Here is a 461373-nt window from a genome sequence, read left to right as displayed (position 1 = left end):
TGATGCCTTGAACTTCGGATATATCTGCGAATAGGCTGCGTATCGGTAGGCTTCGTTGTCGTTGCGGATTGCCATAGGTGTACAATAGGAGAATGTATCAACGTATCTTCCCAATACTCTCTGAACGGCAACAATCGTCTTTCGTCCTTGTGCGTTCCACCAATACTGACCGATTTCAAGCACATAGTGTCCAGCCTTGCAACCTTTCTCCATTTCAGCCACGAGGAGGAACATCCGCAACACTTGGTATTCTCCGCAAGCGGTAAGTGTCGTGAAATAGTGCTTCTGCTGCAATTTCCTTTGGAATGTTTCCTTGACCTGCAACTTTGCCCTGCAATGAGGGCAAGTGCAAGTTTCTCTATGTTTGTTCATTACCCAACTATGCCCACAATCCATACAAGTGGTGCGACCTTTTGGCAAGCGGTAGGCGAAGTGGTCTATGCACTCACGGAATGCCCACTTACTTTGTGTCTTGGTTATCGGGCAAAGATACTTGCTTTGTTCCAAAACTGCCTTTTCAAATTTGTTTCTCGGTTTCATAGGCTTAAAAATCGAATAGTGATGGTTGTACATGGGTTGCTACATTCTCGGTCTTTTTAACTCGTGCGTTACGACTCTGTAACTTGGCAAGTTCCTCACGCTGATATTGCTTAATGGCTTCCTGCCTTGCTTCGACTTTTTCTTCCTCCGTTAGTTCCACAACGTGATTAACGGCAACTTGGCAAGAAACAGCCTTGCCGACCTCTATATCGTCCTCATCGTAGTAGTGAACAGCCATAGAGAAGATTTCATCATCATCAAAGCCGTTGCAACCGCTTTTCTGCACTTCATTAAGAATGTAGGTGATGCACTCCTCGATATTCTTGTTAGGTTTCATCAAGTTGGGGGCAAACAAGGGGTCTGTCATAGCACGCTGATTGAGATACTCGGCTATTGTCCGTGTGAAATGTTCTGTTCCTTTCATTGTCGTATATGTTTTGATGTTGTTAATACTTGGGAATTTCCACTATCTGATTGATACGTCCATATAGGTAGGCTCTTAGGCTTGTTCTGTCGGGTGCGTAATACTCTGTCCATTGTCCGTACTGATTGACAAGATATTTCTTCAGTACATCAAAGAAGTCAAAGCGATAGCCTTGCAGGGGAACGGCTGTGCGGAAATAGGTATTAGAGTTCACCGCTTCACATAGCCAATTCTTTTCTTCACGGCTCATACACTCGCCACGATTGAGTTTCATACGTAGGAGATATACTTTGCTGTTACAAAGGTTCTCCAAAGGGGGAACGTCCCATTGTACAAACTTAATTGCCAACACTTGCTCACTTTTTTCAGCCACAGGGTTAATGCGGTAATGAGAGGAGGAGCTATATCCTTTGCTGTTCATCGAAGATGTTGTATTTACCTTTTGCTTATCCATAGCGACATTTTTTTTTTGCGTCCAAAGATCGGAGTATGCTGATTCCTTTTTGTAGCAATAAAAAGGTAGGGGGCGTAGCTGGCACAAGGTTTTTCAGGAAAATACTACCCAGAGCGTAGCTGAGGTGTGGAGATTTTCCATGAAAACCGCAAGGCACTGGACCTTGTGCAAGCCGTAGTCCCTTACTACCTTTGCGGATAAAAAGGAAACCAGCACCGAGCCGTGGCACACGTATCGAAGTGGAATGGATGGACTTCAGAAGCGAAAGTGCAACAACATAAAAAGTTGTCTAACCCAAAATATCGTCATAGAATATCAGTTTGTCTTTAGACTTTATATATTAAAGTTTACAAATAACACACGTATGGTGCAGATAAAAGCCTCTAATTATCGTAATATAATACTATTAAAATAAATCTTTAGTTAAAAAACATACTAAGGTGAAAAAATTTATGCTATTATCATTTTTTTTTTTAACTTTGTATCAAACATCTATATTATTATAAAGATTTGTATTATGTACAAAGAACTTGTAAATGGAACTTTTATTCAGCAAGATATTAGTTATGTGTCACTTATGCGTAGACATATAAAGAAGCATCCTTCCTATTTACAACCTTTATTTGAAGCTATCAGTAATGCGCTTGAAGCGACAAATGGAGAAAATGATATTATCACAATAAGAATAAAAAGGTCTAAAACTCTATTAGAGAATAAGTTGACTTTTAATTCTATAGAAATTACTGACACAGGTGTTGGTTTTGATGATAAGAACTTCAAAAGATTAAGAAATATATATGATGAGTCAAAAAACTGTAATAATCTAGGTACAGGAAGGATACAATATTTGCATTTCTTTGGCAAAACAGATATCTATAGTTCCTACAATGATAATGGAGTTTTAAGAAATCGTAGGATTGTCCTTTCTACAGATTTTTACAGTAAAGAAAATTCTGTAATATGGATGAGTGATATGGCAGAGTCTGAATCTAACAACTTTTTAGGAACAAGTATTACTTTCTATTTTCCCAAATCTGATATAGATAGACAAAAATACGAAGAATTAACAACAGAAGAACTACGTAGAAAAATTCTACTACATTATTTAAGTCGCTTTTGCTTAAACAAAGATCATCTTCAAACTATAAAAATTGAAAATTATATCAATAATGTTCATGATTCTGAAAGTGATCAAGTTATATGTGGCAGCGACATTCCTGCCGCAGATTACCAAGAATCCTTTAAATTGGAATATTTACTATATAATAAGGATACTAAAAAATTTGAGAGACAACAAGAAAGAGAATCTTTCCAAATAAATTCGTACTTACTTCCAACAACTATACAAAGGAAAAATGAGATAAAGTTAACGAGTAAGGATGAAACTGTAGAGGTTAGTGGTTTAGATTTATCTTTTATTGATAAATCTTCTAAAATAAAAGGGAAATACATGTTGTGTCTTGTTTCAAGTACATTCTTAACAGAGCAAGATGGTGATCTACGAGGAAAACTACATTTAAAAACAAAAAAAGATTTTATTCGCCAAAATGACGCTTTTGAAATATCTGAACCTCATATTTTTATAGATGAGATAGAAGAACATATCGTTTCAAAAATCACAACGTTTTATCCTCAGATTAGAAAAATAAAAGAAGAATATGATAAGGAATTAGAAGAAATAATTGAATTATTTGCACTTGATAGGAATATTATAAAGGAAGTAGGTTATAAATATGGTGAGAATATCGCAGCTTTCTTAAAGCGTTATAAAGAATATAATGCAGAAGTCGCTGCTAAGAAAGAAGCTAGAATGAAGTCTGTTATTGATTCTCTTAAAACCCTTGACACTACTGCTAACAATTACAGGCAAAATTTCAACAAAAAGATTAAAGAGTTATCAAAATTAATACCTCAGAAGAATCGAGCAGATATTACAAATTATATTTCAAGCAGAAAAGCTGCGTTATCTATATTAAAGTTTATCCTTAAAAAACAGTTGGAGGTTCAGACCAATAATAAAATTAGCAAGCGTCAACAAAATGAAAAGTTAATTCATAATCTACTTTTCACACGGCATTCAACAGATCCTATAGAAAGTAATCTGTGGATACTTAATGAAGATTTTATCCATTATAATGGTATTTCAGAAGGTGAGCTGCGAAATGTAAAAATTCAAGGAGAATCTTTTTTAAGAGAAGATTTAACTGGAAGCGAACTTGCGAAACTAAAACGATACAATAGGGATCAATTAGGCAAACGTACAGACATTCTCCTTTTTCCACAGGAACATAAATGTATTATTATAGAACTGAAAAGTACAGAGGCTGATGTCACCAAATATCTTGACCAAGTAATAGATTATGCAGGACTAATACGCCAATACTCAAAGGATAAATTTGAAATTACAAATTTCTATGCTTATCTAATAGGTGAAGACTTTGACTTTGACGCCGTTATAAACAGGAATCCCTCATTTATTGAATCGGATTATCTGGATTATCTTTATATACCAGATCAGAAGATTAATGGTGGTAAACATCGAGAAAAAGGAACTATGTATTTTGAAGTTTTAAAGTATTCCTCTTTGTTAGAAAGAGCAGAATTACGAAATAGTGCATTTATATCCCCTTTATTCAAATAAGCCATAAAAGATATTTTAGAAATTTAAGTTACACATTATGGATCACAAATCTCCTAATAAAAACATTGCTGGCTATTCCTGGACTCTTGGATTGTCCTTGTTAGCTTCTGGTGTATTTGCCCTACTTGACAAAATGTGGCAGTTTGCGTTATATCTAATATTAGGATTTATTGCATTATCTATAGGTTTCTATTTTTGGTCGAAAAGGGACAAATAAAGACTGCTCATACTGTCAGTATACCGTTATTTTAAGAATATAATGCATACTCTCATAGCACACAGAGTAGAACTGCCGCAATGACAGCTGCCCAGAACAGGTAACTTAGCAGCGTAAAGGTTATTTGTAGAATAACTCTGACAATAAAGCGAAGAATAAGAAATCCGACAATGACTGAAGCTCCCGTTATGACTTGCGGTGTCAGAAGTCTAGATAGTAGGAGAACTGCACCGATGATGACGGAAAGCAGGGTGGCTAGTTCGATGAAGCGTGTCCAACCGAAGCGACGGACTTGCTTGGGAGAAGTCGGCTGCTGCTTGATATTTTCAGTTTTATTCGATGCGTCTGCCGTGATGAAAGCAGGAGTGTGAACGTCTTGATTCATGATGATTTTATTCATAATCGGAGCTTTTAATAGTTCAAGAGCAGTTACAAGATGCGCAGACTACACAAAGACAAGTGTTGGTGCAAACTCTTGGCGTGTGGAGCGGAGCGTTTATCTTGGCTCTTGACACTACAAAAGCTTCCGATGGTGCTGTATCAAGTCATATTCTCACCGCCTATCGTTGGCAGACCATTGACCTCAATGAGCAGAACGATTGTTCCTGTCAGTTCAGTGTAGAGTTTCTCATAATCTGGACTCGCCCCAAAGTCGTTCGTCAGTTCATACTTGTCAAAAACGCGTTGCACAGCCTTATTCTTCAGAAGCATTGGTGTTAGTCTTTCAGGAAGAGGAGAAGGGAGTTCTTTCTCGAACTCATTCTCTAAGACAGATACAAGCGTGTCATACTTGGAAAAGTGCAAACCTTGGTATAAGACTTCACTTGCCATTGTCTCAGCTTCGGGATGCGAGAAGCCTTGTGCCACAGCATCGCAGTAGGAGGTAAGTGCTTCGTCGGCTCTTGCCGTTATGAATGGTTTGTCACTCAGCATTTCGGAGAAATGCTCACTAAGATAATTCTCTAATTTCAATCGGAAGTAAGATAATTCTTTCTTTGTTTCCATAATCGTCTATCATTTTAGGGTTATACATTAATATATTATATGCCCATGGCTGTATTAAACTTACTGAGCTTTCCAGCCAGTTCTTCCATGTCACGTTCAACTTTCTTGTTTGTTATTCGTGCATAAATCTGAGTTATTCTGATATTTGTATGTCCAAGCATCTTTGATACAGACTCCATTGGTACCCCTTTGGATATAGACATAGTGGCGAAAGTATGCCTTGCCATGTGGAAGGTCAGATTCTTTTTTATGCCACAAAGGTCGGCAATTTCTTTCAAATATGAGTTGATACGCTGGTTGCTCAACATAGGAAAGACTTTCCCCCCTTTTCTATTGATGTCGTAGTACCTTCTTATAATGGCAAGTGGAATGTCCAGTAACATGACGTTTTCATCTACGCTTGTCTTATACCTCTTGGTGATAAGCCACTGTCTGTCTTCGACAGTAACAATCTTATCGTAGGTAAGATTATATACGTCAATGTAGGCTAATCCTGTGAAGCAGGAAAAAATAAAAATATTCTTTACTAACTCCAGTCTTTCTATGTCAAAGTGTTTCTTCATAATACGGAGAACCTCTTCTTCTGTGAGATAACCACGATCTACCAACTCGTAGTGTAGTTTGTGGTTTGCAAACGGATCATGCATAATAAGTCCTCTGTTCCTCGCATAGTTCACGACCGTCTTCAAGTTTCTCAATTTCTTGGTGGTAGTATTATGTGCCCCGCCTACAACTGAGGTCAGATACAATTCAAAGTCTTGGACAACAGCACTTGTTAGTTCTGACAACCCAATGTCCCTGCGGTGATATTTTGCCTGTAGGAAGCTTTGAAAGTTCTGCCTCACCACCTTGTACTTATAAAACGTTCCCTTTGTCAGCGTCTTGCCAACTTGTTGCGTGATGGAGTCAATATATTTATCAAAGACAGGGAGAAAAGTTGTAAATTCCTTATCTGTTCCAAGAAACACTGACCTGATAAGATCTAAGGACAAGCTTTCAGAGGTTTCATATTTCCTATAGATCTGCATCAAAGTTGTTGTCATTGCATCTATTGATGCATTGACGGAGAGAGCTTCAGCCGTTCTACCAATCATTCTGCTGGTTTTGTTGCTCCATTTAGATTTATCCACGAAAATTTTAGTGGATCCAAGATTAGCCATTTCGCCTCCGAGATACATTCGGAGCATTACAGGCGATTTTCCTTCTTTGTTCTCGTAGTTGGAACGTAGGTAGTAGGACACCTTGAAAGTCGTTTTCATAACGCATCATTTTTTAGTGTAGCTTTCTTGGCTACAAAGTTCAACATAAATTGTTGAAAACGAGATATTTGTATGCCGTCAATTAGGTAGTCATTTTCCATTCACTGCTACATTTTTTTGAGAGCCTGCTTTTGTGTAGCAGTTTCTGTAGCAGAAAATGACCGAATGATGACTATCAAAAGGTATGGTTTGGCTGTCAAACGGATATGGATAAAAACAAAAAAATCGCTGTAAAACCTCGATTTTACAGCGATTATCCTTGTTTTGAAGGCTAAAATGACGTGTTGTTTGACGTCCTCTTGAAACCTCTTTGTGGACCAGCCTGGGCTTGAACCAGGGACCTCCAGATTATGAGTCTGTTGCTCTAACCAACTGAGCTACAAGTCCTGATTTTTTAATTCGGGTGCAAAGATAATGAAATAAGTGGAAAATCGAGCAGTTATGAGGGATATTTTTTATCGTTTTAACACATTTTGCGGTGTTCAAGGGGAAAATGCGGGGGAATTGATGTATCTTTGCAAAGATTATGCGAGTAAGAATTCGGATTTTTAGTTTCGTGTTTATGGAATAAAATAATCCTTTGCAGCATTGTAACTTCCAAAATGAAGTGCAATTAAATATTCAATTGGAGTTGAATTCAGCGAAATTGTGATGATAGAAAGTGTTAAAAATATAATCTTCGACTTAGGAAATGTGTTGGTTGATTTAGATTTCCAACGCTGTATTCGTGCTTTTCAGGAAATAGGAGGTACGGATATTGCGGAAATTATAGCTGACGGAACTGCCGAAAGTTTATTTCTTGATACTGAATTAGGTCATGTAGATGTGGCTGAATTTTACAATCGAGTGCGTAAATTGGGTAAAAATGAGGCTACTGATGCGCAGATTTTATGGGCATGGAATGAGATGTTGGTGGGTGTTTCGGTGGAAAAGAAACAACGTTTGTTGGCATTGAATGCTTCTCACAATGTTTTTTTACTTTCTAATACGAACGATATGCATTGGCAAAAGTGTGCCAACGATTTCTTCCCTTATCTTCATTTTGGTGTCAAAGATTATTTCCAGCAAGTATTTTTATCGTACGAAATGCACTTAAAAAAGCCTTCATTAGAGATTTTTTCTGAAGTTTTAAGCGCAGCAAATATACGAGCTGAAGAGACTATTTTTATTGATGATTCAGCTGAAAATTGTCAATCTGCTGCTTCGTTGGGCATCAAAACTTTCCATAATGTAAATGTTAACGATTGGTTGGCGTTAGATTTTAAATCGTGAAAACCTGCAAAGAGATGAAAGTTAGATACTTAAAACATGGCGAAGACTTGGATATGAATCCTTCGATAGCAACGATAGGCTTTTTCGACGGAGTGCATCTTGGTCATCAATTTCTGCTCAATAAGCTTGCCGATATGGCTCAACAAAGCGATTTAGAAGCAACGGTTATCACTTTCGACCGTCACCCTCGTCAAGTTCTTCAAAGCGATTATCAGCCTAAAATGCTTTCTACGCTTGATGAAAAGTTGACAAAACTCCAACAAACTCGGGTGGATAATGTCGTAGTGATACATTTTGATAAGAATTTTGCACAACTTTCTGCTCGCATTTTCATGGAAACGGTGTTGAAAAACCAATTAAATGTGAAGAAATTGATAATGGGTTACGACAATCGTTTCGGTCATAATCGTTCTGAAACTTTCGAAGATTATGTTGCTTATGGTCAGGAAATCGGTATGGAGGTGATGCAAAGTTCAGCCTTAACGCTTGGCGATATGAATGTAAGTTCGTCGGTTGTGCGCAGATTGGTAGAGCGTGGCGACATGGAAGCAGCTCAAAAATGTTTGGGTACACCTTATATTATAAAAGGGAAGGTGGTAAATGGCTTTCAAAATGGGCGTAAATTGGGTTTTCCAACCGCTAATATTGAGGTTGATAGCAGTGAAAAATTGTTGCCGCCAACAGGCGTTTATGCTGTAAAAGTGGTGCTTGAAAATGACGAAACTACTTATGGCGGCATGCTGGATATTGGTACTCGCCCCACATTTAATGGTAAAAACCAAACTATAGAAGTGAATATTTTTGATTTCGAAGGCGACTTGTATGGCAGCATGCTGTCTGTTTCATTTGTGAAACGTTTGCGTGATGACGTAAAATTTGATAGTATCGAAGCCTTGATAGCCCAATTACATGAAGATAAAACTCAGGTAATCAGCATTTTGAACGCTATAAATAACAATTAAATTCAGCAATAATGGAACAAAAAAATATCCTTAAAAGCATTTTGCAAGCAGCCCTTTACGTTTCAACATTTATTGTTATTCAAACTACATTTCAGTTGCTTTCAATTCTTATTTACTCTTTTTTGAAAGGAATTTCCTTCTCTGTTATTGCGGCAGGATTGTCCAACGGAAAATTTTCAGAAGTGTTGATAATCAGTAATTTATTGTTTAGTATAGCTGCAATCTTACTCTTTGTAAAGCTAAAATGGACGCCCATATCGCGTACTTATTTACAATCGAAGCCTTGGGGTGTTTTCTTTTGGGCAGCAATGCTATCCATTGGTTTCATTTTACCAGCTGAATTTATCTACGAAAGGATACAACTTGAAATGTCAGACAATATGGTAGAGTTGTTTTCGGGCATCATGAGGCAGCCACTTGGCTATTTAATTCTCGGTATTTTAGCACCTATAACAGAAGAAATTGTATTCCGTGGTGCTTTGTTGCGTGTACTTTTGGAGACTTTTGGTCATCAAAAACGTTGGATAGCTATTGTGATTTCTGCTTTGATTTTTGCAGTTATTCATGGCAATGTTGCGCAAGGCACACATGCTTTCATTGGTGGAATTGCCTTGGGGTGGCTTTATATGCGTACTCGCAGCGTTCTTCCTGGCATTGTTTTGCATTGGGTAAACAATTCGATAGCCTACATTACGTTTAATTTGCTCCCCGATATGTCGGACGGAAAGCTCATTGATTTCTTCCACGGCGACGAGCGCATGATGTATGGCGGTTTATTTTTCTCACTCTGCATCTTTATCCCTGCTATTTTCCAACTTTCTATGAGAATGAAACGGGCAGACGGCAACCCATAAAATTGCACAGAACACCGCATGTTTTAGTGCAATAACAAGTCCTCCAATGGGGAAGATAATTTCAAATTCGGAGGCAGCGAGCGTACTTCATTTGGGGTACGCTCGTTTTTTATTTCTACTTTTAAATGCAAAAGAGCCTGTTTTGCATTCGAAAATAGGCTATTTGCAAAATCTGTTCTGTAAAATGAAAAATGAAAGTTGTAGGATTGGCTTTAACGTCCACCACAAAAAATGGTCATGATGCGGGGCGATAGTTTATCAAGAACGTAATGAATGGCTACGCTAACGATAAGCATTGTAAGCGGGGAAAGTAGATAAAGCACTGCGCCTTCCAAAGCGTTGTGAGGCGAAAGAATGCCCTGTTTGAACAAGAAGATGATACCTCCTTGCACAATTGTGTGGAAAGCAAAAACGAAGAATGTGGCATTCGTAAGAATTTCGGGAATAGGTTGTGTTATTTTTCCTTGACTTTGGCGATGGTTCAAGTAGCGTGTTGTAATGGAAACAACAAAGATGATGAGCCCAGCGTAGGCAATATTCATAAATTCTTGCTGCCATGCAAAAATAACAAAGAAGAGAGCAAACCATAGGAAGCGAGGCATTACTTCGGTAATCTTGATTTGTTTGATGCTAAAATAGGCACCAAACGAGAAAAATAGGAAACCTTGAAAACTCAATCCTGGCAAGTCATCGACCCACTTTGAGGCTAAAAGTAAACCTAAGAATAGGAGTACAGCAACTTGTATTTTGAATTTTGCAATTGCATCTATAAGTTTATAAATCAATGGTGTAGCAACACACAAAACCATTAAATCGCGTATGAACCAAAACGGAAGTACTACAGGAGCGGTAAGTCCACCTTGATTGTTTATTTTACTAATATCCCAAAAGGCTAAAAGCCAATCTTTGAAGCCAAATTGTTCTATAGGAGTATCAATAATAGCCGTCCAATTAGGAAGTAAACCTTCGCCTAAGGAAAGCAGAAAAAGGTAGGTTAAATTCCAAAATAAATAGGGAATAAGCAGCGAAAATACCCTTCGTTGCAACTTATGGATATACAATTCTTTCGTGAATAAGCCTTCCCGAAAGAACAATAAACCACTGATGAAAAAGAAAAAGGGGTTCGCCAGCAATGCCAACGAACCCGATAAAAAGTCGATAATAGCACCTAAGGTTGGGAGTTGTGGACCTATGTGGTTCGTACTTGATACCCATAGAGCGTCCCATGCCGTAGAGATGCCGTGAAAATTAGAATGAACAAACAAGACCAATACCACCAAAGGCAGTCGCAAAAAGCTGATGACCTGCGCTTGGCAGTCGGTTGTGTTCATTTGTATGCGCATGGTTTATGCTTTGTCAGCCAACAATTTTTTAGCCATTTCACGTCCCAATCGCCAGCATTCTTCCTTTACTTCAGGACTCAATGCTTGACGCATTTCAACAGGTTCGCCCACCTTTTCGAAATGACCACGGGTTTCGTTCCATTCGCCAATAGCGTGTACAGCTCTGCTTGCCCAACCATACGAACCAAACCAACCGATGTAGTGGTTCTTAATATCACGGTTGTCAATTTCAGAAAGCAACACTTCCATTTCGTGGTAAAGTCCATTATTGTAGGTAGGTGCGCCCACAATCAAGCCTTTATAGCGGAAAATATCACGGAGAATGTAGCTGTGGTGAGTCTTAGAAATGTTGTACATCACAATGTTTTTCACACCTTCAGCCGATGCAGCACGAGCAATTTGTTCGGCTACACGCTCGGTATTGCCATACATTGTTCCGTAACAAATCACCAAACCAGACTCTGTTTCGTACTTAGACATTTGGTCGTACAACGCAATCACGTCCTTAACGTATTGATTCCAAACAGGTCCGTGGGTAGAACAGATATAGTCTATCTTTTCATTCGCCAACTTTTTCAACGCATTTTGCACTGGTGTACCATATTTACCCACGATATTAGAGTAATAACGCACCATTTCCAACTTGTAAGGCATGGTGTCTATATCACGGTCGGTAACGCCTCCATTCAAAGCACCAAAGCAACCGAAGCCATCACCAGAGAATAATGCGTTTTCTTCTCCCTTGTAAATAGTCATCATTGTTTCTGGCCAGTGAATCATAGGAGTCATAAAGAACTGCAATTCATGCTCGCCCAACTTCATCACTTCACCGTTTTTCACTTCTACGGTATTCTCTTTAATACCATAAAAACCAGACATCAAGTCGAAAGTCTTTTTGTTTCCGATGATTTGAATATCAGGATAATACTGCTTTAACAAGGCTAAACCACCTGAATGGTCTGGTTCCATGTGGTGAATAACTAAGTAATCAATCTTACGGTCGCCAATTACTTCACGAATATTCTCAATGAATTGCACAAAAAAGTCTACTTCAACCGTATCAATCAGCACAACTTTCTCGTCGTCAATGAGGTAAGAATTGTAACTTACGCCATTTGGCAAAGGCCATAAACCTTCAAAAAGCGATTTGTTGCGGTCGTTTACACCGACATAGTAGAGTTTATTTGAAATTTCTATCATATTTATTTTATAGTATTTTTGTTCCTTATGATTGTTTCAACGATGCGCCAAAATCTTTGCTAACATAGTTGTAAATGTCTTTACAGCAATTGGCTGAAAAAGATTGGGCTAAGTTTATAAGCTCGTCCCATTGCGTTTCGCTAAGCCCTTGTGCTAAATCTTTGCGCTTGATGCCTAATTTTAAAAGCCCAAAGATAAATCCTGCATTGAAATTATCGCCTGCCCCCACTGTGCTAACCGTTTCGGTTGGAGCTACCTTGTATTGCTTTTTAAATCCATTTACACTTCTAACTTCCACAGGATTAGCCCCATCGGTGTAAATAAAGTGTTTGCAATAGAACGAAATTTCGGCATTATAAACCTTGTCAGCCTCCTCTTTGTTGAACAAATTGAGGAAGTCTTCACGACTGCCACGCACTATATCAGCGTAGTCAAGGTTCTCTAAAAGGTTGGGTCTTACCCTTATTACTTCGTTCTTATGCGATGAACGGAAGTTTACATCGTAGTAAATAATAGCACCTTTTGCCCTCGCCATTTCGAGAACACCCAATACTTGCTGACGAATAACGGGATTAACGGCATAATAAGAGCCGAAGATGACAATATCATCGGGCTGAATATCAGGACAAGAAAAGTCTAATTGGTCGTGTGGGTGGTCTTTATAAAAGATGTATTCTGCATCGTTTTGGTCGTTCAAAAATGCCAACGAAATGGGCGATTTAGACCCTGGGAACGCACTAACTCCGTCGGAATTGATACCATTTTCCTCTAAAAAACTTTTAATATAGTCGCCTACACGGTCGCTTCCAACCTCGCTTATAAAGGTAGTATCTACCCCTGAACGCCCTAACGATACTAAAGCGTTAAACGTTGAGCCTCCAGGATAAGCCCCAATAGGCTGTCCGTCTTTGAAAATAATGTCGAGAACCGTCTCGCCAATTCCTATAATCTTGCGCATGGAATTATCTTTTATATTACTTCCCTTCACCAATCTTTCTCTTTTGCCGAGGTTTCAAGGGTAATTTAATGTGCAAATATACCACAAATTGGGCAAATTTCAAAAAGAAAATCCGTAATTTTGCACACAGTATGGAATATAATACAACAAAGCTCAATAACGGTTTGCGCATCATACACCTGCCATCTGCTTCGCCAGTAGTCTATTGTGGCTATGAAATTAATACAGGAACGGCTGCGGAAGAGGCAAAAGAAGAGGGTATTGCACACTTTTGCGAACACGCAACTTTTAAAGGTACGACACGAAGAAATAGTATTGACATCATTACTTGCTTGGAAAATGTGGGTGGCGACCTGAATGCTTACACCACAAAGATTACGACTGTGTACCATTCAACCATACTAAAAGAACATTTTTCGTTGGCAGTTGATTTGCTTTCTGATATTGTTTTTCACAGTGTTTATCCACAAAGCGAAATTGATAAGGAAGTGGAAGTAATTTGCGATGAGATAGAATCGTATAACGATAGTCCTGCCGAATTGATTTACGACGAATTTGAAAATCTTATTTTTAAGGGACACCCATTGGGGCATAGCATATTGGGCGATGCCAAAACTGCTCGCTCCTTTACATCGGCTGATGCAAAACGTTTCACAGGAAAGTATTATCGCCCTAATAATTGTGTGTTTTTTATTTATGGAGATATTGATTTTGATGAAGCTGTAGCCTTGCTAACGAAGCATACAGAGGACGTTTCGTCAGCAGAAAAGGACGGAAAAAAGTACACAGAAGATGCTACGGCGACTTTGTTTCCTATCCATTCTGTCTATCAACCATCTAATATTACCATTCATAAGAAGACTCATCAAGCCCATGTTATGTTGGGTACGCGAGGATATTCTGTGCATGATGAACGTCGTATTGCCCTTTATTTGCTCAACAATATGTTAGGTGGACCAGGCATGAGTGCTCGTTTGAACCTTTCATTGCGTGAGAAAAACGGATTGGTTTACACGGTTGAAAGTACATTTGCAGCCTTTAGCACAACAGGTATGTGGAGTACTTATTTTGGTTGCGACCCTCAAGATGTAGAAAGGTGTATTTCCTTAGTACGAAAGGAGTTAAATCGATTCATAAACACGCCTTTAACCGATGAGGAAATAGCGGCTGCCAAACGCCAAATAAAGGGGCAAATAGGCATTGCTTGCGACAGTCGTGAGAGTTTTGCGCTCGATTTTGGAAAGAGTTTCTTGCACTATGGTTGGGAGAAGGATATTACAAATTTATTCGAACAAATTGATAAAATAACCGCAAGAGACATTCAGCAAGTGGCGAAAGATTTATTTGCGGAAGAAAAACTTACTACGCTCATTTATAAATAATATCCTTTCAACGTTTGGATATTAAATTATTTGTGTAAATTTGCACGAAATATCACATAAATATAAAGCATTATATTACGGCTGGTTCTATAAATTACCACCGCATATTGTCATTAAATTTTATGAAATACGTTTTGTTATCTTTTGGCTTCTTTTGGGTTCAAAATGTAAGTTCGTTCAGTCGTGTAGCTCGCTACACTCCTTCACTCTCTTGCATTTTGACCTCAAAAATAAGTTCAAAATCTAACAAAGCTAATTTATAGAACCAGCCTTAAAAGTTTCAGGATATGGAAGCAAATATAGCAGACAGCAATAAAGAGAGAATTGTTATCGTTGGCGGAGGATTAGGAGGCTTAGAGTTGGCATTTGATATGCTAAAGTCTGATTACCAAGTAGTTCTTATTGACAAAAACAATTACCACCAGTTTCCACCACTCATTTATCAAGTGGCTTCGGCAGGCTTAGAACCAAGTAGTATCGCCTTTCCTTTTCGTAGATTGTTTCAAGGTAAAAGCGATTTCTTTTTTAGAATGGCAACCGTAGAAGCGGTTAATCGTACTGAAAACACCTTACAAACATCTATTGGAGTGATACATTACGACTATCTCGTGTTGGCTGCTGGCGCAACAACCAACTTCTTTGGTAATCAAAACTTCGAGCAAAATACGCTCCCAATGAAGTCGGTTGCGGAAAGTATGTGCCTTCGCAATACGATATTGGAGAACTTGGAACGAGCTGAAACCGAAGAAGACGAACAAAAAAAGAACGCTTTATTAACTACGATTGTTGTGGGTGGCGGTGCATCAGGCGTTGAAATTGCGGGTGCTTTAGCTGAAATGAAGAAGAATATCATACCGCGCGACTATCCCGACTTAGATGCTAATAAGTTGAAAATATATCTTGTCAATGCTGGCGACCGTCTGTTGGGAGCTATGGACATCAAGTCTTCGCACCGAGCAGAGAAAGATTTGACGGAAATGGGGGTGATTTTATTGCAAAATAAGTTTGCCGTAGATTGTCAAAATGATGAATTATGGCTGAAAGACGGTACAAAAATTCCTTCAAAAACCATTATATGGGTGAGTGGTATCGTGGCAAACAAAATTGAAGGCATACCTGCTGAGAGCATAGGAAGAGCGGGTCGCCTGCTGACAGATAGATATTGCAAGGTAAAAGGCACTGAAAACATTTTTGCCATAGGCGACCAAAGTTTTGTAGAGGGCGACTCTGACTATCCAATGGGACACCCACAATTGGCGCAAGCGGCTATCCAACAAGCAAGATGTGTGGCAAAAAATTTCAAAGCAATGGCTAAAAAAGAACCATTAACGATGTTTAAATACAAGAACTTAGGTACGATGGCGACTATCGGACGTAAGTGCGCCGTGGCAGAAATTGGTGGACAGAAGTTTGGAGGACTCCCTGCGTGGATACTTTGGTTGGTTGTTCACATTCGTTCTATTCTTGGTGTGAAAAACAAAGTGGTGATTTTGCTGAATTGGATGTGGAACTATTTCAACTACAAACAGAGCCTTCGACTCATTTTGAAGGCTAAAAGTTCACAAAAATAAGCAGTTCTGTTGTTTTTAAGGTGGGCTCTAAAAATTAGCTTTGCTGTATTTTGAGGTTTTTATTGAGCAAAAATAGGCAGTGAATGAGGGAGTATAGTGAGTAGATTTCCTGCATTTTCTGCATCAAAATGTTTGCAAAACTCGTCTATTATACAAAATAATTCTGTAACTTTGTAATCGGCAGTCATATCAAATATTTTTGTAACTAATTGATTTTCACCTATAAAGATACAAAATATTTGTGAGACTACCAACTTTTTTATGAACTATTTCTTATCCCGAACTGGGGTATTTTAATAAAAAAATTGTATATTTGCAATCAATTAACAAAAAGTATTGTGCCTATGAACGAATAAAACTGATAACAGACATATTAGATAAAAAGCGTTAGCTTGCATTCTTGTTCTTGAAATTCGCCAAAATTAAAAGATCCACTAGAGTAAAAGTTAATGCTCACGTCAAACGGCGTGGGCTTTTACTCGTTTAAGTGGCAATGGTGTTTGGCGATACCTCAAGAACATAAGCGCAGTTATCAGTCCACGCTTTTTGTTTGTCTATCCCTTATTTTTTATGGGCTGACACGAATACTAATCATAAACACATAAAAATCAGATATAATGAAGAAAATTATAACAATGGCGTACCTTTCCGCAGCGGTATTGGGCGCAACGATGACATTTACATCATGTGGAAGTAACAATGATGAGCCAAAAGGTGAAGTAGTTGAGACTGGTACAAAGGTTAATCCTTTGAAGGTGTTCACAGGTGGACTTCCCAAGAGTATAGCTGGTATGACCATTCAGACAAATGAAAAAGGACAGGTTATAACCATTATGCGCCAAAATGGCAAGCCTATAACTTTCAAGTATAAAGATGCAGCTACACGCTCTACGGGACCGACTCCAGATGTAGTAATGACCAATGGAAATGGCGAAGAGTATTCCACCTATAACCTGTACCTCAACAAGGATGGTTTTGCCAAACATTGCGAGGAAGTAGTACACGATTTAGATGGAGAACATACTGTACCCTGGAATTTTACATACAACAGCAATGGGCAACTACTGACGATGCAACGCTCGGAGAGTGGAACCGAAGAGACTACTATCACATATCAAAATGGAAACATCGTAGAAACGAAAATAACGTATTCTGAGGAAGCGGAATTTAATCACTCCCACAAGATTTATTACACTTCAACGGATATAACCACACCTATAGAGAATAAAGGTAGCGTGATGCTCTTTGATGAGAATTTTGGGTTGGATAGTGACGATGTTCTATATGCCTATTATGCTGGCTTGCTCGGAAAGGCTACCAAGGATTTACCTGTAAAACTTGTTGATAACAAACACCATACTCAAAACTTCTCTTGGACACTAAACTCCGCAGGTTATCCAATCTCGTTCAAGGGTAACCACAAAACTTACTCTTTCTCTTGGTAAGTCGGAAATCTCCTAAGAGGTACCCACATAAAAGCAGTTAGGCTATATTTGAGGTGCTTCTAAGCATACTTTTCAAAGCTCCCAAGTATTCCCTCAAAAGCTCTTAAGCTTTCTTCAAAAATCTCCTAACCTTTTTCTAAAAAGCTTAGGAGCTTTTTCCTATCAGTCCTTGTACTTGTAAAATTTTATTACTACCTTTGCTGTTGGTTGTCCATGACAGCCGCCTTAGTGGGTCTTATGGTCTCGAACTCACGTATTAAATGGTTCTTTTGGGTTAACGAAATGGTCTCAATAATACAACAATCATAGTATTGCGATTTTAAAAGCAATCTGTATTGAAACCCAAAACAGCCTGTTTTGCACTTCAAAACAGGCTGTTTTGGGGTTCAAAAGTGCCTATTTCGTTTTTTAGCTCTATGTTTAGCGGAATGAATGTCGCCATCTTCCACCTTCTTTTAGCTTTTCTTGCGCCATGAAAGCAACTCAACCGAGTGCAAGGATTAGGCATTTATCTTCCCTTATAAGTTCTTTCCATGATGTATAAGATGTTTTGCTTTGTACAAGCGTGTATAATAGTTTGTACAAGTGTGTATAATGGATTATACAAACGTGTACAATGTTGCTGCCATGGAGTATCTTTGGAAGTGTTTTCTTAGTGCTTATAAGTGGTTTACCTATACAAAAAGGACTGACAAATCCACTTTGCCAGTCCTTTTTTCAATCTTTATTTTGCTATTATTTAGCGTTGATTTCCTTAATCAAGCGGTCAGCGTGTCCCCATTTGTCCATCATGTAAAGTACGAAACGAATATCAACACCGATGCAACGAGCAAGGTTACGGTCGAAATTAATATCAGAGCTGAGGCTGTCCCAGTTGCCATCGAAAGCCAAACCAATGAGTTCGCCCTTACCATTGAACATAGGTGAACCAGAGTTACCACCTGTAATGTCGTTGTTGGTCAAGAAACAAAGTTGCATTTTGCCCGAAGTTTTGTCAGCATACTTGCCATAATCGTTAGCAGTAAGCAAGTTCATCATGATAGGTTCTGCCTTGTAATCAGCAATCTTATCAGCCTTTTTGAACTTCTCAACAATGCTTTCCGAAGTGGTATAGTAGCCGCTATTGAAACCACCTATCATGTATCCGCCCACTTGACCATAGCTCAAGCGCATCGTAAAGTTGGCATCACTATAATGAGGCATATCCATTTCCATTTGAAGTTTAGCCTCTGTGAGTTTCTTTTCCTCTGCTTGGATAGCTTCCATAAGAGGGTTTGCCTTACCACCGAGTTCGTAATAAATAGCTAAAAGGTCTGTACCAACTTGTACAGCTGGGTCTTTCAAGAATTTTTTGCGGTTGTTAGGATAGAATTTAGCATCTTTATTGAGCACTTGACTCTTCTTGTAAAGCCATTCAGTGTACTTTTTAAAGTCGCCACCGAACTTTGTTTTTACAGTCTTGAAGAATGCTGGGTGATATTCAGCAGGCATCATTGTAGCATAATTGCGCATCATTTCAGCAGTCATTTCCTTGTCTAAAACATAATTCCACTTGTCGCTATTGTCTGCAAAAGTAATGTATTGTTTCTTGGGATTGTCCTTAGAACCTTGTTTAGGCATACCAGTATTGAGCTTCAAAGCACGAGTAAAAAACTCTGAAGTCTTCCAAAATGACTCTTCCCAGTAGCCTAAAGCTTGAACAATAGGGCGGCTTTGAGCATACAAATTCTCCAATTTGTTGAAATCAACATCTATTGCTGAGTTCTTATTTGGTTGCTGTGCCAACCATGATTTAATCTTTCCTTCGTATTCAGCCTTCTGGCGAATAAGCCCGATAGAATCAATACACTTGTTCATACCCATAGAGTTCTTCCAATAATTGGCAGAACTTGCATATTTATCTTCGTACTGAATGCGCACCTTTTGGTCAGCGTCCATGTGCTTTTTCATCAATGCAAGTTTGATGTCGCGGGTCTGTACACGAGTCGTATTCTCTATGTCGCGACGTTGTTGAATACCAAATGAAGAAAGATAACGGTTGGTGCTGCCAGGATAACCAATGGTCATGGCGAAATCTTTGTCCTTATATCCTTGCAAACTTACAGGTGCATAATGCTCAGGGTGGTAAGGAACATTGTCCTTAGAGTAAGCTGCTGGACCATTTGTCTTAGGGTCTGCATAGATACGGAACACAGAAAAGTCGCAAGTTTGGCGTGGCCACATCCAGTTATCGGTATCGCCACCAAACTTACCCATGCTCTTTGGTACAGTAAATACCAAACGAACGTCGGTAAAATCTTGATAAGTGGTAGCGTAATACTTATTGCCTTCATAGAAAGGAGCAATCTCAATGTGCAATGTTTTGTCTATCTTCTTGATAGAATCGTTCATTACTTTCTGAACAGAATCGATGATTTCGCCTTGCTCTCTCAATGATTTGTTGGCAATTAACGGAGCAATACGATTGGTAACGTCAGCTTGAGCGCACATGAAAGATACGAACATATCTTCGTTTGGCAACTCTTCGCTAAAACTTTTTGCTACAAAGCCATCACGCATGTAGTCGTGTTCAACTGTTGAATGGGCATTGATAGCACCGAAACCGCAGTGGTGATTGGTGAAAACCAAACCATCTGGCGATACGACAACACCTGAACAGAAACCTGAAAAATTAACAACATAGTTGCTAATAGCATTTGGGCTATTGTAAAGTCGGTCGCATGGCAATGCAAAACCATAATCAACCATTTGCGTATAAACCGCATCTGGTAAATTGTAGAGTGTCCACATACCTTCATCTGCCTTAGAAGCTGTGCTTAAAGCGAGCATTCCAGCGAGGACTAAAGTTGATTTTTTCATACTTATTTTGATTAATAGTGAATATAAATATTTTGTTTTTGACTCGTTCCGCAGGCTTTTACTTTTTAAAGCGTTTCCCTATGACTGGAATTTTGTCTAATGGAAAATCGCGTTTAACGATGATTGCAAGAAAAGCAAAGATAATTATTGTGTTCAAAGCTAATGCCAACGGCGTAGAGAGGTATTGATTGGAAGCACTGATAGCCACAAAGAAGACCAAAGCCACGACAACATAGAACGCAATTTCCTTTAAAGGATAAGCAATTGGATAATATTTTTGCCCAAAATAATAGCTGATTACCATGCTCACAGCATAGGAAACGAAGCCTGCCCAAGCACATGCCCAATAGCTATAATAAGGTATGAGCGCAATATTCATTACGATTAAAACCACAGCACCGATGCCTGAGAAGTAAGCACCCCATATTGTGCGGTCGGTAAGTTTATACCAAAAGCTAAGATTAAAGAAGATTCCAAACATAATTTCGGCTGCCATGACAATTGGAACAATCTCTAATCCGTCCCAATAGCTACGTCCTACCACATGGCGAAGTATGTCCATGTAGCCCATTACAGACAAGAAAGCCAAAAGCGTGAATATGATATAATATTTCATAGCCTTTGCGTAAGTATCTTTATTGTCTTTATCTTTCGATTTTCCAAACACAAATGGTTCGTAAGCATAGCGGAAAGCTTGCGTAATCATGACCATAATCATTGCTATTTTGATGCAAGCACCATAAATTCCCAACTGCGCTCGTGCTTCTTCTGTACTGCCATCGTAAGCATAAGGGAAGATAATTTGCGATGCACATTGGTTCAACTGACCTGCCAAACCCATGATTAACAATGGAAAAGTGTAGCTAAGCATTCGTTTTCCTGCTGCCCAATCGAAGCGATAGCGTAGTCCGCCAAGTTCTTTCCAGAGCATTAGCAGCGTAAGGAGCGTACAGAAAAGGTTGATATAGAATATCCAAACCACTTCAAGCGTGAAGTTTGCATCGTAAATGCCGAATGGATTGAGCTTGAAAGAAGGCAGTACAACCAAATAAAGCAAGTTCAAAGCAATGTTGAAAGTGATGTTCAATATCTTTAAAGTAGCAAACTTTATCGGTCTATGGGCATAACGTAAGTAGGCAAAAGGTATGGCTGCGAAAGCGTCAATGGCTACTGTAACGTACATGACGAGTATGTATTCAGGGTGGTCAGCATAGCCTAAAAGGTTAGCCAACGGCTGGTTGAACGCTAAAACCAATGCCATAAAGACGAGCGAAGTAGTACCAACGAGTTTTAAAGTGGTAGCATAAATGCGTTTAGGGTCTTCGCCCTCTTTGCTAATGAAGCGGAAAAAGGTGGTTTCCATGCCGTATGTGAGTATCACAATGAGCAATGCCACGTAAGAATAAACGTTGGTTATGATGCCATACTGCCCTCCAGCAGCGTTAAATTTGGCAGTTTGGATAGGTACCAATAGGTAGTTGATGAATCGTGCAGCAATACTACTTAGCCCGTAAATAGCTGTATCCTTTACCAATGATTTTAAATTTGCCATTTGTTTTGTCTTAAATTAAAAGAAAATATAGCATATTCCAATTGCTGCAATTACCCCCGCAAGGTCGGCAAGTAGTCCGCAAGCCACTGCGTGGCGTGTGTAACGAACGCTGACACTTCCGAAATAGACGGCAAGAATATAGAATGTTGTATCGGTAGAACCTTGGAAAATGCAGCTTAACCTTCCCACAAACGAGTCGGTACCATAGTTTTGCATGGCCTCAAGCATTAATCCGCGCGCTCCACTACCCGACAATGGTTTCATGAAAGCGGTTGGCAACGCACCCACAAAGTCAGTATTCAGATGGCATTGTTCTAACGTCCACTGTATGCCACCAATGCAAATATCCATTGCACCCGATGCTCTGAACACGCCAACACCCACGAGTATGGCTACCAAATAGGGAATAATGCGCACGGCAGTGGTGAAACCGTCCTTTGCCCCTTCGATAAACGCATCGTAAACATTGATTTTTTTGAACAATCCAGCACCTATAAACAGCACGATAATGGACATTAATATCATGTTAGATGCCACAGAAGTAACGGTGTTCATCGTACTTTGCTCCATTTGACCGAAGCCCCAAATCACGAAACCTACTGCTGCTATCATACCAAAGATAGTAGCCAACAAAATAGGTTGTAACAAATTGATGCGTTGCCATAACGAAGTAATGATAATTCCCGCAAGAGTTGCTACCATAGTAGCCAACAAAATAGGAATGAAAACATCGGTAGGCTGAGCGGCACCATTGGCAGCACGGAAAGCCAAAATGCTGGTTGGAATAATGGTTAAGCCACTTGTGTTTAGCACAAGGAACATAATCATCGGATTACTTGCTGTGTCTTTCTTCGTATTAAGTTCCTGCATTTGTGCCATTGCCTTCAGTCCCGTAGGTGTAGCCGCATTGTCTAACCCCAACATATTGGACGCAATGTTCATAAAAATAGACCCCATAACAGGGTGATTCTTAGGAATATCGGGAAATAACTTAGTGAAAATAGGACTCAACATGCGTGCCAATACATTGACAATGCCAGCCTTTTCTCCTATTTTCATGATACCTAACCAAAGCGCAAGTACGCCTGTTAAGCCGAGCGACACCTCGAAAGCCGATTTAGAAGAGTCGAATGTAGCATCGACCATCTTCTGAAATATAGTGGTATCGCCCATAAAAAGACCTACCACCCCAAAGGCAAAAGCGATGAGGAAGAACGCTATCCAAATATAATTTAATACCATGCTGTTATTAATCTCCTTGAATTGATATTCAAATGGCAAATGTACGAAATTTTAACGACACAGGCAAAATTCATATTATCTATTGATTGTCTTTTAAAAATATTTGTAATTTCAACGACAAAACTGCTCCATTTTTATGAAAAACACAACACTAAGAAATTGCAAACAGTAACCATTAAAAACAAAATAGGCTGTTTTGAAGCTCAAAAGAGCCTATTTTGCACTTCAAAACAGGCTCTTTTTTTTGATGTAGATAATATTTCAAGGTGAATGCGTTGGATTTGAAGAGTTGTGAAAAACTTAAATTCAGGAGTTAAAAAGATATAAACAAATAAATAATAAGAAGCGATTACAAAGAAATTATATACATTTGCAAGCAAGATAGATTTTGTCTAAATAATATTAGGCGAAATAAAATAGCCCTAATAGGACTACAAACTTGGTGGCTAATATTTTAGTAGCCATTAAAAAACAAGCGTAGAGTAAAAATGAAGCGTAAGAACCTTGCAAAACAATTGATAGCATGGGTGTTATTAATAACATTCATCGCTGCGTTGGGCATGAAAGGTTCGCATTATCATGATAACGATACCCTTAAACACGAGCATTCGACAACTACGCACGCAAGTCAAATAACGAGTAAATGTTTTATTTGCGAATGCTCAATGCACAAAGTAGGCGATGTAACGCCTTACAAGTATGTGTCAATGGTGGTTTGTACAATTATTCATAAACCACAACCACAAGAACCTGTCGTTATTTATCGCTCTGTTGAGTCGGTAAATGCGCATGCACCTCCTTATTTTTGCGCATAAGGTAGCTTCTTTTTGTTGGAAACAATAGGCTTTTAATGGTAAAAGCCACTATTCATCGTTTCACAAATGCTGGTTTTGCGATAGAATTTGTTGCGCTATATGGCGTAACATAGGCTCTATTCCAAAGGTTTTGGAATAGATAGACCGCAGCCTACCTTATGTTCACGCACTGAAGAAACACGAAATCATTTATTTTATTTTATAAAAAGCAAACTAATATGCAGAATTTTCGCTTATTAGCAATGGTGTTTGTTGTAGGCTTTCTACACCAAAACACTTTTGCACAAGCACCTAAAAATCGTGTAAAGGAACACACTTTGGACGAAGTTACTGTGGTTGGAGAAGGCAAAAAAGCAAGTATCAATGCCGTTTCTAATACACTTGGAAAGGAAAATATTGCGCAGGCTTCGGGTAAAACCTTAGCTGCTTTGTTGGAACAAGTAAGCGGTGTAAGTTCCATACAAACAGGTACAACCATAGCAAAACCCGTTATTCACGGCATGTATGGCAACCGTATCTTGATGGTTAATAATGGCGCACGCTTGACGGGGCAACAATGGGGTGCCGACCATGCCCCAGAAATTGATAAAAATAGTGCGCAACGCATTGAAGTTGTCAAGGGAGCAGAGAGCGTTCGCTATGGTTCTGAGGCTTTGGGTGGCATTATTCTTATGGAGCAAAAAGCCCTTCCATACGGTAGCGAATTGGTACATGGCAATTTAAATGGTATGTATGGCACAAATGGTCGTCGCTATTCGTTTAGCGGAATGGCAGAAGGAACAATGCCAAAACTATCCGATTTGGCTTGGCGTGTGCAATCAACTTATAGCAATAGTGGCGACCAAAGTACGGCAAACTATCTGCTGAACAACACGGGCTATCGTGAATTTAATTTCTCAACCACCCTTGGTTATCGTTGGAACAACCTCCGTTTAGAGGCATTTTATAGTTTGTTCGACCAAAAAATAGGCGTGATGCAGAGTGCACAAATGGGCAATGAAAAGCTATTGGCAGAGCGAATCATGATGGGGCGACCTGTGGAAATTTTGCCATTCAGTCGCTCTATTGGCTATCCACACCAGAAAATTACCCACCAAACCGCTATTCTTAAACTCTTTTATGATAACGAAAAGTGGGGAAACTTTGCGTGGCAAACGTCTTACCAATACGATAACCGCCGTGAAAATCGCATTCGTCGCATGAATAATTCGGATATTCCAACGGTTAGTCTACGCCTTAATTCGTTGCAAAACTCGTTGCAATGGTACAAAAACTATGGCGCATGGCGTACCGATGCTGGCGTTCAGTTGGTTAATGTAGAAAACCATAGTGAGCGAGGAACAGGCGTTGTACCTATTATTCCAAACTATACCGAAATGACTTTGGGAGCTTTTGCGCTGCAAAAATACATACAAGAGAAATGGGGAATGGAGGCTGGCGCACGCTTCGACTATCAACATACCGATGCTGACGGGTACGATTGGACAAGTAAACGCTATGGCGGCAAGCACAATTTCACTAACTTTACTTACAGTTTGGGTGGACACTATGCACCGATAAGTCGTTGGAAATTTACAACAAACTTTGGTGTTGCATGGCGTGCGCCACACGTTTACGAACTTTATAGCAATGGTAATGAGTTAGGTTCGGGTATGTATGTTAAAGGAAACGACCAACTAAAATCGGAGCAAAGCTATAAATGGATTGTTTCAATCGACTATTTAGGCAAGCTCATAAACTTTCGAATTGATGGCTATTTGCAGTGGATTAACAATTACATTTACGACCAACCAACGGGAGAAAATATAACGGTTATAGCTGGTGCATTCCCAATTTTTGCCTACAAACAGACTTCTGCGTTCTTCCGTGGGATAGACTTTGATGTACATTTTAATCCCATTTCATCGGTAGATTACCATTTTATTTCAGCACTTATATGGGCAAACGAACGCAAAACCAATCATTATTTGCCCTACATACCATCGGCACGATTTACACAAAGTTTGACTTGGAAACCGCAAGCCAAAAGAAACATAAAGCCATGGGTAAGCATTAGTCATAAATTTGTAGCCCATCAAAACCGCTTTGACCCTAAGACCGACTTGATAGAATTTGCTCCTGCGGCTTACAATCTTTATGGTTTTGAAGTGGGAATGAACTGCCGATTGGGCGATTATCAGTCGTTAAGACTATCAATTGTGGGCGATAATATTTTCAATAAGGAATACAAAGAATATACCAACCGCAGTAGATATTACGCTCACGACATGGGACGTGATATTCGATTCATGGCAATATGGAATTTTTAAGGCAGGTTCTATAAATTAGCTTTGTTAGATTTTGAACTTATTTTTGAGGTCAAAATGCAAGAGGGTGAAGGAGTGTAGCGAGCTACACGACTGAACGAACTTACATTTTTAACCAAAAAGAAGCCAAAAGATAACAAAACGTATTTCATAAAATTTAATGACAATATGCGGTGGTAATTTATAGAACCAGCCTTAATCGTAACAAAGAATAAAAAGAATAGAAAATGAAAACAAGAAATTATTTACATTCGGTGCTAAATATTATGGCACTTGCAGCCCTTTCCTTTATGGTTGCAGCTTGTAGTCCAGAAACTCCAGAGGACGAAAACCAACACAAATTGCACGAAGACCCTTTTAAAGCGGTGCTTACTTTGCAAGAAGGACGATTAGAAGGAGGCGTGTTTAATCAAAATCCAGAGATGAAACACTTTAAAGCCAACACAGCTTCGCCTGCTCAAACCATCGTGTGGGAAGTGAAAAGCGGAAAAGGGTGGGGCGTAACAAGTGCGACTAACTCGTTTAAAGTGAAAAACTTTGAGAAAAATCCCGATGTGGTTTACTATCTAAACTTTGAGTATTTCAATCAGAAAGGAGAATCAATGAACCACCAATTTTTTGACAATGGTCAGGACAAAATACACCAACATTTCTTTTGTGTGTACCGACAAATCGATGCTAACGGTGTGAAAAAAGAAGTAAGAGAGAAGAAAAAAGCCAATATTCCGTTCGATTATAATTATGCTGACGAATTGAATGGCACTTTCATAGGCAACACAAATCCAATGGGTTTCAAAGGTTTCTTCCGCTTTTTAAAGGCTGGCGAGAAGTTTACAATGAATATTGAACTTCTGCACGCTACGAAAACAAAGTTGGAAAAAGACGGAAAACCATCGCCTTTCTATATGCCTTCGGCTGAAAACAGAAGTACAGGCTTGTGGGATATACAAATTGCCGTGCCAATAGAAATCGAAAAATAATGATTTTGTTAAACCACACGAACTTATAAAATATTACAAGCGGAAACAAAGAATGTTCAAGCAAGTAATAATACCCTCTGTAGGGGCGTGATTTATCACGTTCCTCTCAGCAAAAATTTAGGGTGTTAGGAACGTGATGACGAGTTGATGAGTTTGCAAATAATCACGCTCCTACTGCTAACGCCCTTGTTCGCTGGTGGTTTTTATATTTTAAAATAGAGAACAAAAACAAATTTAATAATCATTTTTTTTAAAGTAACAATTATGAAAACAAAATGGTTTAAAACCGCACTATGCTTTGCCATGGGTGCAATCTTAATGATGGGTCTAGCATCATGTAACAAGGACGACGAAAATCCGATTCCTGTTCCAAATCAAAAGGAAACAAAGATGATTATGCCAGCATCAATTGAAATTAATATTTATGGCGGACATTTGCATGGGCCTAAAAAATTCCATCAAAATAGTTTTGCTAAAGAGGTAAAATACTTTGGTAAAAACTATAAATTGAAGTTTACACTCGAAAACGGCAAGTGGGTTGCTGACCCTGCAAACGAAATGGTAAACCTCATGGGCAATACATACGGAGAAGAAGTACATTGTGTAAATGCTTTCGATATTCACTATTACGACAAGGACGGAAAGGAAATAACAACACAATATACAACGCCTGAAAACAGAAAATTGTATCAACATTTCTTCATGGCAAAGAATATCATTTCTGGATATGCCGATACAGAAAAGATAGAAATGAAGAATGGACTCGACTTCATGCATTATACTTATTGTGATACCGACCCTGCCGACAAATCAAACCACTTTGACGGAGCAAAATTCTTAGAAAATGAAGAATGTGTAGGTATGAAAGGCTACTTTGAGTTTATGGCTTCATATAAGAAATTCAATTTGGAAATTCGTTTGATGCGTGCCAATGAAAGCAAATTAGTAGATGGAAAACCATCTCCATTTTATGAGCCTACTGGAAAACAATTAGAAAGCGAAGAGTGGTTGCCTGCAATTTCAATTCCTATCAATCTCTATATGTCGGCTGACGATCGTGAGTTAGAAACCAAGGATTTTGACGATTACGACAAAATGATGGGATATACTGAAGCTGATTTTACAGAAAAAGACCGTAGAATAATTCATGCTTTAATGGACGCTTTTGGTATTACTGATTTCAAAACAGCTGCAATGGAGTTTTATTGGAATATAGATGGCTCAGGAACTCATGAAATGAACAACTTCTGGTTTTAAGATAAGAAAGTGAGGATATAGCAAATTTGAAGTACACCCCCGAAAGTTGTTTTGTCCAACTTTCGGGGGGACTCAATAGGGTATGCCTCGCTTACTTTTAAAGAGAACTTGCTATGTGAACGAAACCTTTGGCAGTACGTTCCCCATTGTCTTGAAAATGATTGCCTTCGTTCCAATCAAATTTTACGTTCACACCTTGTGTTTGATAAATTTCGATTTGCTTTGCCATACATTCTTTCACGGTTGATATAATTTTAGTTTTGGTATGGTCTTCTTTGTCGCCCAAACTGAGATAGGCAAATTTCACTTTAGGCGTATTTTGCTCTGCATATTTCAACCAATCTTTATACCAAATAGAGGGGGAAGCCGAAACTATTCCATTAAAGAAATCTGTGTTGTAGGAAGTCCACAAGGTAAAAAGGCCAGCAAGTGAATATCCGCCTAAGATGATTTTCGGACGATAATTTTCGTAAAATCTTCGGAGTAAATAGGGGAGAAGTTGTTCTTTTATATATAATAAGGTGTTTGAAGCACCTTCGCCAAAGGGTGTTTTACCAAAAATAGGCGGTACGCCCCATGGGGTTAATTCCTCGTTCCATTTCGTAATTCTAATGGCAACGAAAATAAAATGAGAAGAAATATGTGCCTCAATATACGTTATTTCTTGTTCTAACTCTTCGACATCGTGGCTATCGACAGGCTGAAGGAAAAGAATTTCAGGCGGTTTATTGTCGGTAAGTATTTTTTTTGGAGAAAAAATGATGCACTCGTGGGTACCTATTTTTATATTTTCTTTCTCGTGTTTCATATCATTTTGTATTTTAGGATAGCACAAATATATATATTTTTTTTCGACTATTGAAAGTTGTTAGCAAAACTTTTTAAGTGAAACTATTGGCGATGCAATGTAAATTTAATATCTTTGTAATTCTAACCATTGAATTTAAAATATTAAAAACGTTTTCTATGTCTGCATTTCGTACCATTGACGAGCTTATACTTCGTTTAAATCGAGAAAAAGCATTGATAAAAGATTTATTTGAGAAGCGCAAAGATTTATCTATTCGTCGAAGTTATGCCGAAGAGATGTTAGATTATGATGCAGCGAGATTACGATTCCTTATAGAGTCGGGTATCATTCATGAAAGCGGAGAGTTTGTTGAATTGGAAGACGTTTATCTTCGCTTTTTTGAAGAGGTTTTAGAAGTAAATGAAGAGGTAAATGTTTCTTCGGTAAAAGACTATATTGACAATCTAAATGCACAAATAGGCTACTTTCTGAAAGAAAATAACGAGCGACAAAAGTATGGCTATCAAAAGGAAGTGCGAAAGATATTGAAGAAAATTTCGCTTACAACTTTGCGTAATATTATTGATTTGAAGCGTAATATTAATAATACTTATAAGAACGAACCCAATTATAAAATTAAGATTGACAAGCTGCGAGCGTTAGACGTGAAGCGTAACAATATAAAAATCTTGATTCATGAGTGCGAGCGAGTGTTAGACGAGCGACAGCCCACTTTCTTTTCTGTGGCAATGGATGTGCAAATGCGTGAAACGGTAAATGATGTGCGTGCAGAACTCATTGAGGCAGCCCATAGCTTGATTGAAATTCAAAAGCAAATAATTCAATATATTAATCTGATAGAGTTTCAAACTAAACGATTAAAAAAGCTGCGACGGTTAAAATACCTGCGCGACCAACTCATTATCAAGGAATATACAAACGTTGAGGCGGTAATGCTACGTTTAAATCCAGTGTGGCTTGAACCGCAAATGGGGTATCGATTAAAATTAAGTCTTGACTATCTGCGAACCTCAAACGAGGCTTTGGAGATATTGAAACTCTTAGAAAAGCGAAAAAATAATCGTATAACCCGACAAGGACAGGAGGCTGAGGCTTTAGACACTGCCTATTTGAAGGCTACCACTCATACGCAACAAAGTGTAAGTCAGCAAGAAGTGATAAATAGATTTAGGGCGCAGGCGCAAGATTTATTTACCTTTGTTCAGAACTATCGGTACAGAATTGAGGTTACGGAAGAAGAAAAGTTGGTGCTTTTCTGCCAATTGGCATCGCAATATGCCGACCAATTGCAATTTACCGATACCATAGCAACCCACAAACAATGGGAATATCCCCTCATTTATATAAAGTAAAAGGAAATGAAACGTTCAGAAGAAATATTCAACATATTAAGTAAAGGTGGCTTTATCGTGTCGAATAGCATAAAACCGCAAAACAATCAGTTGTACGACCTTATTGAAGAAGACGAGCAAGAGTATGCCGACTATTTTGCAGGCATAGGCTTTCAACTTGATAAAGGCGACGGATATTACTATTTTTCACGTAGAGAAGCAAAGGTTGATTTGCAAAGAAAATTAGAGGCAATGTGCAAATGGATTGACTATTTAGACTTTCTTACCACATTTAATTCCACCTTTGGCTCTGGTTTTGAATTTCATGTAGAAGATTTTCTAATTCAAATCAATTCCGATTTGGAACTGAAAGAAAAGGCGAAAAAACTATTTTTGGGAAAGAAAACCAATCAAGAGATAGTGGAAAAACTTATCAAGGAAATGGAAACAATGGGAGTTGTAGAACTTATTGATGAAACTGAAAGAGCCTATAAGGTTACGGCTGCTTTCCATTACTTAGAAGAACTTATCGATTGTTTAACCATTTCGGAGGAGATAGAAGATGAGATACCTCAATAAAATAATATTTATCAATAGTGCGCACGTTCCATATGGTGAAATAAAACTTGATGGTAATGTGCATTTTATAGGTACACAGGGAGTTGGGAAAAGTACTATATTGCGTGCATTGCTCTTCTTTTATAATGGCGATAAAAATAAATTAGGCATACCAAAGGAGAAAAAATCGTTCGATTCGTTCTATTTAGAATATGCCAATTCGTATATTGTCTATGAAGTAAAACGCGAAACGGGAACTTATTTTGTAGTGGCTTCTCGCATCAGAGGGCGTGTCATGTATCGATTTGTAGACACCGCCTACAAGCAATCGTATTTTATTTCGCCTTCAAATGAGGTGTCTTCAGAGTGGACAAATATTCGTGAACGACTGCCACAAGGGTGTTACGTTAGTCCTATTATTGAGCGTTACGAAGAATATAGAAACATTATTTTTGGTAATGTCAATGCTATTCGTCCAGAATATCGCAAGTTTGCTATTGCAGAAAGTGCAAAATATCAGAACATTCCACGCACCATTCAAAATGTTTTCCTCAATTCTAAACTCGATGCCAATTTCATTAAAGATACTATTATTGGTTCAATGAGTGATGAAGAAATAGCTATCGACTTGTCTTTTTTTAGAAATCAGGTTTACGATTTTGAACAAAAGTTTACCGATATAGCACGTTGGTATAAAAAAGACAAAAACGGTGTTGTAAAAATTCGCAAGGAAGCCGACATGGTTATTAATAGTTATCATGCCAATTTATATTTGCAACGTGAAATAAAAGTTGGGATTCAAAAGCTAAACTATGTTGAAGAGCGTGATAAGGCGTTACTCCCTGGTTTGGAACAAGAACGAATAGAACTGACAACACAGAAAGAACGCACGGAAAGACTGATTGACGAGGAAACAAAAACCTATCAAGCCAACCGTGATAAAGTGGTGAAAAGTCTGGCTATCTGCACTGATTCGCTCAAAAAGATAAAACTAAAAAGAGAAAAATATGAGCAGTTGCAGATAGAAAAAATTATTGAACGAGTTGAAAAAGAAGACCAAAGAAAGCAAGAAAAGAAGGCACAGGAACAAATTCTCAATACTTTAACAGCATCTTTTACCAACATTAAAGAAAAATACAATACGCTTGAAACAAAAATTAGACAAGCCTTTGAAAGTGCAAAGAATAGTAAAATGGAAAGCATAAATGCTCATAATGCAGAGTTGCAACAAGAAATATTGCGCTTGCACGATGATATTTTGCAACGGAAACAGGCTGTTTTGGACGACTTTTTAGTGCGTTTTAATGATAAAAACGACTTGATTGCGCAGATGAAAGGGCAGGTGGCTACCTACAAACAAGAGCTTGTAAGAGTGGAAAATCAAGTTCATTATAAAGAAGAAATAGAGCGCAAAGAGCAGGAAAGAACGCAGATTAAAGACCGAAAAGTTTGGCTGGAAAATCAAGTTGAGCTATTAACGCAGCAAATTAAAGGCTTGCAGCAGACGGCAGAAATAGAAATTTCAAATAAAAAGCAGGAAGCCAACGGACAAATTCAACCTATTGGGTTGAAAATAAACGAGTTGTTGAACAAGAAAATGCAACTCGACGAATTGATAGAACGCAGTAAAGGGTCGTTAGCTAATTGGATTTCGGTGAATAATCCGAAGTGGTTGGAAAGTTATGGAAAACTATTAGACGAGGAAAATGTACTTTATAATACATCGCTTGACCCGAAAATTACGGCAGAAAACGACACTATTTTTGGTTTGAAAATTAATGTTAATCGCATTAATAGGGTAGTGCGTACGCCAGAAATGGTAAAAAACGAAAAGGAAAGAATAGAAAAAGAAATAGCCGAAGCAACGAAAAAGCGAAACAATATTCAAACTTCGTTGGAAAAATCGATTGCTGAAAGTAATACGAAGTACACGAATTTGATAAAGAAAATAAGGGAGGAGAAATTTAATAATAGTGCAGAATTGAGCCAAATTCAAAATAAATTGAAGAAGGCTAATGCTGATTTTATGCAATTGGAAGCCAAAGAAAATGAGTGGAAAATTGCGGAAAAAGAACGTATAAATGCTGAAATAGGAAAAATATCGCTCCAGATTGTTCAGGCAGAGGAAGAGAAAAAACGATTGGAAGAGAAACGCATCAGCGATGAAAAGAATCTTGATAAGGTCTTGAAAAACAAAGAAACCGAAATAAGCACAAAGATTCAAGCAAAAATAGATGTGTTAATAACGGAAATTGCTGCCTATGAAACGAAAATGAAAGAACAAATAGCTGACAATGAACAGCAATTGTTGAAAGAATTGTCGGGGGCTGGTGTTGATAAAATTGCGATTGAAAGTACGCAAAATAAGATAAAAGCAATAGACTTCGAGTTGGCATTTATTGAGAAAAGTAAAGGGGATTATTACGGATATAAAAAGGATAAGGAGGAACTTTTTGATAAAGAGCCAACGTTAAAAGAGGAGAAACGAAAGGCAGAAGAAAAACGTAATTCGTTAGAAGAGCGTTTTGAACGGACACGCAAACAGCACAACGAAGGCTTAAATCGTATTAAAGGTAGTTTGAAAACTTGCTACGAACGAATTGACGATATACGCAAAGGGCTTGAGGCGGCTGCTCAATTTCGTGAGCAAGATAGTTATGCCGAATTTTTATCGTTTATTCTTGAGAAGCAAGAAACAACTGAACCAACCAAAGCTGTATTAGAAAATTTGCGAGTAAAGATACGTGACCAACAAGCAAAATTGCATAATTTTCACCAGAATGTAAATCAATTTAAGTCGAATTTTTCAAGTAAAAATACATTTAATTTTTCGACAGAACTTTCAACCGATAAGGATTACATAGTCTTTGCCGAAAAGTTGTATGAATTTATTGAGAATAATAAAATTGAAGAATACAAAAATCAGGTTAGCGAACATTATGTTTCTATTTTGCAGCGCATATCGAAAGAGGTAGGCGATATAAAGATGAAAAGTGGCGATATAAACAAAGTGATAAATAATGTCAATGCTGATTTTCGTGAACGCAACTTTGCAGGAGTTATAAAAAGCATTGAGTTAAGGTCGGAAAGGAGCGAAGATGCGTTGATGCGCCTATTGGAAAGTATAAAAGAGTTTAACGATGAACATCGATTTAGTTTTGGACAATTGAATCTTTTTTCGGAAACGGAAGATAAAACAGATGTGACCGAGAAAACAATCAATTATTTATTGCGATTGGTAAAGGTACTTTTGAATGATGAACATCGAGAGCTTCTGTCGCTTAAAGATACCTTTAAACTTGAATTTCGCATTGTTGAGAATGATAATGATACAGGTTGGATAGAAAAGATATCAAACGTTGGCTCTGACGGAACTGATATTTTAGTGAAGGCGATGGTCAATATTATGCTCATCAACGTGTTCAAGAAATCAATGTCAAGAAAGTTTCAAGACTTTAGTTTGCATTGCATGATGGACGAAATTGGAAAATTGCACCCTGAAAACGTAAAGGGAATACTCGATTTTGCCAATGCAAGAAATATTTTTTTGGTAAATGGTTCGCCAACATCGTATGATGTAGCTGATTACAAATATACTTATTTGTTGAAAAAGAATAATCGCTCAATGACAATGATAATTCCTTTGATGATACAAAAATGAAGAAAACTGCAATAACATTATCCCTATTGCGCAAACTTTTAATTTTAGAAGAAGGAAAAAGTTTGCCCGGAAGTCAGCTAAAAGGCGACTGGGTGGAGCAATTGCTTGGTGAAGCTACGCTTGTTTGCGATGTGCAAAAAAGTAGAAAACGATATTTTGTGGCAAATTTAGCAGCTTTTCGCCAGTTCGTAACATCATTTTTTGGTATTGAAAATATAGAAAATGCGATAAATGCACTGAGTGATGAACATTTGACAAGAGCTGAGGCGGTAAAAGCAACAGGTGGGTCAAAGCCGAAAAGCATACGTTCAATGACTGGATTTTTAGTTAATTCGTACCAGCCCATACAGGCTACGTTGAATAAAATGCCAATCGTTATTGCTCCGCCTAAAGGGAGTTTTTATTTCATTGCCGATTATGAAAATTTTGAAATACCTTCCTATATTACAATTGTTGGAGTTGAAAATGCGGAGAACTTTCGATACATTCGGCAGCAACAATACTTGTTTTCTGGAATAACTCCATTATTTGTATCACGCTATCCACAAAATGGGGATTTAATAAAATGGCTGCAACGTATTCCTAACTCATATTTGCACTTTGGCGATTTAGATTTGGCAGGAATAAATATCTTTCAAACTGAATTTAAACCTTATTTAAAAGAACGAGCATCGTTTTTTATTCCTAACGATAGTGCCTTACGTCTTTCTAAGGGAAATCGTGAGCGTTATGATATTCAATTGGAAAAATTTGGAAAAATTAAATCGACGGATAAGAATATTCAAAAACTTATCGATTTAATTAACCTTTATCATCGTGGATACGACCAAGAAGGCTTTATAGAATCAGAGAGATAGGGAAACAAAGGATTCTATATATATAAGGTGTTAACCTGACGATATTCTGTAAAAACAAAAAAAAGCACTTTTTTTTGAAAAAAGTTCTTGAAAAGTTTGGAGTGTATTGAAAAAAACTATACCTTTGCACTCGCTTTTCAGAAATACAATGGTTTTTGTAAAAACGAATAGCCGAGCGAAACTCGGACAAGAGTTTACCGCCGTAAAAGAAAGCGTTCTTTGAAAAGATTTACATAGACAGAGAAGTAGTACAAGAGTCATCTGCTGCGTTTTAATTAATGTGGTAGATGGGTAATAGAAACGAACCTATCAATTCTTAGGATTTTTATAAATCTTAAAGTGGTGTTTTAAACTTGATACTTTCAATATAAGGATATTTATCCCGAGCAGAGATACAAATTTATTTCTTAGCGATTATTTTAATTGTTTAGAAATACTTTCTATAAAGAGATTTTACAATGGAGAGTTTGATCCTGGCTCAGGATGAACGCTAGCTATAGGCTTAACACATGCAAGTCGAGGGGAAACGGCAAAGAGTGCTTGCACACTTTGGACGTCGACCGGCGCACGGGTGAGTAACGCGTATCCAACCTGCCCTTTACTTGGGGATAACCCGTTGAAAGACGGACTAATACCCAATGATATTCATTGATGACATCTGATTTGAATTAAAGATTTATCGGTATAGGATGGGGATGCGTCTGATTAGCTTGTTGGTGAGGTAACGGCTCACCAAGGCCACGATCAGTAGGGGTTCTGAGAGGAAGGTCCCCCACATTGGAACTGAGACACGGTCCAAACTCCTACGGGAGGCAGCAGTGAGGAATATTGGTCAATGGACGAGAGTCTGAACCAGCCAAGTAGCGTGCAGGATGACGGCCCTATGGGTTGTAAACTGCTTTTGTTTGGGAATAATCGACATTACGTGTAATGTTTTGCATGTACCATTCGAATAAGGACCGGCTAATTCCGTGCCAGCAGCCGCGGTAATACGGAAGGTCCAGGCGTTATCCGGATTTATTGGGTTTAAAGGGAGTGTAGGCGGTTGGTTAAGCGTGTTGTGAAATGTAGATGCTCAACATCTGACTTGCAGCGCGAACTGGCTGACTTGAGTACACACAACGTAGGCGGAATTCATGGTGTAGCGGTGAAATGCTTAGATATCATGAAGAACTCCGATTGCGAAGGCAGCTTACGGGAGTGTTACTGACGCTTAAGCTCGAAGGTGCGGGTATCGAACAGGATTAGATACCCTGGTAGTCCGCACAGTAAACGATGGATGCCCGCTGTTAGCATCTGGTGTTAGCGGCTAAGCGAAAGCATTAAGCATCCCACCTGGGGAGTACGCCGGCAACGGTGAAACTCAAAGGAATTGACGGGGGCCCGCACAAGCGGAGGAACATGTGGTTTAATTCGATGATACGCGAGGAACCTTACCCGGGCTTGAATTGTAGGAGCACGATACAGAGATGTTGAGGTCCTTCGGGACTCCTATGAAGGTGCTGCATGGTTGTCGTCAGCTCGTGCCGTGAGGTGTCGGCTTAAGTGCCATAACGAGCGCAACCCCTTTCCTTAGTTGCCATCAGGTAATGCTGGGCACTCTGAGGATACTGCCACCGTAAGGTGTGAGGAAGGTGGGGATGACGTCAAATCAGCACGGCCCTTACGTCCGGGGCTACACACGTGTTACAATGGCCGGTACAGAATGTTGGTTTCATGTAAATGTAATCTAATCTTTAAAGCCGGTCCCAGTTCGGACTGAGGTCTGCAACCCGACCTCACGAAGCTGGATTCGCTAGTAATCGCGCATCAGCCATGGCGCGGTGAATACGTTCCCGGGCCTTGTACACACCGCCCGTCAAGCCATGAAAGCCGGGGGTGCCTGAAGTTCGTAACCGCAAGGAGCGACCTAGGGCAAAACTGGTAATTGGGGCTAAGTCGTAACAAGGTAGCCGTACCGGAAGGTGCGGCTGGAACACCTCCTTTCTGGAGAGGATAGATACCTTGGAAGTTATGAGATAAGACATCATACTTTTGATAAGTTTTGTTTCTCTCTTTACTACCCACTCTGAATATGTTCTTTATATAATTAGAAGATAAGGTTTAAGGCCTACTTGAAAATGGTTCAAGTCCATCATCTTCCCTTTTGCAAAACATTTTATAATGTTTGCATAGAGTTCTTTGACATATTGACACAAGCAAGACTGTAAAGTAAACTAAAACAGTAATTACGATTTTTTGTAATTTAACTTTTACGATTTCAATATACAGCTAAAAGTATGAGCTATGCTTTGATGAGAATATTTATATTTTTGTTGAAGCAGCGAATAGAAAGTAATTAAGGGCGTATGGCGGATGCCTAGGCTCACGGAGGCGATGAAGGACGTGATAAGCTGCGATAAGCCTTGGGTAGGTGCAAATAACCTTTTATCCAAGGATTTCCGAATGGGACAACCCAGCACTTTGAAGGAGTGTTATCCTAGCATTTAGGTTAGGAGGCGAACGCAGGGAACTGAAACATCTTAGTACCTGTAGGAAGAGAAAATAATTTAATGATTCCCCTAGTAGTGGCGAGCGAACGGGGAACAGCCCAAACCTATGACGTAGCAATGCGCCATAGGGGTTGTAGGACCACGCTATCGTACTTATGCGGTGAGAAGAAATTTCTGGAAAGGATTTCCATAGAGGGTGATAGTCCCGTATTCGAAACCAATTAAGGCGTAGTGGTATCCTGAGTAGCGCGGAGCACGAGTAATTCTGCGTGAATCAGCCGGGACCATCCGGTAAGGCTAAATACTCCCGTGAGACCGATAGTGAACCAGTACCGTGAGGGAAAGGTGAAAAGCACTCCTATTAGGAGAGTGAAATAGTTCCTGAAACCATACGCCTACAAGCGGTCGGAGCATATTGTTTATGTGACGGCGTGCCTTTTGCATAATGAACCTACGAGTTACCATGTCCAGCAAGGTTAAGAGGTTAAGCCTTGTATCCGTAGTGAAAGCGAGCCTGAATAGGGCGTTTAGTTGGATGGGGTAGACGCGAAACCAAGTGATCTACACTTGACCAGGTTGAAGTTCCGGTAACACGGAATGGAGGACCGCACGGATAAGCGTTGAAAAGCTTCCCGATGAGTTGAGTGTAGGAGTGAAAGGCCAATCAAACTTGGAGATAGCTCGTACTCCCCGAAAGGCATTTAGGTGCCGCGTGCAATGTTTACCATTAGAGGTAGAGCGACCGATAGGTCAAGAGGGCTTCACCGCCTATCGAGACCTGACGAACTCCGAATGCTATTGGTTAGTAGTTGTGCAGTAAGGGGGCGGGTGCTAAGGTCCGTCCCCGAGAGGAGAAGAATCCTGACCGTCGTCTAAGGTCCCCAAATTCTGTCTAAGTTAGTCTAACGAAGTCTGGTCCCCGTGACAGCTAGGATGTTGGCTTGGAAGCAGCCATTCATTCAAAGAGTGCGTAACAGCTCACTAGTCGAGGGTCCGGGCATGGATAATAATCGGGTATGAAGTCAGATACCGAAGGCGCGGGATAGTATTAAAAAAAGTATCGGTAGGGGAGCATTCTATATGCGTTGAATGGTGATGGTGATTGATCCTGGAGCGTATAGAAACGCAAATGTAGGTATAAGTAACGATAAAGGGGGTAAGATTCCCCCTCGCCGTAAGACTAAGGTTTCCCGGGCTATGCCAATCAGCCCGGGGTTAGTCGGGTCCTAAGTTTCAGCCGAATGGCGATAGCGATGGCAGACACGGTTAATATTCCGTGACTTGCATATTCATCTACGTGGAGACGGAGTAGTGACACTGTCGCGCCCTGACGGAAATGGGCGTTAACGATTTTAGGCATTGATAGGTGCAGGCAAATCCACACCTTGAGCTGAAGATTTATAGTACAATAGTTTCTTCGGAAACTGTTGATAGTACAGGTAATCATACTTCCTAGAAAATCCGCTACGATTATGTTTATGCAACCCGTACCGCAAACGGACACACGTAGTCGGGTAGAACATACTAAGGCGTTGAGAGATTCATGGTTAAGGAACTAGGCAAATTGACCCCGTAACTTCGGGATAAGGGGTCCTCCTTATTAGTTTAAGGAGGCGCAGAGAATCGGTCCAGGCAACTGTTTAACAAAAACACAGGGCTGTGCTAACTCGAGAGATGATGTATACAGCCTGACACCTGCCCGGTGCTGGAAGGTTAAGAGGAGAGCTTAGGGTTATCCCGAAGGTTTGAATTGAAGCCCCAGTAAACGGCGGCCGTAACTATAACGGTCCTAAGGTAGCGAAATTCCTTGTCGGGTAAGTTCCGACCTGCACGAATGGTGTAATGATCTGGACGCTGTCTCAACCATGAGCTCAGTGAAATTGTAGTATCGGTGAAGATGCCGATTACCCGCGATGGGACGAAAAGACCCCGTGAACCTTTACTACAGCTTAGCATTGACCTTGGTCATCCGATGTGTAGGATAGGCCGGAGGCTTTGAAGCGGGTACGCCAGTATCTGTGGAGCCATCCTTGAAATACGGCCCTTTGGCTGTCTGAGGTCTAACTCGCTTTAAGTGAGGACATTGTTTGGTGGGTAGTTTGACTGGGGTGGTCGCCTCCAAAAGCGTAACGGAGGCTTCCAAAGGTACCCTCAGGTCGATTGGTAACCGACCTTATAGAGTGCAATGGCATAAGGGTGCTTGACTGGGAGGCAGACATGCCGAGCAGGCAGGAAACTGGGGCATAGTGATCCGGTGCAAGTGTATGGAAACTGCATCGCTCAAAGGATAAAAGGTACTCCGGGGATAACAGGCTGATCCCCCCAAGAGCTCATATCGACGGGGTGGTTTGGCACCTCGATGTCGGCTCGTCACATCCTGGGGCTGGAGAAGGTCCCAAGGGTTGGGCTGTTCGCCCATTAAAGTGGCACGCGAGCTGGGTTCAGAACGTCGTGAGACAGTTCGGTCTCTATCTATCGTGGGCGTTGGAGTTTTGCGTGGTGCCGCCACTAGTACGAGAGGACCGTGGTGGACAGACCTCCGGTTTACCGGTTGTGCCGCCAGGTGCACCGCCGGGTATCTGAGTCTGGTATGGATAAGCGCTGAAAGCATCTAAGTGCGAAGCCTTCCGCAAGATTAGAACTCCTTATAAGGGTCGTCATAGACTATGACGTTGATAGGGTGTAGGTGTAAAGACAGCGATGTCAAAGCCGAGCACTACTAATTGCCCAAAACTTTCATTCGTTGGATTATACTTTTAGTTGTATCGAATTAGGAATCTGATTCATATAGTAAAGAATTTGTAAATCATAAAAGCTAAAGATTTAGATTTACTGATAAAGTTATTGCTTGTGGAAATTGTCACCTATACGAGATAGATTTGATAATTATAATTTATTAGATTTATTCTTGCCGATTTAATCAGGTGGTTATTGCGTTGGGGTTCCACCTCTTCCCATTTCGAACAGAGAAGTTAAGCCCAATTGCGCCGATGGTACTGCAATGCAATGTGGGAGAGTAGGTAGCTGCCTTTTTTCATTAAAGCCTCGATTACAATAAGTAGTCGGGGCTTTTTTTGTTGGTATAGTTCAAAGTTTTACTATGCATCCTTTTTTTCTTAACCCAAGTTTAACACCTATCATCGTAGAAACTTGCTATTATTATACTTTTTCAGTTTTGGCTATGGACTCTGTGTCCTACAAATTTTTATTTTTCTGAATGGTGCATATTTCAGTTTTAATTTATCATATATAGCAGTTGCCTGCTTTGAGGGATTGCTGTATTGTCGCATCTGTACGATGTCTCCTAACGGGTTCCTACCTTCCGTGGTTACAAGTTTCTGGGTGCTCATCCTCCGCACGATTTCGGTCCAATAGCAGGATTCGCCTTCTCGCTTCAACTGGCAGCGGATGGTATTTACCACCCAGTAGGCAAGCAGACCGAAGAAAAGATGCGCATCGCTCCGGTCATCGGTCTGATGGTATATAGGACGGAGGTTCAGGTCGGTCTTCAACTGCCTGTTGGTACATTCGATTTCCCGTATGAGGTTGTAATAGTCCCATGTGGTACGCTCATCGAGTGTTTCTACATTGGTCCGTAGGAAGTATACGCCGTGTCCGGACTCGATGGCTGAGAGGTCTTTGAGCTTCCAGTCTACACGTAGCATTTCCTTTGGTTTTTCTTCGTTTCTAATGTAGTTTATCGCATAGTATCTTGCGATAGAAGGATATTTCTATATGGCTCGTCCCGTACGCTCTACAACCTTCTCGTAGAGTTTCGTTCCACCTTTCTTTGCAATACCATCATTTATCTTCTTCAGTTCTGTCTCAAACCTTTCACGCCAAAGTTTGTTCATTGACGATTCGGTCATAGCCTTAGATGGAGAGGTTATCTCAAGATAGTAGTCCTCACCTTCGGTGTGTACCTTGTTGAGCGTTATTGTTTGCTTTCGGGCGTCTTTTACCATCACGCTCTTGTGGTCCTCACTGAGCGTGTAATCTTTCAGCTTGGTGCGGGATACGCAGAGATAGTTGTAACCCTTTGCCTTAATAAGATTTAGATTCTCTCCGGTTGCAATACCTGCATCCATCACAATAAGCGATTTTTCTTTTTGTACAGGATTCCTGTCTGCCAGCGTATCTATCATATCAGGCAGTGATTTAGGGTCAGCCGTATTGCCTTCCAGGATAGAAGAATAGCGTATGAAGCCCTCCTTATTGATACACAGAGCCAGGACGAGAAGTTTACAATCTGATCGCTTCTCTTTTGACCTACCAAACTGTGCCTTCTTGTTTTCACGCTTACTACCCTCAAAGTAGAAGTTTGTCAAGTCAAAGAGCATCAGCTTGTTATCTATATTAAAAAGGTTATCTGTTACATTGCACAAGTGACGTTCTATCTTCTCTTTGAGTTCATAGAGTTTGTCCGTTACCTTGTACAGGGCATTGATACCCGGAGTCCAGTCTTGCAAACCAGTGTAAAGTTCGGCGGCAGCCGAATTATCCCTGAGATAATAATACGAGGAACGTTCAGATACGGCATACACAGTTCGGATGATGAGCGCAGAGAGTGCGGTGTGGATAGAATGGTTGCTCCATCCTTGGTCACGCAGGAACTCTTCTAGCCCCAGCTTATCAATGGTCTGCTTACAGAGCCATTCTGCACCAACATTCCTTGCGTCAGTATGTTCTGCCGTAGCAAGATCGATATAACGTTCAGACTCCTTTCTTGCCTTCTGTTCCTTCTTATCGAATCTATCAATTCCACCTTCCTCTTTCATCCGTTGCCACCACTCATCCGCCTTAGCCTGTTCCAGTTCAGTAAGCCCCTCCAAATGCTTGCCAAATAAAGAATTAGTTCCTCTGTTCTTAAAACGCTCTGTAAGTGCAAAAGCAATCCTTCTCACCTGCAAGGCTGTGAGAGAAGGTTCAAAACCAATATTGAGCAAGATGAGCGAATGTACGTGTCCAGCCACGTCACGATACGACTCTTTTAGTCTATAATAAAGAGCCTTTTCACCAGTTGCCGGATTAAAACGTGTCTGTACATTTGCGTGCATAGGTGCAAAGTAACAAAAAAAAATTGATATGCTGGTGTCCTACAAATCAGATTTAGTCCGTATTCAGAAAACGCTACGGCTGATTATTAAGTACTTAGCAAACCTGAAACCCTCAAAACACACTGAAAATTTATGAAAAATAATTATGCCCGTTAAACTTGGGTTAAGGCAGGTGCTGAAATAACCTTTGTAGGCTTTTCAGCACCTGCCTTAAATGTTTTCTTAAAAATAATATGAAAAGTAAACAATACAGAAAAGTAAAATAGGGGCATAAGCCCCTAATGGTTGGCGAAGGAGTCGAACCTTGCAATATTGCCGCTATTAACGCCACTCGCTACCGATGCGACCATCAACCATTTGCAAAGATAAAAAGAAAAGTTGAATATTCAAAATATAAAGCGTTAGAAATATGGAATTGTCAAAATATATGACAAGTCAGTCGGTAGAACTTAAACGTTCCGCCCTGCACTTGGGTGAATATAATCCCCGAACAATCACTGACGAGGAAAAGAAAACTCTCAAACGTGGTATTAAGAAATTCGGTCTTGTTGGTGGTATCGTGGTTAATAAACAAACAGGGCTAACCATAGTAAGCGGACACCAACGTATTTCAGTTATGGACGAACTACAAAAATACAACCCCGACACAAATGAAAATGATTATAAACTATATTTATGCCGTATTCGTCAAAATATTCCAGAAAATAATTGGTGATAACAAATGAATTGCTTACTTTTGTAAGCATATTATTATTAACGTCTTAAATATTTAAAACTATGGAATGTGTATCATTCGAACACTCAGCTAATAAACTCGAGGCTTTATTAGGCAAAGATGCCAGAGAGTTTACCAAGGAAGACATTGTTCAAGTTGTTGATAAGCTTGGCATTGAAATGTTAAACTTCATGTATCCTGCTGGAGACGGAAGATTGAAGACTCTTAATTTCATGTTGCATTCACGTGAGTATTTGGAAACAATTCTTACCAGTGGTGAACGTGTAGATGGTTCTTCTCTCTTTAGCTTTATTGCAGCTTCAAGCAGTGACTTATATGTCTTGCCACGTTTTGCAACAGCTTTTATTAATCCTTTTGAGGAGATTCCTACACTTTGTATGCTTTGTTCATTCTTTGACAGAGATGGTAATCCATTAGAATCATCACCAGAGCATACATTGACTAAAGCTATGAAGGCTTTCAATGATGTTACAGGTATGGAATATCATGCAATGGGTGAATTGGAATACTATGTTATCCAACCAGACGAGGAAGTATTCCCAGCTGAAGACCAACATGGTTATCACGAAAGTTCACCATACGCTAAGGTAAATGACTTCCGTATGCGTTGTATGAAGCTTATTGCGTCTTGTGGTGGTAAAATCAAGTATGGTCACTCTGAAGTTGGTAACTTCGTTGAAGATGGTAATTGCTATGAGCAAAACGAAATCGAATTTTTGCCAGTACCTGCTAACGAATGTGCAGACCAAATCATGGTTGCTAAATGGATTATTCGTAGCTTGGGCTATGAAGAAGGTTTCGATATAACATTTGCTCCTAAGATTACTGTTGGAAAAGCAGGTTCTGGTATGCATATCCACATGCGTATGATGAAAGACGGTCGTAACATGATGTTGCACGAAGGCAAGATTTCTGATGAAGCACGCCACATGATAGCTGGTATGATGGATTTGGCACCAAGTATCACTGCCTTTGGCAACAAGAATCCTACATCATATTTCCGTTTGGTTCCTCATCAAGAGGCTCCTACCAACGTATGTTGGGGTATGAGCAACCGCTCTGTATTGGTACGTGTACCATTGGGTTGGACTTCAGGCGAAGATATGTGCCACAAGGCAAATCCTTTGCAACCACATGAAGACCGCGATTATACATTGAAGCAAACTGTTGAAATGCGTTCACCAGACGGTTCTGCAGACATTTATCAGTTATTGTCAGGACTTTGTGTTGCTTGTCGTCATGGTTTCCAAATGGAAAATGCTTTGGAAGTAGCCGACGCAACATTTGCTGATGGCGATATTCACGATTCAAAGAATGCAGAACGTTACGCTAAATTGGCTCAATTGCCAGATTCATGCGTTGCATCTGCTGATTGTCTTGAGAAGCAACGTGGTGTTTATGAAGAATTCGGTGTGTTCTCACCAGCAATGATTGATGGTATCATCGCTCAACTTCGTGGCTTCAACGATAAGAATACTCGCAAGGAAGTAACTGGAAACGATGATGCTATTGCAGAATTGGTAAAGAAATATTTCCACTGCGGCTAATTGAATAGTAACAATAGGGAATTATCTTGAAAGATATTTGCCCTATATGCTTTCGAAAATAATGAAAAATTAAAGCTGATTCCATTCTTTGGAGTCAGCTTTTTTTGTCTTATAACCTTCAATTTCATAGATGAATTTTTTAATTCAATGGTATTTTTCTGTATCTTTGTAACGAGTTAAAACAAGCAACGTATGAAAAAACTATTTACGATATTAGCGGTAATTTGTTCAATTAATGGATTTGCGCAAACTAACACGGCTACATGGCATGGCGTTTTGAAGATTGCTGCGCAAGAGCTTACCTTACAATTGCATGTAGATGAAGCGAAAAAAGAGGTTTTGCTTGATGTGCTTGAGCAAGGTGCAGAAGGACAAGCTATGGAGGTAGTTCATTTAACTTCTGACTCTATCCATGTAACAATTCCTAATTTGATGTTGAACTATCAAGGTAAAGTTGTTGGTGATAGTATTTTGGGGACATTCAGACAAGGAATGTTCAAAACTTCGCTGAATATGGCACGGGGTGAGGTGAAATATAATCGTCCGCAAGAGCCAACAAAGCCTTATCCATACCAAACTATGGAGGTGATGTTCAGCAATAAAGAGGCTGGTATTACTTTGTTTGGAACATTAACTCTCCCTGTGGATTATAAAGGTAAGCGTGTTCCTGTCGTGTTGATGGTAACGGGAAGTGGTCCGCAAAATCGTGATGAGGAATTGTTTGGGCATAAACCTTTCTTAGTAATTGCCGACCGTTTAGCTCGAAATGGTATCGCATCGTTGCGCTATGACGACCGTGGAGTGGGGGTTTCCGATGGAACTTTTGAAAATGCTACAACAGACGATTTTAAAGCAGACGCCCAAGCAGGGGTAGCCTATCTCCGAAATTTGAAAATGTTTTCCAAGGTTGGCATTTTAGGTCATAGCGAAGGTGGGACAATTGCTTATATGTTAGCCAGCGAGCGCAAAACAGATTTCATAGTTAGCTTAGCAGGACCAGCTTGCCGTATTGATACCATGATGGTCGAGCAAATTAACGGCTTAGCGTCTTCGCAAGGTGCAACAACAAAAGTAGTGCAGTCGGTGGCAGATGCAAAACGAGTTCTCAAAGTGGATAATAACGTGTGGTTGCGCCATTTCTTCGAGTTAGATATTACACCTTATATAAGCAAAATCAGTTGTCCTGTATTGTCAGTTTATGGCGATGTCGATAGGAATGTGCCTGCGAGCATGAATGTACCTATTCTCAGACAGAATTTATCTCCCAAAAAGCATAATATCACAAAGGTATATCCAGGTTTGAGCCACATGTTTCAGCACAATGCTACGGGCAACCCAATGAAGACGATGAAGATAGAAGAAACTTTCTCGGAAGAAGTTTTAAAAGATATTTACACGTGGATAAATAGCTTATAAAACTGCTTGTGAATGGCCATTAGGTGGCTTGCAAAAGAAATTATTCCCGTATCATTTAATAGATATGGAAGGAGCCGATTTTTTTCGATATATCTTGCAGAGCTTTATTAAATATTTCTTTTTGCTCGTTATTGAGCGTGTACACCTGTCCTCTCACTTTTGTACCATTTATTCTCTGTGAAAGCCATGCGTGGCTTTTTCCAAAGTAGTGTTTGGCTATATAGGCTAATGGTAGAAGTTTGTAATCTTCATCATCAAATTGTCGTCTGATGTCTTCTATCTCTATTTCTATCTCTGTCAAGCCCTCGTTCATGAACGCACGAAAAGCCTTTTCCACTTCCTCTGTTTTGTTTTCCCTTATCCACAAAGCTATTTCCATTCTTCGTGCTTCGCTTTGTTCATCTTCTTTGCTCATGAGCTCTTTCAACTCTTTGAGCTTTACATCTACCTCATTCATACTATTCTTTTTTAAGCCCTCCCACAAAGGGGAGGGCGATGATTGCTTTTCTCTTTGCTTGTAAAGTTTGTCAAGCTCCTTAAGAAATCTGTCAATTGTTTCTTCTTGGCTTCTAAAACTGATGTTTGAATTGTCAGAAATTTCAGTATACCCTTAATAAGGTTTCAAGGATTCAGATTCTCATCTCTAAGTTCGTCCATAAATCCTTTTTATTAATACTCTTATTAATTATCACACTACAAAGATACATAAATTTTTCGTTATGTATAAATGTTTCCCTTATTATTTTCAGTTCTTTTCTTCATCAAGTATAGTGTTTTAGCAAGAAAGTAAAAAAATAAAAAACTTGCACGTTTCAAACTTATTTTTTATCTTTGCTTCCGTAATAAAAACAATGCTTATGTGGGAATTTCTTTCATTAATAGTAACACTTATAACCATGCCCCTCTTTATTAAAGCCGACGATTGGTGCTGGCTGTCTTGTCTTATTTATATCGGTTTATGTATGGTTTTTACACCCATTGTAGGCATAATTATTTATCTTTTAATAAGTCGCCGTTAGTCCTTAAAGACTTTGTCCTTTCGCATACGGCTGTCTATGATTATCTTTGCTCAACGATATCAACGATATTTTTTTGATGGACTGAGCCTTTTGTTTTTTTATTACTAATATTAAAACCCATTGTTTTGGAGCGCAAAACAATGGGTTTTGAACTTCAAAACAGCTACTTTCAAAAATAAAATAATTATGTCGTGAAAATTTATCTAAGAACAATGATAAACATTTGCGTTAATTAGAATTATTATAGGTCAAGTTAAGGCTTTTCTTTATGCTATAAACTGGCATTGCTACATGTGTTGGCATGGTTAAATGGCAGACTCCGCTTTGTTTTGTGCAACATTTAGCCCTGAAAGCTTTTGACTTTCAGGGCTATTTCTTTTATATTCTGCTTTTAAAAAGCTTACGTTTATTTTCTTATTTCTTTTTTAATGCTTTCTGAACCATCAGAATATTTATTTTTTATGATGTTTATTCCCTTAAATGGCTCATTGCTTTCTACTCCATATTGGTTGTAATATTTTGTAGAAACGATAGTCTTTTCGTTTTGAATGTCTTGTATGTCATTAACAGCGTCAGACCCTTCGTATAATTTCATATCTTGTGGATTGCCATTGAGGTTATACACTTGCCAATTCTTGCTATGTGCTAAAGCTACTTGTGCTTTTTTGCAATCATTCTTTTCACTTCCCAATGTTGTATCAACGATGATAAGCATTCCTGTTGCACGACCTTTTCTGTCAGGCAAGCTATTGAGCATGTTTGTCATGTTTTCGCCACTAATATTATTGCCGTAACAATTTAAATATTCCAAGTCTTTACATGCTGAAAAGTCGATACTTTCCAATTGATTCATTTCCCCACTGAAGGTTTTTAAGGCTCCGTTTTTGCTTAAATCAATCTCTTTTATTTGATTTAGTCCGCATAATAATTCCACTAAATTTGGCTCATGCGTAATGTCAATATGCGAAAGTTGTGCATAAAGTGCTTGTAACTTTGTTATTTCGGTGTATATTGTCGTTGTTTCTGCAGTTAAATTGAGTGTAAGGCTTTGTCCATTCCAGCCAGACAATGTTCCACCTTCAATAAATGGGGTGGTTGCAGGAGTTGTTGATGCTATATTCAGCATTACATATCCCTTTTCTGGACGTGAAATCTTGAAGTAAGTATCACCTTTCTTTACTTGTTCAAATTTTGCAGTTATAGTAGTATTCTCTTTAATTACAATTGCTTTTGTTGAAGTGATGTCTATGCCATTTGCTTTCAATTCAGTAAGTTCATAACCATTATCAGGAATTGTGTTGAATAATAATTCTGTTCCATATATCACTTTCGTTAAATCAATATTTTCGCCAACAGTTACTTTCCCATTTGCTGTTGATTCTATAGTTACAGAAAGGTAAGTTGGGTCTGAACCGTCGTAAGTTTTTCCCATACCGTACATTTCCCCATTAATATAATCTTTTATTGCCCAAGATTTTGCTTTTGCAATTTCAATATCGCTCTTCAATGCAATGTTATTTTCTGTTCCAGCAGGTGCCTTCGTGTCAATAATATAAATGTATGGGCCATTTGCTTTTCCGTCATATAGAGAATTTACCATTGCGGTCATCTTGCTTCCAATCAGTGCATTTCTGTAACAATTCACTCTAAACAAACCATCGGTACCCGTTAAATCAAGGGTTTCCAATTTGTTTTGTTGACAATGTAATTGTGATAAAGCTTTATGATTTTTCAAGATAAGTGCTTTGATTTCATTATTTGAGCAATCTAAATAAGTGATAGGGTTACCTTCATTAGAATTTAGTTCTGTAATTTGGTTTCCACTACATGTCAATTCGCCTACATCACCTTTTATAGTAACTGTTTGCTTGGTAAGTGTCAAGGTTTGTTTGCCTGAGAAAGGACCACTTTCGGCTACTCCTTCAATTAAAAACTCTGCATTATTAATCGCTTTAATATCTAAAGTTATTTTTTCACCAATTTGTTTATTGGTTGTAAAGGTAATGTTGTGCTTGCTTACTTGAGGAACATAATCCAATCCGTTATAAGTGTTACCAATCATACTGCCATTATCAGTTCCGTCAAGCCAATCGCATACTATCCAACCTTTTCCCTTTGCAGCTTCTACATCTTTAACATAACATTTATTGCCTTCATTGTTGTCTCTTGTATTTATGATGTACAACATTGGAGGTGCTTGGGCTGGATTAGGTAATTTGCTGATAAAATTATCCATACCTTGTCCTTCTATTTTGTTGCTGTGAATTTTAATCCACCATAATGAAGTATTTTTGCTTAAATCCAATGTCGTGAGTTGATTTTGTTCTGCGTATAAATCAACTAAAGCAGTACAAGTGCTAACATCAAGGCTTGCAAGTTGATTATTTCCACATTCTAAACGTGTTAGCGCAGTATTAGCTGTACCTGTTGTAAGCGTTGTTAGTTTATTTTTATTTGCAACAAGTTTTTCTAATTTTCCATTTAAGCTGACGTCTAATGATATTAAAAGATTATCGTGGCAATCTAATGTGTTCAATTCAGTACATTTTTTAATGTCCAAATTGGTTAGTTTATTCTCGTAACATTTTAGGATTTGGAGTTGTGGCGCATCAGCTATCAGTTCGTTTAACTGGCATTTATAGCATTCTAATTGCGTTAATTCTCCCGTGATGATGATTTCCTTTGTAGGGTCAATAACTTCATATTCCCCATAAAAGTCAGTCTTTTGTACGCCTCCAGAAACTGTAGCCCCATTAAAAGGCTGCGTATAAAGTCTTAATTTTGTTCCAACAGGAGCTTCTGTTTTCATTTTAATTGTTGCATTAGTTTGTGCTTGAGTTTTGTTCGGCACAATGGCGCATACAGCAATCATTACCAGTAGCATCATCATTTTTAATTTGCTACAATTTTCTCTCTGTTCTTTGCAGATTTTGTTTAAGAAAGCCTGTTTCATACTTTGTAGTTTAAAATGTTTATATATATGAAAAATAAGTTTTTCAACATAGATTGCCTTGTTGCTTTTCTAAGAATAGTTATTTACTTCTGCTTGCAGAAACTATTTTAATAACCTTACAAATATATTAAATAAATAAAATAATTGAGAGAAAAATTTTAGTTTTATTTTATTTATGATTTTAATATAACAAAAAATGTATTAGAATGTATTATATATTCATTCCTTTTAGTTTTATAATAATACATCTTTCATCAACAATTTAACCATAAATCATCAAATTTTATTAGGAAATATTTTCTTTTCTTGGATTATTTCACGATGCAAATGCCCTTTATTGTTGAATATCATCTATTATTTGCAATAAATTGTAAGGTTCTGCGTTATATTCAAAATGAAAAGATTTAAGATATTCGTATATATAATGCTTTTGGCAGTCGTTGGATTGCTGACGGCATGCAACGATGATGATAGTTTTACAACATCGTTAAATAATCAATTGACTTTCTCTTCCGACACAATTCGGTTGGATACTACTTTCTCGAAAGTACCTACTTCAACCAAAACGTTTTGGGTTTACAATCATTCTGGAGATGGTATAAAACTTGCAAACGTTCGTTTAGAACAAGGCAATCAGACGGGTTTCAGAGTAAATGTAGATGGTATTTACTTGGGACAAGCTATGGGCTATCAAGTAAACGATTTGGAAGTGAGAGATAAGGACAGTATTCGTGTTTTTGTTGAGCTTACTTCGCCTCTGAATGGAGGCACCGAACCCAAATTTATCGAAGACAATTTGATATTTACTTTAGAGAGTGGGGCGGTTCAAAAGGTTAATTTGAATGCTTATAGTTGGGACGCCGAAATGATAAAGAATTTGGACGTAACCCAAAATACTGTGCTTCAGTCAGAAAAACCCCTTGTTATTCAGGGTGGAATAAAGGTAGCTGAAGGTGCAACACTTACCATTGCAGCAGGCACAACGCTCTATTTTTCTAATAAAGCAGGTATCGATGTGAGTGGAAAATTGAAGATTGAAGGCACTGCTGACAAGGTCGTTACGCTGCGTGGCGACCGCTTAGACAAGATGTTTGACTATCTTCCTTACGACCATGTGAGCGGTCAGTGGCAAGGTGTTCACTTTCAAAAGTCAAGCTATGATAACGAAATAGCTTACGCTGATATTCATTCTGCTTACAATGGTATCGTTTGCGACTCTTCAGACATTAATCGTTCAACGTTGAAAATGCAACGAAGTACGATACATAACTGTCAAGGTTTTGGTATTTTGGCTACCAATTGCAACGTTGATTTGAGTAACTGCCAAATTACAAATACCCTCAACGATTGTGCCGCATTCATTGGTGGAAAAGTTGTTTTAAGCCATTGCACGTTGGCACAGTTCTATCCTTTTGACGGAAACCGAGGGGCAGCGTTGAAATTTGGCAATACTATCACAGGCAAAGATTACGCTCTCGTGCAATTCGATGTGCTTAATTCCCTTGTTACAGGCTATGCCGATGATGTTGTAATGGGCAGTTTTAACGATAAGACAGAGCAGCATTACAAGTTCGAGCATAGTATTTTGCGCACCATGGAGCCGAAAGAATTAGATGCAAACAAGTTTGTTTCTATCCAATGGGAAGACCCAAAAGACACTATTCAATCGGGCGAAAAGCATTTTATAAAGATTGATGCCGACAAGCAAAACTATGATTTCCATTTGTCAGAGAAGTCAAAAGCTCGTGATATAGGCTATACTTTGCCCAATGGAACCAGTAAAACCGACCACGATGGTGTTGCTCGCGACGACAAACCCGATGTAGGTTGTTACGAATTTAAGGAGAAATAATTATTTTAAAAAGATAGTTTATTAAGATGAAGACAATTGATATAAATATTAAAATTGGCGTTTGTCAGCCTGACGAATTGCCACTTGAAGAGCAAAAACTCATAGAACAAGCGATTGAAGCAACTAAAAACAGCTATTCACCTTACAGCCATTTCAGTGTAGGTGCCGCTCTTTTGTTGAACAATGGCGAGGTGGTCATGGGCGCAAATCAAGAAAATGCAGCTTTCCCTTCTGGACTTTGCGCTGAGCGTTCGGCTATTTTTGCTGCCCAAAGTACACGTCCCGACCAACCAATCCAAACACTTGCTATTGCAGCACGCAATGGTGGAGGACTTACCCCTCAGCCTATCGTACCTTGTGGGGCATGCCGTCAAGTTATTTTAGAGATAGAAGACCGCTATAAACAGCCTGTGCGCATTCTTCTTTATGGTACAGAAGCCGTTTATGTCGTTCGTTCAGTTAAAGATTTGTTGCCGTTACAATTTGTTAGCGACTCTATGAAATAAATAAATCCGCCTCCTTTGAGAGGCTTTTTCGTTATGGAACATTTACCCAAAGACCCTGCTATTCTCGTTAGTGCAGTCAATATGCTTTTGCGTGATGAGGAGTTTGACACCCTACATTCGCTTTGTGTCTATTTTAATGAAACGGAAGAACATCTTTGCGCCATGCTTTACAAAGAAGGTTACGTTTATAGTGAAGCGCAAAAGCAATTCCGCCCAATTGGTTTTGATTCAAATTAAATAAAGTAGAAATGGAAAATCAGATTTGCTTTTCAAATATATTTCGTATATTTGCACCATAAACATAAAAGCAAATATGAAAAAGACACTCTTATTTTTAGTGATGTTATGGGCTGCTGTTGCCAATAGTTATGGTTGTACAGCCGCTGTGATAACGGGTAAAGTAACTGCCGATGGTCGCCCTATGTTGTGGAAAGTCCGCGATACGGACAATCTTCAAAACTGCATGAAGTATTTTAAAGGTACGAAATACAATTTCTTTGGCATTGCCGATTGCCGTGCGCGTAGCAACAAAGAGATATGGATGGGTACAAATACCGCAGGCTTTTCAATCATGAATACCCAGTCTTTCAATTTGGAAAAGACGGTCAATGGTGTTGAACCTGGCGACAAAAATGGTGAATTTATGTTCAAGGTTTTGAATGTATGTGCCACAGTTACCGACTTGAAACAATACTTAGACACTGCAAAATTAGACGGTCTTTGTGCCAATTTTGGTGTCATTGATGCACAAGGAGGAGCAGGTTGGTTCGAGGTTAGTACTCGCAATTTTAAATATTTTGATGCTAACGACCCAGCGGTAGCCCCTAATGGCTTCATTGCACGAACCAATTTCAGCTGTACAGGTCCTGCCCACGAAGGCTTAGGATTTGTACGTTATCAAAACGATGAGGAAACTTTGACAGAAGGAGTGAAGAATAAATCAATTACTCCAGAGTGGATTTTCTCAACTTTGGCACGTTCTTTCAAAAATCCACAGTTAGGAATCGACCTTCGCGACGGCAATCATAACAAGCCGATTACGTCGGGGTGGTTTACCGATAACGACCTTATTTCTCGTAGCGGAACTGCTTGCTCTGGCATTATCAAAGGTGTGAAACCAACAGAAAATCCAGAATTGACCACCATGTGGACGGTTATCGGTTATCCACCAGTAAGTGTGGCATTTCCATTCTGGCTAAAAGACGCTGAAAAGCTTTTGCCAGTGATTTATACGGCGAATAATAATGAGCCAGTAACCATTTTTGGCAAGAAAGTTGATACGCTGAAAGAGCGTGTTTATGCTTTCCATGAAGGCATTGGGTCAGACCGTTATTTCAATTGGGAGGCACTTTGGAACAAGCAAGGTAATGGTATTATGCAAAAATTAGAGCCTGTTGAAACCGAAATTTTCACTCGTACCAACGCTGTAACAACCAATTGGTACAAGAAAGGCAAGGTGAATAGCAAGGAAATGGAAAAACTTTACGGCAACCTTTCCGACTATGTAACCGAGCAATACAAGACTTTGTTTGATTTGTAAAACCCTATAAACCAGCCTAAAAAGAAAGGCAATCCACGCAAAATGGATTGCCTTTTTTCTTTGTTCATTGCTTTGACTTTCAAAACAGGCTATTTTGAAGAACAAAACAGCCTATTTTCAACGGCAAAACATACGCTTTCGTTTTTTGAACATAAAAAACGGATAAAACACACGAGTTACTCGTTGCTACTTTTAGCAATATATTTTTGCAATATTTCGTTAATAAAGGCTTTAAATTCGTTGTTTTCTACGATTTCTATATCAGAATACAAGCCCAGTACAAACCGTCCGAGTCCACGAAAATCGCATACTTCAATATCCAATAACCATTCTTTTGAGTTCAGCGGTTGAATATATTTTGCTCCTTGCGAATATTCTTCCATAAAAATATTGTAGGATAATTGACCTAATTTCAGCTTTACTCGGTGGTGTTCCTCTCCACTGAACATAAAAATATCGGTGAAAATCTGTCGGTGTTTTTCCTCGTAAATCCACGGCGTATCCACTTTCTCAATGGTTTTTATGCGATTGATTCGAAATGTTTTATTCATACCAGTTTTGATTTCGTGGCATCTAACATCTTGATTATCATTCATCAGAAGGAAAGGCTCTACAATTCGGTCGGAAACAGTATGGCTATGTGGACTGGAATAGCCCACAAACTTCACCATTTTCTTTGTGTGTATAGCTTCTGAAATCAGTTTTAAGTTATTGTTTAGTAGCGTACTGCGCTTGTCTAAAACCCGTTCAGAGAAATTATAGGCACGGTCTAATTTTGCTCGTAACTGATTAACAGTTTCCGACCCATCGCCCGCCATGAGCAAAATGTTATAAATGGTGCGAATTTCAGCATCAGAAAACTGCAAGGTTTCTGTCAATTCGGTAAAAAATGGAGAACGGCGGTCAAGATGATACTTGTTGTTTCTTTTGAAAAGAATAAATCCTGCCGATTCTATAAATTCCAAAAGATAGTAAATATGTCGGCGTGACACCTCCATTTTCTCGCTCAACTCGGTGGCTGTATAACCCATATTATCGGCGAGGAGAAGGATAAGTTTCAGCTCATTTTGTAATTTAGAATGCCTCATTTGTCTATTCTTTAAATTCGATTGTCAATTCTTCGGGTGGCAAAAGCGTAAACGATTTGCGATGATAGGGCGTAATGCCGTGTTGGCGAATGGCTTCACGGTGTTTCTTTGTAGGGTATCCCTTGTTCGATTTCCAGTCGTATTGTGGATATTCTTCGGCAAGCCCTTTCATGTAATCATCACGATAAGTTTTCGCAAGAATTGAGGCTGCTGCAATAGACAGATATTTCCCATCACCTTTCACTATCGTAGAGTAGGGCAAATCCTTATAAGGTTTAAAGCGATTGCCGTCCACTATCACCGCTTCGGGGCGTGTTTTCAATCCGTCTAATGCTCGGTGCATGGCAAGAATACTGGCATTGAGAATATTGATTTCATCAATTTCTTCTGCCGTAACCACCCCTACTGCCCACGCTATGGCATCTTTTTCAATGATAGAACGCAGCTGATAACGCTTCTTTTCCGATAATTGTTTCGAGTCGTTGAGCAGTTCATTTTCGTAATTGGGAGGGAGAATAACGGCTGCTGCATAGACACTACCAGCCAAACAACCACGTCCAGCCTCGTCACAACCTGCTTCTATTTTACCAATATAATACGTATTCTTTAACATTTTACGATAATATAACAATAAAAAATTATTGATTGAACATATATTGCACAAAGGTAGTCTAATTTTGCCAACAGAAAAAGAAAATAATAAGAAAATTAATAATGAAAAGAGAAATTAATTTGTTGGCTACACAAAGCCGTAAAAGTGAATATTCTGATATGGTTCGTAACCTTTGGGCATGGGCAAAAGCCCCTAACGAGTGGTTGCGCAAATATTATAGTGCGGTATTGGAGAAGGAAATCAGTCTTTCGCAAGCCAATATCATTTCGCGTGCGCAAATCGCTTTCATCTTGTCGGTGTTCACAACCAACGACAATTTGCTTGTGAAAGCCATATTCGTCGCATGGTTTATTGTTGCCGTTTTGCGTGCAAAGAAAGCGTTTGGCGAGTGAATGGAAAGATAAGTTGGACGATTCGGACAAGTTATACAGGTAAGCGAAGAAATACATCACCTTTGTAATTACCTTTGCACGAGAAAAACAACTAAAAACCCCACCAAAATGGGTGTAAACAACCAAATTGGTGGGGTCTTTATGCTATTGATTTGCTTGACTGGTCAAGCTAAAAGTTTATCATTTAAAACATCTTTACAACACGATTGATGCCTGCTACCAACGCATCGACCTCTTCTTTTGTGTTATAGAGCGCAAAAGAAGCACGAACCGTACCGAGAATATCGAAACGTTCCATGAGTGGTTGGGCGCAATGATGACCTGTTCGAACGGCAATGCCGAGTTGGTCGAGTAGTGTTCCCAAATCCATAGGGTGAATATCGCCAATGAGGAAACTGATTGCCGCATCGTGGTTGGCTACTGCACCTTTAGTATCATTAGGAATACCAAAGAAACGAATATTTGGAATGTTGCGCATTTGTTCAATGGCGTAGTCAGTAAGCATTTGTTCGTGCTGATGAATATTCTCCATTCCGAGCGAAGTAACATAATCTAACGCTGTGGCAAGTCCGTGTGTAGCAACATAATCGGGCGTTCCTGCCTCAAATTTCAAAGGAGGACGTTCAAAAGTTGTGCCACTGAAGCTAACACGTTCTATCATTTCGCCTCCGCCTTGATAAGGTGGAAGTTTGTCGAGCCACTCTTCTTTGCCATAAAGCACACCGATACCCGTAGGACCATAGACTTTATGACCACTGAAAGCTAAGAACTCGCAATCTAATTCTTGCACATCAACAGAAAAATGAGGAACACTTTGTGCGCCGTCGAGCATGACTGGAATATTGTTTTCGTGGGCAATACGGATTATTTCTCTGACAGGGTTGATAGTTCCCATTACGTTACTAACGTGGGCAACGCTGACCAGTTTAGTGCGTTTGGTAATGAGTTTCTCGAAAGCATTCATATCGAACATGCCGTCTTCATTGATTGGAATTACTTTCAAGACGATTCCACGCCGTTGGGCAAGGATTTGCCAAGGCACAATGTTGGAATGGTGCTCTACATTAGAAACGATTACCTCGTCGCCTTCTTGCATAAAGCCGTCGCAGAATGAAGAAGCTACAAGATTAAGGCTTTCGGTTGTGCCACGTGTAAAAACGATTTCAGCGGTAGAACGTGCGTTGATAAACTTTCTAACCGTCTCACGAGCAGCCTCGTGCAAGTCGGTAGCTTGTTGAGAAAGCCAATGAATGCCACGATGCACATTGGCATTGACATTCAAATATTCATCGCGCATGGCATCTAACACGCAGAGCGGTTTCTGCGTGGTAGCTGCATTGTCGAGATAGACCAATGGTTTTCCGTAAATTGTGCGTGAAAGGATTGGGAAATCGGCACGCACTTTTGCTATATCGTACATATTCTTTTCTTTTATCGGCAAAGTTTACAACTTCCACACTTCTCAAGTTCGCCACGGAAACGTTTTTCTACTAAGTGATGGAGGCGGTCGCGAAGTGGAATAAGTTCCATTTTATCGATTACCTCATTGATAAATGCGAACTCAAGGAGGAGTTTTGCTTCCCGTTTATCGATACCACGCTGCTGCATATAGAAAAGAGCAGCATCGTTAAGTTGTCCTATCGTAGAACCATGATTACACTGCACATCATCGGCATAGATTTCAAGCATTGGCTGGGTGTACATGTGAGCAGTAGAGGCAGCACAAATATTTTGGTTTACCTCGTGAGAAAGCGTCTTTTGAGCATCTTTTGCCACATAAATAAGTCCTGCGAAAGCTCCCACGGCATGGTCGTCAAGCACGTATTTGTATAATTGATTGCTGGAGCAGTTGCTTACAGCGTGGTTGATGACCGTATTGTTATCAACATGCTGATGTTTATCAGCAATAACGCAGCCGTTCAAGAAACATTCGCTTCCTTCGCCACGGAAAGTTAAATCAAGTTTGTTGCGAGTTACACCATTATGGAGTGTTATAATATTGTGTGAAACACGACTATTTTTCTGCTGTTCGATGTAAACATTTGATACTCGAACGTTCTTCAAATGGGTTTCTTCCAAACAATTTAACTCCAATTTCGCATTGTCAGCAACGTAGGCTTCAATGACTTGCGTTGTTAAGAAGTTTCGGTCGTCTGTTGAATCATCACAAAAAAGCATTGAAGCTTCAGCCCCTTCTTCAATAATAATGAGTACACGACGATTAACCATGAGATTTACATTGGAACGCAAAATGTTGATAACTTGAATCGTGCGGTCTGCTTTAATGCCTTTCGGTACATAGATAAACAATCCATCTTGCGCTAACATCGTATTAAAAGCCGTTAGAGCGTCTTTGCTTGTATCGGCAATTCGAGCATAGTGTTGTTCTAAGAGTTCAGGATAGATTTTTGCAGCGTTGCAAATGCTATCAATAACGATTCCTTCGTTGAGCTGTGCTTTTGGCAGTTGCTTGTTATAAAATTGGTCGTTTACAACAAAGTAAAGTGAGGTACTAAGATTGGGGACATCGCATTTAAATGAGTCATAGGGATTGATTGGAGTTTCCAAACGCTGCAAATTGAGTCCGTAATCGGGCGCAAAGAGCTTTGGAATATCAGTATATTTGTAGCGTTCCACCTTTTTTGTGGGGAAGCCTTGGGCCTTGAAGTCTTCAAATGCTTTGTCGCGCACTTTATTCAAGACAGCACAGGAATGCTGTTTTATCATTTCTTGCGCCTCGTTGTACAAGTCTATGTATTGTTTTTCGCTTTGCATTTTTAGCCTTTCTATTTATCTACTTCCTCTTTAATCCAATCGTAGCCTCGTTTTTCTATTTCTCGAGCGAGTTCTGCCGTACCTGTTTTCACGATACGTCCTTTGTAAAGAATGTGTACTACGTCAGGTTTTATCATATCCAAAAGTCGGTCGTAGTGGGTAATAACGATGGTTGAAGTTTCCGAAGTGTGCATTTTGTTCACACCATCGGCAACGATACGCATAGCATCAACATCAAGCCCAGAGTCTGTTTCGTCCAAAATGCTGAGTTTTGGTTGTAACATTGCCATTTGGAAAATCTCATTACGTTTCTTCTCTCCACCCGAAAAACCTTCATTTACAGAACGATGTGAGAGTTTAGAATCTAAGCCAACGAGGTCGCGCTTCTCACGCATGAGCTTCATAAAGTCGGCAGCTTTCAAAGGTTCTAAGCCTTGATATTTGCGCTTTGCATTTATGGCAGCCTTCATGAAGTTCGTCATGCTTACACCAGGAATTTCTACTGGATACTGGAACGACAGAAAAATGCCTTCATTGGCACGTTCGTCTGCGCCCATTTCCAAAAGGTCTTTACCATTGAATACAGCCGAACCATCGGTTACAGTGTACAAAGGGTTGCCTGTAAGAACGGCACTAAGTGTTGATTTTCCAGAACCATTTGGTCCCATGATAGCATGTATTTCGCCATCTTTGATAGTAAGGTCAATGCCTTTTAATATTTCTTTATCTGCAATAGTAGCATGCAGATTTTTAACTTCTAACATATTGTTTTTGTATTATAATCGTTTTTATCTAAAAAATATTCCATTGAGGATTTCTACAAATGCGCTTCCAATGAAGTCAGCAATGATGTTGCGTGATTCATATTCGCCTCTTCGTATTCTTTCCAAATCTTCTGCCTCTTCCATTTCTTGGAGTATGCCTTTTGGTTCGGGTGCATAGAATGTTCCAAAATTCAAAACAGCAGGGTCTAATTTCTTCGACTTTATAGGGTGTTTTGCCATTATGGAGTAACATTTATTGAGCGTATCGGCTTTCACTTGTTGCTCTATGAGATATTTTTGCCATGCTTTTGGCTCCCAACTTTGGGCATTTGCACAAGAAATTGCCGCAAAGAATCCAAGTATTGATACCACCTGTTTCATATTCTCTAAAAAATAGTCGATTGTTTTTCCTTATCCTACCGTTCCTTCCAACGTAACCGAAAGAAGTTTTTGCGCTTCAACAGCAAATTCCATAGGAAGTTTGTTCAATACATCTTTTGCATATCCATTGACAATCAAGCCAATAGCATCTTCCATAGGAATGCCTCGTTGGTTGCAATAGAAGAGTTGGTCTTCGCTGATTTTCGATGTAGTAGCTTCATGTTCAACGATAGCCGAGTCGTTATGCACATCCATATAAGGGAAAGTGTGCGCTCCGCAGGTAGAACCCAAGAGCAACGAGTCGCAAGAACTATAATTGCGCGCATTATCGGCATTAGGTGTAACACGCACCAAGCCGCGATAAGAGTTCTGACTTTTGCCAGCAGAGATACCTTTTGATATAATTGTACTCTTTGTATTCTTGCCCATGTGAATCATTTTCGTACCCGTGTCAGCTTCTTGATGATTATTTGTAACTGCTACGGAATAGAATTCAGCCTGTGAATTGTCGCCACGCAAGATACAAGAAGGATACTTCCACGTGATAGCCGACCCCGTTTCTACTTGCGTCCACGAAAGTTTGGAGTTTTTACCACGAAGGTCGCCACGCTTGGTTACAAGATTCAACACACCACCTTTTCCATTCTCATCACCTGGATACCAGTTTTGTACAGTTGAATATTTCACTTCTGCATTTGCCAACACCACGATTTCAACAATAGCAGCATGGAGTTGGTTTTCATCACGCATTGGCGCAGTACACCCTTCAAGGTAACTTACATACGAATCATCGTCAGCAATAATCAAAGTGCGCTCAAATTGTCCTGTATTCATTGCATTTATACGGAAATAAGAACTCAATTCCATTGGACAACGTACACCCTTTGGAATATACACAAACGAGCCATCACTAAAGACAGCTGAATTGAGTGCCGCCGTGAAATTATCCTTATAAGGAACAACCGTTCCCAAATATTGACGTACCAATTCGGGGTGTTCTTTCACCGCTTCGCCAATTGAGCAAAAGATAATTCCTTTCTCAGCCAACTGCTTCTTGAACGTAGTCTTTACCGATACCGAGTCCATAATCGCATCAACAGCAACACCACTCAATGCCAATCGCTCTTCAAGCGGAATACCTAACTTGTCAAAAGTCTTTTCCAACTCAGGGTCTATCTCCTTATTCTTAGGCTTCTTCGCCAAAGGGTCAGCGTAATAAGAAATTGCCTGATAATCTATTTCTGGCAAGTTCAAATGTGGCCACTTAGGCATCTCCATTGTTTCCCAATGACGAAACGCCTTTAAACGAAAATCGAGGAGCCATTCTGGTTCCCCTTTCTTCTCCGAAATAAGCCTAACAACATCTTCGTTTAAGCCCTTCGGAATAATATCTGTATGCACATCGGTAGTAAAACCAAACTCGTATTTCTGTTCGGCAACTTTCCTTACATACTCATTGTTATTATTTTCTGACATTTACTTTTTACCTTTTTAGTGGTTCAATCCTCAAAAAGAATGATAACACTCTCTCTTTGTATTGTCCCACCTTCTATTTTATTTCGATAAAGATAGTGCCGCTATCATCAATAACCTTCTGTTACCATAAAGTAACAAACCGCCTCGCTTTTCCTTGGGAAATGAGAGGCGGCTTGGCACATATCTTAGAGTTTTTGTTCTACCTCTATTTCGGTGAATGTTTCAATCATATCACCCGTTTGCAAGTCGTTGTAGTTCACAAGTGAAATACCACATTCCAAACCTGTTACAACTTCCTTAACATCGTCCTTATAACGCTTCAAAGCACTAATAGGAGCAGTATGGATTACGATACCATCGCGAATGACACGTCCCTTGTCCTTGCTGTGTACCTTTCCTTCTGTAACAATACAACCAGCAACGGTTCCAACCTTAGAAATCTTAAAGACTTGTTGTACTTCAACCTGACCTGTGATGATTTCTTTCTTCACCTTGTCGAGCATACCAACCATTGTCGAAGTTACATCGTCAATCGCATCGTAAATTACCGAGTAAGTATTGATTTCTACGCCATCACGGTCAGCCAACTTTCGAGCATCAGCAGAAGGACGTACTTGGAAGCCCACAATCACAGCATCGGAAGCAGCAGCAAGCATTACGTCATTTTCTGAAATCTGACCAACCGCCTTGCTGATAACATTTACCTTTACCTTTTCAGTAGAAAGTTTGATGAACGAATCAGACAAAGCCTCAATAGAACCGTCAGTATCACCCTTCACAATGATATTCATTTCGTGGAACTCGCCACGAGCAATACGGTGAGAAATATCCGATAAGGTCAAACGTGTTTGAGTACGCAAGCCTTGTTCACGTTGCAATTGTTCACGCTTATTCGCAATGTCGCGTGCCTCTTGTTCAGTTTCCATGACATGGAAAGTATCACCTGCTGTTGGTGCGCCATTCAAACCAAGTATAATTACTGGTTCTGCTGGACCAGCTTGTTCAACACGTTGGTTACGTTCATTGAACATAGCCTTAATACGTCCCCATGAAGTCCCTGCAATCATGTTGTCTCCAATCTTCAATGTACCATTAGAAACGAGAACTGTACTTACATATCCACGTCCCTTATCCAATGATGATTCAATGACAGTACCTGTTGCGTTACGATTAGGGTTAGCCTTCAAATCGAGCATATCGGCTTCGAGCAATACCTTATCTAATAAGTCGGCAACGCCCAAACCTTTCTTTGCGCTGATTTCTTGGCATTGATATTTGCCGCCCCACTCTTCAACGAGTAAGTTCATTTGCGACAAGTCTTCGCGTATTTTGTCAGGATTTGCTCCTGGTTTATCAATCTTATTGATGGCAAACACCATTGGTACACCAGCTGCTTGAGCATGAGCAATAGCTTCTTTGGTAGTAGGCATTACCGAGTCGTCGGCAGCAATGATGATGATTGCGATATCGGTTACCTGTGTACCACGAGCGCGCATCGCTGTAAACGCTTCGTGTCCAGGGGTATCAAGGAAAGTAACCTTACGTCCGCTCTTCAGCGTTACACTATAAGCACCGATGTGCTGAGTAATACCACCAGCTTCACCAGCAATCACATTGGTATTGCGGATATGGTCGAGCAAAGAAGTTTTACCATGGTCGACGTGTCCCATGACTGTTACAATAGGTGCACGAGAAACTAAATCCATTTCATCGTCTACTTCTTCGCTAATGGCCTCTTGTACTTCGGCACTGACATATTCGGTCTTGAAATCAAATTCGTCAGCAACCATATTGATTGTTTCAGCGTCAAGACGTTGGTTGATAGAAACCATAATTCCAACAGACATCAAAGTTGAAATAACGTTTGTAACTGGTATATTCATCATTGTTGCCAATTCTGAAACCGTAACAAACTCGGTCAATTTTAAAACCTTGCTTTCCTTGCGTTCTGCCTTAGCCTCTGCATTTAAACGTTCGTGAACCGCTTCACGCTTTTCCTTACGATATTTGGCAGCCTTTTTATTTTGGCTCTTGCTGGTAAGGCGTGCAAGTGTTTCTTTTACCTGACGTGCTACTGCTTCATCATCAACTTCCAATGGTTTTTGGTTGCGGTTTTTCTTATTATTCTTTCCGCTACCATTGTTATTATTGTTGTTTTTCTTTGCGTTATTTTTCTTTCCGCCTTGTTGTTGGTTAGCAGCAGCATTGATATCAACACGTTCTTTTCCGATGCGAACGCGTTTTTTCTTTCCTTGTCCGTTTTGTGCAGACTTATCTTCACGTTCTTTACGGCGTTCTTCCTTTGTTTTTTTCTTAGGGCGTGTGCTTTGATTGATAGAACTCAAATCAATTTTACCCAAAATGTTTACCTTTGGCTGATTAAGCATCTTCTTCTCATTAGAAGTCTGGTAGATGCCATTGTTTTCGGATTCCATTCCTTGTTTGATTTCCTTTTCTTCCTTTTCTTTTTCAACCACAGATTCCTTCTTGAGAGATTCCGTATGAGAACTCTTGGCTTTTTGTATAACCTCCGCTTTGTGAGGCTTTGGTTGTATATCTTTTGTAGGTTTTTCCTGCTTTTGAGCTTTTTGTTCTACTGGCTTTTCCGCTTTTGCAGCAGTTTCTACCTTCTTTTCGTTACTATTTTTTACGGCAGTTTCTGTTTCTTTTTTCTCTTTTTTATCAGCATCTGGCTTCGCAGCAGGCTTGTTAAACTGGTCAAGGTCAATCTTTCCTACAGGTTTAAATTTTGGTTTATTATCCTGTTGTAAAAGATTTTCAGCCTTGTGGTTGACAGTTTTCTTGGTATGCACTTTGTCTTTTTGCTTCTTAGGGAATATTTTTGCAGCATTATCTTTTATTTGCTGGTCTTTTTTAAATTCCTTTTCAAGTGCTTTAAATTGGTCATCACTGAGTTTAAAATTAGGGTCTTCTTTAATTTCTCCTAATTCTTTTCTTGTATCTAAGTACTCCACTGCCGTTTGGAGTCCGATATTCAGTTCTCGAATTGCTTTGTTTAATCTGATGCTCATTAATATATTTTTCTTTTTGAATGTTGGTGTTATGTTAATTTCTCGAACTTATCATGATAGGTGTTAGTTCTTTTTTCTTTTTTCGATGTTGTCCCCAACACCTATCTGTCTAACACCTAACTTTCAAATTCTGCTCTTAATATGTTCAATACGTTATCAACGGTTTCTTCTTCAAGGTCAGCTTTTTCTATCAACATTTCGCGAGGAGCGTTTAACACTTGGCGTGCTGTGTCAAGACCAATTGATTTGATAGCGTCAATAACCCATTTATCAATTTCGTCAGAGAATTCATCTAAGTAGATGTCTTCTTCTGATGTTTGTTCGTCAAGTTCACGGAAGACGTCAATGGTATAGCCAGTTAGCATACTTGCCAGCTTAATATTCATACCGCCACGACCGATTGCTAGACTGACTTCCTCTGGTTGCAAGAATACTTCTGCCTTCTTGTTTTCTTCGTCAATAGTAAGGCTGCTCACCTTAGCTGGCGACAAAGCGCGTTGGATAAACAATTTTGTATTGGCTGTCCAATTGATGACGTCAATATTTTCATTGCAAAGTTCACGAACGATGCCATGAACACGACTACCACGCACACCGACACAAGCACCAACAGGGTCGATGCGATCGTCATAGCTTTCCACTGCGATTTTTGCACGTTCACCAGGCATGCGAGCGATGCCCTTAATGCTGATAAGTCCGTCTTCTATTTCAGGAACTTCAGCTTCGAGCAGACGTTCCAAGAAAGTTGGTGCAGTGCGTGAAAGGATAATCTTAGGATTATTATTTTCATTGTCTACACGCAAAATCACAGCACGTATAGTTTCGCCCTTGCGGTATTGGTCTCTTGGAATTTGCTCTCCCTTTGGAAGAATCAACTCGTTGTTATCTTCGTCTACGAGCAGCACTTCACGTTTCCACACTTGGTAAACCTCGCCAGAAATAATTTGACCCACACGGTCTTTATACTTATTATATAAAGAGTCGTGTTCCAATTCCAAAACCTTTGAAGCCAATGTTTGGCGAAGGTTCAAAATAGCACGGCGACCAAACTTTGCAAAATCTACAGGTTCAGAAACATCTTCCCCCACCTCATAGTCGGGCACAATTTTTTGTGCGTCAGTCAAACTTATTTCTTTATTTTCGTCTTGTACCTCACCGTCTGCAACAACGACACGGTTACGATATATTTCAAAATCGCCCTTATCAGGGTTTACAATTACGTCAAAGTTTTCGTCCGAGCCATATATTTTGGCAATAACGTTACGGAAACTCTCTTCCAAAACGCTTACCAATGTAGTACGGTCGATACTCTTGGTGTCTTTAAACTCCTTGAAGGTTTCGACCATATTTGGACGTTCTTCTTCTTTTCTTGCTGCCATAGTTTTACTTGAAACTAATTATATATTTTGTATATTTTACTTCATTCATGTTGTACGCATGGTCTACGTCCATCTTTACAGGGCGTTTCTTTCCTTCCACTTGTACTTTTTCATTGACTGAAACCACAAAGTCATCGCCTTCAACACTTTTCAAAATGCCTTTCACTTTGCGACCTTCTTTATCCAACACCTCAACTTCTTTTCCTATAAAGTTGATGTATTGCTGTGGAACTTTAAAAGGTTGTCCTAATCCAGCCGAGCCAACTTCTAATTCGTAATCTTCTTCATCGCGTGAGAGATGTTCTTCAATAAACTTACTCAATTCTACGCAATCTTCAATCCACACTCCGTCAGCATGGTCGATTTCGATTACAATTCTACTATCAGGACTCAACTGAATATCAACGAGGAAGTATTCTTTGTCTTCCAACCATTCTTCAACAAGTTTTTTTACAACGTTTTTATCTATCATATAAGTTTAAATATGAAAAATGAGGAACTTTTGAGAAGCTCCTCATTCCACTGAACGATGCAAAGTTACGAAATAAACTTCGCTTTTCCAAATATTTTCCACCTTTTCTATTAATTTTCAAGGGAAAACAATAGAATGTGGTGTTTCATCGCCTTAATTGTTTTAATGCTCCGCTTTTAAATTTTCGTAATAAGGCATCGCTATTTCATGTCCATTATCCAAATATATTCTCAGATGATAAGTTTCAACTGACCTTTATTGGTAACCTTGAAAATATCCCTTTTGGTAATAAAATATTTTATCTGTAATTTACAAAAATCATAATAGCCGCTTTTGAAGTGCAAAATAGGCTGTTTGGAGGCTCAAAACAACCTGTTTTGCGATTTCAAAGCGTTTTTTTACTTTTTAAAATTATTTGCATGGCGTTTTGGTTGAGCGTATTAATATAAATAGGTGAAATGTTGAAATGCGTTGTTTTTGCCTGTTCTTGTTTGGTTTTTAATAGAAATATTTGATTTATTCGAAAATTATGTCATTTGTTTTTGTTTGTTTGTGATATTTTGTATAACTTTGTAGAACTACTATCAAGTTTGAAAAATAAACCTAAATTACAAATAATAATGCAAATTAAAACATTAAAAAACAAATTCTTATGGATTTTTTTACTCGTTCTGTTGTGTGGAATAACTAATTTGCGAGCCCAAGGGCTTGATTTTAGTGTCCTGAACGACGATAATCCTGCATCGTCATTATCTCAGACGTCTGGCTATAGAGCTGCTCTGATTGTAGACAAAACGTGGAAAAGTATCAACTCTAATAAGAAGTATTGCTATTGGTCGGTTTCTTATGCTGACGAGTCGTTTAAGTTTAACCCAATGACTTTTGCTTTGTCAAAGACAACTGACACCTTTAAGAGTTATCTTGTTTCTCCTGCTTTAACGTTTAAAGACCTTGAAGGTAAATATTTGAGTTATGGTTGGAAGTTAGCTTCACCGAAAGGCAATTGCAAAGTATCTGTCATTTTGATAGATAAGCAAGGAAATGAACTTGGTAAGATTGATGAATTTTCTGTTTCTGAACGTACTTCTACCTTTACAAAGCGCACAGCGGCAATTCCAAAAGTAGCTGCTGAAAAGGGTTTTATCGCTTTCGTTTGCGAAGGTGATAAGGACAATCGTGGATATTTTGAATTTCAAAACATCGTAACAGGCGATGCGGCAGTTGCCCCAACGCTGAAAGTAGACCCTACTGCGCTCGAATTTAATCAAATCAACGTAGGAAAAGAATCAGACCCACAAGTCATCAATGTAACCATTGAAAACTATGACGGCGACATGATTAAGCCTCTTCTTGAAGGCGATGCCGTGGATTTCTCAGTCGTAACAGGCAATACTGAAGGTTTGGCGAATACTGGTGGCAAGATAACCGTAACATTTAAACCTACCACAAAGGGAGAAAAGAATGCAACCCTTACCATTATAGTGGGCGACCAAACACAGAAAATTACCCTACATGGTGAAGCTACAGAAGAAGGAGCAGCCGAAAAACCAAAACAAGAACTTTTGAACGATGGCTTCTTCTGGCATTTTAAGGCAGACGGAAAACCTGAATTTTGGGAAGCAGTAGGTGCTGAAGTAAAGAAACTTGAAGGAATAGATTCTTATCGCAGCGACGGCGGCTTCGCTGTTGGAATTAAAACAAAGGGAGAAAAGGGTTATTTGCGCCAAACTATCGACCTTGCTGCTGTCGATAAGGAAGTAACTGCGGGCGATGAAGTGCAATGCTCAATGAAGTATAAGACTGTTGCAAGCCCAGAAGGAAAGGCTCCTTTGCGCCTTGCTATGCGTTGGACAGACAATGCGGGCAATCTTATTCAATGTGCTGAAAAAGATTTCGTAGACAATCCTAATATTTTCTTCGGTAAGATGAAGACTTGGGGCAGCTTAACATTCCGTACAACTTGTCCTGCTGGTGCTACAAAACTTGAATATAAAGTTGAAGTAAACGAAAATAGCGAAGTTGCTTTCGACGAATTTACTGCTGAACGCATACCACAAAGCTATGCAAAGGGACACCCATTGGTAGCAATCCTTCCTCAATCTGCTACCATTAAGGGTAGAGTTTCTGTCCCTGCTGAATACGATATTGCTATTCAAGCAAGAAATTTGGCACCAGCACAACCTAAATTTAATGGCGGAGAGCGTCCAAACGAAGTTTTGAAACTTGGTATTGCAGAAATTAAGGGTACTACTTCTATTGCAACCAAACTCAATGTAACTCCTGTAAAGAAGGGTGCTTACACAGAAGGAAAGGCTTACAAAGTTTCATTCCTTGGCGGTGATACAGATTTGTCAAGTGGTTTAACCTTGTTTGGTTATTTCATGGATAAGGATAAAGACCCTACTTTGAAGTTGGCTGATGGTCAAAAACCACGCAAAATGAACGCAGGTAAAGGTAAAACGGATAAACAAACCATTAAGTTTACCGTTGAAAATGAAATCACTCATGTAAAGGTTGAGATAGTACAAGACCCTAAACACGCTTATTTCAAGAATGCAAAATCTGGATTCTTCTATTATAGTAATAAAAATGAAAAAATTATTGGCAACCCTGTAATGGAGATTACATTTACTCCATTGGAAGTTGGTACATTTGAAGCAAAGGCTTTGGTAACAACTATCTGTGGTGATACCTTGAAAATTCCGCTCATTGGTGTTTGCGATGAAGTTAATTCAGGTGTCAGAACAGAAAAATTCTTAGAAGCTCCAAAAGGCGATAAACGCTTTGACGGACGTCCTGAATGGAAAGGCTTCGGTATTTACGACCTTGGTTGGTGGCACATTGATGGCACATGGAATGCTGCAAGCGATGTAACAGTAAACAAGTCAGGCGAACTTTACTATGATGAATTGCTCGAAAATGGTATAACTACCATGAAGATGACACCAGTAGAGTCGGCTTCAAAATGTAATGCAGAATACTCTTTAGATGGTGGTGGACACTGGAAACCATTGCCAGCAGCTAACGCAGCAGGTGAATTTACAGTGAATACAATCCGTCCAACACTCGTTCGTTTCAAGAATAATAGCGATAGCGAAGTTAAAGTGAACACGATAGAGTTTATGCTGAACCCTGTGGACAAGCGTCAAGTATTAGATAATGTAGAAACTGCGATGTTTACAAATGCAGATAAAGAACCTTTGGCTAAGTTAGACCAAAACTTTGATGGTCGTCGCCATACCAGAATTTTAAGTATTGACGGCTGGCAAAACTTTGCAATAGCTGGTGATACTCCTTTCAAGATTTGGCACCAAAAGGCTGATATGGATCCTAACTCACCTGTAGAAAGCGAAGGCGCATATATTACATTCTTCAAATGGGGTGTATCTGACCCACGTCCACACGAAGCATGGTTGATTTCACCAACACTTTCTTATCAAAAGGCAGCAAGTAAGATTCTTACTTTCCGTGTAAGATTTGCAGGATTGAGCATGGAACAACGCAACCAAAGTTTTGTTGCTTACATCATTACAGAGAAAGATGGACAAGCAACAAGTCATTTCTTTGACTTGCGCAAGTATGCTCCACTCGGTGTAGTCATCGAAGAAAATGAAAAAGAATGGATTGACTATCGTGTAGACCTTGAAAAGTTGCAAAAAGACTTCGCTATTGAAGATAAATTCCACGTTGCATTTACTCAATGGGCTGACGAAGGTGGTAACTATTCTAATCTAAACTGGATGGTTGATAATGTAACATTCGGTCGTACCGATTTGCCAAAGATTAAAGTTGATAAAGAAATGTTCCATTTCCCATTCCGCAAAGATGTTCAAACGGAAGAAATGTCGTTCAATATTACAACCGAAAATGCTACTTACCCTGTAAGTGTAACATTGATTCCAAGTAGAATGAAAAGCTACTTCACGCTAAAGACTCCTAAAACATTGCCAGCAGCAGGTGGTACAGCAACATTTACTTACAAGAGCACTGACGATAAGGAGCATGCAGCAGCTTACTTGATTCAAACTCCAGGTGCTGACCCTGTAATGGTTAAATTGCTTGCTACTATCATCGATGGTGTTGATGGCGTAAATGCAGAAAATGGTAGCTTACAACCTATTGTAACCGAAAATGGCATTGCTATTGGCGGTCAATACAAGAACTATCGCATCTATTCGGCTGCTGGTCAATTGCTGAAACAAGGTGGTTACGAACCAAATATCAATTTGTCAGGTTTACAAAAGGGTATCGTTATCCTTAAACTTGCTACCGATACAATGGTTAAGACATTTACACTCAGTGTGAAATAAAAAGAAAATAAAACTTGGTTGGTTCTCTTTTAACCGAAAATAGAGAACATCTATCACAAAAAACTCCGATGAGGATTGCCTCATCGGAGTTTTTATTGTGCGTTATCTCAAACTATCCTATTTCCTACCTCCCTCAGTTTGCTTACCGAGTTGATATTTATGACTTTGTCCAATCATTTCTTTAGGGCTGAAAACAAAAAAAGAGAACTACCGAAGTAATTCTCTTTTTGCGCTCCAGGATGGGCTTGAACCAACGACCCCCTGATTAACAGTCAGGTGCTCTAACCAACTGAGCTACTGAAGCAGTGTTGCTATTTCTTTTTAGCGAGTGCAAAGATACTGCGTTTTTTTTATTCCACCAAATATTTTGCAAAAAAAATGGCATTTTTTTGTAAAAAAACTCTTTTATAGCTTTTGAAGGAGTATTTAAAGGCTTGTGTCGGATATTTTGTTTACTTTTGTATTTCATTCATACGCTTTAAGTTTGGCAACAAAAAGCAACAAAAGAAAATTGATATGAAAGTTATTAAGCAAACAGATTATAAAGTTAATCAATGGGCGGGGGGCATTACTCGCGAGTTGATGATATATCCCGAAGGCAGTTCGTTGGGTGAACGCAATTTCGATTTCCGTATTTCTTCTGCCATTATTGACCTTACAGAGAGTGATTTCTCGGACTTTTCTGGTTATAAACGCTATATTTTGCCTGTCGAAGGAGATGTTACGCTGTTTTGTGCTGACGAAAAGATAATACTATCGCCTGATGTTCCTTTCCTTTTTGATGGCAGTGAGGCAATACATTCAGAGAATAGCAAGGGAGCAATCGACTTTAATGTCATCTTCCGCGAGGGTTATCCGCTCGAAGTGGAGGTTGTTAATGATGTAGAGCGCAAGCAAACACGAGCAATTCTCTTTGCTTTGGAGGATATAGAAGTGAACAATCGTGTCATTGTACGCCACGATGCCGTTCTCATGAATGAAGATTATAGCATAAAAGGAAAAGCCATTGAAGTGCGTTTTTAACGACAAGGACACTAAATAGTGTTATATTTTTCAGTTTTTCCATTATAAAGATGTACTTTTGCAGTACTGAAGGTGCAATCTTCTTATCGGTTTGAGATGATTGACTGCCATTATTTTGATAAGAATATAATTATGAAGAAAATCTTTTTAGCAGTATTTGGCTTTTTCTTATTGACACTTAGCAACCCTGTAATCGCCCAAGAAAAGGCGCATAACTTTAAGGTTGCGAAGAATTTAGAAACTTTTTCAGCCATTTATAAGTACTTAGATATGATGTATGTCGATACGCTCAATGCAGATGAAGTCATAGGGACGGGTATTAATGCCATGTTGCAGTCGCTCGACCCCTATACGGTTTATTATCCTGAAGATAAAATGAAGGAGTTGAACATGATGATTTCGGGCAAATATGCAGGTATTGGCGCACTTATTCGTTACAATATGGCGCTTGACAATGTTGTCATTGATGAACCTTATGAGAATATGCCTGCTGCTGAAGTAGGTTTGAAGAAAGGTGATATAATATTGTCTATCAATGATTCGACTATGCTCAAAAAGCCTACAACCTACGTTAGTAACCATTTGAGGGGAGATGTTGGAACAAGTTTTCTTCTTAAAATAAAACGTCCTTCAACAGGAAAGACGATGAAATTTAAGCTCACTCGCAAGTCAATCCAAATGCCTGCTGTACCTTATTATGGTTTGCAGGGGAACGGGATAGGTTACTTAAATCTTAATTCCTTTACGACCGATTGTGCTAAAGATGTGCGCCGTGCGTTTTTGGAAATGAAAAAACAAGGTATGACATCATTGGTTTTCGACCTTAGAAACAATGGTGGTGGCTCGTTGCAAGAAGCCATTGATATTGTAAATATGTTTGTTCCAAAAGGACTAACGTTGGTTAAAACAAAAGGAAAGTTGGAACGTGCCAACCGAGAATACAAGACAACAGTTGAGCCAATTGATACGTTGATGCCGATTGTTGTATTGGTGAATGGCGAAACTGCTAGTGCAAGCGAAATTACCAGTGGTAGTTTGCAAGATTTAGACCGTGCCGTAGTACTCGGTAGTCGCACTTACGGCAAAGGATTGGTACAAGCTCCAATGGATTTACCCTACAATGGAAATCTAAAATTAACAACGAGTAAATACTATATTCCAAGCGGACGCTGCATTCAAGCCATTAATTACAAGCATAGTAAGGGTGGATATGTAGAGCATGTGCCTGACTCTTTAACCAAAGAATTTACCACTGCCAATGGTCGTATCGTTCGTGATGGTGGCGGAATAAAGCCTGATTTAGAGGTCTTACCCGATTCGCTGCCAAATATAGCGTTCTATTTAGTTAGCTCTGGAATCGATTCTACCGAAGTGATGCTCAATTGGGAGTTGGAATACATCAAGAAACACCCAACCATAGTGGCTGCCAAAGGCTTTGTAATATCAGATGCCGACTATGAAGACTTCAAAGCTGCCGTTTTAAAGAGTGGTTTTAAATATGACCGACAGAGCGAAAAAGCAATGAAAAACTTAATGGAAATTGCCAAATTTGAAGGTTATTATGACGATGCAAAACCTGAATTTGAATCTTTGGAGAGAAAACTAAAGCACAATTTAGCCAAAGATTTGGAGTATAATAAGCAAACAATCAGACAATTACTCACTGCTGATATTGTCGCAGCTTACTATTATCAGCGTGGAGCAATAGAGAATAGCCTCCAATTTGATAAACAATGGAAAGAAGCTGTAAAACTTTTGCAGAATAACGAAGAATATCGTAAACTCTTGCAACCGAAAAAGCCGACCGAAAAGGCTGCAAAATAGCCCATTTCTCCTTATAGAAACCAAACTCTTGCAGCGTTCAACAAGGAGAAACAACATTTCCCCAAAGGAGGGAACATTATTCGTTTCGCAAATTGGTACACCCCTATCCAATGGAGAAATTTGTAGAGAATTTATTTCCTTTTATGGAATTTAGACCAATACTCATTTTATTCAATTTAAAAAGAGCCTGTTTTGGAATGCAAAACAGGCTCTTTTGCGTTCCAAAACCTATTGTTTTGTGCGACAAAGCAATAGGTAAAAAAAAGGCTTTTATAATACGCTGGTTTTTAGTGGAATACAAATTGGTCAAAATTCCTATTACTTTTTACACTTATTAAAGCTTTCTGAGGGTTGTTTTATAGACGTTGGAACTTTGAAAAAAACGATTTTGTTAAACCCAAACAACTTCTTAAAAGTGTCAATACAACAAAGAATAAACTGCGCAAGTTAAAGTATTTTAACAAATAGGGGGTAAATGCTTTAATGTCAAAATAAAGTATTACATTTGCAACATCTTATAACTATAAAACCAATCTGAACAATAAATAAGTTGCATATATGATACAAAAGAAATGTTTATTTAGCCTTATACTTGCCCTATTGGCAAGCATACCCTCATTGGTAAGTGCAGACATTGTTACGGGTAAAGCCGTAGACGACAAGACGGGCGAACCGTTGGCAATGGCGTCGGTAAAGATTGAATGCAAAATGGGTGGAGCTACTTACTGGAGTTCTACCACTACCGACTCGTTGGGCTATTTCAGCAATCAGTGCTACTCCGAGGGGCGAATGACGGTAACTGTGAGCCTTTTAGGCTACCACGATGCCAAGAAGAGAGGGTACTGCGGAAGCAGTTCGACTGCCGACACCATTAAGTTGGGAGAGTTCAGACTGAAGCCGTCGGACGTTGTACTCGACGAAGTACTGGTGTCTGCAAAGGCAAAACGTTTCACCATACAGGGCGATACAATTGTGTTTAACCCCGCTGCATTCAAGCTAACCGAAGGTGCACGACTGAAAGAACTCATAGAAAAGCTGCCTGGAGTAACGAAAAAAGACGGCAAACTGTATTGGAACGACAAACCTTTGCGCCTCCAAATGAACGGACACGATATATTCGGGGGAAGCGGAATCGTTGCCAACCTGCCTGCAGAAGCCGTTCAGAACATTAAAAGCTACAACAAAGCAAGCGAATTTGCCAAACATTCGGGCAAAGACGACGGCAAGGAAGACCAAGTTTTGGATATTAAAATAAAGGCGGGCTTCATGGATAAATGGTATGGCGACATAAAGGCAAAGCTACAATCGCCCAAGAACTACCAAGCCTCCATAAGCTCTTCAAAGCTCAGCGATAAAAATCCGATAATGTTCCACCTCGATGCCAACAACGTAAACCGATATCAGAAAGTAGGTACAAACTGGTGGGAAAGTGGCGACTTCGACTATTTCGGCAAGGCGCAGAATGCAGCTTTGGGCTATCAGCACAACTGGAACAAAGGGAAAAATAACGAGAACTACATTGCTTTTGCTTCCAACTTCAACCACAAAGACGGTTGGGGAACCGACTATGAAGCAGCGCAATACTTCTCGCCAAACAACATTACGACGTGGAGCCTCAACCGAAAGAAACACTATAACCACGAAATAGCACCCGAAGTGCGCGCCGATTTGGTTTCGTACACCGACAAAAAGAACTTCTTGGGAATAAATCTTATGTTCAACTACACATTGGAACGAAACACCACCGAGACTGGTAGCGCACGCTTCGACACCGATACAAAGCCTTACGGCGACTTTCCTTTAGACTTGGCTTTGAGCGTAGGGCACGGCGACGCTATCTATCGGCACATCATAAACAGGGAAAGGTCGTACCAGCAACGCATAAACGAAGGTGGAGAGATGCAACTCTATGCCCTTTGGAAACACTTCATTGGCAAGAAAGCACAGTTAGAAATCAACACCACTCTTTCGTATGGAAATGGCAATAACCGCTTCGACGCCCACCGCGAATTGGAGTATATAAACAAAGGAACAGCCTCGCCACTCTACCAATATAGCCGTGCGCCTTTCCATAAAATAGAGGCAACCGGAAAAGTTGCATTAGGATACCACATCAACGACGCACTCTTGCTGAATGCCTCACAGCAGTTTAAAGCTGGAAACAATACCATTCGGCAGAGCTTCTACAGTTCTCCTATCGCTTCAAAGATAGAAGACGACCCCGAAAGCGTACTCGATGCGGCAAACAGCTACCGCAGCAAGCGACACGAAACCGCAACCACAAGCAGCGTAGGACTAACCTGCAAGGTGGGCAAATGGCAGTTTATTCCTAAGTTAGACTTCAGCTTAAACAGTGAAGAACTGAACTACCAACGTGGGCGGTTGGACACCGTGGCACACCGCAACAGCAATATGTGGACGCCCGAAATGCTCGTAAAGTGGAAGATAAATAAGAGCCACCGCTTCGATTTCGCTTTCAACTACACCACAAAGCTACCCGACCTGCTGTCTACATTGGGCTATCGCGACGATACCGACCCATTCTGGATAGTGGAAGGCAACCCCCTCCTGCGCCGCAGCCATCAGCACACAACCTCGCTAAACTATGTCGCAACGTTAGGAAAGCAGCAAGCAATGCTTCTCTTCAAAGCGGGCTACACACACATTATCAACCCGATAGCCACCGTCTACAACTTCAATCCGCAAACGGGTGTGTACCGCAGCCACAACAAAAACGTGCGCAGTGGCAACGATTGGTTCGTGAATCTGACCTTCGACAAGAGCTTTGGCGACTACATACACTTCTCCAACAAATTAGAAATGCATTTCAAGAAGTCGTATGGCTATCTTGCCACCCTCAACGAACACACTGCACAAGAAGAAAACGAGATGAAAATGTTCACTTTCATATCAAATCCCGAACTGTCGTACGAAAGCGATTGGCTGCAAGCAGGCATCTTCGGAGAAATTGATTTGCAACGAAACAGATACTCGTTGGCAAGCCAATACAACAACACACCTATCCGATACGCCTACGGTTTGCGCGCAACAGTGAAGTGGAAAGGCTGGGAAATAAGCAGCGAAATAAAAGACAGAGCCGCAACAGGCTATCTCGCACAGGAACTGAACCGCCACCGCATACTCTGGGAGGGCTACATTCGCTACGTCTGGAAGAAGAGCAAGAACTGGATTGGATTAAGTTTCGACGACATTCTAAACCAAAACCGCGAATACTCTCTCTATGTAAACTCATCGAGTCGCACCGAAAAGTGGAACGAAATACAGCACCACTATGTTTACTTAACCTTCAACTACCACTTCGATGCAAAGGGAAAGAAGAAGTAAAAAGTATGGTTGCACTCTGCAAAAGAACCGTTATAAAGAGATTTTTGCTGGTGGATTTTAAATTATCTAAAGTCTGATAAATATTTATTTAAGCTTAGATAAGAAATTATCAAAGCTTAGATAATTTAAAAATATCCTTTAAAAATCGCATTATATACTATTGTATTGAGAGCGGAACAGCACAAAAGAGAAAACGAAAGGCGATAAAGCTAAAAACCATAGAGGAGTTTTCAGAACCTGACTGATAAACAAAGCCCCCTTTTGAGCGTGTGCTCAAAAGGGGGCTTGCATATATGCTACGTGTCGGTGGCGGATTAGTCGAGCCACTTAACGTAAGAGAAGTCTTGACGATGTGGCAAGAGGTCGTTCTTTGGGTACATACGAACGGCACACTTGAAGGCTCCAGCGTCAGCAGAGTCGAATTCGAGTTGGAAAGTATAAAGGTTACCGTTATTCTTCACCATTTTGAACGGAAGAACCTTGTGGATAGTAACGTCATCGGTAGGGTTGTTATCGAGCATAACAAACTCTAAACCAACCGCATCTTGCAAGCCTTGTTCGTCAATGGTGTAAGTTAGCGTGGTAACTTCGCCTGTTACAGCATCTTGCAACGAGTCCATATTATTTTCAACAACATTGATAGCGTCCCAACGTTCTGCCACAGCTTCCTTCCAAGCTGCTATTTCCTTTGCAAGTTGGTTGTCGTTAGCGTGCAATTTTGCATAACGTTCAGCCTGTTTGTTGTAGAATTTTGAATAGTAATCGTCCAATTGGCGTTTCATTGTGTAATGAGGCGCAATAGTAGCGATTGAGTTTTTCACCACTTTTACCCAATCTTCCGAATAAGTTTTGCCCTTTGTTTTGTTGAAGAACAAAGGTGTAATCTCGTTTTCCAACAAACTATAAATGGTAGCAGCGTCCAATTGGTCTTGATATTCCTGATTTTGGTAAGTGCGTTTCTGTGGTAATGCCCAACCAGCACCCTCACGATAGCCTTCAACCCACCAACCATCGAGTACAGAAAGGTTTACAACACCGTTCATTTCAGCCTTTTCGCCCGATGTCCCACTGGCTTCCAATGGTCGAGTAGGGGTGTTCATCCAAATATCAACACCCGAAACAAGGCGGCGAGCAAGCTCCATGTCGTAATCTTCGAGGAAGATAATCTTACCAAGGAACTGTGGCATACGTGAAATTTCAAATATCTTCTTAATCAAGCCCTGTCCTGCACCGTCGGCAGGGTGAGCCTTACCAGAGAAGAAGAAGAGTACGGGGCGTTCTGGATTGTTTACGATTTTCTCCAAACGGTCTAAGTCTGTAAACAGCAAATGGGCACGTTTGTAGGTTGCAAAACGGCGGCAAAAGCCAATCATCAATGCGTTAGGATTAATCTTTTCAAGGATAGAAACCACCTTTGCAGGGTCGCCTTGATTGCGCAACCATTGTTGAGTAAACTTATCACGGATATATTTGATAAGTTTGTTCTTCAATGCCATGCGAGTTTCCCAAATTTCTTCGTCTGCAACATCGTAGATGGCGTGCCAAATTTTCTCGTTACTTTGGTCAGCCATGAAGTTTTTATCGAAATATTTGTTGTAAACCTTGCGCCATTCGGTAGCTGCCCAAGTAGGGAAGTGGACACCATTGGTAACGTAGCCCACACTATTTTCTTCAGGGAAATAGCCCTTCCAAAGTGGAGCAAACATCTTTTGACTTACCCAACCATGCAAACGAGAAACACCATTGATTTCTTGCGATGTGTTGCAAGCAAAGGTACTCATACAGAAACGCTCGCTATGGTCATCAGGATTGGTACGTCCCATGCCGATAAATTCGTCCCATGTGATGCCCAATTTTGCAGGATAACCCGACATATACTTGTTAAAGAGCGCTTCATCGAAGTAATCGTGTCCTGCTGGAACAGGAGTGTGAACAGTGTAAAGTGCAGATGCACGCACGAGTTCCATAGCCTGATTGAACGATAAGCCCTGTTCTACATAGTCGCAAAGGCGTTGCAGGTTGCAAAGTGCAGCGTGTCCTTCGTTGCAATGGTATATATCTTTCTTTATTCCGAGTTTTTTCAATGTGAGCATACCACCGATACCGAGCAAAATTTCTTGCTTAATACGGTTTTCCCAATCCCCTCCATAGAGCGCATGGGTAATAGATTTGTCAAATTCAGAGTTCATTTCGTTGTCAGTATCCAACAAATAAAGTTTGATACGTCCTACGTTTACTTGCCAAATCAAAGCATGCACCGTATAATTGTTGTAAGGAACTTCCACCATTACTTGATTTCCGTTCTCGTCAAGTACACGTTCAATTGGCAAAGAGTTGAAACTTTGAGCATCATATTTAGCAATTTGCTGACCGTCCATTGATAAACTTTGGCGGAAATAGCCGTAACGATAAAGGAAACCCACGGCGCAAAGGTCTACGTTTGAGTCGGAAGCCTCTTTAAGATAGTCGCCAGCAAGCATTCCTAAGCCACCTGAATAAATCTTTAGAACCTGATTTAAACCAAATTCCATGCAGAAATAAGCTACGGAAGGACGTTTGCTATTAGGCTTAACATTCATGTAATCTTTGAACATCTTGTAAACGTTCTTCACTTGCTTCATTAATTCCTTATCCTTTACAATCGCTTCTTTGCGGTCATAACTTAGTTGCTCAAGCAATAAAACAGGATTGTGTCCTACTGTTTCGTAGAGTTCTTTATCCAAGTTTGTGAACAAACTGCGTGCCTCGTGTGTCCAACCATACCAAAGGTTGTGGGCAATTTCGTCAAGGCAAGCCAACTCTTTAGGAAGACTCGACTTGATATTTACCTCTTTCCATTGAGGCTCGTTAGAATAATCAGACTTAATTTTCATAATTTTTTCTATTGTATTTTTTTACCTTTTTTACTTTTTAATAGTCGCCACGTTACTCATTCGCTCGTCCCTACGGCTCAATGCCTTAGCGTAAGCGGTTTCGTAAGCCTTGAAAAACTCGCTCCATAGAGCCTTTTTCGATAACTTTTGCGCATTGGTACGACATTTATTGGCAGTGGTTTTGTTCATTTTGGCATAACTTAAAATAGTTTCCTTAATGCTTTCTGCCACCTCCGAATAATTATCGTCAGTGCGATGTATCACTTTTACACCGTCTTCAATTTCACACGCTTTGCCTTTTGCACCATTCGCCCATAAGCCAAAGCCTGCAAGGTCGGTCGTAATGCAAGGCACTTTGAAAGCAATTGACTCCAAAGGGGTGTAACCCCAAGGCTCATAATAAGACGGATAGACACAAAGATCGTTGCCTAAAATTACGTCATAGTAGGACTTGTTCACGATACCATCGGCTCCGTCCAAATAGCAAGGCACAAAAATGAGCTTCACACGATTCTCTTTTTCATTGTTCAAGCCTAAGTATTGCGCCATTCCTAAGACGCTATCCGTGTCCTCATTGTGTAAACGATGGGTGAGCAGTGGCTGCTCCAATGCCGTTTCATATTTCTTTCCCGATAGTAAACGCTCTTGAAGGTCGGCACGAGGATTGGCTACCCACCCTGGTACTTCAATGAAAGCCACTACCTTTCGTTGCATATTTTCGTCATGGTTCAATCGATTTATAGCCTCAATGAACACATCAATGCCCTTATTTCTAAATTCGTAACGCCCTGAAGTAGACACGATAAGCGTGTCATCGTCGAGCGTGTCGCCTGTCAAAGCCTCCGCTATGTGCAGCAAATGCTTGCGTGCAGCCCTGCGCTTATTGGTAAAAGCAACACCTTTCGGCACGAAATCGTCTTCGAATCCATTGGGCAAAACAACATCAACAGGCTTATCCAATAGCTCTTTACACTCCAAAGCGGTTATTTCGCTTACGGTAGTGAAGCAATCAACATGGAGTGCTGTCTGTTTTTCAATCGAATGTTTACTTTCCATATTTAACTCGCCTGCCATTTGGTCGCCATTATAAGCTGGCAAATAACCATAAAGTGGCTTGTTATTGCCTGCAATACTGCGCCCAATGCCCGTTGCGTGAGTTGTAAAAAGGGTCGCGATTTCGGGTACACGATATTGCAATACCAATGCGGCGAAGCCCGTTTGCCATTCATTTGCGTGGAAAATAACATTTTTGTGGTTAAGCAAATAATGACGATAATAGCTTTCCACTACCTTTGCAGCGGCGTAAGAAAACATGGCAGAATCATCGTAGTCGCCATAAGCATGGAGACTATCTACCTTGTATTGTTGCCAAAGATTGCCATAAAATTCGTTTTTTTGAGCAAAAAAGGAAGTGTAATCTATGAGAATTGCAATGGGTAAACCTGGAATATCCCAGTGTCCTACCTTTATGCTTAGTCCTTCATCATTTGTAACTTGCACCCATTCAGCAAAAAGACTTTTGTCTTCCTTAAAATAGATATTTTCTGCGTCCTTTGTGCAGTCTGGACCAATAAAAATGATTTGGTCTTTTAATCTTTCTTGCATTGTCTTTGCGCGCATTGAAAGTACGGTGTAAATACCGCCAACTTTGTTGCATACTTCCCAACTTGCCTCAAAAATAAAATCCGGAAACATCTTTTTTATATTATAGTGTATGTTGCAAAGGTAAAATAAAAAACGAATATCCAAAAAAAAAAGTTATTATTTTAGATAAGGTAGGCTTAAAATATGATATAAATCACGTTTTAAGAGTGAAAAGGCTTAAATATTGAAAAAGAAAAGCATCTTTTCATGCGCCGAATAAGAAAAAAAAGTAACTTTGCAACAATAAAATAAAGAAGAAAGGTGAAGAGTATGAAATCAAAAATATTGATTATAGCATGGCTGTTTTTTATTCCATTGGTAACTTTTGCAACACCAATGAACAAATTAACGCCTGATGATAGGACTTTCAATAACGATACGACAACCTTTAAAGGACATATCGAGAATGCCGAATTTCAAGTTTGGTTAGACATTGACTTTTATAAACAAAACATCATTGTGCCGCGTCAAGAAGTGTTCGGAGAAGTTGCAGGCTATCTTGGAGCAAAGCGTGATACCCGTAAATGGATAATCTCTGACGTGGAAATTCGAGGCGAAGTGGCTACACTGACAATTATTAATGATTATGGTAGCGAAGATTTAATCGCAACACTGACACACAACATTGACGGAACATTTACATTTCGCCAAGTACAAGGCAGTATTATCAAGATTGTCGTAAATAGTAAATGGGTGAAATTACCCAAAACGATGGTCTTTAAACCTTAAATGCTTCCCAAACAAAAGAGAATTTTCTTATACCTTATTATATAAAGGAGACGGACATCTCCTTTTTTATACTTCGTTCACTGAGTTTCAATGCTCTATTCCTAATTCAAAAATTTGCTGTTTGCTCCTTTCAAAGAATATGTTTCGTTATTTAAACAAACAGTGATAAAATCTTTTTAAAAATTTCAATGAACTTGAATTCCTTTTTTTTGCTGCCTCGAAAACAATGTTTAATGAAATAATAATCGTTTACTTTCTTTTCTAAACTTTTTATCACAATCTTATTTTTATTTATAAAGGACAGTACAAACGCAAGGAACTACGCACAAAACAGCTGCAAGACTTTTCCATTTGCGCTACTTTTCTGTTTGGTTTAATTACTTTCGTGTTAATAAATGCAAAAAACATACTCATTTCATTAATTTTATTTGTTTCGTTAATTCTTATATACTATCTTTGCATTTACGTTAAAAGATGAAAACGCTTTCATTCTTTAACAAAAGCTATGAGAAATTGGGACGAGCTCCCATGCGAAAAAGAATTATAACTGTTAATAATTAAATTTTAAAGAGAGAGATTTTATGAAAAGAAGACTAACAATGTTTCTCGCCTGCATGTTCCTAAGTTTAGGAATGGCAATGGCACAGACACATGTTACGGGTGTTGTTATCTCGGACGAGGATCAACAACCTGTAATCGGAGCTTTCGTTAAAGTTTTAGGTACTCAAAATGGTACCCAAACTGACCTCGATGGTAAATTTGAGTTAGACGTACAAGCTGGTGCGATGCTCGAATTTTCTTATGTAGGTATGACGTCTAAAAAGGTAAAGGCTACCCCTAATATGCGCGTAGTACTTGAGTCAAACAGCAAAACTATGGAAGAGGTGATTGTTGTTGCTTATGGTACACAGAAGAAATCTGCATTTACAGGTTCTGCTGCTGTCGTAAAGGCTGATGACATCACTAAAGTACAGGTTACAAATGCTGTTGATGCTTTGAAGAATAAGGTTTCAGGTGTACAAATGGTACAAAGTTCTGGAGATCCAGGCTCTTCATCAAGTGTTAAAATTCGTGGTATCGGTTCTATCACCGCAGGTGGTTCTCCTTTGTATGTAGTAGATGGTATACCATTCGATGGTGATATTAAGTCTATCAACCCACAAGATATTGAAAGTTTGACCGTTCTTAAAGATGCTGCTTCTGCTGCACTTTATGGTGCTCGTGGTGCCAACGGTGTAATTATTATTACAACAAAGGCTGGACGTGCTGACCGTGGTACTATTACGGTAGATGCTAAATGGGGTGTTAAATCTCGTGCTATCCCTGATTACGAATACGTAACAGACCCTGCTGCTTATTACGAATTGTATTATAAGGGTCTTTATAATTATGCTGCTGACCCTGTAGATGGTAAAGGTATGACTCCTGAACAAGCATACGCTTGGGCTAATGCTAACCTAACAGCTTCTAACAGCTTTGGTTTGGGATATAATGTTTACACATATCCAGCAGGACAAACTCTCATCGGTCGTAACGGTAAGTTGAATCCTAACGCAACTCTTGGTCGTATGGTTGAAGGTAAGGACGGACAACAATACTGGTTGCAACCTGACAACTGGATTGACGCTATTTATAGCAACGCGCTTCGCCAAGAATATTCTGCATCTGCAGTGGGTAATACTGACAAGTCTACATTCTATGGCTCTATTAACTATTTGAAAGACGACGGTATTACTGTTGCCTCTGATTACCAACGTTTCACAAGCCGTTTGAAAGCTGACTACCAAATCAACGATTGGTTGCGCATTGGTGGTAACATGAACTACTCTCACTATTCTACACACTTTGCAAATGGTGGTGAAGGTACTTCAACTGACTCTGGTAATATGTTCGCATTAACTCGTATAGCTCCTATCTATCCTTTGTATCTCCGTGATAAGGATAAGAACATCATGCGCCACGAAGAGTCTGGTCTTCAGGCTTACGACTATGGTGATGACACTATGGCGCTCGGTTTGATGCGTCCATTCTTGGGTAAATCTAATGCATTGTCTGACAACCGCCTTAACCTTGACTTTACTGATGGTAACACTTTCAATGGTGTAGGTACTGTAGATATTCGTTTCTTGAAAGACTTCACATTCAAAAGCGTAAACAGTGTTTACTTGAAAGAATATCGTGGTAAGGGAACAACTAACCCTTGGTTTGGTCAATATGCAAAAGATAATGGTCATATCTCTGTTGCCCATAAACGTAACTGGTCTTATAACTATCAACAAATTTTGAACTGGAAACATCAATATGGCTTGCACGAATTTGACGTAATGGCTGGTCATGAATACTACAGATTGATTGGTACATCATTGAGCGGAACAAAGCACAACATGTTCGATTTGAACTATGCTGAACTTTCAGGGGCAGTTGTAACAAAGAGTACAGGTTCAAGCAATTCTCTCTACAATACTGAAGGTTGGTTCGGTCGTATCAACTATAGCTACGATAACAAATACTTTGGTGAAATGTCTTATCGTCGTGATGCTTCTTCAATATTCCACCCAGATCACCGTTGGGGTAACTTCTGGTCTTTAGGTGGCGCATGGCTCATCTCTAAAGAATCTTGGTTCAATGCTCCTTGGGTAGATGAATTGAAGTTTAAGGCTTCTTATGGTGCACAAGGTAATGATAATATAGGTAATTTCCTTTACACAAATACATATAGCATCGTTTCTTCTAACAATGAAGTTTCTATAGTTACAGGCTCACGTGGTAATGAAAAGATTTCTTGGGAAAAGCAAGGTATGTTTAACGTAGGTTTCGACTTCTCATTCTTCCGTCAACGCTTAAGCGGTAGCATCGTTTACTTCGACCGTTCTACAAAGGATATGCTCGCATTCTTCTCTTTGCCAGTATCATACGGTTGGAGCGGATACTATGCTAACGTAGGTGATATGAGCAACCGAGGTCTTGAAATCGAGTTGTTTGGTGACATTATTCGTACACGCGACTTCAAGTGGAGTGCAAACTTGAACTTTACAACTTATAAGAATAAGATTACTCGCATTGCTGATGCTAACAAAACAGCATGGCTCGATGGCGTTCCTGGATACAATAGCGGTAGCTACTTCTATGGTGAAGGTCAATCTATGTACACATTCCGTTTGAAGAAATATGCTGGTGTAGACCCAAAAACAGGTAAGTCTCTCTTCTACCAAGATATTTACAAGAAGGACGCAGCTGGAAAAGACATTGTTGAAAATGGTCAAAAGATAGTAGAAAAGACTATCACTGTTGAAAATGCAGAAGATGCTTCTTATCACCTCTGCGGTACAGCATTGCTAGACGCATACGGTGGTTTCGGTACAAGCCTCGCTTGGAAGGGCTTTGACTTCTCTATTGACTTCGGTTACCAACTCGGTGGTCAGGTTTACGATAGCAACTATGCAGCAGCTATGGACCACAACCGTGGTGGGGCTATGCACGTTGACTTGCTTAAGGCATGGACTCCTGAAAACACAGGTTCTAATATTCCACGTATACAAAGCCAAGACCAATACACAACAGCAAGTTCTGACCGTTGGTTGACATCTGCTTCTTACCTTAGCCTTCAAAACATTAACCTCGGTTACACCATACCAGCTAAGTACACACGCAAGTTAGGTCTCGCTAAGGTTCGTGTTTATGCAGTAGGCGATAATATTTGGGTATGGTCAAAGCGTCAAGGTCTTGACCCACGTCAGTCTATCTCTGGTAGCGTTTCTAACGTTCTCTACTCTAATGTTAGAACAATCTCTGGTGGTATTACAGTAACATTCTAAAATAATAGAAACAGACCAATATGAAAAAAATAAATAAATCAATTTATAGTGTTCTTTTTGCAGGTCTTACATTGTCTGCTATGACAAGTTGTATAGACGAAGCAATGCCACAAAATGGTACGGTTACACAAAAACAATTAGAAGGATCGTCAACAGCAATTGCTGCGGTTGTAAAAGGTTTGCCAGCTTATGGTAAAAGTATTTGGCGTGGTCAACATTGGGCTTATGGTACTTCTGCTATCATGCGTATTCGCGATGTCATGGCTGACGATTATGTAGTCGTAGACCACGACTATAACCAATTTAGCCCATGGGCAGCGACAAGATTCTTAGGTCCTTCATACCTCATTACACAGTTTGTATACACATACTATTATCGTTACATTTTAGCAACAAACTCTGTAATTTCTGCAGTTTCACCTGAAAAGGCAACAAAAGAACAATTGGGCTATCTCGGTTTAGGTTATGCTTATCGTGCAGATAACTACCTCCAAATGGCACAAATGTACGAGTTCTTGCCAAACGATAAGTTCCCTGATTCAAAAAATGCACAAGGTCATGATGTAAAAGGACTTACATGTCCTATCGTAACTGATACTTTGGCTGAATTAAAGTCTCGTAATAACCCACGTGCTACTCACGAGCAAATGTTTAAGTTTATTGAAAGCGACTTGAATAATGCTGAAAAGTATATTGTAAATATTGCTTCTAACAAGGGTAATACTTTACCTAACCTTGCTGTTGTTTATGGTTTAAAGGCTCGCCTTTATATGTGGAACAACGATTATGCAAAGGCTAAGGAATATGCTGAAAAGGCTATCAGTGCTTATGGTGGAGATCCTATGAAGGAAAAGGAAGCTACAGATACAAAGACTGGTTTCAATAATATTACAAAGTGGATGTGGGGCGCTCAATACACTGCTGAAGACGCCGCAGTTAAGTCAGGTATTCTCAACTTTACCTCTTTCGCTTCAAACGAAACTGTATTCGGCTATGCTGGTAATGGTCCTATGAACATGATTGGAAAATCATTCTATGACAAAATCAGTGATACTGACTGGCGTAAAACGATGTGGAAGGCTCCTGCTGGCTCACCATTGGAGGCAAAGAATAAGTATATAGATGGTTCGGCGGATAAGATTGATTTTAAGGAGCGTATTCCTGTATATGGTTCATTGAAGTTCCGTCCAGCAGAAGGAAACTATGTGAATTCTTCAATTGGTCCTATCACAGCTTATCCTTTGATGCGTGTTGAAGAAATGTACTTCATTCAATTTGAAGCTGCTGAGCGTTTAGCTGCTGGTTCAGGTATTCAACTTCTTACAAACTTCATGAAGAAATATCGTGACCCAGAATACAAATTTGATACAACTAAGGATTATGGTTTCACAGGCAACAAGGCTATCGACGAAATCCTCTTCCAAAAGCGTATCGAACTTTGGGGTGAAGGTCTATCATTCTTCGATATCAAACGTGCTAATGTTTCTGTAACTCGTGGTTATCCTGGCACAAACTTCTTCGAGCAATGGAGATTCAATACAAAGGGTCGTCCTGCTTGGATGAACTTCTGTATTGTGGACTTGGAAACAAATGATAACCCTGCTATTGCTGGTTACAATAACCCTGACCCATCAATGGCTTATAAGCCTTGGCAAGAATAAGAGTTGAAAATATTAATTTATTGTAAATAAAAAACTACACAAATATGAATAATATTTTTAAAAGTGCATTTTTCCTCATGGTAGGTGTGTTAGGCTTGAGCCTAACCGCCTGCACAGATAAGTATGAATATGATGGTCCTGGAGAAAATGCTGATGGAAAAGTATATTTCGAACAGACTTCACAGAAAATTCAGTTGAACAAAGAAGGAAACTCTTTCCAGATTCCAGTAAAGCGTTTAAAGGCAGAAGGTGCCCTTGAGGTTCCTGTTACTTTCACTGCTGGTAAGGGTAATATCTATAAAGTGGCTGAGAAAGCAATTTTTGAAGATGGCAAAACTGAAGGTTATATTAACGTTACTTATACTGTTGATGATGTAAAAAAAGGAAGTTATGTAGGTGGTAAAATTACTCTTGATCCTGCTTTTGTTTCTCCTTATGGTTCTGGTACATTGATTTTTGTTGCTGGTACAACAGAATTTGGAATTTCTGCTTGGAAGCAGATAGGTGTAGGTAGTTTGACTATTGCTGCTCCTGAAAATGACCTTGGTCATTTCTTGAATAATAGCGGAGAGCAATGGTTACTTTTTGACAAACCTGCGAAGTTAGGTAATAGAATTCTTTATCAAAATGAAAGTGCTCCTAATCAATATAAGATAGAGCCTTATATGATGGAAGAAGGTTTCCCTATGACATTTACTGTTGATCCTAAAACAAACCGCGTTACGTTCCAAAACGTTGATACAGGTTTGAGAACCAAGAAAAAGGAAGTTGTTTATGCTCATACTCTTAATGCTTTCCCTCAATTCAAGGGTAAAGATGCTGAAGCTCAAATTAAAAAGCCTTCATCTTTCGATAAAGAAAACAAGACGATTACTTTCTCTACTATTTACACAGGAGCAGAATTTAAGGGTATTTTTGCAGCTGAAGTTGAAGTATTTGTTTATGAATAATCGTTTTAGATTATAGTATAAATATTTTAATAGTTACGCTTTTATAGAAAGCGGTATAATAAAAAAGAGGTTTTGATAAATATCAAAACCTCTTTTTTTATTGATAGTTTTTTATTTTTGTAGCGTTATTTTGCTACTTCCATTGTTGTATTTGATGATATTAATACCACGCTTTAGATTACTTATTTGTTTGCCTTCTATGGTATAGATGGCTTTAATTTCGTTGTTATTTTTCTTTTCTGTGGTTGAAACTCCATTTGTTGTTGGAGTGATTTTAACGTATTTGTTTTTGATGATACTCTTGTATTTGTCGCATGCTGCGTGCATATCGTCCTTCCATGTTGCGCCTGTTGGTTCTATAATTTTACCATTGGTCAGCGTAAACGAAGCGAATGCAGAGAGCGAGGCCCAACTTCCAAATGCAGAAACGGTGGCGTTATCAATGATTAGCTTTTCGTTTTTCATGCCCGTAATGCCACTGATGCCCCAATAGCCATAGGTGTCAATGTTGGTTTTTGTTATGGTAAGTTCAGAGTTTTCGCTTGAAAAGATACCTGCTTGTTCCTGTACTTTTATTTTTGCGGTACCTCCCGTAATGGTCATTTTCCCATTTACGTCGTTGTAGATACCAGCACCCCAAGCAGAATTAAGTGTATTTGTGCCTTCAAAAACGATGTTTAATGTACCCATTTCGTTGCGTATGCAGTTGTCACTTTCGGTTGCTTCGAGGGTAGCATTGGTCAAAGTTAATGTTTTTGTAGCATCGTTGTAGGTTATTTTTCCTGCTTTTTTCCATGCACCTGTAATATCAGCGGCATTATCCGATGTTACTTCTGTTCCACAAACTTTCAGTTTGTAAATTGTTTGTGCTTGTGTTGTTGCAAATATGCTTGCAAAGAATAGCGTGAATCCACCAATAACATACCTGTGTTTTAATTTTTTTGCCATAAATATAAGTCTTAAAGTTAATGATTTTATTGCCTTTTTATGTTGCAATGTGTGATAAATGTGTTTTTTTTATAGTGCAATTTCTCGCTGCAACCATATTTAAATTTTGCTTTGCTTCATTTGCACCTTGCAAATATACTATTTTCTTTCATTTTTGGGGAATATTCCCATTTTTATTTGCCGTGTATGCATAAAAAAAGGAGCAAAACTAATGGTGCTTTGCTCCTATGGTGGGGTATGAGTTTTATTTCAAGATTTCAAAACTTGTTGCTTTTACGAAGTAGAGCGGATAGTAATCTTTTTTGTTTTTTGCCATCCATTCTTGCATTTTTTTATAGTTACTCATTACACTATTGCAGCGTTCTACGTTCATACAGTTTTCTTTTTCAAGTTCGGCTGCCATTTGTGCTTCTTGTTTGTCAATGGTTGCTTTACTAATGCGATGTTCTGCAACGCTTCCTTTTGCCCTGATTTGCTTTCCTGCAAGGTCTGTGCTAAACTTATCGATATTGCCACCTGCAAAAATCTGAATACTTTTGTTTTCATCGTTGGTAGCTATAAATACTTTTTTACCAGAGTTATGACAAACATGGGTTACTACTCCTTTTACATAAACCTCTTTGTTTACAAATTTTTCAGCTTGCTCTAACAGTTCATCAGAGGTAAGTATAGGACATTGTGCTGCTGTTGTTTTGTTTGTTTGTGCGTTCGCTGACATCAATGTTGCTATCATTGCGAACAAGAATAATATTTTTCTCATTGTGTAATATTTGTAATTTTCAGTTTGCAAAGTTAGGTGCTGAGCAGAAGAGTTGCAATACCTAAATTTAGTGATTTTTTTCAGCAAATAATGTTTGTTTACTGCAAATATAGTTTATTTATTTATGTTTTATTGTACGATAGAAAAATTATTATCTTTTTAGTCCTTTTATTCTAAAAAAATATGCTAATTTTACGACCGATTTAAATTTAATATCATATTACCTAAACGAAAATGGAAGAAAACCAACAAAATCAACAAACTAAAAGTAAAAAAATGATGTTTAGTGGTATCATTTGTCTTACTATTATTATTGCCCTTTTTGGCGGAATTGGCTGTGTTATGGGTGTTGCACCAATGTTAAATACTATCATGCACACGGCTCATGACCTTTTGCTCAACACTTGTTTTTATCTTATGGCAATCTGTGTTCTCACGGGTGCTTTAGGAAAACTTATGGTAGAGTTTGGGGTTGTCGACTTAATCGAAAAATTGGTACGTCCTTTGATGCGTCCTTTGTTCCATTTGCCCGGAGTTGCAGCTTTAGGAGCAGTCCTTACTTTTTTGTCAGATAATCCAGCTATCATAACTTTGGCACAAGATAAGCATTTTAGCAGCTATTTCAAGAAGTTTCAATATATTTCGCTTACCAATTTCGGAACCGCTTTTGGCATGGGACTCATTGTTATAGTTTTCATGTTGGGTCATGGTTATTTTGTAGAACCACTTATTGGTTTCTTTGGTGCATGTGTGGGGTGTATTGTTTCAACTCGCTGCATGCAACGTTTTGTGCTAAAAGCCTATCCACAATATCTTACAGAAGATGCGTTACAAGGTGAAAAGTTTGAGAAACAAGTAGAACGCCCAGAACACAAAGAAGAAAAATCAGTCTTTTTGCGCACTCTTAACTCTTTGTTAGATGGTGGAAAATCGGGAGTAGAAGTAGGTGTAGCTATTATTCCGGGTGTGTTAATCATTTCAACACTTGTCATGATTCTTACTTTCGGACCGAGCAAGAGTGGCGAATTTACAGGTGCTGCCTACGAAGGTATCGCTATTTTACCCGAAGCTGCCAACTATCTTAATTGGCTGTTAGAGCCGCTGTTTGGCTTTTCAGACCCTCACCAAATAGCTTTCCCTATTACTGCTCTTGGTGCGGTAGGTGCAGCACTTAGTTTGGTGCCTAATTTTGTTACTCAAGGTTGGATAGATGGCAACGCTATTGCTGTGTTTACAGGTATGGGTATGTGTTGGAGCGGTTTTTTGAGTACACACACAGCTATGCTCGATACCATTGGCTACCGTGAGCTTACTTCAAAGGCTATCATTTCCCACACTATTGGTGGTTTGTGTGCAGCTTTGGTGGCTCATTGGGGATATTTATTGTACACGCTTTTTTAGGGTAAAAAAATAAAACCCACTATTTTGTGCTTCAAAAGAGCCTATTTTGCACTCCAAAATAGGCTCTTTTGAATTTTGAAACGATTGTTGCTTTATGCAAATACCTCACGAAGAATATCGAAACTTTGCAAATCGGGCATATTCGGAACATGCAAACGATAGTAATGCAAAATATAATCAGTGATGCGGTTGCGCTCGTTGTGCGACAATTTAAATACTTTCATTGTGTCAAAAGTCATTCGCATGAGCGTGTACATTTGTTCCGACTCTTTTTGGGGGAGATAGTCAGCATGAAAAGGCAGCGAAGAAGTGAAGCAGCCATTGCGCAAATCGAAATAAGCCCCTTGCGTGTATTCCTCTAAATAAGGCTGAAAACCTAAGAATTTACCCAATCGAATCATGAAAACAAGGTGGAAATTAGCATAATCCTTTTCGCTATTGTCCAGCCATTCCAAACTATTGTATATATAATTAAATAAAGTGGCGTTCTGTTGCTCGTCCCGAGTTACATAATAAAGGAACTCGGCTAAAAACAAAAGCATGGTTGATTTTACAGGTTCGAAAGGTATCGACGTGTAAGGCAATGCAATTCTTACATCTTTCATGTTCTGAAGCGTATTCCTTTCCCTCCATTCATACTCCATATCTAACAAGGTCATCGGTTGGAAATACTGTCTTTTTAGTTTGCCTTTCGCCGTCTTAGGAACACGCACTGCGAAAGAAATGCGCCCCGAGAGTTCGGTCAGCACATCAATAATCAACTTCGCATCACCATAACGGACACTGCGAAGCACAATTCCACGCGTTTTTGTGTTCATAAGCCTTTTTACTGATACAAAAATACAAAAAAATGCACGATTGATGAAAATTTCTTTGAGAAAATTTGGTTGATTAAAAATAAACCACTACCTTTGCACCCGCAAAACAAATGATGGTCTCTTCGTCTATCGGCTAGGACACAAGATTTTCATTCTTGTAAGAGGGGTTCGATTCCCCTAGAGACTACTAATAAAAATAATAGAAGTAAAGATGGCAAATCATAAATCATCACTTAAAAGAATCCGTCAAGACAAAGTGAAGACTTTGCATAATAAGTACTACGCAAAGACAATGCGTAATGCTGTTCGCAAATTCCGCAATATCGCTGATAAGGAAGAAGCTATTAAGCTTTATCCATCAATACAAAAGATGCTTGATAAGCTTGCAAAAACAAACATTATTCATAAGAATAAGGCTGCAAACTTAAAATCAGGTCTCTGTCAGCACGTTGCAAGCCTTGGATAATAAGGTTTAGTAAGTCATAGCTAATAAAGAATAATTAAGGTCGTACTCGAAAACGAGTGCGGCCTTTTTGCATTTTAAAGATAAAAGAAAAACAATCAAAGGTTAAACATTTTTGGCAATAAATATTGCGAAAAACAAGGGATTTTTTGTATCTTTGCAAATAGATAGATGGGAAAGGTAGTTATTAAAAATATAAAACCAAAACTCAAAAACAACTATCAAAAAAAGAATAAGTACAATCTAAATAAAATGGCAGATAACTTAGAAAACGAGAACAATTACTCGGCCAGTAACATTCAGGTACTCGAAGGACTCGAAGCAGTAAGAAAAAGACCTGCAATGTATATTGGCGACATCAGCGAAAAGGGACTTCATCACCTCATCAACGAAACCGTTGATAACTCTATCGACGAGGCGATGGCTGGATATTGTAGCCATATTGAAGTAACCATCAACGAAGATAACTCCATAACAGTTGAAGATGATGGGCGCGGTATTCCCGTAGACGAACACGAAAAACTACATAAAAGTGCGCTCGAAGTCGTTATGACAGTGCTTCACGCAGGTGGTAAGTTCGACAAAGGGTCGTATAAAGTCAGTGGAGGTTTGCACGGAGTGGGGGTTAGTTGTGTCAATGCACTATCATCACACATGATGTCGCAAGTGTTCAGAAACGGAAAAATCTACCAACAAGAATACGAAAAAGGTAAACCATTATACCCTGTAAAAATAGTAGGCGATACAGATAAGACTGGAACAAGACAACAATTTTGGCCAGACGCCTCTATCTTCACAACAACAATATATCAATGGGATATTGTAGCAAGGCGAATGAGAGAACTTGCATTCCTCAATGCAGGTATTAAAATCACACTTACCGACCTTCGACCAAACGAAGAAGGAAAGACAAAGCAAGAAGTTTTCCATGCACAAGAGGGTTTGAAAGAATTTGTTAGATATGTAGACCGCCATAGAACACACTTGTTTGACGATGTTATCTACCTCAAAACAGAAAAGCAAGGCATACCTATTGAGGTAGCTATCATGTACAACAACGATTACAATGAAAATATTCACTCTTATGTGAACAATATCAATACAATCGAAGGAGGTACACACCTTACTGGTTTCCGCACCGCTTTAACGCGTACACTCAAGGCTTACGCCGACAATGATACGCAAATTGCAAAGCAAATCGAAAAAGCAAAAATTGAAATTACGGGTGAAGACTTCCGTGAAGGCTTAACTGCGGTAATATCAATCAAGGTAGCAGAACCACAATTTGAAGGTCAAACAAAGACAAAACTCGGTAATAGCGAAGTATCTGGTGCCGTTCAACAAGCTGTGGGAGAAGCACTTTCATACTATTTAGAAGAAAATCCAGCAGAAGCAAAGCTTATCTGCGATAAAGTGATTCTTGCTGCTACAGCACGTATCGCAGCCCGCAAAGCTCGTGAAAGTGTACAGCGTAAAAACGTAATGACAGGCGGTGGACTTCCAGGAAAGTTGGCTGACTGCTCTAACAAAGACCCAAAAGAATGCGAAATATTCCTCGTCGAGGGTGATTCGGCAGGTGGCTCGGCTAAACAAGGTCGCGACCGCTATACGCAAGCCATTCTTCCATTGCGTGGTAAAATCCTTAACGTAGAAAAAGTACAACGCCATAGAGTGTTTGAAGCAGAATCTGTAATGAACATTATTCAGTCTATTGGAGTAAGATTTGGCGTAGATGGCGAGTCAGACTTTGAAGCAAATACCGATAAATTGCGCTACGATAAGATTATAATTATGACCGATGCCGATGTCGATGGTTCTCACATTGACACGCTTATCATGACACTTTTCTATCGTTACATGCCTCGTGTTATCGAAGAAGGACACCTTTATATCGCAACACCACCACTTTACAAATGTACATTCAAGAAAGTAAGCGAATATTGCTACACTGAGCAACAACGTTTACAATTCTTAGAAAAATATGTGGGTGGCGATGAAGAAAATAAAGCACTCCATACGCAGCGTTACAAAGGTTTGGGTGAAATGAATCCTGAACAACTTTGGGATACAACAATGAATCCAAAAACACGATTGCTCAAGCAAGTAACCATCGAAAACGCTACAACAGCCGATGAAATGTTCTCAATGTTAATGGGAGATGATGTTGAACCACGTAGAGAATTTATTGAGCAGAACGCAACTTATGCCAATATTGATGCTTAAAGCATTGATTTCGTCTGTGTAAGGAGAAGAAGTTAAAAATAAAATCCCCTTTCAGAAAGAATAAAACAAATTGTGATACATATTGTAGCACATTGTTAAAATTCTTACTGAAAGGGGATTATACATTTGAAGCGAGAAGTTCATTTGTTTTTCTACGATAAATATTCTTTTATGTGAATGGGAATTAATCTCAAATCAATGCCAAGTAGTCGCTAAAAAAGTAATAAATTAGCCAATAATTAAGTAATTTGTGGAAATATTGAAAAACTTTATTGTTTTTTGAATTATTATTTGACCAATTTTTCCCAATATTTTTGCTAAATCTACAATATATTCATTAATTTTGCAAGCATAATAGTTTGAGAGAACCGAAATTTATTGATATGAGGGAACTTAACATAGACTTAATAAAGGCAAAGCACCCGTATGGATTTAACATAGAGAGCGACCTTGTTCTTTATGATCAAACAACAGGACTGCCTGTTTTAAGTGAAACGTCAAAGATGAAATGCCTATTATTGGCAATTTGTACGGACGGACAAATTGAATATACTGTGGATACAGAAGTTCATAAAGTTGTTGCGAACGATATTCTTATTGTGAGCGAAGGGCAAGTTATGGGCGATTATAAAATAGCACCAGGGAGCAAAGGAGTTTGTCTTTTCCTTTCTTATGACTTCTTTCAAGAAATCGTAAGCAACGTAAAAGAGCTTTCAACATTGTTCTTATTTGCACGCCGTCACCCAGTTTTTCATGCTGAAAATAGATTGGTTAAAGAATTAATTACCTATATTCAGGCTGTAAAACTCAAGATGCTTGACCTTGACCATGAGTTCAGACGTGAGTTAGTAGCGACCATGTTGAAGGTGCTAATATACGATATGTGCAACGTAATTTATCGTGTTCAGCAAGTAGAAAAGACGGGTAAAACGCGTGGCGAAACTATTTTTGCCGATTTTATCCACATGGTTGAAAAAGAATATAAATCGGAACGCCGTGTAAGTTGGTATGCTGAACAGCTTTATATCTCTCCAAAATACTTGTCAGAAACGATTAAGCATGTCAGCAAACGCACGCCAAGCGAATGGATTGATTACTATGTGATGATGGAAATCCGTGTTCTTTTGAAGAATAGCAAGATGAGTATCAAGCAAATAGCAGAAGAAATGAACTTCCCTAATCAAAGTTTCTTAGGAAAATACTTCAAAGACCGTTACGGAAAGAGTCCTTCACAATTCAGAAGAAGTTAAGCAAAAGCAAAAATAAACACCTAATGAAAGGAAAAAGGAGTTGAAAGCATATAGTTTTCAGCTCCTTTTGTTTTTAGCATATAGTTCTAAAATAAAGCTAAAGCATTGCGCAAAGATTAGAAAATAAGTGGAAATTTTGACTAATTTGTATGTCGTTGAAAATCAAAACCTTACAAAGCCTATTTTTTTATCCATTATTATTCAATTCAAAACAATAGGTTTTGAAGCTCAAAATAGCCTGTTTTGAACGACAAAACAGGCTATTTTATTTTTTTTAAAATCGGCATTGTTTTATATTCCATAAAATAATAGGGGAGAAGTCTATGAAAAAGAGTATATATCTCCCTGCCTATTGATGCTAATTGCTTAGCAGTTGAGCTGCAACAGCTTCCAATTCAGCATACCATTCAGCCCCAAAACGACGAATTAAAGGACCTTTTAAGAACTTATAAATAGGCAAATTGAGTTCTTTTCCCTTTGCCACTGCATCTTTACAAACGTCCCAACGATGATAATTCAAGCCTACAAGATTGTTGCCAAACTCCTTTACTCGAATAGGATACAAGGCACATGAAATAGGTTTTACGAAGGTTGTTTTCCCCTCACGATACAATTTTTCTAACGCACAAAGGCAGCAATCTTTCTGGTGAAAGGTGAAAACGCAATCTTTTCCGTTCACAATACTTGTTACTAAGTCGCCCTCTCGGTCGGTATAAGCGACGCCTTGTTTGTCAATAACGGCTTGAGCCGAAGCACTAAGCGTTTGCCATGCGTCATCAACAACATCTTCTATTGCCGAAATTTCGTCTAAAGAAATAGGCGCACCTGCATCTCCTTCCACGCAACAAATGCCCTTACACGCATCAAGGTCGCAACAAAACTTTTCGGTTATAATATCAGGCGAAACCAAAACATCGCCAATTTGCAAAATTGGCATCATCTTCTTTTCATTCATAATGTTTCTTTTATGTTTGAGGAAGTAGCCTACCAATCTATTTCGTCCAATCCCTGCGCCTTTAGGTAGGCATTGCAACGCGAAAATTGATGTTGGTCGAACCACCCTCCTCTATTGGCTGAAAGCGGAGAAGGGTGTACTGATTCGATAATACAATGACGATTGGTATCAATTAGTCGCTTTTTTGAACGTGCAAACCCACCCCAAAGCATGAAAACAATGTGTTCACGGTGAGCATTTAGTGCCATGATAGCCGCATCAGTAAAGTTAGCCCACCCCAACATTTGATGACTGTTGGCAGCGTGCGCACGCACCGTTAGCGTAGCATTGAGCAATAAAATGCCTTGTTTCGCCCAACGAGTTAAATCGCCCGATGCGGGTATTGGTTTTCCAAGGTCTTTGTTTATCTCCTTATAAATGTTTTGCAATGATGGTGGAAGCATTACTCCTTGCGGCACAGAGAAACTCAATCCCATAGCTTGCCCTACTTCGTGGTAAGGGTCTTGTCCAAGAATGACTACTTTAACTTTATCGAAAGGACAAAGATTGAAGGCATTAAAAATTAATTTTCCTGGTGGAAAACATTGATATTGACCATATTCTTGCCGCACACTTTCGGTTAGTTTTGCAAAATAAGGCTTACTAAATTCAGCTTCTAAATACTGTTTCCACGATGCTTCTATATCAACCATAATGCTCTTAAAAACAATTCAGCCCCAATGGAGTTTGCGTTCCAATGGGGCTAAACCTATCTTTTGTTTATTTATCTTCTATCAAGCACTCGCCTGTCATTTCCTTTGGTTGCTCCAATCCCATGATGTGGAGAATAGAAGGAGCCACGTCAGCCAAACGACCAGGTTTTACATGTGCCGAATTGTTGTCAGTAACGTAAATAAAAGGTACTGGATTCAACGAGTGAGCGGTATTTGGTGTTCCGTCTTCGTTCAATGCGTTATCAGCATTTCCATGGTCTGCAATGATGATTGCTTCATAATCGTTGGCTTTTGCAGCCTCAATCACGTCTTTCACGCAGTTATCTACCGCATAAACTGCCTTCGCAATCGCATTCATAACACCTGTATGACCGACCATATCGCCGTTTGCAAAGTTCACAACGATAAAGTCATACTTGTTTGTATTGATTGCTTCCACCAATTTATCCTTTACTTCGTAAGCACTCATTTCTGGTTTCAAGTCGTAAGTAGCCACCTTTGGCGAAGCTACCAAGATGCGGTCTTCATCTTTATAAGGCTCTTCACGACCACCATTGAAGAAGAATGTAACGTGAGCATACTTCTCGGTTTCAGCCGTATGCAATTGTTTTTTGCCTTGAGCACTCAAATATTCGCCCAAAGTCATGGTTACATTTTCTTTTGGGAAGAGGATATGAACGCCCTTAAAACTTGCATCGTATGGAGTCATACAATAGTATTGCAAACCTTTGATAGTGTGCATACCTTGTTCAGCCATATCCTCTTGTGTCAAAACATAAGTCAATTCCTTTGCACGGTCGTTGCGGAAATTGAAGAAAATAACCACATCGCCTTCAGCAATAGTACCATTTACACTTTCGTTGGTAATTGGTTTGATAAATTCATCGGTTACTCCGTCGGCATAGCTTTCCTCAACTGCTTTTACCATATCGGCTGCTTTCTTTCCCTTACCTTCTACAATAAGGTCGTAAGCCTCCTTAACTCGCTCCCAACGCTTATCTCTATCCATTGCGTAGAAGCGTCCAATGATAGATGCAATATGCGCATCGTTCTTGTCGCACACGCTCTGAATGTCCTTGATAAAACCTGCACCGCTCTTTGGGTCGGTATCTCGTCCGTCCATAAAGCAATGAACATAAACGTCTTTCAAGCCATATTCCTTACCAATTTCAATAAGTTTATGAAGATGTTCCAATGAAGAGTGAACGCCACCATTAGACGTTAAACCCATTAAATGAAGCTTTTTGCCTTCTTTTTGAGCGTAACTATAAGCGTTGATAATTTCTTGATTCTTCAGAATATCACCACTTTGGCACGCTTTATTAATCTTAACTAAATCCTGATAAACAATTCGTCCAGCACCAATGTTAAGGTGTCCAACTTCCGAGTTGCCCATTTGTCCGTCTGGCAGACCCACGTTTTCGCCCGAAGCCTCTAAGTATGAATGTGCTGAAACTGCATTTAAATAATCTAAGTAAGGAGTTGGTGTATTAAAAATCACGTCTTCCTTACCATGTTTCCCGAGACCCCAACCATCGAGAATCATCAGAAGTGCTTTCTTTGCCATAATTATTTTATTCTTTTTTTACCTATTTTGTGAGCCACAAAGGTACTGAAAAATCTCCTAAAATACGAATAAACCAACCATTTAAGTCTCTTTCGTTCTGCATTATTTATCTGTGTCAAGGCTTTGCAATATGGAGTTGGCAAGTAAAGCATTGAGATGATATTATTTTATAAGTCCTTGTCTACTTAAAACTACTGTAAAATATAGTAGGGAAAATTCAACTATCGCAAATTTTGAGACAGTTGAAATAGAGAAGAACTAACCACACGAGCAAAATAAACCGAAAGGTTTTACTCTAAATAGATGCACGCAGGGAACAAAAACTTTATAGTTCTGCGTTTTTTTGAATACCAAATCCATTTTGGCATTGTTTTCATTACTCGGATAATTTCCTTGTCTATCAATGGGTCTAAACCTCGAATTATCTTAAAACTGGACGTTTTTCCACTGCGATGTATCTTAAATGAAACAATAATTCTTCCTGCAATATTAGCATCAGCATACTCTGGTGGATATTGAATGTGCGCCTTTATATATTCTTGCAGATTGCCAGGAAACTTCACACAATATTCATCTTGCCAAATTGTTAGCGTGTCGCCTGGCTCCAAGCTAATATTGGTTGTGTTATTTGCTGCTATTGAACTGCAACAAAGTAGCATTCCGAAGATAAGATTTAGTATTTTTCTCATATTAATATAACAGTTTTATGAGCCGTTTATTGTCTTTTGAAACCTCTATATATTGTTTTAAAAAGCGTGAAACATTCAGTTTTGTAAAGTATTGAAAACAAGAAGATTATGAAAACCTATTGTTTTGAACAATAAAAAAGCCTATTTTGAACTTCAAAACAGGCTCTTTTGTATGAGATACTATTTATTTGCGTGTTTCACGCAAACATGAATTGCGTTTAGAATACTTAGGTCGCATACATTTTATTCTGCAATAATTTGTACGTTCTTAAAGTTTTGAGCTAATCCTTTTACATAAGTTTCTTCGTCCCCCTTATCAACACGGATAGTTTTTAAGTTCGTGTTTCCATAGAACAGCGCATACTCGTGGTTGTCCATGAAAGCACCATTTTTCAAATCGATACTTTCCAATGTAGGTATGTAAGTTAAATCAATATCACCGATGATATTATTTTGGGTAAAGTCGATTTTTGTAAGTTTGTTTTTGCTGATGTAGCAGCGGAACAACATAGGCATTTTGCTGAAATTGGCTTCGCTTATTTCATTGTCGTTAATGGTTAAGAACATCAATTTAGGAAGTTCGAAGTCAATTTTTGTAATTTTATTTTCGTAAGCTACCAAGTGTTGCAACTCCGGTAAGTTGCTTAATTTCAAACTATTAATTTGATTTTGTTCGATATACAACTTTTCGAGTTTTGGCAAATTGCTTACTTCAAGACTTGTAAGTGTGCTTCCTTTCAAGTCAATACCTGTCAGTAGCGGAAGGTCTACAAACTTTATATTTTTAAGTTGCGTATGGCTTGCAACGAAAGTATTGAGTTCCTTGAGTGGGGTAGGGTCTAACTCGCTGATAAGTGTGTTATGAATATCAACAATTTCCAACTTTGTGTTGTTTGTAAGATTAAGTGTAGCGAGTTCAGCGTTCTTGAAAACACGAATATCTTTTAGCTCCTTGAAGTTTGAAAGGTCTATTGTCTTGATGTTATTAGCACCGATGTGAAGAACTTTCAAATTCGTTAATTTATAGATAGGTGAAGCGTCAGCAATGTGATGGTAGTTTACAGCCAATGTTTCCAAATTAGTGAAGTACTGCAAACCCTCTAAACTCTTAATAGTTTTGCCCTCTTCAACTGCATCGTCTACCGAATAATCGAAGTCAAGTATTTTAACTTCTTTGGCTTCTGCGATAGAAATTTGACCATCTTTGTTTGTATCTGCACCAACTTTCTCTAAGAGCAGCTGCTTTAAATAAGGGTCAGTGAATGCAATTGCCTTGTTTTCATCTTCCACAACGGTAACTTCGCATACAGCTTCTGAAGAAATGTCGCCTTTTTTAGCAATTACCATGATTTTCGTAGTGCCAATTTCGAGTCCTTGCACTTTCCCATTTTCAACTTTTGCAACTTTTTCGTTGGCAGATTTCCAAGTCAATTGAGCATTTTGGGGGGCATCATTAACAGTTAAAACAGCAGTTTCGCCCACTTTTAGAGTTAATGTTTTAGGAGAAACTGAGATTGTAAATGATTCGTTTGCGTCGTTTTTGTCAGAGCAAGCTGAAAAGAAAATAATGCTGAGGAGCATTATTAGCATTGATAATTTTTCTTTCTTCATAATTGTTTTAATAATTCAGATTTTTAATAAAAATATAATATTCTTGTATAAAAGGTAGCTTATAAGTTACAAAAATATGAAAAAAGTATGAGTAAGCAAAATAAAGCTGATGTTTTGTATGTTTGTTATCCTCTTTTTTTAGTAGGTATGAATAAGCGATTTATTTCTATTCGGAATGAAAGTGTTCGTTTGCTTTGAAATATTACAAAAATAAAAGGTGCTTTCCGAGGAAAACACCTTTTATTTGTATCATTAAATATGTGAAAAACCCCCTTTATACAAAGCTGATAACACCTTGAATTTCTTCGGTTGGTGTGTCCTCTTTGTGTTCAGCAGTAGTCTTTAAATCTTTTATCATTTGCTTTGTACGCTTGTAAGTAGGCGTATTTTCAATGGCAAGGATAATGTCTTCGTTGTCCAAATCTTCCTGTGAGAACAAGAAAATGTGTGGACGACGCTTTGTTTTTCTAGCCTTGTTGCCACCATAGATACGCTCTCTGCGCTCTCTTCTTTCTGCTTCGCGTTCTTCTTCCTCTGCCAATCGGGCTGCTTCTTCCTGCGAGTGTTTCTTGATATGGTTGCCCATTCCGTCTACGTCCTTAATGCCAAAGCCTGTAGCAAGTATGGTTACTTTCACCTTCTTGTCAAGTTCAGGGTCAATTGCCAAGCCCCATTTCAGTTCAAAGTCGCTTCCAAAGCGGCTCATAAATTCATTTACATCGTTCATTTCCTCCATTGCTAAACCAGGATTCTCCTTGTTGTTGCTATTGAAGTTGATGGAAAGAAGTATTTTTTTAGAATTGTAAATGTCGTTATCATTGAGCAATGGAGAGTTCAAAGCGTCTTCAATGGCTTGTTTTACACGTCCTTCCCCTTCGCCATAGCCTGTACTCATGATAGCTACGCCGCCATCTTTCAATACCGTCTTAACATCGTTAAAGTCAAGATTTATCACTCCGTAAACGGTAATAATTTCGGCAATACTCTTGGCCGCAACGCTCAATGTGTCGTCAGCCTTGCCAAACGCATTGAGCAAGCTCATCTCTGGATAAATTTCTCTGAGGCGTTCGTTGTTGATAACCAACAGCGCATCAACGTGTTTTGCCATCTCTTCAACACCATCTAAGGCTTGGTCAATCTTTCTATCGCCCTCGAAGCGGAATGGAATGGTAACGATACCTACGGTGAGAATGCCCATATCCTTGCTTACTTGAGCAATGACAGGAGCGGCACCTGTACCAGTACCACCGCCCATACCAGCTGTGATGAATGCCATTTTTGTGCCGTCACTGAGCATAGCCTTAATATCATCGAGTGTTTCTTCGGCTGCTTCTCTTGCTTTTGCAGGTTTGTTTCCAGCACCAAGTCCCTCCTTACCGAGTTGTAAATGAACAGGAATAGGTGAGTCGTTTAATGCTTGTGCGTCTGTATTGCACAATACGAAGTTCACATCATGGATACCTTCTTTGTACATGTGGTTTACAGCATTTCCGCCACCGCCACCAACACCAATTACTTTGATGATTCTGTTGCTTGGTTCTTCTATGCCAAAATCGAGTATATCGCTTTTTATCGTGTTGTCTGCCATAATCTTAATTTCTTAGTTTTCTTAAATTTGTTATAAATCTTACCAATCAATTAGTCTTCTGGTTCTAACATCTGACCGCCAAACTCTTTGATTTTACGAGTGAATTTGCCCCAAAAACTATTTCGACGCTTTTCTTCCTCTTCTTTCTTTCGTCTTTCTTCTTCCTCTTCTCTGCGTTTGCGCTCTTCTTCCTCTCTACGTTTGCGTTCTTCTTCTGCCTTTTCTTTTTCTGCAGCAGTGAGAACTACGCCTTGTCCTATCTCGGTAGGTTTGCGAGGAGTAGTGTGAATATCGGTCGTAGTGGCTGTTGTAGCCTTTGTTGTTTCATCAAATAGCTTTTGGTCTGGATTGATAGCCGCTCCCGCACAGTTAATATCGCCTTTTGCTAAGAGTCCAAGAATGGTACACATCATCGCATTTTTTGCATTGATGTCGGCATTTGTAGAATTGATAGTTTGGGTTACAAATTTTGCAGTTCTTATTTTTTCAACATGGGAATGGTTTCGGAAAGCACGTTCCATGTGTTTCATGTTTGAGCCACCACCCGTTAAAACAAATCCGCCAAGGAGTTTATCTGCAAATTCTGATGGAATTTGGTAGATTACATTCTCAATGATTTCTTCTACGCGTGCTTCAATGACTTCAATAACTTTACGACTTTCAACTGAATAGTCTGCTGTAACAGGGTAAGAAAGATTGTTATCAATGTCGTTATCTTCGGTGTAAGCGCTTCCATGTGTGAGTTTTAGCTTTTCAGCGTCCTTCTCTTCCATTTGCAAACTTGCTATATCCTTTGTGATATTAGCACTTCCCAAAGGTAAAACTGCCAAATGTCGGAGTATGTTTTTGTAATAAACCGATACGGTAGTAGTTTCTGCACCAAGGTCAACGAGTACACAACCGCCTCTCTTTTCGTTTTCAGTCAATATGCTATCAGCCAATGCCAAAGGTGCTAAATACATCTCTGCAATGGCAATACCTGCTTTTTCAAAGCAACTATTAAGATTGTCGTAGAATGATTTGCGCCATAAAATATTTAAGAAGTTGCCTTCAAGGTGTGATGCTTTGATACCAACTGGGTCGATAGGGTCTTGGTTATCAACCTTATACTCTTGTGTGGCAGCGTCAAGAATTTCCTGTTCAGGGTAAGTCATATCACGATTTGCGTCCATCAATTCGTTTATCATATCGCTAGAAATGATGGTTTCGTTAGGAAGTTCTTTCACGATAACATTCTTCACACTACGAATGGACTGTCCTCCAACGCCAACATAGACGTGCGTAATTTCATGTTTGAGTTGCTTTTTCAACTTGTTTATGATGCTGGTTAAGCACTGTCCAGTCTTGTCGATGTTATAGACTACGCCCTTGCGGATACATTGTGAGGCGTCTTCCTTAACAACGGCATTCACAGAGATACTTCCGTCAAGGTTTTTCTTGCCAGCAATACCTGTAATCTTTGATGAGCCCAGTTCAATGGCTACTATGAATTCTGCCATACTATAAATTATTTTCTTTATTTTGTTCTTATTCAGTTACTTCCGTTGTACTTACTTCCTCTTCCATTTTTTGTTGTTTGAGGAGTTCAGCCTGTCGGTCTTTGTTCGTTTTTTTCTTGCAAATGATTTGATTATCAAATTCTACATTGATGTAAGAATACTTGTTCCACCCTGCTTGCGATAGTCCGTAGCGGTAGAACTTCTCTATACGAGCCAACTTTTTCTCTACAAATTCTGCAATACTCTTTTCGTTTGCGGCTTTGTTTTTCTTCATTGGCAGGTAGCCAATAAATATAATGTGGTCGCCAATGCGTGGTACGAGTTCAATTCCGTGGTCGTTACAAACGTGGATTTGCTCGATTTGGTTCAACCAAAATTCTGATTTATTAATTGCTTTCGCCAATGGCGCAACGCCATATTGTGCAAACCAATTGCTAATATTCCCTGATGCAATAATTAAATCGCTTGTATATTTCGAATTAGGCAGTATTCCGCCATTATCGTCCAAGTAGTAATCGCCACCACGGTTGCTTTTAATTCTGATGATAGGCATTCGTTGTGAGATTAAAATATTGACGTGTCCATTTTCAGTGATGTAGCATTGTGCTGTATCAACAAAGGGACCAACTTTCAAAGCTTCTTCTATTTTCCTTGGTTCAATGGTATTTAATTTTTTGTTGAGTGGATAAAGTTTTACTTTTTCAAGTATATGCTTTATTTCTGCGGCACTTAGGAATCCCGCATTGTTGGAATCGGAAATATTAATATCTACTTTTGAGCAGACACGTGTGGATTTATCAGGTGTATTCCACGATGTTACTGCCATGACAAGGTAGAATGCCAGTATGACATCCAATGCACAGAAGATTATTTTTTTCCAATTTGTGTACATTTCTTTACTTTATTCCTTGTCTTTTATCACCTTTTCAAGTTCGCTCATATAGTTGTCCAAGTTGCCAGCACCCAACACTACGAGTACATCGAAGTTTCTTTCTTTGGCAAAGGCTACTACATTGTCCTTTTCTATCATTTGTTTTTCGACACCTTCATCGAGGTTATCGTAAATAAGAGCTGATGTTACGCCTGGGATAGGCTCCTCTCTTGCAGGATAAATCTCCGTTAAAACAACTTCATCGAAATGGCTTAACGCTTTGGCAAAGTCCATGTAAAAGTCGTTAGTACGAGAATAAAGATGAGGTTGAAAAATCACTGTTATCTTTCTATCGGGATAGATTTCCTTTAAACTTTTCGCACTTTGGAGAATTTCTTTTGGGTGGTGAGCATAGTCAGACAATAAAACATGTTGGTCGTTCATTATCTTAAAGTCGAATCGGCGGTCTACTCCCGCGTATGATTTCATACCTTTGCGGAGTTCATCTGACGTACAACCACTCAATTGTGCCAATGCCATGGCAGCAATTCCATTTTCAATATTGATTGGAATAGGTTGTCCCAATTCTATATCGTTTATATTTTCGATAGGCGAAACCATGTCAAAAACGATAGTTCCGTTCTTTATTCTAATATTTTCAGCATGGAAATCGCCTTTCTCACGGCTATATTCATAAACCTTTACACCCCCTTGAACATTTGGTTTCATCTCCAAATCGGTGTGAATAACTAATGTTCCTCCCTTTTGAATCAGCTCTGTATAATGGCGAAAGCTTTCCAAATAAGCCTCCTTTGTGCCATAAATATCCAAGTGGTCAGGGTCGGTCGAAGTGATAACGCTCATGTATGGGCGCAACCAATGGAACGAACGGTCAAATTCATCAGCCTCAATGACAACGTAATCGCTACTATCTGAGAGGATATAATTCGTTCCATAATTCTTTGAAATGCCTCCCAAGAACGCATTACAGTCCAAATGGCTTTGGTGCATGATATGGGCGCACATCGTGGAAGTACTTGTTTTGCCATGTGTTCCTGCAAAACAAAGTCCTTTATGTGTTGTTGTTAAGCGTCCTAATACTTGCGCACGCTTTTCAATTTCAAAACCATTTTCACGGAAGAAAGCCAATTCTTTGTGCGAATTTGGTATGGCTGGCGTGAAAACCACCAAGGTTTCGTTTGCATTTTTACATGCTGTTGGAATTAAATCAACATTTTCTTCGTAATGTACACTGATGCCTTCCTTTTCCAATTGGCGTGTTAAAGCCGATGGAGTTTTGTCGTAACCAGCTACAATAAGTCCTTTTTGACGGAAATAACGAGCAATGGCACTCATACCGATCCCTCCAACTCCAACAAAATAAACTGCTTTAATGTCTTTAAATTCCATTCTTTTCTTATATCATAGAGGCGTTTTCGCCCGATTTTATTTTTTATTTATGAGTTTCATTACCTCGTCTGCTATTACTTCAGCCGAGTTTTGCAAGCCCATTTTCTTAACATTTTCGCTCAGTTCGTTCAACTTTTCGTTGTCAGAAACGGTTCTTATCGCCATTTCCAAAAGCGTATCGGGAGCTTCAATATCTTTCACAAAGAGTGCAGCATTCTTGTTTACCAATGCCATAGCATTCTTTGTTTGGTGGTCTTCTGCCACATTTGGACTTGGCACTAAGATAACAGGCTTCCCAATGAGTTGGAACTCGCTGATAGAACTTGCTCCCGCACGACTGATAACCAAATTGGCTGCCTTGTAAGCTGCTCCCATATCACTGATAAAATCCATTATTTTGAGGTTAGGAATATTCTTTCCTTTCATTTCATCGAGAATGGATTGGTGGTAATATTTACCAGTCTGCCAAATAAATTGAACATTGCTGCCTTCTACCAAGTTAAGATGTTCCAACACAGCACGATTGATAGTGCGTGCGCCAAGACTACCTCCTACGAGCAAGATTGTTTTCTTGGTAGGATTTAAGCCAAACGATTTACGAGCTTCTTCCTCTGTTAGCGGTGTGTCCAATACGTTTTGTCGCACAGGGTTTCCTGTCATGATGATTCTATCGGCAGGGAAAAATCTCTCCATACCTTCGTAGGCGACACAAATCTTCTTTGCTCTTTTTGAAAGCAATTTGTTTGTAACACCAGCGTATGAGTTTTGCTCTTGTATCAAGCAAGGAATGCCCATTCGAGAGCATTCGTATAGGGTTGCACCACTGGCATAGCCACCAACACCGACGGCTACTTGTGGTTTGAAATCTTTAATTATCGTGCGTGCCATGCGTAAACTTTTCCAAAGTTTCATCAAGACACTAACGTTTTTCAATAGATTGGCACGATTGAAACCTTTGATAGGAAGACCTTTAATGTCGTACCCAGCAGCTGGAATGCGTTGCATTTCCATTCTGCCTTCTGCCCCTACGAATAATATTTTTGCTTCTGGGTGTTTTGCTTTTATTGCGTTTGCAATGGATACAGCAGGAAAGATGTGTCCACCTGTTCCGCCTCCGCTTATTATGATTCTTAACTCTTCGTTCATAATATCTTATTATTAACTTACAAAGTTAATCATTTTTTTTGGTTTGCTATAAAATCGGCGTATTAAAAATGTGAAAATAATACCACCCTTGCAATCTTTCGCAAAAGAAATACTTCTACCTTTCAATCGGAGGAATTTGGGTATTCGTTTTTCCCTTGCGGAGTTCAAAATAAAAAACCTATTGTTTTGAACGTTAAAACCTATTGTTTTGAGTCTTAAAATAGGCTGTTTTGTTTTTTTAAGCGTATTCTTTTATACTTCTTCAACCACTGCCTGTTTTTCTTTCTTGCGTTTTTGAGCAAATCGACTAATACTCAAAAGCATACCAACGTACATGCAGTTGATGATGGTGGAGGTTCCTCCCTTACTGATAAATGGAAGCGGCTGCCCCGTAACAGGGGCTAACCCCACGGCTACTGCCATGTTGAACAAGGCTTGTGTAACCAATAAAAAGGCTATACCCATTGCGAGAAAGGCAGGGAACGAGTTTTCGCACCTATTGACAATCTTGCCAGTTCGGAAAAGCAATACGATGTAAAGTAAAGCCACGAATGCTGCGCCTTCAATTCCCATTTCCTCTATGATAATGGCATAGATGAAATCGGAGAATGCTTGTGAAAGGAAATCGCGTTCGTTAGAGTTGCCAGGTCCTTTTCCAACTACATTGGAAGTAGCAATAGCAATGCGTGCGTGTCCGATTTGAGCATCTTTGTCAAGGTCGAAATCCTTTGGTGCTATGTATTTATCGTCTGTAAAACGATTGATACGTGCTTTCCATGTGTCGGCACGGTGGAATACTTTTCCAATCAGTGAGTTGTCTTCTTGGGTTTCTTCGGCTGCTTGTTCTGTAAGATTTTGTTTGTTACTCTCAGGTGTTTTGTCTTTACCAACAGCCATGACAAGGACAATCACAAACACAACAGCTATGGTTATCACACCCAATAGTTTTCCAATTTGTTTCATCGGAACGCGCCCGACAATCATCATTAAAAGCACTGTCAAGAAAGCCAACATTGCCGTAGAAAGGTTTTCCAATCCCATAGGTACTATCATGAAAAAGGATAAAATGATGATGTATTTGAACGCTTTTTTGTCAGCCCCATATTCTGTTTGCATGGCGCTAAGTATTTGAGCAACAGCTAAAATAACAGCTGCTTTCGCAAATTCGGAAGGTTGAAATTGTAGCCCCATAAAAGAAACCCAACGGCTTGCGCCATTTGTTTCAGAACCTAAGAAAGGCAGTAATAAGAGCATACAGAAAGACAAAAACAATGCAAAAGGTGTCATTAATTTGAAGTAACGACACTTAATGTTCATGATAAAAATTAAAACCACAAAGCCAATGAAAATAGTTACGCCGTGTTTTATCAGAGGAGCCCAATAGTTTCCTCCCGTATATGATAAGGAACTTGAAGCCGAATAAACCTCAATTATGCTTATCATGCAAAGCAAAAAGAATATCATCCAAATTACTTTGTCGCCTTTGAATATATTGTTAAAGGACTTTAGCGTCATCTTTTTTCCTCTCGTCTTTTATGTTTTGGGTTGCTTTTCTCTTTATTTTATATTACTTTTTATAATGCGCGTGCCAATGTTTTGAACTGTTCGCCACGGTCTTCCATGTTTTTGAACAAATCGAAACTTGCACAACAAGGACTAAGCAAGACGGTATCGCCCGACTTTGCCATTTCGTAGCAGGCGTCCATGCACTCTTTCATCGAATGAGTATCGCGTACAGGTATGCCCAATTCATCAAAGTTTTCGTGTAATTTTTTGTTATCAGCACCAAGGTAAACCAAGCCTACGCACTTCTCTTTGACAAGTTCCTTGATAGGAGTGTAATCGTTTCCTTTATCTTTTCCGCCAATAATGAGGATTGTTGGGGTGCGCATACTTTCCAAAGCATACCAACAAGCGTCTACATTGGTAGCCTTTGAATCGTTGATATATTGCACACCAGCAACCTTGCAAACCTTTTCCAATCGGTGTTCTACGCCAGGAAAATCGCTCAAACTCTTACGGATATTTTCTTTTGTAATACCACTGATATTCGAAGCCAAACCTGCTGCCAATGAATTGTATATATTGTGTTTGCCCGTTAGCGATAAATCCTCCTGTTCCATATTGAATGGGGTAGGTGTTTCCAAGATGTATTGACCTTCTTCAATGTAGCCAATACTGCCTTTTTCTTTTAGTTCTGAGAAAGGATATTGCACAGCTTTTACATCAAACTTCTCTAATTCCTTTTTGATAACAGGGTCGTCGTTCCAATAAATGAAGCTATCTTCTTTGGTTTGATTCTGGATAATACGCATTTTTGCATCAGCATATTTCTCAAATTGGAAGTCGTAACGGTCCAAATGGTCGGGTGTAATATTGAGAAGAATGGCAATGTTGGCACGGAAATCGTACATGTCGTCCAATTGGAAACTGCTCAATTCTATCACATAATATTCGTGTGGCTCTTCGGCAATCTGCAAAGCTAAACTCTTACCAATATTGCCTGCCAAACCAACATCATAGCCTGCATTTTTGAAAATATGGTAGATGAGACTTGTGGTCGTCGTTTTGCCATTACTTCCCGTGATACAAACCATTTTAGAATTAGTGTATCGACCAGCAAATTCTATTTCGCTAATGATGTGAATGCCCTTTTCAATAAGCTTTTTCACCATCGGTGCTTCCTTAGGAATACCAGGACTCTTGATGATTTCGTCAGCATTGAGAATTTTTTCCTCTGTATGCTGTCCTTCCTCCCATTCTATAGCATGGTCGTTCAGCAGTTTTTTGTATTTGTCTTTGATAGATGACATATCTGAAACAAAAACTTCAAAGCCTTTTGTTTTAGCTAAAACGGCAGCTCCAGCACCGCTTTCACCTGCTCCTAATACTACTATTCTTTTCATTTTCGTCGTTCTTTTTTCGTCGTCGTGCAAGGTTTCACCTCGCTATATGTTGCCGAACTTTTCAGTTCTTACTTTATCTTATCTTTAATGTAATGATAGTTAATGCTGCCAAAATGATGGTTACAATCCAGAAACGAATCGTAATTTTGCTCTCATGCACTGCGGAATGAGGCTTAGTAATGAGATATTTACATTCAGGGTCGAGCTGTGAATCCTGCGTTCTGAAGTTATCGTGAATTGGAGTACGCTTGAAAATGCGCTGTTTCACTCCTCTTCGCTTGCCTAACTTGAAGTAATAAACTTGTAAAATAACACTTAAACTTTCGACAAAGAATATTCCACAGAGTATAGGCAATAGCAATTCTTTGTGAATAATGATAGCACCAACGCCAATAATACCTCCGATGGTTAAACTTCCAGTATCGCCCATGAACACTTGGGCAGGGAAAGCGTTGTACCAAAGGAAACCTATCAACGCACCAATGAATGCCATAAAGAAGACAACCAACTCCTCAGAACCTGGAATATACATGATATTCAGGTAGGCGGCATATTCAAAGTGGCTACTGACATAGGCTAAAATGCCTAATGCCACACCAATTATGGCGGAATTTCCAGCACACATTCCGTCCATTCCGTCATTTAAATTTGCTCCATTCGATACGGCTGTAACCACAAAAATAGTCATGATGACAAATAAAATCCAGCCTGCTGCGGTTTTATATTCGCCCATAAAGGACATTATTTCCGAATAATCTAAGTTGTGATTTTTAATGAAAGGAATGGTGGTTTTGAGGGTTTTTTCAGCCTCTTCACCATGTTTTACAACAATTTCCTTACCATTCTCGCTCTTCATTTGTAGGTTAATATTTGATTTTACATCGGGTGAAGCCCACAAAACCAAACCTACTATCAAGCCAATGGTGAACTGTCCAATAATTTTATACTTGCCTTTCAGTCCTTCTTTGTTGTGTTTGAAGATTTTAATGAAGTCGTCCATACCCCCTAAAAAGCCCAACCAAATCGTGGTAATAATCATGAGAATGAGGTAAATATTACGCAAACGCCCCAGCAGAATAACAGGAATGAGTAAGGCAACAATAATAATGATACCGCCCATCGAAGGTACTCCAATCTTATTAACCCCAAATGGGTCTATACTTGCATCGCGCTGAACCTCTGTTATCTGCTTCTTCTTGAGGTATTTGATGAATTTTTCTCCGAACCAAGCAGAGATTATCAGTGCTAAAATCATTGCCATGATGGCACGGAAACTAATGTAACCCCACAAATGTGAGCCACTAATACCAAATTGGTCGAGCCATCGGAAAATGTAATATAACATAATGTTTTCTTATTTTGATGGGTTCTTATTCGTTCAAACCAAATATTTCGCGCACCACTTCATGGTCATCAAAGTGATGTTTTACTCCATTTATTTCTTGATAAGTTTCATGTCCTTTGCCTGCAATCAATACCACATCGCCTTTATGTGCCATCATGCAAGCTGCACGAATCGCCTCTTTGCGATTAACGATGGTCAAAACTTTCTTCTTTTGGGTATTGTCCAAACCTTCTAACATATCGTTAATGATAGCTTGAGGGTCTTCATTGCGTGGGTTATCGCTTGTAAGAATGACGTTATCGCTTTTCTTTACTGCCTCAAGAGCCATTAAAGGACGCTTGCCTTTATCACGATTTCCACCTGCACCGCATACAGTAATGATATGACCACCTTTGCCTTCCAACACTTCATGGATAGCTAATAGTACATTTTCGAGTGCATCTGGTGTGTGAGCATAATCGATAATCGCTGTAATACCATCTAAAGAAGTGATTGGTTCTAATCGTCCATTCACGTTCTTCAAAGCACTCAATGCCACTAAAATATCTTCTGGCTTTTTGCCAAGCATAACTGCTGCACCATAAACTGCTAACAAATTGCTGACGTTAAACTTACCAATGAATTGTACACCCACCTCTTTTCCATCAACTTCCAAGTACATTCCTTCGAAATGGCATTCTAAAAGATGCGCTTTAAAGTCGGCTGGACGTTTCGTTGAATATGTTTTCACAGTGGCTTTGCAATTCTGAACCATTATCATACCGTTCTTATCGTCGGCATTAGTAATTGCAAATGCGTCTTTACCTAAGTCGTCAAAGAACATTTTTTTGGCATTTCTGTAGTTTTCAAATGTCTTATGATAGTCTAAATGGTCGCGTGTCAAGTTGGTAAACAAACCACCTGCAAACTTTAAACCACCAATACGGTGTTGATGAATAGCATGGCTTGAACATTCCATGAAAGCATATTCGCAACCTTCTTCCACCATTTTAGCCAATAAAATGTTCAATTCTATTGGGTCTGGGGTAGTGTGGCTTGCTGGAACTGCTTTGTCGTCAATGTAATTACAAACGGTTGAAAGGAGTCCAACCTTATGTCCAAACTTGCGAAACATATTGTACAGCAATGTAGCGACAGTCGTTTTGCCGTTTGTTCCTGTAACTCCGACAAGTTTTAATTTGTGTGATGGGTCGCCATAAAATGTTGTTGCCACCTTGCCAACAGCCTCTTCGGTCGATTTCACTTGTATGTAGGTAATGTTTTCGCTAAGCTTTTCTGGCATATCTTCTACCAAAATAGCGCAAGCACCCAATTCTATTGCCTTGTCAATGTATTTATGACCATCGGTTTGAGTGCCTTTTATAGCAACAAAAAGATGGTCTTTTTCTATTTTTCGGCTATCAATATTGATACCAATAATGTTTTTTTCTGTATCGCCAACAATCTGTATTGGCTTTACATTTTTAAGCAATTCGTTTAATTTCATATCTTGCTTCTCTCTATATATTTCCCTTTTTGAACTCTAAAACGATCGAAAATTATGCAAATCGGATTTTGCAAATCATGCCTTTCTTTATTCTATCGCCTGGTGCTAACGACTGTTCAACGGCTTTACCACGCCCTGATAGAATTACTTTTATACCTCTGCTTTCCATGAGAAATACGGCATCGCGCGCTCCCATACCATGAATATCGGGTACAACCGATTTGTTTATTTTTTCTTTCTTATTAAATGTTATCTTATTATTCTCTACTTCGACAGCTCCCCAAATATGGTTGCCGAATGGGTAATCCCCATTGAAACCATTTTGAACATTGAAACCGAGGAATGAAAGTACATAATCGGCTGCTAAAAGGTTACCTCGCTTGGGAATAGGTAGCAATGAAGCGGTGGAATCTTTGGCATCTGTAACCGATAGTTTTAGGTTTTGCGCCATAATCCCTTCTGCTATATGGTGGAAAACAACACCACTCATGCCACCACCAGAGGCTGGAAGACCAGATTTTTGGATACAAACGATACAACTATAACGTGGTTTGTCGGCTGGGAAGAATCCCGCAAAACTCAAAAGATAGTCTGTTACACCATTTTTATAGCCCACTGCACCTTTCGACATCTGTGCTGTACCCGTCTTTCCTGCAACCAAAAATTTGTCAGAACCTGCTTTTTTGCCCAATCCTTCCGATACAACTTCAGTAAGAATGCGCTGCATTTGAGCAATGGTACTTTCCTTTGCAATTTGCTCACGCTGTACAATTGGAGGATATTCTGCCAATACAACACCATCTTTTATCACCTTTTTTACAAAGCGAGGACGCATCATTTTTCCACCATTTGCTATTGCATTGTAGAACGAAAGAGTTGAAATTGGTGGCACTTGCGACTCATATCCAATACTCATCCATGGCAATGCTGTTGCACTCCAATTGGTATATTGTCCTCGGCTATTCTTTTTTGGCATACGAATTTTGGCTGGCGAATAACCAGTGATAGGAATTTGAAAATCATCAGCCAAGCCTAAATTATAAATTCCTTGTACAAATTTCTCTGGATTTTTGTGGTAAAAATTGTCCACAATCCTACTAACACCGATGTTAGAACTATATTTCAAGCACCAAGGCAATGTTAATGTGCCATAACCTCCGCGGCGCCAGTTGTGGTCTTTCATATCTCGCCCATACATATTCCATACGCCACCGCCTGTTTCAATGGTGTACATGGTATCAACGACACCTTCATCTAACGCTACCATCATGGAAGCAGTCTTGAAAACAGACCCTGGTTCAAGCAAATCGCTTACAGCATGGTTCTTAATTTCTCGGTATTGACCGTCTTCACACTTATCTAAATTGACAATTGCTTTAACATCTCCAGTCGCAACTTCCATTACAATGGCTACTCCAACGTTACCATTGATTTCTTGTAATTCCTCTAACAAAGCTCTTTCGGCTAAGTCTTGCATGCTGACATCAATAGTTGTAACAATATCCGAGCCGTCAATAGGAGGCGTTTCGGTAATGCTGAGGAACTTATTTCTAACCTTTCTGCGGTTTTCCACACCATTTGTACCACGCAAAATGGAATCGAACGACATTTCTAATCCGCAGCGTGCTATATCTTTAGCACCATAAAGGTCGCCCACAGTGCGTTGTGCTAACGAGCCAAATGGGCGTCGACGTGCATTAAATTCTTCAACATGGAAACCACCTTTATTCTTGTTTAACTTGAAAATAGGTAATTTTTTAACGTCTTTATATGTATTATAATCAATGCGATATTTCCAAATTGGATAGTGGCGGCGTTGTTCTTTCAAGCCTTTTAAGAGGTATTCTTTAAATTCTCCAACTGTTTTTTCTGGAAAAATCTCTCCCAATCCTTTGCAGATGTAGTCAATACTATCCACAAAAGCCGTATCTTTACCAGTTTCTTTGAGTGTAACAAAGTCCATGTAAATCTTAAATTCGGGTAATGAACTTGCCATTAATTCGCCGTTAGCACTCAGAATATTACCACGAGTAGGTCGGATAGGAAGGCTATCGTTCTTTTGTTTTGAAGCTACTTCCAACCAATAGTCTTTTTGTACCAACATGATATAGGCAGATTTGCCAAGTACAGCAAGGGCTACGAGAGTCATAAAGCTTGCTATTATGACATAACGTGGGAGTACTTTTTTGTTATTAAATTTGCTCATATTATTATTTTGTTGGTACGTTAATAATAAATGGTGGACGTGATGACATTTTTAACACACTGTCTTTTTTTGTTTTTAACAATTCTAAGACGTGGCTTTCTCTCGATTTTTCAGTCAGTTGGCTACTACTTGAGAGCGCTCTATATTTCGTGTCCGAAAGTTTATTTTCTAATTTATCAATTTCAATAAGGTCTTTTTGAACGCTGTATCGATTTGATATATATATAATGGTGAAAAACACCACGATAAGTATCAGCCAAATATTGTTTCTGAAAAGTTGTGCAGAGAAGATGTCTCCACCGATAATCTTCTTTAAAGTAAAGTTGTTCGACTGTGGTTGCTCGTCTTCTCGGGCTTGTTCTTCTATTGCATTCTTCAGTGCTTTCTCTTCCGCAGTTATTTTTTCAAAATTCTCTTGGGCTGCATTGTTATCGTTGCTTTCTTCTTTTGCAACAGATTTTGTGCCGTTTTGCGATTTTACATTGACTTTTTCTTCAATTTCAAGGTCTATTTCGTTGCCATCGTTTGCCACAGAATCAATGGATTGCCCAACAATTACATCTGTCTTGGCAACCTCTTCTTGTCGTTCTTTTATTCTGAAAATGGGCTTTGCAACCACTTCCTGAGTTTCATTGTTATCTGTAAGCTTATCGTTCATTTATATTTTTTCGGCTATTCTGAGTTTTGCACTTCTGCTGCGTGGGTTTTCTTCCTGTTCACTTTGGCTTGGCACAATCACTTTATTATTGATGAGCTTGAAAGGCGAGTTGATTTTTCCAAAGAAATCCTGTTCAACTTTTCCCTCAATATTGCCAGTTTTCATTATGTTCTTAACGATTCTGTCCTCCAATGAGTGGTAGGTTATCACAGAAAGTCGTCCGTTTGGCTTTAATACTTCACTTGCTCCGATGAGCATTTCCTTGAGAGCTGCCATTTCTTGATTTACCTCTATGCGCAATGCTTGGAAGAGTTTAGCCATTTCTTTTTTCTCTCTTTCGCGCTTAAACAAGGGTTCTACAACAGATTGAAAATCTTTTGTTGTTAAGATGGGCTTTGTTTTTCTACTATTTCCAATTGCCGCAGCTATTTTTCGTGAGTTTTTAAGTTCGCCATAGAGGTAGAACATATTTGCCAAATCTTCTTCCTCGTATTGCAAAAGAATATCAGCCGCAGTTTTGCCCGCTCGTTTGTTCATGCGCATATCCAGCGGAGCATCGAAGCGGAAGGAAAATCCACGCTCTTCATCGTCGAAATGGTGGCTGCTAACACCGAGGTCGCCTAAAAGTCCGTCTATTTGTTCAACGCCATAATAGCGCAACCAATTTTTCAAATATCTGAAGTTGGAACGTACAAACGTGAAGTTTTCTAATTTTTCAATGTTGTTTATCCCTTTTATGTTTTGCTCCGCATCAGCATCTTGGTCAAAACTATAAAGATGACCTTTCTTGCTCAAATGTGAAAGAATCTCTTTGCTATGACCACCCCCGCCAAAAGTAACATCAACATAGACGCCATCGGGATTTATGTTCAGCCCGTCAATACTCTCTTTTAGTAAAACGGGTACATGATATGTTTCTGCTGTTTTTATCATATTATCGGATAGCGTCAGTCGAAGTGCTCGATTCAAACGATGCGCCCATTATTTCTTCCAACGATTGGCTAAAATCTTCTGGTTCAAGGAAGACACTTTCGTTGTCATTATTCCATATTTCAATGCAATCGTCCATACCAATAAATTTTATTTGTTGGTTGATATTTGCCATTTTGAGGTACCGTTTTGGAATAAGAAATCGTCCGTTTCCGTCTAACGTAACGAACTCAACATCAGACACAAATTGGCGATAAATCATTTGGTCGCGGCTGTTCCAACGATTCAAACGGCTGCGAAGATTATCGAGCATTGTGTTCCAAACCGATTCAGGGTATATCACCAAACAAGGTTGGAAAACGTCTTTCTTCATAATCAACGATTCTTCGCCAGAGGTGTTCAACACCTTGCGGAAAATCGATGGCAAGAAAGCGCGTCCTTTTGCATCTGTTTTGGCTTCTATACTACCTAAAAATCTCATGTGTACTTCTTTATATTGGAATTTCGGTTCAAAGTTAAACAAAATTCCCCACATTTCACCCCTTTACTCCACATTATTTGTTTGAACTTCGTTTTTTTAAGTTATTTAACGTTAAAGTATTACTTAAATCAATCCTTACTTGATAGATAGAATCAGAAGGATAATCTTTGTAATCATTTGTTTATCAGTAAATGTGGTCAGGATAAAGCTGAAAATTTATGAAACCTTATGCGCAACGCTTTATTTTCGTGAAATTTGGTGCAATTGTGGCGTTAAAATTCTCCTTCTTTTTCGCTAAAATTTTCGAGAGAAAGTATCGCCCAAAAAGTAAACCTATTGTTTTAGAATGAAAAATAGGCACTTTTGGAGCTCAAAACAATAGGTTTTAAGTTTCAAATGAGTAAGGCTTGATTTTTAGCAGATTTGTCGTGAGCAAATAAAACGTGTTTGCTGAGCATAAAAATCAATGAAAATTGAGCGTGCGCAGCGAATAAAAAATCAAAAACCTTTGTTTCTTGCATTGTTCTATATTTCCTGCAATATTCTTCGAAGATTTTGTATATGAAAATCGTGTAAAATCACATCTTTTTTTGTAAAATTTTTGAATAATTCAAAAGGTTTTGTTATATTTGCATGCGTTTAAGAGCTCAAAGCGAATAAAAAGCACATAGCACCAATGGAGAAAACAATCGACATCGAGAAAATATTGCAAGATAAAATGGGTTCAAAAGCAAAATATGTTCCTAATTTTGTGGTGAATTGGGTAAAGAAAATTATCCATGAAGATGAGGTTAATAGATTCCTTTGGGAAAGCCGTGATAAGACGGGGACAGAATGGCTTACAGAATGTGTGAAATATCTTCAAATGACGATTGAGATAGAGGGATTAGAAAACCTTCCTGACAAAAACGATGGGAAACTTTACACCTTTGTATCCAACCACCCCTTAGGGGGGCAAGATGGCGTTGCGCTTGGCTCAATCATAGGTAAACATTATGATGGTAGATTTCGTTATTTGGTGAACGATTTACTTTTAAATTTGCCAGGGCTGAAACCTGTAAGCATTGGTATTAATAAAACAGGAAAACAAAGTCGTGATTTCCCACGAATGGTTGAGGCTGGATTTAGCAGCGATAATCACATGCTCATGTTTCCAGCAGGTTTGAATAGTAGAAAAATAAATGGTGTCATTCGCGACTTGCCTTGGACAAAGACTTTTATAACTAAAAGTGTTGAGTATAAGCGTGATGTTGTGCCGATACATTTTAGTGGACAGAACTCGGAACGATTCTATAAAATTGCACATTTTAGCGACAAATACATCAAAAAAGTGAACATAGCCATGTTCTTTTTGGTTGATGAAATGTATAAAAATGTTGGGAAAAAGTTTAAAATAAGTTTTGGAAAACCTATTCCTTGGCAAACTTTTGATAAAAGCAAAACACCAATAGAGTGGGCGAATTTTGTGCAAAATAAAGTGTATGAGCTTTAAAAAGTAAATGGAAAGCGTGCGATATAAAGCAAGAATATGAAGGAAGAAGAAATTATCCAACCCATAAGTAAGGAACTTTTAAAGAGTGAGCTTACTCCCAACAGATTGTTGAGAGTAACCAACAAGAGTCATAATGAAATTTATGTATTCTCGGCTGACGAAGCTCCGCACCTTATGGACGAAGTTGGACGATTGCGTGAAGAAGCTTTTCGAACAGCTGGTGGCGGAACAGGCAAGGCAAAAGATATTGATGAGTTTGACCTTATGCACAATTGCTGCAAACAATTGATAGTTTGGAATCCTGATAACGAAGAGGTTATAGGCGGCTATCGATATATCTTTGGTGGAGATTGGCAGTTCGGAAAGGACGGGCAACCTATCCTTGCAACCAGTCATATGTTTCATTTCTCTGACAAATTTCTCAAAGAATATGCACCTTACACGGTAGAATTAGGTCGTTCTTTTGTGTCATTAGCTTACCAAAATGCTCGTGCCAACTCTAAAAGTATTTTTGCTTTGGATAATCTTTGGGACGGATTGGGCGCACTTACTGTGCTAAACCCTAATTGTAAATACTTCTTTGGCAAGGTAACAATGTATCCATCTTATATTCGTCGAGGCAGAGATATGATTCTTTATTTCTTGAAGAAATTCTTTAACGATAATGAAGACCTCATTCTACCAATTAAACCATTAAAGATAGATACTCCTTCAACAGAGTTTGAACCGCTATTTAATGCCCCAAATTTCAAAGAAAACTATAAAATATTGAACCGAGAAATACGAAAATTAGGTTACAATATTCCTCCATTGGTCAATGCTTATATGAATCTTTCGCCTACAATGAAACTCTTTGGAACAGGTATTAATTGTGGATTTGGCGAAGTTGAGGAAACTGGAATCCTTATTGCAGTAGATGAAATTTTTGAAGAGAAGCGTCTTCGCCACATAGAAAGCTTTGTTATGCAACACCCAGAAGCGCTTCATCTCACCAGTGGAGCTAATAATTTGATTTATAAAGAAAAATAAATCAAACGGAAAAGATAATTCATGCAAAATGGAAATACCATAAAAAGCAGGACGAAACACCTATTTCGCCCTGCTTTTTATAGATTTTAGACCTTTTTACAACTCTATCTGATGAACAAAAGATTGACCTCTATGCCAAAAGCTTATTGTCTGATGAAAAAAAATAAACTATCTGACGAACAAGCGTTTGTTATCTGATGAACAAGAGTTCACGATATTTAGGCAATGTCCACATATCATCGCTCACAATCAACTCAAGTTTATCAATCTCATAACGTATTTCTTCCATTTTTACAGCAATGTTGTCGTGATAAGCAATGGCTTTCTCTCGCTGATTTTCTATCTTATTGGCAATTTTTCGAGCCTCAATCAACTCGTCAACTCCCATTTCTATCGCTTGCATACGTTCGGCTATTTCTTTCACAATCTTTACATTGCGTGCTGTAAGTTTCTTGGCTTCTTCTTGTCCGAATATCTTTATCATCGAATTAATGTTCTTTGCCAACCTACTTTGATAATGTGTTACAACGGGAATGATATGGTTCATCGCCAAATCACCCATAACTCTTGCTTCAATTTGGATTTTCTTTGTGTAGGTTTCCCACTTCACTTCGTTGCGTGCTTCTAACTCTTTGCGGTGCATTACATTCATGTTTTCGAACATTTTTACAGAGTCTTCACGCAGATAAGCATCGAAACAAATAGGGCAGACTGCCTCGCAATCAAGCCCACGCTTAGCGGCTTCTTGCTTCCATTCGTCGCTGTAGCCATTGCCATCAAAGTGTATTGGCTTTGAAATCTTAATGTCTTCACGCAAAATTTCTATCAATGCATTGTCTAATGGAGTTCCTTTCGCTGTCAAAGAATCTACCCTTTGTTTGAAATTTGTGAGTGCTTCAGCCACCGCAGTGTTAAGAACGATAAGTGCAGATGCACAGTTTGCTTCTGAACCAACGGCACGAAATTCAAATCTATTGCCTGTAAATGCAAATGGAGAGGTTCTGTTTCTATCCGTATTATCAATGAAAAGTTCTGGAATTTCAGTAATATCCAGCTCCACACCTTGCTTGTCTTTTATCGTGAAAATATCTTTTAAATCAGCCTTTTCAATGTGTTCTAAGATGTTAGATAATTGCTTTCCCAAGAACGAAGATATGATTGCGGGTGGTGCTTCGTTCGCTCCTAAGCGATGATCGTTCGTCGCACTCATTACAGAAGCCTTTAAAAGTGCGTTGTGTTTGTAAACTCCCATTAAAGTTTCCACCACGAAAACAATGAATCGAAGATTATCTTTTGCGGTCTTTCCACTCTTGTGTAGCAATACGCCAGTATCTGTTGCGAGGCTCCAATTATTGTGTTTGCCCGAGCCATTGATACCTGCAAAAGGCTTTTCATGTAGCAAAACGCGGAATCCATGCCGTGATGCTACCCTCTTCATCAGTGCCATTAATACCATGTTATGGTCTACTGCCAAGTTGCATTCCTCAAAGATTGGAGCCAATTCGAATTGTCCTGGTGCTACTTCATTGTGGCGAGTTTTGACAGGAATGCCGAGTTCTAAAGCATGAATCTCTAAGTCTTTCATGAACGTTTGTACTCTTTCGGGGATTGTTCCGAAGTAGTGGTCGTCCATTTGTTGGTTCTTTGCAGAGTCGTGTCCCATTAAAGTACGCCCTGTAAGCATGAGGTCTGGTCGTGCAAAGAAAAGGTCTTGGTCAACAAGGAAATACTCTTGCTCCCAACCTAAGTTGGTATGAACCTTTTTAACATCAGGATAAAAGTATTGACACACCTCCTTTGCAGCATTATTTACGGCTCTAAGCGAGCGCAAAAGCGGTGCTTTGTAGTCGAGCGCCTCCCCAGTATATGAAATAAAAATGGTTGGAATACAAAGCGTATCGTCTATAATGAACACTGGACTTGTTGGGTCCCATGCTGAATAGCCTCGCGCTTCGAATGTATTACGGATACCTCCTGAGGGAAAAGAACTTGCGTCAGGTTCTTGTTGTGCCAATAATTTTCCAGAAAACTCCTCCATCATGCCGCCTTTCCCATTCGGTTCGATAAAGGCATCGTGCTTTTCAGCTGTTCCTTCCGTTAGTGGCTGAAACCAATGGGTATAGTGTGTAACACCATTTTCCATTGCCCATTGCTTCATTCCTTTCGCAACTTCGTCGGCAATAGAGCGGTCTAAGCGTTCGCCACCGTCCATTACTTCCATCATCTTTTCATAAACATTCGACGGAAGATATTTGTACATTTTCTCACGGTTAAAGACTAACCTTCCAAAAAGTTCAGATGGTCGCACGTTAGCAGGGGTAATTTCTACAGGACGTTTTCTGAAAGCATCTTTTACAACTTCAAATCTTAAGTTATCCATATTCTTTTTCTTTCCTATTTTAGTTTCTGTGATGTGCAAATATAACTTTTTGATAACAAAATATTGTGTTTTTATTGGTTTTTAATATTTTATTTTTTAAAATATTTGACATAAGTCATTTCTGTGAAGTATTTGTAAATAATTTGCTAAGTGATTAATTTTATATTTTTCTTTATTCATTAATGACTGCTTTGCTTTAATTTTTGCAATAAAAAAGAGCCTATGTTTGCTCACGCAGACATAGGCTTTGCCACTTAACTAAATAACTCAAAAAATTACTTGACTCAATTCTCATTAGTAAATCTTCATCACGAGGAACTACCAATTACATTTGTTTGACTATTAACTTACTAATAACTATTTTGTCTTGTTTGTAATCAAAACTTTTCGAATTGATTTTACAAAGGTATGGATAAAAATGTAGAATACAAATTATTTCTATCTTTTTTTTACTGAATTATGAAAATTTATGTGTAACACCGCTCAATTTATTAATAATATGTTCTCTATTTCCTCTTTGATTTTATATTTTTTCTCTTATAATAAAGGGCTTTGAAAACTTTATTGCACGATTTGCATTTCATTTTGAAATTGGTTAAAATTACATTTTTCCTTTCTTTATGCAAAAATGCTTATTGTTTCGCCTTATTGATGTCTATCAATACCAGTTTTATTTCCTCGTAGGTGTAATCGCTTGGGCATAAGTCTTTGATTGCTTTTAATCCACTTTCGCTCCCAACTCCTTTTGCAATACGTTTGATGCGGTCTATTTTCTTTTCATCAACCAATTCTGTGATGCTTAAATCTCCACTTTTTACATATTTAGATAGATGACCATTAATGGTGCTGATAGCAAGTTTTCGTTCTTGTGCAATTTGTTCTACGCTTTTTCCGCTTCTGAATAAAGTGTATGAAACAACATGAGTTGGTATTTTTTCTTCCTTTATGGGCTTTTCTTTTTTTCTCTTTTTCCGTTTAGTTTCTATGTTTCCATCGCCTATTGCTATCAATGTTGCTTCTTGTTTGCTTCTTAAATAGGCTTGTGTCGTAAAGGTTTCGTCCATCATGTCTTCTAATAGTAAGCGTTTGGCAATGTAAGTTTGTTTTGTTTCTGCAATGTTTTCTTGCAATTTTTGCATACCCATTTGGTTGTTTCCCTCCACTTCCTTTGCTTTTTCCAATTGCATTGACACCAATTCTGTTAGGTTGCTATGGAAATAACGGGCGCCATTTTTCACTCTTTCCAAGAACTTCTCATCGTGCAAAGCACTTGCAGGCATGTTCTTTACAAGGGTTTCCCATTTCTCAGAAACTGCTATTATTTGTTTTTTCATGTCGTCCATTGTGGTTCGATGTAACGCAATGGTCTTTTGATACTTGTGGAAATATTCAACTAAGGTTCTGAATGTAGCTGACACGTTGTTGAAAATATCTGCAAAATTAAACATTTCTAAAAGCAAAAATCTGAAATATTCTTCTTTCAAAGCAGGTAAATTCTCAATACTTTGCCGTGCATTTACGTTTTGTTGTTCAATATATTGATTCACACGTTGGTCGTTGATGACTGCATTTTGGTTTAGAGTTGTTGCCAATACCAACCCTTCCAATGTGCGGCAACGGCTCAATGCCACATACGTTTGTCCTGATGCAAAAGCCAATTGTGCATCAATGATAGCGTGTTCGAAGGTTAATCCTTGACTTTTATGAATGGTTATTGCCCACGCTAAGCGCAAAGGATATTGCCGAAATGCACCAACAACCTCATCTTCAATCTGTTTTGTCTTCTCGTTGAGCGTGTATTTCGTGTTTTCCCAAACGTTCTGTTCCACCTCAATAGCTTCAGTTTCGTTTGGACAAAGCACTAATATTTGGTTTTCATCAATATAGGTTATGCGCCCAATCTTACCATTATAATATCGTCCGTGACTATCGTTGTGAATGAACATCACCTGTGCGCCCACTTTTAGCGTTAGCTTATAGTCGGCAGGATAGTTTGTTTCGGGAAATATCCCTTGCGTTTCAGCTGTGAATGTATAGGCTTTATTTTTTATTTGTGCTAATTTTTGGTTGTTATAGTTGTCAGCTATTCTGTTGTGCGTGGTGAGTTTGATGTAGTTACTGTTCTCATCTTCTTTAAAATTAGGAAGATAGCGTGAGTTTAATAGCTTGAAATCCTCATTCGTAACCTTTCCTTCTCTGAAATGATTGAGAATATCTATGAACTTTTGGTCTTGCTGTCGGAACACTTTTGTGAGTTCTATGGTAACGTACTGTATGCGCTGTAAAGCCCTTGAACCAAAGAAATAAGGTGTTTCATAGTATTTTTTTAGCAATTCTTCCTCGTCTGCTGTAACCACAGGCGTAAGCTGTTGCAAGTCGCCAATCATTAAAAGTTGCACGCCTCCAAATGGTTTGTTGTGTTCACGAAATCGTCTTAACACAGAATCTATGGCATCGAGAATATCGGCACGCACCATACTGATTTCGTCAATGATGAGAAGGTCGAGTGTGCGAAATATTTTGCGCTTCTCTTTACCGTAATCAAATTTAGATTTTACTCTACTTTCGGGTATGAAAGGCGATAGTGGGAGTTGGAAAAACGAATGAATCGTAACACCGCCTGCATTGATAGCCGCTACGCCCGTAGGTGCTACCACAACAATACGCTTTGTGCTATGCTCCTTAACTGCTTTAAGAAATGTGGTTTTACCTGTTCCAGCCTTTCCCGTAAGGAAGATACTGATACCAGTATGTTCCACAAAATCCCATGCGTTTCTGAGTTCTTCGTTCTTTTCCATGATTGTTCTTTTATGATTTCCGAACAAATTTAGTAAAAAATAGTGAGTTGGACAAATATGGTGGGTTCTAAAAATTAGCTTTGTTTTAATTTGCTTTTCCTTTTGTGAGCAAATTGTCAATGAGTAAGGGCGCATAGCGAGCTATGCAACTGCACGAATTGGCGATTTGAACCAAAAATAAACCAAAGAAAAACAAAACGAAATCCATATCCTAAGTATATTTCTTGCGGTGGTAATTTTTAGAATCTACCATATGTAATTGATAAAAATCAAATGAATTGACACATGGCAATAAATCGGCAATTTGTGGAGTTTCATTTCTTTTCTGTGCCTTCAAATATTGTAATTGTTGTAACTTTGCACACACAAACAGGATAATGAATGACGGAGAACAAAGGGTTCTCTATTTAAATTTAGGAGAAAATAGAAATGATGACATTAATTTTAGTGGTAGCTGTAGTTGCTACAAGTATTTTTCAGGTAATAAAAATTAATAAGAACTTAGTTTCATAGTTTTATAGATATAGTGGATTGAGAAAGCAAAACCCCATTTTCGTTTTTCGAAGATGGGGTTGTTTTTTTAGGGTATAAACCCTTTTGAAATGCGAAAGAGCCTGTTTTGAGCTTCAAAATAGGCTCTTTTGTGCTTCAAAACAGGCTATATTGAAAAATAAAGTCGTTGGTTTATCTTTGTGAAAAAAAAATTATTTTATTATCCTTTGGCTTGTTAGTTCGGAAAATATCCTTATTTTTGCATCGTATATTAATGTGTACACTATTCGAAACAAAATGGCTTAAAGTCATATATTACGGAGGTAATTTTTAGAAACCACCTTTTATAAATACAAACCCATAAATTGAATAATGAAAGAAGTTAGGTGCTTACGAAAACTACTATTAATTATAGCTTTGGTGTTGGTACCATTGATAGAAATACATGCAGATGAATTAAACCAAAGCGAATTTCCACCGAAAAGTTCACCTATTGTTTGCGATACTTTGAAGCAAGCGAACGATACCATTCCCACTGAAATAAAAGATACTCTTAAAATAGATAAGATTTCAGATAGTCGCTTTGGTCGGATAGTGAGCTATACTGCTCCGCTTTTTGTAGCTGGTATGGTGGCTGGTGGGCAAGATGCTCATTTCCGAAGTCTACGCAATACCTATCTGCCACAGTTTCATGACCATTTAGACGACTACCTTCAATATTCTCCCGCAGCCGTCTTGGTTGGTATGAAAGCGTTGGGTGTAAAGGGCAGAAGCAGTTGGACACGAATGTTTTTGTCAGATGCTTTTTCGGTAGCTATTATGGCTGGATTAGTCAATTCGTTGAAAATGTCAGCCCAAGTAGAACGCCCCGATGGCTCAAATAAACGCTCTTTTCCTTCAGGGCACACTGCTACGGCATTCATGACCGCCACCATGCTCACCAAAGAATATGGGCATCGCAGTCCGTGGATAGGCATTGGTGCTTATAGTGTAGCCATAGCAACGGGCGCAATGCGTATGGCGAACAACAAACATTGGTTGAGTGATGTCATTACAGGTGCTGGAATAGGCATCTTATCAACAGAATTGGGCTATTATATTGGTGATTTGATATTCAAAAATCGTGGCTTATATTACAAAAGAACGGCAGAAACATTCGAGAAAATGAGCAAACCTTCATTTCTTAGTTTAAGTCTTGCGGTGGGCATTCCATTAAGTAGCTATGATATTGAAGGAGTAAAATTGAAAACCTCGTCAGACTGCATGGTTGGAATTGAGGGCGCTTACTTCCTAAATCCTTATTTTGGAGTTGGGGGTAGGACTTCGCTTAGTCGCATGCGTATTATTGTCAATGATGTTAAAACTGAAGATAATTCAGTTGATGCCTTGAAATTGGGCATAGGAGCCTATTTCTCTTACCCACTTTCTAATCGTTGGTTAGTGGGAAGTCGCTTGTTACCAGAATTTGTACATTATCGCCCCAACCTAAAATCCATAGAAACAAGTACTCATTCAAGAATAGGAATAGGCACAGGTCTTTCGCTTACTTATAAAGCCAGTAAAAGTTATGCCGTTCGTGTCCTATTTGATTACGACCTCCTGCCTCCAAATAGCAAAAAGAGTGGTGAATACATGCATTTTTTAGCCATTGGAACATCATATCTTATTAGCTTTTAATGAATAAAATCTTATTATTACGGAAAAACAAACCATTTTTATATCTGTAATAAATATGTAATAATTTTGTAGGATTTTGATAAAATCATAGTAACGATTCTGTAATATTGCTCTCGTACCTTTGCATCGTCAATAAAAATTCGATAAATAAGGAATGAAAAGCAAAAAAAAATTAGTAGCAATCGCTACGCTACTTTTGGTAAATTTAAATGCTATGGCACAAGAGATTTGTGGCATGGTGAAGGATTCTAAAACAAAAGAACCATTGATTGGGGCTACTATAGAAATGGAAGGGGGTAAACTTTTAGGAGTAACCGATATTGATGGAAAGTTTTTGCTCACCAATTTGAACGAGCAAAGCTATGTATTAGTAATTAAATATGTGTCGTATAAACCCAAAAAAGTAAGTGGCATACGAGCAGAAAAAGAAGGTAAACAAGTTCTTAATATAGAGTTAGACCAAGACGAACAAATGTTAGTCGGGGTTACGGTAACAGCTAATGGACGACAAACAACCCAAGCATCGGTTGTACAAATGGCAAAGAATAGTCCATTTATGATGAGTAACATTTCGGCACAAGAAATAACAAAAACACAAGATTCCAATGCTGGTGAAGTTATCAGACGTGTTCCAGGAATCAGTTTGATAGAAGATAAGTTCGTAATGGTGCGTGGCTTATCGCAAAGATACAATAACGTATGGATAAATGGGGGAGCTGTGCCAAGTTCGGAAGCAGACTCACGCGCTTTCTCGTTCGATATTATTCCAAGTTCACAAATTGATAATTTATTAGTGGTAAAAACTCCCTCAGCTGAGTATCCTGCTGATTACAGTGGCGGCTTTATCATCGTTAATACAAAGGAAATACCATCAGAAAACTCGTTTTCGTTGAGCCTTGGTGGTAATTGGAATACAAAATCGGCCTTTCAAGATTTTAAAAGTAACAAAGGTTCGAGTACAGATTTTTTAGGATTTGATGGTGGTTTACGTAGTTTAAAAGGTGGAATCAATGGGGAATTAAAGAAGTTATCAGGCGATTTGACCGACCTTTTGAATAACGGTTTTAATAATAATTGGTTAGTTAGGACTAAAAAGCCATTAGGCGACTTTAAGTTTTCTGCCAATTGGAACCATCAGTGGCATATTGGTGACAACAAGTTGGGTATGATTGCAGTGGTAAGTTATAACAACGAGTACCGAAGTTACCGAAACATGGAAAATAATCTTTTTGGAATTTACGATGCTCAAAACGATAAGGAAAATTATCTAAGGCATTCGAAAGACGAACAATTTAATCACAACGTGAGATTAGGTGGTATGTTGAATTTAACCTATCTATCTGCCAATGGAAATCACAAATTTCATTTAAAAAACATCTTTAATCAGCTCGGCAATCAGCGTTATACTTGGCGAGAGGGCGTGAATGCACAGTCGAATAAGGAAAATGCTGCTGAAGAGTACTATCGTAGTAGAAGTATTTTTAATACGCAATTGACAGGAAAACACTTGTTGAATGAAGACAAATTAGATTGGAGTGTAGGATATGCTTTTGCAAATAGAAGCATACCAGACCGTCGTCGTTACTTGATGGACGATGCTATTGAAACTGATAAAATGGGACTTTCTACTGGAAACGATATTTCTCGCGAATGGACGAAGCTAAATGAGCATATCGTTTCAACAGGAGTAAACTACAAACACCAATTTAATTTTAATGGTTGGGAACCATTTTTGAAAGTGGGAGGCTATGGAGAATATCGCACAAGAAAGTATAAAACGCGCGAATTTATTTACAATTGGAATGTAGCATACAATGAAATGCCCGCTGGATTCAGATATATGGATTTACCAACCTTGCTGAGCGATGAGGCTAACTTTGGTGAGAATAAGCTCCATTTGTTAGAACAAATGCATTTCCGCAATGATTATGACGGACACAACACCTTGGGAGCAGGCTACATTACGGTATCTTTGCCTTTTGGAAAGTTAGGCGTTTATGCTGGTCTTCGCTTCGAACACAACAATATGGAGTTGGTTTCGAACACAAAAGACACGGAAATAAGTCATGTAAGTACTTACTATAAAACCAATGATTTCTTCCCTTCTATCAACGCAACGTATAAGTTTAACGACAAACATCAGTTGAGATTGTCTTACGGAAGAAGTATTAACCGACCAGAATTTAGAGAAGTTTCTTCATCAGTATTCTATGATTTCGACCTCGCTTCCAATGTTCAAGGTAATCCAAATCTTACCAATGCTTATATCAACAACGTTGATTTACGTTACGAATATTACCCAAGCAGAGGTGAACAAATTTCTTTTGCAGCATTTTATAAGAATTTCGAATCTCCTATTGAGTGGACTTATACGGTTGCAGGTGGTACTGATTTGATATATTCTTACAAGAATGCGCTTTCAGCCAATAACTTTGGAGTTGAACTTGATATTAAAAAGACACTTGATTTCATCGGACTTTCTAACTTTAGTTGGTCGTTTAATGGAGCATTGATAAAGAGTAAAGTGAACTTTGAGAAAGGTGCTAAAGAAGAAAACCGTCCAATGCAAGGTCAATCTCCTTACTTAATTAACACGGGAATATTTTATAATGATACAAAAAATCAGCTTAGTATTGCTTTGCTTTATAACAGAATCGGAAAAAGAATCATTGGTGTGGGACGCAGCGAAGGCACTTCTTCAGGTAACGATGTAAATTCTCGTGTTCCTGATAGCTACGAAATGCCTCGCAACATGATAGACCTTACTGCATCAAAGAAATTTGGTGAACACTTTGAAGTGAAGTTAAGCATTCGTGATTTGTTGGCAGAGAAGGTTTATTACAAACAATTTGCGAACGTTACTTATCCAAATGGTGACCATAAAGAGATAACAGAAGTTTCACGTTCATACCAACCTGGACAAAACATAGGTATCTCTGCAATCTATAATTTCTAAGATAAAACTTAAAAAAGGAAATAAAATTCATAAATAAAATCTCTTATTTAAAAGCAAATATTATGATGAAAAATTTGAAAACTTTAGGATTCATGGCAATCCTTGCCGTAGCAACAGGATTAACCGCATGTAGTAGCGATGACGAAACTGTTGTAACACCAACCCAGCCAACCGCTTATCAATGGGGTACAGAGGGCTCTATCAAAACATGTAGCAACGTTCTGTTTACCAATGGCAAAGAAGATGCTAATGGAAAAGAAATCGGTAATGGCGACCAAGAATTCATTTTCAAAGGAAAACAAACCTTGAAGCGTGGTACCTATTTATTGAAAGGTTGGGTCTATATTGCTGAAGGATCTGAACTTACCATTGAGCCAGGAACGATTATAAAGGGTGATAAAACTACAAAGGCTGCTTTGATTGCTGAACGAGGCGGAAAGTTGATAGCCATAGGAAATCAAAAAGCACCAATTATATTTACATCTGCGCAAGCAAAAGGTAGCAGAAAACCTGGCGATTGGGGCGGAATTATTCTTTGTGGACGTGCTGTGAACAACCAAACGGAAATGCAAATTGAAGGTGGGCCTCGCACAAAACATGGTGGAAATGACAATCAAGATAATTCAGGAGCGTTGAGTTATGTACGCATCGAGTTTGCTGGCTTCCCATTCGAGAAAGATAAGGAAATCAATGGCTTGACACTTGGCTCAGTAGGTAGCAAAACTCAACTTGACCATATTCAAGTTTCTTACTCAAATGATGACTCTTACGAATGGTTTGGTGGTACAGCTAATGCAAAATATCTTATAGCTTACAGAGGTTGGGACGATGATTTTGATACAGACAATGGATTTAGTGGTAACGTACAGTTTGGTTTAGTAATTCGCGATTCTAAAATTGCTGATACTTCACAGAGTAACGGCTTCGAAAGCGATAATAATGCTTCTGGTTCAGACGTAAAACCTTACACAACAGCAAAATTCTCTAATATAACATTCGTTGGTCCAAAGATGGACAAAAGTTTTGTAAATTCTGTCGATTATATTAATGGTGGTACAATGAATCCAAACAATGGTTCAGCACTCGGAAAATTCCAAGCAGCCATGCACATTCGTAGAAATTCTCGCTTGAGTTGTTACAACTCTTTGGCAGTTGGTTATCCTATTGGTGTCATCTTAGATAATGAAAAGGGTGCAACCCAACAAGCAGCAACAGCTGGTGCATTGAAATTGAACAACATTTGGCTTGCAGGTATGGATATTGTTGGTTCAGATTACAACAAAATCTACAAAGATGAGTTGGTAACTGATTACAAAAACAAGGTAACCGACCCAACAAAGCCTTCATTCACATCAACTTTCTTTAAGGCTCAAAGTGGTAATAATATCTTGCCAACATGGGAAACACTTGTAGGAATGAACGGTTACACACCACTTGCAACAAGTCCTATCCTCAATGCAGCTTCATTCCAAAATCTTACAGGTTTCATCTCTGTTCCTTACGTTGGAGCTTTCTCTGCAAACGACGATTGGACAGCAGGTTGGGCTGAGTTCGACCCACAGAATGCAGACTATTAATGGGCAAGAATAATTTTTAACTGACATAATTCAATTTGTTAGGCAAGCAAGTGAGGTTTTAAAACCAAGTTTGCTTGCTTTTTCTAATATATTGTTTGAAAGACAAAACAGCCTGTTTTGAAGTTCAAAATAGGCTGTTTTGAAGTGAAAAACAGCCTATATTGATAGAATTTGCCGGATTCAGATTTGGGCAATACTATCATCTTATGATAGAGTCGAAACTGAAACCCAACGAAAAATTATAACGTTTGACAAAATGCACCAGTTATTCTAATTTCATTAATATCAGATAGTAAATGAATATTTGCATTTCTAAACTTTATTCTATTTGCAATTGGTAACTGTTACGATAAAGTTCACAAAAGCGAAAAATGCCCAACAAAATGTTGAATTTGTGTATTTTAAATTATCTGTTAAAGTTTGCTAACTTATAAATGTTTGATAGCAAATTTTCCCTAACCAACTAATAATTTGCTACTTTTGCATCGTTAATCAAAGATGAAAGCAAAAAGTCGTAACAACAAATTGTTGGCACGCTCAAAGTAATGAAAAAGGCAATGCCAATATTTTGAAAACGCAATTGATAATACTATAAAAAGCAAATATTAAAATGGTGTCTACAACCAAGGCTTTGAGGTATTTTTCAATAATTTTTCACCAAGAAGAAACAAAACATACAACTAATTAATAAATTTGCAACTAACATGGCAAACGAAACAAACAACAAAGAGTTCCGTATTGAGAGCGACCTTTTGGGCGACCTTCAAGTACCAGCTAATGCATACTATGGTGTGCAAACACAACGTGCAGTGAATAACTACCACATTTCTAACACAAGAATGTGCGACTACCCAGACTACGTTATCGCAATGGCTTACGTTAAGTTAGCAGCAGTTGAAACTAACCGTGAATTAGGCGAAATTGATGGCGCTATTTGCGACGCTATGGCACAGGCTTGCCGCGAAATTATTGATGGTAAATTCCATGAAGATTTCGTTACCGACATGGTACAAGGTGGCGCAGGTACTTCAGTAAACATGAATGCTAACGAAGTTATCGCAAACCGTGCTTGTGAAATTCTCGGACACCAAAAAGGTGAACACAAATATTGCGCTCCTAACGACCACGCTAACTGCGGTCAATCTACAAACGACGCATATCCAACAGCTATCCACTTGGCTTTGATTCGCATGAACAAGACATTGGTAGAAAAACTTCAACTCCTCGTTGCTTCTTTCCGCAAGAAGGCTGAAGAGTTTAAGAAGGATATTAAGATGGGTCGTACACAACTCCAAGACGCTGTTCCTATGACAAGCGGTCAGGAATTCAATGCTTTTGCCAACTTGCTCGAAGCTGAAATTAGCAACTTGAACCAAGCTGCCGACATGTTCTTAGAAATCAATATGGGTGGTACAGCTATCGGTACAGGTTTGAATGCTGCTCCTGGTTTCCCACAAATCTGCGCTCGCAAGATGAGTGAGTTTACAGGTTACGCCTTCAAAGCAAGTGAAGACCTCGTTGCAGCAACTCCTGATACAACCGATTTAGTAAACTACAGCAGCGCAATGAAGCGTTTGGCAGTTAAACTTTCTAAGATTTGCAACGACCTTCGTCTTATGGCATCTGGTCCTCGTTGTGGTCTTCACGAAATCAACTTGCCTCCAATGGCTCCAGGTTCAAGTATCATGCCAGGTAAGGTAAACCCTGTTATTCCTGAAATTACTAACCAAACATGCTTCAAGGTAATTGGTAACGACACAACTGTAATGATGGCTGCAGAAGCTGGTCAATTGCAATTGAACGTAATGGAACCAGTTATCATGCAATGCTTGGTAGAAGATATTACATGGATGGGCAACGCTATGGATACTCTCCGTGAGAAGTGCATCGATGGTATCACTGTAAACCGTGAACATAACGCTGAAACTGTAAAGAATTCTATCGGTATCGTAACTGCTCTTAACCCATACATCGGCTATAAGAACAGCACAAAGATTGCTAAGGAAGCACTCGAAACAGGTGGTTCTGTTTACGACCTTGTACTCGCAAAGGGTGTTCTTGCAAAAGAACAACTCGACCAAATTCTTTCACCAGAACACATGTTGGATTCAGAAGAAAGAGTAAAGTAAGCTGAAAATAATAATTATATTATTATAAACAAAAAAGTTCCATGCAAACCAGCATGGAACTTTTTTTATTTATCTTATTGCTACTGAGCCATATACTTTTAAAATATCGCTCCAAATTTAATTAAAAATAGGGCATAAAAAATGCCCCGTTAAAGGTCGAGGCAAACCTAATGTTTTCACAACGGAATAATCCTTATTGTGAATGCTTTAAAATTAGTATTGCAAAAATACGCTTTTTTATGACATTTGCAAACTTTTTTATGTTAAATGTTGCTATTTAAAATGTTTTTCGTAATTTTACACAAAACATTAATACGTTAATCATGAAGAAAATCTTAGGTTTAGATTTGGGAACCACAAGCATTGGTTGGGCTTTAGTGAATGAAGCAGAAACCGAAAGTGAAAAATCGTCTATTATCCGTCTTGGAGTAAGAGTAAATCCATTGACAATAGATGAGAAAGGTAATTTTGAAAAGGGAAAAGCAATTACTACCAATTCTGATAGACAACAGCGACATAGTGCGAGAATAAATCTTCAACGCTATAAATTGCGTAGACAAAATCTTTGTGATTGTTTACAAATAGGAGGTTTACTCGGTTCAGAATCTATGTATGAAGAAGGAAAAGAATCGACTTTTGAAACTTATAAACTTCGTGCTAAAGCTGCAACAGAAAAAGTAGCTTTACACGAATTTGCCCGCATTCTGTTTATGCTCAATAAGAAGCGTGGCTATAAAAGCAATAGAAAAGCTAATAGTAAGGAAGATGGACAGGCTTTCGACGGAATGACTATTGCTAAGAAATTGTATGAAGAAAATTTAACTCCTGCTGAGTATTCGTTGCAATTGCTAAATAAAGGCAAAAAGTTTTCGCCAAGTTATTATCGTTCTGACTTGGAAAGTGAATTAAATAGAATATGGGAGGAGCAAAAGAAGTATTACCCTGAAATACTGACCGATGATTTTTACCAACAATTAGAAGGCAAAACTAAAGTCAATACAACTAAAATTTTCCTTGCTAAGTATGGCATTTATACTGCTGATTTAAAAGGATTGGATAAGAAAATGCAACCTTTAAAGTGGCGTATTGAAGCGTTGAATAAACAAGTTGATAAAGAAGTTTTGACTTTTGTCGTTAGTGATTTGAAAGGACAAATTGAAAAAACAAGTGGACTTCTTGGAGAAATTAGCGACAGAAGTAAGGAACTTTATTTCAATAAACAAACAGTGGGACAGTATGTTTGGGCTTCATTGAAAGAAAATCCACATGTAAGCATTAAGAATAAACCTTTCTATCGTCAAGATTATTTAGATGAGTTTGAAAAGATTTGGGAAACTCAAGCTGCTTTTCATAAAGAGCTAACACCCGAATTGAAAAAAGAAATTAGAGATATTATTATTTTCTATCAACGCCCATTGAAGAGTAAAAAAGGTCTTATTTCAATTTGTGAGCTTGAACAGAAAAAAGAAAAAGTTATAATTGAAGGCAAAGAAAAAGAAATACTTATTGGGTCGAAAGTTGCTCCTAAATCTTCTCCAATGTATCAAGAGTTTAGAATTTGGCAGAATTTAAATAATGTTTTACTTATTGATACAGAAATAAATGAAAGTCGTCCACTCGACGAAGAGGAAAAAGCATTGCTCTACAATGAATTAAGCGTTAGAGCAAAGTTGAGTGAAACAGAAGCTTTAAAGACGATAAATAAGAAAGGTAAGCATTGGGATTTAAATTTTAAAGAGTTAGAAGGTAATCGTACACAAGCTGTTCTCTTTGAATGTTATAATCGTATTATTACACAAACAGGACACGAAGAATGCAATTTTAAGAAAATTTCTGCTGAAGATATTCGTCATTATGTTGCAACAATTTTCAAGAATTTAGGTTTCAATACAGATATTCTTGATTTTAATCCATCGTTAGAGAAGCATGAGTTAGAAAAGCAACCAATGTATCAACTTTGGCATTTGCTGTATTCGTATGAAAGCGACAAGTCAAGAACGGGTAATGAATCGTTATTAAATAAACTGGAAGCAAACTTTGGATTCCCTCAAGAATATGCTTCTGTGCTTGCCGATGCTACGTTTGAAGATGATTATGGTAACATTAGTGTGAAAGCCATTCGTAAAATTTTACCTCATCTTCATGATGGATATGATTATAGTGAAGCTTGTGAAAGAGCTGGCTATAATCATTCGGTTCGTTCGCTTACAAAAGAAGAATTAGCACAAAAGGTTTATAAAGATAGATTGGACTTGTTGCCAAAGAATAGTTTGCGAAATCCTGTTGTTGAGAAGATTCTTAACCAAATGATTAATGTAATCAACGCTATTATTGTCGAATATGGAAAGCCTGATGAAATAAGAATCGAAATGGCACGTGAGTTAAAAAGTAGTGCTGCTAAACGTGAAGAAAGAACCAAATCAATTAATCAAAATGCTGCTGAAAATAAGCGTATTACTGAAATTTTGCAAACAGAATTTGGCTTATCTTATATTAGTCGCAATGATATTGTAAAATATAAATTGTATCAAGAACTTGAGGCTAACGGATTTAAAACCCTCTATTCGAATACTTATATTCCTAAAGAAAAACTTTTTTCTAAGGATTTTGATATTGAACATATTGTTCCAAAAGCACGTTTGTTTGATGATTCTTTCGGAAATAAAACTATTGAAGCACGAGATGTAAATCTTGCTAAGAGTAATAAGACAGCTTTTGATTTTGTTAAAGAAAAATACGGCGAACAAGGAATAGAAGAATATAAAAAGAAACTTGATACGCTCTTAAAAGAGAATGCAATAAGTTCAGGGAAATACAAAAAACTGATGATGTCGGAAGCTGATATTCCTTCTGATTTTATCAATCGCGACCTTCGTAATACGCAATATATAGCTAGAAAAGCCTATGAAATTTTGGGTGAATTGGTTAAAACAATAACCCCTACAACGGGAAAAATAACTGACCGATTGCGTGAAGATTGGCAATTGATTGATGTAATGAAGGAATTGAATTTCGAGAAATATGATAGATTAGGTCTAACCGAAGTCATAGAAGATAGAGATGGAAGAAAAATAAAGCGAATAAAAGACTGGACGAAGCGTAACGACCATCGCCACCATGCAATGGACGCTCTGACCATTGCCTTTACAAAACCTTCTTACATTCAGTATCTGAACAATCTTAATGCACGAAGTGATAAGAGTGGAAGCATTTATGCAATTGAAACAAAAGAGCTACATCGTGAAAATAATACTCTTCGCTTCAATGCTCCTATGCCTTTAAACGAATTCCGCAAAGAAGCTAAACGTCATCTTAGTGCCATTCTTGTTTCAATAAAGGCTAAGAACAAAGTAATGACGCAAAATGTAAATAAGATAAAAACAAAGAATGGTATCATTAAAAAAGTGCAACTTACACCACGTGGAGCGTTACACAATGAAACTATTTATGGTACAAAGATGCGTCCAATAATAAAAATGGTGAAGATTGGAGCTGCATTAGATGAGGCTACTATAAATAAAGTAAGTAGTCCTACTATTCGTGAAGCCTTGCTTAAACGTCTTAACGAATATTCTGGTGATGCGAAAAAGGCTTTTGCAGGTAAGAATGCAATTACTAAAAATCCTATTTATCTCAATGCAGAACACACAAAGACTGCTCCTGCAATGGTGAAAATAGTAGAATGGGAAATGTATTACCCTATCCGTAAACTTATCACACCAGACCTTAAAATAGAAAAAGTTATTGACAACGGCATTAAAGAAATTCTGAAAAAACGATTAAAAGAATTTGGCGGAGATGCAAAGAAAGCTTTTAGTAATTTAGATGAATGCCCTATTTATCTTGACGAAGAAAAGAATATTACCTTAAAACGTGTCAGCATAGAAGGCGTTTTAAGTGCTATTCCTGTGCATACGCTGAAAAATCATGCAGGCAAGGAAATTAAGGATGAAGATGGAAAAGCTGTATTAGGTGATTACGTTCAAACAAGCAACAATCATCATGTGGCAATTTATCAAGATGCAAAAGGTAATTTGCAAGACAATGTAATATCTTTCTTTGAAGCTGCTGAACGTAAATCGCAGAATGTGCCAATTGTTGATAAAAACTTAAATCGTGATAAAGGGTGGCATTTCCTTTATACAATGAAGCAAAACGAATATTTCGTATTCCCTAATGAAGAAACTGGATTCGTACCTTCTGAAATTGATTTGATGGACGAAAATAATTATGAAATGATTAGCCCTAATTTATTCAGAGTTCAAACGATGTCAAGAGTTGATTACGGAAAAACCATAATTCGAGAATATGTATTTCGGAATCATTTAGAAACGATTCTTAATGATAATTTGAAACTTAAAGGCTTAGTATTTAAGAAAATAAAATCCTTAAAGGCTTTAGAAGGAATAGTTAAGGTTCGTGTCAATGCCATTGGTAAAATAGTAGCAGTAGGTGAGTATGATTAAAATCATGGCTTATGATAAAGAAAACTTTATGCTTCAGCAATCCTGCTTATTTGAGTTTACATAACGAGCAGCTTCTTATTCGTTTACCAGAAGTTGAAACATGTAAAGGATTGCCAGATTGTTTAAAAAAAGAAACAGAGCGTACAATTCCAATCGAAGATATTGGAGTTGTATTGCTTGACAATAAGCGTATAACAATCACATCATCGGCTTTAGAAGCTTTAATAGAAAATAATTGTGCTGTCATTACTTGTGATAGTAAAAATATGCCTATTGGTCTTCTTTTACCTTTATGTGGAAATACTACGCAAAATGAACGTTTCAGAACTCAAATAGACGCATCATTGCCAATAAAAAAACAATTGTGGCAGCAAACGATAAAACAAAAGATAATCAATCAAGCTAAGATTTTAAGTATTTACACCAATACTGACGTGGCATGTATGTACGTTTGGGCGAATAAAGTTAGAAGTGGAGACCCTGATAATTTTGAAGCTCGGGCAGCAGCCTATTATTGGAAAAATATTTTTACTGATATTCCTAATTTTGTAAGAGGACGTGATGGTGAACCTCCAAACAATCTTCTTAATTATGGGTATGCTATATTGCGTGCAGTAGTAGCACGCTCTTTAGTAGGAAGTGGGCTACTTCCTACATTAGGAATTCATCACCATAACAAATATAATGCTTATTGCCTTGCTGATGATATTATGGAGCCTTATCGCCCATATGTTGATGGATTAGTTTTAGATGTCATGGAGTCAATTAAGGATTACAGCGAGCTTACAAAAGAGATAAAAATGAAACTCCTTTCTATTCCTGTACTTGATACAACGATAGGAAATAAGAAGAGTCCATTAATGATAGCTACCCAACAAACCACTGCATCGCTTTACAAATGCTTTAGTGGTGAACAAAAGAAAATTGCTTATCCTGAATTATAAACACAAATTGTGGAAACTTATAGATTTAGTCAATACCGAAGTATGTGGTTAATAGTATTTTTTGATTTGCCCACCGACACAAAGAAAGAACGAAAGGCAGCTGCTGTTTTTCGTCAAAATCTTTTGAAAGATGGATTTACTATGTTTCAGTTCTCCATCTATATACGCCATTGTGGCAGTAAGGAGAATATGGAAGTTCATACAAAGCGCATATCTACTTTTATTCCAACGTATGGTAAAGTTGGAATAATGGGGATAACCGACAAACAGTTTGAGGAAATAAAATTATTTTATGGAAAAAAGCCACAAAAACCAAATGCACCAGGAGCGCAATTAGAATTGTTTTAGCAAAAATAAAGTTCCACCTTTAACAAGTGAAACTTTATTTTGCTTGCATTTTTCTTTTCCTTGAATCTTTCGTAATACATCTATTCGTCAGTGTATTATACGATTTAGGATGGTTTTGCTAATGCAAAGATACTAATTTTAAAGCAAATCACAACCGTCGCTTTGTACTAACTCCATTGATTGGAGATGGTTTTGCTAATGCAAAGATACTAATTTTAAAGCAAATCACAACCTTTTAAACCTACCCCCGATGACCATTCTGGATGGTTTTGCTAATGCAAAGATACTAATTTTAAAGCAAATCACAACAGACATCACAAACGAATTTAAGTGATTTAGGATGGTTTTGCTAATGCAAAGATACTAATTTTAAAGCAAATCACAACATAATTAACTAGGGTCTGCTGAATTATTATCTCTTCACAGACAGAGGGTAGCAGACGTAGCCCCTCATAGTGACGATAATGATGAAAAACCACCAGATTTCGGTCAGGGCAAGACAAAGTTCCCTGAGGAACTTCATCACGTTTTTAACGAAGTAGCACATTCCTGTCCAGCATCGTGCTGTATCTGGAAGCTTGGCTCTTATGTCATTGGCTCGATAGATTCTCTTGCCAGTACCGAATGAGCATTCGATTTCATTGCGCTCCCCGATGGCTTTGGCCATTCTGGATTTCATCTCATCTGAAGGAGGATCCTTCGGTGGTCGCCCTAACGGTTTGCAGTATGAATGGATTTCAAAATCCTCAAGTATATCTCGGTTTGACCTGTTTAGGTAAATCTTATCCGCAAGGATGGTGGCCGGAAGATAGCCGAAGCGTTCTTTGAAAAGTTGAATCTGTAGCAAGAGATCCTGGCTCTCGTTGTAGGCATCCCAGCTGTGGTGGTCGATGAACGTATAGCCCTCGACTATGCTTGCACCTATCTTGGCCCCGAACTCAGTCCTTGCCTTAGCCTTTCCACGGACAATGGCACGGACGTGTGGCTGAAAGATGCTCAGTATGCGGTCTGCACAAGTATGAGTCTTTGACCTGTACATCTCCTCCTGCTGATGGTACATCGTGAGGATTGCAGTCAAGGTGCGTTTCTCATATAGGAATAGGCTCTCGTAGTACGTCTTGTTCTTTGCAAGCAAGTCCATTAAGATGCGGATGTCCTTGCGCAAGTAGTTGAGCATCACCCCGATAGTATCACGCACCATCTTGCCTTTCTTCTTGGCTTTCTTGACAAGCTGAAGGTATGCCTGACGTGCATGCTTGTAGTTCGTGCGTGGCTTGTGCAGCTCAAACATCTCGCACACCTTTATAATATAGTCGGTAACCTTGCGGCAACCATCATGTATTATATCAACGTCAACAGGATAACGCATCTCTGCATCGGCACAGGTAGCATCAATCTTCAGCACTCCCTTGTGCTCGCGACCTTTTGAGTCGGTGAAGGAAGCGGCATTCGGATCCTCTGGTTTCGGAGCCGGCGGGTCCTCATCATTCCTCTTCGCCTCTTCTTCTTCACGCTTGCGTTTCTCTTCAAGAAGACGCCTCTGCTTGTCGAGAAGCTTGACTGTCATCTTGTTGAGTTCTTCCTCTGAGATTCGCTTGCGTATCGTGACGAATAGGCTCGGGTCGAATATAGGCTTGTCGGTGAACTCATGCAATCCACAAAAGTACTGCATGTAGGGACTCTCTCTGATAATCTCGATGGTCTCGGCATCACTCAGGTTTAGTTTGTGCTTGATAATCATTGCGCCGAGAATCATGCGTGCCGGCTTGTTCCCTGCACCTTTCTTCTGATTGTCCAACCTTGAGTTGTATTCCTTCTCAAGTTCTGTCCATGGAAGAAGGTCACCGAGAGCCACCCATCGGTTTGTCTTGTCCAACTCATCAAGGGATGAGCGGAGCAAACCGAGGTCAAGTTGCTTGTATTTTGGAGCGTAAAACTTCATCTTGCTATGGATTTAACTATATAAAGGTACGATTTTCTAGTTAAACAAACAAAGAAATAAAGTTATATAAACTTAAATATCAGAGAGTTATAAATTATTCAGTAAACACTAACTAAATATTAAAGGGTTAGATAGATGGTTTTGCTAATGCAAAGATACTAATTTTAAAGCAAATCACAACATGATGAAGCAACAACAGAATTTGATGCGGATGGTTTTGCTAATGCAAAGATACTAATTTTAAAGCAAATCACAACTTTATGTTAAGTGTCGTAAATGTAAGTCAGATGGTTTTGCTAATGCAAAGATACTAATTTTAAAGCAAATCACAACTTAATCATTGTAAGTCCTTGAAATGGTAAAGATGGTTTTGCTAATGCAAAGATACTAATTTTAAAGCAAATCACAACTTAGCTGGCATTGGTTTTCAGAACGCAGCAGATGGTTTTGCTAATGCAAAGATACTAATTTTAAAGCAAATCACAACATATAAGTTATTCGCTTGCATCGCTCGCCCGATGGTTTTGCTAATGCAAAGATACTAATTTTAAAGCAAATCACAACGAGTTTTTTGCATTATAATTTATAAAAATAGATGGTTTTGCTAATGCAAAGATACTAATTTTAAAGCAAATCACAACTAGCTCCTTATACATAAGCTGTACCTTTCTGATGGTTTTGCTAATGCAAAGATACTAATTTTAAAGCAAATCACAACTTACTTGTGCGTTTCAAGGATATTGCTTATGATGGTTTTGCTAATGCAAAGATACTAATTTTAAAGCAAATCACAACTGCTGGTCGTCGGGTATATATGCCCAAAATGATGGTTTTGCTAATGCAAAGATACTAATTTTAAAGCAAATCACAACCGGGAAACCTTCACAGCGACTAGCACCTCTGATGGTTTTGCTAATGCAAAGATACTAATTTTAAAGCAAATCACAACTGGGAAGCCTTGACACAAAAACAATTCATGATGGTTTTGCTAATGCAAAGATACTAATTTTAAAGCAAATCACAACAAATGGACTGGAAGTATCCAGCCGAAGTTAGATGGTTTTGCTAATGCAAAGATACTAATTTTAAAGCAAATCACAACTCAAGCTGGAGTTCCACTCGATGCGATGAGGATGGTTTTGCTAATGCAAAGATACTAATTTTAAAGCAAATCACAACGCCTCCGACAAAACACTGACAATCCTCGCAGATGGTTTTGCTAATGCAAAGATACTAATTTTAAAGCAAATCACAACGGAAAGAGTGTGGTTATTACCCCCGCTTAAGATGGTTTTGCTAATGCAAAGATACTAATTTTAAAGCAAATCACAACACCCTGACGATAAACCTATAAATGCCTTTAGATGGTTTTGCTAATGCAAAGATACTAATTTTAAAGCAAATCACAACTGCAGTCGGTAAGGTTAGCTGCGAATTTCTGATGGTTTTGCTAATGCAAAGATACTAATTTTAAAGCAAATCACAACCCACTCTATATCCACTGTGATTTACTTTTAGATGGTTTTGCTAATGCAAAGATACTAATTTTAAAGCAAATCACAACAATTAAAAGCGTTGAAAGAGCAACAAGACAGATGGTTTTGCTAATGCAAAGATACTAATTTTAAAGCAAATCACAACTTGAAACGCGCCAAACCAATAGCCGGAATAAGATGGTTTTGCTAATGCAAAGATACTAATTTTAAAGCAAATCACAACTTAGACCTCCTTTTGCCGTTGCGGATATAGGATGGTTTTGCTAATGCAAAGATACTAATTTTAAAGCAAATCACAACACATACACGCAGAACTCGAACGTGGCAAGCGATGGTTTTGCTAATGCAAAGATACTAATTTTAAAGCAAATCACAACCAAAGCAAATTGGAATAAAAACTAAACGCAGATGGTTTTGCTAATGCAAAGATACTAATTTTAAAGCAAATCACAACTGGGTAGGCAGGTTATATAATGAGTGTAAGGATGGTTTTGTGTCTGCAAAGTTACTACAAAAAAGTGAAATGCGGAAAGATATAGTGATAGAATTGAGTTACAAGGGTTTTGGTTGAAGTGGCGATAATCCGTGAAGCCATTACAATCCCTGCCGAAGCCAAATCCTGACGCCGCTACGTTACTTGTTCGTAACCATGCCCGAAAATGCGACAAACGGGTACGAATAGCGAAACAAGGCTCTAAGGAATAGTGAGTTATCCATAACTCATGCGAAAAATCAGGTTACGGAAAAAGATTGCGCCGTTCCTCCCCGTTTTGCGTACCAACACCGGACTCTTCACCAACTAATTTTGAAACCCAAAAATTAAGGACAATGAAGAGTACATTTTCAGTAATCTACTACCTCAAGCGTCAGGTAGTGAAAAAGGACGGGACAGTTCCCGTCATGGGACGCATCACGGTGGACGGCAGCCAGACGCAGTTCAGCTGCAAACTGACTGTCGATCCGAAACTGTGGGACACCAAAGGTGGACGTGTCACGGGCAGAAGCACGGCGGCACTCGAAACGAACCGTATGCTTGACAAGATGCGGGTACGCATCAACAGGCATTATCAGGAAATCATGGAGCGTGACAACTTCGTCACGGCGGAGAAGGTGAAGAACGCCTTTCTCGGACTGGAACACCGCTACCACACGCTGATGCAGGTGTTCCGCCAGCACAACGAGGACTACGAGAAGCAGGTGGAGGCAGGCATGAAAGCCAAAGGCACGCTGCTGAAGTACCGCACCGTTTACAAGCACATGCAAGAGTTCCTCGACATCCGCTACCATGTGAAGGACATCGCCCTAAAAGAGCTTACCCCGGCTTTCATCTCCGACTTCGAGATGTTCCTGCGCACGGACAAGCACTGCTGCACCAATACCGTGTGGCTGTACGTCTGCCCGTTACGGACGATGGTATTCATCGCCATCAACAACGAGTGGCTGACGCGCGACCCGTTCCGCGAGTATGAAATCAAGAAGGAGGAAACAACACGCAGTTTCCTGACCAAAGATGAGATCCGCCTGCTGATGGAGGGGAAACTGAAAAACGCCAAACAGGAATTGTACCGCGACCTCTACCTGTTCTGCGCCTTCACGGGGCTGTCGTTCGCGGATATGCGCAACCTTACGGAAGAGAATATCCGCACCTACTTCGACGAACACGAGTGGATAAACATCAACCGCCAGAAAACGGGCGTGGTGTCCAACATCCGCCTGCTCGACATCGCCAACCGCATAATCGGCAAATACCGGGGACTGTGCGGGGACGGCAGGATATTTCCCGTTCCGCATTATAACACGTGCCTTGCCGGTATCCGTGCCGTCGCCAAGCGTTGCGGCATCACCAAGCATATCACGTGGCATCAGAGCCGCCACACGGCAGCCACGACGATATTCCTCTCCAACGGTGTTCCCATCGAAACGGTCAGCTCCATGCTCGGACACAAGAGCATAAAGACGACGCAGATTTACGCAAGTGCGCCCAGATTGGTCGCTTGATAAATACTTCTGTAGTAAGAAGTTAGGATTGGGTTCAATATAATCCTATCGTCAATCAGCTTATCCGACGGGGAAACCTAACGGGGAGTGTAGCATGCTGATTAAAGCCCTGAGTCTACTAATAGCCAAGTAGCGACTGAAGGGCAAGACGAAACGACATATATAAGGATGAAGCCTTGATTGGTTGAACGATAGTTCGGTGGTACCACATCTTGCAATAGCGGAAGGCTTTTATATACGCTATTTCATAGTACTCTGGCTATTTTGTGCGTTAGTGCAGAGCATTAAGAACCGACTATGACACAGCCGCAATAAGCGGACAAGAACGAAAGTCGCATCCGACAATATGTCACGCTAATAGTTATCAAGTGAAACTAACTGGGGATTGCCTAAGTCAGAACGCCTCAAAGGCTATGAGAGCTGGTCTCTGAATATCTGATATGGCAACGGAGTTCCCATAGTAGTCCGAGCAAGTTAACGGCTTGTACATGGCGAAGGGGAACAGTCCATAACTTTAGTACAAACAAAGGAAAACGTGAGAGACGTATGAGAAATCCCGAGCAAGTATTAAACATTTTAGCTGAACACAGCAACGAGTCAGGTTACAAATACGAACGACTCTATCGTATTCTGTTCAATGAGCAGATGTTCTTAGTCGCATATCAGCGCATTCATGCAAAACCAGGCAATATGACACCCGGTACTGATGGACAGACGGAGGACGGCATGAGCATTGACAAGATACACGCATTAATAGACAGTCTCAAAAGCGAAGTCTATAGGCCTAAACCGGCAAAGAGGGTTTACATACCGAAGAAGAGCGGAAAGTTACGTCCGCTCGGTATCCCTACGTTTGCAGATAAATTAGTGCAAGAGGTAGTGAGAATGGTTCTCGAAGCCATATACGAAGGATATTTTGAACGGACTTCACATGGTTTCAGACCACACAAAAGCTGCCACACGGTACTTAAGAGTCTACAGAATAATTTCAACGGAACAAAGTGGTTCATTGAGGGAGACATAAAAGGTTTCTTTGACAATATCAACCATGGCGTGATGATAGAAATTCTGAGGGAACGCATATCTGACGAGCGTTTCCTTCGGTTAATACGTAAATTTCTCAACGCTGGATATTTGGAAGAATGGCACTTCAATAGAACTTATTCGGGTACGCCTCAAGGTGGAATTATCAGTCCAATACTGGCTAATATCTACTTGGACAAGTTCGATAAGTATATGAAGAAGTATGCACAAGATTTCCATAAGGGTAAAGTTAGACACCGCAACAAGGATATCGGCAGACTGAACAATCGAGTTCACTATCTAAAGAAGAGAATGAAGGAGGTGACGAACGTTGATAAATTGGAAGCAATGCGAGAGGAAGTTCGTAATAAGCAACAGCAAATACTGACTATGCCGAGCGGTAACGATATGGATGAGAATTTCCGTAGATTGAATTATGTACGCTACGCTGATGATTTCCTTATAGGGGTCATTGGAAATAAAGCAGAGTGCGAGAAAATCAAGGCGGATGTTACACAATTTATGCAAGAAAAGCTAAAGTTGGAGATGTCGCAAGAAAAGACCTTGATAACCAACGCACAAGACAGTGCAAAATTTCTCGGCTATGAAATATCAGTCCGTAAAGATTACACAACGCAGAAAAATGCAAGAGGAGAAACTCGTAGACATCGTAATGGTAATGTGATACTACACGTATCACGAGAAGTAATAAAGAAGAAGCTACTGAGTCTTGAAGCCATGAATGTGAAAACACGAAATGGCAAAGAAGTGTGGAGTTCTAAAGGTAGAACATACCTGATAGACAATGAGCCACAAGATATAGTAGCACGTTTCAACACAGAAATCAGAGGATTCTACAACTACTACTCCATTGCAAACAATGCATCGGCACTTGGACGTTCATTTGGATGTATCATGAGGTTCAGTATGCTAAAGACATTTGCGCAAAAACTTAACAGTTCCGTCAGAACCATAACAAACAAGTATCGTGAAGATGATAAATTTGTGGTGTGGTATACGGACAAGAAAGGCGAACGCAAACCAAGGGTGTTTTACAATGAGGGCTTTAAGCGTATTACCGACTTGGGAACTCAAAAATGTGATAACTTGCCCTACCTGTTCAACACTCCATCTATGAGTCTGGTCGAAAGACTGACTGCAAATAAGTGTGAGTTGTGCGGAAAAGAAGGAAATGTTGTGTCACACCACGTCAGGAAACTCTCAGAATTAAGAGGCAAAACCGAATGGGAACGTAAAATGCTCAAAATGCATAGAAAATCTTTAATCGTCTGTGCAGAATGTCATAACATGATTCATGCGGAGAATAGCTAAAATGCCGTTATGGGCGGAGAGCCGTATACATGGAGACGTGTACGTACGGTTCGGAGGCAGGCTGTCGGAAACCTACCACCGTAAGGTGGCATGGCGCCGACAGCCGAGCCTACAGATAACCAAAGAGAAGCTCAATCAGGACATGGAGAACCTTGCCGCAAGATTGAACGGCGTCGAGGAATTTGCAGGTTGCACCATCTAAAAAGAAAAGCCATGAAACGTGACACAATCATCATCGAGGACAAGGCAGTCAGCGTAACCGGTAACGACGTGTGGATGACCGCCACCGAAATAGCCGGATTGTTCCATACGACCGTCCCGGCAGTGAACGCCGCCATCAGAGCCGTCCGCAAGTCGGACGTGCTGAACGACTACGAGGTGTGCCGCTACATGCAGCTTGAAAACGGGCTGCACGCGGACGTGTACGCCCTTGAAATCATCATCCCGGTCGCTTTCAGGGTGAATACCTACAACACCCACCTGTTCCGCACATGGCTGGTGGGAAAGGCACTCTCACAAGAGAAACGGCAGACATACGTGATGTTCATACAGAACGGAAAAGCCGGGTATTGCTGATTGCACATACCCCATAAGACAAGTAAACGGGTAGCACCACAAAAGGTGTCACCCGTTTACTTTTTCATGAAACCGCCTCACTCCAGCGGCTTGCGGTAGTTCGCTTCCAGTACCCCGCGCAGCCCCGTTTCCGGGTAAAGCACCTTCCCTCCCAAAAGTATGAAGGGCAACACGCGGTTGTTGCGGTATTCCTGCAAGGTGCGCCGGCTCACACGGAGCAGTTCCGACACCTCGCCGTCCGTCAGGTAACGTTCCCCGTCCAGCGGAGGACGGTAGCTTTCCAGAAATGCGGACAGCCATTTCGAGCCTTTGCGCATATCCTGCACCACAGAGGCTATCGGCTCGTCTTCCATCGTAAAAACATCGTTGTTCTCGTTCATCATAACTTCGGATTCAGTGGGTGAATAAATCAAATCATCTGCCGTGCGGATAGAGCGTGCCGACAAGCGGTATCAGCCGCTTCACCTCCTCTGGCTTGTAATAGAACCTGCGGTTTATCTGCGAGTAGCCGATAAGCCGCCTGTCACGCAGCGTCTGCAACGTGCGCGGGCTTATTCTCAACTGCCCGCAGACCTCCTCGCCCGTGAGCCATCTTTCCATGCGCCCCGTGTCGCTTTTGCGCCTCAGGGCGGCGACCTTCTCCGAGAGTGCGCCGAATGCCGCCACCATCATCTCGAAAGTCTTTTTCTCGATAGATACTATTTCCATATTCATGTCATTTAGAGTTTGCCGCAAAGGTAACGAAACGGCATACAAGACGTATCGTTTTCCGCTGAAAGGCTGCCTGTTGCGCCGTTTGACCGGGTTACGGAGCCATCTTCCGCAAAAATCTTACGTGAGTCACGTAGTGAGTTGTTAAAGCCCCTTTTGTTTATTGCCGAATTTTGTCGCAGAAACAAAAAGAAAGGACTGAACATGAAAGTGATAACAATGGAAAGTTCCGCCTACAAGGAGATGATGGCGCAGATTGCGAACATCGCAGGGTACATCCGCGAGGCAAGGGACGAGAAGAAACGGAAGCGGGAAACCGAAGACAAGCTGCTTGACACGGCACAGGCGGCGAAGATGCTCAACGTGAGCAAGCGCACCATGCAGCGTATGCGCACCGACCACCGTATCGAGTATGTGGTGGTACGCGGAAGCTGCCGCTACCGCCTTTCCGAGATACTGCGGCTATTGGAGGACAACACAGTAAGGAACGAGGAAGGGACAATAGACACCCTGTTCCACAACCACACGCTGCGCACGGGCGGCAAACCAAAAGGAAGGAGGACATAGGTCATGGAACTGCTCACACGAAACAACTTCGAGGGCTGGATGCAGAAGCTGATGGAACGGCTCGACCGTCAGGACGAACTGCTGCTGGCGATGAAGGCTGAGGGGAAACAGCCCACTATCACGGAAAGCATCCGCCTTTTCGACAATCAGGATTTGTGCATGTTGCTCCAGATAAGCAAACGCACCCTCCAACGCTACCGCAGCGTAGGCGCATTGCCCTACAAGACGCTGGGCAAGAAGACCTATTACAGCGAGGAGGACGTGCTGACATTCCTTTCCAACCATATCAAGGACTTCAAAAAGGAAGATATAGCCTTCTACAAGGCTCGTATCCATAATTTCTTTCATAAATAACCCATTAAAACATTTTTCAGATGGCAAAGAAAAAAGACGAAAAGGACGTGCTGGTAGTCCGTGACGAGAAGACAGGCGAGATCAGCGTGGTAGCCGGGCTGAACGCGGACGGCACACCCAAGCGCACCCCCGCAAAAGCGGAGAACGCGCAGAGTTTCCTGCAATTCGACCGACATGGCGACGTGCTGGACAACTTCTTCAAGAACTTCTTCCGGCAGTGCAAGGAACCCAGCCGCTTCGGTTTCTACCGCATTGCGGCAGACCAAGCTGAAAATCTCTTAGAGGTGATGAAGCAACTGCTGAAAGACCCCGAAGCGAACAAGGAGCTGCTCGCCCCTCACAAGGTGGACACCTCCGACTATGAGAAGAAGGTGCAGGAAGAGATGGCAGCACAACAGACAGAGAAACAAGAACCTCAAAAACAGGAGAACATGGAACAACGGAAAGAACAGCAACAGGACAAATCCGAACAGATGCAGGGCAAACGTGGCTACCAGCCCATCGACGAGAGTAAAATCAACTGGCAGGAGCTGGAGGACAGATGGGGCGTAAAGCGGGACAACCTTGAAAAGTCCGGCGACCTTACGAAGATGCTCAACTATGGCAAGTCCGACTTGGTAAAGGTCAAACCGACCTTCGGCGGCGAATCATTCGAGCTGGACGCCCGCCTCTCCTTCAAGAAGGACGGTGAGGGAAACATCAGCCTCGTGCCGCACTTCATCCGCAAGGAGCAGAAGCTGGATGAGTACAAGGAACACAAATTCTCCGACAATGACCGGAAGAACCTCCGCGAAACGGGCAATCTCGGTAGGGTCGTGGACATTGTGGACAGGGAAACGGGCGAGATCATCCCCTCCTACATCAGCATCGACCGCAAGACGAATGAAATCACGGACATTCCGGCAAGCAGGGTGCGCATCCCGGAGCGCATCGGCAAGACGGAAATCACCACGCAGGAGCGGGACATGCTCCGCGCCGGACTGCCCGTGCGCGACAAGCTCATCGAGCGCAACGACGGCAGAAAGTTCGTCACCACCCTGCAAGTGAACGTGGAGCAGCGCGGCGTGGAGTTCGTGCCGGGAACCGGCAAGTCGCCCCGTACCGCACAGACACAGGAAACCAAAGGCGACACATCGAAAAGTCAGGCGCAGGGCGGGGAAAATGCCGCACAGACCAAGAAGGAGCAACGCCGCAACACGTGGACGAACGAGGACGGCAGCATCCGCCCCATCAGCAAATGGAGCGGCGTGAGCTTCACCGACCAGCAGAAAGCCGACTATGTGGCGGGTAAAGCCGTGAAGCTGGAGAACGTGACCGACAAGCAGGGCTTCCATGCCACGATGTATATCAAGTTCAACCCGGAGAAGGGACGCCCGTACCGCTACGACACGAACCCTGACAATGCACAGCAGGTTGCTCCGTCCAACGAGAGCCGCACGCAGGTGGCGGTGAACAACGATGGCAAGACCAACGAGGCTACAAAGAATCTGAGAGAGCCGTTGCAGAAAGGTCAGACCAACCCGAAGGACGCCCGCCAGCAACAGCAGCAGGAGAAGCCGCAGAAGAAAACGGGCAAGGGCATGAAAATGTAATCCCGTGTCCGCCACTGAATCCAAAATAAAATCCAAAGTATCAACAAAAAAGAAGAAGACATGAAGACAATCATTGCAGAAAAGCCCTCCGTGGCACGTGAAATCGCCCGCATCGTGGGCGCGACAAAGAGAGAGGAAGGATATTTCGAGGGAGGCGGTTATGCCGTGACATGGGCATTCGGACACCTCGTTCAGCTTGCCATGCCCGACGGCTACGGCGTGCGCGGATTTGTCCGTGACAACCTCCCGATTATTCCCGACACATTCACGCTTGTCCCCCGTCAGGTCAGGACGGAGAAAGGTTACAAGCCCGACAGCGGCGTGGTGTCGCAGATAAAAGTCATCAAAAGACTGTTCGACACAAGCGAACATATCATCGTGGCGACCGATGCCGGACGCGAGGGAGAGCTTATCTTCCGCTACCTCTACCACTATACGGGTTGCACCACTCCTTTCGTGCGCCTGTGGATCAGCTCTCTCACCGACAAAGCTATCCGCGAGGGACTGCGGAAACTCGAAGACGGCAGCAAATACGACAACCTCTACCTCGCCGCCAAAGCGCGGAGCGAATCCGACTGGCTCGTGGGCATCAACGGCACACAGGCGTTATCCATCGCCGCCGGACACGGCACGTATTCCGTGGGGCGGGTGCAGACACCAACGTTGGCTATGGTATGTGAACGCTACTGGGAGAACCGCCGCTTTACGTCCGAAGCATTCTGGCAGCTCCATATCGCAACGGACGGTTGCGACGGCGAAGTCGTGAAATTCTCATCCTCCGAGAAATGGAAAGAGAAAGAACCGGCGATGGAACTATATAATAAGGTAAAGGCGGCAGGTTGCGCCACTGTCACGAAAGCCGAGCGCAAGGAGAAGACGGAGGAAACTCCCTTGCTCTACGACCTGACCACGCTCCAGAAAGAAGCCAACGCCAAGCACGGCTTCACGGCGGAACAGACGCTTGAAATCGCGCAGAAACTCTACGAAAAGAAGTTGATAACCTATCCGAGAACGGGAAGCCGCTACATCCCCGAAGACGTGTTTGCCGAAATTCCCAAACTGCTCGCTTTCATCGGCACACAGCCCGAATGGAAAGACAAGGTGCGGGCAAAAGCCGCCCCGACACGCCGCAGCGTGGACGACGGCAAGGTGACAGACCACCATGCCCTGCTCGTCACGGGTGAGAAACCGCTCTTCCTCTCCAAAGAGGACAATACCATCTATCAGATGATTGCCGGGCGCATGGTCGAGGCATTCTCTGAGAAATGCGTCAAGGATGTGACCACTGTCACGGCGGAATGTGCCGGAGTGGAGTTTACCGTAAAAGGCAGCGTCGTGAAGCAAACCGGATGGCGTGCCGTCTATGGCGAGGAAAAAGAGGAAATTACCATCCCCGGCTGGCAGGAAGGCGACACGCTGACACCGAAAGGCTCGTCCATTACCGAAGGAAAGACCAAACCCAAGCCGCTGCATACCGAAGCCACCCTGCTCTCGGCAATGGAAACGGCGGGCAAGGAAATTGAGGACGACGCACTGCGGCAGGCGATGAAGGACTGTGGCATCGGTACTCCCGCCACACGCGCCTCCATCATCGAAACGCTTTTCAAGCGCGGTTACATGGAACGCTGCAAGAAGTCGCTTGTTCCCACCGAAAAAGGACTTGCCCTCAATTCCGTCGTCAAGACGATGCGCATCGCCGATGTTGCCATGACGGGCGAATGGGAAAAGGAGCTGGCGCGTATCGAGCGCGGGGAACTGTCCGACGACACCTTCCGCAAGGAGATAGAGGCGTACACACGTGAGATAACCTCCGAACTGATCTCGTGCGACAAGCTCTTCGGCAGCCGTGACTCCGGCTGCGCGTGTCCCAAGTGTGGCACGGGCAGGATGCGGTTCTACGGCAAGGTGGTACGCTGCGACAACACGGAGTGCGGACTGCCCGTGTTCCGGCTGAAAGCGGGACGCACCCTGTCCGACGATGAAATCAAAGACCTGCTCACCGAAGGGCATACCAAGCTGCTCAAAGGGTTCAAGAGCAAACAGGGCAAGAGTTTCGATGCTGTTGTCGCCTTTGACGGGGAATATAACACGACTTTTGTGTTCCCGGAGGCTAAAAAGGACAAGAAATTTTCAGGACGGAAGAAATAGTATTAACTTTGCCACTTGTTCAGAGTAATGAATTGTTCTTCGATACCGGATTACACTCATACTTTGGATTTAGTGGTGGCACTCGGAGGGATACCGAGTGCCTTTTTCTTCCTTTTTCCAACCGATTATCCCGTTAATTATCAATCCGCTAAATCCAAAGTAATGAACAACAAGAAGAAAAACGAGGGTCAGACCGACTTTTCCTATTACGGTCTGTACCTGCTGGACTATCTCCGCACGAACAAGTTTGAACAGGCTGACGACACCGCTTTCATACGGGAACGGGCCGACCGTGCCGCCGAAACGTATGAGAGGGCACGGCTTGAAGGCTATCCCGCCGATGGTGCGCAGGAACTGGCGATGGACACGCTGCTGCGCGGGCTGCATTATTCCCGTTACGCCATCCTCCGCGAAGTCGTGGAAAACGAGTTTGCCGATGAAGTGCCGGAAGAGAAGCGTGAAGCCTTTGTCCTGAAACTGCTGCCGCTTGTCGGCAACGTGTTCTCCGTCTATGACCTCTCGGATGACAATTTCGCCCTGTCTTCCGATTACGACCTGCTCTACACGGAGCTGACGGGAGCAACCGTCCTTTACTTAGACGAATATGGCGTTTAACCGCAAACAGAAACTGCGGGACAACATCGAGGCGATACGGACGGCATTCATCCTTGACAGGGAAAATAGGACAGCGACAACCGAAGAGCGTGCCATACTTCAAAGGTACTGCGGTTTCGGCGGTCTGAAATGTATCCTCAACCCTGCAAAGGAACTGACGGATGCCGTCCGGTGGGCGAAATCCGACCTCGAACTGTTCGCCCCGACGGTGGAGCTGCACAGGCTTATCCGTGAGAACAGCAAGGACGAAACAGAGTACAAGCGGTTTGTGGATTCGCTGAAAGCGTCCGTGCTGACCGCTTTCTACACCCCCAAAGAGATAACCGACACCATCGCGGACGTGCTGGCAGATTACAGCGTCCGCCCCGCCCGTATGCTCGAACCGTCGGCAGGTGTCGGCGTGTTCGTGGATTCCATGCTGCGGCACAGCCCCAATGCGGATGTGATGGCTTTCGAGAAGGATCTGCTCACGGGTACAATCTTGAGGCATCTCTATCCCGACCAGAAAATGCGCACCTGCGGTTTTGAGAAAATCGAAAGACCGTTCAACAATTATTTCGACTTGGCGGTGTCCAACATTCCGTTCGGTGACATTGCCGTGTTCGACGCGGAGTTTCAGCGGAGCGACTCTTTCGGCAGACGCTCCGCCCAGAAAACCATCCACAACTATTTCTTTCTCAAAGGACTGGATGCCGTGCGTGACGGCGGTATCGTGGCGTTCATCACCTCGCAAGGGGTATTGAATAGCACCAAGACCTCCGTGCGTAACGAGCTGTTCAGTCAGGCCAATCTGGTATCCGCGATACGCCTGCCCAACAACCTGTTCACGGACAACGCGGGCACGGAGGTGGGCAGTGACCTGATTGTCCTGCAAAAGAACCTCAGCAAGAAGGAAATGTCGCAGGACGAGCGGCTGATGACCGTGATACAGACGGACACGAAAACCGCCCTGACCGACAACGCCTATTTCATCCACCACCCGGAACGCATCGTGCATACGATGGCGAAACTTGACACAGACCCCTACGGGAAGCCCGCTATGGTTTATCTGCACGAGGGCAAGGCAGCAGGCATCGCCGGGGATTTGCGCCGTATGCTCGACGAGGATTTCCATTACAGGCTTGCCATGCGCTTGTATTCGGGTTCAATCCGGCAGGCAGGAACGGAAGAAAAAGTTGCCGTTCAAAATAAAGTAGAGCGTCCTGCCATAAAATTGGAAACAGTATCCTCGGCGCAGACGGTGGAAACTCCGACAGAAAAGCCGCAACCCGCAGATGAAAAGCCGGAGATAGAACCGCGCCCGCAATATTCCGCAGGCGTGCAGCTCACCCTGCTTGACCTCTGGGGGATGACGGAAGAGGTCAGCCAACCGAAAACCTCCAAAAAGAAAAAGACGGTGAAAAAGGCAGTTACGGCAAAGTCCACTCCGCCCAAACCGAAAGTCACGGTTACACCGACAGCTCCAACTGCAAAACCCGCTATGGAGAATAAGGAGGTGAAAGCGGAGAACACCGCCAAGCCTGCCGACCCGGACGACATCTATGCCACACTGGACTGGGATACCAATCCTCCCATCAACGGTTTCTATGAAATGATGATGGGTTTGACGCCGGAGCGTAGGAAAGAACTTCGGGAACTGGCAAGGCAGCATAACGAGAAACAAGTGGCGGAAAAGACGGAAGTGAAAGCCGTGCCGGAAACTTCCCGTGAGCAGCCACGACAGGAGGAAACACAGCCGGAGGCAGTCGCCGCACCTGCCGTTACAGATACCCCATCGGAAGCGGTGGGGACTTTCCTTTTCCCCGACATCGAAGCGGAAAAGCCGAAGGAGGAAGTCGTGGACCTTTCTCCGCGTGCCTACCACCGCACGCCGGAGATGCACCTGCGCGAAGGGTCGCTGGTGGCTGACCGGGGGCGTCATAACATCGGCTACCTGAAAGACATCACGCCATACGGGGCGACATTCCAGCCGCTCGACCTGAAAGGATACCAGAAGGAAAAGGCGTTGTTGTATGTGTCGCTGCGTGACGCCTACGAGCGTCTGTACCGTTATGAATCGCTCCGGCGCGAGGCAAATGTTCCGTGGCGAGAGCATCTGAATACCTGTTACGATGAGTTTGTCATGCGCTACGGCAACCTCAACGCCAAGCAGAACGTGAAGTTAGTGATGATGGATGCGGGCGGGCGCGACATCCTTTCGCTGGAACGGATGGAAAACGGAAAGTTCGTCAAGGCGGACATCTTCGAGCATCCTGTTTCCTTCGCGGTGGAGAGCCATGCCAACGTAGGCTCTCCCGAAGAAGCCCTGTCTGCGTCGCTCAACAAATATGGTACGGTCAATCTCGACTATATGCGGGAGATAACCGACAGCACGGCGGAGGATTTGCTCACTGCCCTGCAAGGGCGCATCTACTACAATCCGCTCGTGACCGGTTACGAAATCAAAGACCGTTTCATCGCCGGAAATGTCATAGAGAAAGCGGAACGCATAGAGGCATGGATGGGTGACAATCCCGAAAATGAGCGTATGCCGGAGGTGAAGCAGGCGTTGGAGGCTCTGAAAGATGCCGAGCCGCAGCGCATCGCCTTCGAGGATCTGGACTTCAATTTCGGGGAACGCTGGATTCCGACGGGTGTCTATGCCGCCTACATGAGCCGGCTGTTCGACACGGAGGTGAAAATCGCCTATTCCGCAAGCATGGACGAGTTTTCGGTGGCGTGCGGCTACCGCACCATGAAAATCACGGACGAGTTTCTGGTGAAGGGGTATTACCGGAACTATGACGGTATGCACCTCCTAAAACACGCCCTGCACAACACCTGCCCTGACATGATGAAGTCCATCGGCAAGGACGAGCATGGCAACGACATCAAGATGCGCGACAGCGAGGGAATACAACTCGCCAACGCCAAGATTGACGAGATACGAAACGGCTTCTCCGAATGGCTCGAAGAGCAGTCGCCGCAGTTCAAGGAGCGGCTTGTGACGATGTATAACCGCAAGTTCAACTGTTTCGTGCGCCCGCGCTACGACGGCTCCCATCAGACCTTTCCCGACCTCAACCTGAAAGGGCTGGCAAGCCGGGGTATCAAGAGCGTCTATCCCTCACAGATGGATTGCGTCTGGATGTTGAAACAGAACGGCGGCGGAATTTGCGACCACGAGGTGGGAACCGGTAAGACGCTGATAATGTGCATCGCCGCGCATGAGATGAAGCGTCTGAATTTGGCACACAAGCCGATGATTATCGGGCTGAAAGCCAACGTTGCGGAGATTGCAGCCACCTATCAGGCGGCATATCCCAACGCACGTATTCTGTACGCTTCGGAGAAGGACTTTTCGACCGCCAACCGTGTGCGCTTCTTCAATAATATAAAGAACAACGACTACGATTGCGTCATCATGTCGCACGACCAGTTCGGCAAGATACCGCAGTCGCCGGAATTGCAGCAGCGCATCCTGCAAGCAGAGCTTGACACGGTGGAGGAAAACCTCGAAGTGCTACGGCAGCAGGGAAAGAACGTGTCGCGGGCGATGCTGAAAGGATTGGAGAAGCGCAAGCACAACCTTGAAGCGAAGCTGGAGAAGGTGGAACACGCCATAAAGTCACGCACGGACGACGTGGTGGATTTCAAGCAGATGGGCATCGACCACATCTTCATAGATGAGAGCCACCAGTTCAAGAATCTGACTTTCAACACGCGCCACGACCGTGTGGCGGGATTGGGAAACAGCGAGGGAAGCCAGAAGGCACTTAACATGCTCTTTGCCATACGCACCATACAGGAGCGCACAGGAAAAGACTTGGGTGCGACCTTCCTCTCCGGCACGACTATCAGCAACTCACTGACTGAATTGTACCTGCTGTTCAAGTACCTGCGCCCGAAGGAGCTGGAACGGCAGGACATAAGGTGTTTCGACGCTTGGGCGGCGATATTTGCCAAGAAGACGACGGATTTTGAATTTAACGTGACGAACAATGTGGTCCAGAAGGAGCGTTTCCGCTACTTCATCAAAGTGCCGGAGCTTGCCGCCTTCTATAATGAAATCACGGACTACCGCACGGCGGAGGATGTGGGCGTTGACCGTCCTGCCAAGAACGAGATACTGCACCATATACCGCCCACGCCGGAACAGGAGGACTTCATACAGAAACTGATGCAGTTCGCCAAGACGGGCGATGCCACCTTGTTGGGCAGGCTGCCGCTTTCGGAAACGGAAGAAAAGGCGAAGATGCTCATCGCCACGGACTATGCCCGGAAAATGGCACTCGACATGCGCATGATAGACCCGAATTACGAAGATCATCCCGACAACAAAGCGAGTCACTGTGCCAAGATGATCGCGGAGTATTATCAAAAATACGACGCCCAGAAAGGCACGCAGTTCGTTTTCTCTGATTTGGGGACATACCAGCCGGGCGACGGGTGGAACGTCTATTCGGAAATCAAGCGCAAACTGACGGAGGACTACGGTATACCGCCAAGCGAGGTGCGCTTCATTCAGGAGTGCAAGACCGACAAGGCGCGGAAGGCGGTGATAGACGCCATGAACGCCGGGACGGTGCGTGTGCTGTTCGGCTCTACCTCTATGCTCGGAACGGGTGTGAACGCCCAGAAACGGTGTGTGGCTATCCATCATCTCGATACGCCGTGGCGACCGTCCGACTTGCAACAGCGTGACGGACGCGGAGTTAGGGCAGGTAATGAGATTGCCAAACATTTCGCCGGGAACAACGTGGATGTAATCATCTACGCGGTGGAGAAGTCACTGGACAGCTACAAGTTCAACCTCCTGCACTGCAAGCAGACTTTCATAAGCCAGCTCAAAAGCGGTGCGATGGGTGCGCGTACCATCGACGAGGGGGCAATGGACGAAAAATCGGGCATGAATTTCTCGGAATACATGGCGTTGCTCTCCGGCAATACCGACCTGTTGGACAAGGCGAAACTGGAAAAGCGGATCGCATCGCTCGAAGGGGAACGCAAGTCGTTCAACAAGGGCAAGCGTGATTCGGAGTTCAAGCTGGAGTCAAAGACCGGCGAGTTGCGCAACAACACGGCTTTCATAGATGCCATGACGGAGGACTGGAACCGCTTCCTGTCGGTGGTGCAGACCGACAAGGAGGGCAACCGCCTTAATATAATAAAGGTGGACGGAGTGGATTCCGCCGATGAGAAGGTCATCGGAAAGCGTTTGCAGGAGATAGCCAAGAATGCCACGACCGGAGGGTTGTACACGCAGGTCGGTGAACTTTACGGTTTTCCGATAAAGGTGGTGAGCGAAAGGATACTCAAAGAGGGATTGGAGTTCACCGACAACCGCTTCGTGGTCGAGGGGAACTACAAGTACACCTACAACAACGGGCATCTGGCGATGGCTGACCCGTTGGCCGCCGCCCGCAACTTCCTCAACGCGATGGAGAGGATACCCTCCATCATCGACCAGTACAAGGCGAAGAACGAGGTGCTGGAGATGGAGATACCGCAGTTACAGGAGATAGCGGGTAAGGTGTGGAAGAAGGAGGACGAGCTGAAGCAGTTGAAGTCCGAACTTGCCGCCCTTGACCGAAAAATTCAGCTGGAGCTTGCGCCACCCACGCCCGAAGTCGCAGAAAAGGAGAATGAAGGGCAACAGCTCAAGCCGGAAGCGGAAGATGTGAGGAACAGGCAGGCGCAATATCCCGAAAATGCACCGCCGCAGATACGCAGTCCGGCGGATAGTATCGTTGCCAACCATGTCATAATCGGGCGTCCGGGACTGTATGCCAAGGAGGAAACCCGGTCCAAAGGATTGAAAATATAACCTAAGGAATTTTATCTGAAGTATTAATAAGGGCTATCCCAAAAGGTCTAAAAGTAAATTTTATCCTTTCTGCAAGTATCTATAGGATGGCAACTGCATTTTTTTCTTTTTGGGCAGCCCTTATTAAAATTTATTCTTATTTTAGGTTATATACATTCATGTCCATTTATGTAAAAAATTCCTGCTGACCTTGTTTATGTCTTGTCAGTCACCATTTGCAAAACCATATTTGACCCTCAAAGAGGCTGAATTTGATAAGTAACTTGCTACATACTCATAATAAGGAGCTAAATAGAACACGAATGGGAAATACACAAATGCTAAACTAAAGAAGATATTGGCCAAAATAAACGCTATACCGAGAGAGAAACTTGATTTTTCAACTTCCTAAAACGGTGTTGTTCAAACATTTCTACTTATTTGTACTTGCCAGTTGAACCTACGCTTCCCTAATAAAATGTCTATGGTAAAAAGTTAAAAAATCCTCCCACTTTTGTTAGATATATTTTTTTGTGTAATTTTGTAATCGTTATGCGGCAGTAATAATATACATATTAATACGAGTTAGTAATCCTGTAGTTCTCATATGCTACGAGGAGGTATTAAAAGGTGCGTTTCGACAATGCATCTACTGTAGTATATTATTGCTTAATCCAAATGAATATTATAAATTTAGGAATTCTTGCTCACATTGATGCAGGAAAAACTTCCGTAACCGAGAATCTGCTGTTTGCCAGTGGAGCAACGGAAAAGTGCGGCCGTGTGGATAATGGTGACACCATAACGGACTCTATGGATATAGAGAAACGTAGAGGAATTACTGTCCGGGCTTCTACGACATCTATTATCTGGAATGGAGTGAAATGCAATATCATTGACACTCCGGGACACATGGATTTTATTGCGGAAGTGGAGCGGACATTCAAAATGCTTGATGGAGCAGTCCTCATCTTATCCGCAAAGGAAGGCATACAAGCGCAGACAAAGTTGCTGTTCAGTACTTTACAAAAGCTGCAAATCCCGACAATTATATTTATCAATAAGATTGACCGTGCCGGTGTGAATTTGGAGCGTTTGTATATGGATATAAAAACAAATCTGTCGCAAGATGTCCTGTTTATGCAAACTGTTGTCGATGGATCGGTTTATCCGGTTTGCTCCCAAACATATATAAAGGAAGAATACAAAGAATTTGTATGCAACCATGACGACGATATATTAGAACGATATTTGGCGGATAGCGAAATTTCACCGGCTGATTATTGGAATACGATAATCGCTCTTGTGGCAAAAGCCAAAGTCTATCCGGTGCTACATGGATCAGCAATGTTCAATATCGGTATCAATGAGTTGTTGGACGCCATTTCTTCTTTTATACTTCCTCCGGCATCAGTCTCAAACAGACTTTCAGCTTATCTCTATAAGATAGAGCATGACCCCAAAGGGCATAAAAGAAGTTTTCTTAAAATAATTGACGGAAGTCTGAGACTTCGAGACGTTGTAAGAATCAACGATTCGGAAAAATTCATCAAGATTAAAAATCTAAAGACTATTTATCAGGGCAGAGAGATAAATGTTGATGAAGTGGGTGCCAATGATATCGCGATTGTAGAAGATATAGAAGATTTTCGAATCGGAGATTATTTAGGTGCTAAACCTTGTTTGATTCAAGGATTATCTCATCAGCATCCCGCTCTCAAATCCTCCGTCCGGCCAAATAAGCCCGAAGAGAGAAGCAAGGTGATATCCGCTCTGAATACATTGTGGATTGAAGACCCGTCTTTGTCCTTTTCCATAAACTCATATAGTGATGAATTGGAAATCTCGTTATATGGTTTGACCCAAAAGGAAATCATACAGACATTGCTGGAAGAACGATTTTCCGTAAAGGTCCATTTTGATGAGATCAAGACTATCTACAAAGAACGACCTATAAAAAAGGTCAATAAGATTATTCAGATCGAAGTACCACCCAACCCTTACTGGGCCACAATAGGGCTGACTCTTGAACCCTTACCGTTAGGGGCAGGGTTGCAAATCGAAAGTGACATCTCCTATGGTTATCTGAACCATTCTTTTCAAAATGCCGTTTTTGAAGGGATTCGTATGTCTTGCCAATCTGGTTTACATGGATGGGAAGTGACAGATCTGAAAGTAACTTTTACTCAAGCCGAGTATTATAGCCCGGTAAGTACACCTGCTGATTTCAGACAGCTGACCCCTTATGTCTTCAGGCTGGCTTTGCAACAGTCAGGTGTGGACATTCTCGAACCGATGCTCTGTTTTGAGTTGCAGATACCCCAAGTAGCGAGTTCCAAAGCTATTACAGATTTGCAAAAACTGATGTCTGAGATTGAAGACATCAGTTGTAATAATGAGTGGTGTCATATTAAAGGGAAAGTTCCATTAAATACAAGTAAAGACTATGCCTCAGAAGTAAGTTCGTACACTAAGGGCTTAGGCATTTTTATGGTTAAGCCATGTGGGTATCAAATAACAAAAGACGGTTATTCTGATAATATCCGCATGAACGAAAAAGATAAACTTTTATTCATGTTCCAAAAATCAATGTCATTAAAATAATGGAGCGGTCAGGAAATTTCTATAAGGCAATACGGTTGGGATATATACTTATCTCCATTCTTATCGGATGTATGGCATATAATAGCCTCTATGAATGGCAGGAGATAGAAGCATTAGAACTTGGCAATAAAAAAATAGACGAGCTCCGAAAAGAAATAAACAATATCAATATTCAAATGATAAAATTTTCTCTATTGGGTGAAACAATACTGGAATGGAACGATAAAGATATCGAGCATTACCATGCACGGCGTATGGCAATGGACAGTATGCTCTGCCGTTTCAAGGCCACCTATCCAGCAGAGCGCATCGATAGTGTGCGCAGTCTTTTAGAGGATAAGGAACGACAGATGTTCCAGATAGTCCGGTTAATGGATGAACAACAATCTATTAACAAGAAGATAGCCAATCAAATTCCGGTTATTGTACAGAAAAGTGTGCAGGAACAGTCCAAAAAGCCAAAACGAAAAGGTTTCTTAGGCATATTCGGCAAAAAAAAGGAAGTAACTCCAGCAGTATCAACCACTATCCTTCATTCGGTCAATAGAAACGTAATCAGCGAACAGAAAGTGCAGGATCGCCAATTGTCGGAACAAGCCGACAGCCTTGCAGCTCGTAATGCAGAACTTAACAGACAACTGCAAGAATTGATTTGCCAAATAGAAGAAAAGGTACAAACCGAACTGCAAAGCCGGGAAAACGAAATAGTTGCCATGCGTGAAAAGTCATTTATGCAAGTAGGCGGTTTAATGGGATTCGTTCTTCTATTGTTGTTAATTTCCTACATCATCATACATCGTGATGCAAAAAGCATTAAACAATACAAGCACAAGACAACTGATTTGATAAGGCAACTGGAACAATCCGTACAACGGAACGAGGCACTGATAACGTCAAGGAAGAAGGCGGTACATACTATCACCCATGAACTGCGCACACCGCTGACAGCAATAACAGGCTATGCCGGACTGATACGGAAAGAACAGTGTGAGGATAAGTCCGGGCAGTATATCCAAAACATACTGCAATCCTCCGACCGTATGCGGGATATGCTTAACACTTTGCTTGACTTCTTCCGCCTGGACAACGGCAAGGAACAGCCCCGTCTGTCACCCTGCCGGATTTCAGCAATCACGCACACACTTGAAACGGAGTTCATGCCTGTTGCCGTGAACAAAGGGCTGTCCTTGTCCGTGAAGACTGGACACGATGCCATTGTATTGACCGACAAAGAGCGAATAATACAAATCGGGAATAACCTGCTGTCAAACGCTGTCAAGTTCACAGAAGAAGGCGGTGTTTCTTTGATTACTGAATATGATAATGGAGTTCTGACACTGGTCGTTGAAGATACAGGTACAGGCATGACAGAAGAGGAACAGAAACAAGCGTTCGGTGCGTTTGAACGTCTATCAAATGCCGCCGCAAAGGAGGGTTTCGGGCTTGGGCTTGCCATAATGCGTAATATTGTGTCGATGCTTGGCGGAACAATCCGTTTAGACAGCAAGAAAGGGAAAGGCAGTCGTTTCACAGTTGAAATTTCTATGCAGGAAGCTGAAGAACAGCTTGGATATACAAGCAATACACCTGTTTATCATAACAATAAATTCCATGATGTTGTCGCCATTGACAATGATGAGGTATTACTTCTGATGCTGAAAGAGATGTATTCCCAAGAAGGAATACACTGCGACACTTGCACCGATGCTGCGGCACTGATGGAAATGATACGCCAGAAAGAATACAGCCTGTTGCTGACAGACTTGAATATGCCCGATATAAACGGTTTCGAATTGCTGGAACTGTTGCGTTCGTCCAACGTGGGCAATTCACCAACAATCCCGGTGGTTGTGGCAACCGCTTCGGGCAGTTGTAACAAAGGGGAACTATTGGCAAAAGGCTTTGCCGGATGCCTGTTCAAACCGTTCTCCATATCGGAACTGATGGAGGTTTCCGACAGGTGTGCCATAAAAGCGACACCGGACGGGAAACCGGACTTTTCCGCCTTATTGTCCTATGGCAATGAAGCCGTCATGCTGGAAAAGTTGATAACTGAAACAGAAAAGGAAATGCAGGCGGTACGGGATGCAGCAAAAGAAAAAGACCTGCAAAAGCTGGATTCCCTGATCCACCACCTGCGCAGTTCGTGGGAGGTGCTCCGTGCCGACCAACCGCTGAATGTACTTTACGGATTGCTTCGTGGCGATGCTCTCCCGGATGGTGAAGCGTTAAGCCATGCCGTGACTGCCGTGCTGGATAAGGGAGTGGAAATAATACGGTTGGCAGAAGAGGAAAGGAGAAAATACGAAGATGAATAAGACAAAAATAATTGTGGTGGAAGACAACATCGTGTATTGCGAATATGTCTGCAATATGCTGTCACGGGAGGGCTACCGCAATATGAAGGCTTACCACCTCTCAACCGCGAAGAAACATCTGCAACAGGCAACAGATAATGATATCGTGGTTGCCGACCTGCGTCTGCCTGACGGCAGTGGCATAGACCTTTTGTGCTGGATGCGAAAGGAGGGAAAGATGCAGCCCTTCATCATTATGACCGACTACGCCGAAGTTAATACCGCCGTGGAAAGCATGAAACTCGGCTCGATAGACTATATTCCCAAACAGCTTGTGGAGGATAAACTTGTCCCCCTGATCCGTTCCATACTGAAAGAACGTCAGGCAGGACAACGCCGTATGCCTATATTCGCCCGTGAAGGTTCCGCCTTTCAGAAAATCATGCACCGCATAAGGCTGGTAGCCGCCACCGATATGAGCGTGATGATATTTGGTGAGAACGGCACGGGCAAGGAGCATATTGCCCACCTGTTGCATGACAAGAGCAAACGTGCAGGCAAGCCATTTGTGGCGGTGGACTGCGGTTCACTCTCCAAAGAGCTTGCACCGTCGGCTTTCTTCGGACACGTCAAAGGTGCATTTACAGGTGCGGACAATGCCAAGAAAGGATATTTCCATGAGGCGGAAGGCGGCACGTTGTTTCTGGACGAGGTAGGAAACCTCGCGTTGGAAACCCAACAGATGTTGCTCCGTGCCATACAGGAGAGGCGGTATCGCCCGGTCGGAGACAAGGCAGACCGGAATTTCAATGTCCGCATCATCGCTGCTACCAATGAAGATTTGGAGGTATCGGTGAATGAAAAGCGTTTTCGGCAGGATCTTCTGTACCGCCTGCACGACTTCGGGATAACCGTTCCTCCGTTGCGTGACTGTCAAGAAGACATTATGCCGCTGGCAGAGTTCTTCCGTGATATGGCAAACAGAGAGCTGGAGTGTAGCGTGAGCGGGTTCAGTTCCGAAGCACGTAAAGCGTTGCTGACACACGCATGGCCGGGCAACGTGCGGGAACTTCGGCAGAAAGTTATGGGTGCTGTATTGCAGGCGCAGGAAGGTGTTGTCATGAAAGAGCATCTGGAACTTGCCGTGACGAAACCGACCTCTACTGTCAGCTTCGCCTTGCGCAATGACGCGGAGGATAAGGAGCGGATATTGCGTGCGTTGAAACAGGCAAACGGCAACCGGAGTGTCGCCGCAGAACTGCTCGGCATAGGCAGGACAACACTATACAGCAAACTTGAAGAGTATGGACTTAAATATAAATTCAAGCAATCATAGCCCGTAATTCACTGAATTTGGCTATCTTTGCATAACATTTGAGAAAAACGGCGATTGGCAGGAGCTTTTCGCCGCCAACATATAGGATAAGACCGCAAGGCGTTTCAAGCGAAAATCTGGTAAATTGGAACTACGGAGACGATTGCGTGATGCTTATGCTATGCTTACGCATAGCGTGCATTCACGTACTCTCCGTAAAGGCTTTACCAGAGCCATCGCTTGAAGGTAGTGTGAATTGCACGCTACTTTTTTACCCTTGCCTAACGAAAGGAAACGATTATGGGTAAAGTTCAGATTCTCGCCGTACTGACGATGGACGGATGTCTTTCTTCAGAGTTATATGATAAAGCACATCAGGATTTGTGCCTTGACCGTTGCGGTCTTGATGAAATCAGGAAGAAAGCCTTTTACCGTGTGACACCGGACTATTCCATTTCAATGCTGCACGAATGGAGAAAAGACTGCACAAACATCCGTTACCTCGCGGAAGCCACACCGGACACGGCAGACTATATAAACGGACTGCTGCGGATGCACGCTGTGGATGAAATCATACTATACACCGTTCCTTTCATATCCGGAAGCGGACGACATTTTTTTAAGTCGGCTCTGCCAGAGCAACACTGGACGCTTTCCTCTTTGAAAAGCTATCCCAACGGTGTATGTCGCATTATCTATATCCTTGATAAAAAAGCAAGATAGCCAAAATGTGCGGCAAGCATACATTTCTATTTTCAGGAATAGAATAAATGTTCCGATTACAAACAATTTAAGTCGGAGATAATTTGTCCTTGTGAAAAAATACTGAATTTTATACCTCTGAAATCCAGCACTTTGTAAAATTGAGTGTTGGATTTTTTATTTTCTGCCGCGTTTTTTGCCAATTATATTCATGTGCGCACGCAGAAAACAAAGTGTAATTTTCAAAATTGACAGAACCATGAATTATTTCTTGCTGGCGGAAACCGACTTTTTCCGCCTGATAAACGAAGCCGGCGACTGCAATATGGAAACGGCATACACGGCTTTCGCCACCCAAGTGATCGAACTGTGCAACGGCGGCATGGACATGAACCTTACCGTCATCGCGCTTGCCTACATCGAAATCGAGTTGCAGCACCATCCCGTACGTAATCTGTCAGAAGAAAAAAGAGAGATTGCCGCCTACGTCAGCAAGGCTCTGTCTTTCGTAAGAAAGATGCAGAAATTCCTTGCCACGCCCCAAGTGCCACCACTAATATCCGCCAACAACGCAACAGAAACCACCGCCAGCCTTCTTCAATGGACGGGCAATGCCATCGACCTCGTGGAACTTATCTACGGCATAGACGTGATGGGCTGCATCAACAACGGCAATATGCCGCTCAAACAGCTCGCCCCACTTCTCTATAAGATATTCGGGGTTGATTCTAAAGACTGCTACCGCTTCTACACTGATATCAAACGCCGGAAGAACGAAAGCCGCACCTATTTCATTGACAGGATGCAGGAAAAACTGAACGAGAGAATGTTGCGTGATGAGGAGTTGGAGCGGATGAGAAAATAAAAAATATCCATTACATATGAGAAGACAGGAATACTCGTATCCTGTCTTTTTATTTTCATTTAATTATATATTAATTAGCACAATATATGTGAGTTTTTCATTCCTATAAGGACAAATTTCAGAAACGTATGTCTGGTAAATTATTGAGTCATCATAGTATGAACATATATCATTACTAAAAACAATGAAACAACTTCCATAAGATTGTGGTTGTAAAAATCGCCATTTAATAGCCCGTTTTTTTTGTAAAATTCGCCAATTAAAAAAATATGATTATCTTTGCATTATATTTTATAAGGTATGGAAACAGTAAATAGAATACTTCAAGAGAAGATTACAGCACGAATCGCGCCCAATAAAGCAGTACTGATTTTTGGTGCTCGCCGTGTTGGTAAAACGGTAATGATGCGTAAAATTGTGGACAACTATTCAGGTAGGACGATGATGCTCAACGGCGAAGACTACGACACATTAGCACTATTGGAGAATCGCTCAATAGCCAATTATCGGCATTTATTGGATGGTATTGATTTGCTGGCTATTGATGAGGCACAGAACATACCACAAATCGGTAGTATTCTGAAGTTGATAGTTGATGAAATACCGGGAATAAGTGTCTTGGCAAGTGGTTCTTCGTCATTCGATTTGCTGAATAAGACTGGTGAACCGTTGGTCGGCCGCAGTACGCAATTTCTCCTTACACCATTCTCGCAACGGGAAATCGCACAGACGGAAACGGCACTTGAAACCCGCCAGAACCTCGAAGCGCGCTTGATTTACGGTTCCTATCCCGAAGTAGTAATGATGGAGAACTATGAACGTAAAACAGACTACCTACGTGATATTGTCGGTGCATACCTGCTTAAAGATATCTTAGCAATTGACGGCTTAAAAAATTCGAGCAAGATGCGCGATCTACTGCGATTGATAGCTTTTCAGTTGGGCAGCGAAGTTTCTTACGAAGAGTTAGGTAAACAACTCGGCATGAGCAAGACGACCGTTGAAAAATACCTCGACCTATTGGAAAAGGTCTTCGTTATCTATCGTCTGGGGGCTTATTCGCGTAACCTACGCAAGGAGGTTACAAAAGCTGGCAAGTGGTACTTCTACGACAACGGCATTCGCAATGCCATTATCGGGGCTTTCTCACCGCTGGCCATTCGGCAGGATGTCGGTGCGCTGTGGGAGAACTACATCATCGGAGAGCGGCGCAAAGCGAACTTCAATGAGGGACTGCACAGGGAGTTCTATTTCTGGCGCACCTACGACAAACAGGAAATCGACCTGATTGAGGAGAGTGCCGACAGTCTTACCGCCTTGGAGTTCAAGTGGGGAAATAAAATGCCGGCCGCACCGAAAGCCTTCCAAGAAGCCTATCCCTATGCCGAGTTTCATGTGGTAAATCGGGAGAATTATTTGGAGTTCGTATAATCAATAAATTACGTATATGGAAACAAAACTACAATCCAAACAGCAATATCCGCGGTTTATCCAAAATAAACCGTGTGGTATTGACAAATTCGATGGAGGTTCGCAAGAAAGGTTGGCAAAAACTATTGCTCGCCATTTTTGTCAGAATGATTCATTGGATGAGGAATGTACTTTACCTCGAATTATCGGCATCGAAGGTATTTGGGGATCTGGAAAATCCAACGTGGTTAAAATGTTGGAACGTGAATTATCAGACGACTATTACTTTTTTGAGTATGACGCATGGGGACATCAAGAGGACTTGCAACGCCGCTCTATATTGGAATTGCTTACAAGCAAACTTATTGATGATGGTATCCTATCTGGAAATGCAACAATAAAAGTCAAAGGTGGAGGTACGAAAACCGTATCATGGTCTGAAAAGCTGAAATATTTATTAGCCCGTAAAACGGAGACCGTAACCGAAAAATATCCCCTTATCAGTAATGGTATGGTTGCGGCATTTTTGGTTGCAGTTTTAACTCCGATATTTACATTTATTGCGTATGCAGTAAAACCTACACCCACAACATGGTGGTTTTCTTTATTGTCTATTATCATAGCTGCACTGCCAGTTCTTATTGCATTGTGCGTTTGGAAATGGGCATATAGCAAAGATCATAAATATGGATGGAGTTATATGTTAGCTATTTATCAAGATAAAGTCGAAAAGGACGTTTGCTATGAGACTTTGAGCGAAGACGAACCAACGGTTTACGAGTTCAAAACATGGATGCAAGACATTTCTGATTTTATCAAGGAAAAAGGACAACGTAAATTAGTCCTTGTTTTTGACAACATGGATCGTCTCCCCGCTGAAAAAGTAAAAGAATTATGGTCTTCTATCCATACGTTCTTCGCCGATAGCGGTTTTGAAAATGTTTGGGCTGTTATTCCTTTCGATGAAACACATTTAGCTTGTGCATTCGGAGATGAGACCGACGAACAAACGAAACAACTGACCAAGTATTTTATCAATAAAACTTTCCCTATTGTTTATCGTGTCGCTCCTCCTGTTATTACCGACTATCGAAGTATATTCAACAAACTGTTTGTTGAAGCATTTGGAGAAACAGAAAATGAAGCGAAAGAAACTATAAATCGGATATTCAGATTGGTAAATCCTAATGCCAATGTTAGGGAAATTATATCATATATCAATGAGATGGTCGCTCTTAAACAAGAGTGGTGTAACGAAATTTTGATGATAAACATAGCATTGTTCTGTTTGAAGAAGACGGATATTCTGGCAAATCCAGTAGAACAAATATTGTCCGGCGACTATCTGAATGGCATTCAAACAATAATTAACAATGATCTGCAAACACAACGCGAAATTGCAGCTTTGGTATATGGTGTCGATGTTGAAGATGCTCGACAAATTCCATTGAAAAAATATATTGAAGGCTGCATCAACGGAGAAGAAGACCACGACATAAATCAATATGCAGAGACTAATAAACAATTTGACACTGTATTAGAAGAAGTTATACAATGTATGGACAATGCGCTTATCGATAAGATTATACATTGTTTGCATAAATTAACTCGAAAGAGCGATGTTATTCTGCGTGTATGGCAAAGAATAGCACAATTGAAATTAAAAGAATCCATAGAGAAGCAGGTGTTCCCTGTCGAATACCAAGAACTGCTGTTGCATTTAGACACGGAAAGCCAAAACCATGTGATTGCTCAATTATATAAGAAGATAGTTCGGTTCAATGACTTCAATGGCGGCGACTATTTCAAAACGTTAGATGCAATAGACAGGTTTATTGCGCAAAATAAGTTGGCGTGCGATTTTACGTCATTGATTGAAGCAAAAACAGTCAAGCCAAATACATTTATCGATTATATTCAAGCTGCAAATGCAACAGATGCTGCCTATCGGGATAACGCGACAACTAAAGCATATAAATATTATCAAGTAGCAACAAATTCGGAGGCGCTCGATAATTATTTGGCAAACTTACTACCCGATAATTTCGACCATGCAGATATTGTAAAAACGTTAAAAGATAATTCTACCTATACGTTTCCAACGCTTTTGCAAGCGATCACGAATTGCATTGATGAACAGAATGTAAATAAAGATAATATAGGGGCTATATTTACAACCTATCGTTTATTGGCATCTGACGAAGAAAGACCTTTACCTGTAACGTTAGATTCAACCTACATAAATCAGTTGCATTCTGAATTAGAAACTGATGGCCGAAACATTAAAGAGTCTGGATATTACGATTTAGTCGCCATGCAATTGGCACATGGTCATTCCGTTTCCTTAATAGAGGGTGGAGATATAAAATATGTTGCAGAACTCATGGACTATTATGTGGATCATGGAGACTTATTAGTAAATAGTGTGGGATGGAATATACCGCTATTAAATGAAACACTACAATACATGGTAAATCATAAACTTGGCTATAAATTATTGCTCTCAGACATATTGCCCCAATTTGAAGATATTAAGAACAGAATAGGTGTAACGGATGAGGTATTTATCGAGCATTTAGCAGAGTGGAATACCGATTTGGATAAGTATATCACTAAGAACAATATTAAAGATGTAATTCCTGACGCATCTTTTTACGATTTGACCACTAAAATAAGCAATGTCCTGACCGATCATATCAATAAAATAGCGTTCGAAGCGTTGTCTGAAATAAGTGTTGATACATTATACGCCCAAAGAACAGCACATACATCATATTATTGGTTTGTCGCAATAAAACATTTACTGGCTAAAATCAAATCCTTGCCAGATAACTTGACTGAATTTGGCAAAAAGATTCTGATGGATATTGCTTCTGGAACTCAAAGTTTGAATCCTTTCCCTAATTGTTTCAAGAATATAGTTGAAAGATTGGATAAACGAAAAATTAAATCGACAGTTACCGATATAAGAAATGATTTCTGCATCGGTAAAAAGACTATCAATGCAATAAAGTTTCAATTTTTCGAAACATGGCTTAGATCGCATGGTAATTTGAAAAGTCAAGCTGGAGACGTTATTGATAAAATAGTGAAACCTGTAATTTCCGATGGGGCATGCCGTTCATTGATTCTGCAAAACAAAGATTTTTATATGGATTTAATAAATACAGCAGGGGATGATGCTTATGAATTGAAAAAGAGTCTCCGAAACCTCATACAAAAAGATTCAGATCCGCAATTGGTTAAATTTGTCAATTCGATAGATTCAGTACCTGAGGTTGAAACCGCGTAAGTATTTGTCTAACAAGTCCGAATTTTACGATTTTACCCGTCAGAACTGAAGTGCCCCCCAAAAAAATTGTATCCAACTTTTGGGGGTCACTTCAAACTTCGATAGGGATAATTTTCAATTTTGGGGACTTGTTAGACAGTCTCATTATCTGGTAGCAGTTTACACAGCACCGGATCGTTTTTGATACGCTCCAGTTCCTCCTGCACAATCTGCTTCACCTCTTCCTTGATGCGCCGGTAGTTCGCCTGCACCGTTTCCTTCATGCGGTCGTTGCCGTCCTCGTCCGTGAAGTTTGTAATGACGGGAATTTTCTTGTAGGCACTTTCTTCCCGTTTCACCTTTTCGGCATCCACCACAATCTCGCAATGAAAAATCTTCTGCTCGATACGCTCGTTGAAGTTGTCGGATACAGAACCGACAAACATTCCCTGCGTAAGCCCGGAAATCTTACTCGGTGGAATGAGCGCGTCCATCTGCGTGTTGATGGAGGTGGAAACATCCTGCCGGTTGATGGAGATGGACTGCCGTTTCTGCAACACCTTACCGAACCGCTCGGAGAGCGTCTTGGCTGTTTCCCCCACCACCTGACCGGAGAAAATATTGCCGACAGTGTTCATCACCACTTTCGCCTCTTTGTCCCCGTAGTCACGCACTAACTGGCTGAAATCCTGAAAGCCCAGACACACGGCAACCTTGTTGCTTCGGGCGGTAGCTATAAGATTGTCCAACCCTTTGAAGTATATTGTGGGCAACTCGTCGATGATGACCGATGACTTCAGCATCCCCTTCTTGTTGATGAGCTTCACGATACGGGAATTATACAGACCGAGTGCCGCACCGTAGATATTCTGACGGTCGGGATTGTTACCCACGCAGAGGATTTTCGGCTCTTCGGGATTGTTGATGTCCAGCGTAAACTCGCTGTCTGACATCACCCAGTAGAGCTGCGGTGAAATCATCCTCGAAAGCGGGATTTTTGCCGACGCTATCTGACCCATGAGCTGCTCCGCAGCCCCTCCAAGCCACGCATCCATGAACGGCGAAAGGTAGTTCTCCAGCTCCGGATAAGAGGTCAGTATCGGAAATATATCCTCGTAACGGCGGTTCAGAAACTCGATAGCATGGGGAAACGTGCAAAACTTCCCGTTCTGATAGATTTTGAGATACCAGATAATACTGGCAAACAGAATGATAGGTGACTCCACGAAGAAGTCGCCCTGCTTTTGCACCCACGTTTTATTGAGGTTGAGCATTATTGTGTAGGCACTCTCATAGGCATCCGTAATATCTTCCATAAAATCCGGGTGAATGGGATTGCACCGATGAGAGCGTCGCGGGTCGTCGAAGTTGATCACATAGAACTTCGGCTTTACCTTGTAGCCGTCCGGGTGGTTCAGCAAATGGTTGTAGGCAATAGTAGATAGGTCGGGATACTTGAAATCGTAGATGTATTGACTAAAGCCCTTTTCAATCTGTTGCTTGATAAAATTGTTTACCACGGCATAGGACTTGCCGCTGCCCGGCGTACCCAACACGATGGACGCACGGAAGGGATTAACTACATTGATCCAACCGTTGTTCCAGCGTTTCCTGTAATAGAAACGTGTCGGCAGATTGACCGAATACTCGCTTTCGATAAGCCTCGTTTCCTGCATGAAACTCTCGTTCTCGTTGTTGAAAACATCCTCCATCAAATTGTGTTTCAACAGGCGGCTCATCCACAGACCACCCATCAACAGGCAGACATAGCCCGTTCCAATGGTAAGGACATACAGTCCCGTCACCGCTTCAAGCGGCAGCGGCAGGGGCAGCAACCACCAGTTCAGGAAAAACAGCACGAACCCGACGGCAAATGCTGTCCAGATTCTCCCCCAAGTGATTTTCTCACCCTTGACACCCTTCGTACCCAGACAGGACAAGGCAAGCAAAAGGACGGAAAACAGCTTCGTGTAGAGAATGGAATGGAACAGCCCCGCCGTGCGGTCGAAGTTCAGAAGGATTTTGTCCACCACGCCGATGTTCACGCCCCACAGCCGGATGGCTTCGTAGCAGAACCAGTACACGTTCATGACCACTAAAATGATACTCACGGCACGCAGAAAATCCATGATTTTCGCCAATGCCCTCAAATCGTCTTCTTGTTGTGACATATATTGATTTTTTAATTGTTGATACTCTGATTACATACCCAAGCCCTTGCGTTTTTTCTTCTTTTTGCGCTTCATCGCCCGGATGAAAGCCTCTTCCTCGGCATCTACCGCCGGACCTTCGGGAGTGAGCAAGCCCATACCGCCCGATATATCTTCACTGTCGTAGGCGGTCTGCCCGTGTGCCTTGTCCGCAGCATCCACAGGGATGGATAGCGGTATCGGCGGTTGTCCGGCGTATGGCAGGGTGAAGTGTTCCTGCAAGGCATTCGCCGAAAGCTCCTTACCCATGCGCGAACCGTTCAGCACGCATCCCGTGCGGTGGTCGATGAAGGTAGCCCCATAGATGCGCCCTTCCTCTGTGTAGCGCAGTACGGTGTCGATGCCCTTCTCTTTGAGTTGGGATACAAATTTGTCCTTGTCATAAGTGCCTTGCAGCACGGAAAGGACGGTGCGTTTCGTCATGTCTGCCAGTTTCCTATCCTTGATTTCCGATTTGGAACGGACAAACTTCTTCTGTACGGCTTCATAGCCTGCGGACTTCCCGAAAAGCGAGGATTTGAACGGGTTGCCCACCTTGTTACCCTTGTCGTCCGTGACGGAATAGACCAGCCCGTGATACTCCCGTCCGCGCACGTTGCCCCTCGCTTCCTCCACCGTCATATTATATAAGGAAAGGAGCGCACGGTATTCGCCCATCGTCTGGAAACGGTACTGCCCATTCAGAGCCTTCACGGTGTTGCCTACCTGCTTCTTCACATCACCTGCCGATGCGGCCACCTTGCGCAACGGATTATCCAATCTCTGATTTTTACGTTCTGCCGGATGCAATCCGTACTTCTGTTCCAGTTCCCTGCGGATACGGTCGCTGCGGCGGTAGAGAAAATCCCGGTTGAGCCTTTTCCCGTTCTCGTCCACGTTGACCGTCACGATGTGCAGGTGGTGGCGGTCGATGTCCTCGTGCTTGAATACAAGATAAGGCTGGTTTCCGAAACCGAGTTTTTCCAGATACTCGCGGGCGATATTCTGCAACTCAATATCGGTCAGCACATCCTCCGGGTGCGGGTTGAGAGAGATATGCACCACCGGCTTCTCGATCTTCATCTGCGGTGGCAGGAAGGTGAGAAAACCCTCCATCGCCTTGCCTATGTCCACCGTTCCCGAACCGTCATTGTAGATGCGGTTGGTGGTGAGAAGCCGCCCCTGCGCCTCGTTAATCTTCTCCCCGTTGTAGGCAATCGCGCCGTACAACGAACTTCCTACACTGATTTTTGCGACCATTTTGCCTCCATTTCCCTTGAAAGTTCCACAATCCGGCGGCTCAGTTTCACGAGTTCGACGGTGTGTTGCTCTAATTTGTAGAGCAACGCCATCGCCTTTTTCTCTGAAAAATGCAGCCTCAGTTCCTTCACGACTTGGTTGTAATTCGTACCCACGGCACGGAATTGTGCATGAAAATCCGACAGTTTGGTGTAATAGTCCACCAACGTCTTGTCCACCTTCAGCACCTTGAACGGTTGCCCGAAGAAGTGCGCTTTGAGGAAAACAGACCGTGCATAGACACCCGATTTTCCGAACATGGCGAGGAAACGGTTGTGTTCCTCCTCGTTGAAACGGACGGTGTACCGGTACACCGCCGGATCAAGTTTGGGATTTCTCCCTGATTTGCTTTTCCTTTTCTCTTTCATATTACTTTGGATTTAGCGGATTGACGGCATAAGCCGCCGCTTCGGATTACAGCACCGCAGTTCTGAAAGGCTTCCCGACTTCGGAGGGAAAGCCCGCCCCCTGCAAGGGCAAGTGCTTTTCGTGGCTGCTCAAAATATTTTGAGCGGCTGAAAAGACATCTTGCTATGTTCAGGTGAACATAAAAATCCGTCAGGGGACGGATTGGGAAGATACCTTTCAGGACTCCGGCTGCGCCACCATCGGCGAACCCTGCTGTCCGGGGGCAAAGTTACGCCCTTAAAGCGGTATCGGACAGATGCTTGACCCGGTCAATGACTGCCAACCGGCGCAACGTGCTGCCACTTGCTTGGGAAGTGATACAAGTTTCAAAATATCATTGTTTATTTGCAGCATGATTCGGATGAAGGACTGAAAGCACACCCCTTCAATCGGATGTTCGGACAGCAATCCGGGCATCTGTCCAAACGGTCGGAAGCGGGTGTGAACGGACAACCGGATTTCCATTCCCGTATTCATGCGTATGAACCAAGGCTTGGACGGGTGGATATGCAATCGGATGTCCGCAGGCTTGGACGGATTGGTGAACAGGTAAATGAACGGACGGTAAAGCGTGCGTGCGTATGAATGGCAATACGCTGCCGTGACCGGACAGATGTGTAACTTAATAAATTATCAAACAAATGAAAGAGACAACTTATGTGGCAATCTCCACGCAGAAAGGAGGGGCCGGAAAGACAACCCTGACAGTGCTTGTGGCAAGCTACCTGCACTATGTGAAAGGCTACAACGTGGCCGTGGTGGACTGCGACTTTCCGCAGTACAGTATTCATGACATGCGCAAGCGTGACCTGAAAGCCGTCATGGAGGACGGGCATTACAAAGTGATGGCGTATGAGCAGCTCAAGCGGCTGAAGAAAAACCCGTACACAATCAGATGCAGCCGCGCGGAGGATGCGATAAGAACCGCCGAAAATCTGACGGAGGCACAGCCCGACCTTGATTTCGTGTTCTTCGACCTGCCGGGTACTATCAACAATGCCGATGTGGTACAGACTATCGCCAAGATGGACTACATCTTCACACCCATCATCGCAGACAGGGTGGTGATGGAAAGTTCCATCAAGTTCGCCACAGTCATTAACGAACAGATGATAAGCACGGGAAAATCCGGCATCAAAGGAATCTACCTTGTGTGGAACATGGTGGACGGACGCGAGAAGACGGAACTATACAAGGCATACGACAAGGTATGCGCCGAGTTCGCCCTGCCTATCCTCGAAACATTCCTGCCGGACAGCAAGCGTTTCCGCAAGGAAACAGCGGCGGAGCGCAAGGCGGTGTTCCGTTCCACGGCGTTCCCTGCGGACAAGACACTGGTACGCGGCAGCAACCTTGACCGCCTTGTGGATGAAATTCTCGGTATCATCAAAAATTGAGTGTCATGGCAAAGAAAGCAAGAATCGAGGACATCGACAGTGATGCCATAATCAACTCGTTCCGTATGGACGATGCAAGCATACCGCCGGAAGCAAGAAGCACGGACGGCAATGTATCGGATCTACCACCGAAGGAAGAACCGCAGTCGGCCGGACCCCAACCTGCATCACGTCCCAAAGAAGAAACGGAACGCAGGCGCAGGAACGGCAAGCCGGAGAAGACGGATTACGATTCCATGTTCGTGCGGGAGTCCAATGTCACGGCAAGGCTCGGAAAACAGGTGTACATCCGAAAGGAGTACCACGACCGCATACTGAAAATGCTACATATCATCGGAGGTAACGAGGTGACTATCGCCGGTTTTCTTGACAACGTGCTGACCTACCATTTCACACAGTTTCAAGACGAGATAGCGGAATCCTTCAAGCGACACATGGAGTCATACAATTTATAAACATTTTAATCAATAACAACATGAGAAGAAAGATGAATGACAGTCAGGCGGACAGCCTGCAAACAAGAAAGAGTGAGAGAAACGTTGCCCGTGCAGCGAAGTGTGCAACCGACAAAGGTCTGGGAAAGACCTGTGATGTTCCCGGAAAGGGAAAGGGCAGCAAGCCTATTGCGGCTTTCCTGCAATCGTCGGAAATCAAAACACGACAGTGCATATACATCTCCCGTGAAGTCCATGAGAAAGTCGCTATTGTCGCCAACCGATTGGGAAACGGATTGAGCATCGGCAAGTTCGTGGACAATGTTCTCCGTGACCATTTCAGACAATACGGTGAGAAGTACATGGAACAGATTGAAAACGCCAAAAAAGTGAGATTATGACAAAAGTATTCTTGATTGTATCGGTTGCCTGCAACGTCTGGTTCCTGCTCATGTTATTGTCTGACAGAATAACGGAAACAAAATTCGTCCGGTTCCTCAAAGGGGCTGTCGGATTATGGCGGTCGTTGGGAACGAAGAGTGAAAAGCAAGATACCTTGCATAGTGAAGCCTCGGATGAAGATGCGGACATCATCGGTAAGAGCCGTTTCAGGATGGCTCCAACTCGGACAACCGCTGCCATATCGACGCAAGAAGCAGCCATTTCGGAAAAAGGCATTGAGCTGTCGGAAGAAGAGGCTACTTTTGACGACGGAAACACGGAAACCGCATCGCGCCCGACACAAGTCCCGGAGGATAAACTCGATGAAACCTTCACGAGCATATCGCCGGAGGAACTGGAATACGGAGAGGATGAGCCGGAGGATGATGAACCGGGCAAGGGACAGGCTTCGGGAAGTGCATTCGAGGACATCGACATGGCAGTACGAACAATAAAGAAGGACTCACCGTCCGAAGCGGAGATGCGACACGCTGGAAAAGTCATGACGGAGCTTGACGGGACGGAGCTTTATTCCAGAATAACGGAACGCTTGACCGACGAAGCAATGAGCGAGAGGCTTGCCAAAGCAATGGCAGTCTTTGTGGACACGGTAAACACTACCGTGGCACAAGCAAAAAGCAAAGTGTTCGTCGTGCCTGACAACATCGAGGAGTTCGACATCCGCAACTATGTATGACAACTGAAAAAGGAAAGAACATGAAGGAATGACAATCAACCCACGCGGCGAGGAAGCGCAAGGCGCATCCGGTACGCAACGGACACACCCAAGTCCGTGGAAACAAAAGGGCGACCACTAAACCAAAGTAAAGTAAAAAAGTATCAACCGCCCGACAAAGGACCATCCACCCTTTCGACGGCAAAAAACAAGGACAGTTTATGAACAAGAACATCGTAAGAAACAGAAAAACAATCCTCTCTGCGGCACTCATCATCGCCGCAACCGCCTCCGCCTTCGCGCAGGGAAACGGCATCGCGGGCATCAACGAAGCCACCTCTATGGTGAGTTCCTATTTCGACCCCGGCACGAAACTGATATACGCCATCGGCGCGGTCGTCGGGCTTATCGGGGGCGTGAAAGTGTACGGGAAATTTTCATCGGGCGACCCCGACACCTCAAAAACAGCCGCAAGCTGGTTCGGCGCGTGCATCTTCCTGATTGTAGCCGCCACCATCCTGCGCTCATTCTTCCTCTAATATAATAATGTATGGCTGAATACCCGGTAAACAAGGGTATCGGTCGTCCGGTAGAGTTCAAGGGCTTGAAGGCTCAGTACCTCTTCATCTTCTGCGGAGGTCTGCTGGCTCTCTTCGTCCTGTTCGTCATCCTCTACATGGTCGGCATCGACCAGTGGATATGTATCGGCTTCGGCGCGGCATCGTCCTCCCTCCTTGTATGGCAGACCTTCGCGCTGAACGCCCGGTACGGCGAACACGGGCTGATGAAAATGGGAGCGGCACGGAGCCACCCCCGATACCTGATTAACCGGCGGCGGATACCCCGTCTGTTCAAACGACAACGAAAGGAAGAAAGACAATGAGGAATACATCGAAAATGACAACACTGGAAAACAAGTTCCCGCTTTTAGCGGTGGAGCATGGCTGCATCATCTCAAAGGACGCCGACATCACGGTGGCTTTCGAGGTGGAGCTGCCGGAACTTTACACCGTGACGGGCGCGGAGTACGAGGCGATACACGGCTGCTGGTGCAAGGCAATCAAGGTGCTGCCGGACTACTCCGTCGTCCACAAACAGGACTGGTTCATCAAGGAACGCTACAAGCCGGAACTTCAGAAGGACGACATGAGTTTCCTCTCACGCAGCTTCGAGCGACACTTCAACGAGCGTCCGTACCTGAAACACACCTGCTATCTCTACCTGACCAAGACGACAAAGGAGCGTAACCGGATGCAGAGCAACTTCAGCACGCTGTGCCGGGGACATATCATCCCGAAGGAGCTGGACAAGGAAACCACGACCAAGTTCTTGGAAGCCTGCGAACAGTTCGAGCGCATCATGAACGACAGCGGGCTTGTCAGGCTGCGCCGCCTATCCACCGATGAGATTGTGGGTACTGAGGGAAAAACGGGATTGATTGAACGCTACTTCTCGCTCATGCCGGAGGGGAATACCACCTTACAAGATATTGAGCTTTCGGCAAGGGAGATGCGCATCGGCGACAACCGACTGTGCCTGCACACCCTCTCCGACGCGGAAGACCTGCCGGGCAAGGTGGCAACCGACACCCGTTACGAGAAGCTCTCCACCGACCGGAGCGACTGCCGCCTCTCCTTCGCCTCCCCCGTGGGGTTGCTGCTCTCCTGCAACCATATCTACAACCAGTATGTGCTGATAGACAACAGCGAGGAAGCCTTGCAGAAGTTCGAGAAATCCGCCCGCAATATGCAGTCGCTCTCACGGTATAGCCGGAGCAACAGTATCAACCGCGAGTGGATAGACCAATACCTGAACGAAGCCCATTCCTACGGGCTGACCTCGGTACGGGCGCATTTCAACGTCATGGTGTGGAGCGACGACGCGGAGGAGCTGAAGCATATAAGGAACGATGTGGGCAGCCAGCTGGCAAGCATGGAGTGCGTGCCGCGCCACAACACCATCGACTGCCCGACGCTCTACTGGGCGGCGATACCCGGCAACGCGGCGGACTTTCCGGCGGAAGAGAGTTTCCATACCTTCATCGAGCAGGCGGTGTGCCTGTTCACGGAGGAAACCAATTACCGCTCTTCGCTCTCGCCCTTCGGCATCAAGATGGTGGACAGGCTCACGGGAAAACCGCTGCACCTCGACATCAGCGACCTGCCCATGAAGCGGGGCATCACCACGAACCGCAACAAGTTCGTGCTGGGTCCTTCGGGCAGCGGCAAGTCGTTCTTCATGAACCACCTCGTGAGGCAATACTACGAACAAGGTACGCACGTCGTGCTGGTGGACACGGGAAACTCTTATCAGGGCTTGTGCGGCATGATCCGGCGCAAGACAGGCGGAGCGGACGGCGTGTACTTCACCTACACGGAGGAAAAGCCCATATCGTTCAACCCGTTCTACACCGATGATTATGTCTTCGACGTGGAGAAGAAGGACAGCATCAAGACCCTGCTGCTGACGCTCTGGAAGTCGGAGGACGACAAGGTGACGAAGACGGAGAGCGGCGAACTGGGCAGTGCCGTGAGTGCCTACATCGAGCGCATCAAGGCAGACCGGAGCATCGTGCCGTCTTTCAACACCTTCTACGAGTATATGCGCGACGACTACCGCAAGGAGCTGGCTGAACGTGACATCAAGGTGGAGAAGTCCGACTTCAACATCGACAACATGCTCACCACCATGCGGCAGTATTACCGGGGCGGGCGTTACGACTTCCTGCTCAACTCCACGGAGAACATCGACCTGCTCAACAAGCGGTTCATTGTCTTCGAAATTGACAGCATAAAGGAAAACCGCGAGCTTTTTCCGGTCGTGACGATCATCATCATGGAAGCCTTCATCAACAAGATGCGACGGCTGAAAGGGGTGCGGAAACAGCTTATCGTGGAAGAGGCTTGGAAGGCTCTTTCTTCGGCGAACATGGCTGAATACCTGCGCTATATGTACAAGACGGTCAGAAAATATTACGGCGAGGCAATCGTGGTAACGCAGGAGGTGGACGACATCATTTCCTCTCCCGTGGTCAAGGAGAGCATCATCAACAACTCCGACTGCAAGATACTTCTCGACCAGCGCAAGTATATGAACAAGTTTGACCAGATACAGGCGTTGCTCGGACTGACGGAAAAGGAGAAGGGGCAGATACTCTCCATCAACATGGCGAACAACCCTTCACGGCTCTACAAGGAGGTGTGGATAGGCTTGGGCGGCACGCAGTCGGCGGTCTATGCTACGGAGGTCAGTGCCGAAGAGTATCTGGCGTACACCACCGAGGAAACGGAGAAAGTGGAGGTTTACCGTCTGGCGGAGAAGCTGGGCGGCGACATCGAAGCCGCCATCCGGCAACTTGCCGAAAAGCGGAGAAACAAGGAAACAACCAACAATTAAAAATGAATTTATCAACGAAAAAAGAAAAATGCGTATGAATTTACCAAAAGTGAAAATGCTGCAAGTCAGCAAGTGCCTGATCGGATTGGCGGTCATGATGCTGCAATCCTGCGACGTGGCCGACAACCGCCGTGACATGCTGTGCGGGAACTGGGAGAGCGTGGAGGGGAAGCCCGACGTGCTTATCTACAAGGAGGGCGAAGCCTACAAGGTGACGGTGTTCCGCCGGAGCGGTCTGCGCCGCAAACTCAAGCCGGAAACCTATCTCTTGCAGGAGGAGAACGGCAACCTGTTCATGAACACCGGCTTCCGCATCGACGTGTCCTACAACGAGGCAACGGACGTGCTGACCTTCTCGCCAAACGGTGACTATGTGCGGGTGAAGCCGCAGCCGGAGAACCAGACAGAAGAATAACAACCGCTAAAATCCAAAGTAAACATGAGAACAAGAATAACAATGATTGTCTGCCTGTGCCTGCTTCTCGCGGGCCGGGCAAGCGCACAGTGGGCGGTGATAGACCCGTCCAACATCGCCCAGAGCATCGTGAACACCTCCAAGAACGTGGTGCATACCTCGACCACCGCCCAGAACATGGTGAAGAATTTTCAGGAAACCGTGAAAATCTACGAGCAGGGAAAGAAGTATTACGACGCGCTGAAATCAGTGAACAACCTTGTCCGGGATGCCCGCAAGGTGCAACAGACCATCCTGATGGTGGGCGACATCACCGACATCTATGTGACCAACTTCCAGCGGATGATGCGTGACGACAACTTCACCGTGGAGGAACTGGGAGCCATCGCCTTCGGCTACACGAAGCTGCTGGAAGAGAGCAATGATGTACTGACCGAACTGAAAAACGTGGTGAACATCACCACGCTCTCCATGACCGACAAGGAGCGCATGGACGTGGTGGAACGCTGCCATTCCAAAATGAAGCGTTACCGCAACCTCGTGAGCTACTACACCAACAAGAACATATCGGTGTCCTATCTCCGCGCTAAAAAGAAGAACGACCTCGACCGCATCATGGGGCTGTACGGGAACATGAACGAAAGATACTGGTAAGACTATGGAGTTCGACAACCTTCACCAGATTCTGCGCTCGCTCTACGAGCAGATGATGCCGCTGTGCGAGGACATGGCGGGCGTGGCGAAAGGCATCGCCGGGCTGGGCGCGCTGTTCTACGTCGCCTACCGGGTATGGCAGTCGCTGGCGAGAGCCGAACCGATAGACGTGTTCCCGATGCTCCGCCCCTTCGCCATCGGTCTTTGCATCATGTTCTTCCCCACGGTTGTGCTGGGTACGATAAACAGCATCCTTTCGCCCGTCGTGCAAGGCACGGCGAAGATGCTGGAGGCGGAAACGCTCGACATGAACACCTACCGCCAGCAGAAGGACAAGTTGGAATACGAGGCGATGATGCGCAACCCCGAAACCGCCTACCTCGTGTCCAACGAGGAGTTTGACAAACAGCTGGAGGAACTCGGCTGGTCGCCCTCCGACATGGTGACGATGGCGGGGATGTATATCGACCGGGGAATGTACAACATGAAAAAGAGCATCCGCGACTTCTTCCGCGAGATACTGGAACTGCTGTTCCAAGCCGCCGCCCTCGTGATAGACACCGTCCGCACCTTCTTCCTCGTGGTGCTGGCGATACTCGGTCCGATAGCCTTCGCCATATCGGTGTGGGACGGTTTCCAAAGCACGCTCACGCAGTGGATATGCCGCTACATACAGGTCTATCTGTGGCTGCCGGTGTCGGACATGTTCAGCACCATACTGGCTAAGATACAGGTGCTGATGCTGCAAAGCGACATCGAGCGGATGCAGGCAGACCCGAACTTCTCGCTGGATTCGAGCGACGGGGTGTACATCGTGTTCCTCTGCATCGGCATCATCGGTTACTTCACCATCCCCACCGTGGCGGGCTGGATCATCCAAGCCGGGGGCATGGGCGGCTACAACCGTAACATGAACCAGATGGCTGGACGTGCCGGAGGCATGGCGGGCGGAGTTGCGGGAGCTACCGCAGGGAACGCCGTCGGACGCATCGGCAAGCTGCTGAAATAATCAATGTGCAATTACTACTGGTGCGATAAAATCGCATAGGTTTTAAATATCATCAAATAACGAGAGTTCTTTGACATTTTGGTTTGAAATGATTGACGAGTCCTGCTTGGTTATCAACGACCGTAGGTCTGTTCTTTCCATTGCAGATATTCTAATCAGGGTAGCCACTTCGGTAATTGAATAGGGACTATTGTAGTCGGCCTTTATTCTTGCCACTGTTAAATACGATATAATGGCAGTCCAAAGATGGACTTTGACAGCATTTTCCGAATACCCCCATAGGGTCTTTACGGAAATGTTCTGTTTAATCCATTTAAAGAACACCTCTATATCCCAACGATGACGGTACAAGTTGGATATTTCCAATGCGCTGACTTCAAAGTTATTGGATATAAAATCCACAATAGTATCATTTTCAGGGTCATAAACACGGACGAATCTCATGTCTTCGGGATATAGCTTACTTGAGTTATATCCTGTTACTCTGATACGGGAGTCTTCCAGTATACCGGAGTTGACGCTGGGAATGGTCATCTGCTCGACAGTATCGAATTTCATGTTTTCTTTGGGGCGTGATACCCAAAATGCCTGAGCCTGATGAAATCTAAAGAGTGCTTTAAAGTCAACATAGGCCTTATCCATCACGTAGAAGGCATAAGGTTCAGGTGTCAGCACATCAAGTTCGTTGCTGTCATGCCATTTGCCATCCGTGATATGGATATTGGCAGGTATGCTACCTCTCAAATCTAACAGTGTATGCATCTTGACAGCTCCTTTGCTGTATTTTCCAAAAGCCCACGTTGCAAGTTTTATACTGGTCGATATGGTTGTGGAATCAAGAGCATATATCACGTTATCAATGGTAACTTGAGTCAATTGGATATTTGAGTACATCGGTCTGACCGTGTCAATCAAATAAAGTCCCAATCCTTCAAAGATGCGATAATCCCTACTTTCGTTTGCACGAGACAAAGAGGTATGGTTCACTGTCTTGCGAAAGCCGAGATGATAAAGTATCCTGTTATGGGCTTCAAGGCATAGACAAATATCCCTCAGAGAATCACATCCCGTCAACTGTCCGAAAACAAGATGGAGGAGGTGATTGTAACTGCTGAGATTTTTGGAATGCCAGTCTCCTTTATATTGCTTGACAAGTTTGTCAAACTGGTAACGCGGTATAAACTCGACTACTTGAGAGAACACAAACTTACCTTGATTCATAATCCTGATATAATGTAACGTCAGGACTAATAAACCATTTTCAAATCAAAAAATCAAAGAACGCTTATATTTGACTAAATATTAATTGTTTAACTATGGTGGCGTGATTTTTATCGCACCACTAATAATGTGCAATTATAAACGGAAAAAGTAAAAATGGAATTCAAGTCACTCAGAAACATCGAATCGTCGTTCAGGCAGATACGCCTGTTCGGTATCGTCTTCCTCTCGCTGTGCGCCGTGGTGACGGTGTGGAGCGTGTGGAACTCCTACCGCTTCGCCGAGAAGCAACGGGAGAAGATCTATGTGCTGGACAACGGCAAGAGCCTGATGCTCGCCTTGTCACAGGACCTGTCGCAGAACCGCCCGGCGGAGGCACGGGAGCATGTGCGCCGCTTCCACGAGCTGTTCTTCACGCTCTCACCTGAAAAAAGCGCGATTGAACACAACGTGAAACGTGCCTTGCTGCTGGCGGACAAGAGCGTGTACCACTATTATTCGGACTTCGCCGAGAAGGGGTACTACAACCGCATCATCGCCGGGAACATCAACCAAGTGCTGAAGGTGGACAGCGTGGTGTGCGACTTCAACGCCTATCCCTACCGCGCCGTGACCTACGCCACGCAGAAAATCATCCGGCAGAGCAACGTCACCGAGCGCAGCCTCGTGACCACCTGCCGCCTGCTGAACGCATCACGGTCGGACGATAACCCAAACGGTTTCACCATCGAGGGTTTCACCATCATCGAGAACAAGGATTTACAGACAATCAAACGGTAACGGATTATGAAACGGAAAGTAAAAAGTATCAGAAAAACAATGTGGGGCGTGTACTGGAAGCTCCACGACAAACGGAAACGGCTGGTGGAAAGGCTCAAAGGGTATCTGGACGGCTTGCCGCCGGAAACATGCCGCCGCATCGTGCTGGGGATGCTCGCCGCCTTCGCGGTGCTTGCCCTATACACCTTCGGCAGAGCCGTCTATGACATCGGCAGGAATGATGGCTCACGCATGGAAACGGGACACGCCGGACGGGTGGAGCTGCCGACCCCGGCGGAAACAGACAATCACTTAACACCTTATTTATATGGAACAGAAGAAGAATGAACCAAAGAATGAACCGACGAAAGAGAACAAAGCCGCTCCCGACACGGGAAAGCCGAAGAAGGAGCGCGAACCGCTGACCGAGGCGCAGCGGCTGAAACGGCAGAAGATGATAGTCCTGCCCGCTATGGTGCTGGTGTTCATAGGGGCGATGTGGCTGATATTCGCCCCGTCCTCCGGCAAGGAGCAACAGCCGGGAACGGACGGCTACAACACCGAGATGCCCGACGCGGACAAGGCGAACCGGCAGATTATCGGCGACAAGCTGAAAGCCTACGAGCATGGGGAGATGGAGGAGCGTCAGGAGAGCCGCAACCGTGCCATCGGGCAGTTGGGCGACATGTTCGACCGAGAGATTGTGGGAACGGAGGACGGAACGGCCTTCGACCTCGCCAATCCGGGCGGCAAGGAGGAAAAGGCACAGCCCGCCACGCCGCAGACCATCCAATCCTCCGCTGCCGCCTACCGTGACCTGAACGCTACGCTCGGCAACTTCTACGAACAGCCGAAGAATGACAATGCCGAGATGGAGGAATTGTTGGAGCGCATCGCATCGCTGGAGTCGGAACTGGAAAGCGAGAAGGGCAAGGCTTCCGCCGTGGACGACCAAGTGGCTCTTATGGAGAAATCCTACGAGCTGGCGGCAAAGTACATGGGCGGTCAGAACGGTGGGAAGCCGGAACAGGCGGCAGAGCCTGCCACCGTGCAGAAAGGAAAGAAGAACACGGCGACACCCGTAAGGCAGGTGACCCGCCAAGTTGTTTCCTCGCTTGCACAGCCCATGAGCAACGCGGAGTTTGTCGCCACTTTCTCGCAGGAGCGCAACAGAAGTTTTAATACGGCTGTCGGCACGGCGGAGGTATCGGACAGGAACACCATACCGGCATGTGTGCATGGGGCGCAGAGCGTGACGGACGGGCAGACGGTAAGGCTGCGCCTGCTGGAGCCTATGGCGGTGGCGGGCAGGACAATCCCCCGCAATGCGGTGGTGGTCGGCACGGGCAAGATACAGGGTGAGCGGCTCGACATCGGGATCACCTCGCTGGAATACGACGGCACGATTATCCCCGTGGAACTTGCGGTCTATGACACGGACGGACAGTCCGGCATCTTCATCCCGAACTCGATGGAGATGAACGCCGTCAGGGAGGTCGCCGCCAACATGGGCGGCTCGTTGGGGAGCAGCATCAACATCTCCACCAATGCCGGGGCGCAGCTCGCCTCCGACTTGGGCAAGGGGCTGATACAAGGCACGAGCCAGTACATCGCCAAGAAGATGCGCACCGTCAAGGTGCATCTGAAAGCCGGGTACAGGGTCATGCTTTACCAAGAAAAAGATTGAGAACAATAAAAAAATTACCACTAAAAATCCAAAAGTAATGAGAAAAGTAATCATCATGTTTGCCCTCGCTATGGGCATCGCAACTGCCAACGCGCAGGAGAATGTAACCGTTGAAACGACCAACGGAAGTAATGAACAGCCGACCTTGACAAAGGAGGTCTATCCGCAGAAGGAGGCGGACGGTGACCTGTATCACGGGCTGTCGCGCAAGCTGACCTTCGACCGCATGATACCGCCGCACGGACTGGAAGTGACCTACGACAAGACCGTCCACGTCATCTTTCCGGCGGAGGTGCGCTACGTCGATTTAGGCTCGCCCGACCTGATTGCCGGGAAAGCCGACGGAGCGGAGAACGTCATCCGTGTGAAGGCTACCGTGAGAAATTTTCCCAACGAAACCAACATGTCCGTCATCACGGAGGACGGCAGTTTCTACACCTTCAACGTGAAGTACGCCGCCGAACCGCTGTTGCTCAACGTGGAGATGTGCGACTTCATCCATGACGGCAGCACGGTGAACCGCCCGAACAACGCGCAGGAAATCTACTTGAAAGAGCTGGGCAGCGAAAGCCCGATGCTGGTACGCCTTATCATGAAGTCCATCCACAAGCAGAACAAACGGGAGGTGAAGCATATCGGCTGCAAGCGTTTCGGCATCCAATATCTTCTGAAAGGCATCTACACGCATAACGGCTTGCTCTACTTCCACACGGAGATAAAGAACCAGAGCAACGTGCCTTTCGATGTGGACTACATCACTTGGAAAATCGTGGACAAGAAGGTGGCGAAGCGTACCGCCGTGCAGGAGCAGATTATCCTGCCGCTCCGTGCGCAGAACTACGCCACCCTCGTGCCGGGCAAAAGGAGCGAGCGCACGGTCTTCACGATGGCGAAGTTCACCATCCCCGACGACAAGTGCCTCGTGGTGGAACTGAACGAGAAGAACGGCGGCCGTCACCAGTCCTTCGTGATTGAGAACGAGGATTTGGTACGCGCCAGTACCATCAATGAACTTCAAGTGCGCTGACCATGAGAAAGTACATCGCAATAATCATCGCGTCGCTTGCCCTTTTCACGGGGCAGGCGCACGCCCAGCGGTGTCTGCCGAAGATGCAGGGCATCGAGGTGAGGGCGGACATGGCGGACGGCTTCAATCCCGAAGGCAAGGACGGCGGGTACAGCTTCGGGGCGGCACTCTCCACCTACACGAAGAGGGGAAACAAGTGGGTGTTCGGTGGCGAATACCTCCTGAAGAACAACCCCTACAAGGACGCCAAGATACCCGTGGCGCAGTTCACGGCGGAGGGCGGCTATTACTTCAAGATACTGTCGGACGCTCGAAAAATCGTGTTCGTCTATGCCGGGGCTTCGGCTCTCGCCGGATATGAGTCGGTGAACTGGGGGAGGAAGATGCTGCATGACGGCTCCACGCTGCACGACCGGGACGCTTTCATCTACGGCGGTGCGCTGACGCTCGATGTGGAGTGCTACGTGGCAGACTGTATCGCCTTGCTTGCCAATCTGCGTGAGCGTTGCCTGTGGGGTGGCGACACACGGAAGTTTCACACGCAGTTCGGGATCGGCATCAAGTTCATCATCAACTGACACGGGCATGGAACGGGCGGAAATAGAAGCTGTCAGACGGATACCGCTTGCGGATTTTCTCGCACGGTTGGGGCATGAGCCTGTAAGAAGGAGCGGTAACGAGCTGTGGTATATCGCCCCGTACAGAGGCGAGCGCACACCCTCTTTCCGTGTGAACGTGGCGAAACAGCTCTGGTACGACTTCGGTTTGGGCAAAGGCGGCGACATCTTCACGCTTGCCGGGGAGTTTCTGCAAAGCGGTGACTTCATGGCGCAGGCGAAGTTCATAGCGGAAGCCGCCAACATGACGGTGACCGGATGGGAAAAGCCCGTCTATCTCCCGAAACCGACCGAACCCGTCTTTGAGGATGTGGAGGTCGCTCCGCTGCTCCGCTCACCGCTGACGGAGTATCTGTCAGAACGGGGCATTCCTTACGCTATCGCATCCCGCCACTGTTATCGTCTGAACTACGGCGTTCGTGGAAAACGGTATTTTGCCGTCGGTTTCCCGAACATGGCGGGTGGCTATGAAGTCAGAAGCCGCTATTTCAAGGGGTGCATACCGCCCAAAGATGTGTCTTTGGTGAAGGCAACGGACATCCCGGCTGGCGAGTGCCTCGTGTTCGAGGGCTTCATGGACTTCCTTTCTGCGGTGACGCTTGGTGTAACCGGTAATGCTGACTGCCTTGTGTTGAACTCCGTCGCCAACGCAGAGAAGGCGACGGGATTACTGGACGGATACGGGCGCATCGGCTGCTTCCTCGACCGTGACGAAGCCGGACGGCGGACGCTTGCCGCACTTACTAAACGGTATGGGGCGCGTGTCACCGACCGTTCCTCACTCTATGACAGTTGCAAGGACTTGAACGAGTACCTGCAACAGACAACGAAAAAACAGAAAAACAACCATCTAAAAATCGAAGAACAATGAACATACTGAATAACAGAAACAAGAGAACATCCATCTTCAAGGCGGTGGCGTTATGCCTGATAGCCGCTGTGTCATTCACACTCGTGTCGTGCGACGACGACATGGACATTCAACAGTCCTATCCCTTCACGGTGGAGGTCATGCCCGTGCCGAACAAGGTGACAAAGGGGCAGACGGTGGAAATCCGCTGTGAACTGAAAAAGGAGGGCGACTTCGCTAACACGCTTTACACTATCCGCTATTTTCAGTTTGAGGGGGAAGGCACACTGAAAATGGACAACGGCATCACCTTCCTGCCCAACGACCGCTACCTGCTGGAGAACGGGAAGTTCCGCCTGTACTACACGGCGGAGGGTGACGAGGCACATAATTTCATCGTGGTGGTGGAGGACAATTTCAAAAATTCCTACGAATTGGAATTTGACTTCAACAACCGGAACGTGAAAGATGACGGCTTTACCGCCATTCCCATCGGAGGTTTCAAACGTGTATGAAGATGATGCGTGTATTCATGGCAATGCTCTGTTCGCTTCTGGCGGTCTGTTCCGTGTCCGCACGGATCAGCCGCCAAGAGGGAACGGACGGGCAGGCGGCAATCTACCGTCTGCCACTTTTCGAGAGGGCGGTGCGCTGCACGAAATATTTTGAAGGCTGGCACTCGGAGAAACACCACCCATACGTGGGTTGGGGGCACAAAATTTTGCCGGGCGAAAGGTATTCGGCACGAACCATGACGAAACGGCAGGCGGATGAACTTTTGAGGAAAGACCTGCGCAAATTTGTCGCCATGTTCCGTAAATTCGGAGTTGATTCGACTTTGCTTGGCACGTTAGCTTACAATGTGGGACCGGCGAAGCTCTTAGGCAGCAAGACAATCCCCAAAAGCACCTTAATCAAGAAGCTGGAAACTGGCGACAGGAACATCTACCGTGAGTATATAGCCTTCTGCAACTACAAAGGGAAACGCCACGCCATGCTGCTCAAACGGAGAAAGGCGGAGTTTGCGCTACTGTATATTCCATAAAAGGACTGACAAAACTGACAAAAGACGTGCCATATTCAACTTGGCACGTCCTTTGCTTATGTTAAGAAAAAACATTTATAACTCAACTTATGTCATATTCAAACGTAACAAAAGATTTTCAAGGCTTCGTTGATTCGATTGATATGAATTATCATGAGATATACGAATTTTACCAAGCATCTGTTGGTAATACAGAATCAAGTTCTTTATTCAGAGTTGAACCAGCAAATGGTAGTGAAGATACCATGATTGTGTATGAACCAACGAATAATGCTTTAAGGCTAACCCCAGATGCGGCAAAATTTTTACCTGAATGGATTGAAAGCAATCTAATGGAAGAAATGGATGCGGAGTCGTTTTATGGAATGAAGTATGCGCAAGAAAGAGATGAAGAACGGGAGGCAAAAGGTTTAGATTAGAGCCTGCCATACATAAACGAAAATCCGATGAAGTTGGGGCTTCATCGGATTTTCTGCTTTTACATTTCATACATTCGGGATTGTTCCCGTGTCTATCACGCCACCGTCCCTGCAATGCTCGATGCTGCCGGACGTAAATCCCATGCTGTTGATTGCGATGTGGCGAATATAGTCCGCATACTCCTTACCTTGAAAATTCTTTCCCGTAAGGTTTCTGAAAATCATCTTTATGCTTATGCCGTCGTTGCCGTGCAAGATGATTTTTCCGTTCTGTCTGATTGTTTCCATGATTAAAACTTGTTTTTTGTGAATGGTATCGCAGATTGGACAAAGGTTTCTTTGCTACTTTCTTTGTCCGCCATCATGCTCACTGAAAGAAAGTAGGGCGGCTTTCGCCGCCCCGCCACTCAAAAGCGTGTGTAAAGTCCTGTCACCATCGTGAATATTTCTTCCAGCATATCAAAATAAACTCCCTCGTGTACGGCAATGTCTTTCGTCCTGCACTCGAATGTCTTTTTGCTGAATGTCTTGCGGTAGAAGCGCATATTGTAGAGGTCTGCCCCTGCATCATAGATGATGTCAAGGCGGTTTGCGCTTGTCTTGTTCCTTGCAAGGCTCATCCGTAAGCCGTTGCCCATATCTATGAAGTCACGGCTTCCCGTCATGGCGGTAAAGCGTTTTCCGCCTATCTGCTGTAATATCGTCTTTGCTATCATATCCTTTGTTTTTAGAGTTTTTAAGTGTTGGCGGTGCGGACACCGCCAACTTGTTCAAAATTCTCGCATCTCGGCAATGGGTGTCTGCCGTTGCAGCCACTCTTTCACACATTCCATGTTGTACTCGCTCGTGATAACTGCCGTATGGCTGTCGGTGGCGGTGAAGCGTGTGCTTTCGTAATCATCTATCCACCCTTTGAGGGTGTTCGTTCCCCACGCTCCGGCATCGTCAAAGATGCCGTCCAATGCCGTGATAGATTCGCTGAACTTGACTATCAGCGTCTGATAGGTCGTGTTCATCGGTTGTCCTCCTTTCCCTGCTTTGCGTTCAGCCACTTGTTCCTTGCGGTTCGGCACTCGTCCAATGTGGGTTTGACACAAGCGAACAATTCTCCGTCCGTGTGGCGGTAGTCATACTGCACAAGTGTCCGCTTGCGTCTGCCTATACCCGATTGGAAACGCTCGTATTTCTCCGTACCTGCTTCCGTGCAGGTGCTTACTCCGTTGATGGTCATTCGTGTTGCCATAATGTTGCTTTTTAGATGGTTAAAAATGTACTGACAGAACTCTGTTCTTCATCACCATTTCGGGATTGCTCGTGTAGCGTTGATGCAGATAGAAATGGTGTGAGCCGAAGCCGTAAAGGAAGAACTTGTCAAGTTCGTGCTTCTCGGCAAACGCCTTTACGCTCTTTCTCAATTCCCCCTCACTCGTTGTGAGAGTGAGGAGGTTTACAAATTCAAGGAACAATGCAGGGATTTTATCGTCCCACACACAAATCATGCTTTCAATTCTTACTTCCATATCAATGTTGTTTTAGGGTTGATGCTATGCCGCTTTCAGCCGCTCACGGATAAGATTGGCGTTCTTGTTCACAAGGTCTATGATGCGCTCGTGGTATTCTGTGTTCTCGTTGCATAAGCCACGACACTGCACCACCTCAAAGGTTTTCAAGGACACTTCCACCGTTTCTATGCGTCTGCCGTCAATGGTCGCTGAAAGGATAAGGGAATTTTCCCGATTGTGGTAGCCGCCCACGCAATGGTGCATCATCCGTCCTTCCTCTATCATTTCCTCCACGCTCTCTATGACTTTAACGCAGATAAGGCTGTCGGAAAAGACAAGTCCGAAGAATATGCCTTTGGCTTTCAGATATTGTTTCTCGTCCTCAACCGCTTTCTGCCGTTGCCGTTCAGTCCGTTCACGTTCCCTTTGGCGGTTGCGTCTTGCCACCAACCTGTCGTGTTCGGCTTTGAGGTCTTGGGGGCAGACGTACTTCGGGCTGTTCGTATCCTTGCCGAAGTGTCGCAGGAGGTCTATCGTGTCACGCCACACAGAGCCGTCTGTGATGGTGTAGCCGTTGCGGATACATATCTTGATTGACGCCCAATACTCCCCGATATTGAAAGAGTGGTGCAGGTAGTAGCGCAACATCTGATATTGCCCAGCCTTCAACAGCGTTTCCGCACGGCTGTCGGAAAGAATGCCTTTGAAAAGGTCGTAAGGCAGGATATTGTGGTATTCGCCCTTGAAGCCGTTTCGCTTCACTTCGGGTATGAAACGCTGTCGGGGGTAGGTGCATCTCGGAGTGATGTCGTATGCCCGAATTTCTTGGTTCTTGCGTACCTCCATATCGCTGTATTCCGACCACTGGTCATAATATAACATCGACATTCCACGCAGTCGGGCAACGGTCGTTGTCCTGCCGTCGGGGGCAATCCACCTCTGCACTACCTCAAAGATGGAATACTCGGCAGGCTGTCCTGCCTTGTATCGGGAATTGACGGAAAAGAAGCGTATCACTTGGTACTGCTTGCAGGTGGTGACGATGGAGAAATACTCCATATCGCTGAAAACGCTCTTTCGGGTGCGCAACGCTTCCAACTCCATACCGCAACGGGGGCAGGTGCATCCGCAAACGGTGTCGGCAAGGTCGTGGTCGCTTTTCCACGAATGTCCGCACTCGGTGCAGATGTTCGTGCCGTTTGCCCTCTTGACCGCGTAATGCTTGAAGCAATGACGGAAAGCGTATGCCCTTTGTTCTTCGGTCAATATCGGTAGTCGCTTGCTCAAACGTGCGACTTCCTGCTGTATGCGTGTTCTCGGTTTCATAATCAGAAATTGAATAGGTTGGGTTGTTGTACTTCTTGTGCGCTCGCTTTATTGGCGGTTCTCGGCTTGTGGCGGTTCTGCAACTTGCGGAGTTCTTCCTCTTGGTATTTGCGGACAGCGTTCTGACGTGCTTCCGCCTTTTCCTCCGCCGTGAGTTCCACAACGTGGTTCACCACCACTTGGCAGTTCATCGGCTTGCCTACCTCTATCTCGTTCTCGTCATAGTAGTGGACGGCTTGCCCGAATATCTCTCCGTCCGTGAAGCCGTTGCAACCGCTTTTCTTCACGTAGTTCAGAATATAGGTCACGCAATCGTCTATGTTCTTGGCAGGGTTGCGGTAGTTCTTCGCAAAGAGCGCATCCTCTTCCGCCCGCTGTTCCAGATACATCTGTATCGTTCTCTTGAAATGGTCTGTTCCTTTCATATCGCTGTCGTTTTTAGATTGTCTGTTTCAGTATCTCTCTCCAATAGGTCGGCTCTACCTCGCTGAGAAGGAAGTCCATGAAGTCCCTCCGTGCGTCCTTGTTCAGTTCGTGGTAGAGTTCACGGAACACGGATATGTTGCCGTTGATGTACGTTTCCACCATATACACGAAGATGTTGTCCACCTCGTAATATCTGCACTGCTGCGCTGCCGTCTTGCTGTTTCTTTTTGCCATATCGGTAAGGGTTAAAGGGTGAATAACCAAAGAATGAAGCCGAAGAAGGCAATGGTGGAAAGGATAGCCACGATTACACCTATCGCCACTCGAAACACTCCGTTTACAATCTCTCTGATGATGCCCCAAAGGATGCCGAACACCCCGAAGGCGGTGCGCATCATCAAGCCGCATATCGCCAACCCGATGTATTGCGCCACTTGTCTGAAATTTGCCGTTGCTGTCATAGCCGTATTTACTTGTTAAGTTCCACGATGCTGTCAATCCTGCCGTAAAGGAAACTGCGGAGTGCGGTCTTGTCGGTAGCCTTGTATTCCGCCCAATGTCCGTACTGCTTCACGATGTAGGTTCGGAGAATGTCGGAGAAGTCAAACTTCCAACCTTGCAGGGGTACTGCGCTATTGAAATAGGAATTGCTATTCACGTTGCGTGTAAGCCAGTCCTTTTCCTCTCGGCTCAATTTTTCTCCGTTGTTGAGTTTGCTACGAAGTCCGTACACCTTGCAGTCTTGCAGGTTCTCCAAACTTGGTACTTCCCATGCCACGAATTTTGTTGCTATCGCTGTTCTCATATCCGTTGTTTTTTGATTTTTTGTTTTTTTATGCGGATTCAAGAGCTGAGGGAGTTGAGTTTCAAACTATCTTATCTGCCTCTCGTTTATCCGACATTTTTTTTATGCGTCTTTCTGTCGCATCGGTCGTTTTCGTTTCGGGTGCTTGAAAAGGTAGGGATTAGGGAATGCAAGGTTTTTCGGTCAAAATACTACCCGCAGGGCTGGAGATTTTTACCGAAAACAGGAGGCTTGACCTTGCTTTCCCGTCCAATCCCGGAATTACCTTTGCGCCCAGAACGAAAATGACTGACTGATGCGGCTCACTGAAAGGCGCAAAATGGAGGTAAACGAAAACAGAGGCAGATTGGGTAGAAAAAACTTCAGGAGAAAATCCGTAAAAAAGGAATAACCAAAAGGTAAAAGACATCACCGGAGCGTGAAAAGGGCAAACCACAACAAAGGAAGTATGAATGTTTCCGATCCGACAGGACTTGTCCAGCCGGGCGACAACAATCATTCTTCCCGGTTTGCCCGGCTGTGTGTGTCCGTCTGCTTCATTCATGGGGCAGGCTGACACACTCTGCATTCACTTTCCGCTTCCGGCAAAAGGGACAGCGAAAAAAGAAAAATCATTTGAAAACCCGTAAAAGCACCTCTTGGCATAGGCGCAAAAGAAAGGGGCATTGCTTCATCTGTCTAAACATCGTTTAGGCGTGAGGCAATGCCCTTTTCTCCGGCTATGCGGCAGTCTGCACACGTTTGTTCAAAACTCGTTTTGGGCAATGGTGTTCCGACGGATAAAACCGCTTTTACGGAAAATTCTTATGAATGAGGGGATAAAAAAACGGGAGTTTATATCAAAATCTCGAATTAAATAGCTACTTTTGCATACGAAGAGTTCTTTGAAGGTTACGCAACGCGCAGAAGGATAATGCAGTAGATAACTAACTAAATCGTAACCTATTACTATCAAGAGCGATTAACCTACGCTCATTTCCAATAAATTACACTCTTTTCGTAACTTCCTAATGCAAAGATACTAATTTTAAAGCAAATCACAACTAGAACCACTTAAAAGCCACACCAACCCCGATGGTTTTGCTAATGCAAAGATACTAATTTTAAAGCAAATCACAACAGTAGATATACATTGTAGTTATGCGTGTTAGATGGTTTTGCTAATGCAAAGATACTAATTTTAAAGCAAATCACAACACGCGTGTTTTCCATCTCCAAAGTAAAAAAGATGGTTTTGCTAATGCAAAGATACTAATTTTAAAGCAAATCACAACAGAAATACACCGCAGCAAGAGATGCACGTGGATGGTTTTGCTAATGCAAAGATACTAATTTTAAAGCAAATCACAACACCGATTACGATGTTATGTATTATAAAATAGATGGTTTTGCTAATGCAAAGATACTAATTTTAAAGCAAATCACAACTAACGTTGTACATTCATTCCATGAGTTCGGGATGGTTTTGCTAATGCAAAGATACTAATTTTAAAGCAAATCACAACTCACGTGCTTGTAACAAAAACTTTCCTTCTGATGGTTTTGCTAATGCAAAGATACTAATTTTAAAGCAAATCACAACAGCTTGATACCCTTGATATGGACGAGTTCCGATGGTTTTGCTAATGCAAAGATACTAATTTTAAAGCAAATCACAACCATTGGCACTCACCTATACAAGAATTGTTGATGGTTTTGCTAATGCAAAGATACTAATTTTAAAGCAAATCACAACGGACTGTCAAAACTGGTAAAACGAGGACTGATGGTTTTGCTAATGCAAAGATACTAATTTTAAAGCAAATCACAACCTGCTAAATGAAAGTATAGATTTACTATCCGATGGTTTTGCTAATGCAAAGATACTAATTTTAAAGCAAATCACAACTTTGCAAAGTCTGATGATCTACATATATAGGCTGGTTTTGCTAATGCAAAGATGCTATGTGATAGTATTTCTTACAAAATAAATGCTTTTGATTCTTGGATTTATAAAAATATGTGTATCTTTGTAAGTGGGATAACCCAAATATTATAAATAAATGAGGTAAGAATTATGAATATAGGAGACAAGATACCAGAACTTTTGGGAATTGACCAAGATGGGAATGAAATAAAATTGAGTGATTATAAAGGTAAGAAAATTGTGCTTTATTTTTATCCAAAGGACTCTACTCCTGGTTGCACATCAGAGGCTTGCAGTTTTAGAGATAACTATGAACTCATGCAAAAGCGTGGTTATGCTGTAATTGGCGTTAGCGTTCAAGATGAAAAATCGCATAAAAAGTTTATAGAGAAGTACGATTTGCCTTTTCCGCTGATTGCTGATGTTGATAAGAAACTCAACGAAACATTTGGTGTTTATGGTGAAAAGAAAATGTGCGGACGTACTTATATGGGTACTTATCGTACAACATTCATTATTGATGAGGAAGGTAAAATCGAAGAAATTTTCACTCCAAAGCAGATAAAGGTAAAGGAACATGCTGAGCAAATTTTAAAATTAGGCGCAAAATAAAAATATAAAAGTGAAGCAAACTATACGAATTACCAAAGCCACGAAGGAGAAACTCGTGGCTTTTTCGTTGCTATACGAGCGAGAAACATTTCTCAATGGCGACCCATCGTGGTTCATGCACCAAGTAGAGGGGAAGGAAAATCAAGAGGTAATGGCATTTATGGCTGCGTGTCTTAGTTATGGGGCGCGCACGCAATTTATGCCCCGCATCACCTATCTATTAGAATCTGCAAAACAAGAGCCTTATTCTTGGGTGAAAAATAAGTGTTTTTTAGACGAAATACCCGATAATTCCGCTTGTTTTTATCGTCTTTATAGTAACCAAATGATGCGCCATTTCTTTTCAGCTTTGTCAGAGATGTTGAGCCAATATGGTAGTATTTCGGGTTATATAAAAGCCTTCGCAAGTAAAGAAAACTCATTGTTAGAAGGAAAAATTAGAGCAATCGTAGCCATTGAAGCCCTCTGTATGTTCTTTTCAGAGCGAAAAATAGAAGGAATTATACCTAAGAATACCAAATCGAGCTGCAAACGTTTATGTATGTTTTTGCGTTGGTTAGTGCGCGAAAACTCACCTGTTGATTTGGGAATTTGGTGCGATTTCATCGATAAAAAGACATTGATAATTCCGTTAGATACACATGTTGTGAAGCAAGCAAACTATTTAAAACTTATTGACACCACATCAGCCACAATGAGCGTGGCACGCCGACTCACTGACGCACTGCTAAAAGTTTTTCCTGATGACCCTTTGAAAGGAGATTTTGCTCTCTTTGGCTATGGAATCAATCACAATACTTTTTAAAAGTGTGGGTATGGTGTTTTGAAATAGGCTTTTTTAAAGTTCAAAACAGTGGGTTTTATTTTTGAAGGATATTGTGTTTTTGTAATATATTGAATACCAATTATGTATAATGAATGTGGATTCGTCGCCATACCCAATTTGTTTTTGTGAAAATTTAGAAGAAATTTTGCTATTACCTATTTATATATAGATTTTTTTGATTTATCTTTTTTTTGCAGTACCTTTGTCGCAAATTTAGAGAAAGATGAGTTTAAAGGCGATAAGCAAAGTGTTTGAGAAAGTAAGTTACCCGATATGGAGCAATTTTACTTTCTTCTTTTTCATGTATCTGCTTGGTATTTTGGTTTCTTACGAGGAACTTCCTGCCAACCGAGATAATGTTGCTGTTTATAGTAATTTATGGTTTGAACTCTTCTTAGATGTGTACTTCGTCTGCTTGTTGCTTACTATTATTCCCAGAAAAGCAAGGCATTGGATAGCGTTTTTTTTCGCATTTCTGGCGTATGTAGTGAGTCTTGCCGACTTGTTTTGTTGGGTGAAATTTCAATCTACGCTCAATCCTTCGATGTTGCTATTGGCTGCCGAAACCAATAGTCGAGAGGCTGGTGAATTTCTGAGTAATTATTTGAATGCCGATATTCTTACTTCGAGCGTTTGCTTGGTGCTTTTATTAGTGCTTTTTCATGTGTTAGTAGTTGTCTTTCAGCTATATAACAAACGAAATCAGGTAATTAAGGTTTCGAATTTATGGAAGTTTAAAACTATCGGAGTTCCATTGAGCGGTGTTGTTGTGGCGGTATTATTGGTTTGGTCGGCATGTGCGTCTTATCATAACAAGCGTGAAATGTGTCAAATGTTTGGCATGCAGTCTATTGGAGATGTAGAGCATGAACTTACAACTGCCGAATGTGCCGATTTTTACCTGCCTACTTATCGCCTTGCATTTAGTATTTTTGCCAACGAATTGGCAGCCCAACAAGTTGATAGGCTGATTGAGGCAAAAGACCATGCAATGGTGGATAGTTGTTCGTTTGATGCTAAAAATATCGTGTTAATTGTTGGGGAAAGTATGGGACGTCACCATTCGCAGCAGTATGGTTACTTTATGGAGACCACGCCACGACAGGTTGCATTAGAAAAACAAGGGTTGTTGGTGCCATTCTCCGATGTTGTTGCGCCTTGGAACCTAACCAGTTTTGTGTTTAAAAACTTTTTCTCAATGCACGTCGTTGGGCAAAAAGGCGAGTGGTGCGACTATCCGCTCTTCCCACAATTATTCCGCAAAGCTGGCTATCATGTGTCATTCATAACCAATCAATTCTTGTCGAAAGCCAAAGAAGCGGTTTATGATTTTAGCGGAGGTTTTTTCTTGAATCACCCAGAGTTGTCTGAATCAATGTTTGATACCCGTAATACTCGTTTGTTTGCTTATGATGCAGGACTTTTGAATGATTATGACAATCATTTGAAATCTGAAAACAAAGAACATAACTTGATAATTTTTCATCTTATGGGTTCTCATGTTTCCTACAATCGTCGTTATCCTGCCGACAGAAAACATTTCAAGGCAAAAGATTACGCCGAGAAGCGTGCCGATTTATCCAAACAACGCCATTTTATGTTGGCCCATTACGACAATTCTATCTTGTATAACGATTCTATTGTCGACCAAATTGTAAAACGTTTTGCCGATGAAGAGGCTGTCGTAATCTATATGCCCGACCATGGCGAGGAATGTTACGAAGGAAATCGAGGCTTCATTTGTAGAAACCACTCGGCACAAATAGATTACGACTTGGCACACTATGAGTTTGAAGTCCCATTTTGGATATATTGTTCGCCAAAATATATCGCCAAACATCAAGATACTTTTGCACAGATAAAAGCCGTAAAAGATAAGCGGTTTATGACTGATGCGCTGCCACATTTGTTGTTGCATTTGGCTGGAATCAAGGCAAAAGATTATCATGCAGAATACGATATATTGAGTCCGCAGTACAATGAGATGCGCCCACGAATCTTGAAAAATACAACCAACTATGATGATTTGGTTGAGCAACACAAACGAAAAACGGTAAAACGTTACAATAATAGCGAAAATAAAAAGCAAAAATGAAAACAGAAATGCAGCAAACCATATCGGGGAATAAGGTAGATAAAACGCTCAGTAGAACCGAATGTCGCATTTTGCGCGGCTTGGCAATCGCAGGGATTGTGCTCCACAATTACTGTCATTGGCTTCGTCATGTGGTGCAAGAGAATGAATATCAATTCAATCAACACAATGTTGATTGGTTTAATCGTGTGATGGCACATCACTTTGACCATTATACCCTCTTGCATTTGCTTTCTTATTTTGGGCATTACGGGGTTCCTGTATTTCTTTTCTTATCAGCTTACGGTTTAGTTATAAAATATGAAGTGAAGATTCCACAAGAAATGGCTGTCAATCCCAGCTATAAGGAACCATCAATATTTAGCTTTTTTCGCTACCATTTCCTTAAATTGTTTCGCATGATGATTGTGGGCTTTTCTTGTTTTGTGCTTGTTGATGCCATCACACCTGGACCACATCGTTATCAAGTGTTGGATATTATAGGACAAATGGGACTCTTTAACAATCTTTTGCCCAATCCTGACGACATCATTTGGCCTGGACCTTATTGGTTCTTTGGTTTGATGATGCAACTTTATATTGTCTATCGTTTGTTTTTGTACAAGAAAAATTGGACGTGGGTAGTGGCATTTATTGCGATTTGTACCGTTTTCGAGTTATTATGCGACCCAAATGGCGAAACAATTAATCGCTTGCGATATAACTTTGTAGGCGGCATGTTGCCATTCGGGTTAGGTTTGCTTTACGCAAAATATATGCGAAATTTGCATATATCAGCCTTTTATCTTATCTTTGTAATATCGTTCTTTGGAGTTTGGTACGGTGATAATTATTATTTTACATGGCTTTTCGTTCCGATGTTTATCTGCTCTTTGGTCGTAAGCTTTGTGAAAATTATCATGTCATGGAACAGTAAAAACCCAGAATTGAAACTCGGTGTTGCAAATAAATCGGAATGGTTGGGTGGACTTTCAGCAGCAATGTTTATTTCTCACCCAATTACTCGTAAAATCATTATACCAATTTCAAAGTCGGGCGACCTTTATACAGGATTGCTACTCTATGTCATTACGTCAATTTGCGTAGCGTGGCTTTTCAAAGAATTTATGAAACAAGTGCCTTCACCTAAATTAAAATGAAGCTAAAGAATATAGAACTTGAAAATATAAGCCGCTTTCGTGGTGAATTAATGGGATTGGCAATTATTTTTGTCATACTCTTCCATGTGGGCTTATCACGCACCGATACTTTCTTTGGACTACGAAGAATAGGCAATATTGGCGTTGATATCTTCTTTTTTCTTAGTGGAATAGGGCTGTGGTATTCGTGGACAAAGATGCCAAATGCGATGAAATTTTTGAAAAAGCGCATACTTCGCATTTATCCTGCATGGCTTTTTGTAGCAATGTTGTATTATATTCCTGATACCATTTGTCCACAATGGGTAAATCATGGTGGGCATTCTGCAAATTTAATCGATTTAATCGGTGATATAACAATTAATTGGGACTTTTGGTTGAATGGTGAATTAACCTTTTGGTACATACCTGCCACGATGATGCTTTACTTGGTTACACCTGCTTATTTGCGATTAATCATAAAGCACCCTGTGTATCGTTGGTTGCCCGTAATGATGATTTCATGGTGCGTTATGGTGGAATATGTCATTCCTTTTCGCCAATCTTTGTGGCATTTAGAAATCTTTTGGAGCCGTGTTCCTATTTATTTTATAGGATTAAACTTTGGAGTATTGGTGAAAGAAAAGAGAATGATAGATGCAAATTCACTCGGTTTAATCGGCTTTTCATTCGTAGCTTTACTTTCAACATGTGTCTATTTGGAGCAGCAACGACACGGAATGTTTCCACTTTTCTTGGAGCGTATGCTTTACATTCCGCTGACAATAACGAGTATCATACTTATTTGTGTTGCATTAGATAGAATACCTCAAGCTGTGAATAAGGCACTTGTTTTTATTGGTGGCATAAGTTTGGAACTTTATTTACTGCACAATCACTTCGTTTTAATCTATATTGAACGATTGGGTTGGAGCTATTGGGCTAAGTTTTTTGCCACATTCATCATTGTTTTACCCTTTGCTTGGTTGCTGCACAAAGGCACCGATAAGGTAGCAAGCTATCTGGAACATAAAATGAAAGGAGAAGAAAAATGAAAGAACTCATCACTTTGATTCGCCCCTATCAATGGATTAAGAGCTTGGTAGTGCTGTTCCCAATCTTTTTTGGAGGCGCTTTAGGACATTTCGATGCCTTATCCGAAGGTTTTATAACGGTGCTTTCCTTTTCGTTTGCATCATCTTCTATCTATTGTTTGAACGATATTATGGATGTGAATGATGACCGCAGACACCCTAAAAAGTGTAGTCGTCCCTTGGCATCGGGGGCAATTAGTATCAGTCAAGGCTATTTTCTGATAATTGCAATGCTTGCCCTTTCAATTTTATCTTTATCGTTTCTCCCTGAACGCCGTAATGAAACAGGAGCAATCATAGGGTTTTATTGGCTGCTAAATGTGGCTTATTGCCTTGCCTTAAAGCAGCATGCCATTATTGACGTATGTATCGTAGCGTTCGGTTTTGTGCTTAGAATCCTTGCAGGAGGTATGGCTACCGATATAAAATTGAGTAAATGGATTGTATTAATGACGTTTTTGCTCATGCTTTTTCTTTCGTTTGCCAAGCGCAGAGATGATGTTTTGCGCATGAATGAAACGGGAGAAGCGCCTCGAAAGAATACCTATCGTTACAACTTAACATTTATAAATCAAGCGATAACGATTACTGCCAGCGTTACATTGGTTTGTTATATCATGTATACGATGAGTCCTGAAACGATAGCAAACTTTCATACAGAGAATCTTTACCTTACGAGTATTTTTGTTTTATTGGGACTTTTGCGCTATATCCAGTTGGCTGTTGTTGATAAAAAGAGTGGCGACCCGACGAAAGTTCTACTCCATGACCGCTTCATTCAGCTTATTGTATTAGGTTTTGGCTTAACTTTCCTCATCATAATTTATTTCTTGTAACAATGAAAGTATATGCATTTGATTTTGATGGAACGCTGACGAAGAAGGATACTTTCCTCGCTTTTATCGAATATGCGAAAGGGTACGGAAAAACTTTTTGGGGATTTTTCTTGTTTTCGCCTATCCTTATTTTGATGAAATTAAGACTTTTTCCCAATTGGAAAGCAAAGCAAATGGTATTTTCATGGTTCTTTAAGGGCATGAATATTAATGAATTTAATCAAATTTGCCACGAGTTTGCCGATAGAAATCAGTGCATTATACGAACAAGAGGCTGGGACACTATTCGAAAAGCATTGGCTAATGGCGAACAAGTCATTATCATTACTGCGAGTATAGAGAATTGGGTGAAGCCTTTTTTCAAGGAATTTGGTAATCAAATTAAGGTGGAAGGCACTAAAATAGATGTTAGAATAAACCAAATTACGGGGCAGTTCCTAACTCAAAATTGCTATGGTGTTGAAAAAACGAAACGCCTTAAAGAAGTGTTCCCTTATCGTCAAGCCTATGAACTAATTGCTTTTGGTGATAGTAATGGCGATAGATATTTATTAAATGAAGCCGATGAAAGTCATTATAAACCTTTTCGTAATGAAAAGACCGATAAAATCGGAGAAATTATACGATTTGGAATAGTCGGTGTAGCAGCTACAGCTATTCAATATGGGCTTTATTTGTTGCTATTAAAGTGGCTACAGCCACAAATTTCTAACACGATAGGGTATGCCATTAGTTTTGTTTTTAACTACATTGCATCTACAAAATTTACCTTTAAAGTGAAGTCTACGGCAAAGAAGGGAGCGGGCTTTGCCTTCTCGCACCTCATAAATTATGTTTTACAAACGGTTTTTCTTACGCTTTTTTTGTGGTTAGGGTTGCCTAAAAATATCGCATTAATTCCAGTTTTTTGTATTTGCGTACCTATAAACTTTCTATTGGTGCGCTTGTTTCTCAAGAAAAAATAAGAATGAAATAAGAACTTGTGAAGCAAAGAGTTATATTCTTTGTTTGGAAGTTATCTTTTTATTGTGTAACTTTGCAATTCGTTAATCAAAGAAGATAATCTGTGTTTGGTGTATTTGCAATAAAAAAAGAAGAAAGGCTCTTAGCATTTGCAATGCTATTTGTGTTCATAGTTTATAGCGCATTGCTTATAAGTGGTCATTTTGGCGTTTATACGATGGGAGCGAAAGGTGGCTTTTATTCGTTATTCACCAAAAATTTCCGCATGTCGGGCTATGATAATTGGTCTTGGATTACCATTTCTGGTATGCGCGTACACTTCGAAACTATTCGCCACCCTCTTTTTTTAACGCTGCTATATCCTTTCTATTGGCTCAATCATTGGCTCATTGAGGCGGTGGGAGTAAACTTTGCGGTTTTCTTTATGGCATTGATTATTCTATTTTCCGACTTCTATGCCGTTGTTTTTTCTTATCGAATTTTCCGTGAGGTATTAGATATGAAGGTTAAAGATGCTAATCTTTTAACACTCTTATTATTTTCTTTCGGTCATATTTTATTGCCAACTATGGTGCCAGACCACTTTGCAATTTCCCTAATGCTTTTGCTTTTAACGCTTTATTTGGTTGGGAAACGGCAAAAGGAAGGTCGGTTGCTCGCTGTTTGGGAAAACTTTTTACTTGTCTTTTTCACTGCAGGAATGGCAACTTCCAATGTTGTTAAAACTTTCTTAGCAGGACTTTTTACCAATGGGAAACATTTCTTTTCATGGAAAAATCTTATAATTGGTATTGCATTACCCTTGTTATTGCTTTTGGGAATACAACAATTACAGTACCAAGCCATAGAAATTCCGCAAAAAGAAGTTACGAAAAAAATTCTAAAGAATAAGAAAGAGAAAGACCCAAAGAAACTCATTGCACATCAAAAAGCACGCAGTCAGTGGTTACGTTCGCATACAGGAATGGCTGCAAGTAGTGAGGGAATTGGAAAATTAATGGATGTAACAACATCAAGACAAAAAACGTTGGTAGAAAATTTCTTTGGCGAACCCATTCAATTACATCAAGAATATTTATTGAAAGATGTATCTTGGGATCGCCCAATCTTTGTAAATTATAGTTGGATAGCTAATTATGTGATAGAAGGAATAATCGTTCTTTTGTTCCTTGGTGGTATGTTGGTTGGTTGGAGATACAAGTTTATGCGCATGCTTTTCCTTTGGTTTATGTGCGATTTCACTCTCCATGTTATTATGGGATTTGCCATAAACGAGGTTTATATCATGACTGCTGGGTGGGCTTTCATCATTCCTATTTCCATAGCTTATCTGTTACGAGGCTTATCAGAAACTCCTCGTCAATGGTTACGCGTATTTTTAGTAGCCTTAACGGGTTGGCTTTGGATTTATAATGGAGGACAAATCATTTATTATTTGATATGAAATCAGTAGCGAGGTTCTTGGTATTACGCAGAGAAGAGCGTCTTCCTGTTGCTTTTTTTCTACTTTGGCAACTCGTTTTACAAGCCCTTGCCCTTGTAAATTATATCCCATTATTCCTTCAACCTTGTACTTCTTACTATAAACTTTTTGTCAATAACTATCATTTATCGGGCTTTGACCCACTTACTTATTTGGTTATTTCCGATTGGGACTTAGTTTATGATGTTAATAGACACCCGCTATTAGCACTTTTTTATTACCCTTTCGCCTTGCTAAATCAAGGACTGATGAGTGTATCAGGTGTTAATTTTGCCGTATTCATCGTAACTTTCGTGCTGCTTTTCTTTACAGTTTATGGCTTTGTTTTAATGCTTCGTATTCAACGAGACTTACTGAATTTGCCAATTTACGATGCTGTTCTACTCTCCTTTTTACTCTATTCTTTTGCCCATATTCTTATTGCAAGTGTTGCACCAGACCACTTTATTTTGTCACTCTTCATGCTTTTGCTTACCTTATATATCGCTGGGAAGCAGCTAAAAGGAAATAAAAAATTATCGAATAGGCAAACTATTTTATTGTTTATCTTTACTGCTGGCATTTCGTTAAACAATGGTTTGAAGGTCTTGGTAGCTAGTTTGTTTACTCGTGGACGACATTTTTTCAAACCCAAACATCTTTTTCCAATCATCATTTTGCCTGCTTTCTTGATGGTTGGTATAGGTGAGGGACAACATTATCTATTCGTTTCCAAGAAGATAGAAACTGCAAAAATGAAAAAACGTAAGGTGGTCAGAGCCGAACGTGATAGTTTATTTGAAGCTTTTAAGGATACAACAGCGATAAAAGACAGTGCTAAGCAAGTTGCAGCCTTCGGAAAATTGTGGAAAAAACATAGGAAAGAAATTCGTAAAGCTGAGCTTAAACAGCCTGCAAAGGCTCATGCTGGCAAACCAATGAGTAGTAAACGTTTCTTGAATTGGACAGATGTTTCGACCTCTCGCACTAAAACTGTGATAGAAAACCTATTTGGTGAATCTATACAACTTCATCAAAAGCACACGTTGGAAGATGTTATGCGCACTCGCCCTGTGATAGTTTCTTACGATAATATTGTAAATTATGTTGTTGAAGGCATTCTTTTTTTGCTTTTTATAACAGGAATATGGATAGGAAGGCGTAATAAGTTTTTACAAATGGGGCTTGCTTTTGCTGCATTAGATATGCTTTTGCACGTTGGGTTGGGCTTTGGTATCAATGAAGTCTATATCATGACAGCTCATTGGATATACATCATTCCTTTGTCAATGGCAGTTTTACTTTGTCGCAGTGTAGGAAAAACACGGAAAATTCTCCGCCTGTCCTATTTCATTCTCACTATTTTCCTTATCGTTTATAATACTTCGCTTTTCGTTAAGTATTTGGATTTATAAATAAAGCAATTATGGCAGCAAAGGTTTCCATCGTTTTGTGTACTTACAATGGTGCAAAATATATCAAGGAACAATTGGATAGTATTCTCAGTCAAACTTATCCTTTGTACGAGATTATTGTTCAAGACGATGATTCAATCGATGAAACCGTTGAAATCCTTAATGAATATGCTACTAAAAATCCTTTGATTAAGGTTTATAAGAATGAATCTGGACATGGTGTAAATGGTAATTTCCTCTCAGCAATGCAACGTGCCACAGGTGATTTTGTTGCTATTTCAGACCAAGATGATATATGGGAACCCACCAAAATTGAGCAACAAGTACATGCCATTGGCAATAAAATGCTTTGTAGTGGTTTTTCTCGCCCTTTTTCCGATGACGGTTCGTTTGCTTATTTCGACAAAAGGCACCGCAACACCCATCTTCTTCGCATGCTGTTTCTTTGCTTGCCAGGACACACGCTGCTGTTTCGCCGTGAGTTAATAGACATGTTGCCTCCCTTGCAGCACCCAATTTTCACACATTCCATGTACGATGCAGCCTTATGTATTATTGCTTCTGCCCAGGAAAGTATTGTTTTTATTGATGAAATTCTTGTGAATTTTCGTCGCCATGCCGATGCTACCACTTATTCAGACTATCATAAAAGTTTGCCTTCTTGGCATAATGCAATCAACAATCTTTGGTGGGGTGCCACCCATTTTGGGGCAACTCGCAAGAAAGCACGCCTCCTTTTCAACTCAAAATTAGAACTTTTGCGTTATATAAAGGTAGCAAGCAAAGTTGCAAAGACGGCAGAGCGTGTCATGGAATTGGAACTAAAAAAAGGAGTTTTGCCCTTCCTTGAATTGCAATATCTATTCGCAAAGAATTACAAACATTTATTTCATACCGAAGGCAGTGGAGTTTTGCGCTTGATAAGAGCTTTGCTTTATCCTATTATGCAACTGCACATGTATGCCGATTAGAGTCTTTTGACCTTTATTTTCGCCTCTTTTTGAGCAAAAAACTTACGCATTCATCGAGCATTTTCGATTTTAGTAGCTTCATAACAATGAAGTAGAGTAGTGCAGCCAATAGAATGCGAACCACCAAGAGTAAATACAGGTTTGTAATGGTCATGGTGGCATAGTAAATGGCAGTCATTACGATTAAAGAAACCGCTATGTAAGGCACAATATCAAGTAGCACACTCCACAAACGGATACCGATTTCACGATTTGCAAAGTATTGCCACACGAAGAGCCAAAGTACAGTTGCCATAGTGTAAGCACTTACCATGAAAATCATTCCTTTGCTGTGGCATAATAAAACCAAAAGAAGTTGTACGCCAATGAGCGTTGTTGTACACCAAAGATATATGTTTGATTTTCCCCGACTTATCATTAAGTTTTGGTACATCGTGTAAAAAGGCAAGAAAGCCCCGCTAATACAAAGTATGCGAAGCAATGGAATGCTATTTGCCCATTTATCAGAAATCAACACGATGATAAATTCATGTGCCACCATACCCAATCCAAACATCGCAGGGAACGCTAAAAAGGCGGTGAAACGGAGCATTTTCCGAAATACTTGAACCTGTCTATCACGTTCTGAATTGACCTCTACTAAAATAGGTTGAGCCACTTGCGAGATTGTTCCCGACACCATTGTGCTTGCCATGGTATCCCATTTGAATGCTTGCGAGAAGTTTCCCACAGCATTAGCCGAATAAAGGCGGCCAAAAATGAAGGTTAAAAGGTTTTGACTTACTGTATTTATAACGGAAGTAATGAGGATTTTGTTGCTGAACGAAAACATTTTGCGCACTGGGGCAAAGTCTATTTTTAACGAAGGACGCCATGGGATAAGGAAAAAGCGACCTAAACTTGTCAATGTAATGTAAATCATCTGTTGCCAAGCCAAGCTCCAATAGGCGTAATCATTGAGTGCTAAAAGAATTCCCACAATACCTGAGATGATTAAAGACGATATTCTGAGTATTGTTGTTGCCTTTACCAACATATTTTTAAATAGGTAAGCCGTTGGTGCAGTGCCAATTGCGGAGAATAAAAGCGAAGCAAATAAAAATCGTGATAGATTGATTAATTCTTCATGATGAAAGAAGTTTGCAATGAATGGGGCTGCAAAAAATAATACAATGTAGGAACACCAGCTCACAATGGTGCTGAACCAAAACACAGAATTGTAGTCGTTGTCAGTAGGTTTTTCAAGGTTTGCCAATGCAGAAGTGAATCCACTTTCTTGCAAAGCTGCTGCAATAGCAGTAAAAACTGCCAACATTCCGACCAATCCATAGTCTGCTGTGGATAAGATTCGAGCCAAGAAAATTCCGATGAGAACGTTTAAAAGTTGCATTGTACCATTGTTCAATGCACCCCAAAACAATCCTTTTGCTGTTTTTTCTTTTAGCGTTTGCTCTGCCATATTTTGTTTTTTTGATGTTACAAAAATACGTTTTTATTTTTCAATAATTTATTTTTGGTGTAGAATAGTTAGCTCTTTATAGTATTTTACCACATCTTCCTTGATGCAATCGGGTACTAATCTTTCAATCGTTTTGTCTTTTTCAACTCTTTGTCTTACTTCTGTGCTACTAATATTGATAAGTGGAACATTGAGGAAAGAAACATTTTTAGGAGGATTAGTAGTGCTATTTTTCTCGATTTCATCGTTATTTCTTGGATAAATAACAATCTGATAGCTTGCTAAAATGTCCTCAGCATGATACCATCTGTTGAAGGATTTCCAGTTGTCGCCCCCTATTAACAAGGTGAAATCATGGGAAGAGAAATCTTTAGATAGGTTTTTTAGCGTGTTCCAAGTATAGGAAGGTTTGGGCAAATGAAACTCATAGTCGCACGCAACCATTTGTTTTTTATTTTCTAAAGCTTTTGCAACCAATTCTAAACGCAGGTTGTCGTCTAATAGTTTGTCGTTGATTTTGAATGGATTTTGCGGTGAAACCATGAACCAAACCTCATCTAAACGAGCTTGCCGAAGAAACTCTTCGGCAAGTCTTATGTGTCCATTGTGAATAGGGTTGAACGAACCACCATAAATTCCAATCTTCATTTTGTATCAAGATTCTATAAACTGTTTGACGATTTCGTAGGTATCTTCCTGTGCCTTTCGTAAATCGTCGTTCACAATAATATGGTCGAACTTATCGGCAAATGTAAGTTCATATTCAGCCTTTGCTATTCTGTTTTCAATTGCTTCCGCAGAATCGGTTTGGCGACCTACTAATCGTCTTTTTAATTCTTCGATTGATGGTGGCTGAATAAAGAAACTCAATGCTTTTTCACCATAAAATTTCTTGATATTGCAACCTCCTTTTACATCAACATCGAAGATAACATTTTGTCCTTTAGCTGCTTGGGTCTCCACTTGCGCCTTCAATGTGCCATAAAAGCGGTCGGTATAAACCTCTTCATATTCGAGAAAATCATTATTGTTGATTTTCTTTTTAAATTCGTCGGGTGATAAAAAGATGTATTCAACGCCATCTTTTTCGGTTCCGCGTGGCGCTCTTGTGGTACAGCTAATGGAGAAAGCCAAGTTTAATTCAGGGTGTTCTTTCATCAACCATTGCACAATTGTGCTTTTGCCTGCTCCCGAAGGTGCTGAAAAGATGATAAGTTTTCCTTGCATTGATTTTATTTTAGAGTGCGTTTAGCACCTGTTCTTTAATTTGTTCCAACTCGTCTTTCATCATGACTACGATGTTTTGCATCTCGGCTTGATTACTTTTCGACCCTGTTGTGTTGATTTCGCGCCCCATTTCTTGTGCAATGAATCCCAATTTCTTTCCTACGCCGTGTCCTTCCTCCTTCATTGTTTCACGGAAGTAGTTCAAGTGATTGGTCAAACGTTGGCGTTCCTCACTTATATCAAGTTTCTCAATGTAGTAAATGAGTTCTTGTTCCAATCTATTTTTGTCGTAATCGACTTTTGCAATTTGTTCTAATCCCTCAATAATTCTTTCCTTTATCTTTGGCACACGGCTTTCTTCAAATGGCTCAATGCTTTTAAGTAGTTGCTCAATGTTATCAATCTTTTCGTTAAACTTACGTTCCAATGCTGCTCCTTCTTGCTTTCTGAATTGGAAATGATGTTCAATGGCTTCTTCAATCGCCTTTTTTGCAGCTTCCCATTCTTCATCGTCCAACACTTCAACTTCCGTTTTTGTTGTTACGTCAGGTAAGCGTAAGAGCGTGGTATACCAATCCATAGGTTCTGGAATACCCGTTTGGGCTGAAATTTGCTTGATTTGATTGTAATAATTTTCTACGAGTTCTGCGTTGATAGGTGTAGCGTCTAATGCTGCATCTTTCTCTACCCATAGTGAAAAATCAACTTTTCCACGCTCCAAAGTCTTTGAAATGGTTTGTCTTATTTCCATTTCTTTTTCACGATAGAGTGGGGCAATGCGTGTAGAAAGGTCAAGGTTTTTGCTGTTGAGCGACTTTATCTCAACATTTATCTTTTTTTCTTTGTAGGTTACTACCGCTTTGCCGTAACCAGTCATTGATAGTATCATGTTCAATACGTTTAATTTATGCAAAAGTACAAAAAAGAGATGAAAGCACCAAAAAACGACTTTAAAAACGTTTTTTTGCTGCTTTTGAATCGTAAGAAACAGTGAAAATTGTTCTAAAATCCTGTATCTTTTAACTTATTGAATATCAAGCTGATATATGGAGTGTATTCTTTTGCGTGAAAAAAGAGCCTATTTTGAGCTTCAAAACCTATTGTTTTGCACTTCGAAATAGTAGGTTTTAAATGATGAATTAGCCGTATTGGTCAATTTTTCCTTATTCCATTTTCTTCTCACTACTGCCGTTTATGGCATTTAAATCGTAATGGTTTAAAGTTATTTGTATATAATAAGGAATAGAAATTAAAAATTTAGTGTTATCTTTGCAACTTATTAAAGATTAAAACGAATAACGAAGGTAAGAATATGTCGTGTATATTAAATATAGAAACGAGTACCAATGTTTGCTCAGTAGCTTTGAGCGAAGATGGTGCTTGTATATTTTCGCAGGAAGACCATAGCGGTCCTAACCATGGAGAGCGTCTTGGTACGTTTGTCGATGAAGCCCTATCGTTTGCCGATAGTCATGCCATTCCTGTCGATGCAGTAGCCGTTAGCAGCGGTCCTGGTTCTTATACAGGTTTGCGCATTGGTACTTCTATGGCGAAAGGTATTTGCTATGGTACAGATATAAAACTCATTGCTGTGCCAACCCTTGAATTGCTTTGTGTTCCCGTGTTGCTTCATCATGAAGAAATAGAGGAAAACGCATTGTTAGTACCTATGCTTGATGCACGCAGAATGGAAGTTTATGCACAAGTTTTCGACCGTGCTTTACACGAAATTCGCCCTATTCAAGCCGATATAGTAGACGAAAATACATATAAAAAATACTTAGATGAACGTCCTGTTTACTTCTTTGGCAATGGTGCAGAGAAGTGTATGGAAATTATTAATCACCCTAATGCGCATTTAATCAAGGGTATAGAACCTTTGGCAAAGAATATGTTGCCGTTGGCAGAGAAGCGTATGGCAATGGAAAAGTATGAAGATGTAGCTTATTTTGTACCCATGTATTTAAAAGACTTTGTAGCAAAAGCAGCTAAACCATTGCTGTAAATAGGGCGAAGAAACGAAAAGAAACAATAGAAAATATAAAATAGAAAATAAATAGCCGAATGAATATAGACGGACTGGATTACAATACACAACGCGAAAAACTATTATTGCCAGAATATGGTCGTGAAATTCAAGATATGGTAAACCATTGTAAGGCTCTCACCGATAAGGACGAGCGCCAGCAATGTGCCGAAACCATAGTTTCTATTATGGATAGAATGAATCCACAGAATAGAGAAACACCCGACCATGCGCAGAAGTTATGGGACCATTTGGCGATTATGGCGAATTTTGAGTTGGATATAGACTATCCATACGATGTGTCGCAGGCATTGAGAATAGCAGCAAAACCAGAGCCTATGACCTATCCCATGTCAAAAAACCCTGTGCGCCATTATGGAAAAATGATGTTCGACCTCTTCGAACAGCTCAAGACTATGGAAGAAGGCAAGGAGAAAGACGCATTGATAGGCGTAGTTGCCAATCAGATGAAGCGTTGTTTGATGCAATTTGGGCATGGTTCTTCCGACGATGAGAAGGTGGCTTCCGACTTGGCACGCTATACTGACGGAGCAGTACAGTTGGATTTGGATACGTTCAAGTTTGATAAAATTTCTGCAAAAGATTTGCAACCTGTACGCAATAACAAAAAGAAACGATAAAAGATATGGAGTGTTTTGTCATTGAAGGCGGACACCGTCTGTCAGGAACCATTACACCGCAAGGCGCAAAAAACGAGGCTTTGCAGGTCATTAGTGCAACATTGCTGACCACAGAAAAGGTCGTAATTGATAATATTCCAAATATCCTTGATGTAAATAATCTTATAAAATTACTCAAGGATATAGGGGTGAAGGTTGAAAAACTAAGCGATAATAAATATTCTTTCCATGCCAATGAAGTCAATTTAGACTATTTGGAAAGCACTCAGTTTGTAGAAAAATGTTCTTCTTTGCGAGGCAGTGTCTTACTTTATGGTCCTTTGTTGGGCAGATTTGGTAAGACAACAATTGCCAAACCTGGTGGCGATAAGATAGGTCGCCGCCGATTAGATACCCATTTCCTTGGTTTCAAAAACCTTGGTGCGCGTTTCATGCACAATGAGGAACGTAATGTTTACGAATTGAAAGCCGATAAACTCGTTGGAACCTATATGCTTTTAGACGAAGCATCGGTAACGGGTACTGCCAATATCGTTATGGCAGCCGTATTGGCAGAAGGAATCACTACGATTTACAATGCCGCTTGCGAACCTTACATACAGCAACTTTGCTCTATGCTTAACCTCATGGGAGCTAAAATTAGTGGTATTGGAAGTAATTTGCTTACCATAGAAGGAGTGAAAAAACTCAATGGAGCCAACCACCGCATTCTTCCAGATATGATTGAGGTGGGTTCGTTTATTGGAATGGCAGCTATGATAGGCGATGGCATCAGAATTAAAGATGTGTCGGTGAAAAATATCGGTATCATTCCTGATACTTTCCGCCGCCTCGGTGTGCAAATCGTGGAAGAAGGCGACGACCTTTTTATTCCACGACAAGAACATTATGTCATTGATTCCTTTATTGATGGAACGATAATGACCATTGCTGATGCACCATGGCCAGGTGTTACACCCGACCTTATCTCCGTTCTTCTTGTTGTAGCCACACAGGCTCAAGGTAGCGTTTTGTTCCATCAAAAGATGTTTGAAAGCCGTTTGTTCTTCGTAGATAAACTCATTGATATGGGAGCGCAAATCATTTTGTGCGACCCACACCGCGCTGTGGTTGTTGGACACGACCACAATCTCACATTAAGAGCAGGCAGAATGTCGAGTCCAGATATTCGTGCTGGTATCGCTTTGCTTATTGCTGCAATGACAGCAAGGGGAACAAGTCGCATCGATAATATCTCTCAAATCGACCGTGGTTACGAAAATATCGAGGCAAGACTTAATGCACTTGGTGCAAATATTAAGCGTGTAGATGTTTGTTAAGGAGAAATAATGATACGACAAGAGGACGTTTATAAAATAGGAGTATTGGGAAAACCACACGGAGTAAAGGGAGAAATTCAATTTCGCTTTACCGATGATGTGTTCGATCAATGCGATTCCGATTATTTAATACTCGATATGGAGGGCATTCTTGTGCCTTTCTTCATGGAAGAATATCGCTTTCGTTCTGACGAGGTGGCATTGATGAAGTTCTGTGATATAGATTCTGAACAACGTGCAAGGGAGTTTACAGGCATAGAGGTCTATTTCCCACGTGCCATTGCAGAAGAAAATAAGGAAGATTTGTCATGGGCTCAAATCATAGGCTTTACGCTATTGGATAGTAAAACACAAAAGGTTGTGGGTGAAATTATGTCAGTTGATGAAACAACAATCAATCTTTTATTTGATGTTAAAACCCAAAATGGCGAAGAAATTCTTATCCCTGCCAATGAAGAATTGATTACAAACGTTGATGCAGAGCAACGAAACATTGAAGTAGATATACCCAACGGCCTCTTAGAACTATAATTGATAAAAATGAAACAACAAATATGTATTCTTGGTTCAACAGGAAGCATCGGCACACAAGCACTCGATGTTGTTGAGCAACATGCTGATTTGTATGAGGTTTATGCCCTTACAGCCAATAATCGTTGGCAAGAATTGGCAGCACAAGCACGCAAATTCCAACCTGCGGCGGTGGTAATCGCCAATGAAAGCCATTATAAGGAACTGACAGAGGCTCTTTCCGACCAACCCAATATAAAGATTTATGCAGGCAAAGAGGCTTTAAACCAAATCGTTGAGGCTGAACCTATCAACATGGTCTTAACGGCTATGGTGGGTTTTTCAGGACTTGAACCTACGATTCACGCCATTCAAGCACGCAAAAAAATATGTTTGGCAAACAAGGAAACTCTTGTTGTGGCTGGCGAATTGATTTGCAAGTTGGCAGCAGAGTATCATACGCCGATTTTACCTGTGGATAGCGAGCATAGTGCTATATTCCAAAGTTTAGTAGGAGAGGATTATGACAAGATAGAAAAAATACTTTTGACGTGTTCGGGAGGTCCATTCCGCTTGTTCGATGCAGATAGATTAAAGTCGGTAACGGCAGCCGATGCACTCAAACACCCTACTTGGGACATGGGCGCAAAGATTACTATCGACTCTGCTTCCTTAATGAACAAAGGTTTTGAGGTAATAGAAGCAAAGTGGTTGTTTGGTGTTCCAGCCGAAAAAATACAAGTTTTGGTTCACCCACAATCTATCATTCATAGTGCCGTACAGTTTGTGGACGGTGGCGTAAAGGCACAATTGGGCGTTCCCGATATGCGTTTGCCTATTCAATATGCTTTCTCTTACCCTGATAGACTTACATTGAGTGGCGACCGCTTAGACTTGTTCAAGCAACCATTAGAGTTTTTTGAACCTGATATGGAGAAATTTCGCTGCTTAAAAATGGCTTATCAAGCCATAGAAAAAGGTGGTAATGTGCCTTGTATTCTCAATGCTGCCAACGAAATTGTGAACGAAGGATTCCGCAAAGGTGAATGTTCGTTCCTTCGAATGGGCGAAATTATTGAAGAAACGATGCAGAAAGTGAGCTTTGATGCTACTGCTTCGCTCGATGTTTATTTGCAAACCGATGCTGAGGCACGCAAGATTGCGAGTGAATTGATGAGGGTTAGACGTTAGAAATTGAGAGATTAGACGTTAGAATTTAGTTCTTAGACGTTAGAAAATTAGAAAATAGAAAATTAAAATAACGATTATAAAATAATTAATGGAAACAGTTCTTATACGATTGCTTCAATTTATCATGGCAATCTCGCTGCTTGTCCTTCTTCATGAGGGAGGACACATGTTCTTCGCAAAGCTATTTGGTGTTCGTGTGGAGAAGTTTTTTGTATTCTTCGACGTAGCCATTGGCAAATGGAATGGTATGCTTTTCAAATGGAAGCCTAAGAATGACGATACAACATACGGAATAGGGTGGTTGCCACTCGGTGGTTATTGTAAAATCTCGGGCATGATTGACGAGAGTTTCGACACTGCACAAATGGCAAAAGACCCTGAACCATGGGAATTTAGAGTGAAACCAGCTTGGCAACGCTTGCTCATCATGATTGGTGGTGTGCTGGTTAATTTTGTTTTGGCACTCTTTATTTATTCCATGATAATGTTTACATGGGGTGAAACCTACTTTAAAGTGTCAGACATGAGCATGGGTATGCAGTTTAACGAGCAAGCAAAAGCCCTCGGCTTCAAGGATAAAGATGTAATGTTAGGCACAAATGAAGGCGCATTCCGTGAATATGCCAACGTGAATGGTGATTTCTTCCGCCAAATAGCCCAATCAAAGTACGTTGAAGTGTTGCGTGATGGAAAGAAAACACGCATTGAAATGCCTGGCGATATTGATATGCTTTCAATGATAAAAGACCGCCCACTCTTTGCAGAACCTTATATTCCAGCTCGCATCGATAGTATTTTGGGCGATTCTCCAGCTAAGAAAGTGGGTTTAAAAGCAGGCGATTTGCTGAAATCTATCAATGGTAAGCCTGTTGAAACATGGGCAGATATGAATTATCAGATGGCAGTTTTAAGCGATGTGGCTGCTGTCAAGACCACCCATAAAGACTCAATGAAACTCCGCAACGTAATACTTACCGTGCAACGTAGTGGTACAAACAAGTTGGATACTATCAAAATGCAACTCAATCCTGAACTTAAAATGGGCGTAGCACAGAGTACTTTGCTTTCTTACTATAAGCCAACGAAAGAAAGTTACTCGTTCTTTGAAAGTTTCCCAGCAGGTATTAAGTATGGAGTAAACATTCTTCGTGGTTATGTTGGCAACTTTAAGTATCTTGCTTCAGCCGATGGCGCAAAGAGTTTAGGCGGATTTGGTTCTATTGGTAAGATGTTCCCACCTTATTGGGATTGGTACATGTTCTGGAATATGACCGCTTTCTTGAGCATTATCCTTGCTTTCATGAATATTCTTCCTATCCCTGCACTCGATGGTGGACACGTTATGTTCTTACTTTACGAGATGATAACACGTCGCAAACCATCTGAAAAATTCATGATTCGTGCCGAATATGTGGGCATAACCATATTGATTTTGCTCATGATAGTCGCCAATTTGAATGACGTTTTGCGTTGGATTGGTATAATATAATAAGGTAATGCAAAAGCAATTTAACACAGGCGAAACGCAAGAAACGCTCCGTCAGGAATACAATCCTGACGGTTCTGTGCTTCGTCGTGCCCAACTGCGCATGTTGGATATGGCTATTTATCTGCAAGAAACAGCTAAGAAAATTGGCGTTTCTTGTAGACTTGATGGCGGAAATGTGTTAGGAGCAATGCGCCATGGAGGCTTTATTCCTTGGGACGATGACATAGATATGGTTGTCAGTCAAAAAGAATTTAAAACTTTTTGCGATTATCTTAAAGCCCACCCACACCCCGATTATATCTTGCAAGACAATTCCACCGATGCTGGTTTCTATAAAGAATGGGCTTGTTTGCGAGATTTACGAACAGAAAATAGAAGCCATGACGATGCCGATAGTGAAGATAGACGAATGCACGAGGCACAAAAGTATCGTGGTTTGCATATAGACATCTTTCCATACGAAGGAAATATGATTCCTTGGTTGCAGCATTTGGCAGCAAAACTTTCGGTGAATTTGAATCTAAAATGTGCTGGAAAATATCCTTTCATAGCACAATTGGGATATGATATTTTGCATTATGCTGTTTTTCCTACCTTTAGAATCATTGGTAAACTTTTTGGAAATCCTAATTTGTATATGCATTCTTACGGCGCATGGTTCTATGAACAGAATCCCAAAAGTATCATGATACCCCATAAAGATATTGTTTTTGAGGGCTATACCTTTGAAGGTCCTGCCGATGCAGAAGAACTTTGTCGCATAGCTTATGGTGATTTTATGAAACTTCCTCCTCGTGATAAACGTGATAGGCACAAAATAGATGTGAAGTTCTTTGATTAGATAGTCTTTTTACATAATTACGAATAAATTTTAAAGTGTTCAAAATATGAATGTAGTTGTAATCTTTGCTGGTGGTTCAGGGCTTCGTATGCATACCAAGTCCAGACCGAAACAATTTCTCGATTTAAACGGGAAACCAATTATTATCTATACGCTTGAACTCTTTGACAATCACCCCATGATTGATGCCATTGTCGTTTCATGCATTGAAGATTGGATACCTTTCTTAGAGAAAATGTTGCGTAAATTCGAAATCAATAAGGTGGTAAAGATAGTTCCTGGTGGAAAAACAGGACAAGATTCTATCTATAATGGGCTTTGTGCCGCCGAAAATTATGCGAAAGGCGAGAATGCCGTTGTGCTTATTCATGATGGTGTTCGTCCATTGATAACAGAAGACACGATAACCGATAATATAAATAAGGTGAAAGAATGCTCTAATTGTATTACTTGTGTCCCTGCTACCGAAACGTTTATTGTCAAACAAAAAGATGATAGCCTTGAAATACCTTCTCGGGAAAATTCGTTGATAGCACGTGCGCCACAAAGTTTTTATCTTTCCGATATTCTTTCGGCTCATCGCAAGGCTATCAAAGAGAACCGCCATGATTTTATAGACTCGTGTACCATGATGAGTTATTATGGTTACAAGTTAGGCACCATTATCGGACCTATGGAAAATATAAAGATAACCACTCCCGCAGACTTCTTTGTTCTCCGTGCAATGGTAAAAGTGCATGAAGACCAACAAATATTTGGATTATAGAGAAATGAATCATATTCTCGAAGAAGATATTACCCAATTTGCCAATGATTTTCAGTGGCATAACGAACTATCGGGAAAAGTAATAGCAGTTACAGGAGCTACGGGATTGCTTGGCTCGTGTATGGTGCGCTGTCTTTTGGCTTTGAATCGTAAGTATAACACCAAGATATATGTTTTGGCTGTTGTCAGAAATGTGCAAAAGGCGATGGAAATGTTTGGAGAAGCAAATCCACAGTTAGGTTTCTATGCTTACGATTTTTCCTCAAACAAGCTATTCTCGCCAGAGAAAAAGCCTGATTTTATCATTCATTTAGCCAGTCCAACAGCATCTAAATTTTTCGTTGAAAATCCTGTTGAAACGATGAATATCGTATATGAAGGTACGAAAACGTTACTCGAATATGCGAAAAAGAATAAAGTAGAATCATTGCTATTGGCTTCTTCTTTAGAAGTTTATGGAGTCGTTACCGATGATAGTGCACCGCTTACAGAAGAAACTTTTGGTGAACTTGACCCAATGGATTCACGAAGTAGCTATCCAATGGCAAAGCGAGCAGCAGAAGCACTCTGCCATAATTATGCCATACAATATGGTGTCCCTGCAAAGGTGGCTCGTTTAGCACAAACATTTGGTGCAGGAGTTGCCAAAGACGACAAACGTGTGTTTGCACAATTTGCTCGTAATATTCTGAATAACGAGGATATTGTGATGTTTACAACAGGAGAATTAAGTCGAAGTTATTGTTATACGATGGACGCTCTTACGGCAATGTTCTGTATTCTTTTGCGTGGCAAAGACGGCGAGGCATATAATGTAGCTAACGAAACCACTTATATGTCTATCAAAAATATGGCAAAATTCCTTGTTCGTGAATTTAATTTTGCCGTGAAAGTCGTTGTTCAATTAAAAGAAAATATGGGCTATTCTCCAGTTACTCGTTTGAGATTGTCTACGCAAAAGATAACACAATTGGGCTGGAAACCAAAGTATGGACTTTCTGAAATGTTTCATCGTCTTATCGAATCAATGAAAGAAGAATGATGAAGCTTAAAATATTACAGCGAATTAGTCAGTCTATCTTTCATGTCTATAATCGAAAAGACTTGACTTCGTGGGACATTGCACCGCAACAACATCTTCCTATTTATGGTGTTTACCATATTATGTTAGATGAAGGGTGGGAAACTTTGGCGCAAGACCAACTCAAAAGTTTAAAAGAAAGTGGATTATTGGAAGCAACTACCAAGCTATTCGTAAGTTGTATTACTCCGAATAAGGCAATGGTAGAAAAGCTTAAACAAGTCTTGAATAGCGAAAAAGTAGAGATAATTGCAAGCTCAGTCAATCCTAAAAAATATGAATATCCAGCCTTGCAATACATCAAAGAATTGAGTTTACGCGAAGATAGTCTTATCTATTATTTTCATTCTAAAGGCATTTCCTATCAGTCTTTAGAAACCCACGACCGTCTTTTCCTATCTTTTCAACGAAAAATAGAAGCATGGCGCAAGATGTTAGAATACTTTGTGTTCCATAAATGGAAAGTTGCCGTCAATGTTTTGTCTAACGGCTATGATACTTATAGCTGCTATCGATGGCCGCCTCAAAACTATACAATGTATTCTGGGAGTTTTTGGTGGGCTACGGCTGCACATATTCGCCGTTTGCCCGATTTTAATTCGGAAATTATTTCGGCTAATCGCTTTTATTCAGAGATATGGTTGTTTGAAGAAGAACACCAACAATTCTCAGCTTTTGATACAATAGCCGACTTATATTTTGTGCGCATTCCAAATTCTATTTATATGGACGGCGTTCCTCGTTTGTTTGATAAGTTGCAATTCTCTATCGTCTATAATTTGCGAAAAATCGAGAAACATATTTTTCATTATAATTATAAGAAAGTTTGCCAACAACGTTTCCAAAAATTGAAAGCAAAGATATAAAAATCGCAGTTTTATGTTAGCTGTTTGTTAATAATTTGTAAATAATTCCCTTTGGCGGCTGCATCGCAACTCTACCTAATAAAAAATGAGTAATTTTGCAGACCGATTATTTCGAGGGTGAACTTAGAACCCTCAGCTCGTTGTGTGTTAATAGTGTAACTTTTGGCCGAGTCGCATGGTTAGTGAATCCAATGAGCAAGAATTAAAAACGTTTTTTAGTAGTAAAATTTAAAATTTAAAATGAACACTTTAAGTTACAAGACTATTTCCTTGAACAAGGAAACAGCCAAGAAAGAGTGGGTTGTAGTTGATGCTACCGACCAAATTGTAGGTCGTCTCTGCTCTAAAGTTGCTAAGATGCTTCGTGGCAAGTATAAGCCAACCTTTACTCCACACGTTGATTGTGGGGACAATGTAATCATTATCAACGCTGATAAGGTTAAGTTTACAGGCAAGAAAGAAACTGACAAAGTTTACACTCGCTATACTGGTTATCCAGGTGGTCAACGCTTCAATACTCCAGCAGAACTTCGTACAAAGAAGAATGGTGTAGAAAAAATGTTGCGTCATGCCGTTAAAGGTATGTTACCAAAGGGAATCCTCGGTCGTCATTTGCTCGATAACCTTTATGTAATTGAAGGAACAGAGTTAAACGGACTCGAGGCACAAAAGCCAAAGTCAATTGATATTAACCAGTATAAATAATAGGAAACATGGAAGTAATAAATACAATTGGACGCCGTAAGAGCGCCGTTGCTCGTATCTATCTTTCAGAAGGTACCGGTAAGATTACAATCAACAAAAAAGATATAACTGAATTTTTCCCATCTGCTATTTTGCAATACGTTGTAAAACAACCATTGCAGTTGTTAGGTGTTGAAGGTCAGTACGATATTAAGGTAAATCTCTATGGTGGTGGTTTCACAGGTCAGAGCCAAGCACTCCGTCTTGCTATTGCTCGCGCACTCGTTGAGATTAATCCTGAAGACAAAAAGAACTTGAAAGACCACGGATTCTTGACACGCGATAGCCGTGCCGTAGAACGTAAGAAGCCAGGTCAGCCAAAGGCACGTGCTCACTTCCAGTTCAGCAAGCGTTAATTTTTTATACATTGCGCTTGAGTTTAGTATCTAAATCGGTGAGATTCCAAATCGGGGACTACCCACTGGTTGATTCTAACGAGCCAGACGGAGCTTATTCGTCAAGAAAGAATTAAAAAGAAAGTAAACAAACAAAAAACAAAAGAAAGATGTCAAGAACAAATTTTGACCAATTATTGCAAGCAGGTTGTCATTTCGGACACCTCCATCGTAAGTGGAATCCAGCCATGAAACCATATATCTATATGGAACGTAATGGTATCCACATCATCGACCTTCATAAAACTGTAGCAAAAATCGATGAGGCTGCTGAAGTTCTCAAAGGTATCGCTAAGAGCGGAAAGAAGATTTTGTTCGTCGCTACTAAAAAACAATCTAAGGACGTTGTTGCTGAAAAGGCTGCATCGGTTAATATGCCATACGTAAACGAACGTTGGGCTGGTGGTATGCTTACCAACTTCCCTACCATTCGTAAGGCTATTAAGAAAATGACGAACATCGATAGATTGATGAACGATGGTACATTCTCAAATCTTTCTAAGCGCGAAATCCTCCAAATTTCACGCCAACGTGCAAAGCTTGAGAAGAACCTTGGCTCTATTGCTGACCTTACACGTCTTCCTTCTGCACTTTTCGTTATCGACGTAATGAAGGAACACATCGCTGTTAAGGAAGCTAATCGTTTGGGTATCCCTGTATTTGGTATCGTTGATACTAATTCTGACCCTAAAAACATCGATTACGTTATCCCTGCAAACGACGACGCTAAGGATTCTGTTGAGGTTATCCTCGGTGCTTGCTGCACTGCTATTGCTGAAGGTTTGGAAGAACGTAAGGCTGAAAAGGCTGACGAAAAGGCTGCTGCTGAACAAGCTGAAGAAGCTGCTGAAGCTAAACCAAAGCGTGCTGCACGCAAGGCTGAAAAGGCAGAAGAAACTCCTGCTGCTGAATAAAGAATATTAAAAACATTATTATATGGGCATTGGCGAACGCTCGTGAGGCATAATGCGACTCGCTACGTTTACCAACGCCCACATTTTTTAATCATAAATTGAAAGGAAAACAAAATGGCTGTATCAATTGAAGATATTAAGAAACTTCGTGCCATGACTGGTGCTGGTCTTGCTGACGTAAAGAACGCACTCAATGAGGCTGAAGGAGATTTCGATAAAGCAAAAGAATTGCTCCGTGAACGTGGTTTGGCTATCGCTGCTAAGCGTTCTGACCGTGAAACTGCAAACGGTTGTGTACTCGTAAAAGCTGTTGATGGCTACGCTGCCATGGTAGCTGTTAAGTGTGAAACCGACTTCGTTGCTAACGGTAAGGACTTCATCGCAATGGTACAAGAAATTCTTGATGCTACTGTTGCTGCTAAGGCTAAGTCTATTGACGAAGTAAAGGCTTTGAAAATGGCTAACGGAGACGATGCTGCTACTGCTGTTCAACAACGTTCAGGTATCACTGGCGAAAAGATGGAAATCGATGGTTTCAACTTTATCGAAGGCGAAAACCTTTCTGTTTACGACCACATGGGCAAGCACACACTTGCTACTATCGTACAATTGAGCAACAACAACGAAGAAGCTGGACACAAAGTAGCGATGCAAGTTGCTGCTATGAAGCCAGTTGCTTTGAACGAAGCATCTGTTCCACAAGAAGTTAAAGACGAAGAATATAAGGTTGCTATCCAAAAGACTAAGGAAGAGCAAGTTGAAAAGGCTGTTGTAGCTGCAATCAAGAAGGCTGGTATCAATGCAAACCTCGTTGATAGCGAAGAACACATCGAGTCTAACATCAACAAGGGTTGGCTTACACGCGAAGATGCTGACAAGGCACTCGAAATCAAGAAAACTGTTGCTGAAGAAAAGGCTGCAAACTTAAACGAAAACATGATTGAGAACATCGCTAAGGGTCGTCTCAACAAGTTCTTCAAAGATAACTGTCTTGTAGACCAAGAATTCCAATTCGCTGATGGCGACAAAATCAATGTTGCTGATTGGTTGAAATCACAAAACAAAGACCTCGCAGTAGTTGATTACAAGCGTTTCACTCTTTCTGCTGAATAAGCAAACAGAAGAAGAAATTACTTCAAAAACAAATACAAAAGAACCGAAAAGCGCAATCTTTTCGGTTCTTTTTTTTTGACACTTTGTAAGGGCGTGATTCATCACGTTCCTAACATTCTAAGAATGAGGAAAGTTATAGCTATGAGGAACGTGATAAATCACGCCCCTACAAAGTAGCATTACTTGCAAAAACAACTATCTTGCATTAAAAAAAATAATATTACGTCAAATTAAGGACATTTGCTTCACGATTTTTCAAAACGCAAATTACCATAAGGAACGTAATATTACGGTAAATTAAAGACATTCGCTTCCCGATTTAAATTTGTGTTTCGAATTTATACATTTTGTATGAATTATTGAAAAAGTATATCCAAAACATAAACTCGTGTTAAATCCTTTTTTCTTACCACGAGTTACTACTTCTTTATTACTTTTGCAGCGTGTTTAATAACAATAACTAATTTAAAATGCGTGTGAAAAAGAAAAATTTTACTCAGTTTTGTAGCACTGCTTGCATCTTGACATTTCTTTTTTTCTCGTAACCTTTGGACATAAAAAAAGGAGTACCGCTGTACTCCAACCTTTGTTAACCTTAAATCTAATACTATGAAAAACACAATGCAAAGTTAAAAGATATATCGAAATAATGAAAATAAAAACGCCATAATATTAGAAAATCGTCAGTTTTATTGACCTAAATCAATGAAATTCATGAATAGACGTTGAAAAAAGAAGCTGAATACATCTTGTTTTTTCAATTTTTTCGTTTGCTTTAATGCAAAATTTACTGTATTTTTGCATAAACTTTGACCTAAATTACAATGAAAAGAATATTTTTATCATTCATATTTTTGTCTATTTGCAACATTATATCTGCCCAATTTATACACCCATGGGAGGAGTATTACAACGAATTAACCCAAGCAGAACAAGCGCAAGAAACGCTTAATGAAGACGCTTACGAACTCTTATGCAATTTAGAAGAAGCCCCTCTCAATTTGAATACCGCCACACGCGAAGACTTAGAGCGCATTCCTTTCCTCACCCCCAAGCAGGTTGAGGACATTCAAGCCTACGTTTATCAATATCATGGGCTACGAAGTTTGGGCGAATTGTCCATGATAGAATCGTTAGATATGCCCCGTTGCCAACTGTTAAGGTACTTTGTTTATGTTGAAAACGCAGAGGAAAAAAGCCATTTTCCAACCGCTAAAAATATTTTAAAATATGGAAAACACAACCTCATATTTACAGGACAAATTCCTTTTTACACTCGAAAAGGTGATAGAAATGGTTATTTAGGCTATCAATATGCCCATTCTTTTCGTTATAAATTCCATTATTCCGACTACTTACAAGTAGGATTGGTGGGGGCAAAAGATGCTGGCGAACCTTTCTTTACCAACGGAAATCCAATGGGATACGACCATTATAGCTTCTATATTATGGCAAGAAAAATGGGGCGAATAAAGGCTTTGGCATTGGGAAGATATAAGGTAAAATTAGGACAAGGACTGATTTTAAACACTGATTTTGGGTTTGGAAAGTTGGCAAATGTTGCCAATTTAGAACGCACAACCAATATTATTCGTCCCCATTCATCACGTTCACAAGCCAATTACCTACAAGGAGCAGCTGCAACCGTGGCACTTTCGAAACATATTGACTTCACTTCGTTTCTTTCTTATCGCAAGATTGATGCCACATTGACCAACAATGGAGCCATTCGAACGATACTTAAATCGGGTTATCACCGCACACCGAACGAAATGAACAAGAATAATAATGCAGCAGAAACGATTATCGGAACCAACATTCAAGGTCGTTGGCAAAATTTCAACTTGAGTTTTGCAGGTTTATACACCCATTTTAATCGACCTTTGCAGCCGAATAAAAATGTAAAATATCGTGCCTTTGCGCCTGAAGGTTACAACTTTTGGAACATAAGCATGAGCTATGGTTATGTAAAACCACGTTGGAATATTAGCGGAGAGGTTGCTACAAGTAGCTCAGGAGGTGTGGCTATAATAAACAACTTATCGGTTCGTGCCAATAACTCTTTATCTTTCAATCTTGTACAACGCCATTATGGTTACCAATACAATGCCATTTTTAGTCGAGGATTTAGCGACGGAGGACACATTCAGAACGAAACGGGACTGCTTATTGGGGCAGATTGGCAAGCCAATCGACACCTTTCGCTCATGGCTTACACCGATTTTGCTTATTTTCCGAAACATACTTTTTTTACATCGAAGGCAAGTCATGCGTGGGACAACTGTATTTTAGCATCTTATAAAGTAGGAAAATTAGATTTTTCAGCACGCTACAGACTAAAAATTAGGCAACGCGACAACAAAGAAAAGACCTTCATGGAAACCGAAACCATGCAGCGGGGCAGACTTTCAACCACCTATCACGCAGAAAAATGGTCGGCAAAAACACAAATAGACATAGCTTTAAACAGTTTTCAGCAACAAAGTTTTGGTTATATGGTGAGCGAAAGTGCGATGTGGCAACCCACAAAATGGTTAAAATCTATCCTCAATATGGGCTACTTTCACACCGATGATTACGCTTCACGCCTCTATGTTTACGAACCAAACCTACTCTATTCGTTTACTTTCCCTACCTATGACGGCAAAGGAATGCGTCTTTGCGGAGTTGCACAAGCCAACATCACCGACCAGCTCATCGCTGTGCTGAAAATAGGTAGTACGAAATATTTCGACCGCAAACAAATAGCCTCATCATTACAACAAATCAATAGTTCTATAAAAACTGATTTGGAACTGCAAATACAATGGAAAATTGGGAAATAGGCTCTTTTGAAAACGAAACAAGGCAGCACCCGCATTTTTTTATCGATTTCTCTCAACAACAAATAACAAAAGCTATGAGTTTTTTTATGCAATGAAGCTTTGTTATTTGGGGTCGTGTTTGCGAAACCATGCCATAACGAGCGCAAAAAGAATACTTGCTGGGATTGCTTTCAAAAGTATTTCACCATATAAAATAGGTGCATCTTGTGGCAATTCAAACAAAATTTGAATAAGGCAATAGACAATATAATAGCCAATAGCGTCAAAAATAATACGCTTTTGAGTGGGTTTTAATTTCATCATAAGAACGATTTATTCTGATTTTGTAAGCGGAAAGTTGATTAACGCTTTATGTCCAATTGAATTCTATCGTAGTATTGTTCTAAAATATCCAATATATCATCGGGCAAATAACTAAAAGCTTTTTCGCTAATCCAATCAGGAATTTCGTAATAAGCCTCAGCAATTGAACCTGCTATGCACGCTTTTGTGTCGGTATCGCCATCACAAAGTACTGCCAAACGTATGGTTTCTTCAAAATTATTAGCGTCCATAAAGCAGCGCAATGCCATAGGAACTGTTTCTTGACAGGTGGCATCGAAATGACCTTGCGCCCCAATCTTGCGAATATCGCGCATAGATGGCAGCTCGTAACCATAGAATTTTTCAACTTTTTGCTCCACATCGGGCTTCGTAAAACGCATGTTTCGCAACCATGAAATCACTTCTGCCACACATTGCGCCCCCTTAATTCCTTCTTCATGATTATGGCTTACGACTGCCGATGCCTCTGCTTCAGCCACAACTTCTTCCCAATCGGTGAAGAGCCACCCTACCGAACTGACACGCATAGCAGCACCATTGCCATAAGAATTTTTAGGTTCGTGATTTTTATCTAATAACCATTCTACAAACATATTGCCATATCCTCCCATCGGATTAGGGTATCTGCCACACCAATCTAACAGCGAATCTTTGTAAGTACGCCCATTTAGTATGGCATCGGCTATGGCTACTGTGCAAATAGTATCATCGGTGAACGAACATTCATTGGTAAAAAACTCAAAATCACGTTCTGGTGCAGCACCAAACTCAAAGCGTGAACCTACAATATCGCCTATAATTGCTCCCAACATAATGAAAAAAGGTTATTAAATATATGAAATCAAAAGATGATAGTACCCCCGATGAGAATCGAACTCATATTTCAGCTTTAGGAGAGCCGTGTTCTATCCATTGAACTACAAGGGCATAAACGGCAACCGAATGTTGATTGGCATTGCCGCCTGCTACTATTTCTTTTGCAAAGATACCAAAAAAAATACGTTTTAATAGACTTTTGTGTCTTTTTTTACTTCCTCTTTTAAACTTTTATGGCACAAAAAAGTCATAGTTTCAATTATGAAAAGGTTATATCTATTTTTGTTTTTGCTCGTATTCAATGCGGTAATTGCGCTCGCACAGGGTTCTGTTAAAGGTAGAGTGTTAGACAAAAAGTCGAACACTGGGTTGGAATTTATCAATGTTGTCATACGGAAAACGGGCAGCACTAAGATACTTAAAGGGGCAATAACCGACACCGAAGGGCATTTTATCATCACCGATGTGCCTTATGGGAACTACACTTTAACGGCATCGTTTGTAGGTTATAAAGATTTAGTGAAACCTTTTGAAATCAGCAACACCAATACTAACAAAAATTTCATCGCACTTTATTTGTCGGAAGATGCAAAATCATTAGACGAAGTTGTCGTTACAGCGCAACGTTCCGACATGAAATTGGAAGTAGACCGCAAGACTTTCAATGTAGACCAACAGATAGCTAACGCTGGCGGAGTGGCTTCTGACGTGTTAGAGAATATTCCAAGCGTTGAAGTAGATAACGATGGCAATGTTTCTTTGCGTGGAAATTCGAGCGTAGAGATATGGATTAATGGCAAGGCATCAGGTCTTACAAGCGACAATCGTGCCAGTGTTTTGGAACAATTGCCTGCTGAAAGCATTGAGAAAATAGAAGTTATTGACAATCCATCGTCAAAGTTTTCGGCTGAAGGTTCGGCAGGTATCATCAATATTGTGTTGAAAAAAAATCGTAAAGCAGGCTATTATGGTAGCGTACAAGCTGGGGCTGACACCCGAGGAGGGGCAAATACATCGGTCAATATCAATTATAATAGTTCGCTTATCGATGCGTATGCAAGTGTAGGCTACCGCCACAGAAAGCATAAAGGCGGTTCGTGGAGCGAGCAAACTAACCTTAATACCAATACCTATCAACGTTATGCTGCCGAAAACGACCGACAAGGCAACAATCTTTTCACTCGTGCTGGACTCACTTTACACGCTACAAAGAAAGACGACTTCTCGTTAAGTGGTATGTTTATGTTGGGTGGCGGCAGCAGTAGCAACACCACTCCTTACCATTACGGTACAGTTGGTGCGCCATTCGATAGCCGTTTAATGTATCGTACCACCACTGGCGACAACGATATGCGCATGCTGCACGGCGAATTTGGCTATCGACACAATTTCACGGATAAGCATTTCTTAGATTTTACAGTAGGTTATAATAAATGGAAGTCGGACCATGGCAATATTTATCAGGACTCTACCACCTATTTTAACGCCCAAGGCGACGTAGTTCCATCGGAATATAACGGCACATACCAATATCGTCCAATGCACGTTAATAACTCTTCATGGGAAATAAAGTTGGACTATGAGAACCAAATTTCTAAGGCTCTCCGCCTTCAAGCAGGCTATCAAGCCAACCTATCTAAGGAGAATACGCCTCAAGAAAGTTTTATCGACCGCAATAGTTACGAGGGGAACAATCTTCAAGAGGACGAGGCTTATTACAACCGATTTATTTATAAGAACGACGTTCATGCCCTTTACACCACATTAGCTTATAACTTTGGCAAGTTCGGACTTATGGCTGGTTTGCGTGGAGAGTATTGGAAAGTAAATACAGAGAGCTATTCGTGGGCGCAAGAACACGATGCAAGTTTGCGTGGAACACCTTTCAAAAAAGATTATTTCCAGCTCTTCCCAAGTATTTTCATGAGCTATCAACTCACTCAGAACGACCAATTGCAAGTGAATTATACACGCCGTTTGCGCCGACCATGGGGTGGACAACTCAACTCTTTCCGCAATACACGCGATGCAACCATCACTTCTTTTGGTAATCCAGAACTTACACCTGAATACAGCAATTCGTTCTCATTGAATTATCTCCGCACTTGGGCAAAACATTCGCTATTGGTTTCGGCTTATTACCGCCCAACTACTGACGTAATGCAAAGCATAACTTATCGTGGACAGACTGATGGTAAGATGTATCAAACCACTTTCAACGTGGCAAAAAGCACCTCTACGGGTTTGGAATTGACGGCTCGCAACCAACTTTTCCGCATTCTCAATCTTTCAACCACAGCCAATTTCTATTATTACAAGCTCAATGGATTTGATTTCGATATTGAAGGACAAACCATAACGGGCAAAGGCAACAGCAGTTTCACTTGGAATGTGCGCTCGCAAGCCAGTATTATGTTGCCATACGATATGTCTTTGCAAATCACGGGTAATTATAATAGTCGTCAAAGCTTAGCGCAAGGCTACAGAAAGCCAAGCGGAAGTGTGGATTTAGGCTTCCGTAAGAGTTTCTTTAATAAGCAATTGATGTTGTCATTAAACTGTCGCGACCTCTTCAACACACGCAAAAACAAGAGTTACATATCCAACGACTCGTTCACACGCTATCAAGAAAGTTGGCATTCCGCCCGACGTGTTCGTTTAACCCTTACTTGGAACTTTGGAAACACCAAGAAACGTAAGGATAAACAGCGTGATAACGAAATGGACGACGACTTTGGCAACTCTCCATACGATACAGGAATGGGCGAATAAACGTTTATTCTTTCACAGAAAAAGACCAACACTTGTTTTAGTACCCAAGGTTAGAAAATGAAGTATCACGATTTTTCTAACCTTTTTTGTTAGTTTATACGCCCGTATAATCCTCTATATTCGCGCGTTCACAACCTACTTTATGCCAATAAAAAACTCAAAACAAGACAAAACTAATTCTTAAAAAACCCCTTAAAATACAAGAAATTTTGACCAATCTGTATTGTTTTGAAAATCAAGTGTTTATAAAACCATTTTTCAAACTTATTATTTCTCAATTCAAAACAATAGGTTTTGCGGTTCAAAAGAGCCTATTTTGAACCGTAAAACCGCCTATTTCAAAAATTTAGAAAATATGAATTGTTCCATATTCCACAATTCTGCATTAAAATAAGTGGAAGTTTAAAAGTTTATTTCTCTATCTCTTAGCCACCATTCGTTGCTCATATTTTGTGCAATAACAAATTGAAAGTCTTAATTTTACAATGCTCTTATGTTTTTGAATCATAAAAAAGTAGTAACTTTGCACCTTATAATTACTTTTTAAGCAATAAAAAATATGAGACAAAAACATTTTATAGCAGTTGCAATTGCTATGGTTACTATGATTTTAAGTAGTTGTGGCACATCGAAAAATGTAAAGAATCAGCCCGACACAATGCCTGCTCCGTCAGTAGCAGCAGTTACTGCCAACCCTGAAATCGTTAGTATTCCAGAAGTTATCACGATGTTAGACAATCCTACTTCCGTGTCTGAAGTTGCGAAAAAGTATGGCTACAAGCAAGTAAACGGCTACGAAATTTATCATTTCGATAAGTTTTCAAAACTCTTTTACAAGAATTGCCGCCTTGCAAAAGTCATCACAGAAGGTAAATATGAAGACTATCCAAAGCCTTTAAAGAAAGGTATTTCAAGCTATATCGCCTTCAAAGACGATGCCATCATCATAGGTGTGTTCAACAAACCAGCTTATGACAACCTCGTAGCACAGGTAAAAGCAGCTGGGTTTGTCCTCGATATGCCTGGCAATGAGGACGTTTACAAGAAAGGAACCCACACCATTGGGTGTCTTGAGAGTGCAAAAATTATTAGCATACGATAACTATTCAGCCTTCATAGGCTTTAAAATCATTCGCAACAAACAAAGATTAGGTCATTCCACCTATTTAATGTAACTTTGCAAATAGAAAAATAAAAGATTATGACAGATAAGAAATTTAAAAGAACCACCGTAACGGCAGCTTTGCCATACGCCAATGGTGGTGTGCATATAGGACACCTTGCAGGGGTTTACGTTCCTTCTGACATTTATGTGCGCTACTTGCGTTTGAAGAAACAAGAAGTTTTATTTGTAGGAGGTAGCGATGAACATGGTGTGCCTATCACTTTGCGTGCAAAGAAAGAGGGCATTACGCCACAAGAAGTGTGCGACCGTTACCACAAAATGATTAAAGATTCGTTCGAGGAATTTGGTATTTCGTTCGATGTTTATAGTCGTACCACGAGCGAAACCCACCATAAGTTTGCATCAGACTTCTTCCGTAAACTCTACGATGAAGGCAAACTCATTGAAAAAGAAAGCGAACAGCTTTACGATGAAGAAGCAAAACAATTCTTAGCCGACCGTTATGTAATGGGCGAATGTCCTCATTGCCATAACGAAAACGCATACGGCGACCAATGCGAGAAGTGCGGAAGCGACCTCAGTCCTATGGAACTCATCAATCCACACTCTACCATTTCGGGGTCAAAGCCTGTCGTTAAAACTACAAAGAACTGGTATTTGCCATTGAACGATTATCAAGAATGGTTGAAACAATGGATTTTAAACGACCATAAAGAGTGGCGACCAAACGTTTACGGACAATGTAAGAGTTGGTTGGATATGGATTTGCAACCTCGTGCCATGACTCGCGACCTCAATTGGGGTATCCCTGTGCCTGTGGAAGGTGCAGAAGGAAAAGTACTTTACGTTTGGTTCGATGCGCCAATTGGCTACATCTCAAACACAAAAGAGCTTTGCGACAGCAATCCAGAACGCTTTGGAAAATGGGAAAAGTGGTGGCAAGACGATGAAACACGCTTGGTTCACTTCATTGGAAAAGATAACATCGTGTTCCATTGCATCATCTTCCCAAGCATGTTGAAGGCACATGGCGACTATATTTTGCCTGATAATGTCCCTTCAAATGAGTTCCTCAATCTTGAAAACGACAAGATTTCGACCAGCCGTAACTGGGCAGTTTGGTTGCACGAATACTTAGTTGATTTCCCAAATAAGCAAGATGTACTGCGTTATGTGCTTACTGCCAATGCGCCAGAAACGAAGGACAACAACTTCACATGGAAGGATTTCCAAGAGCGCAACAATAGCGAATTGGTAGCAGTATATGGCAACTTCGTCAATCGTGCTTTGCAATTAACCCAAAAATATTGGGGCGGTATAGTGCCTGCTTGTGGCGAATTGCAAGACGTAGACCGTCAAACAATTCAAGAATTTAAAGACGTTAAGGAAAAAGTTGAAAGCTATCTTGATGTATTTAAGTTCCGTGAAGCACAAAAAGAAGCCATGAATTTGGCACGAATCGGTAACCGTTACATCACAGAATGTGAGCCTTGGAAGGTTTGGAAGACCGACCCAAAACGTGTGGAAACTATATTGAACATTTCGCTCCAATTGGTTGCTAACCTCAGCATTGCTTTTGAGCCATTCCTACCATTCAGTAGCAAGGAACTTAGAAACTTGATAAACCTTGCTGAATACGATTGGACACAACTCGGAAGTACCGATATCCTTGCTGCTGGACACCAGTTGAACGAACCACACTTGTTGTTCGAAAAGATAGAAGACGAAACTATCGATGCCCAACTCCAAAAGCTTGAAGACACAAAGAAGGCAAATGAAGCTGCCAACTACAAGGCTGAGCCAATTAAAAAAGACGTTGCTTTCGAAGATTTCGAAAAGATGGACATTCGTGTGGGACACATTGTTCACTGCGAAAAGGTAAAGAAGAGCAAAAAACTCTTGAAATTCACCATTGACGACGGTACAGGTACAGAGCGCACAATCCTTAGTGGTATTGCTGCTTTCTACGAACCTGAACAACTTATCGGCAAAGACGTCCTCTTCGTTGCCAACTTTGCGCCTCGCAAAATGATGGGTATCGAAAGTCAAGGCATGATACTTTCAGCCGTAAACTTTGATGGTTCACTCAGCGTAACGACAACATTGAGCGAAGTAAAACCAGGCAGTCAAGTAGGTTAATCCTATTCTATACAGCATAAAAAAGATGTATTCCGCAAGAATACATCTTTTTTTTTGTTTTATTCCTACAACTTTCGATGTGAAAGCAATATTGCTTTTTGAATTGCAAAAATACAGCATAAACAAAACAAATATATCATTTCTTCTTGATTTATATCAATAAAATTGCAACAATACAAAGTTTTACACCTTTTTCCTTTGAACTTTGAAAAAACTCCATTACATTTGCAATGTGTTTTTCATAGTATTAGATTTAAGGTTAACAAAGATTGGAGTACAGCGGTACTCCTTTTTTTATACATTGTATCAAAGTATAACTAATTGATAATCAAGTAATTAAGGATAAATAAGAATGATAGAATATAGTCTGGTTTACACTTCGGTTTACACTTTTACCGAGTGATTACCGAAACAGTATAATATAAAGAATAAGATGATGGTAAATAAAGTTTGAAAATTTGTCCTGTGTGTAAAGGAAAGAGGGGTGGGGTTTTGACGGTCCTTCTTCTAAAAAATCGGCCCCCTTCCCCTATATTGTTATTTTTCAATATTGTAAATATATTTTACTTAATTTACACAATAGTTTATATAATACATCATAGAAGTATTATCTATTTTACACTATCATTCATTGATAGTATTATAGTGTAATATAAAATGCTTTTATTTGCGTTTTAAGCCACTATAATATCTTTTATGTATAATAATCTACAAACATACTACATCGTCTTATATCGTCAGGAAATAGGCTTAAAATGAATTTATTGTTTTATTGGTGTGTTGGTTTAGTATTATATAGGGTAGATAATATACAATATGATTTAGTATTATAATTGTTGATAGGATAACCATACAAAAGAAGAAGGGGTAGCCGTTTGAAAGCTACCCCATCATAACATTAAAAATCAAAATTAAAAAAACTAAATTGAAAAAGATAAATTAAAAGATAATTTAATAATAAAATATATTATGCAACTTTGCCCACAACTATTTGGCTAGGATTTTTTAGACATCCGTTCTTGAATGTATTGATACTCAGTTCAATATAACCTTCTGCAATGTGTGTTACTTTGTCTATGACAATATCGGTCATACCCCAATCACCAATCACCAATTTAGATGCATCAATTAAGCACATATAGCCTTCTTGTACATTGTTTGTTTCAATTACCCTAATGCCGTTAATCATACCATTACAGAGTACAGGACAATTACCGTTTGTCATTAGCTTTAATGCTTTTGCAGCTTTCGAACTGCAAAGGTATGTAAGGTTAGCCATATCCTTTGTTGTTGCTTGATACTCCATTTCAACCAAATCTTTGTAACTTGTTACATTTGTGGGGGTTACACCATTAAACAATCCTTTTGGAAGGTCTATTGTTTCTTTTGTATCACTTAATAAAGCCTTTTCAAATGCTTGTTCGATGCTTGAAAGTAAGTCAGTTACAAAAGCGTTTTGCACATCCACATTGGTTGTGTTTACTAGGTCTACAGAATAACTACACAAAGCTACAATTCGTTTTGGCTTTAGCTCAATGTTGCCAAACTTCATTTCTTGAGGGTCGTACCCTACAGCATTAAATTGTACATTATCTTGAGTAATGTATGGGTAGTTGATGTTTGTTACTAAACCTTCAATTTTTGTCGCTCCTAGTCTCTCAAATATGTTATTTGTTGGTTTTACTACTACTTCTTGTACTTTTAGTGCTGCATCAAAAGATGATGCTTTGCCTATGTTAATTGCTCGTAGTTCGTTCGTTGGTATTGTAATGTTACCCTGTCCTCCCAAACGCTTACCTAAGTCATTTATTTGCTCAATATCACTTGTAAAACCTTTGCCGTTGTATGCTTGTTTTATGGCTCTATGTAACAAATTTTCGTTTGTTTGTTCTTGTACTTGTTTGTTCTGTGTTCTTTTTTCCATACTATTTGTATCTTTTATATTATTTAGATTTATATTATTTACTTGTATAGGTTTGTTGTTTGTTCTTATGCTTATTTTTGCATTGCTAAAAGCACATCTTTCAACCCCTCCGTTTTGTGCTATTCTTGCTTTTATTGCTTTTAGCTCTTTATCTTCTATCTTCATTTATTATTTTTCTATATTCAATATTATTTTTATTTGCTATTGTATGATTTATCTTTTCTATATCTTCTTTTATTTTGCTATATAAAACGAATATTTCCAACCATATACCAATAATACAAAATAATGGTATAAAATATATTATATATGTTATTATCATTTTCTTTAATATTAGTTTATCAAAATATTATATTTTCTTATTTTATTCTTAATCTACTATACCCTTCTGGCATCGTGGCTTGTTTGTGCCTCCGCTAACTGCTAAATAAGGTTAGCCATTTTGTAGTAATCTATCATTTCTTTATCTTTTAATTTCAGTTATTTTCATTTTTATTTTGCTTGATTATAGTACTTGTAGAATGTACCTAGTGTATATTGGTGGCCTTGTTCTATGTAATTTAGTGAAGTGTCGAAACACTCGTTTATTTTATAGGCATCATAACCTTTTCTTTGTTTCCTTATTGTGTGCAAATATTCTCTCCCTTCCTCTCCAAATACACTTGCCATACAATTACTTAAGTCTAATGTTTCTTGGTGGGTTTTTGTTATTATAAGCCTCCTTTCCTCAATGTCTTTTAGTGCCATTTCGAAGGTGGCTTTATCTTTTGTATGGTTAGTTTTGTATGTTGGTTTTGTTTCCTCGCAAGTTACTTTTGGAAAATTTATCTTTTTCTTTGTATAGATTTGTGCCTTCTCGTTATAATAGCTTTCTGTATCATAGCTAATAACTCGCAATCTGTTAAGATTTTTACAACTCTTATCTATTGTTATACCTATCTGTGAAAACTCATCTTGTAATGCCTTAAAGTGGGGTAAAAATGCATCCTTATCTCCGTCTACAAATATCAAACAATACAAACCTTTACCTCCAACGCTTTTGCTTGAATATAAAGTGTATGGGAGTTTATTTACCTTTTGTCTTATTTCCTCTATGTTTGTTTGTTGGTTGTCCTTTTCGTCTATGTCTAAACAAATAATATTTGTGTATTTGTCTATTTCTTTTGCATTGCAGCCACACGAACAGGAAACGGTAAACATCGGCATTTGCATCTTTTTTCTCTTATACTCCTTTTCGTTTGTATCTCTATCTATTGACCTTATTTGTTGAATATTTTCCTTGTATTTTTCACCCATTTGTATGGCATCAAATAATGATACATCACCTACCTTTGTTTGCCCTTGAGGTGTCAGTTGGAAAACACTTACTTTGGTGTCGGTTAGGATGCCTTCAGGAACTCTTTTACTTGTTTCTGTGTGTTCTTTTTCTTGTTTAATGCTAACCACATTATCACCAATTTTTATCGTTTCTAATGTCTTTATTTGGGGTGCTGCTGTGGTGGTTTTGTACATACTTTCCAAATAGGTTGTAAACGGAAGGTCTGTTTCTTGTGCCTCCATATATACTTTTGTTATTGGGTCGAACTGCAAACAAACACTTCTTCCACATACACCACAATCTATATTATTTCTGATTTTTAGCGTTGTTATTTCTGTTATAAAACGCTCTCTATCTGTAATTTGGACTGAAAAGATGTAGTCAGCTAAGTTAAAAAAGTGTGCGCTACCACTAGCCGAATAACCGTCAATCTCTTCACCTTTGTTCATTTTTCTAGTGTGTACAACTAACAAAAAACATATATTCAATTTCTTTGCTAACTGTGTGAAACTTGTAAGTATTTTTCCTATTTCATATGTTTCGTTACTGCTGCCATACAAATTTTGCAAGCAAGTGAAATTGTCAAGCACAACCATATCTATATTTTTTGCCTCCTTTGCCTCCTTAATGGTGTTGCACAGGTCTTCAATGTCGGTAAATTCGGTATCATCAAGTATTACGCTATACTCCGCCATCTGCTGTACATCTCCATAATATTTGTATAGGTCATTTACAAATCTACCCGTTGAGCCTTCAAACGGAATGTATAGTGTTTTCCAATTGTTTTCCTTCGCCATCAAGTAAGTATAGTAATTAACAAATGTACTCTTACCTGCCCCTGGCGTTGAAACACATATTGCCAATGTACTTCGGTCTAACCTCATTATATCATCTAGTGCCTTCAATCCACATTTGTACCCGTTATGGTCGGTGCTATTGTACTTCAAAAGTACCTCCGTTATTTGCTCTAAATTAAGAAAGTTTGCCATTTTGTATTGTGAATTTTTCTTTTAATTTATTTTCGTATTCCCTTCTTGCTGCTACTATATCTAAAAACTTTGTGTTTGTTGGTTTAGGTTGTTTTGTAGCGTTCTTTTTAATTTCGTTCGAGCAATTGGGGATTTGCCCTTGAGGGGCATCCCCTTGCTCTCTCTCTTTATGTGTGGTTGGTATGTTTTCTTTCTTTTCTTCTTTCTTTTCTTGTTGTTGTTCTGTTTGTTCGTTTTCCTCTTTTTCTATCTCCGCTTTTATTTGTAGTGCTTTTTCTGTTAAGGTAAATTTTGTTGTAATTACTTCTTTGTATTTACTTCTTGTATAATCTATATAACCTTCTGTTTTTAACCATTTTAATGACCTTGCAACGGTCATCCTTGTTAGTCCTAAATGTTTTGCAATATATGTTTGTTGGTAGGTATTTGTTTGGCTGAATAGTAGCATATTGAAAATATGTGCTATTACTAGATTGGGAAATATCTCAAATAATTTTGTATTTATCACGATATTCATTTTTTAGCTTTTTCTTTTAATATATTATTTGTTTAGCTTTTCTTTGGTTTCTTTATATATAAGGTATGGAGGGGGGGTTAGAAATAAAGAAAAGCTAAAATGAAAAATTTTACCCCCCTATTACTCAATACCTTTTATTTATTATTGTTATCCTTATTATATTTGTTTATTTCTTTTATAATCATTTCTTGTATTTTTTCATTTTTCGTTACTATTTCCCATATTTTTAGGATGGCCTCTTTTGTTGCTATTGTGTTTCGTTGCTTTGCTTTTATTTGCTCTTTTCTTTCGTCTGAAAAAAACGATTTTGTGCGTTTTACTGACCTTGATAATTTTGCTTTATGTTCGTCTGTTAAATGTCTCATTTGTATTTGTGTCTTTCTATATAATAAATACATCTTAAAATGTAAAAAGTCAATAATTTTAGTAAAAAATTTTTAATTATTTTATCAATTATTTTATAACTAACTGATTGTTAATAAATTATAAGTTGAAAATATTTTTTAATAGGAATAAAAAACTTTGTAAAATATACTTTTAATCCTTTATTGATGCAAAGATATGTAAAAAATATTAAAAACAAAAGTTATAAAGTAATATTTTCTTTTACGAGCAAATGGGGATTGCCTTGAGGGGTCATCCTCTTTGCTCTCTATCTGTGTGGTTCTGCTGTTTGTGTTCTTTGTCTGTGTCTGTCTGTTATCTCTGATATTATATATAAGACTAACCATACAAAAATAAAAAGAGAGGATGGGGGATTTGCTCCCAAAGCAAATATCCCCTAATCCTCTTTCTTTTATTTATTTTCTTTAATATAATAAGAATATCTTATTATATTCTTATTATATTCTTTGTGTAACATTTTATTACTACCTATGTAACATTTTGTTACTACCTATGTAACATTTTGTTACTATGTATTTTTATATATTTTACATTGAGGATTTACCCCTTGAGGGGTCATCCTCTTTGTTATCTATCTGTGTGGTTCTGCTGTTTGTGTTCTTTGTCTGTGTCTGTCTGTTATCTCTGATATTATATATAAGACTAACCATACAAAAATAAAAAGAGAGGATGGGGGATTTGCTCCCAAAGCAAATATCCCCTAATCCTCTTTCTTTTATTTATTTTCTTTAATATAATAAGAATATCTTATTATATTCTTATTATATTCTTTGTGTAACATTTTATTACTACCTATGTAACATTTTGTTACTACCTATGTAACATTTTGTTACTATGTATTTTTATATATTTTACATTGAGGATTTACCCCTTGAGGGGTCATCCTCTTTGTTATCTATATGGCTCTACTGTTTTTTATTCTTTATCTCTAAAAAGAACAAACCATACAAATAAAAAAAAATAAGGATAACCACACAATAAAAGAAAAGATGAGGATGGGTTTTGCCCCTAAAGGCAAATACCCTAATCCTCTTTCTTTTTCTTTTTCTTTTTCTATAATAATAAAAAATATATTTTAGTAATATATTTTATTATTATATGTGGCCACCATTTGGTGTATAGGGGTGGCCACCAATTGGTACATAGGGGTGGCCACCAATTGGTACATACCCTATTTTATATATAAAAAGAAAAACGGCATCCATATCTAAAAAGATATAAACACCGTTTACCAACTAATTGGTTTATATATAATTATTTGCTTGAACACAAAACAGCCCTGTGTATTTCCTCCGTTTCCGTTATATCTACTAACTCCCCACTATCAAACCAATATTGCAAGTATTTATCCCCAACCTTGTATATTTTGTATGGGGTCATCATCTGTAAATAATCTTCGTCAATCATAATTGTATTTTGTTTCTTTATTATAAATATCTATTGTATGGCAAAAACAAAACAAGCCATACACATATAAAATATATAATATAGGGACAAACAAACAATAAAATTCAATATAAGGCTATTTCCTGCCCCTACAAGCGTTTATGATGATATTATAGTATAGTTTATTACTGAAAGAAAAATAACGGCTTAAAACGAAAATAAACGCTATATATGACTATTTTTATATTATCTTATATTGTATGGTGTAATATCTAATAAATCAAACAAACAAAATATTTCAATATATTAGACAAATATTCAAATTATTGGAGGATGTATAAAACAATAAATTCGTTTTAAAGCTATTTCCTGCCGTTTTTAGCGTTTGTAGTGGTATTATGGTATAACTTACAAGGAAATACAATACAAGCCGTTAAAACGCAAATAAATAGCTAAATAATAAAAACACAACAACCATACAAATAACCATACACAATATAAAACAAATTGGGGGTAGCTTTTAATGGCTACCCCCAATTTGTGTTTCTAATCTATTTTACTAATGAATTATATATCTTTAGATTATTTTCAAGTAACTGATGGTCGAAGTATCCATCAAAATATGTGGCTTGTTCATCAACGCTATGTCCTGCCATACTTGCCAATTGCTCCTTATTTATACCATTCCTTAATCCAACTGTAATATATGTATGTCGCATCGAATACAAAGACATCTCCTTGAACTCATCCATTATATTATTAGCAATGTCCAATTTTTCAAATTCTTTTATCATACCTTTCTTCAAAAATGAAACACAGTTGGAAATGCGTTCTAATTGCTGCTTTGGGGTTCTTTGTTTGTCTTTACTCAAGAAGTTAATTAAAAAATCATCCTTATCTTTTAGTGTACCGTCTTTTTTGTATCTGTAAAATTTCAAAATTTCCTCCAATTCCTTTTTTAATGGTATTACAAGCTGTGCCTCCGAACTTGTTTTCTTTCGAAATAAACCATTTGGTAAAACAATATATTTTATATCATTATTATTCATTTCCTTTAGTTTATTTTTCATTTCTTCTTTTGTTAATCCTTTGAATTTATTTATTATTTCGTTTGGTTGTTTATTTTTCATTGACTCTTTTAATCTTGATTTAATTTCCAAATCTCCCATCTTTAGATTTGCCAAATCCACAGGAGCTAAACCTTGAAAGAAAAAATCTAACATATACACCATTAACCCGTTGCAAACATTGTGCATATTATAGGTTAAAATGTAATCTCTTTCGGGTTTGTGGCTAAATAATACTGCAGTTAAATGGTCAAACAGTGTCTTCAGTGCAATTGGTGTTAATGCTTTTTTTCCTTGTACTTTATATACTGTCATCTTCTTGTTTATGATTACTTTTCTATTATTTATCAAATCATTTTCCCTTCCGAAATTAAATACAATTTTGAAGTATTTTGCCAATTTTGCTTGTTGTTGAACGCTCTTATTTTCTGATAGATTGTTTTGAAATATATCTACCCATCTTTGGTTAATACTATTCATAGGTAGTTCATCACCATATATACTTTTTAGATAGTTCTTCAATTGTTTGTAATTTTTCAACGAACTTGCTTTTTGTGTTTGTGCTTTATAGTCAATGAGTTGATAGAAGTCAGTAAATTTAACATCATCATCATCTATATAAGATTGTTCTTTTTCTTTGATTATTGGTTTAGTAATATCACAAATCAAGCTGAAATCATATAATCCCAACTTGTTCCAACACTCATCACACCTATTGTATAAGGTATTATATACATCCTTAATGTTTTTATTCTTTATGGTACTCCTTGCATCTCTACTCCCTATCTTGCCACTATTTAGCCAATTGGATGGTTTGGCACTTTCCCCAGTACTGATTATCTTTCTTTTTTTGTTATGTGATAATTCCACCACAATAGGATTTTCACCGTTTGCCAATTTTTTGGACTTGTACAATTTTACCGTTACTTTCATATCTCTTTTTTTTATCTCTGGTTTACACTTGGTTTACACTTTTGTAGTATCTACAAAGATAATTTGAAAAAGTGAAACAACAAAGAAATTTTGTAACTAATTGATATATAGGTAGATATAATAATTCTAAATTTATGTTAAGGATTATTTAATAAGTACAGCGGTACTCCTTTTTTTATGCCTTGAAATGACGATTTTAGACTATAAAACCAGCCTTCCATCTTTCCTTTTTATATAATCAATCAGTTCGCTGAAAAGTTGATTTTGGCGCAATGTGGCTTCATTTCCTGTCAAAATGAGTTGCTTTCGGGCGCGAGTTATGGCGACATTTAGTTTGCGGTCGATTGCTTTTCCGTCTTCAACGAAGGTGTTGGCAGTGAGAAATTCCAATTGAAAGCGGTTTTGAATGGTGAACGAATAGATGATAACATCACGCTGACTGCCTTGATAACGCTCCACAGTGTCAATACTTATCTTTTCTATTTCGGGCAAATGGAGCTGTTCTAATTCCTTTCTTATCATTGCAATTTGGTTTCTGTAAGGCACAATGATACCAATTGACTTCTGTGCATCGAATGTTTTGCTCATTTGTCGGTGTAAACGGCGCACAAGGTCGGCTACAATGCGCGCTTCTTCTGTATTTACTTTCTCTGAAATATTAGCTTGACGGCACGATTTTGAAGGGATAAAAATCATGCGATGCGCCTTTAAAAAGTCATCAATTGCATCTTCACTTTCTTCGTTATAAGGCAATTTTAATTCCATTTGATGCTCCAAAGGCACACATTCTAATTGCTCACGAGCATAGAAATAAGCGTTTGGAAAAGCTGCAATATCGGGGTGCATACGTCCTTGTTTACGCAATATACCTATGAAATTGGTGCGTTGAGCTGCTCGCTCGGTCAATATGAGGCGTTCAAACAAGGAGTTTGCACAGTTAGGAAGGTGTATTTCTTCTAACAAAGGCGAATTGCTTGCCGACTCTTTACTGTCTTGTTGCACCACGGCAGGCAATTGTTTATGGTCGCCAATGAGGATAAATTTGTTAATTATCTGCTTTTTATTTCTATGTGCAGCAAGCAATCCAACGATATTTGGTTCAAGAATTTGACTCGCTTCATCAATGATAGCAAGTTCAAAGTGTTTAATATCAAAGATTGCCGTGTGTGTAGCGAGGCTTGCTGTGGTGCTGACAATGATGCGAGAAGCTGCAATGGTTTGTTTAATATGCTCTAATGTAGGGTTTGTTTTTATTGCATTGGTAAGCAAATTATCGGTAAATCGTGGGTCGCACGAGTATTCTTTCGACAAGCGGAGAAATGGAATTTCGTTGTCAGCGAGCATTCCGCAGATTTCGTCCACGGCACGATTGGTGTATGAAAGTAGCAATATATCTTTTCCTTCATGCTCTCTTACAAGATATTGCAATGCCATTGAGGTTTTGCCCGTACCTGGAGGACCGATTAAAAGAAAATAATCTGAAGCTTGTTTGGCACGCAAAATAATGTCATCATAGGTAGGATTATAACTTTTTGTAAGTCCTATTGTTGTGTCTTTTTGTGGCTCTCGTTGTCCTAAAAGCAAGTCTTTTCGTTCTTTGCTTGCCGTAACGAAAGTGTGTAGACCTTGAATTGCTGTTGTAGCACCTATATCACTGCTGCTATGTTCTATTGCAAATTGGTCGCCAGAGAGTAAATCAGGGTTCTGTTGTCCATCGTTCAAGCGCACAATGATGGTGTTACTATGTATTTCTTGTAGCGAACCACGAAAGAGAATGGCGTTTCTAACATCGGGGAGTTCGTTTTTTCGATAAGCATACAGATACACCATATCGCCACGGCGAAAGTTTGGCAGAAAATTATCGCCTTGTTCTGGTACAGAAAGTGTAACAATATCGTAGCCGCTATACTCTGAACTTTTTTCTTTTTGGACGATTTTCAGTCCTGTGTAGATGTTTCCCGTTTCTATTTTTCCTGCCAATGGCATGTTCCAAAGGTCGGCATTGCTGCTACCAGTTCCCTCTTGATAGCCCACTTTTGATATGATTTGTTCTTTGATAACGAAGCGCATCATACGAGAAAAATAGGCTTTTTCTAATGCTGTAAGGTGGTGTAGCGGTGCAAGCGTTGTGGTTAAACGAGGCAAAATATATTGTTCATAAAAACGGTCGTTACACGCTTCTATTTTTAAAGTGTTGGGTGTGAGTTGCGGAATGAGCTTTGAGAAGTCGTTTTCGCCTATCCAATACTCTGTTGCTACCACTTGATTGCGGAATTTTATCGCCTCCATGATGAGCGATTGCAAGGCTTCTACTTCTAAAAGTCCGTCAGGAAGTGGATATTTCGAGTAGAGTAAATGAATATTTGTAGCTCGTATACTGCGACTGAAATTGTATTGTAAGATGCCAAAATAGAGCAAAACTTGCACATAATGTTTCTCTAAATACATAGAGCCGTGCTTGTTAGGGCGTTTGCTTGCAATATGAAAATTCTTTCCCGACTTTTGTTCTACTAATAATTCAAAATCAGTTGTCATTAAATCGACACGTCCTTGTATGCCCAAACTTTCGCAAACGAACGATGGTTCGAGTATTGCTTTTTGCTTATCGTAGGTTTTAAACAAATCGTCTACGATACCTTGAATGTTTTTAGCTTGCTTTTTGCCGTCTTCTATAAATTCGTTTGGTTTAAAATCGGTGCAAGTAGCAAAGTCTAAAGCCTTATTTCGGAAGTTTGCTTTAAAGGCTTCTGTGATGTCGTATTGCGGATTATTGATGATTTCGTCGAGTGCTGTGCTGGCAAAATTGCCCAACAGAATGGCTGAACTTGACGCTTTCGATTGCATTCTATTGACCAAATAGAGCAACGGGTGGTGTCCATATTCTTCAAAACATTGGGCGATGGAAGAAATATCGACAAGGAAATCGGGTTCAACAACGATGATACGTGGCACGATGCGTTTCCGTTTTACACTGCAATCCAGTAAGTTTAATTGCATTCCTTCCCGCAAGATTTTTCGAATATAAGTTAGGTTTATGTGTTCTGGCGTATTGATATAATCTACGATAACCTCCTCTTCTCCAGCTTCTTGGTTGAGTATTCCGACCCGAATTGTTTGCTCGTCCCACGCGTGAACCGTACAACGAATGTAGCGATAATTGGCAATTTGAAAGTTAGTGCGCCTTCCAATGCTTGGAATCTTCCCAACGAGAAAAGCAGGGATAGGCATATTGAAAACCGCAGAAATGAAAATAGCCAATGCTCGGCAATCGTACAAGAGTTCTTGAGGTAGGATTGGTGCGACGGAATTGCTGTGGTGGCGCATCAAATGAATGGCTACCGTGTCTTGAGGGGTGATGTTGTGCTGTCGGCAAAGCCTATCAACTTGCGAAGAAAGGTTACCAAAACCGTGTTGAGTGCCTTTCAATCCTTCGTGGCAAGCCAATACTAACGTGTCGTGTATCAGCCGATTTTGTGTAGAAAAGTCATTATCAGAAAAGTTGATAATCTCCTGAATGCGAGCAAAAAGTTCGTGTGCTGTTATGTTTCCTTCGGTCATTGTCCTCCCAATCTTTCAAAATAAATGATGAGTTCTTCCCATGTTTTAAATTCATCGCTGCCAAATTGCAGCGTTGTCCCCATAAAACCATCATTTTTATTGGTAGAAATCAAGTAATCGCCTAATAAGAGTTGAGGTTCATTAGCAAATAAAACATGGTTCCAAGCAGGCGCACTGAACACCTCTTTTATCCATTTTTGCACCTCTATCATTGCTGTTGGATTGTTGGTTGGGGCAGGGGCTACAAAGTAAACATTATAGTGGTTCAACAGCATTTCGTAAGCCTTGAACAAACTTGATTTTGGTTTGCCGTAATTGTCTGATAGGGTAGACCAATCAATGAGTACAGTTTTGCGTTCACGTCCTTCTTGTTTGTCGTCAATCCACCGAATAACGGGCATGATGAAATGGAAGATTGCTTTCTCAACAAGGCGGTGTTCACCATGAAAATGAAAGGCTTGCGGATAATGTTCATGGAATAAATCGAAGGTATGAACAATCGGGTCGGCATCGCCAAAGAGACCGTAAACCCTACTTTTTTCCTCCTCTGTAATGCCCGAAAAACATTGTTCGGTAATCTCCTTATACTCCTTTTGCAACGCCTTTGTAACGATAATTTCTTGTACACCGTCTTTGCGTGGATTTTGAAAAACTTGTTTTCCCAACATATTACTTTCGCTAATGGTTGTTCCCATGTGGAAAGCTGGATTTACACAGATGCGGTCGGTGCCGTAAAGCATTTCGGTGTACATGCCACCCATTGATGTTCCAATGAATAAGTCGGGTTGTTCGTCTGCCTGAATTTGTCGTAAAAGCGACATCGCCTCTTCTGGGTGAATGGGCAAGTCGGGTGCAATCACCGTAGAATCAGGCATATATTCTTGCAGAATTTTAGCCGTATGGGTAGCCCCAGACGACATAAAGCCGTGAACATAGACTATTTTTTTGCCCACCATTAAGTCTGCAAACGTTTTTCTATATTGATTTTCCATTGTTATTTGTATTGAATTTGTGAAAGCGGAACACATTGTTATTCCACTTATTATCGTTTTCTTGAATCAATTGAGAGCCTTGTTCTTTGCTTATCGTGCAACTCCCTCAAAAGTCATACCTATTGTTTTGAAATTCAAAATAGGCTCTTTTGCGCTTCAAAACCTATTGTTTTGCGTTTCAAAACAGTAGGTTTTGATTTTTGGCATCTATGGAAAGGGTGTCAAGAGATACTATTTTGAAAAACACCAACAAGTGCAAAAATACAAATAATAATCGTAAAACAATTGCGTAAAAACATGAAATGGGATAAGCATTCCTATATTTTACGACTTTCATACAGCCGCCTCGTTAGTTTTTCTAATTTGGGTGCAAAAAATCTCCCATTATTGAGTGGTGCATTTTATAAGAAATCACTATTTTTAGGTATTGTGGAGAAATGTCATTATTTCTAACTTTGCAGCATCTAAAAAAAGTTTATGACAAAGGATAAATATCATATACAAAGAATTTCTGAATTGAAACAGCACAGTAGCGCATCATTCATCATAGAATGGTGCGCTTTTTTTGTGAACAAAACAGAAAAATGTCCGTTAATAAAATAGCGATGAAAATATTAAAAGAAGAAATAAGAAGCCGAATTGTCATGGCTGCTCGCAATGAGTTTATTAAAAATGGCTTTAAAAAAACGTCGATGCGCACGATTTCTGCAAAGTCAGGAATTGTCTTAGGTAATATCTACAATTATTTTAAGACAAAAGATGATATTTTTTATGCAGTTCTCAAACCTTTACTTGCCGTCTTACATGAAAGAATGGCTTCCTATCACATAGAAAAAGACAAGATAGACAAAGTTGGTTTCTCGATGCAAGACCAAAAAGATTTGCTAAGAGAAACGCTTAAAATAATTTTCTTGTATAAAGAAGAATTAAAGTTGCTGCTCTTTGAGTCAAAAGACACTTCTTTGGAAGTTTTCCGTGAGAATTTTATCGACGAACAAGTAGCAATAAGTAAAGAATATATTGACCACATGCAAAAAGTATATCCACAACTTCAAACAAATGTTTCACCACTATTCTTTCGGATTTCCTCTTTTATATGGGTAACAATTATAGAAGAAATTGTTTCAAATGCAAAAATCGGCAAAGAAGAGGCAAAACAGACTTTGTCTGAATATATACGCTATAATACGACAGGATGGCAAGCACTCATTAACCAATAAGATTATGAAAAGATTATTCATCGTAGCGATATTGTGTTTATGTCCAACGATTTTGGCTGCTCAAAATACATTAAGTGGGAAAATCATGGATAAGGATACAAAACTTCCAATATTTGGTGCATATGTATCAATCAAAAACACAAAACAAAAAACAGTTTCAGGTAAAACAGGCAATTATCAAATTGATATACCCTTAAAAGGAACATATATTGTTGAGATTTCATTTGTTGGATATAAACGAGTGAGGCAAGCCTTTGTGTCAAATGGTAATGCCACGAAAGACTTTTTTTTGGAAACATCTGCGAGTGCACTTGACGAAGTTGTAGTAAGAGCCTCCGCACAGAAGGCAGAAATAAACCGTATTCGGCAAAGTCCTATGGCTGTAACGGTCGTAGATGGAGCCAAGTTGAGGGGACGTTCAAGCGGTATAGAAGAAATTCTCACAAGAACGTCTGGCATCAAGGTGAGAAAGTCAGGCGGATTAGGAAGTGCCTCTCGCATATCTGTACATGGGTTGGAGGGTAAGCGAGTCGCTGTCTACATCAATGGATTTCCTTTAAATAGCCCTGACGGTTCCTTTGATATTAACGATATTCCGATTGATGTAATTAAGTACATAGAGGTGTACAAAGGAATCGTTCCTGCAGAATATGGTGGTGATGGACTTGGAGGTGCTATCAACATAGTGACACGAGAGGATGAATGTGACCTAGTGGGTTTTACGCAGGAATTGGCATCATTCGGGACATCTAAGACACTTGCAAGTGCCCAGAAACTTTTTGCAAAATCTGGAATATTGTTCAATGTTGCTTTCTTCAAGAACAAATCCAAGAACAATTATATGATGTCATGGCCAGTGTTTGAGACTAATCTACCTGCTTCTGAATACAGAAAGGTGAGACGAAACAACGACTATTATGACGCAGACTTCTATCATGTGGGCATAGGTTTTAGAAAGCAATACTTCGACAAACTGGATTTGGAATGTGCTTTTTACAGGAATAAGAAAGGCATACAGTCTCTCAACTTTGACTCTCGATATGCCTATACAAAAAGTCTTAATATTATGCCTACTTTGAATATGGAGAAGAAAAATTTCATTTTCAAAGATTTGGATCTGAAAAACACACTTGTTGTTCCCATCATACGTTCTAACATGACGGATACGGCAACTACAAGAACGCAATGGAATGGGACGGTCACGCAAGCTAATGGGGAGACAGAGGATAATCTTTTCAACGAGTCCCATGACCGGCAATTTGAGTTGCGAAATAAATTTAACTTGAAATATACACTTGGACGACATACTTTCAATCTGAATGATCAATTCGTATTCTCAGACTATAGACCTAAGGACGATCGTATGAATGAATACCTTGGCTTCGATCCCAGTTCATTTCCCAGCAAAATGACTTCAAACAACATCGGACTAAGTTATTTGTTTGCTTCTTCTAATAATCGCTTTCAGAATTCCTTGACAATAAGCATCTATTATCTGAAGTCAAAAATCTATAGAACAAGCGATGCCTTGTCAAAAGACAAGACAGAAAACGTATTCGCTCCCAAGCAGACCAACGTGAACAAAACGTATTATGGCTTTAGCGAAGGGCTTAGCTATGAATTATGGAAAGGTGTGAGGGGAAAAATCTCGTTTTCACACAATGTGAGAATTCCTGATACGGGAGAATTGTTCGGAAACGGAATGAGTATCAAACCTTCTGTAAATCTTCAGCCAGAAGTTGGAAATAATTTGAACATTGGGGTCATCATGGACAAGAGAAATCTATTGGGGCTTACTCGTGTGCAATGGGAAACAAACTTTTATTATATGTACATGAAGAATATGATAAGACTTTTCCCCGCTGACATCCGTTCCATATATATAAACTTAGGAAAGACAAGTACGCTTGGTTTCGATACTGACTTAAAGGTAGATATAACCCCAAACGTCTATGCATACTTTAATCTTACATTACAGGACATTCGAGACCGTTAAAAATGGTTAAACGATGAGAAAGGTTCGGATAATCCTACGTATGACAAGCATGTTCCCAACATACCTTCATTTTATTACAACTATGGCATGGAATATCACGTTGAAGGTTTGTTGGGAAAGACGGAGTTGTCCAGAGTTTATGTTGATGTTTCTCATGTCGGAGAATTCGATTGGGGCTGGCAAATGAGCACACTGCCCGACCAACGTAAGAAATGGATCATTCCTTCCAACGATGTGTTTACCATAGGGCTTCAACAGTCATTTTGGCATAACAATGTTTCTCTGAGTTTCGAGGTCGAAAATATTTTTGACAAAGAGAACTACATGGAATTCAAAATGCCACTGCAAGGCAGAACCTTTAAGGCTAAATTGCGTTTTAATCTGTTCCGAGACAAAGTCTCAGGAGGAGCTATGAGTATGTAAATTCTTATTATTCATTTCAAAAATTTATAGTCAAAATGAAACATTATTTCTTAGTCGCAGCCACGGCGCTGCTTGTGTTATCAGGTCTTTCCTCATGTAGTAAAGACACTCCAGATGTTCCTCCAACGCCACCAGCAAAGTCCGAGGCAGGATTTGTGCATAGCGTGAATATTGGAGAGAACACATATGTCAGTCTGTTCAAGGACTTGACAGCCAGTTCGCTCAATACGGACAATGCTTTGGTGTTTGCCAAGGGTGCATTTTCATTTGTACATGGTGGCAAGGTATATGTGACTGACACGGAACACCTTTACAAATATGCGCCAAAAGATGGCAAGCTCGTCCAAGAGGGCATGACTATGGTTTTCCCAAGTGGTGCAAAGGCAACGTACATCACGTTCGCATCCAATAAGAAGGCATATGTTTCTTGCCTTGGTATAGGAAAGGTGTGGATTATTGACCCATCCTCAATGACGAAGATAGGAGAAATAGACTTATCCGACTATTCTTTGGGAAAGTCCTCTGGTGACAATAATCCTGAACCATGTGCCTCTGTTATCAGAGACGGAATTTTATATGTGTCACTGAATGAAATGAAGTCTGCTTATTCTTGCGAAACTGGAGCCTATGTTGCATTAATTGACACGAAAACAGACAAGCCAATCAAACTTATTAGTGATAGTCGCGTTACGATGTCGTCCAGCGGAACACCTGCTGGTGATCCGTTTGTGGACGAGAAGGGTGATATCTATTTCTATTGCGTAGGAATGTTCGGTTATCAGATGGGGGCAAAGGAAGGCTTCTTGCGCATTAAGAAGGGAGAACAGGAGTTTGACAAGTCTTATTGCTTTACCCTTGCAGATGTAAATCTGGAGGGTGTAAAAGGAGGTAAAACTTCATATGCCTATAATAAGGTATATGGTGGAAACGGAAAGGTTTATGGATACCTAAATATTCCTGGGGCAGCAAGCAATCCACCAGATTACGTTCATGATAAATCGTTTCAGCCTTTTGAGATTAATCTCTATGATAAGACTTGCAAGAAGATGAACTTCTCAGGAACTACAGGCTGGGCGGCATCCATTTGCAAGTCGGGCAATGACATCATCTTCGGTATGTCAACTGATAAAGGAATGGGCTACTCTATCTATCATTTGAATGATGGAAGCTATGAAAATATAAAAGTAAAAACTTCTGGTGCACCATATATGATTAGTAGTCTGAAATAGAATATATTTCCTTGTCGAAAGTAAAATATTTCGACAAGGAAATTGTTTTCCTATCTATAAAATTTTCATTTATAATCGTCCCTTTTCTTCATTGCCAGCACCAGTGCCTTTATATTTATTTTTAGTGATGTTGAAATTATATTGAATTCACGTTGTTTGCGGAAATAAGGTATAATATAATAATGTAGAAAAAACATTTTCTTTTAAACATACTATATATATGCAATATTATTGATTATTTTTGAAAAATTGCTACATTTCGTAACTTATATTTTGTTTTTAACTTCATTATTTTTATCTTTGTATTTGAAATCATTTATCATCTAAAATAAATTATTATGAAAAAATCGTATGTATTAACCTTACTTTTTAGTATGTTGTATTGCTGCACCTTATTTGCACAAACAACAAAAAAAGTAAATGTGGACAAGCCTGGAACTTTAGAAACTGTAATCGGCGACGACCTTGAGAAAGTTACAAACCTTACAATCGTAGGAAAATTAAACAATGCAGACCTTTCTACGCTGAAGAGAGCAAAGATGCTTAGCGAATTAAACTTGCTTGATGTTACACTTGTCGATTATAAAGGGGCTGAAACAACTTTCTTGCCAGGAGCAACTTTTGGATATTATCCTGCACTTACAAGCATAATATTGCCTAAAAACATCACAAAAATGGGATATGGGGCATTTCTTAAAGCTGGAAAATTGAAAAAAGTAGTATTGCCTCCTACTATCAAAGAGATTGGTCAAGTGGCATTCATGAGTTGTTACGAGTTGTCTGAAATTAATCTTCCTGATGGTATAGAACTTATTGACAGAAGTGCTTTCTTTAAGACAGCACTGACAGAATTTGTTGCGCCTAAATCGCTCAAAACTTTAGGCGAAACTGCGTTCTATGGCACACAAATTAAGCGTGTAGTGCTAAACGACAAGTTGGAAACAATAAAGCGAGCTCCATTTGGAGGTTGCAAAAATCTTTCTAAAATCGAAATAGACGAGGCCAATGCTCATTTTAAAGTTATCGACAATGTGCTTTATGATAGTAAAGCAGAAACGCTCATTACCTTTCCAGCAGCCGACGAAAGAACATCTTACAGAACATTGCCTACCGTTAAATCGTTCTCACAAAGTGCATTTGAAGGTTCTAAAAACTTGAAAGAACTCTACATAAACGAGGGAGTAAAAACCATTCCTAACAGCCTATGCCGTGATATGGAGGTTTTAGAACGCTTATATTGGCCTTCTACGCTAACGCTTGTTGAAGCAAGTGCAGTAGATGTTTGCCAAAAATTACGTCAATTGCACGTTGCAGCCGTGAAAGCTCCTGAAGTTGCTACTGGTGCTTTCGGCGTGATGTATGCCAACTATGGCACAACTCTTTATGTTCCAGTAGGCTCGAAAGCAAGCTATCAAGCTAACGAAGAATGGGACAAAAACTTCATAGAAATAATAGAAGAAAGCACGGACGAAAGTACAATTGTTTTTAAAACAAACAAAGCCATTGGCGAAGCCTTCGCATTGTTAGTTGGGGCAAAAGAAGAAATAAGAATAAAGGGTGCAACCTATAATGACAAAGGACAGCTTGTGCTTACTGCAAATGAAGTTACGCTCTATGGAAAAATGACAAAATTGGATTGCAATACGAATAAAATTACTTCAATTGTCATTACCAATCAGCCACAATTGAAAGAACTCTATTGCGATGACAACGAATTAAAAACAATAGAATTTGACAATGTTCCTCAATTATCAACGCTTTATTGCGGAAACAATAAAGGATTAACCAATATTGATTTTAAGAAACTTCCTGCATTAAGCGATTTCAGTTGCTATAATAATGGTATTAAGCAACTCGATTTCAGTGCAAATCCGTTATTAACTTCATTGATTTGTCGCGACAACATGATTGAAGGAACATTAGATTTGAGCCAAAATCCAAAGATTCAGCAAATAAATTGTTATAACAATATGATTTCTGAAATCAAGTTGGCAGCTAATTCTGAATTACGTCATTTAGAAATGCAACGCAATAATATAAAAGGAGCAAACATGACTAACCTTATGAAGTCGTTGCCAACCTACATTGCATACGATGCAGACCAATGGGATGACTACGGAGGACTCAACTTGCAAGGCATTTATGTGGCAGAAACATCAAGCGATAAAGAAAAAAATGTAGCCTTAGCAAGTGATGTGAAAATTGCAAAAGACAAACTATGGCCTGTACTTGCTTTAAACATTGACGATTATGGAATGGTTTCGCCTAAACCATACGAAGGGGCTGGCACTGAAGGCATTAACACAACAATGGTTAAAAATGGCACAAAAGTGTACGCCAATGGTCAAATGGTTATGGTGGAAGGACTACCAAACGACGAAACTGTTATGCTTTATTCTGCTAATGGTATGCTCATCGATAAAGCAATGAGTAACAACGGTATTGCAAAACTCAATGCGCAAAACGTAGGAATCTATTTTGTAAAATTAGAAAACCAAACCATAAAGGTGGTAATAACAAGAAAATAAGGTTTCGCTGACCTATAATATTAGAAAGGTGGGTTCTAAAAATTACCACCTTATAAGAAACATACTTAAATTATGGGTTACGTTTTACAATCGTTTGAGTTCTTATTGATACAAATAGTCAGTTCATTCGGTCGCATAGTCCACTATGCTCCTTCGTTCACTGCCGATTTGTATTCAATAAATTCCTCAAAATATAGCAAAGCTAATTTTTAGAACCCACCTTTTAAAAGACTGACTTGATTAAAATTCAGGTCAGTCTTTTTAATTTTTTTCGAACACTTCTACTTACAAACTTCCATTTATCACGCTATATTTGAAGTGGAGTAAGCAGATAAAATAGCGTTTTAGGGCGTATATTTGTTAATAGAATAGGTAGTTTTGTTAAATCAATAATATTTATAGCAAATATATGTTAAAATAGAAAATTAGAATAGGGGTTTTCTCATTTTTGCCGTTTTATAATCGAAGTTCACAAGATGAATTAATAATTAGATTAGACTGATAAAATAAAATATATGCTTTTTTCTACAGATTAAGTTAATGTAACTATGTGATGAATGAGTTTAGCGCCCTTCGTTGGTTGAAACGAGGGGCGTTTTTTTAAGTAAGAACTTATCTACATACCACCTGAGTTACCACATAAACGAAACGACCAACAAGGTTCCGAGTACGGTATGTAAAATTTAAATGATGACCCTAATACATCAAAATGTAATCTACAAATCTATCGTAAGGTGAGCCTAAAAAAGGCTCACCTTACGTATTCTTATGAATAAAGTAAATTCTTTATATCTTCTTAACTACTTAAAAAACACTTACATTGAAAGAAAATCACTATATTTGTAATCGGATATAAACGTAAAACGATGCAAAAATACGCAGATTACATAGAAGAAATAGAAATAGAATCGCTTTGGGGTGGTGTGAAACATATTAAATGGACATTAGACCGCAAGGTGAATATCTTGAGTGGTATCAATGGGGTAGGCAAGAGTACCATATTAAATAAGGTGATTAAAGGGCTATCACAAGGAGGAGAATTTCCAAGCCACATGATTAAAGGAGTGAGCATAAAAGTTCAGCCACCAAATACAAAGTGGATAAGATATGACATTATTCGTTCCTTTGACCGGCCATTAATGAACATGGAAAGTATTACCAAAGCCGACTTGAATCTTACTACCGAACTTGATTGGCAGTTATTCCAATTGCAAAGAAAATACTTAGATTATCAAGTGAATGTAGGCAACAGAATCATAGAAATGCTTCAAAGTGGCGCCCCTGATGCTACCATAAAGGCACAAACTTATTCGGCTCCAAAGAAACTTTTCCAAGATATTATTGATAATCTGTTTACTGAAACAGGCAAAAAAATAGTACGTTCGGAAAACGAAATACGCTTCTCACAAGTGGGAGAAACACTTTTCCCTTACCAATTATCGAGTGGAGAGAAACAAATGTTGGCTATCTTGCTCACTGTTTTAGTGGAAGACAACCAACCATACGTGCTATTTATGGACGAACCAGAAGTAAGTTTGCATGTAGAATGGCAAAAGAAACTCATTGGGTTGATACTTAGTTTGAATCCAAATGTTCAAATCATACTTACCACACATAGCCCTGCGGTCATCATGGACGGCTGGTTCGATAATGTGACAGAGGTAAATGAAATCACAATTGATTAATTCACATAAAGAATAACAATGGGGAAACAACTCAGAGAAAACCTATCGTCGGAGTATATTCAAGCTGCTAACAGGCTTAATGGTCGCAATGCACGCAAGAAAATCTTAGCGTATGTAGAATCATACGACGATATATTCTTTTGGAGAACTGCCCTTAGCGAGTTTGAGAATGAGGAGCGTTATTTTGAAGTTATGCTGCCTTCACGGCAAACACTGACCCGTGGAAAGAAGTCGGTACTAATGAATTTGTTTCAGGAAAATGTAGGAGAAAGTATGATTGCCTGTGTCGATGCCGATTATGACTATCTTTTGCAAGGACTTACATCAACATCACAAGCCGTAAACTATAATCCTTATGTTTTTCATACATACGCATACGCTATCGAAAATTTGCAATGCTTTGCTGGAAGTCTGCACGATGTAACAGTAGCGGTAACGCTTAATGATAAAAATATATTTGATTTTGAAGAATACTTACGCCAATATAGCGAAGCCATTTTTCCGCTTTTCGTGTGGAATATATGGTTTTATAGAAACAATATATACGGAAGATTTACAATAACCGACTTTAATCACATCATTGAATTGGGCAATTTCTCATTCTCTACTGCCTTTCAAAACATACAAAGGGTTAGAAAAAAAGTGGCGAGAAAGATTCAACAGTCGTAAGTTCAATATAGAACTGCAACAAAATATGGCGTAACTCTTAATAATCTATGCCATAAAACACCGAGGGGTTTGGGGGCGAGTAGCCACCAAGATAGCCGCCGCCAATAGTGAATAACAACTAGCAATACGATAAAAAAGAAAAGGAGACTCTAACGAATCTCCCTGAAATCAATTAATTTTGTATTGCTTATGTATAAACAACTGACTTCGGGGCAAAGATACACAATTTCTATCTTACTCCAAAAGAAAACACCAAAAAGTGAAATAGCAGAGTTAATCGGGGTAGACCGTAGTACGGTTTATCGTGAAATAAAACGCAATAGTGGTAAACAAGGTAAATATAATGCGGAGACAGCCCAAGCTAATGCTGTCTATCGAAAGCATCGTAATCCTGGCAACCATACTATAAAGAAAGAAGTATGGAAGGAAGTAATCCGTTTATTGGTAGAAGAACAATGGTCTCCCGAACAAATCTCTAACGTATTGAGAAAAAGAGAGATGAAGATTTCTTATGAAACTATTTACAAGCTAATCCGCAAGGATAAAAGAAATGGAGGCTGCCTTTATAAGTACTGTCGATACAGGCTAAAACACAGAAACAGACCTGTTGGGGGTAAGCGTACAACAATCCTAAACAGGACGTCTATTGCTGAACGACCAAAAGAAGCTGACGGGACAAGATTTGGCGACTGGGAATTGGATACTATTGTTGGAAAAGGAAACAAAGGAGTTATCGTTACGCTCGTAGAGAGGCAGACGAACTATATCCTCATAAGAAAGTCGAACAAAGGAAAGGATGCGGACGAGGTTGCAGATATAGTTGTAAAACTATTGATGCCATTTAAGGATACCCTCAAAAGTATAACTACAGACAATGGTACAGAGTTTGCAAATCACCAGTATATTACAAAGAAATTAGGCGTTACGGTCTATTTTGCCGACCCACATTCGCCGTGGCAGAAACCGCTCATTGAAAATCAAAATGCATTAATAAGGCAATTCATACCAAAGGGAACAGATTTTGACAACATAACACATCAACAAAATGCAAAAATACAATATAAAATTAACACAAGACCAAGAAAAAAATTGGATTATAAGACACCACAAGAATGCTTTTACGGCAATATAGTGTAAATTTGCACTTGCTAGTTGAATTCACCAGTTCCACAAAGACTACCCCGATGCAAAGGAAAGTTATTTGGCAGTGAAAGAAGATATAAAGCATTTGGGGGTAACACCACAAACAACTTACCTTTACATACAAGGTCATCATTTGTTTGACAATGTGGTTGTGCCTGCATTAAAGCGTGTTTGCGATAGATTAATCCGTGATATGGAAACGGAAATTCAAAGAAATGCAGTACACATAGTGCAGCAACGCAACGAACTTTCAAGCTATTCACACAGCGTAGAGAATATTATTCCCATGTTAAGGCGCAATGTAGCGTACAATAAATGTGAACCTTACAAACGATTGAAAGCAGATTTAGAAGATTTTTTTAATAGAAACAAGGAAAGCAAAACGCCGCCTTTACAAGCATAAATTGTAAAAGCGGTGTTTCGTTTAATTCTCTTTCCAGAAAGAAGGAGAAAAAAGTACTAAGACTGTGAACAACTCTAGACGACCAACCAACATCAAAAACGATGCCATCCATTTTGCAAAATTGGGCAATTCGTTCCACGACATTGTCGGACCAATCTCTAATCCTAATGCCGGACCTACATTTCCTAACGAACTAAGTGTTATTGTAATAGAATTAGTTGAGTCTATTCCTGCAGCTATCATTGTGAAAGCGCATACCAAAGTAAGGAAAAGATAAAGTCCAAGGAACGATAAAAGGGTTACACGCTTAGACATTTGAACATTATAACCGTCTATTTTTAAAGGCAAAACAGCATTGGGGTGCAGAATTTGGCGGAACTCATTGCGCACAATCTTTATCAGCATAACGCCACGAATGCTTTTAAATCCGCCACTTGTCGAACCAGAACAACCACCGAAGAACATACAAGCAGCTAAAATAACCCATGTTACATGAGGCCATTTTGCAGCATCATCGCTGAATAAACCTGTTGTTGTTATGAAAGAAACTACTTGAAATATAGAGCTACGGAATGCGTGTTCAACGTCATAGTTATTGCGGAAAATAAGTTCCAGCATGATAAAAAGGCTGAAACCTAAAACAAGAGTCGTATAAAACTTAAATTCTGAATTTTTAAGAAATTGTTTGAACTTGAAACCAGCCACAGAAGTGTATAGCAAAGTAAAGTTTACACCCGCCAAAAAGCAGAAAAGCGTACAAACATACTCTTCCGCTGGCGATTTAAAGGTAGCTATTGAACCGCTTTCCGTTGCAAATCCACCTGTGGCAGTACTCGTCATGGAATAATTGAAGGCATCAAACCAATTCATTCCGCACACTTTGTAGCTTAAAATACAAGCAATAGTAAGAATAAGGTACACTATCCAAATCCATTTGGCACTCGTACTCAGACGAGGGTGAAGTTTACTCTTGATAGGACCTGTCGATTCGGCTGCAAAAACCTTGAGAGAACCACCCACAAGTGAGGGAAGAATGGCAATGGTAAAGAACACAATGCCCAATCCACCAATCCATTGTGTAAGCGAACGCCAAAATAATAATCCTTTAGGAAGGTGCTCTGGAAAGTCTATAACGGTAGCTCCCGTAGTGGTAAAGCCCGACATTGTTTCAAAAAAAGCATTCGTAAGATTGTCTATATACCCACTGATAAGGAATGGCAATGTGCCAAATAATGAGAAAATTACCCATGCTATGGCAACCACGAAATAGGCATCGCGACGCTCAATAATATTGTTTGAATGGCGACCCAGTAGGCGAAAACCTAAACCAGAGCTAATAGTTATGAGGATAGACCATGCAAAAGCCATTATATCATCGCCTTGATAAAGCATTGCAACAAAGAGGCAAAGCGTTAAAAGCGTTGCTTCTATCCACAAAAGTGAGCCTAAAATTTTGAAAATTGTTTTTAGATTGAGCATGATACCTCCTAAATAGCTGCTTAATTAAATAATTGTTCTACTTTCTTTTTGTTAACATTGTAGCAAAAAACAACCACAATATCGCCAGCTTCTATTTGAGTATTACCAGAAACAAGCATTCCTACTTCATTTCTAACGAGTCCGCCGATAGTCATACCACTTGGGAGTTGAATATCTTTGATAGGTTTGCGAGTGATTTTTGAGCCTTGAACAGGAATAAATTCAGCAACATCAGCATCAACAGCCATAAGGAAACGAACATTATCTACGTTGGCATCAAGTAACATTTGGTAAATGTAGCTGGCTGCAATCGCCTTTTTGTTTATAATCGTACCAATATCAAGTTTCGCAGCCATGTCTATGTAATCGAAGTTTTCAACTGATGCAATAGTCTTTTTTACACCAAAAGTCTTGGCAGCCATACAGGCAAGAATATTGGTTTCGGCATTAGGAGTTAGCGCAACAAAAGCTTGTGTATGACGAATGCCTTCTTCAACCAAAAGATTAGTATCGCGACCATCACCATTTATCACTAGTTGGTCTTCATCAAACATTTCGTTTAAGTATTCACAACGGTCGGGATTGGTTTCTATTACCTTCACATTCATGTACTCAGGTATGATTTTCACACTGCGAACCGCTGTGCGTCCACCACCCATTATCATGACATTTTTAATATCAACATAGTTTTCCTTGCCTGTAATCTTGCGCATATAAGGAATGTACTCCTTCTGAGTCATGAAATAAGCTAAATCTTCTTTTTGCAAAGTGTCTTCACCATTAGGAATAATGGTTTCGTTATGGCGTTTAATTGCTACGATATGGTAAGGGTCAGAAGGTCCACTAATATCTTTTAATGGGCGGTCTAATATTTTACAAGTTTCTCTTAATTTGATGCCGAGCATGACCAATGCACCACCATGAACGTCCCAACGTTGGCGAACCCATGACATTTTCAACCCATTAATAATATCTTTAGCCGCCAATAGTTCAGGATAAATAAGTCTATCAATGCCCAATCGTTTAAAAAACTCTTGGTTTTGAGGCTCCATATATTCAGGATTATCAATCTTTGCAACTGTTTTTTTGGCACCAAGGTGGTGAGCCATGGTGCAAGCTGTTATGTTATCGGTTTCTTTTGGATTGACGGCAATAAATAAGTCGGCATGCTTTGCGCCAGCTTGTTTTAATACATTAATACTCGTTGATTTACCTTCCAATGTAAGAAGGTCATAGTTTTGCCCAATTTTCTCTAAGTTTTCGGGCAATTCATCGATAAGAATGATGTCGTACTTATTGCGAGATAGGAATTGTGCAAGATAAGTTCCAATGGCGTATGCGCCTGCAATAATTATCTTCATAACTTAATTAGCTACTTTTTGCAACTTGTTTTCAATTTGTTGCTTAATATTTTCTTTGTCAATTCCGCATATTTGTCGGAGTTGTTGAACAGTTCCTTGTTCTATGAATTTGTCAGGAATACCCAATCTTTGTATGTGTGGGAAATATTCATGGTCGTTCAACCATTCCATAACCGCCGTTCCCAGTCCTCCATTGCGTACACCATCTTCTATGGTAATGATATGTTTGAAGTTTTTTCCCACCTCTTCGAGAATACTTTCGTCTATTGGTTTCAAGAAGCGCATGTCATAATGAGCAATGCGCCCCTTGTATTTTCCTTCTTGTTCTATTTCTTTTATTGATGATAAAGCATCGTTTCCGATAGGCCCAATCGTAAGAATAGCAACATTGTTTTCAGCGAAATTCCTTATTGTTTTATCATAAAGTTTGCGTCCTATTCCCACTTTTATTTCTTCAAATGGGCATTCCCAATCCACTAAAACACCCCCTCCACGTGGATATCGAATTACGAAAAATCCTTTATCAGGCAATTGTGCGGTGTACATCAATCGGCGTAACTCATGTTCGTTCATAGGCGATGCTATGGTAACGTTAGGAATGGGGCGCAAATAAGCTAAATCAAAGGAACCATGATGCGTTGCTCCGTCTTCACCAACAAGCCCTGCACGGTCGATACAAAGTACGACAGGGAGATTTAAGATAGCTGCATCGTGAATGATATTATCGTAAGCTCGTTGTGCAAACGAACTATATATGTTACAGAATGGTTGCAAACCGTCTTTCGCCATACCTGCTGAAAAAGTGATAGAGTGTCCCTCTGCAATTCCTACATCGAATGAACGTTCAGGCATTTCTTTCATCATGATGTTCATAGAACAACCCGACGGCATGGCTGGGGTTACTCCTACGATGTGTGGATTTTGTTTTGCTAATTCCAAAAGCGTTTTTCCAAAGACATGTTGGAACTTTGGTGGCTTATTGTTTGTGTCTTGAACGACACGTTCTCCCGTTTCTGGGTCAAACTTTCCTGGTGCATGCCAAATGGTGGCACTTTTCTCAGCAGGCTCGTATCCCTTTCCTTTCACAGTATGGAGGTGGAGAAGTTTAGGCCCTTTCATGTTCTTTAATTGACGCAAAAGTCTGACTACTTCAATCACATTATTGCCATCGAAGGGACCGAAATAACGAATATTCATTCCTTCGAAGAGATTTTGCTGTTGTGAAAGTGCTGATTTTATCGCATTATTCAGTCGGATAATTCCTTTGCGTCTTTCATCATTAAGTAGCCCTTTTGCCTTTAACCATTCTGATGCCTTGAATCTAATACGGTTGTAAGTGTCGTTTGTATCAAGATTTATCAAGTATTGTTGCATTCCTCCAACTGCTCTATCAATCGACATATCGTTGTCATTCAATATAATAAGCAAATCGTTAGGTTGGCTTGAGACATTGTTAAGCCCTTCGAATGCTAATCCTCCACTCATGGCTCCATCGCCAATAATAGCTACAACATGACGCTCTGGGTGATGAGTCATCTTTGCTGCTACTGCCATTCCTAATGCTGCCGAAATGGAATTGGAAGCATGACCACAGGTAAAAGTGTCAAAAGTACTTTCTTTTGGAGAAGGAAAAGGCATGAGACCGCCTAATTTTCTGTTTTCGCAAAAGCGTTCACGTCTTCCCGTAAGTATTTTGTGACCGTAAGCTTGATGACCTACGTCCCATACGATTCTATCTTCGGGAGTATTAAACACATAATGGCATGCTACTGTTATTTCGGTTGCACCAAGGCTCGAACCAAGATGACCAGGATTGACTGCAACCTCTTGGATAATGTCTTTTCGCAACTCATCACAAAGTAGCGGTAACTCGTCAATGCTTAGCTTTCGCAAATCGGAAGGCGAGTCTATCTTGTTTAAAATTTTGAAATTATTATCGTTCGACATTATTATAACGTGATAAGTTTCGCAAAGATATTGCCAACGAGTGCAATGCAAACTTGTTTGAACATTGCTGAGTGCAGCTATATCTTATGCAAAGATATTGCCAATGAGTGCAATGCAAACTTGTTTGAACATTGCTGAGTGCAGCTATATCTTATGCAAAGATACTGCAATTAGAACATTTTTCCAAATAAAAAGCAGTGCAATTATTTTTAGACTGCCAAAAGCGATGTAAATTGTAATTAATCTTGCTTGGCATATTCTTTTTTCTTGACCTATAATCATAAAAAAAAGGACTCATCATCACTGATTTGTCCCTTTTCTGTTATAGCGAAGCGGCAATTTAATGTATTGCCGTAAAACTTGTCATCACTGATTTGTTTTGCTTCTCTCTAAGAGTTTGGCAAATTGTCAGTATACCATCTTAGATATTAACATCAGAAAAAAATTTAAAAAGGATTTTATTATTACTTATTCATTTTCTAATTTCATTTTTGTGAGTTCGTCGTCTTCTTTCTTTCATTTTGTTTCGACTTACTCTTATCTTACAACTTTTGACAATTTAAACTTTATGAAGTTTCTACTTGCCATGTTTGTTTCAGTTGTTCCATCTAATAACATTATTTTTGATTGAATAATTTGCATCATCAATATTCCGCGTTTTAAAGCAGCTCCAGAAACTTTTCTGTTAAAGAGGAATCCTAGGAATCCTGTTTCATATTTTTTCGTTGTCCCAATGTAATTCACATTAAATGAAATAGGCAATGGCGCTACCACCATCTTTATAGGGTCAACCTCTGCGAAGTCAATTTTGTAATTTATATCGAATTTACCATATTTTGTTACGGCAGTTTTCAAATTGCTTGGTGCTACTTTTGCAACCAATACTTTTGAAGGCATATCGTGAATAACCATTGTACTATCGGTTAGGATATTTATGGTTACCTCGGCTGAATCTAATGTAAGAACATTGTCGCTTGTTTTTCTGTCATTAAAATAAACAAAACCTTTATATTCGCCTTTTGCTTCTTGAAATGCTTCTTGCTTTTCTTTTGGGCTAAGACCCATTTATTGTTTATCATTGGTCATATTGCATGACACAAGTCCCATTGAGATTATCAGTGCGTAAGCAGCTGACACGACTTTATTCTTATATTTAATCATACGATTTCATGCCTTTGTAAATTTTCTTCGTTTGACTATATAATGCTTCAATCGCAAAAACCTTGCCTATGAACTAAGAAAAAATCTTTATTTAACATCTTTTTGCGTTGTAATGGCAAGGAAATGTCTATTTTTGCATTTAGTTAGTAACAATTCCTCAGGGATTAAAACAAAAGCTGGGTGTTTTCAAACCCTTAGGCATTTTTTTCATAATAAGTTGAAACTTGTCCTTTGGTGAATTCACCGCTGCAGTGATTGCTTTGATAGTACAAGAGAAAGAAGAAGCTATAGTAGCAATGTTTAGACGCGGTGAGGCTGTGGCTATGGATAAATTATATGCAGCCTTTTCTGGCTACCTTTATGCAATCTGCTGTCGATACATTGCTGATGACGAAGTTGCTAAAGATGTGTTGCAAGAAGTTTTTATCAAGGCTTACACCAAAATTGATACGTTTCAATATAACGGCATAGGGTCTTTAAAAGCTTGGTTGCGCAGAATAGCAATCAACTTATCAATTGAGGAGTTGCGCCGACAAAACGCAATGAGGTTAGCAATTGAAGGAATGGCGACTGACGATGACGATAGTGAACCTAATACAGACGGAATGAACGAAGAGATTCTTCTTGAGTTAATAAGAAGTTTACCGCAAGGTTATCAAACTGTGTTCAATCTCTATGTCATTGAGGGATATTCGCATAAAGAAATTTCTGAAATTCTTGACATCAAGGCAGATACATCGGCATCGCAATACCATAAGGCTAGGGTTATGCTAGCAAAAAAGATTAAGGAATATAAAGCTAACGCAAAATGAAAGAAAAGTGGGAAGATAATTTTCAAAAAGTTTTTAGCGACTACGAACGCAAGGTGCCTGATGGTTTGTTGGACGATATAAAGCGTGAAATAGAGAAAAGAAAACTTATTCCGAATGTTAAAAAATCGTCTGCAACACTCATTCCATTGTGGGTTCAGCAGGTCGCAGCTGCTGTTGCTGTTGTTCTCATTGTCATGGGAGGATTCTTATGGGGAAGAAAGCAAGCTGCCGAAACAGAGTTTGCTGCTTTAACCCCTACTGCGTCTATGGCTACAAGCACATTGCCTCAAAAAGGAAATTCAAATTTTATGACCAATGCCTGGAAGTCAGTAAAATCAATGGTCAATGGTGTTCATGTGAATGGTGGAACTTTTTCAACCAACTTGTTTGCTGCTGCTTCCAATCCATTTCTTTCAGAAAGAGGTAATAATGGTGCGACAATAACAAATGTCGGTCTGCCATCAACAGAGTCTATTGAAAACATAGCCGATTTACACCGAGTTACGCTTGGCACTATGCCACAACAAGATAACTACAAACTCAAACAAAGTGATACTCAAATCCAAAATAATAGAGTCGACAAAGCAAATCGTTTTGAACGTTCTGCTCAGTTAGCGGCTGTTTGTGCTGGCAATTTGCAAAGCAATGAACTTTGTTATACAAATGTGCCGTTATATAGCATGCGAAACAACGATTTTGAAATGGCAGATAATATGAATTATTATCAATCTATGAATTTGGGCTTGTCAGTACGATATAATGTTACCAACAGATGGAGTCTCTTGACAGGGCTGACCTATGCAAAAATGCGCTCCGCAACAACTATGAATGATAGAAATGTAGGTTTCCATGAACAGGATTTACGAACTGTTGTAAATGCAAAAGAAATCCAACCACAATTGTCTGGGAAAGATGAATATAATTTCACCAAACAAGTGGGCATTTATTCACAACATGGTATCGGTAATTATGTTAATGGTGGCAATGTGGATATTTTTTACAAGAGCAACCCATTTAACGTTAATTTCAAATTGGGACAAAGACTAAACGGAAATAAATAAGAATGAAGAAACTTTTAGGTATATTCGCTGTCTTGTTATTTGCCTTTTCGTGTGCAACAAACCAAGATTCTACGGTGCAATACACTTTGGCGAAGAATTATTTTTTCAGCAGTGGGAATAAGATAACCGTGCCAACTTTGTTCAAAATATCGAACGAAAACGAGTTTTATCAATATTTTGGCGAAGCTGCTGTCAAAGGGAAAGACGGCGAACCAACCCCTATTGATTTTAAACGTCAATTTGTTTTAGCTAAGGTGTTGCCCGAAACCAATGTACATACTGATTTGATTTTTCACAGTCTAACAAAAAACGCTCATACTTTGACGCTGAAATATACCATCAAGCAAGGCGAAAAGCAGTCGTGGACAATGTGCCCTTTCTTCTTCGTGATAGTCGATAAGAAAGATATAAAATGTAGGATTAAAGAAATCGCATTATAATAAAAAACAAAACTTACTATATTAAAACAGAAAACGTGGGAAAAAGTCTTTTAAAAGAGCCTATTTCCCACTTTTTTATTGCGTGTTTTTCGCCTTGTCTGACTAATTTGTACTTTCTTATCACCTTTTATTTCTCATAATTTGTATTACTTTCATAAAAAAATATAGCGGTGAAATTCTTTCATCGCTATATTTTCCAATTCTTACGAACCTATTTTTATTTCGGAATTCTCCTTGTTTAATCTCTATTCCCAAAGAAGCGGAGCAAATAGAGGAATAAGTTGATAAAGTCTAAGTAAAGACTCAACGAGCCAAGCAAGGCGATTTTTTGTGCCGATTCGCCAGCATCAGGTGCCATTCTTACCATTTCTTTAATTTTCTGAGCGTCCCAAGCGGTCAAACCTGTGAAAATCAATACGCCTAAACCGCTGACAATAAGCTCAAACATTGTGCTATGTAAGAATAAATTTACCAAGCCCGCAATAATTAAACCAATGAGTGCCATAAATAAAATACCACCCATTTTGGTTAAATCTTTTTTTGTCGTTGTGCCAATCACTGCCATTGCACCGAATGTACCCGCTGTGATAAAGAATGTTTTAGCAATAGAAGCCATAGTATAAGCTGCAAAAATCCACCCCATTGTCAGACCATTCAGCGCAGCAAAAACGATAAACCACATGGTAGCACTCATAAGTGACAACTTCTGAATGCGTGCAGAAAGGTAAAACACGATACCTAATTCTGCTAAACCGCACACGATAAGCGGCGCCATGCCATTGTAAAGCATCATTAGCATCGCCTCAGAGGTACCCACTCCATACGCTACAATGCCTGTGATAGCAAGTGCCATCGTCATCCATGTATAAACCTTGCGCATTAACATTGGGAAAGTGCGTGACATTTCTAACTCTTGATAACCACGATTGTGATTACTTTCAAATCCTGGATAATTGTTGAATTCCATAACTTTATATCAATTTTTTATTTTTATCTCATTATAGCCTTGCCATTTTGGAAGATTATAGGGAATGAATCGCTACAAATCCTATGAAGAAAGGCTCAATAGGTTTATGACAAAGCCTGTGCCATTCATCATGCAAATATAGTTTAAACCATTGATATGGACAAATTGGCATACTCTTTTTATGTATTTTTAATTTCCTTCTTTGTAGTGTTCAACTCAATTTCTATAACTTCCATATTTCCACGAAGCTTTCTATAAGAGTAAAAAAGAAAAAATATGAGAATAAAAAAAGTCCTTCAAAAGAAAACTTTGAAGGACTTTTTCGCATTTTTGTTGTCCTAGGCGGATTCGAACCACCGCAAACAGAACCAAAACCTGTTGTGCTACCATTACACCATAGGACAAAATTGCGGTGCAAAGGTACTGTTTATTTATATTCCCTCCAAATTTTTTGTCGGTTTTTTGCTGAAAAATCTTCATCTTAGGGATAAAATAGCGTTTTTAGGGGCTTTTGGAGCATTTTTTATGAGTTGAATAGTACAAAAAATGGGAATAAATTGGCTTTCGCTTCTTTATTCCCTATTCTAAAAATAACCTTTTGTGGACTAAAATTGTACTGAAAATTTACTTTTTGACAATTCCTTTTATCGCTAATATTTAAATGATGAGCCACCGAGGAACTCGCGTAAGAGCGAAGTAGGAGGTAGACTGCGGAATGGGAGCGATGCAAAATAGCCTAAGAATTTGCGTAATCGGTAGGCTTCGGCATATTCATCGCAGTTTTCAGGTACTTGTTCTAAGACCGCTTCGGCTTGTGCTTTCAACACGGCAACTTCGTAAAGCATAGCCGTATTAAACATTACGTCAGCATTTTCTTGGTAAGGAAAAATCCATTTTTTCTCTCCTGCACGCACACTTGGCCATCGTTTAATGGTATCTTGAGCCGAACAACCACGATATTTATAGTCGCGAACAATGCGCCGAATGAGTCGATTGTCGGTTGTGGGAATGTAGTTATGGTCGTCTAAGAGAATCGTTGTGAGCGCAGAAGCATAGATGCGGAACTTTTTTTCGTCAGGTATATCCTTTGTAAGCAAAGGGTTTAAGGCGTGAATACCTTCGACAATGAGTATGTTATTAGGTTCTAAATGCAACTTTTTACCCTTCATTTCGTTTACTCCCGTTTGGAAATTATAGCTTGGTAATTGCACTTCCTCTCCACGGAATAATGCTTGAAACTGTTCGTTGATGAGTGGAATATTCAGTGCATAAAGGCTTTCGTAGTCATAATCGCCCGATGAATCGCGTGGCGTATCAACCCGATTAACAAAGTAATCGTCTAAGGAAATTTGCACAGGTTTTATGCCGCAGGTGAGTAATTGCACGGACAAACGCTTGCAGAAAGTGGTTTTTCCACTTGATGAAGGTCCTGCTATTAAGACAACTTTCACGCCTTCTTTGTGGGCAATAGTCTCTGCCATTTGCGAAATTTTCTTTTCTTGTAAGGCTTCGCTAACATTGATAAGGTCGTTAGAAAGTCCTTTTTTAACCGCTTCATTGAAATCTCCTACGGTGCGAACGCCTAATATTTGTTGCCAACGATGGTGAATTTTGAACACTTCAAACATCTTATCTTGGTTAATGTTCTCGCTCAATTTTCCAGGATTGTCGGTATCAGGAATGCGCAAAAGTAGTCCATCAAAGAATTTTTCAACCCCAAACAATTTTATAAGCGATGTGTTTGTGAGCATAGAGCCGTAGTAATAATCCACGTAATCGTCTAATTTGTAATAGAAAGTGTACAACGAGCCTGTACTTTCAAGAAGTTTCACCTTGGCTTCGTCGCCTAATTTGCGGAACATCTTTATGGCATCTTCTGTCGTAGTTTCAAATCTTGATATGGGTTTCTGTGCATCTATGATAGATTGCATGCACTTTCTAATCTTGTTTACATCGTCTTCCGTAACCTCACGACCTATGTTCAGATTACAATAATAACCATTTGACACGGGAATATCTATGATAACTTTGCTTTTTGGATATAAATCGTGCACCGCTTTACATAAAACCATGAAGAGCGAGCGTGTATAAGTGCGTACACCAGAAGAAGAATGGAGGTCGAGAAACTCAACATCTTTATTATGGAACACGCGGTAATTTAGTCCCTCCACCTTGTTATTGACTTTTGCGCTGACCGGTCCGTACTCCATTTTAAGATTAAATGCGCTATAAACATCATAAAGTGAGCTTCCGATTGGGACATCTAAAGTTTTTTTATTATTTTTGCAACGAATTTGTAATACTTGTTTCATCTTGTATTCTATTAACTTTTGTCTTTGGGTATAAAGTTAGTAAATTCTTAGTAAAACGCAAAAAGAAATTGCATTACAATAATATTAAATATGACTACAGGCGATTATTTTGCTATTTTTTTTAAGATTGTCGGCTCATTAGCGTTACTTATCTATGGTATGAAGGTAATGAGTGAGGCATTACAAAAGATGGCGGGTTCACAATTGCGTCACATTTTGGGCGCAATGACCACAAACCGATTTACAGGTATGCTCACAGGAACGTTCATTACTTGTGCTGTTCAATCTTCATCAGCTACAACCGTGATGACAGTTTCCTTTGTAAACGCAGGATTGCTCACTCTTGCTCAAGCGATTTCAGTCATTATGGGTGCCAATATAGGTACCACGCTGACGGCTTGGATTATGTCTTTGGGCTATTCTGTCGACCTTACGAGTTTTGTTTTTCCAGCTTTCTTGGTGGGAATTATTTTGATTTACATGCGCAAAATGCGTTATGTAGGCGATTTTCTCTTTGGTCTTTCCTTTATGTTCTTCAGTCTTGTGCTGCTGAGCGATGCTGGAAAATCGTTACATTTGGACACTACTCCTGCGGTAATAGAATTCTTTAAGTCGTTCGATGTCAATAGCTATTTCACGATTTTGGCATTCTTAGCGATAGGAACGGTTATTACTTGTCTTGTACAATCGTCGGCTGCGGTAATGGCGATTACCATTTTGCTTTGTTCAACAGGCGTTTTACCAATTTATTTGGGTATTGCTTTGGTCATGGGCGAGAATATTGGTACAACGATTACCGCCAATCTTGCGGCTTTAGCTGCCAATACGCAAGCTCGAAGAGCTGCCTTAGCCCACTTAATGTTTAATGTGATAGGCGTTGTTTGGGTGCTTATTTTGTTCTATCCGTTTGTGAATATGGTGTGCGGATTTGTTGATTACGACCCTACAAGTCATGCTATGACAAGCGCCATTAAGTTGAAACTACCTGTTGTTTTGGCTGCTTTCCACACCACTTTTAATGTTCTCAATACAAGTTTGCTTATTTGGTTTATTCCACAATTAGAGAAATTAGTGTGTTCAATGATACATATGCGCAAATCGGACACAGAGGAAGATTTCCGTTTGCGCTTTATTCAAGCGGGTATTATGAAAACTCCTGAGCTTTCAGTCTTAGAAGCCAGCAAGGAAATTCAGTCGTTTGCGGAACGTTTACAGCGCATGTTTGGCATGGTAAGAGAGTTGATGCACACCACAGACGAGTCAGCTTTTGTAAAACTTTTCACCCGAATAGAAAAATATGAAGGCATTTCTGATAACATGGAAATCGAAATTGCCAAGTATTTAGACCAAATTAGTAGTGCCCATTTGAGCGACGACACAAAGGAAAAGGTACGCTCTATGTTGCGCGAAATATCAGAATTGGAAAGCATTGGCGACTCTTGCTACAATATTGCACGCACAATGAGCCGCCGCATGTCGGGAAAAGAGAATTTCACAGAGAAGCAATACGAGCGTATTGATCAGATGTTTGAACTTACAGACGATGCTTTAACGCAAATGAACAGCCTTCTTGTGGGACACAAACACGAGAATGACATCAATTGTTCGTTTAATATTGAAAACGAAATCAATAATTATCGCGACCAACTTCGCACACAAAATATTCAAGATGTGAACGACCATAAGTACACTTACGCTATCGGTACAATGTATATGGACATCATTCAGGAATGCGAAAAGCTAAGCGATTATGTTGTAAATGTAGTGGAAGCCCGTATGGGAATGAAACAAACAGATGCTTAAAGGTTGAAAACGAAAATAAAAAAACGAGGAAAGTGCTGATGCTTTCCTCGTTTTTTTATTTTCGTTTCTTGGGTTTGGCTATCATTTTAGGTTTAGTAGGAAAACGGTGGGATTTGGATTTCTATATTTTACCTATTTGAAGTGCTTGTAGTAACCTTGTAAGGGCGGAATTTATTCCGTTCCTCACAAGTTTCGTTTCTGTTACTATCATGCGAAAACGTTTCCTTTTAGTTATGAGGAACGGAATAAATTCCGCCCTTACAAGTCCCTATTATTTTCGCAAATTCATTGTCCAAATGCACAAGATTAAATCATTTTCGTCTAACAAATTTGTAGAAAATACCCCTCAACCTTGTTTCTACTGGGTCAATTTCAGCAATGCTCTGATGCCTGCTTCCACTTCTTTCATATCGGCAGTAGGCTCAAATCGGTCAACAACACGACCTTCTTTATCGATGAGAAACTTCGTAAAATTCCATTTAATGCTTGGATTTTGAGCATAATTAGGGTCGTCTTCTCTGAATTTTTTATCAAGAAATTTCCCGATTTCGTTGTTTAAATCAAAACCTTTAAAGCCTTGTTCCGCTTTCAAATAAGTGTATAGTGGCGATTCGCCCTTACCGTTTACATAGATTTTGGCAAACTGTGGAAAGGTGATACCATACGTTCCTGTGCAGAAATCCTTGATTTCTTTTATTGTGCCAGGTGCTTGGTTTCCGAACTGATTACACGGAAAATCGAGAATAACCAGCCCCTCGCTTTTGTAAGAATCATACAATTTTTGTAGCGCTTCGTATTGTGGTGTGAACCCACATTGTGTGGCTGTGTTCACAATCAACAATACTTTGCCCTTATAATCCTTGAGTTTTACAATCTGTCCGCTACTATCTTTTACCCTAAATTTGTAGACATTCTTTTGCGCCATAGTAGGAATTGCCATGATAGCGCAAAGCATTGCCATGATGATTTTCTTCATTTTCTTTTTACCTTTTTATTATATTAATGTGTTGTTGTCCCGCTTATATCATTTCAATCAAGTCGTGCATACCCTCGCTTGCCCCTTTTTTTATTGACGTAATGTTGTTTACCTGAGTTGGGACCACCTCGTTTGGGTCAATCAAATAGATTGGAATATTGGGGCGAACATAGCGTACCAACCCTGCAGCAGGGTAGACATTAAGCGAAGTTCCTACGATAACGAATATATCGGCCTCTGAAACAGCTGCCGCAGCAGGCTCTATCATCGGTACACTTTCACCGAAAAACACAATGAAAGGGCGCAACAAACTGCCGTCTTTTGCCTTTTCGCCTGGTTTAATCTCAGGATTTTCTTCGGTTATTTCCTGTATAAATTCAGGATTATACTCATCGTTGCTCGAGCAAGCCTTCTTCAATTCTCCATGCAAATGGATTACTTTGGTTGAGCCAGCACGCTCGTGCAAGTCATCAACGTTTTGAGTTATGACCGTAACATCGTATTTTTCTTCCAAACTTTTAATGAGTTTATGCCCCTCGTTGGGTTGTGCTTGAAAGAGTTTTTTGCGCAAATTATTATAAAAATTATTCACTAACACAGGGTCTTTCAGCCACCCTTCGTGTGTAGCAACCTGCTCTACGGGAAAGTCTTCCCATAGTCCATCGCTGCCACGGAAAGTCTTAAATCCGCTATCGACCGACATTCCTGCACCTGTTAAGAATACTATTTTTTTCATTTCATTGTTGTTTATCATTCTACAAATTTAGTTATTTTAATTAGAATAATGCTTAACTATATCCTAAAATAATTATCTTTGCACATTAAATTATCATAAACAACAAAATTCAATGGATAAATTAAGCTATGCTTTGGGTATCGGCATTGGTACACAACTCTCTGGAATGGGTGCAAACAAACTCAATATTGACGATTTTGCACAAGCAATCAAAGATGTTATCGCTGGAAACGAATTGAAAGTTAGCCAGCAAGAAGCTCAAACACTTGTTAATAACTTCTTTGCAGAGCAGCAAGCAAAACAAGAAGCAGCAGCTGCTGAAGCTGGTAAAGTGGCAAAAGCAGTAGGTGAAGACTTCTTAGAAGAGAATGCAAAGAAGGAAAATGTAGTGGTATTGCCTTCTGGTTTACAATATGAAATCATCAACGAAGGCAACGGAAAGAAGCCAAGTGCAAAAAGCCAAGTAAAGTGTCATTACGAAGGAACACTCATTGACGGCACTAAGTTTGATAGTTCTTACGACCGTGGCGAACCTGCAACATTTGGTTTGAATCAAGTTATTCCTGGTTGGACAGAAGGTGTTCAACTCATGGGCGAGGGTGCAAAGTATCGTTTCTTTATCCCTTACAATCTTGGTTATGGTGAGCGTGGTGCTGGTGCATCTATCCCTCCATACGCAGCGTTGATATTTGTAGTTGAACTTATCGAAGTTCTCTAATTCGTAGAATATAAAAAAAATAATAAAATGAAGAAATTTACAGTAGCAGCCGTAATGGCTCTTGCAGCAGTAGGCTTTACCGCTTGCGGTGGAAATTCTACTCCAAAAGAAGAATTAAAATCAGATGTTGATTCACTTAGCTATGCTTTCGGTGTTGATCAAGGTCAAAGTGTGAAACAATACCTACAACAAATGAACATCGATACCGCTTACATCGATGAATTTATCAAGGGTATGAATGATGGTGCTAAGAACATGGACGACAAGAAAAAGGCAGCTTATAACGCTGGTATCGGTGTCGGCATGAACATGAATATGGTGATTAAAAACCAAATCAACAAGAGCATTTTCGGTGAAGACTCAACAAAGTCAATCTCTTTGAACAACTTCCTCGCTGGTTTCGCAGCAAGTGCAAAGGGTAAATCAAGCATGACAATGGAAAAAGCACGCGAAATTGAGCAACGTGTTCCACAAGCTATTCAAGAGAAAACAGCCGAAAAGAAGTTTGGTGCCAATAAGAAAAAGAACGATGCTTACATGGCAGCCGTAGCTAAAAAGGAAGGCGTAAAGGCTTTGAAACAAGGCGTTTATTATAAGGAAATAAAGGCTGGTACTGGCGCAAAGCCAAAGGCTAACGACATCGTAAAGATTAATTACGAAGGTAAAACCATCGATGGTAAGGTATTTGATGGTCGCAATGATGCAACTATGCAGCTTGGTCAAACCGTTCCAGGTTTCACAGAAGCATTGATGAATATGCCTATTGGTTCAAAATGGGAAGTATATATCCCTTATTCAGCTGGCTATAAGGCTCAACAGCCAAGCCCAGACCTCAAACCATTCTCTACTTTGGTATTTACTATCGAATTGCTTTCAATCGAAAAAGCACCACAAGGCGCACCAGCAGGAATGCAAATGGCTCGTTAATCATTTGTGATTTGAAATAAAAAAGTGGGTTGGGAATTTAAAAACCCAATCCACTTTTTTTTGTACCTATAAATGTTAAAAAAGAAAACAATAGGTTTTGCCCTTCAAAAGAGCCTATTTTGACGTTCAAAACAATAGGTTTTGCATTTCAAAACAGTAGGTCTTATTTTTTTAAGGTTGTAAAATCGACTTCGATAAGTTACACAAATGCAAATAAAAATATTGCAAACAAGAACAAAGGCAGTTTAAAGCAAGTAATGATACCTCGTAGGGGCGTGATTTATCACGTTCCTCTTAGCAAAATTTAGAGTGTTAGGAACGTGATAAATCACGCCCCTTTTAGCAACATTTAGAATGTTAGGAACGTGATAAATCACGCCCCTACGAGATAGCACTTATTGCTGACGGCTTTTGGATTCTGGAAAAAGAAGATAAAAACCTACTTGCATTGTATTTAAAAATAAACAAAACAGATTATGAAAAAGATAGCAATCGTGGCTTTGCTCGTTATGGGTGGTGCCGCAATCAATACTGCAAGCGCACAAAGCAAGCAAGAAAAAGTAATCAGTAGCGAAAAAGTAGCACCCGTAACCATGCCTAAAAGCCAATGGATAAAAACCAAAAGCGACTCGTTGAGCTACGCTGCTGGTATGGCATTGACACGTGGATTGGAAGGATATGCTACCCAACAATTGGGCGTTACAAAGGAACAATATCCTGAATTTGTAAGAGGTGTTCAAGAAGCCTTTGCACATGGCATGACCGACCAGTATGCTGCCTATATTGCAGGACAACAAGTAGCAAAACAAGTGTTGCAATCCATGTTCCCAAGCATGATGAACGATTTTAAAGGAACATCAACCAACATAACAAAACGCCTTGTAAATCTTGGATTTCTTGATGCTTTGAAGAAAGATAACTCGTTCTTTAGCCAAGAAGCAGCACAAGAATATTTTGAAGCAAAACTAAAAATTGCCAAAGAAGAAAAGGGCATGGAGGTGAGAAAAGCAGGCGAAAAATTCCTTGCAGAGAACAAAAAGAAAAAAGACGTGGTAACTTTGCCAAGCGGTTTGCAATATAAGGTGTTGCAAAAAGGTACAGGTGCGAAGCCAACCAAGAACGACCAAGTGGTAGTAGTTTATGAAGGACGCACCTTAGACGGCAAAGTGTTTGATGCAACAGCACGCCACGGACGTCAAAGCGACACATTCGGTGTTGGCAATCTTATTCCAGGTTGGACAGAAGCACTCACTTTGATGCCTGTTGGTTCAAAATGGGAAATCTATATTCCACAAGAACTTGCTTACGGAGCAAATGGTGCAGGCGAAGCCATTGCCCCTTATTCGGCACTAATCTTTACTTTGGAACTCAAAGAAATTAAGTCAGCTAACCCAACTCCAGCAACTAACAAACTCACCATAAAGAAATAAGTTTGAAAACTTAGCGCTTTCATTCCTGAAAAATGGTGAAAAATAGCGGTATTACTAACAAAATGCACCTTCGGGTGCATTTTTCATTGATTTTTGTTGTACAATTCATTTATAATTTCTACTTTTGCTTTCAAATTGTAAATTAACTTTCTTGCTTTAACAATACAAATAAAATCTAACAAGGAATATGGAAAAAATTGATAAATTAGACAGAAAAATTCTTGGAATCCTTTCGCAAAATGCGCGTATACCTTTCAAAGACGTAGCAGCAGAATGTGGTGTATCACGAGCAGCCATACACCAACGTGTGCAACATCTTATCGAAAATGGTGTCATTGTGGGCAGTAGCTTCGACGTAAACCCTAAAAGTCTCGGTTATACCACCTGTACTTATGTGGGATTAAACCTTGAAAGAGGTTCAATGTATCGAAAAGTAGTGGAAAGAATCAATACAATTCCAGAAGTAATAGAGTGCCATTTCACAACAGGGTCGTACACCATGCTCGTGAAATTGTACGCAAAAGACAACGAACAACTCATGGATTTGCTCAACAATAAGTTGCAAAGCATACCAGGAGTAGTATCAACAGAAACGCTTATCTGTCTTGAACAAAGTATAAAACGTGAAATTCCAATAGCAACAGACTTATAACAGTCGGGCTAAATGCCTCCTCTGCACCCCAAATTATAGAAAGGATAATGACAACAAATTTTGATTTAGACACACAGTTAGAAGACCTTTACGCAAGTTTTCCAGAGGCTTCGCATCAACCAATCATCGGTATTACAACCAATTTCTCGGACAAAGATGTTACCATACGAGAGGTCTTTCATAAGCAGGTGATAGAGGCAGGCGGCACACCCTTACTCATTCCGCCAACAACCGATAAAAAAGTGTTGGCGAGTATACTCGATCGCATTGACGGATTGCTACTCTCTGGAGGGGCTGACGTGAACCCTTTATGGGCAAATGAAGAGCCTTCGCCTCATGTAGGGAATATCAATGACAAGCGAGATTTGTCGGAATTGCTCACCACACGATTGGCTTTCAATCGACAAATTCCAATTTTGGCAGTTTGTAGAGGGATACAAGTATTGGCGATTGCATTGGGTAGCAAGGTGCAACAACATATCTATGATGATTACATCGTGGAAGAAGTGAAGGAAGAAAAGAAACTAACACGTTCGAAAAGTGTTACCACTTTGCGACCAGCACTGCTCAAACACGACCAACAAGCAGGCTTTAATGTGCCTACGCACAGTGTGTCTATTGAGCCAAACTCCATACTTAAAGCGATTTATAAGACGGATAAAATCTTTGTAAATTCGTTCCATCATCAAGCTGTAAGTGCGCCTGGTGAGCGTTTTCGTGTAACGGCTTATGCGCCAGACGGGGTTATTGAAGCAATGGAGAGTGCTGAATTTAAACCCATTCTCGGCGTTCAGTGGCACCCAGAATGGTTGGAAGAAGAGGGTGGAAAGCTCTTTAAATGGCTCGTTGGACAAGCTAATAACTTTAGTATTGCTAAGCATTTGCATGCAAGAATCCTTACTTTAGACACCCATTGCGACACTCCGATGTTCTTTCCACAGGGAGTTGATTTTGCAAAACGCGACCCCCGCATTCTCTACGACTTACATAAAATGACAGAAGGACACCAAGATGCGGTTACAATGGCTGCTTATTTGCCCCAACCACGTATAGGAGAAACCTTCTCATCGAAGATAGATGTGGCTGGATTGAAGCAGTTTAACCCTGAACTAACCGATGTCTTAGACCATCTTTCGCCTGCTGTATACGCTGATTTAATCTTCAATAAGATAGAAAAAATAGTGAAAGAAAACAGTCGTTACCTTAGTATTGCACGCACACCTGCTGACCTTTACGAAGACAAACGCAAAGGGCGTAAGAGCATTATGTTTGCCATTGAAAACGGATTGGCATTGGAAGGAAAGATAGAGAATGTAAAACATTTCGCACAACGAGGCGTAACCTACATTACACTCTGCCATAATGGCGATAACGATATTTGCGATTCGGCACGAGGGAGCAATCTTCATGGCGGAGTAAGTAAGTTTGGCATTGAGGTTATCCAAGAAATGAACCGCAATGGTATCATGGTTGACCTCAGTCATGGGGGTGAAAAAAGTTTCTATGATGCTTTGGAAATAAGTTCACAGCCTATCGTTTGTAGCCATTCCAATAGCAAATCGCTCTGTGATGTCCCCCGAAATTTAACCGATGACCAAATGAAAGCATTGGCAGCAAAGGGTGGTGTAGCTCATATTACACTCTTTGGAGGATTCTTACGCAAGGGGGGTAACACTTCAATCATGGACGCGATTGCTCATTTGGAACATGCTATTCGTGTGATGAGCATAGAACATGTGGGCTTAGGAACCGACTTTGATGGCGACGGAACCGTTCGTGGCATGGCTGATGCAAGCGAAATGATAAACTTTACACGCCATTTGTTGGCACGAAAGTATAGCGAACGCGATATTGAAAAGATATGGGGCGGAAACTGGCTGCGTGTTATGGCGCAAGTACAAGCTGCAAGAAAGAAATAAAAGGCGGTTTTGATACACTAAACAAAGCCTATTAGAACAATAAAAATGCGAGAAAGCTTGATAAAAGCAATCCCGCATTTTATTTTTTTTATAAACTATTTCGGTAGGAAAGTTATCCTAAGCCGTCAATTAACCTTAGAATAACAATATCATCCATTGTGCTAACATCACTCTGACAAACAATGTGAGCGGATAAATGGTGGCATAACGAATTGCTGGAATGTTGTTTTTTGAAGCATCAGGAGTTAGTGATAAGGCTGGAGCGAAGGTCATTGTTCCTGCAATAAAGCCCAATAGCGTGAAGTAATCTAACTTCAGCCAGTAGCGTCCCAAGACACAAGTAATCCATAACGGAATCAATGTGATAAGAAGCGCATAGCCCATCCAAAGGTAACCACCGTCAATCAATTTGCTAAAAAAGTCGCCTCCCACGCTCAAACCTACACATGCGAGGAAGACGGTTATACCAAATTCCTTTAACATAAGGTTGACACTTTGCGTATTGTGCGTGTTTAATTTGAAGCGAGTACCGAAGTTACTGATAAGAATAGCGACAATGAGCGTGCCACCAGAGAATCCAAACTTGACAGGCATAGGCATTCCTGCAAGCGGAATTTCGATACTGCCAATGAGAACACCTAATAATATTGCGAAGAAAAGTACGGAAAGATTAGGACGGAGAAGGTGATTAGCTGAATTGCCTAATATTTTCTCTACTCGTTTAACGTTTTCTTCTTCACCAACCAATATGACACTATCACCAATTTGGAGGTGTAAGTCATGTTTTCCAATCAAGTGAACGCCTGAACGCTGTACGCGTGATATATTAACATTGTAGATAGAGCGGAGCTTTAACTCCTCAATGCTCTTGCCATTGATAGACCCTTGTGTTACCAAACAGCGCCGTGAAATAAGTCTGTGGTCGAGTTTACCCCATAAGGCATCAGACATTTCGATTCTATGACCAATCAATGCGCAAATAATATCAACGTCTGTTTGTTCGGCAATGATTAAAAGTTTGTCGCCTTCGGTGATTGTTGTTTGAGGATGCGCCATATCTATCGTCCCAGTACTTTTGTACATGATGCGGGAAATCAAGAAATCATGCTTATCAAGCAACGTTTTTACTTCGCCAACCTTTTTGTTGTAAACTGCGGGATTGGTAACTTCCACTGAAAAAACGAGTGCGTCTTTGCGACGTGCCTTCTCTCTATCCTCAATAAGTTGCGATTCTTTATCAACTTTAACACGGAAAACCCACTTCAAACCACCTGTTGTAAGAATCATACCAACGATTGCCATTGGATAACCCAAAGCGTAGCCAATGCCAATGTCGGGTGAAATTGTTCCATTCAAGCCTTTAGCTGTTTCTTGAGTAGCACCCAAAGCAGGTGTGTTTGTTACCGCTCCTGCCATAATACCGACCATAGCCTCGATGGAAGTTCCTGAAAAATAAAAAATTAGATACGTCGTTAAGATTGCAATGAATACTGACAAGACTGAAAGCAGATTCAATTGAACGCCACCTTGTTTGAAAGTTGAAAAGAAACCTGGTCCAACAATCATGCCGATACCAAAGATAAACATTACCATTCCACTTTCTTTGACAAACGAAAGTACTGTGGGGTCGATTGATAAGCCTAAATGTCCAGCGAGAATACCAGAAAAAAGTACCCAAGTGACGCCTAAAGAGAAACCTCCTAATTTGATTTTACTAAGCAATAGTCCGACTGATACGACAAGTGCTAATACGAAAATTGATTGACCGATGCTCGTTCCTGTCAACAATTGTACAATCATATCCATGTGAAGTCAATATTTTTTGATGCTTTGCACCAACTTTTTTCTCGCTAACATCGTAGTTGGTAGACCACAAGAAAGCAGTTTGATATTTGTTGATGCGGTGCATTCTGTTTATGCTATGGAATATTTGCCACGTTTGCTGCGATGTTCACAACAAGTAGTAAATGGCTAATTGGTAATTCGGTGCAAAGGTACAACAAACTTCTTATTTCCAAAGTTTTTAATCCTTTTTTTTCTATCTAATATCGTTTTCGTTGTTATTGCTATTATCTGTATCTGACAAGTGGTTCTGCCTATAAAGCCGTTGTATCTATGGGGAAAATGGTGATTTTTTCATCAAGTACACTTGTTATTCAAATCAAAATAGTAACTTTGCAAACTATGTTGGCATCGTTTCCAATAGGACAAATGGAACGATACCACAGTATTGGGAATATTAATGTGTAAGATTTACGGCAGTTTCCCCACAGGGACACAGCGTTTAAACTACTAATAAAGGTGTAAAAAGAGTTTTGTAACGAACGAAAAGAAAAGCGATGAAAAGAAAAATGATGTATTATATGAGTGGTGTGGCAGTTGTTTTATTGGCTGCTTGCGCCTTTGGTTGTAAAGGAAAGTCTGCCAATAGCGACACGGCAGCTACTGATTCTGCGGCTATTGAAAAGCCTGTTGGACCAAAATTCAATCCAGATTCGGCTTATGCTTATACCGCAGCGCAATGCGATTTTGGTCCTCGCACGATGAATTCTGCGGCTCACGATAAGTGTGAACAATGGATTATCCAAAAGTTTAAGCAATATGGGTGCGAGGTACAAACTCAAAAAGCTGACTTAAAGGCTTACGATGGGACGATATTGAAATCGACTAACATCATTGCAAGCACCAATCCTGATGCACAACGTCGCATTTTAATCTCGGCACACTGGGACAGTCGCCCTTGGGCAGATAACGATCCCGACTCAACTAACCATCAAAAACCAGTCATGGCAGCCAACGATGGCGCTTCTGGAGTGGCGGTAATGATTGAATTGGCACGCTTGTTGCAAGCTGATAGTACGCTCAATGTGGGGGTAGACTTTGTTTGTTTCGATGCCGAAGATTGGGGCGTTCCTGAATGGGATACCGAACATCAAGCTCTATCGGGCGATAGTTGGGCATTGGGTTCAAACTATTTCTCACAGAATTTGCCGCTTGCTGTTCGTCCCGAATTTGGTGTTTTGCTTGATATGGTAGGTGGCGAAGGTGCTCAATTCTATAAGGAGGGCGTTTCAATGCAGTTTGCTTCCGATGTTGTAGACCGTGTTTGGGCAGCTGCAAAGTCGGCAGGTTTTGGCAATTACTTCCCTGATTCGCAAGGTGGAATGGTTACCGATGACCACTATTCGCTAAATAAAAATGCGAACATACCAACGATTGACATCATTCCTTATTACCCCGATTGTGCGCAAAGTACGTTCGGTCCAACATGGCATACCGTCAATGACACCATGGAACATATCGACCGCACCTCTTTACAAGCCGTTGGGCAAACGCTTATACAAATGCTTTACACCTTGTAAAGCCGAAGATAAAACAAAGAAATGCGTTCTTCTATGTTGAGGAACGCATTTTTTTATTTCCATTTAGTGAGTTTTTAATCGGGTAAGAACGTAATATTTGCGAACTAAACCATTCGTATCACGTCCTTGCAGCGTTTAAAAAACAGATTCAAACAGTCTTATTTTACAACAACTTTCTTGCCATTAACAATGTAAATGCCCTTTGCTAAACCCGAAAGCGAGGTTGTGCTGCGCTTAACAAGTGTACCGCTGATGGTGTAAACATTGAATGTTGTGTCAGCTTTGCTTACTATCTCTTCAATGCCAGTAGCCACCTTTGTGCTAACAGGGTCTGATTGCGCACCATTATCGTAAACGGCAATGACACTATAAGTATGCTCTCCGTCGGCTTTTGCCTTGTCGTCAGTGAAATTAGGCTTATCGGTTGTACCAATCAACTCGCCGTTACGATAAACATTATAAGTCTTTGCACTTACGCCAGCTTGATATTTCACGTCGTCAAGGGTAAGCACATAAGCGTTTGTCCAATCGGTTTTTCTGTGAATTGCAAAGTATTTTGCATTCTCAGGCAACTGTGATTTAATCTCCGTCCACTCAAATTTATCCAATGAATAAGTGTTTCCCACTTGTGTAAACTTCGCCAAATCTTTTGGAGAATCCTCTGTTGTATAAAGAATATCAAAGACTTCTACGCCCTTATCTGCCGAGTTTTTCATGTCGTTAGCAAAGAAACTAATTTCTTGCGCCTTACCTGAGAGTCTTGGACTGATGAGCCACATGTCTGCATTTGGTAATTCTGAACCCTTTCTATGGTAGATAGAAACGGCTGCACGCTTACCCGAATGAGGGAAAACCTTCGCAAAATTGTCTAACAATCCCTTGGGTTGCCAGTTCATAAATGCCAACTTTTCGCCTTGATGTGGATAGCTTACTTCGTCAATATCGCCGAAAGTGCCGCCATCAACGTTCTCTGTTGTCCAATTACCCATCGTGGTTGCCCATGCATCGTATGACTCAAAGTCATCGAAAGTATCTACGGTTTGCATCTTTGGAGCTGTCCATGTCAGATTAACAGGGGCGTTTTTGCCACCTTCTGCCTTCAAATTTGTTGGCGCATCAAGGGTTGCTGCATTGTAACCGATAGTTTTTTCCACCTTGTTATTGGTCATATCCTTGTCGCCTTCCATAATAATTTCGGCAATAACGTTGATGTTCTCGGTTGTAGGAAGTACATCAGCATCGAACGAAACAGGGATATTGATACTGCTCATTACGCCCACTTCGCCCTCAATAGCTTGTTCGTAAACAATTTTTCCGTTAGCAGTTACTTTCAATTTTGCGCCTTTCATGGCGTTAGCACCATTGTTTTTAACTTCCACGTTCATGGCTACTTTTCCACCCTTTTGTACTTTTTCAGGGTTTGTCATGGCGATAGCAGCATCAATTTCCAATGGGTCTATCACGTTGATATTATCAATGAAGATAGGATTCAATGAAATATCATCGTCAGCTTTGGCGATAAACTTCAATTTAAAGTACTTCTCATTCGTGAAACTTGCAGGGATTTTCACCACTGCTTGCCCCCATTTGTCGGTTGTTAGCGTGGTTGCTTGTGTGAAATCCAATGTCCAAACTTCCTTTTCTATGCCGTTTTCATGTTCCAAAACAGCCTTTACAGATGCAGGCATACCGCCTTTTCCATTGTAATTGAATACCAATACTGGCGAATGCTTGCCTTGTACTGAAATTTTACCTAAGTTACAGACTGCTTCACCATAGAAAGCAGTCATATAACGCAACGAACCATTGTCGTTATCGTAGGTGAAAGTTTTGTGCAAATTCCAAACATCACTGCCGTTAAGAGGGTCTGAAGAAATATAATATCCGTCAAAATCGGTATCGTTGTAGTTGGCAAAACTTCTGTGGAAAGGCGTTGCGTATGGTTTTCCACCTATATAATATACAAACCCCATGTTATCTTGTTTTTCCACACCATCGACAACGGGTGTTACTATCCATGCCAACGTTTGTTGTTTGTCGGCTGCAATTCTGGCATCATTAACGATATACTCCGTAACCGTACCATCTACTTCTTTCAATAGCTCAAAGTCTGTTGTTGAGAAATTATAATTAAAGATGCGATACTTGATGTTGCTTGCTGGTACATCGGTTGTTGCCACCGAGTTCCATTGCAAAGTTACCGATGATGTGTTGTCGATTAGTTTTACATCAACCGTGCCAATCTTTCCCGCAGTAAGTTTTTGAGCAACAGGTTGTTGCGCTACTTTTAAAAGTTTATGATTGGTTGTGGCATGAATCGGTAATGCCAATGACGTCAGGACAAGTCCTGACAAGAAATAGGTTTTAGTTTTGTTCATAGTTTGATTGTTTTTGTTGTTTTATGGGGGATTTTCTCTGTGAATTTCCCCTATGTTATAGAAACTTCAAAAGTACAAAAAATAGACTAAAATGGCAAATAAATATAATGGTTTTGAAAGAAATATATAAATAAAACACGAAATTTGAATAATATAAACATATTAATGCGTTATCCTTTTATCGATTCTTTCAGTAGACTTGTTGAGGCTTTGGAGTAGCTAAAGTTTGGAGCTTTTTCTGTCAAGCATCTCTTTGATTTCCAAAACAGGCTGTTTTGAAGTCCAAAATAGGCTGTTTTGAAGTGCAAAACAGGCTGTTTTGAAAATTAGTGCCAACTGGAAATTGGCGACTAATGATGTTTTTACTATTTTTGTTGCACGATGATGGTAACTTTTGCCTTGCCATCGTAGTTGCGATTGTAGCGTTTGAGCATATAGATGCGCACTTGTTGAGGCTTATTCAATACGAGTAGGGTCGTAAATTCATTGTTGGAAGCTTTATCTGTCCAACTTCCCGTGTGTGCTTCTTGCTTAAATGCCCTATAAAACGTGTTGCATTGCCCATATTCCACCTCCAAAGTCTTTACAACTTTCTCTACTTTTCGTGTTCGAGGATTGCGCTTTACGGCAGTGGTAAACGATGAACCACCCGTTGAGGAATAGCGTTCAACGAGGTTATCAATGCTATTTTGCGCTTTGATAGGGAGGATAGCAAGTAAACAAATTGCCAGTGTTATGATGTATTTCTTCATTTGTGGCATCAATATTGACACTTCCTCTGCTTACACCCGAGTTTATGAGTGTGAATTTGGAGGCTTTTATTTTGTCAATCTTGATGTTTACTACCCCTGAAAGCGTAAATTTTGTATCTGTTCCCTTCATGCTGGTTGCGTGAAAACTATTGACACCACACAAATTTATGATGTCTAATTGAGGCGAAGTAATTCTAATGGTTGCTTTTTTAGAATCTTTGATGTTCTGAATTCTTATGCCTGACTTTTCTTTAATATGCAAAATACCATTTTTATTGCTCACTTCCATAGCATCGAATACCGCACTTGGCGCAGTAATGCTTACACTATAATGGTTGCCTTGCGTGTATTCTACTTTGCCAGAAATATCAATTTGTAAACCATTGAAGCCCTTAATTTTGAAATCTTGGGTAATAAGGGTTGATGATGAAGTAATGGTGATAGCCTTACATTTCTCCTTTGGTTTTGTTGCACAACTGTTCATGACTCCCAAGAGTATGGCACAGCAAAAAATAATCGTTTCAAAAGCGTTTTATTTTGATAATTTACTTCCTATACGAGCAACAATTCGTTTTGTGACATCAAATGTATCATTTTTTTATAAACTATCCATAGTTTTATAAGATTCTTTTTTAAAGCACAATATAAGCGCTATATAATAAGGAGAAAAAGATATTTAAGCTAAAAAACAGAATAACAATGCAGTTAATATGATGATTTGTTAGGATTTAAAATAATTCTTTCCGATTTGTTTTGTTTTTTTATAATAAAGATTTATATTTGTGTCGTTTTTTCATAGAGTATAGATATTACGTCTAAATACTTTTGATGATGACTATTACTAAACGATATTATGCTGAGATATATTTCGAACAAATGACGCTTTGCTTTCTATTAGACTCTTAAACAGAGCGATTTAACAATACAGAATATTTTTTTAAATAATCAAACATGAGAAAAGTTTATCTATTATTATTTGCTTTACTGCAAATTTGCAGTTTTGCGAATGCTCAAAGTGGTAGTTATACAATTACCGCAGATGGTATCATGACAAAATGGAGCGATGCCTCAGGAGATATTGTTATCCCTGACAATGTTGTTGCCATTGCTGAAAATTGTTTTTATACGCCAGCGAGCACATCAGATGACGGCTGGGGTGGCGATGACGGCTGGGGTAGCAGTTCAAGCGAAGAAATTGTGAATACCAAAATCACAAGCATTGATTTCAAAAACGTTAAAAAAATTGGAAAGAATGCGTTGAAAGGTTGTTCAAGTCTTACCTCTATCACTGCAACAAAACTTGAAACAATTGGTGAAGGGGCATTTGACGGTTGCTCAAGCCTTGCTTCTTTGTCTCTTCCTGCTATTCAAAAAATTGGCAAAGATGCGTTTGCGAACTGTCATGGTATAAAGACAGTGGAGTTAGGTAGTGGTTTGACTTCTGTTTTAGGCAATTCTTTCAAGAGTTGTTCAGCTATGGAAAGCCTTACAATGACAGGTACTTCTACTGTTTTTACGGTTAAAAATAATGCTATTATCGACGCTAATAAGACGCTTGTTTATCTTGCTGGTGCTGCAAAAAGCATTGAATTGACTGAAAGTGAATGTACTCGCATTGGCGAAGCTGCTATGTATGGCAACAAAACATTGACGAAAATTAGTCTTCCTGGTGTTATTACAGTTGGTAATGATGCGTTTAATAGCTGCTCAAGTTTGTCAGAATTGTTAGTACCAAACCTTAAAGAAGTAGAAGATACAGGGTATATGACTTGGAATGGAGTTGGTTCTCTTAGTATTGTAGATATTCATAAAAGTGTAGATTTCAAGTCTTTTGCTTATTCAAATCCTCCTTTTGCAGACAAAGCATCTACTAAAATATTCGTTGCAGATGCTAATGTTCAGGCTCGTTTACAACAAGTTTTCAAGCATTGCCAAATCATTGTTGGTCCTGTAACACCTGATGCAGCTCAAACACACACCATTAATTTCTCTTCAAATGGTACAAATAATGAGTTTGGAGAGTTGAAAGCATGGACGACAGGTGGCATTGATGTTCTTAATAATGGTCAAATTCCTGACGGAAATATGATAACTATTCAGGCTATTCCGCGTGCAGGCTACATCATTGATAAGTGGGAGGTGAATAATCAAGTAGAAACTGCAAAGATTTCTACTTCTACTACAGGCTTTAATGCCCAACTTTACATTAATAAAAATGTAACTGAAGACCTTACTATCAAGGTTACTTTCGTAGAACAACCAAAAGGACACACTATTTTCTTCCGTTCTTTGAACCCAGCTGGTGGTACTTTGGAATGTAGAATTAAGGGTGGCGATAAGGTTGAAAGCGCAAAGGTCGTTCCTTTCAATAGTCCACTTGTGTTCACAGCTATTCCTAATCCAGGTTATCATGTAACTCAGTGGTTTGAAGAAAAGGACGTTATGGGTGATGATGGTCAGGTGCATATGATGAGAGTGCCTATCGAAGGACATGATAATCAATTGACTTACGAATGTACCTCATACGATATTTTAGATATTTCTGTAGATTTTAGTCAGAATGTAGGTTATAATACGGTTCATTTTGCTTCGTTGAATCCACAAGATAAAGTAACTGCAACTGCCGATGGTGTTGCTATTACAAATGGTGCATCAGTAAAAAAAGGTGCAAAGGTTGTCTTTACTGCTATTCCAGGCGAAGGTCGCAAGGTTGATAACTGGATGTTAGGTGATAAAGTAGTGCCTAATGAAACAGGTTTAACTTATACAATTCCAAGTTTGAATAGCAATGTTGAAGTTTATCTTATTTGTACGATTAATGAAGGTGGTGGCAGTACTGTAAACCATGAACCTACCATTGTGAATGGTCACTTGACAAAATGGAATGCAACAGGCGATGCTGTTACTCCTGCTGGTGTAGAATATATTGATGCACAAGCATTGAGTGGTTCTTCTGATTTGACTTCTTTCCATATCACTAAGGACGTTAAATATATTGGTGAATTGCCTTTCTTGTTTTGCTTCAAGCTGAATAAGATTACAGTAGACCCATTGAACCCATATTTCACAGAGGTTGCTGGTGTTGTTTACTCTAAGGACAAAACACGTTTGGTAGCTTATCCTGTGGGAAGAGAGGCTGCATCTTATGAAATTAAGGCAAATGTTACAAGCGTACAACCTGGTGCTTTCCTTACAGCAATGTATTTGGACGGTGGTGTAACTGTTGAAAATGGTAATGCTACATTTAAGGCTGAAAACGGAATTTTATACTCAAAGGACGGCAAAACAATCTACTACTATCCTACAATACCAAAGGGTGATGAAAAAATTAAGATTCAAGAAGGTGTAGAGAAGATTGGTCGTTATGCAATGGCTTATAATATTAATTTGAAAGAAGTAACTTTCCCATCTACTTTGACTGAAATTGAAGCCTATGGTATGGCTCAAAACTATTTCATATCAGCCTTTAAATGGGAAGATGGAGTAACTCCTAAACTTGAAACAATTGGTGATTTTGCTTTCTTCAACAATGGTGCTATGGTTATGTTGCAAGACATTCCTTCGCTGAAGAAGATTGGTGCAAGTGCATTTGAGCGAAATGCAGGTATGCAATCCATCTCTATTCCTAATGGTTGTACGATTGGCAAGAATGCTTTCTATAATTGTCGTGCTTTGACAGATGTATTTGTTTATAGTGTAACACCTCCAACAATTAACGAAGAGATGTTTACAAAGATACAATTCTTAGATGAAGCACGTCTCCATGTAGATGCAACTGCAACTGAGGCTTACAAGAATGCCAAAGGTTGGAATGTATTTAAGCAAATTATGAATGATGCTACTGGTATTAGCACTGTTGAAACAGAAGCTGCAAATATCGTTGTTACTGCTCAAAACGATGGTTTCATGGTTGAAGGTATGAACAATGGTCAGCGTTATGCACTTTACACTGTTTCAGGCATGAAGGTTGCAGCGGGTGTTGCAAACGGTAACAGCACATTTGTACCAGCTCAACGTGGTCAAATTTATATTTTGAAGGTTGAAGGTGTTAAGACAATCAAATTGTATTAAGCCTTATTAGATTTATAAAGATATTAAATTACGCTCCAAGTTTCGGCTTGGAGCGTTTTTTATTGTGTCTTCCTCACTTAAAGACTCGATTTTGAAGAATAAGCAATTGAATATTTATCGCTGAAAAAATAAGGGATAGAACTAATAGAGCTACTTGAGATTGCTGAGTAGTTACCTTTATTTTTACAAAATATTTTTAGTACTCTCAGCTTTACAAGTATATCCAATATGGATTGAAGTAAATGCTTTCAAAAGCAAAAGTGCCTATTTTGGTATGCAAAATAGGCACTTTTGATGTTCAAAACAATAGGTTTGGAATTTTGAAAGTTTTTTATTCGTTTTTCAACAGATGCACAATGCTAATGGCTGCGTTATCGGGTGCGCAATAATCGCCCAACTTTTCTTGCATGGTTTTGTAGTCGTCCAACATGGTTTGGCGTGCAGGTTTGTTAGGCAAGAGTTTGTAAACCTCGTTCACGATATTGTTGATTCGGAAACGTTCAGCCATTAATTCTTGTACAACCTCCTTGTTGGCAATAAGATTTACCAACGATATGTATTTCACTTTTATGATATGGTTGAAGGCAAAACGAATAAGATTAGGCAGCGGTGTCTTATAGCAAACCACTTGAGGAACATTAAATAACGCTGTTTCGAGGGTTGCTGTGCCACTCGTTACAATGGCGGTAGTAGCATGAGAAAGGAGTTGATAAGTTTCGTTTTTCACGATTTTTACGTCCTTATCGGCAATGTATTTCTCGTAAAATTTATCGTCTATAGACGGCGCACCAGCAATCACCAATTGGTAATCCTCAAACCTGCTACCTGCTTCGAGCATGGCTGGGAGGTTATCTTTAATTTCTTGCTTGCGACTACCCGACAGAATGGCGATGATAGGCTTGCTGTTCAAACCGTTACGGCTGCAAAACTCGTCTTTTGATTCGGTATATTGCGCTTTGAAAGTAGCCACCTCTTCGGCAGTAGGGTTGCCCACATAATGAATTTTATAGTTGTGTTTGCGCTCGTAAAAGTCAATTTCAAAAGGCAAAATAGAGAACATTTCCCTTACATCACGCTTGATTGCACGAATGCGCCACTCCTTCCATGCCCAAATTTTAGGCGAAATGTAATAATAAACAGGAATCTTTGTGTTCTTATGAACGTATTTTGCAATTTTCAAATTGAAGCCAGGATAGTCGACAAGAATGACTACATCGGGCTGCCATTTCACTATATCTTGCTTGCAAAGGTTCATGTTTTTAATGATTGTCGGTAGGTGTAGCAACACGGGAATAAAGCCCATATAAGCCAATTCCTCGTAGTGGCGAACACGTTGTCCACCAACTTTTTGCATAAGGTCGCCCCCAAAGAAACGAAACGCTGCCCCTTCGTCGAATTTACGAATAGACTCCATGAGCCGTGATGCGTGTAAATCGCCCGATGCTTCGCCAACAATCAAATAATATTTCATGCCTTTTTCTCCACAAATTTATTCATTTTTATTCTTCTTCCCAACCCTTCATAGCATTCAAAACATCGTAATCGGTAACGTCAATGCGTGTTGGTGTAACCGTAACATAGCCGTTTGCCAAAAAATATTGGTCGCTATCAGTCGCCGTTGGTTCGTCATTTCTGTATTCGCCCAACATCCAATAATAGTTGAAACCTCTTGGGTGGCTGCATTTTAGCGTTTCGTGAATCCAACTACCGAAGCCCATTCTACATACTTTTAAGCCTTTAAATTGGTCGGTTGCAGGAAAGTTTACATTCAAGCATACTCCCTTTGGCAAACCGTTTTCCAAGACTTGTTTCACGATTTTTACAACATAGTGGCGCAAATGGTCAAGATTGGCATTGGGATTGTAGTCGCACGATGAGAAAGCAATGGCTGGAACATATTTTAAACAACCCTCGCGAGCAATGCCCATCGTACCGCTATAATGATTGTTTACCGAAGAGTTGTCACCATGATTGATACCTCCTAAAACCAAATCGGGGCGGCGACCCTTTAAAATTTGCTCAAATGCAATCTTTACACAATCGACAGGCGTACCTGAACACGACCAAACTTCGCAATTTGGAATGTTGTTCCTTTGGGTTAAACGCAGCTCATCGCTTGCCGAAAAAGCACACGAGTAGCCCGAACGAGCACCCTCTGGCGCACAAATAACTACTTCGGCAAAATCGGAAAGGAACGAGGCTAACGTGCGAATGCCTACCGATTGGTAACCATCATCGTTAGATATGAGAATAAGGGGTCGCTTAAAATTCATAATTTTTATTTTCTTTTGACTGCAAAAATACGAAAAAAGGTTTATAAATACGGCTTTCTCATTGAAAATATGTATCTTTGTCGGCAAAACAATTTAGGAAAATCAGGAAAATGGGAAAAATAATCGCAATGGCAAACCAAAAGGGTGGTGTTGGAAAAACAACCTCTACCATCAATCTTGCCGCATCTTTAGCAACACTTGAAAAGACTGTTCTTGTTATTGATGCCGACCCACAAGCTAACGCTTCAAGTGGTTTAGGTGTTGATATTAAGGAGGTTGATTGCTCGTTATACGAATGTATCATCAATAATGCTGATGTTCGCGATGCCATTTACACGACCGATATTGAAGGAATGGACATTGTTCCAAGCCACATCAACCTTGTTGGTGCAGAAATAGAAATGTTGCAAATTGACAATCGAGAGCAGGTTTTAGAACGCTTGTTAGCTCCTATCAAGAACGATTACGATTATATTTTAATTGATTGCAGTCCATCTTTGGGTTTGATAACGGTGAATGCACTCACAGCAGCCGACTCAGTTATCATTCCAGTGCAATGCGAATACTTTGCATTGGAGGGTATTAGCAAATTGTTAAACACCATAAAAATCATAAAAAGTAAGCTCAATCCGAAATTAGAAATAGAGGGATTCTTGCTCACTATGTACGATAGTCGTTTGCGATTAGCACGCCAAATTTACGACGAAGTGAAGCGACATTTCCAAGAATTGGTCTTTAAGACCGTTATTCAGCGCAACGTTAAACTCTCAGAGAGTCCAAGTCATGGTTTACCAGTGATTCTTTACGATGCTGAATCGACAGGTGCTAAAAACCATTTGGCATTGGCAAAAGAAATCATAGAGAAAAATAAGCAATAAAAACGAACATAGTTTAACCTCCAGAAGTCTTAAAAATAAAAATGGCTGTACATAAAAAATACAATACAAACACAAAAACATCGGCATTAGGACGTGGCTTAGATGCTTTAATTTCGACCGAAACAGTAAGCACACAGGGCAGTTCTACTATCAACGAAGTGCCAATTAGTCAAATAGAAGCAAATCCAAACCAACCACGAAGAGAGTTCGACCAAGTGGCATTGGAGGAATTAGCCAATAGCATCAAGCAATTAGGATTGGTGCAACCCATCACTTTGCGACAAATTGACGATAACAAATATCAAATAGTAGCAGGTGAACGACGCTGGCGCGCCTCACAATTAGCAGGATTAACAGCCATTCCTGCTTACATACGCACCATAAAAGACGAGAACGTAATGGAACTCGCCTTGGTGGAAAACATACAGCGCGAAGACTTAAATGCCATAGAAATAGCACTTGCATACGAACATTTGCAAGAGAAAAGTGGCATGACACAAGAAAAAGTTGCCGAAAGAGTAGGCAAAAGTCGTGCTGCGGTTACTAATTATCTTAGACTTTTGAAACTTCCAGCACAGGTTCAAATGGCATTACAGAAGAAAGATATTGACATGGGACATGCTCGTGCATTGCTCTCTTTGGACAGTCCTTCGCTGCAATTGAAGCTATTTCACGAAGTAATCAAGAACAATTACAGTGTGCGTAAGGTGGAAGAACTTTGCCAACAACTCAAAAATGGCGAGGATATAACGACTGCAAAAAAGAAAATCGCAGCCAAATCAAAACTTCCAGAAGAGTTTAATCTGTTGAAAAAACGATTGTCTGACTTCTTCCAAACAAAGGTTCAAATGAGTTATGGCGCATCGGGGAAGGGCAAAATCAGCATTCCTTTTGCATCAGAAGAAGAACTTTTACACATTATGGAAGTAATGGACAAACTTAAATAAGTGTTCGCTGACGAAGGAAAAAATAAGTGAAACGAATAAAAAACATATTCAGTACCACGCTGCTTGTGTGCTTATTTTCAATGATTTGTAACAATAAAGCTGTTGCACAAGTGGTTTATGGAGATTCTGTAAAGGTGATTTACCCTGATAGCACCACCTCTACGACCATTGTTGGTGTACCTATTGAAAAGCAAGAACGCAAGTTTGAACTCACCACAACGAAGGATACTAAGCTGAAAAACCTTGCCAAAAAGGATAGTATTAAGCTGGCTAAGGACTGGAGCAAATGGCGTCCAAATCCTAAAAAGGCACTTTGGCTTGCTATTGCATTGCCTGGTGCAGGACAAATCTATAACCGTAAATATTGGAAATTGCCTATTTTTTATGGTGGAATAGCAGGTTGCGTGTACGCCATAACTTGGAACAATCAGCAATATCGTGATTATCAAAGAGGATATTTAGACCTTATGGACGATGATCCCAATACGCAAAGTTACAATAGCTTCCTCCATTTGGGAACTAAGATTACGGAAGAGAACAAAAGTTACTACCAAAATGTATTCAAAAAGCGTAAAGATAAATTTCGCCGTTGGCGCGATTTAAGCATTTTTGCAGCGGTTGCAGTCTATGCTTTATCGGTTATTGACGCTTACGTTGATGCTTCGCTTTCCGATTTTGATATTTCCGACAATTTGTCGCTACATATAGCACCAGCCATTTTAAACGATAATTCGTTTACCTCCAATAGAAATCCATTCAAAAGTTCGGCGGTTGGCATAGGTTGCAGTCTGACTTTCTAATGTAAAGGAAGGCAGATTTTCACCAAAAACAATAATTAATGTTCAAAAAAAGAGAGATAATTACCTTTGCATTATTTGCGTTTGGAGCTTGTGGAATACACGCTCAACAACAAACGGTTACCGATAATCGTGGCAAAACAATGCAAGTTTACATACCACAAGCAGAAGAAAAAGATTACGAAATAGAAGTAGAATACAGCAATACCAAATTCTACAAACAGCAGAATAATGGGTATGGAAGCCACAATGGCGCAGAAACTGAAGACGAAGCTGCTACAATTAGTCATTTATTGAGCCGAGTTTCGGGTGCGATGCAACTGACTTACCACCCCGAAGTACAGAAATACATCGACAGATACATAAAACAGGGACGGCGTTCAACGAGTTGTTTGTTGGCAAGAGCCGATTATTACAACCCAATCTTTGAGGAAGCGTTGTGCCATTATGGCTTGCCGTTAGAATTAAAGAATCTCCCTGTTATTGAATCGGGACTCAATCCGAAGGCTATTTCGGGCAAGGGTGCAGCTGGTTTATGGCAACTGATGCCTGCAACAGGCAAGCAATATAATTTAAAAATCAACAATTATGTTGATGAAAGATTAGACCCTATCAAGTCATCGTATGCTGCTGCAAAGCTATTGGGCGACCTTTACCAACGATTTGGCGATTGGACTTTGGCATTAGCAGCCTACAATTGTGGACCAACACGCGTGAGTGTAGCCATAGAAAAGGCAGGAGGAGCAAGCGATTTTTGGCAGATTTATGAATACTTGCCCAAAGAAACACGGGGTTATGTACCCGCTTTCATTGCAGCAAACTTCGTGATGAACTATCACGCTGATTACAATATTATGCCAGAATCAACTGGTTTGCCTGAACAAATAGGGAAAGTGGTGGTTACAGAAGATATACCATTGGCAAAAATAGCCAATTTAGTGGACATGGATTTGGCTGATTTAAAAACACTAAACCCTCAATACCGACAAGGAATAGTAAAGACTATCGATGGAAGTGCCACTATTTTATTGCCAGCAGAAAAGGCAAAACGTTTCACAGATAATGCTATTTCATTGACTCAAAACAATGAAATCAAAGACAAGCAACCCACTGATATAGCTGCAAAAATCGTTGGAAAACAACAGCATAGAACCAATAGTTAAAACAGAAAGCCAATATTAACTGAGGAGAAGCAATATGGAAAAAGAGAAAGAAGTAGGCGGAATCGACGAAGCAAAAGAAGATAAAATCATTGAAGATGCGTTCCAACATCTCCTTGATACCTATTTAGCATCGCCACATAGAAAAAAAGTAGACATCATAACGAAGGCTTTTCACTTTGCCAAACAGGCGCATAAAGGTGTAAGACGCCTATCGGGTGAGCCTTATATCCTACACCCTATCTCTGTTGCACAGATTGCTTGCGAAGAAGTTGGCTTAGGTTCTACAAGTATTTGCTCTGCCCTTCTACACGATGTTGTGGAAGATACCGACTATACGGTTGAGGATATTGAAAATATTTTCGGCTCAAAAATCGCAATGATAGTCGATGGTTTAACCAAAATTTCAGGTGGAATTTTTGGCGACCAAGCCTCTGCACAAGCTGAAAACTTCAAAAAACTGTTGCTCACAATGAGCGATGACATTCGTGTTATCCTCATTAAAATTTGCGACCGCCTCCATAACATGCGTACTTTGGCTTCGCAACCTGCCAACAAACAATATAAAATAGTGGGCGAAACGCTTTATATTTATGCACCATTGGCAAATCGTTTGGGACTCAACAAGATAAAAACAGAACTCGAAGACCTTAGTTTCAGTTACGAACACCCTGAAGAGTACAAAGCCATACAAGCCAAAATTGCTTCTACACAAGCACAACGCGACATGCTTTTCGATAATTTCACAGCACCTATCAAGGCAGAACTCGACCGAATGGGGCTTAAATACGAAATCAAAGCGCGTGTAAAAAGTCCATTTTCAATATGGAATAAAATGCAAACCAAGCATGTTCCATTCGAAGAAATTTACGATATTTTGGCGGTACGCATTATCTTTACACCTAAAAACAGACAGGAAGAAGCCAATGAATGTTTCCAAATTTATGTAGCAATCAGCAAGCTTTATAAGAGCCACCCCGACCGTTTACGCGATTGGGTGAACCACCCGAAGGCAAATGGATACCAAGCTTTGCACGTTACACTGATGTCTAAATTGGGACAATGGATAGAAATTCAAATCCGTTCCGACCGCATGGACGAAATTGCAGAACAGGGTTTTGCTGCACATTGGAAATATAAAGAAGGACAAGAGGTAACCGAAGATGAGGGCGAATTGAACGATTGGTTGCACACCATCAAGGAAATTCTCGATGACCCACAACCCGATGCAATGGATTTCCTTGACGCTATCAAGTTAAATCTATTTGCTTCCGAAATATTTGTCTTCACGCCAAAAGGAGAAATCAAGATGATGCCAGCTGGGTGTACTGCTTTAGACTTTGCATTCCAAATACATACATTCATCGGAAGCCATTGTATTGGCGCAAAAGTAAACCATAAACTCGTCCCATTAAGCCACAAATTGCAGAGCGGCGACCAAGTAGAAATTCTTACTTCGAAGGCACAACGAGTTGAAGAATCATGGATAAATTTCGTTTCAACAGCAAAGGCAAAGGGCAAAATTTTAGCAATTTTACGTCGTGAAGGGCGTGAAATACAAAAAGAAGGCGAAGAGAAATTAGAAAAATGGCTACAGAAACACGATTTCCAAATGACCACTTCAGTTCTCGATAAACTTTGCGATTTACACCAAATGAAGAAACATGCCGACTTGTTCATAGCAGTTGGACGCAAATCACTTATATTAGGTGAGTCGGACATTGACGAATTACATGGAAGAAATCGCTCCAAGAAAGGCTATCCGTCCTTGGCTTGGCGCAAATATGTACCTTTCCTAAAAACCAATAAAGGCAACGAGAAACAAGGAAACGCATTAGCCAACCCAAAAGTTGTGGGCGGTTTGATTGTTGTAGACGAAAAAATCAATAAGAAAAAACCTATCTATATCAACGAAGATAACATAGAACGCTACATTTTCCCAAATTGTTGCCACCTAATTCCAGGCGATGATGCCTTAGGATTTATTGATAATAACGGTCATATAGAGATTCATAAACGTGCTTGTCCAGTGGCTGCCAAACTGAAAGCCAGCTATGGCTCACGCATTCTTGATGCCAAATGGGATATGCACCGCAAATTATTCTTCGATGCAGCAATCGAAATTCGTGGTATAGACCAAAAGGGAATGTTACGTGAAGTTGCCAATGTCATTTCCGACCAATTAGGCATTGATATGCGAAAAATTACCCTCAATAGCGATAATGGTATCTTCGGTGGAACCATAGAATTAGGTGTACACGACCGTGACGACGTAAAACTCATTATGGATAGTCTGAAAAAAATAGAAGGAATGCAAGCCGTACTAGAAGTATTGTAGAAATCATCGCATCGTATCTATTATTTCATTTCCAAAACTGTCTTATCCTGAAATTTCTATACACATTTTCGGTGCATAAAATGAGTAAGAAATATGGTAAAAAATCGGAAACATTACAGTGATGAAGCTCGTTTAGGTTTGGTTCGTTTGTATTACGAATCAGGTTTGAGTAAGTCTAAGTTTGTTAAATTGCACAACATTTGCAATGTAACTCTCTTAAGTAGTTGGATAAAGCGTTACGCTTGTGAGAAAAAAGGCTTACCTTTGCCCTCTGAATCATTCGATATAGACATGGCAAATATAAGTAAAGAGGGTTATCGTAAAGAGTTGTCGGAATTGAAAAAGCAGTATGCAGAGTTAGAAAAAGCCTTGGAAATTTCTCGTTTAGAGACCAAAGCTCGTGATATGCTCATTGATAAGGCAGAAGAATACTTTAACATTTCAATCAGAAAAAAATGTGGGGTCAAGTAGCCACTTCACTGGTCAAGCAAGACAACCTCAGTGTTACGCTTGCTTGTAAGCTATTTGACCATCATCGTCAGTCTTTTTACCAGTTAAAGTCTGATATTGAAAAGGATATTGCCAACGAGCGTCGTGTACTTGAAAGTGTCTGCGAAATTAGGGCGGAAGACCCTGGTATCGGTGCTTATAAGCTTTGGCTCATGATGAGAAACATCTATGGTTATGAGGCAGTTATGGGTCGTGATCGTTTCTATGTCCTGCTTCGCAGACACAAGTTGATGCTTCCTCCCCCTAAGGTACGGCATACGACCAACTCCAATCATCGTTATCATAAATGGAAGAACCTTATAAAAGGCATTTCTCTAAACTCTGCCAACGAACTATGGGTAGCCGATATAACTTATATTTGGACGGCTCAAGGCGTTTGTTATCTACATCTTATAACTGATGCCTACTCCCATAAGATAATAGGTTGGGTATTAACCGATACCTTAAAAGCAGCCATGTCAATAGAAGCCCTCCAACAAGCCATCGACCAAGCAGTTCAAAGCACAGGTAATAGCTGCCTAAAGGGACTTATCCACCACTCCGACCGTGGCGTACAATACTGCTGCGATGCCTATGTTGAAGTCTTAAAATCGTATGGTATATCCATCTCTATGACAGAAGATTACAAGCCCACCGATAACGCCATAGCCGAACGAGTAAATGGTATTATCAAAGAAGAATACGTTTATCGTACCCACCAATTTGCAAACCAAGCACAAGCAAAAGAAGTTATCGGACGATACATACAATTCTATAATAACAAACGCCCCCACATGAGCATCGGCTACAAAACCCCTGCCATGGCGCATCAAGAGAAAGGACCACAACAAAAAAAGTGGAAAAAGAAAAAATATGATAAAAAACAAGAGACGAAAGAAAACAAAATTGTAACTTTACAGCGACAAACAACAAGTCAGGGGCAAAGCACATGCCAGCAACCCTGATAAGAAAGAAAAAAATTGCATGCCCCATTGAGGGGCATACAATTTTGACAAACAACAAGTAGGGGGTCAGCAAGTCCAGCTCTCATACTTTAAGTGCAACTTTAGGACTCTGTCTACTAATTTAGTATAGCAAAAAAGAAAGTGTATAGAAAGTTAGTTTATATAGCCTAAAAGTGTATAGAAAATTTAGGTAAAGTCAAACAGCCTGTTTCATAACTCAAAAGAGCCTATTTTACACCTCAAAACAGCCTATTTTACACCTCAAAACAGCCTCTTTTTAAAAATAGTAATCCAAAAAATTGATATTTAATTGAACCTTTAAAGAAAAAGCAGTCGTTTGAAGAAGTTCATATTACACTTCATTAACGTACCTGCCAAATGGATTAAGACGGGAAGGAGATACGTCTTAAACCTATACACACTTCCAAAAAGTATGATATCAAGATTTTTAAAGAGTAGCTTCAAACTTTTTGCTGAATTTTATCTTCCCCATTCCCTATGGGTGTAAGGGAGCTTGTGGTCAAATAACCAGCCTATTTGTGATAAGTTGAGCAAAAAAATAACACATCGAACTTTCTCATAGGAGTAAATGAGGCTCAAACAAGTTTTGAAACAAACAAGGAAATTGTTTGCGGAAATAAGGCACTTACAAAAATATCTGCACTTGACGAGTTTTGTTCAGGATAGGTTTTGATTATCTCAGAAACTATTAAATCTGTATTGTCTGCCTTTACTTTATATAGGCATGGGTGAGAGGTTTTGCGATTCTTTACCCTGTCTACATAAACATAAACCCCATTACTAATTTGATTTTCAGAAAAACACCTCTCCATTTGATTGATGTTTTGTATTGCAAAGTAATCTAAGTCATTATCTGCAGCCATATAAACGAATATAGCGTTTTTCTCGGAATACCTAACTATACCATCATCTTCAGAGCAACTCAATAATAGCACTAACAAAAGGCAGCATAACATAAATTTAGTATGTATCATTCTCGTTGAAAAATCTTAAAGGTATCAATTCCCTTCATTCCCGAAGTTGTATTAATAAACCAAATCTGTCCGGAGTTCCTTACAAAAGACTCAGGTTGTATTTCTCCATAAAATTTTATGTCTAAACGAGCTAGACCTTTGTACTTTTGACATTTTAAATCATAGTCGTTGTAGTCTGCAAATAGAGTTTTGCCATGGCTATATTCCTCTTTGTAGAAATTCATTATTTCTCGAATAGTATGCTTTATAGGTTTAATACCAATATTCTTAGCATAGGTACTTTCTACGGTTGTAAGCTTCCCATTCACACAATCCCCAATACTTAGCAAGATATAGTACTGGTTAATTTTAGAAAGTTCAGGCTTTAGTAAATATAAAATAGGAATACCTTCTGAATTAATAGGAGTTGGACTTTCTTTTACAACCTTGGTTTTATCTATCTCATTTAAATTGGTGAAATTATGGTATTCTTTTAAATTCGCAGGGTTATGGAACACAAGAGGCTGGTTACCGATTACGGCATACTCAAGGACTGTCGAAGACAAGTTCTTGATTGAAAGAAAATCTGCTCCGTTTTCTTGATAGTCTCTTTTCAAGGTAAGCTGGCTAAAAACGCTTTTCCCCGAATGTGTACCAACAATACTGTCATAGGAGACCAAGACGTTCTCTCCACCAATCACGCAAGGGGTAGAAATCCTCTCTGTTTTGACTTCGTTTTGACCATTATTGCCCAATATACTATAATGCACTTCCACTTCTCCGGGAATATCATCTTTTGTGGTTATTGCAATATAATTATGCCGAAGAATAGTTGTTTTGCGTACTCCTTCCTCTAAATCAACCTTTGTACATTGGGAAAACAATATTGTAAGAAAAAGCCAAACACACAATTGTAGCGGGAAGATCTTCTTCATTTTGTTACATCTTTAAATTAATCCCAAACCATTAACCAAGGATTACCCCAGTTCGGGATAAGAAATAGTTCATAAAAAAGTTGGTAGTCTCACAAATATTTTGTATCTTTATAGGTGAAAATCAATTAGTTACAAAAATATTTGATATGACTGCCGATTACAAAGTTACAGAATTATTTTGTATAATAGACGAGTTTTGCAAACATTTTGATGCAGAAAATGCAGGAAATCTACTTGAAGACAATAGCGGAGTCAAGCGTAGACGTCGCCAAGCGTCGTTGTCCGACAGTGAAATCATGACCATTTTGTTGTATTTTCATTTTGGTACATTCCGCAATTTCAAGCATTACTATCTGTTCTTCGTCAAGGGTACGATGAAGTCTTATTTTCCGAAAGCCGTGTCGTACAACCGCTTTGTGGAGTTGGAAAGCCGCGTGTTCTTCCAGCTCATGTTCTTCCTTAATCTGAGAGCTTTCGGAAGATGTACCGGCATAACATTCGTTGATTCCACGATGATACCCGTATGCCATAATCTCAGGAGATATGCCAATAAGGTATTCAAGGGAATTGCCACTGACGGAAAAGGAACAATGGGTTGGTGCCATGGCTTTAAGCTCCACCTTGCGTGCAATGACAGAGGCGAGATAATAGCCTTTGTCCTTACAGGCGCAAATGTCAGCGACAAGGATCCGAATGCGTTCAAGGTTCTCGCTAAACGACTGTACGGCAAGCTGTTCGCTGATAAAGGCTATATTTCACAGAAGCTGTTTGACTTCCTCTTTGAGGATGGAATACAGCTGGTGACAGGGTTGCGCGTAAACATGAAAAACAAGCTGATGCCGTTCTATGACAGAATGATGCTGCGCAAGAGATACATTATCGAAACCATTAACGACATGCTGAAGAATACGGCACAGATTGTACACTCACGCCATAGATCTGTAAGCAACTTTATCATGAATCTTATTTCAGCATTGGGAGCATATTGCTTCTTCGACAACAAGCCAAAGGCATTGCAGGGATACTGCATCGAAGACACCAAACAGCTGTCACTATTCTAAGGGCAAAACAATTTCTTTCAGCCTTCTGTTATTACCCACTCCTAATGGTATGGGGAGGAGGCGTATTCACGCTGCATTTATATCATATTAGACACTCAGTTATCCCGAACTGGGGTAAAAAAATAACACATCGAACTTTCTCATAGGAGTAAATGAGGCTCAAACAAGTTTTGAAACAAACAAGGAATTTGTTTGCGGAAATAAGGTAATACCTTAATTATTAGGAAAAAATACTTGTTAGCCTATCATTTTTTTGTAATTTTGCAAATTGGAGGGTTATGTACTCCCGTCATTTATGGAAATGAACGAGTGCATTGCTGTTATTTTTGCTTTTTGATAAGCATTCTACGCGAAATAAATAAAATAAAAAAGATATAAGAATGGAATACAACTTCACAGACATTGAGAAGAAATGGCAGAAGAAATGGGTTGAGAACAAAACCTATAAGGTTGTTGAAGACAAGAATAAAAAGAAATTCTATGTACTCAATATGTTCCCATATCCATCGGGAGCAGGCTTACATGTGGGACACCCTTTGGGTTATATTGCAAGCGATATTTACGCAAGATACAAGCGTTTGCAAGGTTTCAACGTCCTTAATCCTATGGGATATGATGCCTACGGATTGCCAGCCGAACAGTATGCCATTCAAACGGGGCAACACCCTGCTATTACAACCGATAAGAACATTGCACGCTATCGTGAGCAATTAGACAAAATAGGGTTCTCGTTCGATTGGGAACGTGAGATTAGAACCTGCGACCCTAAATATTATCATTGGACACAATGGGCTTTCCAACGTATGTTTGAATCGTATTACGATAATAACGAGGGCAAGGCTAAACCTATTTCTGAGCTTGTTCGCCACTTTGAAGAGGAGGGAACGCTGAATTTGAACGTAGCGCAAGGTGAAGAAAAGATGTTCTCGGCTCGCGATTGGATAAGCATGAGCGAAAAGGAACAACAAGAAACGTTGATGAATTATCGCATTGCTTATCTTGGCGAAACCATGGTAAACTGGTGTCCAGGGCTTGGAACTGTGCTTGCCAACGATGAAGTTGTAGACGGAGTGAGCGAGCGTGGCGGTTATCCTGTTGTTCAAAAGAAAATGAAACAATGGTGCTTGCGTGTGTCAGCATACGCTCAACGTTTGTTAGACGGCTTGGATAAAGTGAAATGGTCTGACTCTATGAAGGAAACCCAACGCAATTGGATTGGTCGTTCAGAAGGTACTGAAGTGGTTTTCAAAGCTGTTACACCTGTTGGAAGCGAAGAAGTAGAACACGATATTACTATTTTCACCACTCGTGCCGACACCATGTTTGGCGTAACATTTATGGTACTTGCTCCTGAAAGCGAGTTGGTTGCCGACTTAACAACCGAAGAGCAAAAGGCGGAGGTAGAGGAATATTTAGCGTATGTGAAGAAACGTACCGAATTAGACCGTATGAGCGACCGAAAAGTAACAGGCGTTTTCACGGGCTCTTATGGTATCAACCCTTTCACAGGCGAAAAACTCCCTATTTATATTTCTGAATATGTGCTTTCGGGCTACGGAACAGGCGCAATCATGGCTGTGCCAGCTCATGATAGCCGTGATTATGCGTTTGCAAAACATTTCAATCTTCCTATCCGTCCATTGATTGAAGGGGCTGATGTATCGGAAGAAAGTTTCGATGCAAAGGAAGGTATCGTCATCAATAGTCCTGAAACACCTACCGAAGGCGGTTTCTCTTTGAACGGATTGACCGTGAAAGAAGCCATTGCGGCGACTAAAAAATATATTACCGAGCAAGGTTTGGGCAAGGTAAAAGTAAACTATCGTTTGCGTGATGCAATCTTTTCACGTCAGCGTTATTGGGGCGAACCATTCCCAGTTTACTACAAAGACGGTATGCCTTATATGGTTCCACAAGAATGTTTGCCAATAGAATTGCCTGCTATCAATAAGTTTGAACCAACCGAAACGGGCGAACCACCATTGGGACGTGCTGAAATATGGGCTTGGGACGAACAGAATAAGAAGATTGTAGAGAAATCTTTGGTTGATAACAAGACTATTTTCCCATTGGAAATGAACACAATGCCTGGTTTTGCAGGTAGTTCAGCTTATTATCTTCGCTACATGGACCCACACAATGATGAGGCTTTGGTAGGCAAAGAAATAGACGAATATTGGCAAAATGTAGACCTCTATGTCGGTGGAACAGAGCATGCTACGGGGCATTTGATTTACTCTCGTTTTTGGAATAAGTTCCTTCACGACTATGGTTATAGCTGTAAAGAAGAACCATACGAAAAGTTAGTCAATCAAGGAATGATACAAGGACGCTCTAATTTCGTTTATCGTGTCAATTCAGACGACCATTCTAAAGCACCAGTTTTTGTAAGTTTAGGCTTGAAAAACCAATATGAAACAACGCAAATCCACGTTGATGTAAACATTGTTCATGCTGATGTGCTTGATGTTGAAGCCTTTAAAGCATGGCGACCAGAATATAAAAACGCTGAATTTATACTCGAAGACGGCAAATATCTTTGTGGTTGGGCAGTAGAAAAGATGTCAAAATCAATGTTCAACGTGGTTAATCCTGACGTGATAGTGGAACAATATGGTGCTGATACCTTGCGTTTGTACGAAATGTTCTTAGGTCCTGTTGAGGCAAGTAAGCCTTGGGATACCAACGGAATAGACGGTTGTTTCCGCTTTTTGAAGAAGTTCTGGAAGTTATATCAACAAGAATTGAACGACAACGAACCTTCAAAAGAATCGTTGAAGAGTGTTCATAAGTTGATAAAGAAGGTGTCTTACGATATTGAACAATTCTCTTACAACACGGCAATATCAGCTTTCATGATTTGTGTAAACGAGTTGGGACAGCAAAAGTGTAACAATTGTGGTTTATTGCGCAGTTTGCTCATCACAATCGCACCATTTGCACCACACATTGCCGAAGAACTTTGGGAAGTAATAGGCGAGAATGGTAGTGTTTGCGATGCTCAATGGCCTGAATATAACGAAGAATATTTGAAAGAAAGTGAAGTACAACTTACCATTTCTTTCAATGGTAAAGCACGTTTCCAAATGACTTTCTCGGTTGATGCAAGCAAGGAAGAAATAGAAAAAACGGCATTGGCAGACGAAAGAACAATAAAATATATTGACGGAAAAACTATCGTTAAGGTGATAGTAGTACCGAAAAAGATTGTAAACATTGTTTGCAAGTAATAATAACAAAGCGCATTCTTGGTTTTAGAAAGACCAAGAATGTGCTTCATAACGATAAAAAGATGACTATAAATCAACAATTAATTCGGAGCGAGGTAAAAGATTATGTATTTACAACCCTCGGTCTTTTTCTGTATGCAGCAGCATTCACAGTATTTTTAATGCCTTACGAGATTGTAACAGGTGGTGTAACAGGTCTTTCAGCAATTATTTATTATGCTACGGAGTTTAAATTGGAAAACACCTACATGATAATTAACGTTGCTTTATTGGGCGTTGCATTGAAAATTTTGGGTTTAAAATTCATGATGAAAACCATTTACGCCATTGTAGTGCTATATTTCATGTTGAAATTTGCCCAACAATTAATGCCAGTAGATGCCAGTGGACACTTTGTAAAGGTATTAGGCGAAGACCAAAAGTTCATGTCTCTCATCGTTGGTTGCTGCATTACAGGTACAGGAATGGCTGTTATTTTCCTCAATGGCAGTAGTATGGGTGGTACAGATATAGTGGCTGCTTGTATCAACAAATACAAAGACATTTCGTTGGGGCAGGTTTTAATGGCTGTTGATATTTGTATCATCAGTACTTGTATGCTCTTTCCACAATTTGGCACATACATTGAGCGTTTCCATAAGGTAGTTTTCGGTCTTTGCACTATGTTTATTGAATGTTTTATGCTTGACCATGTAATGAATTTACGCCGCCAATCAGTTCAATTTCTCATCTTTTCTAAGAAGTATGAAGAGATAGCTGATGCCATAATGCAGGAGCGCGACCGAGGCATAACCATACTTGACGGACACGGTTGGTACACAGGAAAGGACGTGAAAGTGATTTGCTTAATGGCTAAACGCAATGAAAGTCAGTCTATTTTCCGTATCGTTAAAATCATAGACCCATTGGCTTTTGTGAGCCAAAGTTCGGTAATTGGCGTATTTGGCGAAGGCTTTGACAGAATAAAAGTTAGTACAAAGAATGCTGAAAAGGTGCTTTCTCAGGTTTATCCTAATGGCGATTCAACAATAAAAGAGGAGCAATAAAATGAAAATAGTATTTGCAACGAACAATGAACACAAACTTTCAGAGATTAAAAACATACTCGGAAGTTGTTTTGAAATTGTGTCTTTGAAGGATATTGGCTGCAATGTTGATATTCCAGAAACTGCCCAAACGTTGGAAGGAAATGCGAGTATAAAGTCGCATTTTATCTATGATAACTATCATTTGAATTGCTTTGCCGACGACACAGGGCTCGAAGTGGACGCTCTTAATGGTGAACCAGGGGTGCATTCAGCACGTTACGATGAACATACCGACCACGATAGCGAAGCAAATATGCGCAAATTGCTGGCAAAATTGGGCGATAATGCTAATCGAAACGCCCATTTTCGCACCATCATTTCGCTGATTATTGACGGCGAGGAATACCAATTTGAAGGCAGAGTGGAGGGCAAAATAGCTACGGAAAAGTCGGGAACGGAAGGTTTTGGCTACGACCCTATCTTTATTCCAGAGGGCTATGACAAAAGTTTTGCTGAACTTGGCGAACAAATTAAGAACCAAATTTCGCATAGAGCTCGTGCTGTTCAAAAGCTCGCAGCCTATTTAAAACAGCAATAAACACTATGTTTTTGTTGCGAATTCCATAGAAAAGAAATGAAAAAGAGTAAAAATTTGTCCATTCTGCTGCCCACTTACAACTGCAATTGCACGTCGCTTGTTCGTGAATTGCAACGCCAGTGTGTGGCAGAAGGGGCTGACTTTGAAATTATTGTAGCCGATGATGCCTCGCCAGACAATAGTTTTATTATTGAAAACAGAACGATAACACGCCTTGAAGGAGTGCAGTATATTGAGCGAGAACACAATGTTGGGCGGTCAGCAATACGCAATTTCCTTGTAACACAATCCACAAAGGAGTGGATTCTGTTTATTGATGGCGACCTTTCGCTTGACAATCCAACCTTTATACACAATTATTTGCAAGCCGATGGCGATGTTATTGTGGGCGGAATTGATATTGTTGAAGACGAAAAAAAATGGAAAAGTAATCTCAGATACCGCTATGAGCAGGCGTCAAAAGAAGCTATCAGTGCCGAAAGCCGTAGAAAAACACCTTACCAACACCTTAGTACCAACTTTATAGCCCACAGAACGTTGGTTGAAAACAGCCCTTACAACGAAGATATAAAGCATTACGGATTTGAAGACGTATTGCTTGGCAAACAATTTAAAGCCAAAAAGGCAAAAATCAACCACATTAATAACCCTGTTTTGTTTGAAGATTTCGAGCCAAACGATGTATTTTTAAGTAAAACGGAGGAGTCTTTGCGCACACTTTCTGACTTTCAAACCGAACTAAAAGGCTATTCTAATCTTTTAGAAATGGTTGAAAAATTACGCAAAATCCATCTTTCCAAACTCGGGGCATGGCTGTTTAAAATCATAGGTAAACCACTAAAACACAACTTAAAAGGCAATAATCCTAACATTTTCTTGTTTAATATTTATAAGCTCGTTTACTTTTTACACTATAATGCTTTAAGAAAATGATAAAAAGAAAATACATATTCGCTCTCGTTTGCATGTTTTTCATGCTCCCATTATATACTTTTTCAGGTGGAACAGGTACGTGGAAACATTACATGGCATACAGTAATGTGCAATGGATAGAGAAGGGTGGCACCAAATTATACGTCATGGCGTCCGATAATTTGTATGTTTACAATGAATCGGACAATAGCATTCAAACCTTTGATAAAGGCAATGGACTCAATGGAACAGATATTGATTTCATTGCGTGGAATAATGTTTCAAAACGTTTGGTTATCGTTTATGCCGATTACAACATTGATATGTTGGACGAAAAAGGCAATATTATCAATGTGCCATACTATTTTCGTAAATCAATGACGGAAAATAAAAAGGTGAATAGCCTTGATATGTACGAAGGATTTTGCTATATTTCAATTGGTTTTGGCATTATTAAACTGAATACCTCTACGGCTCAAATCAGCGATACCTATAATCTTGGTTTCAATGTTGATTATTCTTACATTGAAGGCAAATACATTTATGCTGCAAGTAAGGATAAAGGCGTTTATAGTTGCCTGCTTACCAACAATCTTTTGGATAAAAATAATTGGCAGCGGATAGGAGAATTCAAGCCCCGCAATAAGAATATTGACGGCAATTATTTAGAAAAAGTAAGACCATTGCTCCCTGGTGGTCCTAAATACAACCGATTTTTCTTCATGAAATACCTTAACGACCGCCTTTATTCCGTGGGTGGTGCGTTCGAAATAGGAAAGGTTCAGCTCAACCAACCAGGTACAATTCAAGTATTACAAGGTGATGAGTGGACAATTTATCAAGACGAATTAGAAAAAATAACGGGTTATAATTATCATGATTTGAATTGTTTGGCAGTAGATCCAAAGAATTCTGAACATGTTTTTGTAGGAGGTAGAGCTGGTTTATACGAGTTTTTGAATGGTAAAATCAAGAAATTTTATAACAAAGACAATAGTCCTTTGCGCCCAACATGGTATAAAGGAAAGGAATTAGGTAACGATTATGTGGTCATCAGTGGTATGGCTTTCGATAAAGAAGGCAATCTTTGGGTGCTTAATAGCAAAACTCCTAATACTTCTTTGTTTAAACTTTCACCTGATGGAACATTTACTTCCCACCATAAGGAAGCCTTGATGTACGAACATTTTAGTTTGCCAGTAATGAGTAACGCCATGTTCGATAGTCGTAACCTATTGTGGTTTGGTAATAGTCATTGGAACAAACCAGGGCTATTTTGCTACCAACCTTCAACCGATGTTCTTTCTTCTTTCACCCATTTTGTAAATCAAGACAACACCACAGTGGCGGTTAATGGCGTAAATTGTGTTTTAGAAGACAATCAAAACAACATTTGGATAGGCACAAGTGTGGGGCCTTTGGTACTTCATAGTGCAGAAATTTCAAAGGGAGAGGAGGCTATTTTTGAACAAGTGAAAGTGCCTCGCAACGACGGAACCAACCTTGCCGACTATCTTTTGTCGGGTGTTGAGATTACTTGTATGGCGATTGATGGCGGCGGACGCAAATGGTTTGGTACACCAAGTAGTGGAGCTTATCTTATCAGTGCCGACAATATGACCCAAGTGCAGCATTTCTTGTCTACCAATTCGCCTTTACTTTCTAACAATATTGAGAGCATTGCTATCAACGACAAGACGGGCGAAGTGTTCTTTGGAACCGATAAAGGACTTTGTTCTTACATGAGTGACGCTTCAACTCCTGCCGAAGGAGATAGCGAAGAGGCATACGCCTATCCAAATCCTGTAAAACCAGGTTACAAAGGACTCATTACAGTGATGGGATTGGCAAACAATTCTGACGTGAAAGTAGTTACAACCAATGGCGTTTTAGTGGCACAAGGCAGAAGCAATGGTGGCACTTTTGTGTGGGACGGCAATGATTTAAGCGGAAAACGTGTTGCATCAGGCGTCTACATGGTGTTGGCTTCCGACCAAGAAGGCAACAACGGAACAGTTTGTAAGATTGCTATTGTGAATTAAAACCCTATGCAAAACGCCTATCGATATGTCAAATTCAACCGAGAAACCTCTGTGTTTCTTCCTCTTTTTATCCTAAACGATGCGTAAACGAGCAGTGATATGGCATTAGAGCAGAAGGAAAGAAAACATTGGGTCGATGCTTTGCGTGGCTTTTGTATGGTTGCAATATTGTTAGACCATACCGAAATTTATTTCACAGGCACAAATATCATTGATTATCGCCACTATGTGGGCAATGTTTTGGTGGTGTTTTTCTTTCTTTCGGGCTATCTTTTTTACCGCGATGAGCCTTTTTCGTTGCGCAAAAAGTTGGTCAGTATTGTCCGCAGTTTGCTCGTTCCTTACTTCATTTTCACCACAATCATTGCCATTCCCAAGGCTTTGGTACACGGAATGGATATTGGTGCAACACTTTTAACCGTTGTTACAGGGCAAGCATCGTGGTTTGTTGCTGCATTAATCGTTGCCGAAATAGTGTTTTCCACCGTGTTATGGGTTTTCAAGGGGAAAAGTCTTAGTTTATTAACACTTGCTCTCGTGGGTGCAACGAGTTGTTATTTTCTTTCCACCCACTATGATAATCTTTATTGGCAGATAGAAAATGCCGCTATGGCTATCGTCATTCTCTATCTTGGATACACTTACCACAAGTACGAAACAGTTATCAACCATTTCCACACCCTATCATCATTATTCTTTTTCTTTATTCTTTTTCTTATTATAAAAGTATATGAAGATGCCAATAACTTCAAAATGGTTGTCGAACCCATTATGATAGACAATTGGTATGTCTTTATTTTCGATGCCCTTGTGGGGACATTGTTCTTCGTTAGTTTGGCAAAACAAGTGGGCAGCGTAACATGGTTGGAATGGACTGGTCGCCGTAGTCTTGTCATTTACTTCCTCGCTGGTGGCATTCCCCTTATCACTGCTATGTTGTTACACCATTTCCACTTCAATTATACAGGTCATTACCAACAAGTCATGTTTGCCTTTCTGCTTGTCTATGCTTTTAGTTCGTTAGCGGCTTGGGTAGTTTTTCACTATTTTCCCTTTATGGTAGGGAAGAGAAAGAAATGATATTTTTGCATATCAATACCGAATCTGCAACCGATAACTTATGTCTTAAATTTCAAAATAGGCTCTTTTGATATCTAAAACAATAGGTTTTGAAGCGCAAAAGAGCCTATTTTGAGTGTCTTCTCCGTAAAGCTCGTTTGCGAGAAGATTAAAAGATATGTAAACTACTTATTTTCAGCATAATGAATATTCCGTGGGTGGTGTTCCAATATCTCTTGTCGCAAAGTGGAAGTATCTATGTGCGTGTAAATTTCGGTTGTCCCAATACTTTCATGCCCCAACATGGCTTGAATGGCACGCAAATCGGCACCACCTTCCAACAAAGCCGTGGCAAAAGAATGGCGCAACGTGTGGGGCGAAATGGTCTTTTTGATTCCAGCTTCTTGCGCATACTTCTTTATCATGATGAGAATCATGGTGCGAGTAAGGTGCGCACCTCGTCGATTGAGGAAAACAAAATCTTCTTCACCCTCTTTTATCTTCATTTGGTTGCGGTCGATGAACCAAAAGTTAAGCTCTTTTAAGGCACGAGGCGATATTGGTACGAGCCGTTCCTTAGAACCTTTACCCATGACACGAACGAATTGTTCGTCGGCATAAAGATTTGATAACTTGAGGTTTGTGAGTTCCGAAACACGCAATCCGCACGAAAACAACACTTCAATAATGGCTTTATTGCGGTGTCCTTCCCATTTACTCAAATCGATGGCATTTTCCAAACTATCAACCTCCTCGGTCGAAAGCACTTCGGGCAAATGTTGCGGTTGCTTAGGCGATTCTAAAAGTTCAGTAGGGTCGGCTTCAATGTAACCTTCTAACACAAGATAGCGAAAGAATTGGCGGACTCCGCTCAATATTCTTGCCAACGAACGCGCACCGATACCAAGGTCGCCTACCGCAGCAGCAAAGTTTTCAATATTTTCCAACTTAGCTTCTTCAGGATTTATCTTTTCATTGGCAAGATATTTCAACAACTTTTCCACATCACGCATATAAGCATCAAGCGTATTGGCAGAATATGCTTTCTCCAATTTTAGGTAGCGTTGATACTTACGAAGAACATTTGAAGACGAATCTTTGTTACTTTCCATTTTTTTTGCGTATTTTTGCAGTGAGCGCAACGTGAGTTTTAAAACATCACTTGCCTATCTTTGCAAAGATAAGTAATTTCTGTTTAATATGAAAATAATCATTATCAATGGTCCAAATTTAAATCTGTTGGGTAAACGCGAACCGACAATTTATGGCAACGAAACCATGGAAGCGTGTTTGGAACGCATCAAAAAACAATACAACGACATCGAAATAGAATATTTCCAGAGCAATATTGAAGGCGAACTCGTCGATAAATTGCAGGAAGTGGGTTTTTCGTATGACGGAATCGTGCTGAATGCTGGCGCATACACCCATTATAGCATTGCTCTTTTAGATTGTATTCGTGCCATTAAAACCCCTGTGGTTGAGGTACATATAAGCAACGTGGACAATCGGGAGGAGTTTCGCAGTCGCTCTTTTATTGGGGCTGCGTGCATAGGCACGATTCAAGGTTTCGGCATGGAAAGTTACAGATTGGCTGTTGAGGCTTTAAAGACAAAAAAATGACAGAAAACGAAGCGTTAGACCGATATATTCTCGACCATATCGAACCCGAAGGCGACTATTTGTACCGCCTTTATCGTGCAACCAATATTCACACGGTACACGGACGCATGGCAAGTGGGCATTTGCAAGGCAGACTATTGAAAATGTTGGTGCAAATGGTACAGCCTAAAAACGTGTTGGAAGTGGGTACATTCAGTGGTTATTCGGCTATTTGTATTGCCGAAGGATTACCCGAAGACGGCAAGTTGTACACGTTTGAGATAAACGATGAAATGGAAGACTTTACTCGTCCGTGGATAGAAGGCTCGGCAGTGGCTCAAAAAATAGAATTTCGCATTGGCGATGCTAACGTGGAAGCACCGAAATTGGGGGTAGAATTTGATATGGCATTCATTGATGGCGACAAAAGAACGTATCTTGAAACTTACGAAATGGTGCTGAAAATAATGCGTCCTGGTGGGTTTATTCTTGCCGATAATACACTCTGGGACGGGCATGTAACAGATGCAAACTACAATCATGACCGACAGACACAAGGAATTAAGGTGTTTAACGACTTTATTGCCCATGACGAACGAGTGGAAACTGTCATTTTACCACTGCGCGACGGACTCACCCTTGTGAGAAAGAAAAGGTAAGAAAACCAAGCGTGTAAGGGGATTATAGAGTTATAAGTAATTCCAGAGTTCCTCATTTAGCCTTGTCAGCCTAAAAAAACACCAAATAATTTCCTTAATTGACGATAATTTGCTATTTTTGCATTGATAACAAAGGGTAATATCTGTCCCTTACAAAAGAAATATATCTATGCAGGCAGAATATCATTTTTCAATTCTCATTCACGAGCAAGCAAAAAAGTACGGCACAAAACCAGCTTTGACTTTCCGAAATTTCGGAAATTTGAAATGGAAATCGGTTTCTTGGAATCAATTCTCTATGCGTGTAAAGCAGGTTTCAAACGCTTTGCTCAATTTTGGCTTAAAGCCACAAGAAAATATTGCGGTATTCTCGCAGAACTGCATACAATATTTATACACCGACTTTGGGGCGTATGGAGTTCGTGTCGTTACGATACCTATCTACGCAAATAGCTCTGAACAGCAGATACAATACGTCATTCAAGATGCTAGCGTGAGATATATTTTTGTGGGCGAGCAAGAGCAATACGACAAAGCACGCAGAATTTTTTCACTTTGCCCATCGCTTGAACGTATTATTATTTATGATTCAAGTGTGCGCATTAGTCCGCAAGACCCTAATGCTATCTTCTTTGAAGATTTCATCAAGTTGGGAGAAGGCGAACCACGCCAATCGGAAGTAGAAGCACGCTATGCTGAAGCAAACGATGAGGATATTTGCAACATACTTTATACAAGCGGAACAACGGGAGAGAGCAAAGGCGTTATTCTAACACACGGCATGTATAACGCTGCAATGACCGCAAATAGTAGGCGAGTGCCTGTTAATGAAAAAGATAGGTCTATGTGTTTCTTGCCATTTGCGCATGTTTTTGAGAAAGCATTCTCGTATTTGGTTTTAGGAAATGGAGGCGAACTTATTATCAACACCTATCCCAAAGAAATTCAAGACAGTATGCGAGAAACCAATCCTACCTGTATGGCAGCTGTGCCACGCTTCTGGGAAAAGGTTTACATTGCAGTAAAAGAAAAGATGAATAGTGCAAGTGCTGTTCAACGAAAACTCTTTCAACACGCATTAGAGGTTGGAAGAAAGCACAATGTAGTCTATATTGGACGTGGAAAGCGCCCTCCTTTGAATTTGCAAATAGAATACAAGCTTATCAATAAAACCATTTTGAGCCTTGTAAGAAAGCAGCTTGGACTCATTAATCCTAACCTTTTCCCAACCGCAGGCGCATACGTTTCGCCAGAAGTGGAGGAGTTTGTTCATAGCATTGGGCTTGATATTCTTGTTGGTTATGGCTTGACAGAGAGCTTAGCAACCGTAAGTTGCGATATAAAAGGAAAGGGATTTACAATAGGTTCTATCGGTTTTCCAATTGAAGGCATACAAGTAAAAATTGGTGAAAACGATGAAATTTTGTTGAAAGGTCCAACCATTACACCAGGATATTATCATCGCGACCACATCAATGCCAAATCATTCGATGAAGAAGGATATTTCCGTACGGGCGATTCTGGATATATAAAAGATGGTGAACTCTACTTAAAGGAGCGCATTAAAGACCTTTTCAAAACATCAAATGGTAAGTATATTGCTCCTCAAATGATAGAAGGAATGCTGTTGGTAGATAAGTTTATCGATTCGGTGGCTGTCATTGCCGACCAGCGCAAATATGTTTCGGCACTCATTGTACCAGAGTTCCGTGTTCTTGAAAACTGGGCGAAGGACTATAATATTGAATATGATAGCAAAGAATCGCTTTGCAATAATCGTCAAGTAATAAAAATGATGAAAGAACGCATCGATACTTTGCAACAATTGTTAGCTCCTTACGAACAAATCAAGCGAATTACACTCTTACCACACGCATTCTCGGCAGAGAGTGGGGAACTTACAAACACATTGAAATTACGCCGTCCAGTAGTAAATAAAAACTACAAGGAACTCATTGACAAAATGTACGAAGAATAAAGTAAGCATATTTTGAAGAAAAACAATTCTATTGAAATAAAAAAGAAGTGATTACAGCTGAACAATTGAAAGATGTAGTGGCGCGTGTAGACGCATTAAACCACTATCTCAATATAGATAAAAAGAAAATTGAGTTCGAAGAAGAGCAACTTCGAACACAAGCACCTGACTTTTGGGAAGATGCCGAAAGGGCGCAAGAGCAAATGAAGAAAGTTAAGGGCATTGAAAAATGGCTCAAAGGCTACGAAAACGTAAAAACACAAGCCGATGAATTGCAATTGGCTTTCGACTTTTATAAAGACGAATTGGTTACGGAAGAAGATGTTGATACTGCTTATGCAAAGGTAATTACCGATATTGAAGGATTAGAACTCATGAATATGCTCCGCCAAGAGGAAGACCCTATGGAATGTGTCATGAAGATAAATTCTGGAGCGGGAGGTACTGAAAGCCAAGATTGGGCATCAATGCTCATGCGAATGTATATGCGTTATGGCGAACAACATGGGTATAAGGTTACCATAGCAGATATTCAAGAGGGCGATGAAGCTGGTATTAAAAGTGTAACCATGAAGTTTGAAGGAGGCGAATATGCTTTCGGATTCTTGAAAAGTGAGAATGGCGTTCATCGTTTGGTGCGTGTAAGTCCGTTCAATGCACAAGGAAAACGCATGACAAGCTTTGCCAGTGTCTTCGTTTCTCCGCTTATTGACGATACCATCGAAGTGTTTGTAGACCCAGCACGCGTTAGTTGGGATACTTTCCGCTCAGGTGGAGCAGGCGGACAGAACGTAAATAAAGTAGAATCGGGTGTGCGTTTGCGCTATATGTACCAAGACCCTGACACGGGAGAAGAGGAAGAAATCCTTATCGAGAATACAGAAACGCGCGACCAACCTAAGAACCGAGCAAAGGCAATGCAACTTTTGAAGTCGCAATTGTACGACCGTGCTATGAAAAAACGCATGGAAGCACAAGCAAAGGTTGAGGCTTCGAAGAAAAAAATAGAGTGGGGTAGTCAAATAAGGAGCTATGTCTTTGATGATAGACGCGTGAAAGACCATCGAACCAACTACCAAACTTCCGATGTTGACGGGGTTATGGACGGAAAAATCGATGGCTTTATAAAGGCTTATCTCATGGAATTTCCGTTAGAAGAATAGAAAAAAGTAATGGGATAGTTGCTATCCCACCTTAATATAATATTAACCTGCGAGGAGGCACAGTGCTTCCCACATAAAAAATATGACTATGAGCAACAAAAGTAAACTCTACAGAAAGGCAAAAGAGGCAAAACAAGAGAAACAAGCAAGGTCAGTGATTAAGTGGATAGTAATCTCTTTCGTTGTGTTAGCTCTCATTCTCATGGCGTGGGCAATGTATATTTTTGCGTAATGAGCAGCGGATTAGAAATTGAAAGAAAGTTTTTAGTTCATAAAAACATAGACTGGAAACAGCAGGCATACAGCGTTAGCCACATTCAACAAGGTTATTTTGCTGCCACAAATACCGTTCGTGTTCGTGTAAGAGACCATCAAGCATATCTCACAATCAAAGGTCCGTCGCGCGATGGAGGTTTGTCGCGTTATGAATTTGAAAAGCAAATTACCTTGGAAGAGGCGAAAAACTTGCTTTTACTATGCGAAAAAGGCGTAATAGACAAGCATCGTTACTTAATAAAAAGCGGAAATCACACGTTTGAAGTAGACGAATTTCATGGAGAAAACGAAGGCTTGGTTATGGCTGAAGTAGAACTTTCAAACCCTAACGAAGCCTTTGTGAAACCAGATTTTATAGGTATGGAGGTTACTGGCGATGCGCGTTTCTACAATAGGCAGATGCGCCAGCACCCTTATCTTCTTTGGAAAGATACTTTGCCAATAGAATACCGATAATCAAAGCCAAGCTACTGCCAACAATGTCGGCTACGAAATCAAGAATTTCGCCATTTCTTCGCCCATTGGTGAATAGGAGTTGCATGATTTCCATTGCTCCTCCATAAATAACGGGCAATAACCAAACGCGCAAAAACATGCCTTTCGTGTCAGTATGATTAGAGCCATGAAAATATTCATGGGCTATAATCAGTCCAAGAACAAAGTAAAGCGCAATGTGTGTCCACTTGTCTATTAAATGAATTCCATTCAATGGAGTGTCAGGAATGTTGATTAATGATACTACGAGAATAGCGATTACAGACGCTAAACTGAATGGGTACTTTCTTAAAATGTCATAAGTTTTCTTCATAATAATTCTCCTTTGTATCCACAAATATAATAAATATTTTGTAAAAACGTATCATTTTGGAGAAAATAATCAAATATTAACGATATTATCGTATGAATATTCGAGATTTTTTTTATTTGCAAAAGTCTGATAGAAAAGTAATCATCTTTTTGCTTTCTTTGGGCATATTGGCTACAATAGCAATTTTTTTGATTGGCAATAAGCATGGAACTACTATTTTAACCGCTGCCGATAGCACAGCTTTTGTAGGTAATCAAACTGGAAAGATGCGTTATAATGTGCCTGAGGCTCGTAGTTTCATATTAGAAGACGGTCAGAAAATTGAATTGTTTCCCTTTGACCCGAACACAGCAGACAGTATTCAGTTGCAACGTTTGGGTCTTGCTCCTTACCAAATTCGTAACATTTATAAGTACAGAGCCAAAGGTGGCGTGTTCCGTTCGCCTCAATCGTTTGCAAAAGTTTATGGTTTGACACGAAAACAGTATCGGCTTTTAGAACCTTATATCACCATTGGCGACGATTATCAACCCGCTTTTACCATGGCAACCATACGAGGTTATGAGCAAGAACGACAGGAAGAACAGCGTAAATTACACGAGGCTTATGAGGCATACAAGCAGAACGATGCCTACAAACCTTATAAAAAGTATGACCGAGATACGATTCGTTATCCTATAAAGATAAAGTTAGGCGAACATATTAACCTTGCTTCGGCTGATACAACCATGCTGAAAAAGGTTCCTGGCATAGGCTCTGGTTGGGCAAAAGCTATTGTTAGTTATGGTGAACGCCTTGGTGGATATGTGAATGTAGGGCAATTGAAAGAAATAGAGGACTTCCCTTTGGAATCATTACCATTCTTTGAAGTGCGCAATATCCACACGAAACGATTAAATTTGAATACGCTTTCTGTTCAACAACTGCGTCGTCACCCTTACATTAACTTTTATATGGCACGCCAAATTGTTGATTATCGCCGCTTGAAGGGTAAGCTAACTAACCTTTCTCAACTTCGTTTGTTGAAAGATTTCCCTCCCGAAGTAATTGAAAGATTGCAGCCTTACGTTTGTTTTTAGCCTTCCAACACGTTTAAATCAAGTCTTCGTAGGCTTGATTCATTTCGTTCATGAGGGTTTCAAAGTTATCAGAGTTGAGTGAAACACGGCGGAAAATCATTTCAAGGTTGTCGCCTTCTAACGAAATGGGTTCATCGTGAAGCAATGTAACCATACCTTGCAACATTAATTTAAAGACAGTTGCTTGATGAAGGGTTTTGATTTCAGGGTTAGCAGCTTGCAAACTTGTGCTATAAGCCATCATTTGCGTGCGCACCATTGACCTTATAGCCAGCGGAACGCTTATAACTTCAAGTTCTTCTGTACCTTTTTCGTAGGTTTCGAAGAATGTTTTCATGGGTTGCAATCTGCCTATTAGCAACGCTGTCATTTGTGTTTGATATTCTTTGATGACTGCATCGTATATTGCTTTTGCCCCACAAGCATAACGAAGCAAAAGCTTTGGCGATGTTGCATTGCTAAATTTACGTTTCTTCATGTCTGCTGCAACATCTTCGAGGTTATCATAGTTTAGTCGAATCAATATTGGAAACATGACAGACACAAAACAAGCCGACAACGTTTCGTAGTTGTCGGCTATTATTTGTTTATATTCTACTGGCTTTAGGTCTGTTCTTCCAGGTTGTTTTGCATCGATTTGTCCGTTTATAAAGCCTTGAAAGAACCCTCTAACCATTGCTGCTACCACTTTAAAGCGGCTTATAGTTGTTATGCGCATATATGTTTTCTTTTATCTATGTCCTCCGAATGAACCACCAGAATTAGACTTACTGTTTGGTGCTGTGTTGGGTTGTGCCTTTGAATTAGAACTACCTGAGCCGAAAGAGCTGCGGTTGCTGCCTCCAAACGAACTGCGGTTGCCTCCAAACGAACTGCGGTTGCCTCCGAACGAACTATTATTTGTATTGCTTTTGCTAAAGTTTCCTCTTTCAAAAGTAGAGTTATTCCAATTGCGTTTGTCGTTTCCAAATTGGCTATTGTTTTTATTTGGTTTACGATTTCCAACCCCAAAGGTACTATTTCTATTTGAATTATCATTACGTCTTTGCGTTCCAAATCGACTTTGTTGGCTATTTAGGCTACCTTGTCCGTATGTTCCACCGTTTCTGCGTTGTTGGTTTCCAAAGGAAGAAGTGTTGCTGTTGTATCGGCTTGTATTGGCTGGCGCACTGTAACGAGAATTGTCATTTGCGAAATTGCCACGATTGATGACAACAGGGCTGCCGTCGCGTCTGCCAAAACGTCCTGCATAATAGCTATTTCCGTAACGGCTGTGTCCACCACGATATGAGCTGTAAACGCTTGGACGGCTGCGATAGTAATAGCGAGGGTTGTCGTAACGACTATAAATGCTAAATACGTAAGCATCGTTGTACCAATAAACAGGGCGGTAGAAGTAGTCCATGTTTACAAAATAATTGTATTGTTGCGGACTCAAAACATAGAAGATGTCTGTGTTTCTTAACGCCCATAAATCGCCATACAAAGAGCTTTCTCCGCGCATATTTAATAAATAATCGAGGTTAATCTCGTAGATTGCTTCGTATTGCAATTCGTTTAGCCCCAATTCGTAAGCCATTTTATCGGAAAGGAACAAGGCTTGCTGGCGAGCTTGCTCGTAATTTAAACTAGCATACCCACGATTAGCACCGTAACCCACACCGTAGCCAGCATCGTAAACGGCTCCACCAGTAGAATAAACTGTGCCTACTGAACCACCATCGAGGGCGAGTAATGTGTCGCAAGAAGTGAGGCTCATCAATGTTGCAATGGCGCTCACGAATAATATATACTGACGTTTCATGACTTTTATATTTTAAATTGTTCTTAATTCAATGTTATAGTGCAAAAGTAAGACTAATATTTTATTCTCACAAGGGTTAAAACCTACATAGAAGGGGGAAATCCCTACTTTTTATTAATATTTCTTCTATTTTTGAATAAAGGTGGATTCTATCATCTATTGTAGGTATGTGCTTGAAAAATATTTACTTAAAAATAGGTATTGCCTATATCCTATTATATAAATATCTTTGCGCCGTTTAAATTTATTAATTATATGAAACGGACTTTTATTCTATTTTTTTGGTATGCTTTGTAGCATTCTCTCGTTTGCACAAGGCACTGATGCTATGCTTTTTGGCGATGTTAAAGCCAAAGAAACAGGGGAACACCTTCCTTACGCTATGATTAGCGTAAAAGGAACTACCCTAAAAACAAAATGTGATGCAAGTGGACACTTTAAAATGTCTGATTTGCCATTAGGAAAGCAAATTGTTGTTGCTAATCTTGATGGTTTTCAAGAGCAAGAAATCGAAGTGGAAATGGTACAAGGAAAAGGTACTGCGGTTTATTTCAAGCTCGAAAAAGATGTTTTAGAGTTGAGCCAAGTGGTTGTAACGGGTACACGAACAGAGCATTTTGTAAAGAATGTGCCAATTCTTACAGAGGTTCTTACATCACAATCATTGAATCGTAAAAATGCACAAAACCTTTATGACGCTTTAGAAGGTGTGCCTGGTATTCGTGTTGAGCAACAATGCCAATTCTGCAACTTCTCTATGGTGCGTATGCAAGGTTTGGGTGCTGAACACACACAGGTGTTGCTTGACGGCGAACCAGTTTATTCTGGACTTGCTGGTGTCTATGGTTTGCAACAAATGGGTACAAACGATATAGACCGATTGGAAATTGTAAAGGGTGCAGGCTCTGCGCTTTATGGTAGTAGTGCGGTGGCTGGTGCCATCAACATTATCTCTAAGGAGCCTACTTTCGAGCCTTCTGTGAATGCAGATATACAAATGGGTAACTTCGGACGCAAGAGTTACAAGGGTTTAGGTTCTATGCGCTATAAGAATGTTGGTTTGTTAGTAACCGCTCAACGCACCGAAGACGATGCTATTGACCAAACTCAAGACGGATTAACTCGTAAGGAAGTTAAAAATAAAGACTAGGTTTCAGACCGTGTTTACAGTTTGATGAATAATGTAGGCGCAAGTATTTATTTCTACAATCCGTTTACTAAAAACGATAAACTCGTTATTCGTGCAAAGGCTTTAGACGAGTTGCGTTATGGTGGAAATATGAAAGACAATCTTTATTTAAACCCTTTTTCTGCTGGAACTGAGAATATTCGCACCAATCGTTTGAGTACTGATTTGGCTTATACACTGCCTATTGGCTCACGTTCAGAATTGAATCTTGCCATGGCATACGTTCACCATAAGCGTAACGCAACCAATGATACCTTCCTTTCTAATTATCAGGAAGCTACAAAAGATGCTGCTAACCCTGACGGAGTTAGTCCTGACGTAGAAATGATGCGCCCTTACATTGCAAAGGAAAATACATTTACTCCTTCGCTTACTTTCACTTCTATCCTCGGCAACCATACTTTGTTGGCTGGTGTACAAGGTTATTTCACACGTTTGCGTGAAACTGGTCTTTACATCATCTCTGCTGAAGAAGAAAAAGCTAACCCTTACTTCGGTGTTCCTTACACTTCTATCGGTAAGAAGCACGCTAACGAGGTTGGTTTCTTCTTACAAGACGAATGGAACATATTGCCAAATCTTACAGTAGTGCCAGGTTTGCGTGTAGATTCTCACCGCTCTGGTGAAGAATATGCTACAAGCGTAAAGGTTTCTGACGTTGCTTTCCCAAAAACTAAGTTCAACAAAACATCGTTCAACCCTCGTTTGGCTATCAAGTATGCGATAAGTCCTGCTTTCGTACTCCGTGCTAACTTTGGTACAGGTTTCCGTGCTCCATACGGTTTCTCTGAAGATTTGCACCTCTGTTCAGGTTCTCCACGTGTTTGGAAGTCATCAAATCTTAAAGGCGAACGCTCTATTAGCTACAATCTTTCTGCCGACTACTATGGTAAGAACGTACAACTCAGTGCTAATATCTTCCGTACTGACTTGCAAGACAAAATACAATTTGCTCCTGCAACAGAAGAAGTAAAGAAGTTTGGTTACACTTACCAATGGGAAAATGTTGATGATGCATACGTTCAAGGTATTGAATTGAGTGCAAAGTGGAATCCATTTAAAAATTTCAAGACAGGTTTGAATTGGACTATCAATGAAGGTAAATTCAAACACGAACGTGCAGAATGGTCAGATGCAGAATCTGACGAATGCAAAGAAGCTCCAGGACGTTTGGCATACGCTAAAGACAGCAAGTATATCTCTCGTTTCCCTGCTATGACAGGCGATTTGAGCCTCGAATATACTCCTGGTACATGGTCGTTCTCTATTACAAGCTCTTTGCAAGGAAGAATGTATATCGACTATAATTCAGAAGATGCACCTAAAACATCAAAGATTAAGAAGACCGATACCTTCACTTTGTGGAATGCTCGTGTATCAAAACGCATCGGTGTGTTCAACATCTATGCTGGTGGTAAAAACATCTTCAGTTACGTTCAAGACGAAAAGCATGGCGACGACGCTGCTTTCATGTATGCCCCTGTCTATGGTGCAACATGGTATGCTGGTGTTAGTATCACACTTTAAGCGAAAATAAATTTTTTAGCATACGCCTTAAAAAGCAAAAGTGCCTGTTTTGAAGTTCAAAACAGGCACTTTTTATGGTTAAAACAGCCTATATGCTATCATGATGAGAATATCGTTTTAGCCCATAGCATCAATTGACCTGCATAAAGAAATACTTTCTGCCCTAATTTCGTATTGAAATGTACTTTTAAGCAAAGAAAAATAAAATGAAAGGAAAGTGTTTGCGGAAATAAGGTATCACTCAAAATATCAAATGAACCTAAATAATTGTGTCTAAAATTTTAGGCAAATCTTCGTCAAGACTTCCATTATATTCAGTATAAGGAATATTAAATCGTTTTAACACTTGTGCAAAACGTTTGTATCCATTCTCATCCCTACATGCTACCCAGCTAACATTTAACTGATCACACTGATTCTTATTTTGCTGAGATAGTGTGTCTGCAACAAATACATGACTACCACGTGCTATTATTGCATCTGCACTTTCAGGATTGCCTTGTCCCATTAATTTAACTTCACATTTATATTGATGTTCTTGATTTATTAGATAAAAATCTATTTCTCTATCAACATCTAATTCTCTATTTCTTATAAAATGCTCTGCGTTATAGTATTGAGGATCAACTTCATAAAGCTTACAAAGCGTAAGCATTAAATATTTTTCAGCACGTTTTCCTGCTGTACTCCACATTCCTCCCCGCAATGCTGCTCGTTTAACCGCCAATGTGTTTATAACTATAAGACTTTCACTTACATTCAAATCAACACTAACCCCTTTAAATTTTATAGTAAGTGTCAATTCTATTTCATTCTCATTTTCAACCAAAGCCTGAATACTATTATACAACGAATCAAAATGGTCATTAGAAGCTTCGATTACGATTTGTCTTGTTGCTGAACGATACATATTACTAATGGTTTTCTTGTTTAAACCAGAATTTATTGCAATATCTTCTGATGGTAAAGCATCATTCATAAATGCATTTTTATACCATTCTATTGTAATATCTGTCGAATTAAGTTTTGCTTCAACAACTTTTTTAAAGAAATCAATCGCGAACTGTAAAAATTCTGCATTAATGAGATTTACAATCTCAATTCGGTAATCTTGTGATTTTATCACTCGACTAACGATGTTTTTAATTACTTGATCTGTCAGTGTCATAATATGCTATTTTTAAATTCTTCTAATGATAAAAACTTTGTTACTTCATTTTCAAATACGTTTGGCTTTGCTTGAAGAGTTTTCATATATTCAAAATATTTAGACTCCTTTTCAGTTAAGAAAAAACTTCTTCCTAAACTTTTTGCGGTTCGTCCCAAAGTTCCACTTCCACCAAATGGATCAAATACGAGATCACCTTTGAAAGAATAATATTCAATAACTCTTTGGCACAATTCTACAGGAAATATTGCAGAATGTATTTTGTCCGATTTAGGACAGATCTGCCACACATTAGTTGTTTCGAATCCATCTTTTATTTTGCTTACATTAACAGTCTCTGAATCATATTGATGAATATTCCAATCTATCAGTTTCTCTGTTTGCTTTCTATAAACCATAAGATATTCGGTTACTGAATTAGGTTTATATGCGAGCGGTTTTCTGTGCTGCTGAAATCCTCCTATTCTATTTTTTACACTATATTCAGGTTTCTCCCAAATAATATCATCAATAAATTCCCAACCCATTTGTACTAAACGATGATGCAAATCAAAGGGAATTGGATATCGTTTACTTGAATGAGATCTACTAATTCGAGGAATTATTACAGGCGAAGTATTCACGATTAGAAAACGGCCTTCTTTAGTTACCCTATAAATTTCGGAAAACACCTCCTCTAAAAACTTTAAATAGGCATCATAACTTGGGTAAATAGAGTAATCTCTCGCATTATAATAGGGCGGAGAAGTAAATGTTAAATGGATGCTTTCAGCTGGGACTAGCTTAAGAATATCTCTAACATCACCATTTACAACAACATTTTTTAGATACGAATATGTTTTAGCATGTGGTAATACAGATTTTGTATTTTTATTTTTAGCGAAGTACTCTTTATAAATCACAGTACGTACCATTTCATTTTCATGATTCACTAACTCTCTTAAAGTAGTATCAATAATGCGATCTCCTTTAAATACCAATAAACCTCGAACTGCTTGACATACAATTTTTGGATCTGAATCCGAAAGCATCTCCATCATCAAAGGAATACCTCTTTTATTTCTCATTCGGCCTATTGAAGATACAGCCTCTCTTCTAACCATTGTACTTGTATCATGTGTTGCAATTTTATATAATTGCTCTAAAAAAACATCAGAAGTTAGTTTACCTATATTCTTTACTGCCCAAAAACGAACATCTTCATTCGGATAATCTAAGAGATCAACTATCCATTGATAATTGAAGGTTTTAGGAATATGACCTAAGTTTTCAAGGATATAGATAATGTTCCTACTATTATGATAATTTTCCTTAACTAAAGTAGCTATTGCTTCATTACTACTTTGTTTGAGTCGTTTAATATACTCCTTTGATATACAATTTCCTGATCTATTTTCAATTACTTCCATTTTTAAATTTCTACTATTACCTTATTTCCGCAGCGTTTTTGCTTGCAAGAAATGCAAGTGCCTGATACATAAAAGTATTCAAACGCTTGCGTATGTCAGAAATTTCACTTATCTTAGTGCTATCAAACATATAAAACAATAAATCAACTGACATTACAAAGGTAGCAATAAAATCTGACAAAATAACCTCTTTTGGTGGAATTTTTCACGTAATGGATGTTTTTTCCAAACTTGAACTCAATCAAGTCATTGACTCCTCGCTTGGTCAGCGTGGCAGTACAGGTACGGCATTCAAATATAGTGATATTATTTCATCGCTGTTTTATAGTTATTTATGTGGTGCTGATTGCTTGGAAGATATTAACACGCTCGTTGCTCAGTTTTCATTATCTCCCAAATGTACACTTCCTGGGGCAGACACTGTTGGTCGTGGTTTAAAAGAACTTAAGGAAGCAAATGTGGTTTACACTTGTGATAAATCCAAGCACGCCTATAAGTTCAATAAGGCTGAGAAATTAAACCAACTTCTTCTGACGATGATTAAGCATCTTGGCTTAATACACGAAGGAAGCAGCGTTGATTTAGACTTTAACCACCAGTTTATTCCTGAACACAAATACGATGCAACATATTCTTATAAAGGCGATTACGGTTACTTTTTAGGTTGGGTACACCTGCCTTTCTCCTTTCTTGAGCAGAACACCGTCTTTATGCTCGTTATAGTAATGTTGAAGAAGTTCATATTACACTTCATCAACGTACCTGCCAAATGGATTAAGACAGGAAGGAGATACGTCTTAAACCTATACACACCAAAAAGTATTATATCAAGATTTTTAAAGAATAGCTTCAAACTCTTTGCTGAATTTTATCTTCCCCATTCCCTATGGGTAAGGGAACTTGTGTCCAATAACCAACCTATTTGTGGTAAGTTGAGCAAAAAATGACAAATCGACCTTTCTCATAGGGTTAAATGAGACGCAAACAAGTTTTGAAACAAACAAAGAAATTGCTTGCGGAAATAAGGTATTGTAATTCTTGCAGAATATTTCTTGAGGTGGTAATTTTTTAGAACCCACCTTAATAGTTTAAAACGAAAGAGAGTATGCCATTTTTGATAGCATACTCTCTTTTTTATGTCGGTTTTACTTACGCACCATGAAAAAGGTATTCGGCTTGAATATCCTTTGTGAGTTGTGTGAAGAGTTCTTCTTGCAAACGGTCAGCCAATTCGATTCCTTTAATGAGAATCTTATCAGAAAATTCTTGCAACATATCCTTTGCACGCAATGGCTGTGTTTTGTAGATACGCAAATACTCTTCTTCCATTTCGCGTTGGCGTTGGTCGGTTTCTTCCTCAAATTTTAAATAGGCTTCCTTAATCATTGGCGCATATTTGTTGTAGTTTACCATACCTAAAGTCATCACCTTGCGGAACTTCCAGTAAGCCGAATCAACGCTTGACACGTTAGTACCCTTTGTGTAAGCCTCAGGATAAGAGGTAATGCCTTGATATAATGGGAGGAAAAGTCCTAAGTCTGCCATACCCATTGCCACATAATTTACACAGCCAATTGCTTGTGGAAGCTCTGGACGCACTTGCAAAATATGGGTTTGTGTGGTACGGAAGATTGACACAGGACGATAAACTTCCTTTGGATTGTTGTGCAAATATGGGTCGTGGTCGGTGTTATCGTAGTGGAAACGGAACGCCTTGCGCATATCGCTGATACTAATTTTTTGTTCAGCCTGTGCGTAAACAGGGAACGTATTCTTTGTTACATCGTTCTGAATACTTGGCGAGAACATTCCTTGCAAACCCCAAACACGTGGGTAATTGTAAGTTGTGTCGAGTTTAATATCACGTGCGTATGCTTCGTGGAAATCAAATTCGCCCTTCTTTGGGTCGTATAATCCGTTCTTTTCAGCAAACTCTAAAAGGTCAGCCGATGCCATATAGTTTTCCTTATCCGTAGGGTCGTACTTGCGGAAACGGCTCTGATTACCTGTAACGAAATATTGGTCTTTAGGCATTTTGCAAGCTAACCAGCGATGACCGCAAGCAGTTTCCAAATACCAAATCTCTTTATTATCGACAAAACCAATGCCAAAACCTTCGGCAATGCCATGCTTTTCGATGAGCATACCTAAGCGTTCAACACCCTCACGAGCTGTGCGAACGTATGGAAGTACCACATTGAATACTGCATTTTCGGCAATTCCCGTTTCAACCAATGGGTCGTACTTCAAAACTTCATCGCTACTGAAAATACTTTCTGTTGCGCTCATGCCTACACCAGCAGTGTTGAAACCAGCACTACCCCAATGGTTAGGAAGGCTATAAGGAGCTAAGGCACTGTAACCAAGTGCTTCGGCAGGCAGCTCACAGCGGAACGGACTGTCCTTTGCAACATATTCGGTTGCGCCTTCTTTTGTATCTTCGTAGATTTCATAGTTCTTTGCTTCCATTGCGTCCCAATCTTCCGAACGTGCAACGAGCATAGAGCCGTCGGCAGTCATGTCTTGTCCAACTATTATGGTTGTACACTCTGAAGGTAAATTGCTTACCATTATCTTTTCTTTCATATTTTTGAATTTTAAAATTAAACTTTCTATTCGCAAATATAAGAAAAATATCTGAAAGCAGCCCAACAGAAAGGTTTAAAAATACCAATTTTACCTAATTGTAGGTAATAATTTAAAGTATTGAAACCAACTTTTTGCAATGTCTACCTTTTACTGTACCTTTGCAATGATAAACGGAAAACGGATATTATGAATATTCAAAAACTCTATAAGCTGTACAAACAGCACCCTGTCATAACGACCGACAGTCGTGAATGTCCTCAAGGAAGTATTTTTATTGCCCTAAAAGGCGCATCGTTCAATGGCAATAAGTTTGCTAAAATGGCACTTGAAAAAGGTTGTAGCTATGCCATTATCGACGAAAAAGAATATGCCGAAGAAGGCAACGACCGCCTTATTTTGGTGAAAGACGCATTGGTTACGTTTAAGAAGATAGCTCGCTTGCATCGTAGAGAGTTCCATATTCCTGTAATTGGTATCACGGGAACAAATGGAAAGACCACCTCTAAAGAATTGATTTCGGCTGTATTGTCTGAAAAATATAACGTGCTGCACACAGAAGGCAACTTCAATAACGATGTGGGCGTGCCTAAAACCTTGCTCCGTCTTGATGGTGAACACGAAATTGCTGTCATAGAAATGGGGGCATCGCACCAAGGCGACATTAAGAAATTGGTAGAATACGTAGAACCAACTTGCGGACTTATCACCAACGTTGGGCGTGCCCACTTAGAAGGCTTTGGCAGTTTTGAAGGCGTAAAGCTGACGAAAGGCGAACTTTACGATTACTTAAAGGCGAACGACTGCTTGCTTTTCCTCAACGAGAGCAATCCCGATTTGTCAGAAATGGCAGCTCAACGCAATTTTGAGCGCATCATTTCTTACGGACAAAACGATATGGTGAGCGTTCAAGGCGAAATCATTGACTGCGCTCCTTTCCTCCATTTCCGTTGGCGCGAGGTAGGCAGCGAGTGGAAAGAGGTGATGACCCATCTTGTTGGAGCTTATAATCTCGACAATATGTTGACAGCCATTGCTTTAGGTTTGCATTTCAGTGTTGCTCCACAACAGATTTGCCACGCATTGGAAACCTATGTACCCAGCAATAACCGTTCGCAACTGACAGAAACAGCGCATAATAAACTCGTTGTTGATGCCTATAATGCGAACCCTTCGAGCATGGCAGCAGCCATTGAAAACTTCCGTTTGATGAACGTAGAAAACAAAATGGCAATTCTTGGCGATATGCGTGAGTTGGGAGAAGTTACTGATGTGGAACATCAAAAGGTGGTTGAACAATTGAAAGCCGCAGGACTCACCAACGTTTGGTTGGTAGGCGAAAACTTTGGAAAGACCAATACCGACTTTAAGAAGTTCCATGATGTGGAAGAAGTGAAAGCTGAAATTGCGAAAGCCCAACCTCAAGGTCATTATATCCTCATAAAGGGCAGCAACGGAACCAAACTTTTTGAACTTCCAACGCTATTGTAAGTAAGTGGCGATACACTTTCTTCAATTAGTTGCGTGCAAAAATCCTCTATTTTGAAGTCTAAAATAGACGATTTTAGATTTCAGCGTGCCAACAGCGGCATACAAAAAGGTGTAACAACGAAAAGAAAAGTCGTTATTACACCTTATTATATAGGATTACAGAAATTCGACGAGTCGGAATTTCGGCTACTTTTTAGAACTCACCTATTATGATTTTCTTACCATTCTTGATGTAAATGCCTTTTGGCAATTTGCCTTTGGCATTCACTTTCACGCCCATTGTGGTATAAAGGGCATCGTTTTCGATGTTGTTGGTTGTCGAAACTTGCTCTATACCATCGGCAACAGGTGCTGCGGTCATTGAAATTTTATCAAGCAAGATACTGTTGTGAGTTTCGCCAAAGTTCACTTCAAAGGCAATTTGTAGGTAGGCTTCGTTCACAAGATTGCTCATGTCGAGTTCCTCTCTTTTCCATTCGTTTTTGCTGTCTTTGCAGTCTATCACTTTCAGTGTGCTTAATGTTTTTTCGTCTTTGATGATTTTAATCGTTAAAGTTTCGTCAGCCGATTGCGCTGCTTTATGGTAGAAAGTGAGGAAGGCCTTTTGGCTACCCTTTGGAGTGATTTTACCTGTCTGCAAGGATAACTGTTGGTTAGGGTCATTGCTCTTTAATAGGAACGAACCATTGTCGCCATCAAACGATTCAGATGAGGCCAAAACACCAACTTGTCCCTTTGATTTGTCCATTGCCCAATAGTCGTTTTCGATTTTTTGGTTGGCTACCGACTCTTGGAATGGCATGGTGTAAGGTTTACCGATGATAACAGGATTGGTATAAGCCAATTTACCTGTTCCACCCTTCGATGTTGGAATGATTTGGTAAGAAAGTTGTTGCTGTTTTGGTTGGCTATTTCCACCTACAATAGTGTAGGTTGAACCTTTAATATTGTCGGCTACTAAGTTGCGGTTGATGCCGTCAATGGTAGAATAAATCGTAATCGTAACATTGTCGGGATTGACACGTTCACCATTAAATCCCTTGTCTGAGATTGTCCATGTTAGTTGTACATCGTCGCCAACGAGTTGAGCCGCTGTATTTACAGGAGGTGCTGGCTCGTCTTCGCCCACAAAGGCAGTTAGATTGACCGCTTTTCCTGCGCCTGCCTCGTTGTAAGCCACTACGGTGTAAATGTTTGCTCCGTTTTTGGGTGTGGTATCGGTATATTTGAGGAGAGTTCCTACTGCTGGAGACTTAATGGTTGTGAGTGGAACGTTATTGCGAAGAATTTGAACCGAGTCTAATTGGTTGATAGCTTGCTCGTTAATAGCTTTTGAAGGTGTAGTAAATTCCAAGTCAGCTTTTAGCTCACCTTTCTCGTCAGGCGTAATTTTAAACCCTGTAACACCATCTGGAGCAACCGCTACGGCAGCTTCTTTAATCGAAATATTGTCTATGCTAAGCGTCATTTTATCAGGGTCGCTGACGCAATGGATTCCAAAATAATAGACACCTGCTTCGGTTACTTCAATCGTGTTGCCATAAATCTGTGGCTGCGCATTGGTAATTTCTTTTTTAGGCAAAACGCTGATTGTCATACCTTTGACTTCTGCAGACTTACCAATAAAGGCTTCCAATTTTTCGGTGGAGTCATTATTTTTAGCAGTAAAGGCAAAAGTGTACTTCTTACCTGCTTCAAGATTGAAACCAGGAGTTATCAACCAATCGTCGCCAGGGTTGTTTTCGAATATTTCAGTGAAATAATCCACTCGTCCACCGTCCTCTTCTTCCCATTTCCAAGTATTGTCATCGATATTCGCATCAATAATCTTAAAACTATTGAGCGATGCTTCCGTGTCGAAACCTTCAGAATAGGGTAGAATAACGAGCGTTTCGCCACTTGTTGGGGCTTTTACGACCTTTGAAGCAGGGGCATTCTTTTGTTGAACTGCATGAAAAGGAGCATTGCCATGAATGGCAAACATAGAGATTGGTAGTAGTAAAGAACCAAAAAGAATATTTTTTCTCTTCATTGTTTATTGTGTTATTAAGTTTAACTTATGTTGGTTGTATTCGGCAAAGATATTAAATTAAATACAAAAAAGGAGAAATTAGTAATTTTTATTACCATTTCTCCTTTAATTTATTCATTTTGTTGAGTTTTTTATAAGATATTCAACTATTTGTCAGGTCTGATAAGTTTGATAAGTCAGCATCGTTCTTAAGTCCTCTCACTTTTTATCCTATCCCCAATAGCTCCACCTCAAATATCAGCGTTGAACCACCAGGAATATCAGGCTGAGAAAACTTTCCATAGCCCATTTCGGCAGGGATATAAATTTCCCAAAAGTCACCAATACACATTTCTTGAAGGGCAATTTGCCAACCTTCAATCAATTCGTTTAAACGGATTGCTAGCGGAGTACCGCCTTTACTGCTATCAAATTTCTTGCCTCTGATAGTCCAACCCGTGTAATGCACGGTAACAATGCTGCGTGGGGAAGGATGAATGCCATCATTTTTGCCCTTTCTTACAGGCTTATAATAAACACCATTGCGCAACGCTACAACATCACTCTCTTTGGCTTTTTCTTCTATCCAAGCTAAATTTTCTTTGATATATCCTTGTTTTGACATCGTTTTCTTTTTTTTATAGATTATGCTTTGTCATGCCAATTGCTCTAACTCACATGAACTTTGCCACAAAAATACAACTTTTTGCAAGGATTTGAGCGCTTTTCGCATAGAACTTTTGTAGAAGAAAAGGAAAAATAGCTTTCTTTTTCTGCTTTTTTACCAAACTTTCCGCTTCCTATCTTTTCTTATAATGCCTGCTTCTTTCCTTTTTTTATTATTTCCACAAAATATTTCGTCTGACTCGTCCGACCTGTTTGCCTCGTTTAACAATATTATATTAATGTGTACCTCATTCTTTTAATTGATTTATATCAATAGTTTAATATAAATGAAACTTTTTTGAAATTTTCTTTTAAAATTATTTGGTTTGTATTTATAAAATCTATACCTTTGCACTCGCTTTTACGAAATACGCCACACGGCGCAAGAATAAAGGCAAAAAGAAAGAGTTCTTTGAAAAGATTTACATAGACAGAGAAGTAGTACAAGAGTCATCTTCTGTTTTTTTATAGGAGATGGGTAATAGAAACGAACCTATCAATTCTTAGGATTTTTATAAATCTTAAAGTGGTGTTTTAAACTTGATACTTTCAATAAAGGATATTTGTCCCGAGCAGAGATACAAATTTATTTCTTAGCGATTATTTTAATTGTTTTGAAATACTTTCTATAAAGAGATTTTACAATGGAGAGTTTGATCCTGGCTCAGGATGAACGCTAGCTATAGGCTTAACACATGCAAGTCGAGGGGAAACGGCAGAGAGTGCTTGCACACTTTGGACGTCGACCGGCGCACGGGTGAGTAACGCGTATCCAACCTGCCCTTTACTTGGGGATAACCCGTTGAAAGACGGACTAATACCCAATGATATTCATTGATGACATCTGATTTGAATTAAAGATTTATCGGTATAGGATGGGGATGCGTCTGATTAGCTTGTTGGTGAGGTAACGGCTCACCAAGGCTACGATCAGTAGGGGTTCTGAGAGGAAGATCCCCCACATTGGAACTGAGACACGGTCCAAACTCCTACGGGAGGCAGCAGTGAGGAATATTGGTCAATGGACGAGAGTCTGAACCAGCCAAGTAGCGTGCAGGATGACGGCCCTATGGGTTGTAAACTGCTTTTGTTTGGGAATAATCGACATTACGTGTAATGTTTTGCATGTACCATTCGAATAAGGACCGGCTAATTCCGTGCCAGCAGCCGCGGTAATACGGAAGGTCCAGGCGTTATCCGGATTTATTGGGTTTAAAGGGAGTGTAGGCGGTTGGTTAAGCGTGTTGTGAAATGTAGATGCTCAACATCTGACTTGCAGCGCGAACTGGCTGACTTGAGTACACACAACGTAGGCGGAATTCATGGTGTAGCGGTGAAATGCTTAGATATCATGAAGAACTCCGATTGCGAAGGCAGCTTACGGGAGTGTTACTGACGCTTAAGCTCGAAGGTGCGGGTATCGAACAGGATTAGATACCCTGGTAGTCCGCACAGTAAACGATGGATGCCCGCTGTTAGCACCTGGTGTTAGCGGCTAAGCGAAAGCATTAAGCATCCCACCTGGGGAGTACGCCGGCAACGGTGAAACTCAAAGGAATTGACGGGGGCCCGCACAAGCGGAGGAACATGTGGTTTAATTCGATGATACGCGAGGAACCTTACCCGGGCTTGAATTGTAGGAGCACGATACAGAGATGTTGAGGTCCTTCGGGACTCCTATGAAGGTGCTGCATGGTTGTCGTCAGCTCGTGCCGTGAGGTGTCGGCTTAAGTGCCATAACGAGCGCAACCCCTTTCCTTAGTTGCCATCAGGTAATGCTGGGCACTCTGAGGATACTGCCACCGTAAGGTGTGAGGAAGGTGGGGATGACGTCAAATCAGCACGGCCCTTACGTCCGGGGCTACACACGTGTTACAATGGCCGGTACAGAATGTTGGTTTCATGTAAATGTAATCTAATCTTTAAAGCCGGTCCCAGTTCGGACTGAGGTCTGCAACCCGACCTCACGAAGCTGGATTCGCTAGTAATCGCGCATCAGCCATGGCGCGGTGAATACGTTCCCGGGCCTTGTACACACCGCCCGTCAAGCCATGAAAGCCGGGGGTGCCTGAAGTTCGTAACCGCAAGGAGCGACCTAGGGCAAAACTGGTAATTGGGGCTAAGTCGTAACAAGGTAGCCGTACCGGAAGGTGCGGCTGGAACACCTCCTTTCTGGAGAGGATAGATACCTTGGAAGTTATGAGATAAGACATCATACTTTTGATAAGTTTTGTTTCTCTCTTTACTACCCACTCTGAATATGTTCTTTATATAATTAGAAGATAAGGTTTAAGGCCTACTTGAAAATGGTTCAAGTCCATCATCTTCCCTTTTGCAAAACATTTTATAATGTTCGCATAGAGTTCTTTGACATATTGACACAAGCAAGACTGTAAAGTAAACTAAAACAGTAATTACGATTTTTTGTAATTTAACTTTTACGATTTCAATATACAGCTAAAAGTATGAGCTATGCTTTGATGAGAATATTTATATTTTTATTGAAGCAGCGAATAGAAAGTAATTAAGGGCGTATGGCGGATGCCTAGGCTCACGGAGGCGATGAAGGACGTGATAAGCTGCGATAAGCCTTGGGTAGGTGCAAATAACCTTTTATCCAAGGATTTCCGAATGGGACAACCCAGCACTTTGAAGGAGTGTTATCCTAGCATTTAGGTTAGGAGGCGAACGCAGGGAACTGAAACATCTTAGTACCTGTAGGAAGAGAAAATAATTTAATGATTCCCCTAGTAGTGGCGAGCGAACGGGGAACAGCCCAAACCTATGACGTAGTAATGCGCCATAGGGGTTGTAGGACCACGCTATCGTACTTATGCGGTGAGAAGAAATTTCTGGAAAGGATTTCCATAGAGGGTGATAGTCCCGTATTCGAAACCAATTAAGGCGTAGTGGTATCCTGAGTAGCGCGGAGCACGAGTAATTCTGCGTGAATCAGCCGGGACCATCCGGTAAGGCTAAATACTCCCGTGAGACCGATAGTGAACCAGTACCGTGAGGGAAAGGTGAAAAGCACTCCTATTAGGAGAGTGAAATAGTTCCTGAAACCATACGCCTACAAGCGGTCGGAGCATATTGTTTATGTGACGGCGTGCCTTTTGCATAATGAACCTACGAGTTACCATGTCCAGCAAGGTTAAGAGGTTAAGCCTTGTATCCGTAGTGAAAGCGAGCCTGAATAGGGCGTTTAGTTGGATGGGGTAGACGCGAAACCAAGTGATCTACACTTGACCAGGTTGAAGTTCCGGTAACACGGAATGGAGGACCGCACGGATAAGCGTTGAAAAGCTTCCCGATGAGTTGAGTGTAGGAGTGAAAGGCCAATCAAACTTGGAGATAGCTCGTACTCCCCGAAAGGCATTTAGGTGCCGCGTGCAATGTTTACCATTAGAGGTAGAGCGACCGATAGGTCAAGAGGGCTTCACCGCCTATCGAGACCTGACGAACTCCGAATGCTATTGGTTAGTAGTTGTGCAGTAAGGGGGCGGGTGCTAAGGTCCGTCCCCGAGAGGAGAAGAATCCTGACCGTCGTCTAAGGTCCCCAAATTCTGTCTAAGTTAGTCTAACGAAGTCTGGTCCCCGTGACAGCTAGGATGTTGGCTTGGAAGCAGCCATTCATTCAAAGAGTGCGTAACAGCTCACTAGTCGAGGGTCCGGGCATGGATAATAATCGGGTATGAAGTCAGATACCGAAGGCGCGGGATAGTATTAAAAAAAGTATCGGTAGGGGAGCATTCTATATGCGTTGAATGGTGATGGTGATTGATCCTGGAGCGTATAGAAACGCAAATGTAGGTATAAGTAACGATAAAGGGGGTAAGATTCCCCCTCGCCGTAAGACTAAGGTTTCCCGGGCTATGCCAATCAGCCCGGGGTTAGTCGGGTCCTAAGTTTCAGCCGAATGGCGATAGCGATGGCAGACACGGTTAATATTCCGTGACTTGCATATTCATCTACGTGGAGACGGAGTAGTGACACTGTCGCGCCCTGACGGAAATGGGCGTTAACGATTTTAGGCATTGATAGGTGCAGGCAAATCCACACCTTGAGCTGAAGATTTATAGTACAATAGTTTCTTCGGAAACTGTTGATAGTACAGGTAATCATACTTCCTAGAAAATCCGCTACGATTATGTTTATGCAACCCGTACCGCAAACGGACACACGTAGTCGGGTAGAACATACTAAGGCGTTGAGAGATTCATGGTTAAGGAACTAGGCAAATTGACCCCGTAACTTCGGGATAAGGGGTCCTCCTTATTAGTTTAAGGAGGCGCAGAGAATCGGTCCAGGCAACTGTTTAACAAAAACACAGGGCTGTGCTAACTCGAGAGATGATGTATACAGCCTGACACCTGCCCGGTGCTGGAAGGTTAAGAGGAGAGCTTAGGGTTATCCCGAAGGTTTGAATTGAAGCCCCAGTAAACGGCGGCCGTAACTATAACGGTCCTAAGGTAGCGAAATTCCTTGTCGGGTAAGTTCCGACCTGCACGAATGGTGTAATGATCTGGACGCTGTCTCAACCATGAGCTCAGTGAAATTGTAGTATCGGTGAAGATGCCGATTACCCGCGATGGGACGAAAAGACCCCGTGAACCTTTACTACAGCTTAGCATTGACCTTGGTCATCCGATGTGTAGGATAGGCCGGAGGCTTTGAAGCGGGTACGCCAGTATCTGTGGAGCCATCCTTGAAATACGGCCCTTTGGCTGTCTGAGGTCTAACTCGCTTTAAGTGAGGACATTGTTTGGTGGGTAGTTTGACTGGGGTGGTCGCCTCCAAAAGCGTAACGGAGGCTTCCAAAGGTACCCTCAGGTCGATTGGTAACCGACCTTATAGAGTGCAATGGCATAAGGGTGCTTGACTGGGAGGCAGACATGCCGAGCAGGCAGGAAACTGGGGCATAGTGATCCGGTGCAAGTGTATGGAAACTGCATCGCTCAAAGGATAAAAGGTACTCCGGGGATAACAGGCTGATCCCCCCCAAGAGCTCATATCGACGGGGTGGTTTGGCACCTCGATGTCGGCTCGTCACATCCTGGGGCTGGAGAAGGTCCCAAGGGTTGGGCTGTTCGCCCATTAAAGTGGCACGCGAGCTGGGTTCAGAACGTCGTGAGACAGTTCGGTCTCTATCTATCGTGGGCGTTGGAGTTTTGCGTGGTGCCGCCACTAGTACGAGAGGACCGTGGTGGACAGACCTCCGGTTTACCGGTTGTGCCGCCAGGTGCACCGCCGGGTATCTGAGTCTGGTATGGATAAGCGCTGAAAGCATCTAAGTGCGAAGCCTTCCGCAAGATTAGAACTCCTTATAAGGGTCGTCATAGACTATGACGTTGATAGGGTGTAGGTGTAAAGACAGCGATGTCAAAGCCGAGCACTACTAATTGCCCAAAACTTTCATTCGTTGGATTATACTTTTAGTTGTATCGAATTAGGAATCTGATTCATATAGTAAAGAATTTGTAAATCATAAAAGCTAAAGATTTAGATTTACTGATAAAGTTATTGCTTGTGGAAATTGTCACCTATACGAGATAGATTTGATAATTATAATTTATTAGATTTATTCTTGCCGATTTAATCAGGTGGTTATTGCGTTGGGGTTCCACCTCTTCCCATTTCGAACAGAGAAGTTAAGCCCAATTGCGCCGATGGTACTGCAATGCAATGTGGGAGAGTAGGTAGCTGCCTTTTTTCATTAAAGCCTCGATTACAATAAGTAGTCGGGGCTTTTTTTTGTTTTATCGGGATGTAGTAGTTGATACCGCACACGTTGTAGAGATGGAACGGCTCAGTAGGAAAATATCCCCAAAAGGAGTGAGTTTCTCAGATTTAATTTGTATCTTCGCCATGTCTATCGTCGGATTCTCTTGTTTTTTTGCAACACTAAGATAAGTGAAAGTTCTGACATGGCAAAATCCTGAGCAACAAAAAGTTGCTCAAGTACTTAAAAAGTTTAATCTATAATAGTGTTGCGGAATTAAGATTTAATACAATAATTATAAAAATGAAGAAATTTACCACCTTATTGGGAATACTAACAATTACAACTTTAACATTTGCACAAACACCCCATTCCCTTCCTCATATATTAATAGAAGGACATCCTGGCGATGAATACACAAAGTGTAAATATTATTTTGTAGAAAATCAAGATAAAGACACTATTAAGCTACAAGCTAAAATAAGATGGCGTGGAAATACAGCAAAAGCATTTAATAAAAAGAGTTATGCAATAAAAATCATAGATGATAAGGGAAAAGGAAAGGACGTTTCTTTCTTAGGAATGCGCAAAGACAATAATTGGATACTTGACGCAATGGCAATTGATAAAGCAAGAATGCGTAATAGAGTATCATTCGATTTATGGAACGACTTTTCTAACAAATCCTATATTTTCAATTATGATAAAAAGGCTATAAATGGCACAAGAGGTAACTTTGTTGAAGTGTATTTAAATGGGGAATACAATGGAATTTATTGTTTAACTGAAAAAATTGACCGTAAACAATTGAGGTTAAACAAATATAATAAAGACGGTGTACATGGTATTTTATATAAAGCTGATGGATTTCTATATACAGGCTTTTGGGAAGTTGACCAATATGATAATTCTAAAATGACTTGGGGAGGTTGGGAAATGAAGTATCCCGAGTTGGATAAAGGCGAATCTATAGATTGGAAACCTCTATATGATGCAACAAGTTTCATTTTAAATTCTACCGATAAAGAGTTTGACGAAAAAGTTTCAAATGTTTTTGATTTACCAGTTTGGGCAGATTACTACTTATTTGCAAACGTTATTATGGCATTTGATAATAGCGCAAAAAATGTTTTTACCTATATTTACGACAATAAAACAAGTCAGAAATTAGGCTTTGCCCCATGGGATTTAGATGCCACTTGGGGTAGAAATCATATAGGAAAATTATTGTCAGCTCAAAAAAAGGTACCTTTCCATAAATTATACTCAAGACTTTTAAAGTCAGAAAAAATAAATTTTATGGAAAATATTGCGCATCGCTATTTAGAATTGCGCAAAACTATATTAAGTGAAAAAGCACTTAAAGAACGCTTCCATAATTATTTCCAATTATTTAAAGAAACAGGCGCAGCACAGCGAGAAACAGAAAAATGGAATGGAGTAAATGGAATTGAAATTGATTTTGACAAAGAAGAATCTTACATTAATAAATGGATTGAGGAACGTCTAACATATTTAGATGAAAAAGTTAAAGTTTTTTCAACAAAAATAAATACATTTGAAGAAGAAAAAGATATTTCAAACCATTCTAACATCTATACTTTAGAAGGAATTAAAGTAAACGAGAAAGACTTAAAACCAGGGATTTATATAAAGAACAAGAAAAAAAGTATAATTAAATAATGGTTATTAAGTGTGCATGAATTGCAACTATTTTTGATAAAACTTATATTTACTCCACCTAAGAATTTATATGAGCGTGATAATGAATTAAAATAAAATTCAAATTATCACGTCTTCATATAAATATTCTCATTAAATAAATCTATTTTTATAAGTTTTTTTGTTGTTGTTGAAACAATTGCTTTTGCACGCTCCAATGCTAAATTGATGTGGCTGCATATATTCTCTCTGCCAAGTCGTTCGTTAAATTTGGCTTTCAACAATACTGTTTCTACAGCTGGCAAAACTCCCGAAAGCACCACCTGTATGCCTTGTTCTTCCGACTGTTCGCACATCACGGAAAGGTTGTGTAAGCCTGTTGAATCGGTGAAAGGCACTTTGCGCATACGGATAATGCGCACTTTGGCTCTTAATATCATTTTTATTATAATGGAATATAATTTATCTTCCTTACGCTTTTTCTTGCTTATGCTTTTTAATAAAATGCTTTGCAACGAAGTAGAGGATAGCTATTGCCACAATAGCGAGGATAACGTACTTGATGTAAGCGTTGTATTCTTCTATTTTGGCAGTAAGTTGGCTTTCTGGAACGATAGAATGAAGATACCAACCGAGGGTAGCTAAAACACAATTCCATAGACCTGAACCCAGCGTAGTGTACAATAAAAACTTCCAAAAGGTCATCTTTGCCAATCCAGCAGGGATTGAAATAATTTGTCGAATGCCTGGTATCAAACGTCCCGTAAGCGTTGCAATGACACCATGGTCGTAGAAATACTTTTCTGCAGCTTTTACTTTTTCTTCGTTGAGTAAGCAAAAGTGACCAAATTTGCTGTTGGCAAAACGATAAATTATTGGACGTCCCAAATAGTAAGCTGCCACATAGTTGGTCGTAGAACCTGTTACTGCTCCAAGAGTAGCAATGATAATAACCCAAAAGATATTCAAATGTCCCGCAGCAGCGTGATAAGCAGCAGGCGAAACAATCAATTCTGATGGAAAAGGAATAACAGTTCCTTCGATGTACATACCAAGGAAAATCGTCCAATAATTAAGAGTGTCTAATAAAGATGAAAACCACGTCATGTTTACAATGTGCTTTAGATAATAATTTTATTTTGTTTTAACTCATCGCAGCTTTGATTTGAGGATTGTGAGCTATCTTCCTCATCCATTTACCACGATAGATTCTAACGAGGAACATCATTCCTCGGAAGGTAAGTTCTACTGCCATAGCAAACCAAACTCCTTGTAAACCGTAAGTTGAGGCAAGGAAGTAAGCTAAAGTAAGGCGTACAAACCACATCGAACCAAGGTTGATAAGTGATGGGCGGAAAGTGTCTCCAGCCCCCACGCACACACTATAAGAAACAATGGCTGCTGCAAAGAAAGGCTCGGCAAAGGCTTCGATGCGCAGAACCGCTACACCTAATTCACGAATTTCGGCAACAGGCGTAAGCATTCCTATCATTTCAGGAGCAAAAATATACATAATCACGCCCATTAACGCCATTACTACCATGCCTAAACTGATGGTCATAAAGGCAAAACTCTTGCATAAATCACGTCGTTTTGCTCCAACGCTTTGTCCAACCAAGGTGGTTGCCGCTTCTCCAATACCATATCCTGGCATGTAACAGAGGCTTTCTGCGGTTACGGCAAATGAGTTGGCAGCAATAGCAAAGTTGCCTAATGGGGCTACAATCATGGTAGAAATGACTTGCGCACCATTCATTAAGAGGTATTGCAAAGCCATTGGCGCACCGATTTTTACGGCATTAATGATGTAATTCCATGTCCAAACAAAGCGTTCTTTGTCTAAGTGCCAAGCCAAAATAGAGCTTCTAAATATAGAGAAATAGACCAAAGGAATAGCTGCAACAGCGTATGCCATCAACGTTCCTAAGGCTGCTCCTTCCACACCTAAGCCTGCTCCATAAATGGTAAAGTGGTAACCAAGAACGGAAATAGTACGAGTTGGGAAGATTAAAAAGAAGTTGAACACCACATCCATGACACACATCATGACCGAAATGAAGCTTGGGTGGCGCATATCGCCAGATATTTTCAGCATCGCAGCCGAAAGGTACTCTATCAAATGGATAGGCATGATGAACGAAAATATCCAAAAATAAGTGGACGCATCGGCTTGAATATCTTTCCCACCACCCAACCAAATGGGTAAAGGGGTAGCTAAAAGTCCTGCTATAGCCATGAGAATAAAGCTGAAAGCAAGTCCAAAGATGTAGCCATGGCGCATGACTGAACGTGCTTTTTCAAAATCATTTGCCCCAATAAAATGGGCTGCTTGCACGGAAAAGCCCATACAAGTAGCACCAATGAGCGAGCCAAAGAGCCATGTTGCAGGTTCTACCAACCCGATAGATGCTGAGGCTTCTGCTCCGAGCGAGCCTACCATGGACGCGTCAATGTAAAACATCATCACCGATGTAACCTGTGCGAGAATAGAAGGAATACTTAATTGAACGATGAGGCTTAGCTTTTCGCTATTCGACATCGGTTCGCCTCCTCTAATTTTTTCTAAGAGTGCATCGGTTATTGCCTTACTGAACACCATCTTTTATAATAATATGAGAATAGGGCGGAATATTTTTTCCGCCCTTTATGCTTTGCAAATGGGTAATAAAACCATTAAAAAATATTTGGAACACTTGTCCCTGCTCTGTAAAAAGAGTGTAGACGCAAGTCGAAAATTAAGTTGGAATAGGCTGGCACTCCTTCGATTTTTTTTGCTCCGTAACCTAATTGATAAGGAATGTAAACCAGCCAATGGTCGCCAACGTGCATGTTTTGTAATGCTGTAGCGAAGCCATCGACTACGCCACCTTTTTCTCCGCCGATGAGAAGTTGGGCTGGTCGAGAGGTCAAAGGGTTGTAAACTAAACCATTAGCACCGCCAAAGCTACTGTCAAAGATTAGTCCTGCCGTGTAAGTTTGGGAAGGAATAAGGCGACCTTGGTAGTGTACCAAAACAGAATCGGTGTATAAAGGCGATTTTGTTCCCGTGCCTTTTTCTAATTCATGTACAATAATATGGTCTTCTGGCTTATAGGTTATTTGTCCACTTGGGTCTGTTTGACCTTGCATTGAGTAGTTCAAGAAGATTTTCCATGACTTATCGCCATTGGCAATCTTCTGTTTTGTTTCGCTATAAAGCTGGTTCCAATAGTTTGTATTCTTCTCTTGCCAATTGGCAAATTCGTCGGTTTCGTCCTTGTCTTCCGAGCAAGAAGTTAGCAAACCAACTGAGAATAAGGCTACAAAAAGCATGGTAGCCGTGAGGAAGAAACGTTTTGTTTGCGTTGTTACGCTTGTATTCAATCGCATCATGTATTTTCTAAAATATATTGCTTATTTCACGTCCAACTTCTTCAATACAGAAGTAATTGAAACGCGGTCTTCAATGATTTCGCGAAGTTTAGCAATTGGAACACGTACTTGCTCCATTGAGTCGCGATAACGAAGGGTTACAGAGTTGTCGGTCAATGAATCTCCGTCCACAGTAACACAGAATGGTGTACCAATAGCGTCTTGTCGGCGATAGCGTTTACCGATAGAATCCTTTGCTTCGATGGTTGTATTGAAATGGAACTTTAAGTCGTCCACAATTTCTTGTGCCTTTTCTGGTAGTCCGTCTTTATTTACTAATGGTAGCACAGCGCACTTAACTGGTGCTAAAGGCTCAGGCAATCGAAGTACAACACGGCTTGAACCATTTTCCAATTGCTCCTCTGTGTAGCTATGACACATCACTGTAAGGAACATGCGGTCTACGCCAATTGATGTTTCAACAACGTAAGGCACATAGTTTTCATTGCGTTCTGGGTCGAAATATTTCATTTGACGACCTGAGAATTTCTCGTGTTGTGAAAGGTCAAAGTTGGTGCGTGAGTGGATACCTTCTACTTCCTTGAAACCGAAAGGCATACGGAATTCAATGTCAGTAGCAGCATTAGCATAGTGAGCCAACTTCTCGTGGTCGTGGTAACGATAGTTTTCGTTGCCCATTCCCAATGCTTCGTGCCATGCTAAGCGATATTTTTTCCAATAGTTAAACCATTCCATTTCTGTACCAGGTTGGCAGAAGAATTGCATTTCCATTTGCTCAAACTCGCGCATACGGAACACAAATTGGCGTGCTACAATCTCGTTGCGGAATGCTTTACCGATTTGTGCAATACCAAAAGGCAACTTCATGCGACCTGTTTTCTGCACATTCAAGTAGTTTACAAAGATACCTTGGGCGGTTTCAGGACGCAAGTATATCTTACTTGCCGACTCTGATGATGCGCCCATCTCTGTTGAGAACATCAAATTGAATTGACGAACGTCTGTCCAATTCTTACTTCCACTGATAGGACACACGATACCTTCGTCTTCAATAATTTTCTTTAACTCTTGTAAGTCAGACGCTTCCATAGCGTTGGCAAAGCGTGTGTGGAGTTCGTCCCACTTAGCTTGATTGGCTAAAACACGAGGATTGGTCTGACGGAACTTCTCTTCATCGAAGCTATCACCAAACTTTTTGGCAGCTTTAGCCACCTCTTTGTCCATTTTTTCTTCATATTTTGCCAACTGGTCTTCTATCAAAACGTCAGCTCTGTAACGCTTTTTAGAATCACGATTGTCAATCAATGGGTCGTTAAAAGCATCAACGTGTCCGCTGGCTTTCCAAATGGTAGGATGCATAAAGATAGATGAATCGATACCCACGATGTTGTTATGGAGCAACACCATAGATTGCCACCAATATTGTTTGATGTTGTTTTTCAACTCAACACCATTCTGTCCGTAGTCGTAAACCGCAGCCAAACCATCGTAAATATCACTACTTGGGAAGACAAAACCATACTCTTTGCAGTGGCTTACTATCTTCTTGAATACATCATCTTGTGCCATATTATCTTTATTTTATCTTTTGTTTTATCGAAATTTGCTACAAAGTTACTGCTTTTTAACCGAATATGAATTAGAAAAGTTGTGAAAGTTTGCGAAAGAAGATATTAGAAACTAATAATTCCTATTTTGCTCAATTACAGGCAGGTATTAATCCTCTTATTGTTTCCCCGTAGGGGCGTGATTTATCACGTTCCTAAAATCCCAAAAACAAGCTAATTTATTGCTAAGAGGAACGTGATAAATCACGCCCCTACAAGGTATTAATTAACAAAAAAGCATATCCTCGCTAAACGAAAATATGCTTTTTAAACTATTTTTTGCGTTAAAATGCTAACTTTATATTCTTATCTTATGATAATTTTGCGAACCTGATTACCTATTTTTACGAGGTATATACCTTTTTGAGCAAAAGTAAGTGTAGCTCTTCCGTTCTGTAAAGTAGCTTGTTGAACCTTTCGCCCTGTACACTCATAGACACTTACAAGTGCTTGTTGTTGCTCATTAGATGTTATTTCTAAATTTCGTCCATTTGTACGCAACGTTAATTGACTGCTCGCTTGTATCGTTTCTATGTCTGTGGTGTTGATAACCTCGCCAGGTAACACATTACCCATAATGAAAGTAGCCTCATCGGTATTGGCTATCATTGCAGGCAGAGCAAGCAAAGTGGTAGAAGTATTACCATTTGTAGCGTATGCCACGATAGGTTGCGCTACCATAACATAATCTTTTGCCGAAATATTTAAGGCAAATGTAACAGTTAATATTGTGAATATTTTTCTCATCGAGTGTCGCTTTTATTGCTTTATCAAGATATAATTTTCATTTCTGTCGGTATCGATAATTGGGAACATACATTTATCCTCAGCAATTTTTACTATTGGAAATTGGTGTGCATGATATTGTCGGGTATATTCTCTGTTCTTCTCTCCCGTGCTTTTCTCCAACATATTGGTTAAAACCAAAATACCAGTTGGGGTTATTGCCCATTTAAAGGTATATGTTTTGTATTTTTCAACAGTGTTACCGTGTCCTTCTGGTTTTTTCACTTGTATTGATGTACCTGTGCCGTTTTCATTAAAAGTATAGCTTAATTCTGTAAAATCCTCTATATCTTCTCCATTATCAATATCTGCTGTATTCCCCTCTGTATTTGGCACAAGTTTCCATGTTCCGATAAGTTCGCTGCGAGTAATCACTCCGCTAAGTTCGTTTGCCATGAGTGCATAAGGCACACTTGCAATGCGTGATGCGCCAGAAAGTTTTCCATTGATAAGTGTTGCAAAATAATAGTCATCTTTCGACCAGTCCATATTCTCTGGAATATCAAGCGAAATGTTACAAGTTCCGTTTTTATCAGTAGTGGTGTTAAAGTCTTGTCCGAAAACCACATTGCCGCTCTCGTTTCCTTGACGAATTTCAATGCGCAATGCAACTTTTTCATTTGCCATAATGCGACCGTTTTCAGGATTTAAGACCATAATTTGGTAAGCAATAGACTTTGGTACGCCTGCAAAGGCTGTCATGTTAAGACCTAAAAGCATAAACATGAATACAAGTAATGTTTTCTTCATTTTTAATAAAAGTTTTTTTGATAAAAATTGATAATTTAATGGTTCAAAGGTAAGATATATTTTTCTAATAAACAAAAAATATATTATAAAATATTAATTATCTCCCCTTGTTTTATTCCTTGCATGAAAGTTTGCGAAAGAAGATATTAGAAACTAATAATTCCTATTTTGCTCAATTACAGGCAGGTATTAATCCTCTTATTGTTTCCCCGTAGGGGCGTGATTTATCACGTTCCTAAAATCCCAAAAACAAGCTAATTTATTGCTAAGAGGAACGTGATAAATCACGCCCCTACAAGGTATTGTTTCTATGTCTGTGGTGTTGATAACCTCGCCAGGTAACACATTACCCATAATGAAAGTAGCCTCATCGGTATTGGCTATCATTGCAGGCAGAGCAAGCAAAGTGGTAGAAGTATTACCATTTGTAGCGTATGCCACGATAGGTTGCGCTACCATAACATAATCTTTTGCCGAAATATTTAAGGCAAATGTAACAGTTAATATTGTGAATATTTTTCTCATCGAGTGTCGCTTTTATTGCTTTATCAAGATATAATTTTCATTTCTGTCGGTATCGATAATTGGGATTGCATGAAAGTTTGCGAAAGAAGATATTAGAAACTAATAATTCCTATTTTGCTTAATTACAGGCAGGTATTAATCCTCTTGTTGCTTCCCCGTAGGGGCGTGATTTATCACGTTCCTAAAATCCCAAAAATAAGCTAATTTATTGCTAAGAGGAACGTGATAAATCACGCCCCTACGAGGTATCTAACTATCAAAAAAATATATCTTTACAAAACGAAAATACGGAAATTTTGACCATTTTTTTATTTGTCTGATAATCAGTGGTTTATGTTTTTGTTTTTAAGACCTATTCTTTCGTAATTCAAAACAGGCTGTTTTGAAGCAAAAAACAATGGGTTTTGAATTGAAAAAGCGTAGGTTTTGAAAAGTTGAAAAATCGGTATTGTTCTAAATTTCCGTAAAACGGATTAGAGTTTAGATTGGAGAGGGAAGAAAATAGAGGTTAGAGAGTTTAGATAGAAGAGTTTAGACCTTAGAGAGGGAGAGGAATTAGGTATTAGAGGGTAAATATTAATTGCGCTCATTTGCACTATCTTTACAATATTAATACGGCTTTCAAAGTTTCTATTTGCATATTTCGAGTTTTATTCGTACCTTTGAGGCTTAAAAATACAGACTTTCCAAACATTTATGGACGACGATAAAAGAATAGAAAACAACGAGGAAGAGGCGGTTTCTAATGATAATATTGCTGGCGAAGAAGGCGAAACCAATAGTGAGGAACGTGATAAATCACGCCCCTACGTTGATGATATTGCTGGCGAAGAAGGCGAAGTAAACGGACGTTTCGATGCTTCGGCAGTGAAACATCTATCGGGAATGTATAAAAATTGGTTCTTAGATTACGCAAGTTATGTAATTTTAGAACGTGCTGTACCGCATATTGATGATGGTTTAAAACCTGTTCAACGCCGCATACTCCATTCTATGAAGCGCATGGACGATGGGCGTTACAACAAGGTTGCCAACATTGCGGGACACACGATGCAATTCCACCCTCACGGCGATGCTTCTATTTGCGATGCGTTGGTACAGATGGGACAGAAAGATTTGCTCATTGACACGCAAGGAAACTGGGGAAATATTTTCACTGGCGACCGTGCTGCTGCGCCACGTTACATCGAATCACGTCTGTCGAAGTTTGCTTTGGAAACTGTATTTAATCCGAAAACCACTGAATGGCAACTTTCTTACGATGGTAGAAACAAAGAACCTGTTACGCTGCCTGCTAAATTCCCTTTGCTTTTGGCACAAGGTGCGGAAGGAATTGCAGTAGGTTTGTCGTCTAAAATTCTGCCTCACAACATGGTGGAAATATGCGATGCAGCTATCAACTATCTTAAAGAAAAGCCTTTTGCCCTCTATCCCGACTTTCCAACGGGTGGCAGTATCGATGTTGAAAAGTATAATGACGGTCAGCGTGGTGGCACTTTGAAAGTGCGTGCCAAGGTGGAAAAGATTGACAACAAGACCCTTGTCATTCGTGAAGTACCTTTCACAAAGACGGCAAGTTCGTTGGCAGAATCGATTACCAAGGCAGTTGAAAAGGGGAAACTCAAAATTCGCAAGGTGGAAGATATGACGGCATCGGAAGTAGAAATACAGTTGCATCTTACACCAGGTACATCGAGCGATAAGACCATGGACGCTTTGTATGCCTTTACCGACTGCGAAGTTTCTATTTCGCCTAACTGTTGTGTTATTTCCGATAACAAACCGCAATTCTTAACCATTTCCGATGTGCTTCGCCATTCGGTCAATCACACGCAAGGGTTGCTCCGTAGAGAGTTGGAAATAAGGAAAGCCGAACTGGAAGAGCAACTCTTTTTCAGTTCATTGGAACGCATTTTCATTGAAGAACGCATTTACAAGGAGCGAGGTTTTGAAACGGCAAAGACCATGGACGATGCCATAAAGTTTGTTGATGGCAAGTTAGAACCATTCAAAAAGAACTTCATTCGTGAGGTGAAACGTGAGGATATACTCCGACTGATGGAAATAAAAATGCAGCGAATTCTTAAATTCAACAAGGACAAAGCTGACGAATTATTGAAAAATATCCAAGCCGAAATCGCCGAAATCAATAAGGATTTGAGCGAAATGGTGCGTGTTACCATAGAATGGTTCAAACATTTAAAGGCAAAATACGGTAAGGATTATCCTCGAAAAACCGAAATAAAAAGCTTCGATACCATTGTTGCTGCGAAGGTTGTCGATGCCAATGAGAAGTTGTACATCGATAGAAAAGGCGGCTTTATCGGCACTGATTTAAAGAAAGCAGAGTTCGTTCAGAACTGTTCTAACCTTGACGACGTCATTGTTTTCTATCGTGATGGCAAGTATAAGGTAGTGCATATTGCCGACAAAGTGTTTGTCGATAAGGGCGTTATCCACGTTCAAGTGTTCAAACGCAACGACCGCCGCACAATTTATAATGTCGTTTACAGAGACGGAGCGCAAGGTCCTTACTATATAAAACGTTTCAATGTCGTTTCGGTAATCCGTGATAAGGACTACGATTTGACACAAGGAACGCCTTCTTCACGTGTACTTTATTTCACAGCCAACCCTAACGGAGAGGCTGAAATGGTCAAAGTAATCTTAAAAGACCAACCAGGCAGAGCGCGTTTTATGCGTTATCTTGAACGCGATTTCTCTAATGTGCTAATCAAAGGAAAGGGAGCGAAAGGTGTTATTCTTTCAAAAGATGTCGTTGAAAGAGTATCTTTGAAAGCGCATGGAACGTCTACTTTAGGCGGTAGAAAGGTATGGTTTGACGCTGATGTAAACCGTATCAACTACGAGGAACAAGGTACTTTGTTGGGCGAGTTTAACGACAAGGACACCATTCTCGTTGTTTTGGACAATGGAGAGTTCTATACTACCAATTTTGATGCTGCCAATCACTATGAGGACAACATTTTCCGATTAGAGAAATTCGACCCAGAGAAGACTTGGACAGCCGTTGTTATTGATGCCGACAATCAAGGTTATCCTTATTTAAAGCGTTTCTGCATGGAAAATGCGACTCGTCATCAAAGTATTATAGGTGAGAATCCAAAGTCAAAACTTGTATTCTTGACCGATGTTGCCTATCCTCGTGTTGAAATAACATACGGTGGTAGCGATGCAAATCGTGGTGCTGACATCGTAGATGCTGAAGAATTTGTTGGCATTAAAGGCTATAAAGCCAAGGGAAAACGACTCACTACTTTCAAAGTGAGCAAGATTCAGGAGTTAGAACCTACTCGTTTCCCTAAACAAGATGAGCCTGAAGATGCGGAGGAAGTAGACGAAAACGAGTTGGAAACTACAAACGTAGAAGAGAAAGCAGAAGGCAATAACTCTGAAACGCCTATTACAGAAGCAGAAAACAACGCATCGGAAGGCAGTGAACCAAGCGAAAAGTCTGCAAAAGCAAATGGAAAAGAAGCTGATGAAGGGCAATTAACATTGCTATTCGAGGAATAATAAAACGTAAAACAATGGTAAAGAAAATAATTTCCCTTGTCGTTCTGTTGTTAATGAGCATTGTTTCATTGGCGCAAGATACCTTACGTTCGGGCAAAGTAATTACCAATGCGCAACTGATAGGCATGGGACACATTAACCAATTGGACACTTATCTGTCGCCAAGCGAATATACGGGTGGCGAATTGCGTTATGTTTCGCATACCATACGAGAGAACGGAACTCCCATTTCACGCGAAATAATTCATCAAGCCCACCTTTCCTATACCCACAATCCGTCGGGAAGAAATAGGAATATAGGCGGTTTGTATAATTTTCAGTACAATGTTCTTTACGCCATAGGGCAGTGGAAAATGGGCAATGGAACGTTGGCAGCAAAAGTAGGCGGTGGCATTGATGCCAATTTAGGCTTTGTTTACAATATGCGTAACGGCAACAATCCTGCACAAGCCTATATGAATTTAAACCTTGCACCCGTTGTTTCAGCTCAATATTCGTTCCGTTTGTGGAAACGACCTTTCCGCCTTTCTTATTCGGCACAGGTGCCATTGGTAGGTTTAATGTTTACACCTAACTTTGGACAAAGCTATTACGAAATATTTTCGGAAGGTAATTACGACCACAATATCGTACCAACAACCTTCGGTGTAGCTCCTTCTTTGCGACAAATGCTTACCTTTGATTTCACCATTCACCATACTACGCTGCGTTTAGGCTATTTGGGCGACTTCCAACAAGCTAAGGTTAATGGATTAAAATACCATACATGGAGCAATCTTTTCATGGTTGGCATTGTTCGAAAGTTCTCTATTACAAAGTTTTTGCCATGATGTTTCAACTATTTAAATATCGCTTTCACGCCTTTGTTGCGCTACTTTCCACATTATTTATATTGTCGTTTCTTTCGTCGTGCGTTACCAATGACGAGCAACCCGATACGGTTCAAGGTAATGTTGAGGCACTTTGGCAAATCTTGGACGAGCATTATTGTTTCTTTGAACAGAAAGGAATTGATTGGAAAGAGGTGCGCCAACGTTATCTAAAGCAGATAAATGGGAATATGACAGAACGCCAACAATTTGAAGTAATGGCTAATATGCTCTCTGAATTGAAGGATGGACACGTCAATCTTTTTACATCTTTTAATATTGGACGCTATTGGTCGTGGCGTGAAAACTATCCTCAAAATTATTCAGATTCGTTGGAACGCAAGTATTTAAAGACCAATTACCTTATTGCAAGTGGCATGGATTACACCATTTTGGATGATAACATAGGCTATTTGCGATGCGAAAGTTTTCAAAATGGTATTGGTGCGGGAAACTTAGACGATATATTATTGTATTTTCAACCTTGCCGTGCTTTGATAATCGACATTAGAAACAATGGCGGAGGCGCGCTCACCAATGCAGAAGAGTTGGCTGCTCGCTTCACCAATGAGGCTGTTTTGGTGGGTTATATGCAACACAAAACAGGCAAAGGGCATACTGATTTTTCGCCTATGCGGGAGCAAATATTAAAGCCAGGGAAGGGTATTCGTTGGCAAAAACCTGTTGTGGTGCTAACCAATCGTAGTGTTTTCTCGGCGGCAAACGAGTTTGTAAAGTACATGCGTTGCTGTCCTATGGTGAAAATCGTAGGCGACCGCACTGGCGGAGGGGCTGGTTTGCCTTTTTCAAGCGAACTTCCTAATGGTTGGGGCATACGTTTCTCGGCTTGTCCGATGTATGATAAAGATAAAAATCTTACCGAATTTGGCATCAATCCCGATTATAAAGTAGACTTAACGACAGAAGATTTCAATCGTGGGCGTGATACTATCATTGAGTTTGCAAGACATCTTTTGGCTCAATAATAGCTATTTTAAGTTGTAAAAAGCTAACTTTGGCGGATTAAAGCCACTCTAACGCAACAACAAAACCCACATCTTTCCCTTTAAAAGCAATATTCCCATGCGCATTCCGTTATTCTATCGTATGCAATGGACTGATAGAATTCGACAAGTAAAAATCATTCTCGTTGTAGCGGCAATCGTTATAGCGGTCTTATCGTTGTGGGCAAGTAACCTGCTAACGAAAGATTTGGCACGACAAGAACGTGCTAAAATGGAAGTATGGGCGGAGGCTATGCGTGCTTTAAGTCAAGCTGACGAGAATACAGACCTTGCTTTGGTTCTCAAAGTAATTAACGAAAACAACACGATACCTGTCGTTGTATTGGACTATCAAGGGAATGTAACCGATTATAGAAACGTAAAAATCAATGCCAAGAACCAAGAAGACAGTTTGAAATATGTTTCATCAATGGCTAAACGACTGAAAAGCAACAAACAAATCATTAAAATAAACTTTTCAGAATCGCCACAAGACTACATCGAAGTGTGCTATGACGATTCTTTAATTCTCAAACGGTTAGCCCTATATCCGTATGTTCAACTCGGTGTTGTAATGCTTTTCGTGGTGGTAGCAATCTTTGCACTGCTCACATCAAAGCGTGCTGAACAAAATAAGGTGTGGGTAGGATTGAGCAAAGAAACCGCCCATCAATTAGGAACACCTATTTCATCACTAATGGCATGGACAACGATACTGAAAGAAACTTATCCTGACGATGATTTGCTGCCCGAAATGGACAAAGATGTGAAACGTTTGCAACTCATAGCCGACCGTTTTTCAAAGATTGGTTCGCTGCCCGAACCAGTCCCAACCAGTCTAAACGAAGTGTTAGACCATGTCATTGATTACATGGACAAGCGCACTTCGAAGAAAATTCAGATGATTAAAATCTTCCCCGAGCAAGATATTATTGTGAAACTCAATGCCTCTCTCTTTGAATGGGTGTTCGAAAACCTATGCAAGAATGCCGTTGATGCAATGGGAGGTGAGGCTGGAACGATAACATTAAAGGTGGAAACGTATAACCAACAAGCCATTATTGAAGTGAGCGATACGGGGAAAGGTATTAAAAGGAAAGACCTTCGCAATGTGTTCCGCCCTGGCTTTACCACAAAAAGTCGTGGTTGGGGCTTAGGGTTGAGCCTTGCTAAACGCATCGTAGAGGAATATCATAACGGTAAAATCTATGTAAAAAGCTCCGAATTAGGTAAAGGAACAACGTTCAGAATAGAATTAAGGACCGATGAAATGCAGCAAAAAGCATAAGCGATAAAGCTGTTTGGTTCTCCTTTTTGGACTAAAAATGAAATAAAGGCTGATACTTCTCACGAGGTGTTAGCCTTCTTTGTCGGCTTCCGTGTTACTTTCAACTCCTCATATAGACATTAATTCTCACATTTCAGTATCTTTCCTGTCATGAAGAGCCTTGGTTCGTGCCAATACTTCTATAAGCGTACTGGAGTATTTTCATAGAAGTACTGGAGTCTTCTCATAGGAGTACTTGAGTACTCCCGTTAAAGTACTGCTGTTTTCTCGTTGGGAAACTGCCACGAAAGTAGTTATATCGTGGCAAGACTTCTGTAAGGCGGATTGCAAAAGAAGCTATTCTTTCGTTCCAAACGTTCCTTTTGAGTAGTGTTTACGAAAAAAAGCCACCCAAAGGCGGTGCAATCGTCTTTGGGTGGCTATTATATAATGTGTTAATTCTTTAAAGTTGCAGAGTCAATTCCTTACTTTTTCTCTCTTCGGCAACAATTGCTTTTGCACGTTCCAAAGCTAAGTTGATATGGCTACAGATATTCTCACGTCCTAACCGTTCATCGAATTTGCATTTTAACAAAATATTTTCTACTTCTGGTAATACACCCGATAGCACCACTTGTATGCCTTGTTCTTCCGATTGTTCGCACATTACAGCGAGGTTATGCAATCCTGTTGATTCTATGAATGGTTTGTATGTTAAAAATGCGTTAAAAAAAAGCAAAAGAAACAGGAATTTTGACCAATTTGTAACCTCTTAATATTCAGCAGATTAGAAAAAGAAAAATAAAACCTATTGTTTTGCGTTCTAAAACAATAGGTTTTGAGGTGCAACTAATCAGCGAAAATGAAGAAATATCGAAGTTGGTGCAAACAGACTGATAATGAGTAGGAAACGGAATAATTTGCATAGAAGTGCTCTTTTCAAAAAGGGCAGGAATATGCAGATTTAGGCAGAAGTTCAGTTACTAAACCGTTACCCGATTTCGTCATAGGTAACGATGGAGTAATGTTCGGTAACTGAATTATTTTCGCTCGTGTGGCTGTTGCTACGGTCGGCAGTTTTCTGCATAAGTGATGAACGCTTTGAAATTGGTATTTTTGCCACAAAACATCAAAGCGTATGAAAACAGAAAAAATGAAGGTGTTGCTCTACCTCAAAAAGAGCGGTCTGGACAAGTCGGGCAAGGCTCCGATTATGGGACGCATTACCATTGGACGTTCCATCGCCCAGTTCAGTTGCAAGCTCTCCTGCAATCCTGACTTGTGGAATCCCCGTGAGAGCAGAATGGACGGAAAAAGTCGTGAGGCGGTGGAGGTGAATGGCAGGTTGGAGAACTTGCTGCTGTCCATTCAGTCAGCCTATCAGTCTTTGCTTGCAAGATGTTGCCCATTTGACGCAACCGATGTGAAGGAACAGTTTCAAGGCAGTGTGCAGACACGGTGCATGCTCATCGAAAGGCTTGATATGCTCATAAAGGAGAAAGAAAGTCATGTCGGTGTAGACCTCAGAAAAGAGTCAATGGCAAGCTATCACTCCACGAGAATCCACTTGCAGGAGTTCATCCAAAAGAAGTATAAGGTTTCAGACTTAGCTTTCTCACAACTGACAGAGAACTTCATCCATGAGTTTCAGCAGTACTTCTTGGGGGAGTGTGGATTTCAGGAGAGCTCATTCTACAATGTCGCCACCCATTTGAAAACAGTTTGCAGGCAGGCTTACCGTGAGGGGTTGGCAGACATCCTGCTTTTTGACAAAGTCAAAATCAGCAAGGGTAACAAGAAACTCCCCAAAGCACTTGACAGAGGAGCATTTGAGAAGTTAAAGACTCTCCACTTTGAGGAATTGGAGGAGGAAATGGAAACGGCAAGGGATATTTTCCTCTTTGCCTGTTATACGGGTGCTGCGTATTGTGATTTGATGGAACTGGACAAGTCCCATCTTGTGCGTGATGACGAGGGTAGCCTTTGGCTGAAGTTCAACCGTCAGAAGACAAGTGTGCCTTGCCGTGTCAAACTGTTACCCGAAGCCATACGGCTGATGGAGAAGCTCCACAGCGATGAAAGGGAAACATTGCTCCCTTTCATGGGATATACCACTTACCAATCTTATTTGAAAGCCCTGCGGCTTCGTGCAGGCATCTCGTTTCCTTTTACCACACATACGGCAAGGCACACATTTGCCACGCTCATCACGCTTGAACAGGGTGTACCCATTGAGACCGTGAGTAAGATGCTGGGGCATTCCAACGTGAGCATGACCGAGCGTTATGCAAAGGTAACACCGCAGAAACTCTTTGAGGAATTTGACCGTTTCCTTTCTTTCACTGAAGATATGCAGTTGACTATTTGACCATTTCTTTCATTCAACATTGTTTTATAGCTAAATAACACATGAACAATTCAATCAAGACCATTATGAGAAGTACATTCAAGATACTGTTTTATATCAACAGACAGAAGATAAAGGCAGACGGCAATACTGCCATTCTCTGCCGTATCACCATCGACGGAAAGAATACCGCCATTACCACAGGAGAAGAGTGTAAATTCTCCGAGTGGAACACCAAGCAGGGTTTGACAACCAACAAGAAGACCAATCAAAGAATTAATGAGTTCAGGGATTTGGTGGAAAAGACTTATCGGGATATTCTTGTAAAGGATGGAGTGGTAAGTGTGGAGCTTGTAAAGAACTGTTTACAGGGTATTGCCACCAATCCGACCACGCTCCTTGCCATGAGCAGGGCGGAACTCCAAGCAGTCAAGGAAAATGTTGGCAGATCAAGGGCAGAGGGAACTTATCTGAACCTGTTCTATTCTGACAGAAATCTCCGTGAATTTGTAGAAAACAAAGGAGTACAGGACATACCCATCGGAACAATTACAGAGGACTTGTTCGAGGAATACCGCTTCTTTCTCAAAAAGCGTGGACTGAAAGCATCTACCGTCAACAGCAACCTCTGCTGGCTGAGCCGACTAATGTTCCGTGCTGTCAGCAAGAGGATTATCCGCTGCAATCCGTTTGAGAATGCCAAGTATGAGAAAGAGGAAAAGAAGATACGCTTTCTGCAAAAGAGCGATGTAATGAAACTTATGGCAATGAAGATGAACGACAGAGAAGCGGAGCTGGCAAGACTGATGTTTGTCTTTTCCTGCTTCACAGGCTTGACTATCTCAGACATGGAGAATTTAGAAAACAAGCATATCCAAACGACAGCGGACGGACAGAGGTATATAAGAAAGGAACGTCAGAAGACCAAGGTTGAGTTCATCGTACCATTACATCCCATTGCGGAAGCCATCATCAGCCATTGTCGGAAAGAGCGGGAAAGAAGCGAGGAACAGCAGACGGTGAAAGAAAAAGATGACCACTTTGTCTTTCACCGTAATTGTAGCCGTAGTGTCATGGATGCCAAACTGAGCATCGTGGGAAAGGCTTGCGGTATCCGCCAAAGACTTTCCTTCCACATGGCAAGACATACATTTGGCACGATGAGTCTGAGCGCAGGTATTCCTATTGAGAGCATAGCCAAGATGATGGGGCATGCTTCCATATCAAGCACTCAAGTTTATGCGCAGGTGACGGACAACAAGATTTCGGAGGATATGGACAGGCTTATTGCCAAGCAATCGGCAAAAGAAAAGGAAACTTCGGAGAGAGAGGTTTATGAACCAAACTCTCGTATTTCGTTGTATATAAACGTCCTATATATTTCGATAAATCATCGGTGTAGCATTTTTGTAGCAGTATTCTGACCGCCTAATGACTACCATTCTGACTACCTTTTGAAAGCTCAACCACTCTCTTTTCTTGGGTACAAAGGTATATAAAATTGTACTAACCTCCAAATCTTTGTACCATAAATATTTAGAGATTTTACTGCTACACTTTCCAGTGCAAGGTGCAAGCCCTTATATATAAAGGGGCTTGCACCTTGCACTGGAGGGATTTTGTCTATGAGGCAGACGATTGAAATTTTAATACTTCTCTATATGATTCACAACAAATCGTCAATTTATAAATAAATGCCCTTTGCATCCGCCACTAAACAAACAATTGCATCTGAAGCATGACGACTTGCAGAGGGTACATAAACTTGCGTGTGACGGGTTGCTCGTGCAGAGATGTCTCTATAACTTTATATTTATGAAAAAGTTACTGGAATTTCTTAGAACTGAGAGATTGAACAAATGTCTAAAACAAGCGTATCTAGCTGAAAAGTTGGGAGTTGATGAAAGTACAATATCCCGTTGGGAGTCTGGTCAGATTACAATGACTTTTCTTCAAATAGAAAGCTATGCCTCTGCTTTGGAGATAGATGTATATGAGATGTTTGCATTTCTCGCAGGCAACGGAGAAGATTTTCCCAGACCTATCGCAGAGGTGTACGTTGAAGTATATACGCAAGATGCCTATAACTCACTCATGCAATATCTTGCGAAGTTAGGGCTGGATATAGCAATTAAAAATACTAAATTGAAAAGATGGAAATAATAGCAGTAGAAAGCCAAGCCTATCAGGAACTGATAGACAGGCTCAACCGAATTGAACAGTATGTCGAGCGCACTTCCCGTCTTATCCAAGACATTGACGACGAGCTGGAGATGACCACGAAAGACCTTATCGGGACTCTGAATGTTTCAGAGTCCACCCTTTACCGTTGGCGCAAGAAGCAGTTAGTGAGGTATCGCTACACCGAGGGTGGTGATGTGCGTTATTTTTTCAAGTCTATCGTGATTGCCACGAAATGCAACCGCCTCCGTGTTTCCGGTATGAGGAATGACGAGGTTCTTGGTCGGCTCAACCGTTTCAAGGACAATCTTATCATGAGTTCATGTCTTAACCCTAAAAATAGACAACTATGATAGAAAAAGAACAGATTCTTTTGCTTACCCAAGGAGGTTTGAATGTATTTTCCCATTTCCTTGGTTTTGAGGTGAATCTTCACCGAAACTTCCGTAGCCCCTTCTATGACGATAAACGGGCTTCCTGTCATATCTACTATGATAGGAAAACTTCTTCTTATAAATTCTATGATCATGGCGATACCACCTATTCAGGGGATTGCTTCTGGTTTGTGGCAAAGTTGCGTAGTTTGAATCTGAAAACGAGTTTTCCCGAGGTCTTGGAAATCATCGTACAAGAACTTGGATTGTATTCTTTATGTGATGCCGAAAAGCATAACAAGCATATCACACCGTCATATAAAAATCCTATAGCCTCCAGTCCTACGGTCGAAAAGACCAAGCGGACGGAAGAACGACCATATAGTTTCGAGATACAGCCATTTGACGATGGACTGCTGAACTATTGGGCGCATTATGGTATCCATGAAGATACACTCCGGCTTTTTCGGGTACGGAGTCTTAAACGGTATGAGAGCGTATCTGCCGAGGGCAAGAAGTTTGAACTTCACAGTTCACCGACAGAACCGATATTTGCCTATATCGGAAACGGCTATGTAAAGATATACCGACCACACAGTCCGAAAATCCGCTTTCTCTATGGTGGAAGAATGCCTGCCACCTATTGTTTCGGTATGGAGCAGATTCCCACCAAAGGTGATATTCTTTTCATCACAGGTGGAGAAAAGGATGTGCTCTCGTTATATGCACACGGCTTCAATGCTATATGTTTCAACAGTGAAACGGCACAAATACCGACAAGTATCATTGAGAGCCTTCAACTTCGCTTTCGGCATATCATACTCTTGTATGATGCGGATGAAACAGGTGTAAGGGAGGCGCATAAACAGGCTGAACATTTTGTAGAATTCAAAGTGTTGAATCTTACACTTCCACTTAGTGGAACCAAGACAGAAAAGGATATTTCTGATTTCTTTGCCTTAGGAAATGGAGCAACGGAACTGAAGGATTTACTTGCCAAAATGTTTACAGACCTATACAGCCAAACAATGATGATGTTGAGTTCCTGCGAAATAGACTACGAAAACCCTCCTGACATTTCCAAATCGGTGGTGGCTGTGAATGGTGTCCCATTGGGAACCCAAGACAATCTATTCTGCATCACCGGAGGAGAAGGTACGGGCAAGAGTAACTATGTAGGAGCCATTCTTGCTGGAACATTGGGAGAAGAACAACTGCCAATAGAGAAAACCTTGGGATTAGAGATTGCCGCTAATCCCAAAGGCTTGGCAGTTCTGCACTATGACACTGAACAGTCAGAGGCTCAACTTCATAAGAATTTAGGCAAGACACTCCGTCGGGCTTCACTGGCAGCAGTACCTGAGTATTATCATTCTCTGTATCTCGCTTCGCTTTCCCGTAAAGACCGGTTGAAACTTATCCGTGAAAGTATGGATCTGTTCCACCACAAGCATGGGGGCATCCACCTCGTGGTGATTGACGGAATAGCTGACTTGATACGCTCTGCCAACGATGAGACGGAAAGTATTGCCATCGTGGATGAGCTTTACCGTCTGGCAGGAATTTACAATACCTGCATCATCTGCGTGCTGCATTTCGTGCCGAATGGTATCAAACTCCGTGGGCATATCGGCTCCGAACTTCAACGCAAGGCGGCAGGCATTCTCTCCATAGAGAAAGATGATGATCCTGAATACTCGGTGGTGAAAGCTCTGAAAGTCCGTGACGGAAGCCCGTTGGACGTACCGATGATGCTTTTCGGATGGGACAAGGCAAAGGATATGCACGTCTATCGTGGTGAGAAGTCCAAGGAGGACAAGGAAAAGCGTAAGACCGATGAACTCGTTGGCGTTATAAGAGAAGCCTTCCGAAATTCTTTCAAACTCACCTATCAGGAACTTTGTGATGTTCTGATGCGAGAAATGGAAATCAAGGACAGAACGGCTAAGAAGTACATCGCCTACATGAAAGAACAGCATATTTTGGCACAGGATATCAATGGCAACTATCAAAAAGGAGAATTATGCCGTACATAAACTATAATACAGAAGACACTTGGCAAAAACGCCTGTTCGATAAGCTCATGAATGTTGAGGACAAACTCGACCGTCTGCTTGTCCTGCAAGAACAATCCGTCAATACGACTGTCCATCCACCATTGAAACCCGAATATTTGGATATCATAGATGTGTCCAAGATACTCAAAGTGGAACAAAAGACCATCTACAACTGGGTGTGGGCAGGGAAAATTCCTTATCTCAAGGCCAATGGACGCTTGTTGTTTTTACGTAAGGAGATAGATGAAATGGTACGAAAACGGGAGGAGTGAGGAAGAACTATCTCACCTTTTCACTCAATCAAACTTTAATCGTTATGACAATTCAATAACAATAAAAAGAAACTTATGAAATTACGAAAATTATCAAATTCACCAGCTGTGGTGTTGTTAGTCTTTATCCTGTTGGGGATGGTATCTTGTTCTGATGAAGAACAGGTTGTATCCAATGTAGCATCTCCTTCTGACTTTATCAACTTTTCTGTTGCAGAGAACAATCAAACTCATACACGAACAGCGTTTGACTCGCAAAACTATGTCAAGAAATTGAAAAACTTTTATGTGTATGCGTTCCTTGACGACCCAGGAGAAGAAGAACCATATATGGATAATGTAGAAATAGTCAATCAAGGTAATGGCAAATTCTCATATAAAGACGATAATATGAAAAAGAGATGGCTGGAAGATGAATCCCTGCATTTTGTTGCGGTCAACTCTCCCAATAATTTTGGAAGCAGACCGGAAATAGATGTATGGAGCAACCACGAGGTAAGCCTTGGTGTATATTCGGGAGGAAACGAGGATTATATGGCAGCTTTCGAATCAGACGAATATAAACAAGCAAATCATGGTACCGTAAAATTACAATTCCATCACCTCCTTTCACAAATCAAGTTTGGAATTTCCAATATGTCAAACAATCTTGAAATCATGGACATCAAGCAAATCGGCTTAAAGGGGGTGTATCATGAAGCAGAGTTTACAATGTTGGGAAATGGGGTGGTTCAAACACGCATGGCAAGGGATTATTTAGGACTTGGCGAATATTCATTTGATATAGAAAACTTTGAAAAAGCAGACAAATCATATCTTAATGCCAGCAAAGACATTTTTCTCGTTCCGTTGAATCATCAACCGTGGAATCCCAAGTCAGGCGTTAGAATTGCAGACATTAATAAGGCTATTGGTGAGAATGACGCACAAAACGTTTATTCCTATGTATGGGTGAAATGTAAAATTTATAACCACAGCACAGGTCAATATGTTGTTGGCGACTACAATAGTTATGGCATTACTTATTTTCCTTTCAAAGCCGATTTGAAAGCAGGAAAAAGATACAAATACACGATTACTATTATGGATGACTTTATTGGCTACCCAGACCAAAATACAACACTCCAAGAGCCTAAACTTGGTTGGGTGATATCCGATGCTGGCAATATTTTCTCCACTTGTGAAGAAGCAGACAATGCAGGTGAGAAACCCGTTGCCATGATTGCATATATAAGTGATAATGGTAATGGCCCTGCACCTTATAGAAGACATGGACTTGCCATGTCTTTGCGAAATCTAAAAAGCCCGGACAGGACCAACTTGTTTTTAATAGAGGAATTGGAGAAAGTAGACACATACCTTTCTGAATATCAGAAAGTAGCGCCATCTTGGACCCAATGGTATGTGCCAAGATTCAAAGATTTTGATTTAATATTTGATGCTTTAGGTGGTACTAAATATAGTAATAAACCACATTATACAACCCAACCGTGGGACTATGGAAGACTTAATGATTTTATGGAATCAACAGAACGGTATGGTGAGGACGAGGTTTATCATGATTGTTTTATAGGATACCTACCACCGTATTACGATTGGCAACCATCCCGTTATTGGATTAATGTTTCCGAGAATTCAAACTCATCATTTTTGTGGTTATATGATATTAAGGGTAAGCAGTACTTACAATGGCACCGTACAGCACTGGGAGGCTGTTTTATACGTCCTGTATTTAAATTTTAATTCTTAAAATGTAAAAAGATGGAAACAAAAAAAATAGAAATAAATAATCAGATAAAGAAGAAATATATAGCACCAAAAATTACGATTTTTGAAATGGGCGAACCTGTACTGGCAGCAACTTCGTCAAGTGAGAATCCGAGGATGGAAGTCGGAGTAGACGACTGGATCGATGATGAAGAAGTAAACTCAACAAATGCAAAACATTTTTTGCATGTCTGGGAAGATGAAAATAGAGAAGAACTTTAATGATTAAGATACTTTACAACTTGGTTTGGGCAGGAAAAATTCCCTATCTTAAAGCCAATGGCAGGTTACTTTTCCTTCGGGAAGAGATAGATGAAATGGTATGGAAGCGAGAAGGGTGGTAGAAGTCAGTTCTATACAAGTATGTTGGAAATGCTCATTTTTTATTTCATTCTTTTTTTCTCACTATGGTTGAAATATTATCCTGCAAGTCAACTATTAGTTTACTTTCGGGAAAATAATTCAACCAATCGACTGTAATTACTAAAGTCTTTTGTACCTTTGCGGTTGGTTTTAATTACAGCAAGTAAACTATGAATATACTAAAAGGGAAAAAAATAAACCAAATGCTTCAATCCGGGCAAAAGAACGGATTGCTGTTTGCGACATGGCTCGTAGAGCATGGCTATTCCAGGCAGTTGTTGAGCAGATATCGTTCTTCCGGTTGGTTATCCTCTCTATGTAAGGGAGTCATGTACCGCACAGGCGACACGCTGTCCGCTTTTGGTGCTTTGCAGTCCTTTAACGAACAAGTAGGAAAGAGTTTTCGTGTTGCAGCGCATTCTGCTTTGGAGCTTTGGGGCTTCAACCATTATGTTCCTATGGGCAAACCCCTGTTAATGGTATCAACGGCAAGTGATAAAATGCCACAATGGATGAAGCATGACATTTTCGACCGTGAATTTAAGTTTTTCAAGACAGAGGTGTTTATCAGTGCACAGATAACAACTTTAACATACTTGGACTGGAGGCTGCTTATATCCTCCCCTGAGCAGGCCTTTATGGAATGTCTGCTGCTTGCACCACGCCAATATGATTATATGGATTTATTCTATATCATGGAACAACTGACTACTCTGCGCTCTAATATTGTTCAATCGTTATTAGAGACGACAAAACACTACAAGATGAAGAGATTGTTTCTATATATGGCTGAAAAGGCAGGGCATTATTGGTATGAAGAGTTAGACCTTACAAAAATTGAGTTGGGGACACACAAGCTTCAATTGGTTAAGTCGGGTGTATATATCAGTAAATATAAGATGGTTGTCCCAAAAGATTTAAATGATTATGAATAACCAGCAATATAAAAAACAGGTGGCATTGTTACTACGCATTCTGCCTTTGGTTTACAAGATAACGGACTTTGCTGTTCATGGAGGTACGGCTATTAACCTGTTCCACCAGAATATGCCGCGTTACTCGGTTGATATTGACCTTACCTATATTCCGATAGAGCCACGCACAGCGAGTTTGGAAAAGATAAATCAACATCTAGGAGAACTGAAAACAAGTATAGAACGTGCCATTCCCGGAATACATGTGGTACATAAATCCGAAGTGTGGAAATTGCAGTGCACGCATGATGGTGCTACGGTGAAAATAGAGGTAAATGGTACAAAACGGGGTATACTTGGAGAGGTTGAAATTATGGAACTCTGTCCGAAAGCGAAGGAAGAGTTCCAAGCCAGCTGTAAGGCACGTATAGTTCCTTATTCTCAACTTTATGGGGGGAAGATTGCAGCCGCCCTCAGCCGCCAGCATCCACGTGACATGTTTGACTGCAAATACATGAAAGACCAAACGCTTGAAAGTGTAAAAGACGGACTCATCTTATGCTTATTGGGAAGCGACAAGCCTATCGTGGAATCCTTGTCTCCTAATAACATAAACCAAGAGGAGGCACTTGAAAACCAATTCAAGGGAATGTCAGATATTCCATTTACCTATACAGACTATGAGCAGGCTCGTGAATCCATTATTAAAAAGGTAAATGACTGCCTTGCAAATACAGACAAGGAATTCCTCGTTTCCTTTGAGGATGGAACACCACTGTGGAATAAATGTTGTGCAGGTGATTTAAGCCTATATCCATCTGTACAATGGAAATTACTGAATATAGGTAAACTCAAGAAGCAGACTCCCGATAAGCACAAAGAGGGAATAGATAAACTAAAAGGTTATTTGCTGATATAGTGATAAAAGTCAGACATTCAATACGGATGTCTGACTTTTAGCCCCTCGGCATATGTTTAGTGCCTCCATTTGGGTCTGAAACTCTGCAAACGGCTATTCTCTTCTTTATCTTGGACAGGATTATTCTCATTTTTCATCTCGACAGAATAATTATTGTTGGGTAAATTCTCTTCTTGCTCCTTTTTTTCCGTTTCATCTTTTTCCTCATCAGGTGGAGCAAGTGTAAGTGCAATCTTTCTGTCCAGCTCCGCAGCTTCACTTTTAAGTGAGCGAAGCTCGTCCTCTTTCTTCCAAGAACTGTTGGCAATATTAGTATAAACTTCTTTATTGGCCACAACCTTTGCTATTTCCTTCTCATGTGACTCTATCACCTTAGGGATACGCTCCAAGGCATTTACGAAGTTCTCGCAGGCAAGTTTCGGGTCTGTCGCTAACTTACCGTTATTATAGGTATAGTAGATGCTTTCCTGTCCCTTGACAAAAAAGCGGTTCACCGAGCAGTCGAACAAGTCCTTGGAAGTGCTCTCCGTCTTGACCATGATGGAAAAGCCGTAAACCTCGCCAATCTTGTTGTACTCGCTCTTGGTACGAGCCTTTTCCTCTATCTCATGCAGACGAGCGGCGATGACCTTTATGTCGGTGCTGTCCTCTACACCTTTGATTGTCAGTTTATTGACGGGCAGTCCCTCCGTATCACGCTCCACGCGCTGCTCAAAGCAAGCCAAGTCAGCCTGCGCTTCCTTGATTTTATCCGAATGGAAGGACACGGAACTCTCAATCTCCGCCAGCTTGCCCGTTGCGGCATCACGCTCACGGAGGAAATTCTTGCGCTCGGATTCCAAGGTGGTAATCTTCTTGTCAAGCCTCGCTTTTTCCAAAAGGTCGGTGTTGCCTGAAAGTACGGCTACATATTCCGAGAAGTTCATACCGCTGTCCTCGTCCATCGAACCCTCATCAATGGTACGACTACCAAGCGTGTTTGTCTTTAGTTGGTTGATGAAAAGCTGCTTGTTGTGCAGCAGGTTAAACTTGTAGCTATCCAAGGAACGTTCCACGGCATAGATAATCACATCGACTTTGTTGTTCGCAAATTCCTTGGCGATAAGGTTTCCCTTGCGCACCGCTCGTCCGTTGCGCTGTTCCAAGTCCGATGGTCGCCAAGGCGTGTCCAAATGATGGATGGCCACGGCACGTTGTTGAGCATTCACACCAGTACCCAACATAGAGGTAGAACCGAAGATAATGCGAATGTCTCCACGGTTCATGGCATCCACCATTGCTTTCTTGGCTTTCTCGTTCTTGCACTCCTGAATGAAGCGTATCTCGTAGGACGGGATATGATAGTCATCCACCAGTTTTCTTTTGATTTCTGAATATACGTTCCATTCGCTAGGCTTGTAAGTACCCAAGTCAGAGAAAACAAACTGCGTCCCTTTCTGTGCATCGAACTTTTGGTAATAGTCATTGAGCATCTTGGCACAATGGCTTGCCTTGTTGTCGATATGGTCTGAGTACCCATTTTCATCAATCATGCGTAAATCAAGGCTCATCTTGCGAGCGTAGTCAGTTGCAATGAGCATCTTTGCCTTTTCCTCACTCTCACTTAGTGGTGCACGTCCCAAGAGTGTGGCATTACCCGTCTTGGCGAACTCCATCAGTTTGCCGATAAATTCTTCCTGCTCTGGCGTGGGCGGTATGTTGTGCAGTATCTCGTTTTTCTCGGGACGGTCAATACCGATGTCCTTTGCCGTGCGGAAATCGCAAATCTCCGCATAGAACGAGGCAAGCTCCGGCACCTTGATGAATGTCCTAAACCGCTCTTTCTGAATGATGTCGTTTGTGATGGAGAACTCGTAGTCAGTCGATTTCTTGGCAAAGACTGCTGCCCACGCATCAAAGCTGTTGATTCCCTGTTTCTCTAACGCTTGCGGGCGCAAGTATTTGAACAGAAGATACAACTCCGTTAGGCTATTGGAAATGGTCGTTCCCGAAAGAAACGTTGCCCCCAAGTCCTTGCCAGAACGCTCCTGTATGGTGCGGATGGCAAAGAGCATGTTTAAGGCACGCTGTGAGCCATCCGGATTGCCCAAGCCCGACACTCTGTCATGGCGAGTGTTGAACATCAGGTTCTTGAATTGGTGTGATTCATCTACAAAGAGGTGGTCGATACCCATCATCTTGAAATCTACGGCATCGTCCTTACGCTCAGCGATGCTGTCCTGTATGTTCTGTAGCTTGGCTTCAAGTGTCTGCTTGCGCTTTTCCAAGCCTTTGAGCATACCACGGGAAATCTCCGCTCCTTGCATACGCAGGACTTCAAGGTTTTCCTCCACAGAGTCCTTCTCCTTCTGCAGGATAGCCTCTTGTACTTCCAAGGCTTGCGGTATCATGCCGAACTGCTCGTGCGTGAGTATGATACAATCCCAGTCGTTGTTCTTGATGTCGTTGAAAATGCGTTGTCGGTTCTGCTTGTTGAAATCGTTCTTACCCGGATAGAGAATCCTTGCATTGGGATAAGCTTTCCTAAAGGTATCGGCAATATCGAATACATTTGCCTTCAGTCCGATAATCATCGGCTTGTTTGCCAGTCCCAATCGCTTCATCTCATAGGCAGCCGTACACATGATGAGTGTCTTGCCCGCTCCCACCTCGTGGTCGCATATACCGCCACCGTTGGTTTTGAGCATCCACACGGCATCCTTCTGACTCTTGTAGAGGTCGGCAATGCCCAATCGTCTGAGGTCAAGATCGGGAAAGGTCTGGTGCGTACCGTCAAAGTTGGGTCGCACAAAACAGTTGAAAAGGTGGTTGTACCTGTCGGAGAGTTGCTGCTTGAACGTGTCGGGTGTGCGTCCGAGCCAATCAACAAAACCCTGCCTGATTTCCTCAATCTTGGCATTTGCCATCTGTATGGCGTGTCCATCACGCACTTTTATTGTTTTTATTTCTCCCGTGACCTTGTCCGTAACTTCCTTACTCTTGTTGATGTCTGGAATGGTATTGTGCAGGGCGTGCTTCAGAAGATTGATGCCGTCATAGCGGCGGAACTCACCCTGTACGGCATACTTGTGCCAGATATTGGCATTCTTTTGGTCGCAGACAATGCTGTACTCGTCCATGTTGGAATGGTAGGATACGTTAATATCTGTCTCGAAGAACTCTGAGGCAAACCTGCCATAGACTTTAGCAGGTATCCAGCGTTCACCGAGATTGAAGTCAAGGTCTGCAAATGGAATGGGGGGTGGCGTGGCTGCGCGCAGGGCAGCAAGGCTCTGCTTTGCCTCTTCGTGGTCGGGATGGTCCAATAGCCATGACTCGATACGCTCCGCCTTTTCTATTACATTGCCCGAAATGAACTTGTCGGCTACCTCGTATGCGTTTTCTTCGGGATTGAAATAGATGCGACCTTCCAAGGAAGAAATGATGTCGCTTTCCTCCATATCAGGTAAAAGCGAACTCATGTAGTCAAGTTCCACCGTACCATACTTGTTGAGCGATGCACCCAGTGCCTCCATCGGGTCTGCGGCAACGGTCAGCTCTGTGGTAGAAAAAGCTGTTGGATGGTCAAAGATGTCTGCCTTGACGTACCTGCCGTTTTCGGAGCGTTCCAAGAAGAGCATTTCCATACCTGTGGCATCCATCTTGATGATGTCGGTGTTCGCCTTCTGGTTAAAGTAGCCCCAGCGTGCAATATAGTCATTATAAAGGTGGTTGAGTCTGCTGCGGTCCTCCTTGTCTTCTGCATGGTTCTCCGCCTCGTAGTCATAGAGACGATGATAGCACTCCCGTATCTCGATATAGCTTTTTAGTCGGGAAAGCTGGGCATACGGCAAGTCCATCGGATTAAAGGTTGGATGTCGCTTTAAGTCAGAAAGAAACCCCACCTGACCTTTCTGCACGACAATGGAACCATCTCTCTGGTGAGAGTCCGGCAATGATAGAAAAGGGCGTGGTGAAGCGTCAAACTCTTTTTTAACCTCTGTTATCGGTTGTGGCTTCCGCTCTTCGGCTTCGTTCATAAAGTCAAAGAGGGATGGCTCAAGGTATGAAGGGGAGGCGGTCTTATTATTGCCCTTTCTTTTGGTTTTACGCCCCGGAATGACAGTCGAGTGTGTTTCCTTGTTCTCCTTTCCTACTTTGTTTTCTGGATGCTTTTGGACTGTCTGAACCTGTGTTTTAGGAGCTTCCTTGATTTCCTTGTTCACGCGCGTTACTTCCTGTGTCCAAAGGTTGTATTCTTCTGGTGCAAACAGTGAGGGCTGTTCCGTTTCCTGTCGCTCATCAATACGGTCTATAATGGGGTGATGATCCTCATCGAAATAAACCGTCTGCCCGTTCATCTCCCGTGGGGCTTCCACGTCAGTGTGAATTCCTTTCGTTTCCTGCTCATACTGACGATGTAGCGTCAAAGTGGGCACACCTTCGGGAGCGGATTCGTAGGGAACTTGGTCGGCTACTTGCACGAATTGCTCATACGACTCTTCCTTACTCGGCTCATCAACTTTTTCAACTTGAACGTCCTCCTTGACATCGTCTGCGGAAAGTTTCGTTTCTATTGACTGATCCAGAATAGTCGGCTCGGCTTTTTCCTTGATTTCCTCGATAACTGGTTCCTTTGTATATTGTCCTCTGACAATCTCCTCCAGTTCGGCAATCTCGTGCAATTTCTTCGGACTAAAGAATAAGTCGCGCTCGATGCCCAGCCCATGAATCTTCACTTCCTCCATCTCGTCAAGCGACATATTGCCCAACTCCCAACCGTAGCCCATCGTGACAGCACCGAAACCTATACGGCTCTTAGGGTCGTACTCCAAAAGATAAGCCGTGTAAGCTCCCATCGGGAAGAAATAGCGTGCGTAGGCGACCTTATCGCCTATCAATCCTTTCTCTGTGCTGTACAGTTTAGGTAGTCGCTTTCTGATGCTGTCGGGCATCAGATTATAGGCGTTATCTGCCTCCTTGTCCGTTTTTGGGTCCTCTTTGGGCAAATCAACCGTTATCCCTAACTTATGCAGTTGCTTCTCGGCTTCTTTCTGCCGTTCCTCCTCCGTCATAGGTATGCCTGTTTCATAGAGTTTTCGGTCAAAGCGTTGCTCAACTTCCAAGGAGAGCTGTGTCCTGATACTCTCCGCCATATCATCAATGCTGCCATTGAAGCGATACTCCCATGCAGGTTTTCCATAAGGGTCTGTACCCATTATGCGCTCTGTGGCAATAGTGCGATGAGATATGTCTTTCCAATCTCCTACAAAAAGAGAGTTATGCTTGAAGACGACAGAAGAGCCTTCTTCCTTGGGAACGGAAAGCGTTTCTACAAACTGCTGTTCAATCCCCTCGCTGATTTCTTTACCAGTCTGCTTCTGCAGGACGATGAGGTCACTGCCTACGTCTGTTCCTGCATTGTCTGAAAACATACCTGATGGCAGTCGGAGAGCGGAGATAAGGCGGCTGTTCTGCATAAGATAACGACGTATGGCTTCATTGCGGGGACTGTCCAATACACCCTGCGAGGTGATGAATGCCAGCAAGCCACCTTCCTTGATGCAGTCCAGACCTTTCACGAAGAAGTAATTGTGAATGGCACGTGTGGACTCACGTTTAAGAGTGTCCTTGCTTTTGCTGTATTCTCGGTCATAGACCATGAAATCGCCGAAAGGAATGTTACTTGTAATAAGGTCGTATTTGTCCTTATCTTCCAACTCTCCGATGGCTTCAAAGGGTTCTTGGCGGACAGTGATATTGCCTTGCCCATAAGGATGAATGGATTGTGAGATACGGGCAGTGAGCAAATCTTTTTCCATTGCATCGACCATTCCAGCCCTTTTAGCAAAAGTCTCGGTAAAGGCTCCCATGCCTGCCGAAGGGTCCAAGCAGCGACGTATGGGTACATCTACAGAAGTAAGCGCATCGGAAATGGCGGCAACGATACGGGTATCTGTATAGAAAGACGTGAGTACGCTTGCCTTGATGCTCTCCCAGTACCGCTTGGCGATATTGGCATCGACGGCATCACGGTAAATCATCTGTTTTAGCCTTTGGGTAGGCTCGAAGAGTTGTTGCTCCGACTGGCTCCAATAGCGGAGGTCATCAGAGCTGTCGCATCGGTTCAGCACGCATTTCAAGCCACCGAATCCCTGATAGTTGCGCAATATGTTTTTCTCGGCTTCGGTGGCTTCGCGGCGTTCTTTTTCCAAGCGAAGCACAACACGGATGGCTTCTGTGTTGGCTTCAAGGACGTTTTTCTTATTATATGCCATAGTGTTTCTTTTTTAATTAAGGAGGAAAAAGGTCGGAAGATAACAGTATATCACCTTCCGACCTGTTCTGTTCCGCTTTGTTTCTATAGGGATTATCTCCCTCGTTGTTTTCCTTTCCTTTTTTCAAATTCAAAGGAAGTGGTGTAATCTTCATTAAGGACAAGTCGGGCGTTGAACTTTTTACCTGCCTTGCTGGTTAATCCTTTGAGAATGGGTGTACGTCCTGTGGTTAGCAAATCCCGGATGTAGTCCTCGGTGAGAAGCGTGCCACAAACCTCACGGAAGATATGAAAGTCACAGCCCTCATGTCTGCATTTGGCAACCTTGGCATAGATGCCCACGCTCTCAGTGCCACACTTGGGGCAGCGATAGGTGGGATAAGACTTCTGTTTGGGAGCCAGCAAGAGGAGTTCCTCGCAGATGGTACTAACGTAGGAGTTAATGCCTTGTGCAAACTTTTCGGGCGGCATCTGTCCTGCTTCGATGGCAGCAAGTGTCAGTTCCCAGCTTCCTGTCATCTCCGCATTGGCGATTCGCTTGTCCTTGACAATCTCATAGACAGCCAAGCCTTTCTCGGTAGGTATGATTACTTTCTTGTCCCTTCGAATATAATCACGAAGGATTAGTGTTTCTATGATGTTGGCGCGGGTAGCAGGTGTTCCTATACCGCACTCCGCCATTGCCTTACGCTTGTCTGACTCCTCCACATCCTTACCAGCATTCTCCATAGCAGAAAGTAAAGTAGACTCCGTATAGAGTGGTTTTGGCTTGGTCTTATGCTCGGTGACTTCTGCATCAAGGACTGGCAAGTTTTCTCCCTCTGTCAGGTTTGGTAATGAAGACAAAACCTGTTCATCACCATCTTCTTTCTTTTCAGCTTCCGCTTCTTTACGTTTCTGTAAGCTTTTCCAACCCAAGGAGATTTGTCGGCACGCTTTCCAAGCAAAAGTGCTGTTGCCGTCCGTGAAACGTGCCTGCATACGCTCTTCTTCCGAATTTGGGGAAAAAGCTTCGACAAATCGATTGAGCACCATTTGATAGATAGTTGTTTCATCTGCCGACAATCCAGATGGCGTTTCTCCTGTAGGAATAATGGCGTGGTGGTCAGTTATCTTGGCATTGTCCACAGAATGGCGGTTAAGAGGTGGCGTAATTCTTGCACCTGTCTTGCGGAGCAGGGCGGGTACTTCCTCGAAAACATCCTCACTGATGTATCGGCTGCCTGTGCGGGGATAGGTCGTGATTTTCTTTTCATAGAGGCTCTGGGCTATCGAGAGGGTCTTGTCCGCTGAAAAGCCGTGGCGTCTGTTGGCATCCTTCTGCAAGGCAGTAAGGTCGTACAAGAGTGGTGGCGACGTATGTCCCACCTTTCTTGCGACCGATTCAACCTTAAGCTGGCTCTGACTCCGAAGCGCAGCAAGAGCAGTCTGTGCCAATGCTTCATTCTCATAGTCTTTACAGCCAACGGCTTTCAGCGACATGCCCTCTTTCTCCATGAGTGCAGAGAGTTTCCAATAAGGAACGGAAGAAAAATCACGGTTCTCTATGTACCGACGGCAGACCATAGCAAGGGTTGGGGTCTGTACCCGTCCTAACGAATAACCACCCTTGCGTGCAATAGACAATGCACGGCTTGCATTGATACCCACGAGCCAGTCGGCTTCACTCCTTGCCTTGGCGGAATAATAGAGATTGTCGTAATGGCTTCCCGGCTTAAGATTGGCAAGTCCTTCACGGATAGCTTTGTCCGTCAGTGATGAAATCCAAAGACGGTCGAAAGGTTTCCTACAACCAAGATTTTGATAAATGTAACGAAATATCAACTCTCCTTCACGCCCTGCATCGGTGGCGACAATGATACGATCTGCCTTGTCAAAGCAGGAACGGATGACTTTAAGTTGCTTTAATGCGGCAGGATCTGATACAAATTCCTTGCCTTTACGCACTTGGCGGACAATAAGTTGGAAAGGATTGGGACGAATGGGCAGGTCTTCGGCTTTATAGGTGGAAAAACCGTAGGCTTCGGGCATGGCGAGGGTGATGAGGTGCCCCATCGCCCAAGTGACGATATAGCCACCTCCTTCCAAGTATCCGTCTTGCTTGCTGTTTGCCCCAACGATACGGGCTATATCTCGAGCTACCGAGGGTTTCTCGGCGATAACACAAGTTGTCATAATCGATAATAGAATTAAGGGTTACATCTTACGTCCACGGGACTTCTTTTGTTTATTTTCTTCCTGTTTCTGCTTTTGGGCGGCAGTGGGCTGTGTCTGCCCAGTCTTCAAAGGCTCCTTCACGTTCTTCGTGGCTTCATTGGTTTTGCCGTCATTATTGACCGCTACCTGTGTCTTGTGCTCTTCAGCTACGGCAACCACCTTTTCCTTACCGGTTTCCTGCTTCTTGTCAGGGTTCCACTTGTAGAAGCGTGGGCGGTTCTGCTTCTTGTCCATACGAACGTAGGCATTGAAGGACTTGCCCTCCTTATCGACCATGTTCTTCAAATAGACTGCGCGACCGCTATCCAAAGCTTCACGCTGTTTTTCTGATAGCTCCAATCCGCAGAGCTTATGCGGTGCGCCTTGCCGTTGCCCCTCTTTCAAGCCTTGCTTTTTGTCGAAGACAAACTCAATACCCTTTTTCTCGGCATTGACTTGAAGGGTAGCATCGAAGGACTTACCGCTCTTGGCTGTCATGCCCTCCACCTTTACGGCTTTGCCTTCCACAAGGTCTTTATATTGTGCATCGGAAAGCGTAACGCCCTTGATTTCCTTGGGAATGTTCACCCGGTCGGCACGCAGGGCGATGATTTCATTGGTCTGTGGGTCAATTGATACATAAGCGGAAAACGGCTCTCCGTTCTTGGGCTTCACTTCGATAGTTTTGCCAAGATTGCCCGTAGAAAGAAGTTGCTTCTTCTCTTCAGGCGAGAACTTGTAGCCCATATAGGGAAAGTCAAGCTGTGGTTCCTTGCGTAAAGGATGAATTGCCAAACCAATATTGCCGTTATCATCTGTGCGAAATGCAAGACGAGCTTCGGTGTAGATGGTCGTATTTCCTACAGGTACGGCAATCGCCACGAGATTGCTCTTCTGCCAAAAGAGCATTTTTTCTAACTCTCCACTCTGTTCCAATTGTTCGCGGCTAAGGCCGAGGTTGTCGAGTTGCTTCCAATCAATCTTCGACTCATCAATAGCTGTGGCATTTTTCTTTTGTGGCAGATAATCGTCAAAGGACACTCCAATCTCTGTCAGTTGCTGGTTGCTTTCTGGCTTTTCACGACTTTGCAACATGGTGCGAAGATTGTCAACACCTTGTTCTACATTGTTTGACAAAACTTTGTACAGTCCGAAACGAGATGGGTCGTTGAACTGACGGAGAAAATTGGTCATGAAGTTTTTGAGAAGTCCGTCCTTGCTGTTAAACTTCAAAAACGCTGCCTGATTCGCAGCGATTGCTTCGGTAGTTTTAAGGTTACCCTTGTCGTCAATACCGGAAACTACGGAAAGTTTTCCCGTTTCTTGCTCATTCTTCACTTCCGTGCGGTCTTCCAAGACCAGCACATAGTTGTCATTGTTGTTTGGTTCCATAATTGTTTGTTATTGAGTGAATAAATTGCTATCAAGCAGCAAAAATATAGGTATATAAAGAAGGTGAAAAATTTTCGGGAAAAACGGGAAGCATAAGGGAAAAGAAGGAAAAACAACACTTCTTCCCTTTTATTCCACATAAAGGGAAGAAATATTATATTTTTGCGCATAAAAACTTGGTTATCTGGATGTAATGTATTATATTTGCAACTGCCCCATTAGGGGTGAACTTAATAAACTAAAGTGCACAATGGATTATTTGAAGATTCCATTAGATTTTTCTGTCGCTTTGAAGGGGACTTTGGCGAGATGCTCCCCCGAAGAATCTATTGCGCAAAATATAATGCTGTTAATCGTGTCACATCCCGGAGAAATTTTCGGGAAATATGAATATGGATCGATTATTTGGGAGTTGGAATTCAATCAACTGGTTAAAGTCAGAGATTGGGAAGAAACGGTAAGAAATTCCCTCGTGCAATCAATCACGGCTTATGAGCGACGGCTAAAAGATGTTCGTGTGGATGTACATCTTTCTGAGATAGAGGAGGACCTGTTGGGAAAGAATCCCAATATTCGCCGTCAAGCCAGTATTACGGTTCATGCCCAGATAGAATCAACAGACATTCCTTTTGTTTTTAACACTTTGGTTTATATCAGTCCTTTATCTCAATAAATCTTTGTATCATGGCGACAGATAAGAATTTTACACGAATAAAAGAGAGGGTTTTAGACTATGCCATGTCTTTGTGGGAGATTGATGATGCAAGATTGATAGACCCTGTGGTTGATTTGCTGCTGGATGTCGTCGCTTATGAGTTTTACAAGTTGCACCAAGAGATCGAGAAGTCCGATGCCCAAATATTAAACCGTCTTGCCAGAATATTGATTCCGCAAATATGGTCGCTCCCATTCCCTGCCCACGGATTGCTGACAGTACATCCTCAGGTTGGCGACAATTCCGCAGTATTGAGAACAGAAGACCAATTCTATGCGCGCAAGGTAGCTTTAGGCAAGGATGATACGCCTTTCTATTTCACCCCTTTGGTGGAAGAGCCCTTATTTGACATAAGAATTCCATTCCAGGCATACGGGACAGAACTTCAATATAATATCCGTAAACGAACGGAACATATAGAACTTCTGCCATCCACTCATCGCATCGCAGATTTCACGTTGTGGATAGGTCTGTCCATCCCGGATTCTCAGTTGGGAAAAATCGCGACACTGCCTATTTGTGTTTTGCCGGAAGACAGGTCTTTACTCCCATTCATCCAGAATGTCAAGGCTTATGATGACCAAGGTCGTGAATTAAAGACAGCTCCTCATCTGTTGAAACAATCTCACGAAGAAGAACATTATTTTGAAGAAATATCGACCTATTATCAACAAGCATACATAGACTTAAATCTACCTGTAGATCCCGCAGCAAAGACGATAAAAGAGATTTTTCCGAGTGTTCTGTCCGAATTAGACCAGATTGAGGGAAATGAAAATGCGGTTTGGATTCGTTTGTCATTTCCTGAGGTCTTCAACAGAGAGGAACTGGGGAACATCAAGATTCTTTTTAACACCTTTCCTGTCGTGAACAGGCAGTTGGTCTTGGTAAATCATAGTTTCAGGACACATGGGAGAATAGTTTCATTGCCCTGCTCACATAACGCTTCATTGCTGAACATACACAAATTTGAGGACAATAATGGTTGTGTGTTTCGCAATAGGCTTTCCTTGTATCAAAAAGAGGTCAAAGGTGTCTATAGTTTGTATTTCGGGAATCTGGAGCGTTTCGACAGTGACAATGCCCAGAGTGAGATCAGCAAGGTTCTGCGGTTAATCCGAGAGGAAGGAAATGCTTTTGCCTCCCTTGACACAGACAGCCTTTCCTCCGATCTAAAAGTCCTGCAAGAAAAATTGGACGCTACTGAAAAGAGCATAGATCGTCAAAACTTCAAAGGGAACAAGAACAAGGCTTTTCTTTTAACTGTTCCGCACAAAGAAAGTCATTTTGCAGAATTGAAATACTGGCAAACCCAAGGAGAAAGTGCCAATGGCATCAATCAGAGAAATCTTGTTCAACAGTTGGACATGGATAAATTTGACCCGTCCAGTATTAGATTCCAAACATCAACGGTGGAAGGCAGGTTGCATACGGACGACCAAGAGCTCATCAATAGTTTGCGGTACGGCTTATTATGTAATAACCGCATTGTTTCTGAAGAGGACGTTAAGAGTTATATATACCACCGTCTGGGTTCAATGGTGAATGGGGTTGACATCAAGGACGGCATTTGCATATCCAACGGTTCACTTCAAGGAATAGTCCGGACTACGGATGTCAGCATACACCTGTCATCTGAAATAAAAAAAGTGGACTCCAAAATGAACCAATTAGATTTTTTGGCGAACACACTTGCCGAGGAAATGCAAAAGAAATCCATTAGTCACAGTACCTATAAAATTAATTTTATATGATGGAAAGAAACATAAGCAATAGTGTGCAATCCGCCATGCGCTTGTCAGCATCTATGGCAAACGCGGACAACCATACAAGCTACGGTATTTCCCATCTGGTGCTTGCTTTGCTTTCAGAAGGGACGGGGACAGGATTGTCCAATATACTGAGCTCAATGAACAAGGATGTCGGCTATATTCATGAATGGTTTGACGTGCGCCGTGAGATGTACGTGTCAGAGGAGCATGAAGGTGATGGTATTGTCGCAGACAGCCAAGTGACCCTTGTGCTTGAGGAAGCAGAACGCTCAAAGATAAAGTTGGGCTCCGACAGCATAGACGCTTTATGTGTATTTACAGCGATTATTCGCCAAGGTGTTGTTTTCTCGGACAGTCAAATTGAGTCCTTGTCCGTTTCTGAGGATGATGTCCTTTCTTTCTTCAATGCACAAGCGGTTAATCATTTTTATCAAGGAGAGGAGAATAAGCTCTTGGCAAGTTTCCCTTTCGCGTATAATCTAAAAGAAGAGGCATATATCCTTCGAGGAAGGATTGTTTTGGGACGTGAGAAAGAAGTACGTACTATCTTGGAAGGTTTAGAACGTTGTGCCAATAAAGCTATAATGCTTATAGGAGATTCCGGTGTAGGCAAAACGGCTATTATTCATTCTCTAGTAAAGGAGGTCTGCGAGAACCACGACGAGTTGATTTCTCAAATCAAACTTATCGGCTTACACACAGCAAAGCTGTTGGCTTCTTCCGGCAATGAAACAGAGCTAGCCCAGAAAATCTCCTATTTTCTTGGAAAATTGGATGAGATGGAGGGACAAACCGTTTTGCTGATAGACGACCTGCAAATGTTGTTGGAGTTTGGTGGGCAAACAAAATCGACAACCCTCATCAACATATTCAACTCCCAAATTAGCGACGGTTCAACAAGTATTGTATTCACGATTACTCCAGATGCATTCAGAAAGCATATCGAAAAAAACAGTATAGAGAGCAAATTGGATATTTTGGATATTTCGGAACTGGACAAGTTCACTGTTCTAAGTATGCTAAGGGAGCATTCCAACCGGATGGAAGAACACTATGGTCTTTCCATAAACGACAACGCCACGCAGGAGTCGCTGACATTATCCTCTCGATATTTTAAAGAGAAGAAACAGCCCGCCGCAGCAATAGACCTGTTGGACGCGACTGCTGCCGCAGTACGCTTGAGCAACAAAAATTCCCTAAACGAGTTGGATGTGTTCCTTTCCAAGTTTGAATCTCTCAAACAGGAGGATCCAAACCGTCAGCAACAGGATTTACGTCTTTTTTCTAATAGTCTGAGATCGAAAATCAGCGTAGTGCTGATCTCTAAGCTCCCTAATGGCATCAGTTTTTCAGAAGGTACTTTGGAAGAAGAACTGGCGAAAACGTCTGAGACTCTCCAGAACCTGTCCGTCCTAGCCGAGAATGGCATTCCGCGAGTTTCTCCAAGTGAGGTCGAAGCGGTTGTCGCGGAGATGACCGGGATTCCCTTGGGAAAGATTCAAGCCCAAGAAAAGGACCGGCTGTTAGGAATTGAGAGTCGTCTGGAGGAAAGGGTCAAAGGGCAAAATAAAGCAATCACAACGCTCTCGGACGCCATCATAGAGTCCAGAAGCGGACTCAGTGACCCTCGCAAGCCCATAGGTTCCTTCTTTTTCTTAGGTCCGACAGGTACAGGAAAAACTGAACTTGCCAAATCACTCGCCGAATTGCTTTTTGACGACGAGAACGCCATGATAAGGTTTGACATGTCCGAGTTCAAGGAGGAACATTCAGCAGCTTTGCTTTATGGTGCGCCTCCGGGATATGTAGGATATGAAGAAGGTGGATTGCTGGTGACAAAGATCCGCCAAAAGCCCTATTCTGTCATTCTTTTTGATGAAATCGAGAAAGCGCACTCAAGTGTATATGATGTCTTCCTGCAAATCATGGACGAAGGAAAGATACACGACAAGTTAGGGCGCGAAGGGGATTTTTCAAACGCCATCATCATATTCACCTCAAACATTGCAAGCAGTTGGATTGCAGAACAGTTCAATCAAGGAATCACACCAGACTCAAAACATCTAACAGAAGTCATGTCCCAGCATTTCAGACCAGAATTTTTGGGACGCCTAACAGAAGTCGTACCGTTTGCACCCATTAACGAAACGGTAGCCCAGTCTATTTTCCGCTTGCACTTCTCTCGTTTGCAACAGCAACTGCAAGAGCAAAAGAACATTCACATACAGATCACTGACGAAGCCTTGCGTTTCCTGTCAGCCAAGGGATACTCTCCCCAGTACGGGGCACGCCCCATCGCTGGCGTCGTACGCACTTATCTTAAAAAGAGCATATCTCGCTTAATTGTTTCCGAGGGTATCAAGGAAGGAGACAGTGTCAAAGTTTATTACCGAGACAACGGTTTGGAATGGAAAAGACTGGATATATAAGTAAGGAGGAAAGGTTGGCACTCTTCCGCAAAAGTGAGTCAAGCAATCTTCTGGCGGAAGTGTTCCTCGATGAGCTGCAATTTATCTTGGGCGAGGATATCCTTGAACAAGTGGTTGTGGCAAATCAAGGCATGAATCCTCGCGTAAAGTCCAAGGACATCCTTGATGTAAAGTTGCGCCACGTTTATGCCTTGGGAGAGTTGGTAGAGTTGGTTCTGGCCCGTAACAGCATCTATCACCAGCTTCCCGAAAGCCTCTTCCATCCATTGACTCTGAGTAAGCCAAATATGTCCCAGAGAGAATTGATAGAGGCTATCAGGCAAAATCGCAGAAAGGAGAAAGAAGCCCTGCACTTTTTTGCCCCTTTTGATACAGCCTTTTTCAAAGAACGGGTACGGATTCACAGGCGCTATCTGAATTTCTTTTCGGAAAAAGACGAGCATCCCATAAGAAAAGCATTGACGAAAGCCATTCTATATGACAATAAGACACTTACCCCGGACGAATGTCAACGCCTTTTCTTTTTTGCAGGGAAGTCAGATGCATCCAAAGAGAACCTCTCGGAGATAGGCATTCTCCTTCACGAGATTTTAAACTTGGATGTGAAATTACAATTTAAGTCATGCAAGGTGGAGAATTTGCCATATCCCGTACTCGGAAAGACTCAGCTTGGTCTTGATGCGGGTCTGGATGGAGTTATACAGTCCGAAATAGAGGATGTCGAGGGCATGATCCACTATCATGATAGCGTCCCCGCAATGAAAGTAGTACAAAAGCACATCGAGTCCGTCAAGTATGTATTGGGCTTCTTTATCTTGTCAGCGAGGAAAACTAACATCAAGTTCACGCTTGACGGGACTATGGATTTTATCTTGGGAAACAACCGTTTGGGATATGACGCCCAACTATAAATTAAAATAAGTGCAATTATGGAAGTTTTGATCACATATTTTCTTAAATATCTCCTGGCACCCTTTCTGGTGGCCGCCATTCTATTGATGATGAATGGAATCAAGGCAATAAAGAAGCAGTTGAAATTTAAAAATGTAATCGTATATATCTTAATAACAGGACTGCTTTTGGGAATACCCGGTTGCCTGTCCATCCTCAAAGATGAATTCGTCTGGGGAGGTGTCTTCATTGTCAACGTCCTGTACCTTTTCTTGGGGTGCTTGTTCGCCTATACGATGAACAACAATGTGGCAAGGAAGATAGGTGTTGACGGCAACATGGTGTCCCAGGTTCTTGTCATGCTGATTTGTGGGTTACTTGGGGGATGGATACATTTTCTGCTTTTTGAGAAATTGGGCGGAATGCCGTATGCCCCTTGGTCCATGCTGTCCGTTATTTGGTACACCTTGCCTTTTTTGACACTACTTAGCCTTAGGGCTTTCCACAAGATTCCGCCTCCTTTATATGAGCTGTGGTCTTTCGGTCAGAGTGGGTTCAACAGGAATCAATGGGATAATACGGATAATTTTCAAGCTATTCCTGTCAAAGTCCGAATAAAAAGGAGACAGGAAGACGAGGAATATGCCTCTCTGACCGTCCGCCTTCAGGACAACATAAGCCTAGGGGACTGGTTCAACTGGCTGGTGGAAGACCAGAACAGGCGTTCCCCGATGCACCAGATAGATGTCAATGATTCAAGTGTGAATGCCGGGTGGATTTTCTATACGACACGATGGATCAATTACCCATTGTTCATCAGGGTGCTGAATCCAGAACAGGACAGAAAGGAAAATGCAATAAGAAAGAACCAGATCATATACATAAAACGAATTATCGTTGAAGAATCAAAAGCACATGAAACAGATTAAATACCTTCCAATCAACTGGAGCAATGGACTGAAATTGTCCGGGCAGCACTTCATTGATGCCCACCTTCACATGGTAGAGTGTTTTCAACATCTCAGGGCAGAGCATGTCACGGAATACAATTACGGCATTGGTATGCCTTTGGAGCACCATTCATCTTCTGTATCAGTAGAGGTTGTCGGAGCAGGGGCAGAGAGCTCAACCATCAGGCTCAACCATTGCAATGCCATTACACTGGGTGGCAGCACCATCGTTTTTGAACCGGAACTTTATGGCAGTTTCTCTCCGGAGTTAACGCTTTCCGATCTTGGAAAAGATGCAGCTGACGGTGGCGTTTATATAGCGGTAACAGCTTCTTACGATCGTCTCATTCCTGTCGGTTATCCAGACCCGAACGAGATACCGCTTCGCCACCCCCATCTGCTTCCTGAGATTCGGATAACCGCCGTCCCGGTGCAGTCCGGCAACGAACATTTTCTAAACAAGGATTTTGTAATCATAGGAAAAGGCTTGCTTGAAGGTCGTGGATTTGTTTTGGATGACGAGTACATCCCACCTGTACAGAGGTTGGCCTATAGCCAAAAGTTAAGGACATCTTTGAATGGCACCATTGTCCATCTGAATCATATGGAGGATTGCATTGGTCAAATTTACCAAAAGAACGTAGATGACAGCCGAAGGAGTACTTTGACATCCAACGTATTTACTCTATGTCGGGCAATAGACGAGTATTACGCACACCAGTTCTTCCAAATTGAGAACATACTCATCGAAGAGCCGCCAATCCGCTATCTTCAAAGCATAAATATTCTGGCTCGTTCCATCTTCAACGCATTAAGGACAATCTCCAATAAGGAGTACGAATATATGCTGCAGTATTTCTATGAATGGACAGAAATCAGTCCGTCAAGTTTTGAGACAACTGTCGGAGATGTCCTTTCTTTGAAATACAACCACTTGGACATTGCAAAAACCAACCGTGTCGTCCAGAAGTTTGTGACCACACTTGACACTATCGTCAAGAAAATGAGTGAGCTGGATTACATTGGCTTAATTCGTGAGAATATCATTATCAGTGATGACAGCAATGTCGAGCAGGAGAAAACCCAAAAGACGTGGCGTTTCTTAGATTAGGCTTATGGAAATCAAGAATAAAGAAGATAGAAGAAGAACGATCCGGCAGTTCTGTCTGGTATTCTTCCTGTTGTTAACCGTCATGTTCGTGGCGGGAGCCGTCACGCTGGTGACAGCACAAAAAGGAGCCGCCCTCTTGGAAGAGAAAAAAGCCGCCTACGAACGGACCATTCAAAAGCAGGCAGAGATCAATTACCAATTGGAGCATATCTTCAAGGATTTGCACAATCTCAGGACGCAACCGCGGACCATCAACGAATACAAGCAAATGCAGAAAATCATCACGGAGCAAAGGATGATGATGGAGCAGGAAATTGTGTCCCTTTCTCCGGAAGAGCAGGAACGCTATGTCATATTCTCTCAGATACTGGAGGTAGTCAAGAAGACACAGGAGACATTGGACGCCTCTGACGCGGAAAGCCGCAAGAGAGTGTATAACATGGATCAGCTTGAGAAGTGCAGACAAAAGTATCAAGAACAAACCCGTCTAAAAAATGAAAAGAACCAATGACGAGCAGGCGTGGACGAATTTTCGTTTCACCCTGCTGCTAATCTTTTTTACAGTCGTAGTGTTTACATGCTTGTGTAAATATATTTTTCGAATACCTGAAGTAGAGAGTGACCATTATATCTCAGACATCAAGGAGACCGAGCGTCTTTTTGACAAGCAGAAAAAATGCGCCGAGCAGGTTAAGGAAATCGGGAACAAGATTGACTCTTTGGACTTTAGCGTCCAACAAGTTCAGCGGCTGGATGAAATCAAAGAAGAAATGTTTCTGCTACAAAACATCTACCAGAAACACAACAACAGTTCAAAATATCTTTTTGGCACTCACTCGTTTCGCATTGTCAAGGAATATTTTGATGTTAAGGAGGAGTTTTCCGCCACGACGGAAAACAACAAGGTGATAGTGCAGTATTTGGAGGAGTGCAAAGCAAATTTATAGTTATGACGGAACGACAAAAGATCCTATCGGTGTTTTTAGGCATACTGGTGCTTGGCGGCATCATCCTGATAATAGGGCTCCCCTTCCGTACGGTGAAGGGTGACCTAGACTTCAATATCCATGACAGCAACAACAATTTCCATTACGAGATTGGAGAGGTGCTGGAATTTACCGTAAACGAGCCGGAACGTGTCAAGGGGAAGTCAATTCTCTGGCAAATGGGTAACGGTGATTCCATCAGCAACAAGATGGTCGCCAAGTATGCTTACCCAAAGTCAGGCAAGTATCTGGTGACACTAAAGGTTGACGATCATACAGTAGCCAACCGCTACATACAGGTTGTGTCAGGCATAGAGGCGGCAGCAATCGACTCCGTGCCAAGGATCCATGCCGTATCCGAGGGATACCAGGGGGAGGAACTCACCTTTTCCGCGGATGGGGTCGGTGTGGACACATGGATGTGGGAGTTTGGTGAGACGGGGACAGTTGATGCTTATGAACAGCAAGTGACATACACTTACGAAACACCCGGGAATTATGTTGTACGCCTACAGACCAATACTACGAAATATCCAATAGAACACAGGATTAAGATTTTACCGAAATTTGAAAAAGTAGAGGAAACTATAACCGAACCACCTGTAGATTCGCTGGGATTAGCCCAAGACGACATTCGTAGGAGGCTACAGATTATAGCCAATCTTTCCGTAAGGGACAACAGGGCTTACAAAGAACAGGTCAACCATATTCGCGACACTTATTTCTGTACGCCGTCAAGCCAAGTCGTCGTAGTCGTCAATGGGGATAAATATAATGACTTTTCAGGGTATTGCCAAGGTTTGCACTTCTTGGAAAGCAGTCCCAATAGGCGAATTAAAATCCAAGAAGTAAAAATCGACAACCAGAACTGTGTGAGAACAATTCAAGTAACACAAAGCGTAGCAGACAAATGAAAAAGAAGATAGCCTTTATTACATTCCTTTTTGTGGGTTGTTTCCCCCTTTTCTCATTTGGACAGGTTTCCACTTATCAAGCGACACAAAGAATAAAGGGGAAAATATTCAACTTTTATCCCGATTCCAAGGCTCCCTCTCGCTTGCGGAATAATCACGATGCGAGAATTGTCTTTTCAGATAGGAACTCCAATAAGGCATTCTCTACCGCCTATGGACAGCATCCATTGGGGGAGTACAAGGTTGGCGAGGCTTTTTATGTCATAGGCGAAAAAAACGGATTTTATCAGCTGGTCAAAGCCGACCCGAAGTTGCTTGGCAGACCAAAAGGTTTGTTTGGCTGGCTCTATTCCCCCAAAAATCATTTTTCAGACAAGGCGAAAGTTTCCTATGTCGGATGGATGCCGAAGAACAACCTGCTGTACTATGACCACGCCTATGTGTCCCCGACCAACAACAGGGCTGTCCGTTATAGTGTAGGTGTCAATCGAATAGAACGGTTGTACAACTTGCGCCGATACTTGAATGGGGACAGTCTGATTCTTTTCTCTGATCCTTTTCTAAAGACACCATGTCCCTATAAAATCCATACGGGACAATCCGTATATGCATATAAACGGGACGACGTACACAAGACGGTCTTAATCTCCGATTGCCCCCAGCTTTCTACTGACAGCACTCATTTTATGGGATGGGTTTCTATGGATATGATAACCGCCGTCGGGCAGAACGAGGTTTACAGGATCATGCCCGATGCCCAGCACCTTGCTTGCACCAGCATCATCGGGAATGACACCATGTCCGTACACTCCGCTGACTTTCAAAGCCGTTATCTGTTTGACGCGGGGAGCTTGTCCCTTCAATCGTCTTCAAGCAGGAATGTTAGTTTCGACTCCCTGCATTCGGTTTGGTTGCCCGTTTCGATATGGGACGGCAAGGCAAATAAGTTCATCAATGTGAAAGGTGGGTATACCTATGTTTCGGATGTCCAGAGGATGAAGAACGGTCAGAAACAGATGAACATTCATGTCTTTTTCTTCGCACAGGACAAACATGAGGTCGGGAAACTCATCGGTGCATTACAAAATGTGGCACTCCGAATGTCTCCGAACCGGAAATATGCTTTTTCCGCGACAATGATTTCAGAATTGGGGAACCAATATCTACCCCTTACCGACAGTCTGGTGCAATGGCTGGATTTTATCCAATCCCCGCCCCATGTGACCAGGAATAAGGATGCAGGGGTGAAGGATGCCTTTAGGAATTTAGTCCTTCAGACACGAAATGACTGTTTCGAAGATAATCTCTTGTTCCTCTTTGGCAAGAGTCAGGACATATCCATTGATTCACATTTGCACCAGCAATTGGCTTCCCGGTCTTTCTCCATGACTTTCTTCCAACTCTCCAGTGACAACAGAGAGGCAAGTCAGGACTTTCTCTTAACGGCAAAAGAAGCTTTGGATAAAAATATTGCGGAATACTCACAATACATCCAGAACTATATAGTTGACCCCTTCCTGCTCAAGCCTTCTCTGTTTTTTGATTACGGGACTGATGCAAACGTTTATCTGTTGGAAACACCCAAAAGCAGCCTTGCCACTGGTGGAATAGTCTTTCCCCTTGCAGGACAAAAAATATCCAACGCTACCGTGGAATTGGTATTGGACACTTTGTTCTCGCAGATTCCCCGACGAGACGAGTTGCTGTTGAGCAGTCTGGAACGTTACGAGAATAGGCTGGGTGTACTTAGGAGCAAGCCTTCATGGCTAATAAGATATGTGCATCAATATGCGGAGACCCCAACCCCTTCCATTGACAACATAGACCGAAACTCTGTGTCTGACGTGTACTATATTCCTGCTTTAATGCCAGACTCGACTTTGAGCCATTTCCAAAAAGGATACGTATTCTCTAAAAATGAGATTTCAGGTTTCCTGCAGTCCTTCAGGGATTTATTGCCCGTTTTTTCAGAGGGCTTGGGCAAGCGTGAACTGAAGCTACTGCGTTCTCTCTACAGGCAAGAGCGTAAGAATATCAATAAGAGAAACCTCAGAAAGGTACTGTCTTCAGAATCTTCCCTTGCGGAGTTGTTCTACCATAAGACGGGAGTTCATGTAAATGACTCACTGTTTTACCACCTTTCTCCCTCCCGACTTAAACGGAATGAAGCTGCGTTCAAAGACTGGGAGATACTATATGACTTATCCCTGCGCAAATTGCAAAAAATGGAGGAGGATTATGTCGAGGCAAAGTTGGAGGAGGTGCTTGTCGGAAATGATGTTTATTACTTTATACCTCAAACTCTAATACCATAAGGAATGAAGAATGTCAATGAATTAGAGGAAAGGGTGCTGGAAATTCTATACCAAAAGAGTATATCCTCACCGCTCTGGATCACCGAAAGTGAAATCTATTGGAGTATCCCGGACATGAATGTAACGGAGAGAGACGTGCGGGAAGCCTTGGATCGCCTTGTTTACCAGCGCAGGGTTATGAAGAAGGTGGGGAAATATCAAATAGAGAAAGTCGAATTTCTTGCCATCAAGGAAAGGCTTGACTCTCCTGTCTCCTTGGGATTATCTGAAAGCGTAGGGCAAAACAACAATGTGGAAAAAGAAAGTGGAGAAAAACCCTGTTCCCGCCCCTCTGTCCGAGAATGGAATGTTCAAGGGCTTGTCAGTCTCTTGGTATGCTTGTCTTGTATAATCTTCGGTTTTCTTTTGTGCTTGTTACTCATGAATCACAAACAGGATCAACCATTCTCCTTCCCGGAACTTCAGCTTCCCCAGAACCAGCTGCAAGTATCTGACCGTTCCGTTTTTTTGTCGTCCAAGAAAGAAAACCAAACCAAAAATCTGCGAAAGATAGAGACAGAGTTTACGGAACAGCAGAAAGTCAACCGCCTGCTGAATCTGCAAGCAGACAGTGTGAGAATGTCCGTTGAAAGACTGAGGGCTTATGTTTCAGAAACGAACAACAAGCAAAATGCCCGTCTTCAGGAAGAAAGAGATTTGATACTTACAGTTTCTCTTCTCCTTGTCGGACTACTTGTCATATTGGTTATTGCCTTGCTGGTCAGGAAGAAAGAATGAACGGGCAAGAAAAATATATCCGATTTTCCTGCAATCCTCTGCTGATTTGTTAAATAATGTAATTGCAAGAAAATACTCGGTTAAAAATTTGGAGATATGAAAAGTAAATCATATATTTGCCCATGATATAGGACTTGCGTTTGTTTTCTTCTCTTTCTTCCGCATAACCAAGTCAATGGAGAATGGGAAATTTTCAAACAAGAGTTTGGAGGTTTCTTTTTTGCTTTAATACGTATGTTGAGCGAAATTGACCTTTTATGTTCAACTTTTTAATTTTACAAAATTATGGGATCATTCCGTGCATCACTGGAGTTGGGAGGAAAAGAATTTGACGTCCTCTTCTCAAATTATGAGTTCTCTCGCTCAACAGACAGTAAGGGTAAGCCTTCTTCAAGTATTACCGGAGGACGAGTTGTCGTTACCATTGAGTCCACAGAGGACACCTCTACCATCGAAGCTATGCTGAATAGCCAGTTCAAACCCGTTGAAGGAAAAATCATCTACAAGAAGACGGATGAGGACGCCAAGATGAAAGAGGTTGAATTCAAGAACGCCTATATTGTGCATTATAAGGAAACCTTGGATGTAAACAATGACGTTCCGATGACCATTACTATGACTTTTGCGGCAGAGCACATCACCGTGGGTGCTGCAGAACATGACAATCGTTGGCCTAAGGCTTAATTTGCCTTGCCAACATTTCTTTTCTCCATCATCCGGCAGATACAACTCTGATTGGGTGATGGAGAATGTTGCTTTTACTCATCAAAAAAAATGCATGTATGGATTTTTTGCCAAACAAACCGGTGGCAATTTGTATTGGTGGTGTTGAGTTGTCTTCGTTCAAGTCCCTTCGTCTGAACCAGTCAATTAACGAACACCATTATTTTGAAATGCTTCTTGACTATGAAGTCGGTGAAGTGTTTCAGGCAGCCACACTCACCAAATCCGCTGACTGGCTGGGAAAATCAATAGCCATAACTATTGGTGAGAGGAACTTTTACGGTCTTGTGGCACAGGTGGGCTTGCACAAGTCCGAGGGATATACTTTCCTGAAAGTCTCGGGTTTCTCCACAACCTACCGTTTGGAGGGCGATTTGCACTTTGCGTCTTGGAACGAGAAGACTTTGGCGGACATTGTCGAGGAACTGGCAGAAAAGTCCAATGTGCAGGCATTGGTGAAACCGGAAAGGAGCGCAAAATTGGAATATGAATGCCAATATCAGGAGAGCAATTTCGCATTCATACAAAGACTGGCGAGGCAGCATTTCGAATGGCTCTATTATGATGGAGAGAAATTGATTTTCGGCAAGCCAGAGCTACCCTCCTCGATTACATTGGACTCAAAGAGGGATTTGAATTCCTTGGACATCTGCATCCAGACAGGAGCACGTGCCCTTTCCTCCTTCGCCCATCTGTCGGGAAGCAACAATACGCTGAATTCCTCGTCCCCGGATGAGCCGACGGGACTGAACAAGCTCGGGCAGCACGCTTTTCAGGAATCCATCAAGATGTTTGGTCCTCCCGCCAATCATTATGCCACCTCCCGTGTCACGAACAAAGGGGAGTTGGACACCTATCTTCAGAAGAAACAGCAATCGGACGCCTCCATGTCCCACTTTATTACGGCGGAGAGTGACTATGTGGGTCTGATGCTGGGCAGTGTCGTGGACATAAAAAGCACCGTTCAAGTGACAGGCGTTTCCTACAAGGAAGAGTTGCTGGGAGCTTACCTTATCACTGAGATTGTCCACTTCGCGGAGGGTGACGGAGGCTATTCCTGCCAATTCACTGCGATTCCTGCATCCGTAAAGTCATTGCCGACCCCTGACGTCCCCCTTCCCGTTGCCCAGCCACAGATGGCAACCGTTATCAGCAATGATGACCCCAAGAAACAGGGACGTGTCCAAGTGAGGATGAACTGGCAGATAAACGGCATGAAAACCTCGTGGGTGCGCGTACTCTCACCGGATGCGGGAGGCAGCGAAAAAGTGTCCTCCAACAGAGGATTTGTCTTTATCCCGGAAGTCGGCGACCAGGTCATGGTTGCCTTCCGTTACAATGATCCCAACAGACCCTATATACAAGGAAGCCTGTTCAATGGAACCAACGGCGGTGGAGGCGGAGCCGACAATAACGTGAAGAGCCTGACCACAAGAAGCGGCGTTGCCGTCACGTTGGATGACAGCAAAGGAAGTGCTACCATCGTAGACCCATCGGGAAGTATAGTCGTGCTGAATGGAGACAACACCATTTCCATAAAATCTGCTGATAAAATTACTTTTGAATCAAAAGAAATTGAGATTAAGGGTAATGAAAAAGTTAAGATAGAAGGGACTACGGAAGTCTATATCAAGGGAGAGAAAACAAAGTTAGAGGGTATTACGGAAGTCGAAGTAACAAGTACCACCAAGGCTGGTGTCACTGCTCCCTCCACCAAGGTTGAGGGTACCGCAGAAGTTGCCATAAATGGTGCAACTGTAAATGTAGATGGTACAGCTATGACAAATGTAAAGGGAGGACTCCTAAATTTGAACTGATTTATGGACAATGAACACAACCCTATTTCTATCCGCATAAGGCAAGTTCAAGAACTTTGGCTAAAAGTACGCAGTGAAAAACCACACGCCCGTGCTTTTGTGATGAACTATACCCCTGAAGACTATGCTCTTATAGAAGGGTTTATCGGTATTGAATCTACTCCACATGGAATTTCAGATGACACATTTCTCGTTTTTCGCACTCTTCTTGACAACAAAGGAGATTTTTACAAATCCTTAATAGAACAATGGATTACCGCATTTGAGAAAGATTTGGAAAGTCATCCGGAATGGCATTGGAACGATTTTGCCTTTCTCAAGGAGCAATACCATAAATTATCCCCTAAGGATGAGCATAACCTGCTGTCCTTTTATTCCCAATTGCTACATAGCTTTAAGCGATTTGAGGGGGTAACAGGTAATCTGCTTGTTTTGGTTCTTCTCATTGAACGTGTTGAAAGCTTTGATGTACTGCACGAAGTCCTAAAAGAGTTCTTGGATGCTACAGACGATTATATCGGACTTTTCTTCATGGAAGTTAAGGGGGAAGAAATTTTTTCTCCTATCATTAAAAAGATGGAAGATAAGGGGTGTGTTGTAGAACTTCCAAACCAAAATATGGGAGCAGCCTATAAGGAAATTATCACACAGGGAGACCCTAATGATCCACAGGTCCAATATAGGAAGTTGTTGCTGGAAATGGGTGAAGAAACAGCCAAGAGCAATAGGAAACGACTCTATAAAATTGCAACAGAGGAGTTTTTCCCGTTATGCAAAAAGATAGGAGATACAAATCTTTGGATTTCCGGTTATTTGGCAGTAAGCGGGTTCCTGATGCATTTTATAAAAGAAGAAGCTGGACATTTGCAACAGATGCTTGACAAAGCCCTGGCTGTCATACAAGAGGCGACACCTGCAGATGAACCTTTGATGTATGCTGATCTTATGATTCATTGCTACCTGTATAAAGGAGCTGCCTATGCTATGGCAAAAGATTTGGAGAAAGCAAGTTCCCATTTTATGAATGCTATCCGTATCTCTAAACAGACAGAGAATCATGCACAAACCATCAATTGCTACAATAGTATTCTCTTGGTGCTTCTAAAAAAAGAAAGGACTGATTACACGCCTATATTGAAAGAAGCTTTTGAATATGGTTATTCCCTCACTGACGAAGAATTGAAACTTATCAACATTTCATTCATCGCGCAAGCTTTCATATCTAAGGGAGAAAATGTCAGCCGAAAGTTGGAGCAGGAAATAGATGATCGTATGGTCACTCTCTACGGAGTTCATTGGCAGGAAAGTCCTAAAGACGCCATCAGGCGCATAGAAAAGGAGAATAAAGTGCCGCAATAATAATTCTTTCAGCCTATGCTACCTACTAGTACCCATTTGACGCCCGTTATCGGTCTGGATTTGCATCTTGCGACCTCCGGTAATCCTTTCCATCCCTATGTAGGTATGGTCATAGACCCGTTTGACTATATTCCTTTCCTCGGCAGCAACGTCAACATCAACGGTCTCAAGCGCGGTGTGTCTGACACGAGCGGTGTACTCATTACTTTCCGGCACATTCCCTTGGTTGGTGCTTTCATCATGATGCCCATCATCGGGCACGAGAGCATGAACTTCTTCTCCTCCCAGACGGTTTTTGCAGAGGGGACGCGTTTAAGTCCCAAGGGATACATGGTAATGACCTGCAACGACGTGGGCATTCCTTTTTCGGGAGCATTGAGCAAGGTAGGCAAGAAAAAGTTCAAGTTCACTCCAACCCTCTTCGCCCCGACATCCTTCTCCATTCCCATTCCGACTGGTGCGCCCGTCATGGTGGGCGGTCCCTATGCCCCCGACTGGGGCGGTATGCTGACGGGGCTTTTGTCAAGCATCGGCTTCAGCACGCTGCTCAGTTTTGCCCCTGCCATATTGAAGGCTATGAAGAAAGCGGGGAAAGGAACTATTTCGAAACTCAACACCGAAATTTTACAAAGAATACCGGGTACTAAGTCTCTTACAGACTGGCTTTGCAAGCACGGTTTTGAGCCTGTGAACCTTGTCAATGGCGTCGTAGTCTATGAAGGTGAAGACTTCTTCTTCCCCGGCATGCCGTCCTTGTCATGGGAGCGTGTCTGGTATTCCGATTCCGACTATAAGGGCTGGCTGGGACACGGGGTACACTGCTCGTACGACAGGAGCGTCACCTTCCTTCCCGAAGAGGACATCCTTGTCTTAAGATTGAGTGACGGTCGCCTCGCCTCCTTCCCCGTGCTTGATGAGGGAGAAGACTCATATAACCGCCTCGAGCGCATCACCCTTTCCCGAACGAAGGAAGGGTACGTTGCATTTGAACACCGTAGCAACCTGTCCTTCCACTTCACCGTTCCCGGAAAGGACAGGGGATATTCCATCCGTCGTCTTTCCTCTGTTACCGACTTGGAGGGCAGGAGCATCCGCCTTTCCTATGAGAATGGCGTGCTTGCGACACTCACCGATGCCTGCGGTCGCCGGGTCACAGTCCGACATACGGATGCGGGATTCATCGAGAGTCTCCACCTGAGGATGCCGGACGGAAGTTCCGAGCAGCTTGTTCGTTATTCCTATGACGGACAGGGCGACATGGTAGGCATTACCGATGCTTTGGGGCAGACGACAGGAATTCGCTACGAGGATCACCGTATGGTGGAGAAGACCGACCGTAACGGGTACGCATTCTTTTGGGAATACGATAAAGAGGGACGCTGCGTCCATACACGCGGAGCCGACGGCGACCAGGAAGGCTGGATAAGCTATTTCCCCGAGAAGGGATACAACACCGTCCGTGATGCCTGTGGTGCGGAGAGTACATACCGCTACGATGCCAATCAGCTTGTCCGCTCCATCACCGATGCTCTTGGCAACACGACCCGCTATGACTATACCGAGGAGATGGAGCCCTACCGGGAAATAGACCCCGAGGGGCGCATTACGGGCTGGCACTATGACGGACGCGGCAACCAGACAGGCACGACCTATCCCGATGGCACATTATCTATGCGTGTGTTCGATGAGCAGGACCGCATGATTCTCCAAATGTCACCCAAAGGCACCAGACAGATCTACGTCTATGACACCGAGCACCCCCATAGGGTACGCACCGTCATCGAGGAAGACGACACCCAGACCAACTTTCACTATAACTCTGACGGCAGTCTCGCCATGATGGAGAAGGGTGGCAGGAGCATAGTCCTGCACTATGACGACATGGGCAATCTCAGCAGTTGCCATTCTGAAGGCAGGGTGCTCATGCGCCGGGAGTACGACTACCGGGGACGTCCTGTTATGGAGCAGGGTCCGTCCGCACGCCCCCTTCAATACGAGTACGACCTCCTTGACCGCGTGCGGCGTATCTACCGTCCCGACGGGAACATTATAGACATCGGCTACGACTGTTACGACAGCGTCACCGAGGTAAAAGACAAGGACCGCCATGTAAGGATGGACTACACCCCAATGGGTAGTTTGAGACGCCGTGAGGAACAAGGTACGTCTGTGGAGTTCTTCTATGATGCGATGGAACGCCTCACCACGCTTCGCAACGAGCGTGGCAGCCTCTATCGGTTCCTGCGCGACAAGGCGGGCAACGTCGTCCGTGAGATTGGCTTTGACGGTATGGAGCGGCGCTTCACACTCAACAGGTCGGGAGACGTCATCCGCGTAGACCGTCCCGATGGACGCCATACCATCTATGAGCACAATGCCTTCGGTCGTATCAGCAAGGCACGCTATTCCGACGGCACATGGGAATCCTTCTCCTACGACAAGGACGGCAGACTGTGTGGTGCCGCCAACGCACAGGGCGAAGTGACCTTCAGCCGCGACAAAAAGGGTCGTGTCATTAAAGAAGAACAGGTACTCCCGAACGGAGGCAAGGCAGACAGGATTGCCATTGAGCATGAATATGACCAATGGGGCGGACACACAGGACTGCGGAGTTCTCTCGGAGCGGAGCAGAATACCTCCTACACCCCACTTGGGGAGACGGAGACCCTCCATGCCTGGCAGTCAGAGGAATCAGACGCTTGGGAAAGCCGTATCCGCTACGATGAGAGGGGACGCGAGATAGAGCGCTTTGCCACGGGTGGCGTGCGCATTACCTCGGAATACGATTTTGCGGGGCGTCTGGAGGCAAGGTGTACCTATGCGGGGACGGAATCGCGCGGACACCGCTTCTATGCATGGAGAAGGAACGACAGGCTGCTTTCCATGCGGTCCCACCTGAGGAAGTCTCCCGTGATGTACGACTATGACAGCTTCGGCACCCTTGTCTGTGCATCGCTTGACATGAGTGAGTGTCTCTTCAAGACTCCCGACATCATCGGCAACGTCTATCGGGACAGGGATGCCAGGGGACGTGTCTATGACAGGAGCGGCAGGCTGCTCAAGGATGAGAAGAACTACTATCGCTACGACGGGGAAGGCAATCTTATCCTCAAGAGCACTCGCAATGTCTTGGAGCCTCCCGTGATGCCGCAACCCAAGGATTGGCTTGACAAGCTCTTCACGAGAACCACGCCCAACGACAAGGACTTACAGGCACATTATGGCTGGCAACAGGGAGATACCGCTTACGAGTGGTATGGCAACGGCATGCTCAAGAGCGTACGCACGCCCGATGGTGCCATCATAAGGTTTGAGTACGATGCCTTGGGCAGACGTACCCTTAAAGAGACGCACGACACATGCCATCGCTATGCTTGGGACGGCAATGTGCTGCTGCACGAGTGGAGTTATGGCAGGCGGGAAAAGCCGAGAATGGAGAAAGATGACCTCGGACGCATCCGCTATGACAGGCAGGAGCCGCATACTAACCTCATTACATGGGTGTATGACGGTGGTAGTTACACCCCGGTGGCAAAGCTCACCGAGGAGGACAGCTACACCATCGTGCAGGACTATCTGGGTACGCCCATACAAGCCCTTGATAGCAAGGGAAATGTGGTCTGGGATTGCATACTTGACATCTATGGGGATGTACTGGAACTCAGAGGAAAACGAGACTTCATACCCTTCCGTTTCCAAGGTCAATACGAAGATGGGGAAACAGGACTGTATTACAACAGGTTCAGGTATTACTCGCCACATACCGGAAACTACATTAGTCAGGACCCGATTGGATTAGCTGGCGGGAACCCCACGATGTATGGATATGTTTTTGATAATAATATCCAATTAGATATCTTTGGTTTAAAATGTAAAGCTAAACATCATCCAATTCCAAAATTTTTAGGAGGCAATAAAAAGCAGGATTTTAGTGAACTTGACGACGTTGTACACAAAGAATATCATAGTTTACTAAATAAGAAATTAAAACAAAATGGCTTGCCATTACCAGATAGAGGTCCTAAAGGAAGTGCTGCTCTTTGGGATAGATACATGGCAAGTAATCCAGGCTCTCAACGAAAAGCATTTGACGCAGTGCTAGATGCTGCTCGAGAGATTGATTTTAAGCATGGAACAGATATAACAAGTAAATTTTGGCAAAATATCTATAAAGGAAATTTTAAAGTACACCCATAATGGAAAAAATATTTTATCAAATTAGCGACCCCACACAAAATGTTCCCGAAGGAGATGACAGTTGGATAGCTCAATTGAAACAAGAGAATATAATGTGCGATTGTGGAAATGTCATTAAACATACAGCAATTGATGTCTTTCTAAATGAAAAAATAAAAAAAAGTTTTGCTCCAATTACCTACGCAAGAGGTACATTTATTGGAATGTTACATAAAGATATTGTTTCATTACTGGGCATTCAAAATATTGAGAATGTATATTTTGTAGGAAAGGTTTATGATGTAAACAAAACTGTATCCAAAGAATACATTTCAGTTGTTCCAAAATTTAGAATTTATATAAGGGGAGGGAAAGAATCAACTTGTAGTATATGTGAAAAGTGCGGAGTCGTTTTATATTTTCCTTTGCCATTAAATAGTTGGTATATTGTGGATAAATCTATCCCAAATCTCACTTTCTTTCCAAGCGCTTTAACAGGTATTATTGTGAATGACGAAATTTTAAAACAAATAAAAAAATCAGGAATTAAAAGAATTGGATATGAAAAATTGCCAGTATTAAAAGAAGCAATTGATGGTCACAATAGTTGTTTTGGGGCTTTGCCACCGGAATAATGACCTTTTCGGCAAAATCAAGAGTACTCGCAATGTCTTAGTTCCCTCAATGACAAGTAATTGCAGGCTCATTATGGCTGGCAGGAGGGAGATACCGCCTACGAGTGGTACGGCAACGGCATGCTCAAGAGCGTACGCACGCTCGATGTTGCCACCATAAGGTTTGAGTACGAAGCCTTGGGCAGGCGTACCCTTAAAGAGACGCACGACACATGCCATCGCTATGCCTGGGACGGCAACGTGCTGCTGCATGAGTGGAGCTATGACAGGCGGGAAAAGCCGAGAATGGAGAAAGATGAACTCGGGCGCATCCGCTATGACAGGCAGGAGCTGCATACCAACCTCATTACATGGGTGTATGACGGTGGTAGTTATACACCTGTGGCAAAGCTCACCGAGGATGATAGTTATACCATCGTGCAAGACTACTTGGGTACGTCTATACAAGCTCTTGGCAGCAAGGGTGAGATAATTTGGGACTGCATACTTGACATATATGGCGATGTGCTGGAACTCTGAGGTGAGAGAAACTTCATACCATTTAGGTTCCAAGAAATGTACTTCGATGAAGAACCAGAACTTTGCTATGTGCGACACCGATATTATAGTTGTGATACAGGTACTTTTAACAGCCAAGACCCGATAGGGTTAAAAGGAGATATGCAACTTTATGCATACGTTCACGATGTAAATAGTTGCGTGGATACAATGGGATAGAGTTCTAACCCTATTACATTTACAAGTAGTAGCGGACAAACTCATCAAGTCAGCATCTGCAAAAGGCAGTCTATCCCGCTTAATTATACCTACTTAATATTATGACTATATGGTGTAACACCGTTGAGTATCAATATTTTTACCGAGAAACAACAAAAAGTTCTATTTTTCTTTGGCAATCACAATCAAAAAGCTTATATTTGCGAGCAGCCTAACAACTTGAAAAATAAAACAGGTGTAAAATATAATTAAAATTATTATAAATTATGGGACTATATCAATACGGTGTAGGTGGCAATGAAGTAAAAGTAGATGCCAATGAGTCAATTGCTGAGATTCCTTCGAATCGAACATTGTTTGTTCAGAAACTTACGGATGAAGCTCCGGTAAATCCAGAAGCTGTCTATGGTTTAGAGACAGTCGAGGATGTCTTTGAGCGTTTTAATCCGACAGTTCAACTAGAACACCAAGATCAGGAAGGAACGCCTGTCGTGGAAACCATGAGTTTTAATAATCTTGGAGATTTTGGTGCCAAGAACCTTAAAGAGAACAGCCCTTTCCTTTCTCAATTGGATGTGGAAAAAGAGCAGTATGTAAAGATTGCTCGTCAGTTATCCTCCAATCGTGCTTTGCTGAAAGCAGTGGAGAATGCTGAAACACGTTCGGCAATGATTGAGCTATTGGAAAAAGCCATAGAAGAAATATCAAAGTCTAATCCATCAAATGAAGAATAACTATGGATACAGAGAAGAAGACTAAAAGCAGTCAGCAGGTAAGTTCAGTTGCACAGTCCTCTCAAGCAACATCGCCATCTTCATCTGCGCTAGACAAACTCAAAGAGTTTGGAGGTTTTGCTTTCATTGAGAATACAATTGACGGAATGTCAAACCTTAACCCCAATCGCAAGGCGAGGAGGAACATCTTTCTGACTGACGAACAGTGGGCAGGGGAACGAAAATTACTTTCCAGTCGTTTGAAAGTATGGATAGAACTCCTCAAATCTGGAGAGTCTGTCGAGAAAATGAGAGACGAGGCAAAGCAACGGGCTTTGCAAGTTGAAGAGAACTTAAATGCCAATCTTCTGGCGGCTCTCTCACGTACACGCGATTTGGAAGCTGCTTATCGTTCCATCGCTTTATTCTACAAAAACACAGAAGCAGATAAGGTCAAGAACATTACGATTGTCAATGCAGACCTTGAACAGCTTCGAGACTTAGACAATACTCTTTTCATTGATTATATCGGCAATGAATTGAAGCAGAATTACGACCGACTTGATTTGCGTCGTAACTATTCACTTCTAGTTGTCCCAGGCTATCTTGGCTCTAATGCCGTCTTAGACAAATGGTCTAAAATGGCACATGAAACCAAGGCAGTTCTGATTACGGATTTCCAAGACTTGGAAAGTCCAGATGATGTTGTAGATGTCTTTTTCAATGCTGATCACACAGGTGGCGAAGTCTTTAAGGCAAATACTATCATGACCTGCAACTGGTTGCTTGGCCGTCCGAAAGTAGATGCTGTTGGCGAAGAAGAGAACTTATATGTTGCCCCTTCTGGTGCTTTGGCAGGAAAAATCTACATGACATTGATGTCTCAAGTTGTTGCCGGAAAGAAATTTGGTGGATTGAACGAAGTGGAAAGTGTCCGCTTTGATTTAAAGAAAAGCGAAATTTCAGAACTGGAACGCATGGGACTCGTTCCTATGGTGAATGAGTATAGCCGTGTAATGGCATTCTCAGCAAAGACACTTTTCAATGGAGACAACATCGGTTTGCAGACCTATTCCGTTGTTCGTGTCTTTGACTATATCACCAAAGTGCTCTTTGACTTTTTGAACCGCAGGGCGTTTGAGAACTGGACAACACGCACAGAGGCTGATTTGCGTTCTCAAATTGTCAAGTTCTTAGATGGAGTTCAGGGACCAAGCAAACTCATCGAAAAGTTTAAGGTACTTAAGATTGAGCAAGATAAGAATCAGAAAGACAAGGTTCTCTTGGACATCCATATCACCCCATATTTCCCAGCAAAGAGTTTTGTAATTCAACTTGCAGGTCATAAGGGAGACAATCCGGAAGATACAGTTTGGGAAAGTGAGTATAAACAAGAATAATTTTATTATAAATATAATTAGGAGCAATAAGGAAAAGAAATCTTATTGCTCTTTTTTACTTATTGAATAAAATATCCTAATTATGAAGGTAAAGCACTGTCCATACATTTCAGTCATAGAAATAGCTCAATTTCTTTGCCGAGAAATACAAGTAAATTCGAAATCTTCTCATGTGAGAGAAATTCGGAATTTACTTTTTTCTTACAATAAAGGGAGAATTGTTACCCAAAAGGCATTGGGTTTAATGACTCCTTTGGGACGAGCCCTTGTGCTATCTAATCCTTCTCATTCACCTTTGTTCTCAGCAGCAATTTCCGACAAATTTGAAGGTAGAATTAAAGCATATGCCAAATGGAAAGGGCTTGTTGCGGCAGGATGTCCTTGGGATCATAAGAAAGCAATACAAAGGCTTCAAGGAAATAAACTTTGGTCTTGTGATAAGAGCAAACATATCTTGTTTTTCTATGATTTGTGGTCTAATATACATTATGGTTTTATCGGAAAAGCAGTTGGGTTTACAGAATGGGAGTTAACAGCCGGGGCAGGAGTAGCACAACTGAAAGATAATAATCGAAGTTGGGGAGCATGGACCTCTCAATACTTGCAAAATCGAATTAAGGAACTTGGGGATGCAGACTTTTTAGCAGCTTTTGATGATGCAAGTGATAATGAAGCAATCAAAATAGGTTTTAGATTGTATAATAGATATGGAGGAACTCCTTCTTTCTTAACGGCTCAAGCTATCTTAGATGAAATCTATAAATCTTATCAGAACAACAAACTTGTAAATATCAAGAAATGCCCAAATCATTAATATTCTTTTTAATTGCATTCGTTTTTTTACTTTTTGGATGTACAAGAAATAATATGCCGTCAGATCATCAAATGTTAGAGAATTTCAATCTCAATGAGTCTGAATTTGAGAGATTGAGAGACATTTCTGTTAAGTACGATAGATTTCATTACCCCCCCTATGATGAGACAGATAGTACAGCCTATATCATCTCATATAAAGATAAAAAGGAATTGGATTCTTTAATCAAGAAACTAGATATTATGAGTATACAGTATGATGGGATATCAGAAGTTTGCTTGCTCTTTCATACATGGGGAATTTCTGTCAGCGGAGGATATAAGGAGTATATCTATGCTCCAAATCTTGAGGATCATATAAAGAACTACAATAAAGAGGTTGCCTTAGATCCCACTACTGAAATGTATATCGTAGAAAGAATTACGGAGGAAGATTTGGATCAAGTTTCTCAAAGATATTCTGTAAATATAGAGTTATATCGTCCTATAAAAAATGGTTGGTATATACATCTCAGTCGAGAGAATTGATTCTTGAGATGTATGCTATTCTTTTATTAGGAGCATTTTACTCTCCAACGCTTGCCCCAAATATACGAAAAGATCCATATATTCAACCTGTAGATAATCTAAGAGTTGTCCTACCTATTCATTCTTTCCCACCATCAATTATCAAAAGACGTTTTAGCCCCAGACAAACTTTCATTGGTCCTGCATCAAAATCAAGGAGATAAGATTATGCTATTAAAAGAGATTGCATATTGGACATATTATTTTTTATCAAAAAATAAGAGTTATGGAAAATCTGCAGATACTCGCATAGACTCAGCCTTAATTGTTTCTGTCTTATTATTTGTAAATATACTTACTATAGTTTATATCGCAGAACAGCATATAGGATTAAATATATTACAACATCTACCCATAAAAAGCAGAAATGATTTACTTTCATGGGTATGGTCTGTCATAATAATCATGCCAATAGTAACATACATGTATAGATGCTATTTCAGGAAGTCAAGAATATCCCATCTTGTTGATGAATATCAGGAGAAAAGTCCTAAGCGTCTATTTTGGGGAAAAGTCTTTTTTGTTTTTTATTGTAGTTCAACATGGATAATATTTTTCTATGCTGTAATATAATCTTTTCTCATTAAAAAAAACTTTATTGAAGATTACTGTTTGATCAAATGAGAAAGTAATGGGTCATTTTTAACCCTTTCCATTTCAGAATCAACCAGCGAGAGTATTTCTTGCTTTACCTTTCGATAATTGGCTTCAATGGTCTCTTTAAGATTATCGGAGCCATCTTCATTTTTGAATTCCACTATCACTGGGATGGGCTGGTATGCTTTCATTTCAGCCGACACCTTGGCACTATCCACGACAATCTCCGCGTGGAAAATTTTCTGGTCGATACGTTCGTCAAAGTTGTCGGACACAGCGCCCACAAACATACCTTGTGTAAGGTTGCTTATTTTCGATGCAGGGATAAGGCTATCCATCTGGGTGGAAATGGAAGTGGACTTATCGTTACGGTTGATGGTCATAGACTGCCGTTGTTGAAGCACCTTGCCGAAACGTTCTGAAAGCGTTTTAGCAGTTTCGCCCACCACCTGTCCACTGAACACGTTGCCCACGGTATTTTGTATCACCTTACTTTCTTTGTCCCCATAATCACGGGTGAGCTGTGAGAAGTCCTGAAAGCCCAAACACACCGCCACCTTATTACTTCGTGCTGTCGCTATGAGGTTATCCAAACCACGGAAGTAAATCGTTGGCAACTCGTCGATGATCACGGAGGATTTGAGTTGCTTCTTCTTGTTAATGAGTTTTACGATACGGCTGTTGTACAGTCCGAGTGCTGCCGAATAGATATTCTGACGGTCGGGATTGTTACCTACAACCAGTACTTTCGGCTCATTAGGATTGTTGATGTCAAGTGAGAAGTCGTCGCCCGTCATCACCCAATAAAGGGCAGGGCTTATCATACGGGAAAGCGGTATCTTGGCACTGGCAATCTGTCCCTGCAACTGGTCTTGCGCTCCACCCTCCCAAGCGTCCATAAAGGGCGAAAGGTAGTTGGCAAGCTCATCGTAAGAAGTGAGTATCGGGAAAATCTGTGCATAGGGGCGATTCAGAAACTCAATGGCGTGCGGAAAGGTACAATATTTCCCGTTCTCATAGATTTTCAGAAACCAGATGATGGCTGCCAGCAAGATAATCGGCGACTCCACAAAGAAATCACCCTGCTTCTGAATCCAAGAACGGTTCAAGTTGAGCATGATGGTGTAGGCACTTTCGTAAGCGTCCGATATATCCGTCATAAAGGCAGGATTGATAGGATTGCACCGATGCGATTTCCTCGGATCGTCAAAGTTAATTACATAGAACTGTGGTTTTACCTTGTAGGCATCTAAATGATGAAGCAGGTGATTGTAAGCAATCTCTGAAAGGTCGGGAAACTTGTAATCATAGATATACATGGCAAAGCCTTTCTCAATCTGCTGTTTGATGTAGTTGTTCACAATGGCATAGGACTTGCCCGAACCGGGTGTACCGAGCACCATTGAGGCACGAAAGGGATTGACCACGTTAATCCAGCCCTTGTTCCACCTTTTCTTATAATAGAAGCGTGTAGGAAGATTGACGGAGTATTCATTTTGCATCAACCTTGTTTCTTGCATGAAACTCTCATTCTCCGTATTGAACACATCGTCCATGAGATTGTTTTTGAGCAATCGGCTCATCCATACACCACCCATCAACAGGCAGATATAGCCCACGGATAGCGTGAAAATATAAAGCGAAGCTGCCCCGACCTTTCCAATGGGCAATGCCAGCAGCCACCAGTTGAGGAAAAAGAATACAAAACCGACGAAAAGCACCGTCCAAATCTTTGGCCACGTGATTTTCTCTTCTTTCACACCTTTTGTCCCAAAACAGGATAAGGCAAGGAACACCACACAAAAGAGTTTCGTCCAAAGGATGGACGAAAACAATCCTGTGGTTCGCTGAAAGTTCATCAGTATCTTGTTGATGATACCGAGCGTGAAATGCCACTCGTGAAACGCCTCGTAACAGAACCAATAACAGTTAATAAGGAGGAATATCACTGATATGCCCCGCATAAAGTCCATAACTTTACCCAATGCTCTTAAATCATCTTCTTGTGCCATAATCGTATTGTTTTTGGGAAGCCTCCCCCAACCCCTCCTAAGGAGGGGAGTTGGAAATGCTCATTTATTTAACGTTTTCTTCGTTTAATATTCGTCTTACTTAGTTTTCGGAGTTTACGCTGCCATGCGGCTTCCTTCCAATCATCGTTGCCCGTAGATAGGAAAGAACCATCTGCCATACTTTCGATAAGTTCATCGACAACGATGTCATAGTCCTCCGTGTCACGCTGTAATACCTGAACCCTGTTCGTCTGCTCTACACTGACAGTCGGCTTACCATAAAGTTCCTCGTCCAAGAAAGGGTTATTTGTTGGATTAAAGAAATAGGCATTGAATACATTGGCGGCATATCCCTTGCCCAATCTGGATCCATTAAGGGCAATGCCCATTTCATCATCAATGAAAGTAATACCATAGATGCGTCCGCTTTCGTTCTTGCGGATTACTGTACGTAAGCCTTGTTCCTCCAATCGTTGTAGCAGGTCTTCCTCTGTCTTTGGAGAGGTACGCATAGTTTGTAACACTTTGTTCCTGACGGTTGGTATCAGCGGCTTGATGGCTTGTTTTGATTTCTGCATCCTGTTATGTACGGCAGTATAACCTACGCCACGCCCGATGTCCGAAGCATGAATGGGTGTGCCTGCCTTATTGCCCTTATCATCTGTTGGAACATAGACTAAGCCGTCATACTTCTTTCCCCGAAACTCCGTCTTCACTTCTTCCACAGTAAGATTGTAAGCGGAAAGAATGGCATTCAATTCACCCAAGGAACAGAAGCGATAATGCTTCAGAACCGTGCGGAGGGCACTTGCGACCTGCTCTTTGATATTTCCTTTTGTGGTATCCACCTTGGGCGTTTCTGTTACGGTTTTCTCGCTAACCTTTGAACTCGCAATGAGGTTATATTTCTTTTCTAAGGCATCGGTAATCTGCTTACTTCTCCGCTTTTCAAATTTATCGTTGATTTTCTTTCCACGACTGTCCACCCGAAGCGACACGATGTGTATATGCTCACGAGCGATGTCGCTGTGCTTGAACACGATATAGGGCTGCTTGCCATAGCCAAGTGCTTCCATATACTCTTTGGCAATCTGCGTGAGCGTTTCATCAGATAGTTTCTCGTCCGGATGTGGATTGAGCGAGCAATGGAATACCATCTTCTTTGTTCGGCATTTCTCAGGGATAAGTACTTGCATATCGGCAAACACCTCTGCCATCGTATATCGTTCCTCTTTGTTTTGATACAAGCCTTGAGTAAGAAGAATGCTTGCTTCCTCTTTCTCTACCTTTTTGAAGTTATAGCCGAGTGCTCCTCCAAGGTTCTCCGTTGCTGAAATCTTGGCTATCATCTCTTGCGGTAGTCAATGGTTAAACGGATAGCCTGTTCTTGCAAAGCTATGATTTGAGCCGACAGTTTCTCCAACTTTTCAAGCAGAATCTGTGCGGTCTTGACCGAATGATAGCTGTTGATGGCACGCACGGATTGGTTATACAGCACGCCAATTTTATGGATTTGTGCCGTCAGTTCGGAGAGTTTACGGTAGTATTCCACGGCGGATTTATCCACCGTTATCACCTTGAAACTCTCCCCAAGAATGCGACCACGCACGAAATCCGACTTGGTTTCTGCGCCCGAACGTTGAAACAAATCAATCGCCCTTTGCTGGTCTTTCGGGTTAGGAAGACGGGTGTCCCATCTGTCCCATCGTTCAATCTTGTCATTCATTATCTTTCCTTTTTGTAATTACGACTTTGGAGTAATTCTCTCCCCTTCGGGGCAAGGGTCTTTGTCGGCAAAAACGGAGTTTGTCGGACAAAGACACACCTTGCCAATATCAAGAGATGATGCAATAGAAGCATCCACCTTTCAGGGTGTCCGCTTCGGGGAGATTAGCTCCATGTTCTCTATCTGCCTGCAAAGTTACGGCAGATTTTCAAATATCTCATTATCAATGATATTCACTCTTTTTCCTTGCATATCCCTGTACTTCATAGGTGTCATAAAATCAGCCGAAATATCATTTATTTTGCAGTCAGAACGAGCGAACAATGGTATGATGTCACAAGCAAAAGACATATCATATTACCGCCTGCTTGCACCAAAGATGATAAGAAGGAACAATGCATATTCATAACAATTTATTGTCATGACAAACTATTGTCAGTACAACAGATTGTAAGAACTCGAAATCGTTCTTTAGGACTATCGTATGAACCAAATGTAGTCAAAACAAACTGTCTGCTGATAACTCTTAAGAATAAAAGAACATCCAAACATCAAATAGACAAATAATATAAACTAAGAAATTATCATTATGGAGAACAAACAACAACACCCCCTCTTCCTGGGGTTCTCTTCCCAAAAGGGAGGAGTGGGAAAAAGTACTCTTGCCGAAATCATAAGTAGCATCCTTTTCTATGAGAAGGATGTCAATCTTTTCGTGGTGGACTGCGACTTGTCACAGGATTCCTTTTACAAGCTCAGGGAGCGAGAGAAGAGTGTCATTCAGAAAAGCGAGGAACTGTCAAGGTCGATGGAAGCGTTTTTTCAGACATTCGGTAAACAAGCATACCGAATTTACAAGTCCGCCCCCCGTGATGCGGTCAAAACAGCCAGTAACCATATTGAGAGACTCCATGACGAGGAGTTTCAGGTGGTCGTGTTCGACTTCCCTGGTCATGCAGGAACCTCTGAGCTGATGGAGCTGTCCCTTCAGATGGACTATATCCTTTCTCCGCTTGAAGCCGACATCCAGTCCTTGGTCTCATGTCTGGCATACGCCAAGACTATCACGGACATTGGAGTTTCTATGTCCGATTCCCGGATAAAGGACATCATACTGTTTTGGAACAAGGTGGACAGAAGGGTAAGGAACGTCATCATCGACGAATATACTAAGTTCATCAACGAGCAGCAAATCACGCTCCTTCCCGGCTATGTATATGCCATGCACCGCTTCTCCCACGAACTTTCCACATACGGGCTACGAGGAGTGTTTCGCTCCACCTATCAGCCTCCCGCAAAGGGGTTGAGAATAGGCACAGGAGTGGATGAGCTCATATCAGATTTGATACAACGTCTCAAACTAAAAACGAAATCAGAAAATGGCAACGATTGAGGAGAGAAAGCAACAACTGGAAAACAAGCTGAAGAGAATGGCAGAGGACAACGTCGTTGTGGAACCAACAACGACTCCCAACTCCTTCGACCCGCCCGATGAAGCTGCGCCTTTGTCTGAAACATCACGAGAGGAGGAAAGAACCCCGAAAGAGGCAAAGACGCTAAAAGAGAAATTTGCAGAAAAAACCGAGGAGGAAACTGGGGAGAGAAGGGATAAGGAAACAAGAAGAGAAAGTAATCCGAGAATGGAAAAGCCCGGCGTGTCCTCCCTTTCCATAGAGGACTACCGCTCCCTGTACTTTCATCCCGTCCGCTCCCAAATGCGGACAGCCTTCTCTATAAATCTGGAAACGCTGCAGAATCTGCGCAACGTATTGCAGGACTTGGGGGAGCGTGTCTCCATAGCCGCATATATTGACAACATCCTTCGGGAACACCTGCGTGAACATTTGGAATTGCTCAACAGTGCGGCAGCAAAGCAAAGACGCAAGACAACAATAACACTATGATGGAAACAATACTTTTCAGTTTTATACTGATACTCATCATCATTTGGATAATGCTGGGTATCCTGTACTTCTATATGCGGTATGTATCTCCGTATGGCGTCCTTATCAAGAAAAATAAAAAGGGCAATGAGCAGACTAAGGAGAATGAAGCGACGAAGGAAAAAGACGGACAAAAAGGAGAAGGAAAAGAAGATCAAGCCGAGTTTGTACTGATTGGCAAAAGCCGTTCCATTTCCCCTATTATCCCACAAGTTCCCTCTGCTTCTTCATCTGAAAATTCAAAGCAGAATAGTAATAATTTTGCACCGCAAAACTCCGAAAATAAAGATGACTTAAAGGAAGAGGATAACGAGATGGAGGTTAACTACGATATGGAAAGAGAGGACGAAAACGAGGTTGCTCGCGAGGAGCTGAGTCTGCCCATTGAGTCCGCATCTGAAGATGGTGAGGTATCCAGTCAATCTATCCTCGCACGTGACTTAGGTCGCATGAGAAAGTGGCGTAAGAACAGTGATGAGGTAGATGATGCCGAAGTCGAGGAAATTGTCGGTCAACTTAAAGGCACTGACTTTATGGAGAAATACAAGGAGTATGTCGCCAAAATGCAAGGTGAGCAGTCCATATTGCTGGATAAAATCCGAAGCGCAGAGGAAGGAGAAGAGCAGACAGATGAATTATCCACTTTCGATGCCTCCAGAAAGAACACTTCTGACAATATGATGACGGAAACTGACGATATGGGCGAGCGTCCACTGTCATACTATCTGTAAAACCAATGTTCATATTGTAAAATTGTAAAGTGATGCGGGGGTGGCTCAAAAGTAAAACAATCTGCCAATATCTGTCATACGATAAAACCGAGCTACCCCTTGCCACTTTCACCCTAAAAAGAAAATAATTTGTTTAACAACTTAAAATAAAAACAGCAATGAACAACAAAAAGAAAATCACAATGCTGCTCCTGATGGCTGCCGCCACCGTAGGAGCTTATGCGCAGGGCAATGGAATGGCGGGCATCAACGAAGCCACGAAGATGGTGACCAGTTATTTTGACCCCGGTACCAAATTGATTTATGCCATCGGTGCCGTGGTGGGCTTGATAGGAGGAATCAAGGTCTATAATAAGTTCAGTTCGGGTGACCCCGATACGAGCAAGACCGCTGCCTCTTGGTTCGGTGCGTGTATCTTCCTCATCGTGGCTGCCACCATCCTACGTTCTTTCTTCTTGTAACAATGGCTGAGTGGGAAATCAACAAAGGTGTAGGTCGGACGGTGGAGTTCAAGGGCTTGAAGGCGCAATACCTATTCCTCTTTGCAGGAGGCTTGCTGGCTGTCTTCATCCTCGTGGTCATTCTTTATCTCTGTGGAGTGAGCCAGATAGCCTGTCTGGGCATAGGCGTAGTGGGTGCCACCCTCGTGGTGTGGCAAACGTTCGCCATGAACCGCAAGTATGGGCAATACGGACTCATGAAAAAGGGAGCCGTGAGAATGCACCCACGCTACCTTTTGAACCGCCGGACGGTCTATCACCTTATCCGTAACCTTCAACCCAAAAGAACGAAGCAATGAGAAACAACAGTAAGATAACTACCTTGGAGTCGAAGTTTCCACTGCTTTCCGTCGAGCAGGGCTGCATGGTGAGCAAGGACGCCGACATCACGGTCGCCTTCCGTTTGGAATTGCCCGAACTCTTTACCGTCACCTCCGCCGAATACGAGGCGATGCACTCTGCCTGGCATAAGGCAATCAAGGTGCTACCCAATTACAGCATCGTACACAAGCAGGACTGGTTTATTAAGGAGGACTATCAAGGAAAGCTCTCCGATGGCGGACTGAGTTTCCTTGCCCGTGCATCAGAACGGCACTTCAACGAGCGTCCGTATCTCCACCACTCTGTCTATCTCTTCCTTACCAAGACCAACAAGCAGCGTATGGCACAGCAGAGTAATTTCTCTTCACTCTGCCGTGGACACCTGCTGCCCAAGGAAATCACCAACAAAGATGAAGTGATGAAGTTTATGGAAGCAGTGGACCAGTTCGAGCGTATCATCAACGATACCGAACAGCTAAGGATTGTCCGCATGACTGAAGATGAGTTAGTTGGCACAAATGAAAAGGGTGGCCTCCTTGACAGGTATTTCTCTCTTTCAGAAGAGGGACATGCCTCCTTGGAGGACATCCGTCTGGGCGCAGACCTTGTGCGTGTCGGCGACAATATGCTTTGTCTACACACACTCTCCGACACGGATGACCTACCGACAACGGTCAGCACGGACAGCCGATACGAACGGCTATCCACTGACCGATCGGATTGCAGGTTGTCCTTCGCCGCTCCCGTAGGGCTGATGTTACCCTGTAACCATATCTATAACCAGTATATCTTCATCGAGGACAGCGATGCCAACTTGGAACGCTTCGAGAAGCAGGCAAGAAACATGCACTCGCTGGCACGCTACAGCCGTAGCAACCAGATCAACGAGGAATGGATACAGGAGTATCTCAATATTGCTCATTCACAGGGACTGACCTCCATCCGTGCCCACTTCAACGTGCTGGCATGGAGCAGCGATAAGGAAGGACTTCGCCAGATCAAGAATGACGTAGGTTCGGCACTTGCTCTTATGGAATGCCACCCACGTCACAATACCATTGATGCGGCAACGCTCTACTGGGCAGGCATTCCCGGCAATGCGGCAGACTTTCCCGCAGAAGAGTCATTCTATACTTTTATCGAGCCTGCCCTCTGTTTCTTTACGGCAGAGACAAACTATAAGGATTCGTTCTCTCCCTTCGGTATCAAGATGGCAGACCGCCTTTCAGGAAAGCCCGTCCACTTGGATATATCGGATTTGCCGATGAAAAAGGGAGTCATCACCAACCGTAACAAGTTCATCTTGGGTCCTTCGGGTAGTGGTAAGTCTTTCTTTACCAACCACATGGTACGTCAGTATTACGAACAGGGGGCGCATGTCCTCTTAGTTGATACGGGTAACTCATATCAAGGCTTGTGTGAACTTATCCATCGCAAGACCAAGGGTGAGGACGGCGTGTATTTCACCTATACCAATGAAAGTCCTATATCCTTCAACCCTTTTTATACGGATGATTACTTCTTCGACGTGGAGAAGCGGGAAAGTATCTGTACGCTGCTGCTTACACTTTGGAAGAGTGCAGATGAGCATATTACTAAGACCGAGGCAGGTGAACTTGGTTCAGCCGTAAACTCCTATATCGAGCTGATATGTGCTGACCATAGCGTTACGCCCTGTTTTAATACTTTCTATGAGTATCTGCGAGATGTGTACCGCAAGGATATGGAAAAGCGTGACATCAAGGTAACGCTCTCGGACTTCAATATCAACAACCTCCTTACAACACTCAAGCAATATTATCGTGGCGGTCGTTACGACTTCCTTTTGAACTCGGACAAGAACATCGACCTGCTCTCTAAACGCTTCATCGTCTTTGAAATTGACCAAGTGAAGGACAACAAAGACCTTTTCCCAGTGGTAACGATTATCATCATGGAAGCCTTCATCAACAAGATGCGCCGATTAAAGGGTATCCGCAAGATGATACTTATTGAGGAAGCGTGGAAGGCGATTGCTTCGGCAAACATGGCAGACTACATCAAGTATCTCTACAAGACGGTGAGAAAGTATTTCGGGGAAGCCATTGTCGTAACGCAGGAGGTGGACGATATCATCCAGTCGCCCATTGTCAAGGAGAGCATCATCAACAACTCTGACTGCAAGATACTGCTTGACCAGCGCAAGTATATGACCAAGTTCGATGGTATACAGGCGATGCTCGGCTTATCTGAAAAGGAAAAGAGCCAGATACTCTCCATCAACCAGAACAATGACCCGAACCGACTCTACAAAGAGGTATGGATAGGCTTGGGCGGTATGCAGAGTGCTGTCTATGCTACGGAGGTGAGCATGGAGGAATACCTGACCTACACCACGGAGGAAACAGAAAAGGTAGAGGTCATGCAGCGTGCGGAACAACTCGGTGGCGATATAGAGACCGCTATCCGACAGCTTGCCAATGAGAAAAGAAATAATAAGAAGAAATAAGTACGAACAATCAAAATAGCAGTAACAATGAAAAAGTTTTTATTTATGGCTCTCTTAGGATTGAGCCTTTCAGTTTCCAAAGCACACGCACAGTGGACGGTCTATGACCCGGGTAACTTTGCCGGCAACATTGCCAATACGGTCAAGGAGATAGCCACCGCCTCGAAGACAGTAAAAAATACCTTGGACGGATTCAAGGAGGTGGAAAAACTCTACAACGACACCAAGAAGTATTACGATGCCCTAAAGAAGGTGAATAACCTTATAGGCGATGCCTATAAGGTCAAGGAGTGTATTCTCATGGTAGGCGACATCTCTGAGGTCTATGTCACTTCCTACAAGAAGATGCTCTCTGACAAGAACTTCCGCCCGACAGAACTCGCTGCGATGGCTTCGGGCTACACCAAGCTTCTCGAGCAAAGTGGTGAGAGCCTGAAGGAACTCAAGTCCATTGTCAAGAGTAATGTCTTCTCCATGAACGACCACGAGCGTATGCAGCAGATAGACCGTATCTATACCACACTACGCGAGTACCGCTCCTTGGTGTCGTACTATACAAGGAAGAATATCTCCGTGAGTTATGTCCGTGCTCGTGAAAAGAACGACCTTGCCTCTGTTAAGGCGCTCTACGGCAACACGGCAAGCAGGTACTGGTAAATACACAGACTAAAAAAAACTTGAAAAAACTTTCATAAAACACTTTTGCTTATGGATTTTGCCAGTTTACACGAGCTGCTTCGCTCGACCTACGATGAGATGATGCCGCTCTGTGCCCAGATGACGGGCATTGCCAAGGGCATTGCAGGCTTGGGTGCACTCTTTTATATTGCCCTTCGGGTATGGGCTTCCATAGCCCGTGCCGAGGCGATAGACGTTTTCCCTTTGCTCCGTCCCTTTGTCTTGGGCTTCTGCATCATGTTCTTCCCGACAGTCGTACTGGGTACGATGAATGCCGTCCTCTCGCCCGTAGTGCAGGGAACGGAGATGATGGTACACCAGCAGGAGGGGAACCTTGCCGAGCTTACTGCCAAGCGAGACAAGCTGCAGGAGGAAGCCTACCTCAGGAATCCCGAGACGGCTTATTTGGTTTCCAACGAAAAGTTCGACCAGAAGATAGAGGAAATGGGCATTATCGGACCTGAAGATGCCGTGACAATTGCGGGGATGTATGCCGAGCGTGCCGCCTATCAGACCAAGCAATGGGTCATGAAATTGGTACACGACTTTTTGGAATTGCTGTTCCACGCTTCGGGGCTTATCATTGACACGCTTCGCACCTTTATTCTGATTGTCCTTTCGATACTCGGACCTATCGTGTTCGGCATAGCCGTATGGGATGGTCTTGCAGGCTCACTTACGGCATGGTTCTCACGCTATATATCGGTCTACCTGTGGCTGCCTGTCAGCTCTATTCTTACGGCACTGCTTACCAAGATACAGGTGCTGATGATGCAGAAAGACATCGATGCACTCAGTGACCCCAACTACCTGCCAGATTCGGGGACGTGGTACTACATCGTCTTCTTCCTTATCGGCATTGTAGGCTACTTCTGTGTACCTACCGTGGCAGGGTGGATTATTGAAGCTGGTGGCGGTATCGGCTCCTACGGACGCAATGTCAACCAGACTGCACAGCGTGGCGCGCAAGGCGCATATACCGGTGGCAAGGCTGCCATGGCAGGCGCAGGTGCCGCTGTGGGAAATGTCGGTGGACGTATCAAGGGTGCACTGCTCAAAGGAAAATAGAAATGGAGCAACTATGCTTAATTAATCAACAGGTATAAAAGAAAAAAAATGGAATTCAAATCACTTAATAATATAGAGACCTCATTCAGACAGATACGGCTCTATGCCTTTGTCTTTGCCATCGTATGTGTGGTAGTAAGCGGTTATGCTGTCTATGCCTCGTACAGCTTCGCCAAGGAGCAGCGGGAGAAAATCTATGTGCTTGACCAGGGAAAGTCGCTCATGCTGGCTCTCAGTCAGGATGCAAGTCGTAATCGTCCCGTGGAGGCAAGGGAACATGTCCGCCGTTTCCACGAACTCTTCTTTACCATTGCACCCGACAAGGATGCCATCGAGAGGAACATGGAGCGTGCCTTCCTGCTATGCGACAAGTCGGCTTTCAACTATTACAAGGACTTGGCAGAGAAGGGGTATTATAACCGTGCCATATCGGGTAATATCAATCAGCGCATAGAGGTGGACTCTATCCACTGCAACTTTAATACTTACCCTTATGCGGTAACGACCTATGCAAGGGAGTTTATCGTCCGTCAGAGTAATGTTACAGAGCGTAGTCTTGTTACGACCTGCACGTTGCAGAACTCAGTCCGTTCGGACAATAACCCGCAAGGTTTTCTTATGGAGAACTTCCTTGTGAAGGAAAACAGGGATATACAGACTTATAAACGATAAGGCTATGGCAAGGAAAAGAAACTTTTTACTCTCACGTCACTATCTGCGCTTTCACCTATGGCTTCGCCATCGGTGTGAAAGGCTCACGATAAGGCAGAGAAAGGAAATCGTCTATGGGCTGAGTTTCATCTATCTGCTCTGCTCGCTTTGGATGATAGCGCAGTTTTTCCTTCCTCCAAAGAAGGAAAAACTACCCATCCCCACGGGAAAGCTGACGGACAGTCCGATACGGACGGACAGCACTTTACAAGAGTTACACGGCAATTTTTATCTACAACATCATCAAACAATCAAAGAAAATGGATAATAAACAGAAAGAACAAATGAAGAAAGGCTTGGTCTTCGGAGGACTGGGACTGCTGTTTGCCCTCTCGATGTGGTTTATCTTCGCACCTTCGGGCAAGGATAAGACTGCTGCGGAGCAGGGACTCAATGACAGCATACCGCAGGCAACGACAGAAAAGCTCACCGAAAACAAACTCAAAGCCTATGAATTAGGCGACAAGGCACACGAGGAGGAACAGACCCGTGAGGAGATGGGCAGACTGTCGGACTATTTCGCACAGAACACTGCTCCATCAGAGGAGCAGCGTGCAGAGACAGCAGCATCTACGGCAAAGATAGAAAACTCCATGCATCGTTATGAGGAGAATAATCGGCTCTTAAACTCCTTTTACGCTCCCGACCCACACGAAGAGGAACGTGAAGCCTTGCGCTCGGAGATAGATAACCTTAAAAAAGAACTCTCTGCCAAAGACAGCAGGGAGGACAATGAAGAGAAACGACAGCTTGCTCTGATGGAAAAGAGCTATCAGATGGCAGCGAAGTATCTACCCAAGACATCATCTGTGCCACCGTCATTGAGTAATGCCTTTACGGAAAGCAAGGGAAACACCACTTCTACCACCGATATGGGTGTGACAAAAGGGCAGGCTGCGCAAGTTGGTACACCGTCAATGGAGGTCTTGGCGGAGCGCAAACAGGTGGTGACTTCACTCGGTCAGCCGATGAGCGATGCGGATTTTATCAAGGAATATGGAATAAGAGCAGGCAACATGGGCTTCCATTCGCTAACAAGTACGGCTGCACCCACGATGCGCAACACGCTCAAAGTGGTGGTGGACAGAACGACCACGCTCAAGGAGGGCGACAATGTGGTGCTTCGTCTGCTGGAAACCGCTAAGGTGCAGGGACTGCGTATTCCACGACAAAGCCGACTCATAGCCATTGCCAAGATTGAAGGCAACCGTATGCACCTGCTCATTAAGAGTATTGAGGTGGACGGGCATATCATAGCCGTCAAGCTCTCGGCTTACGACACGGACGGACAGGAGGGGGTGTATATACCAGGCTCGGAGGACATCAATGCGCTTAAGGAAGTTGGGGCGAACATCGGCGGTTCAATGGGAACATCCTTTACCTTCGCTTCCTCTGCCAAAGACCAAATTATCTCCGAGACTGCCCGTGGGGTGATGCAAGGTGCAAGTCAGCTGCTTCAGAAGAAACTGCGCACTATCAAGGTAACGCTCAAAGGGGGCTATCGCCTTTTCTTGGTTCAGTCCAAATAAAACAATCAAAAATTACAAGTAAAAAAATAACATCAAATCAACAGCAACAATGAAGAAACTTATTTTATCAATGGCTATGCTTGCCATGGTGGGAGCAACAGCCACAGCACAGGGAAACAATGATGGTCTTACACCAAACCGTCCGCTTACTTCGGGAGAGCTCTTTCAAGGTATGAGCCGTGCCATTCCTACGGGGCGTGTCGTACTGCCGTATGGTCTGGAGGTTACCTTTGACAAAACTGTGCATCTTATCTTCCCTTCTGCCATTCGCTATGTAGACTTAGGTTCGCAGAACATCATCGCAGGGAAGGCGGAGGATGCTGAGAACGTGTTACGTGTAAAGGCTTCGGTGAAGGACTTTGAAACGGAAACCAACATGAGCGTGATTTGTGAGGACGGCTCGTTTTACGCTTTCAGTGCGCCCATAATAGGGGCTTGATAATAATCACTTTGGCAAGTGATTAGGTTAGTATTCCAATTTATAAACCTATCCCAGACCGACTTATCCGAATGGGAAACCAAACGGGGAGTGAAGCATGTCGGTAACGCGATAAGTCAGTTAATTGCTAAACTGCGACTGAATTGCTATGGGAAAAGACAGACACGAGGATGAAACCTGATTGGTTGAACAATAGTCCTATGACTAATGTAGAGGTGGCAACGGAAAGCAGTTATATACGTTGCCTCGCAGTACCCACGCTTATTGAACGGAGTGATGGGCAAGGAATTTACTGCGACATATCCGTCAGAGAACAGAAAAGGATGTACGTTGCATCCGACAGTCTGTCAAGCCAAGTTATCAAGTCCACTAAATGGGGATTGCCTACACGGAGATGCCGAAAGGCTATGAGCACAGGCTCTGAAAACTCCGCATGGCAACGGAGTTCCCGTAGTAGTCTGAGCGTGGGAAAGCCACGTACATGGCGAAGGGGAACAGCTCGGTAATTTTAATATTGTCAAACGATAACGTGTGAGACGTATGAGAAATCCAGAGACCATATTAAACAGTTTATCTGCACATAGCAAAGATGTGCATTACAAGTACGAAAGGTTGTACCGCATCCTATTCAATGAACAGATGTTTTATGTAGCCTACCAGCGCATTTATGCGAAACCGGGCAACATGACACCCGGCTCAGACGGCAAGACCATTGACGGAATGAGCGTTGATAGAATAGGACATCTGATAGCTGCGCTAAAGGATGAAAGTTACATGCCAACGCCTGCCCGAAGAGTCTATATCCCTAAAAAGAATGGGAAGAAAAGACCATTGGGCATCCCATCAATCGAAGACAAGATGGTGCAAGAGGTCGTCAGACTTATTCTTGAAGCTGTCTATGAGGGACATTTTGAGAAATCCTCGCATGGATTCAGACCAAGAAGAAGCTGTCATACGGCTTTGCGTTCCATCCAAACTCTTTTCACTGGTGCGAACTGGTTCATCGAAGGTGACATCAAAGGATTCTTCGACAACATCGACCACCATATTCTGATTGAAACTCTTCGTGAGCGCATATCAGATGAAAGATTTCTTCGACTGATATGGAAATTCCTAAAGGCTGGATATATCGAAGATTTTACATTTCACAAGACGTATTCGGGAACTCCCCAAGGAGGGATAATAAGCCCTATCTTGGCAAATATCTACCTTGATAAGTTCGATAAATACATGCGTGAATATGCGGAATCATTCGACAAGGGCAAGAAAAAGCGGGAAAACCCACTCCACGCAAGTTACAGCCGAAAGGCTGTAAGATTACGCAAGACTATCCGAAACGCCACTGATGAGGATACGAAACGTGAATTGCTGACACAACTGAAAGAGGTGGAAGCTAAGACACGGAGAGTGCCGGCATCTATGGCAATGGATAGTAATTACAAGAGACTTAAATATATCAGATATGCCGATGACTTTCTAATCGGTGTAATTGGTAGTAAAGCAGACTGTGCGAAAATGAAAGAGAACTTTACAATATTCATGAGAGACAAACTAAAGCTTGAACTCTCCGAAGAAAAGACCCTTATCACAAATGCGCAGGATTCAGCAAAGTTTCTTGGGTATGAAATCTCTGTCAGAAAATCCGAAGCCATGAAGCGAAACAAGCTGGGATGGCTGAAGAGACCGTTCAGCGGACGCATAATACTGACTCTGCCTATCGCCTCCGTCCAAAAGAAATTATTGGAACTGAAAGCAATGGAGCTTAGGGTAATCAATGGAAAGGAAATCTGGTATGCCATGCCACGCAATTACCTGACCAAAGAAGACCCAGCCACAATTTGTGCACGCTATACAACTGAAATCAGAGGTTTGTACCAATATTATAGGATTGCGGACAACATCTCTTTTGCAGGAAGTAAATTCGGTTACATAATGCGATATAGTTTCTGCAAAACTTTGGCAAAGAAACTAAATTCATCAACTGCCAAGGTTATACGAAAGTACAGAAGAGACCATGACTTGGCGATACCTTATCAAGCAAAGAAAGGAGAAACCAAGTTCCGAATATTCTATAATGACGGCTTTGCAAGGCAAGAGCCGGACAAAGACGCAACCTGCGATAATCTACCTAACACGTTTGTACTTCCTTTCCCCACTCTTGCGGAGAGACTCATGGAGCACAAATGTGAATTGTGTGGAGCAACCAATGTCAAGACCGTAATGTATCAAGTCCGTAAACTCAAAGGTATAAATACCGATACGGAGTGGCACCGACTGATGATTAAGAAATGGCGTAAGACGTTGGCAGTATGCAAACATTGTAATGCAAAAATTCATGCCCATGACAAATAAACTGATATTACCAGCGGAGAGCCGTATGCAGGGAGACTTGCACGTACGGTTCGGGGGCAGGCTATGGGAAACCTACCACCGAAAGGTGGTAAGGCGCCCATCGCCGAGCCTACATGTCAAATATGCTGATGAGCCAAAGAAGCTCAGCATAGAGATGAAGGACTTCCTGTCACCAACGGACGGACGACTGCCAAGCAATCGCTCTGACATTTACTTTAAGGAACTTGGCAACGAGTCGCCCGTATTAGTAAAACTGATGATGCAGACTATCTATCAGAATGACAGACGCTGCATTAAGCATATCGGTGCACAGCAGTTCGGCATGAAGTTCCTGCTTCGTGGCTTGTACGCTCATAACGGCTTGCTGTATTTCCACACTCGTATGGAAAACGGCACGAATATGCCGTACTCGGTGGACTTCATCACGTTCAAGGTGGTGGATAAGAAGGTTGCAAAGCGTACCGCCATACAAGAACAGGTGTTGCAGCCCTTGCGTGCCTATCATCAGGTAATGCAAGTAAAGGGCAAGGATAGCGAGCATTCCGTGTTCGTATTGGAGCAGTTTGCCCTCTCGGAGGAAAAACAACTGGAGGTAACGATCTACGAGCGAAACGGCGGACGCACACTGACCTTTTATGTCGGGCAGGAAGATTTGCAGCTGGCAAAGAAGATTGACAACCTCAAACTCAAATGGTAGGCTTTATGAAGAAGAATTTCATTTTATCGGCTTGCGTGGCGGTGGCAATGGCTTTCAGTCTGCCGTTGCAGGCACAGCGACTTATCCCCAAGCAAAGGGGAATAGAGGTCGTAGGGAGTGTTCCGCTTATCAAGGGAGAGAAACTTTTTACAGGTGATAATTTCGGTGTAGGCATATCGCTTCCCCGTTATCTCAAAAAGGAGAACTACACCTTTGTTATGGCAGAGTATGAACAGCAGAATATGCCGTACAGGAGTTATAACGTAAAACTCAAGGATGCACTCTTACAGGTGGGCTATATGCACCCGATACTCTCCGACAATGGCAAGAACGTGCTTCTCTATGGTGGCATATCCGTATTAGGTGGTTATGAGGAAATCAACGAGGATCAGAAGCTACTGCCCGATGGGGCTACGCTGCTCGACCGCTCACGCTTCGTCTATGGCGGAGCCGTTCATGGCTCGGTGGAGGTGTTCCTCACGGACAGGCTTCTGTTTCTTGTCAAGGCACAAGGGCGGTTGCTCTTCGGCTCTGACGTGCATCGTTTCCGTCCTGCGCTATCAGCAGGACTTAGGTTTAATATTTAATAGAAAAGAAACATGAAAAAGAAGATATTAAGTTCGATATGGGTAATGGGCGTACTTTCCCTTGCCGTGTTTTGTTTATCTGCTTGTGATAGGGAGCTGGATGTTCAGCAGTCTTATCCGTTTACAGTGGAGACGATGCCCGTTCAGAAGGACATTGTCAAGGGACAGACGGCAGAGATACGCTGCACGCTCAAGCGAGGGGGTGAGTTTGCCGACACACGCTACACCATCCGATACTTCCAGCCCGACGGCAAGGGAACATTGAAAATGGACGATAGAACGGTATTTAAGCCCAACGATCGCTATCCGCTCACCAAGGACGTGTTCCGCCTGTACTATACTTCGCTCTCCACCGACCGCCAGACGATTGATGTGTATGTGGAGGATAGTTTCGGGAAGGTGCAGCAGCTGACTTTCAGTTTCAACAACGAAAAGGCGGAGGAAAAGAGAAAGACCACCACAGTAGTAACCAGAGCCTTGAACGATGCGAACAGCTAAACGTTTTGCTTTTTTCTGTATAATGTGCTTGCTCTGCCAGCCGCTACTTGCCCAGCGCAGGGTACGGTTGGCAGACTTGCCTCCTTTTGAGCGCGCCGTGGTGGTCGTGAAATACTTCGAGGGGCTACACGGAAAAGGTTGCTATCCGTATGTAGGCTATGGGCATCAGCTGCAACCTGGAGAGCACTTCTCTTCCAATATGACGGAACGGCAAGCGGACTCGCTGCTTCGTGCCGATCTTTGGAAATGTTTTGAACACTTCAAAGGATATGGCAAGGATGCGCTGCTACTGACTTTGCTTGCCTACAATGTGGGCGTGGGGCGACTGCTCGGTTATGGCAAGCACCCCAAGAGTCGATTGCTGAAAAAGATAGAGGCTGGAGACAGGAACATCTATCACGAGTATGTCTCGTTCTGCCGATATAGGGGCAAGGTCTTAAAAGGATTGGTGAAACGAAGGCAAGTGGAGTTTGCCTTGTTCTTTAATAAGTAAACAAGTTCATGAGGGTGGAGTGCCATAGTCTTTTCGTTATAACTCCTCTGGAAGATGATAAACTTTTTCACTCTTTATGTGCAGAATACTCAAAGCATCTTTCATCCATTTATGTAGTCTTGGATTATTCTGTTGTGGTCTAATTGCCGTATATACTTCAATAGCATCTTTATGATTCGAAAGAAATATTCCAAAGCTTGCAATAATAGACTTCGTATCAGCCCCTGAATTTAATACAATTTTCTGTCCCTCTTTTTCGAGAACGAATATGGCAGTATTCCAATCTTCTTCGTTCTCGGAGTCGGTTAGTTTGTATCCTGCTTTTATGTAGTCCTCTTTTAAACTATGAATTCTTTTACTTTTACCAGAGCCTTTTACACCCTCAATAAGAAATACGTCTGTCATAACTGTCAAAAAATTATGTAAAACCATTTCTTTCCTAAATGCAAAGACTATGCCAAAAGTAAACTCGTTTTATGGTTTATCATTGGGAAAGTTTTACATAGCGACTTTCTTTTGCTTCTTTGCTTTGGTCGCCTGCCTGTTCAAAGACAAAGAAAAGAAGCCACGCAAATTTTCGGTTTGCGTGGCTCTTGGTTTTATAAAAGCTGTTTTTTTACACATTTGTTATTCTGTCTATTCGTCTGTTAGGGTGTTTGTCGAAAGCCCAATTTATCTCATCATCGGGTAGGGTGCTGTAAATACTTCCACCCATGACCAACCCACAATGTTGCAGGACTTTCTGCCGTGCTTCCTCCTTGCTCTCTGCAACAACATCGAATACGCCATCGAAAACATATTGCGTATATACCAAAAATCTCTGTTTCATCTTCGCAATCTTAAAATTCAACCTTTAATAATCTGTGTTCCTTTGGCTCTCCATTGGATAATTTGCGATGTTTAAGCCAAAAGTGATGTGCACCATAGCCGTATGCAAAGAACTTGTCAAGTTCCGTTTCTTCGGCTATTTTGTTGATAGCCGACCTTAACTCCTCTTTGCAGTCGGATAGGGTTATTGCGTTGATAACCCTAATGAGAATATGCGGTATCTCATCCGCATAGTTGTAGATAATGTTTTCAATCTCTGTCTTCATATCTCTGATAATTTAATGGTTCATACTTTATGCTGTTGCTTTCATTCTTCGGCTTATAAGACCTCGATTGGCATTCACAAGGTTTACTATCTGTTCGTGGTACTCGGTATTCTTGTTGCACACTCCACGACTTTGCACCACCTCAAATGATTTCAGTGATACCTCTATTGTTTCTATCCGCTTGCCCTCAATGGTAGCCGACAGGATTAGTGAGTCCTCTTTAAGATAATATTCGTTGGAGAATACGCAATGGTGCATGGTCGCTCCCTCCTCCAAATGTTCACGCACGCTCTCCAATACGTGGACTTGGATTGTGCCGTCCGTGAAATGGATACCGAAGAATTTGGATTTGAGTTCCTTGAAACGTTTTTCGTCTTCCATAGCCTTCTTTTGCTTCTGTTGTATCTCCTCCCTTTCACGCAATCTGAGGAGTTCATTGTGTCTGCGGTCGTGTTCGGATTTGAGGTGGGTGGGGCAAAGAAACTTCGGGCTGTGAATGTCTTTGCCCAACCTGCGGAGTGTGTCTGCATAGTCGCACCAAAGGGAAATGTCTGTTATCTCATATCCATTACGGTTGGCTATCTTGTAGGACTGCCAATAATTGTCGAAGTTTCGAGGAGTATTGAGAAAATAGCGTAAATGTTCAAACCGTTCTGCTTTCATCAATGTTTCTGCACGGCTGTCAGAAAGCAAGGCAGGAATGAGTGTTGTCGGGGGTATTTCGTGAAAATAATCCTTGAAACCATTTCGGCGGAGCGTGTCTGATACTTTGAACTTCGGATATATCTGCGAATAGGCTGCATATCGGTAGGCTTCGTTGTCGTTACGGATAGCCATAGGGGTATAGTAAGAAAAGGTATCAACATATCTGCCCAATGTGCGTGGAATGGCAACAATGGCTTGCCGTCCTTGTGCGTTCCACCAATACTGACCGATTTCAAGCACATAGTGTCCAGCCTTGCAGCCTTTCTCCATTTCAGCCACGAGGAGGAACATCCGCAACACTTGGTATTCTCCGCAAGCGGTAAGTGTCGTGAAATAGTGCTTCTGCTGCAATTTCCTTTGGAATGTTTCCTTGACCTGCAACTTTGCCCTGCAATGAGGGCAAGTGCAACTTTCTCTATGTTTGTTCATTACCCAACTATGCCCACAATCCATACAAGTGGTGCGACCTTTTGGCAAGCGGTAGGCGAAGTGGTCTATGCACTCACGGAATGCCCACTTACTTTGTGTCTTGGTTATCGGGCAAAGATGCTTGCTTTGTTCCAAAACCGCTTTTTCAAATTTGTTTCTTGGTTTCATAGACTTAAAAATCGAATAGTGATGGTTGTACTTGGGTTGCTATGTTCTCGGTCTTTTTAACTCGTGCGTTACGGCTCTGTATTTTGGCAAGTTCCTCACGCTGATATTGCTTAATGGCTTCTTGTCTTGCTTCGGCTTTTTCTTCCTCTGTGAGTTCTACCATGTGATTGACCATTACTTGGCAATTGGTAGGCTTGCCAATCTCTATATTGTCCTCATCATAGTAGTGAACAGCCATAGAGAAGATTTCATCATCATCAAAGCCGTTGCAACCGCTTTTCTGCACTTCATTAAGAATGTAGGTGATGCACTCCTCGATATTCTTGTTAGGTTTCATCAAGTTAGGGGCAAACAAGGGGTCTGTCATAGCACGCTGATTGAGATATTCGGCTATTGTCCGTGTGAAATGTTCTGTTCCTTTCATATTGCTTAGTATTTTGGAATTTCTACTATTTGATTGATGCGCCCATATAGGTAGGCTCTTAGGCTTGTTCTGTCGGGTGCGTAATACTCTGTCCATTGTCCGTACTGATTGACAAGGTATTTCTTCAGTACATCAAAGAAGTCAAAGCGATAGCCTTGCAGGGGTACGGCTGTTCGGAAAAAGGTGTTTGAGTTTACCGCTTCACATAGCCAATTCTTTTCCTCACGGCTCATACACTCTCCACGATTGAGTTTCACACGCAGGAGATATATTTTGCTGTTACAAAGGCTCTCCAAAGGGGAAACGTCCCACTGCACAAACTTCGTAGCCACTACTTGCTCCCTCTTTTCAGCCACAGGGTTAATGCGGTAATGAGAGGAGGAGCTATATCCTTTTCTGTTCATCGAAGATGTTGTATTTACTTTTTGCTTATCCATAGCGACATTTTTTTTATGCGTCCAAAGATCGGAGTATGCTGATTCCTTTTTGTAGCAAAATAGAGGTAGCGGGGCAGGCTTGCACAAGGTTTTGGCGGAAAATACTACCCGTAGGTGTGGAGATTTTCCAGACAAACCAAGCGGCATAGACCTTTTGAAAGCCACAAGCCCCGTACTACCTTTGCGGATAAAAAGGGAGCAGCATCCGTCTTCTTGTTATCGCATATCGTGGAGCATCGGAAAAGAAGCAAAAGTGCAACGCTCGTAGTAGAATAAAGAAAAGGTGGCTATCTCAAAATGCGAGATAACCACCTGATGAAATAAAACGAAGGTTTTACAGAGTTGTGCTTCTCAAAGCACGCAGAGCAGGATGGCACAGACAATCGCCAGCCAGAAGAGAATGCTCAGCAGCGTAAATGCCACTTTCAGAATTACCCTGACTATAAAGCGTAGTATCAGAAAACCTGCAATAACTGACACGACAGTTACGACCTGTGGCGTTACTATCTTCGAGATAAGCCAAATGGCGCCGATAACGATGGAAAGCAGGATTGCGAGTTCGATGAAGCGTGTCCAACCGAAGCGGCGGACTTGCTTGGGAGAAGTCGGCTGCTGCTTGTCATTATCGGTTTTGTTCGATGCGTCTACCTTGATGAAGGCAGGTGTGTGAACGTCTTGATTCATGATGATTGTATTCATATAGGAGCTTTTTATAGTTTCAAGAGCAGTTACAAGATGCGCAGACTACACAAAGACAAGTGTTTGAAAAAACTCTTGGCGTGTGGAGTGGAGCGTTTATCTTGGCTCTTGACACTACAAAAGCTCCAGATGGTGCTACATCAAGTCATGTTCTCACCGCCTATCGTTGGCAGACCATTGACCTCAATGAGCAGAACGATTGTTCCTGTCAGTTCGGTGTAGAGTTTCTCATACTCTGGTGTTGCGCCAAAGTCGTCAGTCAGCTCATACTTGTCGAAAACGCTTTGCACAGCCTTATTCTTCAGAAGCATTGGTGTTAGTCTTTCGGGGAGCGGAGAGGGCAGTTCCTTCTCAAACTCATTCTCCAAGACAGATACAAGTGTGTCATACTTGGAAAAATGAAGTCCTCGATGCAAGACTTCACTTGCCATGGTTTCCGCCTCTGGGTGAGAAAAACCTTGTGCTATAGCATTGCAGTAGGTGGTAAGGGCTTCATCGGCTCTTGACGTTATGAATGGTTTATCACCCAGCATTTCGGGGAAATGCTCACTGAGGTAGTTCTCTAATTTCAAACGGAAGTAAGAAAGCTCTTTCTTTGTTGTTGTCATAATCTTCTTGGTTTAGGGTTTTACATTATTTTGAGTTGATGCCCATAGCAACATTGAACTTGTCTAACTTGCCAGCCAATTGTTCCATATCGTGTTCTATCTTCTTATTGGTTATACGGGCATAAATTTGTGTAGTTTTAATGTTGGTATGCCCCAACATCTTCGATACACTTTCCATAGGAACACCCTTGCTGAGCGACATGGTTGCAAACGTATGTCGGGCAAGATGGAAGGTCAGATTCTTCTTGATGCCACAAATGTCGGCAATTTCTTTCAAATATGCGTTGGTTTTCTGATTCGTTAGGATGGGAAATAGTTTGCCGTCCCGATAGGTCTTATGACTGTACTTGGCAATGATACTCTTGGGAATGTCAAGCAATAAAACATTTGTCTCCACATTTGTTTTCTGTCTCTTGGTCATAATCCACTGCTTATCATCAAGTGTTACGATATTGTCTGGTGTGAGATTGGAAACATCAATATATGCTAGACCTGTGAAACATGAAAAGATGAAAACATCCCTTACTAACTCCAAGCGTTGAATAGCAATTTCCTTGTTGGCTATCTTCATAATTTCCTCATCCGTGAGAAAACCTCGATTGACAGGCTCCAAGTGAAAACGATGATTGAGGAAGGGGTCGTGAAGAAGATAACCACGTTTTTGAGCATAGATAGTTACGGTCTTGAGTGCCTTCATCTTCTTGACTGATGTGTTGTAAGCGCAACCTGCCACTGTACTCAGATATAACTCAAAATCCTGTACCACGGATGGTGTGAACTCTGTCAGTCCTACATCCTTTCTTCCATACTTATGAATAAGGAATTCTGCGAAATGCCTTCTTAAAACGCTGTACTTTTGTAGGCTGTCTTTGCTGATGGTGTGTCCGACGCGTTGCCTGATGTCTTCGTTGAATCTGTCGAATACAGGGAGGAAAGTTGTATACTCTCTGTCTTTTCCCACAAAATAAGATCGGATTTTCTCCAATGACAGGGAGGAGTCGTCCTCAAATTTGTGATAGATGTTATTCAGTGTAGCAGAAATAGAGTCCAATGCGGCATTGGCGGATAAAGCTTCAGCCGTCCGACCTTTGAGCCGACTTGTGGCATTGTTCCATACTGTCTTGTCCACGAATATTTTCGTAGATCCGAAATTAGCCATCTCTCCGTTAAGGAATACTCGGAGCATTACAGGCGACTTTCCTTCTTTGTTCTCATAGTTTGAACGTAGGTAGAAGGACACCTTGAAATTTGTTCTCATAATGCATCATTCTTTTGTGTAGCACTCGGCTGCAAAGTTAATACTTAATACATTGAAAAAGAAAGAGTTGATGCCGTCAATATGGTATTCAAAATCCCGTCATTGCTACATTTTTTATTGCTACAATTTTTGTGTAGCAGTTTATGTAGCAGAATTTGACCGAATGATGATTGTCAAAACATAGGGTTATGCCGTCAGGCGATAGAGGTATATACAAAGAAAAATCGTTGTAAAACCTTGATTTTACAACGATTAGCAAATTTTTGAAGGCTAAATTGACAACCTTTGTGAAGTCCTTTTGAAGCCTATTTGCGGAGAGAGGGGCTTGTGAACCTTCGGATATTGTAACCTGTAAAATGGAGGAAACGGCATGAAGACAATCAATAATCCCAAAAGAAAAGTAAGCGTAACCAATCAGCGCAGTTATTTCGACTGGACTGATGGAATGCAGGTTGTTCGCAGGGGGAATGGCGAAATTGCCATGACGGAGAGTGAACTTGTGAAGTTCTTCGGGGTAACATGGAGGAAACTCAACCATAGGCTTCAGACAATTATGAAATCTTCCAACCTGCATCCCGATGAGAGGGTTGCAGGTGAGGAAGTTATCAAGAAGGGAAAGACCGTAAGTTATTCACCATTCTATCCCCTTCTTATTATCATCGCACTGTCCTTTCTATTGAACAGCATGGAAGCGCATTTGTTCAGAATGTACATCAGTAGAAGATTGCAGACAGAGGCTGTCATTGTAACGCCAATCTTCCTGTTGGACAATACCAAGAACTGATAAATATATTTCTTTTTCTTTCACTGATTATATCTTACTACATAACTACAATAAAGGATAAAGCGGTGAAAGAAAAAGGATTAACTTGTAGTAAAGTACTCGAAAATAATGGTACTACGCAGTAACTACATTTGCCTTTCTCTTTCATCGCTTTATTACGGATAAAAAGGAGATTATATGCTGTTTGTTATTTGCTTGACAATTCTTTGAAGCACGCTTTCATTGTTTACGAGTATGGATGTTGTGCCTGTCATTCCCTTGATAGTTTTATACCTGCAATCCGTTATCTTTACCTGTGCCGTGAACACACTACCTTTTGCTGTTTGTCGGGGTGTATGCGATGTGGCGGTTATCGTACCATTGGCTGTTCCGTATGTTTCGACATCGTAGCCCTCAAATTCTATGTTTGCCGTCATTCCTTTTGTTACCCAATTCACATATTTATAGGGAATGTCTATTGTTCCTTGATGTTCGTCTGCCATCTCAATCCTTGCACTGATGGTCTCAGGATAAGGGATAAAGTATGCACCTGTCAGCAGTCCCAATATCACAATGGTGATAATCGTGATACCATAACGGACTATCCTTGATGGTATCTCGCCAATAATATGCCTTACCTTCTCGCTGCGGAGTTCTATCTTATTGTCTACCATAATATTCCTTCCTGCTGTTAGTTGCCCAATTCCAATTGATTCTTCACGAGGTTATAATATGCGCCTCTCTTTGCTGTGAGTGTTTCGTGGTTGCCTGTTTCCACTACTTTACCTTTATCTAATACCACAATCTGGTCGGCATTCTTCACCGTACTTAGTCGGTGTGCCACGATAACTACCGTCTTACCTTTATAGAACTCGTCCAGATGTTCCACAATCATACGTTCGTTGTTGGCATCGAGCGAGTTGGTAGCTTCATCAAGGAAAATATAATTAGGGTTCTTGTATACGGCTCTCGCTATCAAGATGCGCTGTTTTTGTCCCTGACTTAAGCCCACACCATCGCGCCCAATCTTGGTGTTGTATTTTAGGGGCAGCCCCATCACATAATCGTGAATGCAGGCTATCTCGGCAGACTTCTGCAAACGCTCCTTATCTATCTCGCCGTCATCTACGGCAATGTTACGTGCTATCGACTCCGAAAAGATTACTCCATCTTGCATCACCACACCACATTGCCTGCGCCACCACTTCTTGTTGAGCGTGTTTACATCGGTTCCGCCAATAGTTATTCGACCGCCCAATACGGGATAATAGCCTAACATGAGCTTGATTAGCGTGGTCTTTCCGCTACCCGACGCTCCGACAATGGCTGTTACTTTGCCTTTAGGGATTGCGAGGCTTACATCATCTATGATAGTTTTCAGTGCGTGAGGGTCGTACTTGAAGTTTACACTTTCAAGTTCTATGCCTTTGTTTTCTTCTTTCACTGAGGTTTCCAATCCTTGCTTTCCGTTCTCATCGTCCATACGGTGGATTTCGTTGATACGCTCTAGGCTTATCTTTACATCTTGTACGGAGTAGAAGAAACTCATTAACTGCTCAACAGGTGAGTTGAGTTGTCCGATGATGTACTGCACGGCAAGCATCATACCCAGTGTGAGCTGTCCGTGAATGACAGCTGTTGCTGCCACCACGGTGATGACAATATTCTTCAGTTCGTTGATGAATATGCTGCCAGCTTCCTGCGTTTGTTGGAGCTTTAGCGATTTCATCTGTACACCGAAGAGGTCTGCCTGCACATCCTCCCATTCCCAGCGACGGCGATGTTCGCAGTCTTGGAGTTTTATCTCCTGCATGGAGGTGATAAACTCGTAGGTCTTGTTGTTGTTGATGGCTTGCTGCTCGAAAAGTTCGTAGTCGAGAACCTTTCTGCGCCTTAGGAAGAGCGCAAGCCAACCGCCATAAAGCAGACTGCCGAGCATGAAAATGGCGAAGATAAGCCAATTATAGGATAACAATACAATGCTGAATACCACAAAGGTAAAGAGCGAGAACACAATACTGAGTGTTTGTTGTGTCAGGAACGAGTTTACACGGTTGTGGTCGCCCATACGCTGCATAAGGTCGCCCATTAGTTTAGTATCGAAGAACGACATGGGTAGCTTCAGGAGCTTGATAAAGAAGTCGCTTACCAATGAAATGTTTATGCGCAGCGAGATATGCAGCAGCAGCCAACGACGGATAAAATCAATAGCGGTACGGCTCACCGTAAGCATCAACTGTCCCAAGAGAATCAACCAGATAAAGCCGATGTTTTGGTTTTTAATGCCCACGTCCACGATGGATTGTGTGAGGAAAGGCAGGATAAGCTGCAGCAAGCTGCCCACGAGTAAGCCTAAAATTATCTGTCCGAAATACTTGCGATATTGCTTGATGTAACCAAAGAGGAACTTAAACGAGCGTTCCTCTGTTGGCTGTTCATTTGTCTGTTTTTCATAAAAGGCAGGAGTAGGTTCTAAGAACATCGCGATACCCTTTTCCTCACCGCCCGATTGAGTACTAATCCAATGCTTCTTAAACTCCTCAAGATTGTACTTTATAAGTCCTTTTCCAGGGTCTGCAATGTAGAAAATCTTGCCTTTCTTTACCTTATATAGCACCACAAAGTGGTTTTGATTCCAGTGGAGGATACAGGGAGAAGATATTTTCTTTATTCCTTTTATATTAACTTTCCCACAATTACTTTTTATTCCTAAAGCAAAAGCTGTATCCCTGATGCTAAGCATAGAAACGCCCTCTGCCGTTGTATTGCACAGGCTGGAGAGATAATTTGTGGAATACTTTTTATGATAGTATTCACAGATCATCTGTAAGCATGCTACACCGCATTGCATGGAATCATGTTGCTTTATAAATACAATATTCATTATAGTCTATTTAATTCATTACTTGATTTTTCCCCTTTGTATTTATTTTTAGATGGATTTATCTGATAACTTGCAGTGAAGGTAAGCGTACATCTATTGGCATCGTTCCATTTATTCAAAATGATATTATTGGTGTTTTTACTCCATTTTTCACGACTTGTATTAAATAAATTATTAACTGCTAATTTTAATCGTAACTTTTCGTTAAAAAATTCTTTTACGCAATAAATATTACAATCGAAATTTTGAGAATAATAAGCTAAGTCTGTATCTAAATTTCCACATGTATTAAAGCTCATATTTACTCCTATTTGGAAATGTTTAGGCAGAGTTATTATATTATCCAATAGAAAAGAATAAATGGGCTTATTATATTTACTGTTATTGTATACCAAAAAAGGTTTTGTAAAATCTATTGTAAATGATGGTCTCCATATTTTAAACCATATCGGTGAATAATATAAAGCAATATCAAAGGTTTGATTGCTTCTTATATTCTGAGTATGAAAAATAGCAATGCTATCACTTCCATTGTATCTGTCGTAAACGTACATCGTACTATTCTTCATCATCGAATAATTTGCCATTACTTGTAAATCTTTCCACCCTAATGAAAATGAAAGCATATTAGTTTTTTGTGGTAAAAGGTTAGGGGTTCCACCTTCATATTCATAGGGATTATTATACTCAACAGAATTTCTTAGCATAAAATAACTTGGACGTAATGTCATATAACGGTATGCAAGGGTCATCTGTACATTATTGTTTTTGTAATTAATGACAGCAGAAGGATAAAAGCCCTTATCTCTCTGAGAATCTTTCGTTGAATAATTGCTATTGTTATAATAATTAAAATTCATATATTCAAACCTGATCCCCATACTTATATCCCAGTGCGCACCAAAAGATTTTTCATATTCTGAGAAAATTGAATACAGCTGTTGTTTAGCTACATTGGAAGTAGGTGATAGGCTATTTCGCAAGGTTGTACCATCTAGTATTGAATAACGATTTTTGTTTGTAGTAAAAGCTCCATCAGTTCCAGATGTCAAAGTTCCACCAACCAAAGGGCTTATTACCTTTGCCCGATAAGCATATAGCATATTATTACTATGATTCTTTGAATGGATTTCTTGGCTTGTAAGAAAATAATCTTGGTTATTCTCATTAGATGAGTTCATATAATCAAAATCAATCTTGAGATATGCGTCTTTTGTGAAATAATAAGAGAAATAACTATTTATATAATGACTGTATAAGACCGATTTTCTTTTATCGTTTGACATAAAACCTCTTACGTGTCCCAAATATTTAACTTCCACATAATCATCAGTCGTGAAAGTTTCATCAGGTACAGAAGTATACTTGTATATAGCACCCATAGCCACCTTATCTCTGTGTTCGTAATTAAGCCCTACTGATCCGTTCCAAGAGAATGCGTTAGTTTGCATATCCATATTCTCATTTACCTGCCGAGTTAATAAACTTCGATCTGAGAGCTGCTTAGCTTCAGCTGATGTTTGATTATATCGCAAATCCGCAAAAACGTCAAATTCTTTCTTTCGATATTTTATGTTTAGTCCACTATAATGAGACAACTTGCGCTCCATGCTTAAACCTGCATTAGCAAAACAGCCAATTCCTTCTCCTATTGGTTTTTTTGTGATTATTTTTATCACAGCACTTATTGTAGCGTCATACTCCGCTCCGGGATTGGTTATAATTTTTACTTGTTTAATATCCGAAGAATTTATTTGATTCAATTCGCTTTGATTCCGCACCAATCTATTATTGATAAAGATTAAAGGCTTTCCCTTACCCAAAACACTAATATTTCCATTCTTATTTATAATAAAGGGAAGATGAGATAACACATCTAAGCCATTACCAAGTTTAGCCAATGGTCCAGAAGCAATATTAGCGATGATACCTTTTGATGTATGTAAGTAGGTCTTACCTTTTACTATAACTTCTTTTAAAGTATTTTCATTGGGCTGTAAGAAGAAATTATATACGCTATCTTCAGGCACTATTTGCCTAAATTGGGTATTGCAGCCAATGTAACTTACTTTTATAATACCGTTGGGTATGTTGTTTGGAATTATAAACATGCCCAAAGAGTCCGTAGTGGTTCCTGTTATAAAAGCACTATCAGATGCTGAAAGGATGGTAACATTTACAAACTCCATAGGTAAATTGCTATCTTTTTCTCTTACTATTCCTTTTATTTGTCCAAAAGTACAAAGCGAAAGCATAAATAATTTTATAATCAATATGCTTCGCATCTTATTATTAGTATTCATATAGATTCTGTTTTTTATTGATTTCATTAACATATTCCTGCCACTTACCCTTATTTTTTCTCAATTTAACAATAGCTATTAGAATCTTTTCTATATATTCTCGCTGATATTTACATTTATCAGTATTAGGGGTAAGAGAATATTTTTTAGCTTCATTATCATAAAAAAAACTTTTTGGACAACATTCACATAAATTCTGACACCAACAGTTAGGACATAGTTTTTCCTTGTTATTTATCAGATTAAATAATGGGTAATGGTCTTGTATATGTTTTGAGTTAAAGATATTATCCCCTTTAACATCTCCAAGATTTAAGCTTTCGATTCCAACATCCATATGACAAGGATATATTAGTCCAGATGTTGATACCGCAAACTGTAACCTAGATATTTGGCAAGACTCAAGATGGTGCTTAAAAGAAATAGCCCATAAAATGTCTGTAAAGCATTCTGGTAAATTATCAACGTTTTGAACAGAGAAATCTATTTTATGATTATCTTCTTCAATACTAATTTCATCTACTAAAAAACCTTCAATGTTAAATCTTTTTCGAAAAAACAAAGATATATCATCTTTTGTAATATTCTCTTTAATATGCTGCTTTGTATAGGTAGCTTCGTATTGAACCTTTACACTAGGAATATGCTTTATATAATCAATGAACTTTGCAATCCTGTTATATGTACCTTTTCCTTGTTTATCAACACGATTACTGTCATTTATTTTTTTTTCTCCATCGATACTAACAGTGATAAACGTTATATATTTTTTTATAACACTAATTAATCGTTCATTCCAAATTGTTCCATTCGTTATTATGCCAAATTTAGGTAATTCTTCAAGTGATTTATCAAATTTATAGTTATAAAATAACGAGCATAGATACTCCATGACATCAACATTAATACATGGTTCTCCTCCAAAAAAAACAATTTTCTCAATGTGATGAAAATTATTAATACAAAAGTCATAAAAATTCTTTGCCGTTTCTTTTGTCATCAAATGACGATGTAAATTGTAATTACCGCCATTCGCATAGCAATATTTACATCGAAGATTGCAATCATTTGAAATATGTAGTGTTATTCTATGAATAGCCCCTTCTTTTATTTCTTTTCCTTTTTCTTTGCAAAGAAGGTTTTTGGTAATAACCTTATTGAGGCTTACTAGTAGCTTTTTTATATCTGCTTCTAGTATATTTTTTTTAAGCGAAATCTCTGACAAAGAAATCCCAGATTTGATCATCTCAAGTATCTCTTTGATATGGTCATTGATACTTATTAAAGTATAAGAAGGATAATGAAAAAGTATAGTTTCATTATCTTTTGTTATAATATGAGTTTCTTTAAGGTTCACCATTTGTTTTATTTTTAAGAGGTAAATCAAGATAGCTTGTCATAAAATCACAAGCTACCTTGATATTGATATAAAGTACTTAAGGATTAGTTGTGCCTGTACTTGTAGAATCCGTAGGGGTAGAAGGGGTACTTGGTTTTCCATTACCACAACTGCATTGATGGCCATTAGCACCAACAATTTTAATTCCAAACTTACCACCAACAATGGCATCCAATTCTGTAGGTGCGAGTTCCTCTACATTAAGAACTTCGCTAAATGAAAGTGTATTATTCATTTTGTAATTATTATTATATTTTGTCTACTCTTATAGATTTTCGACTTTTTCTCCTTTTAAATTACAGTGAGGTCTGTTTTTATAATCTTGTCGACTTGATTATTTCTGTTGCAAATATATTTATATCTCCAAATTATATCGTTACACTTTTGTGTAATTCTGAATTTGTTGTCTGAAATATTACACAAAAGTGTAATCATGCTGCCTTGCAAAGCTCACCATATTTGGAAAAGAAACCCTTGATACCTCTTTTACTGGAACATACAGGAACGGTCTCTGATGTAAGGTAGTCTATGGGTTTCCCTATTTGGTGTGTGCCAAATCCCAAGCCCTTCATTACTTTCAATAGTTTGCTGTCAATCTCTGCAATCATATAGCTGTACTTATCCTCAACTATCGGCTTTACTGCCAATGCCATTAACCGCTTGAATAAAGTCAATGTGGATATTCTCGAATCCTTTACAACGGCAAAGCGTCCGATATGCCAAAAACTATATTTACTTTCCTGATGAATAGCATTCAGCGGGTTTATCCCATATATTTTTTCGATAGGAAGAGTCTTGTGCTTATCCCAATGAAAACTCCTGATGCAGCCAATTATATTCCCAAAGGCATCCCTTGCAATATAGATATGAGATTCGTTATCATACAGATATTCCTCTTCTTCAAGCACTGATTTGATATCTTCATTTATTTCTTTCTCTGTAAATGAAGATAAGTGATGGGAGTAATTTTCCCTGACTACAAACTGTGCTATTTCCAACAGACTCGTTTTGTCTGCCATGAAGATAGCGTAGTCCTTAAATGTTGCAATCTGTTTTTCCATAATGCTTTTTAATTCTTGATTTATACGGCAAAAATACTTCCTATGCAAATATCATCTATTACACTTTTGTGTAATTTGGCATCTCTCTCTTTGTTTTTTACACTTTGTGTAATCTTTTTGCAGTATTCCGCATTAAAAATGTACTTTTGTAGTGAAATATATCAGAGAACCTTAACACGTTTAGCATATATGACAGACATAAAAGATTTTTTATCGCATCAAATACCGTACGCAATGCACCAGATTATGACTCACATGTATTATCTACATTAGTACAAACGTTAGAGGCATTTGCACGTGTGACTTATCAGAGCGTTTACTTGATAGACTATTACAGGCAGGAGTTTCTTTATGTGTCGGACAACCCTTTGTTTCTTTGTGGGCATACGGCAAGGGAGGTGAAGGAATTAGGGTACAGTTTTTACTTGAAACATGTGCCGGAGGAGGAACAAAAAATGCTCGTGGAGCTGAACAGCAGTGGTTTTAAGTTCTTCGATACTTTCGACAACGTTGATAAATACCAATGCTCTATGTCCTATCATTTTCATCTGAAGAGTGGAACGAGGAGCAAACTAATCAATCATCAGCTTACTCCTATACTATTAACCGATGAGGGCAAGATATGGATTGGAATGTGTGTCGTGTCTCTGTCTTCGCATAAAACAGCTGACACGTTGAGTTTCACAAGAATGGACAACAGAAATATTGGAAATACTCTTTCGAGGGACATCGGTGGCAGGAATATATTAGTGTATCGCTTAAAGAAGAAGAGCTTGAAGTTCTCAGACTATCTGTGGCTGGTCTTACGATGGCAGAAATTGCAGACAGAATGTGTCGGTCGTTAGACTCCATTAAATTCTACAAACGCCACGCCTTTGAAAAATTAGGTGTGGCGAATATTACAGAAGCTATTTCAAGGGCAACCTTAAACAAATTGTTCTGAAAACTATACTTCGCTTATTGCAAAAGTGAGGAGAAATAGAATTTTGGAAAATAGTTCACAGGTTTTCCTGTGGCAAGATTGTACATTGCTGTTGTACACAATCCCGCTGCAATCCAGGATGCTATGGACAGTTGTGGAGGTGGTAGCATTTCGCTTTCTTCTCTATATTGAGTAACGATTTTATCCAGCCACTCCTTTGGCTGATTCCAAAAAGCTCCGTGTCCGGTAACATACTCAGCTACCTTTAATTCAAATCCCTTAAATCCGTCTGACAATTCTGATATGGAGTGTCCCAATGGGTCTGCGATTGTAACAAAACCTGCCCAACCAAAGTTGTATGGGTGCAGTACGGGAATTTTCTTTCTTTGCATATTTCATCAAAGACGAATGGGTCTTATCCTTAAAGTCCAAGGCATTGATAGCCACATCATGTCCATTCAGCATCTCTTCGATGTTATCAGGAGTCAAGAACTCTATATGGAAATCTATCTGTGCATCAGGATTGATGCTTAGCAAACGCTCAGCCAAGCACTCTGCCTTGTATCTACCAATGTCATCCTCCGTATAGTTCTGCCTGTTAAGGTTGCTTCTCTCAACCTTATCACCATCGGCAATTGTAATATGCTCGAAACCAAACCGCAAAGCACATTCAGCCACGATACTACCAATGCCTGCACCACCAAGGAATATGTTATAATCCTTAATCAAACTTTGTTCCTTCTCGCTCACATAGAGCCTGTTTCTACTGTATCTGTCTTCCATAACTACATATTTAATTTGTGACAAAAGTAAATGCTTAAACACACACATGCACTACACAAAAGTGTAAAAAACTCTCATTCCACTGATTATTTTAGATTTTATAACATATTCAGAGCGTGATATGCTATTCCTGATAATGTTCGTCTAATAATCTCTCCAAGTCCGACATCTTATAGAGTATCTTCCCTGCGAATTGCGTATAGGGGATAACTTTCCTGTCCCTATAGTCCTGCAAGGTACGAGGGCTGATATACAGCCGCTCACATACTTCCTTGCTCGTTAGGAAATGCTCACCGCCAAACAGCGGTTTATGTGTCTGTGCCACTTCCTTTATCCGTCTGTTGACTCCTTCAAGTGCGGACAGCACCCCCTGCATATCATCCGCTTCCATGTTCAAGTCCTTTACTGATTCCATAATATCCTTCTCTTATTTGTTATTCTTTATTCTGTCTGTTTTCGATTTCTCCGATTTGCTTTGGAGCAATAGCTCCACATCCTCACGCCTGTAATAGCACTTATGCCCGATTTGCGAGAAAGGCAGCACGCCTGTATCTCGATAGTGCTGCAATGTGCGCTTGCTGATGTTAAGCAACTTGCACACATCACCGTTGTGCAGCCAATCGGTATGCTTGCTTTGTTCTCCAAATGCCTTATGGCAGGTTTCAGCAAGGCTAAGTATCTCATTTCTGAGCCTTGTCCAATTTGAATCCGTAATGATAAAATATCCCATAATTCTATTGTTGTTTTGTTTGTAATTCTGTCTTATTGGTATTGACAATACCTTTGCCTGTTTTGCGTATCATTGCACGTTTATGTCTGCAAAAGTATGATGAGTTTATTATACTTCAAAGCAGCAGGGAACAGCAGGGAAATATCGGGAACTTCAAGGAAAAAGACAATGCATTTTATCAGCAGCCGTTTGCACCTTCTTACCCTATTTTTTTTCTTTCACCGTCCGTTGGGTACAAAGATATGGTGCTGTATCTCCTATTCAATCGTTTTTCGCCCAAGTGGCAGCTTGTGACACTCTTGGTGTGGACAAACGCTACCCTATTTCTGTGCTGATTCTATTGTTTGCAATATTGGTGCTGAATACTGCAAACGTGTGCAGAGGGTACACTTCTACCTCTGTCTTTCCTTGCTATTTTATCTTCTGTTTTGACTTAATTTGGGCTTCAATCAGTCATTTCTTTTCCTGTCTCCTCAAAAATCCGTGCGAACTTTATTGCGAATGAACGCAACATTATGCAAGCACTCTCCGAATGCTTGGAACTTTCATCTTCTCGTAATAACTTCACTCTCTGAAACCAAACCAAGCATATAATGAAGAAGAATGCAGATAAAAGTAAATCGAAGGGAGGAAACAATATGCCTAAGCAAAGGAAGACTTCCTCCAAAAACGGTGAGATAGAAACTTATCTCTCCTCTTATTATGAGTTCAGATACAACACGGTGTTGGGAAGAACTGAATACAGGGGCAAGGATGATACTCACTTCTCAAAAGTGGGTCGCTATGAAATCAACACGCTCCGCAGGGAACTTGATAACTATGTGGGCATCGTTACTTCTTCCGACAATCTCTATTCCATCATAGAAAGCAGCTTCTCTCCACGTATCAATCCCATACAGGAGTATTTCAAGGGATTGCCCTTGGTGGATATTGATAATAGCAGTGGTAATAACAGTGGCAATAGCGATAGTTATGCTTATGGCAGTAAGAGTAATGGTAATAATGAAAACAATAGCTGTTGTGATATTTCTTCCCTTTCATTGAAAGCCATTCCCGAATTGGCAAGTTGCGTAGTTGTGCGCAACTCTGACAAGTGGCTGCCATACCTTACCAAATGGCTCGTGGCAGTGGTCGCCAACGCCATGGACGACCGTGAATGCCGTAACCATACCTGTCTTGTACTGACAGGCGAGCAGGGCAAGTTCAAGACAACTTTCCTTGACTTGCTCTGCCCACCTGCCCTGCATGGTTACAGCTACACGGGAAAGATATATCCGCAAGAGAAGGACACGCTTACCTATATAGGGCAAAACCTCATCGTAAACATTGACGACCAGCTCAAAGCCCTCAACAAGCGTGACGAGAACGAACTGAAAAACCTCATCACCTGTCCGATGGTCAAGTACCGTATGCCTTACGACAAGTATGTGGAGGAACATCCACATTTGGCGAGTTTCGTTGCATCGGTAAATGGTAACGATTTCCTTACCGACCCCACAGGCAGCAGACGGTTTCTGCCCTTTGAAGTGCTTTCCATAGATATTGAGAGAGCAAAAGCTATCTCGATGGACAATGTTTATGCGGAAGCCAAAGCCCTGTTAAAGTCAGGTTTTCGCTATTGGTTTGACGATGACGAGATTGCCGAACTATATAGAGAGAGTGAAGACTTTCAAGTACAAACTGCAGAGATGGAGCTTTTGTTGCGTTGTTTTGAAAAGCCAACGGAGGATGAAAGTTATTCGTTAATGACCACTACGGAGATACTCACTTATTTGGGTATTTATACTCACCAACCACTTGTTGCCAAGCGTATGGGCGAAGCCTTGAAGAAAGCAGGATACATAAAGGTGAGCAAACGAAGAAACGGTAGTAGCCCTATTTATGTCTACAAGATTAGGAAAATCTTGCCATGCCCGCTCCTTCAAACTTGTAGTAGCCAAATGTAGTAGAATGTGTAGTATTGTCTTATACTACAAAGTAATACTGATTATCAATCACTTATTACAAAATAGTATGTAGTAAGAAGAAAGATGAAAAAGTTTGGAGGGGAAAAACTTTGGAAAAGGTAAAACCACAAAAACAGACAAACATAAATAATTATTATTCAACCCATTAATGTATCAAAACAATGAAAAAAGAAGATTTATCACGTATCAAGCGATACCCCATCGTGGAGTATCTTGAAAGGAAAGGCATCAAGCCTGTACGTAGGACTGCTGCCTATGCCCTGTATTGTTCACCGCTCAGGGAGGAAACGCATCCGAGTTTTAAGGTGGACACAGAGAAGAACCTCTGGATAGATTATGCCGAAGGTAGGGGCGGAAGTATCATTGACCTCTGTATGCGCTTGGAAGGCTGCACGCTATCGGAAGCCATTTGCTGTTTGGAACAAAACGCTTCCGATAATATAACATATAGTTCTCGTAAAGACTTCGTGCCAAATAATTCCCAGCCTGTGATGGCTATAAATGGAGCAAGGAGACTGATAGAAATATCAGACACCCTGCCACCACATTTGCAGGAGTATCTTGCGAGGGAACGCTGCATTGACTTGGAAAAGGCAATGCCATTTCTTAAATGTATCACTTATGAGGTAAGGGGCAGATGTTACGAAGCCATCGGCTTTGCCAATCTCTCTGGCGGCTATGAGCTTCGGGACAATAAAACGTTCAAGGGAACGATAGCTCCGAAAGACATTACTCCTATATTCACCGACAAGATAATAAACCAAATACAGCCAACTTGTGTATTCGAGGGTTTTATGGATTTTCTTTCTTTTCTTTCAATGAAAGAAGAAGTAACAAGTGCCTGCCTTGTGCTAAACTCCGTGAGCAATACCGCCAAAGCAATTCGGTATATGAATGCGCAGGGAATATCTTTCATTCGTGCCTTCCTTGACAATGACGATGCTGGGCGGAGAGCTGTGCAGGAGTTTGCAGGGGCAGGCTTTCATGTTGAGGACATGAGCATACACTACAAGGATTTCAAAGACCTCAACGAGTTTCATGTCAGTCATGTCCGTGAGCGACAGAAGCATAAAGGGCAGATACAGGCACACATGTCGATTACAGACCAAAATCAAAACAAGGAATCAAAACAAGTCAAACATAAAATCAGATAGAGAAATGAAAAAGAAAACAATGATGAATGACAAAGACCTTTCGTGGTTCTTGGACAACCAAGATGATGAAATGGACAATGAGGTAATCCCACAGACGGAAGCACACCCCGTTCCTGTAGAGGAAACAACAACGGACGTAGAAATGAATGAGGACAGTGTTAGTCAAGGAGAAGCGGATATCACTTCTGGGAAATCCGAGCATACACGGCATACTGAGAATATGGCTGTTCAAAGACGTATCAGTGCCAAAATGAGAAAGGAAACGCTTGAAGCCTACAAGCAAGCCTACCTTGTCCCAACAAAACTGAGCAACCGAAAGGCGGTCTATCTAAGCCTAGAAACGCATGAGCGTGCCGACTTCATCGTGCGCAGATTGGGCGACAAGGGCAGCAACCTTTCAAGTTTCGTGGAGAACATCGTGCGCATTCATTTGGAGGAGTATGGTGAGGACATAGAGAAGTGGAGAAAGCTGTGAGGCACAGGAAAAGGGAGCGAGGACTTTTGGGAAAAGGGGCTATTATTCCACTTAAAACCCTCAACCCTTTTTTAGAGAACATATCAACAGACATTTGTCAAACATACTGAATGATGAGAACACCACGAACACAGTTAAACACGGAATGCACAGCATTCACTTTCAAGCAGCAAAACGCCTTGTGCGTAAACGTTTCGTTAGCTGATATTGCAAGACGTCAGTTTGTACCCACAAACTGCGCCCAGCTCCCCTCGTCAGACTATCGGGGAGATAAGACCGTAATCACTCCGTTCTCATCGGTCAGCATTCAGGAATTAAACAACAACAAATCATATTCAATGATTAACTTTCAAGGAAACTTATATGAACAGATACAAAGGAAAAGCTGCCCGATGGCAGCAATGGGATAAGGAAGAACAGAGGATGAACAAGACAGAGTTCATCAAGGTAAGATGCACCTTAGAAGAAAAGCAGCGTATTAAGTCAAAGGCAGAAAGTGCGGGACGGAAATTCTCCGATTATTGTCGGGAAATACTCCTTAACGGAGAAGTAACAGCCGTTCCCAAGATGACCGACAATGAGAGGGAAGCCATTGCCATCCTCCAACATACAGGAAGATTCTATGGGCAGGTTTCCAACCTCATCAAGGTCAAGGACGAAGATTGGCTACATATCACAAAGAACCTCTCGCTATGTGCCAAAGAAGCATTTAAGCGATTTTACGACCCGCATTTTCGTGTGGACGATGAGGTATATAAGGTCTTAAATCTAACAAGAAATGATAGGAAAATGTAAGGCGATAGCGCACGGCAGCACAGCTTTGGACTATATTTTCAGGGAAGGCAAACTCGGTAGTCGGCTTGCATTCCACAATCTTTGCAGCAGAGATCCAAAGACTATCTATGAGGAAATGAAAGTGGTCAGTGACTACAACAGCCGTTGCAGGAACAAGTTTCTCCGTATCGAAATCGGCATCGCACCGCAGGACGAGAAAAAGCTGTCTGTGTCCGAATATATGTGGATAGCCCATTTGTTTGCCAAGCGAATGAGACTTGACAACCACCAATGGGTGGCAGTAACGCACAAGGACACCGACAACACACACATTCACATCATCGCCAACCGTATCAGTCTGTACGGAGAGGTCTATGATACCACTTTTGCGAGCAACAGGGCAGCGAGAGTGGCAGAGGAAATAAGCAGAGAGAAAGGCTTGACTATCGCAAAGGAGGTCAAAACAAACAAAAAATACCAAAAGGAAAAATCTAACCCAACGAGAGAGCAAACAAAGAAAGAGGTACAGCAAATCTGTTATTCCCTGCTTGACAAGTACAAAGGAACAGGTATCACGGGGCATTCCATGTTCCTTTATGAATTGAACAAAAACGGCATTACCATAGAGCGTATGAAGAACAAGCAGGGCAAGGTATATGGCTTGAAGTTCTCATACGCAGGGCAATCCTTCAAGGCTTCCGAAATCGGCAGGGAGTTCGGCTACCATTCCTTGCAGAAGAACTTTGAAGCAACCAACAAGGAAGAACAGAAGAAACCACGCCAAACGATACAAGAGCCAATAGAAAAGGAAGAACAACCTGATAAAGGCTACCAACTTGTACCTAAAAGCCGTTCATACATACCAAAAGCATCAAAAGAAACTCCGCAGATTGCACAGGTTATCGGTACAATGGCAGATGCAGCCATTAGCGCAGCCGATGAAGCAGTGGAAGGATTGGTCGATTTGATTACACCATCCGCACATGGTGATGACTATGCCGAAGCAGCATGGCAGCGTAAACTCAGATACCAAGCCAATAGAAAGAAAAGACGAGGAAGAGGAATATAACCCACAACCAGACAATCAATCAAAAATGCAGAAAGAAGAATATTTCATCAAAAACGCTTGTTATTCGGTAACAAAGTCTTATCTTTGCAAACAGAATAACAAGCGTTCTTTGTTAGGCAGAAAACAGCGAAGCCAAGTAGCTCGCTCGTTTCCAAATCGTTACCTGTTTAGTTGTATCAATAAGGTAACTTCTTTATTTTCAGATAGATATATTTTTATAATTATCTTAGGCTGCGAAAGTGCCTGTTTTGAAGTCCAAAACAGGCACTTTCAAATTTGATAGAAATAGGCATTGTTCTAAATTCCATAAAATTAGGGTTCTTCATTAATTTGAAACGAAGAATAAAATATAACTGAAAAATTCATTCACGAGTCCATTTCTCAATTATTATAGTGCATCAACCAAATTAAGGAAAGCCCGTTTTTGCATTCTCAATATATTCTTTTACGTTTTAAAGTAAAGTTTAAAACAAATATTAGTACCTTCGCAAGGGTACATACAAGTGCCTATTGCTACTACTTTCGGCATAATTATTCCTATATTGATGCACAAGCATACAAAATTCAATAGAATTTATAAACTTGATACGCTCTTAAATACTTCACAACAAAAATAAAAAAATACCGCTCAAGGGTTATTATACATTCCCCTTAAGCGGTAATTTGTTCTTTGTCGGTCTAAAAAATAAATTCGTACTTATTTTGTTGTCGTTGAAGCAATTGCTTTTGCACGTTCCAAAGCTAAGTTGATATGGCTACAGATATTCTCATGTCCTAACCGTTCATCGAATTTGCATTTTAATAAAATACTTTCGGTGGTATTGTTCCGTCTGGAAGATACCACCTTTTTTCACTATAATCAAAACTATCATGACTTTTTGCCTGCAATAACTTCATTGTACAGAAAAAAAGTGTACCTTTGCGCTCGCAAAATCAAATTATATCATATAAATAAGGTAAAAGAAAATTGAATTTTAGCTATCTAAATAGAGGCGAAAGCAATAAGTCTACAAAATATTTTATGAGAAAAAAGGTTATATATATTCTTGCTCTGTTCCTTACAGTGCCTACGTTGTTCGGCTTATTAGCCTTCACAGAAAAAGGAAAGGAAACCGATTGGAGTAAAAAGCATATAGCCATTCTTGGTGATTCAAACACATGGTTGGGAGGAGACGAATGCGATAAGCCCAAAGGGTGGAACAAATGGTTTAAAGAAACATTGAAACCAGCAAGTTGTAAAAGCTACGCACGGAGTGGCGCAACGTGGACAAACACACTGAATACTATTAGAAATATCTCGGATTATTCAGAACGTTTGTCGGATAATAACGTTATTTACAATCAGATAGAACGCCTACACAATGCAGTTGAAACAGGAGTTCAATCTGTACCAGACATCGTTATCATTGCTGCTGGCACAAACGATGCGTGGTTTCAAGCCAAACGCCCACAAGCATTTGCAGAAACAAACAAAGAAGTGTTTGCTATTTCGGAAACAGACTTGTTGCAACGCAAACCGTCTGAGGTGCTTTCAGTGGCAGCTTCGGTTAGATATTCTTGTTTGTTAGTAAAAAAATATTTCCCAAAGTCGGTCATTATCTTGCTAACACCTATGCAAACCACGGCAACAAGTTTGCAGAACATTACAAAGACGGGCAACATTATTGAGGAATGTGCCAGAAAAATGAATGTATTGGTTATCAGACAAGACAAAATAAGTTGTGTGAAACGTTCCATAGAGTTGCGCCGAAAAACATATACTGCCGATGGTACACACACAAATAGTAAAGGAGCGCATAAAAATGGAGTTATGCTCGCTCAGGAAATAAAAAAAATCATACCTTAAAATAGAAAAAAATAGAAAATGGTATTCTCTGATTTATTTTTCTTATTCGTATTTATTCCACTTTTTGCATTGTGCTATTTGATAGCATCATTGATAGAAAAGCCACGCGAAGACTCTGACAAAATAGAATCTTTTGCCTTTAGAAATTCGATATTGGTAGTGTTCTCGCTCATTTTTTATGCATGGGGCGAGCCTGTTTACGTTTTTTTGATGATAGGTAGCGTATTTGTCAATTACTTAATTGGACTATTAATTCATCGCAATAAGAACGGGAAACGAAAAGCTGCACTCGCTTTTGGCGTAACTTTCAACTTAATTTTGCTCGGAACATTCAAGTATTTAGGCTTTTTTGCAGCCCAATTTTTGTCAATAGGCATTCAGTTTGATGTGCCTTCAATAGCTTTACCAATTGGAATTAGCTTTTATACGTTCCAAACACTGTCTTATCTTGTTGATGTTTACCGCCAAGAAGCACCTGTACAGAAAAGGTTTTTAAACCTACTTTTGTACATTTCGATGTTTCCACAACTCATTGCTGGTCCTATTGTGCGATACGATACTGTGGCAAGAGAAATTACAAATCGTAAGGTTTCAAGCACCGATGTTTCGGAAGGATTATTCCGTTTTCTTATTGGATTGGGTAAAAAAGTGATTCTTGCCAATCAGTTTTCAGAAATAGCCAATCAGTTTTTGGTGTCAGGCTTGCCCAATTTGTCTACTTCGGGAGCATGGATAGGCATATTTGCCTTTACTTTCCAAATCTATTACGACTTCTCTGGCTACTCGGATATGGCTATTGGCATTGGACGTTGTTTAGGTTTCCACTTTAATGAGAACTTTAACCACCCGTATTGCTGCAATTCTATAACCGATTTCTGGCGACGTTGGCACATTTCTTTGGGAAGTTTCTTCCGCGATTATGTCTATATTCCGTTAGGAGGGAACAGAAAACATCAAGCATTCAACATTCTTTTTGTGTGGACACTTACAGGAATGTGGCATGGAGCAAGTTGGAATTTCATTATTTGGGGACTCTATTTCGGCATTATTATCTCGATAGAGAAGTTCACTATATTGCGTTTGAAAAGTAAAATCTTTGCTCCTTTCTTGCATCTTTACAGCCTTTTGTTAGTTGTAATAGGTTGGGGCATTTTCTATTTCGATGACTTTTCAAAAATGCAACACTTCTTTAATGCTTTCTTCGGGAATGTTCCAAATGGTATAGACTTTCTTACCACAACGGCATTAACCGATAACTTTTGGCTTTGGGCTGCTGCTATTCTCTTTGCCATGCCAATAAGAAGAATCATTGCTTCGCTTTTCGATAGATTTTTGGGTAGATTCCAATTTGTACACGGCACATTGCTTTTCACAACTCGTTTGGTTATCAGCATTTGCCTATTAATTTTGAGCGTTGCACTACTCGTTGGTGCAACCAATAACGCTTTCATTTATACTCGTTTTTAAGAAAAATGATGAAACAAAAAAAGATATTTCTCACTGCTTTATTAAGTATTTTAACCGCCTTTGCATGGGCGCAAGATGCAGAACAACCTGCACGCCGCACCAATAGAGGCATTATCGTTGTTCCAAACGGAGCGCAAACCAGAGCATTTGAACCTTTTTCAGGAAAAACGGAAAACGGAATTAAGTATGCAGAAGCCGTAAATGCGTTTGCAAAAGCATTTGAAGGACAAGCTAAAGTTTACATCATGACGATTCCAAATGCCGTAGCTTTTTATTGTCCACAAAGTGTATCAGAATGGACAAAAGACGAAAAGCAAGGGATAGATAATATTTATCATCATCTTTCGGAGGAGGTAATACAAGTTGATGTTTACGGTGCTCTGCTCCCACATGTCGAAAAACCGATTTATCTTAGAACAGACCACCATTGGGCACCATTGGGAGCATACTATGCAACAGAGGCTTTTGCACAAAAAGCCAACGTAACGTATAGAAATTTAAATGAATATGAACCTCGAACACTCTCTAATTTTGTTGGTACAATGTATAAATTCTCGGGCGATATAGCAGTAAAAAATGCTCCAGAAGATTTTGTTTACTATGTTCCAAAAGACTCTAATTACTCAGCAACCTTTATAAAATATCAAATGAAAGGTAGGAGCGTAATCGGTGAAAGTAAACCTACACCCGACCATTTCTTCTATTCTTATAAAAATGGGAGTTCATTAGCCTACATGACTTTTATGGGGGGAGATGCGCGAACCGTAAGTATCAAAACAAATACAAAGAATGGAAGATACTTAATGATACTAAAAGATAGTTATGGAAATGCCATTCCAGGCTATCTTTTTGGCTCATTTGAAGAAATTCATGTAGTAGATTTTAGATATTTCCACCATAGTATCAAGGATTTTGTTATACAAAATAAAATTACGGATATTCTCTTTGCAAATAATTTGATACACGCTTATTCACCTTCAACAGCAGCAGCCTACCAAAAATTGCTCGTAAGAAATGATTAATTTTTAGCCTAAAATTGAAGCAAACATAATGAAAACTCATAAAATATATTTGGTTGTAATCGCAATAATATTGCTTGCAATTACAATTGTCTTCAACTTTTTTCCTCGCACACGTATTTCGATTTTAGAAAAACGTGAACTAAAAAAATTCCCAACATTCTCGTTTGAAAGTCTGTGGTCGGGTAATTTCACAAAAGAAGTTACTGCATGGTTCAGCGATAGCGAGCCTTATCGCGACGAAATTATGGCACTTAGTATGGAAGTAAAAGGAAAAATGCGTTTGGCAACAACCGAAAATCAAGTTACATTCCATGCCTCTAAAGACGGAATGCAACAAGATAATTCGCCAAAAGGCGACCGCAATATCACTGAATATAACAACGAAGTTACAGCCGATGAAAACGCAAAAATAGCCAATGCTGGTATCATCGTGGTTGGAAACGGACCAAAAGTGCGTGCATTAATGGCGTTTGGTGGGTCGGCAACAGGCGGTGTTAGCTATGTAGAGGCAGCCAATAAATATAAAGAAATCTTTGGAAATAAGGTAAATGTATATTGTATGGTCATTCCAACTGCCGTAGAATATTACTGTCCCGAACAGGTTAAGAAAGCAAGCAATAGCGAACGTGCCACAATTCAAAACATGTACACGCATTTGCGCCCTGATATTTACGCCGTTGATGCTTACACAGCTTTAGGACGCCATGCCAAAGAAGACATTTTCTTAAGAACCGACCACCATTGGGCACCTTTAGGAGCTTATTATGCGGCAGAAGCATTCTGCAAAATGGCTAAAGTGCCTTTCAAATCATTAAAAAGTTACCAAAGAAAGGTGGTAAAAGGATACATCGGAAGTATGTACGCTTACTCAAAAGACATAGCAATAAAAAATGCCCCAGAGGACTTTGTCTACTACGAACCCCAAGGAATAAAATACCAAACAACGTACATTGATTATACGATTAATAAAGATTACAAAACAACAGGCATTGGAAAGCCACGTCAAGGTTCATTCTTCTATCATTATAAAGATGGAAGTGCAGGCGCATATTGTACATTCATGGGAGGCGATACACGCTTGACAGTTGTAAGAACTGGTAATAAAAATAAACGCCGACTCATCATTTTGAAAGACAGTTTCGGCAATGCTTTACCAGGTTTCTTATTCTATTCCTTTGAGGAAATTCATGTTATAGATTCAAGATATTTCACAGATAACATGAAAAAGTATGTAGCAAAAAATAAAATTACGGATATTCTTTTTGCTAATAATATTTTTAAAGCCTATTCAAAACACACCTACGAGGCATTTTTACGTTTCCTTTCGCAACCTGACGGAACACTAAGGGGAAAGGAAACAAAGGCTACAAAGCAAGAAGACAATACTAAAAATAAGGAGAAAGCAGAGAAAATAAAGGCTGAAAGAAAATCGGTTGAAAAGAAAGAAATGTCCAAACAGCACGAAACGCAGCCGCAAAAGCCAAAACAACCTTCAGCAAATGAAGAAAAAAGAAACACGTCTACTCAGAATAATAGCGAAGAACGTTTAAATTAAGACCAATTTTGACTTCTTTTCGTTAATTTACCTCACATCATAATAAAAAGTTTTTCATAACAAACCAACCCTTAAAAAGTTTTTTATATCTAACAATTCGATATATAAAATACTTTTTAAGGGTTGATTCGTTTCGTTTTTTTCAATTTAAGTTGCTACTGCATTCCCGCTCAACTTGCTCAAAATATTTTTCTTACAAGCGTGTTTTCTCTTGATTACCAGCACCCTTGCCCTTATATTTCGATTTGGTTGTGTTGAATTTATAGCGCACAGTGCATTCAACGCCTCGTGTGTTTACATCACGTTCTTGATGTACAACGTTGAGTTCGCTGTACATATCGAACCACGTTTTGCGTGCTGAGTTGAAAATATCGCTTACCGTAAGGCGCAATTCCCATTGTTTGCCAATATTTTTCATTGCTCCAGCATTGATTTGCCATGTTTGTCCAATTCTAATATTTTCGCCATCGCCTTTGCCACGCCAACTAAAATCGGCAGTGAGCATACAGCTTGATGAAAGTTGGTAGATGTTATTCATGCGAATAATTCCCATTGGGTGATTTAAATGCTTGATACTGCCACGGAAATCTATCTTGTTGAAAGGAGCAGCAATGCCTAAAACCAAAGTTGGATAATAGCGTTTGAACTGTGGAGAAAGCTGAATCATAGCTTGTAATTCGCCCATTCTGTATTTAGAATTCATCTTTTTATACAAAGTAGCATTAGGGTCGCCCTCGTATTGCATAGCCGACGTTATGATTTTGTCTTTTGTAGACGAATAGCCGAGTATCAAAGTTGCCCAATTATAACGGAGGATTGCAGAAATATTGTCGATATAAGAAGGACGGAGCAATGGGTTTCCACTTTCGTAAAGATAGCGATTTATGTAGGCAACAGTGCTACTTAACTGTGAATAGAACGGACGGAAATATTTTTTTGAATAGCTCAATTGCATCATTACTTTGCCAAAGTTTGTGGTAACCAATGCCGTTGGGAAAAGTTTATCATAGATGCGCGATTGTTCTTCTACCTTTTTCCCAAAGCGGAAATACTCACTATTGATGTGTTCATAGCGTAACCCTAACTGAACCATAACTTTTCCTAAACGTTGCATGGTTTCTGCATAAACGCTTGCACTACTTTCTTTTACAAAAGGATTGTCGTTATTAAGCAAACCACCTAAGGCAATAAAGTTTTCTTCACGGCGACTGTTTAAAAGTTCAGTACCGAAGTTTAATTGTCCTCGCCAAAAAGGTTTTGACAAATGGAGTTCGCCAGCAAGCATACGAGAGTTTACTTTGGTTTCGGTAGTAATATTGCGTTTTCCGCCATTCTTAATAATTTCATCAGATACATTGTCCGAATTACTCTTCTTCCATAATGTATTGAAAGTGGCATTGAGCGACCATTTTCCAAACTGACCTGAATAATAAGCATCTACGAGGTGGCTTGTTGAAAAACCTTTGCTATAATGCTCCATAGCACTTTCTTCGTTCAAAACATCATTTACAAAAGAATTAGCATGAAGCGTAGTCCATTTTTTAGCTGGCGTGTGTGTTACCTTATAATATAAGCCCAAAGAATGTTCAGGCGAAAAGGTGTAGGCAAAACCTATTTTTCCGTCATAAAGTTGTTGTCGTCCACGTTGCGAAATATCAAAGTTTTGATGTAAAGTTGATGAAAGCCATGCGGTTTCGTCGTTACTGTTCAATCCTCTTTGGCGATTATTGGCATATTCTAAGTTGGCAAAAATATCAAGTTTGTTCAATCGGTAGTTCATGTTTACTTGTTCTGAACCATAAACATAATCAAGATAACCTACCTTTGTATTACTATCGAAAGAGAAACCAGCCCCTTGTTCACGCTCAGTAACAATGCGAATTATTGCTTTTACAGAAGCATCGTAGCGTGCACCGGGATTCATTACAACCTCAATTTTCTTGATTTTGTCAGATTTCAATTGATCTAACAACTGTCCATCGTAAACCTTTCGCCCATTGATATAATAAATAGGTGTGCCTCTTCCCAGCACTTCAATACTACCCATGTTGTTCAAGACCCCTGGTAATCGACCTAATACATCTTTAGCAGTACCAAGTTTTTCAAATAGACTGCCCTTTATATTTGTAACCAACGCATCGCCTTCAAGGTGTGTAACAGGTTTAACCGATTGTACTACAACCTCGTCCATTTGCACAGCGTTGGGAGTTAAAACGATTGTAAGTGGGGTGTTTGTTTCGCCTTTAACCATTTTCGAATCGTAGCCCATGTGTGAAACTTTCAGCAATCCTTTTGTTGGCGCATTCAAGTCGAACACTCCGTCTACGTTTGCAACAATACCTGTTATAAAACTCGAATCTTTTTCGTTAAGCAATGCGATGTTCGCAAAAGAAATGGCTTTGCCTTTATCGTCCATCACCTTTCCTTGGTAATGTTCTTGCGCCTTTACACTCAACGCAATAAAGGAAATCAGCACACTAAAAAATAGCTTTTTCATTATTTGTAGTCTTTGTTCGAAATGCAAAGATAAAGATGTTTTTGTAAAATAAATAGTATTTCTGTTTTTTTTCTTAATTTTTTTCTTCAGAAGTTCCTCCTATTTGGGAATTACAATATTCTATCGTTTCAAAAAGAGCCTATTTTGAGCCTCAAAATAGGCACTTTTGCACTTCAAAATAGGCACTTTTGAAAAAAATACCAGTTTATTCCTTTGCCAACCAATGCTTTTTGCGTAACAATAGCATCAAAAATAGAAACATTTTGACCATAGAATGACAAACAAAGCATCTTGGTCTTTCACCTTATTTCTATATAAGCATGTTGGCAAAATGCTTAATCTGCATTTTTTTGCTTTTAATTTGCTAATTATCAGAAAAATATTCTTACCTTTGCACACCGATTATGGACTTGGACAACCTTAAAATAGATTTGAAAGGTCTAAGCGATGGGCTAAATAGCTTCGCATTCGACCTTGATGACGCTTACTTTAAGGCGATTGACGCTCCTGAAGTGAGTCGTGGTAGCGTGCATGTTGAATTAGATATTGTGCGCCATACCGATGATGATTTCACACTAACTTTCAAAGAAAAAGGCATGGTAATTGTGCCATGTGATATTTGTTTGGAAGATATGGAGCAAGAAATTGAGACGGAACAACAACTCAATGCTAAGTTTGGAAACGAAAACTCAGAGGAAGACGACCTTGTTACGGTGGCCGAGAACGAAGGAATGCTCGATGTTTCATGGTATGTCTACGAATTTATATTGCTCGCACTCCCTATCAAGCATGTGCATGCACCTGGAAAATGCAACCCTGCTATGATAAGAATGTTAGAAGAACATTCTGCTGCCCGAAGCGGTTCGGAAGACGAGAAACCAATAGATTCGCGCTGGGAAGCTCTATTAAAATTAAAAAAATAAAAATAATAAAACGTTTAAACAATTATGGCACATCCTAAAAGAAGACAGTCAAAGACTCGTACACTTAAGAGAAGAACTCACGATAAGGCAGTAGCCCCAACATTAGCAGCATGTCCTAATTGCGGTGCTTACTATGTTTATCACACAGTTTGCCCAACTTGTGGATACTATCGTGGTAAAGTTGCTATCGTAAAAGAAATAGTAGAATAAGAAAAAGATGGAGAAAATAAATGCCATTATCTCTGGTATCGGAGGATACGTGCCTGATTATGTTCTTACCAATGAAGAACTTTCACGCATGGTTGATACCACTGATGAATGGATTATGGAACGTGTAGGCATCAAGGAACGCCGAATCTTAACAGAGGAGGGACTTGGTACCAGCTATATGGCTCGCAAAGCTGCAAAGCAACTCTTAGAGAAAACAGGTGTAGACCCAGATAGCATTGATGCGCTTATCGTTACAACAACTACTCCAGACTATAAGTTTCCTTCAACAGCATCAATCGTAATTGGTAAGTTAGGATTGAAAAATGCTTTTGGATTCGACTTCTCAGCAGCTTGCTGTGGATTTCTTTATACGCTCGATGTGGCTGCCACAATGATACAAAGTGGACGTTACAAGCGTATCATCGTGATTGCGGCAGATAAAATGTCGTCAATAGTAGATTACACTGATAGACAAACTTGTGTACTTTTCGGCGATGGTGCTGCTGCAGTACTCGTAGAGGCTACAACGGAAGAGAATGTTGGTGTTCAAAATTCATTCCTTAGAACAGACGGAAAAGGATTGCCTTTCTTGCACATGAAGGCGGGTGGCTCGGTTTGTCCACCATCTCAATTCACAGTAGACCGCCGCTTGCACTATCTTTATCAAGAAGGTCGTACAGTGTTTAAATACGCGGTTACAAGCATGAGCAACGATGTTCAAGAAATAATGAAGATGAATAACCTACAAGCAGACGATGTTAATTGGGTTGTTCCACACGAAGCGAACCTCAGAATTATTGAAGCTGTTGCCAGAAGAGCCAATGTTTCATTGGAAAAAGTGATTATCAATATTCAGCATTATGGTAACACCAGTGCTGCAACCATACCACTTGCACTTTGGGACGAGGAATCTAAACTGAAGAAAGGCGATAATGTTATCTTTACGGCTTTTGGTGCTGGATTTGTTCATGGTGCTTCTTATTACAAGTGGGCATACGACGGAGCAGCTGCTGTAGCAAAAAAATAATACGAAGAACGTAAAATAAGAATTAACGCATCTTTCTTTGTGCGCAAAGATTGATGCGTTTTTTTATCAAAGCAAATGCATAAAGCAGGATTTGTAAACATAGTAGGCAACCCAAACGTGGGAAAGAGTACGCTGATGAATCAACTCGTTGGCGAGAAAATTAGTATTGCAACTTTTAAAGCGCAGACTACTCGCCACAGAATTATGGGCATTGTGAATACGGAAGATATGCAAATCGTATTCTCAGATACACCAGGTGTACTGAAACCGAACTATAAAATGCAAGAAATGATGTTGCATTTTTCAGAATCTGCCCTTGCTGATGCTGATATTCTTCTCTATGTTACTGACGTAATTGAGAAGCCTGAAAAGAATAGCGAGTTCCTTGAAAAGGTGGCAAAGATGGATATTCCTGTCATTTTGCTCATCAATAAAATAGACGAAAGCGACCAAAAAACGGTTGTAGAACTTGTTGAAAAGTGGCACACCCTATTGCCTAAAGCTGAAATTCTGCCTCTTTCGGCAAAGAATAAGTTTGGTACTGATGCATTGATGCACCGTATTCAAGAATTATTGCCCGAAAGTCCTGCTTATTTCGATAAAGACCAATTGACCGATAAGCCTGCTAAATTCTTCGTAACGGAGATTATTCGTGAGAAAATCTTGCGTTATTACGACAAAGAAGTGCCTTATTCGGTTGAAGTAGTGGTGGAACGATTCAAAGAAGACGAGAAGAAAATCCATATCAATGCGATAATTTATGTAGAACGTGATAGCCAAAAAGGCATCATTATCGGTCATCAAGGACAAGCATTGAAGAAGGTTTCGACTGAAGCACGCAAGAGTTTAGAGAAGTTTTTTGATAAGAAAATATACTTGGAAACCTTTGTAAAGGTGGACAAAGATTGGCGTAACTCGCAAAAAGAGTTAAGCAATTTCGGTTACAATCCTGAATAAAAAAGGAGAATAGAGCATTTTTCGCTTTTCTGTTCTTTGGAAAATGTAGCTAAAAAAAAGAGATTTACAACGCCCTGACTGTATGTAGGGCAAACTCTCGCATGTTGCGAGGGCTGGAGACGTGGTCATCTTCGGCAAATATTCATAAGGTGCAGACCTCACCTTACCCCCTAACGATATTTCTTATAAGGGGAAAGACCATCAATAAATGGCAAATTTAGTAGCAATAGTAGGCCGTCCAAATGTGGGAAAGTCTACGCTTTTTAATCGTTTAACCCAAAGTCGTCGCGCCATTGTGAGTGATACGGCTGGTACAACACGCGACCGCCAATATGGAAAATGCCAATGGAACGGTCGTGAATTTTCTATTGTTGACACTGGAGGTTGGGTTGTTAATTCTGATGACATCTTCGAAGATGCTATCCGCAAGCAAGTTTTGGTTGCTACGGAAGAGGCAGACTTTGTGTTATTCTTGGTAGACAATGAAACAGGAATAACCGATTGGGACGAAGATGTAGCGCAAATTCTTCGCCGAAGTAAACTTCCTGTGATTTTAGTAGCTAACAAAGTGGACAACAGCGGAGAATATTATATGTCGGCAGAGTTCTATCGTTTAGGACTTGGCGACCCTGTTTGCATTAGCGCACAGACAGGTAGCGGTACGGGAGACTTGCTCGACTTGCTTTTGGAACGCATGAAAGACCTTCCAGATGAAAACATTGAGGAGGAAATACCACGCTTTGCCGTTGTTGGTCGCCCTAATGCTGGCAAGTCAAGCCTTATCAATGCGTTCATCGGAGAGGATAGAAACATCGTTACAGAAATAGCAGGAACCACCCGAGATAGCATTTATACACGTTACAATAAGTTCGGTTTCGACTTCTATTTGGTTGATACTGCGGGTATTCGTCGTAAGAATAAAGTAACAGAAGACCTTGAATTTTACTCTGTTATGCGCTCTATTCGTAGCATTGAGAACTCAGATGTTTGTATTTTGATGATTGATGCGACTCGAGGAATAGAGGCGCAGGATATGAATATCTTCCAATTGATTCAGCGAAACAACAAGAGTTTGGTTGTCGTTGTTAATAAATGGGACCTTGTTGAAGACAAAGACCAAAAGGTTATCAAGACCTTTGAAAATGCAATTCGTGAGCGTATGGCTCCGTTTGTAGACTTCCCAATCATTTTTGCTTCAGCTTTGACCAAGCAACGTATATTCAAAATCCTTGATGTAGCTAAGCAAGTTTACTTGAATAGAAACATTCACATTGGTACAACCAAACTCAATGAAGTGTTGTTACCTATCATTGAGGAGACTCCACCACCATCAGTTAAAGGTAAATACATTAAGATTAAGTATTGCTCGCAGCTGCCTAATACGCAAATTCCTTCGTTTGTTTTCTATGCAAACTTACCGCAATACGTTCGTGAAGCCTACCGCCGATTCTTGGAAAACAAGATTCGTAGCCATTGGAACCTAAATGGTTGCCCTATCAATGTGTTTATTCGTCAGAAATAAAACTTGGAGTTGAAATGAAACGATTACTTTTTTGTTTGTTCATTGTTGCGCTTTCGTTCACAGCATGCAGTAAAAAGGAGGAAATAGACCATGGTGCTATTGCCGCTCAAGCTGCTAAAGTGTATTACGAAGACCTTATAAATGGCAAATACGACCAATTCTTAGATGGTATGAATCTGCCCAAGAAACTGCCAGAAAGCTACAAAAAGCAGATGATAACCAACTTTAAAGTCTTCTCGGAAAAGCAAGTTGAGGCACGAAAAGGCATCACGAAAGTAACTATTAACAGTGCTCAATTCTTTCCGAAAGATAGTACGGCGAGTGTTTTTCTCCTCCTCCATTATGGCGATAGCACTACCGAACAAGTGGTTGTTCCGATGGTAAAAAAGAATCGTTTGTGGTATATGCGATAAAGAACGAACATAAAATGCAACATAAAAGAGCATAAAATAAAGTAACAACGAGCATGAACCGTAACAACAAGGAATATGCTATGTAATAAAAATGCCGCCCTTCAAGACGCAGGACGGCATTTTTTGTATCTATTATCTACGGCTTTATTATCCGTTATGGTTTTCCTCATTCTCCACTTCCTTTACTTTCTTGAATAAATCGGAAGCAAATACGAGGTCGTTTAATTTCTTATTTTTTGCTGTCATTACCGAAGCTTTGTTGCCTTGCCACTCTGCTTTGCCGTCAGCAATAAAGACAATGTTCTCGCCAATGCCCATTACCGAGTTCATATCGTGCGTGTTGATAATGGTTGTCATATTGTATTCGTGCGTAATTTCGGTAATCAATTGGTCGATAACCAACGAAGTTTTAGGGTCAAGACCAGAGTTTGGTTCGTCGCAAAACAAATATTTAGGGTTCATAACGATGGCTCTTGCAATGGCAACACGCTTTTGCATACCGCCAGATATTTCCCCTGGATATTTATCTTCCGCCCCTGTCAGGTTCACACGGTCAATACACTTTTGTGCTTGTTGGTCTCTTTCTTTTTGGGATAGGCTTGAAAACATATCAAGTGGAAACCTTACGTTCTCAAATACCGTTTGTGAGTCGAACAAAGCTGCTCCTTGGAAAATCATACCCATTTCTCTGCGCATGAATATCTTTTCCTTTTTCTTCATTTTCACAAAGTTTCGCTCATCGTATAGTACCTCTCCACTCGTAGGGTCTAACAATCCCACAAGACACTGCATGAGTACAGTCTTACCAGCACCACTTTGTCCAATGATAAGGTTGGTTTTTCCGCCCTCAAACACCGTATTAATGTTTTTGAGAACCTCCTTTTCGCCAAACGATTTATATAAGTTTTTTACCTCTATCATAATGTTTTTCTTTACTTTGTTACTGATTTTTAGCTAAGTAGTTGGGTTAAGAATACGTCGCTGAACAAGATAAGTACGCTTGAACTTACCACTGCATCGGTAGAAGATTTACCAACATCGAACGAACCGCCCTTAACGGTGTAGCCAAAGTAGGAAGAAACGCTGGCAATGATGAATGCAAAGAACAAACTTTTCATGATGCTCATGTACATAAACCATGAGTTAAAACTGTGTTGAATCCCCGATGTTAAATCGACAGGGGTAATGATGTGCGCAAAATAAGCCGTTGCATAGGCTCCAACAATGCCCATTGCTGCTGAAAAGATGACCAAGAACGGCATGATAGTAATGAGTCCTGCAATCTTTGGCAAGATTAAATAGCTTGCAGAATTGATACCCATAATTTCTAAGGCATCTATTTGCTGGGTTACACGCATGGTTCCTAATTCCGAAGCAATGTTAGAACCAACTTTTCCCGCCAAGATAAGGCACATGATACTTGATGAAAATTCGAGCAACATGATTTCTCTTGTAACATAACCCGATACCCAAAGTGGCATCCAAGGGCTTTGTACGTTCAATTTTATCTGTATGCAAATAACTGCTCCAATGAAAAAAGATATAAGCAAAACGATGCCAATGGAATCAACACCCAGTTGCGACATTTCTTTAACGTATTGTTTTAGGAACATGCGGAAACGTTCTGGACGACTGAAAGTGCGCCCCATTAGAAGTAAATATTTGCCGA

Annotated in this window: 361 protein-coding genes, 5 tRNA genes, 6 rRNA genes, 12 pseudogenes and 2 CRISPR repeat arrays (2 of these 386 running past the window's edge); of the genes and pseudogenes, 234 read left to right on the top strand and 150 right to left on the bottom strand. The window is 40.9% G+C overall.

From position 1 onward, the window contains the following. The 3 genes in view from DYI03_RS10315 to DYI03_RS10305 are tightly spaced (at most 22 nt apart) and all read right to left on the bottom strand, a layout consistent with a single transcriptional unit that may run on beyond the window. Nucleotides 1-540, bottom strand: partial view of a PcfJ domain-containing protein gene (locus DYI03_RS10315; RefSeq protein ID WP_115367940.1) — the beginning only. Its footprint begins 735 nt before the window's first position; 540 of the gene's 1275 nt are visible here — the first part of the coding sequence; it begins with the start codon at nt 538-540; its stop codon lies beyond the left edge, outside the window. 4 nt (nt 541-544) lie between these two features. Then, nucleotides 545-964 (bottom strand): PcfK-like family protein, encoded by a 420-nt coding sequence (locus DYI03_RS10310; RefSeq protein ID WP_025064733.1) that lies wholly within the window; start codon nt 962-964, stop codon nt 545-547. A 22-nt stretch (nt 965-986) separates the two neighbouring features. After that, nucleotides 987-1418: a hypothetical protein gene (locus DYI03_RS10305; protein WP_004338071.1), complete on the bottom strand. Its 432-nt coding sequence runs from the start codon at nt 1416-1418 to the stop codon at nt 987-989. Nucleotides 1419-1935: 517 nt separating this feature from the next. Between DYI03_RS10305 and DYI03_RS10300 the strand changes: the two genes are divergently transcribed. Next, nucleotides 1936-4059, top strand: coding sequence for an ATP-binding protein (locus DYI03_RS10300; RefSeq protein WP_021669157.1), 2124 nt, complete (start codon nt 1936-1938; stop codon nt 4057-4059). 269 nt (nt 4060-4328) lie between these two features. Here DYI03_RS10300 and DYI03_RS10295 read toward each other — a convergent pair whose 3' ends face one another. The 4 genes from DYI03_RS10295 to DYI03_RS10280 all read right to left on the bottom strand — a co-directional run bounded on the left by DYI03_RS10295 (nt 4329) and on the right by DYI03_RS10280 (nt 6927). Further along, nucleotides 4329-4676, bottom strand: a complete 348-nt coding sequence (locus DYI03_RS10295) for a hypothetical protein (protein WP_025064731.1) — start codon at nt 4674-4676, stop codon at nt 4329-4331. 140 nt (nt 4677-4816) lie between these two features. Next, a complete protein-coding gene (locus DYI03_RS10290; RefSeq protein ID WP_025064730.1) occupies nt 4817-5281 on the bottom strand; it encodes a DUF1896 domain-containing protein in 465 nt (154 codons plus the stop codon). Between the two features lie 35 nt (nt 5282-5316). Then, complete coding sequence (locus tag DYI03_RS10285) at nt 5317-6540, bottom strand: site-specific integrase (protein ID WP_021668763.1); 1224 nt, start codon at nt 6538-6540, stop codon at nt 5317-5319. A gap of 313 nt (nt 6541-6853) precedes the next feature. Further along, nucleotides 6854-6927, bottom strand: a tRNA-Ile gene (locus DYI03_RS10280). A 264-nt stretch (nt 6928-7191) separates the two neighbouring features. Here DYI03_RS10280 and DYI03_RS10275 point away from each other — a divergent pair. From DYI03_RS10275 to DYI03_RS10265, 3 genes are read left to right on the top strand one after another with little or no spacing between them, the layout of a single operon-like run. Beyond that, nucleotides 7192-7812, top strand: a complete 621-nt coding sequence (locus DYI03_RS10275; RefSeq protein WP_021669474.1) for an HAD family hydrolase — start codon at nt 7192-7194, stop codon at nt 7810-7812. 14 nt (nt 7813-7826) lie between these two features. Beyond that, nucleotides 7827-8774 carry a bifunctional riboflavin kinase/FAD synthetase gene (locus tag DYI03_RS10270; protein WP_025064729.1) on the top strand — a complete coding sequence of 316 codons (948 nt, stop codon included), beginning with the start codon at nt 7827-7829 and terminating at the stop codon, nt 8772-8774. Nucleotides 8775-8785: 11 nt separating this feature from the next. Then, entirely contained in the window at nt 8786-9628 is an 843-nt protein-coding gene (locus tag DYI03_RS10265; protein WP_021669472.1) for a CPBP family intramembrane glutamic endopeptidase, read from the top strand. A gap of 212 nt (nt 9629-9840) precedes the next feature. On the opposite strand, the gene DYI03_RS10260 is transcribed toward DYI03_RS10265, so the two are convergent. The 3 genes from DYI03_RS10260 to DYI03_RS10250 are packed head-to-tail and all read right to left on the bottom strand — an operon-like array spanning nt 9841 to nt 13129. Next, nucleotides 9841-10959 (bottom strand): acyltransferase family protein, encoded by a 1119-nt coding sequence (locus tag DYI03_RS10260; RefSeq protein ID WP_244916344.1) that lies wholly within the window; start codon nt 10957-10959, stop codon nt 9841-9843. A gap of 15 nt (nt 10960-10974) precedes the next feature. Beyond that, nucleotides 10975-12171 carry an FprA family A-type flavoprotein gene (locus DYI03_RS10255; protein WP_021669470.1) on the bottom strand — a complete coding sequence of 399 codons (1197 nt, stop codon included), beginning with the start codon at nt 12169-12171 and terminating at the stop codon, nt 10975-10977. Between the two features lie 25 nt (nt 12172-12196). Beyond that, nucleotides 12197-13129: a carbohydrate kinase family protein gene (locus tag DYI03_RS10250; RefSeq protein ID WP_025064728.1), complete on the bottom strand. Its 933-nt coding sequence runs from the start codon at nt 13127-13129 to the stop codon at nt 12197-12199. A 131-nt stretch (nt 13130-13260) separates the two neighbouring features. Here DYI03_RS10250 and DYI03_RS10245 point away from each other — a divergent pair, with 131 nt between their 5' ends. Continuing rightward, nucleotides 13261-14511: a M16 family metallopeptidase gene (locus DYI03_RS10245; protein ID WP_025064727.1), complete on the top strand. Its 1251-nt coding sequence runs from the start codon at nt 13261-13263 to the stop codon at nt 14509-14511. A 287-nt stretch (nt 14512-14798) separates the two neighbouring features. Further along, the gene (locus DYI03_RS10240; RefSeq protein ID WP_021669323.1) at nt 14799-16082 is read left to right on the top strand and encodes an NAD(P)/FAD-dependent oxidoreductase; all 1284 of its coding nucleotides are present in this window, start codon (nt 14799-14801) and stop codon (nt 16080-16082) included. 59 nt (nt 16083-16141) lie between these two features. Here the strand turns inward: DYI03_RS10240 and DYI03_RS13870 are convergent, their stop codons facing one another. Next, the gene (locus DYI03_RS13870) at nt 16142-16270 is read right to left on the bottom strand and encodes a hypothetical protein (RefSeq protein WP_262510450.1); all 129 of its coding nucleotides are present in this window, start codon (nt 16268-16270) and stop codon (nt 16142-16144) included. A 429-nt stretch (nt 16271-16699) separates the two neighbouring features. Between DYI03_RS13870 and DYI03_RS10235 the strand changes: the two genes are divergently transcribed. Next, on the top strand, nt 16700-17527 hold the full coding sequence (locus DYI03_RS10235; protein ID WP_021669154.1) for a DUF4595 domain-containing protein: 828 nt from the start codon (nt 16700-16702) through the stop codon (nt 17525-17527). Nucleotides 17528-18262: 735 nt separating this feature from the next. On the opposite strand, the gene DYI03_RS10230 is transcribed toward DYI03_RS10235, so the two are convergent. From DYI03_RS10230 to DYI03_RS10220, 3 genes are read right to left on the bottom strand one after another with little or no spacing between them, the layout of a single operon-like run. Beyond that, nucleotides 18263-20386: a S46 family peptidase gene (locus DYI03_RS10230; RefSeq protein WP_021669152.1), complete on the bottom strand. Its 2124-nt coding sequence runs from the start codon at nt 20384-20386 to the stop codon at nt 18263-18265. Nucleotides 20387-20444: 58 nt separating this feature from the next. After that, nucleotides 20445-21938, bottom strand: coding sequence for a lipopolysaccharide biosynthesis protein (locus tag DYI03_RS10225; protein ID WP_021669151.1), 1494 nt, complete (start codon nt 21936-21938; stop codon nt 20445-20447). Between the two features lie 15 nt (nt 21939-21953). Continuing rightward, nucleotides 21954-23180, bottom strand: coding sequence for a nucleoside recognition domain-containing protein (locus tag DYI03_RS10220; RefSeq protein WP_025064706.1), 1227 nt, complete (start codon nt 23178-23180; stop codon nt 21954-21956). 488 nt (nt 23181-23668) lie between these two features. Here DYI03_RS10220 and DYI03_RS10210 point away from each other — a divergent pair, with 488 nt between their 5' ends. The 4 genes from DYI03_RS10210 to DYI03_RS10195 all read left to right on the top strand — a co-directional run bounded on the left by DYI03_RS10210 (nt 23669) and on the right by DYI03_RS10195 (nt 28538). Beyond that, the gene (locus tag DYI03_RS10210; RefSeq protein ID WP_021669148.1) at nt 23669-23995 is read left to right on the top strand and encodes a hypothetical protein; all 327 of its coding nucleotides are present in this window, start codon (nt 23669-23671) and stop codon (nt 23993-23995) included. Nucleotides 23996-24213: 218 nt separating this feature from the next. Continuing rightward, entirely contained in the window at nt 24214-26304 is a 2091-nt protein-coding gene (locus DYI03_RS10205) for a TonB-dependent receptor (RefSeq protein WP_021669147.1), read from the top strand. 224 nt (nt 26305-26528) lie between these two features. Next, a complete protein-coding gene (locus DYI03_RS10200; RefSeq protein WP_004355160.1) occupies nt 26529-27281 on the top strand; it encodes a hypothetical protein in 753 nt (250 codons plus the stop codon). Nucleotides 27282-27545: 264 nt separating this feature from the next. Continuing rightward, nucleotides 27546-28538 (top strand): hypothetical protein, encoded by a 993-nt coding sequence (locus DYI03_RS10195; protein ID WP_021669145.1) that lies wholly within the window; start codon nt 27546-27548, stop codon nt 28536-28538. A 97-nt stretch (nt 28539-28635) separates the two neighbouring features. On the opposite strand, the gene DYI03_RS10190 is transcribed toward DYI03_RS10195, so the two are convergent. Further along, nucleotides 28636-29346, bottom strand: a complete 711-nt coding sequence (locus DYI03_RS10190) for an alpha/beta hydrolase (protein WP_021669144.1) — start codon at nt 29344-29346, stop codon at nt 28636-28638. A 158-nt stretch (nt 29347-29504) separates the two neighbouring features. On the opposite strand from DYI03_RS10190, the gene DYI03_RS10185 reads away from it, so the two are divergent. From DYI03_RS10185 to rrf (DYI03_RS10155), 7 genes are all read left to right on the top strand, one after another. Continuing rightward, nucleotides 29505-30701 (top strand): hypothetical protein, encoded by a 1197-nt coding sequence (locus DYI03_RS10185; protein WP_025064705.1) that lies wholly within the window; start codon nt 29505-29507, stop codon nt 30699-30701. Nucleotides 30702-30707: 6 nt separating this feature from the next. Continuing rightward, on the top strand, nt 30708-31259 hold the full coding sequence (locus tag DYI03_RS10180; RefSeq protein ID WP_021669142.1) for a condensin complex protein MksE: 552 nt from the start codon (nt 30708-30710) through the stop codon (nt 31257-31259). Then, nucleotides 31243-34899 carry an ATP-binding protein gene (locus DYI03_RS10175; RefSeq protein ID WP_021669141.1) on the top strand — a complete coding sequence of 1219 codons (3657 nt, stop codon included), beginning with the start codon at nt 31243-31245 and terminating at the stop codon, nt 34897-34899. Before DYI03_RS10180 ends, DYI03_RS10175 begins: the two co-directional genes overlap by 17 nt. Next, nucleotides 34896-35756, top strand: a complete 861-nt coding sequence (locus DYI03_RS10170; RefSeq protein ID WP_004355168.1) for a hypothetical protein — start codon at nt 34896-34898, stop codon at nt 35754-35756. The genes DYI03_RS10175 and DYI03_RS10170 overlap by 4 nt, the downstream gene beginning before the upstream one ends. Nucleotides 35757-36211: 455 nt before the next feature. Further along, nucleotides 36212-37742, top strand: a 16S ribosomal RNA gene (locus DYI03_RS10165). Between the two features lie 342 nt (nt 37743-38084). After that, nucleotides 38085-40990: ribosomal RNA gene (locus tag DYI03_RS10160) — 23S ribosomal RNA — on the top strand. Between the two features lie 178 nt (nt 40991-41168). Continuing rightward, nucleotides 41169-41281, top strand: a 5S ribosomal RNA gene (rrf, locus tag DYI03_RS10155). The 16S, 23S and 5S rRNA genes sit together here, the layout of an rRNA operon. 146 nt (nt 41282-41427) lie before the next feature. Here rrf (DYI03_RS10155) and DYI03_RS10150 read toward each other — a convergent pair. Further along, a pseudogene (locus tag DYI03_RS10150) lies at nt 41428-43305 on the bottom strand (IS1634 family transposase). A gap of 409 nt (nt 43306-43714) precedes the next feature. On the opposite strand from DYI03_RS10150, the gene DYI03_RS10145 reads away from it, so the two are divergent. From DYI03_RS10145 to DYI03_RS10135, 3 genes are all read left to right on the top strand, one after another. Next, nucleotides 43715-44020 (top strand): ParB N-terminal domain-containing protein, encoded by a 306-nt coding sequence (locus DYI03_RS10145; RefSeq protein ID WP_051263455.1) that lies wholly within the window; start codon nt 43715-43717, stop codon nt 44018-44020. Between the two features lie 62 nt (nt 44021-44082). Continuing rightward, a complete protein-coding gene (locus DYI03_RS10140; protein WP_021669951.1) occupies nt 44083-45588 on the top strand; it encodes a glutamine synthetase family protein in 1506 nt (501 codons plus the stop codon). A gap of 192 nt (nt 45589-45780) precedes the next feature. Further along, nucleotides 45781-47004, top strand: a complete 1224-nt coding sequence (locus tag DYI03_RS10135; protein WP_021669953.1) for an alpha/beta hydrolase family protein — start codon at nt 45781-45783, stop codon at nt 47002-47004. Nucleotides 47005-47059: 55 nt separating this feature from the next. Here DYI03_RS10135 and DYI03_RS10130 read toward each other — a convergent pair whose 3' ends face one another. Beyond that, complete coding sequence (locus DYI03_RS10130; RefSeq protein ID WP_021669954.1) at nt 47060-47461, bottom strand: DUF5053 domain-containing protein; 402 nt, start codon at nt 47459-47461, stop codon at nt 47060-47062. A 968-nt stretch (nt 47462-48429) separates the two neighbouring features. Then, nucleotides 48430-50913 (bottom strand): InlB B-repeat-containing protein, encoded by a 2484-nt coding sequence (locus DYI03_RS10125; protein ID WP_147287679.1) that lies wholly within the window; start codon nt 50911-50913, stop codon nt 48430-48432. A 457-nt stretch (nt 50914-51370) separates the two neighbouring features. Here DYI03_RS10125 and DYI03_RS10120 point away from each other — a divergent pair, with 457 nt between their 5' ends. The 4 genes from DYI03_RS10120 to DYI03_RS10105 all read left to right on the top strand — a co-directional run bounded on the left by DYI03_RS10120 (nt 51371) and on the right by DYI03_RS10105 (nt 54874). Next, on the top strand, nt 51371-52828 hold the full coding sequence (locus DYI03_RS10120) for a right-handed parallel beta-helix repeat-containing protein (RefSeq protein ID WP_021669958.1): 1458 nt from the start codon (nt 51371-51373) through the stop codon (nt 52826-52828). Nucleotides 52829-52854: 26 nt separating this feature from the next. Beyond that, nucleotides 52855-53334, top strand: coding sequence for a cytidine deaminase (gene cdd, locus DYI03_RS10115; RefSeq protein ID WP_021669959.1), 480 nt, complete (start codon nt 52855-52857; stop codon nt 53332-53334). 33 nt (nt 53335-53367) lie between these two features. Next, entirely contained in the window at nt 53368-53571 is a 204-nt protein-coding gene (locus DYI03_RS10110) for a DUF4250 domain-containing protein (RefSeq protein WP_021669960.1), read from the top strand. 76 nt (nt 53572-53647) lie between these two features. Next, nucleotides 53648-54874, top strand: a complete 1227-nt coding sequence (locus DYI03_RS10105; protein ID WP_021669961.1) for a hypothetical protein — start codon at nt 53648-53650, stop codon at nt 54872-54874. Between the two features lie 176 nt (nt 54875-55050). Here DYI03_RS10105 and DYI03_RS10100 read toward each other — a convergent pair whose 3' ends face one another. Both DYI03_RS10100 and DYI03_RS10095 read right to left on the bottom strand, forming a co-directional pair. After that, nucleotides 55051-55962 (bottom strand): helix-turn-helix transcriptional regulator, encoded by a 912-nt coding sequence (locus tag DYI03_RS10100; RefSeq protein WP_021669962.1) that lies wholly within the window; start codon nt 55960-55962, stop codon nt 55051-55053. A 4-nt stretch (nt 55963-55966) separates the two neighbouring features. Then, nucleotides 55967-56575: a ribonuclease HII gene (locus tag DYI03_RS10095; protein WP_004355272.1), complete on the bottom strand. Its 609-nt coding sequence runs from the start codon at nt 56573-56575 to the stop codon at nt 55967-55969. 101 nt (nt 56576-56676) lie between these two features. On the opposite strand from DYI03_RS10095, the gene DYI03_RS10090 reads away from it, so the two are divergent. After that, nucleotides 56677-56967 carry a hypothetical protein gene (locus tag DYI03_RS10090; RefSeq protein ID WP_021669963.1) on the top strand — a complete coding sequence of 97 codons (291 nt, stop codon included), beginning with the start codon at nt 56677-56679 and terminating at the stop codon, nt 56965-56967. Nucleotides 56968-57151: 184 nt separating this feature from the next. Here DYI03_RS10090 and DYI03_RS10085 read toward each other — a convergent pair whose 3' ends face one another. The 8 genes from DYI03_RS10085 to rimP form a co-directional block, all read right to left on the bottom strand. Beyond that, nucleotides 57152-58387 carry an aminotransferase class V-fold PLP-dependent enzyme gene (locus DYI03_RS10085; protein WP_036870476.1) on the bottom strand — a complete coding sequence of 412 codons (1236 nt, stop codon included), beginning with the start codon at nt 58385-58387 and terminating at the stop codon, nt 57152-57154. Nucleotides 58388-58398: 11 nt separating this feature from the next. Continuing rightward, the gene (gene sufD, locus DYI03_RS10080; RefSeq protein ID WP_021669965.1) at nt 58399-59742 is read right to left on the bottom strand and encodes a Fe-S cluster assembly protein SufD; all 1344 of its coding nucleotides are present in this window, start codon (nt 59740-59742) and stop codon (nt 58399-58401) included. An 11-nt stretch (nt 59743-59753) separates the two neighbouring features. Then, a complete protein-coding gene (gene sufC, locus DYI03_RS10075; protein ID WP_004355389.1) occupies nt 59754-60506 on the bottom strand; it encodes a Fe-S cluster assembly ATPase SufC in 753 nt (250 codons plus the stop codon). Between the two features lie 24 nt (nt 60507-60530). After that, the gene (locus DYI03_RS10070) at nt 60531-60878 is read right to left on the bottom strand and encodes a hypothetical protein (protein ID WP_172462595.1); all 348 of its coding nucleotides are present in this window, start codon (nt 60876-60878) and stop codon (nt 60531-60533) included. A 39-nt stretch (nt 60879-60917) separates the two neighbouring features. Continuing rightward, complete coding sequence (gene sufB, locus DYI03_RS10065) at nt 60918-62363, bottom strand: Fe-S cluster assembly protein SufB (RefSeq protein WP_004355183.1); 1446 nt, start codon at nt 62361-62363, stop codon at nt 60918-60920. Nucleotides 62364-62548: 185 nt separating this feature from the next. After that, entirely contained in the window at nt 62549-65395 is a 2847-nt protein-coding gene (gene infB, locus DYI03_RS10060) for a translation initiation factor IF-2 (RefSeq protein WP_021669967.1), read from the bottom strand. Between the two features lie 116 nt (nt 65396-65511). After that, a complete protein-coding gene (nusA, locus tag DYI03_RS10055; RefSeq protein ID WP_021669968.1) occupies nt 65512-66774 on the bottom strand; it encodes a transcription termination factor NusA in 1263 nt (420 codons plus the stop codon). Nucleotides 66775-66778: 4 nt separating this feature from the next. Then, nucleotides 66779-67246, bottom strand: a complete 468-nt coding sequence (rimP, locus tag DYI03_RS10050; RefSeq protein WP_004355480.1) for a ribosome assembly cofactor RimP — start codon at nt 67244-67246, stop codon at nt 66779-66781. A gap of 620 nt (nt 67247-67866) precedes the next feature. Here rimP and DYI03_RS10045 point away from each other — a divergent pair. Beyond that, a complete protein-coding gene (locus DYI03_RS10045; protein WP_021669970.1) occupies nt 67867-71556 on the top strand; it encodes a choice-of-anchor J domain-containing protein in 3690 nt (1229 codons plus the stop codon). Between the two features lie 230 nt (nt 71557-71786). On the opposite strand, the gene DYI03_RS10040 is transcribed toward DYI03_RS10045, so the two are convergent. Next, nucleotides 71787-71860: transfer RNA gene (locus tag DYI03_RS10040), tRNA-Asn, on the bottom strand. Nucleotides 71861-72072: 212 nt separating this feature from the next. On the opposite strand from DYI03_RS10040, the gene DYI03_RS10035 reads away from it, so the two are divergent. From DYI03_RS10035 to DYI03_RS10020, 3 genes are all read left to right on the top strand, one after another. Beyond that, nucleotides 72073-72579 carry a HutD family protein gene (locus tag DYI03_RS10035; RefSeq protein ID WP_025064488.1) on the top strand — a complete coding sequence of 169 codons (507 nt, stop codon included), beginning with the start codon at nt 72073-72075 and terminating at the stop codon, nt 72577-72579. A 132-nt stretch (nt 72580-72711) separates the two neighbouring features. After that, complete coding sequence (locus tag DYI03_RS10030) at nt 72712-74403, top strand: S41 family peptidase (RefSeq protein WP_025064489.1); 1692 nt, start codon at nt 72712-72714, stop codon at nt 74401-74403. Between the two features lie 558 nt (nt 74404-74961). Next, complete coding sequence (locus tag DYI03_RS10020; protein WP_021669974.1) at nt 74962-77748, top strand: outer membrane beta-barrel protein; 2787 nt, start codon at nt 74962-74964, stop codon at nt 77746-77748. Nucleotides 77749-78062: 314 nt separating this feature from the next. Here DYI03_RS10020 and glgP read toward each other — a convergent pair whose 3' ends face one another. Beyond that, complete coding sequence (glgP, locus tag DYI03_RS10015) at nt 78063-80621, bottom strand: alpha-glucan family phosphorylase (RefSeq protein WP_021669976.1); 2559 nt, start codon at nt 80619-80621, stop codon at nt 78063-78065. Nucleotides 80622-80651: 30 nt separating this feature from the next. Further along, the gene (locus DYI03_RS10010) at nt 80652-82316 is read right to left on the bottom strand and encodes a glycogen/starch synthase (protein WP_021669977.1); all 1665 of its coding nucleotides are present in this window, start codon (nt 82314-82316) and stop codon (nt 80652-80654) included. 219 nt (nt 82317-82535) lie between these two features. Between DYI03_RS10010 and DYI03_RS10005 the strand changes: the two genes are divergently transcribed. From DYI03_RS10005 to DYI03_RS09990, 4 genes are all read left to right on the top strand, one after another. Beyond that, a complete protein-coding gene (locus DYI03_RS10005) occupies nt 82536-82994 on the top strand; it encodes a hypothetical protein (protein ID WP_021669978.1) in 459 nt (152 codons plus the stop codon). Nucleotides 82995-83575: 581 nt separating this feature from the next. Continuing rightward, nucleotides 83576-86809 carry a SusC/RagA family TonB-linked outer membrane protein gene (locus DYI03_RS10000; protein WP_021669980.1) on the top strand — a complete coding sequence of 1078 codons (3234 nt, stop codon included), beginning with the start codon at nt 83576-83578 and terminating at the stop codon, nt 86807-86809. A gap of 20 nt (nt 86810-86829) precedes the next feature. Beyond that, the gene (locus DYI03_RS09995) at nt 86830-88470 is read left to right on the top strand and encodes a RagB/SusD family nutrient uptake outer membrane protein (RefSeq protein WP_021669981.1); all 1641 of its coding nucleotides are present in this window, start codon (nt 86830-86832) and stop codon (nt 88468-88470) included. 44 nt (nt 88471-88514) lie between these two features. Beyond that, on the top strand, nt 88515-89420 hold the full coding sequence (locus DYI03_RS09990; protein ID WP_021669982.1) for a hypothetical protein: 906 nt from the start codon (nt 88515-88517) through the stop codon (nt 89418-89420). 111 nt (nt 89421-89531) lie between these two features. Here DYI03_RS09990 and DYI03_RS09985 read toward each other — a convergent pair whose 3' ends face one another. Together DYI03_RS09985 and DYI03_RS09980 are read right to left on the bottom strand one after the other, a co-directional pair. Continuing rightward, a complete protein-coding gene (locus DYI03_RS09985; RefSeq protein WP_021669983.1) occupies nt 89532-90368 on the bottom strand; it encodes a hypothetical protein in 837 nt (278 codons plus the stop codon). 244 nt (nt 90369-90612) lie between these two features. Next, entirely contained in the window at nt 90613-91128 is a 516-nt protein-coding gene (locus DYI03_RS09980) for an OB-fold nucleic acid binding domain-containing protein (RefSeq protein WP_021669985.1), read from the bottom strand. Nucleotides 91129-91362: 234 nt separating this feature from the next. Between DYI03_RS09980 and DYI03_RS09975 the strand changes: the two genes are divergently transcribed. Further along, nucleotides 91363-92529 carry a nucleoside recognition domain-containing protein gene (locus DYI03_RS09975; protein ID WP_021669986.1) on the top strand — a complete coding sequence of 389 codons (1167 nt, stop codon included), beginning with the start codon at nt 91363-91365 and terminating at the stop codon, nt 92527-92529. 92 nt (nt 92530-92621) lie between these two features. Here DYI03_RS09975 and recO read toward each other — a convergent pair whose 3' ends face one another. Then, on the bottom strand, nt 92622-93347 hold the full coding sequence (gene recO, locus DYI03_RS09970; protein ID WP_004355262.1) for a DNA repair protein RecO: 726 nt from the start codon (nt 93345-93347) through the stop codon (nt 92622-92624). Between the two features lie 115 nt (nt 93348-93462). Between recO and DYI03_RS09965 the strand changes: the two genes are divergently transcribed. The 4 genes from DYI03_RS09965 to DYI03_RS09950 all read left to right on the top strand — a co-directional run bounded on the left by DYI03_RS09965 (nt 93463) and on the right by DYI03_RS09950 (nt 97283). Beyond that, nucleotides 93463-93534 (top strand) — tRNA-Glu (locus tag DYI03_RS09965). Between the two features lie 24 nt (nt 93535-93558). Then, entirely contained in the window at nt 93559-93813 is a 255-nt protein-coding gene (rpsT, locus tag DYI03_RS09960) for a 30S ribosomal protein S20 (RefSeq protein ID WP_004355247.1), read from the top strand. Nucleotides 93814-94062: 249 nt separating this feature from the next. Further along, entirely contained in the window at nt 94063-96033 is a 1971-nt protein-coding gene (gyrB, locus tag DYI03_RS09955; RefSeq protein WP_025064490.1) for a DNA topoisomerase (ATP-hydrolyzing) subunit B, read from the top strand. 383 nt (nt 96034-96416) lie between these two features. After that, a complete protein-coding gene (locus tag DYI03_RS09950) occupies nt 96417-97283 on the top strand; it encodes a helix-turn-helix domain-containing protein (RefSeq protein ID WP_021669988.1) in 867 nt (288 codons plus the stop codon). A 358-nt stretch (nt 97284-97641) separates the two neighbouring features. Here the strand turns inward: DYI03_RS09950 and DYI03_RS09945 are convergent, their stop codons facing one another. The 18 genes from DYI03_RS09945 to mraZ form a co-directional block, all read right to left on the bottom strand. Then, a complete protein-coding gene (locus DYI03_RS09945; protein WP_004355249.1) occupies nt 97642-98238 on the bottom strand; it encodes a DUF3109 family protein in 597 nt (198 codons plus the stop codon). 29 nt (nt 98239-98267) lie between these two features. After that, nucleotides 98268-98930 carry a uracil-DNA glycosylase gene (ung, locus tag DYI03_RS09940; RefSeq protein WP_021669990.1) on the bottom strand — a complete coding sequence of 221 codons (663 nt, stop codon included), beginning with the start codon at nt 98928-98930 and terminating at the stop codon, nt 98268-98270. A gap of 67 nt (nt 98931-98997) precedes the next feature. Next, nucleotides 98998-100518 (bottom strand): 2,3-bisphosphoglycerate-independent phosphoglycerate mutase, encoded by a 1521-nt coding sequence (gpmI, locus tag DYI03_RS09935; RefSeq protein WP_021669991.1) that lies wholly within the window; start codon nt 100516-100518, stop codon nt 98998-99000. Between the two features lie 290 nt (nt 100519-100808). Further along, complete coding sequence (locus DYI03_RS09930; RefSeq protein WP_004355388.1) at nt 100809-101207, bottom strand: energy transducer TonB; 399 nt, start codon at nt 101205-101207, stop codon at nt 100809-100811. A gap of 243 nt (nt 101208-101450) precedes the next feature. Beyond that, entirely contained in the window at nt 101451-102818 is a 1368-nt protein-coding gene (locus DYI03_RS09925; protein WP_021669993.1) for an Ig-like domain-containing protein, read from the bottom strand. A gap of 274 nt (nt 102819-103092) precedes the next feature. Then, on the bottom strand, nt 103093-104406 hold the full coding sequence (ftsZ, locus tag DYI03_RS09920) for a cell division protein FtsZ (RefSeq protein WP_021669994.1): 1314 nt from the start codon (nt 104404-104406) through the stop codon (nt 103093-103095). Nucleotides 104407-104456: 50 nt separating this feature from the next. Further along, complete coding sequence (gene ftsA, locus DYI03_RS09915) at nt 104457-105905, bottom strand: cell division protein FtsA (RefSeq protein WP_021669995.1); 1449 nt, start codon at nt 105903-105905, stop codon at nt 104457-104459. Nucleotides 105906-105933: 28 nt separating this feature from the next. After that, nucleotides 105934-106797, bottom strand: coding sequence for a hypothetical protein (locus DYI03_RS09910; protein ID WP_021669996.1), 864 nt, complete (start codon nt 106795-106797; stop codon nt 105934-105936). A gap of 9 nt (nt 106798-106806) precedes the next feature. Continuing rightward, entirely contained in the window at nt 106807-108186 is a 1380-nt protein-coding gene (gene murC / locus DYI03_RS09905; protein WP_021669997.1) for a UDP-N-acetylmuramate--L-alanine ligase, read from the bottom strand. 36 nt (nt 108187-108222) lie between these two features. Further along, nucleotides 108223-109332 carry an undecaprenyldiphospho-muramoylpentapeptide beta-N-acetylglucosaminyltransferase gene (gene murG, locus DYI03_RS09900; protein WP_021669998.1) on the bottom strand — a complete coding sequence of 370 codons (1110 nt, stop codon included), beginning with the start codon at nt 109330-109332 and terminating at the stop codon, nt 108223-108225. A 252-nt stretch (nt 109333-109584) separates the two neighbouring features. Further along, the gene (locus DYI03_RS09895; protein ID WP_021669999.1) at nt 109585-110847 is read right to left on the bottom strand and encodes an FtsW/RodA/SpoVE family cell cycle protein; all 1263 of its coding nucleotides are present in this window, start codon (nt 110845-110847) and stop codon (nt 109585-109587) included. Between the two features lie 59 nt (nt 110848-110906). Next, a complete protein-coding gene (murD, locus tag DYI03_RS09890; protein ID WP_021670000.1) occupies nt 110907-112238 on the bottom strand; it encodes a UDP-N-acetylmuramoyl-L-alanine--D-glutamate ligase in 1332 nt (443 codons plus the stop codon). Nucleotides 112239-112311: 73 nt separating this feature from the next. Continuing rightward, entirely contained in the window at nt 112312-113583 is a 1272-nt protein-coding gene (locus tag DYI03_RS09885) for a phospho-N-acetylmuramoyl-pentapeptide-transferase (RefSeq protein ID WP_021670001.1), read from the bottom strand. A gap of 25 nt (nt 113584-113608) precedes the next feature. Continuing rightward, on the bottom strand, nt 113609-115069 hold the full coding sequence (locus DYI03_RS09880) for a UDP-N-acetylmuramoyl-L-alanyl-D-glutamate--2,6-diaminopimelate ligase (RefSeq protein ID WP_021670002.1): 1461 nt from the start codon (nt 115067-115069) through the stop codon (nt 113609-113611). A 52-nt stretch (nt 115070-115121) separates the two neighbouring features. Further along, nucleotides 115122-117275: a penicillin-binding protein gene (locus DYI03_RS09875; RefSeq protein WP_021670003.1), complete on the bottom strand. Its 2154-nt coding sequence runs from the start codon at nt 117273-117275 to the stop codon at nt 115122-115124. A gap of 4 nt (nt 117276-117279) precedes the next feature. Beyond that, a complete protein-coding gene (locus tag DYI03_RS09870) occupies nt 117280-117933 on the bottom strand; it encodes an FtsL-like putative cell division protein (protein ID WP_004355415.1) in 654 nt (217 codons plus the stop codon). After that, nucleotides 117934-118866, bottom strand: coding sequence for a 16S rRNA (cytosine(1402)-N(4))-methyltransferase RsmH (gene rsmH / locus DYI03_RS09865; protein ID WP_021670004.1), 933 nt, complete (start codon nt 118864-118866; stop codon nt 117934-117936). It abuts the gene before it with no gap. A gap of 1 nt (nt 118867) precedes the next feature. After that, a complete protein-coding gene (gene mraZ / locus DYI03_RS09860) occupies nt 118868-119344 on the bottom strand; it encodes a division/cell wall cluster transcriptional repressor MraZ (RefSeq protein ID WP_025064493.1) in 477 nt (158 codons plus the stop codon). A 676-nt stretch (nt 119345-120020) separates the two neighbouring features. Here mraZ and DYI03_RS09855 point away from each other — a divergent pair. Together DYI03_RS09855 and DYI03_RS09850 are read left to right on the top strand one after the other, a co-directional pair. After that, nucleotides 120021-120836: a hypothetical protein gene (locus DYI03_RS09855; protein WP_004355412.1), complete on the top strand. Its 816-nt coding sequence runs from the start codon at nt 120021-120023 to the stop codon at nt 120834-120836. Between the two features lie 36 nt (nt 120837-120872). Then, a complete protein-coding gene (locus DYI03_RS09850; protein WP_004355211.1) occupies nt 120873-121865 on the top strand; it encodes a GNAT family N-acetyltransferase in 993 nt (330 codons plus the stop codon). Nucleotides 121866-122055: 190 nt separating this feature from the next. Here the strand turns inward: DYI03_RS09850 and DYI03_RS09845 are convergent, their stop codons facing one another. After that, entirely contained in the window at nt 122056-124245 is a 2190-nt protein-coding gene (locus tag DYI03_RS09845) for a glutamine synthetase III family protein (protein WP_025064494.1), read from the bottom strand. A 632-nt stretch (nt 124246-124877) separates the two neighbouring features. After that, nucleotides 124878-127043 carry a helix-turn-helix domain-containing protein gene (locus DYI03_RS09840; RefSeq protein WP_021670010.1) on the bottom strand — a complete coding sequence of 722 codons (2166 nt, stop codon included), beginning with the start codon at nt 127041-127043 and terminating at the stop codon, nt 124878-124880. A 924-nt stretch (nt 127044-127967) separates the two neighbouring features. Between DYI03_RS09840 and DYI03_RS09835 the strand changes: the two genes are divergently transcribed. The 7 genes from DYI03_RS09835 (at nt 127968) to cas2 (ending at nt 141632) form a co-directional block, all read left to right on the top strand. Next, nucleotides 127968-129212 (top strand): phosphatase PAP2 family protein, encoded by a 1245-nt coding sequence (locus DYI03_RS09835; RefSeq protein WP_244916341.1) that lies wholly within the window; start codon nt 127968-127970, stop codon nt 129210-129212. A 154-nt stretch (nt 129213-129366) separates the two neighbouring features. Then, nucleotides 129367-132168: a TonB-dependent receptor gene (locus tag DYI03_RS09830; RefSeq protein WP_021670012.1), complete on the top strand. Its 2802-nt coding sequence runs from the start codon at nt 129367-129369 to the stop codon at nt 132166-132168. A gap of 62 nt (nt 132169-132230) precedes the next feature. After that, nucleotides 132231-133745, top strand: a complete 1515-nt coding sequence (locus DYI03_RS09825; RefSeq protein ID WP_021670013.1) for a hypothetical protein — start codon at nt 132231-132233, stop codon at nt 133743-133745. A 704-nt stretch (nt 133746-134449) separates the two neighbouring features. Then, nucleotides 134450-135874: an aspartate ammonia-lyase gene (locus DYI03_RS09820; RefSeq protein ID WP_004355197.1), complete on the top strand. Its 1425-nt coding sequence runs from the start codon at nt 134450-134452 to the stop codon at nt 135872-135874. 323 nt (nt 135875-136197) lie between these two features. Then, nucleotides 136198-140340 (top strand): type II CRISPR RNA-guided endonuclease Cas9, encoded by a 4143-nt coding sequence (gene cas9, locus DYI03_RS09815; RefSeq protein WP_021670015.1) that lies wholly within the window; start codon nt 136198-136200, stop codon nt 140338-140340. An 11-nt stretch (nt 140341-140351) separates the two neighbouring features. After that, on the top strand, nt 140352-141284 hold the full coding sequence (cas1, locus tag DYI03_RS09810) for a type II CRISPR-associated endonuclease Cas1 (RefSeq protein ID WP_021670016.1): 933 nt from the start codon (nt 140352-140354) through the stop codon (nt 141282-141284). A gap of 42 nt (nt 141285-141326) precedes the next feature. Continuing rightward, complete coding sequence (gene cas2, locus DYI03_RS09805) at nt 141327-141632, top strand: CRISPR-associated endonuclease Cas2 (protein ID WP_021670017.1); 306 nt, start codon at nt 141327-141329, stop codon at nt 141630-141632. A gap of 412 nt (nt 141633-142044) precedes the next feature. Here cas2 and DYI03_RS09800 read toward each other — a convergent pair whose 3' ends face one another. Next, nucleotides 142045-143574 carry an IS5 family transposase gene (locus DYI03_RS09800; RefSeq protein WP_115367858.1) on the bottom strand — a complete coding sequence of 510 codons (1530 nt, stop codon included), beginning with the start codon at nt 143572-143574 and terminating at the stop codon, nt 142045-142047. Nucleotides 143575-143708: 134 nt separating this feature from the next. Next, nucleotides 143709-145524: a CRISPR direct-repeat array (repeat unit 47 nt; unit sequence GATGGTTTTGCTAATGCAAAGATACTAATTTTAAAGCAAATCACAAC). Between the two features lie 374 nt (nt 145525-145898). Here DYI03_RS09800 and DYI03_RS09790 point away from each other — a divergent pair. The 4 genes from DYI03_RS09790 to DYI03_RS09775 all read left to right on the top strand — a co-directional run bounded on the left by DYI03_RS09790 (nt 145899) and on the right by DYI03_RS09775 (nt 149999). Then, a complete protein-coding gene (locus DYI03_RS09790; protein WP_036858670.1) occupies nt 145899-147068 on the top strand; it encodes a site-specific integrase in 1170 nt (389 codons plus the stop codon). A gap of 546 nt (nt 147069-147614) precedes the next feature. Beyond that, a complete protein-coding gene (locus DYI03_RS09785; protein WP_021668951.1) occupies nt 147615-149423 on the top strand; it encodes a reverse transcriptase/maturase family protein in 1809 nt (602 codons plus the stop codon). Nucleotides 149424-149460: 37 nt separating this feature from the next. Beyond that, the gene (locus DYI03_RS13695) at nt 149461-149625 is read left to right on the top strand and encodes a hypothetical protein (RefSeq protein WP_244916340.1); all 165 of its coding nucleotides are present in this window, start codon (nt 149461-149463) and stop codon (nt 149623-149625) included. A gap of 11 nt (nt 149626-149636) precedes the next feature. Then, complete coding sequence (locus DYI03_RS09775; RefSeq protein ID WP_004291423.1) at nt 149637-149999, top strand: hypothetical protein; 363 nt, start codon at nt 149637-149639, stop codon at nt 149997-149999. A gap of 77 nt (nt 150000-150076) precedes the next feature. On the opposite strand, the gene DYI03_RS09770 is transcribed toward DYI03_RS09775, so the two are convergent. Both DYI03_RS09770 and DYI03_RS09765 read right to left on the bottom strand, forming a co-directional pair. After that, a complete protein-coding gene (locus DYI03_RS09770; protein ID WP_004291424.1) occupies nt 150077-150382 on the bottom strand; it encodes a helix-turn-helix domain-containing protein in 306 nt (101 codons plus the stop codon). Between the two features lie 31 nt (nt 150383-150413). Further along, the gene (locus DYI03_RS09765) at nt 150414-150713 is read right to left on the bottom strand and encodes a helix-turn-helix domain-containing protein (protein ID WP_004291426.1); all 300 of its coding nucleotides are present in this window, start codon (nt 150711-150713) and stop codon (nt 150414-150416) included. A gap of 138 nt (nt 150714-150851) precedes the next feature. Here DYI03_RS09765 and DYI03_RS09755 point away from each other — a divergent pair, with 138 nt between their 5' ends. The 13 genes from DYI03_RS09755 (at nt 150852) to DYI03_RS09695 (ending at nt 174256) form a co-directional block, all read left to right on the top strand. After that, nucleotides 150852-151277 carry a helix-turn-helix domain-containing protein gene (locus DYI03_RS09755; protein WP_004291432.1) on the top strand — a complete coding sequence of 142 codons (426 nt, stop codon included), beginning with the start codon at nt 150852-150854 and terminating at the stop codon, nt 151275-151277. Nucleotides 151278-151280: 3 nt separating this feature from the next. Beyond that, nucleotides 151281-151631 (top strand): helix-turn-helix domain-containing protein, encoded by a 351-nt coding sequence (locus DYI03_RS09750; protein ID WP_004291454.1) that lies wholly within the window; start codon nt 151281-151283, stop codon nt 151629-151631. A gap of 20 nt (nt 151632-151651) precedes the next feature. Beyond that, the gene (locus DYI03_RS09745) at nt 151652-153223 is read left to right on the top strand and encodes a DUF3945 domain-containing protein (RefSeq protein ID WP_004291455.1); all 1572 of its coding nucleotides are present in this window, start codon (nt 151652-151654) and stop codon (nt 153221-153223) included. A gap of 60 nt (nt 153224-153283) precedes the next feature. Continuing rightward, nucleotides 153284-155371, top strand: a complete 2088-nt coding sequence (locus tag DYI03_RS09740) for a type IA DNA topoisomerase (protein WP_004291456.1) — start codon at nt 153284-153286, stop codon at nt 155369-155371. Nucleotides 155372-155533: 162 nt separating this feature from the next. Continuing rightward, the gene (locus tag DYI03_RS09735) at nt 155534-155986 is read left to right on the top strand and encodes a DUF1896 domain-containing protein (RefSeq protein WP_004304266.1); all 453 of its coding nucleotides are present in this window, start codon (nt 155534-155536) and stop codon (nt 155984-155986) included. After that, the gene (locus DYI03_RS09730; protein ID WP_008017100.1) at nt 155976-161792 is read left to right on the top strand and encodes an N-6 DNA methylase; all 5817 of its coding nucleotides are present in this window, start codon (nt 155976-155978) and stop codon (nt 161790-161792) included. The genes DYI03_RS09735 and DYI03_RS09730 overlap by 11 nt, the downstream gene beginning before the upstream one ends. A gap of 657 nt (nt 161793-162449) precedes the next feature. Next, nucleotides 162450-164375, top strand: coding sequence for a tetracycline resistance ribosomal protection protein Tet(Q) (tet(Q), locus tag DYI03_RS09725; RefSeq protein WP_004291466.1), 1926 nt, complete (start codon nt 162450-162452; stop codon nt 164373-164375). Beyond that, nucleotides 164375-166693, top strand: a complete 2319-nt coding sequence (locus tag DYI03_RS09720; RefSeq protein WP_004291467.1) for a hybrid sensor histidine kinase/response regulator — start codon at nt 164375-164377, stop codon at nt 166691-166693. The genes tet(Q) and DYI03_RS09720 overlap by 1 nt, the downstream gene beginning before the upstream one ends. After that, a complete protein-coding gene (locus DYI03_RS09715) occupies nt 166686-168008 on the top strand; it encodes a sigma-54-dependent transcriptional regulator (protein WP_004291471.1) in 1323 nt (440 codons plus the stop codon). Before DYI03_RS09720 ends, DYI03_RS09715 begins: the two co-directional genes overlap by 8 nt. 279 nt (nt 168009-168287) lie before the next feature. After that, a complete protein-coding gene (locus DYI03_RS09710; RefSeq protein ID WP_004291474.1) occupies nt 168288-168710 on the top strand; it encodes a dihydrofolate reductase family protein in 423 nt (140 codons plus the stop codon). 238 nt (nt 168711-168948) lie between these two features. Next, entirely contained in the window at nt 168949-169554 is a 606-nt protein-coding gene (locus DYI03_RS09705; RefSeq protein ID WP_004304269.1) for an RteC domain-containing protein, read from the top strand. Between the two features lie 300 nt (nt 169555-169854). After that, nucleotides 169855-170985 carry an ATP-binding protein gene (locus tag DYI03_RS09700; protein ID WP_004291480.1) on the top strand — a complete coding sequence of 377 codons (1131 nt, stop codon included), beginning with the start codon at nt 169855-169857 and terminating at the stop codon, nt 170983-170985. A 16-nt stretch (nt 170986-171001) separates the two neighbouring features. Continuing rightward, nucleotides 171002-174256, top strand: coding sequence for a P-loop NTPase fold protein (locus tag DYI03_RS09695; protein ID WP_004291481.1), 3255 nt, complete (start codon nt 171002-171004; stop codon nt 174254-174256). 131 nt (nt 174257-174387) lie between these two features. Here the strand turns inward: DYI03_RS09695 and mobC (DYI03_RS09690) are convergent, their stop codons facing one another. The 3 genes from mobC (DYI03_RS09690) to mobA are packed head-to-tail and all read right to left on the bottom strand — an operon-like array spanning nt 174388 to nt 178091. After that, nucleotides 174388-176406 (bottom strand): conjugal transfer protein MobC, encoded by a 2019-nt coding sequence (mobC, locus tag DYI03_RS09690; protein ID WP_004291482.1) that lies wholly within the window; start codon nt 176404-176406, stop codon nt 174388-174390. Nucleotides 176407-176436: 30 nt separating this feature from the next. After that, entirely contained in the window at nt 176437-177684 is a 1248-nt protein-coding gene (gene mobB, locus DYI03_RS09685) for a conjugal transfer protein MobB (RefSeq protein ID WP_004291483.1), read from the bottom strand. Continuing rightward, on the bottom strand, nt 177663-178091 hold the full coding sequence (mobA, locus tag DYI03_RS09680; RefSeq protein WP_004291488.1) for a conjugal transfer protein MobA: 429 nt from the start codon (nt 178089-178091) through the stop codon (nt 177663-177665). Before mobA ends, mobB (DYI03_RS09685) begins: the two co-directional genes overlap by 22 nt. Before the next feature lie 681 nt (nt 178092-178772). Between mobA and DYI03_RS09665 the strand changes: the two genes are divergently transcribed. The 10 genes from DYI03_RS09665 (at nt 178773) to traJ (DYI03_RS09620) (ending at nt 186553) form a co-directional block, all read left to right on the top strand. Then, entirely contained in the window at nt 178773-179528 is a 756-nt protein-coding gene (locus DYI03_RS09665) for a ParA family protein (RefSeq protein WP_005790809.1), read from the top strand. 5 nt (nt 179529-179533) lie between these two features. Then, complete coding sequence (locus tag DYI03_RS09660; RefSeq protein WP_005790808.1) at nt 179534-179983, top strand: DUF3408 domain-containing protein; 450 nt, start codon at nt 179534-179536, stop codon at nt 179981-179983. Between the two features lie 20 nt (nt 179984-180003). Further along, nucleotides 180004-180363 (top strand): DUF3408 domain-containing protein, encoded by a 360-nt coding sequence (locus tag DYI03_RS09655; protein WP_005790806.1) that lies wholly within the window; start codon nt 180004-180006, stop codon nt 180361-180363. Then, complete coding sequence (locus DYI03_RS09650; RefSeq protein WP_021668304.1) at nt 180360-181100, top strand: hypothetical protein; 741 nt, start codon at nt 180360-180362, stop codon at nt 181098-181100. The genes DYI03_RS09655 and DYI03_RS09650 overlap by 4 nt, the downstream gene beginning before the upstream one ends. A 200-nt stretch (nt 181101-181300) precedes the next feature. Then, nucleotides 181301-181618, top strand: coding sequence for a DUF4134 domain-containing protein (locus DYI03_RS09645; protein ID WP_005790801.1), 318 nt, complete (start codon nt 181301-181303; stop codon nt 181616-181618). A gap of 11 nt (nt 181619-181629) precedes the next feature. Continuing rightward, entirely contained in the window at nt 181630-181962 is a 333-nt protein-coding gene (locus DYI03_RS09640) for a DUF4133 domain-containing protein (RefSeq protein WP_005790799.1), read from the top strand. Then, entirely contained in the window at nt 181959-184475 is a 2517-nt protein-coding gene (locus tag DYI03_RS09635; RefSeq protein WP_115367937.1) for a TraG family conjugative transposon ATPase, read from the top strand. Before DYI03_RS09640 ends, DYI03_RS09635 begins: the two co-directional genes overlap by 4 nt. A 34-nt stretch (nt 184476-184509) precedes the next feature. Further along, nucleotides 184510-184890, top strand: a complete 381-nt coding sequence (locus DYI03_RS09630) for a DUF3876 domain-containing protein (RefSeq protein ID WP_025064467.1) — start codon at nt 184510-184512, stop codon at nt 184888-184890. A 24-nt stretch (nt 184891-184914) separates the two neighbouring features. Further along, on the top strand, nt 184915-185544 hold the full coding sequence (locus tag DYI03_RS09625; protein ID WP_005790794.1) for a DUF4141 domain-containing protein: 630 nt from the start codon (nt 184915-184917) through the stop codon (nt 185542-185544). A gap of 4 nt (nt 185545-185548) precedes the next feature. Continuing rightward, the gene (gene traJ, locus DYI03_RS09620) at nt 185549-186553 is read left to right on the top strand and encodes a conjugative transposon protein TraJ (RefSeq protein ID WP_005790792.1); all 1005 of its coding nucleotides are present in this window, start codon (nt 185549-185551) and stop codon (nt 186551-186553) included. 42 nt (nt 186554-186595) lie between these two features. On the opposite strand, the gene DYI03_RS09615 is transcribed toward traJ (DYI03_RS09620), so the two are convergent. Continuing rightward, nucleotides 186596-187774, bottom strand: coding sequence for an IS4 family transposase (locus tag DYI03_RS09615; protein ID WP_021669864.1), 1179 nt, complete (start codon nt 187772-187774; stop codon nt 186596-186598). A 156-nt stretch (nt 187775-187930) separates the two neighbouring features. On the opposite strand from DYI03_RS09615, the gene traK (DYI03_RS09610) reads away from it, so the two are divergent. From traK (DYI03_RS09610) to DYI03_RS09570, 9 genes are all read left to right on the top strand, one after another. After that, nucleotides 187931-188554 (top strand): conjugative transposon protein TraK, encoded by a 624-nt coding sequence (traK, locus tag DYI03_RS09610; RefSeq protein ID WP_004293887.1) that lies wholly within the window; start codon nt 187931-187933, stop codon nt 188552-188554. Between the two features lie 39 nt (nt 188555-188593). After that, complete coding sequence (locus tag DYI03_RS09605) at nt 188594-188881, top strand: TraL conjugative transposon family protein (protein ID WP_005790789.1); 288 nt, start codon at nt 188594-188596, stop codon at nt 188879-188881. Beyond that, nucleotides 188862-190220 (top strand): conjugative transposon protein TraM, encoded by a 1359-nt coding sequence (gene traM / locus DYI03_RS09600; RefSeq protein WP_005790788.1) that lies wholly within the window; start codon nt 188862-188864, stop codon nt 190218-190220. Before DYI03_RS09605 ends, traM (DYI03_RS09600) begins: the two co-directional genes overlap by 20 nt. 37 nt (nt 190221-190257) lie before the next feature. Continuing rightward, the gene (traN, locus tag DYI03_RS09595) at nt 190258-191247 is read left to right on the top strand and encodes a conjugative transposon protein TraN (RefSeq protein ID WP_115367936.1); all 990 of its coding nucleotides are present in this window, start codon (nt 190258-190260) and stop codon (nt 191245-191247) included. A gap of 2 nt (nt 191248-191249) precedes the next feature. Next, a complete protein-coding gene (locus tag DYI03_RS09590) occupies nt 191250-191825 on the top strand; it encodes a conjugal transfer protein TraO (protein WP_025064468.1) in 576 nt (191 codons plus the stop codon). Between the two features lie 7 nt (nt 191826-191832). Next, complete coding sequence (locus DYI03_RS09585; protein WP_025064469.1) at nt 191833-192735, top strand: toprim domain-containing protein; 903 nt, start codon at nt 191833-191835, stop codon at nt 192733-192735. Then, nucleotides 192732-193229 (top strand): DUF3872 domain-containing protein, encoded by a 498-nt coding sequence (locus DYI03_RS09580; RefSeq protein WP_021668883.1) that lies wholly within the window; start codon nt 192732-192734, stop codon nt 193227-193229. The genes DYI03_RS09585 and DYI03_RS09580 overlap by 4 nt, the downstream gene beginning before the upstream one ends. Before the next feature lie 2 nt (nt 193230-193231). Beyond that, on the top strand, nt 193232-193759 hold the full coding sequence (locus DYI03_RS09575) for a glycoside hydrolase family protein (RefSeq protein ID WP_025064470.1): 528 nt from the start codon (nt 193232-193234) through the stop codon (nt 193757-193759). A gap of 89 nt (nt 193760-193848) precedes the next feature. Next, nucleotides 193849-194178: a hypothetical protein gene (locus tag DYI03_RS09570; protein WP_005790773.1), complete on the top strand. Its 330-nt coding sequence runs from the start codon at nt 193849-193851 to the stop codon at nt 194176-194178. 66 nt (nt 194179-194244) lie between these two features. On the opposite strand, the gene DYI03_RS09565 is transcribed toward DYI03_RS09570, so the two are convergent. The 11 genes from DYI03_RS09565 to DYI03_RS09510 all read right to left on the bottom strand — a co-directional run bounded on the left by DYI03_RS09565 (nt 194245) and on the right by DYI03_RS09510 (nt 198781). Continuing rightward, a complete protein-coding gene (locus tag DYI03_RS09565; protein ID WP_021668321.1) occupies nt 194245-194466 on the bottom strand; it encodes a DUF7688 family protein in 222 nt (73 codons plus the stop codon). Nucleotides 194467-194585: 119 nt separating this feature from the next. Beyond that, on the bottom strand, nt 194586-194894 hold the full coding sequence (locus DYI03_RS09560) for a hypothetical protein (protein ID WP_025064471.1): 309 nt from the start codon (nt 194892-194894) through the stop codon (nt 194586-194588). 54 nt (nt 194895-194948) lie between these two features. Continuing rightward, on the bottom strand, nt 194949-195194 hold the full coding sequence (locus tag DYI03_RS09555) for a DUF6956 domain-containing protein (RefSeq protein ID WP_005790767.1): 246 nt from the start codon (nt 195192-195194) through the stop codon (nt 194949-194951). Then, nucleotides 195191-195421 (bottom strand): DUF3873 domain-containing protein, encoded by a 231-nt coding sequence (locus DYI03_RS09550; protein ID WP_005790765.1) that lies wholly within the window; start codon nt 195419-195421, stop codon nt 195191-195193. The genes DYI03_RS09555 and DYI03_RS09550 overlap by 4 nt, the downstream gene beginning before the upstream one ends. A gap of 19 nt (nt 195422-195440) precedes the next feature. Then, nucleotides 195441-195698, bottom strand: a complete 258-nt coding sequence (locus DYI03_RS09545) for a hypothetical protein (RefSeq protein WP_005790764.1) — start codon at nt 195696-195698, stop codon at nt 195441-195443. 24 nt (nt 195699-195722) lie between these two features. Further along, entirely contained in the window at nt 195723-197006 is a 1284-nt protein-coding gene (locus DYI03_RS09540; protein WP_005790762.1) for a PcfJ domain-containing protein, read from the bottom strand. A gap of 2 nt (nt 197007-197008) precedes the next feature. Continuing rightward, nucleotides 197009-197431 (bottom strand): PcfK-like family protein, encoded by a 423-nt coding sequence (locus DYI03_RS09535; RefSeq protein WP_005790760.1) that lies wholly within the window; start codon nt 197429-197431, stop codon nt 197009-197011. A 13-nt stretch (nt 197432-197444) separates the two neighbouring features. Beyond that, nucleotides 197445-197666 carry a hypothetical protein gene (locus tag DYI03_RS09530; RefSeq protein ID WP_005790759.1) on the bottom strand — a complete coding sequence of 74 codons (222 nt, stop codon included), beginning with the start codon at nt 197664-197666 and terminating at the stop codon, nt 197445-197447. 11 nt (nt 197667-197677) lie between these two features. Further along, nucleotides 197678-197893, bottom strand: coding sequence for a hypothetical protein (locus DYI03_RS09525; RefSeq protein ID WP_005790756.1), 216 nt, complete (start codon nt 197891-197893; stop codon nt 197678-197680). Nucleotides 197894-197901: 8 nt separating this feature from the next. Further along, a complete protein-coding gene (locus tag DYI03_RS09520) occupies nt 197902-198237 on the bottom strand; it encodes a hypothetical protein (protein WP_005790754.1) in 336 nt (111 codons plus the stop codon). Between the two features lie 160 nt (nt 198238-198397). Beyond that, nucleotides 198398-198781 carry a hypothetical protein gene (locus DYI03_RS09510; RefSeq protein ID WP_021669752.1) on the bottom strand — a complete coding sequence of 128 codons (384 nt, stop codon included), beginning with the start codon at nt 198779-198781 and terminating at the stop codon, nt 198398-198400. A gap of 453 nt (nt 198782-199234) precedes the next feature. Next, a CRISPR array of direct repeats spans nt 199235-200125; the repeat unit is 47 nt; unit sequence GATGGTTTTGCTAATGCAAAGATACTAATTTTAAAGCAAATCACAAC. A 168-nt stretch (nt 200126-200293) separates the two neighbouring features. On the opposite strand from DYI03_RS09510, the gene bcp reads away from it, so the two are divergent. From bcp to DYI03_RS09455, 10 genes are all read left to right on the top strand, one after another. Beyond that, on the top strand, nt 200294-200755 hold the full coding sequence (gene bcp, locus DYI03_RS09500) for a thioredoxin-dependent thiol peroxidase (protein ID WP_004356800.1): 462 nt from the start codon (nt 200294-200296) through the stop codon (nt 200753-200755). Between the two features lie 10 nt (nt 200756-200765). Beyond that, complete coding sequence (locus DYI03_RS09495) at nt 200766-201560, top strand: TIGR02757 family protein (RefSeq protein WP_004356966.1); 795 nt, start codon at nt 200766-200768, stop codon at nt 201558-201560. Nucleotides 201561-201804: 244 nt separating this feature from the next. Continuing rightward, entirely contained in the window at nt 201805-203676 is a 1872-nt protein-coding gene (locus DYI03_RS09490; protein ID WP_021668599.1) for a phosphoethanolamine transferase, read from the top strand. Beyond that, on the top strand, nt 203673-204815 hold the full coding sequence (locus DYI03_RS09485) for an acyltransferase family protein (protein ID WP_021668598.1): 1143 nt from the start codon (nt 203673-203675) through the stop codon (nt 204813-204815). Before DYI03_RS09490 ends, DYI03_RS09485 begins: the two co-directional genes overlap by 4 nt. Then, a complete protein-coding gene (locus DYI03_RS09480) occupies nt 204812-205849 on the top strand; it encodes an acyltransferase family protein (protein WP_021668597.1) in 1038 nt (345 codons plus the stop codon). The genes DYI03_RS09485 and DYI03_RS09480 overlap by 4 nt, the downstream gene beginning before the upstream one ends. Further along, complete coding sequence (locus tag DYI03_RS09475) at nt 205846-206724, top strand: decaprenyl-phosphate phosphoribosyltransferase (RefSeq protein WP_021668596.1); 879 nt, start codon at nt 205846-205848, stop codon at nt 206722-206724. The genes DYI03_RS09480 and DYI03_RS09475 overlap by 4 nt, the downstream gene beginning before the upstream one ends. Before the next feature lie 2 nt (nt 206725-206726). Next, nucleotides 206727-207689, top strand: coding sequence for an HAD-IB family phosphatase (locus DYI03_RS09470; RefSeq protein WP_021668595.1), 963 nt, complete (start codon nt 206727-206729; stop codon nt 207687-207689). Between the two features lie 152 nt (nt 207690-207841). Next, entirely contained in the window at nt 207842-209131 is a 1290-nt protein-coding gene (locus tag DYI03_RS09465; RefSeq protein ID WP_051263421.1) for a DUF6080 domain-containing protein, read from the top strand. Further along, nucleotides 209128-210564: a DUF6080 domain-containing protein gene (locus DYI03_RS09460; RefSeq protein ID WP_021668593.1), complete on the top strand. Its 1437-nt coding sequence runs from the start codon at nt 209128-209130 to the stop codon at nt 210562-210564. Before DYI03_RS09465 ends, DYI03_RS09460 begins: the two co-directional genes overlap by 4 nt. Before the next feature lie 11 nt (nt 210565-210575). Next, on the top strand, nt 210576-211535 hold the full coding sequence (locus tag DYI03_RS09455) for a glycosyltransferase (protein WP_021668592.1): 960 nt from the start codon (nt 210576-210578) through the stop codon (nt 211533-211535). Between the two features lie 13 nt (nt 211536-211548). Here the strand turns inward: DYI03_RS09455 and DYI03_RS09450 are convergent, their stop codons facing one another. From DYI03_RS09450 to DYI03_RS09435, 4 genes are read right to left on the bottom strand one after another with little or no spacing between them, the layout of a single operon-like run. After that, on the bottom strand, nt 211549-212994 hold the full coding sequence (locus tag DYI03_RS09450) for a lipopolysaccharide biosynthesis protein (protein ID WP_021668591.1): 1446 nt from the start codon (nt 212992-212994) through the stop codon (nt 211549-211551). Nucleotides 212995-213042: 48 nt separating this feature from the next. Next, nucleotides 213043-213642 carry a nicotinate (nicotinamide) nucleotide adenylyltransferase gene (gene nadD, locus DYI03_RS09445; protein ID WP_004356959.1) on the bottom strand — a complete coding sequence of 200 codons (600 nt, stop codon included), beginning with the start codon at nt 213640-213642 and terminating at the stop codon, nt 213043-213045. Nucleotides 213643-213648: 6 nt separating this feature from the next. After that, a complete protein-coding gene (gene gmk, locus DYI03_RS09440; protein ID WP_021668590.1) occupies nt 213649-214221 on the bottom strand; it encodes a guanylate kinase in 573 nt (190 codons plus the stop codon). A gap of 10 nt (nt 214222-214231) precedes the next feature. Then, nucleotides 214232-215110 (bottom strand): YicC/YloC family endoribonuclease, encoded by an 879-nt coding sequence (locus DYI03_RS09435; RefSeq protein WP_025064473.1) that lies wholly within the window; start codon nt 215108-215110, stop codon nt 214232-214234. A 423-nt stretch (nt 215111-215533) separates the two neighbouring features. On the opposite strand from DYI03_RS09435, the gene tsaB reads away from it, so the two are divergent. From tsaB to DYI03_RS09360, 15 genes are all read left to right on the top strand, one after another. Continuing rightward, complete coding sequence (tsaB, locus tag DYI03_RS09430; protein WP_004356691.1) at nt 215534-216226, top strand: tRNA (adenosine(37)-N6)-threonylcarbamoyltransferase complex dimerization subunit type 1 TsaB; 693 nt, start codon at nt 215534-215536, stop codon at nt 216224-216226. A gap of 59 nt (nt 216227-216285) precedes the next feature. Further along, nucleotides 216286-216888 (top strand): DUF4290 domain-containing protein, encoded by a 603-nt coding sequence (locus DYI03_RS09425; RefSeq protein WP_021668588.1) that lies wholly within the window; start codon nt 216286-216288, stop codon nt 216886-216888. A gap of 5 nt (nt 216889-216893) precedes the next feature. Continuing rightward, the gene (gene murA, locus DYI03_RS09420; RefSeq protein ID WP_004356836.1) at nt 216894-218207 is read left to right on the top strand and encodes a UDP-N-acetylglucosamine 1-carboxyvinyltransferase; all 1314 of its coding nucleotides are present in this window, start codon (nt 216894-216896) and stop codon (nt 218205-218207) included. 9 nt (nt 218208-218216) lie between these two features. Further along, nucleotides 218217-218738, top strand: a complete 522-nt coding sequence (gene rimM / locus DYI03_RS09415; protein WP_004356690.1) for a ribosome maturation factor RimM — start codon at nt 218217-218219, stop codon at nt 218736-218738. Between the two features lie 9 nt (nt 218739-218747). Continuing rightward, complete coding sequence (locus DYI03_RS09410) at nt 218748-219908, top strand: 1-deoxy-D-xylulose-5-phosphate reductoisomerase (RefSeq protein ID WP_021668587.1); 1161 nt, start codon at nt 218748-218750, stop codon at nt 219906-219908. An 88-nt stretch (nt 219909-219996) separates the two neighbouring features. Then, on the top strand, nt 219997-221397 hold the full coding sequence (gene rseP / locus DYI03_RS09405; protein ID WP_021668586.1) for an RIP metalloprotease RseP: 1401 nt from the start codon (nt 219997-219999) through the stop codon (nt 221395-221397). Between the two features lie 7 nt (nt 221398-221404). Beyond that, nucleotides 221405-222238 (top strand): LicD family protein, encoded by an 834-nt coding sequence (locus DYI03_RS09400; RefSeq protein WP_021668585.1) that lies wholly within the window; start codon nt 221405-221407, stop codon nt 222236-222238. A 46-nt stretch (nt 222239-222284) separates the two neighbouring features. Further along, the gene (locus DYI03_RS09395) at nt 222285-223004 is read left to right on the top strand and encodes an IspD/TarI family cytidylyltransferase (protein WP_004356711.1); all 720 of its coding nucleotides are present in this window, start codon (nt 222285-222287) and stop codon (nt 223002-223004) included. 4 nt (nt 223005-223008) lie between these two features. After that, nucleotides 223009-224046, top strand: coding sequence for an NAD-dependent epimerase/dehydratase family protein (locus tag DYI03_RS09390; protein WP_025064474.1), 1038 nt, complete (start codon nt 223009-223011; stop codon nt 224044-224046). Continuing rightward, on the top strand, nt 224046-224951 hold the full coding sequence (locus DYI03_RS09385; RefSeq protein ID WP_025064475.1) for a hypothetical protein: 906 nt from the start codon (nt 224046-224048) through the stop codon (nt 224949-224951). Before DYI03_RS09390 ends, DYI03_RS09385 begins: the two co-directional genes overlap by 1 nt. Nucleotides 224952-225191: 240 nt before the next feature. Beyond that, nucleotides 225192-225656, top strand: a complete 465-nt coding sequence (rplM, locus tag DYI03_RS09380) for a 50S ribosomal protein L13 (RefSeq protein WP_021668582.1) — start codon at nt 225192-225194, stop codon at nt 225654-225656. 8 nt (nt 225657-225664) lie between these two features. After that, a complete protein-coding gene (gene rpsI, locus DYI03_RS09375) occupies nt 225665-226051 on the top strand; it encodes a 30S ribosomal protein S9 (protein ID WP_004356697.1) in 387 nt (128 codons plus the stop codon). Nucleotides 226052-226200: 149 nt separating this feature from the next. Then, the gene (gene rpsB / locus DYI03_RS09370; RefSeq protein WP_021668581.1) at nt 226201-227004 is read left to right on the top strand and encodes a 30S ribosomal protein S2; all 804 of its coding nucleotides are present in this window, start codon (nt 226201-226203) and stop codon (nt 227002-227004) included. 114 nt (nt 227005-227118) lie between these two features. Next, nucleotides 227119-228117 carry a translation elongation factor Ts gene (gene tsf / locus DYI03_RS09365; RefSeq protein WP_021668580.1) on the top strand — a complete coding sequence of 333 codons (999 nt, stop codon included), beginning with the start codon at nt 227119-227121 and terminating at the stop codon, nt 228115-228117. A gap of 824 nt (nt 228118-228941) precedes the next feature. Beyond that, nucleotides 228942-230942, top strand: coding sequence for a helix-hairpin-helix domain-containing protein (locus tag DYI03_RS09360; protein WP_021668578.1), 2001 nt, complete (start codon nt 228942-228944; stop codon nt 230940-230942). A 102-nt stretch (nt 230943-231044) separates the two neighbouring features. On the opposite strand, the gene DYI03_RS09355 is transcribed toward DYI03_RS09360, so the two are convergent. The 3 genes from DYI03_RS09355 to DYI03_RS09345 form a co-directional block, all read right to left on the bottom strand. Beyond that, nucleotides 231045-231245 carry a hypothetical protein gene (locus DYI03_RS09355; protein ID WP_004356913.1) on the bottom strand — a complete coding sequence of 67 codons (201 nt, stop codon included), beginning with the start codon at nt 231243-231245 and terminating at the stop codon, nt 231045-231047. 38 nt (nt 231246-231283) lie between these two features. Beyond that, nucleotides 231284-232078, bottom strand: a complete 795-nt coding sequence (locus DYI03_RS09350) for an ADP-ribosylglycohydrolase family protein (protein WP_021668577.1) — start codon at nt 232076-232078, stop codon at nt 231284-231286. A 43-nt stretch (nt 232079-232121) separates the two neighbouring features. Further along, nucleotides 232122-232193: transfer RNA gene (locus tag DYI03_RS09345), tRNA-Arg, on the bottom strand. 150 nt (nt 232194-232343) lie between these two features. Between DYI03_RS09345 and DYI03_RS09340 the strand changes: the two genes are divergently transcribed. The 3 genes from DYI03_RS09340 (at nt 232344) to metG (ending at nt 238119) form a co-directional block, all read left to right on the top strand. Beyond that, entirely contained in the window at nt 232344-234854 is a 2511-nt protein-coding gene (locus DYI03_RS09340) for a TonB-dependent receptor domain-containing protein (RefSeq protein WP_021668575.1), read from the top strand. A 559-nt stretch (nt 234855-235413) separates the two neighbouring features. Continuing rightward, the gene (locus DYI03_RS09335) at nt 235414-235956 is read left to right on the top strand and encodes a hypothetical protein (protein ID WP_004356956.1); all 543 of its coding nucleotides are present in this window, start codon (nt 235414-235416) and stop codon (nt 235954-235956) included. Between the two features lie 99 nt (nt 235957-236055). Then, nucleotides 236056-238119 (top strand): methionine--tRNA ligase, encoded by a 2064-nt coding sequence (metG, locus tag DYI03_RS09330; RefSeq protein WP_004356974.1) that lies wholly within the window; start codon nt 236056-236058, stop codon nt 238117-238119. Nucleotides 238120-239086: 967 nt separating this feature from the next. On the opposite strand, the gene DYI03_RS09325 is transcribed toward metG, so the two are convergent. From DYI03_RS09325 to DYI03_RS09295, 8 genes are all read right to left on the bottom strand, one after another. Further along, on the bottom strand, nt 239087-240208 hold the full coding sequence (locus DYI03_RS09325) for a phage major capsid protein (protein ID WP_021668572.1): 1122 nt from the start codon (nt 240206-240208) through the stop codon (nt 239087-239089). A 327-nt stretch (nt 240209-240535) separates the two neighbouring features. Next, nucleotides 240536-242350: a BT4734/BF3469 family protein gene (locus DYI03_RS09320; RefSeq protein ID WP_021668570.1), complete on the bottom strand. Its 1815-nt coding sequence runs from the start codon at nt 242348-242350 to the stop codon at nt 240536-240538. Further along, nucleotides 242334-242858, bottom strand: coding sequence for a helix-turn-helix domain-containing protein (locus DYI03_RS09315; RefSeq protein ID WP_169720541.1), 525 nt, complete (start codon nt 242856-242858; stop codon nt 242334-242336). The genes DYI03_RS09320 and DYI03_RS09315 overlap by 17 nt, the downstream gene beginning before the upstream one ends. 143 nt (nt 242859-243001) lie before the next feature. After that, nucleotides 243002-243232: a hypothetical protein gene (locus DYI03_RS09310; protein ID WP_147287678.1), complete on the bottom strand. Its 231-nt coding sequence runs from the start codon at nt 243230-243232 to the stop codon at nt 243002-243004. Between the two features lie 1294 nt (nt 243233-244526). After that, nucleotides 244527-244679 (bottom strand): hypothetical protein, encoded by a 153-nt coding sequence (locus tag DYI03_RS13465; protein WP_021668631.1) that lies wholly within the window; start codon nt 244677-244679, stop codon nt 244527-244529. Between the two features lie 530 nt (nt 244680-245209). Next, nucleotides 245210-246658: a hypothetical protein gene (locus DYI03_RS09305; RefSeq protein ID WP_021668632.1), complete on the bottom strand. Its 1449-nt coding sequence runs from the start codon at nt 246656-246658 to the stop codon at nt 245210-245212. 201 nt (nt 246659-246859) lie between these two features. Beyond that, nucleotides 246860-250216: a DEAD/DEAH box helicase gene (locus DYI03_RS09300; protein WP_021668633.1), complete on the bottom strand. Its 3357-nt coding sequence runs from the start codon at nt 250214-250216 to the stop codon at nt 246860-246862. Further along, nucleotides 250213-251208 carry a YqiA/YcfP family alpha/beta fold hydrolase gene (locus DYI03_RS09295; RefSeq protein WP_021668634.1) on the bottom strand — a complete coding sequence of 332 codons (996 nt, stop codon included), beginning with the start codon at nt 251206-251208 and terminating at the stop codon, nt 250213-250215. Before DYI03_RS09295 ends, DYI03_RS09300 begins: the two co-directional genes overlap by 4 nt. Before the next feature lie 605 nt (nt 251209-251813). On the opposite strand from DYI03_RS09295, the gene DYI03_RS09290 reads away from it, so the two are divergent. From DYI03_RS09290 to DYI03_RS09255, 8 genes and pseudogenes are all read left to right on the top strand, one after another. Further along, nucleotides 251814-252428 (top strand): TetR/AcrR family transcriptional regulator, encoded by a 615-nt coding sequence (locus DYI03_RS09290; RefSeq protein WP_036859254.1) that lies wholly within the window; start codon nt 251814-251816, stop codon nt 252426-252428. 4 nt (nt 252429-252432) lie between these two features. Then, nucleotides 252433-254847, top strand: a pseudogene (locus DYI03_RS09285) (TonB-dependent receptor). Nucleotides 254848-254882: 35 nt separating this feature from the next. Beyond that, nucleotides 254883-256076, top strand: a complete 1194-nt coding sequence (locus tag DYI03_RS09280) for a YncE family protein (protein WP_021668640.1) — start codon at nt 254883-254885, stop codon at nt 256074-256076. Nucleotides 256077-256414: 338 nt separating this feature from the next. After that, complete coding sequence (locus DYI03_RS09275) at nt 256415-258604, top strand: leucine-rich repeat protein (RefSeq protein ID WP_021668642.1); 2190 nt, start codon at nt 256415-256417, stop codon at nt 258602-258604. 866 nt (nt 258605-259470) lie between these two features. Next, nucleotides 259471-260289, top strand: a complete 819-nt coding sequence (locus DYI03_RS09270; protein WP_021668644.1) for an AAA family ATPase — start codon at nt 259471-259473, stop codon at nt 260287-260289. A gap of 18 nt (nt 260290-260307) precedes the next feature. Next, nucleotides 260308-260952 (top strand): annotated as a pseudogene (locus DYI03_RS09265) (DUF4435 domain-containing protein); the annotation flags it as partial. Nucleotides 260953-261147: 195 nt separating this feature from the next. Further along, on the top strand, nt 261148-262095 hold the full coding sequence (locus tag DYI03_RS09260) for an IS30 family transposase (protein ID WP_115367873.1): 948 nt from the start codon (nt 261148-261150) through the stop codon (nt 262093-262095). Between the two features lie 19 nt (nt 262096-262114). After that, nucleotides 262115-262504 (top strand): annotated as a pseudogene (locus DYI03_RS09255) (DUF4435 domain-containing protein); the annotation flags it as partial. Nucleotides 262505-262525: 21 nt separating this feature from the next. On the opposite strand, the gene DYI03_RS09250 reads toward DYI03_RS09255, so the two are convergent. The 4 genes from DYI03_RS09250 to DYI03_RS09235 all read right to left on the bottom strand — a co-directional run bounded on the left by DYI03_RS09250 (nt 262526) and on the right by DYI03_RS09235 (nt 268356). After that, nucleotides 262526-263983, bottom strand: a complete 1458-nt coding sequence (locus DYI03_RS09250) for a TrkH family potassium uptake protein (protein WP_021670193.1) — start codon at nt 263981-263983, stop codon at nt 262526-262528. A gap of 20 nt (nt 263984-264003) precedes the next feature. Then, complete coding sequence (gene trkA, locus DYI03_RS09245; RefSeq protein WP_021670192.1) at nt 264004-265344, bottom strand: Trk system potassium transporter TrkA; 1341 nt, start codon at nt 265342-265344, stop codon at nt 264004-264006. 3 nt (nt 265345-265347) lie between these two features. After that, nucleotides 265348-267291 carry a 1-deoxy-D-xylulose-5-phosphate synthase gene (gene dxs, locus DYI03_RS09240; protein ID WP_021670191.1) on the bottom strand — a complete coding sequence of 648 codons (1944 nt, stop codon included), beginning with the start codon at nt 267289-267291 and terminating at the stop codon, nt 265348-265350. A 537-nt stretch (nt 267292-267828) separates the two neighbouring features. Then, nucleotides 267829-268356, bottom strand: a complete 528-nt coding sequence (locus DYI03_RS09235; protein ID WP_021670189.1) for a DUF4840 domain-containing protein — start codon at nt 268354-268356, stop codon at nt 267829-267831. A 392-nt stretch (nt 268357-268748) separates the two neighbouring features. On the opposite strand from DYI03_RS09235, the gene DYI03_RS09230 reads away from it, so the two are divergent. The 3 genes from DYI03_RS09230 to DYI03_RS09220 are packed head-to-tail and all read left to right on the top strand — an operon-like array spanning nt 268749 to nt 270765. Next, nucleotides 268749-269264 (top strand): RNA polymerase sigma factor, encoded by a 516-nt coding sequence (locus tag DYI03_RS09230; protein ID WP_051263458.1) that lies wholly within the window; start codon nt 268749-268751, stop codon nt 269262-269264. Further along, nucleotides 269261-270325 (top strand): hypothetical protein, encoded by a 1065-nt coding sequence (locus tag DYI03_RS09225; protein WP_021670187.1) that lies wholly within the window; start codon nt 269261-269263, stop codon nt 270323-270325. Before DYI03_RS09230 ends, DYI03_RS09225 begins: the two co-directional genes overlap by 4 nt. Before the next feature lie 2 nt (nt 270326-270327). Continuing rightward, the gene (locus DYI03_RS09220) at nt 270328-270765 is read left to right on the top strand and encodes a hypothetical protein (protein ID WP_021670186.1); all 438 of its coding nucleotides are present in this window, start codon (nt 270328-270330) and stop codon (nt 270763-270765) included. A 238-nt stretch (nt 270766-271003) separates the two neighbouring features. Here the strand turns inward: DYI03_RS09220 and DYI03_RS09215 are convergent, their stop codons facing one another. The 3 genes from DYI03_RS09215 to DYI03_RS09205 all read right to left on the bottom strand — a co-directional run bounded on the left by DYI03_RS09215 (nt 271004) and on the right by DYI03_RS09205 (nt 274044). Next, nucleotides 271004-271732 carry a Bax inhibitor-1/YccA family protein gene (locus DYI03_RS09215; RefSeq protein WP_021670185.1) on the bottom strand — a complete coding sequence of 243 codons (729 nt, stop codon included), beginning with the start codon at nt 271730-271732 and terminating at the stop codon, nt 271004-271006. Nucleotides 271733-272065: 333 nt separating this feature from the next. Continuing rightward, nucleotides 272066-272136: transfer RNA gene (locus DYI03_RS09210), tRNA-Gln, on the bottom strand. A 246-nt stretch (nt 272137-272382) separates the two neighbouring features. Then, nucleotides 272383-274044, bottom strand: coding sequence for a nucleoside kinase (locus DYI03_RS09205; RefSeq protein ID WP_004356864.1), 1662 nt, complete (start codon nt 274042-274044; stop codon nt 272383-272385). Between the two features lie 90 nt (nt 274045-274134). Between DYI03_RS09205 and DYI03_RS09200 the strand changes: the two genes are divergently transcribed. Next, nucleotides 274135-275847 (top strand): Na/Pi cotransporter family protein, encoded by a 1713-nt coding sequence (locus DYI03_RS09200; RefSeq protein WP_021670184.1) that lies wholly within the window; start codon nt 274135-274137, stop codon nt 275845-275847. A gap of 358 nt (nt 275848-276205) precedes the next feature. Here DYI03_RS09200 and DYI03_RS09195 read toward each other — a convergent pair whose 3' ends face one another. Both DYI03_RS09195 and DYI03_RS09190 read right to left on the bottom strand, forming a co-directional pair. Next, a complete protein-coding gene (locus DYI03_RS09195; protein ID WP_021670183.1) occupies nt 276206-276823 on the bottom strand; it encodes a glutathione peroxidase in 618 nt (205 codons plus the stop codon). Between the two features lie 43 nt (nt 276824-276866). Further along, the gene (locus DYI03_RS09190) at nt 276867-277559 is read right to left on the bottom strand and encodes an SIR2 family NAD-dependent protein deacylase (protein WP_025064621.1); all 693 of its coding nucleotides are present in this window, start codon (nt 277557-277559) and stop codon (nt 276867-276869) included. 112 nt (nt 277560-277671) lie between these two features. Between DYI03_RS09190 and DYI03_RS09185 the strand changes: the two genes are divergently transcribed. From DYI03_RS09185 to DYI03_RS09165, 5 genes are all read left to right on the top strand, one after another. Then, a complete protein-coding gene (locus DYI03_RS09185) occupies nt 277672-278277 on the top strand; it encodes an FKBP-type peptidyl-prolyl cis-trans isomerase (RefSeq protein ID WP_004356920.1) in 606 nt (201 codons plus the stop codon). A 27-nt stretch (nt 278278-278304) separates the two neighbouring features. Next, nucleotides 278305-279204, top strand: coding sequence for an FKBP-type peptidyl-prolyl cis-trans isomerase (locus DYI03_RS09180; protein WP_021670181.1), 900 nt, complete (start codon nt 278305-278307; stop codon nt 279202-279204). Nucleotides 279205-279680: 476 nt separating this feature from the next. Next, nucleotides 279681-280634, top strand: a complete 954-nt coding sequence (locus tag DYI03_RS09175; protein ID WP_021670179.1) for an FKBP-type peptidyl-prolyl cis-trans isomerase — start codon at nt 279681-279683, stop codon at nt 280632-280634. 187 nt (nt 280635-280821) lie between these two features. Next, entirely contained in the window at nt 280822-281286 is a 465-nt protein-coding gene (locus DYI03_RS09170) for an Lrp/AsnC family transcriptional regulator (RefSeq protein WP_021670178.1), read from the top strand. Nucleotides 281287-281333: 47 nt separating this feature from the next. Further along, entirely contained in the window at nt 281334-283205 is a 1872-nt protein-coding gene (locus DYI03_RS09165; protein WP_021670177.1) for a gamma-glutamyl-gamma-aminobutyrate hydrolase family protein, read from the top strand. 135 nt (nt 283206-283340) lie between these two features. On the opposite strand, the gene DYI03_RS09160 is transcribed toward DYI03_RS09165, so the two are convergent. Next, a complete protein-coding gene (locus tag DYI03_RS09160; protein ID WP_021670176.1) occupies nt 283341-285011 on the bottom strand; it encodes a putative transporter in 1671 nt (556 codons plus the stop codon). A gap of 533 nt (nt 285012-285544) precedes the next feature. Between DYI03_RS09160 and DYI03_RS09155 the strand changes: the two genes are divergently transcribed. Beyond that, nucleotides 285545-286567 (top strand): M28 family peptidase, encoded by a 1023-nt coding sequence (locus tag DYI03_RS09155; RefSeq protein ID WP_004356700.1) that lies wholly within the window; start codon nt 285545-285547, stop codon nt 286565-286567. A gap of 158 nt (nt 286568-286725) precedes the next feature. Here the strand turns inward: DYI03_RS09155 and DYI03_RS09150 are convergent, their stop codons facing one another. The 3 genes from DYI03_RS09150 to DYI03_RS09140 form a co-directional block, all read right to left on the bottom strand. Then, on the bottom strand, nt 286726-288945 hold the full coding sequence (locus DYI03_RS09150) for a choice-of-anchor J domain-containing protein (RefSeq protein ID WP_021670173.1): 2220 nt from the start codon (nt 288943-288945) through the stop codon (nt 286726-286728). A 365-nt stretch (nt 288946-289310) separates the two neighbouring features. Beyond that, complete coding sequence (locus tag DYI03_RS09145; RefSeq protein ID WP_025064619.1) at nt 289311-289697, bottom strand: DUF5024 domain-containing protein; 387 nt, start codon at nt 289695-289697, stop codon at nt 289311-289313. Further along, the gene (locus tag DYI03_RS09140) at nt 289630-290181 is read right to left on the bottom strand and encodes a GIN domain-containing protein (protein ID WP_021670171.1); all 552 of its coding nucleotides are present in this window, start codon (nt 290179-290181) and stop codon (nt 289630-289632) included. Before DYI03_RS09140 ends, DYI03_RS09145 begins: the two co-directional genes overlap by 68 nt. Before the next feature lie 467 nt (nt 290182-290648). On the opposite strand from DYI03_RS09140, the gene DYI03_RS09135 reads away from it, so the two are divergent. Continuing rightward, entirely contained in the window at nt 290649-293768 is a 3120-nt protein-coding gene (locus DYI03_RS09135) for a leucine-rich repeat domain-containing protein (protein ID WP_021670170.1), read from the top strand. Between the two features lie 331 nt (nt 293769-294099). Here DYI03_RS09135 and lpxB read toward each other — a convergent pair whose 3' ends face one another. After that, on the bottom strand, nt 294100-295239 hold the full coding sequence (gene lpxB / locus DYI03_RS09130; RefSeq protein ID WP_004356742.1) for a lipid-A-disaccharide synthase: 1140 nt from the start codon (nt 295237-295239) through the stop codon (nt 294100-294102). 28 nt (nt 295240-295267) lie between these two features. Continuing rightward, nucleotides 295268-296041, bottom strand: coding sequence for a 5'/3'-nucleotidase SurE (surE, locus tag DYI03_RS09125; protein ID WP_021670169.1), 774 nt, complete (start codon nt 296039-296041; stop codon nt 295268-295270). Nucleotides 296042-296151: 110 nt separating this feature from the next. Between surE and DYI03_RS09120 the strand changes: the two genes are divergently transcribed. The 8 genes and pseudogenes from DYI03_RS09120 to DYI03_RS13690 all read left to right on the top strand — a co-directional run. Beyond that, on the top strand, nt 296152-296919 hold the full coding sequence (locus tag DYI03_RS09120) for a ParA family protein (RefSeq protein WP_021670168.1): 768 nt from the start codon (nt 296152-296154) through the stop codon (nt 296917-296919). A gap of 41 nt (nt 296920-296960) precedes the next feature. Then, nucleotides 296961-297866 carry a ParB/RepB/Spo0J family partition protein gene (locus DYI03_RS09115; protein ID WP_004356687.1) on the top strand — a complete coding sequence of 302 codons (906 nt, stop codon included), beginning with the start codon at nt 296961-296963 and terminating at the stop codon, nt 297864-297866. Between the two features lie 26 nt (nt 297867-297892). After that, nucleotides 297893-298666, top strand: a complete 774-nt coding sequence (locus DYI03_RS09110; protein WP_025064617.1) for a DUF5683 domain-containing protein — start codon at nt 297893-297895, stop codon at nt 298664-298666. 38 nt (nt 298667-298704) lie between these two features. After that, complete coding sequence (locus DYI03_RS09105; protein ID WP_021670166.1) at nt 298705-299826, top strand: lytic transglycosylase domain-containing protein; 1122 nt, start codon at nt 298705-298707, stop codon at nt 299824-299826. Nucleotides 299827-299860: 34 nt separating this feature from the next. Further along, nucleotides 299861-302161: a RelA/SpoT family protein gene (locus tag DYI03_RS09100; protein WP_021670165.1), complete on the top strand. Its 2301-nt coding sequence runs from the start codon at nt 299861-299863 to the stop codon at nt 302159-302161. A gap of 93 nt (nt 302162-302254) precedes the next feature. Further along, a complete protein-coding gene (locus tag DYI03_RS09095; RefSeq protein WP_004357394.1) occupies nt 302255-302632 on the top strand; it encodes a transposase in 378 nt (125 codons plus the stop codon). Beyond that, nucleotides 302617-303615 (top strand): IS3 family transposase, encoded by a 999-nt coding sequence (locus DYI03_RS09090; RefSeq protein WP_004355165.1) that lies wholly within the window; start codon nt 302617-302619, stop codon nt 303613-303615. The genes DYI03_RS09095 and DYI03_RS09090 overlap by 16 nt, the downstream gene beginning before the upstream one ends. Nucleotides 303616-303937: 322 nt before the next feature. Beyond that, nucleotides 303938-304123: pseudogene (locus tag DYI03_RS13690) on the top strand (hypothetical protein); the annotation flags it as partial. Between the two features lie 88 nt (nt 304124-304211). On the opposite strand, the gene DYI03_RS09085 reads toward DYI03_RS13690, so the two are convergent. Continuing rightward, nucleotides 304212-304499 carry a hypothetical protein gene (locus tag DYI03_RS09085; RefSeq protein ID WP_147287677.1) on the bottom strand — a complete coding sequence of 96 codons (288 nt, stop codon included), beginning with the start codon at nt 304497-304499 and terminating at the stop codon, nt 304212-304214. A gap of 107 nt (nt 304500-304606) precedes the next feature. Next, nucleotides 304607-305524, bottom strand: a complete 918-nt coding sequence (locus tag DYI03_RS09080; protein ID WP_021670261.1) for a hypothetical protein — start codon at nt 305522-305524, stop codon at nt 304607-304609. A 146-nt stretch (nt 305525-305670) separates the two neighbouring features. On the opposite strand from DYI03_RS09080, the gene DYI03_RS09075 reads away from it, so the two are divergent. From DYI03_RS09075 to DYI03_RS09045, 7 genes are all read left to right on the top strand, one after another. Next, nucleotides 305671-306585, top strand: a complete 915-nt coding sequence (locus DYI03_RS09075; RefSeq protein WP_036885544.1) for an IS982 family transposase — start codon at nt 305671-305673, stop codon at nt 306583-306585. Between the two features lie 380 nt (nt 306586-306965). Then, complete coding sequence (gene leuS, locus DYI03_RS09070) at nt 306966-309815, top strand: leucine--tRNA ligase (protein WP_021669490.1); 2850 nt, start codon at nt 306966-306968, stop codon at nt 309813-309815. 62 nt (nt 309816-309877) lie between these two features. Then, nucleotides 309878-310861 carry a YitT family protein gene (locus DYI03_RS09065; protein ID WP_025064682.1) on the top strand — a complete coding sequence of 328 codons (984 nt, stop codon included), beginning with the start codon at nt 309878-309880 and terminating at the stop codon, nt 310859-310861. A 1-nt stretch (nt 310862) separates the two neighbouring features. Beyond that, nucleotides 310863-311441: a non-canonical purine NTP diphosphatase gene (locus tag DYI03_RS09060; protein ID WP_021669492.1), complete on the top strand. Its 579-nt coding sequence runs from the start codon at nt 310863-310865 to the stop codon at nt 311439-311441. Nucleotides 311442-311477: 36 nt separating this feature from the next. Then, on the top strand, nt 311478-312374 hold the full coding sequence (locus DYI03_RS09055; RefSeq protein ID WP_036859128.1) for a glycosyltransferase family 2 protein: 897 nt from the start codon (nt 311478-311480) through the stop codon (nt 312372-312374). Next, nucleotides 312371-314395 carry a type IX secretion system anionic LPS delivery protein PorZ gene (gene porZ, locus DYI03_RS09050; protein WP_021669494.1) on the top strand — a complete coding sequence of 675 codons (2025 nt, stop codon included), beginning with the start codon at nt 312371-312373 and terminating at the stop codon, nt 314393-314395. Before DYI03_RS09055 ends, porZ begins: the two co-directional genes overlap by 4 nt. Nucleotides 314396-314494: 99 nt before the next feature. Continuing rightward, nucleotides 314495-315475: an acyltransferase family protein gene (locus DYI03_RS09045; protein ID WP_021669495.1), complete on the top strand. Its 981-nt coding sequence runs from the start codon at nt 314495-314497 to the stop codon at nt 315473-315475. Nucleotides 315476-315639: 164 nt separating this feature from the next. Here the strand turns inward: DYI03_RS09045 and xerD are convergent, their stop codons facing one another. Next, nucleotides 315640-316566 (bottom strand): site-specific tyrosine recombinase XerD, encoded by a 927-nt coding sequence (gene xerD, locus DYI03_RS09040; protein WP_021669496.1) that lies wholly within the window; start codon nt 316564-316566, stop codon nt 315640-315642. Between the two features lie 88 nt (nt 316567-316654). On the opposite strand from xerD, the gene aroQ reads away from it, so the two are divergent. The 6 genes from aroQ to DYI03_RS09015 all read left to right on the top strand — a co-directional run bounded on the left by aroQ (nt 316655) and on the right by DYI03_RS09015 (nt 321588). After that, entirely contained in the window at nt 316655-317077 is a 423-nt protein-coding gene (gene aroQ / locus DYI03_RS09035; RefSeq protein ID WP_021669497.1) for a type II 3-dehydroquinate dehydratase, read from the top strand. Then, nucleotides 317074-317715 (top strand): O-methyltransferase, encoded by a 642-nt coding sequence (locus DYI03_RS09030; RefSeq protein WP_004356907.1) that lies wholly within the window; start codon nt 317074-317076, stop codon nt 317713-317715. Before aroQ ends, DYI03_RS09030 begins: the two co-directional genes overlap by 4 nt. A 169-nt stretch (nt 317716-317884) precedes the next feature. Beyond that, entirely contained in the window at nt 317885-319693 is a 1809-nt protein-coding gene (locus DYI03_RS09025) for an AMP-dependent synthetase/ligase (RefSeq protein ID WP_021669498.1), read from the top strand. A gap of 47 nt (nt 319694-319740) precedes the next feature. Next, entirely contained in the window at nt 319741-320856 is a 1116-nt protein-coding gene (prfB, locus tag DYI03_RS09020) for a peptide chain release factor 2 (RefSeq protein WP_021669499.1), read from the top strand. A gap of 88 nt (nt 320857-320944) precedes the next feature. After that, nucleotides 320945-321088: a hypothetical protein gene (locus tag DYI03_RS13460; RefSeq protein WP_004356822.1), complete on the top strand. Its 144-nt coding sequence runs from the start codon at nt 320945-320947 to the stop codon at nt 321086-321088. Beyond that, nucleotides 321088-321588, top strand: a complete 501-nt coding sequence (locus DYI03_RS09015; RefSeq protein WP_004356894.1) for a CYTH domain-containing protein — start codon at nt 321088-321090, stop codon at nt 321586-321588. Before DYI03_RS13460 ends, DYI03_RS09015 begins: the two co-directional genes overlap by 1 nt. On the opposite strand, the gene DYI03_RS09010 is transcribed toward DYI03_RS09015, so the two are convergent. Then, on the bottom strand, nt 321500-321940 hold the full coding sequence (locus tag DYI03_RS09010; protein ID WP_021669501.1) for a VanZ family protein: 441 nt from the start codon (nt 321938-321940) through the stop codon (nt 321500-321502). The two genes, DYI03_RS09015 and DYI03_RS09010, sit on opposite strands and share 89 nt — an antisense overlap. A gap of 92 nt (nt 321941-322032) precedes the next feature. On the opposite strand from DYI03_RS09010, the gene DYI03_RS09005 reads away from it, so the two are divergent. Then, nucleotides 322033-323019 carry a helix-hairpin-helix domain-containing protein gene (locus DYI03_RS09005; RefSeq protein ID WP_021669502.1) on the top strand — a complete coding sequence of 329 codons (987 nt, stop codon included), beginning with the start codon at nt 322033-322035 and terminating at the stop codon, nt 323017-323019. A 13-nt stretch (nt 323020-323032) separates the two neighbouring features. On the opposite strand, the gene DYI03_RS09000 is transcribed toward DYI03_RS09005, so the two are convergent. Next, a complete protein-coding gene (locus DYI03_RS09000) occupies nt 323033-323737 on the bottom strand; it encodes a hypothetical protein (RefSeq protein WP_004356686.1) in 705 nt (234 codons plus the stop codon). 12 nt (nt 323738-323749) lie between these two features. Then, nucleotides 323750-324823: a hypothetical protein gene (locus DYI03_RS08995; RefSeq protein ID WP_021669503.1), complete on the bottom strand. Its 1074-nt coding sequence runs from the start codon at nt 324821-324823 to the stop codon at nt 323750-323752. Nucleotides 324824-325078: 255 nt separating this feature from the next. Between DYI03_RS08995 and DYI03_RS08990 the strand changes: the two are divergent. Beyond that, nucleotides 325079-327539, top strand: a pseudogene (locus DYI03_RS08990) (TonB-dependent receptor). A 259-nt stretch (nt 327540-327798) separates the two neighbouring features. Here the strand turns inward: DYI03_RS08990 and DYI03_RS08985 are convergent. Together DYI03_RS08985 and DYI03_RS08980 are read right to left on the bottom strand one after the other, a co-directional pair. Further along, nucleotides 327799-328707 carry a CfrBI family restriction endonuclease gene (locus DYI03_RS08985; protein WP_021669507.1) on the bottom strand — a complete coding sequence of 303 codons (909 nt, stop codon included), beginning with the start codon at nt 328705-328707 and terminating at the stop codon, nt 327799-327801. Next, nucleotides 328704-330116, bottom strand: a complete 1413-nt coding sequence (locus DYI03_RS08980; protein WP_021669508.1) for a DNA methyltransferase — start codon at nt 330114-330116, stop codon at nt 328704-328706. Before DYI03_RS08980 ends, DYI03_RS08985 begins: the two co-directional genes overlap by 4 nt. Before the next feature lie 152 nt (nt 330117-330268). Here DYI03_RS08980 and DYI03_RS14045 point away from each other — a divergent pair. Continuing rightward, nucleotides 330269-330793: pseudogene (locus DYI03_RS14045) on the top strand (transposase family protein); the annotation flags it as partial. 472 nt (nt 330794-331265) lie between these two features. Here the strand turns inward: DYI03_RS14045 and DYI03_RS08970 are convergent. Continuing rightward, on the bottom strand, nt 331266-332702 hold the full coding sequence (locus tag DYI03_RS08970; RefSeq protein WP_021668837.1) for a C69 family dipeptidase: 1437 nt from the start codon (nt 332700-332702) through the stop codon (nt 331266-331268). Between the two features lie 189 nt (nt 332703-332891). On the opposite strand from DYI03_RS08970, the gene DYI03_RS08965 reads away from it, so the two are divergent. Further along, entirely contained in the window at nt 332892-334193 is a 1302-nt protein-coding gene (locus DYI03_RS08965) for a UDP-N-acetylmuramoyl-tripeptide--D-alanyl-D-alanine ligase (RefSeq protein WP_021668836.1), read from the top strand. A gap of 193 nt (nt 334194-334386) precedes the next feature. Here the strand turns inward: DYI03_RS08965 and DYI03_RS08960 are convergent, their stop codons facing one another. Continuing rightward, entirely contained in the window at nt 334387-336225 is a 1839-nt protein-coding gene (locus tag DYI03_RS08960; RefSeq protein ID WP_021668834.1) for a choice-of-anchor J domain-containing protein, read from the bottom strand. Nucleotides 336226-336430: 205 nt separating this feature from the next. After that, entirely contained in the window at nt 336431-336829 is a 399-nt protein-coding gene (locus tag DYI03_RS08955; protein ID WP_021668833.1) for an FKBP-type peptidyl-prolyl cis-trans isomerase, read from the bottom strand. 682 nt (nt 336830-337511) lie between these two features. Here DYI03_RS08955 and DYI03_RS08950 point away from each other — a divergent pair. The 4 genes from DYI03_RS08950 to DYI03_RS08935 all read left to right on the top strand — a co-directional run bounded on the left by DYI03_RS08950 (nt 337512) and on the right by DYI03_RS08935 (nt 344275). Beyond that, nucleotides 337512-339042 (top strand): 16S ribosomal RNA (locus DYI03_RS08950). A gap of 342 nt (nt 339043-339384) precedes the next feature. Continuing rightward, nucleotides 339385-342291 (top strand): 23S ribosomal RNA (locus DYI03_RS08945). A 178-nt stretch (nt 342292-342469) separates the two neighbouring features. Continuing rightward, nucleotides 342470-342582 (top strand): 5S ribosomal RNA (gene rrf, locus DYI03_RS08940). Nucleotides 342583-342895: 313 nt separating this feature from the next. Next, nucleotides 342896-344275 (top strand): CotH kinase family protein, encoded by a 1380-nt coding sequence (locus DYI03_RS08935; RefSeq protein WP_021669326.1) that lies wholly within the window; start codon nt 342896-342898, stop codon nt 344273-344275. Between the two features lie 107 nt (nt 344276-344382). On the opposite strand, the gene DYI03_RS08930 is transcribed toward DYI03_RS08935, so the two are convergent. The 8 genes from DYI03_RS08930 to DYI03_RS08895 all read right to left on the bottom strand — a co-directional run bounded on the left by DYI03_RS08930 (nt 344383) and on the right by DYI03_RS08895 (nt 351294). Further along, the gene (locus DYI03_RS08930) at nt 344383-344769 is read right to left on the bottom strand and encodes an STAS domain-containing protein (RefSeq protein WP_036870273.1); all 387 of its coding nucleotides are present in this window, start codon (nt 344767-344769) and stop codon (nt 344383-344385) included. After that, nucleotides 344726-345361 carry a DedA family protein gene (locus DYI03_RS08925; protein WP_004356699.1) on the bottom strand — a complete coding sequence of 212 codons (636 nt, stop codon included), beginning with the start codon at nt 345359-345361 and terminating at the stop codon, nt 344726-344728. The genes DYI03_RS08930 and DYI03_RS08925 overlap by 44 nt, the downstream gene beginning before the upstream one ends. 37 nt (nt 345362-345398) lie before the next feature. After that, nucleotides 345399-346853, bottom strand: coding sequence for an MATE family efflux transporter (locus DYI03_RS08920; protein WP_004356816.1), 1455 nt, complete (start codon nt 346851-346853; stop codon nt 345399-345401). A 74-nt stretch (nt 346854-346927) separates the two neighbouring features. Next, complete coding sequence (locus tag DYI03_RS08915) at nt 346928-347626, bottom strand: FKBP-type peptidyl-prolyl cis-trans isomerase (protein ID WP_021669328.1); 699 nt, start codon at nt 347624-347626, stop codon at nt 346928-346930. 21 nt (nt 347627-347647) lie between these two features. Continuing rightward, nucleotides 347648-349195, bottom strand: a complete 1548-nt coding sequence (locus tag DYI03_RS08910) for a glycine--tRNA ligase (RefSeq protein ID WP_021669329.1) — start codon at nt 349193-349195, stop codon at nt 347648-347650. Nucleotides 349196-349539: 344 nt separating this feature from the next. Beyond that, nucleotides 349540-349980, bottom strand: coding sequence for a T9SS type A sorting domain-containing protein (locus DYI03_RS08905; protein ID WP_115367934.1), 441 nt, complete (start codon nt 349978-349980; stop codon nt 349540-349542). 12 nt (nt 349981-349992) lie between these two features. Continuing rightward, a complete protein-coding gene (locus DYI03_RS08900) occupies nt 349993-350769 on the bottom strand; it encodes a DUF5004 domain-containing protein (RefSeq protein WP_115367933.1) in 777 nt (258 codons plus the stop codon). A gap of 198 nt (nt 350770-350967) precedes the next feature. Beyond that, complete coding sequence (locus DYI03_RS08895; protein WP_147287676.1) at nt 350968-351294, bottom strand: hypothetical protein; 327 nt, start codon at nt 351292-351294, stop codon at nt 350968-350970. A gap of 696 nt (nt 351295-351990) precedes the next feature. Between DYI03_RS08895 and DYI03_RS08890 the strand changes: the two genes are divergently transcribed. The 4 genes from DYI03_RS08890 (at nt 351991) to DYI03_RS08875 (ending at nt 357992) form a co-directional block, all read left to right on the top strand. Next, nucleotides 351991-354831 (top strand): DNA gyrase/topoisomerase IV subunit A, encoded by a 2841-nt coding sequence (locus tag DYI03_RS08890; RefSeq protein ID WP_021669571.1) that lies wholly within the window; start codon nt 351991-351993, stop codon nt 354829-354831. A gap of 14 nt (nt 354832-354845) precedes the next feature. Continuing rightward, complete coding sequence (locus tag DYI03_RS08885; RefSeq protein ID WP_021669570.1) at nt 354846-355661, top strand: DUF3316 domain-containing protein; 816 nt, start codon at nt 354846-354848, stop codon at nt 355659-355661. After that, nucleotides 355658-356686: a S41 family peptidase gene (locus tag DYI03_RS08880; protein ID WP_004356866.1), complete on the top strand. Its 1029-nt coding sequence runs from the start codon at nt 355658-355660 to the stop codon at nt 356684-356686. Before DYI03_RS08885 ends, DYI03_RS08880 begins: the two co-directional genes overlap by 4 nt. 121 nt (nt 356687-356807) lie before the next feature. Continuing rightward, on the top strand, nt 356808-357992 hold the full coding sequence (locus tag DYI03_RS08875) for a sensor histidine kinase (protein WP_021669569.1): 1185 nt from the start codon (nt 356808-356810) through the stop codon (nt 357990-357992). A gap of 442 nt (nt 357993-358434) precedes the next feature. Here the strand turns inward: DYI03_RS08875 and DYI03_RS08870 are convergent, their stop codons facing one another. After that, on the bottom strand, nt 358435-358710 hold the full coding sequence (locus DYI03_RS08870; RefSeq protein WP_036859422.1) for an STAS domain-containing protein: 276 nt from the start codon (nt 358708-358710) through the stop codon (nt 358435-358437). Between the two features lie 252 nt (nt 358711-358962). Further along, entirely contained in the window at nt 358963-359094 is a 132-nt protein-coding gene (locus tag DYI03_RS13865; RefSeq protein WP_262510456.1) for a hypothetical protein, read from the bottom strand. A gap of 15 nt (nt 359095-359109) precedes the next feature. On the opposite strand from DYI03_RS13865, the gene DYI03_RS08865 reads away from it, so the two are divergent. The 11 genes and pseudogenes from DYI03_RS08865 to DYI03_RS08815 all read left to right on the top strand — a co-directional run bounded on the left by DYI03_RS08865 (nt 359110) and on the right by DYI03_RS08815 (nt 369165). After that, entirely contained in the window at nt 359110-360339 is a 1230-nt protein-coding gene (locus DYI03_RS08865) for a site-specific integrase (RefSeq protein ID WP_025064876.1), read from the top strand. Between the two features lie 65 nt (nt 360340-360404). Continuing rightward, nucleotides 360405-361742 carry a site-specific integrase gene (locus tag DYI03_RS08860; protein ID WP_115367961.1) on the top strand — a complete coding sequence of 446 codons (1338 nt, stop codon included), beginning with the start codon at nt 360405-360407 and terminating at the stop codon, nt 361740-361742. A 391-nt stretch (nt 361743-362133) separates the two neighbouring features. Then, nucleotides 362134-362481 (top strand): helix-turn-helix domain-containing protein, encoded by a 348-nt coding sequence (locus tag DYI03_RS08855; protein ID WP_021669446.1) that lies wholly within the window; start codon nt 362134-362136, stop codon nt 362479-362481. Beyond that, complete coding sequence (locus DYI03_RS08850; RefSeq protein ID WP_025064767.1) at nt 362472-362852, top strand: MerR family transcriptional regulator; 381 nt, start codon at nt 362472-362474, stop codon at nt 362850-362852. The genes DYI03_RS08855 and DYI03_RS08850 overlap by 10 nt, the downstream gene beginning before the upstream one ends. Next, nucleotides 362849-364909, top strand: a complete 2061-nt coding sequence (locus DYI03_RS08845; protein ID WP_025064801.1) for a bifunctional DNA primase/helicase — start codon at nt 362849-362851, stop codon at nt 364907-364909. Before DYI03_RS08850 ends, DYI03_RS08845 begins: the two co-directional genes overlap by 4 nt. Continuing rightward, nucleotides 364897-365202 carry a helix-turn-helix domain-containing protein gene (locus DYI03_RS08840; protein ID WP_025064802.1) on the top strand — a complete coding sequence of 102 codons (306 nt, stop codon included), beginning with the start codon at nt 364897-364899 and terminating at the stop codon, nt 365200-365202. Before DYI03_RS08845 ends, DYI03_RS08840 begins: the two co-directional genes overlap by 13 nt. A 75-nt stretch (nt 365203-365277) precedes the next feature. After that, complete coding sequence (locus DYI03_RS08835) at nt 365278-366945, top strand: fimbrillin family protein (protein WP_025064803.1); 1668 nt, start codon at nt 365278-365280, stop codon at nt 366943-366945. Between the two features lie 18 nt (nt 366946-366963). Next, entirely contained in the window at nt 366964-367191 is a 228-nt protein-coding gene (locus DYI03_RS08830; RefSeq protein WP_036859397.1) for a hypothetical protein, read from the top strand. Nucleotides 367192-367196: 5 nt separating this feature from the next. Next, nucleotides 367197-367313, top strand: a pseudogene (locus DYI03_RS08825) (helix-turn-helix domain-containing protein); the annotation flags it as partial. A 189-nt stretch (nt 367314-367502) separates the two neighbouring features. Next, nucleotides 367503-368267: a type IV toxin-antitoxin system AbiEi family antitoxin domain-containing protein gene (locus DYI03_RS08820; RefSeq protein ID WP_021668094.1), complete on the top strand. Its 765-nt coding sequence runs from the start codon at nt 367503-367505 to the stop codon at nt 368265-368267. Next, nucleotides 368260-369165 carry a nucleotidyl transferase AbiEii/AbiGii toxin family protein gene (locus tag DYI03_RS08815; RefSeq protein WP_025064804.1) on the top strand — a complete coding sequence of 302 codons (906 nt, stop codon included), beginning with the start codon at nt 368260-368262 and terminating at the stop codon, nt 369163-369165. The genes DYI03_RS08820 and DYI03_RS08815 overlap by 8 nt, the downstream gene beginning before the upstream one ends. A 56-nt stretch (nt 369166-369221) precedes the next feature. Here DYI03_RS08815 and DYI03_RS08810 read toward each other — a convergent pair whose 3' ends face one another. The 3 genes from DYI03_RS08810 to DYI03_RS08800 all read right to left on the bottom strand — a co-directional run bounded on the left by DYI03_RS08810 (nt 369222) and on the right by DYI03_RS08800 (nt 379009). Then, nucleotides 369222-375422 carry a helicase-related protein gene (locus DYI03_RS08810; RefSeq protein WP_115367931.1) on the bottom strand — a complete coding sequence of 2067 codons (6201 nt, stop codon included), beginning with the start codon at nt 375420-375422 and terminating at the stop codon, nt 369222-369224. Nucleotides 375423-375514: 92 nt separating this feature from the next. After that, nucleotides 375515-377596 carry a type IA DNA topoisomerase gene (locus tag DYI03_RS08805; RefSeq protein ID WP_115367930.1) on the bottom strand — a complete coding sequence of 694 codons (2082 nt, stop codon included), beginning with the start codon at nt 377594-377596 and terminating at the stop codon, nt 375515-375517. A 21-nt stretch (nt 377597-377617) separates the two neighbouring features. Then, nucleotides 377618-379009 carry a DUF3945 domain-containing protein gene (locus DYI03_RS08800; protein ID WP_115367929.1) on the bottom strand — a complete coding sequence of 464 codons (1392 nt, stop codon included), beginning with the start codon at nt 379007-379009 and terminating at the stop codon, nt 377618-377620. Nucleotides 379010-379259: 250 nt separating this feature from the next. Here DYI03_RS08800 and DYI03_RS08795 point away from each other — a divergent pair, with 250 nt between their 5' ends. The 22 genes from DYI03_RS08795 (at nt 379260) to DYI03_RS08690 (ending at nt 404750) form a co-directional block, all read left to right on the top strand. Next, the gene (locus DYI03_RS08795) at nt 379260-379682 is read left to right on the top strand and encodes a GPW/gp25 family protein (protein WP_021668262.1); all 423 of its coding nucleotides are present in this window, start codon (nt 379260-379262) and stop codon (nt 379680-379682) included. A gap of 152 nt (nt 379683-379834) precedes the next feature. Beyond that, nucleotides 379835-381478: a hypothetical protein gene (locus DYI03_RS08790; RefSeq protein ID WP_147287675.1), complete on the top strand. Its 1644-nt coding sequence runs from the start codon at nt 379835-379837 to the stop codon at nt 381476-381478. Beyond that, nucleotides 381475-383925: an AAA family ATPase gene (locus DYI03_RS08785; RefSeq protein ID WP_021668260.1), complete on the top strand. Its 2451-nt coding sequence runs from the start codon at nt 381475-381477 to the stop codon at nt 383923-383925. Before DYI03_RS08790 ends, DYI03_RS08785 begins: the two co-directional genes overlap by 4 nt. Next, nucleotides 383904-384836, top strand: coding sequence for a hypothetical protein (locus DYI03_RS08780; protein ID WP_021668259.1), 933 nt, complete (start codon nt 383904-383906; stop codon nt 384834-384836). The genes DYI03_RS08785 and DYI03_RS08780 overlap by 22 nt, the downstream gene beginning before the upstream one ends. Before the next feature lie 18 nt (nt 384837-384854). After that, nucleotides 384855-385745 carry a TssN family type VI secretion system protein gene (locus tag DYI03_RS08775; RefSeq protein ID WP_004358138.1) on the top strand — a complete coding sequence of 297 codons (891 nt, stop codon included), beginning with the start codon at nt 384855-384857 and terminating at the stop codon, nt 385743-385745. Then, a complete protein-coding gene (locus DYI03_RS08770) occupies nt 385732-386877 on the top strand; it encodes a hypothetical protein (RefSeq protein ID WP_021668258.1) in 1146 nt (381 codons plus the stop codon). Before DYI03_RS08775 ends, DYI03_RS08770 begins: the two co-directional genes overlap by 14 nt. A gap of 4 nt (nt 386878-386881) precedes the next feature. Further along, a complete protein-coding gene (locus DYI03_RS08765) occupies nt 386882-387388 on the top strand; it encodes a hypothetical protein (RefSeq protein WP_021668257.1) in 507 nt (168 codons plus the stop codon). Next, nucleotides 387372-387824, top strand: a complete 453-nt coding sequence (tssO, locus tag DYI03_RS08760; RefSeq protein WP_021668256.1) for a type VI secretion system TssO — start codon at nt 387372-387374, stop codon at nt 387822-387824. The genes DYI03_RS08765 and tssO overlap by 17 nt, the downstream gene beginning before the upstream one ends. A 2-nt stretch (nt 387825-387826) precedes the next feature. Beyond that, nucleotides 387827-388777, top strand: coding sequence for a PKD domain-containing protein (locus DYI03_RS08755; protein ID WP_025064643.1), 951 nt, complete (start codon nt 387827-387829; stop codon nt 388775-388777). Next, nucleotides 388774-391092: a type VI secretion system protein TssR domain-containing protein gene (gene tssR, locus DYI03_RS08750; RefSeq protein WP_021668254.1), complete on the top strand. Its 2319-nt coding sequence runs from the start codon at nt 388774-388776 to the stop codon at nt 391090-391092. Before DYI03_RS08755 ends, tssR begins: the two co-directional genes overlap by 4 nt. Nucleotides 391093-391095: 3 nt before the next feature. Beyond that, entirely contained in the window at nt 391096-391869 is a 774-nt protein-coding gene (locus tag DYI03_RS08745) for a DUF5457 domain-containing protein (protein ID WP_021668253.1), read from the top strand. Between the two features lie 285 nt (nt 391870-392154). Then, nucleotides 392155-392553: a type VI secretion system tube protein TssD gene (gene tssD / locus DYI03_RS08740; RefSeq protein ID WP_004357856.1), complete on the top strand. Its 399-nt coding sequence runs from the start codon at nt 392155-392157 to the stop codon at nt 392551-392553. Nucleotides 392554-392651: 98 nt separating this feature from the next. Next, nucleotides 392652-394409: a type VI secretion system Vgr family protein gene (locus tag DYI03_RS08735; RefSeq protein ID WP_036859034.1), complete on the top strand. Its 1758-nt coding sequence runs from the start codon at nt 392652-392654 to the stop codon at nt 394407-394409. Between the two features lie 3 nt (nt 394410-394412). Next, nucleotides 394413-395768, top strand: a complete 1356-nt coding sequence (locus tag DYI03_RS08730) for a hypothetical protein (RefSeq protein ID WP_021670131.1) — start codon at nt 394413-394415, stop codon at nt 395766-395768. A gap of 36 nt (nt 395769-395804) precedes the next feature. After that, nucleotides 395805-399965, top strand: a complete 4161-nt coding sequence (locus DYI03_RS08725; RefSeq protein WP_172462594.1) for an RHS repeat-associated core domain-containing protein — start codon at nt 395805-395807, stop codon at nt 399963-399965. Next, nucleotides 399965-400579 carry a hypothetical protein gene (locus tag DYI03_RS08720; RefSeq protein ID WP_021668963.1) on the top strand — a complete coding sequence of 205 codons (615 nt, stop codon included), beginning with the start codon at nt 399965-399967 and terminating at the stop codon, nt 400577-400579. The genes DYI03_RS08725 and DYI03_RS08720 overlap by 1 nt, the downstream gene beginning before the upstream one ends. 120 nt (nt 400580-400699) lie before the next feature. Further along, nucleotides 400700-401098: a hypothetical protein gene (locus tag DYI03_RS08715; protein ID WP_147287674.1), complete on the top strand. Its 399-nt coding sequence runs from the start codon at nt 400700-400702 to the stop codon at nt 401096-401098. A 15-nt stretch (nt 401099-401113) separates the two neighbouring features. After that, a complete protein-coding gene (locus DYI03_RS08710) occupies nt 401114-401296 on the top strand; it encodes an RHS repeat-associated core domain-containing protein (RefSeq protein WP_262510453.1) in 183 nt (60 codons plus the stop codon). 266 nt (nt 401297-401562) lie between these two features. Next, nucleotides 401563-402030 carry a hypothetical protein gene (locus DYI03_RS08705; protein WP_021668959.1) on the top strand — a complete coding sequence of 156 codons (468 nt, stop codon included), beginning with the start codon at nt 401563-401565 and terminating at the stop codon, nt 402028-402030. A gap of 2 nt (nt 402031-402032) precedes the next feature. Continuing rightward, entirely contained in the window at nt 402033-403409 is a 1377-nt protein-coding gene (locus DYI03_RS08700; protein ID WP_021668958.1) for a DUF5458 family protein, read from the top strand. A gap of 82 nt (nt 403410-403491) precedes the next feature. Further along, nucleotides 403492-404223, top strand: a complete 732-nt coding sequence (locus tag DYI03_RS08695; RefSeq protein WP_021668957.1) for a polymorphic toxin type 44 domain-containing protein — start codon at nt 403492-403494, stop codon at nt 404221-404223. Between the two features lie 53 nt (nt 404224-404276). Then, nucleotides 404277-404750 carry a DUF4948 family protein gene (locus tag DYI03_RS08690; RefSeq protein ID WP_242401836.1) on the top strand — a complete coding sequence of 158 codons (474 nt, stop codon included), beginning with the start codon at nt 404277-404279 and terminating at the stop codon, nt 404748-404750. Nucleotides 404751-405394: 644 nt separating this feature from the next. Here the strand turns inward: DYI03_RS08690 and mobC (DYI03_RS08680) are convergent. The 3 genes from mobC (DYI03_RS08680) to DYI03_RS08670 all read right to left on the bottom strand — a co-directional run bounded on the left by mobC (DYI03_RS08680) (nt 405395) and on the right by DYI03_RS08670 (nt 409124). Then, complete coding sequence (gene mobC, locus DYI03_RS08680; RefSeq protein WP_115367926.1) at nt 405395-407398, bottom strand: conjugal transfer protein MobC; 2004 nt, start codon at nt 407396-407398, stop codon at nt 405395-405397. 68 nt (nt 407399-407466) lie between these two features. Beyond that, on the bottom strand, nt 407467-408747 hold the full coding sequence (gene mobB, locus DYI03_RS08675) for a conjugal transfer protein MobB (protein WP_021668929.1): 1281 nt from the start codon (nt 408745-408747) through the stop codon (nt 407467-407469). Next, entirely contained in the window at nt 408744-409124 is a 381-nt protein-coding gene (locus DYI03_RS08670; RefSeq protein WP_021668928.1) for a plasmid mobilization protein, read from the bottom strand. Before DYI03_RS08670 ends, mobB (DYI03_RS08675) begins: the two co-directional genes overlap by 4 nt. 61 nt (nt 409125-409185) lie before the next feature. Between DYI03_RS08670 and DYI03_RS13455 the strand changes: the two genes are divergently transcribed. The 19 genes and pseudogenes from DYI03_RS13455 (at nt 409186) to DYI03_RS08580 (ending at nt 424159) form a co-directional block, all read left to right on the top strand. Then, on the top strand, nt 409186-409533 hold the full coding sequence (locus tag DYI03_RS13455; protein ID WP_021668799.1) for a hypothetical protein: 348 nt from the start codon (nt 409186-409188) through the stop codon (nt 409531-409533). 180 nt (nt 409534-409713) lie between these two features. Continuing rightward, nucleotides 409714-410517 (top strand): nucleotide-binding protein, encoded by an 804-nt coding sequence (locus DYI03_RS08665; RefSeq protein ID WP_021668801.1) that lies wholly within the window; start codon nt 409714-409716, stop codon nt 410515-410517. Further along, on the top strand, nt 410504-411028 hold the full coding sequence (locus DYI03_RS08660; protein ID WP_021668802.1) for a DUF3408 domain-containing protein: 525 nt from the start codon (nt 410504-410506) through the stop codon (nt 411026-411028). The genes DYI03_RS08665 and DYI03_RS08660 overlap by 14 nt, the downstream gene beginning before the upstream one ends. After that, the gene (locus tag DYI03_RS08655; RefSeq protein ID WP_021668803.1) at nt 411025-411798 is read left to right on the top strand and encodes a hypothetical protein; all 774 of its coding nucleotides are present in this window, start codon (nt 411025-411027) and stop codon (nt 411796-411798) included. The genes DYI03_RS08660 and DYI03_RS08655 overlap by 4 nt, the downstream gene beginning before the upstream one ends. A 158-nt stretch (nt 411799-411956) precedes the next feature. Further along, entirely contained in the window at nt 411957-412259 is a 303-nt protein-coding gene (locus DYI03_RS08650; protein ID WP_004354999.1) for a DUF4134 domain-containing protein, read from the top strand. Nucleotides 412260-412261: 2 nt separating this feature from the next. Beyond that, nucleotides 412262-412597 carry a DUF4133 domain-containing protein gene (locus DYI03_RS08645; protein WP_021668804.1) on the top strand — a complete coding sequence of 112 codons (336 nt, stop codon included), beginning with the start codon at nt 412262-412264 and terminating at the stop codon, nt 412595-412597. Then, nucleotides 412594-415107 carry a TraG family conjugative transposon ATPase gene (locus tag DYI03_RS08640; RefSeq protein ID WP_021668805.1) on the top strand — a complete coding sequence of 838 codons (2514 nt, stop codon included), beginning with the start codon at nt 412594-412596 and terminating at the stop codon, nt 415105-415107. Before DYI03_RS08645 ends, DYI03_RS08640 begins: the two co-directional genes overlap by 4 nt. A 27-nt stretch (nt 415108-415134) precedes the next feature. Then, nucleotides 415135-415764, top strand: a complete 630-nt coding sequence (locus DYI03_RS08635; protein WP_021668806.1) for a DUF4141 domain-containing protein — start codon at nt 415135-415137, stop codon at nt 415762-415764. Between the two features lie 51 nt (nt 415765-415815). Next, on the top strand, nt 415816-416853 hold the full coding sequence (traJ, locus tag DYI03_RS08630) for a conjugative transposon protein TraJ (protein WP_004358249.1): 1038 nt from the start codon (nt 415816-415818) through the stop codon (nt 416851-416853). Nucleotides 416854-416901: 48 nt separating this feature from the next. Further along, nucleotides 416902-417525 (top strand): conjugative transposon protein TraK, encoded by a 624-nt coding sequence (traK, locus tag DYI03_RS08625; RefSeq protein ID WP_021668807.1) that lies wholly within the window; start codon nt 416902-416904, stop codon nt 417523-417525. A gap of 4 nt (nt 417526-417529) precedes the next feature. After that, nucleotides 417530-417832, top strand: a complete 303-nt coding sequence (locus tag DYI03_RS08620) for a hypothetical protein (protein ID WP_004353772.1) — start codon at nt 417530-417532, stop codon at nt 417830-417832. Next, entirely contained in the window at nt 417825-419093 is a 1269-nt protein-coding gene (gene traM / locus DYI03_RS08615) for a conjugative transposon protein TraM (RefSeq protein ID WP_115367925.1), read from the top strand. The genes DYI03_RS08620 and traM (DYI03_RS08615) overlap by 8 nt, the downstream gene beginning before the upstream one ends. Nucleotides 419094-419142: 49 nt before the next feature. Next, nucleotides 419143-419511: pseudogene (locus DYI03_RS08610) on the top strand (DUF4138 domain-containing protein); the annotation flags it as partial. A gap of 221 nt (nt 419512-419732) precedes the next feature. Next, nucleotides 419733-420038: a hypothetical protein gene (locus DYI03_RS13685; RefSeq protein WP_225683919.1), complete on the top strand. Its 306-nt coding sequence runs from the start codon at nt 419733-419735 to the stop codon at nt 420036-420038. 34 nt (nt 420039-420072) lie between these two features. Next, entirely contained in the window at nt 420073-421884 is a 1812-nt protein-coding gene (locus DYI03_RS08600) for a reverse transcriptase/maturase family protein (protein WP_008126020.1), read from the top strand. Between the two features lie 106 nt (nt 421885-421990). Then, a pseudogene (gene traN, locus DYI03_RS08595) lies at nt 421991-422581 on the top strand (conjugative transposon protein TraN); the annotation flags it as partial. 5 nt (nt 422582-422586) lie between these two features. Continuing rightward, the gene (locus tag DYI03_RS08590; protein WP_036859435.1) at nt 422587-423168 is read left to right on the top strand and encodes a conjugal transfer protein TraO; all 582 of its coding nucleotides are present in this window, start codon (nt 422587-422589) and stop codon (nt 423166-423168) included. A 12-nt stretch (nt 423169-423180) separates the two neighbouring features. Beyond that, nucleotides 423181-423666 (top strand): DUF3872 domain-containing protein, encoded by a 486-nt coding sequence (locus DYI03_RS08585; RefSeq protein WP_025064821.1) that lies wholly within the window; start codon nt 423181-423183, stop codon nt 423664-423666. Next, nucleotides 423653-424159 carry a glycoside hydrolase family protein gene (locus DYI03_RS08580; protein WP_021668988.1) on the top strand — a complete coding sequence of 169 codons (507 nt, stop codon included), beginning with the start codon at nt 423653-423655 and terminating at the stop codon, nt 424157-424159. Before DYI03_RS08585 ends, DYI03_RS08580 begins: the two co-directional genes overlap by 14 nt. Before the next feature lie 36 nt (nt 424160-424195). On the opposite strand, the gene DYI03_RS08575 is transcribed toward DYI03_RS08580, so the two are convergent. The 9 genes from DYI03_RS08575 to DYI03_RS08535 all read right to left on the bottom strand — a co-directional run bounded on the left by DYI03_RS08575 (nt 424196) and on the right by DYI03_RS08535 (nt 429981). Beyond that, entirely contained in the window at nt 424196-424564 is a 369-nt protein-coding gene (locus DYI03_RS08575) for a hypothetical protein (RefSeq protein ID WP_146014629.1), read from the bottom strand. 211 nt (nt 424565-424775) lie between these two features. Continuing rightward, nucleotides 424776-424988 carry a hypothetical protein gene (locus DYI03_RS08570; protein WP_025064820.1) on the bottom strand — a complete coding sequence of 71 codons (213 nt, stop codon included), beginning with the start codon at nt 424986-424988 and terminating at the stop codon, nt 424776-424778. A gap of 10 nt (nt 424989-424998) precedes the next feature. After that, on the bottom strand, nt 424999-425253 hold the full coding sequence (locus tag DYI03_RS08565) for a hypothetical protein (RefSeq protein ID WP_021668992.1): 255 nt from the start codon (nt 425251-425253) through the stop codon (nt 424999-425001). A 27-nt stretch (nt 425254-425280) separates the two neighbouring features. Continuing rightward, entirely contained in the window at nt 425281-426555 is a 1275-nt protein-coding gene (locus tag DYI03_RS08560) for a PcfJ domain-containing protein (protein ID WP_025064819.1), read from the bottom strand. Between the two features lie 4 nt (nt 426556-426559). Continuing rightward, nucleotides 426560-426979 carry a PcfK-like family protein gene (locus DYI03_RS08555; RefSeq protein WP_025064818.1) on the bottom strand — a complete coding sequence of 140 codons (420 nt, stop codon included), beginning with the start codon at nt 426977-426979 and terminating at the stop codon, nt 426560-426562. 5 nt (nt 426980-426984) lie between these two features. Then, nucleotides 426985-427416: a hypothetical protein gene (locus DYI03_RS08550; RefSeq protein ID WP_025064817.1), complete on the bottom strand. Its 432-nt coding sequence runs from the start codon at nt 427414-427416 to the stop codon at nt 426985-426987. A 351-nt stretch (nt 427417-427767) separates the two neighbouring features. Continuing rightward, on the bottom strand, nt 427768-428115 hold the full coding sequence (locus DYI03_RS08545; protein ID WP_025064816.1) for a hypothetical protein: 348 nt from the start codon (nt 428113-428115) through the stop codon (nt 427768-427770). A 140-nt stretch (nt 428116-428255) separates the two neighbouring features. Continuing rightward, complete coding sequence (locus tag DYI03_RS08540) at nt 428256-428723, bottom strand: DUF1896 domain-containing protein (protein ID WP_115367924.1); 468 nt, start codon at nt 428721-428723, stop codon at nt 428256-428258. Nucleotides 428724-428748: 25 nt separating this feature from the next. After that, complete coding sequence (locus DYI03_RS08535) at nt 428749-429981, bottom strand: site-specific integrase (protein WP_021668766.1); 1233 nt, start codon at nt 429979-429981, stop codon at nt 428749-428751. 370 nt (nt 429982-430351) lie between these two features. On the opposite strand from DYI03_RS08535, the gene DYI03_RS08530 reads away from it, so the two are divergent. Next, entirely contained in the window at nt 430352-430765 is a 414-nt protein-coding gene (locus DYI03_RS08530; RefSeq protein WP_021670367.1) for a hypothetical protein, read from the top strand. Nucleotides 430766-430938: 173 nt separating this feature from the next. Here DYI03_RS08530 and DYI03_RS08525 read toward each other — a convergent pair whose 3' ends face one another. From DYI03_RS08525 to DYI03_RS08500, 6 genes are all read right to left on the bottom strand, one after another. Continuing rightward, complete coding sequence (locus tag DYI03_RS08525; protein WP_021670368.1) at nt 430939-431418, bottom strand: HlyD family efflux transporter periplasmic adaptor subunit; 480 nt, start codon at nt 431416-431418, stop codon at nt 430939-430941. A 17-nt stretch (nt 431419-431435) separates the two neighbouring features. After that, on the bottom strand, nt 431436-433628 hold the full coding sequence (locus DYI03_RS08520) for a peptidase domain-containing ABC transporter (protein ID WP_036859360.1): 2193 nt from the start codon (nt 433626-433628) through the stop codon (nt 431436-431438). Beyond that, nucleotides 433628-435931 carry a TonB-dependent receptor domain-containing protein gene (locus tag DYI03_RS08515; protein ID WP_025064789.1) on the bottom strand — a complete coding sequence of 768 codons (2304 nt, stop codon included), beginning with the start codon at nt 435929-435931 and terminating at the stop codon, nt 433628-433630. The genes DYI03_RS08520 and DYI03_RS08515 overlap by 1 nt, the downstream gene beginning before the upstream one ends. Continuing rightward, nucleotides 435921-437291: a radical SAM/SPASM domain-containing protein gene (locus tag DYI03_RS08510; RefSeq protein ID WP_021668317.1), complete on the bottom strand. Its 1371-nt coding sequence runs from the start codon at nt 437289-437291 to the stop codon at nt 435921-435923. The genes DYI03_RS08515 and DYI03_RS08510 overlap by 11 nt, the downstream gene beginning before the upstream one ends. A gap of 76 nt (nt 437292-437367) precedes the next feature. After that, nucleotides 437368-437565 (bottom strand): hypothetical protein, encoded by a 198-nt coding sequence (locus DYI03_RS08505; protein WP_021668316.1) that lies wholly within the window; start codon nt 437563-437565, stop codon nt 437368-437370. Between the two features lie 196 nt (nt 437566-437761). Next, nucleotides 437762-438391, bottom strand: a complete 630-nt coding sequence (locus tag DYI03_RS08500; RefSeq protein WP_021668315.1) for a hypothetical protein — start codon at nt 438389-438391, stop codon at nt 437762-437764. Nucleotides 438392-438580: 189 nt separating this feature from the next. Here DYI03_RS08500 and DYI03_RS08495 point away from each other — a divergent pair. After that, nucleotides 438581-439334 (top strand): annotated as a pseudogene (locus DYI03_RS08495) (helix-turn-helix domain-containing protein). A gap of 14 nt (nt 439335-439348) precedes the next feature. On the opposite strand, the pseudogene DYI03_RS08490 reads toward DYI03_RS08495, so the two are convergent. The 3 genes and pseudogenes from DYI03_RS08490 to DYI03_RS08480 form a co-directional block, all read right to left on the bottom strand. Further along, nucleotides 439349-440096 (bottom strand): annotated as a pseudogene (locus tag DYI03_RS08490) (ThiF family adenylyltransferase). Nucleotides 440097-440220: 124 nt separating this feature from the next. Further along, nucleotides 440221-440511 carry a helix-turn-helix domain-containing protein gene (locus DYI03_RS08485; RefSeq protein WP_021668312.1) on the bottom strand — a complete coding sequence of 97 codons (291 nt, stop codon included), beginning with the start codon at nt 440509-440511 and terminating at the stop codon, nt 440221-440223. A 12-nt stretch (nt 440512-440523) separates the two neighbouring features. Then, entirely contained in the window at nt 440524-440826 is a 303-nt protein-coding gene (locus DYI03_RS08480; protein ID WP_025064785.1) for a helix-turn-helix domain-containing protein, read from the bottom strand. Nucleotides 440827-441419: 593 nt separating this feature from the next. Here DYI03_RS08480 and DYI03_RS08475 point away from each other — a divergent pair. From DYI03_RS08475 to DYI03_RS08425, 10 genes are all read left to right on the top strand, one after another. After that, nucleotides 441420-442772, top strand: a complete 1353-nt coding sequence (locus DYI03_RS08475; protein ID WP_115367904.1) for a virulence-associated E family protein — start codon at nt 441420-441422, stop codon at nt 442770-442772. Between the two features lie 182 nt (nt 442773-442954). Continuing rightward, entirely contained in the window at nt 442955-443947 is a 993-nt protein-coding gene (locus DYI03_RS08470) for a toprim domain-containing protein (RefSeq protein ID WP_115367905.1), read from the top strand. A gap of 4 nt (nt 443948-443951) precedes the next feature. Further along, the gene (locus tag DYI03_RS08465; RefSeq protein WP_025064902.1) at nt 443952-444422 is read left to right on the top strand and encodes a DUF3408 domain-containing protein; all 471 of its coding nucleotides are present in this window, start codon (nt 443952-443954) and stop codon (nt 444420-444422) included. Between the two features lie 110 nt (nt 444423-444532). Then, nucleotides 444533-444832 (top strand): hypothetical protein, encoded by a 300-nt coding sequence (locus DYI03_RS13315; protein WP_147287665.1) that lies wholly within the window; start codon nt 444533-444535, stop codon nt 444830-444832. Continuing rightward, a complete protein-coding gene (locus tag DYI03_RS08460; RefSeq protein WP_115367906.1) occupies nt 444786-445217 on the top strand; it encodes a plasmid mobilization protein in 432 nt (143 codons plus the stop codon). The genes DYI03_RS13315 and DYI03_RS08460 overlap by 47 nt, the downstream gene beginning before the upstream one ends. Beyond that, the gene (locus DYI03_RS08455) at nt 445201-446265 is read left to right on the top strand and encodes a relaxase/mobilization nuclease domain-containing protein (RefSeq protein WP_115367907.1); all 1065 of its coding nucleotides are present in this window, start codon (nt 445201-445203) and stop codon (nt 446263-446265) included. Before DYI03_RS08460 ends, DYI03_RS08455 begins: the two co-directional genes overlap by 17 nt. Nucleotides 446266-447286: 1021 nt before the next feature. After that, nucleotides 447287-448111: an SGNH/GDSL hydrolase family protein gene (locus DYI03_RS08440; protein WP_021669399.1), complete on the top strand. Its 825-nt coding sequence runs from the start codon at nt 447287-447289 to the stop codon at nt 448109-448111. A gap of 18 nt (nt 448112-448129) precedes the next feature. Beyond that, nucleotides 448130-449578: an MBOAT family O-acyltransferase gene (locus DYI03_RS08435; protein WP_021669400.1), complete on the top strand. Its 1449-nt coding sequence runs from the start codon at nt 448130-448132 to the stop codon at nt 449576-449578. A 5-nt stretch (nt 449579-449583) separates the two neighbouring features. Continuing rightward, a complete protein-coding gene (locus tag DYI03_RS08430; protein WP_021669401.1) occupies nt 449584-450600 on the top strand; it encodes a DHHW family protein in 1017 nt (338 codons plus the stop codon). A 28-nt stretch (nt 450601-450628) separates the two neighbouring features. Next, nucleotides 450629-452155 carry a DHHW family protein gene (locus DYI03_RS08425; protein WP_021669402.1) on the top strand — a complete coding sequence of 509 codons (1527 nt, stop codon included), beginning with the start codon at nt 450629-450631 and terminating at the stop codon, nt 452153-452155. Between the two features lie 193 nt (nt 452156-452348). Here the strand turns inward: DYI03_RS08425 and DYI03_RS08420 are convergent, their stop codons facing one another. Beyond that, nucleotides 452349-454652, bottom strand: coding sequence for an outer membrane beta-barrel family protein (locus DYI03_RS08420; RefSeq protein WP_021669403.1), 2304 nt, complete (start codon nt 454650-454652; stop codon nt 452349-452351). Between the two features lie 404 nt (nt 454653-455056). On the opposite strand from DYI03_RS08420, the gene DYI03_RS08415 reads away from it, so the two are divergent. The 6 genes from DYI03_RS08415 (at nt 455057) to DYI03_RS08390 (ending at nt 459704) form a co-directional block, all read left to right on the top strand. Next, on the top strand, nt 455057-455575 hold the full coding sequence (locus tag DYI03_RS08415; RefSeq protein ID WP_021669405.1) for a YceD family protein: 519 nt from the start codon (nt 455057-455059) through the stop codon (nt 455573-455575). Between the two features lie 24 nt (nt 455576-455599). Next, a complete protein-coding gene (gene rpmF / locus DYI03_RS08410; RefSeq protein WP_021669406.1) occupies nt 455600-455785 on the top strand; it encodes a 50S ribosomal protein L32 in 186 nt (61 codons plus the stop codon). Between the two features lie 7 nt (nt 455786-455792). Further along, nucleotides 455793-456812, top strand: a complete 1020-nt coding sequence (locus DYI03_RS08405) for a beta-ketoacyl-ACP synthase III (protein ID WP_021669407.1) — start codon at nt 455793-455795, stop codon at nt 456810-456812. Nucleotides 456813-456887: 75 nt separating this feature from the next. After that, nucleotides 456888-457769, top strand: a complete 882-nt coding sequence (gene era / locus DYI03_RS08400; RefSeq protein WP_004356867.1) for a GTPase Era — start codon at nt 456888-456890, stop codon at nt 457767-457769. A 208-nt stretch (nt 457770-457977) separates the two neighbouring features. Further along, complete coding sequence (gene der / locus DYI03_RS08395; protein WP_004356897.1) at nt 457978-459291, top strand: ribosome biogenesis GTPase Der; 1314 nt, start codon at nt 457978-457980, stop codon at nt 459289-459291. A gap of 14 nt (nt 459292-459305) precedes the next feature. Next, nucleotides 459306-459704 (top strand): DUF4878 domain-containing protein, encoded by a 399-nt coding sequence (locus DYI03_RS08390; RefSeq protein ID WP_021669408.1) that lies wholly within the window; start codon nt 459306-459308, stop codon nt 459702-459704. Between the two features lie 147 nt (nt 459705-459851). Here the strand turns inward: DYI03_RS08390 and DYI03_RS08385 are convergent, their stop codons facing one another. Further along, nucleotides 459852-460625 (bottom strand): ABC transporter ATP-binding protein, encoded by a 774-nt coding sequence (locus tag DYI03_RS08385; RefSeq protein ID WP_021669409.1) that lies wholly within the window; start codon nt 460623-460625, stop codon nt 459852-459854. Between the two features lie 29 nt (nt 460626-460654). Then, nucleotides 460655-461373: the 3' portion of an MlaE family ABC transporter permease gene (locus DYI03_RS08380; RefSeq protein WP_021669410.1), read on the bottom strand. 28 nt of this gene lie beyond the right edge of the window; only the last 719 of its 747 coding nucleotides appear in the window; its start codon lies beyond the right edge, outside the window; it ends in the stop codon at nt 460655-460657.

It is taken from the genome of Prevotella disiens, from assembly GCF_900454955.1.
Lineage (GTDB): Bacteria > Bacteroidota > Bacteroidia > Bacteroidales > Bacteroidaceae > Prevotella > Prevotella disiens.
This window is presented reverse-complemented; position numbering and strand designations above follow the sequence as displayed.

Bases quoted from the DNA above. Each gene is read 5' to 3' on its own strand.
- DYI03_RS10310 (WP_025064733.1), bottom strand. From the start codon at position 964: ATGAAAGGAACAGAACATTTCACACGGACAATAGCCGAGTATCTCAAT.
- DYI03_RS10305 (WP_004338071.1), bottom strand. From the start codon at position 1,418: ATGGATAAGCAAAAGGTAAATACAACATCTTCGATGAACAGCAAAGGA.
- DYI03_RS10300 (WP_021669157.1), top strand. From the start codon at position 1,936: ATGTACAAAGAACTTGTAAATGGAACTTTTATTCAGCAAGATATTAGT.
- DYI03_RS10295 (WP_025064731.1), bottom strand. From the start codon at position 4,676: ATGAATAAAATCATCATGAATCAAGACGTTCACACTCCTGCTTTCATC.
- DYI03_RS10290 (WP_025064730.1), bottom strand. From the start codon at position 5,281: ATGGAAACAAAGAAAGAATTATCTTACTTCCGATTGAAATTAGAGAAT.
- DYI03_RS10285 (WP_021668763.1), bottom strand. From the start codon at position 6,540: ATGAAAACGACTTTCAAGGTGTCCTACTACCTACGTTCCAACTACGAG.
- DYI03_RS10275 (WP_021669474.1), top strand. From the start codon at position 7,192: ATGATAGAAAGTGTTAAAAATATAATCTTCGACTTAGGAAATGTGTTG.
- DYI03_RS10270 (WP_025064729.1), top strand. From the start codon at position 7,827: ATGAAAGTTAGATACTTAAAACATGGCGAAGACTTGGATATGAATCCT.
- DYI03_RS10265 (WP_021669472.1), top strand. From the start codon at position 8,786: ATGGAACAAAAAAATATCCTTAAAAGCATTTTGCAAGCAGCCCTTTAC.
- DYI03_RS10260 (WP_244916344.1), bottom strand. From the start codon at position 10,959: ATGAACACAACCGACTGCCAAGCGCAGGTCATCAGCTTTTTGCGACTG.
- DYI03_RS10255 (WP_021669470.1), bottom strand. From the start codon at position 12,171: ATGATAGAAATTTCAAATAAACTCTACTATGTCGGTGTAAACGACCGC.
- DYI03_RS10250 (WP_025064728.1), bottom strand. From the start codon at position 13,129: ATGCGCAAGATTATAGGAATTGGCGAGACGGTTCTCGACATTATTTTC.
- DYI03_RS10245 (WP_025064727.1), top strand. From the start codon at position 13,261: ATGGAATATAATACAACAAAGCTCAATAACGGTTTGCGCATCATACAC.
- DYI03_RS10240 (WP_021669323.1), top strand. From the start codon at position 14,799: ATGGAAGCAAATATAGCAGACAGCAATAAAGAGAGAATTGTTATCGTT.
- DYI03_RS13870 (WP_262510450.1), bottom strand. From the start codon at position 16,270: ATGACTGCCGATTACAAAGTTACAGAATTATTTTGTATAATAGACGAG.
- DYI03_RS10235 (WP_021669154.1), top strand. From the start codon at position 16,700: ATGAAGAAAATTATAACAATGGCGTACCTTTCCGCAGCGGTATTGGGC.
- DYI03_RS10230 (WP_021669152.1), bottom strand. From the start codon at position 20,386: ATGAAAAAATCAACTTTAGTCCTCGCTGGAATGCTCGCTTTAAGCACA.
- DYI03_RS10225 (WP_021669151.1), bottom strand. From the start codon at position 21,938: ATGGCAAATTTAAAATCATTGGTAAAGGATACAGCTATTTACGGGCTA.
- DYI03_RS10220 (WP_025064706.1), bottom strand. From the start codon at position 23,180: ATGGTATTAAATTATATTTGGATAGCGTTCTTCCTCATCGCTTTTGCC.
- DYI03_RS10210 (WP_021669148.1), top strand. From the start codon at position 23,669: ATGAAGCGTAAGAACCTTGCAAAACAATTGATAGCATGGGTGTTATTA.
- DYI03_RS10205 (WP_021669147.1), top strand. From the start codon at position 24,214: ATGCAGAATTTTCGCTTATTAGCAATGGTGTTTGTTGTAGGCTTTCTA.
- DYI03_RS10200 (WP_004355160.1), top strand. From the start codon at position 26,529: ATGAAAACAAGAAATTATTTACATTCGGTGCTAAATATTATGGCACTT.
- DYI03_RS10195 (WP_021669145.1), top strand. From the start codon at position 27,546: ATGAAAACAAAATGGTTTAAAACCGCACTATGCTTTGCCATGGGTGCA.
- DYI03_RS10190 (WP_021669144.1), bottom strand. From the start codon at position 29,346: ATGAAACACGAGAAAGAAAATATAAAAATAGGTACCCACGAGTGCATC.
- DYI03_RS10185 (WP_025064705.1), top strand. From the start codon at position 29,505: ATGTCTGCATTTCGTACCATTGACGAGCTTATACTTCGTTTAAATCGA.
- DYI03_RS10180 (WP_021669142.1), top strand. From the start codon at position 30,708: ATGAAACGTTCAGAAGAAATATTCAACATATTAAGTAAAGGTGGCTTT.
- DYI03_RS10175 (WP_021669141.1), top strand. From the start codon at position 31,243: ATGAGATACCTCAATAAAATAATATTTATCAATAGTGCGCACGTTCCA.
- DYI03_RS10170 (WP_004355168.1), top strand. From the start codon at position 34,896: ATGAAGAAAACTGCAATAACATTATCCCTATTGCGCAAACTTTTAATT.
- DYI03_RS10145 (WP_051263455.1), top strand. From the start codon at position 43,715: ATGGAATTGTCAAAATATATGACAAGTCAGTCGGTAGAACTTAAACGT.
- DYI03_RS10140 (WP_021669951.1), top strand. From the start codon at position 44,083: ATGGAATGTGTATCATTCGAACACTCAGCTAATAAACTCGAGGCTTTA.
- DYI03_RS10135 (WP_021669953.1), top strand. From the start codon at position 45,781: ATGAAAAAACTATTTACGATATTAGCGGTAATTTGTTCAATTAATGGA.
- DYI03_RS10130 (WP_021669954.1), bottom strand. From the start codon at position 47,461: ATGAATGAGGTAGATGTAAAGCTCAAAGAGTTGAAAGAGCTCATGAGC.
- DYI03_RS10125 (WP_147287679.1), bottom strand. From the start codon at position 50,913: ATGATGATGCTACTGGTAATGATTGCTGTATGCGCCATTGTGCCGAAC.
- DYI03_RS10120 (WP_021669958.1), top strand. From the start codon at position 51,371: ATGAAAAGATTTAAGATATTCGTATATATAATGCTTTTGGCAGTCGTT.
- cdd (WP_021669959.1), top strand. From the start codon at position 52,855: ATGAAGACAATTGATATAAATATTAAAATTGGCGTTTGTCAGCCTGAC.
- DYI03_RS10110 (WP_021669960.1), top strand. From the start codon at position 53,368: ATGGAACATTTACCCAAAGACCCTGCTATTCTCGTTAGTGCAGTCAAT.
- DYI03_RS10105 (WP_021669961.1), top strand. From the start codon at position 53,648: ATGAAAAAGACACTCTTATTTTTAGTGATGTTATGGGCTGCTGTTGCC.
- DYI03_RS10100 (WP_021669962.1), bottom strand. From the start codon at position 55,962: ATGAGGCATTCTAAATTACAAAATGAGCTGAAACTTATCCTTCTCCTC.
- DYI03_RS10095 (WP_004355272.1), bottom strand. From the start codon at position 56,575: ATGTTAAAGAATACGTATTATATTGGTAAAATAGAAGCAGGTTGTGAC.
- DYI03_RS10090 (WP_021669963.1), top strand. From the start codon at position 56,677: ATGAAAAGAGAAATTAATTTGTTGGCTACACAAAGCCGTAAAAGTGAA.
- DYI03_RS10085 (WP_036870476.1), bottom strand. From the start codon at position 58,387: ATGTACGATATAGCAAAAGTGCGTGCCGATTTCCCAATCCTTTCACGC.
- sufD (WP_021669965.1), bottom strand. From the start codon at position 59,742: ATGCAAAGCGAAAAACAATACATAGACTTGTACAACGAGGCGCAAGAA.
- sufC (WP_004355389.1), bottom strand. From the start codon at position 60,506: ATGTTAGAAGTTAAAAATCTGCATGCTACTATTGCAGATAAAGAAATA.
- sufB (WP_004355183.1), bottom strand. From the start codon at position 62,363: ATGTCAGAAAATAATAACAATGAGTATGTAAGGAAAGTTGCCGAACAG.
- infB (WP_021669967.1), bottom strand. From the start codon at position 65,395: ATGAGCATCAGATTAAACAAAGCAATTCGAGAACTGAATATCGGACTC.
- nusA (WP_021669968.1), bottom strand. From the start codon at position 66,774: ATGGCAGCAAGAAAAGAAGAAGAACGTCCAAATATGGTCGAAACCTTC.
- rimP (WP_004355480.1), bottom strand. From the start codon at position 67,246: ATGATAGATAAAAACGTTGTAAAAAAACTTGTTGAAGAATGGTTGGAA.
- DYI03_RS10045 (WP_021669970.1), top strand. From the start codon at position 67,867: ATGCAAATTAAAACATTAAAAAACAAATTCTTATGGATTTTTTTACTC.
- DYI03_RS10035 (WP_025064488.1), top strand. From the start codon at position 72,073: ATGAAAGTTATTAAGCAAACAGATTATAAAGTTAATCAATGGGCGGGG.
- DYI03_RS10030 (WP_025064489.1), top strand. From the start codon at position 72,712: ATGAAGAAAATCTTTTTAGCAGTATTTGGCTTTTTCTTATTGACACTT.
- DYI03_RS10020 (WP_021669974.1), top strand. From the start codon at position 74,962: ATGATACAAAAGAAATGTTTATTTAGCCTTATACTTGCCCTATTGGCA.
- glgP (WP_021669976.1), bottom strand. From the start codon at position 80,621: ATGAAAATTAAGTCTGATTATTCTAACGAGCCTCAATGGAAAGAGGTA.
- DYI03_RS10010 (WP_021669977.1), bottom strand. From the start codon at position 82,316: ATGTTTCCGGATTTTATTTTTGAGGCAAGTTGGGAAGTATGCAACAAA.
- DYI03_RS10005 (WP_021669978.1), top strand. From the start codon at position 82,536: ATGAAATCAAAAATATTGATTATAGCATGGCTGTTTTTTATTCCATTG.
- DYI03_RS10000 (WP_021669980.1), top strand. From the start codon at position 83,576: ATGAAAAGAAGACTAACAATGTTTCTCGCCTGCATGTTCCTAAGTTTA.
- DYI03_RS09995 (WP_021669981.1), top strand. From the start codon at position 86,830: ATGAAAAAAATAAATAAATCAATTTATAGTGTTCTTTTTGCAGGTCTT.
- DYI03_RS09990 (WP_021669982.1), top strand. From the start codon at position 88,515: ATGAATAATATTTTTAAAAGTGCATTTTTCCTCATGGTAGGTGTGTTA.
- DYI03_RS09985 (WP_021669983.1), bottom strand. From the start codon at position 90,368: ATGGCAAAAAAATTAAAACACAGGTATGTTATTGGTGGATTCACGCTA.
- DYI03_RS09980 (WP_021669985.1), bottom strand. From the start codon at position 91,128: ATGAGAAAAATATTATTCTTGTTCGCAATGATAGCAACATTGATGTCA.
- DYI03_RS09975 (WP_021669986.1), top strand. From the start codon at position 91,363: ATGGAAGAAAACCAACAAAATCAACAAACTAAAAGTAAAAAAATGATG.
- recO (WP_004355262.1), bottom strand. From the start codon at position 93,347: ATGAACACAAAAACGCGTGGAATTGTGCTTCGCAGTGTCCGTTATGGT.
- rpsT (WP_004355247.1), top strand. From the start codon at position 93,559: ATGGCAAATCATAAATCATCACTTAAAAGAATCCGTCAAGACAAAGTG.
- gyrB (WP_025064490.1), top strand. From the start codon at position 94,063: ATGGCAGATAACTTAGAAAACGAGAACAATTACTCGGCCAGTAACATT.
- DYI03_RS09950 (WP_021669988.1), top strand. From the start codon at position 96,417: ATGAGGGAACTTAACATAGACTTAATAAAGGCAAAGCACCCGTATGGA.
- DYI03_RS09945 (WP_004355249.1), bottom strand. From the start codon at position 98,238: ATGAATGAAAAGAAGATGATGCCAATTTTGCAAATTGGCGATGTTTTG.
- ung (WP_021669990.1), bottom strand. From the start codon at position 98,930: ATGGTTGATATAGAAGCATCGTGGAAACAGTATTTAGAAGCTGAATTT.
- gpmI (WP_021669991.1), bottom strand. From the start codon at position 100,518: ATGGCAAAGAAAGCACTTCTGATGATTCTCGATGGTTGGGGTCTCGGG.
- DYI03_RS09930 (WP_004355388.1), bottom strand. From the start codon at position 101,207: ATGAGAAAAATACTAAATCTTATCTTCGGAATGCTACTTTGTTGCAGT.
- DYI03_RS09925 (WP_021669993.1), bottom strand. From the start codon at position 102,818: ATGAAGAAAGAAAAATTATCAATGCTAATAATGCTCCTCAGCATTATT.
- ftsZ (WP_021669994.1), bottom strand. From the start codon at position 104,406: ATGGCAGACAACACGATAAAAAGCGATATACTCGATTTTGGCATAGAA.
- ftsA (WP_021669995.1), bottom strand. From the start codon at position 105,905: ATGGCAGAATTCATAGTAGCCATTGAACTGGGCTCATCAAAGATTACA.
- DYI03_RS09910 (WP_021669996.1), bottom strand. From the start codon at position 106,797: ATGTACACAAATTGGAAAAAAATAATCTTCTGTGCATTGGATGTCATA.
- murC (WP_021669997.1), bottom strand. From the start codon at position 108,186: ATGGAATTTAAAGACATTAAAGCAGTTTATTTTGTTGGAGTTGGAGGG.
- murG (WP_021669998.1), bottom strand. From the start codon at position 109,332: ATGAACGAAGAGTTAAGAATCATAATAAGCGGAGGCGGAACAGGTGGA.
- DYI03_RS09895 (WP_021669999.1), bottom strand. From the start codon at position 110,847: ATGACGCTAAAGTCCTTTAACAATATATTCAAAGGCGACAAAGTAATT.
- murD (WP_021670000.1), bottom strand. From the start codon at position 112,238: ATGAAAAGAATAGTAGTATTAGGAGCAGGTGAAAGCGGTGCTGGAGCT.
- DYI03_RS09885 (WP_021670001.1), bottom strand. From the start codon at position 113,583: ATGTTATATTACATTTTCCGATGGCTCGACCAATTTGGTATTAGTGGC.
- DYI03_RS09880 (WP_021670002.1), bottom strand. From the start codon at position 115,069: ATGAAATTAAACGAATTGCTTAAAAATGTAAAGCCAATACAGATTGTT.
- DYI03_RS09875 (WP_021670003.1), bottom strand. From the start codon at position 117,275: ATGAGCAAATTTAATAACAAAAAAGTACTCCCACGTTATGTCATAATA.
- DYI03_RS09870 (WP_004355415.1), bottom strand. From the start codon at position 117,933: ATGAACGATAAGCTTACAGATAACAATGAAACTCAGGAAGTGGTTGCA.
- rsmH (WP_021670004.1), bottom strand. From the start codon at position 118,866: ATGATAAAAACAGCAGAAACATATCATGTACCCGTTTTACTAAAAGAG.
- mraZ (WP_025064493.1), bottom strand. From the start codon at position 119,344: ATGAGATTTTTAGGTAGTATAGAAGCCAAAACAGATGCAAAAGGACGC.
- DYI03_RS09855 (WP_004355412.1), top strand. From the start codon at position 120,021: ATGGAGAAAACAATCGACATCGAGAAAATATTGCAAGATAAAATGGGT.
- DYI03_RS09850 (WP_004355211.1), top strand. From the start codon at position 120,873: ATGAAGGAAGAAGAAATTATCCAACCCATAAGTAAGGAACTTTTAAAG.
- DYI03_RS09845 (WP_025064494.1), bottom strand. From the start codon at position 124,245: ATGGATAACTTAAGATTTGAAGTTGTAAAAGATGCTTTCAGAAAACGT.
- DYI03_RS09840 (WP_021670010.1), bottom strand. From the start codon at position 127,043: ATGGAAAAGAACGAAGAACTCAGAAACGCATGGGATTTTGTGGAACAT.
- DYI03_RS09830 (WP_021670012.1), top strand. From the start codon at position 129,367: ATGAAAAGCAAAAAAAAATTAGTAGCAATCGCTACGCTACTTTTGGTA.
- DYI03_RS09825 (WP_021670013.1), top strand. From the start codon at position 132,231: ATGATGAAAAATTTGAAAACTTTAGGATTCATGGCAATCCTTGCCGTA.
- DYI03_RS09820 (WP_004355197.1), top strand. From the start codon at position 134,450: ATGGCAAACGAAACAAACAACAAAGAGTTCCGTATTGAGAGCGACCTT.
- cas9 (WP_021670015.1), top strand. From the start codon at position 136,198: ATGAAGAAAATCTTAGGTTTAGATTTGGGAACCACAAGCATTGGTTGG.
- cas1 (WP_021670016.1), top strand. From the start codon at position 140,352: ATGATAAAGAAAACTTTATGCTTCAGCAATCCTGCTTATTTGAGTTTA.
- cas2 (WP_021670017.1), top strand. From the start codon at position 141,327: ATGTGGTTAATAGTATTTTTTGATTTGCCCACCGACACAAAGAAAGAA.
- DYI03_RS09800 (WP_115367858.1), bottom strand. From the start codon at position 143,574: ATGAAGTTTTACGCTCCAAAATACAAGCAACTTGACCTCGGTTTGCTC.
- DYI03_RS09790 (WP_036858670.1), top strand. From the start codon at position 145,899: ATGAAGAGTACATTTTCAGTAATCTACTACCTCAAGCGTCAGGTAGTG.
- DYI03_RS09785 (WP_021668951.1), top strand. From the start codon at position 147,615: ATGAGAAATCCCGAGCAAGTATTAAACATTTTAGCTGAACACAGCAAC.
- DYI03_RS09775 (WP_004291423.1), top strand. From the start codon at position 149,637: ATGAAACGTGACACAATCATCATCGAGGACAAGGCAGTCAGCGTAACC.
- DYI03_RS09770 (WP_004291424.1), bottom strand. From the start codon at position 150,382: ATGATGAACGAGAACAACGATGTTTTTACGATGGAAGACGAGCCGATA.
- DYI03_RS09765 (WP_004291426.1), bottom strand. From the start codon at position 150,713: ATGAATATGGAAATAGTATCTATCGAGAAAAAGACTTTCGAGATGATG.
- DYI03_RS09750 (WP_004291454.1), top strand. From the start codon at position 151,281: ATGGAACTGCTCACACGAAACAACTTCGAGGGCTGGATGCAGAAGCTG.
- DYI03_RS09745 (WP_004291455.1), top strand. From the start codon at position 151,652: ATGGCAAAGAAAAAAGACGAAAAGGACGTGCTGGTAGTCCGTGACGAG.
- DYI03_RS09740 (WP_004291456.1), top strand. From the start codon at position 153,284: ATGAAGACAATCATTGCAGAAAAGCCCTCCGTGGCACGTGAAATCGCC.
- DYI03_RS09735 (WP_004304266.1), top strand. From the start codon at position 155,534: ATGAACAACAAGAAGAAAAACGAGGGTCAGACCGACTTTTCCTATTAC.
- DYI03_RS09730 (WP_008017100.1), top strand. From the start codon at position 155,976: ATGGCGTTTAACCGCAAACAGAAACTGCGGGACAACATCGAGGCGATA.
- DYI03_RS09720 (WP_004291467.1), top strand. From the start codon at position 164,375: ATGGAGCGGTCAGGAAATTTCTATAAGGCAATACGGTTGGGATATATA.
- DYI03_RS09715 (WP_004291471.1), top strand. From the start codon at position 166,686: ATGAATAAGACAAAAATAATTGTGGTGGAAGACAACATCGTGTATTGC.
- DYI03_RS09710 (WP_004291474.1), top strand. From the start codon at position 168,288: ATGGGTAAAGTTCAGATTCTCGCCGTACTGACGATGGACGGATGTCTT.
- DYI03_RS09705 (WP_004304269.1), top strand. From the start codon at position 168,949: ATGAATTATTTCTTGCTGGCGGAAACCGACTTTTTCCGCCTGATAAAC.
- DYI03_RS09700 (WP_004291480.1), top strand. From the start codon at position 169,855: ATGGAAACAGTAAATAGAATACTTCAAGAGAAGATTACAGCACGAATC.
- DYI03_RS09695 (WP_004291481.1), top strand. From the start codon at position 171,002: ATGGAAACAAAACTACAATCCAAACAGCAATATCCGCGGTTTATCCAA.
- mobC (WP_004291482.1), bottom strand. From the start codon at position 176,406: ATGTCACAACAAGAAGACGATTTGAGGGCATTGGCGAAAATCATGGAT.
- mobB (WP_004291483.1), bottom strand. From the start codon at position 177,684: ATGGTCGCAAAAATCAGTGTAGGAAGTTCGTTGTACGGCGCGATTGCC.
- mobA (WP_004291488.1), bottom strand. From the start codon at position 178,091: ATGAAAGAGAAAAGGAAAAGCAAATCAGGGAGAAATCCCAAACTTGAT.
- DYI03_RS09665 (WP_005790809.1), top strand. From the start codon at position 178,773: ATGAAAGAGACAACTTATGTGGCAATCTCCACGCAGAAAGGAGGGGCC.
- DYI03_RS09660 (WP_005790808.1), top strand. From the start codon at position 179,534: ATGGCAAAGAAAGCAAGAATCGAGGACATCGACAGTGATGCCATAATC.
- DYI03_RS09655 (WP_005790806.1), top strand. From the start codon at position 180,004: ATGAGAAGAAAGATGAATGACAGTCAGGCGGACAGCCTGCAAACAAGA.
- DYI03_RS09650 (WP_021668304.1), top strand. From the start codon at position 180,360: ATGACAAAAGTATTCTTGATTGTATCGGTTGCCTGCAACGTCTGGTTC.
- DYI03_RS09645 (WP_005790801.1), top strand. From the start codon at position 181,301: ATGAACAAGAACATCGTAAGAAACAGAAAAACAATCCTCTCTGCGGCA.
- DYI03_RS09640 (WP_005790799.1), top strand. From the start codon at position 181,630: ATGGCTGAATACCCGGTAAACAAGGGTATCGGTCGTCCGGTAGAGTTC.
- DYI03_RS09635 (WP_115367937.1), top strand. From the start codon at position 181,959: ATGAGGAATACATCGAAAATGACAACACTGGAAAACAAGTTCCCGCTT.
- DYI03_RS09630 (WP_025064467.1), top strand. From the start codon at position 184,510: ATGAATTTACCAAAAGTGAAAATGCTGCAAGTCAGCAAGTGCCTGATC.
- DYI03_RS09625 (WP_005790794.1), top strand. From the start codon at position 184,915: ATGAGAACAAGAATAACAATGATTGTCTGCCTGTGCCTGCTTCTCGCG.
- traJ (WP_005790792.1), top strand. From the start codon at position 185,549: ATGGAGTTCGACAACCTTCACCAGATTCTGCGCTCGCTCTACGAGCAG.
- DYI03_RS09615 (WP_021669864.1), bottom strand. From the start codon at position 187,774: ATGAATCAAGGTAAGTTTGTGTTCTCTCAAGTAGTCGAGTTTATACCG.
- traK (WP_004293887.1), top strand. From the start codon at position 187,931: ATGGAATTCAAGTCACTCAGAAACATCGAATCGTCGTTCAGGCAGATA.
- DYI03_RS09605 (WP_005790789.1), top strand. From the start codon at position 188,594: ATGTGGGGCGTGTACTGGAAGCTCCACGACAAACGGAAACGGCTGGTG.
- traM (WP_005790788.1), top strand. From the start codon at position 188,862: ATGGAACAGAAGAAGAATGAACCAAAGAATGAACCGACGAAAGAGAAC.
- traN (WP_115367936.1), top strand. From the start codon at position 190,258: ATGAGAAAAGTAATCATCATGTTTGCCCTCGCTATGGGCATCGCAACT.
- DYI03_RS09590 (WP_025064468.1), top strand. From the start codon at position 191,250: ATGAGAAAGTACATCGCAATAATCATCGCGTCGCTTGCCCTTTTCACG.
- DYI03_RS09585 (WP_025064469.1), top strand. From the start codon at position 191,833: ATGGAACGGGCGGAAATAGAAGCTGTCAGACGGATACCGCTTGCGGAT.
- DYI03_RS09580 (WP_021668883.1), top strand. From the start codon at position 192,732: ATGAACATACTGAATAACAGAAACAAGAGAACATCCATCTTCAAGGCG.
- DYI03_RS09575 (WP_025064470.1), top strand. From the start codon at position 193,232: ATGATGCGTGTATTCATGGCAATGCTCTGTTCGCTTCTGGCGGTCTGT.
- DYI03_RS09570 (WP_005790773.1), top strand. From the start codon at position 193,849: ATGTCATATTCAAACGTAACAAAAGATTTTCAAGGCTTCGTTGATTCG.
- DYI03_RS09565 (WP_021668321.1), bottom strand. From the start codon at position 194,466: ATGGAAACAATCAGACAGAACGGAAAAATCATCTTGCACGGCAACGAC.
- DYI03_RS09560 (WP_025064471.1), bottom strand. From the start codon at position 194,894: ATGATAGCAAAGACGATATTACAGCAGATAGGCGGAAAACGCTTTACC.
- DYI03_RS09555 (WP_005790767.1), bottom strand. From the start codon at position 195,194: ATGAACACGACCTATCAGACGCTGATAGTCAAGTTCAGCGAATCTATC.
- DYI03_RS09550 (WP_005790765.1), bottom strand. From the start codon at position 195,421: ATGGCAACACGAATGACCATCAACGGAGTAAGCACCTGCACGGAAGCA.
- DYI03_RS09545 (WP_005790764.1), bottom strand. From the start codon at position 195,698: ATGGAAGTAAGAATTGAAAGCATGATTTGTGTGTGGGACGATAAAATC.
- DYI03_RS09540 (WP_005790762.1), bottom strand. From the start codon at position 197,006: ATGAAACCGAGAACACGCATACAGCAGGAAGTCGCACGTTTGAGCAAG.
- DYI03_RS09535 (WP_005790760.1), bottom strand. From the start codon at position 197,431: ATGAAAGGAACAGACCATTTCAAGAGAACGATACAGATGTATCTGGAA.
- DYI03_RS09530 (WP_005790759.1), bottom strand. From the start codon at position 197,666: ATGGCAAAAAGAAACAGCAAGACGGCAGCGCAGCAGTGCAGATATTAC.
- DYI03_RS09525 (WP_005790756.1), bottom strand. From the start codon at position 197,893: ATGACAGCAACGGCAAATTTCAGACAAGTGGCGCAATACATCGGGTTG.
- DYI03_RS09520 (WP_005790754.1), bottom strand. From the start codon at position 198,237: ATGAGAACAGCGATAGCAACAAAATTCGTGGCATGGGAAGTACCAAGT.
- DYI03_RS09510 (WP_021669752.1), bottom strand. From the start codon at position 198,781: ATGAATGAAGCAGACGGACACACACAGCCGGGCAAACCGGGAAGAATG.
- bcp (WP_004356800.1), top strand. From the start codon at position 200,294: ATGAATATAGGAGACAAGATACCAGAACTTTTGGGAATTGACCAAGAT.
- DYI03_RS09490 (WP_021668599.1), top strand. From the start codon at position 201,805: ATGAGTTTAAAGGCGATAAGCAAAGTGTTTGAGAAAGTAAGTTACCCG.
- DYI03_RS09485 (WP_021668598.1), top strand. From the start codon at position 203,673: ATGAAAACAGAAATGCAGCAAACCATATCGGGGAATAAGGTAGATAAA.
- DYI03_RS09480 (WP_021668597.1), top strand. From the start codon at position 204,812: ATGAAGCTAAAGAATATAGAACTTGAAAATATAAGCCGCTTTCGTGGT.
- DYI03_RS09475 (WP_021668596.1), top strand. From the start codon at position 205,846: ATGAAAGAACTCATCACTTTGATTCGCCCCTATCAATGGATTAAGAGC.
- DYI03_RS09470 (WP_021668595.1), top strand. From the start codon at position 206,727: ATGAAAGTATATGCATTTGATTTTGATGGAACGCTGACGAAGAAGGAT.
- DYI03_RS09465 (WP_051263421.1), top strand. From the start codon at position 207,842: ATGCTATTTGTGTTCATAGTTTATAGCGCATTGCTTATAAGTGGTCAT.
- DYI03_RS09460 (WP_021668593.1), top strand. From the start codon at position 209,128: ATGAAATCAGTAGCGAGGTTCTTGGTATTACGCAGAGAAGAGCGTCTT.
- DYI03_RS09455 (WP_021668592.1), top strand. From the start codon at position 210,576: ATGGCAGCAAAGGTTTCCATCGTTTTGTGTACTTACAATGGTGCAAAA.
- DYI03_RS09450 (WP_021668591.1), bottom strand. From the start codon at position 212,994: ATGGCAGAGCAAACGCTAAAAGAAAAAACAGCAAAAGGATTGTTTTGG.
- nadD (WP_004356959.1), bottom strand. From the start codon at position 213,642: ATGAAGATTGGAATTTATGGTGGTTCGTTCAACCCTATTCACAATGGA.
- gmk (WP_021668590.1), bottom strand. From the start codon at position 214,221: ATGCAAGGAAAACTTATCATCTTTTCAGCACCTTCGGGAGCAGGCAAA.
- DYI03_RS09435 (WP_025064473.1), bottom strand. From the start codon at position 215,110: ATGATACTATCAATGACTGGTTACGGCAAAGCGGTAGTAACCTACAAA.
- tsaB (WP_004356691.1), top strand. From the start codon at position 215,534: ATGTCGTGTATATTAAATATAGAAACGAGTACCAATGTTTGCTCAGTA.
- DYI03_RS09425 (WP_021668588.1), top strand. From the start codon at position 216,286: ATGAATATAGACGGACTGGATTACAATACACAACGCGAAAAACTATTA.
- murA (WP_004356836.1), top strand. From the start codon at position 216,894: ATGGAGTGTTTTGTCATTGAAGGCGGACACCGTCTGTCAGGAACCATT.
- rimM (WP_004356690.1), top strand. From the start codon at position 218,217: ATGATACGACAAGAGGACGTTTATAAAATAGGAGTATTGGGAAAACCA.
- DYI03_RS09410 (WP_021668587.1), top strand. From the start codon at position 218,748: ATGAAACAACAAATATGTATTCTTGGTTCAACAGGAAGCATCGGCACA.
- rseP (WP_021668586.1), top strand. From the start codon at position 219,997: ATGGAAACAGTTCTTATACGATTGCTTCAATTTATCATGGCAATCTCG.
- DYI03_RS09400 (WP_021668585.1), top strand. From the start codon at position 221,405: ATGCAAAAGCAATTTAACACAGGCGAAACGCAAGAAACGCTCCGTCAG.
- DYI03_RS09395 (WP_004356711.1), top strand. From the start codon at position 222,285: ATGAATGTAGTTGTAATCTTTGCTGGTGGTTCAGGGCTTCGTATGCAT.
- DYI03_RS09390 (WP_025064474.1), top strand. From the start codon at position 223,009: ATGAATCATATTCTCGAAGAAGATATTACCCAATTTGCCAATGATTTT.
- DYI03_RS09385 (WP_025064475.1), top strand. From the start codon at position 224,046: ATGAAGCTTAAAATATTACAGCGAATTAGTCAGTCTATCTTTCATGTC.
- rplM (WP_021668582.1), top strand. From the start codon at position 225,192: ATGAACACTTTAAGTTACAAGACTATTTCCTTGAACAAGGAAACAGCC.
- rpsI (WP_004356697.1), top strand. From the start codon at position 225,665: ATGGAAGTAATAAATACAATTGGACGCCGTAAGAGCGCCGTTGCTCGT.
- rpsB (WP_021668581.1), top strand. From the start codon at position 226,201: ATGTCAAGAACAAATTTTGACCAATTATTGCAAGCAGGTTGTCATTTC.
- tsf (WP_021668580.1), top strand. From the start codon at position 227,119: ATGGCTGTATCAATTGAAGATATTAAGAAACTTCGTGCCATGACTGGT.
- DYI03_RS09360 (WP_021668578.1), top strand. From the start codon at position 228,942: ATGAAAAGAATATTTTTATCATTCATATTTTTGTCTATTTGCAACATT.
- DYI03_RS09355 (WP_004356913.1), bottom strand. From the start codon at position 231,245: ATGATGAAATTAAAACCCACTCAAAAGCGTATTATTTTTGACGCTATT.
- DYI03_RS09350 (WP_021668577.1), bottom strand. From the start codon at position 232,078: ATGTTGGGAGCAATTATAGGCGATATTGTAGGTTCACGCTTTGAGTTT.
- DYI03_RS09340 (WP_021668575.1), top strand. From the start codon at position 232,344: ATGAAAAGGTTATATCTATTTTTGTTTTTGCTCGTATTCAATGCGGTA.
- DYI03_RS09335 (WP_004356956.1), top strand. From the start codon at position 235,414: ATGAGACAAAAACATTTTATAGCAGTTGCAATTGCTATGGTTACTATG.
- metG (WP_004356974.1), top strand. From the start codon at position 236,056: ATGACAGATAAGAAATTTAAAAGAACCACCGTAACGGCAGCTTTGCCA.
- DYI03_RS09325 (WP_021668572.1), bottom strand. From the start codon at position 240,208: ATGAAGATAGAAGATAAAGAGCTAAAAGCAATAAAAGCAAGAATAGCA.
- DYI03_RS09320 (WP_021668570.1), bottom strand. From the start codon at position 242,350: ATGGCAAACTTTCTTAATTTAGAGCAAATAACGGAGGTACTTTTGAAG.
- DYI03_RS09310 (WP_147287678.1), bottom strand. From the start codon at position 243,232: ATGAGACATTTAACAGACGAACATAAAGCAAAATTATCAAGGTCAGTA.
- DYI03_RS13465 (WP_021668631.1), bottom strand. From the start codon at position 244,679: ATGATTGACGAAGATTATTTACAGATGATGACCCCATACAAAATATAC.
- DYI03_RS09305 (WP_021668632.1), bottom strand. From the start codon at position 246,658: ATGAAAGTAACGGTAAAATTGTACAAGTCCAAAAAATTGGCAAACGGT.
- DYI03_RS09300 (WP_021668633.1), bottom strand. From the start codon at position 250,216: ATGACCGAAGGAAACATAACAGCACACGAACTTTTTGCTCGCATTCAG.
- DYI03_RS09295 (WP_021668634.1), bottom strand. From the start codon at position 251,208: ATGGAAAATCAATATAGAAAAACGTTTGCAGACTTAATGGTGGGCAAA.
- DYI03_RS09290 (WP_036859254.1), top strand. From the start codon at position 251,814: ATGAAAATATTAAAAGAAGAAATAAGAAGCCGAATTGTCATGGCTGCT.
- DYI03_RS09280 (WP_021668640.1), top strand. From the start codon at position 254,883: ATGAAACATTATTTCTTAGTCGCAGCCACGGCGCTGCTTGTGTTATCA.
- DYI03_RS09275 (WP_021668642.1), top strand. From the start codon at position 256,415: ATGAAAAAATCGTATGTATTAACCTTACTTTTTAGTATGTTGTATTGC.
- DYI03_RS09270 (WP_021668644.1), top strand. From the start codon at position 259,471: ATGCAAAAATACGCAGATTACATAGAAGAAATAGAAATAGAATCGCTT.
- DYI03_RS09260 (WP_115367873.1), top strand. From the start codon at position 261,148: ATGTATAAACAACTGACTTCGGGGCAAAGATACACAATTTCTATCTTA.
- DYI03_RS09250 (WP_021670193.1), bottom strand. From the start codon at position 263,983: ATGCTCAATCTAAAAACAATTTTCAAAATTTTAGGCTCACTTTTGTGG.
- trkA (WP_021670192.1), bottom strand. From the start codon at position 265,344: ATGAAGATAATTATTGCAGGCGCATACGCCATTGGAACTTATCTTGCA.
- dxs (WP_021670191.1), bottom strand. From the start codon at position 267,291: ATGTCGAACGATAATAATTTCAAAATTTTAAACAAGATAGACTCGCCT.
- DYI03_RS09235 (WP_021670189.1), bottom strand. From the start codon at position 268,356: ATGGGTCTTAGCCCAAAAGAAAAGCAAGAAGCATTTCAAGAAGCAAAA.
- DYI03_RS09230 (WP_051263458.1), top strand. From the start codon at position 268,749: ATGTTTAGACGCGGTGAGGCTGTGGCTATGGATAAATTATATGCAGCC.
- DYI03_RS09225 (WP_021670187.1), top strand. From the start codon at position 269,261: ATGAAAGAAAAGTGGGAAGATAATTTTCAAAAAGTTTTTAGCGACTAC.
- DYI03_RS09220 (WP_021670186.1), top strand. From the start codon at position 270,328: ATGAAGAAACTTTTAGGTATATTCGCTGTCTTGTTATTTGCCTTTTCG.
- DYI03_RS09215 (WP_021670185.1), bottom strand. From the start codon at position 271,732: ATGGAATTCAACAATTATCCAGGATTTGAAAGTAATCACAATCGTGGT.
- DYI03_RS09205 (WP_004356864.1), bottom strand. From the start codon at position 274,044: ATGAAACAAGTATTACAAATTCGTTGCAAAAATAATAAAAAAACTTTA.
- DYI03_RS09200 (WP_021670184.1), top strand. From the start codon at position 274,135: ATGACTACAGGCGATTATTTTGCTATTTTTTTTAAGATTGTCGGCTCA.
- DYI03_RS09195 (WP_021670183.1), bottom strand. From the start codon at position 276,823: ATGAAGAAAATCATCATGGCAATGCTTTGCGCTATCATGGCAATTCCT.
- DYI03_RS09190 (WP_025064621.1), bottom strand. From the start codon at position 277,559: ATGAAAAAAATAGTATTCTTAACAGGTGCAGGAATGTCGGTCGATAGC.
- DYI03_RS09185 (WP_004356920.1), top strand. From the start codon at position 277,672: ATGGATAAATTAAGCTATGCTTTGGGTATCGGCATTGGTACACAACTC.
- DYI03_RS09180 (WP_021670181.1), top strand. From the start codon at position 278,305: ATGAAGAAATTTACAGTAGCAGCCGTAATGGCTCTTGCAGCAGTAGGC.
- DYI03_RS09175 (WP_021670179.1), top strand. From the start codon at position 279,681: ATGAAAAAGATAGCAATCGTGGCTTTGCTCGTTATGGGTGGTGCCGCA.
- DYI03_RS09170 (WP_021670178.1), top strand. From the start codon at position 280,822: ATGGAAAAAATTGATAAATTAGACAGAAAAATTCTTGGAATCCTTTCG.
- DYI03_RS09165 (WP_021670177.1), top strand. From the start codon at position 281,334: ATGACAACAAATTTTGATTTAGACACACAGTTAGAAGACCTTTACGCA.
- DYI03_RS09160 (WP_021670176.1), bottom strand. From the start codon at position 285,011: ATGGATATGATTGTACAATTGTTGACAGGAACGAGCATCGGTCAATCA.
- DYI03_RS09155 (WP_004356700.1), top strand. From the start codon at position 285,545: ATGAAAAGAAAAATGATGTATTATATGAGTGGTGTGGCAGTTGTTTTA.
- DYI03_RS09150 (WP_021670173.1), bottom strand. From the start codon at position 288,945: ATGAACAAAACTAAAACCTATTTCTTGTCAGGACTTGTCCTGACGTCA.
- DYI03_RS09145 (WP_025064619.1), bottom strand. From the start codon at position 289,697: ATGAAGAAATACATCATAACACTGGCAATTTGTTTACTTGCTATCCTC.
- DYI03_RS09140 (WP_021670171.1), bottom strand. From the start codon at position 290,181: ATGAACAGTTGTGCAACAAAACCAAAGGAGAAATGTAAGGCTATCACC.
- DYI03_RS09135 (WP_021670170.1), top strand. From the start codon at position 290,649: ATGAGAAAAGTTTATCTATTATTATTTGCTTTACTGCAAATTTGCAGT.
- lpxB (WP_004356742.1), bottom strand. From the start codon at position 295,239: ATGAAATATTATTTGATTGTTGGCGAAGCATCGGGCGATTTACACGCA.
- surE (WP_021670169.1), bottom strand. From the start codon at position 296,041: ATGAATTTTAAGCGACCCCTTATTCTCATATCTAACGATGATGGTTAC.
- DYI03_RS09120 (WP_021670168.1), top strand. From the start codon at position 296,152: ATGGGAAAAATAATCGCAATGGCAAACCAAAAGGGTGGTGTTGGAAAA.
- DYI03_RS09115 (WP_004356687.1), top strand. From the start codon at position 296,961: ATGGCTGTACATAAAAAATACAATACAAACACAAAAACATCGGCATTA.
- DYI03_RS09105 (WP_021670166.1), top strand. From the start codon at position 298,705: ATGTTCAAAAAAAGAGAGATAATTACCTTTGCATTATTTGCGTTTGGA.
- DYI03_RS09100 (WP_021670165.1), top strand. From the start codon at position 299,861: ATGGAAAAAGAGAAAGAAGTAGGCGGAATCGACGAAGCAAAAGAAGAT.
- DYI03_RS09095 (WP_004357394.1), top strand. From the start codon at position 302,255: ATGGTAAAAAATCGGAAACATTACAGTGATGAAGCTCGTTTAGGTTTG.
- DYI03_RS09090 (WP_004355165.1), top strand. From the start codon at position 302,617: ATGTGGGGTCAAGTAGCCACTTCACTGGTCAAGCAAGACAACCTCAGT.
- DYI03_RS09085 (WP_147287677.1), bottom strand. From the start codon at position 304,499: ATGGCTGCAGATAATGACTTAGATTACTTTGCAATACAAAACATCAAT.
- DYI03_RS09080 (WP_021670261.1), bottom strand. From the start codon at position 305,524: ATGAAGAAGATCTTCCCGCTACAATTGTGTGTTTGGCTTTTTCTTACA.
- DYI03_RS09075 (WP_036885544.1), top strand. From the start codon at position 305,671: ATGACTGCCGATTACAAAGTTACAGAATTATTTTGTATAATAGACGAG.
- leuS (WP_021669490.1), top strand. From the start codon at position 306,966: ATGGAATACAACTTCACAGACATTGAGAAGAAATGGCAGAAGAAATGG.
- DYI03_RS09065 (WP_025064682.1), top strand. From the start codon at position 309,878: ATGACTATAAATCAACAATTAATTCGGAGCGAGGTAAAAGATTATGTA.
- DYI03_RS09060 (WP_021669492.1), top strand. From the start codon at position 310,863: ATGAAAATAGTATTTGCAACGAACAATGAACACAAACTTTCAGAGATT.
- DYI03_RS09055 (WP_036859128.1), top strand. From the start codon at position 311,478: ATGAAAAAGAGTAAAAATTTGTCCATTCTGCTGCCCACTTACAACTGC.
- porZ (WP_021669494.1), top strand. From the start codon at position 312,371: ATGATAAAAAGAAAATACATATTCGCTCTCGTTTGCATGTTTTTCATG.
- DYI03_RS09045 (WP_021669495.1), top strand. From the start codon at position 314,495: ATGGCATTAGAGCAGAAGGAAAGAAAACATTGGGTCGATGCTTTGCGT.
- xerD (WP_021669496.1), bottom strand. From the start codon at position 316,566: ATGGAAAGTAACAAAGATTCGTCTTCAAATGTTCTTCGTAAGTATCAA.
- aroQ (WP_021669497.1), top strand. From the start codon at position 316,655: ATGAAAATAATCATTATCAATGGTCCAAATTTAAATCTGTTGGGTAAA.
- DYI03_RS09030 (WP_004356907.1), top strand. From the start codon at position 317,074: ATGACAGAAAACGAAGCGTTAGACCGATATATTCTCGACCATATCGAA.
- DYI03_RS09025 (WP_021669498.1), top strand. From the start codon at position 317,885: ATGCAGGCAGAATATCATTTTTCAATTCTCATTCACGAGCAAGCAAAA.
- DYI03_RS13460 (WP_004356822.1), top strand. From the start codon at position 320,945: ATGAGCAACAAAAGTAAACTCTACAGAAAGGCAAAAGAGGCAAAACAA.
- DYI03_RS09015 (WP_004356894.1), top strand. From the start codon at position 321,088: ATGAGCAGCGGATTAGAAATTGAAAGAAAGTTTTTAGTTCATAAAAAC.
- DYI03_RS09010 (WP_021669501.1), bottom strand. From the start codon at position 321,940: ATGAAGAAAACTTATGACATTTTAAGAAAGTACCCATTCAGTTTAGCG.
- DYI03_RS09005 (WP_021669502.1), top strand. From the start codon at position 322,033: ATGAATATTCGAGATTTTTTTTATTTGCAAAAGTCTGATAGAAAAGTA.
- DYI03_RS09000 (WP_004356686.1), bottom strand. From the start codon at position 323,737: ATGCGCATAACAACTATAAGCCGCTTTAAAGTGGTAGCAGCAATGGTT.
- DYI03_RS08995 (WP_021669503.1), bottom strand. From the start codon at position 324,823: ATGAAACGTCAGTATATATTATTCGTGAGCGCCATTGCAACATTGATG.
- DYI03_RS08985 (WP_021669507.1), bottom strand. From the start codon at position 328,707: ATGACACTGACAGATCAAGTAATTAAAAACATCGTTAGTCGAGTGATA.
- DYI03_RS08980 (WP_021669508.1), bottom strand. From the start codon at position 330,116: ATGGAAGTAATTGAAAATAGATCAGGAAATTGTATATCAAAGGAGTAT.
- DYI03_RS08970 (WP_021668837.1), bottom strand. From the start codon at position 332,702: ATGAAAGAAAAGATAATGGTAAGCAATTTACCTTCAGAGTGTACAACC.
- DYI03_RS08965 (WP_021668836.1), top strand. From the start codon at position 332,892: ATGAATATTCAAAAACTCTATAAGCTGTACAAACAGCACCCTGTCATA.
- DYI03_RS08960 (WP_021668834.1), bottom strand. From the start codon at position 336,225: ATGAAGAGAAAAAATATTCTTTTTGGTTCTTTACTACTACCAATCTCT.
- DYI03_RS08955 (WP_021668833.1), bottom strand. From the start codon at position 336,829: ATGTCAAAACAAGGATATATCAAAGAAAATTTAGCTTGGATAGAAGAA.
- DYI03_RS08935 (WP_021669326.1), top strand. From the start codon at position 342,896: ATGAAGAAATTTACCACCTTATTGGGAATACTAACAATTACAACTTTA.
- DYI03_RS08925 (WP_004356699.1), bottom strand. From the start codon at position 345,361: ATGACGTGGTTTTCATCTTTATTAGACACTCTTAATTATTGGACGATT.
- DYI03_RS08920 (WP_004356816.1), bottom strand. From the start codon at position 346,853: ATGGTGTTCAGTAAGGCAATAACCGATGCACTCTTAGAAAAAATTAGA.
- DYI03_RS08915 (WP_021669328.1), bottom strand. From the start codon at position 347,626: ATGATGCGATTGAATACAAGCGTAACAACGCAAACAAAACGTTTCTTC.
- DYI03_RS08910 (WP_021669329.1), bottom strand. From the start codon at position 349,195: ATGGCACAAGATGATGTATTCAAGAAGATAGTAAGCCACTGCAAAGAG.
- DYI03_RS08905 (WP_115367934.1), bottom strand. From the start codon at position 349,980: ATGAGAAAAATATTCACAATATTAACTGTTACATTTGCCTTAAATATT.
- DYI03_RS08900 (WP_115367933.1), bottom strand. From the start codon at position 350,769: ATGAAGAAAACATTACTTGTATTCATGTTTATGCTTTTAGGTCTTAAC.
- DYI03_RS08895 (WP_147287676.1), bottom strand. From the start codon at position 351,294: ATGAGAAAAATATTCACAATATTAACTGTTACATTTGCCTTAAATATT.
- DYI03_RS08890 (WP_021669571.1), top strand. From the start codon at position 351,991: ATGGACGACGATAAAAGAATAGAAAACAACGAGGAAGAGGCGGTTTCT.
- DYI03_RS08885 (WP_021669570.1), top strand. From the start codon at position 354,846: ATGGTAAAGAAAATAATTTCCCTTGTCGTTCTGTTGTTAATGAGCATT.
- DYI03_RS08880 (WP_004356866.1), top strand. From the start codon at position 355,658: ATGATGTTTCAACTATTTAAATATCGCTTTCACGCCTTTGTTGCGCTA.
- DYI03_RS08875 (WP_021669569.1), top strand. From the start codon at position 356,808: ATGCAATGGACTGATAGAATTCGACAAGTAAAAATCATTCTCGTTGTA.
- DYI03_RS08865 (WP_025064876.1), top strand. From the start codon at position 359,110: ATGAAAACAGAAAAAATGAAGGTGTTGCTCTACCTCAAAAAGAGCGGT.
- DYI03_RS08860 (WP_115367961.1), top strand. From the start codon at position 360,405: ATGAGAAGTACATTCAAGATACTGTTTTATATCAACAGACAGAAGATA.
- DYI03_RS08855 (WP_021669446.1), top strand. From the start codon at position 362,134: ATGAAAAAGTTACTGGAATTTCTTAGAACTGAGAGATTGAACAAATGT.
- DYI03_RS08850 (WP_025064767.1), top strand. From the start codon at position 362,472: ATGGAAATAATAGCAGTAGAAAGCCAAGCCTATCAGGAACTGATAGAC.
- DYI03_RS08845 (WP_025064801.1), top strand. From the start codon at position 362,849: ATGATAGAAAAAGAACAGATTCTTTTGCTTACCCAAGGAGGTTTGAAT.
- DYI03_RS08840 (WP_025064802.1), top strand. From the start codon at position 364,897: ATGCCGTACATAAACTATAATACAGAAGACACTTGGCAAAAACGCCTG.
- DYI03_RS08835 (WP_025064803.1), top strand. From the start codon at position 365,278: ATGAAATTACGAAAATTATCAAATTCACCAGCTGTGGTGTTGTTAGTC.
- DYI03_RS08830 (WP_036859397.1), top strand. From the start codon at position 366,964: ATGGAAACAAAAAAAATAGAAATAAATAATCAGATAAAGAAGAAATAT.
- DYI03_RS08820 (WP_021668094.1), top strand. From the start codon at position 367,503: ATGAATATACTAAAAGGGAAAAAAATAAACCAAATGCTTCAATCCGGG.
- DYI03_RS08815 (WP_025064804.1), top strand. From the start codon at position 368,260: ATGAATAACCAGCAATATAAAAAACAGGTGGCATTGTTACTACGCATT.
- DYI03_RS08810 (WP_115367931.1), bottom strand. From the start codon at position 375,422: ATGGCATATAATAAGAAAAACGTCCTTGAAGCCAACACAGAAGCCATC.
- DYI03_RS08805 (WP_115367930.1), bottom strand. From the start codon at position 377,596: ATGACAACTTGTGTTATCGCCGAGAAACCCTCGGTAGCTCGAGATATA.
- DYI03_RS08800 (WP_115367929.1), bottom strand. From the start codon at position 379,009: ATGGAACCAAACAACAATGACAACTATGTGCTGGTCTTGGAAGACCGC.
- DYI03_RS08795 (WP_021668262.1), top strand. From the start codon at position 379,260: ATGGATTATTTGAAGATTCCATTAGATTTTTCTGTCGCTTTGAAGGGG.
- DYI03_RS08785 (WP_021668260.1), top strand. From the start codon at position 381,475: ATGATGGAAAGAAACATAAGCAATAGTGTGCAATCCGCCATGCGCTTG.
- DYI03_RS08780 (WP_021668259.1), top strand. From the start codon at position 383,904: ATGGAAAAGACTGGATATATAAGTAAGGAGGAAAGGTTGGCACTCTTC.
- DYI03_RS08775 (WP_004358138.1), top strand. From the start codon at position 384,855: ATGGAAGTTTTGATCACATATTTTCTTAAATATCTCCTGGCACCCTTT.
- DYI03_RS08770 (WP_021668258.1), top strand. From the start codon at position 385,732: ATGAAACAGATTAAATACCTTCCAATCAACTGGAGCAATGGACTGAAA.
- DYI03_RS08765 (WP_021668257.1), top strand. From the start codon at position 386,882: ATGGAAATCAAGAATAAAGAAGATAGAAGAAGAACGATCCGGCAGTTC.
- tssO (WP_021668256.1), top strand. From the start codon at position 387,372: ATGAAAAGAACCAATGACGAGCAGGCGTGGACGAATTTTCGTTTCACC.
- DYI03_RS08755 (WP_025064643.1), top strand. From the start codon at position 387,827: ATGACGGAACGACAAAAGATCCTATCGGTGTTTTTAGGCATACTGGTG.
- tssR (WP_021668254.1), top strand. From the start codon at position 388,774: ATGAAAAAGAAGATAGCCTTTATTACATTCCTTTTTGTGGGTTGTTTC.
- DYI03_RS08745 (WP_021668253.1), top strand. From the start codon at position 391,096: ATGAAGAATGTCAATGAATTAGAGGAAAGGGTGCTGGAAATTCTATAC.
- tssD (WP_004357856.1), top strand. From the start codon at position 392,155: ATGGGATCATTCCGTGCATCACTGGAGTTGGGAGGAAAAGAATTTGAC.
- DYI03_RS08735 (WP_036859034.1), top strand. From the start codon at position 392,652: ATGGATTTTTTGCCAAACAAACCGGTGGCAATTTGTATTGGTGGTGTT.
- DYI03_RS08730 (WP_021670131.1), top strand. From the start codon at position 394,413: ATGGACAATGAACACAACCCTATTTCTATCCGCATAAGGCAAGTTCAA.
- DYI03_RS08720 (WP_021668963.1), top strand. From the start codon at position 399,965: ATGGAAAAAATATTTTATCAAATTAGCGACCCCACACAAAATGTTCCC.
- DYI03_RS08715 (WP_147287674.1), top strand. From the start codon at position 400,700: ATGCTCAAGAGCGTACGCACGCTCGATGTTGCCACCATAAGGTTTGAG.
- DYI03_RS08705 (WP_021668959.1), top strand. From the start codon at position 401,563: ATGGGACTATATCAATACGGTGTAGGTGGCAATGAAGTAAAAGTAGAT.
- DYI03_RS08700 (WP_021668958.1), top strand. From the start codon at position 402,033: ATGGATACAGAGAAGAAGACTAAAAGCAGTCAGCAGGTAAGTTCAGTT.
- DYI03_RS08695 (WP_021668957.1), top strand. From the start codon at position 403,492: ATGAAGGTAAAGCACTGTCCATACATTTCAGTCATAGAAATAGCTCAA.
- DYI03_RS08690 (WP_242401836.1), top strand. From the start codon at position 404,277: ATGCCGTCAGATCATCAAATGTTAGAGAATTTCAATCTCAATGAGTCT.
- mobC (WP_115367926.1), bottom strand. From the start codon at position 407,398: ATGGCACAAGAAGATGATTTAAGAGCATTGGGTAAAGTTATGGACTTT.
- mobB (WP_021668929.1), bottom strand. From the start codon at position 408,747: ATGATAGCCAAGATTTCAGCAACGGAGAACCTTGGAGGAGCACTCGGC.
- DYI03_RS08670 (WP_021668928.1), bottom strand. From the start codon at position 409,124: ATGAATGACAAGATTGAACGATGGGACAGATGGGACACCCGTCTTCCT.
- DYI03_RS08665 (WP_021668801.1), top strand. From the start codon at position 409,714: ATGGAGAACAAACAACAACACCCCCTCTTCCTGGGGTTCTCTTCCCAA.
- DYI03_RS08660 (WP_021668802.1), top strand. From the start codon at position 410,504: ATGGCAACGATTGAGGAGAGAAAGCAACAACTGGAAAACAAGCTGAAG.
- DYI03_RS08655 (WP_021668803.1), top strand. From the start codon at position 411,025: ATGATGGAAACAATACTTTTCAGTTTTATACTGATACTCATCATCATT.
- DYI03_RS08650 (WP_004354999.1), top strand. From the start codon at position 411,957: ATGAACAACAAAAAGAAAATCACAATGCTGCTCCTGATGGCTGCCGCC.
- DYI03_RS08645 (WP_021668804.1), top strand. From the start codon at position 412,262: ATGGCTGAGTGGGAAATCAACAAAGGTGTAGGTCGGACGGTGGAGTTC.
- DYI03_RS08640 (WP_021668805.1), top strand. From the start codon at position 412,594: ATGAGAAACAACAGTAAGATAACTACCTTGGAGTCGAAGTTTCCACTG.
- DYI03_RS08635 (WP_021668806.1), top strand. From the start codon at position 415,135: ATGAAAAAGTTTTTATTTATGGCTCTCTTAGGATTGAGCCTTTCAGTT.
- traJ (WP_004358249.1), top strand. From the start codon at position 415,816: ATGGATTTTGCCAGTTTACACGAGCTGCTTCGCTCGACCTACGATGAG.
- traK (WP_021668807.1), top strand. From the start codon at position 416,902: ATGGAATTCAAATCACTTAATAATATAGAGACCTCATTCAGACAGATA.
- DYI03_RS08620 (WP_004353772.1), top strand. From the start codon at position 417,530: ATGGCAAGGAAAAGAAACTTTTTACTCTCACGTCACTATCTGCGCTTT.
- traM (WP_115367925.1), top strand. From the start codon at position 417,825: ATGGATAATAAACAGAAAGAACAAATGAAGAAAGGCTTGGTCTTCGGA.
- DYI03_RS13685 (WP_225683919.1), top strand. From the start codon at position 419,733: ATGACTAATGTAGAGGTGGCAACGGAAAGCAGTTATATACGTTGCCTC.
- DYI03_RS08600 (WP_008126020.1), top strand. From the start codon at position 420,073: ATGAGAAATCCAGAGACCATATTAAACAGTTTATCTGCACATAGCAAA.
- DYI03_RS08590 (WP_036859435.1), top strand. From the start codon at position 422,587: ATGAAGAAGAATTTCATTTTATCGGCTTGCGTGGCGGTGGCAATGGCT.
- DYI03_RS08585 (WP_025064821.1), top strand. From the start codon at position 423,181: ATGAAAAAGAAGATATTAAGTTCGATATGGGTAATGGGCGTACTTTCC.
- DYI03_RS08580 (WP_021668988.1), top strand. From the start codon at position 423,653: ATGCGAACAGCTAAACGTTTTGCTTTTTTCTGTATAATGTGCTTGCTC.
- DYI03_RS08575 (WP_146014629.1), bottom strand. From the start codon at position 424,564: ATGACAGACGTATTTCTTATTGAGGGTGTAAAAGGCTCTGGTAAAAGT.
- DYI03_RS08570 (WP_025064820.1), bottom strand. From the start codon at position 424,988: ATGAAACAGAGATTTTTGGTATATACGCAATATGTTTTCGATGGCGTA.
- DYI03_RS08565 (WP_021668992.1), bottom strand. From the start codon at position 425,253: ATGAAGACAGAGATTGAAAACATTATCTACAACTATGCGGATGAGATA.
- DYI03_RS08560 (WP_025064819.1), bottom strand. From the start codon at position 426,555: ATGAAACCAAGAAACAAATTTGAAAAAGCGGTTTTGGAACAAAGCAAG.
- DYI03_RS08555 (WP_025064818.1), bottom strand. From the start codon at position 426,979: ATGAAAGGAACAGAACATTTCACACGGACAATAGCCGAATATCTCAAT.
- DYI03_RS08550 (WP_025064817.1), bottom strand. From the start codon at position 427,416: ATGGATAAGCAAAAAGTAAATACAACATCTTCGATGAACAGAAAAGGA.
- DYI03_RS08545 (WP_025064816.1), bottom strand. From the start codon at position 428,115: ATGAATACAATCATCATGAATCAAGACGTTCACACACCTGCCTTCATC.
- DYI03_RS08540 (WP_115367924.1), bottom strand. From the start codon at position 428,723: ATGACAACAACAAAGAAAGAGCTTTCTTACTTCCGTTTGAAATTAGAG.
- DYI03_RS08535 (WP_021668766.1), bottom strand. From the start codon at position 429,981: ATGAGAACAAATTTCAAGGTGTCCTTCTACCTACGTTCAAACTATGAG.
- DYI03_RS08530 (WP_021670367.1), top strand. From the start codon at position 430,352: ATGAAGACAATCAATAATCCCAAAAGAAAAGTAAGCGTAACCAATCAG.
- DYI03_RS08525 (WP_021670368.1), bottom strand. From the start codon at position 431,418: ATGGTAGACAATAAGATAGAACTCCGCAGCGAGAAGGTAAGGCATATT.
- DYI03_RS08520 (WP_036859360.1), bottom strand. From the start codon at position 433,628: ATGAATATTGTATTTATAAAGCAACATGATTCCATGCAATGCGGTGTA.
- DYI03_RS08515 (WP_025064789.1), bottom strand. From the start codon at position 435,931: ATGAATACTAATAATAAGATGCGAAGCATATTGATTATAAAATTATTT.
- DYI03_RS08510 (WP_021668317.1), bottom strand. From the start codon at position 437,291: ATGGTGAACCTTAAAGAAACTCATATTATAACAAAAGATAATGAAACT.
- DYI03_RS08505 (WP_021668316.1), bottom strand. From the start codon at position 437,565: ATGAATAATACACTTTCATTTAGCGAAGTTCTTAATGTAGAGGAACTC.
- DYI03_RS08500 (WP_021668315.1), bottom strand. From the start codon at position 438,391: ATGGAAAAACAGATTGCAACATTTAAGGACTACGCTATCTTCATGGCA.
- DYI03_RS08485 (WP_021668312.1), bottom strand. From the start codon at position 440,511: ATGGAATCAGTAAAGGACTTGAACATGGAAGCGGATGATATGCAGGGG.
- DYI03_RS08480 (WP_025064785.1), bottom strand. From the start codon at position 440,826: ATGGGATATTTTATCATTACGGATTCAAATTGGACAAGGCTCAGAAAT.
- DYI03_RS08475 (WP_115367904.1), top strand. From the start codon at position 441,420: ATGAAGAAGAATGCAGATAAAAGTAAATCGAAGGGAGGAAACAATATG.
- DYI03_RS08470 (WP_115367905.1), top strand. From the start codon at position 442,955: ATGAAAAAAGAAGATTTATCACGTATCAAGCGATACCCCATCGTGGAG.
- DYI03_RS08465 (WP_025064902.1), top strand. From the start codon at position 443,952: ATGAAAAAGAAAACAATGATGAATGACAAAGACCTTTCGTGGTTCTTG.
- DYI03_RS13315 (WP_147287665.1), top strand. From the start codon at position 444,533: ATGATGAGAACACCACGAACACAGTTAAACACGGAATGCACAGCATTC.
- DYI03_RS08460 (WP_115367906.1), top strand. From the start codon at position 444,786: ATGAACAGATACAAAGGAAAAGCTGCCCGATGGCAGCAATGGGATAAG.
- DYI03_RS08455 (WP_115367907.1), top strand. From the start codon at position 445,201: ATGATAGGAAAATGTAAGGCGATAGCGCACGGCAGCACAGCTTTGGAC.
- DYI03_RS08440 (WP_021669399.1), top strand. From the start codon at position 447,287: ATGAGAAAAAAGGTTATATATATTCTTGCTCTGTTCCTTACAGTGCCT.
- DYI03_RS08435 (WP_021669400.1), top strand. From the start codon at position 448,130: ATGGTATTCTCTGATTTATTTTTCTTATTCGTATTTATTCCACTTTTT.
- DYI03_RS08430 (WP_021669401.1), top strand. From the start codon at position 449,584: ATGATGAAACAAAAAAAGATATTTCTCACTGCTTTATTAAGTATTTTA.
- DYI03_RS08425 (WP_021669402.1), top strand. From the start codon at position 450,629: ATGAAAACTCATAAAATATATTTGGTTGTAATCGCAATAATATTGCTT.
- DYI03_RS08420 (WP_021669403.1), bottom strand. From the start codon at position 454,652: ATGAAAAAGCTATTTTTTAGTGTGCTGATTTCCTTTATTGCGTTGAGT.
- DYI03_RS08415 (WP_021669405.1), top strand. From the start codon at position 455,057: ATGGACTTGGACAACCTTAAAATAGATTTGAAAGGTCTAAGCGATGGG.
- rpmF (WP_021669406.1), top strand. From the start codon at position 455,600: ATGGCACATCCTAAAAGAAGACAGTCAAAGACTCGTACACTTAAGAGA.
- DYI03_RS08405 (WP_021669407.1), top strand. From the start codon at position 455,793: ATGGAGAAAATAAATGCCATTATCTCTGGTATCGGAGGATACGTGCCT.
- era (WP_004356867.1), top strand. From the start codon at position 456,888: ATGCATAAAGCAGGATTTGTAAACATAGTAGGCAACCCAAACGTGGGA.
- der (WP_004356897.1), top strand. From the start codon at position 457,978: ATGGCAAATTTAGTAGCAATAGTAGGCCGTCCAAATGTGGGAAAGTCT.
- DYI03_RS08390 (WP_021669408.1), top strand. From the start codon at position 459,306: ATGAAACGATTACTTTTTTGTTTGTTCATTGTTGCGCTTTCGTTCACA.
- DYI03_RS08385 (WP_021669409.1), bottom strand. From the start codon at position 460,625: ATGATAGAGGTAAAAAACTTATATAAATCGTTTGGCGAAAAGGAGGTT.